The sequence below is a fragment of the Kineothrix sp. MB12-C1 genome (assembly GCF_030863805.1).
Lineage (GTDB): Bacteria > Bacillota > Clostridia > Lachnospirales > Lachnospiraceae > Kineothrix.
In genome coordinates, this window is sequence record NZ_CP132957.1 from 519,042 (window position 1) to 980,414 (window position 461,373).

The window sequence follows — 461,373 nt, forward strand, 5'->3', positions numbered from 1 at the left end:
CTTAAGCAGATTTCCGGTGTAATGGATAGGAAATGAATAATTTCATGAAATTTTTATGAAATGTATGAACAAAAATTAATTTTACATCATATAAAAAGAAGCGTATACTTCCTGGTATACGCTTCTTTCTTTTGGAAAACATGAAATATATAGAATAAATAAGAGGATTAATTGATATGAAATATTTTTTATTGTTTATTAAGAAAACTCTGCGGTTTATCTTAAAACCGCTTTCTTTTGCTCCTGCTATTGTCGTTATGTATATGATATTCCGACTTTCCGCACAAGATGGAATAACGAGCAGCCAGCTAAGTTATAAGATAAGCACAAAGATTGTTACAACTGCCGATAAACTTTTGGATCGTAACCTCTCGCAAACTCAAGTGAAGCAATATGCAGAGAAAATTCATTATTATGTACGTAAGCTGGGACATGTGACAGAATATTTTGTTCTGGCCGTTACCGTAGCCTTCCCCCTTTATGTCTATGGCGTCCGAGGTTTTGCTCTTGTACTGATCGCAGGTACCTTTTGTGTGGGATTTGCCGCCTTCGATGAATATCACCAGTCATTTGTATCCGGACGCGGACCTTCTCTAAAAGATGTGGGCATCGATAGCATCGGTATTTTTACCGGTATCATTCTCGTACGCATCGCAGGCTTTATCGGAAGAAAAACTATTTTTCGACCCCTTTCTAAAGATAAATAAAAAAAAGAGCAATATTCTTCTTGATATAATTTTTTTACTATGCTATAATACAATTCGGCGGTCGAAAAAGACCGGACAAAGGGGCATAGTTCAAGGGTAGAACAGTGGTCTCCAAAACCATCGATGTGGGTTCGATTCCTACTGCCCCTGTTATGAAAATAAGTCCAATAAATGCTGTAGAACAGTGTTTATTGGACTTATTTTATTCTATAGGAAAGACCTTGTTACATTAAAGTATGAAAGTATCGATCCTATAGAATAAAAGCACTCCGTGCAGGATGCGCAGCTGCTCTTATTGCAATAAGCGTAACATCTGTAATGTTGATTTATTACGAAACAAATGATATCATAAAAGTGATTATGAAAGTACTGAACAGTTACCCACAAAAAATAAAAAGGAATGGTTATCGAAATGAAAAATACTATAAAAAAACAGTCTCTTCTCGCTCCACTCATCGTATTGCCCATTCTTCTTTTCCTGGATCAGCTTACGAAGCTCCTTGCTACCAACCATTTGAAGGGACAGGCAAACTATTCCTTAATCCCTAACATCTTGGAATTTACTTATTTGGAAAATACCGGAGCTGCCTTCAGTTCCTTTTTGGGCAAACAAGGATTTTTAATCTCGTTAACCACCGTCGTTTTATTTTTCCTCCTCTGGAAATATTTAACGATTCCTGAGGGAAAACGATTCTTTCTTATGCGTACTGCTTTCCTTCTCCTCATAAGCGGAGGCATAGGTAATCTGATCGACCGCGTGAAAAATGGTTTTGTTGTTGACTTTATTTATTTTGTTCCCATTGATTTCCCCAGATTCAATGTAGCAGATTGCTATGTAAGCATCGGAATGGCTCTTCTTTGCATCATTAGTTTCTTCTATTATAAAGATGAAGAATTAGATTTCTTATTTAAAAATAAAAAAACGAAATCACCAAAAAGTAAAGATACCGACTAGGGATTTATGAATTATATCTTAATAAAGATGTTATATTAATAGCCACAAAATTCCGCCTGTTATCAATAAAATTCCCAGCACTGACTTTCGCGTCATTCTCTCCTTTAAAATAAAAAAGGAGAATCCAGCCGTTACTACAATACTTAGCTTATCTATCATTACGACGATACCGGCCTGCCCCATTTGAAGCGCCCTATAATAACAAAGCCAGGACAGCCCGGTCGTAATTCCAGACAAACATATAAAAAGCCAACTCTTCTTATCTATTTTCTTTATCTCATACTGCTTTTTCGACACAAATACCATAATCCATGCCATCATAAGCACTACCACCGTACGGATAGCGGTGCCCAAGTTCGACTCCACTCCATCAATCCCTATTTTCCCCAAAACAGCGGTTAGGCTGGCGAATATAGCAGAACCAAAAGCATAGAGCATCCACGCCTTCCCTGTTCGTTTTTCTCCTTCATTTTCCACTTCACCCTTTTTCCTCTCCAGCATCAAATAAGTGCCGATAATAATCAAGGCGATAGAAATAAGCTTCCTAACACCCAAGTCCTCCCCTAGTACAAGAAAAGCAAATAGCATCGTGAAAATAATGCTGGACTTATCGATCGCTGCTACCCTGCTCACTTCCCCCCTGCGCAGTGCTGCAAAATAACAAAGCCAGGAGGCTCCGGTCGCTATTCCGGATAATACGAGAAACAAAAGAGTCTTCGCTTCTATTCGATAAATGCCTCCCTGAGAACCTACTATAAATACCATAAGCCAAGAAAAAATAACAATTACTACCGTACGAATTGCTGTTGCCAGATTAGAATCCGTATCTTTAATCCCTATTTTAGCGAGGATTGCGGTAGCCCCTGCAAACCCTGCCGAACATAATGCAAAAATCATCCACATATTTCTTTTCCGTCCATACTCCCCTCTTATATTGCAAATTGGCTGTTATAAAGCTCCGCATAAAAACCTTCTTTTGCTAAAAGCTGTTCATGATTCCCCTGCTCGATGATGTTTCCTTCTTTCATGACAAGGATGATGTCAGCCTGCTGTATTGTCGAAAGCCTATGGGCTACGATAAAACTGGTTCTCCCCTCCATCAACCTTGCGAAAGCATTCTGAATCTTAAGTTCGGTTCTCGTATCGATCGATGAAGTCGCCTCATCTAAAATGAGCATATCCGGCTGGCAAAGCATTACCCTTGCAATACATAAGAGCTGTTTCTGTCCTTGCGAAAGATCACCGCCTGCCTCCGTAATTATCGTATCATATCCATCCGGAAGCCTTTTGATGAAGCTATGGGCATATACCGCCTTGGCTGCCGCAATAATCTCTTCCTCGGTCGCATTCTCTTTCCCCATAGCAATGTTCTCCCCTATGGTTCCTGCTTTTAGCCAAGTATCCTGCAATACCATACCAAAGGAAGTGCGAAGGCTTCTCCTCGTCACATGACGGATATCTCTTCCTTCCACACAAATGGAGCCGCCTCCTACGTCATAAAAACGCATCAAAAGATTAATCAGTGTAGTTTTCCCACATCCTGTCGGCCCTACAATCGCTATTCGCTGCCCAGGTCTTACGGTAAGGTTAAAATCATGAATCAACGTTTGCTCCGGTACATAAGAAAAGGATACATCATTTAAAGATACGTTTCCCGATACCTCCGATAGCACAAAAGCATCCGGCTTATCAGGCACTTGCGGCTCTTCTTCAATTAATTCCAATATTCTTCCTGCACAGGCGAGAGCATTTTGCAGCTCCGTAATAACTCCCGATATTTCATTGAAAGGTTTCGTATACTGATTCGCATAGGTGAGAAGAGATACGAGCTGCCCTACGCTGATGCCTCCGGCAATCGCTACTATCGCTCCCGTAATTCCAACCCCGGCATAAACGAGTCCATTCACAAAACGAGTCGCAGGATTCGTAATCGATGAAAAGAAAATAGCCTGTAACGAAGCACCTTCTAATCTCTCGTTAATCGCATCAAATTGCTCCATCGCCCTTTCTTCATAACCAAAAGCTTGCACCACCCTTTGATTTCCTATCATTTCATCGATAAGAGCTGTCTGATTTCCTCTCATTTCTGACTGTAACTGAAACATTCGGTAAGTCTTCTTAGCAATAAAGCTGGCTACCAGGAAGGAAACGGGAGTGAGCAGTACAACGACCGCCGTAATTCCCACATTCATGGTGAGCATAATAATGAGGGTCACAAATATGGTAATCACCCCCGTAAATAATTGAGTAAATCCCATTAATAAGCCGTCTGCTAATTGATCGACATCCGCAATCACACGGCTGACCACTTCTCCATAAGAGCGGGAATCCACATATTTCAAAGGAAGAATTTCTATCTTCTTCATAGCTTCCGCTCTGATATCCCTTACGATCCCGAATGTCATCTTATTATTGCATACATTCATAATCCACTGTGAGATTGCTGTAAGCACAATCACCACTGCCATTTGATAAAGAATAGTTGTAATACTTGCAAAATCCACAAGTCCTTTTGCCACAATAAGATCTATAGTCTCTCCTATTAAAATTGGTACATAAAGAGTAAAGGCTACGCTTACCGCTGCTGTGATAAGGGAAACTCCTAAATAAAGCCAATAACGCCTCATATATTTCAATAATTGGAAGAGGGTCTCTTTTTGTCTTCCTTTTTCCTTCATTATGCTCCTCCCTCCTTTGTAAATTGTGAATCGTAGATTTCTCTATAGACCTTACAATCTTTCAGCAACGCATCATGGGTACCCATACCTGCTACTTCTCCATCTTCTAATACAATAATAAAATCAGCGTGGCGAATAGAAGCTGCCCGCTGGGATACGATAAAGACGGTGATGGTATCCTCCATTTCCCGTATCTCTTTCCTCAATCTCGCATCCGTAGCGAAGTCCAGAGCAGACGCACTATCATCCAGAATCAAAATCTCCGGCTTCCTTACAAGAGCTCTGGCAATACTCAGACGCTGCTTTTGCCCTCCGGAAAAGTTCTTACCTTCCTGAGATACTATCTGGTCGATTCCATCTTTTTTCGCCTCCACGAATTCCTTCGCCTGAGCAATTGCAAGTGCCTGATTGATTTCTCCTTCTGAAGCATCGGCTTTTCCCCACTTCATATTCTCCCTTATCGTTCCTTTAAATAATATCGATTTCTGCATAACCATTCCAACCTTGGAACGAAGCTCTTCCCGTGAATATTCTTTCACGTCCACTCCATTCACTTTGATACTTCCTGATGTAGCATCATAAAAACGAGGAATCAAATGAACCAAAGAAGTTTTCCCCGATCCGGTTCCTCCGATGATTCCGACGGTCTGCCCCTTCCTTACTTTAAAATTAATATCACTAAGAGCCTCTGCCCCTGCATTCTTATAAGTTAGGCATACATGTTCAAAGGAAACTGCAATACCACCATTCTCTTCTATTCCTCTTTCCTTAGTTCCCTTCTCCGGAAAATGCTGGCTCGATTCCGTATCGAAAATTACCGCAATACGATTGGCACTGGCAAAAGACTTCGTAACGGTGACAATCAGATTCGCCAGCTTAATGAGCTCTACAAGAATCTGAGACATATAATTAACGAGAGCCACCACTTCTCCCTGTGTCAAGCGCCCTGCCTCCACCTGAAGAGCACCTGTCCAAATCAAAATAATAACAGCTCCATTCACAACAATATAAGTAATCGGATTCATAAGGGCGGAGATTCTTCCTACGAACCTTTGGATTCCAAAGAGTGTATCGTTTTCTGCTTCGAAACGCTTTATTTCTCCCTCTTCCTTATTGAAAGCCCTTATTACCCGGATTCCTGTCAGATTCTCCCTCGTAATGGATAAAATCTTATCCAACCTCGCCTGTACCTTTTTATACAAGGGCATGCTAATTAGCATAATTCCGAATACTACAATACAAAGCAGCAAAATAGTCACTGCAAAAATACTTGCTGCCTTTCTGTCTATCGTAAAAGCCATTACCATTGCCCCAAAGACGATAAAGGGGGAACGAAGGAAAAGCCGCAATACAAGGTTGACACCTGACTGCACCTGATTCACATCACTCGTCATGCGCGTAATCAGTGTAGAAGTTCCGATTTCATCCATTTCAGTAAATGATAGTTTCTGAATATGACGAAACAAATCCCTCTTCAATGTAGCCGAGAATCCGACAGCGGCCTTCGCTGAATAATACTGTGCGGTAATGGAACAAATTAACCCGACCACGCCAAGTCCGGTTATAATAAGCCCCATACGAAGGATATAGCCCTTTTCTCCTCTTATAATTCCTATATCGATAATCGTTGCCATCACGAGGGGTATTAACAGCTCAAAGGAGGCTTCCAGCATCTTGAAAAGCGGTGCCAATACTGTCTCCCTTTTATAATCTTTCAGATAGATGAATAGCTTCTTCATTTCCTCTTTCTCCCTATATGAGGTCAATGGCATCACGTACCGATCTGACCCCGATTAGTTTCATTCCCTTTTCCATTCCTTTCAGACTCTCTAAGCAGACTGCAGGCAGAATACAGGTGGTAAATCCAAGTTTCCCCGCTTCCTGCACCCTCTGCTGTGCCATGCTGACAGCACGTACCTCACCACTTAATCCTACTTCTCCGAAAGCGATTATCTTATCATCGATGGCACGGTTCTTGAAGCTCGAAACGATGGCCATTACGATTCCCAAATCGATAGCTGGCTCTGCCATGCGGATACCTCCGGCAAGGTTCACATAAGCATCGCAGCCTGACATCTGTAAGCCGACTCTCTTTTCCAGCACTGCCATCAGAAGATTCACCCGATTGAAATCGGTACCGATTGCCTGACGCCTGGGAATACCGAAATTACTGCCGCATACAAGTGCCTGTATCTCCAACAGAATAGGGCGGCTTCCTTCCATAGAGCAAGTAACTACCGATCCGCTTGCCTCCTCCGGTCTTCCATTCAACATAAACTCCGAAGGATTCTTCACCTCGATCAATCCTTCTCCCCTCATCTCGAAAACGCCGATTTCATTCGTCGATCCAAATCGATTCTTCACACCGCGTAATATACGGTAAGAAGCGTGCCTGTCTCCTTCGAAATAAAGCACCGTATCCACCATATGCTCCAATACCCTCGGTCCTGCCACTGTCCCTTCTTTTGTTACATGACCTACGAGAAAAATAGAGATATTCATTCCCTTCGCGAGCTGCAAGAAGAGATTCGTTGATTCTCTCACCTGGGATACGCTGCCGGGCGCTGCCGATACCTCCTCGCTATACATCGTTTGGATAGAGTCAATTACCGCGATATCCGGCTTTATTTCCTTCAAAGTCTCTTCGATAACAGATAGATTCGTTTCACATAAGAGCAAAAGATTATCGTTAAACTCTCCGATTCGATTAGCGCGTATCTTAATCTGTCTTAGAGACTCCTCACCGGAAAGATATAATACCTTATGACCTGCCCCTGCCAGCTTCTGACAAACTTGAAGCAAAAGTGTCGATTTACCGATTCCCGGATCGCCTCCCACTAATGTTAAGGAACCGGGAACAATTCCTCCCCCCAGCACTCGATCGAGTTCTTCCATCCGGGTACTTGTTCTCTCTTCGCTCCCCATGGAAACCTCAGATAACTTCGAAGGCTCCGCCCTTCTGGCTATAGAGTTCCCTGATTTCACCGTACTGCTAAGTCCTTTAGTACCTATATTTACCCTTTCCTCTACAAAAGTATTCCATGCCTTGCATCCGGGACATTGTCCCATCCATTTCGACGATTCATGACCACAATCCTGGCAGAAAAATACCATTGTGCTTTTGCTCTTTGCCATTTGCTTCCTCCATATGTCTCTTAAACGTTACCTAACATAATATACTCAATTTCAACAAAAAGCGGGACTTTCTTAATATGACCGTCCCGCCTTTTGCTTCTTCTATTTTTATTGTCTTTATTTTATGATTCGGACATTGACTTCCCCTGCGCTGGCAAGCTCCACGCTTAAGTTCAGCTTACCTCCCAAGTTCGTACTCATCTTACCGATACTCTCTCCATCGATAAAAATTTCGTATTCCGTTTCATCTTGGAGGCCTACAGTAATCTGTGCATCCTCATCGCCTTCCACATCGAAAACGATGCCGTCTTGTGTCTCTTTAAAATTGGTGACGCTCGTTCCTGGTACCGATTCGTATACGAACATTCCGTTTTTTTCAAGCTTTGTCATCGTCTTGTAGGTCTTAACCTTCAACAGGTCGCCGCCGTATTCAAAATCCTCAAGCTTCGCTTTCTCTTCCAGTTTGTGGTTGCCAAAACTGATTGCGTCTTCGCCCTGTGTACGAAGTAATTCTTCCACCACTGCCATCTCTTACGTCCTCCTAAGTTTCCTTCGCATAATATGACACCTCTTTCAGTATCCTATTCATATTAATAGTATAATATATTTTTATTATTTAATCTACTATAAAATCCGAATCACACTTCTTTTTTCACGCGAAATGTAACCTTTCCCTCTTTGATGCCGGCAGTTACGCTATCTCCTGATTTTATTTTTCCTGCCAGGATTTCCTCGGCAAGAGCATCTTCAATTACTGTCTGAATCGCTCTTTTCAGCGGTCTCGCTCCCATTTTATAATCGGAATATTTATCTACAATATGCTCTTTGAGCGCCGGAGCAATCGTCAGGTTAATATTCATCTGACTTTTACAACGGTTCCTTAAATTAGCGGATAAGAGGGTTATAATCTGTGTCATATTATCTTTATTCAGAGGATGGAACACCATTATCTCATCAATTCGATTGATGAATTCCGGCTTGAACAATCTCTTCACTTCTTCCATTACTCCGGATTTCATCTTTTCATAGTTCTGCTTCTCGTCGGTCTGCGATGCAAATCCCAGATTCTTCGGATCGATAATCCTCTGAGCACCCGCATTGGATGTCATAATAAGTATTGTATTTTTAAAGCTTACTTTACGTCCCTTGGCATCTGTAATATGGCCATCATCGAGTACTTGCAGAAGAATATTGAACACATCAGGATGAGCCTTTTCAATTTCATCGAATAAGACTACCGAATAAGGATTTCTTCTCACCTTTTCACTGAGCTGCCCTCCTTCATCGAATCCTACATATCCCGGAGGGGATCCTATCATCTTGGATACGGAATGACCTTCCATATACTCAGACATATCCACACGAATCAACGAGTTCTCCGATCCGAACATGGCTTCTGCAAGTGCTTTACTAAGCTCTGTCTTACCTACACCGGTAGGCCCCAGGAAAAGGAATGATCCAATGGGCCTATTGGGATCCTGTAAGCCCACACGTCCTCTGCGCATCGCCTTTGCTACCGCAGATACCGCTTCTTCCTGCCCGATTACACGCTTATGCAGAATAGTTTCCAGCTTAAGCAACCGCTCACTCTCTTTTTCAGCCAACTTCTTTACCGGAATCTTCGTCCACATGGAGACAACTTCCGCAATTTCGTTCTCTCCTACCACATACTTGCGTGATTCCTGGTCGGAATCGAATCTGCGTTTTATTCTCTCATATTTCTTTATAAGTAAATCCTGATTTCGCTTTAATTCTCCTGCTTGGCTAAAGGCTTCTACCCGTACCGAACGTTCAATCTGCACATCCAGCTTAGCAATTTGTTCCGCCAACTCCTTCATCTTATCCGGCATATGCATCGTCTTAAGCCGCACGGCAGCAGCAGCCTCATCGATCAGGTCAATCGCCTTATCCGGCAGATTCCTGTCATTAATATATCTGGAAGAAAGTTGTACTGCGGCTTCTACCGCTTCTTCCAGAATCGTCACCTTATGATGATCCGTATATTTCCCTACAATCCCCTTCAGAATAGCTATCGCTTCCTCCTCTGTGGGTTCCTCTACATTCACCGGCTGGAATCTTCTCTCCAGAGCCGCATCTTTCTCTACATATTTGCGATACTCCGCAATCGTTGTCGCTCCGATTAGCTGAATCTCACCTCTCGCCAGAGAAGGCTTTAAGATATTCGAAGCATCGATCGCTCCTTCTGCACCTCCGGCACCGATAATCGTATGCATTTCATCCAAAAAGAGAATAACATTCCCATCTTCAATTACTTCTTTAATTACCTTCTTAATGCGTTCTTCGAATTCACCGCGATATTTACTGCCTGCAACCATTCCCGATAAATCCAAGGTAAGCACCCTCTTATTCTGTACAGTGAAAGGCACCTCGCCGGATACGATACGAAGAGCAAGCCCTTCTACCACTGCTGTCTTGCCAACCCCCGGTTCTCCGATCAAGCACGGATTATTCTTCATACGCCTGCTCAATATCTGAATCACTCTTCCTATTTCTTCTTCACGGCCAATAACAGGATCTAACTCTCCCTTTTTGGCAAGTGCAGTCAAGTCTCTGCTGTACTGTTCCAGAACGGAAGCGGTTCCCTTTTTCTTACCATTTTGCTTTCTCGCTAAATCTTCTTTATAGAGCGATCCATCCGCTCCGATAGCGATCAGGGCGTCTACATACACCTTTTGCAAAGATATCCCAAGTGTATTCAGCAGACGTACCGCTACATTTTCTCCCTCTTTAATAAGGGCCAGTAAAATATGCTCTGTTCCTGTTTTATCCAGTCCAAATCGTTCCGCTTGCCTGTGTGCTTCCTCTAATACCTTAAGGGCACGAGGGGAATAACCATCCCTCTCCTTTAAAGAAACGCCCGTCTCCGGTGCGATCAAATCCTTCACCATCTCAAGCAGCTGTATCTCCTCCACACCGTTCTCCGTAAGAATCTTCGATGCAACTCCTGTCTTCTCTCTTAAAAGGCCCATTAAAATATGTTCTGTTCCCACATATCCTTGTTTTAAATTCGCGGCCGCCTTTTCCGCCAGAGAAAGAGCGGTCTTTGCTTTATCCGTAAATTGTGACTGCATCAATTATTTCCTCCATAATCTTCATATACTTCATCAATAAGAGCATGCACTTCTTCTCTGGAAATATTCTTACATCTACTTCTTGCAAGTATTACCTTCAGATCTCTCTTCAGCTCTCCCAATGCTTCCATCTTATCCACATCGATCGCGATTACTGCACCGCGCCGCCTGTCCACCTTCACAAAACCTTCCTGTTTAAGAACAGTATATGCTTTATTCACCGTATGCATGTTAATGCCAATATCATCCGCAAGCTGCCTGACGGAAGGAAGTTCCTCCCCTTCTCTTATCCGGGATGTGGCGATCCCTATAATAATCTGATTGCGAAGCTGCAAATAAAGCGCCTCGTCACTATTAAAGTCTATCTCTATTATCATATCGATGATACCTTTCCCATGCTTTTTAAACTGTTATAGAAATATTATAACACTTAAAACATTATGTCAATATAGGAGTAAAGAATAAAATAAACGGGGCATACAGGCACTCGCCCATATCCCCCGATACTTTAGTCTCTATCATCCATATTCAAAAATTCAAATTCAAATTCATCATCATCGATCAGGAAATTCTTCGCCTTCTTCCTCACTTGAGGGGCTTCCTGTACTTGATCATCATCAACTCCCTGAGATTTAAAGACTGGAATCTTTTCATCAGGTGTTGCTCTACTTCCGGATGGAACATCCGCTTTTGCTGATTTGGAAGGTTTCACCGCCCTGATACTGCTTCTTTTTCTTATCGGCTCATCCTCTTCCTCATCGTCATCATCCTCGTCTTCGTCTTCATCGTCCTCATCTTCGTCTTCATCCTCCTCATCTTCATACTCTTCCTCTTCATAGAAATCTCGGATTTTGAACAACAATAAGGTGACTGCTATTGCGAGAATAACGGTTACTACTGCCAAGACAATAATTACGATTTTCTGTATGGCAAGCTGGTCACCTTCAGTTTCTTCCTGAGCAGCTCCTGCCTCCGCCGCCTGCATAAGTCCTGTCAGAGTCTGGCGTGTTCCGTTAATATTGTCATACAGATACCATTCATTTTCTCCTTCGTTATTCTGGGTGTACACCATCTCATAGTCAGGCTTTATTTCTTCTTCCGGCTCCACCGGCTGTTCTACTTCTTCCTCCGGCACTTCTCCTGTTTCTTCCGGTTCTGCTTCCTCTCCGCTGCCTTCTGTTTCTGTCGGTTCGTCAGCAGAAGTATCTGTAGGCGTCGGCGTAGCTGCCGGCGGTTCCCCCACCGTTACTAAATCTGCCCGAACAAAACCAACCACTTCTCTTCCTGCTGAGGTCGTGTATTTTATTTGATACCACTTCTTACCATCATTAGCTTTCGCCTCCCCGGTAATAGTAACTCCCGTATTTTTGGCAGCCGATCCGACAATTTCATGGTTGGTGGAAGCACCCTCTCTGACTCTTACACTTTCATAATTGATATAAGCCTTTGTTTCCGCAATAGGAGTCGCTGTAGTAGCCGCCGGCTTCTGCTCTGTCTCATTATTATTGTTTGTATTATTCGCCGTATTACCTGTTGTAGACGATGAATTATTGTTGGTCGTAGCTCCGGTAGATGATGTCGCTTTAATCAGCAGATCTGAACGTATATATCCGGTACTATTGTCCGCTGTCACCTTATACCAGACCATTCCTGCACTGTCTGTAACCTCATCCGTAACCGTCACAGTACTGCCCTTTAACAGTCCTACTACTACATCACTTGAAGTTGTCGGTTCCTTCCTTACTTTTGCCGCGTCCGCCGAGACAATACCAGTCGTCTGCGTATACGCCTGACTCACTATAGGCGTACAAACAAAAATAGCCATGGAAAACAGCGCACATGCCGCTGCGGTCAATAATTTACCTGAAATAATTTTCTTCATCCGTGTTCCTCCCCGTACGGGTCCCTTCATTTACTTATCGATTAATGTAACGCATCTCGCCACTTTCCCGAGGCTTAGTATCCATTCCATAACCTGATATGGCGCGTGCTGCGCGCTCCTGTTCCTCTTTATTTCTGTGATAAGCCACTTCACATTTATCACAGAGACTGCCATGCCGAATATTAATACCACAGATATCACATTTTAAAAAAGTTCTGGAATCCGATGCGATTTCCAGCCGGGATTCTTTTAACATCTGTCGTATGGACTTTGCACTTACTCCCGTTCCCTCAGTAATCTGTGCCTGTGTAGATCCGGGATTTCTCTCGATATAGCTGCGGGCCTTCCCATAATCATCAAAATCAATATCACGGCAATCCTCACATTCGTACTCCCCTACCCCTTTAAAAATCATAATTCCGCCGCATGCATTACATTTGTACGGCCGATTATAATCACCGTCACCCAATACCCCTCTCACAGCAATTTTTTTATCTTTCATGTACGACACCTCATTTTATGATATTTCATCTATCGCTTTCCCAATATCATGGCGCATATATTTATTATCAAAAAGCACCCATTCCGTTGCTTTATAGGCGTTCTCTCTCGCTTCCTTAAGATCTCCTCCCTTTGCTGTAACTCCAAGAACTCTTCCTCCATCCGTTACAATTCCTTCATCCGTAAGTTTTGTACCCGCATGGAAACAATAATATCCTTCTTTTCCTTCAAAGTTCTCGAGACCGCGTATCACGTATCCTTTCTCATATTTCACAGGATACCCATCAGATGCCAGAACAACACATACTGCTGCATTATCTTCGAATTGCAAATCTATTTCGTCCAGCCTGCCATCAATGCAAGCCTCCATCACTTCAATAATATCATTTTTCATTCTCGGAAGCACGACTTGAGCCTCCGGATCTCCGAATCTGGCATTATATTCCAATACCCTCGGACCTTTTTGTGTCAACATCAGCCCGAAGAAGATAATTCCTTTGAACTCCCTGCCTTCCCCTGCCATAGCATCTACCGTTGCCTGATAGACGTAACGGTTACAGAAGTCCTCTACTTCCTTTGTATAAAAGGGACTGGGAGAGAAAGTGCCCATTCCACCCGTATTCAATCCTTGGTCTCCATCCATCGCCCGTTTATGATCTTGGGCGGAGGTCATAGTCTTTACTGTCTTTCCATCTACAAAAGAAAGAACTGAAACCTCTCTTCCTACCATGAACTCTTCAATTACTAACCGATTGCCTGCACAGCCGAATTGCTTATCCAACATAATCGCTGTAACGCCTTCCTTCGCTTCTTCCAGCGTCTGACAGATCAAAACTCCTTTTCCAAGAGCGAGTCCATCCGCCTTAAGCACGATAGGAAAATCCTCTTCTTTCAACTGTTCTAAGTAAGAAACAGCCTCCTTAGCATCATCAAAGTTCTCATATGCAGCTGTTGGAATACCGTATTTTTTCATTAAAACTTTGGAAAAAGCCTTACTTCCTTCCAGAATTGCCGCATTTTTCTTCGGACCGAAGGCACGTATTCCTGCCGCTTCCAAGACATCCACAAGTCCTCCCACCAAAGGGTCATCCATACCGACAATAGTTAAATCAATCGCTTCCTCTTTCGCAAAAGCAGCAATACGATCGAACTCCATCGCTCCTATCGGAACACACTGCGCAATCTGTCCGATGCCGGCATTTCCCGGTGCACAATAAATCTTCTCCACCTTCTGGCTTTTTGCTACGCTCGCTACTATCGCATGTTCTCTTCCGCCGCCGCCGACAACGAGTACCTTCATCCTTCTATCCTCCTGCATTTGCCTTCTTTTATCTTTATTTTCCCCTGTGCAATCATTCTGATCGCTTCCGGCAGAATCACCCATTCCGCTTCTTCCATTACACGTTTTTGTAGGCTTGCGGCCGTATCATCATCCTCTACGGATACTGCCTTTTGTAAGATAATCGGACCGGTATCCGTTCCCTCATCCACAAAATGTACGGTAGCTCCTGTTATCTTAACCCCACGGGAGAGTACACCTTCATGCACCTTAAGACCATAATATCCCGTTCCGCAAAAGGCCGGAATCAAAGAAGGATGCACATTAATGATTCTATTCGCGTAGGCTTTTATCATAGCCTCCGGAAGCACCACCAAAAAGCCTGCAAGTACTATCAAATCCGGCGTCGCTTCTTCTATCGTATGTAATAAGGCTTCATTAAAGCTATTCCTGTCCTCATAATCTTTCGGCGATACACAAACGGCGTCTATACTGTTTTGCCTTGCCCGTTCTAACGCGTAAGCATTTTTATTATTACTGATAACCCGGACAATTTCAACATCCGTAATTGTCTTATTCTTTACTCCGTCAATGATTGCCTGTAAATTTGTTCCCCCACCGGAAACGCATGCGACAATCCTTAACATATGGTCACTCCTTTTTCTCCCTCTGCTGTTGCAGTTTCCACATGTCCGATGATATAAGCTTTCTCACCCTCTGCAAGCAGAGCATCTACTGCTGCTTGTGCCTGACTTTCCTTTACTGCTAAGATCATACCGAGTCCCATATTGAAGGTGTTGTACATCATCTTCTCTTCCAAATCCCCTGTTTCCTTTAAGAGTTTGAAAATAGAAGGGAGTTCATAACTATCTTTCTTTATCACTGCCATAACATTTTCCGGCAGCATTCTCGGAATATTCTCATAGAAACCGCCGCCTGTAATATGGCTGCATCCCTTTATTGCAACGCCTGCATTTTTTACTGCTTTTAAAGCATTCACATATATTTTCGTAGGAACAATCAATGCTTCTCCAAGGGTTGTTCCAAGTATATCATAATGGGTGTTCAGATTGTCAGATGTCATCTCAAATACTTTTCTTACAAGAGAAAAACCATTGCTGTGAACTCCTGAGGAAGCAATTCCTACAAGTACGTCTCCGGGCTTTATATTCGCTCCTGTAATCAGATCCTTCTCATCTACCACACCTACGGCAAATCCTGCAAGATCATATTCATCTTCCGGATAAAATCCAGGCATCTCGGCAGTCTCTCCGCCGATCAATGCGGCACCCGACTGCAGACAACCTTCCGCCACTCCCTTTACAATAGTAGCTATCTTCTCAGGATAATTCTTACCACAGGCAATGTAGTCGAGGAAAAATAAAGGTTCACCTCCGGCACAAGCAATATCATTCACACACATAGCTACACAATCAATCCCTACTGTATCATGCTTATCGAGCAAGAAAGCCAGCTTCAGCTTCGTTCCTACCCCGTCCGTTCCCGATACGAGTGTAGGTTTCTCCATATCCTTAATGGCTGCGAGAGAAAAAGCTCCCGAGAATCCACCAAGTCCGCCAAGTACCTCCGGTCTCATCGTTTCCTTCACATATTTTTTCATTAATTCCACTGACTGATAGCCTGCCTCAATATCTACACCGGCGTTCTTGTAATCCATCATATCTCCTCCACTGTTCACCCTATTTAATTTTGTTATAACTGCTCAGTACCCTCACAGTTTACTTATAGTTTTTGTATCCCACTTCCTGAAGCTTCGCATCCTTCGCCTGTACCGCTTCTCCAAGCGATGTGCCATACGCTTTCAGCTTCGCTAAAAGTTCTTCATCCGATGTGGCAAGAATCTTTGCCGCAAGAAGACCCGCGTTAGCTCCACCGTTAATTGCCACCGTAGCTACCGGAATACCGGAAGGCATCTGTACGATCGAATAAAGGGAGTCATTTCCTCCAAGAGACGTGGTATGCATCGGAATACCGATAACGGGCATCGGGAAAATCGCTGCGCACATCCCGGGTAGGTGAGCTGCCATTCCGGCACCTGCAATAATTACCTTAAATCCTTTCTCTTCCGCACTCTTTGCATATTCAAAAAATACATCAGGCTCTCTGTGAGCCGAAATAATTCTCATTTCATAAGAAATTCCAAGTTCCTCCAGAATATCAGCCGCCTTAGCCATTACCGACATATCCGAATCACTTCCCATAACAATTCCAACTTTCGCCATTACCTTTTCTCCTTTGCTCTTTTCATGTATTCTTAGTTTACTAAACTTCTTAAATGATTGCAATCATATTAATTATGAAAGGAAAGGTCTATTCAACTCTTCACAGCCATCCAGAACAAATCGCCCTTTTTCTATAATAGGAAGTATCTCCCCCTCTGCAGTCACTGCCGATAATTCTCCCAATTCATCATAAGGGATCGTAATATCCGTATGACAGTTAAAATAAGCCTTTCTGCTGTCGTTCTTTCGAAGCACAGATACTTCGTTATCTCTGGCAATAATCGCTTTTCCATCGGGATTATATGTCATGCTGTCCTCTTCATGAGAATAACACGTATCGCCTACTGCGAAATGAGGTCCCATTTTCTCAGCGATAAGAATCGGCAGTTTATCTGCAATTCCATATTTCTTCGCCGCTATATAAGCTACGGTATTCGTCCCTATGGCAAACTCACCGAGAGGAAGTGTGTCATGATGGAAGAGGACATTCTCCTTAATATATTTCCGGTTCTCCTCTTCCCGTTCGAAGTTCGCGCAACGATAGCTCGTTATCATACCGTCGGTAAAAATGATCTCCAGATCTTTATATTCCAGCTCTCCTAAAAACACTCTGCTTACATGTAAAATACCGGTTGTGCCTGTGAGTACCGGGGAGGTGAATACTTCTCCTACCGGAATATTTACATCTGCCACGCAGTTTTCAAAATTAGTCTCCTTCTGGGGATTTTCTAATTCATGCAGCATCACCTTTAGGTCTGTTCGATTCTCTCCCATCCCTTTAATCTGCACATATTTTGCTTTATCCAGCGTATCGATAATAGTCTGCTGTATCGTCTGATAAAGTTTATAATCTAAAGTATTGATTTTCACGATTTCATCGAAAATTTCCTCGTATTGGTCACCGATAGGAGGTACCGGAAAAGCTATGATCGTAAAACTTCTTTCATCTCCCTTAATATATTCGTTCTGCAATTCTCCTGCTGCCGACATATATTCCACCACCAGCTTCTGCTGTTTCTCAGAAAGGCGCAAAGCTTCTGCTTTTGTCTCGGGTACAAACGGTGTCTCCCCGAAAATTTCAACGACCGCAGGACCTCCATGTGCACCAGCCTCCTCTTTCAGATTCTCATAAGCCTTCTTCAATACCTCCAGCTTACGGTTCACAAACTGTTTATCGAGATACAATGCCTGATCATCCTTATGATCATAATCATACTGTTTGTTCGCACTTGTGCCGAAATAGCCGATTCGGTTCACTCCTTTATTGTGGAAGGCACTGACTCCGGCGCGGTAAATCACAGATTGCATTCCTATTTTCTCAAAGCCGCGCACCGATTCTCTGATCATACGCTCAAAACCCAAGGCATAGCGTATATTCACTGTCTTTTTCTTAGTAATGTCTTTACCGCCCACTTCAAAACCGATACGATACCCTTCCGTATAAGTATCCGCCATCAGTTTTATTTCTTCCGCTGACATTTCATTCAAATGCTTCGCCGTCTTAAGTTCACTATCCGTAATATATTCTCCGAAATAGTACAGATAACGCAAATCTTCCAAATCGCTTTCCATAATAATACGTAAAGCGAAATCCCGATTCGAGCAAAGCTGGTCTGCCAGTCTCTTCTCCGCTTCCGGCTCCGAATAGTCGCTGATGAACCAATAGATAATCTGCCTGATTTCCTCATAAACCGGCAGTCTTTTCTCCTCTTCCCATGCACAGCTGAATGTCTGGTAGATTTCCAGAAATAATTCCATACGAATCAACATCTCGATAAGATCCTGCTCATAAGCAAATACGATTAAGCCCCTAAGCTCCGCATATAAAAAAGACAAAAGCTGCCCATATTCTTCGCCCAGCTCCTTTACCGCATAAGCCGGGTTCGCATAACTCGTCCCGTAATTCTCCGGCAGCACATCTTCATACAGTTTCTTATTATGTGCCTGCAATTCTTCCATAGATGCCTGCTTCATTTTTCCGCTTTTCACATATTCATAAGTATCCGCCATTTCCAGTAAAAATGCGGCCGTTCGTTCAAAGTATGTCCTATAATTCCCATCCAGACACTGTTCTTGTCTTACTTCCCTAATTCGTTCCAGGGAAAGTTCATATCTTTCTAATAAATTCTCATTCATTCCAATAACCATACCCTTCTCATGACCTGCAGACTTAGGTGCAGGCACAATATTTGCAAGCGAAATAATCTCAAGTGTGAAAATCTCTTACATTATGTACGCTCCTGCATATAAAATAATACTGATGAGAGCCAATACCAAAATATTGCATCCGATCCCCAAATAAGAGAACAGATAATACCTGTCCTTCTCCATCCGTGAAAGGATACCAAGGACCAGCCCTGCCAGAGAAAAAATTGTCACCAAGAAAACCGCCGCTCCATATTGTGGAGCCGCTTCCCCATTATTTCTATAAGATAAGTAAATAGCTGCCGCCACCGAAATGATGGAAATCACACCGAGAACCACCGACATAATCCCCTTATCTGTATGCCTCTTCGACGTGAAAATATATCCGTTTTTTCTTCTTGCCCGATAATTCCTACGGTTCATAATCAACCTCTAAAAGGGCATCCTTTTCGGAATGCCCGTGCATTTAAAATAATATTTTCGATTTGCCAGATAACAGCTTCGCGCCGCTTATAATAAGAAGAACTCCTCCGGTAATCCCTGCCACAAGTGATACGACACCGATTACAATATTGAGGGCCCCTGAACCGCCCATAATTTTATAAATTCTCTCTTCCATAATATAATACCCCTTTCTACTTCGCCCCATATGTTGCATAATATGTATCGATAGCTTCTTTGCATGCATCATCAATATAGATTGTACCATGATACGGTTTATTATACAAATATTCCACTACTTCATCCATAGTCACAATCGCGCTTGCAGGGAAACCATATTTATCTTTTATTTCGGAGAGTGCACCCTTCTCCCCCTGTCCTTTTTCCATGCGGTTTAAGGAAACAATAAGCCCTTTCACTTCCACATTAGCCTGCTTCTTTAGAATGGGAAAAGTTTCTTCAATCGACTTTCCGGAAGTGGTAACATCTTCGATAATTACAACTTTATCACCATCTTTTAACTTACTTCCAAGAAGGATTCCTGTATCCCCGTGGTCCTTTTCTTCCTTTCTGTTGGAACAATATCTGACATCCTTACCATAAAGTTCGCTGATTGCCATCGTCGTTGCCACGCTTAAGGGAATCCCTTTATATGCCGGTCCGAACAGCACATCGAAGTCCAATCCATAATTATCATGAATCGCTTTGGCATAATATTCACCCAGCTTTCTAAGCTGAGTGCCGGTCACATACCCCCCTGCATTCATAAAAAACGGAGATTTACGTCCGCTTTTCAAAGTAAATTCTCCGAACTTAAGTACCTGGCTGTCCACCATAAATTCAATAAATTCCTGCTTGTAGCTTTCCATCTTTTTAAAACCTCCTGTAATTACAGGCTTTCAAGCCCTTCGTCTTATTTAAAATTGCGCTACTACACCATTTTTACACCATTTTGTGTCTAGGCTCTCTTTTGCTCCATCTTCTTCATTTCTTCGAACAGAGTGTCTTCTGTCGTATGAACATATAAATCCATTGTCATTTGAAGTGTACCATGTCCTAGTAGATGTTGAAGTGTTTTAGGTTGCATCCCATTTTCAATAGCGCGTGTTGCGAAAGTATGCCTAAAGGTATGAGGCGTAAAACGCTTAAAACTAGCATCTTTTTTCTGAATACTTTTTATAATCAAACCCATGCATTCTTGTACTAAAAATTGTTGCGTAGGTTGATTGTTCTTCGTAACAAACACAAGATCTTCATATCCTTCTAGTGCGACTTTTCCTCTGAAGACAATCTCTTGCTTTTGTATTTTCTGTTTCCTTAAAATCTTAATAGCTCTAGAGGTCAATGGAATAAGTCTTTTTCCATTATTAGTTTTAGTATCATGCATCTCAAATATGTACTTTCCATCTTTGCTAAAGTAACAAAGTGTATGTTGTACATGGATAACTTTTTTATTTAAATCAACATCAGACCATTGAAGACCACATAGTTCACCAACGCGCATACCAGTTTCAAGAGCTAATACAAACAGATTGTAGTAATACTTTTCTTCTGCCATTTTCAAAAACTTCTCTGTTTCACTTATTGTTAATACTCTTCTTTCCTTTTTATCTTCTTTCGAAACAATTGTATTAATTTGCTTTGCGACATTCTTAGTAATCAAATCGCTATCTAAAGCCTTATTAAGTAAATCAACTAATATTTTCTTCGAATTACTACGCTCATTATCAGAGTCCAATTGATTTATTGCATCCTGCATAGTTACCAAATTAAGAGCCTTTAATTTTCTCCATCCTAAATCGGACTTGATACGTCTGTAATGGATTGCGTATGATTCTTTTGTCGAATTTCTACAATTCTTCTTACAAGTGTTTTGCCATATATCATACCATTCATCAAGCGTAATATCTTTTTTAATGACATTAACCTGTTTTTCGTCCTCGTATTGCTCAGTACGCAACTTTTGATTTATTTCATTATAAGTCTTGGCATATATGGTCTGTCTTTTGCCAAATCTGTTAACAAACCTAGCTTGATATAAGCCATTTTTTCGTTGTGAGATACCTTTACCTAATTCTTTCCCTTTAAGTGATTTTCCCACCAGTTCCTCCTTCCTGTGCAAAATCGGGAAAAGAATCTTCGTTTGAACATTCAATGCCAATTTTATCACATTTATTACCTATTTTCAATTAGCAAAGCTACATAATCTGATGTAGCAGCCATGTATCCAATCTTCCTTTATGAGCATATAATCTATTTCCTATTCTAATAGTAAATCCGTTTATAGGATTCCCCAATAATTCTCTCGCCTTGGTCTGACCGATTCCCAAGTATTCACAAAATTCTTTAATATCCAATAATGCCCGTTTTTCTATTACTTCTGTTTTTATAGTAATACCTCCAAAATCTATATTAAAACAAGGGTCAGAAATCCAACTAACCCTTGCTATATCATTAATCAATATTCTATGATTCCTTAAGTGATTATATAACAGCGCAAATATAAGCACCCTCCCAGTTTCCATTAGGCAGATGAACCCATACCTTTGTGCCTATAATCGGATTCAAATTTACACCATCTGTTACCTTATATCCACTTCCATTAATCAATACGGTATATTTTTTCTTTCCGAGTCTGTCAGTAGTTATTTCTGTAACGACTCCTTGTCGATCATTGTTAATTAATTTTTCTAATCGTTTGCTGATTATTATTTCAATGCTATCTAGCATAACATCATTTAAATTACGCATTTCTTGTTTCCTCTATTTAATTTATTGCATAGAAAAAGAGCAGGAGATTAATTCTCTTGCTCTTTGGGTTTAAGTTCTTGTTTTTAGAATAAACGTTCTCACTTTTATTTAATAATAAACAGTGGTAAAATATACCATATAAAATATCGTACAAAGGGGAAAAATATGAAATCCAAACAAGAAAAAATAGAAATTGAACAAAAAGAAAAATTAATTTCGTTCTTACTTGATGAATTAAAAATCAAACAAAATAAGGAATCGACTGTTTGTATAGATAAATCTGATGTGTCAAAAATAGGTATGTCCATAAAAGAAATAATAACAAACATTTATATTTTAAACGCTGATTATTATCTAACTATTAAAGACAAATCACCAAGCGATGATTTTAGCCGATACTGGACTGTTCAATTACTTTCACCTTGCTTACATTATTTTAGTAACAAAAAAGAATCAAAAGTTATTAAACGAAACCATTGGATTCAGTTTTGGATACCTGTTTCTATATCCATTTGTGCTCTTGCTGCATCTATAGTAGCCTTAATATTATGACAATAATAGAAATACACAAGGAAATAGTTGATATAATTGATGGAAGCCATTTATATTTTTCGTAAAAAGAAATTTTATCATTCATTATTTACACATCTAACCCACACCCATATTTCAGAGTGTGGGTTTCCTTTCTTACTTTCTTAAGACATGTTGTTTTGCATCCAAAGGCAATCTCTGCAATTCATTTAGTAAGTCTAATGCCTTACTTTCATTTGTTACATTTGGAAGAGTGATATTGAATTGATTATGATTTATAATTGCCTGTTCGTGAGTCTTCATACTTTTAACCATATCATTCATTGATTCAGAAGCTTCTAACATAGCCTTTGAAGGAACGCTAAACATATCAACGCCCATATCAGTTAGTCGTAAAAACCTTTTTTGAATATCTATCTGATCTCTGTTCCATGCCACGGGTACATACTTTGAATTAATTACTCCATTTGCGTAAGCATTTCCAAGTATTTCCCCTTCATTGCTCATGATTCTTTTCGTCTGTTCTTCATTAAAGACAACAGTGCCTTTGGGTAAATCACTCATAACTGGCTCGGTAGTTAATTCAGTAGTTCCGTTAGGATAAACAGTTAACTCAGGCTGTCCGTATTCAGAACGGAGAGCATTCTTTTCATCCCTAGGCAACCCCTTATATCCAGTTATTGGTGAATTAGGTATGTTATTGAGATTAACATATTCAGAAGTTCCACTTGCAAAAGCACTACCAACTGTACCTTGATAATCACGGGTATTGGGAGATCTTGAACTACCTCCTCCTCCATGACCACCAGTATCAATACTAAGGATTGAAGATGAATTTAGGGCTTCATTTGCCAATTTCCTAATAGCTTCGGCGGCGGCTGCGCATTGTGCTTGGATAGTAGTTGCCATTTCAGTTACAATATCTTTAATGAGATTAGCGATACTCTGAATGGAGTTCTCTCCGGTAGCAAATTCATTGAATGATTTTAACCAAGGGTCTTCTAACTTGGCTGCAACTTCATCTCCACCAGTTTGCATGATATCAACAATACTACCAGAGCCACCTTCGGAATCACTTCCACCCTTTTTCTTGGTTTTGCCTTCCTTAGAACCACTTTCTCCACCACCTACTCCAATAATTTCAGACAGCCTCGTTTGTAGTTCCTCCCATTTAGGAATATATTCATCTTGAATAATGGCTATTTGTTCAGCAAAAGCTTCGTTACCAATAGAAAGTGCTGTTTGAAGATTTGTCATTTGTGATTCAATTATAGCAACGGAATCTGATATAGCAGTAGATAATCCTTGGAAACCACTACCTACATCACCCTCACTAGAAGAAGTGCCTGTGTCACTTGATACACTTCCAGAAGTCCCTATAATAGAAGAGAAGTCTATCTGTTCAAATTCTTTACATTTTATTGCGATATTTTCAAACGCTGTAGCGATAGCATTTAATTTCTCAGTGTATCCTTCATCTCCCGGAGTGGGGAATTCTAATGAATCGAATAGTGTTGTCAGTTCAGAAATTAAATCCTTTAACTTCTGTAATTCATCATTAAGAGGTGTGATACTCGCGGTAGTATTAGAAGCATTCGTTCCAATCTCTCCGACAGCAGTAGAAGCTTCACTTGCAGAGGTAGAAAGTCCTTCGGTTGCCGTTGCGGTTTCTTCTACGCTCGTAGAAAGAGGGTCAAGTGTTGCAGCTCCAAGATTCTCAAATGCACCTTTTGTTGAGTCAAGATAACTTACTGTTTCAGCACTGACACCTGAAAACTTGGACATCTGCTCAAGTACACCATCATTGTTTCTGCTTATATCCGCAAGAATACCAATATAAGAAGTTTTCAGCTTATCAAATTCTTCGGTTGAGCCACTAAGCAAGGCTTCCATATTAATACCGAGTTCTTGAAGAGTAGCCTCCATCTGTGCATTCTCAAAAATTTCACCAAGTTCCGTGAATTTATTTTTGGTTTCTTCCAAGCCACTAATTATAGAATCAAAGTGTTTTTCGCTCTTTTCTATTTCTGAATCCCAATAAGCATTAGATGCGTCCAAAGCTTTTTCAAGTGCTTTCTGTTGGTCTTCCAACAAATCCTTTTGTTTCTCTAGTCCATCTATGACTTTTTCTATAGAAGCAATCTCTATTTCACGTTTTGCATCTTCGACTTCTTCACGAGCATCACGAATACCGGTTGTGTCAGCTTCATACGACATTTGACCATCTTTATACACAAGTTTGGTATTCTGATTCTGCATACGTTCTAAATCATACTGTGCTTTTTGAAGGTCTAATTCTCTTTTCCTTGCATCGGCAGCATCATTAATAGCATCTATGAGATCTTGTTTTGCTTCGACTTCTTTGTCAATAGCATCTATTTGTTCTTCGATTTCATCTATCTGATTCTGATAAAAGTCCTCGGCTGCTTTCTTTTGAGCTTCTAAACTTTCGATTTGAGCATCGCGCTCTTTTTGAATAGAGTTGATTCGTTTGTCGATTTGCTTAGTTATATACGAAAAAGCTGATTCATATAAGGATTTCATACCCTGTAAATATTGATTCTCGTACTTAGCCATTTCATCAATATACTTTTCTTTTTGACGAAAGTATTTTACATATAATTTCCTTAACGCATCTAAATATTGTTTTTCTGTAATTTTTCCACGATTTTTTAAATCATCTAGTTTAGAAAGTTCTTTCTCAAATGCTTCAAGGTATTCATCTGCGGCTTCTTTGCCAGCTTTACCAGCGGCTTTAGAACCAGAATTACCATTAAAATCTATCTCTGGTAATTTATAATTTAATAACTCATCCTTTGAATTTTGTACAGCTTCATTTACACCTCTCGCAGCCAGAGCCATTCCTTGTTTATCGCCAGAAGCCACGGCAGCATCAAAACTAGCCTTTGCATTTGCTAAAGAAACAAGAGAAGATGAAGTAATATTAGCCGCATCAGCAAGCGCAAGGATTTGTTGAATATCAGAAGTAGCATTTATTTGGGTAGAATTGACAAGTAATTTCTTTAACTGTAGGAGAGCCAGTGCTTCTCCACAATTGTCAGCCGCAAGTTGCTCCCGTACAAATCCAGAAATTTGTTCCTCGGTATAATTGGATAAATCTTTTCCCGCTTGTGCAGCTTCTTCTTTCGCCGCTACGTATTCTGCATATGAATATCCAAGTGTAGATATCATTACTTCTTCGCTATTCATGATACCAAGAGATTCTAACAGGGACTGAATTAATAGGTATTGTTCTCCACTTGCCTGAGAAAGGCTAGGACTTAACGAACTTGTCACAGTTGTAGCAATATTATTAAAAGTACTCTTCACCTCGTCAACAGTAGAAGAGGAGTCTGTAAGAGTTTTTACAAAATCATCATAAGAGGATACATCAATATTTAAACCAGCTTTGTTTAACTCTTCAATAGATGATTGGATATCTTTAAACATAGAGAGATCTACATTTTCAAGAGTAAATATTTCTTTTCCATCTTCAATTGTAAAGATTTTCTGATATACAGATTGTAAGGAATCGAAAGTCGGCTTTAGTTGAGTGTCAAGTTGGTCTATAATACTGGAAATAGAAAATATCTCTATATCTGGTTCTATATTTTCACTTTCTAATTCTTCCTGAATTTTAGCATATAATCCAGAAAAATCCTCTGCCAGCAAATCTTTAAATGCTGATTGTAACCCCTCATTTGCACCCGTAGCATCTGCAATGGCATTTTCCATTTTCTGATACTCTTCTGCTGTTGTTGGAATTGTATTCTGTACCAGATAATCAAGTTTCAGCTCCTCATATCTTTTGCTGATATACGTATCCAAGTCATCCGACATAGCATTTATAGCATTATTAATATCGTTATAAATCTGTGTATCAAGGAGTGCTTCATTATCCTTTGAAGAAGCCACTAAATTCTCTCTTGCCTTTAATAGTGCATTGTAATACTCCACGGCATCATCTGGGTTGTCTGAATTAATATCCCAAGATATATTTCCCCAAGTTCTATTCATCGCTTCATACTCTTTAAGCGCATCTGAAACAATCTCTACTGCTTTTGTTGCATCATTGGAAAGTTTTTTGCCTTGTGAGTTAGAATCAACAGAAACCGTTGAACCACCAATATCACTCCAGATAGTATCTTTAAGTGTATCTTCTGCTGACTTTCTTCCAACAACGGCAGATGTATATTGATTTTTTAGTTCTTCTTTCGTTAATTCTTGAAGCTTTTTGGTATATTCTTCTGTCCCTTGAGATAAACCTTTTAGAGCGTCAGCTCTCTCACCAAGAGCAACCGTTATATTCTCGATAACACCCCTATACTCATCTTCCTCTGATGATGTTTTGTCCTGAATGGAATTTAATCTCGAATATTCTATATAAAGTTTTTTCAATTCATTTGCTGTATCAATAGCACCATCCGATGCCTTAATATTTGCTTGTCTCGTTTCTTCAACTTTTTGCTTATATGAATTATAAGCCATCGTTGCTGCTGAAATTGTGGCAATAATAACGGTAAAAGGATTTGCTAAAAGTGTATTCCATAATCCAAGAGCTGCATTTTTCAAAGTAGTAGTTGCTACCGTAAGTCCATTGTTAGCGGTAGTTAGCCCCCACGTTTCTAATTGCAGTTTTGCTTCCTCAATACTAAGTCCACTATTAACAAGCATCTGTTCACGCTGTGCACTTGATAGATTTTTAGAGGATAAGAGAAGTTTCATTTGACTCTGTGTAAGATTATTTGATAATAATAAAAGCTTATCAAAATCATTTGTGGATATAGATGTCTGTTTTGCTATATTTAAAGCATTTTGAAACTGATTTAGAGATATATATGCTTCATTAATTCCCGTTTTTAATGATAAAAATGCTTTGACTCCACCTGTCAAAGCTAACCCAGTGAAGATACCTTTAAGAGCATTCGTTTCATTAATAAAATCTACAAGTGCGGTTGTTGCATCTAATATTCCTGAGTATATTGAATCAAAGTCCGAATTCATTACCATTGATTCAAAAGAAGCTTGCAAAGTATTTTCTTTTGCTTCTAAAGAATTCATATAGGAATTATTGAACTTATCTAACGCTGTTCCTGCTGAATTAGCTGCTACTTCTGTTAATTCAAGAGTCTTATTATAGCCTTGCATCAAAGCAATAAAACGGTTTTGCTGTCTTGTTCCTGCAAACGCTTTAGCAATTGCCGACTGCTGTACAGAAGAATAACTATCCCATCCATGTGCTACTTCATCAATGACTGTCTCAAAATTTCTAAACTCTTGATTTGTGTCACGCAACTTTATACCAAGAGAATCTAAAATAGTTTCAACTTCTGATAGACTTTCACCATCATCATCTATAAACTGACCTATTTTAACATTCCTGTACCGTGACAAAACAGTATTCATAAATGTACCAATAGTCTCTGCTGATTGTTGTGTCTTGTCCTGTACCGTTGCTGTCATTGCTGCTAATTTATTAAAAGAAACACCTGCCAAATCTGCACTGGACGCAGAATATTTTAATGCTGTGGCTACATCCCCAGCACTTGTAGCTGCTTCCATATCAATTGCCACCATTGCGTCCAAGGCTTTGCCAACTTCATGAATGGACATTTCATATCCATTCATTACAGCAAGTAAATTCTCCGTGGACGAGCCAGAATCAAGCTTTCCTAATTTTGAAAGCATAATACTATCTTTAATTAAAGCCTGAGCTTCATTCATATCCTTACCAGCACGTAAATAATCATCTGCTGCTGATGTTATCTGAGTTGTGGTACTAGCTAATTGCTTCCCATAAAAATTATAATCTTTCACCAATCCAGATACGGCTTTCCGGCTCATATTTGTTGCTACTGACAAATCAGTAATAGCTTTGTCTATTTCTAGCATTGACTGCTTAAAATTTTTACTTGCTTGATTTATTTCTCTAAGGACAATCAAATATGAGGTCATAGCCAATTTTCCGGTAGAAAATGTATTACTAATTGCCGACTTCAACTTGCCGAATATACTACTGGATTCATTTGCTATTTTTGATAACTGTTTAATATTTTGCGCTGTATTATTTACACTGCTACTATCTGCATCAACATTTATTTTATGTTTTTCTTTTTCAAGCTCCGATAACTGTTTTCTTAATTGGCTATCATCCAAATTCGCCTTAATATTTATCTGTTTTTCTGACACTCATAACCTCCATTATTAAAATAAGAAGCATTTCAGCTTCTAAATCAAGTAATATTATATTTTCTTCTCCGCATTCCTTTTACCAACGCATCATCGACACGATTTGTTCTCTCAATCTCATATTTTGTATTGTCGAGAAAAGGTCTTGGTAGATTGAATTCACCAAAATAATCATAATAATAACCATTTACTCCGTCACCACCATTAATCAAATCAGCTAAACCGACACCATGATTGTATGTACCATATCCATCATTAAATTTTGTTTTATTGTCTACAGTCAGACTCATATTATTGACTTCGCCAATTATATTTTCTGGATCATCAATACCGTTATGTTCCCTTCTCTCATATATTTTGGGAGAGTATGCGCGAAAAACGTCATCCTGAATATGTTCTAACTCAATATTTTTCACCTCATCCAGAACTTCATCTATCAGCACATCCTCTATATCACTTCTAATATCGTTTAGTAATTTATCTATATCATAATAACCGTTCTTTTTCATACCTTTATCTAAACCGTTCTATCCAAACCAGTTAAAAATTTGTTTAATGAATATCCAAATAAATCCAACGAATTAGTTAAATCATTCTTTTCAAATGTTCTTTTATTAAATTCCAGCTTATCCTCTCTTGAAAATTTGGAATAAGATTCAATCATTTTATTCATGATATCTTCCACATCTTCATTTTGGGATTTTTCTAAAATTTTACTTAACTCCATAATACCCATACTAATTTTACGATAAGTATCTAGGAGCTGATTGCAATCATCAAGCAATTTTAAAGCACGAGTTTCATCGTTACAAAACCTAAAAATATCATCTATTTTAATTACTTCCATTAATAAACTTCTCTTTTCTGGTTCAAGCTCTCCCAATGCGGACAGTACCTGACCGTCTGTAAACCTAACCTCGTACTGATTTATTACTTCTGTTTCATTATTCTGCATTAATTTTTCCTTCTTTCTATATAATTTCTATATCTAAATAGTTGTGATACACATCTTCCATCTCACATAAATAATTCATGTCATTATCTTTTATAGCACGTAAATAGACCGTAGCAAAAATAATAGCTACAACTTCATAAATAGAATTGGTTCCTTTAACTCTATCACCTATATTTAATTTCATATTTCTCCTCTTCTGGGGATTTTTAATATGAGAATATAATTATTTTTCAGTAAGATATGCTTCTAATTTTTTGAATAAGTGGGGATAAAGATCAATTTTATTGTTACGAAATTTTGATAGAACACCAGCGTCAATTCCTATGGTTTCTGCAATATAGCTTTGCTTTTCCTTTTTCAGTCTTAAATTATAAATATTTCTTAGTTCTTCTTGTGTCATAATTACTCCTTTCTATTTTTTTTGCTATGCTTATTTTTATTGATAAAATTAATTTAGACACGACCACATGTGATCGCATCTATGATTTATACAGTATATTTTAGGGGGTATCAAATTTGACCCTCCTTGATCTATTCTCAAAGAGTGTGCAGCCAAAGAATCTACACCTTCAAATGCAATGATTGTAGGTGCGAGTAATAGACATTTTTATATCAAAAAAGAGAGACTGTTTGATATGCCCCTGTCAAGTAGACAAGTCAAATATCAAAGACAGTCTCTCTTTTATAATGTAGAATTATAAGTTAATACTTATTTTTCTACTAGAAGAATGTTAAATGCTACCGAATGGATGGTGGCAAATAAGGAATTGGCATACAAAAGCACCTACCTTTTGAGTAAGTGCTTTTGGAATGTAGTAAAGCCCTATTCACAAATATGAATGGGCTTTAATGATGTAGTTATACTTAATAGCAATATTGCTAAAAATATCTTATATATGTTAATTAAATAATAATATAATAATTGAAAAATGTCAAGTATATAATTAATTCTATTCTAAAAGAGGTAAAAAAGATTTTGCCAGTTTCAGGTCTATATCTCTCATCAGTTTCGTGTCAGAGATACTCCCAATAACCTTTTGTATTCTATTTTTCGACACTGATCGTATTTGATATAGTATAATATAAGAATCTGAATCAATTTCTTCATAATCAGTCTTTCTTATTATCATAGTATCATCTTGTTCATCGACTGGTATCTCATCAAGTTTATCTTCTTTACAGGATGTTACTGGCAATACAATTATATAGTCTGTGTATGATTTTACAACAATAGCCGTATGTGTAAATGCGAATTCTTTACCTAAATTACTTGTCCCGAAATCAATACTAATCATGTCACCATGCTTATAATTTCTATCATAATAAGTTATATCCTTATTTTCACCGAATAATCTTGTTTTTTTCCTATTCTTACCAAAAATCCCATATTGATTTAATAATCCTTGCCACAATATGTATTTTGCCGCTCTTTCACGATTTTGACTATATAAAACTATTTTTGTATCCTCTAAAACATTTTTTATTTCTTCTTTAATAATTGGACTAGTATATGCCTTTTTATCTTTGTCTTCTGAATTCATATTTTTAAGACTATTTATAATCTTTTTAGCATTAAAATTTTCCATTAATATTCCCCTATCATCAGTATTATAATATACCATTATATACCACATTCCGACAAAAGGGGAGATAGAACGTTTGTTTCTTCGCGCCAACGAATTTTTACTAACAACTAAATGAAAGACTATCTAATCAAACTTTTGAAGCTATAATAAGACTCGAAAAAATTGATATAATAAAATTTAGAATTTTGCTATTTACATCTACTAAAATATATGATATATTTATATTGGGATTTTATATCCACAATTCCATAAAACATTATAAAGAATAGAAGCACTACTCGACTTACGGTTCTTTCATGCATCCCTTCATAGGTAAATATTGAAAACCTTTATAAATCAACGTTTTCAGCGTTTTTTTGTGAACTTTCTTCTGTCTTTTTAAAACATTTTAGAAAAGATTTTTTATCTTTATCGTATAAAACAGTGAATATACTATCCCTAATTTTCTCATTACCCGGCTTAAATGCATATGCAATCAACGAATACATAGTGTTAGTTCCAATGGTTATATTTTTAAATTTATCCATACAGACATCAAATTCATTAATACAATCTTTATGATAAGTATCACTTTTAACATCTAATACACCAACTTTTTTATCATACGCCTCGACTATACTAATAATTTTTTTATACTGTTTTCGGTCGGTTTTCACTTTATCAGCTTTATATTCAAATATTGGATTTACTCCTACCTTTTTTTCTGAAAATGTTACTGTGTTCAGTTCCTTATGTTTTCTAAGGTCTATAACTCCCTCATCAATAATTTTATACAAAATATCCATAGGACAATTATGGTGTCCAATGTCACTTTCCTTAATTTCCAACTTTTTCCCCTTCTTTTTTTGATTGTTGTTTTTTTGAACATCTGCATAAAATACAGGATATTTGGGTTTATGCTTCATACATGGCATTTGCGCTATTCTTAATAGTTCAGAATTTACATTTATTTCAAAGTTTCTTTTTGCAGAGTCAATAGCCACCTGTGCAAGCACAGAACATATAATGAAGATATCTTCTAGCTCCTGATTATTACAACCTTCATCAAAATAATAGCTCAAACCCAATTGGGCTATGTTACTTGCAGAACCAATGGCATATTGAGCAGAAGAAATATTTGAGTCCATTTCCGCGTAAGATTCCATACTTTTATCATATTCACTGGCTCCCTTTGGGTTAATTCCATTAATAATAGTTGGATAATTCATATATGCTTTTCTAGCTAAGTCAACAATATGCTTTTGATTTGTAGCGTATATGGCATCAGTGTCTAAGTCTTGACCATTTAATCTACTTTGTATATCTGTTTCAATTCCATTAATGACAATAACGTTCCGACCTAAATCGGGAAAATACTTTTTAATAGGCTCAGGATACACATTTTCAAGGTGTACAATATTATTGGGTGAATTATGAGGACTTCTAAATCCAGCAATTTTTTCCCCATCTGCAAATCTTGTTGTATAACATTGAATTCCATTATCAATCTGCTTAAAACATTTTTCTTCAAGAAAACCTTCTTGCTGCGTGACTTTCATTAACATTGCAATAGGATTTCCGCAAATAGTTAAATTATCACCGTTTTGTAATAGCTTACCAAGACGTAACCTTTTATTTTTGAATTCATTAATCTTGCTATCCTTTTTCAGCTTAAAATACTCCATATATTTAAAATTACTATTTAGCTGGTATAAGTCAATTAGTACGTTATTGATACTATATTTCGCAGTTCCTGTAATTGCTAAATACTGTAGAAAAGCTTCATTATCTAATTTTAATTGATTACAATAATTAATACTTTCTCTTGCTATTTCACCTAAAATCTCATAATTTGTGGTAAGTAAAGTATTGTTTATCTGGAAGGAACTTCTTTGTAAGTCACCCCATTTACTAGGGTGAGCAGTTTTCACTATAGCAAATCTTTCACCGTCTTTTTTCATGAATCCATCATAACATTTAAAAGCATCCTCAAGGGTTCCAGTTTTACTCATTAAATTTATAAATTTCATCCACTTTAAGGAATTCTCAGTAACAATTACTTTTATGTCAGTCACCTTAATTTTGCGGTCAATCATATCCGTTACATAAGTGGTATCATATCTTTCACCTAAATGATCTTTAAAATACTGTTGAATGTTCCCTCTAAATAAACAAGATTTAAAGAAATGACTTCTACAATAGATAAACCCCTCCATACCTTTCGGAAAAATAGAATTATCAATTAATCCCATTCCGTCCCACAAAGTATTTGTAATTTTTGATTCTTCACTTTCTCTGTCAACATAGCACTCCTTATTATTGTATTTAACCATTTTTATTGGACATAAATCTTTATTTATTCCGTGTGCTTCAAGGTCTTTTTTATTTATCCATGTCAGTTCTGGATTTATTTTTACTTTTTTCTTATAAAACGTTAAATTATGCTGATTGATATATTCTTCAAAAGCAGGATAATCTTTTTGATTTTTATATTTCTCAACCGTACGTTCTTTTACAGTAAATGCTTTTTTATATACAGATACCTCTTCATCCTTTAGTACAAATATATTTTCCATAGGAATATTTATGTAGCTGATAGCTGTAGCCGTAATCAATGGAGCATAAGCGGACATTTCTACAATTTGAGCACCCTTTTCATTTTTCATCTTATCCCAAAGTCCCATTGTTAAATAATTTCTAACCTTAACTAACAAGGTATCTCTAATAAAAAGACAGTGACCTTCTTTTGCTTTTCCGGGGCTCCGCATAAGCATTTTATATAATACAGTCTTTTCAGTACCAACAATTTCTTCTCCTGTTTTAGAATTATACTTTTTCCAAGTAATACTTGCTCCTGTTTTATAATAATATTCTCTTAATTCCTTAGATGTTTTTGCTGGTTTTATATTTCTTTCATTAGAATCATCTTTATCTACTCCCCAATCAAATTTCATCATTATAAAGTCTACACTGGAATTATTCCTATCTACAATCACTCCATGCTTACGAACAAATTCTGCAAACAAACTATTATTTATTACAGCATTCCCAAAGTCTAGATAAGAATCCTTATACAGTATATCACCACTATTATCTTCCTTTTTTATCTTGAATTTATAGTTGTTATTATATCTATAAAGGCTTGCTGCCTGTATACTTTTTATTTTAATTGCACTACTATTTTTATTCTTCTCTTTTTTTTGATTAGTATTTATAATAACCTTCCTCCAATCTAACACCTTCGTATAAAGCTCATGTATTCAAATTAATAAGTGACAGTTTTTTACCAAAAGTTCTCGTCTCTATTGATTGTCCTTCCATTCCCCTAAATTAATAATCTGAGATTGTCCTTTTATATTTTTCAAGATTATTTCAAATTCCTTCAGATCAGAAATATTAAATAACTCACTAGATAAAATATCCATTTTATTTGATTTCATTTCTACGGCATTGATGTACATATTAGAAAATGAAATATCCGTTACTTCATAAATCTTATCTGCTACCTTAATATATTTAATTTTTGTTATGTTTATTGTGGTATCCCCTTTCCCTGGTCAATTAATAAATAAAAAATCATTTTACGCAAAATTACATAAAAGTTTTTTTGGTTAGCGTAGCGAAACCAAAAATGCTTTGGGGTAATTTTCGTAATCAGTCTTTGCGTAAGCAAAGGCTGCCTAATGTCAGAGACTATACTAATGTATAATCGCTATTATCTATCAATTCAATTACATCTTGAACCGTCTTTTGTGTCGCTTTATTAGTACCACCTTTAGTTAGTTGTATAATTAATTTCATAGAATATGTTGGAAATAGTAAGGAACGAATTTTCTCGCGATATCCCATCCATAAAATACGCTCTCCATAATAGCCATGTCCACCATAATTACTCCATTTCTTTTCCAGATATGCATTTTTACTGATAATCGTCTCACATGTAGCTAGACAAGCAATAAGTAAGGATTCTGTTAACTTTTTATTTTGCAAACTTTCTTTATCTTGATTAGTCAATTTATTAATCTCCTATAATTTTAGTTCTATATATATGTCTGCGACGCTAGACACAGCCTAAGTCCAGCAAGCTGTCCTTAGTCAGTGCTTTTCTTCAAATCGATGCACTTTTTCGCCTACGGCTCAAAAGCACATTCGTTTTGAAGAATAATTCTAACTTTTTTATTTGGGGTTGGATTCACATTTTTCTATGTAGATAGATATTTGTGGATTCGCCCCCAAAATTTCACATTTTATAATGATCACGTCAGATTTTTTAAATCATCTACATTCTAATATCCAGTATCTCTTATCTCTGTTTGGATTAATACTACCATCATCTAACTTTCTTCTTTTATCAATTAGTGTTTTTCCGTCTATATCTGTATTATAAAACCTATGTTTATATAAATCTTTATATACATCATCTAATGATCCATTAAAAGTATTGATCCCCCTACTGTACCTTAGTTTCACGCCTATAGTCTCAAATTCTTCTTTAATACGATCTATGTTTTCTGAAAACAATTGTATCCCTTCTATAGATTTAAGGTATTCTAAAAATATATCAATTTTCCTAACATCAACAACCATATGTTCACATTTAGAAGATAAATCTTCTCCTAAAAAGTCTCTTATAATGGGTACATAACCAATATCACGCATTTGTAATAAAATATTATTATCCTGCTCATATTTCCTATATCTACAATCATTTATTTTTATTTTACTTTTTTTGTCCTCAGTAAAAAATGAATAAAATATCCTATTTTTGCTCAATCGCCTACGTTTCTTTCCGGTACCATATTCTTTAAAGAAATTATCATAATCATTTTTATAAGAAAAGACTGGCTCTAACTGTGAATTATTGATATTAAGTAATCCCTGTATTGCTTTAGGTTTATACTCTCTTATATAAAATGTGCAAAGATCGTCTTTAGTAAGACTTCTCTTTCTTCCAAGTGACTGAATCATAGAATCCGCATCAAAAATCTCACTGAATATGTGCTTAATCTTCTCATCCTTCAAATTTACCCCATTATCCAACACTGTTGTTGTAAATAGTATTCTTTTTTCAAAAGTGCTTCTCCCATCAGGCAATTGTTTTATACTATTAGAGATAATATTACTTTTTGTATCATATCCACAAATTTTCTTTAGCTCCATGCTCGTAGTACTCTTAGAACAAAAATAATTAGCAGTGTCTCCATATATCTTGTTCATTTCCTTCATTCTATTTGCAGAGTTACAGAACACTACAATTTTACTATCTAGCTCGTTTTCTAGGACATCATTTATGATTGTTGAAAGTTCATCTTTTTGGTAGAAATAAACATTTTTAACATAGGTATAGTCCTTACTAATTCTATATATATTTTTCTTTTTTACTTTATTTTTGTTTTCTAAATAATTAAAAAATATTTTTGCCGTTGCACTTACCCATAACACAACTGATTGCTTTTGTTTCATCAAATAATCATATGATATATCCGTATAGTCATTGAATTTTGCATCTGTTGTAAAGTAATGACATTCATCAACTACAATATAATCATAGTATGGGATTTTCATTTTTTGCTGAATCTTCTTTTGTAATGTTTGATAAGTTTCAACCCATACAATATTCTTTAACCCATAAAAATTAATCTCATTAAACACTTCTTTGCGCAGTTCGCTTCGATTACAGAGATACAATATTTTTCTTTCCTTGTTTTTTGCATACATTCCTAGAATTGTTATGCAAAAATAAGTTTTTCCACATCCAGTTCCACAATCTAATATTACAAATTCACTTTCCCATGATTTATAATCATTCTTAATAATATCTGATACCCATTTTTTTTGACTACTATTTGACAAATACAATTACACCTCCTTACGGAAATATTTCATCGTACTTCTCAAAGCAATAGTATCTTCAAAAAGAAATACCTTCAGCTCAGGATTTTTACTACTATCCTCTACTTTAATAATTTTGTGTCCATTTCCACATAACCAATTAGCCATCGACAGCGATTGAATCATATAAAATTTTGACTTAGCTTCCGTAATAATTTCGCTCCTCCTTCGTTTAAGCTTTCACATGTAGTCGCTTTGACGGGGAAATGACCCCCGTCATAAAGCTTTTCTTTTACTACTCCATAAGTCCAATTGTTAAAACATTCCTATTTCCATTCAGCCTGACGGAATCTGTTGTTACCATTTATGCCACCTCTGTTTTGGAAAATACATAATCTTTATCCATAACGGTTATTAACCCCACTTCACTTTCAAAACGGAAAATCTTTTTATCAGTTTTTCCGGCTCCAGTATTACACTCATAGACGGATTCAATAGCATTGAGTGTTAAATTTATATTTTCATTTTTACTATCTGAGATAGTAATGCAGTGGATACCATCAATATTTTTATATTCATAATGAAATGCTTCTATATATAATGAAGCATATATGGGGTTAGCGTAACTACAATTATCTAAATCATAGGTGGAAAAGCAACTCATGCTGCTTAGATTTATTTTAACTGGCTTGTCTATAAAATAATTTAGCAGCGGAACTGTATCTGCTACATAAGCATATGATAATGCTGTATCATTGTCGTAAACATATGGTGTATCTGTATGATCCTTCATATCGAAGGGCAGAAGTACTTCTTTTCCATTTTTCAGAATAATCAGTATGTTGTACTTCCCATAGAGTTCATTATCTCCAGTAATATCATCCGTAAAATGTACGTCATCAATATCAGACAAGGGTAGTGTAATCATCCCCGTCAATTCGGCCCTGGTGTTGTCTTCCGTATCATAAAATAATGCTGTGTTACCATTTATTATAATGTCATCAAAACTCATACTCACTTCTATATTCTCTTTGCATCCATCATAGGAATGAATTTGTATACGTCCTTTTATTAAGTTATTAAAAAGTAAATTCTCTAGTGCCTTTTTTGCTTCAAATGTCATTGTCTTATCCTCCAGTAATCCGTTTCTAATTTGTATTTTTAACAACTACTTTTTTCTCTATTTTTTTGTTGCTCCTTTTGCAAAAACTTTTTGATGTCATTTAAATCTAAATCGTAATTCTTTCCATACACAATATTTCCATCTTTGTATACATAGTATCCACATACTCTCAATGGATACTTTTTGCCAGCTACATTCTTTCTTACTAAGAATCCTAATTTTTTTGCCTTATAATATACTTTCTTTGGAATATAATTTCCGCTTTTATCTTTCACTTGGTATAGCTTTTCTTTGATTTCCTCAATTGAAAGTTTATTGATTGTTTCCATAGTAAACTTATAAATTATATTGAATAAAATTGTATAATCTTCATTTAATGTGTGGTTATTTTTACCATTCCAGTTATGCACTTCACCACCTAGACACTGAATCTTCTTATAACCACTTGCAGGTACAAAGTCATCCTTCCACCATCCTATCCAATTTCTCAGCATATCGCCCCGGCTTATCTTTTTACATCGCTTCATAAAATATGCTAAAATCCATTTCTTTTCTTCAAAATTCGAAATCTTTGTCATATATACCCTTTCTTTTTTACGTTTTTTCCTTTTTCAACGGATGTCTCATATAATAAGGAAGCCCCCCTTCTCTTATATACATGTGGTTATCCAGTTACTACTATTTAAAAGTGTCGATGATGTTGGCTCTCTTGTCCTATTCACTAATTACCTCCTTTTATTAAGAGATTCGAGATCGATAATTGTATCAATAATATTTCATCCCTTTAAAATATCAGTAGCTTAACTACTTGTTATCTGTTCATTACTGTTTAATCAAGTTCGCGCAATAAATCCAAACTAACCTGTCTACGCTTATTTACTCCCCTTTTCTCTGGCATCTTTGGTTCATTTTCAATATCTTCCAAGTCTTCTAAGATAGAAAAAGACTTGCGTTTTTCAATACGTTCTTTTTGCTCTTTTAATGCCGTCTTCCCCAAATTGGATATGTATTCCACAGGAAATCCCAATCCAGATGCGCATACGATGTTCGCAGTACCATTGTTTCCTATAAAAATATTTTCAGGATTCCCCACTGCCTTTATAATTTCCTGTTCATCAATGTGATTCCCCTTTTGATTAATCATTCCTATATGAGCAACAATCTTATCATTATTAATAGGAAGGAAAATGTTTTTTGCAGTCAATGTATTAACCATCTCTTGTGTGGAAATCTTTTTATCTGCCTCTTCTTGCTTACTCACTTTGTTATCGGAGCGCATAGAAATTATAAAAGCACCATTGTCTGACAGCATTTTCAATTTTTCAGAATCATCAAAATTAGAAGTAGCCGATGATGAATCATCTGAGAAAAATGCATCTAACATATTTACAAGGTTATAATTAATTTTATCCAACTCATCAGAATACTCATTGTTCACAAACATAATGGCTCCCATTTCTTGGATTTCCATTAACTCCTTGGCTGTATTGTACGCGTTTAGTCGTTTTTGAATTGCTTCATCGGCTCTTGGCATCATAAGAGCAGCACAAACTATTTTATTGGGTAATGCGCTTACTATATTCGCAATATGTGGAATCGAACCTGATCCGGTAGTCCCACCGCCAGTTGCAACAAGTAAAATTACCTTTTCTTTTATTTCACTTATTTTTTTGATGATGTCTTTATTGTTCTTTAATGCTTCAAAGGCTAATTCTCTATCACCAGCTAAACCATCGTATCCTTCTAAAACTAGTACATTTTTGGCATTTAACAATGTTTTATTATCTTGCTTTGAACCATTAATAAGGTACGAACTATAGTTTTTCTGCTGAAGACTATGCGCTACATTTTCACCACCCAATCCGATACCTATTACAAATACATCATTTTTAATCATTTTCTGTTCCTCCGTTTTCTATAAGTTTAATCGCTCTTGGTAATAGGTAGAAAGTATCCGCATTTGTAGATTTACAACCTCTTGCCACATAGTTACGTTCGCATAAGTTCATCATTTTACGATATGTGGTTGGTCTGGATGTGCTTGTAACGCTCATAATCTCTTGTAGCGTCATACTTTCAAAATAACTTACGCAATTTTTCTTTTTCAGAAGTTTCATAATTACGTAATCTAATCTGTTTAATTCCATTTTTACTCCTTCCTTGTAGGATATTTGTGCTTTATTGAACTGTACTTGTATTACAATTATTCTCAATTATTATTTACCAGTTCACGAAAATTCAAAAATTATAGGCATCTCTGCCTTTTACCTCTCAATTATATTAAGCATATATAGAACTCATGTTCTTGTCAATGAAAACATCAAACGTATGTTTGTTTTTTTCTCTATCTCATAAAAATTTCTATACAATTAATAGGTCTGCTGTCTGTGCCGATTTGAGATTATTATAAGGAAACGATGAGATATAACGAACACCTTATCATTGTTTTTATTTAAAGTTTCCTTTTATATAGAAGAAACTCTATTACATTGATTTTGGATTAGTGTTTACCTCCCTTTAATTTTTTGTATTTGATTGCCTCCAATAATGTAATATTACATTATAGTCAAGCATTTTTGTAATATTTATTACATTATTTAAATTTGACTTTTTGCAGAACTTTGTAATATAATTGTATTATTACATTGTATTAAAGGGGTGAGCTTATGTTGAATGAAAAAATAAAACTAAATGATAATATAAGATCTTTTATTAGGAAGGAAAGGATTGACAAAAATCTAATTACTAGTGACTTATCAGAAGCTATTGGAAAAACTCAAGGTTGGTTATCTCAACTCGAAAATGGGCGAACAGTTAATATAACAAGAGCGGATTTTATTAATTTAATTTCAAAAATTCATAATATCGCTAATTCTGAAGCCGAACTATATATTGAGAATTATCTTAATAAAGAGCGTGAAAAAAATTCTTTTCAGCCCAATTTTAAAAGGAAACTATTTAAAGCAGAACTATTGAAACAGGTAAACCATTCAAAATATAAAATTAATGAATTAGAAGAAAAGAACTCTATAGAATCTGGTACGTTGCAAGAACTATGTCGGAATAACCAAAATATTAAACCAGAAGAACGGTATAGAATTGCATTTAATGTTTTTACTACACTTGACTATATTAATCCAAAATGCATGGATACATTTCTCTCCATGTTAGGAATACCTGTTCCTGAAGAAGCAAAAATTTATTCTTTTGATGACATTAATCAATGCTACAAGATAGATTCTGGTTTTCTCGTTAATTGGGAGTGTAACAATTGGGGCGAATATTTAGATTATCATGAATGGGAATTACAAACATCTATAAATCAAATGGAAAATCAAGCTGATGAAACGGAATATAGATTAAACGAAATAGAAAAGAAAAATGTCGAAATAAAAGAATACCCGTTCAAGCGAAAAAAGGAACTTAAAGATAAATTAACCGAGTCTTTTTCTATTTTATATAAAATTATTGACAACATTGATATTAACGATTATGAAAAAACTTTAAATTCCGAAAGATATCTTGAAACTCTTATAGGATTACTTACAGATAGTGATGGAATGAAGATTTTTAGGTTATTATTTAAATATCCTATTCATAAGCTTGATCCTAAAAGTTTAAAAGATATATGTGAATTAATAGACAGTAAATTAGATTATGAATATCATGTTCATATAAAAGAAGATGAAATTAAAGAAGCCACTTCTATAGATGATTTGTTAGAAGATTATTCCTTTTTAGCCTGTCGATATAAACCGGAATTTTGGGGCGAATTAAATGAAATGATTGATTTCACCAAAGAGCAATAAATAATAATTGTCTCTCTTTTCATTATTTATATCAACATGGTATGCATTAATATAGAAGCAACGTGTCAAAACACCCCTGTGTCAAATTTGACACAGCCCCTAAATAGGGCATTCACTAGATTTTTTTAGTGTCTGTCCTATTTTTATGTCGTTATTGGATTTTGCATGAGAGCTGGTGATGTTTTAAAGTACACGTCTGTAGGGAGGACGAAATTCCGTCCCCCTAATTACATTTCCCCACTTCTGGGGAAAATCTTAAGTGCTTACATTATTTATTATTACCAGAATAAAACTTTCCTAAAATTTTGTCATCTGCTCTAAGTGTAGGATCAATCCAATCTGCTTTGTTTCGCGCCCACTCTATCCACTCTGGATCTGTTTCTAAAGATGAGTTTTCTAGTATGTGAACAAAATTTCGAATAGAATTTGCTCTTTCAAAATTATCTACGAATTTCATTAGTTCATCAAATTTGGCAACTTCCTTATCATATATCTCTTTTTCTAATTTTCTCTTATAGATTATAGCTTCTTCTTTCTCCTGCTGTTCCTTCTTCTCTATACTTTTTATTTTATATACTTGAGATATTATAACCATATTTAAAAATATATCACCTAATGAATCCTCTAGTTTCTCTTCTAAAGTATCACTTTTGCGGTAGCAATTATCTAGAACAAACGATAAATTGCCATTGAATAAGTAGGAAAACTTTCTACCTATGTTTAAATGCGCTATATCGTCTGCCTTAGGAACATAATCCACTTTTTCCTTTAGTTCAAAGATATCAAATTTCACACTTTCATCTTGTACTCTAAATGTACCATCTTCACTTAATGATCCTCCCATCTTTTTCACTGCATCAAGCAATGCATCAATGATGTGACAGGCTCTCGAAACATTTTCGTTCGAAACAACTCCCGCTATAATCGGAGGCATTTCTGAATGACTATAATATCTATATTTATGCCTATAATCACTTGGTTTTGTATTTTTCCCGTTGTTGGATTCATGCGTTTTATTCCAGATAATTATTTTTTCCTTAATTTGCCGTACTTCTTCGCAACGATAATTACTGCTAATCTTCAATTTATTAGCAATATCAAATACAAATATCCTCTCATTCTCATCTAGAAATAGGAAGGTTTCATCAGCAATCTTCACTAAATTATTATCATTTACTTGTGGCAATGGCTCCTTAAAAATGTCTACATCATATTTAAGCTTATTCCAGTAGGATGAACTTGGCTTTGGTACATTTAGATTTTTACATAATTTAGTTAAAAAAGACGTTGATACTTCATAGCGTTTTGCCAATTGAGTGGTCGGAGTAGCCCACACTTCTTCATATAATCTTTCTCTATTATATAGGTGTATAATTTTAAAATAGTCCATAAATCTCCCTTGATTGGTTCAAATGAACTCAACAACACTGTGACTAACAAATAGTTTTTTATTGTATCATGAATTATTTATATATTCTTATAAATAGTCTATAGTATTTATCTAATATTTCAAATAAACTAAATAGAGTTACAACGTCATCAAATAAATCTTTGCTCTCCAAATCCTTAAGTTCTTTGTCTAACTCATTGATAAATTGTTTTACCAGTTGATTGTTGATCTTGTATAGATATTCTTTTCTAACTTCTGGACTATGTGTTCTTGCCAAAAAATACGATAATAGCTTTACTAAATAAAAGAAATTATTTTTACAATAATTTTCATACCGCTTATACATATTACATGCCCATGAAATCTTTACAAATGTATCACATAATTTCGTGTCGTTAACGTCCTCAAATGAGAATGTACGTTTTTCAACAATATATTCTGTCCAAAATAATGAAGGTAAATAATATTTTATGTTTTTATTATAAAATGCATTATTATAAAGTTTAGGCATTACTACCATATCTGTAATGTGATTCATTTCATGGAAAATAGTTCTTTTGAAGATTTTATAATCATTGTTACTATACAAAGAAGACACATTGTACGTGGTTAATAAATCAGGTATTCTTGAAGAAATAATAATTTTACTAGAACCAAGTATTTTCCCATCAGAAATACTTAACATTTCGTTTTTGTCAACCAATTCTATCTCTTCTAATGTGCCTAATTTCAACTGTGACCCATATACAGTTAGAATTTGTTCGACAATTTCATTTATAAATCTATGGTAATCTTTGTTATATAAGCAATATACTTTCAACTAATATCCTTCCTTTATGTATGAAATTATCCTTTCATCCCCTTAAAAATCAATCTATGCTAAATATAGCAATGAATTTTTTCCTTATTTCTTGATTATTCTCATCTTTTAACAATGTAATATACCTATTAAAATCTAACTGAATTGCATTCAAAAAGAGAAGGGGGTTTATTTTTATAGTATCGTTAAAATTTATTGCTAAATCAAATTTATAGTCAATTAATATTTGATTTCCAACCATACCATTATGAAATAATCCACACCTTGCGTTTCTATAAAGATTTTTTATTAAATTATCTTCTGTATCTATATCCGTAAAAATTTCTTTAAACCCATCACAAAAAAATTGTTCACTGTGTCTGTTGCTAGACATCCCCATTTTATATTGCTGTACACCTTCGATATAAGAAAATAATATCATAAGTGCAACAAATCCATTATTAATAGTATTGTTATTCATATCTTTATCAATTAGTTCAGAAGCAACATCTAAAAACCAACCATTAACCTCTCTTTCATAAATCAAAATCTTGTTATTAGTTGTTAATGGATATAGTTGTTTGTCACCGTTTTGTTCATCTACTACGCAGGTAGGTGAATGTGCATAAATATAAGGTGCTACATATAATGGGGCATTTGATAAACTTTTAGACATATTAAATCCTCTTTCTAATAATAAGCACGAAAACAGCATTTTATTAATAATCATTATAGCTTTCACATGTACAAGTATAATCATCTTCTTCTATATAAACTGAAATAGGAATTTTTAACTTAGAAGCCGCGCATATTCTATGTCGTCCATTTGTCACCCTAAATTTCTTGCACTTGAATTTATCACACGGCACCAGGGAAATATAAATTTTAGATTCTTCATTTCTATCATAATACCCATCTCTAATAATTTTCTGCATTAAAACTTCACACTTACATTTTGTAACATAATCGACTCCATTTAGTAAGTTATCTTTATTTTTATCTGCAGGGCACGTTTTGGTAACCAAGCAATGACATTCGTCCTTAGAAAAAGGCAAACAAAACTCATCATATATTGGAATATAACTCTCTATAAATTTTATACTCATACACTCTCCTTTTGAAAACCAGAATTCATATTAGTATTTCACCTTGTTACCTTTTTCTTTATCTCTCTGATATAATATATTATCAATTCGTTCAAAAGGAATACCCGGACAATTTTCAGTATTAAACTGCCAACACCTATTTATATAATCAAGATACAACTCAATATACTTTTTATCCTTATCTTTGGACGAATATATTGGATACTCGTTGCTGGTTAACTCTCGGTACGATCTTTGGTCTATTATTGGAAATATATTGGGATAATAAAAGTGAAGAATCGTGCTAGCAACAGCTAGTTTTATACCTTTTGAAGAAAGCAAATCCTCTATAAGTTTATATACCGTTTTATCGTTTAGAACGTCACTTGGTTTATTTAAATATCCAATAGAATTTAACATTGATATGGTTTCTTCTGAGATATGTATGCTCCTATTAAGCTTCCACAAAACAACTTCATTTATTGCATCTATGTTTTCAATAGTATTATCTTTGTCCATACTTAAGATTCTTGACTTAATATTTGTATCGTCTGCATATGTGTTTCTGCTTAATATCTCCCAACATTCTTCCTCCGTTATCGTCATATCTCTTACCCCCGCTCTTACTCTCCAACCATTCCGTCACCGTCTCTATCATCCATATACTTATATAACCAATGGTCAGAATAGATAGGCATCGCGTAACCGGCAGTTTCAGCCTCGGCAATAGTCACCTTTCCATTTCCATTAGTGTCTATTGATGATAAATCGTTTTCTTCCGTTGCGACAGGTGTTTCTTCAGTTTGTTCAGCAACAACACTTTCTTGTAATGCTGCATTGCTATCTGTTTCTGATGGTTCAGACGTTTCTTGACTCAACCCAGCATTCACTTCATCAGGATTTAAATTATCAAAATCATCTACTATGCTTTCTCCATTGATCACATATTCAAAATGGTAATGTGAAGGAATTTGAGTTGTCGAATCGGGATATGTAATGGTAGCAACAAAATTTTCACAGCCACCTGCGTCACGAATAACTTTTTCCATATATGCTTGATCTCCATGCCTATTCAACGTGCTGTTTTGTGGAGTAATATTATAGGCATTTGAGACTCCACCTAAGGAATCTGCTATCACATGCCCTTCGTCTAAATCTTCTTGCTCAGTTTTAAGTACTTTTGCTTCATTATTATAGTATCTACCGTCAGAGTTTACAGACTCTGTTGAATCATCTTGTAAAGTGATTTTATCGGCAATAACACCTATTAACTGCCCATATTCATTTGTAAACGCCCAATACTCTCTATCTCCATACCCGACATTTACCGCAACATTGAGTTGTCTTTCTCCCGACAAATCACCACCATCGACTTTTATGATTTTATATGGAACTCCGTTGTACTCTATTGTTTCATCATCTGTAGAAGATGCCTGATCTTCTATGTCTACATCATCTGTCTCAGGCAGCTCTTGCGCTGAATCTTCAACTGTTGAGCCAACTATGTTATTAACACTACTACCTATTGTATTACTTTCATCACTTTCACTTCTTTTACTTGCAAAAGAACCAATTACAAGTAACACTATTAAAATGCTTATTATTTTTCCTTTGGATGTTTTCTTAACAGACATTTCAGTTATTCCCCTTTCCTCCTTATGTTTATTGTTCATATTTTATCACGAAACATATTATTCTTCTACAAAATATCGACAAACCCATGGTAAATTTCGACTTAACAATGTATAATTAAGTAAAATATTTTAAAAAAAGGGGAAATATTATGGCACTTATCAAATGTCCCGAATGTGGGAAAGAAATTTCTGATCAAGTATCAATATGTCCACATTGCGGATATCCATTAAAAAAGAAAACAGGATTTGACTTAAAACATAAGAAAGTCGTTCTGTTAATAGGAATACTACTTTTAATTATTGCTACAATTTTTATATATTTTAAGTTCATGTACAGAGGTTCTTTCGACATATCTCAATCCAATAGTAATATTGAATTAGGAGCAAAAACAGATTTAATTAATTATTTGGAATATAACCCTGAAAATATTATAGAGGTAAATATAATCGGCGATAACGATTTTAATATAAACAAAATCGGGGATTACTCAGTCTTATTTAGCATAAAGAATAAAAAAGGATATATCGAAGAAATTCCTTTTCAATTTCACGTTGTTGATACAATTGCACCTAAATTATCTGTCAAGGGAGACATTGTATATTTACCAAAAGGAAATGAATACGATCCTAAAGATAATACAACGGTAAGCGACAAAGATGATTATTCTGTAGAAATTATCGGCAATTATAATTTAGACGAGACAGGTACTTATGATATTTTCTTCGTTGCAAAAGATAAAAGCGGGAATGTATCCGATAAGAAAAGCATGAAATTAGTTGTTGAAGATAGAGATAACTGTATTGTTAGAAATGTAAGGTTTGGCGATAGCTTAGAAATAATTCAACGATATGAAGCAGCTAATTTTTTGGGCGAAGAATATGGGGATGATGGTAGTCATTATATTCAATACGAAGATGATGTTGAAGGTGAAAACGCTTTAATAACATATCTAACGAATAACAAAGATGAACTGTGTCAAGTTATGTTTACGTTTATCGAAAATCATACAGACTATTCACTTTATTTAAATTACTTTAATAACGTATCAGAAAAAATTTCAAAAGAGTATGGTACTCCTGAAGTTATTAAAGCAAAAGGAAGTCTATACAATTATTGTGATTCAGAAGCGGATGCTCTAAATATCGGACAAGTAAAATATAGAAACACGTGGGAAACTAATGATGTATCTATTTATCTGTATCTAGCAAAGGATAATTATGAAATGAGCTTTGCTTTACTTTATATTTCAAAAACAATAGAACAACCTGACGATTCTAAATTTAATTAGGAATCTAAACTTTAGAAGAGAGGGACTGCTTAACATTCTCAGCAGCCCTTTTTCTGAGTCTGTGAACGTTGCTCTGTAAATAAGATTTTACAAGGTCTTCTATGGTAAAATAAAAAATCATAGGAGACCTTGTATTATGGCAAGAGAAAAGAAACCAGTGCACAGAGTACAAATGACAGATGGAAAGCGAAACATCATTTAGCAGCTTCTACAGGAGTACGACATCCAGTCTACAGAATATCAAAATGCACTTAAGAATCTGCTTGGCGGTACCATTAAAGAAATGATGGAATCGGAGATGGCAAAGGAGTGTCATAAGTAGATATTTTTATAACGTTATTTTATTCTTAAGATATTTGGTCAGGTAATTATTTAGATCTTCTTCCTTTACTAATATCTTTTTACCTATCGTTACTTTTGGAAAATCTTTTCGTTTTACTAATTTATATGTATTGGTTTTACCTATTCTAAGAATACTTGCCACCTCTTGTATCGTTAATAATTTATCTATAATATATCACCTCAGTTCGTTTTTAGCAGTATTAACACCTTTATTATCAATAAAATTTCTACCACCGTCAGTTTGGGGTCTATTGAAGGAGATAGAAAATTTCTCCTCCATCAATTCAAATCAAATTCTTCGAATATCTTATTACCTTTATTATCATGTCCATAAGTGAGAGAATCAAGTGGTAATTATTTCCGATTTAGGTCTCCCCAAAATTGGGGACACCTATTTAAAGAGACTGAATACGTTAATAATCAAAACAAACAAACGTACACAGAATTTTTAATAAATAGAGATGGATTTTCATTGTTAGCAATGGGATTTACTGGCAAGAATGCATTAGAATGGAAGTCAGATTAAAAGAACATAATTCCAAAGCATTACCAACTACATATAAAGAAGCGTTATTACAATTAATCAACGTAAATACATTAATAGTATATTGTTTCACGCAATCCGTCTTAATAAACGAACTCCGAACTTCGATTTTATAATTATTATGTAAACCACAAAGTATATCATTTCCCCAGCAAAATAGGGCTATTCAGATACTTTTACTACGTTAAGAGCAATAATATCAACGTTTAACATTGAATCACCATAACCCTAGTAAAATAAAGGTTTACATAACAATATATACCCTATTGTTCCGAAGCAGATACCGAACATCATTTCTAGAAGTATTTTCTCTTATCATTTGTCAATTAATTTATCAATTCTAATTATTATGTAAACCAGCGTGAACCCTTATATCTACTGGACTTCTGGATATTTCCGACATATTCTATAATTCTAAAATAACTATATTTCGAATATGTACCGAACACCACTTAATTTTTATTAAAATATCTAATTTAATTTATTTTTCTGATTCGTTTGAGACATAGGTATCTTAGTAAAACCAATGGTTTACATAACTATTATTGGTCTATAGTTTCGAATTACGATAAAAAAGAGACTATACCGTAGCATAATCTCCTAATGAGAATTTATTTCACTGTATTAACAATAATTCTATCGCTAGCATTATATATTTTACTACCACCAAATATAAAATTAGAATGTTGAACGTTCCATAATGCTACATTACATTTTTTAGTATAAAAGGACAAATACCGGATTCCATTTATTGGGTATTCTTTGAGTGTCTCGGATATACTATTTGACAACAAATAATCATTATTCGCATGTCTAGGTATCGTCAAATATTCCTGTATAGCACTAAATCTTTCTCTAATGTCGCAGCTAAATCTTTCTGCAAAATCTTTTTTTTGTTTTTCTGTAAACGCATTGTCTAAGTCACTTCTGCTATATGCTGAAAAATCAAGTATATTAATCGGGCTTATAACCTTATATATGGCTACAGAGACATTATCTTCTCGTTCAGGTTTTACTTCACCTAACGTAGTATTGATATCCTCTGCAACATAAAGAACTTGCTCATGGTCTTTATTTAATCTTCCCGCTTTGCACTTTTCTTTTTTGGGCATCCATGAATTGACATCATCGAAGCCACCTGATAATTTATTGTTTATCATCGCGATTCCCTTGCCAGTATTGACATCTTCTTTAATGTTAATTATCCTCGCTCTATAGAATAATTGAGATTCTAAATTAACAGTATGCATACATGAAAATATACTTCTATTCATATCTTTAATAGTTTCGTATGATCTTCCATTTTTAACACTGTCCTCATATTGAATATTAGTTAGCTTTGCCATTAGAATATGTCCAGCATTCTTTTCCATATATCCATCCTCACCTTCACTTATTCTTAATCCTCTGCATTAATAGCTATGATTTTCAATCCTTGAGACTGCATATTGTCATCCAGCAATTCTCCGATCCACACTTCTCCATTCCCAAGCATTACCCCTTGCCAATTTGCAAAAAGATTCTCGCAAGACTCCGCTTCTAACGCTTCTTTATATTCCTCTCTCAACGCAATATCCGCTTGCGCAAGACTCTCTGCATCCACGTATTCTATGCCTTGAATCGTAATCGGATAAGCCGCCATCTCAGAAACTGCCTCCCAATCTTCACGCAAGATGGTTTCCTTTACCTCCGTTGCAAACGCTTCTACCTCTTGCTTTGACTTGGAAGTACATATGCTATAATAATCTACATCCTCTGAAGCAAGGCTTTCTTCTTCTGCTACGTTATTCTGACTATCCTCAAATTTTTCATCGGTTTCAGCTTCTAAATTCTCTTTCACTTCTTCATTAGTAATCAGATTCTCTTTCGATTCTTTTTGTGGTGCTATCGATGTGTTTTCTCCATTACCACACCCCATTAGTATCATGACAATAGATGTCGCTGCGAGTGCAAGTATATATCTTCTATACATAATTAATCTCTTCTCCTTTTATTACCTATACTAATTTAGATTTTTTATTCGTGTTTCTTCTATATAATAAGATAAGTTACTATCCCGTTATCCGTTCTCTACTATTTTCAGATACTTATATATAGAATTTCTACTGAGATCTGATAGCCTTGAAAATTCAGATAAGTTTATATTCCTATTTGTAAACTGAGGATAATATCTGAAAAAGGATTGTGGTATATCGTCTGTAGTAGTTTTTCTCCGTCCAATCACTTTTCCTTTAGCTTTAGCGTTTACCATACCGGACTTTATTCTTTGTATAGTGATTTCTCGTTCCATCTGAGAAAAAACAGACATCATTCGTAACATCCCCATTGTCATAGGATCAATTTCATTTCCCGTACAATCCACAACAAAACCACCAACAACAAGTTTAATATGATTGTCTTCAACAAATTCCAATATTTCACATAATTGTTTAGTAGAACGTGATAACCGGCTTACTTCTGTACACGCAATAGTGTCACCCGTCTTTACTGTTTCAAGAAGCTGCATTAACTTCTCTCTGTCCTCATGTGATCCAGATTCATATTCCCAAAAGATATTATTCTCTTTAATACCCATAGTAACTAATTCTCTTTTTTGTCTGCCTATGTCCTGCTTATCTTCATTGGTACTTGCTCTTGCATATCCATATTCCAAAATCATCACCTCTTCACTTTTATCTGCAAACCTATAAATATAAAAATCAGGAGATTTTCCACTCTAACCATAATAATTGTTAAAGAAAAGGTGCTAAATATTTCTTGAGCAAAAAATCCACAATCAGCCATCAAATACCTTTAAATTTTCTCATTCTTTCGTTGTTCATGATTTCAAGTGTTTTCTTGAACAACATTTATCACTGCTTTTATTTCTCGTCCCTGAATCTGCTTTCATAGGATAATTCAGACTTTAAGTCTACTTTCCATTCAATTAAATCCTGCGGTTGACACTGTAGAAGTTGACAAATATCTTCGATGGTTTTTGTGCTTACATCACACATAAAATCTTTTCCGTCATGATCCTCTTTGTATTTCTCCAACTTTTTTTCTATTTCTTCCATTGAATCGGCAGAGCACATTTTTAGCTTTGCAAGTGTTCCTTGAGGTATCAATGCTTTCTGTCGAATAGTATAGGTTGTAATACCCTTTTCTTTTAATTTTCTCATTAATTTATTATAATTAACCATAAACATAAGCTCCATTCTATAATATACATTTATTTACGTGTATATTATAGCACTCCTTCCTTCTTTAATCAATCAGCAACACAATTTACCAGTGCTAATACAATTTACTAGTACCGTCAGTATTCCTATATCATATCTTCCAAAAGTTTATGTATAATCTTCCATTTTAACCTATTCGCATATTTCCTTTCCATCTGATACAAAAAGATTTCTGTTATGCGCTCATGAAAATCTTCTGGAAGAATTGAACCCTTGAATTGATTACAGGCAAAACATGCAGCAGTAAGATTGTTTGCATTATCAGCGCCATTAATAGCAAGCGGTATAATATGATCTAGTGTCATTTCTTCAAACAATATTTTACGTCCGCATAACATACAACGACCATTAGCTTCTTCATATATTTTTTTCCTTACTTCCATAGGATGTCTTTTTCGTCGTTTTTTCTTTTTCATAGAAGTTTCTTCATTCTCATCAGAATGAATTACATAATAGTCCATACATTTCTTTGGTGCCTTTTCCTTCTGGATATTTGCATTTTCTGCTGTGCAGAAATTTTGTGCTTCTTTAATTTTTTTTACTTTTTTAATCGCACCCGTCTTACTATATGCAACATAATATGCCCCGTTTGTTAGGTATATTGCCATTTCTTTCACCGCCTTGCCTATTGTTATCCTTATATTTTTAATTCTTTGAACATAGGGAAGATTGTTAGTTGTGACAACCTTCCCTATACCTTCAAGTGATTCAAATAATTACTTCACTATATTCTTTGGTTTGTCCTCATACCATTTAACAGAGCCGCCCTTAAAGTTTGTTTTGGGCTGATAAATTGTAGCCCTTCCCATTCTTACTATTGCTTCGTTCTGCTTTTTAAACTCAATTGTTTGTCTTTTCATTTTTATTACCACCTTCCTAATCGCATGATTATTTTTATTTAATTTCATTCTCTTTCCACCATTTATCAGAAATCTTTTCCTCTGTACCTTCAATAATCGTAACTCCATAGGTGGTATTAATTACGACCTTATTACCTTGAACATAAGCGTATTTAATATCTTCGAAATTAAATACAGGACAAAATTCATTATCATTCTGTAACTTGCCCTCTGCATCCACGAAGATAATTAAATCGCCATCAATAGGAGAATCAAGTTCTAGTCTCAAAAGTTTTACCTTGGTATTATTAATATTTGCTTCATTTATTTGTATAACATTAAATATTTGATAATCCCACGATATTTTTTCAAAATCATCTCTTAGCATTTCCATTGTTTCTTTTATTGGTCTCTTATACTTAATGCTTTTATAGACTCCGTTATTGTCTACAATATAAATATAACGTTTGTTTCCAGTTTCTCTTATGTAAAAACAAGTGGTATCCCATAAAATTCTGTCTAACACATTTCCCCCATCTTTGATTATTAAATGATCTTCCGTTTCTTCAAGAATCAAATCTTTTGTGATAGTTCTATCTAAAAATTCATTTGTGTATTCAAAGTCAATAGTATTATCAATTTTCATTGATCTTTCAATACATGAGCTTATGTACCATAGTTCAGATATAAGTTCATCCATTTCCTTTAATTCCTTTTCTGTAAAGTTTATTACTTTTTGATTGACCATAATAATTGTCCTCCTGCGAATGTGTTTGATTTAATGGTTGCTATCCTCTGCCTTTATATAGCGACTTGGAACGCTCATCGGTGGCATTATAGCTAGGGGATTACCCCCTATGCTTGATTGCCTTTGAGATAATTTAATCTCATTGACGGAGTTACTTTTTGATACTTTTGGTACTCTTCTTCCCCATTCTTTTCTATAAATAATTCCTTATTGAACTTTGGACTTTCTACGCTGCAATATGAAATTGTTATGTCATTTTCTTGGGAAAAGAGTTTTTCTCTACCTCGTTTTTTCATATAGGATTTTATTTCCGATTCCATATCTTCTATTTTCTTTTTCTGTTCCTTGGCTTCCTCTTTCATACTTTGAATCTCAAGTATTAAAATCTCGAACTCTGTCATTGTTTTACACATCTGCTTTCTCTCCTTCCTTATATTAGGAACTCTTGAATCATCTTCCTGACTATTGGTCTTGCATTGGCTCACTCACTAGGTATATGGTTTTCAAGTTTATAGCTTTTCAGGCTATTAGTTCCCGTTTATTCAGGTCTGTCTTGTTGACCTTGTAATGTAATTATACACAATAATATGTGTATGGTCTATTGGCATTATACACAATATTGTGTGAATGTTTTTGTAAATTATATACACATTTTTTTGTGCATTAATCGTTGACTATGCACGTTTTTATGTGTATAATAATCTTAACAACAAAATCAATCTATTAAATAAGGAGAACTTCCCATATGACAAATACATATTTTAATAACGTAGGAACACTAGAAGAATTAAGGAAACAATATAAGGAATTATTAAAGCAGTACCACCCGGACAACCCAAACGGATCTACAGAAGCAACTCAAGAAATCAATGCAGAATATGATAAGCTATTCCAGATATTAAAGAATAAGCACGACAGCAAGACCGCAGACAGTGACAAGGGTAAATCTTCATACGAAGATATGAAGTATGACTTTTCAGAGGATGAAAAGTTAAGAGAGATATTACAGAGTATCATTACTTTTGTAGGAATTAATATAGAGATTATAGGTTGCTGGATATGGATTGATGGCGATACTTACGCACATAAAGGCAGCTTAAAGGGTTTAGGTTTCAAATGGGCGAAAGAAAAAAAGAAGTGGTACTTCCACACAGAAGCATTTAGAAAGAAAAGTCATAAGACTTTGAGCATTAATGATATTAGAAACTATTATGGCAGTACAGAGGTAGAGACAGAAGGAAGAAAGCAGTTAAAGCAAGCGTAAAAAAATAAGGTCGAGAGCGTTTAAACTCTTGACCTTTTCTATTACTTTTATTATGAGATTCTTAATGTATTTATTGGTGTAATCATTGGTGTTTTGAAACGTTTTAAGGGGTAAATTTGGATTGTTTGCGGTGTGGTGTAATCTTCTTAGGGTATAAGGAAAACGGCTTAATTTAAGCTTGATTTATGCATATATTGTAAGGATATAGAGCCGGTGCCAGGGTAAGGAGGGGGTAATTTACATTCTCTTTGGAAAGTCGGTTTGTCGAAAAGCCCCTAGTACATCTACTCACACACCAAGTATATTTTTCAGCTCCATCGAACTTCATATACTAAATCATATTTTTAAATATATTTTTTATCTCCGCGCATTTACCAACTACATTTATGATATTACATTTGCGTCTTGATTTTTGCATATACACCATTGATTATAAAGGCATAGGGGGGATGATTTACAATCTGAAATATTTAAGTACCTACTATATAAGGCTCACTATATAAAAATCAAAATTTAATTATCTGGAATATCTTTTATAAATGTATTAAGAATATTATCATCTGTATATATATTATTTAAATCTAAACCGCATGATTCTAGTATATCGTATTTGTTAATCAAATTATGATATCCTATCTCTTTTAAGATAATATTAGCTTTATTACATATCCATAAATATTTCTTTAGTAACTTATTATCTTTTCCAAATTCTCGAAGATAGCGTGACAGTTGAAACCAAAGACCTTGAATTAAAAGTTCTAATACACTTTCTTCTGAATCATCTTTAATGCTATTTTCATCCTGAAATTGATTTGGATATCTATTAAGATATAAAAAATAACGAAAAGAATCTATATAATATTCATTATCAAAATCTTTACATATAGTAACCAAATCAAAATCTTTTTCTTTACTAATCCATATATCAATTTCTGAGTTATCCACTATACCCTTATCATATAATGAGCCAAATAATAATTGTGGATTTAATTGAAACATATTAAATTCATTAACATCTGCTGGGTCGTAAATTTTTCCATGTAAACTAACAGGATTTTGAGTTATATTTAATGTACACTCTAAACATTCATTTATTAGTTCTGCATCAACAATAATACGAGGATAAATTGCACATGAATTCTCAATCTCATATGCTCTAATTAAGCCTTCTCCATAGATAAATTTATTTCCAGTATATACCATACCATTAACAATTGAGCCTCGTATTAGAACTCCATAAATAGTTAAAAATTGGCATTGTAATATAGTCAATATCCATATTAATTCTCTTAACTGTTCTATGAGTCCTTCTTTCGGATAATTAACACAAATAGCAAAATTATCTGAAAATGAATATACGTTCCATTTTGTTAAACTCTTTCTCTCGAATTTTTTTGTTCTATACACCTCTTGGGTTATTTCTTCAATCATTTCGATCAATTCATTTTCAGAGATATGTTTTGTTTTAACCATTTCCTTATAACCAAGAATGTCAAAATAGGCAATTAATGACTTATTTAATTGCTTGCTTCTTTTTCTCTTTCTTTGTTTATCTTTATTAATCATTATCACCCCTTCATAATTAGTATTTCATACATATAAGTGTATTTTTAAAATTATAACATTAAAGTATGACCGAATCTAGCACTAGAAGTAAACATAATTATAAAAAAAATAAGGCATACCAGATATTTTACTATCCGATATGCCTTGTAATTAATATGGTTTCACTTCCACCTTCAGCAATGCTTCATAAATATGTTTTGGAACCTTATTCTTATATTTAGCAGCCATCAACAAGATATCTGCTTGTTTAAACTTTTTATATTCCTCAAAAGCTTCTTCCGGTGTGATCCAGTGTGATAACTGAATTATTTCATCATGCCCAAATGGTTTGATTTCTCCATAATACATTTTCATACTTCCACTATACCTAACCCCAAGAGGTAAATTCATTTTTGAAGTTCTCCACTTAGATAATTTATGTTTCTTACAATTTGACAGCATGGTATTAAGTGTTTGAGGTATAATACAACATTTATCAGGAGCATATTCAGTATTATCAGGAAACAATAAATCCTTATCAACCGCCATGGATTCCCCATCACACTCATAGTAATTAGCATTATACCATTCGGCAAATGAGTTCTTGTCATTTAACCACTGTTCACACATTGTTGCCTTATCGTAACACTCTCCTGCGTTACTTTCTTTTGTACGATAACAGCGAATGTATATACCATTCCATATAGAATAAGCAGTGTTACTTTTTAATGCGCTATATTGAACATATTCCTGTTGTCTTCCTAATTCCTCTACTAACAATATTTGTCTATCAAGACCAATGTATTCTTCATTATTAATCCAAATCAGGTTCTTACATTGGCAGTTATTTTTATCTCTGTCTATATGCCATATTCTATTGTATTCATCAGACCTCTTTTCAAGAAAATGTTCAGCTACAATCTTGTCACAATTAGTATCTATTGTATATGGTACTCTTTCGGCGGTATAAGCGGTCAATGTATAATGCGCATTACCCAATTTATGTATATAAAAATAGCCTCTAAGGTTATTTATCAATCTTCCATAATTTGATATCCAGTAGTTATATGTATTATTGACTAATACAAATACTTCATCATTTGCAAGCAACTTAATATTAAATTTATTTGTATCAAGAACTCTTTTATCCTCAATAGATAGATAATCTTTAAATGACTTTCTTTCTTCTATTTTTTGTTTACTTTTCATTTATATATTTGGATCTCCTTATTACAATCCAGAAGTTCAATAATACTGCACTACAAATAGACCGCTACCATTACGATAGCAGTATTTTAAATTCCACATTTCAACGCTTACTTTTATTCTTTATATATGGGAATATGCTGACTAGCACATAGAATCTGGCAATCCCAAAATGGTTAGCCAAAATTAGATTTACTCTTGAACTTCTGATACTGCCTTTCTTTTACTTATAATCTGCACTTTTTAAAGTAACGCAATTGCTACAACGTCATATTGTCTTCTGACATATGTAGATCTTCATTAATTTCATCAATAGCAACTCTGACATGATTATTTACAATTTCAGATAACCTTTCAAAGCCAAATTCTCCGTACAGTTCTAATAAATCCCGTAAATTATCTTCGCTGATAATAGCTACTCTATCCGTTAATTTCAATTTTCTTCCTCCTCTTTTTCCTTAATTTTTAATAGTCCTTGGTCAATTAAAAGATTTTTCTGCATTTGATTACACTTACAATTTTCTCCAAGTCCGGCAAATCCTGCTTCCATATTTTTCAAATACCTACGATTCATTTTTTGCTTCATTTCTGTATATCTTGTAAATTTTATTGTGGTATACGGATTATTCCCACCTTCATCATTCATACTTGGTACATTATATGACATAGGGGTATGAACATGGGGCGTAAGTGAACCGATACCCGGCAGTCCTACTTTTTCTCCTTCTAATAATACATTTTCACACTCTTCGAAATACATATTTAAAACATCTCGTATCACATCCGTTTTGTATATACAGTCTGATCTATCATAGACTTTTGAAGCCATAGTTCGTATGTTCAAAGGCTTTTTATATTTTGTTACTGTTTCATCCATTTACTTTGATTCCTCCTTTTTTAATTTATAATCAAATTACTATTTTATAATGCCATGCTTTACATATGTTTGATAATTTAAGGCACTAAAATAAGCCTCACATACTCATATGTCTACAAGTACATGGGACTTATTTAGATGTCCAAACCTTTTAATTTTTTCCCAATTTACTACACCATTTACTACACCATTTTTACACCAAATTATGATATTTTGCGATAAGTTACGATAAGATGCTATTTTAGCAATATAGCCAAACATGCCCAAAATCAAGCATTTACGCGATATTTAAGACTTAGGAATTATGACTAACCATAAATTCAATAAATTCCTGCTTGTAGCTTTCCATCTTTTTAAAACCTCCTAATATTTACAGGCTTTTCACTTGCCTATTCTCTTGCGTCTACTATTTACATTATTTAAGTCAATCATTATTTTTTATTTTATTATAAAACATTACTCAAATCAACAACAATCATAACGATCATTTAAAAGTATGTCTCTCAAAACCATGAAGTGTATCATTGCTATCACCTGCTTATTGTCGCATTACACATTCTATGATAAACTAAATCCACACTTAATATATCATTTTTCTAACAATAAGTTTATGATTTGGGGGACTTAATAATGAAAGAAAATAAATATGATAATGAAGAATTTTTCAAGAAATATGGCGAGATGTATCGTTCCAAAGAAGGATTGAAGGGTGCCGGAGAATGGTCCGAACTGGAGAAAATTCTACCGGATTTCGCACAGAAGAATGTTCTTGACCTGGGATGCGGCTATGGCTGGCACTGTAAATATGCCGCAGAACATGGTGCTACTCACGTACTCGGAACAGATATATCTGAGAAAATGTTGGAAAAAGCTAAGAAAATAAATACAGATGAGAAAATTGAATATTTTTGTCAGGCTATGGAGGATTTGAATTTCTCCGATGAAACATTTGATATCGTTCTTAGTTCATTGGCATTTCATTATATTAAGGACTTCGCACCTTTGGTATGCAATATAAGCCGATGGCTGAAGAAGGGCGGACAATTCGTCTTCTCCGTAGAACATCCTGTTTTCACTTCTTACGGCACACAGGATTGGTATTATGATAACGAAGGTTCTATCCTTCATTTTCCGGTGGATAACTATTACTATGAAGGGAAAAGGGAAACCTCATTTCTTGGAGAAAGAGTGACAAAATATCATCGTACCTTGACCACCTACTTAAACACACTCTTGCAAAATGGCTTTGAAATACAAAACATCATCGAGCCGCAGCCTCCGGATAATATGATGAATATCCCCGGAATGAAGGAAGAAATGCGCCGCCCGATGATGCTGTTAGTATCTGCCGGTAAAAAATAACTTAAAACTAAAAATTAAAATAAATAGTGGTCTATCTTATTCGAGAGCAGTTCTCACCTCATCTATCATCTGAGAAGTCCCTGTAAAGCCCCCGGAAGATAAGTACCAGATATCGGAGGACAGATAGACAATACGCCCTTCCTTTGCGGCCTCTGTACTGTTTACCAAATCGTTGTCAAGGAGAGTTGCCGCACCCGCTGCACCTTCGGTACCGATTGCCGCGCTTCTGTCAATAACGAAAAGAACATCTGGATTCTTTTCAGCGATGTATTCATAGCTCGCTTCCATTCCGTGTGTCGATGCTTCTATGTTCTCATCCGCAGGAAGGAATCCGAAATCACTGTTAATCATACCGTAGCGGGAGCCTACACCATATACGCTAAAAGCACCGTCATTTGCCAGAAGAGTTAAGCTATTGAAGCCAGTCTGCTGCGCATCTGCTTTCAAAGCATCTGCTTTTGTTTTAATTTCGTCATATCCCTTCTGCAAATCATCTGCTTTACCGGGGAAAATTTGTTTCAATATCTGAACATTCTGATCTATTTCATTAAAATAGTCCGCGCCTGGCATTGTTACATAGAGTGTCGGCGCGATTTGGCTTAGTTCCTCATAAGAACCGGAGAGACGCGCTGAAATAATAATCAACTCAGGAGCGTATTCATTCAACGCTTCGAAATCCGCTTCCTTCAAGGTACCGCCATTCACATATGCATCCGACTGATAAACGGAAAGATATTCCGGCATCGTTCCCCCTTTTGCGAGGGCCCCTACTTCAATACCTACCGCATCGAGAATATCGAGGGTTCCAAAGTCCATAACTGCTATTCTCTCAGGATTTACCTTCACCTGTGTCTCCCCATACTCATGAGATATGGTCACAACCTCTTCTGAAGATGTTTCCTCCGAAGCCTCTTCTTCTACGTTTCCTTCAATAATTTCTTCTGATTCCACCTGCGCTTCTTCAGTACTTCCTTCTACAATGGATGGTTCCGCCTTTTGTCCGCAGGCACTTAATACTGCAGTTAATGTAAGACACATAGCTAAATAAATAATTCTTTTCATAAATTTATCCTCTCTTTTATGTATTATTTTATATTTCCTCAGGCATTTTGCCTGTGTACTCCTCTGGAATAATGCTTTCCTCTTCGATGGTGCTTCTTCTTATAATAAACGGATATTTTATCACCTTCGATGTCATATACTTGGAAATCCATATTATATACGCTCTTTAACATCTTCGGGGTAATCACAGCATCCACCGTATCATTCACTCTTATTTTCCCGCCTTGAATAGCCAGAATACGATCGGAATAACAAGAAGCGAAGTTGATATCATGAATAACAATAACTACTGTCTTCTCCTTCTCCTGGCACAAACGCCGAAGCATGGACATAATCTCCACACTATGCTTCATATCCAGATTGTTCAGCGGCTCGTCAAGGAAAATATAATCGGTATCCTGAGCTACTACCATGGCGATAAATGCCCGTTGCTGCTCGCCGCCTGATAACTCATCGATATACCGGTCCTTTAGAGGCACAAGCCCCATATACTGAATTGCTTCCTCCACAATCCTCTTATCCTCTGCCCTTAAGTTTCCTTTCGCATAGGGGTAACGTCCAAAAGAAACCAACTCTTTTACCGTAATGCGAAGATGCAGATTATTGTTCTGGCGAAGCACTGATATCTTTCTGGCAAGGGCACTCGTATCGTAATCCTTCACATCTTTTCCATCTACCAGAATGCGTCCGCCATCCGCCTTATTCATACGGGTGATAATTCCAAGAAGGGTACTCTTTCCGGCCCCGTTCGGTCCGATGAAGGCAGTAATACAGCCCTTTGGTATCTGCGTACTCACATCATCCAACACCTTATATTCCTCATAACTTTTACTCACATGTTCAATTTCAATCATACGCGACGCTCCTTTAATAATAATGCTATGAAATAGATACCTCCGGCAAAATTAGCCAGTACAGAAACGGTCGTATTAAAATGAAAGACCCGTTCCACCAAAAACTGTCCGCCCACTAAGGTAAGTATCGACAGCAGACAAGCTCCCAACGCCAGATACAAATGCCTGTAAGTCTTAAAAATCTGTCTGCTCACATTCACCACCATAATACCGAGAAATGTAATCGGACCTACCAGCGCTGTGCTGACTGCTACCATTAGAGAAATCAGGAGCAGATAAATAATAACCGCCCGGTCATAGAAGATTCCCAAATTAATACTGTTCTCCCTTCCCAATGACATCACATCCAGTTTCTTGTGCGTATTTAGCATAAAAAGCAAGGACAGTCCAATTAATATAGCCGATATGGCAAGTAATGAGGTGTTGACATTATTGAAGCTGGCAAACATCTTCCCTTGTAAAATCGTATATTCATTAGGATCGATCAATGTCTGCATAAATGATGATAAACTGGAGAAAAAGCTGCCGCAAATCATTCCCACTAATACGAGAAGGAAGATATTCTGCCCTGTCTTGCGAAATACCACGATACAAAGCATGAGCGAGAATCCTGTCATTAACATAGTGCTTAGAGCAAAGTCTAAATACTTCCCTGTCATAATGAGCGTATCCGCACCGAGTACAAACGCTACCAGCGACTGCATAAAAAGAAAGAGCGAATCCAGTCCCATCACACTAGGTGTCAATATACGGTTGTTCGTAATCGTCTGAAATACAAGGGAGGAAACAGCAATCGCACACCCTGTTAAGGAAATGGCGGCCACCTTAACAAGTCTTCTCGGGAGATTATAGCCAATATTGTTCTCTGTAAGCCCCCATGCCGTAAATAGGATCACCGCTCCTAAGGCTAGTACACTTAATACGGCGAAAGCTGTAATGATTCTCTTTTTAGCTGTCCGTTCCACGCTGTACCCTCCTTTTTCCTGCCGACTTATTCCTTCCCAATATCAAGTATAGGAATATTGCACTGCCGATGGTGCCGGTCGTTACACTGATAGAAACTTCATAAGGATAGATCAGCACCCGCCCAAGCGTATCGCAGATCAGTAAAAATGAAGAACCTGCCAAGGCGATGTAGGGCAACGTCTTTTTGATATGGTCCCCCATATAAATACTCACAATATTGGGAATGATAACTCCGATAAAAGGAATCGTTCCTACCGTCACCACTACCGCAGCGCTCATCAATGAACAGAGAATTAATCCCAGACTTACCGTCAGCCGATAATTCAACCCCAAGCTATGAGATACCGAATCTCCCATCCCCGCGATCGTAAAGCGGTCTGCATAGAAATAAATTAGCAAAAGGATAGGAATACCAAGTAACAACAACTCATAACGCCCTGTAATAATTAGGGAGAAGCGTCCCTGCAGCCAAGAATCGATGTTTTGAATCAAATCGAACTGATATCCAATAAAGGTCGTAACAGAAGAAACAATTCCTCCGAACATCATTCCGATTATCGGAATAAATGCGCTATCCTTCATTCGAATCCGATTGATAATAAAAAGAAACATCCACGAGCCGCCAAGGGCAAAGGAAAAGGCTAAGAGCAGTTTTACCGCGATACTGGCTGAAGGTGTGAGCATAATTGCGGTCAGTATTCCTAACTTGGCAAAGTCCAAAGTTCCGGCTGTAGAAGGCGATACAAAGCGATTCCCGCTGATTTGCTGCATCACCACACCGGTAATCGACATTCCGGCTCCCACTACGATTACACTCACAAGCCTTGGCCATCTACTGGCAAAAAACAGGTTTCGTTTTGCCTCGTCATGAAAGATATCACTAATAGTGAGATCACTCACACCGATGAACAAAGAGGAAGCAGCAAAAAGAACCAATAATAAAATGATAAAAATCTTTTTCCTTTTTACACTCTTCACAGCATCACTCCTTCACAACTAACTTTTGTTAGTTACCACTAACGCTTGATTAAAAATAAATCCACCGGCAATGCCGATGAATCTATTGATTGAAAATAATTCCATTAAATGAAAATGAATATCAAAATCACTCAACAATGTTTGTATCTTACCAAATCATTTTTTCTTTGTCAACATCATTTTGAGGTTGTTTTATAATCTCGTTTTTAAATAGTCTTATATTCATTTACTTCTTCCGGCTAATGCCGACGAGATATCTTCCCTCATAGCCTCTACTGCCGCACGAGAAGCTTCACCAAAGCTCTTCTCACCGAACTTCGCATATTTTTTTTCTTGATATGCCGCAATAATTCCCCTGGAGGAATTTACAATCGCTCCTAAACCGTCTTCGTTGAAAAAATGCACCAAATCGGCACCTTTTCCGCCTTGCGCACCATAGCCGGGTACAAGAATATAAGCTTTAGGCATGATCCTCCGAAGTACCTTGCCCATCTCAGGATAGGTGGCTCCTACAACCGCACCTACATAGCTGTAAGCATTACCCATGTGCTCTTCGCCCCACTGTGCCACCTTCTCACCCACTATCTCGTACAGCGGTCTGCCGTCAATCAACCGATCCTGGAATTCCCCACTGCTTGGATTAGAAGTCTTTACAAGTATAAAAATACCCTTATTTTCATCCTTACACACATCGATAAATGGCTTAATTCCATCCGAACCGAGATAAGGATTCACTGTAGCAAAATCTTCATCGAATCCGTAATAGGACTTGTTTCCCACTTGCACCTTGCCGAGATGCCCTACCGCATAGGCTTCCGAAGTGGAACCGATATCCCCCCTCTTAATATCTCCGATTACTACAAGGTCCTTCTCCTTACAATAATCCACCGTCTTTTTAAAGGCTTTCATTCCTTCGATACCGAACTGCTCATACATTGCAATCTGCGGCTTTACTGCAGGGATCAAATCATATGTGTGATCGATAATCTCTTTATTGAACTGCCAGATAGCCTCAGCAGCACCTTCTAATGTCTCACCGAATTCTTCATACGCCCGGCCCGTAACATGCTCCGGAATATACTTAAGCACCGGATCAAGTCCCACTACAATAGGGGCATTCGTTTTCTGAATCTTGGAAACCAACTTATTAATCATTTTTTCTCTCCTCTCATATCCAATAAAATTCGTAACTGTCAGTACACCACAGGAAAGGCGTTGTCCTATAGTTCAACGCCTTCTAAATCCTTTAACACATATTGGTTATCGATATATTGAGCGAACTCATCCCTCGTAACCCATTCCCATTCCCCATACTCTTCGGATAGAAGAATATTATCCTCTTCATCCGTGCTTATGCTGCACAGATAGGCAATCCCCACACATTGGGAATCTCCCACCATCTGGGACCAGGTATATACCATACGGTCAATCTTACCTTCTACAGATAAGAGCTCTCTGATTGCCCGAAGCACCGCATCATCCGGCGCTTCTCCGTAGTTTACTTCCGAATCCACGAATTCCCATATAAAGGGATCCGGAATCCGGTCGTCCACCCAACGTTTGACAAGCAGATATTTATCCTCTTTCTTAATAATACCTTTCACTCTTAAATAAATACTTTCCATAAAGCGCCTGCCCTCTCCTCCTATGCGATAACCATTGTGCGGTCATCCGCATATTTTTTAATATTTGATGCATTTACATATTTCTTATATTCATCCCCATTTGTTACAATTAAGGTAGGGGCTTGCATTACGCCATATCTGCCTGCCAGCTCTGCATTTTCTTCCGCATCGATAAGAACATATTTTTCTTCCTTCAGATAGTCCTTTGCCAACATACAATTAGGGCAGGTTTTTGTGGTAAAAAGATATTTCACCGCCTCCGGCTTTTCTACTTTTACCGATGCTTCTTTCTCGTAGCCTGAAAGAGTAACCATTTGAGTAACCGGCTTTTTGGCTGTACTCTCTGCAACATGATATTCTGTTCGATTCGCATATTCCTGAAGCTTACCATCGTTCCAATTCTGTACCGGACGATAATAACCTGTAATGCGGCTATAAATCTCTGTCGCCTTCTGACAGTGCGGACATACTTCCTGCTCTCCGGCAAGGTATCCATGCTCCTTGCATATGGAATAAGTGGGAGAAAGCGTATAATAGGGCAGCTTGTAATTATCAGCAACCGCTTTCACCAAATTCGCGGCCGCCTTCCAATCGGGGAGTTTCTCTCCCAGAAATGCGTGGAATACTGTACCTGAAGTATACAGTGTCTGCAAATCATCCTGAATATCCAAAGCATCGAAAACATCCACGGTATAGTCCACCGGAAGATGGGAAGAATTCGTATAATATGGAGTGTCGCCTTGATACCCTGCTGTTTTAATAGCCGGCCATTTCTTTCTATCGTGCTTCGCCAGGCGATAAGTCGTACTTTCTGCCGGAGTCGCCTCTAAGTTATATAAGTCTCCGTATTTTTCCTGATAATCTGAGAGCCTTTCTCTCATATGGTTCAATACTTCTTTCGTGAATTCCTGCGTCTTCTCAGTGCTCATATCCGCACGAAGCCAATTAGCATTTAAGCCGACTTCATTCATTCCGATCAAACCGATGGTGGAGAAATGGTTCTCGAAGCTGCCCAGATAGCGTTTCGTATAAGGGTATAGCCCCTCCTGAAGCAGTCTTGAAATCACACCCCGCTTTATCTTAAGGGAACGAGCTGAAATATCCATCATTCGATCCAGCCTTTTGTAGAACTCTTCCTTATTTGCAGAAAGATAAGCAATTCTCGGCATATTAATCGTAACAACACCAACACTTCCTGTGCTTTCACCCGATCCGAAAAAGCCACCCGTTTTCTTTCTAAGTTCCCTTAAATCCAGACGAAGACGGCAGCACATACTACGCACATCGCTCGGCTCCATGTCCGAATTAATATAATTGGAGAAATAAGGGGTTCCGTATTTAGCTGTCATTTCAAACAACAATTTATTATTCTCTGTATCGGACCAATCAAAGTCCCTTGTAATGGAATAGGTCGGTATCGGATATTGGAACCCTCTGCCGTTGGCATCTCCTTCGATCATCGTTTCAATAAATGCCTTATTTATCATATCCATTTCTTCTTTACAGTCCTTGTATCTAAAGTCCATCTCCTTGCCGCCTACGATAGCAGGAAGTTCAGCTAAATCGCCGGGCACCGTCCAATCCAACGTAATATTAGAAAAAGGCGCTTGCGTTCCCCAACGGCTCGGTGTATTCACGCCATAAATAAACGCTTCGATGCATTTCTTCACCTCCGAATACGTCAACTTATCCACTTTGACAAAGGGAGCAAGGTAAGTATCAAAGGAGGAAAATGCCTGGGCACCTGCCCATTCGTTCTGCATAATACCAAGAAAATTCACCATCTGATTGCATAAAACGGACAAATGTGCTGCCGGAGCGGAGGTAATCTTGCCGGTGATGCCGCCTAACCCTTCCATAATCAGCTGCTTCAAAGACCAACCCGCACAATACCCTGTCAACATCGATAAATCATGAATATGGATGTCTGCATTTCTATGAGCTTCCGCGATTTCTTCATCATAAATCTCGGACAACCAGTAATTGGCCGTTACTGCACCGGAGTTACTTAAGATCAATCCGCCTACCGAATAAGTAACGGTAGAATTCTCTTTCACTCTCCAATCCTCTATCTTCACATAACTGTTAACCACATCTTTATAGTCGAGAATCGTGGATTTCATGTTGCGCATCTTTTCTCTTTGCTTACGATAGAGAATAAATGCCTTGGCAGCCTCAGCGTATCCTGTCTGTTCCAACACTTTTTCTACGCTATCTTGAATATCTTCCACATCCACCTTATTCTCTTTCACTTTGCCTTGGAATTCCGAGGTCACACGAAGTGATAACAAATCGACGATATCATTATTGTACTGCATGTCCGTAGCATTAAATGCTTTCATAATCGCATCGCTGATCTTCGTCAGCGTAAAATCCATCGTCTCCCCATTTCTCTTAATTACTTGAAACATATAATTCCCTCCCTTATACATTATAAGCATCCTTACATGTGAGGATACCCCCTTTTGCTTTGTTTACTTACGTGAAATCCCGTAAGAACCAATTAGAGAAATTGTAACATTCTACCAAAAAAAAGTCAACAAAAAACACAAGATATTATGTTAACGTTTTTAAGCCAACACAACATCTTGTGTTTTTTCTTTTTCTTTATATAGGGAATCTATCTCGTTTTCAAGAAGGTATATTCCCTTACTGCTGATGCATCGTCAGGATAAGTGGATAAATAACTGTCCATAAGCACCGACGCCTTTTTGTATTCACCAAGATATTCATAAGTAACAATTTCATTGAACTTCAGCGTCTGCATCATATCATTATTCTCAATATTCATCGCCGTCTGAAAAGCAGTCAGCGCTTCCCCGTAAGCACCCATTTCCATCTTGCAAAGCCCAAGCTGGTTATATACTTTGGCGTTCGTCTGATCGCCGGCAATATAACTGTTATATACACTTATCGCATAATTATTATCGCCCAATTCTTCATAGGTCTTCCCCAAGAGCAAAACGGCCTCATAACCTGCTGTCTTTCTTGCCTTTTCCAGATAGTTCCTCGCATTATCATAGTCCTTCAAATAATAATACATTCTTCCGCGCTGAAAATCAGTCATAGACTTAGACTCACTTTCGAGTGCCGCTTGCAAGTACTCCTGTCCTATTTCCTTATAACCGTTTTCTTCTAGCACAAGATAAATATCGATTAACTGTGTATAATCCTCTTTTGCAAGAGAAATTGCTTTATCGAAGTCAGCCTTCGCCTTATCGAAATCCGAAGCAATCCTAAGACTTCCTCTCAGATAATACGCAGTCTTATCCTTAGGCAAAAGTGAAATAATGGAATCATAGGCCTTGATGCTTTTCCCTGTATCTCCTAACTTATAATAGGCGGTTGCCAAATAATAATTAATATCGTAATCAACTTTATCCACTTGGCCGTTACTGTGTCCAAGCGCCTTTTCAAAAGATGTCACCGCTTCTTCGTATTTAGTCAACCCCATATAGGCAAGTCCCTGCCCTCTATACAGCAGCCGCAAATCCTCACCATTTACCAGAGCCTTCTCAAAGCATTGCAGTGCGGTTTCATAATCCAGCGTCTCTATAGCTGCCATTCCCTCACCGATACTTACATTTTTATTCTTCTGTCCACAACCCGTAAATAAGACACATAATGCCGCTCCTAGTAAGATTGATATAAAAATTCTCTTCCGTTCCTTCATGCGATAACGATACCTTTCGTTACTGTTCACACCTATGGTGTTCACAGCAACAATATCGCACAAATTGCAATAAAAATGCCAAGATAAGGCGTTTGGCATTGCAATTTTGACTTCGCGGAATATTACCTGTGAACAGTAACTGCCTTTCTTCTCTGTGTTGGTACCTTCTTATACTACTATATTTTTCTTCCTCCTACAACCCTTCTTAAGTCACAAACTTTTTTCGTAACAGTTCAGTACCCTCACAGTTTTTCTATCAATTATTTCCCTTCCCATACAGATTCGTAGGGGGAAAATTCAAACCGAACGAAATATCCTCTATTATGATCACATACAGGACAGTTCTTGGGCGCCTCTGTACCTTCATACACATATCCGCAGTTCAAACAAAACCACGCTGTTTTTACATCGGATACAAATAACTTCTTCTCTTCCAAAAGCTGAGCGAGCCTTCCAAAACGATCTCCATGTATTTTCTCTATCTGCGCAATCATATGAAAGGACGCTGCTACTTGTGCAAAGCCTTCTTCCTTCGCCTTATCCCCAAAGGTCTTGTAAACTAAGTCATGTTCTTCGTATTCGTTATGCTGTGCCATACGGAGCAGCGTTGCCACGTCGTTCGAAATATCGATCGGGTAGGTACCATCCACATGCAGATTATCTCCCGACAATTCCTTTAAATGTTTATAAAAAACTTCCGCATGCTCTTTTTCCTGGTTTGCCGTATACTCAAAAACTGCACTTACCACATAAAGATTCTCTTTCTTCGCTTGAGATGCCGCGAACGTATAACGGTTTCTCGCCTGGCTTTCTCCTGCAAATGCTCTCATCAAATTGTCTTTCGTCTCACTGTTCTTAAAATCTACTGCCATATAATCACCATGCCCTTTCTTTGTAACAGTTCAGTTAGCCTTCTTTCCTTATCATTTAATCTTTTCCATTTTCTTCAACTTTATTCTTTTTAAAGGGCACCTCTTTTCCATTTACCAAACTGCAGCCATAACCACCAAAGAAGCAGTGCATTCGCTCCCGTCCATGCCAATACCTCTCCGTAAAATACCCCACTCTCTCCTATAAAATATGGCAATATCAGTGCACATCCACACCGCATCATAAGCTGTGCGTGTACTGTGCCAAGAGCAGTTCCGCCCACTGTAATCTAACAAAAAGAAAAAATAGAGTACAATATTACAAAGCGAAGCGATAGTCATCGTACGGAAGAGGTGTCCGACTATTACCGAGAGCTCGTAAAATGGCAGATAACAGTTGGTAAAGGTTCGTTTTATCTTACTATCCGACCAAAGAAACATGTCTTTTTGAAGTGATTAAGCGGTAGGAAAAAGCCCTTGAACTTATGAATTTGGAAAATATTTTCGATGGTATTTATATAGGCTATCACAAAAAAGTTGCTCAAAACGAAAATACGAGGTTCTCAATATCCTCGCATTTTCGTTTTTACTTATATAGATTTATAATTGCCTTAACTTCTTCTCCCTGAAAGCATTACACATAATGCATCCTTTCTTGTTACAATAACAGATGCTGCCGGATTACGATAAAACGAAAGATCATAAGCTCCACCTGGATTTGCTTCAAAAGAGTGTTTCCCTAGATGGTTACCTCATTATATGTAAAATCAATAACCAACTCTCCTAATGAACTACTTCAAACTTTTCCTTATATATCTATCAGTCCATTAAACTATTTCGATTTTTCAAATTGTATTTTACATATTTTATTATCTACAATTTCTGGCAAAACTCAATTCGTTCATTATTTGGTCCAAGTATTGTAAAATACTTTACACCGTTATCCCAAAATGGCAGGAAACATATGTCCTTATCTACAAATTCAACAGATAAACTTTTTATGTACTTATATACTTCTTCTATATCAGATACATCAAAACATATATGATTAATCGCTCCTGTTTTGTTAACAATTGGCTCTTCATATACTTCAATGACTAAATTCTGTTGTTTAAGGAAACATACTCTTTGCTTATCATTTGCTGTTCGATACATAGCGTTCATTCCCATTTTCTCATAGAAAGAAACTGTATCTTCTAAATTTGCACAAGGTATACCGATATGCTGGATACCGTGTAAATACGGTTCTATTACAGTTGACATCTCTGTTTTACCTCGCCTTAATCTTTTTTCAAATTAGTTGAAATAAAACAATTCTTTACTTGAAGAGCTCCCTCTGAAGCAAATATTCCAAGTGCATCACCAGGTTTTGTATATAATCTAGCATTCAAAGCAACTCCATCCACATAAATAGTCGCAATTGTATCATCCACAATCATGCGTATATTATAAGTCTTACCTGGCACTAATTCTATTGGACGTTCTGAACCTTGGCTTAAATAAGTGAACCATGGCCAATTAGGATTTTTCTCACAGATATAGCGGTTTTCATTGCAATTAAAAATAAATTGATAAGACTGTTCTGTTTCTGGATTATCATAGCAGCGAACACCAAATGTACGAGTTCCTTCAGAAAATATGATATCTGCTTCAAAACTGAAAATGTCTCCGCAGTGTTCTTTTATAATCTTTTCACTCCTTGCATCTTTACTATCAATAAAAAAGTCTTCAATTTTCTCTCTATTTATAAATGCTTCCCATACTGTATCTGGTATTTTTACTCCCAATGTTCCATCTGCACGCTGATATACCTCATGTGGAACAAAAGTTCCAGCCCACTCATAGTTCTTTTTATCATCGCAATCTTCTTTAGTGGCCACCCATCCAAATAATATACGATGTCCATTCAAGCAAAATGTTCTTCCGGCATAATATGATCTTCCGTCAAAAGCATCGTCTTTTGGTGCAATCCATGGTCCATTTATGCTTTTGCTCATTCTATAGACCATTTTACTTCGATCACTATATTCTGTCACTACGTGATACCACCAATCTCCAATTTTGAAAAGATCAACCATTTCGTGCATTACAAAAAGGTTTGGTGCCCAGAAATCACCCTCAAATTTCCACTCTTTCAAATCCTTTGAAGTGAATTTTACAGTACGTCCTGATTGTCTTGTTTTAGGTCCTTTCTTCCTAGCCCCTAATATTAGCATATATTGATCATTTTCTTCATCGCGTAAGACAAATGGATCCCTCCAATCATCTGGATCGTAACCCTCCTGTGGTGTAAATGTCAATTTATCCTGTGTTTTTGTCCAGTGAACTAAATCATCACTTACAGCATGCATTAAGACCTGGGACGCTTTTCCCAACTTCGGATAATCTCTGTTGTATCCTGTATAAAAAGCATGATATTGCCCTTCGCCTTCAAATATACTACCTGCATATATGAACTGATCCTGTTCTTCATCCGTTCCACGTGGGATAGCAGTTCCCATATCTTTATAGTTTATAAAATCTGATGTTGTTGCGAGATCCCATCCAAAAGGTTCTCCAAAAGGACAAGGATTACGATTATCTCTCTGATGAAAAAGGTAAAAATCATTGTCTTTACCATAAGGCATGCAATCTCCAAACCAAGTTTCAGGGAACTGATAAAATAATTTATTCATTTTGTATATCCTCCATATTTTGTGTATTTTATTAACCTTTTACTGCACCAGCCGACATTCCTGCCAGCATTTTTTTACTACTAAAGAAATAGAATATAAATACAGGTAGAACTGTAACAGTAATTGCTGCAAACGTTGCACCCCAATCCGTCAATCCCATGCTTCCTACATAATCATTTAATCCAAGGGTAATTGTCTTCATGTTTGTTGACCGAGTAAATGTATATGCATTAATGTATTCATTCCAGCAAAATACAGCTTGCATTGTTGCTACTGTAATAACCGAATTCAAAGACATCGGTATTACCATTTTAAAGAAACATCCCAATGGATTACATCCATCAATAATCGCTGCCTCTAATATCTCTTCTGGAAAAAACTTACTAAAAGAATAAAACAATTGTATTGAATAAGATAAAGAAAATGCGATTTGAGGCAATATAATAGCTGCATAAGTATTAATCAATCCTAATTTATTAAAGATTGTAAACAAAGGAATCAGCGCTACTTGCATTGGTAGCATTAGTCCAAGCAAAAAATAATTTAATAAAAACTTTTTACCTTTAAATTTAATTTTACTAAGTGCAAATCCTGCCATCAACGCAATTAGTAAAAGGGGTATTAACACACCTACTAATACACTTATGCTATTTTTAAAATACGTAAGCATATGGCTCTTGGTAAAAACAGTAATATAATTCCCTATATAAAATGATGATGGCAATGCATATGCAGGAAGCTGTCTGAAATCATCAAGCGTTTTAAAGCTTGAAAACATTACATATACAAAGGGGTATACCTGCATAACTACTAGAAGAATAATCAAGATCCACTTAACTACTGTTCCAAACGTAACCTTATTCTTTTTCATTCTTCCTTCCCCTCTCCTGTTATTTTTCTAAACATAAGTCCAATTACCAGACATATGATAACAATCATAATCGCAACAGAACTTCCATATCCATACTTCATGCTGGCAAAGGCCTGTTTATACATATATGTTGTCATCAATTCAGATGCATTACCTGGTCCGCCACGAGTCAATAAGTAAGAAAATTCAAAAGAACGCAATGAACCATTTAATACCAAAATGCAGTTAGCTATGATAACTGGTTTAATATAAGGCACTTTCACATACCAGTATTCCTTAATATGGTTCGCGCCATCTATACGCGCAGCCTCACTAAGTTCATCTGGAACTCCAATTAATGCCGCATAAAATATGACCATATATAACCCCAGATATTTGTAACCTTCAACAAAAGCTGTTACATATAATGAAATATTCGGGTTCGATGTCCATTCCATTACCTTTAATGCAGGATTAAACATTGAGAGTAATTGATTAACAACCCCAGTTGGTGTTACTGATAATAATTTCAAGAAAATTTGGCAAATTGCGACGGAAGAAATAACAACTGGAACATAATACAATGTTTGTAGTGCTGTTCTTCCTTTTTTTACCCTACTAAGCAAAATAGCAAATAGTAAACCGCCAAATACTTGAATCAACACATTGATTACTGTATAGATAAGAGTGTGCCAAACAGTCGATTTAAAAACTTTATCATTCGCTATAAGCTCTACGTAATTTTGCAATCCGATAAAAGCTTTTGAGCCAACACCGCTCCAATCAAAAAAGCTATAATAACCTGCCCATATGATTGAAACAACAACAAAAAGTGTATAAATCAAAAATGCAGGAAATATAAATAAAAATATAATTGATTTTTTTCCAAATGCTTTTTGCATAAGATACCTCTTTTGGGGAAAAGGCCGACATATTGCCGGTCTTTTCCATGATTTTATCATACAAACCTAAATCATTTATTTAGTAACAAATGTATCGCAATTGCTAATAAATTCATCAGGAGTTATAATGCCTTGTGCCAATTTTTGTTGTTCATCCACAATCTTTGTCAATACTTCTGAATCAAGCTTATCATCCCAAGAAGTCCATGCCGTTTCAGCCGCTGAGAACATTGGCTGTGTATCGTAATATAATTGTGAAAGTCCTTCAGGCAAATCTTCATTGAATGGGGAGAATATCTGCGCTTGAGTATAGCAAGCATCTGAGAAGTTCTCACACATATAGTCGAAAAAGTTTTGCATTGTATCATCATATGTAGCTTTATTAAATGCTTCTGCAAATCCTGCATGGATTGGTACATTTGTTGGCATATTCTCCATTCCTTCTGTATCAGGAACAGGGAAGAATCCAAGTTTTCCTTCTTTATACATTTCATTCGCAAGGCCTATTTGCCCAGATCCTGAATAAAAGATTGCTCCTGTGCCTCCAAAGAATAAGTTACACGCTGATGTATAATCAACACTTGCAAATCCAGGTTCAAAATATCCTTTTGTACCTAAATCATGTAATAAATTGACTGCATATTTTGCTGAATCATTTGAACTAAATTTATCAGAACCCGCTTGATAATTTGTGATAAAGTCAGGGCCTGTAATTCTCCATGGAGAGAATGAAAGATAACGCATTAACTGCCAAGCATCTGATCCTCCTACAACTAATGGAATTTCCCCAATGTCTGCAATCTTTTGACAAGCAGCTTCAAATTCTCCCCATGTTGCAGGTGCCTCTGTAATACCTGCTTCTTCAAATATATCTGTTCTATACATGAAATATTCACAGTATAAACCTTGTGGAAATAAGTAGATATTTCCGTCATCTGCATCTGTAAGGAAATCAACAATTGCACCATTCATTTTATCGTAGTATCCGTTTCTCTTTAATTCTGCCCCCACATCAACCAAAGCATCAATATCTTTACATGCTTTAGAAAGTGTTCCATTTGGGCATCCATAGATATCAGGAAGAGTATTACTATTGATATACATTTGAAGTTTTGTAAAATAATCTTGCATATCGTTTACTAGTTCAATTTCATACTCAAGTCCGTTTTCTTCACAATAATTACTGAGCAAATAATTGAATACCTGGTATTGTTCTGTGGACTCTGTTCCTTTTAAAAGAGCTGTGATTTTTGTTCTTTCTCCAGTACTTGCTGTACTGCTTGTTGTCTTTGTAGTACCCTCACTAGCATCCTGTTGTGTAGCTGTTTTGCTTTCTGTTTGCTGCCCGCATCCTGTTAAGACAGATGATGCCGTTACAACTGTTGCCAAAAACATTGCAATTAATTTCTTTTTCATATTAGTCCTCCTTGTTCTTTATAAAAGTTTTCTTAACTTCTATTAAAACTATAAAATTTTATTCATATAAAAGCAATAAAAAAAACAGCAAAAAATGTGAAATACTTACACATTCCTTGCTGTAATATCTTATTCTTTTGTATCAAATGCACAAATATTATATTTTGACTTGAATTTTATATTTTCATTCCTCTATTTTATATTCCTTTTCTGTATTCGTTAGGTGTTACCCCATATTTTTTCTTAAATGCCTGAATAAAATAACTGAAATCATTATACCCGACTCGCTCTGCAATTTCATAAAGTTTATATTTGTCTTCTACAATCATTTTTCTAGCGGCATCCATACGTAGACAAATAAGTAATTGTAAAAAACTTTGATTTGTATATCTCTTCAATATCCTGCTAACATACGTCTTACTCATATGAAATTTATCCGCTACACAATCCAAAGTTAAATCCTCATTATAATTTTCATTTAAATAATCTAAAATGTGATTTACCGTATTTTGATATCTTTCATCAAAATTTTTATTATTCTGAGTTGTTAAAAGTGTAAAACCTTTTGTAAGATATTGGACGATTTCATTCACTGATTCGGCATTGCTAATCACCTTAATACCATCTTGTAAGAATAAATAATCATACTCTTCCTGTAATTTTCCTTTTATCCTACATAGAAATGGATATCTCATACATGCAACCAGCAAATCCAACGCCATATATTTGCAGTCGTTTAATTCCATGTCTTGTTCTCCAAACATTTCCTCTATATCCTTATTGGCTTCAAGCGTTTGTCCTGCGTAAATTTTTATAAATAATCTTTGTTTCTGACCTTGTGTGATTTCATGATTATGTCTTACCACATCATCTAAATCTTTATAAGAAACAATCGTGTTCTCTCCTAAGTAAACGCTCTGGCTACATGCCTGACACGCCTCTATATGCTTTTCATTTACCTTATAAACATCTGTTTCCACATTGCTAATACCAATACATATTTTGTAATGAATAACCTCATTGGCAACTTGTTTCAATTTTTCTGTTGCTACAATACTTTGGTCAACACAGTATTTTTCTGTATTGTCCCTTTGAAATAATAAAATGAAATTGAACTGAAGGTTCATATCATCATATTCGCATAACACTTCCATGCAAAATTCACCTAATATTTCTACTCCTATGTTAAGAAATGCATACTGTTCTGGCCAAGCATCTTCTCTTCCTGAATGAGCATTTTCTCTAGTAATAGCAATACAAATATACTTTTCTATATGAATATCTACTGTATTAGCACCATGTTCCAGCTCTTTTCGGGTTCGAATTCTACCATGAAATAAATCATTTACAAACTTACTCCTAATATAAGGTAATTCCTTTTCAAAGCTTTTCTGTAGATCCATATAATATTTACTGATTTTTCGTTCTTCATTTAGCTCACTGCACAATTTTTTTACTAAATCATCCAATTTCATAAAATTCATTGGTTTTAATAAATATTCTGAAATGCCTAGTCTTATTGCCTCTTGTGCAAATTCAAAATTATCATATCCCGTTAAAAGTACTATCTTCAATTTTTCCTTTATTTTTTTAGCCGCTGAAGCAAATTCAAGTCCATCCATCTCAGGCATTTTAATATCTGTAAATACAATATCCGGCTCATATTCCTGCACTTTTTGAATTCCTTCTCTTCCATTTTGTGCAGTCGCAATTAATTCACACCCGTATTCATTCCAAGGAAAAGATGATAATCCATCTAAAATAATATATTCATCATCAACAATCATTACTTTTATACTCATATTAGTTCCTCAACAAATCATTAAATTGTTTATAAAGTTTTTGTGGTTCCTGTATATAAGGAATATGCAAAATCACCGTAGTTCCCTCGCCTTCTTTGGAGCGTATAATTAGTCCATAAGAGTCTCCATACATGAATTTCAACCTCTTATGCACTGCATATAAACCCAAATTTGTATGTACCTCAGATTCTCCGGTTTCAGCAGTTATCGGTTCTTTAAGCAACTCAGAAATTTTTTCTTCTGACATTCCTATCCCCGTATCTTTTACTATAATATCTATACTTTCATTTTCACGTTTAACGCTTATATAAAGAAAATTTTTACTCTGTGTATTTTCTATTCCATGAATAATTGCGTTTTCAACAATTGGTTGTACAATTAGCTTCGGTACAGTTTGGTTTAGAAGCGAGTCATCAATGTCGTAAATCGTATCAAATCTATCTTTATATCGAACATGTTGAATATAAAGATAGTCTTTTACATAATTCAATTCCTGTTCTAATGTAATTATACTTTGCTTATTACTAATACTTGCTCTAATTAAATTACTAATCGCTGTTACCAAATTACATATTTCTATTTGTTTTTCTTTAAATGCCATCCAATTAATTGTATCTAGCGTATTATATAAAAAATGGGGATTCATTTGTGACTGTAATGTCTTAAATTCCATTTCTTTATTTAGAATTTCACCTTGTGTTACCTTTTGCATCAGTTCATTAATATCTTTAATTGCTTTATTAAAAACTCTATTCATTTTTCCTATTTCATCCGCTCTATTTTCACATAAACGAACTTCAAAATCACCTTGTGCAAATCTTTCTAAAGCATTAGCCGTATTCTCCAATGACGATACCAAACTTTGTGCAATTGCAATACTTACGCTAATTCCAATTATTATTGCAAATACAATCAATACTACTGCCAGATTCCGAATTCCTGCCAAATCCTTCTTGATATACTCTAAGGGTATAAATCCCACTGTATCCCAACCAGTAATATTAGAATGTGTATATACCACAGTGCATTCACTACTGCCTTCTTCATATAAAAAATTTCCTTGTGAAGATGTTTCTCCTGACATCTTTGTAATAAGTGACTCTCCTACAACTCCACTGATTCTTTCCATATTAGCATCAAGAATCGCAATACTTCCATCATTACCGAAACTAATATTACTTGTCATTTTTTCAATATAGCTTCTCTTTAATCCAATCCGGATATAACCGATTGGTTTATAGGTCTGTAAATCCTTGACCAATTTAATTATTTGAAGTGTATCTTCATCATTTTGATCATTAATCAACACCCACTTTCCTTTAGCGAGATCGGCTTTTGCAAATAGTATATCTTCATTTGGTATTTCATGTTTATCAGACCATAACGATAGATAATAACTTGTTCCGTTTGCTCCATATAACTCCATATCATTCATAGTTATACTTGAATATGCCTGTAACATTATTCTTCTTATTTGTTTATTTCTAGAATAGAATGAATCACTTTCAATGTTTGCTTCATTCGGAGGTGTATTCAATTCTTCCTGGATAGTCGGACTATCTGCCAGCACTTCCATTTTATTACTCATTAAGGTCATATAGCTATCTAAAGAATTGGAAAATTGCTCAACAGTTTCCCTTGTTTGTTCTAATGAATGTTTTAAGATTATTTTAGCCGAATATGTATAAAATGCTACTACTAGTATTAAAACTAACAGAAGTAATATGAATGAAAAGCCAATTATTAATTTTGTGCGAATATTAAAATCTCGAAATTTCTTAAGTATCGAAATCACAGAAATCCTCCTATCTATTTCTTAATACATCATAATTCAATTCTAATACCATTAACGATCTCATTCCCTGTAAATACCCCATAAAACTCAAAACACGCATCTTAGATGTTATGTTTACTAATATATGAATATAAGCAGAGTTGCCTATCTCATAAAAAGATTATACCCTTGGTCAGGGGTTTTATCAATTAATATCCCCACAATTTTAGAATGTAGATCATCTCAGCTCCTGAGCAGGATTGTCGCCGGAACGCAAAGAAAGTGCTGGCAAAAAACGAGCACAAAGATAGAAAGATTAACAAATATCTAAAAGTGCCCCTTGTTGAATGCGCCTGGGTGGCTATAAGAAATAAAGAGAGCTATTTACATATATTAGAAGACTTTCAAGCGTATCAAAATTTAAGAAGCAATTATTATACTCACTTGAATGAAGAAAAGATTAAAGAAATAAAATCATTAAAAATCTCGGTTTTCAAGTGATAATACAATAGATTTGGGGGAGAGTTAGCGTAGAAAAAAGCCCACCAAAAATCCGGTAAGCTTTTTTGTTGTATCATTTAAAGATAGCATAGAGATACATTTTCAGGGCAGCCCTTTACATTTATTATTTACACTTTCTAATCGGAATCCATATTTCGCTTAAATAGGTGGTGCTATCCATCTCTTCGCATGAATACCATTCCAGTTCCGGTGCCTCCACATGTTCATAGCCGGAACTGGGGAACCATTCCGTATAGATTCTCTTCCATACACTCTGCTGTGATTCCGGAAGTTTACCCCGGCATTCGAATTTCACATATTCCTGCTCTTCAATTATAAGCTCAGTCATACCCTCTTCCGGCTTCTCCTCAGACTCTACTCCTATCATATAATTGAAATCCGTTCCTCTTGAATTATAGCACACTCCGTAACCTTCAGGCTTACCTTTTTTCGCTTTATCGGATAGCCTTGTCAGGCGTCCATCCTCCGCCACTTCATTCCACATCTTGGGAATTTCTTTGAAGTTCTCTCCGTTTACTGTAGAAATTGTTTTTTCAATGCCAAGTAATCTTAGTTTTTTCATTTTTTCAATGCGATATTTCATTTCATCCACTCCTTTGATTGTAATTTTGAAGGAAATTCTAGGATACAATGTGAGAACGGCACCTTGTTCCCTCGCGTCCTTCGGTGTAATTCCATGAAGGTTCTGGAAAGCTCTGGCAAAAGAAACTGGGGAATCATACCCGTATTTCAATGAGATATCAAGCACACTCCCCCCTCCTTTTTGGAAATCCAGTGCCGCAAGGGTCAGCCTTCTCCTTCGGATATATTCTGCCAAGGGTACATCCGCAATGAAAGAAAACATTCTCTGAAAATTATAAGAAGAAATACAAGCTCTTCTGGCCGCTTCCACATAATCAATCTCTCCGGATAGATTGTTTTCAATATAATCTAAAGCAGCATTCATTTTCTCAAGCCATTCCATTTTTGTTTCCTCATTTCCTGTTAACCGTTTCCTGTTAACGGTTAACTGTTGATTGTTACAATACAATCTTAGGATATTTTTGATTTTAATTCGCAACTTTCTCTGTCCGAAAAAATATTTTTTACAAATATATAGGTCGTCTCATTAGATAATTCCTGTTGAAAAGAATAGCCTAAGCGATTAAAATCTTTTATCCCTTCTATATATTTAATTTTTTTCTCTGCCATAAACCGTACCATTTCACCTCTTGCCATTTTTGCATAAGTTCCCTTTTCAATTACCTTCCCGTTTCGCATTTCTCCAAATACGCAAGTTACAAACATGGTGTCCTCTCTCAAATAAGGTGTGATACATTTGCTGTATTCTTTGGATGCCAGATTGAGAATACAATTATTCTCCGATAAGAGTTCCATCGCAAGGCTGTCCTTCCAGAAATGATACAAGGAATTAGTATGCCAATTCTTAAGAACAGCCTGCATTTCTAAACGATAAGGCACAATGCCATCGGCTGCCCGAAGCAGTCCATAGAAGCCGGATAGTATGTATAAATGCTCCTTTATATATTCCCATTGTTTATCATTGAAAACAGCCGGAGCCATATGCTGGTATTGCAATCCTTCGTAGCTTAGTACCGCAGGTGTCAGCATCTTTGTCAAGTCCATCGCTTCAAGGCGCTTTATATTTAAATCCGTAATAGAATCGTTACATTTCCATATTGCTTGTAATGTTTTTCTATCCTGCTTTTTTAAATGATCTTTCAATGATTCTGTCTGTTCCAGGAAAACTGGTAAAGTTTCATAAGGAAGTAAATCCTCTCGTACATTCATCTTCTTCGCCGGTGATATTATAACTTTCATAACTATTCCTTTATCTCATAACCTTCCATTTCTAAAGCCTCTAGTGCTTTTCTGAAATTGTCTTCTTGTACTAGTATATAATCTGTATTATATGTGGAAATTGCAAAAATTCCAATCTCAGCTTTTGCCAAAATCCCCGATATTTCTGACAGGATTCCAATTAATGAAAAGTCAAGGATACCTTCTATCCGAAATGTCCTCCAGCCATCCTCTCTTGAGACCGTATTTGATGGAACAAACCGCGTATCACAAACTAGGGATAACTCTTCGTCGGTCTTACCTATAAAGCAATATTCATCTTCAAAATTTACCTCTTTTATATTTTCTAACTTGCATACGCTGAACGCCTTATCAATTATTTTTATTTCCACTTTTATTTCCTCACATTTCATTCGTTTTACATCTATGTAACACTATAACAAAGCCTCCGTTTGCATCCGGAGGCATTATTATCGTTCAGTTGTCTTCGTTCTACGTTATGATTCGAACTCACAGCCTTTGATTCTCTCATATTCTTCCATCGTAATTTCCAACACAGTTCCATGCTTGAATCCATACGGAAAGGAAAATTGAGCATCCGCACGCTTAAAAACACCTTTGGAAATATCCTCGCACAAAAAAGGAACATACCCCTGTCCTTTTCCCGGAACCCCATAATAATCGAACATCAGGCACCATCTGCCATCTTCCAGACGAAACGCCGTAGGCGCTTCATACACTCCTGCCTGCAGCTTACTCATTTCTTCATCAAATGCATCCATCCTCTCAAAAGGACCTGTAGGACTTGTACTCTTTAGTAAGATAATGGTAGCGGGATTCTCCTCACTTTTCACAAATAAATAGTAAATGCCACTTTCCTCCACCATGCAGGAATCTATAACACCGCTATCCTCCTTGCGATACAAAAGCTCCGGAGCCGAAAATTCTTCAAAAGTCTTCGTCCTCGTATAATAAATCGCTTTTTCTCCATAGTTATTACATTCATGAGGAGAAGACCAGTGCAAAATATAATCGCCGTTTTCTTTATCCCGAATAATATCCGGCGCCCAACGACATCCGAATTCAGCACCGCCCAGTGTAATCATCTTCTGCCATGACCAATGAATCAGATCCTGTGATTCCCACATAACAAGCTCTCTGCTGCCATTCCTGCCAATCTCATCCCAAGAATTATGATACTGATTAGGCATTCCATAAGCTAAACTTAAATCCGTCGCAACGATACGGAATTTCCCATCTTCTGTCCTTACGATTGTGAAGTCTCTCACTCCCTTGTCACCTTCATAACTCCAAAGTACCGGATTACCTCCATTTACCTCTTTCCAATGAAACCCATCCTTACTTAATCCAAAATATACCTGCTCCCCATCCGGTGTCTTCTTCTCTTTAAAATGTACGAACAAATATGCTTTCATCTAACTTCTCCTTTTACCATAAATTCTCAATTAATCAATTGTGAAACTCACCATTTTTCATAATTTCATACAATCTTTCTTATATTAAATACTATTTACCATAGTTTTCCATCAAGGTAATGTCTTAAAGCATCTGCAAACTCTTCTGGGCGCTCCTTCTGAGGCCAATGTTTACATCCTTCCATTAAATATATCTCACAATCAGGAATTCTTCTGCTTGCATTAAGAGCATCTTTCAACGGAACTGCTTTGTCGAGCGTACCATGTATAAGCAGTGTAGGTAATTTTATTTCTTCAAGCCGTCCGGCCAAGTCTGTGATAAGTCCTGTTGGTGTTATCTCACTTCTCTGAAATGAGATAAAAGGTTTATCCGCACCGGGCTGTAACATAGTCTTATGTATCTGCGAAACCAAATCATCCGTTACCTTCGATTTATCACCGAACAAGTTATATTCCAGCGATAACCTGGCAATGGATGGGGATTTGTTCGTCCATGTATATAAATTGTCATTTATTTTAGAATGAACAAACCAATGAGTAAGACGGTGCCACGGTAATTTATCGAATACTCCCCAAGCATCGACCGGCACAAGAACCTTAATGAGTTCCGGATAAGTTAATGCCATATGTAAGCATATACCTCCGCCTAATGATAACCCTGTCAAGATAACAGGCCCTCCGAATTCTTCGATAATACCCTTTACAATTTCCGTATAAAAAGATAATGTGTATTCACCATCTATTCGGTCGCTTTCTCCATATCCCGGCAAATCAGGCGCAATAACCCGATATTGATCCGACAATAATGGAATCACCTCAGCCCAGGAAAGCATTGCGGAATCCACACCTGCGCCATGCAATAACACGATAGTATCATCACCGCCACCTGCACAATAACAGGTAATGCCTACTCCATTTATAGTTACATGCTTCTTTTCCATTTGGTCATTCATTCACATCACCTCCGCAATTATTTTCCTAAGAACAAAAGTGTGCTTCGCCCACTCTCGCAATTAAAACTTTTAGCCGCACAGCTTTTGTTCCGCGCGCGTAGCTGCGCATCAATCGGTTCTTTAATAGGAGCACTTTCCTAATTAAAGAACAAAAAACGGTATAATCACCTATAATGATTATACCGTCATCATACCAAAACTTCCAGAGAGATTTCATGATTATTTTGTTAAGCGAGAATTGCCTTATCATTGGCGAATTCCTCACCGGAAACGAGCTCAAACTGATGCATTAAATCTGCCACTGTAAGCTTCTTCTTTTCTTCTCCTGAAATATTTAAGATTACTCTTCCGTCGTGCATCATAATTAAACGATTGCCATGAGCAATAGCATCTTTCATATTATGCGTCACCATAAGCGCCGTCAAATGATTCTCCTCGATAATCTGATCGGTTACACGGAGCACCTTTTCCGCTGTCTTAGGGTCGAGTGCCGCTGTATGCTCATCCAAAAGAAGTAAATTCGGCTGCTGTAAAGTTGCCATAAGCAAAGTCAACGCCTGACGCTGCCCACCCGATAGCAGACCGACTTTCGAAGTCATACGATCCTCAAGTCCTAAGTCGAGAATCTTTAGAAGCTCTCTATATCTTTCTTTCTCTTTTCTCGTAATTCCCCATCCTAGCTTTCTGCTCTTTCCTCTGCGGGCCGCTAACGCAAGATTCTCCTGAATCTCCATGCTGGCAGCAGTTCCTGTCATAGGGTCTTGAAACACACGACCGAGAAAGCCTGCTCTCTTATGCTCAGGCAAACCGGTAATATTCTGTCCGTTTAATAAAATCGCACCTCTATCTACAGGCCATACTCCTGCAATCGCATTCAATGTGGTGGATTTCCCCGCACCATTTCCTCCGATAATCGTACAGAAATCGCCTTTATCCAAATGAAGATCCACCCCGTTTAGAGCTGCTTTTTCATTAATGGTACCGAGGTTAAAGGTCTTATGAATATCTACAATATTTAACATCTGCTATTCCTCCTTATCCTTCCTGGCCTCAAGTGCTGACAGAGACGCTTTGGCAGTACGGGCAAAGGAATTCTTGCGCTTGCCCTGCAAATAAGGAACTGCCAGGAAAACAGCTACGATAATTGCTGTAAATAGCTTTAAATCGTTGGAATTTAATTTCAGCCAAAGCACGATACCTACAACGACATAATAAATAATTCCACCCATAATGACAAATATGAGACGCGCCGCAAAATTCAAGCGCTTTCTCAAAATACTTTCACCGAATACTTCACCGATAATAACCGCTGCAAGACCGATAACAATAGCACCGCGTCCCATATTAATATCCGCGAATCCCTGATACTGTGCCATCAAACCGCCTGCCAGTCCCACAAGACCGTTTGACAATGCGAGGGCCACTACCTTCGTGAAATTAATATTGATGCCGTTCGCCATACTCATGGCTGGATTACAGCCGGTAGCCCTTATGGAACTTCCCTGTTCCGTTCCGAAATACCAATATAACAGCGCTATTAAAGCCGCTGCAATCAAACCGCCGATTAAAATAGACTTTGGGATATTCATTAAGGAAACGAGCAGTTTGTATTTCTGAGCACTTAATGCCATATTAGCAGCCATTCCCATGATATGTAGATTCACTGAATACAACGCAATCTGCGTTAAAATTCCTGAAAGAATCGGTGGAATGCCAAGAACGGTATGAAGCATTCCAGTTGCAAGTCCTGCCAAAACCCCTGCTATCACTGCAATAAGCAGAGCTGCGGGAATCGGAACACCTGCCAAAGTTAACATAACGGTGACTGCTCCTCCTGTCGCAAAGGAACCGTCCACCGTCAAATCTGCAAAATCTAATAAACGAAACGTAATGTAAACGCCTAGCGCCATAATCCCCCAAATAATACCTTGTGCCACACTTCCAGGAAGGGCATTCAACAGATTCAAGGGATTAAGAGTAGCAAAGTAACTCATTGTTATCCTCCTTACAAAGAAAGGGGTGTCTTATAGTCAGGCACCCCTTTCAGTACTTTCATAATCATTTTGAAATTAATTTTCATTCTATCTTAATGTGATTTCCATTACTCTACTTCGATTGCAGTATAGCTTTCGGGAATCTCAACGCCCAACTGCTGCGCACGATCTGCCATATACTTATATGTAATATTAGGAGAATACTGAACTTCCATGGCGGATACATCTGCACCGTTTACTAATACTTCATAAGCCATTTCGCCGGTCGCATATCCCAAGTCATAGTAACTAATGGATAATGTAGCTACTCCACAACCTCTACAGATGCCTTCTTCTCCGGTTACAATCGGAATACCTGCCGGTTCTGCTATGTTGTTGATAGCTTCTGTACAGGATGCAGCAGTATTATCTGTGGGGATGAAGAGTATATCGCTGTTCGCGCAAGCGTTCTGTGTCACCGCAGCCACATCGTTTGAATCTGCAAAAGTGTATTCTGTACAGTTATATCCCATCTCCGTCAAATATCCTTGAATGGTTGCGGATTGATATTTGGAGTTCGGTTCTGCTGAGCAGTAAAGAATACCGATATTTTTCACATCAGGGAACAGTTCCTGAATCATCTCTGCCTGCTTATCAAGAGGCGCAAGATCAGCCGTACCCGATACATTCATTCCTGTTACACCGTTCCAATCATCGATGTCGAGTGCTGTCGCATAATCTGTAACAGAAGTGCCAAGAATCGGAATACTATTCGTTGCCGATGCTGCCGCCTGCAATGCCGATGTCGCGTTCGTCATAATTAAGTCGTACTGGCTAGCTACGAACTGGTTCGCAATCGTTGCACAAGTAGCGGAATCACCTGCCGCATTCTGCTCATCGAATACAACCTGAGCCCCCAGCTTCTCAGTCAATGCGTCTTTAAATCCTTGAGTTGCAGCATCTAAAGCTTCGTGTTGTACTAATTGGCTAATACCTATCTGATATACTTCACCATCCGCTGCCTGCTCCTGAGCCGCATCTTCCGCCGGAGCCTGTTCGCTTCCGCTCCCTGCCGTGCTTGCAGCACTTCCGCTTCCACAAGCTACAAAGCTTGCCATAATAAATATAGACAATGTAAGTACAAGTAATTTCTTCATAAACCTTCCTCCTCAAAATTAAATTAGCTGGTTTAACACATCAATGCGCTAAACTGCATGAGTGTATTATAGCATTTCTATTGAGAAAGTCAACTATTTTATAAATAAAGTTAATTGAAAATAGGTCGATGCTAAGTACAACATAAGGGTATAATATCGCTAGAATTCAAGCATGAGATATTAAAGGAAACATCTTTTTTTCCTCAGAAAATCTACGTAACCCCTTTCCTTTCACGAATAATGTTGAATCTTCCTCCTTCAATACAGAAACCTCGAATCCATCCGTATACTCCGGAGTAAATCCCAACACAACTCTAGAAATCTTTTCGCCAAAAGACTGAATAACTTTCTCCATCTCCACCCCGGCTGCAGAGAAAATTCCATGCAACAAGAGCGTACCACCTTCACTTTCTGCCACCACATAGGTATCTATCTCTTCTATATAATAAACGCAGTCTTTCAAAAAAGAAGTTAGATAGAACATGAGCAGATTATCATTATCCATGCAAAAGGCACCTACTGCCTTATATGTTCTCAGCCTCTCCAGAAAATTATTATAATCCTCAGTGGAGTCCATAGGAATTTTACAAGCCGTTTGGTTGCCGGTTATCGATACTTTCTTAGTATATTGATATTCTAACGCTGCTTCAAAACCAAACATCGGATAGAAATTTAACACGGAATCATTACCGAATAAATAAATGCCCTCCGTTCGTGTTTCGTATTCTTCAAAGATTCTCTCCAGCAGTTCCCGGATAAGCCCTTTATTTCTGTATGCTTCCTCTGTCATAATCGTTCCTAACTGAATCAAATATCTTTTTACAGAACCGGAGCCCTCTTGAAAATACATATGATTGACAGAAACATTTGCAACGACTTTATCTCCGTGTACTATAGAATACGGAATGTATTTCTCACTCCAGAACCCATTCCGGTACCATGGTTCAAAATCGATGCCAAATGTCTTTTTCGCCAATTCAAAAAAAGATTTTCTTAACTCTTCTCTTCCTTTATAATCTGACACTATTTCATATTCATTGTTCTCTATTCTTATATAATTCTGCATAATCTTCCTTTTCCATAATGTAAACACTGCTTCCCAGTTTCCCGCCATCGTATTGGGTAAAGCCTTCGGGAACATCCAGCAAAAAACGAAATCCTAATTTTTCTATTACCCTCTTTGACTGCAAGTTAGTCGAAGAATGAGAAATCATCAGTCTGTTTATCTTCAAATTTTCAAAAGCATAGGTAATAGCTGCCCGCGCCGCCTCCAGTATGATTTGCTGTCCCCAATATTCCTCCGACAGCACATACCCCAGTTCAAGATCGTAAGGAATTCCTCGTCTCGCAGTTCGATGAAGTCCTACGGAACCTATGACCTTATTGTTATCCTTCCACTCTATTGCCCACACATCATTATTATCCTGAAACATCCGTATAATCGTTTCCGATTCCTCCACACTTTCATGTGGCTTCCATCCCGCCATTGGTCCAACTTTCGATCCGGATGCGTAAGAATACATATCTGCAGCATCCAAAAGAGACCATTCTCTTAAAATCATTCGCTTCGTTTCTAATCGTTCCATAACAAATCCCCCTTGTTCTATGTAAAATAATAAAGACTTTCCTGATATAGTAAAAAGACAAACACACTTTTAATTTATGTGATTGTCTTTTACTCTTCTATTGTAATAGTTCGGTTTCCGCGTATTCAGTATTTAATTTAATCCCCATTCCATTCTTAATATATGGTAGGTACTTTACATATACCGAATCCACATGACCAATTACATTTACCCTTTCATCCTGCGGTAAATCCTGCCTTGCTATTTCCATTTCCCCTTCATATCTTAAATACTTACTGTTAGAGATACAAATGCTTCCCTGCTTACGTTCAACACAGTTTTCCGGTTGAATTCTATTCTTTAACATACGTGACTCGGTAGAACGGAACACGAAGCTGCTAGAGTCAATGCGATCGTGATGAATCATATTAGAAATAAAATGATATTTTTCATTCAGTGTCGCTTTTATTTCTATCATATTCTGATTCAATACTTCTATATTCTTCCACGATTCTTTCGATATGTCAATATCCCCTATCATAACCATATCACATTTTGCATCAAAATATAGTTCCAACATATTTAGCACAATATCATTCTTCGTAAGACGATGTTCCTCTACTGTAGGTAACCCCACAAACAATGGCCCTCTCATTGTCATATTTCCAGGCACAAAAGCCATCGTTTGAAGACCTTCCATCTTTAAGCTTTCATTTATCCCACGTACCCTTTCAATGGAAAGCCCCGTATATTCTTTTGGATAATAATTGTGACAGGCAATGAATCTCGATAAATCAGCTTTAGCACTTTTCCACTCTTGTATCTCTTTTATAGTGACCGTAGAAGCGTTCACTACAATTTGAAATACCTTTGACAACCTCGCTATTTCTTCCGGTGAATATCCGTAGTCCAGCCTTATTGATGTAATTCCCCAGTTTTTTAATTCTTCTATCGTATTACAAGCCAGTTTTTTTACCGTCTCAGGGCTGGCGTCTGCAATCAGCTGTATTTCATACTCTTTACACTTTTCCAGAAGCCTTTTGGTCTCTATTTCATAATTATCAACTTTTTCTTCCGGAATTTGTAAAGATGTAAATGCATAAGAAATCTTCGCCTCCTTTGCTTTCTTTAAGATTTCTATATTCATATCCATGTTTGTGCCTAAATAAATGGAAATTCCTATTTTCACTCTTTATTCTCCCTTATTGCCTTACGGATACTTCCATGGGCGGACTTTAATATACTCATTGCTTCATCTGCAGGCTTATCCAATAGAAACATGGTTATTGCCAGTTTGGCACTCCCGTCTGCTTCTTTTAATAACCTCTTAGCAGTTTCTCTATCAGATGAAGTTGCGTTCATCACAATATTTTCCGTCCTGACTGCCAGTTTTTCATTAGTATTTTGCAAATCAACCATTAAATTTTCATATGCCTTTCCAATCTTAACCATACTTCCTGTGGAAATCATATTCAGAATCATTTTTTGTGCGGTTCCCGCTTTTAATCTTGTAGAACCGGTCAATATCTCCGGACCGGTAACGGGTTCTATTGCTATATCTGCCTCTTTTCCTATGATGGAATCTTTATTGCATGCTATAGCGGCTGTCTTACATCCTATACTTGATGCATATCTTAATCCATATAATACATAAGGAGTCCTGCCGCTTGCGGACAATCCAATTACCATATCACTCGGCGATAGTCTATGTTCTTTTAAATCCGCTTCCGCAAGTGTTTTACTGTCCTCTGCTCCTTCTACCGCATGAAAAAGCGCTTCTCTTCCTCCTGCTATGATACCGGTCACCAATCCCTCTGACACCCCAAAGGTTGGCGGACATTCACTGGCGTCCAAAACTCCCAGACGCCCTGATGTTCCGGCACCAATATAAATCAGCCGTCCCTGCCCGCCGAGTGTTTCCGCAGCTATATCAATGGCATCCGCAATCTGTGGTATCACCGACCGGACCGCTTTTACCACATTTTCATCTTCTTTGTTTGCAGCCATAGCAATTTCCATAGAACTCATACTATCCAGATTCATTGTATCTATATTTCTTTTTTCTGTTGTATATATAGCCAAATTTATCATTTCATTTATACCTTTCCAATTATGCCTTTTTCTTGCAGAATCTTATATAATTCTATGAATTCCTCTGCAAGAATTCCAAATGCTTCCGCACTCATTAATTGGTCTTCGGCATGCATCAAAAGCATTTGGTAACTTTCAACATCTAACTCTCCGGATGCTGATTTCTGTATCAATTCCATATGAACATGATGTCCTTCATTAAATTGAACTCTTCCGCACTTCATTAATTCATTTGATTTATCAATGTCTCCATGCCTAGCTTGTTCAATGGCTTCTATATAGCTGCTTCTGGCACTTCCGACATAAGAAATAATCTCAAATAGAATAGTTTCAAAGTTTTCCATCCTCTATTCCCCCATAATCTGTCTGGCCTGCGTCAATGCACCTTTGCCGTCAATCATTCCATAGACCCGCATGTCTATTGCTTCAATTATTTTTTCAGGGTATTCCGCTTTCAGCTTATTAGACATATATTTTACCTGAGGTCCTAATAAAATAATATCTGCATCAGGAATTACTGCTGATGCATCCGCTATAGGATATGCATTTATATCACATGAATAATTATCTGCTTTTGCAGCATCCCTCATTCGGGATACCAGCAGACTTGTCGACATTCCTGCCACACATACCAAAACAATCTTTTTCATATTTCAAACCTGCCTTTCTTTTTTCCTTACTCATTATCGATTAACGCTCCATGCATATATGCTTTTACAAGTCCATGGCCTCCTGCCTCAATCGCTCTTACCGTTGCCATAGAATGATAATAGTCATAATATGGAACATCATTGACCTTACCATTAAAGATTTTATAATTCTGTAATCCCTCAAACCAGTTTTTCATCTTCGATTCACTCAGACTCACATATACGGTTGGAGTAAATCCAGCCAAATCTTCACAATTCTCACCATAATAAAGCTGTATCGGATTTCCTTCAACATGAAGGATCCTTACTGCTTGCGTTACTGCCTCATAAGTATAGTAGTGTCTGGGGTGCAATGTTCCGCGTGCATGAGTTATTACGCAATCTACTTTTTCTCTTCTTAAGTATTCCAATATTATTTTTGTAAATTCTTCCACCGCCGGTAATTCCGCCGATATATAATCCATGCTGAAGCTGTCACATCCCATAGCGGCCGCCGCACTTTTAATCTCATCGTTCAGCGCTTCCTCATATGCCTTCTTCTCTTCCTCCGTTGCTGTTGAATCTGTAAGGCGTCCTTTCGTTACATGTACAAATGTACAGGCAGCTCCCTGCTCAGCATATTTTATCATCATTGGCCCACCCATCAGTTCTGCATCCAATGGATGCGCACCGATGGAGACGATTCTATTGTATTTTGCCATTCCCGTATTCCTCCTATATATTTTTCCGGTAAAGTTGATATGTTCTATATACACTCATTCCGTGACGTTCATAGAACTTCATTGCTGCACCATGAGTCCATAGAAAATATGCGTAAAAAATTCCTCTTTTCTGCATTTCTCTCATCTGTAAATCAAATAAAATTCCTCCGATTCCTTTTGAGCGAATAGATTCCTTTACTCCAATCGGTCCAAATCTCGCATCATTACCATCGATCTTCCGCATACAATATCCAATTACCTGGTCTTCTATATCTGTTGCAATTAAAATAGTATCTTCTGCTTCACCATTACGAATTGCCTGTAAAATATTTCTTACCCAGCCGGCATCAAATTCCCTCTCAGCAAAATGCAATAATTTTTCCATATAGGAAAGCGAATATTTATTAAAACTTATTCCTTCTTCCTTCAACTGCTCTATCATATTTTGAGTTTTCTCTGGAATATTATAAGTAAATAAGTCTTTTTGCATGCTTACAGCATCCAATCCTCTTACATAGCCATTTCGTTCAAAGAAGGCCAGAGCCTTTTCATATTTCAAATCGACCCCTGGAGTAAAATAGTTCGGACTGTAGGCACATAGAGTAATTTCTTTTACCTGTTCTTTTTTAAAGTGTTTTTCCACTTCATTTAACAACGCTTTTCCATATCCTTTTCCCTGATACTTAGTTCGCACGAACATAATACTGATCCAGCCTCTGTTCTCCTCAAGACCTCGTGTTAAATATGGATATTTCCTTTTAATTCCTAAGCAAAATCCTATCACCTTATCCTTTACCAGTAAAACAAGAGCTAGACTAGAATCAAAATTTTCATCCATTAAAACCTGCTGCAAAAATCTGTCTTCGCTAATTGGATCAAAAATTAATGTCTCATTCCAACCAGAAATAAGCTGCTCCATATATTCCTGCTTATATGGTTTTATTCGATATTCTTCCATTATTTTTCCCCGCCTTGTTCTACTTCGTACTGTTCTTCTTCTTTTAAAATCTGTCTTTCCATTACTTTGAAGAAAGGTAGAAACATGAAGAAAATAATCGCAATATTTATTAAAGTAATGATTGGGGCTACAATATTAAATCCACTGCCGATAAAGGAAGCTAATGGAGCAGGCATAGTCCACACAGTCATTGCAATAACGGGAGGAGTGATTCCTAATACTCCAAGAATCGCATTAAAAATATAAAGCACAGTAAATCCGAGTACCCACGGAACAAACATAAGCGGGTTTAACACGATTGGCAGTCCATACATAACCGGTTCTGCAATATTGAAAATAGTTCCCGGAAGAGATAATTTTCCTAATACTTTAAAACGTTTTACTTTACTCATGCAGCAAAGGAGTGCTATAGGAAATACAGAACATCTTACATAAAAATTAATCCATTGCTCTGTAAACATAAATGGTATGTCCTGATGCGCTGCAAATGCATTGATATTATCGGTTATCATAGCCGTCCAGATTGGCTGCATAACAGAAGAGACAATATTCGATCCATGTAATCCTACAAACCAAAGAATTCTATCCAATACAAATCCAATTCCTTGTGCGATCGGCCCGCTTCCGCCTATTACCAGATATGCCGTACCCTTATTTAACATACTCAGGAAATCAAAAGCTCCCAGACCTTGTCCAATCAAAGTACATAATATAATAACCGCACAAACCGGAATCATACCGGTGAATGCTGATGCTATCATCGGTGGTACTGATTCCGGCATCTTAATTGTAATCTTTCTTCCAATCAGGAACCTATAAATCTCTACTGCAAGAATACTAATCAATAATCCTCCGAACAGACTCGGAGAACCCAATATATATGCCGGCCAGTCGAAATTTTCACTAAGCTTTGAAAAATCAATAAAGCTGAGGAATGCTACCATAGCTACAACTGACGATGCTATCGACGTAACATTGGAATCTTTCTTGTTATAATACTCTCCAAGGAAGTAACCATTCAGCATAGCCGCAAGCAATGCCAGCAGATTAATTGTCACAAAAACAATTTGAAGAAGCCATGGCCTGCATGGGGTAATCACACTGTCAATCGCCTGAGCAACACCAGGCATGTTTAATCCGGTCCCCTCAGCGAACAATCCGCTTAAGTTTAAAATAAGAGTTGCAGTCGCACCTAATACCATATACGGCATTAATGTTATAAACGTTCTCTGTAACGCTTCAAGATACCGTACCTGTGACAACCTTAACAGGGGTGGTGCAATTTTTTGTTCGATAAAATCTGTGCTTTTTTCCAATACTGTTTTTTTTGCTTGTTTTTCCATTTGGAATACCTTACCTTTCTAAAACCTTCCCTTTATTTTGTATTTGATATCATTATATAACACTTTTCGTATGGTTTCAATAATTTTCTCATTTTTTTTGGTAAATTTACCACCTCCATTTTTGGGACGTATATAAATCTCACGAACGAGGAAGAAACTGGGTAACAGTTCAGACAGGTCTGCGCATTTGCTGCGCTGACCGTAAGAAAACGTAAATGCTGCTGGCAAAAATCCCATCGCCGTAGGCGATTCTCATGGATTTTTGCATGTAACAGTGAAGGTATCTGAACTGTTACGAAACCGGTAATAGCAAGAGGCATTCTCATTGAAAAAACAATGCATTAGATTTGATGATATGTTATAATTTTATAGGTAAATGTTGAATAGTTACTTTAACGGTTATAATTATTATATGGAGAAAACATATGAACCCTATCGAATTAATAAATCTACATGAATCAGAATTCACAAAATCGGATGAGAAGATAAAAACATATGTCATTAATAATCCGGACTATGTATCATCCTATTCTATTATTGATGTTGCCGCTAAAGCAGGTGTATCCAAATCTGCCTTGCTGCGTTTTTGTCAAAAGTTAGGCTATAATGGATATTCCGAGTTTAAATATGAGGTTTCCAAATATCTCTTATCCGGTAATTTTAAAAACCCAACTGTTGTTAAATCTAATATGGATATTATCGAACATTATTTGAATTGTATACAAAAGATTCCGGACTGCATAAGTGATGAGCGTTTTCTTGCCCTTGGCAATTATATTTCTAAGGCATCCCGCATACGAATTTTCGGTCTCCATGAAAGCGGCCTTGCTGCCACCTATTTTACCTATCGTCTGTCAGCTCTGGGAATTGATTCCGAAGCAATAATACATAGTGGTATCTTTAGTGAAAAAGCTTCTTTTTCCACTACTTCGGATTTTCACATTTTTATATCGGTATCAGGTACCACTGATTGTATCACCGAGGCCGCAAAAACTTCTTTTGATCGCGGTACTCCTTGTGCAATTATTACGCAGAACAGTAAGGCTAAATATTTCAATAAATATGATTGCTTTATGGCTATTCCTTCTCTTAACTTGGATAAAAATCAATTGTTTCTTGATTCACAAGCTATTTTATTCATTACTATCGACTTAATTATTAACCAGCTATCAAAAATTCTCTAATCTTATATAAGGAGAAATCGTAATGGAAAAAGGTCAAAATCAATTTTTCACTTGGATACTTAAACGTGTACAAGAGGGAAAATAAGATATAAACTCTCCTATACACGCACAACCCACGCTAAGCTTGCATATACACTATTAATGAGGTATTAATGCTCGCTTACGGGAGGATTACGATGAATTATAATGTGAAACGAGGAGATATTGTTGTTTTCAAAGCATCCGGTGATTGGTTGAGCAAGGCGATCGCTTGGTTTACTCAAACTGATGTGAGCCATGCTGCCATGGTTTACTCCGCAGACTCCATTATCGAAGTCGGTGCTCACGGCATCGGCGTTCATAAGATGGCGATTCTGGATGGCGATTCGGTCTATGTTATGCGGCTGCAATCAAACCCTAGTGCTGCACCGCTCATCCAATCGGCAGATGCCTATTTACAGGCTAAGGTCCGTTATGATTTTCCAGCTCTTCTTATTCTTGCCGGCTTACTCATCTATCGGCGGATCGTTCCTTCACTCCCCCTTATGAAGCTGGTGAATCTTATCTTATCCGCTGCTTGTGCTACTCTCGATAAAGCCCTGAATCGTATACTTCACCAAAGCGATGGTCCTTTTATGATCTGCTCACAACTCGTTTATCAGATTTATTACGATTGCGGCGAAAATTACCGTATCCAAATTGAAAATGGTGCTGTCTTCAATAGTCAACTGACCGCCGGTCCCGCTGATTCTATCTGCCTCGTAGATTTAGCAAAGGTGGGAAAGCGCACTCCTGCAGATATGTTTATGGCTTCTTCTGACGAAGTATCCGTATCTAATCAAGATATGAAGGAATTCTATGAACTCCTATGCGCGTCGGAACAAAAAAATGATAAAGCTGCTCCGGATATTATCATTGCCTCTGTAGAAATGGACAAAACTTTAGCGCTCACAGTAAAATTCTTAGATCTACTGGAGCGCCTACTAGAAAGTGCACATTATGATATTCCTTTGGAAGCTTTGTTTGTCACACCCGGCGATCTGGTCTATCACGCCGTCAACTTGGAAAATGAAGGAACCATCGACTTGCAAAGAGTTCATTCTGTAAAAGATCTTATTTTATCCGCTACACCTTTTCCAAGCTGGCCCGAATGATCTTTTCCTTTTCCTCATCTAAATCAGGAATCCGGGAAGTCATTTTATAAATATCCCTTCCGCATTCCTCCCACTCTTTTTTCTTCAGATCACAAGCTTCCGCATTCAAACGGAAGAACTCCTCCTTATCCATTTGATCTTTCAGGAGTTCCTCATAATATCTTTCAATATCACAAAAGATCGGCCTTTCTTCATATATTCGGCAAAGCATCGTATCTAAATCGAGGTTTCTGCATATCCCATCCCCATCATGAAGATATGCAGTGACTTCACTTTTATTAAGTCCGATACAGCATAAACCACATTTATCACAGTTAAACATAAAATTCCCCCTCCGTATTTGTCATATTTTTCTTAAAGTTAGCGTATCATGACACTTTTGTAAAGTCAATTATTATTCTGTCGAAGACTCGATACTTCTTGTCGAAACCCGTTATATTCTAAAATTCAATTCACTATTACGTCTTTTTTAAATCCTGAATCTCTTCGACCGTAGTCTTCGAAAGGGAATCAAAAAGATAATTCCTCTCCTTCGGCTGCTTGTCTGAATATTCCTGAGTTATTTTCTGATTGGCAGCCTCAACTTCTTCACGAAGTTCTCTTGCAGAAAGAAGTCCGCATCCTTGCCCCCTTATAATGATTTGCTCTAATCCATCTGAGGTGGCCACTGTTACCGGATATTTCTTTCCATTTTCATGTGCGAATCTCTCAATATACATATCCGCGGTCTCCGCTTCCTTCGTATAAACTACATGAATATTGTGATACTTAAGAATCTCTGTATCATGGCCTTTGACCCGGTAGGCATCGAATACAACAATCAGATTGCACTTTCGAATCGCCTGATAATTACTGAGTATATCCAAGAGTTTACCTCTCGCTCCATCAATATTCACCTCAGCTAATTCCTTTAAGTCCTCCCATGCAAATATTACATTATAGCCGTCTACCAGAAGATATTCTTCTTTCAGCTCCTGTTTTTTCCACGTTCGGATTACGGGCTCTGCCGATGGGGAAGATTTAATTTCCCGCCGTTTGCTGCTCATATGAAAACCACGCTTTTGCACATTACCGCTCTTCTTATTAGCATAGAAGGTACGTTCTAAAATGGCGTCTACTTCCTCTGTACCAAGCCACTGTTCCTTGCTCTCTCTTGCCGCAAAAGATTGCATAATTTGTTCTTCTTCCTCTGTCCCATCCGATCGCAAAGTACGTACTTCCAGATGACTGTAGTCTTTGACCTTGTCCCAGCTTACTACGAATCCTGCACCATGGGCGCAGAATACAGAACTTGTAGGATTGTTCACATCCTTCTCAGAATCATACCCGATTTGTTTCACTACTTCTTCCGCATTGTGACAATGTCCATAGCCACGCACTGTACAAAACAACCTTCCGCAGCCTTTTGTATAAGCAATCACTTCTTTCAAATAATCTCGCATTGTAAGGACAGGTGCATGTCCCGTAAGGATACTCATCTCTCCCCGGGTCTGCGGCATCCGGAAGATTCCATGCATTCTCTCCACATCTGTCATAGCTCTTCCTATAAGTTTTTCCGGCACTTCTAAGCGAAAATCATAATAAGGCTCCAGCAATACGGACTTGGCTTCCTTTAATCCCTGACGAAGCGCCCGGTATGTAGCCTGCCTAAAATCGCCTCCTTCTGTATGCTTCTGATGTGCCCGTCCTGCAATCAGCGTAATTTTCATATCGGTAATTCCTGCCCCTGTCAGAACTCCTCTATGCTCTTTTTCTTCCAAATGGGTGAGCACCAGGCGCTGCCAGTTCCTGTCGAGGACATCTTCACTGCAATCTGTGGAAAAAACAAGGCCGCTTCCCGGCTCTGCCGGCTCTAAAAGAAGATGCACCTCTGCGTAATGCCTTAAAGGCTCAAAATGTCCGACTCCTACTACGCTGTTGTCTATCGTCTCTTTATATACAATATTTCCCGTATCGAATGTTACCGTAACTCCAAAGCGTTCCTGTATCAAGCTTTTTAGGATTTCTGTCTGCACTTCTCCCATAATCTTCGCCTGTATTTCCTGCAATACTTCATCAAAAGCAATATGAAGCTGCGGATCTTCTTCCTCTAATTGACGAAGTTTAGGCAGCATGACCGCCGTATCACACCCCGGCGGAAGTTCGATCCGGTATGTGAGCACAGGCTCTAATATTGGAGACAGAAAGTCTTTTTCGAATCCTAATCCTTCTCCCGGCTTGGTCTTACTAAGTCCGGTAACCGCACATATACTTCCCGCCGCTACCGTCTCTGTTGTTTTATACTTTTCACCGGAATAAATACGAATCTGGTTAACCTTCTCCTCCCATACCTCTGCTTCACCACCGGACACCGCTTCTCTTGCCCGAAGACTTCCTCCTGTGATTTTCATAAAGGTCAGCCTATTTCCTTGCTCATCTCTGGCAATCTTAAATATTCTCGCACCAAATAACTCTGAATAACTTTTATCTTTTACATGGATATTCATCCCATGCAGAAACTCTTCCACTCCGGTAAACTTAAGCGCCGAACCGAAATAGCAGGGGAATATCTTACGCTCATAAATCAGTTGCTGTATTCTCTCTTCTCCTACTCTTCCCGTCTCTAAAAATTGGTCGAGTGCTTCTTCCTCAGACATAGCCACTTGTTCATAAAAGGCTTCTGTTTCCCCTTCATCAAAGACTATGCAGCCTTCGTCCAGACGCTCCTTCAACTCTCCAATCAGCAAGTTTTTATCAGTACCGCTCTGATCCATTTTATTAATAAATAAAAAGACAGGAATTTCATACTTTTTCAAAAGCCGCCATAACGTCCTCGTATGCCCTTGTATCCCATCCGCTCCGCTAATTACAAGAATCGCATAATCCAGCACCCGGAGAGTTCTCTCCATTTCTGCTGAGAAATCCACATGTCCCGGTGTATCCACAAGTGTAATACGTCTATCTCCCAGTTCCAGAACCGCCTGTTTGGAGAAAATAGTAATACCTCTCTCCCGCTCCAAAGAATAGGTATCCAAAAAGGCATCTTTATTGTCCACTCTCCCTGGCTGTCTGATAATGCCGCTTTTATAAAGAAGAGCCTCCGATAAGGTCGTCTTTCCGGCATCCACATGTGCCAATATTCCAAATACCAATTCCTTCATTTTAATAATAATACCTTTCCAAAAAAATAAAAAGAACTTATATGCCACTTTATAGTAACATATAAGTCTCTTATTGTAAAAATAATGTAACTATAAAAGTACTGAACAGTTACAAAATACTTTAGCTTACATAATTATCAAAATAGCCCTGAACGAGAATAATCGGCGTTCCTTTATCTCCTGATCCACTCGTCAAATCACAGAGGGAACCGATTAAGTCGGTCAGCTTTCTAGGGGTCGTTCCCTGAGATGCCATATCGCCCACCAAATCATCTTTTTTCTCTTTGATACGCTTCGTAATCGCTTCCTTCAGCGCTTCGCCGGACAAATCCTTAAAATCGTTATCTGCAAGATATTTTAACTTCACTTCGTTAGGCGTACCTTCTAGGCCGGGTGTACTTGCCGGAGATACACAAGGATCTGCCAACTCCCAAATCTTTCCTACCGGGTCTTTGAAAGCGCCATCGCCATAAACCATAACTTCCACATACTTTCCGGTTCTTTCCAGAATGTCTTTCTGAATATCCATAACCAAATCGGTACATTCATTCGGGAATAGCTTAATGGTCTCTTCTGTGGATTTATTAGAACCGAGAAGTCCATACTGCTCATTATATCCGCTTCCATCGATGGAACTAACCAGAATTTCATCCATTCCGCATACGATTTCTGCTCCGCATGCTTTTAAGATTTTCTTCGTGCGGAAACGGGTATGAATATCACAATTTAATACTTTCTTCGTATATCCGAGAATCTTTCTGCAATCGTTAGCGAAGATTACCTCCACTTCTGCTCCTGCTTCCTTAATCAGGTCGCTATAGTATTGCACATAATCGACCCCTGTAAAAGGATGCTTATTTTCTCCGAAAAGTTCTCTGTATTTTTCAAGGGTAAGCACATCGCTGTATGGATTGACACCTGCTTCATCCATCATATCGACAGATACCAGTTCGTTACCAACCTCATCGCTCGGGTAACTTAACATAAGTACGATCTTATCAGCTCCCTTGGCAATTCCCTTCAAACAAATGGAAAAACGATTTCTGGATAAAATAGGGAAAATAACACCTATGGTCCCGCCTCCCAGTTTCGCTCTCACATCTTTTGCTATATGATCAGTAGAAGCATAATTGCCCTGCGCCCGCGCAACGACTGATTCCGTTACGGCAATAACATCTCTGTCTCTAAGCCCGAAGCCTTCACTGTCCGCGGCCTCCAGAACACTGTCCGTTACAATTTTTACCAGGTCATCCCCTTCTCTGATGATAGGGCAGCGAATCCCTCTAGATATCGTTCCTACTTTTCTCTCCATAGTGTCCCTTCTTTCCTATTCTCTCATCCTATCCGACCCTTAGGCCGCATGCGATATATATTATACTAAAAAAAGATGATAAAGGAAAGGGTAATCTGCATTTTTACAGATGTTTTATAGATATTACAGTGTTGTTTTTAGTTAAGGACCTTTTCCACATAAATAATAGGGAACACTCCTGAATTCGATCGCTTCTCATAATCGGCTCTATATCCCAAAGCTTCATAGAATCCGACAGCCTCATCCCGGCTGGTGATTCCTATCTTCTTCACCTTGTATTCCTGGAGCCAATCCTCTGCCGCTTCTATCAGAAGTCTGCCAACGCCTTTCTTCCGATATTCTTCCAACACGCTGACTCTCTCTATCTTCGCCTCTTCGCCTTCCTCCAACAGATGAAGCCTGCAAGCCGCTACGGGATAAATATCGTCCAGAACAAGTACATATAAAGACTTTCCCGTATCCCCTTCATCGAACTCCTTATCAAGGGGAATTCCAAATCCCTTGACCATCGCCTGTATTCTCACATAATGGACGCCTGCAAGCTGCCAATACTCAGTCACTCTCACTGCCTTCATTTTACAGTCATTCTCCTTCTTACTGAAATTTCCTCGCATTTCTGTTATGGGGCTGCTTCCAAACGGATAAGTCCGGTCCCTTAGGTACGATGCCGTAAGGATTGGTGGCAACAGCACACAAATGATAGTGTTTTTTGATCGCCTCAAAATCTGTCGTATTGCCGAAACCCGGCAAGCTGTATAAATCCCTCACATATCCCCATAAATTAGGGAAATCTGTCAACTTATTGCGGTTTGCCCAGAATCCATTATAGTAAGCTACGTCGAATCTGGCTAAAGTTACATACAACCTGACATCCGATTCTGTAATGCAGTCTCCGAATAGATAACGGCTGTGTGAGAGCTTCTCTTCCAGCCAATCCAGCCTATCGAATACAAGGTGATATGCCTCCGCGTAGGCCTCTCTGCTTCTGGCAAATCCCGTCTTGTATACACCATTATTTATATCATGGAATAAAATATCGTTCAGCTCATCGATTTCCTCGCGCAGCTCCTCCGGATATAAATCCGGTGCGCCGGGCTTATGGTATTTCTTCCATTCCACTTCCAGGTACCTGGTCAGATTGAAGTAATCGTTATTTACTACCTTACCGGTCGGAAGATCTACCACGGCAGGTACCGTAAATCGCCCTTTATACTCAGGGTCCGTATTCAAATATGCTTCACTGATATACTTTATCTTAAGTACGGGATCCTCATCGTTTTCATCCAGAGTAAATGCCCAGTCCGTTCTGCCTACATCAGGGCGAAGCGGATCCACAGTTCCCAAACTGATAACATCCTCGAGGCCTAAAAGGTTTCGAACTATGACCGATCGATGAGCCCATGGGCACGCGGGTGACCACAGCAGCCGATATCGTCCCGCCTCTATCGGCAGCCTTCCTTCTCCGTCACCGAAGGGAGTGGTAAATCTATTCTTTTGACGCTCAAATTTTCCGTCCGTCTGTATTTCATCCGTTATATATTTAGCCGACATTTTCTCCTCCTTTTCCTAAAACCTTGAAATCTCTTCCATGAAGCGATAATCTTCAGGGAGAAGAAATCCCTCCTGCTCCATCCATTCCTGCTTCTCTTTTCCTACATCGAAAATACACATAGCCGTCTTGTTCCTTCGAAATCCCATTTTTTCATAGAGGGCGACGGTTCTTGGATGGGTATACAAAATGATGTTCTGCCCCTTTAGCTGATCTAACAATAAGGCAATCAGCCTTCTGCCGATTCCATACCCCTGATATTCCTCGTCCAGAGCGATATTGTAAACAGCCGCCTGACAGATTCCGTCCGACAGCGCTCTTCCTACACCCACTATTTTATCTTTGTCATAGACGAACACTACCGCATAGCTGTTTTTAAATATGATTTCCTGCTCTCCCGCAGAGTGGTCGGATAGACCGGAGCGCCGTAGTACGTCGGACACCTCCTGCCAGTTGACATCTCCTTTTGTGAGCTTATATGTAATGTTATTCATTGTATACACCGCCTAGAAACCGCTTTACTTTGATTGAATATAAGTTTCTTTCTATATGCTGTATTCCACATTCTCCAACATATGGATCTTTACAAGAAAATCCTTTAACCTATCACTTTTGGGACTTTCAAATATTTCCTTCGGCGTACCGTCCGCAACAATCTTGCCGTTCTCCAAGAAAATAATTCTGGTAGCCACATTTTTTACAAAATTCATTTCGTGAGTAACAAGTAAAATAGTGTTCCCTTCCTGCGCCGCCTTCTTTATCGTTACCAACACCTCGCTTACCAGCTCCGGATCCAATGCGGAAGTGGGTTCATCCATCAGCAGAAGCTCCGGCTCCATCGCCAACGCTCTCGCTATTGCCACTCTCTGCTGCTGCCCGCCGGATAGGTGTCTCGGGTAATGTGACAGCCTGTCGGACATTCCTACTTTTTCCAAGTGCTTTAAGGCGATTTCCTTCGCTTCTTTTTTCTTAAGTTTCTTTACCGTCACGAGACCTTCCATAACGTTTTCCAGCGCCGTTTTATTTTTAAAAAGGTTGAACTGTTGAAAAACCATTTCCGTATTTCTTCGCAGCTCCAACTTTTCCTTGGACGACTTTGTGGTAAAGCTTATTTCTTTATTATTTATTGTAATCGTTCCCTGCTCTGGTTTTTCCAGAAGGTTAATGGAACGGAGCAAGGTGGATTTTCCGGTTCCCGATGGTCCTATGATAGCGACTACATCGCCTTTGTTAATGATCAAATCCATATTATCTAACACTATGTTGCTGCCGAAGCATTTACTCAATCCCCGAATCTCAACTAAGCTCACTGGAAAGTCCCTCCTTTTTTGGCAGCCGCCCTTTTTTCTCTGTTTCCACATCCTCAGGAACGCTCATTTTTTTCTCGATATATGTGAATACGCGTTCGATCACAACAGTCAGCACGAAGTAAATGATTGCTAATGAGCAATATACTTCAAAATACCGGTAGCTGTTTCCCGCAAGAATCTTGCCCTGTGCGGTGATTTCCACCACGGAGCAGGTAAAGGCCAAGGAGGTTCCCTTTACCAGCCCTATCAGTGAATTTCCTAAAGAGGGGATAGCAACGGTTACTGCCTGGGGAGCAACCACCCTCTTGAATATTTGTATTCCGTTCATGCCCAGCGACTTTGCCGCCTCTACCTGCCCCTTTTCTACGGATAAGATGGCTGCTCTTATGGTCTCTGAGTCGAAAGCCGATTGATTCAGCCCCAGTGCCACAATTGCAAAAATAATAGGCGGGATTCCGTTTACATTATAAGAAGTTTCATAGTAATAATTGATGTATTTCAAGGCTATGGGGATTCCGAAATATGTAAGATACAACTGCACGATAATCGGTGTTCCCCGGATGACCGAAACAAAGGCTATGCTTATCTGCTTGAGAATAGGAACATTGTGTATCTTAACGATGGCTATCAGCAGCCCTACTATCCACCCGATAATCATTGCGATTGCCGTTAGTTCCAAGGTTACGGGAAGATATTTCAGCACCGCCGGAATCTGTGTGAATACTAACTGCCAGTCAAATATTTTACTCATCTCTTAAAGTCCCTTTCCTACTGTCATCCATCATAAACAGATTATTAATACGATATTATTCATAAGAAGGCGAATAATCTGAGCCGAACCACTTTTCATTGATTTCCTTGGAGATTCCTTCTTCGATCACTTCCTTCAATGCTTTATTGATGTCATCTACCAACTGATCATTTCCTGCACTGACAATCAGATAGCTGTAGGGCTCCTCCATCAAGTCTTTAGAAACATCGTTGCTGATCGTAATTCCTGTTACATTAAAGTTAAATTCGTTCTGATAATATTCGAACATCGGTTTATCCATCAATACAAAATCATATTTGCCCGCTTCCACATCCTGAATCTGAAGCACCAGATCCGATTCGCTGTATTCTATTACAATAGGGTTATCCGGATTTGCTGTATTGTAATTTTCCAAGGCTGTTGTAATATTGATACCTGCCTGAGATATAGTCTTAAGTCCTGCTAAATCATCCCATGACTCGATAGTTTCTGCCTTTTTATTATCCTTCGCAAAAATAGCAACATATTCATTAGCAAAAATAGGGTCGGTAAATAAATATTTTTCTTTTCTCTGCTCATTCTTTGCAAAGTTGTTCACACCAATCTGATACCGATCAGAATCCAGTCCTGCGAAGATCGATGCGAAGTCTGTCACTTCTATTTCCAGCTTATACTGAGGAAGCTTATCGAAAACTGCCTTGGTCAGTTCAATATTGTGGCCCGTAAGCTCGTTACTGTCATTTACAAAGGTAAAGGGTTTGGGTGAGCCGCCTGTCGCCGCATAAACTGTCGTCACTTCACCTTCTGCAATTGCTGCTTCGTCTGTCTGCGCCTCGCCTGTATCCTCTGTGGAAGCTTCTGGCTCAGCCGTCTCCGGTGCTGTCGTTTCCTCTACTGCTTCGTCCTGCGCCACCGTATTCTCTACCGCTTTAGAACCGCAGCCTGTGAGTGCGCCTGCCATAAGCACTGTCGCAAATATTCCCGCCGCTAATCTTTTCACAAATTTCCTCTTCATATCTTTCTCCTCATCTCTTATCTTATTTTTATTATTTTCACTAACTCAGGCTTTTACATTATATTTTTACTGATATGTAATTCGAGATTTACCGATCTTCTCATCTCTGTTATTCGGTTCGTTCCAATTAGAAGTATCCGGTCCTAACGGAAGGATATCATAAGGATTATGAGAATGCTGTCCCAAAAGGTATCCTCTCTTTATCGCATCGAAATCCGTCGCTTCCTTAAATGCCGGAATGGTATATAAATCCTTGGCATAGTTCCAAAGGTTGTCATAATCCGCAATCCGATTTCTATTCGTCTTGTGGCTGAAATAATAAGCCACATCAAATCTTGCAAGAGTTACATATAACCGGATATCGGAATCCGTCAGCCTATCTCCGAACAAATACCTGCTCTGTCCCAGCCTTTCCTCCAACCAGTCCAGGCGATCGAACAGGATTTCATAGGCTTTCTCATACTCCTCCTGAGACTGTGCAAATCCGGCCTTATAGACGCCGTTGTTAACATCATGAAACAGAATAACGTTCAATTCATCGATTTCCTTTCGCAGCTCCTCCGGATATAAATCCGGCGCTCCCTGCTTGTGAAAGGGCTTCCATACGGTTTCCCAGTAATTGGTCAGACGATGGTAGTCGTTGTTTACGACCTTTCCTCTCTTCACATCTACAACCGCAGGAACTGTCGCTCTTCCTTCATATGCCGCATCCGTCTGAGCATATATTTCCGGCAGAAAGCGAATCCCCAGCACCGGATCCACACCATTCGGATCCAGGGAAAATTCCCAACCGTTCTCCGTTCTTACAGGGCTTACTTTGCCTACACTTATCACATCCTCAAGCCCTAAGAGCTTCAATGCTATAATCTGCCTCGTAGCCCACGGGCAAAGGGGAGTCCATATCAGCCTGTAACGCCCTGCCTCTACCGGCAGTTCTCCCTCTCCGTCTCCAAAAGGGATAATAAAGTAATTATCCTGTCTTACAAAAGCGCCCGTAGCCGATACCTCATGAGTATCCTCCGACGTGGCTACCTTTCCGAAAGTTACTTTTTCACTGCTTTCAATACTATTTCCCATTTCGTTTTTCCCTTTCTTCCTTATGGAATTTTATGACTCCCCTTTAGCCGTTTCTTTGTCATGGGCATATCATATCATTCCTATATGAATTTGTATAATACACGAAAGAAACATCTGGTAATAGATTTTATTTATAACTAAATGACTTTTCATTCCTTCTCATAAAATACTCATGCATTTCCTTTTAAGTTGTAAGGAATTGCAAATATAAGATATAATATATTCAAGTTATTAAAAGACAAAGAAGACAGAAAGGACGAGAATGATGTTTGAAAATGACTACATTATGCGCCTAATCTATGATATTATCAGGGCTTTAAAGAAATTGATATTTAAGATCAATGAAGAAAATGGAGAGGTCACGGAAATGGACACACAGGCGGCGGAAGTTTTCAGGAGATTATCCGCCCTCATCGATGAAGGGAAAATAAACGAGGCGGAAAATCTTCTGACAGAAGAAATGGAGACAGAAAATGTAAAGTCTTTCCAGACAGCCCTTTTATTTTACGAACATTTGAATAATAAGGACAACGATTTTCTGGAAGATAACGATTTTTCAAGAAGGGAAATATCGGACGGACTCAAATACGCTGCCAGTCTCTATGGCTACAACAGTGTGATAGATGCCCTTTTAGCAGATGAAGGAGAAGATTAGGCTGCGCATCTATTTTATATAATAGGAGTAGTTTCCTATTACACGAATAAAAACTGGAAGCAGCTTTTACATTGCTGCTTCCAGTTTCTCTAATGCCTGTTGTAATATTGCCCTCGGGCACGCTATATTGATTCGTTCGAATCCTACTCCCGGCTCACCGAACATCGTTCCCTTATCCAACCAAAGCCGTGCTTTATGAATGACTAAATCTTCCTTTTCTTTCTCGGACAGGGAAAGTCCTCTGAAATCCAACCAGACAAGATAGGTTCCTTCCGGTTCTAACATTTTTATCTGCGGAATTCTTTCCTCTAAGAAATTACGGACAAATTCGATATTGCCTTTTAAATATTCTATAAGTTGCGTATACCACTCTTCCCCGTACCGGTAAGCCGCTTCACAAGCAGTCAATCCGAGGGTATTTAATTGGCTGTATCCTGATTTTACAATCTGCTCTTTGAACCTATGTCGGAGCTGCGGATTAGATATCAGGATATTAGAAATCTGCAATCCTGCCAAGTTGAAAGTCTTACTCGGCGAAGTACAGGTGATAGTTCTATCCTGTATCTCCTTATTTAAATTGGCAAATACCGTATGTTCTCCCCGAAATACAAAGTCTTGATGAATCTCATCACTCACCACAAGGATATTCTTCCGTACACAGATTTCCCCAAGTTTCTCTAATTCTTCTTTGCTCCAAACTCTTCCGACAGGATTGTGAGGGCTGCACAGAATAAAAAGCTTTACACCGTTTTCTTCCACTTTTCGCTCAAAGTCTTCCAAATCCATATGATATCTTCCATCATCACCAAGATATAACGTGTTATCCACCAATTTCCTGTCGTTGATTTCTATCGTTTCCCGGAAGGGATAATACACCGGCTGCTGGATCATCACCGCATCTCCCGGTTCCGTAAAAGCTTGTATCGCCATAGCCAGAGCATATACTACACCCGGTGTCTTCACCAACCACCTTCTATCGATATTCCAATGATATTTCTTCTCCATCCATCCTTGCAACGCTTCGAAATATCCATCTCCCACTTCCGTGTAGCCAAAAATACCGTGGGAAGTTCTTTTCTGAATGGCTTCTATTATTTGATCGGAAACTTTGAAATCCATATCCGCTACCCACAAAGGCATAACGTCTTCCGGCATTCCTCTTTGCTTGGCAAAATCATACTTTATGCTATCCGTACGTCTACGGTCAACAATCTCATCGAAGTTAATTTTCTTATCACTCATAAAATACTCTCTCCAGTTCCTTTATTAAATCTTCTACATCTTCAATCCCTACGGACAGTCTTAAGACTTTATCGGTAACTCCATTTGCCGCCAAGGTCTCTTTAGGTACATCCGCATGAGTCTGGGTAATTGGATAAGTAATTAATGTCTCCACACCGCCAAGACTTTCTGCAAACTGTATAAGGCGCACTTTGCGAAGAATGGAAAGTGCCAGTTCTTTCGTCTCCACTTCAAAAGTAACCATACAGCCGAAACCTCTTGCTTGCCTTTTCGTTATTTCATACCCAGGACTTTCTGCAATTCCCGGGTAATATACTTTCACGATTGGTTTCTGCTCACATAGCCATTCCACAATCTGTCTCGTATTCTTCTCTGCTTTTTCCATACGAATCGCCAATGTCTTAATACCTCGCAGAATCAGCCAACTATCAAAGGGCGCCAGGCCAGAGCCTACTGTCTTAATGATAAACCTTAATTTCTCCGAGATTTCCCCCGAGGAAGTTACCAGGAAGCCGGCAATCGTATCGTTATGTCCGCCCAAATATTTCGTCCCGCTATGTACGACTACATCAGCACCTAACTCAAGCGGATTCTGGAAATAAGGAGACAGGAAGGTATTATCCACGATAAGAAGAAGTCCATGTTTTTTAGCAATTCCGGCCATCTTGCAGATGTCGGTCACGTTCATCATCGGGTTGGTCGGTGTCTCGATGAAAATTGCTTTTGTCGATTCACCGATTAGTGCTTCCAATCCATCCGTTCCTTCTCCTTCCAGCAACTGAGCGCAATTCACATGATTAAACAGAATTCCATTCTTCTTGCTGATGTTATTAAATAAGCGGATGCTTCCACCATACAAATCACAGTCCGTAATGATATGGTCTCCCGGCTGAAATATTTCCATCAAAGCGGTAATTGCTGCCATCCCGCTGGAAAAAGCGAGGGCATCAATTCCTTTCTCCAAAGAAGCTACCACTCTCTCCAACTGTTCCCTCGTAGGATTCTGCAAACGACTGTAATCATACCCGGTACTTTCTCCTACTGCCGGATGTGCGAAAGTAGCCGTCTGATAAATCGGAAAGCTAACCGCCCCCGATCCGTCTGTATCCACCCGTCTCCCATCTCCATATAAACATTTTGTCGATATTCCATATTCCATATTTTTCTCCGATTTCTTTCCAAATCATACTTTTTATCTTTTATGTAACTGTTCAGTACCCTCACAGTCACAAAAGCAATCTTTGCAAGATGGCTTTGTAAAAATCCATTAAAATCACCTTCGGTGATGGGATTTTTACTTGTTATTCGACGTTATCTTACGGTCAGCGCAGTAAATGCGCAGACCTACTGAATAGTTACTCTTTTATTATCTATCTTTTATTACCTATCTTCTTTGTTTCATATTCCGTTCTTTATTTCCTATTCTCTGAAACTCTTCAACGCTTCCAGTGTCTCTTCTATCAACCTATCCAGATCCCAGCCAAGCCTATCCGCACCTGACTGAATGACTTCTCTGGAACAAGCTGCCGCAAAGCCTTTACTTTTGAACTTCTTTTTCACTGACTTCACTTCCAGATCCTGCACACTCTTGGAAGGACGCATCAATACGACTGCACCGATCAGTCCAGTCAGCTCGTCCACAGCATATAGTATCTTTTCCATCTCATGCTCCGGCTCAATATCCACTGTGATTCCATATCCATGGCTTGCCACTGCGTGTATCAACCGCTCCTCGATTCCTGCACCTCTCATAATCTCCTGTACCTTAATGCAATGCTCCTGAGGATAGAGTTCGAAATCCAAATCATGCAAAAGGCCTACATTTCCCCAGAACTCTTCCTCTTGTGCATAACCGAACTTGCGGGCAAAATATTTCATAACGCCTTCCACAACTTGCGCATGTTCCAAATGAAATTGATCCTTATTATATTTTGTTAATAAATTCCACGCTTCTTCTCTTGTCATCGTTCTCCTCACTTTACTGCAATAGTTGAAGGTAACTGTTCAGTATCCTCACAGTTACAATTAAAGTACCTTTTTCTCGTATTTTTTCAATTCTTCTATATATTTGACAGCCAGAATACTTAACGGCATCTTCCTCTTCTTGATATACCCGATTCTCATCCTCTCATCCGTATTCAAAGGAATTGCCCTATATTCATTCTGATATAATTCTTCACAAATAATGCCGGAACACAAAGTATATCCATTCAGCCCGATCATAAGGTTTAACATTGTCGCTCTGTCGTTGGCTTTAATAATCTGTTTGTATTCGTAAGTGCTGAACACTTCCTCTGCCAGATAAAACGAATTATTGTTGCCTTGTTCAAAGGATAGGCAGGGATAATCTTTCAAATCCTCAAAATTAATACATTCTTTCTGTGCGAGGGGATTGCCCTGCCACAAGAAGACATAGATTCCGCACTGGAACAAGTCAATAAATTCTAATTCCTGATCATGAAATATTTTTGTCAGCGCCTTAGAATTAAAATCATTTATATATAAAATACCCAGCTCGCTCTTTTGATTTCTTACATTCTCAATCACTTCATAGGTCTGAGTTTCGCGCACAGCGAATTCATAATCATCCATACCGAACTCTTTAGCCATCTCGACAAAGGCCTGAACAGCGAAGGTATAATGCTGCATGGATACGCTGAACTTCTTTTTAAACTTTTTCCTATGAATGAACCGTTCTTCCATTTGCCTGTATTGCTCTATCATCTGTCTTGCGTAGCCGAGGAATTCTTCTCCTTCCGGCGTAATAACGATTCCCCGGTTCGAACGCAAGAATATTTGTAAACCAATTTCTTCTTCCAAATCACGTATGGTACTGGATAAACTCGGCTGTGTAATGAACAGTTCGGCTGCCGCCTTGTTCATGGACTTTTGATTTGCAATACATATCGCATACCGAAGCTGCTGTAATGTCATAATTTCTTACCCCCCATTATCTCACCCACAAGCTATAACAATTTCCCCAATTCCACGCTTCTGTCTATCCCTCTATAAGGTCTCGGCACTCTTCTTACGGTTTATTGTACTGCTTGAAAAGCTTCTTCCAGATCCTCAATAATATCCTCAGCATGTTCTGTGCCGATAGAAAGCCGGATCGTATTCGGTGCAATGCCGGATGCCGCAAGCTCCTTCTCATTCATCTGTGAATGGGTAGTGGATGCCGGATGAATTACTAAGGATTTTACATCAGCTACATTGGCAAGTAAAGAGAAAAGTTCCAGTTGATCGATGAAATCTTTTGCTTTCTGTGCGTCTCCTTTGATTTCAAAAGTGAAGATGGAACCGCCTCCGTTCGGGAAATATTTCGCATACAACTCCTTCTGCTCTTCATCCTCCGATACTGAAGGATGGTGTACCTTTTCCACCTGAGGATGATTATGCAAATAATCAACTACCTTCAATGCATTTTCCACATGGCGCTCCACACGAAGGGAAAGAGTTTCCAGCCCTTGCAAAAAGAAAAATGCGTGGAAAGGAGACAATGCGGCTCCTGTGTCGCGAAGCAAAATTGCGCGAATCTTCGTCACATAGGCAGCAGCTCCTACCGCTTCCGTAAAGCTGATACCATGATAGCTCGGGTTAGGCTTTGTCAGAATATCGAATTTCCCAGATGCCGCCCAATCGAAATTACCGCCATCCACAATAACACCACCGATAGAAGTACCATGACCTCCGATGAACTTCGTGGCAGAATGCACTACAATATCAGCGCCGAATGCAAGAGGTTTCAGCAGATAAGGGGTAGCAAATGTATTATCTACAATCAGGGGAATCTTGTGAGAATGTGCAATCTTTGCGATTTTCTCAATGTCTACTACATCGGAATTCGGATTGCCCAAGGTCTCTATAAAAATAAGTTTTGTATTGTCCTGAATAGCATTTTCCAGCTCCTCATAATTGAATGGGTCTGCGAAGGTGGTCGTTATTCCGTATTGGGGTAACGTATGCGCTAATAAATTATAAGTACCGCCGTAAATATTTTTCGCTGATACCACATGATCCCCGTTTTGCGCAATGTTCTCAATCGCATAGGTAACGGCTGCTGCCCCGGAAGCTACTGCCAAAGCGGCTACTCCACCTTCGAGTGCTGCAATTCTGCGTTCGAACACATCTTGCGTAGGATTGGTTAATCTGCCGTAAATATTCCCAGCATCCGTTAACGCAAATCTCGCAGCCGCATGTTCACTGTTATGAAATACATAGGAAGATGTCTGATAAATCGGAACCGCTCTCGCATCGGTTACCGCATCCGGCTGCTCCTGCCCTACATGAAGCTGTAATGTTTCGAATTTAAGGTTTCTTTCTTTTCTCGTTTTTTTAGCCATTTTCTTATCCTCCTATTATGTCTCATAAGAACTTTCTTAACTGTTTATTACCCTCACAGTTACAAAAGCAAAAATTGCTTTGGGAAAATCCATTAGAAAAATGTTATTTTTTATCCGGTTTCTTTAATTGTCATTATACTTATTCCGTAGTATAAGTGTTAATATATATAAACATCATTTGGTTATAGGTTTTACCTATAACTATATTATTATATATCGATTAAATCAGCAAGGTCTTTCCTGTGGTTAAAACTTTTCTGTGATATAAAAAAGAATCCCGCAAGCGGGACCCTTTTTGCCTGATAGATATATTTACATTTTGTATACCACCGTCTCAAAAGGTCTGAGAATTCTTGTTCCTGTTTCTGTTTGTCCGGTGTATAAATCAGTCATATCCTTTTGGACTACAATCTCACATTCCTCGTTTTCATAGTTCAAAACGAATAAATATTTCTCTCCTGCCCTTTCTCTGACAGCCAGTTCGCATTGCTCCGGCAATGAAATAATATCACCGTACGGATTTGCTATCCCTAACTTCTCCAAAAATACCTTTGCCGTCTCCTTGGAAAAACAGCTGCCAAAATAATAGGTTTTCCCTTTACCGCAAATATGTTCGATCAATCCCGGACTGCCTTTATAATAATTAGACTGGTATGTACCAAGCACATTTGCCTCTTCTGTAAGAGGACTTAATATATCATGGAAAACCGGCGCTTCCAGCAAGACATCATCCCATGAGATATAATTCAAATCATCTGCCGGCCCGGCAAATGTATATTCCGGCACATCCGTTGCCGTCAATTCCTGAAGCAATCCCGGCAATTTATCCATCACACACTGTCCTGTTAAATCCTTATATCCGGTTCGGCATCCTAAAACCAGTATTCCGCCTTCTTTTACATATTCCTCCAACAAATTCACCCTCTCCTTAGTCAGAATGACTGCATGAGGATAAATCAGAACCGGATATGCGAGCAATTCTTCGAAAGTTGTCTCATCCTCTAAATAAACATAGTCCATCGGTGTATGGGTAAGCTGGGCAGCCTGAAAAATTCCCGCCTGACTGACTTTATCAACACGCTGATGCCATTTATCAAGTCCGGCATCCCAGACATTATCGTAATCCTTCAAGACCCCAAAGGCTGCTTTGTAGTGCGAACCTGCGGCTTCCTTAATCTGTTTTAATTTAAAAGATACCTCTTTTACCTCTTTTAGCCTGCGGTTATCCCGATTTGAATAATCAAGGATCCCATGCCAGTAAATCTCTGTGCCTTTCGTACAAGTTCTCCATCTGAAATAGCTAATAAAGTCGGCTCCATGGGCAATGCTTTGCATCGTCCACAAGGTTAACTGACCCGGTTTTGGTGCCGGTGCTTCCATCCGGGTATTCCAGCCGTTAGGCCCTGACTGCTGCTCCATAATTCCAAATATGGGTGAGACCGAACGGACTTCCGTCAGATTCCTGCTCCACTTCCGGTCTTTTAAATCAGTCGCCTGCTTTGGATTCTCGTCCATACAAAAGGCAAAGTTCGGATAGGAGTCGTACATATAAACATCCAGCGACTCCTTGGTCATCCGGTGGTTATCCAGATTGCCGAACATTCCGTTAGTCGTGATAAACGCCTCTTCCTTGATATACTCTCTTAAAATATCGCTCTGCATCTTGGCAAAACGACAGGCGCTGTCTGAAATGAACCTGGTATAATCAAGTACCTGATGGGGATTAGTAGAATCGCTGACTACTTTTCTGGGAACATAAATCTCTTCAAAAGCGCTGTAGGTCTGATTCCAGAAAACGGTTCCCCAAGCCTGGTTCAACGCATCCAGCGTTTGGTATTTATCTTTCAAAAATTCACGAAATGCCAAGGTGTCAGCTTCGGAATAAAATTCATTCAGTTCACAATTTAACTCATTATCAATCTGCCAACCTATGATATTAGGGTGATTCCCATAATGCTTTGCCAACTCGGTCACAATACGTGCTGCGAGCTGCTGGTATTTCTTAGAATTATAATTATAATGACGTCTGCATCCGTGACGGTACAAAACACCGTTCTTATCGCTGTTAAGCACCTCGGGATAGGCTTCTGTCAGCCAGACCGGCGGTGTGGCAGTCGGTGTTCCGAAGATGACTTTCATCCCGGTCTGCTCTGCTACTTCCATAAACCGATCAAAAAAGTCAAATTTGAATTCACCTTCCTTAGGCTCGAATACCGTCCAGGCAAACTCGCCGATTCGTATGACTGAAATTCCGTTATCCTGCATCCGAAGCAAGTCATCTTTCCACATTGATGCATCCCAATGCTCCGGGTAATAACAAACTCCCATTGTGAGCTGTTCCAGATTCATTTCTTTTTTTTCTCTCATAACTGCCTCCATCTATATTTTTATGTTTGCTTTTCTTGTTTTAATTTGTCAATCGGAATCGAAAAACAAATTCTCGACCCCTCTCCAACCTCGCTTGCGATTCTAAGGGTTCCTTCTTCACCGTAGTAGATTTTCAGTCTGCGGTAAACATTTTTCAAGCCGATGCAACGCTTCGAATTCTCCTGTTCACACGCCAGGTAAATCCCTTTTATTTGTTCCTGATTCATTCCGATGCCATCATCGACTATACGGAAATAGAGTTCCTCCTGATGGATGAAAATCTGAACCAGCAGCGTACCTTTTCCAAGCTTAGGTTCTAACCCATGGATAATTGAATTTTCCACCAGTGGCTGCAAAATAAAATTAGGGATCAAATAATTTCTTACCCTTCTGTCAATCTCATATCCGACTGATATCTTATCACCAAAACGGTATTCCTGAATAAAGACATAATTTCTGACACTCTTTAATTCTTCACCGATCGTAATCATACTCTCCTGCTTTAAATTAGACCTTAACAAGTCTCCGAGAGCCATCGCAACCTCTGCGATATCCTGGTTATGCTGCATCCTCGCCATCCAGCTGATAGTATCTAAGGTATTATATAGAAAATGCGGGTTTATTTGCATTTTGAGAAATTCTATCTCTGCCTCCTTTTGGGAAATCTCCATTTTATACGCTTTCTCAATCAGGTTTTCAATGTTGGCCGCCATATGATTATAAGTTTTTCCAAGCTGCCCGATTTCATCATCGGCCACAATCGGCACTCTGGAAGAAAAATCGCCCTGTCCAACCCGGTTCATACTCTCTTTTAGCCTTTCCAGCGGTTCGATCGATCTTGTAACCAGACCGACCATCGCCCAGGCCGCCAGGATTGCCGCCCCTAATACAATTGCAATAACCATGATTAAGAAAGTGACCATATCCTTTTCGACCTCGTTTAACGGAACCGTTACGATCAGCCTCCATCCATTACTCATCGGTCCGCTGGCATATAAATAGGAATTGCTGCCGTTAATCTTTTCAATGCTCCGCCCCTGCTCCGAAATTGACTCTGAAGGCACCGGGAAAATTTCACCCAGTATTTCTTTCCGATTGCTGGAAATTACGATATGATCCTTATCTATCACATAGGCCCCACTGGCATAGGTTCCTGATATATCCTTTATGATATCGCCGAAATAAGACTCTTTCATAATGATATTGATATATCCAATCGGCTTTTGTGTTTTCATACTGATGATCGCTCTGGCAATACAGATATTATTTTCACCGTCCTCTGTTACGCCCCAGAGGGTCGATCCTTTGGCCAAAAAGATTTCTTCCTTAGTAAACTTATCTTTTTCACCGCCGTAAAGGACCGCTTCAATGATAAACTCTTCGCCGGAAAGGGAACCGATGCTCATTGAAACACTATCGTTGTTATAAAGTGCCTGAGTTCCCAGCTCATTTAAAATCTGCTTTCGTATATTTATCAATTCATAATCCGTAAGGGTGTTTTCATTGACTGTCACTAAAAGGTTCTGAATCACTGTATTTTTTAATAGTTCAAATGTGATATTTTCAACCTTTTGTATATTTTCCTTCATATTGGTGGTAGTTTGTCTTGTGATATCTTGAATAAACTGGCCGGACTTTATATTATAGATTCTCTTGAAAATCAGTGCTGAAGCAGCTACAGCCAGAGCACTGAGCATCACCAGGATGACAATAAAATTTATAATTAACTTCTTCTTTAAGGTTGGTATGTGCTTCAGGATCAATCGCCTCCCTTGGTATGATGCTTTACCGTAATCGCATCCAGTATATCCACAATCGTCTCATATCGTTTGCCCGAGCCATTCTTTCTGTAGTCTCTCGGCGTACATTCGAATATCCGTTTAAACACCTGGCTGAAATACCGCTGGTCCCGAAATCCGGTTTTCTCACAGATACTTTGAATCCGTTCTTTTCCCTCTTCCAACATCGAGGCGGCATGCATCAGTCTGATGCCGGTCAATATATCGATAAACGAGTAGCCGGTCTCCTTCTTTATGAACCGAGATAGATAGATTGGAGAGAAATGATATTCCTCCGCCAGGTCGCTAAGCGTTAAGTCCGTATTCGACCTTTTTGCTATGACGGTCAGGATATCCGTCATCTGTATTCCCACATCCAAAAAGCTATGTAGAATTTTTTCCGTGATATCATACGCTGCAATCTGATCCTGATATTGTCTGAGCATTTGGTTCTTGTATTTTTTCTGTTTGATCGTTTCAACGGCACGTCTTACCGCAGTGAGCAGTTCCTCCGGATGGACAGGCTTTAGAAGATATTCATAGACCTGATTGCGGATGGCTTCCTTCGCATATTCAAAATCATTAAAACCGGTCAATAAAATGATAACTGTATCCTTAGTTGTCTCATATAAATAGCGGGAAAGTTCAAGACCGTCTAATCCGGGCATTCGGATATCACTGATTACGATATCAATATCTTCATTCGCCAGCAATTCCTTCGCTTCAATCCCATTGACTGCACTGTAAATCTCTGTTATCCCTACTTCATTCCAATCCAGCGACATGAGCCCATGCCGGATTACCGCTTCATCATCTGCTATCAATAATTTCACAAGCCACCTCCTGTAGCCTAACCTATAACTAACCCTTTACTGCACCTGCCACCATACCTTCCATAATGTTCTTATGCAGTAAAATATATACGATCACACTCGGAATAATTGTCAGTAGGACCGCTGCAATCATCGATACATAATCAGTCGAGTACATTCCCTTAAAAGAATTCAGCCCGACCGGCAAGGTCATCTTTGCAGCATCGGTCAGAAAAATCTGCGGCATCAACAAGTCATTCCAGACGCCGATGAACACCACCACCGCCACCGTTACGACCGACGACTTCGTAATCGGCATAATAATCTTAAAGAAGATTCGGTAAATGCTGCAGCCGTCCACTACCGCTGCTTCCTCAATATCCCGGGGAATCGTCTGAAAGAATCCGGTCAGTATAAATACCGCCATCGGAAAACCAAACGCAATGTGTGGAATGATCACAGAAGCATGGGTGTTCAGAATCCCAAACCGATTAAAAATTGTAAACAGCGGAATAATCGTCGCATATACCGGGATCATCATTCCCAGTAAAAATATATTCAGCATCAGTTTTGAACCTTTCCAATACATTCTGGAAATCGCATAGGATACCATGCTGCTGAGCAGTACTGTAGCTGCAACTGCCACGACGGCTATGATAACTGAGTTGACAAAATAGATTCCGATATTCCCTTCAGTAACTGCGACAATATAATTTTTCAAGCTAAAGTTTACCGGCATTCCCCATGGATTTGCGAACAATTCTTCGTTCGTTTTAAAGGAATTGATCAAAAGCCAGATGATCGGATAAATGCAGGTTGCTGCAAAGATGATTAATACAATATATTTAAATACCAGTCCTATCTTTTCTTTCATGGACATCTCCATTTTCTCTTCCCTCCTCTAAAATTCAATCGGCTCTGACTTAAAGACATGGTTTGATATCCATACCGCACAGATACACAACAACAGCAATATCACACCGATCGCTGCAGAATATCCGTATTTAAGTGTCCTGAATCCCTGATAGTACATATAGGTCGACATTAACTCCGTACTGTGATTCGGCCCGCCTCCGGTCATAACTGCAATCAAATCATAGTATTTAAGAGATCCGGTAATGATTAGCACGGCATCGACTTTAAGAATATTTTTAATTAGAGGGAAAGTAATGGAGCGAAACTGCACCCATTTGCTTGCGCCATCAATTTTCGCCGCCTCATAGAGAGATTCGGGAATATTTTTCATGGCCGCAAGCTGAATAACCATATGATAGCCCACAAATTGCCACATAACAACTACAATTACACAAATCAGTGCAACTTTCTTATTGGATAACCATGCCTGCTGTAAATTTACAAGCCCCAGCATTTCCAGCATCTTATTAAGCAGACCAAACTCCGAATTATAAACAAAGGTCCAGATCATTCCGACTGCAACACCACAAATAACACTCGGTAAAAAGAATACTGTCTGGAAGAAATGGCTGCCTTTAATCTTCTGGAACAACAGATTTCCAAAGAATAGTGCAAGTGGCAGGTGGGCGATCAGTGAACCCATCACCATTAAAATATTATTGCGCAGAGCCTTTAAAAAGGTTCCATCCTTAAATAAATTTACATAATTTTGTATTCCCACGAATTTACCCGGGCTCATCATATCAGTTTGAAACAGACTGATATAGAAGTTATAAACGATCGGAACCAGGCAAAAAATAAAATAAATACAAAATGCGGGAAGTACAAATACAGCAATGCTCTTTTTATTTCCAAACACTTTATTCATATTTTAATCCTTCTTTCCAAAATAAAAATGATCCTGATATGAATACTCCCCGGCCCTAAGCCGGGGACATTCATTACATAATCATCGTGTTGCATTACTTTCAGCAAAACTTTGCAAATCGTCAAAAGCTTTCTGCACATCATCACCACCGAATACCGCCAAACACTGGTTATTGAATTCGACACCTTCACCGGCACCGAATACACGATCCCACCACGGTGTCATACCTTTGGCTTCTTTGGATATCTCTATTACGTCAATAACCAATGGTTTTAACTTACTTTCATCAATATCCATCTTGATGGCAGGAAGGCGCCCCTGATTATAAACCAGTTTTTCCTGAGCTGCCTGAGATGTGTAGTATTTCAGGAAAGCAACAGCAGCTTCTTTATTTTCACAGCTCTCCGCTATCGCATAACTGCTGTCAACTGATCCTACAATAATACCGTTATTCTCCGGATTTTTAGCCGGCATGCTGAACACGCCTATATCTTCTGAAACAGGTGTTGTTTCTTCGTTGATAAAAGTGGAAACTTCCCACGCACCCATGTAATACATTGCCGCTTTCCCCTGCTGGAATAATGCTTTTGCTTCATCCTCGCTCATGCCAAGCATACCATTCTGAAAATAACCCTTTTCAATCATCGCCTGAATTTCTTCTCCGGCCTCAATATGTGCAGGGTCATTCCACTTCTTTTCTCCACTTATAATCCCATTATATAAATCCATTCCGCCAATTCCATCCGATATCTGCTGTACAAATTCAGAAGGAACCCATGCTGTCGTTGCCGCTAATGTCATCGGTACGACGCCGTTATTCTTCAGCGTCTCACAGACATTCAAGAATTCTTCATAAGTTGCCGGAACTTCTACACCGTTATCCGCAAATATCTGCTTGTTATAATACATCATTGCAAAAGTAGTCTGTGTCGGCACTGCATAAACTTTTCCGTCATATGTAAGTGGTTCCAGCGCTCCTTCAACAAATCTTTCTTTCCATTCACTGTCATTGTTCAGCTCTTCTGTCAGGTCATATACCTTTCCACCCTCAACAAACGGTCTTAAATAATCCAGCTCCCAAGTAAAAAACATATCCGGCACGGAATTCGATGCCATCAGTGTAGTCAGCTTCGTTTTAAACTGTTCTCTTTCATAAAACTCAAACTGTATCTTCACGCCGAACTCATTATTTGCTGAGAAGTCATCCGCAATTTCCTGATAAGTCTCTCTGTAGGTATCTGACGCAGTTCCCGGACACATCACAGTCATCACAGTTTCACTGCCATCCCCCTGGCTCTTATCTGCTGCATTTTCTACCTTAGCACTGGTGCTGCTTCCTTCCGAAGCATCCGCACTTTGTTGGCTTTGTGTATTACCACAACCCATTAATAAACTTCCGGCAATGACACCTGTCATTAACATGCTGATTACTTTTTTCTTTCTCATCCTTTCTTCCTCCCTACCTTTTGATAGACAAATTATAACGAAAATTTTCCTCTTTCATAAGTGGGTTTGATAACCAAAAATGTTGAATTTTTTGCACAAGCTATTCGTAGAGTGATTTTGCGTTATCCGGTATATTTCATATACATGCATGCGAAGGGGCTGCCATACTCTTAGCATGGCAGCCCGCTCTATAATTTCTATATCTTACCAATCTCCATAATCATCATAGGAGTCATAGCTATAATCATCATAAGAATCGTAACTGTAATCATCGTAGGAATAATCATAGTCATCATAATAATCGCCCGGATCGCTGTAGTAATCATAATCATCGTAATAATCGCCCGGATCGCTGTAAGGATCATAATCATCGTAATAATCGCCGGGATCACTGTAGGGGTCATAATCGTCGTAATAATCACCGGGGTCGCTGTAAGGATCATAATCATAATAATTATCATAATAATAATCATAATAATCACCTGGATCGCTGTAAGGATCATAGTCATAATAATAATCGTAATAATCACCGGGGTCACTATACGGATCATAATCATAATAGTAATCATAACCATTATAATAAGATTCTGCATACCAATCGCTGTACTCATCATAGAAGCCCCAATATCCGCTATCATCCCAGTCCCAGCTCCACCATGCTCCATCTAGATAGTAATCCCAGTCAGGCTCATAGAACATCGAAGGATACACGCTATAATCAAAATCAGAATACCAACCATAATAGTAATAAGGAGGGTATATCCACTCAGTAACCGGTTGATACGTTTTCTTAGTTGCTTTTGCAGGTTTTGCCTCCGGATATTTCGTCTGATAAGTTGCTTCTTTGGTAGATACATCAACCGTTACCGGTTTCAGGACATTCATTGATGAAAAAACATTCAGAATAAGTTCGGCATCTTCATCTGTACATCCTGCCTCAAAACCCACGCTTACCATATATAAAGAAGAATTGATAATAGAAGTTGCAAAGATTCCATATCCCCCGGTTTCAGCCCCTTGCACTTCACCCGTCTCCTGTGTCGCCGCAGTATCTATGACTTCAGCGGACGCTTCTTCCTCCGGCGCAAAAAATGTACAATGGTTCGCACGTGCACCAAACAGAATACCTTCCTTGACTTCCCCTGGATACACTCCACTCGCTATCAAAACTTGAGGAATAAGCTCTGCCGCCATACCCAGGTTCTGAATGCCGGGCATAAAGGAAACACTTACAGATGCCAAACCATCGGGCGTCGATATTACAATAGTATCCCCGGTATCCTCAATAACGCAGGAATCATTTACGAGCATTTCCATCATTAAACTTTGACTTTGATAAAGTTCACTTACCTGTGTAGAAGAAATGTCAGCCCCAGTCTTCTCTGACATCGATTCTTCTATTACCACTGCCTCCATATCTGTTGTTTCTGACTTACTTTCACCGCATCCTGAAAAAAGTAAAAATATTCCCAGTACCGAAATTAGTAGCGCCGTTACTCTTTTATTTTTCACAATTCTCTCCTCCTCTTTCCTATAGAAAAAAAATCTATCATATCATAATGATACGGTAGATTTTTAAAATAGAAGCCCCCCATTTTGGGGGGTTTTATTTCCATCATCTTCCTACTATAGGGATTAAAATTCTAAACGGGATAGTTCGGCTTTGGAATGCACTTCTAATTTACTATATATTTTCTTAAGCGCACTTCTTACAGTGGATTCCGTAATGAAAAGCGCTTCTGCTATTTCTCCGGCACTTAGACGCTCTTTAGCGAGCAAGGCAATATCCCTCTCCCTCGGTGTCAAGGGTGATCTTGACAAAAGCAGCTTTTTTCTAATCACTCGCATTCCATTTTCCTGACGATTTGCAAGTTTTACAATTTGTTCCAGTCCTTCCTTATCAGTGACAATCGCCTTAACTAACTCTAAAAGAGGACGAAGTTCCTTTCCATGTTCGGCAAAAGGTAAATACACTTTATCGGGCAAAGCGATAGAAAGTGCTTTGCTAAGATTCTCCTGCGCTTTATTCGTTTGTCCCTGTGCATAATTTGCTATTGCCAGATAAATTAAATGATAGATTTGCGGCAGTAAATAGTTCATTTGAGATGCCATTCCCATCATAGGCTCCGTAAGACCATATAATTCGTTGTATCTTTTCTCCAACAAAAGTAACTTGCCATAAAGCATATTTCCTTGAGGAAGGGCGAGCACATAAAGAACTTTCTTCATCTTCTCCAAATCATACATCCAATCCGGCAATGTTTTTGTATCACCTAACGTAAGGGTAAGCTGAGCCAGACAAAGTTCAGCCATACGAAAGAGAAAACGTTCGGATCTGTTAATGGTATGCTTCCTTATATTTTCTACTGCTGCCTGATAAGCTTCTATATCGCCGCGAAGCATAAAAATACGGCATAACATAAATTCCGAGCAAAGACAAAGAGCTCTTTGCCTCTGTTCTCTTCCCAAGTAAACAGCCTTATGATAAAGGGCCTCAGCCTCCATATCATTCCCCCTAAACAGCATAGTCTCTGCACGCATCACAACATCCGCACTCGTGCCATGCCCTCTTGCCAGTTTCGAATAATATGGCATACATTCATCCATGTAACCAAGCTCTTTTTCCAGTTCTCCCTGTTTACTCCAATACATTGACAAGACCGATATATTCATAAAGGTCCATGGGGTCGTCGGAAGCAGAAACTTACTGGAGCCGTCTAAATATTTCATCGCTTCCTTATGCCCTTCACTCATTTTTTGAATGTCATTGTATTCATTGAAGGATGTAAGCAAAGCGAACTCTCCTTTGATCCGGTATAACTCTTTTTCACTAATGTCTGACGGATTTTCAATCATAGAGACAATGAGTCTTGCTAATTTAGCAAATGGTCCTCGCAATCCTCCCATAAATAAATGGAAAGCGAAACCAATTACAGATAACGGATATTTGCGCAAGGTATCTTCCGGACATATCTGTACTAAATCTGCTATGAATTCCAGAATATCTTTTTCTTTTTGATTATTGATATACTCCGCGTCCAATGGGAGGGATAAGATAGCATCAAAATCCGAAATTTTATAATAGAACTGAGCCGCCGGATAATACTGCCCCATCATGACACATGCTTCTCCTGCCCTCTTTAGCATTCGCTTCTGAAATTCCCCTGATGTCTGATTATAGAAACGATTTCTTAAATAATCTTGCAAAATACTATGCATGTAGTATAAATCTGTTTCAGGAAAATAGCGTATGAAGCTGTTGCTTTCAAGCAACTGTATAATATACTCCGGTATCGATTCCTTTTCGATCATAATTTTTATTTGTTTCAACGTAAAACAATCCAAAATGGAGATCGATAGAAAAAACGCCCGTTCTTCTTCTGAAAGCTTATTCCAAACAGCCATCTTTATGAGTTGTTCGATATCTTTTGTATGTTCGAAAATTCCTCTTTCCTGATAATTCATCATTTGCAGGCGAATGGCGGCAACCCAGCCTTCCGTACTACTATGTATGCTTTCCAGTTCACGTTCGGAAAGAGCAAGGCCTGATATACGAAAATAGTTTCCTATGCTCTCTCTGTCAAACATAAGATCCGCATCATTTATTTCATAGATGTTTCCATAATGAACGGTAGCTTCTTGTAAGATATGCAGTGGCTGTGTAATAAAAATAATATGAAGCATATCATTTCCATGGACGGAGAACGCATTAATGATCTGTCGTTGAATCTCACTGGCAAATAACTGGTAATTATCAATAATGAAAAAGGTTTTCTCGTTGCAGTGTAACTTTCTTAGAAGAAGGATTAAATCTGCCAGTGTATCAGGGGTTGGAAGCTCCAGCTCCTTCAGCTCTTTCGCAACTTCACCATCTATTTGTGCAAACAAATTACAAATACCATCCCATGCCTTTATCGGTGACTCGCCCATACAAGTATACCAAAACATCTGTGATAAATTATCTGTGTATTTTTTCAGTTGTTCTCTTACGACTGTCGTTTTTCCAAAGCCTGATGGTGCTTCTATAAGAGTCAATGGATGTTTATGTATTTCGCTTATCCGCCCCTTAAGCCGTTTCGGAAAATAATATAAATCATTAATATCTTTTTTCCCTTTTTGCACCTGCAACCATTCCCTCCCAAATCAATGACTGTTCGTATCCGCTCAGTAGCCTCGCAGTTACGGTTATTCCAATTTTTACCAAATAGGGTTATTATTATCATATTATAAATTATATATGATTACAATCATTTAATCATTTCGATCCGGCTGTTCCTTTACGATCACAATCGTTAGATATCCACTGCTTTCATCCAGATTTTCCATCCCTTCCGCTATTCTTTCCTCTTCCATTCCACAATTGGAAACAGCATACACTTGCAGGCTATCTTTTTGGGATTCCTTCAACATTTTCTTTAATTCTGCCAGCCTTTTCCCGGACTTCATATAGACCTTAGTTCCCTCTAGCGAAAGTGTCTTCCTAATATCATAAGAGGCAGGTATTATATGAATCTCTTCTTTATTATCTCCAAGAGAAATACCGAGTGACGCGGCAGCAGCACAGAAAGAAGGGACTCCGCTCACCATATGAGCAGCACCCCCTCTTTCCTTCACTTTGGAATGGATGTAGCTATAAGTAGAATAAACAGCAGGGTCACCAATTGTCAAAAATGCCACTGTCTTCCCCTGCTCCAATAAGGCTGCAATATCTTCATATATTCGATTATGGGAAGTTTCAAGTACCTTCTTATCTTTTGTCATAGCAAAAGGCATACATATGACTTCTTTTTCGTTAATTTCAGGATATGCTCCCTGCGCAATCAGATAGGAGTGACACTTATCCTTCGGAGCGGACGGCAGAATAATAACATCGCTTTGTCTCATATATTTCAATGCTTTTAATGTAATCAACTCCGGATCCCCCGGTCCTACTCCGATTCCATATAAAATACCTTTCATTTTCTCTGGCTCCTCTCAAAATAAAAATGCTTTTCCCCTTGTTCATCTACGAGCATTCCCGACTCTATACCAAATACCCGGTCAATCATACCGCTTTCATATACGTGCAAAGGAGTATCCGCGCATCCTATACTTCCTGCTTCCATCACTACCATATAATCAGCAATCTTCATCGCATAATTAAGGTCATGAAGAACCGTAATTACCGTCTTTCCCTCTTCTTTCAGCCGTACCATGGTATCCAAAAGCTCCAATTGGCAACTTATATCCAAATATGTGGAAGGTTCATCGAAAAGAAAGACTTCCATCTCCCCGGCCAGAGCCATGGCAATAAACACCTTCTGCCGCTGTCCGCCGGATAACTCATCAATTTTCTTATCACGAAGCGCAAGAATGCCCATTTGTTCCATGGCCTGAAAACAGCATTTGTAATCTTTTTCGCGATATCTTCGAGGATAGGACAGATAAGGAAACCGCCCGTGTAAGACCATGCGTTCCACCGTAATAGCTCCACCGCCATGGCTTTGAGGCAAATAGGAAACATATCCTGCAAATTCTTTATCGCTAAACTCACCTTTCTTCTTATTATTCAGAAGTACAGTGCCCTTATGTATTTCGCATAGTCCTACGATCGCCTTAAGAAGTGTACTTTTTCCGCTTCCGTTGGGCCCGGTCAGAACTGTAATTTTCCCTCGCTCAAAGGTGAGATCAATCTCTTTTATCACCGGATTCTTCTGATATCCTGCCGTCACTTGTTCTAATCTAAGCATTTCTTTTCCCCCTTTTCTTTCTGACGAGCAGCCACAAGAAGAAGGGGGCACCGATAAATGACAGCACAATGCCTGTAGGAAGCTCATAGGGGGCGAACATCGTTCTTCCTATCGTATCGCAGACTAATAAGAACAAAGAACCTAAAATTGCCGAGGTAAGAATGTAGTACTTACTCTCTTCTCCAACGAGCAGCCTGACTATATGGGGAACAATTAAGCCCACGAATCCAAGCAGTCCGGCAAAACTTACAGAAGCTCCTGCGAGCACAGCCGCCAGGGCCAGGAAGAAAAAGCGATAAAAAGGAACAGAGAGCCCTAATGTCTTCGCTTTATCCTCTCCAAGAGAAAATACCTCCAGCTCATTATGAAATAAAAAAACAATAACTGTCGCTGCTGCCACCGCAATACTTGCGAAAGTAAGTACCCGGCTATCGATTCCTGCTAATCCTCCAATTTTAAAAGCGGAACTCGCAATGAGAGAACTTTCACTAAAAGTATAGACCGTATCGGAAGCTGCATTTAACAGACTGTTGATCGCAACTCCGGCCAATACGAGAGTGATTTTGGAAGCACCGGTTTTCTTACCGAGATAATAAACGAGTAAGACAGTAAAAAAGGCGCCAAGAAAAGCTGCGAACGGTAAAACAGCATACGATCTCGGTAATAAAACACTGCAAATCGCTACTGAGAAACCTGCACCTGCATTGACCCCGATAATATTCGGGCCTGCCAGCGGATTATTCAAAATCACCTGTATCACAGCCCCCGCAACGGCAAGTCCCATTCCCGCAACGACTGCTCCGATTACCCTCGGCATACGAACATAGAGAAGAATCCTTCCATTCTTCGTCATCTCCTCCGAAGCAAACAATTCCATAAAGTCTCTCGGTGAAAGCTTAGCTGCACCGCTTAGCAACCCTACAGCAATCATAAGTAACAATAAACAGGCAAATAATATAATTCTTCTTTGTACTTTTAACTGTTCTCTACTCTTCTCCATACAAGTAACCCGCTAATATCCGGTAGCTCTCTCCCCAACGTTCATTCGGTTTATTATGAAACAGTTCCTTGGGCAGCACATAATAATGTCCCCCTTGGACTGCCTTTAATCCATTCCATGCAGGATTTGTCGTAAGAAGTTCTTCCACCATATTCATAGCAGCCTCTTCCGATTCTCCCATCGTCGTGACAAAAATATAATCGGGATCCGCATGGATAATGGCTTCCATACTCAAATCTTCCAATAACCCATCCTCATGATCCGCGATATTGATGCAATCCAATTTCTCAAACATTTGTCCCGTCATGCTATCGCTTCCCTTCGCCTTTACTCCTGTAGAATAAGCCCTGAGAAACAAGACCGAAGGCCGGCTTCCATCCGCTCTTTCCATTTGATATTCTATTTCCAGACGGATCATTTCTACATTCTTCTCATATAAGTCCTTCCTGCCTGTAATATCCGTCATAACTTTCATCATATCGGCATAATCATTGAAGCTTTCTACCTCAAAGTATGCTGTCGTTATTCCTGCCGCCTCCAACGTATCACAAAGTCTTACATGTTCTTCAATTGCAGAGGATAAAATGAGGAAATCAACACCTTCTTCTATCATCGTTTCTATACTCGGACTCTTTAAGCTTCCGAGCATTTTGGTTTCCTCCATTAATGTAACCGTTTCCTTTGCATCTTCCGTAGTTGCGAAAAGCTTGCCGCCGGCTAACAGCCATGCATCCGCATAGCTTCCCGATAATACTGCCACCCTCTCCGGCAATTCTACTGTGACCTCTCTGTCGCGGGAATCTGTAAAGTGCACTTGTCTTTCAACAAACTCAGTCTGCTCCTCCGCAATCGCTTCCGTATTCACTTGTAATACTTTCTCTGTTTGTACTTGTTCTGCTTTCCCAAGACCGCATCCGCTAAGCAGGAAGATACAAAGGGACAATGTGAGCAAACGACTGGCTCCCTGTAAATATTTAAGATAGATCTCCCGAATCCCCTTGTACTCTCCCAGCCCTTTCAGCAAGCATTTTACATTATAACCCTCTGCCCTTAGCTTCGTTAAAAAGGACACTTCTTCTCCGGACATATCATTCACTGCATGATCCCCTGCTACAAGCATAAGCGGTGCAATCAGAACTGATATTTCCATTCTTTTACTCTTTTCCTGGACGGAAGCATTCATCTTCTTGATTACATCTTCTATCGATGTGGCCCCCTCCACTGTTGCAATATAGATTTCTCTTCCTGCATATTCCCGAAGGGCTTCTTCAAATTTCTTATAAGCGATGTCCGCTTCATGATAAGAACCATGTCCCATCAGAACCACGACCCCCTCCGGAGCATCCTCCTTTATCTCATCCCAAAATGCCTTTGCTGTCAGAGAATAATCCTCTTCCCTTTCCAATAGCGCACAGGCAACCTTTATTTCATCGAAAAAGGCTTCCGATTTCTTAGCCATCTGTTTCATCTTGTTGTTTTCCACCCCATCGATAATATGAGTGGGTAATACCGTTAAATGAGTGATTCCTTTTATTTTCATTTCTTCCAAGGCTTCTTCGATTCCCGGAATCTCAATACCGTCCCTTTTCTTAAGAATCGCTCTTACCATTTTACTGGAATAAGCCTGGCATACTTCACAGTCCGGGTTTTGATCCCGGACTGCTTCCGCAATTTTCTCAATATTTTTTTCGCGTGTTTCATGATATGTCGTTCCAAAGCTGACAATTAAAATTCCCTTTTTCATGCATTTTCTCCGTTGTCTGTCCATTTTTTGCGTTCTACGAAGCGACCCATGCAATAAGCCATAATACCTACACCAATGCCTGTTTGCAGACAGAAGAACAAGCTTTCCACCTCACCGGGAAGCTCTCCGTCTATCATTGTTTCTAACACAGGTGCGAACCAGGGTTCATAGCTTCCGGTAATTTCCTCCACCATAACGCTCCCGGCATCATCCGATCCCCCGAACTCCGCTCCTTTTAATGCGAAAAGCGGAACAAGAGCCATAAGCACTACTATAACAATTAATACAATAACCAAATGTTTTGTTTTCTTCATATGAATAACCATCCTTTCTCGTAATCTGCAAACTTTATTTTCACACTATTTTGCTTTCTTCATGAATCCAATCTTCTTCAGTTCGGGTTTCGCGTAGGTCTCTAACGCAATGATAACTAAAAGGGTCAAAATACCTTCCATAATTGCAAGCGGAAGCTGGGTCGGTGCGAAAACGCTCAAGAACTTAACGATAGAGGCTCCTACACCACCTTCTACGGAAGGATATGCCATCGCAAGCTGTATGCTCGTCACACAATATGTAAAAATATCACCGATAAATGCCGCTAAAAATACAGATACCCATTTATTTACCTTAAGCTTTTTACAAAGCAGATAGATACCATAACTTAAGAACGGGCCGGCGATTGCCATGGAGAAGGTATTGGCTCCCAATGTGGTAAGCCCGCCGTGTGCTAAAAGGAGTGCCTGGAACAGCAGCACAATAATACCGAGAATGCCTACTGCCGTAGGTCCGAATAAAATCGCACCCAAGCCTGTTCCCGTCATATGAGAGCAACTTCCTGTCACCGACGGAATCTTCAGGGATGAAATCACAAAAATGAAGGCTCCTGCCATAGCCAGTAAAGTTATATTTCTTCTGTCTGCCTTAAGCTTCTTTTGAATGGATAAGAATCCGGCAACAAGGAACGGAATGCATAAGATTCCCCACGCAATGCTATATGATGGCGGTAAATAGCCCTCCATAATGTGCATAGCATTTGAATGGAACGTAACGCTCATAAGTGCGGATACGATGGTCAAAGCTGCAATTACTTTTCTTTGTTTTGTTGTCATTGTTTTCTCCTCTTCTCTCTATTTATAAAATTTTATAACTCTTTATAGAAGTGACTCTATTTCAGCAAGTGTTCGCGGATACCTACTCCCCCCTTCCTGTAATAATCCCTTTTTTTTCAATATGCCATATACTTGCATTATCATAGGTTTCTTTAAATTTGCTTTTTCGAGCACTTCTTCTATTTGAAAGACTTCCTCCGGTTTCCCGTCGGCAATCACCTTTCCTTTCCAAAAGACCAAAATTCGGTCCGCAAAGCGATAAGCGAAATCCACATCATGAGTGGACAGCATTACCGTCTTACCTTCCCCTTCCAAGTCTCCCAACACCTTTTCCAGTGCCTCCGCATTGACCGGATCGAGGGACGCTGTGGGTTCATCGAATATAACAAGGGGATAATTCATGGCAAGGATATCTGCTATACTCACCCTTTTCTTTTCCCCTTCGCTTAAATAATGGGGTGGACGTTCCACATATTCCTCAAGATCCATCCTCTTTATCGCTCCCACTGTCCACTTTTCTACTTCTTTTCTCGGAAGTTTTTTATTCAGCGGACCAAAGGCTACCTCTGCCTTTACCGTAGAGCCAATGATTTGACTGTCCGCATCTTGGAAAACGATGCCCACATTTCTTGTCAGTTCCTTTCTATTCTTCTTTCCTATTTTTTCTCCATAAAGAAACAGTTCTCCCGCATCCGGCTTTCGTACCCCGTTAAGGTTTAAGAAAAAAGTGGATTTTCCCGCACCGTTAGCTCCCAGAACTGCTATTTTTTCCCTTTCATAAATAATTACCGATACTCCTTGAAGTGCAGGATTATCTTCTTCATAGGAAAAAGTCAACTCTTTTGCCTCTATTATTTTTCTACTCATTGTCCTCTCGCTCATCCTCCTTTTCATCCGCAAATCACAAGCAAAGCCACTCCCACATAGGCGGCTCCCCAAAGTGCCTGAGTCACCGTGAACTTTCTTCTTTCCTCCCAAAACAGGCAGTTGCCCTCATAACCTCTGGATTCCAGAGCATCATAATATTCTCCGGACTTCTTCATCGAAAGAATGAGTAGATTCGCCATCTCACTGCCGAAGGTTCGAAGAGATGTCCTATAGTCACAGTAACCCAAACGCGACTTAGCAGCCTCATTCTGCCGTACATTGATTTCAAATAGCAGGAAAATATACCGGTAAATCAAATGCATCAACTCCAATAAAATAGAAGGAATACGAGCTCTGCGAAATACCGAAATTATTTCCCCCATCGGTGTAGATAGCGCAAGCATGTAAAGAGCACTCACTCCAGCAAAAGCCTTGCAGATCAGATGCCCCGTCTGCCATATACTTTCTTTTGTCACATAGATATTTCCTATCGGAAGATGCAGCAAAAACAAGCTATCCGCCCCTTCTCCTATCTGTACGAGAACAGCAATTGCACCTGTTAGAATAAAAGCAGTGGGCACGAGCAGGAGCCTTAAATAATTACCAATTCCTATTTTCCCTATAACGATAGACAAGCTTCCCATATACAACACTGTTATCAAAGAAAGGAGTATAGAGTCCGCCGCAATTACTGTAAAAAGCGGAAAAATCGCAAATATTGCTTTATAGGCAGTATTCCACTCCCTTAATCCCGAACGATAAGCATATTGATCGATGGACTTATTTCTTTTCTTATTTCCTTTCTTTTTCCTCTGCATATGCCCTTGCCCTCTCCATAAAATAGTCAGGATAATGAGGATTCGAAGCATAATACAGATGCGGAAATCCCCACCAGTTCCTATCTGAAATATGGACGCAATCCCAATTTCTACACGATATGGGCTTGGTCGCTATGCAATCATTACCATTATCCGTACTGTCATAATAGTGGAATTCATGCCCCTTTATCGTCTCATCTTCTTTCAGGAAGGTACTTTCCCTCTCATTTATTACGATATAACCGAACCGTACCAGCTTTCCTGTATTGCGGCATGCCCCTTGGTGTGCTCCAACCATCGGATGCATTCTCTTATCCTCACCCTCCACCTGCTCATGCAAATACATAAATCCCCCGCATTCCGCAATTGATGGCATCCCCATCTTAAGCTTATATAAAATATCTGCTTTCATTTCCCCATTTTCACTCAGTTCTTTCGCGTACAACTCCGGATAGCCCCCTCCCAGGATCAGCCCTCTAATTCCTTCCGGCAGCCTTTTATCTCTAAGGGGAGAAAAAGGAACGAGTCTGGCACCTGCTTCCTCCAACAAACGTAAATTATCCTCATAGTAAAAGCAAAAAGCTTCATCCATAGCGATTCCAATCGGCACTGCTTCTTCTGTATTACTGCTGTTCTCTCTTCCCCTATCTATCTTCTCTTTTCTCTTATCCTCTTTGTCCGAAAGAACGGCTGCCCCCTCTGCCAAATCCAGAAGCCTTTTTATATCCAATGTATCCTTTAAGACCGATGCTGCCTGTTCCATCCGACTCTGTAAATTCTCTACCTCTTCCGGTAGTTTTAGTCCTAAATGTCTGCTTTCCACTTGTAATTCTTGCTGAAAAGGAAGGTATCCCAATACAGCCACAGATAACTCTTTTTCTATTTCTTCCTTTATCGATTCGTAGAACATCTTCGTGACCTTATTTAGAATCACACCGACAATGAGCTTTTCCGTGTCATATCGAAGGAAACCGGCAATTAGAGGAAGTAAAGACCTTCCCATCCCTCTTCCGTTGATAACCAAAACAATAGGAACTTCGATCGCTTTTGCGAGGTGATAGGAAGAAGCCTCCTCTCTAATACCGCCCAGGCCATCGTAAAGTCCCATAACACCTTCGATCACCGATATCTCCTTGTCCTTCGCCGATTCCATGAACAAAGCTCTCGTTTTCTCCTCTTCGGTAAAAAACATATCCAGATTCTTGGAGGGAACCCCTATAATCTTCTTGTGAAACATCGGATCGATGTAATCGGGGCCGCACTTAAAAGCGGCTACCTTCCTCCCCTCCTCCTTCATAAGTTGGAGAAGCGCACAAGTAAGAAATGTCTTCCCGCTTCCGCTTCCCGGGGCTGCTATCATAATTCTCGGTATATTCATAGAGATGCCTCCTTTTCTGTAAATACGTGGGTAGATAATTGCAAAACAGACAAATTGTAAAAATTTCATACACAATAAAAACAGTATTTTCTAAGAAAGATTGTATAAAAGTTTTCCATGCTCCGGTTATGCTGTGCACTTCACTGAGCCAGAACAGAAATCCTTTTCAGCAAAGGCTTCAAGGATTCCTATGTCTCAGCTCCGTAGCAAAAAATCGCTTGAAAAATCTTTTATACAACTCTTTCTACTTCTAATTTCATAAATTGTGTATAAAATTATAAAAGTTAATGAGTTTCGCAATTATCTAAAGTATAGGGGTTATTGAAAGGGTCGGTGTCGTCCGTGTTCGTTTGCATCGAGGCGGAAGGTTATAATATAGATTGGGTTCTCCGCTTGCATCAGGTGATAGGGACCTGCTTTTTTTGCCCGGCTTACTTGGAGCTGGACCACTTCGTGGTCTTTGATGTTATATTCCTTTATCAAGCTCGTAACTTCGCTTAAAGTTTCCAGCGTAATTGCATTGATTACGGCTTTAACGGAAGGGGCCTTTTCTTTTAGTGCAGTCAGAATTTCTCTCAGTTTGCCTCCGCTCCCTCCGATAAAAACGTGTGTGGGTGCCGGAAGTTCCTGAAATCCTTCCGGCGCTTGCGCTTCCACGACTGTCACATTGGCAAGCCCAAAACGGTCGCAGTTTTCTCTGGTTAGTTCTGCTGCCTCCGACTCCCGTTCTATGGCGTATACTTGGATTCCTTCGGATAAACGGGCGCATTCTACTGCAATAGAGCCGGTTCCGCTTCCTATATCATATAAAACAGATTCCTTCGTTAACCCGAGTTTACAAATGGATACTTCCCGTATCTCTTCCTTCGTCATCGGCGTATTTCCTCTAAGGAAGGAAATATCCTTTACCCCATGTGTAAGAATCTTTTCTCCTGCTTTTTCATTCTCAATAAAGCAGCAACATAACCCTTCTTTTTCCACCCCCTGGCATTCCTTAGGAGTAAGAACTTTTATTTCCTCATCAGAGTAGGAAAGCCTATATCCATATGTAATCTTAAGATGTGAAAGCTCATTTTCTACCAATAATTCTCCCAGATTCTTAATATCCGAAAGTCCGGATAGGAGCAAAAAGGATAACTTGTTATTTCTTACCGTTTCTAACAGATTGGCTTTTCTGCCATGAATACTGACAATAGCGGCGTTCTGCCAGCCGATTCCTATTCGAGAAGCTAGATAGGAAAGAGAAGATATACCGGGAATGATTGTTACGCTGGCGTTCAATCTTTTCCCCTCTATTTCCTTCTGCAATTCTTCATAGAACTTTTGGGTACCGCTGTAGAATCCCGTATCACCGGAGAAAAGTACCGCTGCCCTTTTCTCTTCTCCGCAACTTCTCTTGCTTTCCTCTAAAGCTTTTAAGTGGGGAATAATATCCGCTGCCAGATAAAAGGGATAGCCTTTCTTCTTATTCGGTAACCCTTCCAGCAGCCTCTTCGCTCCGAGAATCACATCCGCTTCTCTCAATGCTTTTCTCGCCTTACCGGTCAAAAGCTCTTCATTCCCCACCCCCATTCCTATAAGAGACACCGCAATTGGTACCGATTCTGCCTTTCCCTTTACTAAAGGAAGGATTCTCTCCATCACTTCTTTAAAGGAAAATCCGGACATTTCTTTTTCAGGACTTCCGATAATCATTACCTGAGTATTTGTATTCCTGGCCGCCTCTATCTTTTCCCTGAATCCTCCTACGGCTCCGCTTTCTTTCGCTACCATACAGGAAATATGGAGTTCCTGAATCATCGCTTCATTCATTTCCGTTGAGAAAGGGCCTTGCATGGCAATTATCTGCCTGCCGTAAATTCCCTGTTCTTCACAAAGGGAGATACTTTCTATACTGGGAAGCACACGTACATACAAACGTTTTTTCACTTCCTTATTATCAAAAACTTTAAGTTCCTTACTTCCGGTCGTCAGGAGGATATTCCCCTCCACTTTCTCCAGGGCCTTCGCACAAGATTTCATATCATCAAACCAAAGAAATCCCTCTTGTGTCCTCTCCTTTTCGTCAGTATTTCTTTTCAGACGTAAGTATAGAAGTCCCGTATCTGCAAGACTTTCCCTAATATTCTTCGATACTTCCGTAGCGAAAGGGTGAGTCGCATCCACAACCGCAAGGAACTCTCCGCTTTGTATCAGCGCTCTCATCTGTGCTGCATCTAACCGCCCCCTATGTAAAGTAAGTAAGGTCTGTCTTTCTATCACTTGCTCCCCGTATCGGGTCGCTACGCTAAGTGTACAAGCAATTCCTTGGCGGCATAATTCCTCTGCCAGCTCCCTTCCCTCGGTGGTTCCTCCAAAGACCAGAACTTGACTTTGTTTCATATGGTATAGCCTCTTTTCGTAATAATCTTTCCTTCTCTAATCTCCGATTGGGAATTCCCGATAAAGACCGTGGTGAACATGTTTACCCGCTCATCCTTCAGCTCTTTCAGCGTACAGGTCATTGATTTCATTCCTTCTCTCCCGATATTCTCCACCCATCCGCAGGCTCTTTCTTCCTCCATCTTCCCCAGCAGAATTTCACAAGCCCTTTTAAGATAATCGGCTCTCTTATGGCTGGAAGGGTTATAGAGAGCAATACAGAAATCACCTTCCGCCGCGGCAATTAATCTTTTCTCTATCGCCTCCCATGGGGTCAGCAAATCACTGAGGCTAATCACACAATAGTCATGATTCAAAGGTGCTCCCAGCACTGCCGCACCGCTATTGGCTGCTGTAATTCCCGGAATAATCGTAAGCTCACAGTCAGGATACTCACTTCCAATCTCATACATGAGGGATGCCATTCCGTATACTCCGGCATCCCCACTGCAGATAAGAGCCGTTTTCTTCCCCTTTCTCGCCTCTTCAAAACACATCCTGCACCTTTGCACTTCCTGGCGCATCGGGGTAGATAAGAGCTCTTTTTCCCGAAAACGCGCTTCCAGCAAGTCTAAATAAACGCCATATCCCACAATAACATCACTTTCTTCCAATACCCTTTTTGCCTGATCGCTCATCATTTCTTCGTATCCCGGCCCGATACCTACCACATAAATATTATATTTCATGAAAGTTCACACTCCATTTCCTCATTCCGATCGCTATTGCAATTCCGTTCTTGGCCTGTTTCTCAAGAATCAGGCTCGCACCATTACCACAGGCGGCCATGGCAGACCGTTCACAGACATTATCCACTCCTACCACAGCCTTCACAAAGCCGGATGAGGTATAATTGCCCGGAACCTGCATCAGTTCCTCTTTGGAAAATGTAGTGAATCCCCATCCATATTTTTCTGCCAGTCTGCAAATTCCCTCTTCTTCTTTCTTAAGATCGATGGATGCAATACCCAGCACTGCTTCTTTTCTTATTTTCAGTTCTTTAAGATGCTCTTCCAAGACTTCGCCTATTTCCTCCACGCTTTTGCCTTTCCGGCAACCGATGCCAATGACAAAAGCCTTCGGAATAAGATACAGTTTCACATGTGGAAGCTCTTCTTCGTAATGATAAGGAGAGATAATAATCGATGCCTTCTGCCGCCCTGCTGACTCATTATCTTCCTTTGATAAAAGCAGCCTCTTAGGCAGTTCTCCTTCATATATTCCATCCATCCATAAGGTCACAGACTCCCCGTCGAGTATCTTAGATGAAATTTGTTTAATTCCTTCTTTATTGGCAATTGTTAACTCGTTCTTTCTGGCAAATACATCGACGGCAAACAAACCATTCACGTCGGTAGCAGTTGTAATAACTGCTGTCATATTCATTTTTCCTGCAATCTCTTCTGCCAGCTCATTGGCTCCGCCATAATGACCTGATAAAATGGGAATTACGAAGTTTCCCTGTTCATCTATAACCAGCACTGGAACATCTTCCAGCTTATTCTTAATAAGAGGGGCAATCGTCCGCACCGCAATGGCACAAGCACCGATGAAGATAACGGGATGCTTCTGCGAAAAGCAGTGCTCCGCCCATTCAGACAGACTCTCCTTACAAGCCTTCACATCCCGAGCCTCCCCCTGATATCCACTCCATTTCGTATATAAAGAAGTGAGGAAGCTCTCCTCTTTTCCTCCTTTTTCCATACTTTTTTTCAGTTCTTTCGATAGTTCCAGTCCCTGTCCGGTAAAACTAATAATATTAATCTTTCTTCGTTCCACTTTTCTTCCCTCGAAATTCCGTCTCGAAATCAGGCGCATATAAACGGGATCTTCTATAATTCTTATGAGCAATTACATCTCCTACGAGAATCAACGCTGTTTTTGTTATCTGTTCCGCCTGTGCTGTCTGAGCCAAAGTTCCTACCGTACACAAGCAGACTTTTTCCTCCGGCCATGTAGCCTTATAGACAATTGCTGCCGGCGTGTTATCCCGGTATCCTCCTTCTATCAAGCGTTTGCTCAATTCTTCTGTCATTCCACTGCTCAAATAAATTGCCATCGATGCCCGGTGTGCTGCAAAGCTTTCAATGCTTTCCTTTTCCGGAACCGGGGTCTTCCCCTCCATTCGCGTAATAATCAGACTTTGGGACACCTGGGGCAGCGTATATTCCAGATTCATGGAAGCCGCCGCACCGAAGCAGGCACTCACACCCGGACAGCTTTCATAAGGAATCCTCCACTCTTCCAGAATATCCATTTGCTCGCGGACAGCACCATAAACACTGGGATCTCCTGTATGAAGGCGTACCGTCATTTGGCTTTCCTTTTCTGCCTCCGCAATGACCTCCATGACCTCCTCCAAAGTCATTTTCGCACTATTGTGAATACGACACGCTTCCTTGGCATAATGTAATAGCTCGGGATTGACCAAAGAACCCGCATAAATAATTACATCCGCGCGCTCTAATAAACGCATTCCCCGCACCGTAATGAGATCCGGCGCGCCGCTTCCCGCTCCTACAAAGTAGACCATGATTCTTCCTCCCTCTTTATCTTTGCCAATAATGCTGTTGCACCCTCGCTCTTTGACAACTCTCCGAACTCATTGGCATACATGATGCATTCTATATGAAGCCGCCCGGCCGCTCTTTTCCTCAAATATACACAAGTCTTTTCCATCAGAATCATCATTGTCCCTTCCAGCTTATGGCAGGCCTTTAAGATTCTGACCGCCTCCTCAGTAGCCACACATTGTAATATTTCTGCCACGGTATTTCCATCGACTCCTGCTTGGATTCCGGCGGCTGCTATCAGTTCCATCCTGCAATCTCCTTCTTTAGAATGCGTATTCATAATTCCTCCGGAAAGCTTCACCAGCTTGCCGATATGTCCAGTCAAAAGAAGCTCTTGAAAGCCCGCTGACGCCGCCATATCGATGGTGTCGCCGATAAAGTTGCTGCATTTTACACTTAGATCCAAATCATATCCGTAAGCCTTCTTCATAAAATCTAGCCCATAATTGCCCGGAGTCACCGCCACTGCCGCAGCTCCTTCTTCTTTTTTTACATTAAGCTCTACCCGAATCGTATCGAGCAATGCCCGGCTGCTCATCGGTTCTACGATTCCCGTAGTTCCCAGAATGGAAATACCTCCGATAATTCCAAGCCTGGGATTAAATGTTTTCTCCGCAAGTGCCTCCCCTTCAGGTACTGAAATAATAACGGATAAAATTCCCTTAAAATCTGTCAGTTCACATATCTCCAGCACTTCCCGTTCCACCATTTCCCGCGGCACATGATTAATGGCTGCATTTCCTACCGGCTGGTCGAGCCCCGGCTTCGTAACCCTGCCTACCCCTTTTCCGCCTTCGATCACAACGCGTCTTTCCTTCTCATAGGAACTTCCTATGGATACTTCCGCAAAGATAAGGGCTCCCGTTGTAACATCCGGATCATCCCCTCCATCCTTTCTCACCGCACAAGCCACCCGATTTTCCTCCCGGATAATCTCTTCAATCTTCGCATGAAAAGCAATTCCTTTCGGAGTAGCCACCGTAATTTCCGTTTTCTTTTTTCCTGTTAGAAGCATGTATGCTGCCGCTTTTGCCGCAGCGGCTGCACAGCTTCCCGTGGTGAAACCGTACCTCATCCCTATACCTCATGTAAGTTCATACAAAACAGCATTGCAAATGGCTGCCGCTACATTGCTGCCGCCCTTGCGTCCCCGGTTAATAATATGGGGCACGCCTGTATGTATCATTAATTCCTTCGCAGCTACCACATTCACAAATCCCACAGGAACTCCTATAATGAATTCCGGCACAAATCTCTTACTCTCTATCATTTCATATAACTGTATGAGTGCAGTCGGCGCATTTCCGATCGCAAAGATAACGGGTTTTTCTATTTTGGTTGCCAGTTCCATGCTGGCGGTTGCACGGGTCGTCTGATTCTTCGCTGCAAGCCGGGCCGTTTCCTCCTTGTCCATGAAACAAATGGCCTCTCCTCCAAAGCTTTGCAAAACCTTCTTATTAATACCGGCAAGCGCCATATTCGTATCCGTTACGATATAGGCGCCATTTCGAATCAATTCCTTCGCACGCTCTACGGCTCCCTCTGAGAAAATCATAGTATCCGCATACTCGAAATCTGCACTGGTATGAATGGCTCTCTTAATAACCATTTCATTTTCCTTCTCCAAAGTAATTCCCCTCTCTTCCAACTCTTTTGTAATGATCTCGAAACTCCTTTTTTCGATTTCATTCGGCAGAACGAATTCTATCCCATTCATCTTATCAGCCACATCCTTTCTGCTTTTCAATTTCTTTCAATAAACATCTATTTTCTTCCGCTGTTCTCACTGCTGCACGGTAAAACCCTTTACCAAGTCCTCTGAAATTGCTGCAGTCTCTAATTAAGATTCCTCTCTCCAGAAGTTTTTCATATAGGGGATACTCCGAATAAAATAGCAAATAATCTGCCTCGGAAGGAAATACCTTAATTCCCATCTGCTGCAACTTGCCTGTCATATATTCTCTTTCCCGTTTTACGAACGCTGCCGTATATGCGATGTAGTCTTTTTCTCCGCAGGCGTTTACCCCCGCTGCTTGTGCGAAGGAGGATAGATTCCATTCCGGGAGCTGCCTTTTTATTTTCTGAAGAAGTACTTCTTCTGCGCATAGAAGATAGCCGAGCCGCACTCCGGGTATGGCAAAAATCTTAGTAAACGAACGAACGACAATAAGGTTAGGCCATTTATTGATTGATAGCTTGAGAGAGAGCTCCCCTTCTCCTTCCACAAACTCCAGGAAGCACTCGTCCAAAACTACGATAATATCCAGCTTCTTACATACTTTCAATACTGCTTCTAAAAAGACCGGGGCTATTAAGTTCCCCGTCGGATTGTTTGGATTGGCAAGAAAGAGAATATCAATTCCCCTCTTTAGAAAAGCAAGGAACTCTCTATTCAGGTTGAAACCTTCCTCCTCCTTCATTTTATAAAATAAAATCTCACTATCAGACGCTGCCGCTGCATATTCATAACCGAAAAAGGAGGGGACCGGAATCATTATTTTCTTCGGCAGCAGTCCATGTACAATGGACATAAATAGCTCCGAGGCTCCGTTTCCACAGAGAATATGCTCCTTATTTACTCCGTCCTTTGCGGCGATGGCAGCCAGCAATTTCTCGTTCCTTATATCCGGGTAGCTTCCACAGTTTACGATTGACTCCTGCAATGCATTTTTCACACTTTCAGGCATGCCAAAGGGATTGCTATTAATAGAAAAATCTATATTCACTCGATTGCGGTAGATATCTCCTCCGTGCATTTTTCTATCCTTTCCCAAAGTTATCTTACTTTTATTTAATGAGTATCCTAAATGTAATGAACATCGCCAACAGGCAGATTCCTTCGCATAAAATGGCAGCAGAATATAATAATCGGTTCGACCTAACAATATCTTTTGCTTCCACAATCCGGAGCTCATCGCCAATATAAGGTTTCTTCACCGTCTTACCAAAATAGGTTGCATCTCCGGCAAGCCTTAGCCCAAGTGCCCCGGCGCACGTTGCTTCCGTCTGTGCCGAGTTGGGGCTGGCATGTTGGTATCTGTCTCTTCGATAAATAATAAAGGCTTGTTTCGCATCGAAGTCTTTTCCCAGGAAAAAACAGGATATCACCATCAACCATGCGCTAATTCTTGCCGGAAGATAATTCACCATATCATCCAGTTTCGCCGCTGCTCTTCCAAAGAAAAGATATTTCTCATTCTTATAACCCACCATAGAATCCATCGTATTTATCGCTTTATACAACCATCCTAAGACAGGCCCTCCGATAGCAAGATAGAGCATGGGTGCAATAACTCCGTCGGAAAGATTTTCCGCTACCGTTTCAATTGCCGCCTTTGCCACGCCTGCTTCATTGAGACTTTTCGTATCCCTTCCCACAATCATGGATACTGCTTTTCTCGCTCCTTCCAGATTTTCATCCTCTAATTGCTTGTATACCTTCGTACTCTCTGTCTTCAAGCATTTTAGGGCGAGCGCCTGATAGGTCATTATGCTATGTATCAGAACTCCTGTCATGGGGTGGAGCCAATAGGCAAGATACAGCACAAGCCATACCATCATCCCCGTCACACTAAGAACGACCAACACAAGCATCTTCCCTCTTCTTTCTTTGCTTTTCTCCGATATTTCCCCTGTTCTATCCATCGGTAATAGAAATTGTTCCATCTTTACAATCAACCATCCTATGAAACGAACCGGATGAGGAAGGCAATACGGATCTCCCAAAATTAAGTCCAGAAGAAAACCTAAGAAAAAGCTTATCATATGATATTGGTACATCCTCTTTCCTCTCTTTCTGTCATTTTCCAAAGCAATTACGAAACTATGATTGGGATGTGAACAGTAACGATGAATTCCATAGTCTCACAACTTTCTGATCTGTCCAATATAGGGCGGTCTTCCTATAGAAAGCTCGCAGATATACCCCTCTCCGTTTCCGCATTGAAATCCATAGTATTCCCCTTCTCCAAAGGTACTTAAGATCGCCATAATCGTTCCCCCATGTACGACAGCCGCTGCCGCACACTCCGGATTTCCTTCTCCGTCGCTTATAAGCTCTGCCATCTTTTTACAAAATAGGAAGAATCCCTTTCTACATCTATCCTGGAGTTCTTCTTTGCTTTCTCCCTGCGGAAAAGGCAAACTTCCATCACTGTCTATCCATTTTTGATAATCACGGCTGCCGCTCAATTCCTTATAGGTCTTTCCTTCAAAACTTCCGAAATCAATTTCCTTCCAATCTTCTATCAAAATATCAGGGGCCCTTTTATAAATAAGCTTTGCGGTCTCCATGCAGCGCTTCATGGGACTTGCAATTAATATATCCGCCGGTGGATATATTCCTTTCTCCGCCGCCCCTTTTATTTCATCCCGCCCCTTCTCGCTTAGAGGCTCATTTGTCCTTGCCCCGGCGTATCTTCCCTCTTCATTTGCCGTTGTCGCTCCATGGCGTATGAGTATCAGTTTCATTTAATTCTTTGCCCCAATCCACATATAATCCGCTCCACCTTATCTGCCTTCCCCGCAATCTCACATAAGCATCTGCCCAAACGTTCCCTATACTCCCTTTCCACCTCATCCATAGGCACAATGCCATTTCCTATCTCATTGCCGATAATGATCATATCCGGATGCTCCGCCAGCATTCGTTCCACCATCTCCTCCGGCATTTCTTCTTTTTGTATCGTGCGGCGAAACCATTCATGAAAATTATTGATTACTTTCTTATTTCCCTGCTCATATTGGATTTCTTCCTTCCCCCCATCCATCACGTCCTCTATCCGATAACCGGTTCGTCTCAAAACATATGCCAATTTCCCTTGTGCATATCCACCTATATATAATTCCATCACCACACCTCTTATCTTTCTCGCAACTACTTTATTCCTAATCCAAAGGAGGCAACTAACATAATGGCTATCTCGCATAACAAGGTGAAGTATCCAGAGGTATCTCCGGTAATTCCTCCGAATTCCTTCGTACATTTCTGTCTATAATAGAAAAGAAGAAGGATACATGCGAAAAGAGCTGCTACACCTATTTTTCCTGCGAAGAAGATCATGATACCCCCGCATAGCAACAGCTGCAGATATAGAAGTATCCGTACTGCTGTCTTTTGCGCACTACCGGAAAAGGTATATAATAATCCATCCTTTTTTGCACAGGAAAAGGTTACCACGCTAATTCCGCTAAGAATCCGGGAAAGGTAAAAGCCTGCCGCTACGATCACCATCGCTTCTTTTCCCTCTATTTCCATATAAGCACCGATATAAATGAAATAATAAACAAGGGTGCCGATAACAGCAAAAGCACCGATATGTGCATCTTTTAATATTGCGAGCCTTTTTTCCTTATCTTGATAAGAGGAAAGAGCATCCATCGTATCCATATATCCATCCAAATGAATTCCTCCCGAGAGTAAGATAGGAAGCGCAGTTCCGATAAGAACAAAACAACCTCTGCTTATTCCTTTGTTCTCGCAAAGCAAGCTCCAGGAAAATACAACTGCTCCTATCACAATCCCTACCAAAGGAAAGAAAGCAATCATATATTTCATCTCCCTTTCCTTCCATTCAAACTGCGGAACCGGTATCCCCGAAAACATAGAAAAAGCAATTACTATCGATTTCAATATGAACATCCAATTAACCATGCCTTTCCACATTATTTCACCCTTATCGGTATACCCACTACCACTTCGATCACCTGATCTGCAATTCCGGAAATCCTTCCGTTTACTCTGCCGAGCAACTCCATATACTGAATTGTCATTTCATCATATCCGCCGCCATCTTCAAATACATTATTTGTTACGATAACCAGGTGCTTTGCCGCTGCCGCCAATTGTTCTATCCCACTTACGATACGTTGCTCAATCTGCGTGATATCCCCTTCTCTTCCTTCACCCTTTGTAAACATCTCATTTGCTATCAGGTTAGACATACATTCCAGAAGAATGGCTGAAGATTTCTCAATTTGATTTGTTACTTCCCCAATATCCATCGGCTGTTCTATTGTAAGGAACCCTCTCCCCTCTCTCTGTCTCCTATGCCTGTACACCTTGTTCCGCCCTTCTTCATCATAGACCTGCATAGTTGCCAGATAATAGACGGGGACGGTCTCCGCAAGAGATAATATCTTCTGTTCCGCATAAGCAGACTTCCCACTTCCGCTGCCGCCAAATATAACAATTACCATTTTTATCCCCCATGCCCGTCTCAGCGGACTCAAAATCAATTATAATCCCTATAAAAAGCGCCTATATGCTCTTACACCGATGTCCTGAAAGCCTGTATGACCCTTATATACCGAAAGGGCAATGTCCAAAAGCGAAAACATCATTACCGCTCCACTCCCTTCGCCGAGTGCCATATCAGCGGTAATCACAGGATAAAGCCCTAATTCTTCCATTACCTTTTTAGCCGCCGGTTCTCTACTCATATGGGAGGGAATCAAGAATTCTTTTACTCCCGGCAGCATACGCTGGGCTGTTAAAGCGGCTACTGCACTGATAACACCGTCCACTACAATCGGAATATGAAACAGAGCACCACCGATAAAAACTCCTACTAATCCTGCAATATCGAGCCCTCCTACCGCAGCCAGAATGCCAAGAGAATCCTCTTGTGATAATTGATGAGTTTTAAGCGCCTGTTCAATCACCTTCGTCTTATGCCGAAGACCTTCCTCGCTTAACCCTGCTCCTTTCCCTACCGTTTCCCTTACCGAGCATCCGAGAAGTGCAGAAGATACCGCTGCGCTGGTCGTTGTATTTCCTATCCCCATCTCCCCTGTGGCAAGAATCCGATATCCCTTTTCCTTGCACTCCTGCACTAGTTTAAGACCGATTTCCATCGCTTGTAGCGCCTCTTCCCTCGTCATAGCCGGAGCCTTTAAGAAATTTCTCGTTCCGTAGGCAACCTTCCTTGGCAAGATTCCTTCTATGCTCATTTCCCGATTGATTCCTATATCCACCGGTATTACATCTGTACCTGCAATTTTTGCCATCCTGCATATGCTGCTCGTTCCTTCTGCCATACTAATTGCCACGCTGGACGTTACTTCCTGACCGCTCTGGCTGATTCCTTCTTCCACAATACCGTTATCCGCACACATGACAATTACTGCTTTCTTGGAAATATCAATATCTTCGCTTTTTAAAATAGCTCCTATCCGTGCGGTAATTTCCTCAAACTGCCCAAGACCGTCCAAGGGCTTGGCAATATTATCCCATCGTTCCTTGATCATTTGCCTGATAGTATCATCCGGCTTATGAATATATAAACTCTGCCATTCCTTCTCTGTCATATGGTCACCTCACGCCTGTTCCAACAAACGATAAATATAATCCATATCCAGGCTTTTTCTCAGTTCATCTGCCAACTTATCGTACTGCCTTTCCTTAAAAGCAGCGTAGTCCCTTATGCCATCGCTTTCGTCATAGGCAATCCCCTTTTTCTCCGCGAGCGCCTTTATGACTGCAAAGGCTATTTCTCCATGATCGAAGACGCCATGTACATAGCTGCCATATACATTCTCCTTGTAAACACCGTCCACCTTATATCCACCACTTTCTTTATCTGCAAGAAGGCTAAGAGAATTCCTTTCGTTCCCTTTGCTGACTCCCATATGTATCTCATATCCGGCGATTTCCCTTCCTGAAAGCGTTGAGAGTACGCCCTTAACCTCTTGAAATTTTCCCACTACTTGTGTTCTCGTTTTCTCCCGTTTTAACTCGGTTTCTATTGCCAGTAATTCCAATCCGCGCATACTGCCTCCTTCTTCCACCGAAAAAGGATCTGTAATCTTTTCTCCTAGCATTTGATATCCTCCGCAGATACCGAAGATAACGCTGTCTCCTACCCTTTTTTTCACTGCAGCTTCCAGACCATTTTGACGCATCCAGCATAAATCGCCCATTGTATTCTTACTTCCCGGAAGTATAATCATATCCGGCCCTCCAAGCTCCTTCGCACTTTTCACATATCTTAGGGAAACACCGGAAAACTGTTCAAAGATATCGAAATCTGTGAAATTAGAGATTCTGGGAAAACGAATCACTGCGATGTCAATCGGGCAAGTATCTCTTTTGTCAAAACGAGTGCTTAAGCTGTCCTCATCCTCTATTGCGATATTCATATACGGTATTACACCGACAACTGGTCTGCCCCCCTTTTCTTCCAACATCTCTATACCCGGATCCAGAATAGACTTATCACCGCGAAACTTATTGATAATCAGCCCTTTCACTCGTGCTTTCTCATCTTCCTCTAACAGCATCATCGTACCGAGAAGCTGTGCGAATACCCCTCCCCGATCGATATCTCCTACCAATAATACAGGAGCGTCCACCAGTTTTGCCAATCCCATATTCACGATGTCATTTTCCTTTAGATTGATTTCCGCCGGACTACCGGCTCCTTCCATAACAATGATTTCCGCCGTCTCCTCCAACTTTTTATAGGCTTCCTTTATAACAGGGATCAACTCCTTTTTATAGGTGAAATAATCCCTTGCCGCCATATTCCCTATTACTTCTCCATTTACAATGACCTGTGATCCGGTATCGTTCGTAGGTTTTAATAAGATAGGATTCATGCAGACAGACGGCTCAATACCTGCTGCCTGTGCCTGTATCACCTGCGCCCGTCCCATTTCCAGGCCATCTTTCGTAATATAGGAATTGAGCGCCATGTTCTGGGACTTGAAGGGAGCCACGGAATAACCGTCCTGTGCAAATATCCGGCATAGGCCTGCTACTAACAGACTCTTTCCCGCGTTGGACATCGTACCTTGTATCATGATTGATTTAGACATAAAAAAACCTCCATGCCACAAACGGACATAGAGGAAAAAAAGACATAGGAGAACCTATCCCTTATCTATTCCAGACCAATTACTCGTGGCTGTACTATTCTTCATCTAAGGCAGGTCTCCTGACTAAAAGATTATCGCTAACGGCAGCCTTCCCAATGTTGCATCAGTGGCGTTTTGCCGTAACTCCCTTATCACAGTGACGAGTTCGTACAGGATTTGCACCTGTTTCCCTTTTCACCGAAATGAGTCTGCGCTCATTCCGGCACCTTAAATGGATATAATTTGATTTATGAATCTTATGATACTATAGTTTATTTACTTTTACCAGCTTTTTTTGCCGGATACTAAGCCCGATAAGAGGATACAAGCAAAACCTCAGAAGTTTTTTCTACGCCATACTCAAGTTTATTCTTTATTTAATTCACTCAAACCATGGAAAAAAATACTTAATATTGCATAAACTTTATTATAATTTAAGGAGTATTTTATAAGTTATTTACGAACTGTAATTTTTGTATTGCCATATCACTCATTCCATATTATGATTAATCGAAAGAACTTCTGTATGAAAGTAATTCCATACCGTCGCTTCTTCGCTCGAGCAAATTAAATATCGATAGTTTATAAAAGCAAAGGCGCTGTCCATATGGATAGCGCCCTTTTTAATTCTATGGAAATGCCTTGTGGCACGAAAAGACAACGCTTTTTTCCTATAGAATTAAAACTCTCCGTGCAGAATGCGCAACTCGCGGAGATAAGAATTGCCGTAAACGGCACCACTCTCACGTTCTTAATTCAAGGAGGATATTTTATGAATCAAGTTGTTGAAGCAGTAAATAGCGTAGTCTTTCCCATATGGTTTCTAATCGGTGCTGCATTAGTATTTTTCATGCAATCCGGCTTTGCGATGGTCGAAACCGGATTTACACGCGCTAAAAATGCGGGCAATATCATTATGAAAAACCTGATGGACTTTTGTATCGGTACAGTAGTATTTGTCCTTTTGGGATTCAGCCTGATGATGTCCGAAAATTATTTATTCGGATTAATCGGCATTCCTAATTTTCAGATTTTTACTAATTTTTCCGAATTTAATTTTTCAAGCTTTGTATTTAATTTAGTTTTCTGTGCTACGGCGGCTACTATTGTGTCCGGTGCTATGGCCGAAAGAACCAAATTCTCTTCTTACTGTATCTATAGCGCAGTAATCAGTCTTTTGGTATATCCGATAGAAGCCGGCTGGATATGGAACAGCCAGGGCTGGCTCTTTAATATGGGTTACATCGATTTTGCCGGTTCTTCCGCTATTCATATGGTGGGCGGTATCTCCGCTTTCATCGGCGCTGCCATTCTCGGACCTCGTATCGGTAAATACACTATCGATGCAAAAACCGGTAAAAAGATCGCCAAAGCGATTCCCGGCCATTCGATAACTTTAGGAGCTCTTGGCGTATTTATCCTTTGGTTCGGTTGGTATGGATTCAACGGTGCTGCCGCTACAAGCGTAGAACAGCTCGGTTCCATCTTTCTGACTACCACTCTTTCTCCGGGAATCGCGACTGTAGTAACTATGTGCTTTACCTGGATAAAAAACGGCAAACCGGACGTTTCCATGTCCTTGAACGGATCTCTGGCCGGTCTTGTAGCCGTTACTGCCGGATGTGCCAACGTCGATGCTTTGGGTTCATTGATCATCGGTGCTGTTGCAGGTATCCTGGTCGTTGTCGCTGTCGAGTTCATCGATATCAAGCTTCATGTGGATGATCCTGTAGGTGCGGTAGCAGTCCATGGTGCTAACGGCATTTGGGGAACCTTGGCTGTCGGTCTTTTCGCCACAGACAAAGCTCCCGGCGCAGCAGTGAACGGATTATTTTATGGAGGAGGCTTCTATCAGCTTAGCATACAGATTTTAGGAATTGTATCAATCGCACTCTGGACTGCCGTTACTATGGTCGTTATCTTTTGGGCTATCAAAAAGACTAATGGACTTCGCGTTTCTTCCGCAGAAGAAATTCAGGGACTCGACTTACCGGAACATGGTTTGGTAAGCAGCTATGCCGACTTCATGATCGCTCCTCCCACTTCCGGCATAGATGATGCAGCATCTAAAGCAGAGATCGTTCCTCCTGAGGTAGCAATACCTGTGAAGAACACATCCAGCGGTTCTTCCAAGCTCACTAAAGTGGATATCATCACTAATCAGAATCGCTTCGCACTGCTGCAAAACCGCCTCGACAACATTGGTATTACCGGAATCACTGTGACCAACGTTCTCGGATACGGTATGCAGAGAGGATATCAGCAGATATACAGGGGCGTTCCCGTAGAAGCACAGCTTCTCCCTAAAATTAAATTGGAAATCGTTATCAGTAAAGTACCCGTGGACCTCTTAGTTAAGACGATAAAGGAAGCGCTTTATACAGGCAATGTAGGCGATGGTAAAATTTTTATTTATGATGTAGAAAATGTTATCAAAGTAAGAACCGGCGAAGAAGGATATGACGCATTGCAAAATGAAGAATAACAGAAATGATGAAATGCCCGGAAAATTGTTAGCCGACAATTCTCCGGGCGTTATTTCTTCTCTCTTTCAAGTCATCTTATTTCCTTCGAATCGGTCCACTATAGGATGCGATTCCTCCCAGGTTTTCCACTTGATATCCCTGTTTTTTTAACCAGGAACATGCCTGTGCACTTCTGCCTCCGCTCTGGCAATATACGAATAGCGGGCTCTCCTTACTGTATTTAATGGTTTCTATTCTATTAAGAGGAACATTCAAACTATGCGGAATATTTCCTGCAGCGAATTCTTCTTTCGTCCTTACATCTATCAAAATCGCTCCCTGCGTATTCTTAAATCTTTCCACCCCTTCATTAATGCTGCCGCCGGCACGGAATAAATCAAAAAGTCCCATATTACTCTCCTTTTCCTTCTTAGTCAGGCGATTGAAAAAGTCATAGTTTTGCAATCGTCCGTCTTTCTTATGTTTGGTGTGATTAAAATATAGCACACTTATCTTGCTTTCTCAGTGACCTTATCACATACATCATATATTTTCTTATCCTTTATGCTTCGTTTTTGTATAAAGATTATCATTGCTTCATAATATGAGTTTTAACGGCAGCAATAAAATCTTTTAAGTTTTTTGAAATCCACTTATCCCTATGATATATGAGCTGTGATGCAATTTTATAGTTTGTCACATAGTTAATTTTGACCAGCTCATTATTGTCTAATTCTTTTTGTACTGCTAATTGCGGAAGAACGCATACTCCAAGTCCGCTGAGTACCGTCTGTTTTATTACTTGCAGGCTGCTTGTCTCGAGAACAATTTGGGGTGTTATGGAAGCTTCCAGCAAATCTTTTTCAAACATTTTCCGATAACAGCATTCCTTTCCTGTGAAAATCAGAGGAATATTAGAGAAATCCTCAATTGTTACTTTCGGATTTTTTGCAAGCGGATATTCTGGGATGGAAAAAGCACAAATAGTTTCTTCAATTTGTAATTCAGTAATTATTGAAGGGTTACGCACAGGTACATCTAGAGTAAATGCAATATCGATTGTGTTATTGGTAAGTAAGGGGATAAAATCAGCCGTATCCAAAACATTTAAATATAATTCGACATAGGGATGCTCTATCTGGTACGCCTTTATAATCTCGGGAAGCCTATAAATACATACCGATTCCGATGCACCAATAGTAATACGTCCATAATCATTTTTATTAATAAACTTTTTCTTTAAATCATTTGATAAATTAAGTATTTGCCTGGCATAAACTATCAATTCTTCTCCCTCCGAAGTAAGAGAAATATTTTTACCAATACGCTCAAAAAGCCTCACACCCAATTCTTCTTCTAATTGTTTTATTTGGGTCGTAACATTGGATTGTGCATAGTGAAGATATTCAGCAGCTCTGGTAAAATCTCCATTTATAAAATAAGTTTCTAAATAAATGGTTTATATTATGTTCCAATTAAGTTATAATACAAGGGTCGTATCTTTAATAGATAAATAATTACATAGTTAAGGAGCAAGTTATGGAAAATTGGATTTTACGTTTTGTGAAGGGGATGTTCATCGGTTCCGGATTCATCCTTCCCGGTGTTAGTGGAGGTGCGTTAGCAGCCGTTTTCGGTATTTATGAACAAATCATTACTTTCCTGGCACACATTACAAAGGATTTTAAGAAAAATGTCCTATTCTTTATCCCTGTGGGACTTGGAGGAATTACCGGCGTCTACGTCTTATCCTTCGCCGTAAGTTTCTTACTTGGAACTTATGAAACATATATCCTCTGGATGTTCGTTGGCTGTATCCTGGGAACAATACCTGCTTTATGGGAACAAGCCGGTAAAAAGGGAAGAAACTCTAAACATATCGTTATTCTTGCGATTACCTTCGTTATCAGCCTTGTCTTCTTATTCTACGGAGAAGCTCTGTTCGGAGGCGGTGTGCCTCAGAACTTCGGTACATGGATGCTTGCAGGTGCTTTGATCGGTCTTGGTATTATTGTTCCGGGTCTTAGTCCCTCGAACTTCCTCGTTTACATGGGAATGTACAAATCTATGGCAGACGGTATTAATTCCATGGATATGATGGTTCTTATTCCCCTTGGGTTAGGAGGGCTCGCCTGTGTTCTGCTTTTAGCGAAGCTTATGGACTACATCTTCTCCAAGGCTTATGCTGGATTATTCCATTTTATCTTAGGTGTAGTATTTGCCTCTACCGTGATGATTATCCCAAGAAACTTCAATTATCTCAGCGCCGGAACAATTATCTGCATCCTTATGTGTGCGGCGGGAACTGCACTCGGTTATTGGATGAGTATGCTTGAGAAAAAATATAAACCGGAAGATTAAACCTCGCAATTTAAAAACGGACAAAAGGAAATTATCATCCTTTTGTCCGTTCATATTTATGTACTTAGCCCATGACTCTTCGTTTCGCTGTCATGGAACAGTTTCCGGTAATCTCCAATATTTCATCGAGGCCCTTCTCTTCCCTGTCAGCTCTTCTCATCTTCCTTTTCTCCTGTCAGTTCCTAGTTGCCCCCTTGCATATTACTCGCTCTTTCAGAGATATTCTTATGGAAGTTAATAACATCATGATCATAGCTTTCTTCCATCAGTTTCGAGTGAATAAGGAAGTCAGCAGTTGCTTTATTATTTGCAATGGGAATATCATACACCTGTGCAATACGGAGCAAAGCTTTCACATCGGGATCATGAGGCGCTGCCGTTAACGGATCGGAGAAGAAGATAACAAAATCTACTTTTCCCTCCACAATCTTCGCACCGATCTGTTGATCGCCCCCGAGGGGACCGCTGTTATAACCCTTCACCGGAAGGCCGGTACTATCCGTAATCATACGGGCCGTCGTTCCCGTTCCGCAAAGAAAATGCCCCTTCAATATCTCATAATTATCCTGACACCACCTAATTAAATCGCTCTTCTTACCGTCATGAGCAATTAATGCGATATTCTTTTGTTTTCCAATTGTTAATGTAATGTAATCTCTTTCCATATGGTGTCTTTCTCCTTTTATCAGCTATATTATTTAGATAATTGCAAAACTTTTTAGATTTTGTAATGTTTCTCTTATTCTATCATTACTTCCTGTACATTACAAATACAAACATAGTCAAAGCGGAAACCTCTCGGCTTCCGCTCCTTATTTTACGTTATATAATATTCATAATAAGTCCCTAAATGTTTAACGCTGCCTGTGCTGTATTGATTCAAGGCTAGACAATTTCCAAATCTATCTACTAGAATAGGCTTGCTTTTTCTACCAACGCAAGTTAGCGATTTACTCTGTCTGTGAATACCTGTATTTATTCTATATGTTTCCGTCAAGGTTAGTGATGTCTGCAACGATATCAAATCCACAAATGCAGGCACTCTATGATACCAGAAATCGGCGTGAACGGATATTATTTGCACAGAAAAAGTGGGCTGCTTATATATTTCATGCGAATGGAGTTCCATATTCTCACCGCCTTCCGCAGGAGCCGAATTAGAACAAAGGTAGGTTGTGATTAGATATGTTCTCCAGATTATCGGGATTTTTTCTCCAAAGAATGATTTTCGGCGGACAGGCAATTACGATTCTGCGAAAATCTGTACATGAGCAGTATTTAGCTACAAATTACCCTGGTTGTTGTATGAATAATCAAAAATAAAATTATTTGATGAATGAGGCCATTACCCCATAAATTTTCCTGCCTTTTTCATCCGGAATACCGGACATCCTGTAAAAATACGTATTGATTCTATCCCTCCATTCCACGGAATGCTCTTTCTGGTGAAGCATCCTTGCATGTATCCGATCGTAAGCATCCTTATCCAAATACGGTTCTATTTCTTCAAATAATTCTAAAAACCGAGCCGCATCCTGCGCCCCTTCAAAGTGAGTATCATAAATATGTTGTATAATGGTTTTTCCAGACTTTAATTGATGGCTATATGGCATATGGTGGAAAAATAAAAGCACTTCTTCCGGACAGCTTTTTGCATCTGCAAACATAGATGCCAAAGGTTCGTTGTATCTGTTGCAAAACCCTGTTCCGGCCGGGCTTCTATCCACACCTATTCCTTTGCTATCCGCACGATGGTAGGTTCCCCATCTGTCATATTCATAACCATCTACATTGGGTCCGTAATGATGTTCTGGATTTACCATCCAGCCTATACCTAAGGGTGATGTATATTTTTCATAGGTCTGCCACGACATCAGCAGTATCGTAAACAGATTTTCCATAACCTTTTTATTATCTCCAAAGGTTAGTATGATCCATTCTTTGGCAATCTGCTCGGCAGTCAGAGATGTCTGAAAGGAGAGCCGCCCGAATCCATAGAAATTTGCTGCTGCCAAATCATGTCCTGTCCAATTTTCGTCATTTCCGGTATTTGCCACTGCCGCAATACCGCAGTTTTTTCCACCGCGGCATCCACCTCTTATTAAATCCGCCACCCTGCTCTCTGGATTCTGGCAAGGTTTCTTTCTTCCTGAATCAGAAATACAGCACATGTCAAACTCCAGTATTTCTTTAAACCAGGGAATCAGATAGCAGACGTGCCACTGCTGCCCCGTATATTCCTGCGCCGCCTGTACTTCCAGCATTATATTGGTATGTGAAAGTGCTCCAAACAAGGGAGAAACCGGCTCTCTTACCTGAAAATCCATAGGTCCGTTCTTGATTTGCAGGATAACATTGTCACGAAAGCTTCCGTCTAGCGGTTTGAAATGGTCGTATGCTGCGTTTGCCCTATCCGTCTTTGTATCCCTCCAATCCTGAGTGCAGTTATAGACAAAACACCGCCATAAAATTCTGCCACCATAGGGCAGAAGGGCATCAGCAAGCATATTTGCGCCGTCACTGTGGGTTCTGCCGTAGGTAAAAGGACCGGGTCTGCCTTCGGAATCCGCCTTAACCAAAAACCCGCCAAGCAAAGGAATATGCTCCCAAATCTCTGCCGCCTTGTCCTTCCACCATTGTATCACTTTCCCGTCACAGGGGTCGGCGGTTGTCAGGCTCCCGAGCTCGATAGGGGAAGCATAATTGATACTTAAATATAAATCAATACCATAAGACGCAAAAATATCCGAAATCCTATTTACTTTCTCATAATAGCGGTGGGTAATCAGCTCTGTTGCCGCTTCTTTTACATTGACATTGTTGATGACAGCGGCATTGATGCCCACGGAAGCTGCAAGCCTTGCGTATTCCTCCACCCGCTCTCCGGTCAGCACCTCATTGCTTTTAAAAAAGAAGGACTCCCCTGAGTAACCCCGCTCTATACTGCCGTCCAGATTGTCCCAATGGTTCAGCATCCTGATGGGATTGTCAGGTGCACAGGCTTCCTCATAATCCCATTCTTCAAATTCCCGAAGCCCTTCTGCCAACTGCAGATTTCTAAGCATGGCAAACACACCGTATAAGATCCCCCTGCCGTCTGCGGCGGCAACGGTGCCCCTCCCGCCCTTTGCCGTAATACAATATTCCTCCGCCTCCATGTCTTCTATAAGCACCAGACATATCCCTTCTCTGTCTTCCGGCTCTTCCTCTACGAGAATCGTCTTTCTGCCAAATAACCCCATAATTCCTTTTTCTATTTCTAAGATAGCACTGTCTATTATTCTGCCTTCCTGTCGTCTACCTTGTTTGTAGAACTTTGGGCTGCAGAATATAGGAATGCCTCCCCCTGCAGATTTGTATAACTGTCTGTATGCAAGCCAGCAATTTGTATACATACCAATACCCCTCCTGATTTTAAGACAAGCCCTCATACATAATCGTATAAGGGCTTGTCTGCGAACCTCTTTTGCAACCATTTTTCTGCCAAGTTAATCCACTGTGCCACGTCTTCATTTATCTGTGACGCTACCTTTGAAGTCGTCTGATTTGCAAGTGACAATCCATGTGCTCCCTCTTCAAAGATATGAAGTGCAAATGGTATATTGCAATCTGCCAGTGCATGTGCCATCCGAATGCTGTGCTGGATTGGTAACAGATCATCAGAAGCCGTCGACCAGATAAACATCGGCGGCGTATTCTCTGTCACATGGTAAACCGGGCTTACTTCCTCAAACAATTCATCGGTCACTTCTGCCATACCAAGAAATGCCGTATTAGAAGCCGCAAAAAAACCTGCTGCTGTCGGATTATCCCGCACAACATCCCGCATATAATAATAGTCCGTGAGAGGATAACCCAAAATCACTGCCGCAGGTCTAAAGTGCTCTTTCCCTTCTCCAAAATAGTCCGTGATAACAGGCTTATCCCAGTTTACTGCATACATAGCACAGTTATGTGCCCCTGCTGAAAATCCGCAGATCACTATCCGCCTGGTGTCCAAAAGCCATTCTTTTGCGCGGGATGTTACCATCAACATTGCCTTCCCAATTTCACGCATGGGACTCGGATGAATACAATGCGTCTTTCGCTGCAAGGTTTCCGACATATCCGGCATACCGCCCTTTCCCTCATAATACACGGAATAGCGCAAGACAAACGCATGATACCCCATCGCCGCAAACCTTAAGGCTACCGGCTCCGCCTCCCTGTCAGAGCAATTCAGGTATGCCCCTCCGGGACAGATAATAATACCCGGTCTGGATTTCCCGTCTAACAGTTCCGGTGAATCCTCCAAAATATAGGATGTAAGCGTTACATCATTTCTATCATCATACAACTTCATCGTTTCTGATTTCATCGCAATGTCCTCCTGACTCGCTTACTCATACAGATGTCCTTTTTTTCTGGGACCATATACGATAATTACCGCTTAAAGCCAAAAAAGCAAACAAATATAAGCAATTATCATAATATCTTCTCTCTCCGATTCTCATAGGCTCATTCCAAAAACGTTTCAGCCATTCTCCTGCCAAGACCGATTCCTCATTTTCCTCCGTTAAACTATGTGGTACGGCAAGCGCACCCTGCGCCGTTGTGGCTATGATGGCGGTGGGGTGAAGAGCTTTTTGGTTTACAGGTGTGCCGTCCACTTCATATATGAGAAAGGGATTCTCCCGGCGCACCCTGCCTAAATAGTGCATGAGCCTGACGACAGCAGTCCGTTGTCCCGAATCTACCCCAAACCATTCATAATCCAGCCCGATATTGGCAGCAGTCCGGTAGGCATCACTATAAAACCAGTCATGACGCTCCGACATATTCGGCAGACTGCGGCTCATAGGGCTGCCGTCAAATTCCGCATACTCAGCAGACATCCCTGTCACGGGATGACATGCCTTTACCAGGTATTCCCTGCTGGCGGCAGCGGCTTCCTTCCAAAATCCCCTGTCCTCCTCATATGCCCACAGCCCAAACAATTCATAGAAATGCGGCAAATGATAAGACGGATCCGTAAAATCACAGCCTGGTATAAACAAGATTTGCTTGCGTTCCCGATCCCACATAGGATATCCGGGACGCCCGTTTTCCCCCTTATGAAGGCACGCCCGCAGTATTTCCTTCCCTTCTGTGGAATAATTAAATATTCCCTCCCGCTCACCCCATCTGTGAGCAGCAAAAAATAATGCCATAGCAAAAAACTCCTCGCCATCCGGTGCCGGTCCATCTGAATTCCTGGAGCCGTCCGTTTTGCAGGACCAGGCAAAATACCCTTCGTTTTCTCCTTGCTCCATCCACATATACGTTTTTGTCCATGTCCAAAGCCGGTCAAATTCCTCCTGCTTGTCTAACTGCACGGACAACATCATCCCATATGCCATACCTTCGGTACGCACATCATGATTTCCCGTGTCCTCTATATATGCCATATCTTCTCCCACCGGAAAGAAAAGCCTATCCTCTCCATAGAAGAAAGTATCTGATATTTCCTTCAACCGGTCCTCTATCTCCTGCTCGTTTTTCCCGATTTCAAGAAACATGTTCCGGTATTTTTTTCCTTCCAAAGCTTCCATATCTTCCTCCAAATCCAGTATATTATCCTCTATTCCAGCACAAAGGAAAGCAGGCTCGGACTGCCCGTACCCTTGTAAATAAAGTATAAGGCATGAATCCCTTCCGGAATTAGTGCCTCCGTCCCAAATACTGTCCATATGTTGGTACTTTCCACCGATATACTTCCAAGACACGCACCATCCGACGATGTCTTGATTTCAAATACACCATTACAATATCCTCGTGTCAGGATTGTCACACTTGGAATTCTATTTTTCCATTTCACACCATTGAAGGAGAAATACTTAAAGCCGATGACAGCAGAATCAGTGATACCTGCTATGTAACCCGGCTCTGTATCCCCGTCTCCGCCGTCCTGAGTGATTGTGGGACAATCTTCTCCGGAAGTATGAAACAAGTTACAGGCAATATAGGCAGGGTATTCTCCATATCCTTCAAGCGGTTTAGGGTTGCCCCCAAGAGATGTCATTTCCACTTGGGGAATGATACCATTCTCTTGTATCGATATCCTCTCCATACAGCCCTGTCGGGAGAACCATGTCCCGTTAGTCATCCTGTGGTAAAAGATATACCAAATGTCGTTTATTTCTACGATGCTTCCGTGATTGTTCCCCGCCGGATAAGCATGCTTGTCTCCGGGTTTATACGAATCAATATGCAAATCACAATTGCTTATGATGACGCCCCCGTATTCAAACCCATTGGTCGGTGATTTACTGGTGGCATAACACAATTCGTTCATGGCAATCGAGGAATAGATAAAATAATAGGTATCCCCCTTTTTTCGGATGGACGGAGCTTCAAAAAACTCATGCCCCTCAAATCCGGTGCCTTTGCCATAGCATCCGCCCGGCACAATCACCAAGGGCGCTTCCCTTACAGTGAGCATATCCGGTTCCAGCATCGTCACCATCGCACCCGTTCGAGATGCATCGCCATGTCCGCAAAATCCGGTATAAAGATAGGTAACTTCTCCTTCTGTTAACAATCCAGGGTCAAACTGCGGCTCATCTCCCTCCCGCTCGCCAAGCCGGATTCCGTCTGGGTAACGCACATATCCATAAAACCGATAATGTCCGGCTGGAGTATCACATACAGCCACCGACACTACAGATACTTTATCCAGCACATAATACAGATAATACCGACCGTCCGGTCCCACCGTAACGTCCGGAGCGTATAAGCACATTCTTCCGTCCGTATTTAAGGGATCATCTGTTTTCTTATAGATTACCCCTTCGTACCGCCAGTTACTTAAATCATCGACAGGTGCCGACCAGCATACATAGTCGTTCAGGCAGAAAACCCATCCGTCTGCCCGGTCATGTGAGCCATATACATAGACCCTACCGTTAAATACATAGGGTTCTCCATCGGGAATATACTCCCATGACGGAAGATATGGATTAAAACATTGTGATTTCATTTTTATACCCATGCTACTACTCCTTTACACCACCCAACATCAGACCATTCACAAAGTATCTCTGCAAAAACGGATATACCGCCAAAATTGGCAATGCCGTTACTACGGTAATCGCAGCCCGCAGCGACTGGGGCGTGACGGCTGTATTAAGCCCGGACGATGCAGCTGCATTTGCCCCAGCGGGACTGCTGCTGGCAGACCTTAAGGCACTGGCTAAGAGCTTCTGCAATTCGTATTGCAGGGTTGACAGACTTTGGTCAGCAGGATTGTATAGGAAGGTATCGAACCAATTGTTCCAACTTCCTACCGCAACAAAGAGCGTAATGGTCGCCAGAGTAGGCGTACATAAGGGCGTGATGATTTGTAAAAAAATACGGAACTCGCTGGCACCGTCAATCTTTGCCGACTCGACAAGGGATTCGGGAAGCCCTTTTATATAGGTTCGTATGACAATCAAATTAAAGGCACTTATCATCGAAGGCAGCCAATAAACCGTGAACGTGTTCAAAAGGTTCAGGTTCCTCATCAGCATATAGTTTGGTATCATACCTGCGTTGAAGTACATAGTCAGCACGAATATCATCGTTATCGGTTTGTTAAATATGTATTCCCTGCGGCTCAATACATAAGCAAGCATGGTCGTAAAGAAGAGATTCGTTATCACATTGACTATCATTTTCAGCACACTCATAAAAAACGCATTATAAATCGTGTGCATACTCAGGACCACCGCGTAATTTCTGAGAGAAAACTGACGCGGCCATATGTGAATCCCGCCCCTTACCGTATCCATCGGGTCATTAAAAGAAACAGCCAGAGTATTCAGCATAGGGTAGAGCATAATCACAGAAAGCAGAATTAAAAACGAGGAATTCAGCGTTCTGAAGATAATGTTCTCGGCAGACATATTTCTATTTTTTATTTTTTTCACTTTTACTTTCATTTTTCTATCCATTTTTTTATCCCCCCTATATCAGCTTCTCTGAGCCAAGCTTTCCGGCTAAGTAATTTGCAGCAAATACAAACACAAAGCTGACACCTGTTTTCATAATACCCGCCACTGTTGCAAGACTGTAGTCACGTAGCTGAATGCCGTATTTCAAGACGAAGATATCTATGTTTTCCGCCATTTCTGCTGTTACCGAACCACCCAGGAAATATTGGAGTTCAAAACCGGATTGAAGCAACTGTCCCGTTGCCATGATAAGTAATATAACGATAGTGGGCTTGATACTCGGCAGGGTAATCCAGCACATCTTCTGGTAGCGGTTGGCGCCGTCTATATCCGCCGCCTCGTAGAGCGATGGGTCTATCGCCGTCATGGCCGCAAGATAAATGATAGTGTTCCAGCCCAGTGACTTCCACAGATTACCAAAGGCTACAATCCACCAAAAATATTCCGGCTTCTGCAAAAAGGCAATCGGCTCACTGATGATGTTAAGGTTCATAAGTACCGTATTGATGATACCGCCGGAGGAGGGCAGCGACAGCGCAGTCGCTATCATGCCGGTAGCGATAATCCAGCTTAAAAAGTGAGGCAGGTAAGATATATTCTGGACAATGCGTTTAAAACCCATGTGCCGCACTTCGTTAATCAGAAGAGAAAGACCTATCGCGCAAAAGGTCCCCAATACTAAGGTCAGCAAGCTCTGTCCAAAGGTATTGCGGACAGACCTGAGGAATTGCTCCCCGTACAGACCCTGAAAAAGCTTTGTGAAATTAGCAAATCCAACCCATTCCTGCTCCCATATACTGCGGATTTGCGGCTTGTAATTCTGAAAAGCCATTGACCATCCGGTAAGGGGATAATAAGAGAAAAATAGCATATACAGCACTAAGGGCACACTCATCAGGATAAGCTCCCGCTGGCGGACGATATTGCGCCATGTTATTTTGTTTTTTTTAGGTTGATGCTTCGTTTTGTACTTGCTCATAAGGATTCATCCTCTCATAGTTTATTGCAGGGGACAGCTGCTTTTCTGTCCCCTGCAAAATGATTATTCATTTAACCTGATTATTTAAGGCGTTCCTGTATGCCTTTGTTGATATCATCTTCATAAGCCTGAATATTCACTCTGTCAAGCTGTGTGAGATATTCATCCCAAACCTTGTCAAAATTCTCCATAGATTCAAGAATGGCTCTTGGCAAATATTGCATTGCAAGGTCTTCCATCTGTCTGTTGGCAATTTCTGCTTCTTCCGACAGTTCAATATTCCAAGCAGGATAATACGGCGGATTCTCAGGCGGCTGGTTGATAAATCCTTTCCAGGTTGATTTACCATAAGCCTCAAGGAAGTTTTTATCATATTCCACAAGCGTATCGGTAAACTCTTTTACAGAACCATTGGCATCAAATGGATTGCCGTCAGAGTGTGTACCCTGATGCTTTACAAGCTGGTCACGGAAAGCCATGAGACGGTTATTGCTCATCCAAACAAGGTCTTCCTGTTCCCTGCGCATCTCTTCGGTGCGGTAGAACAGACCGTCTTCGTCTACCAGATAATCTTCGCCTTCAATACCCCAGAAGAGAATCTTCTGCCATTTCTCACTAAGCATCAATTCCAAGAATCCCAGAACTACTTCCACTTGCTGGCAGGAGGTAGAAATCCCCATACCCTGCTGTTTGTTCATAACATCGCGGTCTGCATACCACGGCTCATTGCCATCGAAGGTAGGCATGGTAGGAACCCAAGTGCGCTCCTGTCTGCTGGATGCAACCAGTGACTCAACCGCGTTGCCAAAGCCCCAGCGCTGGTCATGCATGCCCAAAACAGCACCGCTGGCAAGCTTCGCCTGATACTGGTCTTCGGTCAGAGTAAAAGACTCCGGATCCACAAGACCTTTGTTATACATCTCGTTGAGGAACTTGAACCATCTGTAAGCATACTCGGAATTTGCATAAATCTTTGCGACATTACTCTCATCAACGATAACACCGCCGTTGTTAGGGCTGCCGGCAAGCAGGGCAGGCGGGTTGGTAATACCCCATACACGACCGGGGAAGCAGGGGATTACAAAACCGACAGTCTCCACACCGTCTATGGCCGGGTATTTATTCTTGTAATTTTCGATAAGTTCAAAGTATTTCTCTATCGTCATGTTACTCAAGTCGGGATAACCGGCATCCTCAAGTACCGCCTTTTGGATAAAGAAACCGGGACCGTAGTGCTCATTGCCGTTGATTTCGCCATAGTAGCGGTTGTAGTTCGGCAGAATATACAGCCCATCCTCCACTTCTCCGCCTTTATAGCTTAGGTAATTCATATAAGGGTCTACGTGCTCTTTGAGTAGAGGATAGTCGCCGCTATCAAGATAGTCATTCAGACGCAGCATCGCTCCGCCTGTCACCAAAGGGGCCTTAATCTCCGAAGGTGCGAGAATATCAGGATAGGTTCCGCCGGCAAGTAACGTACCGGTACGCATTTCCTGATTGTCCGGAGTGGTTAATTCGTACTCCAGCGTAACGCCAAGCTCTTCCTTTAATAACTTGGCAATCTTGTTGTCCGGTGAGGGCAATGCCTGATTGGTAACCAGCCATATCGAAATTGTTACCGGATCATCGGGTGAAAATACAACACCGTTGCTTGCAGTTACGCCATTACCTGAATCCACATTACCTGAATTATCAGTATTCTCGGCACCTCCTTGCTGAATGTTGGATACTTCGTTGCTACTCCCTCCCACTCCTGCATCGTTACTTGCGCCGCATGCCGCAAGAACAGTAACAGACATGGCCATAGCCAGCAACAAAGCTATGGATTTTTTCAGTTTAATGTTCTTCATACTCATTTTACCTCCCTTTATACTACTATTTTTTAATTACTAACAGTGTCCTTACTCTTATAAGTATATAAAATTATTTTCTTTTTTGCTTATCATATATTGCTTTTGCATTTTCCACATATTGCTCAATTTTTATTTTATAATATTATCCATTTCGTCATATTGTTTTTTTCTCAAACACATTTCATTGTCTAACTATAAAACTAAACATTTATTACAGTATAATTTTTAATTAATTGTATGTTTTTTTATTACTCAATAAAAATTTTCGCAATTTCTACCAATCATAACATAGAGGCATTAATGGCAGGGAAATATTAGCAACCTATAGAAGGCTTCATCCGAATCGTAGAGGGAAACTGTGAAATTGTACATTTTTTGACGGGCTCCACACTTGACTATCTGGATACTCACTACCCGAAAAACCTCACCTTAGATTGTGTAGCTGATATCGCAGAATTTTCAAATTTTCAATTTAATCTATTGTAAACTTGCAGATTAAGTACTCCAGCGCATCTGCATCTTCTTTTAGTAACTCCACATCCCTTACCAGATTATAAATAATTTTCACTTCCTCATCCAAAGCAGCAGTAACCTCCTCCGTGGCAATTGCCGTCTGTTCAGACACTACAGAAATATTTCGGATAGAGTCTTGTACCTCTTCCTTCTCTATACTGATTGTCTGTATGCTATCTGTGATACCCCTGAGACCGTTAACCAAAGCTTCTACACATTGGTTTATCTCTCCGAATATCTGGATTGTTTCTCCCAAGGCACCCGCCTGCTCGAATACAATATCTTCCGCCTCTTTTGCTGAATCAGTGGTTATCCTAGTCGTTTCGGCAATATTTCCTACAATATTCTTTATATTATTACCTGCCTGCATGGATTCATCTGCAAGTTTCCTGATTTCTTCCGCTACTACAGCAAAACCTCTGCCATTCTCTCCTGCTCTTGCTGCTTCTATCGAGGCATTCAAAGATAATAAATTCGTTTGTTTTGCGAGATTATTGATGGTGTCAACAAATTTCTCAATTTCTGAGGAGCGCTCCTGCACATTGTTGATATTTTCCATAAGAATCTTTGTAATTGCCACTGTCGTCTCCGATTTTCGATTTAACTCATCCACAATGACACGTCCTTGTTCCACTGCCGTAGTAGTTCTATGTATCGTATTGCCCATATGAGCAGTGCCTTCACATACAATATCAACTTTTTTTGCAAAACCCAACATTTTATTATTACTAATTTCTGCTTCCTTTGCCTGCGTCTGTGTACCTGCTGACACTTCATCCACTGCTGATGATATCTCACGGATGGAAGCATTGATCACCTCCGATTTAACTGCAACGTCATCCGACATTTCCTTTACTTTATTTCCAAACTTCTTCATATCTGTGAGGAGTGTCCGCATACCAAAAAGCATATCATTCATTCCATTTGCCAGCATATTGAACTCATCTTTGCGCTTCATGATAAAATTTAGTGTCAGATCCCCCTCTGCAACCTTACCCATACCTTTCGTCATCACCTTTATGGATTTGCCCATATCTGCAGCAATCCTACTCCCTATTATAAAAGCAATCACACTCGCAAAAATCACCATCGCAATACAAATGTTACGAATAAAAGTAACTTCCTTTAGTATATTATCCTGAGGAATTAATCCGCAAAGCATGATGCCCGTCTCTCCTACTGGTGCATATACATACAAATAAATGCCTCCATTATACTTCACGTACTGAGATCCTGCTTCTTTCTCCATCTTGCTTGTCGCATAAAAGTCTTTATTTGTAAATACAGAATCCGTACCCTCGTATGCTACGTCTTCCTCCCCTTGCTGTGCACGAATTATCTCACGTTCATCAAGTGTAACTAATGCCTTGATGCTGTTGCTGCCAAAATCCATCGCTTTCAGCATATCTTCTACTGTCGTTGTCGTAATATCCACATAAGGTATGTATTTCCTTGCGGAAACTTCTGATAGAATACCAAGGCATAGCCATCTGGTGAGATTTGAAACTGCTTGTCAAGATAGGTATGATATCCAAACCATGCATTCTTCTGTGCATTGTTTTCCAGGAAATACTGCCCCTCCGGCGATTCCATAAGGCCGGTATACGGATCATTCCCTATGCTGTAGGAGGCCGAAGTAATACTCTTTCCATGCTCCGATATAATATGGTAGCTGTCCACATATTTCACCGACACCTGCATTCGCAGCAAATCTTTTTTCACATTGTTCCAATACTGAATGGATTTACTGTTATTTTGTGCATAATACGTTCCATAGTAACTGGAAAGATTCTCCCCTACTACCATTTCCAATGCTTTTGAGGACACACTTCCGGCCAGCATATCACAATACATGCTCATGGATGATATTGTGCTTTTTGAAGAATCCTCTACTTTAGTTTTTATCGTATCGGAAGCCGTCTTATAGGAAACGAATCCCAGAATCATAATAAATGCAATCGGAACCAAAAAGGCGCTTATTAATCTCCCCATTATGCTGGAGCTTTTCTTGATCTTTCTTTTTTCGACCTTTTTTATCTTTTTACGTTTTCCTATTTTCATATGCTTCCTCCCTCGTAAACTTATCAGATACCATTCTTCAAAAAGTTTAAAACTGCACTCCCTCCGAATATAAGGCATTGTATTGTGCAAATTACTAAACCGTATATCCGAACCCCAATATGGTAAATTCCTTGTCCGGTTCTTTCATTTGAATCATAATCGTATGTTTTGCGGCCTCGTCATTATTATAAAGAATTTTGGAATTACAGTGCGTCCAGTTGTTGAAGTGAGGGTCTGCCTCTGCAAAAAACTCCCCGTCCACCCATATGTCTGCCGCTCCAGCTTGCGTTTCTCCGGAATCCTTAAAAACAAATATCAGATTCCTACTTATCAGCTTTAGTACAAATGGGCTGCTGCTCCTTGCCGGTACATGCTGCCAGTTGTTGGGAAACTCCGGTGTCTGGAATGTATCCATATCTCTTTCTACCATCTGTAGCTGTTCATCCGTTCCCGTAAATCCCCCCTCTTCTATTCTTATCTTTTCAGGGATTGTTTTTCTGTCAAAAAAGTGTATTTTTTCAAAAACATCCGAATATACAGGACTTCCTTCCGAAATTTGTTCGTCTGTATAGGGCAGGATATCCACCTTCTCTATCAGATGCAGCATACAATCTGCCATAATCCGGTGTCCCAGATTTGACGGATGGTAAATGTCATAAAAATATTGGTGTTTGGATAACACTCTTTGCTCTTTATCATAAAACTGTTCCACTATTGCATCTTGAATACTCACCATTGGCAGTCGATAACGCTCTCCTACGGGAATCATTCTCTTCTGCAAATTAAAATCATCTTCAAATACAGCAAAGAGCAATATAACGGCGGGCTTGTTTCCTGAATAGTATATCTTCCTCACAAGGCTTTCGTAGCAGCCGCCCTCCAGCTCATCCTCTGTATCGTTAACTGCAAATTCCACAATCACAATATCCGGCTGTACCTTGCCACCCTTTGTCACTTCCTCTTCATATCGCAGCAATCCCAGTTGAGATGGCGTTCCCCCTACTCCCGCTTTCACGAACCTAAGATTATCTTTATCCCCGTATTTTTTCTTGATTCCTTCATAAGTAAGCCGTGCATAGCATTTTTCTTGAATAGGTTTTGCACCTGCTCCCTGTGTAATGGAGCCACCAATAAAAGCAATGGTCACTTCTTCTCCCCGTTTGACCTTTTCCAGTGCATTTTTCAGCCGAAGGGTATTACCCGGCGACACCAGAGAGCGTGCAATCATTTCATCATATTTTGACGAAGCAGTATCTACTTCTTCCTCTTGCATACTTTCTTCCACATAAAACCCGTCATTTAAGTAAAATCTCACTGTGACTGTGGCAAGCTCTCCTCTTTTTTGAAATATGAACTGTAGGCAGCCGGGAACATCATCATCCTTTGACCATAGCGTCTCCTGTAAGGAGATAAGTGTTTCACTTCCATCTGTTTTGCAGCCGCGGGAAAGAGCAGTACCTCCGTTATATACATCCTTTTTTCCGTAACACTTCAGTCGAAAATCAATCTTTCCCAAGCTTGCATCTGCTGCCGTAACCCGGACACCTATGCTGTGCACCAGTCTGCGAAATCCTTGACAGCTTTCCATCATATGGATGATTTCTGCATCCTCCACGCCTCCTGTATACTTCATGCAATGCCGGATTCTTCCCCTATCCAGATATATTTGCTGCATATATCCGCTTTCCTGATGGTCGGTACCTTCTATCTGCATATCTTTCATAATATAGAATCCGGGACGCTGCCCTACCGGATCAGTTGGGGATTTATACATTCTCTTCACCTCCGAATATTACCGTAAACGTTGTATTACTAATTTTTAACTAGTAACAGTGTCCTTACGCTTATAAATATATAGAATTATCTTCCTATTTGCCTATCATATATTGCTTTTACATTTTCCACATATTGCGCACTTTTCACTTGATAATATTACCTGTCGGGATAAGCTAATAAAGTTACAAAGATATTACAGGTATCATTAGAGAAGAGAATGGTCTTATCCCCTTCTTTTTTCTTTCCTTTTCTGATATAATCGTTTTAACATTGGATATTTTGAAGAAGAAGTAGATGAATTTCGACGTGCAGCCCGTGGTCATTGGGGTGTGTAAGTAAATCTACGCTAGCACCTTGACTTTACATTTCGAGATGATAAAAACACAAGCTTTTGAACCGGTCTCAATAGATGCTGGTTCGGATAACCGTTTGTAAGTTTATCCTGGTTGCCTGTTCCGTCATATTGCTTTTGTTCAAACATATGATATTATCCGACTATAAAATTAAACATTATTTATAGTAAAATTCTTAATTAATTATGTTTTTTAGTATTTACTAAAAGTTTCGCAATTTTTACCAACCACAGCATAGAGGTATTAATATGGCAGAGAAATATCAGCAGCCTATAGAAGGCTTCAGCCGAATCGTAGAGGGAAACTATGAAATTGTACATTTTTTGACGGGCTCCACTATTCGAATATGGTATAACCAAGAGGCACAGGACTTTTCTTCCCATTGGCACCCTGCCATGGAAATTATTATGCCTGTGGAAAATATCTATACCGTCACCATACACGAAACAAAGTTTGTATTGAACCCCAATGACATATTAATTATTCCCGCTGGAGAGCTGCACCATCTGATGGCTCCGCCTTGCGGTGCACGACTTATTTATATGTTTGACTTTTCCGTTATTTCAAAGATAAAGGGTTTCTCTTCCCTGTTGCCCTTTTTGGCACAGCCTATACTGATCAATCAGGAAACTTATCCTTTGTATTATACGGATCATTATCAGCTTCTGCTTAAAATACGGGATGAATACTTTAGTGACAACAATCTGCGGGAGCCTCTGATCTATTCCCACTTAATTAACTTCTTTGTCCATCTGGGACGCAGCCGCATCAATACCGACATGGCTTTTCCTTACATACATACAACAAAGCGCAAGGATTTGATTGAGAAGCTGAACATCGTATTTGACTATCTGGATACTCACTACCGGGAAAACCTCACCTTAGATTCTGTAGCTGATATTGCAGGATTTTCAAAATTTCACTTTACTCGCCTGTTTAAGCAATGCTCTGGACAGAACTTTTATGATTATTTATGCTATAAGCGGATTAAATCTGCGGAGCTTCTGTTGGTGCATCCGGAAATCACCATAACCGAAATAGCCCTGCAATCGGGCTTTTCCAGCATATCCACTTTTAACAGAACCTTCAAAAAGCTTAAAAACTGCACTCCCTCCGAATATAGGGCATTGTATTGTGCAAATTATTAAGCCGTACACTCGAATCCCAATATGGTAAATTCCTTATCCGGTTCTTTCATTTGAATCATAATCGTATGTTTTGCGGCCTCGTCATTCGTTTCCGCAACCCATGAATAAGAACGCCTGAAAGAATAAGGCCAGCAGTGACTTTAAGCAATTCTGCCCATTGCCAACCGGAATCCCTCGGCCAGCTTTCCGAACAGGCAGACTATGTGATTGACTATACTTTATTTGTAAATAACCAACAACACCTTTAGCCACTAGAAAGCAGGATAATGCATTTATAAAGATGCACTACCCTGCTTACATTAATTATAGATGGGGACTTAACCTTTTAACGCTGCTTGTGCGGCTGCCAACCTGGCAATCGGCACACGGAACGGTGAACAGGATACATAATCGAGACCTGCCTTATGACAGAATTCCACGGAAGAAGGATCTCCGCCATGCTCTCCACAGATTCCCAGCTTCAGGTTCGGGCGGGCCGCCCTTCCTCTCTGCGCCGCCATCTCGATTAATTGTCCTACGCCATTGTGATCTAGTTTCGCAAAAGGATCCGATTCATATATTTTACTTTTATAATATGCGGACAAGAACTTACCTGCATCATCTCTGGAAAAGCCGAAGGTCATCTGAGTCAAATCATTCGTTCCAAAGGAGAAGAATTCCGCTTCCTCCGCAATCTCATCAGCCAACAGAGCAGCACGCGGTATCTCAATCATCGTGCCTACCTGGTAATGGATGTCCGAATCCTTTTCCCGTTTCACAGCTTCTGCCGTTTCCACTACTACATCCTTTACATATTTCAATTCCTTCTTATCTCCTACCAAAGGAATCATAATCTCAGGTACCACATCAAAGCCTTTCTCTTTCTTCACTTCAATTGCCGCTTCCATTACAGCTCTCGTCTGCATTCTTGCAATTTCAGGATAGCTCACAGATAAACGACAGCCTCTATGTCCCATCATTGGGTTGAACTCATGAAGAGCATCACAAGCTTCCTTTACCTTTGCAACAGAAAGTCCCATTTCCTCAGCCATCTGCACGATGTCCTTTTCTTCCGTAGGCACGAACTCATGAAGTGGAGGATCTAAGAAACGAATCGTTACCGGTCGGCCTTCCATCACCTCATACAACCCTTTGAAATCGCCCTTTTGGAAAGGAATCAGCTCCGCCAGAGCTGCTTCTCTCGCTTCTACCGTTTCGGATAGAATCATCTTTCGAATCTTCGGGATTCTATCCGGCTCAAAGAACATATGCTCCGTCCGACAAAGTCCAATGCCTTCTGCACCTAATTTAATCGCATTCATCGCATCGGAAGGTGTATCCGCATTTGCGCGAACCTTCAACGTCCTATATTCATCAGCCCAAGCCATAATACGCCTGAAATTGCCGGTGATTCCTGCTTCTACTGTCCGAATATCTCCTTTATATATCTTTCCGGTGGAACCATCCAAAGAGATATAATCTCCTTCTGTGAAATGGTGTCCTCCGAGCTCGAACGTCTTAGCATCTTCGTTAATGTGAACTTCTGCGCAGCCCGATACACAGCAGGTTCCCATCCCTCTCGCTACTACCGCTGCATGAGAGGTCATACCTCCCCGTACCGTAAGAATACCTTCTGCTGCATGCATTCCTTCGATGTCCTCCGGTGAGGTCTCCTGGCGTACCAGAATTACTCGTTCTCCTCTCTCGTGGGCAAGCACTGCATCTATCGCATGGAAATATACCTTACCCGCCGCTGCTCCGGGAGATGCCGGAAGAGCTTGTCCAATTACCTCACCTGCCTTTAACGCTTCCGTATCGAAGTTCGGATGAAGCAATTGATCCAAGGACTTCGCCTCAATTCTTGCAACTGCTGTGCGGGAATCAATCATCCCCTCATCCACAAGATCGCAAGCGATTTGCAAAGCTGCTCCCGCCGTACGCTTCCCGCTTCTCGTTTGCAGGAAGAACAACTTTCCTTCCTCAATTGTAAACTCCATATCCTGCATATCACGATAATGGTCTTCCAATCGGTTCGCCGTCTCCACAAATTGCTTATAACATTCCGGTAAATCCTCTTCTAATTTCGCAATTGGCTGCGGTGTGCGAATTCCTGCCACCACATCTTCTCCTTGCGCATTGATCAAATATTCTCCAAAAATCCCCTTCGCGCCTGTCGATGGATTCCTCGTAAAGGCCACACCGGTTCCCGAAGTATTTCCCATATTACCAAACACCATAGCCTGTACATTAACTGCAGTTCCCCAATCTCCGGGAATATCGTTCATACGGCGATAAACAATTGCCCTATCATTATCCCAGGAACGAAATACTGCTTTTACAGCTTCCATTAACTGTTTCCTCGGCTCCTGTGGGAAGCCTTCTTTTTTACGTTCAAAATATAACTTCTTAAAGCGTTCCGTCGTTTCTTTTAAGTCTTCCGCCGTCAATTCAGAATCTGTCTGAACACCTCTACTCTCTTTCATTTCATCCAATATCTTTTCAAATAAGGGTTTCGGGATTTCCATTACTACATCGGAAAACATCTGGATAAATCGCCGATAGGAATCGTAAGCAAATCTGGGATTCCCTGTCTTTTTCGCAAAGCCTTCCACCGCTTCATCGTTAAGCCCCAGGTTCAATATGGTATCCATCATGCCCGGCATAGAAGCCCTGGCTCCGGAACGGACGGATACAAGTAACGGATTATCGGTATCGCCGAACTTTTTCCCTTGCTCTATCTCCAATTTCTCTAATGCTTCGAAGATCTGTGTCTCGATTTCCTGTGTAATCTGCCGCCCCTGCTTATAATAGTCTGTACATGCCTCCGTAGTCACTGTAAATCCCTGCGGAATCGGAAGTCCAAGCCTTGTCATCTCAGCCAAGTTCGCTCCCTTTCCTCCTAACAGGTTCTTCATGTCCGCACTACCTTCCTCAAATAAGTACACCCATTTCGCCATAGCTTTGTTTCCCTTTCTCATTCCCTTTGTTAATAGTGCCGAAATGCTCTTTCGACCCTCTGTATATCTTTTCCATAATTGATAAGCCATTATATCATATATTCCCTAAAATGCACAGTTTTTTCACAAAACATCTTAAAATATCTAAAAAGTTAATACTTTTGTTCAAAATGTTAAATAATTAACATGTATTATCTCATTTTAATACATAATTTATGTATATTCATACAAAAAGAACTGCTGCGGTGCCGACTAAATTCGTAGCACCACAGCAGCTTTATTTCCTGTCTCAATAACAGACAATTTCTTTAATATAGAATTCTCTTCCGCTCAGCATTTCAAACTGCGTACCTCGGCAAGTAGGGCATGCCCCATGATGTTCAGGCACATGGAAAACAGTATGACAGCTTCCGCACCTCCCGTTTGCTGGGATAACCTCTATCTCCAGCTCGGCATTCTCCAAGGTAGTGCCATCCACTGCCGCAGGGTATACATCTTTGATGTATTTGGGAATCATAGAGGAAAGCTCACCAACCTGTAATATAATCGTAGCAACTTCTTCTACTTCATTTTCTTGTGCAAATGCTTCCACAACCCGCACCACTTCCATTACAACGCCTAATTCGTGCAACTCGATTCCCCCTTTTTATTTGCCTCTCGAAAGAGCTTTCTGCACCTTTCTGACCGCAATCTTACCTTTTCTCTTCAGGACGGTCTTCACTACGACAGGTTTCATATCTGTAAAGGCAACTCCTTCTCCGTTATAAACACGTTCCAAGGTGATTGCATCGAATTTACATTTGGTCGTGCACTGTCCGCAGCCTACACACATATAAGAATCCACCACTGTTACACCGCAGCCTAAGCAACGCTCTGTCTCCTTGCGCATCTGTTCTTCTGTAAGGGTTCCTCGTAAATCCCTGAAACTTTCCTCTGCTTTTTTCTCAGAAGAAATATTCTCGGGGCACTGGCGGGGCGTATTGTCATAGGATTCGATAATCGCTGCTTCTTTGTCCAACTCCTTGTAAATACGACGGTCACGTCCATATACAAGACTCTGTCCCGGATGTACGAAACGGTGAATAGAAATTGCTGCCTGCTTGCCCGCTGCAATAGCATCGATGGCAAAACGAGGACCTGTATAAACATCACCACCTGTAAAAACATCCTCCTGCGCAGTCTGATAAGTGAAGGAATCTGCCTCCAGAGTTCCGTTAGGTCTTGTAACAGCCGCCGAACCTTGCAATAAGTCTCCCCAAAGGATGGACTGGCCTACAGAAAGAAGTATGTAATCTGCCTCTACCGTTATCGTATCATCTTCATCATACTGAGGGCTAAATCTTCCCTCTGCATCGAAGACGCTTATACATCTCTTTAATTCAATACCGGTTACCTTACCATCTCTTGTAAGAATACGTTTCGGTCCCCATCCATTGCGAATATCGATATGCTCTTCCTCGGCCTCTTCAATTTCATCCTTGGAAGCCGGCATCTGGGCTCTGTTCTCAAGGCAGCACTGCACTACAGAATCAGCACCCGCACGGACTGCAGTCCTTGCTACGTCTATCGCAACATTTCCACCGCCTACAACAACAGCCTTTCCATTAATCTTCGCCTCATTATCCTGATTTACCATACGAAGGAAATCGATACCGGACATAACACCCTGTGAATCTTCTCCCTCAATACCTACTTTTCTTCCTCCTTGAGCTCCGATCGCAAGATAGAAGGCTTCATATCCCTGTTCTCTTAGTTCATCCAAAGTGATATCTTTTCCAACTTCTATGCCGGTCCTAAATTCCACTCCCATTTCTTTTATAATCTCAATTTCAGCTTCTACCACATCTTTTTCCAAACGGAAACTCGGGATTCCCATGGTCAGCATCCCGCCAAGCTTCTTCTCTTTTTCAAATACGGTAATCGTATAACCATCGAGAGCCAAATAATACGCGCAAGAAAGTCCTGCCGGCCCCGCACCTACGATCGCAATTTTCTTATTGCTGTAATCACGACGCTTCTTCGGTATTACACGATTCTCTTTATCTAGCTCCTGCTGCGCGATAAATTTCTTGATTTCATCGATAGCGATAGGAGAATCGATATCCCCCCGCGTACAAGCATCCTCACAACGTCTGTTGCAGATACGTCCGCAAACTGCAGGAAGGGGATTCTCATGGCGAATCAACTCGAGCGCATCTTTATATTTTCCCTGTGAAGCCAACTTAATATATCCTTGCACACCGATATGTGCCGGGCAATTCGTCTTACAAGGTGCAGTTCCCGTCTCTACTACGTTCTCTTTATTAATACGGTAGTCAGGATTCCAATGTTCTTCTCCCCACTCCATATCGCGAGGTGTTTCCCTCGTCGTAATATCATCTACTATGGGCTTAGAGGAACATAATTTCTGTCCGAGTTTCAACGCGTTCACCGGGCAATTTTCTACACATTGTCCGCAAGCTACACACTTTTGCGAATCTACCTTTGCCACATAGTTAGAGCGAACCATATCATTGTTCTTAAACATTGCTGCAGTTCTTAAAGAAAGGCAGCCACAGCCACAGCAGTTACAAATCGCATGAGTCTTCCCTGATCCATCAATATTGGGAATCTGGTGCATCAAACCATTTTCTTCCGCACGCTTAATGATTTCAAAGGCTTCTTCCCTTGTAATCTGGCGGCCTCTTCCCGTTTTGATGTAATATTCTGCCGCGTGTCCCATCTGGATACACATGTCTTCTTTCAAGTGTCCGCAGCCCTCACCCATGATTTCACGGTCAGTACGGCAAGAACAAGCAGTAACGGTAAAAATATCATTATCGTTCAGATACTTTGAAACCTCCTCATAGGAAGCACGACGGGTATTGCCGTCAATGGCAGTCTCAATAGGGATAACGCGCATCAATCCTACGCCCGGAGGGAAAGAGCCGGAACTCATAGGTCCCCTTACACGGCCATAGGCCTCCATGGCATATCCTATAATAGGATATTTCTCTACGTTCTCCAGATTGTTCACAATCATCTCCATCGTTCCGGGAATCCATGTTTCTGCCCAGAATACGTCTTCTCCATCGATGGTATTAACAAAACATACACCATAAACAGCTAGTTTCATCAACTGCTTGTGGCAATAATCCTCCGGCTTATTCAGAACCTTAGCAATTTCCTTCGTAGTACGTTTCTCACATACACCAAGTCCCATTCCTACTTCTGCCATCTCATCATCAACCCCGGCTTCGAGAATAACATATTCGGGATCATCCCATTTATAAGCATTCTTGGCACCTGGCTTTTTACGTCCGATGTGATTGGCGAGCGCCAGCACCTTTTCATTATAGGTACATTCATACCAATCAGGGAATATCATTTTAGTAATGTCTTTCATGTCGATTTTATACCTTTCTTATGCATTCATATGTTGGCTATTAATTGATTCATTTGCTAAACGGACTGCCATGTTTTCGTTTCATTATAGAGCCAATCGGCAAATTCTTCTATTCCTTCACCCGTCTTGGCACAGACCGGAATAACCTTAATATTGGGATTTAATTTCGTCACTCGATCTATGCAAGCCTGCAAATTGAAATTAAAGTACGGCATTACATCTATTTTATTCACTAAAAGTACGTCGCAGATGGAAAACATCAAGGGATATTTCAATGGTTTATCATCGCCTTCCGGCACACTCAAAATCATAGCATTTTTCACAGAACCTGTATCGAATTCTGCCGGACATACGAGATTTCCTACATTCTCCAAAATCACAAGATCCGTTCCCTCCGCTTCAAGGCCCTCCAATCCTTGCTTCGTCATATCCGCATCCAGGTGGCACATCCCCCCTGTATGGAGCTGTATCACCTTCACTCCTGTTTCAGAGATCGTCTTAGCATCCACGTCCGAATCGATATCTGCCTCCATCACTCCGATGCGAAGCTTATCCTTCAGAAGCTCAATCGTACGTGTCAACGTTGTTGTCTTCCCCGCTCCGGGAGAAGACATTAAGTTCAGCAAAAATATTTTATCTTCTTTTAATTGCTCTCTCAATAAATCTGCTTGTTTATTATTGTCCTCAAATACACTTTCCTTAATCTGAAGTATCTTGTATTCCTTCATTACTCGTGTCCTACTCCTTTCAAAGTACGGCATTTTAGATAATTGCGAAACTCATTAACTTTCACAATTTCATACACAATTCATAAGCTTTGAGGCAGAAAGAATTGTATGAAAGATTTTTCAAGCGATTTTATGCTACGGAGCTGAGACATAAGAATCCTTGAAGCCCTTGCTGAAAAGGATTCCTGCTTTGGCTCAGCGAAGTGCACAGCATAACCAGAGCATGGAAAACTTTCATACAATCTTTCTTAGTTAAACACTGTATTTATTGTGTATGAAATTTTTACTACTTACCTGTTTCGTAATTATCTATACGGCATCATTTCTTATTCCGCTAAAGCTCTTATTTCTTTATATTTTGCAAGGTCTGTATATAATTCTGATTTATACGGATTGCGTTTCGTTGCTTTCACTTTATAAATCATATAAACTGCTACCACAACGTTAACTGCCAACGCAAGGAAGCTTACGATGAAGTAGATGGTCGTATTATAGGTGGAAGAAACGGAGAATTTACCCACATCCTGAAATGTCGGGAATGTCTGCGCGAACATACACCAAAGAGCCAGTGTCTGTGCACGATGCTGCAGCCATGCGCCTTTTCCTACCGTAAATGCACAGAGCGTAGGAGCTAACAATAATGCAAATCCACAGTACCATGCATGCCCCGGAAGACAATTATATGTATATGCGAAGTTCCAAAGGTCATATGCAATAATCCAGAACCAGAGCATATCCGGCCAAATCATATCGCGGCTCTTATCTTTCGCTGTCTCTTTTCTTATTTTGATTCCAAGCCATCCGGTAATCGTTATGATATTCAAAATACCTGCAATCGCATTCATGTAGTTCCAAGGACCACCAATTACATACTGTGCATCATCCACAAGCATGGCACCGCCTACATAATTCATTCCAACTTCCAAATCGCGGGCTACCGCCTCGGCAATATTAATGGCAAGTATCAAAGGCGGGAAACATAATGCGATCTTATTATCGGAAAGTCTCCACTCTTTTCCTGTCTTCTTGTTCGTTCCATGAAGATGACGAATGCACCAGAAACCAATACATCCCGCAGTAGCCGAATATACCTTTGCCAGATGGAACCAGTCCGTATAAGTCGTGTCCGCTAAAACAGTAAACCATAGAACCGATAAAACAGCGGGTAATACGACAAAGCACACGATTCCCAATACCTTATACCTTCTTGACACCTCATTCAGTGCAAATAAGGCTACAAAAATTGCCAGCCACATAAGCCACGAAGAAAGTCCCGTTGCCCCTGCCTCATAATTAAACGTAAACATATCTCTCGCCTTTCTTTTTCTCGTGCTGGTCATACCAACACATATTCTTCTTATTATCTTTGATATAAATTTAACATTTTTAAAGAAAATAGTCAATTATTCAATCATCTTTCTACATAGTATGGCAATAAACAGTCTTGATTTTAGTTATATCGTACAATATAATATAAGAATAATCACTTTTGGCCTGTGGTTGAACCAGTATATGCATAGAAAGGAATTAATTTTATGGAATTTCAGAAAATCAGCTCTCCTTCTTTAAGGGATTTATTTGTGGGACAACTGGAAAATATGATTCTATCCGGCAAGCTTCATATCGGGGAACAACTGCCGCCTGAACGTCATCTTGCAGAAGCCATGCAGGTTAGCCGCGCAGTTGTCAATAGCGGTATTGCGGAATTGGAGAAAAAGGGATTCCTTATCGTTAAGCCACGAGTTGGTACTTTTGTAGCGGATTATCGCCGAACCGGTACCTTGGATACCTTGATCTCTATTATGCAATATAACGGGGGAAGATTGCGAAACGAAGAGATTCGCTCGATTCTTGAGGTTAGAATTGCTTTAGATACGCTTGCTGCGCAGCAATGCATCAATCGGATTACCGATGATGAGATACAATTATTGTTAGAAAAGACGGAACGCATTAAAAACGCTGCGTCCATTGCAGCAGCTTCGCAGGCTGCTTTTGAATTCCAGCATGAATTCGCCATTTTATCACAAAATGCTCTGATTCCTTTAATCTTCTACTCTTTCAAAGCTCCGGTACTCTCTCTCTGGGAACGTTTCTGTACTCTATACGGAATACCGGCACTTTACCAGAATACTTATAAGCTCTGGTCCTTCATTCATGATCGGGATGTGGAAGGTGCCATTCATTGGATTCACCATTCCATAGGAGAAAGCATTAACGGCAGCAGAAAAATCTATTATTGACCATAACACTTCTACGCCTTACTATAATAAGGTATTTCCTATAGATCCTATAGAATAAAAAAATCCCTATAGGCTAAATAAACAGCCTATAGGGATTTCATTATCTTATACCCAGTTCTCTATTGAAGCTTTCGCCTCACTCACGGACGCACCATGAATAGACAATGCATTTTCCACTTTGGAATTGGGACATAGATTCCTAATGTCCTGCTCACTGCTCCCGATATCACTTCCTTCATGTGTACAGAAGGGTTTGATCGTCTTACCCGAGAAATCATAACGCTCCATAAAGGTCCACACATGCATAGGCATCGTTCCCCAGTAGTTAGGGAATCCGATATAGACCGTATCGTATTCAGAAATATCTGCCAAAGGATTCTTGAATTCCGGACGAATATTCGCCCCTTTATCTCTCTTCGCTTCTTCGATACATACGTTATAGTCGGTACTGTATTCCTGCACGGGCTCGATATGGAACATATCAGCTCCTGTTAATTCCTGTATCATCTGTGCCGCCACTTCCGTATTGCCTATCTCCAGACTCTTAATCTCCCCATTTACATAATTTTCACCCTTCCTTGAAAAGTATGCAATCAATGCTTTTGTCATTTTATGACCTCCTGTTAATATATTTTATCCTTTTAATTTCCTTTTAATATAAGTCTTAACTTATCTTTTCAAACATTTCTCCAACCGCTTCTAAATAATCTCTAATCTGTATGTGCTGTGGGCAGATTTTCTCACACTTTCCGCATTTGATGCAAGCGAGAGCAGCGCCTCTATCCTTCGTATGTACGTTATAATAAACGTCGCTATTCCAATCATTGTACTGCTTTTTGGCATTATAGCACGCGAATAGATCAGGAATCGCTATTTTCACCGGACAGCCGTCTACACAATATTGGCAAGCTGTACACGGAATAATATCCTGTTCTTTCAAAATTCCTCTGACACCTTCTATTAAACGGAATTCTTCCTCTGTAAAGGGAACAAAGTCCTTCATATAACTTATGTTATCTTCCATCTGCTCTATCGTACTCATTCCGCTAAGCACCATGAAAACCTTATCGAAGGAAGCTGTATAACGAATCGCGTAGCTGGCATAACTTGCACCGGTCCCTTGTCCATCGAAAAGAAGCTGCGCTGATTTAGGCAGGTTCACAAGTCCTCCGCCCTTAACCGGCTCCATTATAATGACAGGTTTATTATGCTTCTCGCACACCTCATAGCAAAGGCGGCTCTGAATACCGGGATCATCATAGTCTGCATAATTAAATTGTATCTGCACTACTTCAATATCCGGCTGTTCACTTAATATTTTATCAAGTACCTCCGCACTATCATGAAAGGACATGCCGATATGTTTAATTCTACCTTCTTCCTTAAGCTGCTTTACGGTTTCAAACGCACGGCATTCAATATATTTCTGGTAGTATTCCGCATTCATAGCATGCATCAGATAATAATCGAAATACTCCACTCCCGTTCGTTCCAACTGCTTTTCAAAAAATGGGATAATATCTTCTTCCTTTTCGAAAAAGTTGGAGGTGAGTTTATCGGTAAGAATATAAGACTCTCTCGGGTACCGTTTCACAAGACAATCCCTAATAGCCGTCTCACTCTGGCCTCCGATATATCCATGAGCGGTATCAAAATAACAAAAGCCCGCTTCAAAAAAAGCATCGATCATTTGATTAAACTGCTCGTAATCAACTTCCAGTTCCTCTTTACCTTGTATCATAGGAAGTCTCATACAGCCAAAGCCCAGTTTCTTCATCTTCGTTCTCCTTTATAGCTGTTAGTATACCTTGTCCGCAAGCGGCCACGGTATATTTTTTGCACACTCGCTTTGCTCGGCGCAGTATAATATCGTTAAATATTATACCTTGTCCGCAAGCGGCCACGGTATATTTTTTGCACACTCGCTTTGCTCGGCGCAGTATAATATCGTTAAATATTATACCTTGTCCGCAAGCGGCCACGGTATGTTTTTTGCACACTCGCTTTGCTCGGCGCAGTATAAATATTATTAAAATTTATCTTATCATTTTCTTCGCTAAAATACTATACCCTGAGGCCATCTATGCATCAAAAATATTATTTTTTATTAGGCTTTCGCTTAATTAATAATAATTTTTCCATATCGGGAAACAGTGAGATATCTGTCAATTCGAACATCATCCACTTTCCATCATGATAAGTCATAGATTCATCATAAACTCGTTGCACTTCTGCTGAATAATCATTTCTATTCGCTTCAAACTTAGCCCTCTCTTCTTTTCCGAAGATAACTAAGAAACCAAACACATTCTCTTTTGCATATAGCGTACATAAGGTTTTGCCGCCTCTGCGATATTTATACTCATAGATCCATCTTTTCCCTCCGCTATTCCAAAGACAGTCCATATCATATTTTGATTCTATTAAATCAGTTAACTTACCCCACACCTCCAACAATGATTGTCCTATTAAAGCACTCATTTCTTCATTCGTTGGTATTTTTTTAAGCATAATATTCCCCTCCATCTTTCATTTCAGTTTCTCCTTATTTTATTAATATAAAAATTATTATAGCATGAAAATATTTCTGGAAATAAAAAAATTAAAAAATATCTTGCATGTGACGTAACGTAATGAATTATAATCTAGGTAGAAGATATGACGTTGAAGGGGGTATATGCAGCAATATGGAAAAGTGTAAAACAACAGAAGCAAGATATATGACAGTCGGAGCAGTTGCGAAGAAAATGGGCGTCACCGTCCGCACCTTACAATATTACGATAAGGAAGGCCTTTTTTCACCATCTTTAGAAAGCGAAGGTGGGCGTAGGCTTTATACCGACAAAGATGTTATTAATCTCTATCAGATCCTTTCCCTGAAACATCTGGGCTTTTCATTGGATGATATTAAAAATCGTCTGATTTCTCTTGACACTCCAGACGATGTCGCTAAAGCACTCACAGAGCAAGCTACCGCTATACGGGAAAAGATAGAAGCCTTATCGGAATCGTTAAAAGCAATAGAGACATTACGTGCAGAAGTGTTGCAAATGCAAGCGGTAGATTTTAAGAAATATGCTGACATTATCACAAATCTGCAAATGAAAAATGAGTTCTACTGGCTTATCAAGCATTTCGACGACAACCTTCTCGATCATTTTCGAAGCCGATTCAATAAAGATAGCAGCTTAGAGATGATGGATACTTTCGCACGACTGCAAGATGAAGCAATCCGGCTGCAAGAAGACGGGATATCGCCCGAAAGTGAACAGGGGCAGAACTTTGCCGAGGCTTTCTGGGATATGATCATAACGTTTACAGGCGGGGATATGAGCATGCTGCCTAAACTTATGGAGGCTTCGAACTATGGCGATTCGGATACCGAATGGAATCAAAAGCAAGCTGCTGCTAACAAGTTTATCGAACCAGCCTTAGGTGCCTATTTTACAACCTTAGGTTACAATCCGCTGGAGGGGGAATCAACATGAATTATGCAATACAAATCGATGATCTAAAAAAAAGTTATGGTGAGCATACCGTATTAAAAGGCTTACATTTCCATGTGATAAAAGGTGAAATTTTCGCATTGCTCGGTGTGAATGGCGCCGGCAAAACTACCGCACTTGAATGCATCGAGAATTTACGCAAATATGACAGCGGTAAAATCGTGGTGAATGGCAGAATGGGTATTCAGTTACAATCGGCATCTCTTCCGGCACATATTAGACCGATGGAAGCTGTACATTTATTTGCAAAATGGAATAAAACAAAAATAGACAATTCTATGCTTACCTGCCTTGGGATTGATAAATTGGCCAAAAAGCTATACGCAGATATGTCAACCGGGCAAAAACGCCGGTTACATCTCGCACTCGCCCTAATCAGCGACCCTGATATTGTGTTCCTTGATGAGCCAACTGCCGGGCTTGATGTAGAAGGCCGAATATCACTCCACGAGCAAATCCGAAAACTAAAAATGCAGGGAAAAACTATTATTTTAGCCAGCCACGATATGGCTGAGGTCGAAAGCTTATGTGACCGCATTGCTATTTTAAATGATGGTAATATTGTTTTCATGGGTACCGTGGCAGAGTTAACCGCTAAGCTCGGCAAACGCTACACACTTCATATCAAGACCGATCAAGGGAATGAAACCTTTGAATCCGATAATATTGCAGATACTATGCTGACTTTACTCGAAAGCTTCAAGAAAAGGGGAATTGAAATATTAGACATCAAAATAGATCGGGGTACATTAGAACAACATTTTATCGATATAGCGAGGGGGAATAAGAAATGAGTGCATTTTTGTATGGAGCAGCATTACAATGGAAACTGGATATACGAAGCAAATCGTTGCTGATTACTTGTTATGTAGTTCCTCTTTTGTTCTTTGCCGTAATGGGAGGAATCTTTACATCCATTAACCCAGAAGCGAAAAATACGCTAATACCATCTATGACAATACTGGGCGTATCGACCGGTGCGTTAATCGGCCTGCCGCCTTCTCTTGTGGAAATATACGGAAGTGATATAAAGAAAGTATACAAGGCTAACGGAGTACCTATGTACCTCGGCATAATTTCAACATTTTTATCAGCTTTTATCCATCTATTCATTATGTGTACAGTAATATATATCGTTGCACCTATCGCTTTTAACGCAGTACCGCCGGCAAACTTACCGTTATATTTCTGTTCACTCACCTTTTTTATCGCAGTATCCTTAAGTGTGGGAAGTTTTCTCGGGCTGGCATTAAAAAATCAGGCAAAACTTATCATGATTTCACAGATGATATTTCTACCCTCCATTATGCTGTCAGGAATTATGTTCCCCGTAGATTTCCTTCCCAAGGGATTTCAAATTGCAAGCAAAGCACTCCCCGCGACTTGGGGATATCAATTGATGACAGACAATAGCTTTCATTGGGAAAACCTATGGCCTCTGGCTGCTATCCTTCTGGTCGCGGTCATACTGTGCCATCTTTTATTGAAGAGACTTCAATCAGCCTAATAAATTAAATTCTTCCTTTAATACTCGTTTCATCACATCCACAGGCGCTTTCACACCGGTCCACATCTCGAAATTGAGAGCGCCTTGATTTACCAGCATCCCTAATCCATTAATCACCTTTGCACCACGCTTCTTAGCTTCTGCCAAGAACTGCGTATTAGGATCATTGAATATAACGTCTGCTACTGCCATCCTGCTCGTTATCGTATCATAATTAATATCCGGTTTCTGATCACAATCAGGATACAATCCTATAGAAGTAGCATTTACCAGAATATCAGTCTCCTGTGCAATATCTACACCAGATAGAAACGGGATAAATTGCGCTTCTGCACGGGTCTTATTTTTCAGTAAATCAACCAGTTCTTTCCCTCTTTCCTCTTCTCTGTTAATAATAGTGACCTTCACAGCTCCTGCAAGCGCACATTCCACTGCGATTGCCCTTGCCGCACCTCCTGCACCTATTACCGTCACCCTTTTTCCAGAAGGAGAGATGCCTTCTTCCTCCAGCGATTGGATAAATCCTTTTCCATCCGTGTTCTCTCCATACAGTCTTCCTTCCCGGTTAATTACCGTATTGACTGCCCCTATAATTTCTGCTGCCGGAGAAAGCTCATCGAGATACTTAAGCACTTCCACCTTATGCGGAATGGTCAGATTAATTCCTTTCATCTGAAAGGCTTTCATACCTTCCATCGCCGCCTGTAAATCGCCGGGATTTACTTTTACCGTTAAATATCTGTAATCCAAATTTTTTTCACGAAACGCCGCCTCTTCCATTACTCCCGTAGGATTTTCATCAATGGGACACCCGAAAGCTCCGACTAATTCCGAACGATAACATTTTGACATAAGCATCTCTTCCTTTCTTCAGCAGCACGATAATTTTCTGTTATTACCGCGTTATAACTCGATTTCATAGATTTCAATACTAGCTTTTTCCACATTATTTTTCGATAAAAAGCTCATATTCTTCCCTTCCAGCGAAGGATAAATGCGCAGTGCCATAGCGGAGTTATCATCTACAAATATCTCTGCCACCGAACCATCGAGGAGAATATCAATTGCAACTTCATGATTCTCACTCTTCTTAAAGTATCCGAGGATCGGTCTCTTGTCCACTTCCTTCAGCAGGCTGCTCTCCTCCATGGGCGCATAGTAAGTGCCTTCTCTCGGATTGAATACTACATCAGTATATTCCCTTCCATCATCGGATGCAAGCATGCGTATCGTAAATACTTCATCACTTTTTATGACTGCTTTGATTTCTGCCGTATTGCTTTTTGTTTCGAATATCCTTTCCCCCGAAAAATTTTCCAAGGTAATGGCTTCCTTTTCTCTTCTTAAGTTCTCAAATTCAGGAAGACGCTGCATAACGAGTTCATTATCCTCATTAATCGATATCACTCGCGGAATCGCCTGAACGCCTGCCCATTCTCCATCCGTATATAAGCCTCTGCGCGGATCTTCTCTCAGCCATCCCCACAGATAGGTTCTGCCTTTATCATCGAAAGAAATCTGTGATGCGAAGAAATCTCCGTAGTCTACGTCTCCTTTATTATATACTTCCAACTGGCAATCTTCATTAATCGTTCCTACGTAATAGTGGAGTACACGTAAGTCCCAATAGGAATGTATAAATAATACTTTATCTCCAAAAACAACTAAATTGGGACACTCCATAACTTCCTTAGCACAGTTATTACGAAAAAACTCATTCACGTAAGTCCACTGCCGCATATCTTCCGACGTGTAAATATGCACTGCACTATATTTATTGTCCACAATACCTGCTACCAGCGCATATGTTTTGCCTTTCCACTGGAAAACAAAGGGATCGCGCCACTCTGTCAGCTTCTTACCGCCGTTGAATTCCGGTTCTATTTTCATTACCGGGTTATCTTTTATCTGCTTCCACCGGACTCCATCTTCTGTAACAGCCACCCATTGCTGAGAACCATCATGCTGACAGTGATCTTCTTTTCCTACACTAGTATAAAAAAGTTCAATTTTCCCATTATGTATATAGCTGCATCCCGAATAACAATCCGTCTCTTTGTTCTCCATATCAGGTGTTAATGCGATGGGCTGATGTTCCCAGTGGAGTAAATCTTTACTCGTCGCATGTCCCCAGTGAAGATTACCCCAATGCCAATCTGTAGGATTATATTGATAAAATAGATGATGTGTACCTTCGAAAAAAATAGTTGCATTTGGATCGTTCATCCAGTTTTTTTCAGGTAAAAAATGATATTTAGGTCTGTGCTGCATTTTATTTTCCTCCGTTTAGTATTATCCTTTTACCGCTCCTGCCGTCAATCCACCCACAATATATTTTTGGAAAAATCCGTAGAAAACAAGCTGCGGTATTAATATAAGAAGGGTTCCGGCAATCAAGCCGCCGTAGTCCACCGCATATTTTCCGCGGAACATGGATACACCCATAGAAATTGTCCGCATCGCAGGATTTTGTATTAACGTCACCTCCAGCGGAAATTCATTCCAGACATACAGAACATTGAATACAGTTACCGTGGCAATGATCGGCTTTATAAGAGGAACCGTTATCCTCGTGCAAAGCTGCCACAGGGAACATCCATCGATGACTGCCGCTTCTTCCACCTCCGAGGGAAAACCCTTTAAAAAACCTACAAATAATAACGTATTAAAGGAAATCGACGAGGCTGCCAAGGGCAGTATAACCGATATATAGGTTCCTACCAAACCGAACACAATGTTGATTCTGTAAATCGGAAACAATAGAATATATGTAGGAATCATCAGTCCGAATAAAATGAACAGATATATCCCATTTTGTAATTTTTTTGACTTAAACATTAATCTTGTTAATGCAAAAGAACTCATAAACGTTACGAGCAAGCAAATCATCTGCGTAAATACAACGATGATAATTGTATTCTTGTACATGCTCCCTAATGGTAAAATATTAAGAGCATGCTCGTAATTGGCGAAGTTAAGCGACTGCGGCAGGGCGAAAGGATTTCCCATAATCTCCGCATCCATTTTAAAGGATAAAAAGAACATCCATATAAAAGGAATTGTTATAATAATTGTAAAAATCCATGTTAGAATAGTTAAAATTCTATTTCCCATCTTTTCCATCGTCAACTCTCCCGTCCAATCTGCTCTTTTGTTACCTTAATATAAATAACGGCAAAAATTGCTGTAAGTAAAAATGTAACTACTGCTATACTCATACCATACCCAAATCTTGAAGAATTGAATGTTGAGAAATACATATATGTCACCAACAAGTCTGAAACATGGTTCGGACCGCCATTTGTCAACTGGTATACCGTTTCGAAGATCTTGAAGCAGCCTGTGATCACTAAGAGCATAATAATGACAAAGGTTTGTTTAATCATCGGAAGCGTTATATATACTAATCTCTGTACCTTGTCAGCTCCATCAATCTCACTGGCCTCATACAACTCATGAGGAACCATCTTCAGTCCCGCCAGGAAGATCGTAGCGTTATATCCAATTGTCTGCCATGTAAACACAAATGCTACCGCATAAGGGGTAAGCACTTGCCCTCCTATCCATTCAGGCTGGAAATAATCGAACCCCATTCCTCTGAGTGCCGCATTGATCAGCCCCATCTTCGGGTCCAAAATAAATACCCATATCAACCCCACCAAGATAGGCGAAATAATATTCGGCGAAAAGTTCAACGCTTTCGCCAGCTTATTGGCCTTAAAATTTCTATCTAACAGCAATGCCAAAAAGAAAGAGCCCGGTACCACCATTAAAACAGTCATGGTAAGTACAATTACAGTATTTTTTAAGGCAATGTAGAATATTTTGTCATGGAACAAGGTCCAAAAATTCTGTAATCCGACAAATTGAGGTTTCCCGATTCCTGTGAAATTAGTAAAGCTATAATAAAACGCAATCAGAACCGGTATGATGACGTAAGTTAAATAAAGTAACATAGTTGGTGCTATCATCCCTATTTTCGTATATCGTTTACTAAACCAATACATATGGCAAAGGCCCTTTCTTTTGGATTATATGGACTATTGGATAATGCTCTGCTGTTCGTCCATAAATTTAAGTGCTTCCTCCGGTGTGTAAGTTCCGTTCACAACACCTATCATACTTTCTCTATACTGATTGATGAGCTGACCGGAAATATACATATCAGGACATACTGCCGGGCTTGCCCAATCATCATTCATTCTCTCCATAACACGAGCGAATACCGGATACTTCTCAGAATCGATCTCACCGGAATACTTCGTTACCGGGATACTTTGATTATCTCTTGCAATGATTGTCGTTCCTTCTTCACTATAGAAGAATTTCAAGAAATCGATAATCGCTGCATACACTTCCGGTTGTTCCTCTTTCACCTTAGCGGAAACAACATACGGATGTGCCGGCGCCTTCATAGAAACTTCCTGTGTGCCGACTCCATCGGAGAAAGTCGGTCCCCACCAGTAATATACATCATTCGCCAGATCGCTTTGGTCGAATTTCTTCGTATCCCATACGCCGGAATTGAGCATTGCTGCTTCTCCTGCCAGGAATTCCTCCACTGACTGAGCATAATTCAAATTAGAAACATTGGGTGAAAATACGTTGTTGTTCCTCATGTCTTCAAGCTTTTCATAGAACTTCAGGTAATCCGGATTGTTCCACTGATCACTTCCTTCGATAATGCCATCGATATGATCGAAGAAACCGAATCTGCAATGCATATTTTCAAATGCCCAAGCAGTAAAGGTATCTTTGGCTCCCTGCGCCAGAGGAATAATCCCATTGTCATTAAATACCTTCGCACAATTTAAGAATTCTTCATATGTCGCGGGCATTTCCAAGCCGTATTCATCGAATAATGCTTTGTTCATCCATATACCATTGGATTGAAGCTCACAGGGAATTCCATATATCTTTCCATCAATCTTCATAGAATCCAAAACACCCGGAAGGAAATTATCCACCCATGCCTGATCTCCGGTTATGTCTTCCGTGATATCTGCCAATATTCCTGCATTTGCCATCTCAACAGCGCCTCCCTGCTCCATCCAGAAAAGTTCGGGAAGGGAATTGCTCTGGGCTGCCATTTTCATATTTCTAATATGCTCATCGGTCGTTGTTCCCTGGAGCGTAATCGTTACATTCGGATGCTGCTTCATATATTCCTGTACGACTGCGTAAACTGCCGGTGATTGCTCTTCCACATTCGCAACATGCTCCGCGAACACAAAGCTAACCTGTGCGTCCGTCGTCTCCTGAGCGGGTGAAGACGTTTCTCCCGCGCCGGCAGAATCACTATCAGCTACCGGTTCACTACTGACGCCGCTTCCGCAGCCTGCCAATGAAAACATCATAATTCCTGCAAGTACAATTGCTAATAATCTTTTTTGTTTTCTACTTTTCATTCTTCCTGCCTCCCTATAATTTTAACTGAGTTTCTGGAAATCAAGTACGGGTCTAAGATCAAACGTTCCGCGGATTTCCTCTTCTTCTCTCCCATATCCATGAATCGTGCATGCATCATCTGTGCCGCTAATCTTCCTATCGATTCATAAGAATGGGCAATTGCCGTAATACCATAGGTAGCTGTCCAAGCAAAGTCATCATAGCTAATCAAGCTTACATCTTCTGGAATTGAAAGATTCATTTCATTCAGAGATTGAATGACGTTCGTACCGATATTCTCTCCTACGGAAAGAATTGCCGTGGGGCTTATCTCCTGTATCTTCTGCTTAATCATCGATTTGGTACAATTGTCATAATTCATTAGGTAGAGCCATTCACTTTCATAGGATATCCCCGCCTCCTCAAAAGCTTTCATATAGCCTTTCTCACGTCTGACCAATGATGGATGTGTCTTCGCTATAAGCATAATCTTCCGATGCCCATTTTGAATCAAATATTGAACCGCTAAGTAAGCGCCAAGTTCATCATCGATCAATAAGGTATCTACCCCTTCATATACATCCCTAAATAGTTGGAGCATGGGGAATTTACTCACAATCATATGCCTGATAATATCTTCATTCGTCTCAAATGAAGGAATAAAAATTGCCCCATTAATCTTATGCTTTAGGATCATCTCGAAATCAGCTTTCTCACATGCCTGATTATTATTGCTATACATTACAATCAGCCGATATCCCAGATTCTCGAATTCCTTTGACATTTCCTTTATCATATTGCTGTAAAATGGGTTAATGATCTCATCCAGTACAATAGCTATTACCTTATCTGAATTGTCTCCATTTATCTTTGAAGCCTTATGTACATAACCTAATTCTTCTGCCGCTTCAAAAACCTTATTACGAATCTCCGGACTCGTATAGTAGGTTCCTCCTAATGCTTTGTAAGCCGTCGGTATCGATACTCCTGCTCTTTGTGCTACTTCTTTGATATTACTCATATTCTTCCTTTGCCTTTCATCAAAGGTGGGATAATTATTCCGACTTTATGAAATAATTATTTCACTTATTGAGATAATTATATTTCCACCCGTTATTTTTGTCAATATTCTTTCACGATTTTATTATTCTTTGTACAACATGTGCAATATTATGACTTTTTTTCACTCTGAATCCTTTTTATTTTGTTACTTTTTCTAATATTATATTTTACTCCCCTCTATATTCTAAAATAATTATATCATCTTTCAAGAATAATTATATATCCTTCTTCGAAACTTTACTAGTAAATTAAGGGCTTTTATTCCGTGCGCGTAGCTGCGCATCTATTTTCTGTAATAGGAGCACTTTCCTATTATTAAAAAAGCCTGACCACTAGGCCAGGCTTAAAACTTAACAACTTATTATTTTAGATTTAAAAACTCCTTAATAACGGATACGACTAGCGCATGGTCTTCCTGCTGGGGAAGCCCCGATACAGTAATGGTACCTACCACACCAACATTTCTTATAATAATTGGGAAGGCCCCCCCATGAGCTGCATATTCGAAACTACTCAACAGACTTCTCTCCTCCATAGTCTTACCTGCACCTCTCAGTTCAGTCCCAACATGATAGGAGCTTTTATTAAATTGGTTAACGACTCTATTCTTCCGAATGATCCACTGGTCGTTATCCGGTCCTGTACCATCAAATGCATAGTGAAATAGCTGATGTCCATTACGGGTAATATCCATCGTTATAGCGAGATTATTTTCTTTGGCCTTCTTAATAATAAGCATTCCAATCTCCAAAGCAGTTTCACTCGTAAATTCATTAAACTGTAGTTCTCGTTCCTGTTGTTCCAGTTCATCCAATAATTCTTTCAAATCATCCATAGAAATCTCCGTTCCGCCGCTGACACTGCGGCTCTAAGTTTTTCTTAGCAGTAACATTATTAAATATGTAAACTGTATTTATTCGAATCTCATCCAACGCTTTTCTTCACTGCTTTGCTCCGCTAATTCAATAATCCGAATGGTATTACGCGCTTGCTGAGCCGTTACTGCAAGTTCCTCCCCTTCCGTCAGCACTCCGTATACATTGCGGTAGAGTTCACGATAATCACCGGCTTCACTTTCTATTATTCCGGTGACATGCAGTCCTTCTATGTCTGTATTGATTTTTCCATACATTACTTCAGGCTCCAGTCCCCAGTCTTTGCATTCTTTTGGAATCTTCCCATTATTAAGTTCCTCTTCCTGAATATCTACTCCATATTTTATAAAGGAGCCCTTTCTTCCATGAATGCTGAAATGAGGTGCTGCTTCCCGAATCATCATACCGGATTTCAATGTAACTTTCTTATCGGGATATCTTAGAATCACTTCAAAACTATCCACAGCCTCGGCATTCTTCCTCTGCACATCAATATATCCGAATACCTCCTCCGGTAAGCCGAATAAACACTGAGCCTGATCGATCAAATGAGAACCTAGATCATACAATGTTCCCGATGCCTGTGATGCCTTTTGGTATTTCCAGCTAACCCCAGGCTCCGGTCTGAACTTATCAAAATGAGCTTCGTATTCCACAATTTCTCCCAGCAGATTACTCTTTATTACCTTTTCGACCGTTCTAAAGTCACCATCCCAACGCCGGTTATGGTTTACAGTTAATACTTTACCTATCTTCTTTGCAATAGAAATCAGCTCATCGGCTTCCTCACTCGTACAGGTGAATGGTTTCTCCACCAGAACATTCTTACCGCTTTCCAGCGCTTTCTTAGCGTAGCTGAAATGAACATGGTTCGGAGTCGCTACGATAACTAATTCAATATTCTCATTTCGAAAAATCTCATCGGTATCAGCGACTACCTTAGCTTCGGGATAGCGCTTATTAATTAAAGCAATATTTTCAGGCCTGGTTTCATACACCGTATGAAGATGAAATCCAGGAACACTCGTTAATATGGGGGCATGGAAAACCCGACCACTAAGCCCATATCCGATAAGACCAACGTTAATAATTGTCTGATTCATTCTAACACTCCTATTCTACTATTATTGTATTGATTTGATACTTCTTCAGAATCCCGGCGGCTCTCGGAGGAATATCCTTGTCCGAAATAACCGTATTTATCTTTGAAAACTCTGCTACTGTAGTCAGCCCTACATTTTCAAATTTCGAAGATTCTGAAAGAACAAATACCTTCCGTGCTCTATCACACATTTCTTTTCCAACTTCCGCCCTCATAAAATCACCACAAGTAAATCCTAACTGCTCTGAGAAACCATCCATACCGATAAATGCTTTGTCAACAGAAAGATTACTCAATAGAAGCTTTGTAAGAGGACCGACCATAGCCTCCGCTTCTGCCTGGAAATATCCGCCCAATACCGTAATATGAACGTTACGTCTGTCCTTTAGCATTTTGGGAATATACAGTGAATTGGTTATAATTTTAACTTCCTTTTGTTCCGTCAGTTCCCTTGCAAACAGTGCATTGGTAGAACCTGCCTCTAGCAATATACAGTCTCCGTCTTCAACGAGCTTCACTGCTTCCTTCGCTATCTTAAGCTTTTCATTATAACGAAACTGTAATCTCTTCTCTATGGAATCTGAGGAAACTTGAGCAATACCTCCATGAGTACGCCGTAAAACTCCGCTATTCTCAAGTGCAGAAAGGTCTTTTCGGACAGTGACTTCAGATACATTGAGAAGTGCAGCCAACTCCTTCACTGTGATATTCGGGCGATCAGCAAAGATAGCAAAAATTTTATCCTGCCGTTCCTTCAACCTTACCACCTCCTTTCGCCCTATATAGGAATACTTGAAGCCCTTGCTGAAAAGGATTTCTTCTCTGGCTCAGCGTAGTGCTTGGCATAACCAGAGTATGGAAAGCTTTCATACCATCTTTCTTCACAATCTGTATTTATTGTGTATGAAATTTTCACAACTAATCTGTTTCGCAATTACTTATATATTCGATTATACATTTATCTTCATTCAAAATCAATATACTTTCATATGAAACTAATTGTTATTCTGCCTTTGTATATAACCTCAACCCCACCAATAAACATCCTTGAATATAGGGGATCCTATTTTGTTCCAAATATTCCAATAATGCTTCACTTTCAGCTCCGGGTTGTATCACAACACATTTACACTGCTTCTTACTCTCCTTCATTAGCTCTAACCCTCTTATCGGATTGATACACAAATCGACAATATCGATGTCTTCCGGTATCTCATTGATAGAACTCAACTCTTTTCCTACCGCATATACTTTATATCCATGCTCAATTAAACCTTCTTTTATTTTGCAGGCATATTTCTCTTTATTAGTTGTATCTCCAATAACAACAAATATATTTTCCTGCATAATCTCCTTTAAATCCATCTACGTGCCTCCTCTACAACTGCTTTTTCTCTTTAGTGTAGCCACTATCATATTTAAATTCATTGATTTTACTATATCTTAGCAATAAACTTTTTACAAGGTTATAGGAATCATTACATCAAAAGATACGAGGGCTACCATTTAGTAGACTTCATATATCTAAATTATAAATTATGAAATTTATTATTGACAAGTACACTTGGCATGAATATTATATAGATAACAAGTATACTTGGCATATCAATCTATGTTAATTATGCTATCTTAAATTCTGAAGGGGATATCATATGAAAAAGGAAGAAATCTTAAAAATGAGCAGAGATGAAAGAAAAGATGAAGGAAAGTTGTACATTCATGCTTACGGAAGAAAATATGGCGTTTGGGGTATGCTTTTCATATTTATCATTCTTTCTGTTTACCATCTGTATACGGAAACATATGAGGAAATCTATTCGTTATTAGCTGTAATCTTCGGATATCTAAGCTGTGAAAGTCTAGGAATATTTGTAATCACCAAAAGGAAAACAGAATTATTCAAAATTATTATCGGCACTGTTGTTTGTATCACATTTCTAACCCTGGCTTTGCAGTAACCTTTTTAAAATAGGCGGTGAATCATGAATGAACAATTAATTCTAAAAAACAGATTACGGGAAATACGTACCAAGCAACATTTATCCCAAAAACAATTGGCCGAGTTAGTAGGTGTTTCAAGAAATACTATTAGTTCTATCGAAACCGGACAATATAATCCTACTGCAAAACTTGCTTTGATTTTATGTATTGCTTTAGAAACGGATTTTGAAAAGATGTTCTATTTCTAGATTATATAATAACTGCACATCGGGGAGGTATGAAAACTATATGACTATTTTAATTGCGGATGACGAGATGGACATCCGAAATCTGATAAAAATCAGTCTTGAGGAAAATGGATACGATGTCTTAACAGCACGAAACGGCAAGGAGGCATGGGACATCCTGATGTCTCAGAATATAGATTTAGCAATTCTTGACGTCATGATGCCAGTGATGGACGGCTTTAATCTGCTTCGCAAAATACGGGAATGCAGCACTATCCCCGTTATCTTTTTGACCGCAAGGACGGAGGACATGGACAAGGTATTAGGACTTGGACTAGGCGCGGACGACTACCTCTCTAAGCCGTTTTCTGTTGCTGAGTTAATAGCGCGTGTAGGTGCACAGTTACGCCGGAGTAATGAATATCTGCAACCTAGAGAAAAGGTCACTACAAGCATTACATATGGAAACCTATCTATCAATAAAGAAAAATGCTGTGTCTTTAAAGATGGAGAACTTATTGAACTCGGCGCAAAGGAGTATAAACTACTTCTGTATTTTATGGAAAACCCAGAGCGAGTTTTCACAAAACGGCAGCTTTATCAAGCAGTTTGGGATGATGAATTCTATTATGACGATAACACTGTGATGGTTCATATCAGCCGCATCCGAAGTCGGATCGAAGATGAGCCGCACTTGTTTTTGCTGTAGCTGTTGCCGTGTATCTTTTGTTACTCGCCATTCTAACAATGATCTATTCCAGAATCACTGCTGCGCAAATTACAGACCCTTTGCAAAAGCTCTGTTATGGTACAAGGCTTTTACGTGAGGGTGATTATTCCGCACGGGTGGATTTGCACCTGAAAAATGAGTTTGCTGAGTTGCAGAATACTTTTAACGATATGGCAGCCCGGATCGAGAGTGAGATTTCTCTTCGTAAAAAGTCAGAGGAGGATAGACGGCGGTTGATTCTCGATATCTCTCACGACCTCAAGAATCCGCTGTCCAGTATACAGGGGTATACAGAATTACTTATGCAAAAATCTGAATTTCCCGAACTAAAGATCATTCATCAAAACAGTCAGAGGGCGAACCGTCTGCTCAATGAGCTATTTGAGCTTTCCAAAATGGACAGCCCGGAGTTTTCCTTAAAGACAGAAGAAACTGATTTAAGTGAAACCCTCCGCCAGCTATGCGGCGAGCTTGTGCCCCAGTTAGAACAGGCGGGCTTTGAATATGAATTCCATATTCCCGAAGACGGTATTTTTGTCCTGCTGGATACAAACCATTTCGGGCGAATCATTCAGAACCTTGCAAGCAATGCGTTACGATATAACTTACAGGGAACAAAAGTTACCGTAAGTCTGACAGTAAAAAATCATCAAGCAGTAATCGATTTTGGCGATGATGGAATTGGAATTCCTACCCATCTCGTACAGGATATTTTCAAGCCTTTTGTCCGGGCGGATGATTCCCGCAACTCCGAAACCGGCGGCAGCGGGTTGGGCCTTTCTATTGCGAAGAAAATCGCCGAGGCACACGGAGGCAATTTGACATTGTCCCAAGGCGGCGATAAGGGCTGTGCCTTTAGAATTACGATTTCTACGATTTAAGGTAGATTTAAGATTGGATTAAGCTGTATGACAGATTCGATTGCTATGATAGCAATGAGTCTGTCATACAGCTTATTTGATAACCCATAAAATAATGGAGGCCTTATCATGATTCAAACAATCCTATTTCTTATTATGACCGCACTATCCGTCATCGCACTTGCAGGGCTATTGCTCCTGTTAGTACATCGCATCATCGCACGACTCCTCGGCAAGCCGAATCCAAGGCAGATCACACGCCTGAAAAAGATGGCACTGTTCTTTTCCGGGGTGATGGTTTTTAACCTAATCTTTGTCGCTTTCACACAATTAACTGCATCCACCCCACGCATTATCGACGAGAATGGAAACATGCCCGAAAACAGTATTGCAGAACTGACAGGGCTTGAGCTCAACGGCAGAAAACAGTGGGTCAGCCTGAGAGGTTGGGATAAGAGCAAACCTGTGCTGCTCTTTCTGGCGGGAGGCCCCGGCGGCACGCAGATGGCTGCAGTACGCCATGAGTTGGCAGAACTGGAAAAACACTTTGTCGTTGTGAACTGGGATCAGCCCGGTTCCGGCAAATCCTACTATGCCGAGAAAACGAAGGACATCACCGTAGATACCTACCTTCAAGATGGCCGCGCGTTGACGGAGTATTTAAAGGAACGTTTTTCACAAGAAAAAATATATTTAATAGGCGAATCTTGGGGCAGTGCATTGGGAATTTTCCTGATTGACAAAGATCCTGAATCCTACCACGCCTTAATCGGCACAGGACAGATGATTGATTTTGTCGAAACCGAATGCATGGACTACGCAAAGGCGATGGAAATCGCTAGAGATAATGGCAATACTGCTCTCATAGAACAGCTTGTGGAAAACGGTGAACCGCCCTATTACGGCAAAGATGTCACGTGGAAAAGCGCAGCATACATTAATTACCTAAACAGCTACATGACAAGCAATCCAAGTATCCAGAACCCCGGTTACAATACCTTACGGGATATCGGTTCTTCCGAATATGGGCTGCTCGATAAAATAAACTATGCCCGCGGCGTTATCAATACGTTTGGCCATGTGTACCAGCAGCTTTATGATATCGACATGAGGACGGATTACACCGAACTGAACGTTCCCGTCTACTTCTTTCTGGGGCGGCATGATATCAACGCACCTACCGTGCTGGTCGAGGAATACGAGCGGCTACTGAATGCACCCGATAAAAGAATTGTATGGTTTGAACATTCCGGCCACAATCCGTGGATCAATGAACGGGAAAGGTTTGTAGATGAGGTATTATCCTGCTTTCTAAAAAGCGAACCGCGGCAATAATATGGTATTTTAATGAGGAGTAACTGTACGATACACTTTATATCTCATCATAAATCAGTGTTAAGATCATCTGCGCCGTTTCCACCATATTAGTGGCGCTGTCCATACTGCATTTCTGTATATAGCTATATGCTTCCTCTTCTGTCAGATGGTTCCTTTCCATCAAAAGAAGTTTTGCATTTTTAATATAATTTTCATCCTGCTCGCTACGTATCTTTCCTTTTTTCTTTTCTTTTTTTAACCTTCGCCCAATTTGACGAAGTTGCATTTCCACGGTATTTATTAACTCAAAAGTACGAATTGGGATTGTCACGGCCATAACGCTTATTTCTGCAGAACTGACCACACTGGGAGAACCTATGAGCAATAGTTCAAAGAATTCGGGCAAAAGATCGTTCAGTTCTCCATAATACATATCTGGAAGCTTATAGCTGCTTATAACCAGTCCTGATAGGCCTTTATTGACTTCACTCAGGACTTGAGCGGCGGTCGTACATGCTACGGTATTTTCGAATCCATGCTGAATCAGTATTTTCCGTATCTTTTTTGCATCTTCAATTTTCGGTAAAGCGACGATAATGATGCTCATGTACTACCTCCTATTTTATTTATTATTAGACAATTGCAAAACTAAATAATCAGCATTTATACACGGTACAAATACTGTTCAATTTCCCATTCAGAAACTTGCTCCATGTATCTTTCCCACTCTTTCTGCTTAGCTTTCAGGTAGCAGTTTACAAAAGTCTCCCCCAGAACAGCTTTTATAAGCGGATCTTTGGCGAATTCATCCAGAGCCTCGCTCAGATTTTCCGGCAGAGTATCGATACCTGCCTGCTTCTTTTCTTCTTTTGAGAATCTTCGAATATTCTCTTTCAGCTCCTTAGTTATCCGCATATTCTTTTCTATTCCATCCAGACCTGCTGCCAGACATAAAGCAAATACCAGATATGGATTCGATGCGGAATCCGGGCTTCTCAGTTCCAATCTTGCCCCCTCTTCCCTCTGTGTCTGTACGCGAACGAGTGCCGTACGCTGCTTCGTTGACCAAGTAATATCAGAAGGTGCTTCGAATCCCGGTGCCAGTCTTTTATACGAGTTCACAAGAGGGTTACACACCGCAGTCATTCCTTTAATATGTGCCAGAATCCCTGCCATAAAGGAATACCCTTCTTTACTCAATCCAATCTCATCTTCGGCGTCTGATAAAATATTTTTTCCATCTTTCATAAGATACATATTGATATGCATACCGGAACCATTTACTCCTGCTTTGGGCTTTGGCATGAAGGTAGCGTGAAGGCCGTGTCTCTTAGCAATAGTACGCACTGCCACCTTGAAGGTCATTACTTTATCGGCTGTCTCTCGTACATCGGAAAATTGAAAATCAATTTCTTGCTGTCCCGGAGCGATCTCATGATGAGATGATTCGATTTCATATCCCATTTCTTCCAGTGTCAGCACCATATCTCTTCTGGCATTTTCACCCAAATCAACCGGGCTTAAATCCATATATCCTGCTTTTTCATGAGTTGTTGTTGTCGGCATTCCATTATCATCCGTATGAAAAAGGAAAAATTCACACTCCGGGTTTACCATCAACGTATATCCTGCACTCACAGCTTTTGCCACAACCTGGTCGAGAATGAAACGCGGGCTCTCCTTATAAGCTGTACCGTCTTCCTGATAGATATCACAGATAAATCGGGCAACCTTCCCTTGTTGCGGCCGCCACGGTAGAATCGTAAAGGTTGACAGATCCGGATGCAGATACATATCAACTTCCTCATCGCGTATAGATCCTCCGATGGAGGACGCATCTATGACACAGCGGTTATCCATAGCCTTCTCCAGTTTAGTGGAGGGAATCGCAATGTTTTTTAACGTACCGAACATATCCGTAAACTGCAGGCGGATAAATTCCACATCCTCTTCCTCAGCCATACGCAGTATTGCTTCTCTCGTATAGTTCTCCATTGTATTATCTCCTCTCTTAATACCATAAAATTTTGGTTGCATTATAGCAATGGACTTTCATATTGTCAATAGAATCGCTCTAGAAGTTTATGGGTTCGAATAGCCCATTAGCGAGGCATCTACCGCTTCCGCAGACTTTTGCCCTTCCCGAATCGCCCATACTACCAGAGACTGCCCTCTACGCACATCCCCTGCCGCAAAAATACCGGGGACACTAGTCTCATATTCCTCCGGCTTAGTCTCCACATTATCTCTCTCATTCACAGACACCTTAAAAGCTTCCGTCACATATTTCTCACTGCCCAAAAAACCAGCCGCAATCAGAACGAGCTGCGCATCAATGATCTCTTCGGATCCTTCTACCGGCACCATGTTCATACGTCCCGTCTTTTCATCTTTTTTGCTCTCTAATTTCACAATCTTAGCTTTCTGAACATTTCCTCTTTCATCCTTTATGAACTCTGTCACCGTAGTCTGATAAATCCTTGGATCATGGCCGAATACTTCAATTGCCTCCTCCTGGCCGTAATCCGTCTTGGAAACACGGGGCCACTGAGGCCATGGGTTATTGTCCGCTCTCGTGTCGGGAGCCTTCGGCATCATCTCGAGTTGGATTACGGATTTGGCTCCCAAACGAACCGCCGTACCGACACAATCGTTTCCTGTATCGCCGCCGCCGATGACCAATACATGCTTTCCTTTGACCGGTGCGAGCTTCTGCGCCTTAAAATCAGGATCGAAAACGCTCTTTGTCACCGCTGTGAGAAAATCTACCGCAAAAAAGATATGATTGGCATCTCTTCCGGGAACCTTCAAATCTCTCGGATTGGAAGCTCCGCAACAAAGTATAATTCTATCAAACTCTTTCTTCAGTTCAGAGACCTTTATGTCCTTACCTACATCCATCCCTGTTTTAAAAATAACACCTTCCTCCTCCATCAGCCGTACCCTTCGGTCAATTACCGCTTTATCCAGCTTCATGTTGGGGATTCCGTAGCGCAGAAGTCCTCCGATCCGGTCACTCCTTTCAAATACAGTTACCTGATGCCCTCTTCTGTTAAGCTGCTGCGCCGCTGCCAGACCGGCGGGACCGCTGCCGATTATGGCAACTTTCTTCCCTGTCCTTATCTCGGGAATCTGTGGCTTTACCCATCCCATTTCAAAAGCAGTTTCGATGATAGCATGTTCATTGTCCTTGATAGCTACCGGTTCTCCGTTCAGTCCGCAGGTGCAGGATGCCTCACAGGGAGCCGGACATACTCTGCCGGTAAATTCCGGCAGGCTATGGGTCTTGGAAAGGCGCAGATAAGCCTGTTCCCAATTTCCTGTATATACCAAATCGTTGGTTTCCGGCACCAGATTGTGCAGCGGGCATCCCAAAGCCATTCCTCCCAGCAGGATTCCTGACTGGCAGAACGGAACGCCGCATTCCATGCAGCGGGCTCCCTGCTTCTGTTGCTCTTCTTTGGATAAATACTTCTTAATTTCTCCAAAGTGTCCGATTCTTTGTCTCGGCTCCTCCTGCTTAGCACTTTCCCTCTTATACTCTAAAAATCCTGTCGGCTTTCCCATTCTTACTCAGCTCCTTTACTAAAATTCTCATTGAACGCTTCCAGCTGTGCCTGTTCCTGAGACATACCCTGCTCTTCCAATCTCGCTGCAAGAGTGGTCATTTTCTTATAATCCTCAGGAACAATTTTCTTGAATTTGGGCAGGTACTCCTGAAAATGCGCTAATATCTCCTGTCCCTTCTCAGAGCCGACAGCTTCCACATGAGCTGCAATCATATCATAAAGCTCCTGAATATCAGGCTTTGTCTCCACTTTCTCAACGAATACCATCTCTTTATTCAGATTCTTATACAGATCATTTTTCTCATCCAGCACATAAGCGATACCTCCGCTCATTCCGGCTGCGAAGTTCTTTCCTATTCTGCCAAGCACAACTACACGTCCGCCGGTCATGTATTCGCAGCCATGTTCTCCTAAGCCCTCTACAACCGCATGAGCCCCTGAGTTACGGACTGCAAAACGCTCTCCTGCTACCCCACATATGTAGGCGGTTCCGCTGGTAGCACCATAAAGTGCAACATTTCCTGTAATTACATTTTCCTCCGCTTTATAATTCCTCTCCTTCGGCGGATACACCACAATCTTTCCGCCGGACAAGCCCTTGCCCATATAATCATTACAGTCACCGCAAAGAGTCAAAGTGAGACCTTTCGGTATAAATGCGCCGAAGCTCTGTCCACCCGCTCCTGTACAGGAAACAGTAATGGTATCCTCCGGCAGCCCTTCCTTATGTTTTCTTGTAATCTCTGCGCCGAGAATTGTTCCGAATGCCCTGTCTGTATTGCTAACAGAAACTTCAAGTTTGGATCTCTTTCCCTTTTCCACTGCTGTTTTCAGCTCTTTGAGAAGTACATTTTCGTCCTTTGTCTCTTCCAGTCGGAAATCATATTCCTGAGCAGGGTCAAAAGTAACTTTCGTGTCTGCTCCCACATAAGGATTATTTAAAACTGCGCTCAAATCCATCTGGAAAGCCATAGAACTTTCCGGAGTTTCCTTTTGCCTCAGCAGATCGGTACGCCCAACCATCTCATCCAATGTGCGTATACCCAGCTTCGCCATATATTCACGCAGCTCCTGCGCGATAAAGCGCATAAAATTAATTACGTATTCCGGTTTCCCAGCGAAACGCTTTCGCAGCTCTGGATTCTGGGTTGCCACACCCACCGGACAGGTATCCAGATTACAAACCCGCATCATAACACAGCCTACCGTCACCAGAGGTGCTGTCGCAAAACCGAACTCCTCCGCACCCAGCAAAGCAGCCACAGCCACATCACGACCGCTCATCAACTTACCGTCTGTCTCGATCATAACACGACTGCGAAGTCCGTTCTTCAAAAGTGTCTGATGAGTCTCGGCCAAACCGAGCTCCCACGGAAGCCCTGCATTATGAATCGAACTTTGAGGCGCTGCTCCGGTACCTCCATCATATCCTGAAATCAAAATAACCTGTGCTCCGGCTTTTGCGACACCGGCAGCAACCGTACCCACTCCGGCTTCTGAAACGAGCTTCACCGAAATCCTCGCATATTTATTTGCGTTTTTCAGGTCATAAATAAGTTCTGCCAAGTCCTCGATAGAATAAATATCATGATGAGGAGGCGGTGAAATAAGACTTACACCTGGTGTGGAATGTCTCGTTTTCGCAATCCACGGATAAACCTTCTTAGCGGGCAGGTGACCGCCTTCACCGGGTTTTGCCCCTTGCGCCATCTTAATTTGAATTTCTTTTGCACTGACCAAATAGCGACTCGTAACACCAAAGCGTCCGGAAGCCACCTGCTTAATTGCGGAACAGCGATCCACAGCACCTCCTGCACTGTCCAGACGCTCATCGCTCTCACCACCCTCGCCGGCATTAGACTTACCATGCAGCATATTCATGGCGGTAGCAAGTGTCTCGTGAGCCTCCTGGGAAATAGAACCATAGGACATAGCACCGGTCTTAAAACGCTTTACAATCTCATCCACACTCTCCACTTCCTCGATGGAGATTCCTTTTTCCGGGTATTTAAAGTCCATCAAGCTTCTCAGATAACCGCTCTGTTCCCTGTCCACCAGCTCCGTATACTGCTTGAACATACTATAATCCCCATGCTTTGTGGACTCCTGCAGCATATGGATCGTCTGCGGATTATAGCGGTGTTTTTCTCCTTCACTTCGCAGCTTATGGATACCCATGCTTTCCAGCTCCAAATTGGTCGGCAGACCGAGGGGATCGAAAGCTTTGGAGTGACGCACATCCACATCATTAGCAATATCCTTTAAAGTAATGCCGCCCACACGGCTCACAGTTCCCGCGAAATATTTATCAATTACTTCTTCAGAGATACCAAGAGCTTCAAATATTTTCGATCCCTGATAAGACTGAATCGTAGAAATTCCCATCTTGGATGCAATTTTTACGATTCCGTGTAAAATAGCACTGTTATAGTCATCCACAGCCGCATAGTAATCTTTATCGAGCAGCTTACTGCCGATCAGTTCTTTTATCGTATCCTGTGCCAAATATGGATTGATGGCACAAGCTCCATATCCCAGCAGTGTTGCAAAATGATGCACCTCTCTCGGTTCCCCTGATTCCAGGAGCATCGCAAGCGAAGTTCTCTTTTTTGTCTTTACCAAATATTGATGTACTGCAGACACGGCCAGAAGAGATGGAATCGGCATATGATTCTCATCCACACCCCTGTCGGAGAGTACAAGAATGTTTGCGCCATCCTTATAAGCCTTATCCACTTCCACAAACAGTCTGTCAATCGCCCGGTCCAGGCGTGTGCTTTTATAATACGCAATAGGAACTACGGCGACCTTAAATCCTTTCACTTTCATATTCTTAATTTTCAGCATATCCGTGTTGGTCAGAATCGGATTATTCACCTTCAATACCTGACAGTTCTCCGGCTGTTCCTTCAATAGGTTTCCATCTTTTCCTACATAGACTGTCGTACTTGTGACAATCTCCTCGCGGATAGCATCGATGGGGGGATTCGTCACCTGCGCAAACAGTTGCTTGAAATAATTGAATAAGGGTTGATGCTTTTGGGAAAGCACGGCAAGGGGGATATCCGTTCCCATGGATACAATCTCCTCAGAACCGTTCAACGCCATATTATAAATGGACTTTCTATATTCCTCATAAGTATATCCGAATGTCTTCTGCATTCTCCGAAGCGCTTCTCCTTCGTACTCTTCCACTCGGATATTGGGAATCTTCAGATTATGCAGCTCCACCAAATTGCTATCCAGCCATTCTCCATAGGGTTGCTTTCCGGCATAGAGTTCTTTTAATTCATCATCATTGAAAATCTGCCCCTTCACCGTATCCACAAGCAGAATTTTCCCGGGATGCAAACGTTCCTTAAGTATAATGTCCTTCTCCGGTATAGGAATAACTCCCACCTCCGAAGCGAGAATTACATCACCATCCACCGTAATATAATATCTGGATGGACGCAGACCATTTCTGTCAAGAACTGCTCCCATCACATCGCCGTCAGAAAATAAAATAGAGGCAGGCCCATCCCAAGGCTCCATCATGGTCGCATAATATTGGTAGAAGTCTCTTCGTTCCTGAGAAAGTGTACTATTATTCGCCCATGGCTCCGGAATTGTAAGCATAACGCTCAACGGCAGATCCATTCCGTTCATCGTCAAGAATTCAAGCGTATTATCTAACATGGCGGAATCAGAACCTCTGGTATCCACGACCGGAAGCACCTTATGAAGCTGATCCTTCAGATAATCGGAAACCATAGTTTCCTCCCTTGCCAGCATTTTATCCGCATTTCCCCGTATCGTATTAATTTCTCCGTTATGTACGATAAAACGGTTGGGGTGGGCCCGTTCCCAACTTGGATTGGTATTAGTACTGAAACGAGAATGTACCATAGCAATAGCAGATTCATAGTGAGCATCCTGCAGATCGGTAAAGAATGTGCGAAGCTGATTTACGAGAAACATCCCTTTATATACGATGGTGCGGCTGGACATGGACACCACATAAGTATTGTCGTTGCTCTGTTCGAATACGCGTCTGGCAATATACAGCCTTCTATCAAAGGAAAGTCCCTTTTCCACATTTTCCGGCTTCTTAATAAATGCCTGCACGATATTGGGCATACACTCTAACGCCTTATGTCCCAGCACCTCCGGGCATACAGGCACCTTTCGATATCCTAAGAACTCCAGCCCTTCCTTCTCCACAATAATCTCGAACATTTTTCTCGCCTGATTGTATTTCAATTCATCCTGAGGAAAGAACAGTACGGCAATTCCATATTCCCGTTCTCCCCCTATGGAGATACCTTCTTCTTGACATATCTTCGAAAAAAACTTATGAGAAATCTGAAGCAGGATTCCAACACCGTCACCCGTCTTTCCCTCTGCATCCTTTCCCGCCCTATGCTCCAGATTTTCCACAATCTTCAGAGCATTCTCCACGGTTTTATGGCTTTTAATACCTTTGCTATTCACCACAGCTCCGATACCACAGTTATCATGTTCAAATTGCTGTCGATACAATCCTTCTTCTATTCTCATAATCGAAAACCTCTTTCTTTCTTATATTCAACGGCTGCACACACAAGTCCCGCAAATAGCGGATGTGAATGATTGGGTCTGGACTTTAATTCCGGATGTCCCTGTGTTCCTATGAAGAACGGATGATCCGCAATTTCAATCATCTCCACAATCCTGTCATCCGGGGAGAGACCGGCAAGAATCATCCCTCTCTCCTCTAACTTCTCCCTATAATTGTTATTCACTTCATAGCGGTGTCTGTGACGCTCCGAAATTTCCTCTGTTCCATATAATTCATAAGATCTTGTTCCTTTTTTCAACTTACAAGGATAGGAACCAAGTCTTAAAGTGCCTCCCAAGTTCTCCACCCCATTCTGTTCCGGCATAAGGTCAATGACAGGATGCGGCGTATTAGGATTTATCTCTATGCTGTCCGCATCATGATATGCGAGCACATTACGGGCAAATTCTATGATCGCCACCTGCATTCCAAGACAAATTCCCAAAAATGGAATGCGATTCTCCCTCGCATATTTTACTGCCAGAACCTTCCCTGCCGTTCCTCTTGTTCCGAAACCGCCCGGAACCAGTATCCCACTCAAACCGCCTAACAGTTCTTCATAATTATCTTCCGTAAGCAATTCGGAATCTATCCAGCGAATCTTTACACTGGCATGACAGGCAATTCCACCGTGTTTTAATGCTTCCACAACACTTAAATAGGCATCATGAAGCTGTATATATTTTCCTACGACAGCTATTTCAACCTCCGCTTCCGGATGCCGCAGGTCATTCACCATACGCTTCCAATCTTCCAAATCAGGTTCCGGACATGGTAAACGAAGACATTCACACACTACCTGTGCCAAGTTCTCTCTCTCCATTGCCAAGGGTGCTTCGTAAAGATATTCTACATCCAAATTCTGCAATACATGGCTTTTTGGCACATTACAAAACAGGGCGATCTTATCTTTTATTTCAGAGGAGATGGGGTATTCCGACCGACAGACCAAGATATCAGGCTGCAGCCCCATTCCCTGAAGCTCTTTCACACTAGCCTGTGTAGGCTTTGTCTTTAATTCCCCCGATGCTTTCAAATAAGGAATCAGAGTAACATGAATTAAAATAGCATTCTCATGCCCCACATCATGCTGAAACTGCCGGATGGCCTCCAAAAAGGGCTGACTCTCAATATCGCCCACCGTACCTCCCACCTCGATGATTGCAATTCGTTCCTCATCCTGCGTCTTCGCCTGATAAAAACATCCTTTTATCTCATTGGTAATATGCGGAATGACCTGTACCGTTCCTCCGCCGTAGTCTCCGCGGCGCTCTTTGTGAAGTACAGACCAATATATTTTACCCGTTGTCACGTTGGAGTTCTTATCCAGACTTTCATCTATAAATCTCTCGTAATGTCCCAGGTCCAGATCCGTTTCCGTACCGTCATCTGTTACAAAGACCTCCCCATGCTGAATCGGATTCATTGTGCCGGGATCTACATTAATATAGGGATCAAGTTTCTGCATCGTTACCTTATAACCTCTCGCCTTTAAAAGACGGCCGAGCGATGCTGCGGTAATTCCCTTTCCAAGTCCTGATACCACACCGCCTGTAACAAAAACATATTTTACTGCCATCACATCTTCCTCCTGTACCACTTTAAATAATATAAAACACAAAAAAGGCGTCGGATTCCCTAATATATAAGGGTAACCGACGCCATTGCCGTTAATCGTAAAAAACCATAGAATTACTATATCTTATTTTTCCTTGTTTGTAAATCCCCCAAATAATTTTTCCAAAAATACTTGACAATTCTTTTTCTTCGTGTAATACTCACTCCATAAAGCAAAGGCGCTTTGGATGGACGCATCCGAAGTGCCTTTTTTATTTTGTAGAAAAGCACCCTGTTACATTTTTTTGAGAGGAGAATTATGACATGCCAAAAGATATCCCTACTTTATACGGAAGCCTGGTTTTTAATGACAAAGTAATGCGCAACAAACTCCCGAAGGACGTATATGAAGCCCTCCGCAAGACAACTGAAAACGGGACCCATCTGGAATTGGATATTGCCAATTCAGTAGCGGTTGCTATGAAAGAATGGGCGGTTGAAAATGGTGCAACACACTTTACCCATTGGTTCCAGCCTATGACTGGATTTACCGCTGAGAAACACGACAGCTTTATCTCTCCGGACGGAAATGGTGAGATTATTATGGAATTTTCCGGTAAGGAACTGATAAAAGGAGAACCGGATGCATCCAGCTTCCCTTCCGGCGGCCTGCGTGCCACCTTTGAAGCGAGGGGATATACAAACTGGGACCCCACTTCACCGGCCTTTATTAAAGATCGTACTCTTTGTATTCCGACAGCCTTTTGTTCCTTTAGCGGCGAAGCACTCGATAAAAAGACGCCGCTTCTTCGTTCCATGGAGACCCTAAACAAAGAAGCGGTAAAAATGCTTCATCTTCTGGGAAATAAAGAGGTAACGAGTGTCAACACCACCGTAGGTCCTGAACAGGAGTACTTTTTGATACCGAAGGACTTATACAAGAAGCGCCGTGACCTTATTTTCACGGGAAGAACTCTGTTCGGTGCCCAGGCTCCGAAAGGTCAGGAAATGGAAGATCACTATTTCGGTGCTCTAAAGCCAACAGTTGCCTCTTACATGCACGATCTGGACGATGAATTGTGGAAACTTGGCATTCCCTCCAAAACAAAACATAACGAAGTTGCTCCCGCGCAGCATGAGCTTGCACCTATTTTCGATACTACCAACGTAGCTGTCGATCATAATCAGCTTGTCATGGAAGTCATGAAAAAGACGGCTGAAAAACATAACCTTGTCTGCCTATTGCATGAAAAACCTTTTGACGGTATTAACGGAAGCGGAAAGCACAATAACTGGTCCATCTCTACGAACACCGGAATAAACCTATTAGATCCCAGCAAAACCCCTGCGGAAAATACTCAGTTCCTTGTATTTCTGATGGCAGTCATTAAAGCAGTGGATGATTATGCGGATCTTATGAGAGTAGCCGCTGCCGGTGCCGGTAACGATCATCGCCTTGGCGGCAATGAAGCACCTCCGGCAATCGTTTCCATTTTCATCGGGGATGAATTGGAAGCCATCTTAACATCGATTGAAGAGGATTCCTACTTTGGAAAAGCACATCCGGTACAGCTGGAAACCGGCGCACATGTACTTCCCCACTTCATTAAAGATACCACCGACAGAAACAGGACCTCACCATTTGCCTTTACCGGCAATAAATTCGAATTCCGTATGCTCGGCTCTTCCGCCTCCGTGGCAAACCCGAATATGGTACTGAACACTGCCGTAGCTGAATCACTGTCACAATTCTACGATGAACTGAAGGATACCACTCCGGAAGAGATGGAACATGCGGTGCACGAATTATTGAAGCGAGCAATCAAAAAACATAAAAAAGTAATCTTCAACGGCAATGGCTATACCGAGGAATGGGTGAAGGAGGCCAAGGAAAGAGGTCTTTACAATCTGGTTTCCACTCCGGAGGCTCTCCCACATTTTATTGCTAACAAAAATGTGGATTTATTTACGAAACATGGCGTCTTTACGAAAGGAGAGATTTTCTCCCGCTATGAAGTTCTACTGGAAAACTATGCAAAGACAATTGCCATCGAATCGAAAACCATGCAGGAAATGCTCGTAAAAGACTTCCTTCCTGCCGTTAACAACTATTCCGCTTCCATCGCTAAAAATGCTGCAGAGAAAAAGGCCTTAATTCCTAACCTCTCCACCGCTTCGGAAGAAACCCTTGTGAAAAGCCTGACCGAAGCTTCCAATGCCCTCTCTTTCAAGATAGAAGAACTGAAAGAAGTCACTATAGAAGCCGAATCGGTGAAGGATATACAAAAACGGGCCGATTTATTCCATGAAAAGGTTCTTCCTATCATGAACGAATTAAAAGAGGTAGCTAATAAGATAGAGACAGAAATTCCCGATATGCTGCTTCCTTATCCGACCTACGGCCAACTGCTATTTTACATCTAAGGAGTTTATCACATGGAATCAGAGTACGATTTGAAGATAAAAGAAGCTTGCGGCGTGTTCGGTATTTTCAATCCTAATGGAGAGGATGTAACATCTTCCATTTACTATGGACTTTGTTCTTTACAACACCGCGGTCAAGAATCCTGTGGTATTGCAGTATGTAATACAGGGGGGCCGAAAGGCAATATGAATTTCCATAAAGGAATGGGGTTGGTAAGTGAAGTATTCAAGGAGGAGATTCTCTCTACACTTCATGGCAATCTCGGTATCGGCCACGTCCGTTACTCCACCACAGGTGCTGCTGTTCTATCAAATGCACAACCTCTTGTACTAAACTACATAAAAGGAACGCTTGCTCTGGCCCATAATGGGAACCTAATAAATACACAGGAACTCAGAAGTGAGCTGGAACGAGTAGGGGCAATCTTCCATACAACCACAGATTCAGAGGTAATCGCTTACTACATTGCCAGGGAAAGAGTTAACACCAACAATGTGGAGGAGGCAATTCTTCGTACGGCGAGAAAAATACGCGGAGCCTATGGGCTGGTCATTGCCAGCCCTCGCAAGTTAATAGGCGTCCGCGATCCCCTGGGTCTAAAACCTCTTTGCCTTGGCAGGCACGGCGCCTCTTACATCCTCGCTTCCGAGAGCTGCGCCCTTGCTGCGATCGGCGCCGAATTCATCCGCGATATCCGTCCCGGAGAAATTATTACCATAACAGCAACAGGGATTACCTCTAACTGCCAGCTATATCAAGATACACACGCACACTGTATTTTCGAGTACATTTATTTTGCGAGGCTGGACAGCACACTCGATGGCATTAATATCTATGATGCCCGTATTCATGCCGGAGCTGCCCTTGCCGCAGCCAATCCTGTGGAGGCCGATCTTGTAACCGGCGTTCCAGACTCCGGTATCCCTGCTGCGAAAGGTTATTCGGAAGCATCCGGGATTCCCTTCGCACTTACCTTTTATAAGAACAGTTATGTCGGAAGAACCTTTATTAAACCGACACAAAAAGAGCGGGAATTCGGTGTACGGATGAAATTAAGTGTCCTAGAGTCTGTAGTACGCGGCAAGCGTATTATCCTTGTCGATGATTCCATTGTTCGAGGGACTACTATCGCAAACCTCATCTGTATGCTGAAAAATGCCGGAGCGAAAAGCGTTCATGTCCGCATCAGTTCGCCGCCTTTTCTATATCCTTGTTACTTTGGAACGGACATTCCCTCCAACAAACAGTTAATTGCTTCTTCCCATACGGTTGATGAAATCTGTACCATGATCGGCGCGGACTCGCTAGATTATATGAAGCTTGAAGCTTTGCAATCTATGGTAGGAGACCTCCCGTTATGCAAAGCTTGTTTTGATAACCATTATCCAATGGATATCTCAAGTTGCACGGAAAATAAGAATAACGATTCAAGATCCCTTCGGCTTTGAGCAACATAAAAAGGGGGATTCCTCAAATCATTTCATGACTTTTGGGACACCCCCTTAAACTATAAACAAACAATTATATCAGAAATGAAAAGAGGAATCCTATTTCATATCTTCTTCAATTATTTTTATTCTCTCTTCAAAACTCAAGACTTGATATATTTGATGCAGCATCCACATGTACCCGAACGGATCGACGAATATGGAATTGCTGACTGCTCCCTCCAGGGTATTCTGTTGCCTCTACCACCTTAATATCAAATATCTCTTTGTATAATTCCAATGCCTTTAAACTATTCCTTACCACAAAATCAATTTCAGTTCCTTTAATCACTGGTTCTCCCTCCTTTAACAGTTTTAGTTCTCCTTCAATTTTTTTATCTTTTGCTGTTCAATATAGATATTATTATAAGGCTGCTCCAGTTTTCTCTCTAAAATGGTTTCCAAAAACTTGAAGTCATTGATACGTTTCAGAGCATCATTAATTTCTTCTATCTTAAAACCAGAATCACGCAATGACAGTATCTGATTCAAATGAGGGATTTGATGCATATTATACATACGATATCCGCTAGCTGCATCTACATGGGCAGGGCTAAAGATACCGCATTGATCATAGGCAGTATTCGTGTCGATACCTTTATAAATTTTGAAAATTCTCCGATTTTATACATCTTTTCACACCATTTTAATGTCAATAGGATTATTCTAATCTTCCATTCTCTGTTTACTTAATTGACTTTACTACAGCTTGGATTGATTAAAAATAATATCTTTATATATTTTTATTTTTCTGTAACTCCATTATATATGAATTCCATTTCGCATCTTTACTCTGATGGTATTCTTTTACTAAAAACCCTGCTTTTTCATAACAGCGAATAGCCCCAACGTTAAAACAAAATACAGATAATGTTAATTTACTTTTCTTAATTCCTTCTCATTCACTCTCATTTTAACTTGTTCTACGGATATAGGATAATAATATACTTTGTGTCCTGCCCATTGATAAAGATAATCTTCTCCTTTTCCTTCATTCCATTCTATAATTTTCTGATAGGAATCTTCTTCTACAGGTTTTATACCTATCACAATCATCACTCCTTATAAAACAATTCTTATTTTCACCTTCACACAAATAGATTATATATACTCATTAATACTCTTAATTAAAAGTTTTTTAATATAGATCCCTAGGATACAACACAAGCAAATTCACATAAAAATTGGACTAAACTCATGGAATTCCTATAATGACTGATTTTATAAAGATTAGACTTACAAGAAATAAAGGTAATGTCATATCCATCATATCTTAAATAGTACCAATTACCATAGCGGCATTTCAATCATAATTGGAGAATACCATTATATATCTATTTTTTATAAGCTAAGACTAGTTCCAAGCCAAAATCAACATTTATCATTTCATTATTGCTGACTTCATAAATTTTTTGGGAAATCTCATCAAGGTAATCTTGTGGGTTTGATAACGTTTTTATAAAGGAACTTACATAAGAGGTAGATGCAAAAAAACCTATCAATGAACTAATTGATAATTGAACTATGTTTTCAATTTTACTGACACGTACATTATTAAAACACGGAGAACTGCAAATATTACGATATGTATATTCAGTATCTTTTAATCTGTCATGGCGAAACACATCCCACTTTTCTTCGAGCTCATTCAGTATAATTTTATTTATATTATTATTATCCGTCATCGGAAGATTATAGCGATATGCTGCTAATATTCCCTTATCTGTCAACCATTCACTAATTAAGGGTAATACCTGCACCGCATCCATCCAATAAAAGGCATTTCCTACTGTTACCAAATCAAATTCGCCTTTCGGCAATTGTACATTTTCCGCACAATCATTTATTAGAGTAACTCGATCGGGAAACAATCCAACACTTATCATCTTTTCATCAGGTTCAATCGCAATCACATTATTAAAATATTCTGCTAATATCTCAGTTGATATCCCCGTACCAGCTCCTATATCTATCGCTTTATGATACGGACTTTCTACATTGGATAAAATAACATCAAATAACTCTTTGGGATAGCCGGGTCTGAATTTTTTGTAATTTAAATTAGCCTCTCCGAACTTTGTCGTTAGCTTTACATTGTTCATAAAGATTACACCTCTAATCTCCCTTTTACATTCTAATTCCCACTTTTATCATTCTCTTTGATGCATAAACTCTTCTTTATACTCATAATTCTTCACTTTTATCTATGACATTATAAGTGACATTTATTACGACACAACTTACGACATTTATTACGACATTCTTTTATTCTAATACAATCCATGAACCATTTCTGTTGGAACCAACTCTCTCAATTTTACCTTCATCTTTCATTATTTTAAGCAATCGCTGAATCTGTCTCTCAGATAAATCCAACTTGGCAGCTGCACTTTTTGCCGATATCTTATTATTCGCCTTTAACAATTCTAAAAGTTTATCCCGAACAGAACTATTATTGCTCTTATCATCTTCGTTGACATTCTGAATTAATTCCTCCAATGCCATTTTAATAATCTCCAGCATAAATTTTACAAATACTGTAGACTCTCCATCTGTATTAGCAGCATTAATTACTGCATAGTATTCTTCTTGCTGTTCATGAATCAGTGTTTCTATTGGTAACCACAAAAAAAATTTCTTCCATTTTGCAAGAATTAGAGTATGCCACATTCTTCCAACCCTGCCATTACCATCAATAAAAGGATGAATGAATTCAAATTCATAATGAAAAATACAAGACTTAATCAGCGGATGCAAGGTTGATTCCTTAAGCCACTTGAATAATTCTGAAATCAAATCCGGCACATACTGTGGCGGTGTACCAGCATGGATTAAATCTTTGCCTGCATAAACACCCACTCCTCCACTTCTAAAAATACCGGATTCTTTTACCAAATCCAGCATTATGATTTTATGAGCTGTAAGCAAATCCTTAATGGAATATGGATTCAATTTTGTCAGCATTTCATAAGCATCATATGCGTTTTGGACTTCTCTAATATCCTTGGGCGGTCCTAACACTCTCTTACCATCAATGACATCACTAACCTGATCAATGGTCAGTGAGTTTCTTTCAATTGCTAACGAAGAGTGAATGGAATGAATTCGATTTTCTCTTCGAAGTGTTGGATTCTTAGAAAGATTATCCGTCAGTGCAATCATACCTGTCATCTCGGCTATTTCAATTACCAAATTGGTAATTTCCTCTGTAATTGTAAAAGGTGGTTTGTATCCCTCTGACACGTTCTGTCCACCATCCTCTCTTTTAAACTAATTATCTGGTAAAGATTGTTTTGAAGTTGTCCCAAACAAACTCCACTAAATCAGGCGCATTCAGCGCTCTTGCTATTATCTCATATTCTTCCTCATTATCAAGTTCTTAATTAATTTATATTATACACCGTACACAATGAAAAAGACAGCCATCATCCTACTCTGCTACAAGAATCAGACTGTCCCTTACTCGTTCAAATCGGAAAACTCCCCCTAATCCAAACCCTACAACGGTAAACTCTGGCTCAAACATAATGCCCCATACCCTACCCGTGGATTGGGATATATAGCTTCTCCCCGAAGAGGTCTTGCCCCTCTTCTCAGATAGGCCTTCACTTTCTCTCCATATAAATAAGGGTCGTTTCCTCTCACGATACCCCATTCCATCATAAGAGCCGCGGAACCGGTCACAAAAGGGGTGGCAAAGGAGGTGCCTGTCACAAACTGAGTTCCTCCCATCCCATTACTGATAGAGATATCCACTCCCGGAGCTACGATATCGGGCTTCACCCATCCGCTCGCCACCCCGGCCTCTAAACTATTTTCCAACAAAATTCCTCTGCCGGAAAAATCCGCATAGGCATCGTAAATACTGCTGTAAGCACCCACTGTAATAACCTTCTGCGAGGTAGAAGGGATGGTAAACGTTATCTCCGGTGTGGGAGAATAGAACCGCGTTGCACTATTTAACACCACACTGCTTGGCAGATAAAAGTAAAAGTTCCCTGTCACAATCTTGACCGGCTGCAGCATAAAGGTCCACACACCCGAGTTAATATATGTTTGCTGCGGGAGAAAATCGAAGTAAATCTCCTGATTGATGCTATAAGGAGATGGCTCGCCTATATAAATAAGAACTTCCGTCTGCTCCATCCGAAGCCGTATCGTTCCCGTCCTTGCCGTCTCTACAATCTGCTGCTCCCCTCCCGGTGAAATCAACGTAATCCTGAAAATATCCGCATATTCCTTCCACAGCTGTACGTTTAATGCCCGTTCATAGGGAGCCACTGCTAATTCTACTCTCGTTTCTCCGCTCACAATTCCGGCCGTATGTCCACCGGCAGCCCCTTCATTACCGCTTCCTACACAAATTACACTTCTTCCGATTTCGGAAACATTATCCATAAATCGTTCGATTAAGGAAGTGCCGTCATGCGCACCGTAAGTATTACCGAAGCTTAAGTTGATGGAAATCGGCTTGGCAAGTTCCACCGACTTTTGCACTACATAAGTTAATGCCCGCATGAGTTCCGTTGTTCTCGGAAAGGAAAGTTGCTGCGGTACACCCAGCTTCACAATAATCAGTTCGCTTTCCGGTGCCACTCCAACATATCTTCCATCGGACGACAACCCATTCCCTGCTGCTATCGCTGCCACCGACGTGCCATGTCCGCTGGTATCAATGCTCGGAAGCATACGAAACCGCTCCTCAGGACTGCTTTCAGCCAATGCTTCATTAATCTGCATATTATTGAATTCCACTCCGGTCAAGAAGCCTTCCGGCGGATAAAATCCTCTGCTTTCATCCGGTTGAAGGGCCTGATCCCATAAGTAGGCAATACGGCTGCTTCCATCTGCCCTTCTAAAATCCATTCTTTCATAGTCAATGCCGGAATCGATGACTGCTACTAACGTATCCCGTCCTGTCAGATATGGTTCCCTTACGGTCACCGGCAAGATGCAAGATGCCTCCTTTCCCTGCTGTAAATGAAAAAATAAGCGTTTAGGCATCTCCACATATTCTATCTCTTCCAGTTCCACTAATGACTGAATCAAACTCTGCGGAATCGTGACAATTGCATAGCCGGCAATCAATTCTTCTACCCCAATAATAGGATTGTTAAGACGGGCCAAATCCCCGTTATATTTTACAATTAGTTCCCATACATTCGTCTCAGCGTCGTACCCAACATCCAGATCCAGAGATTTTTCTCTCTCCTGCATGGAAGCATTCAATGCCAGATTCAAAAGGTTTTCCAATTTTTGTGAATCCATAACTGTCCTTTAAAGGTTCTATCATCTTTATTGTATGCACGATTCCCTTTCTCTTTACCATTCCGCCATATTCTTTTTCTACCCCTTAACGAACAAGTATCTTCTCCATACCTATCTTCTGCACAGCAAGTCCGCACTTTTCATAAAATTTCATTGCGCTTTCATTACAGCTCCATACATTTAGCGTAACATTATAGCAGCCTTCTTCCTTTGCGAATTCAACAACTGCATCATAAAGCGTTTTTCCTACGTGCTGTCCTCTTATCGTTTCGTCCACACAAAGGTCATCGATATACAAGGTCTTAACGTCTGTTAGAATGTTATCCCCCACATGCTGTTGGAACATGCAAAAAGCATACCCCATCATGTATCCCGCTTCATCTACCGCCACTAAAATGGGTTTGCTTCCATCGAGAATAATCTCTCGAATCTGCTCATCCGAATACTTCCTGCTATCCCCTTTAAATAAATCAGGACGCCCTTTATGATGGACCATCCCAACCTGTAACAGAAGCCGTTTAATACCTTCTATATCCTGTTCTTTTACTTTTCTGATCTCCATTATACTATCCTCTGTTTACTGTCAATTTGGCTTCGGCAAATTCAACTATCTCATTTTCAATCCCTTTTTCCTGAAATAAAGGTTCTACAAATAACACTTTTTCATTGGAACCAATTACATACATACCTACTGCCCGCGTTTTTCTCTTTGCAACAAAAGCGTGGAGCTGCCTTTGCTCTATCCGTTGTATTAACGCTTCCCCTGCCTCTTCCGATAAAAAATCACCTGATATATGCGCCTGATATCCATTCCATAGATTCAGAATCTGCCAATTATCCTCTTCTTTTAATTCTTCACAAATAATTCCCCCAAGCGCTTCTTCCATTAAGGTGTATAGAATACTTCCATGAGCATCATATCCATTGTATGTAAAGCCCAGAGACATCCAAAATCTTCTGTTTTTTTCATCGGATAAATTCAATTCATAGTATTCAGCCTCTTTCACCGTTTCCTTGAGCTGTAAGAAACAAGTCTTTCCATATCCTTTTCCCCGGTATTCCGGATAGATGCAATAATCGAGGATAAAACACTTTCCATCCTCCGAAGCATAAACACAATACATGCAAAATCCAAATTGCCTCCCATTTTCTTCGAAGAATATCCTCTGTGCCCTATCAACTTCCCTGTCGCAAAGCCCATCTAAGGCAGACCGATAGTCATCCGAAAGAAAATATTTCTTATCTTCATCGGTGAGAGGACTTCTGTTTTCCCATCTTTTATAATTACTTATACATAAATTATAAAGCCTTTTCAAGTCCATGGATCGTAGTCAAAAAATCTATTCCGCATCTTCGTATCTTACTGATATCCATACGAAGATTTCTCGGATTATCGGAAAAAGCTTCCTTATTTTCTTCCACACCAGCATCTGCCGCACCCATTAAGGTAAGAAGATGCTTCACGACTTCATAAGTAGAAAGGCCGTTTTCACTGCCAAAATTATAAATTCCGGGAGAAAGCTCGAATACCTTTTCCACATTAGTTACAACTTCCCATACATTGGTAATACTTCTGAAATCATAAACCGGATATCTGATTTCTTCTTTCTTCTCCAAAGCCTCTCGTATATTCGTGATTAAGTTGCCATGCTCAGCACCGATTCTTATCTCCTTATCATACATCCAGCTTAATCGCAGACAGACACTGTCTTTATTATGCTCCAGACACTTTTGCTCGGCTTGCAGCTTATGTATGCCATAGGTATGCGGAGGACTAAGTTGCTCCTCCTCCAAATGCGGAGCTTGTCCGGGATGCCCCAGATAAACTTGATCTGAACTGCAAAATATTAGCTTCACACCATAACTGCCGCATGCTTTTGCTATATTTTCCGTTCCTCCTACATTTACCCTGTAGGACAACTCCGGGTTCCGCTCACAAGCACCCACATCCGATATCGCTCCGCAATGAATTACAATATCGGGCTTCGTCTCTTCCATCCGGCTTACCACCTCTTCATCATTCGTAAAATCCATCTGTTCACGAGTAAATGCCGATATTTCATGATTTTTCAGAGCCTTACATAATCTCGATGCTAAAAATCCATTAGCTCCCGTTATCAATATTTTCATATATAACTCCCCCTTCCTCTCTAACTATCAATTTATTCCATCTATATAAATATATCATTTCGTTGCGATATTTCATATATAATACTCAATATTCTTATAGATAATTTCTATTCCGCATAGTTACTATTCTTTTCGAAGCTTAGGATTTTTATGTACAGAAAAGGAACTATGCACTAATCACTTAGTGCACAGCCCCATTATTGTTCATTATACGAAGAAGTTCTTATACCAGACTCCATGAACTATCGCTTCCGGGAACAGTGTCGGTCCACCAGTTGGCACGCCATGTCTGTCCTTCATATACAACAGTATCGCCGCCTAAGTAAGCCTTGCCCGGTACATATTCATTGGAATCACTCTGAAGCTCCCATGGACCGCCCTTAGATGGAATATCTCCCTTTGTCCACCATTTACACAGATAGGTCTGACCTTCAAATACTACAGTCTGTCCGGCAGTGTACTCGGTATCGGCATTCCATGTATCACCTTCGGACGGCACATTTACCGTTACAGAGACTGCATTGCTCGTCGCTGTTGCAGTTTTGTTACCTGTAGCCGAGTCGTCTGTGTTAGTAATCACACAGTAATAATAGTTTGTACCGGCTGTATCAGTGGGAGCATCGTAGGATGCGTTTACTGCGCCGTTGATAGCGGTACCGTCGGTATTAACTTTGCTGGAAACAGTATACCACTGATAGCTGAGCGTACCCTGCGAAACATCAGCAGCTACTGAGAGAGTTGCTGCAGTACCCACATTGACCGTTTTATCAGAAGGCTGAGCGGTGATGTTCGGGACAGCGGCATCAATCAGCGGATTATCGCTGACTTCAACGGATACCGCCTTGCTTGTTGATGTTGCAGTTTTATTACCGGTAGCCGAGTTGTCTGTGTTGGTGACAACACAGTAGTAATAGTTTATGCCGGCTGTGTCTGTGGGAGCCTCATAGGTCACGCTTGTCGCTCCGCTGATAGCGGTACCGCCGGTGTTGACCTTGTCGGGAACCGAGTACCACTGATAGCTTAGTGTACCTTTAGATACAGTAGCTCCTACTGTCAGAGTTGCCGTGTCGTTTATAGCTGCCGATTTATCTGACGGCTGTTGGTTAATAACAGGCGTTTGTGCATCTGTAATCGGAGTGGTTTGACCGTTTGCTGCCGCTATGATCGGAGCAATTGCATTAACAAAATTGTCGCCGCCGCTTTCATCCCAACCGATAGACCAAGTCATAATTCCACGGTAAGAGGGATATTTTTCAATCAGAGCATTAAGGGCCGAAGCATAAACAGAGACATTTTGCGCACCATTGCCTGCACCGGTACGGGCAGGGACCCCGAAAGCTACCTGATCAGGCCTTAATCCTGCAAAGGTTCCTTTGTCCATAGTTACGAAGCCCGTTATAAGCATCTCGGAAAGACGGATATATCCTTCTTCAGAATAGACCTGAGAAAAAGGAGCACCGGCATTGGCTGATTCCTGAAGCCATGCGAAATCGCCGTTAAATCCGTTATAATACTGGGGATGAATATAAGTTAAGATATCGCGGCAGGCATCGAGAACAGGCAGGAAAGCACCGGAATTCCCCGCACCGATAGCGCCGCTTTGAACGTAGCAGTATTCCGGAGCGGCCGAAATTATAAAATTAGGACCGTATGTCGTTTTTAAGTCACGCAAGATATATTCCAGATTTATAGACTGCTGTGTAACGAGGTTGCCGATTTTGTCAGTGTTCATACAGGCAATGGAACTGCCCTCAAAGTCAACATCAAAGCCATCAAAGTCATATTCATCAATAATTGCCTTCACCCCGTTAAGGAAGATATCTCGTTGTTCAGCATTGTCAAGGTGAACAACTCCATTTTGCCCACCGCAGGATATTACAATCTTTTTACCTTGTGCCTTCAAGGTTTGGATATCGGCTTTAAAGGCTTCTGTTTGCTGCGCTTCAGATCCGGTATAAACAGCCGAAAGATCCATGGTAAGATTTGGTGTGTAATAGTTTCCTCTTGTTTCTATAAATGAGACGTTTATAACATCCCATCCCTGGCTTGCCTGAGCCAGCGTTTTGTTGCTTCCGCCATTTCCGCCAAGCCAATAACCTATATTGAGATGCGGTTTGAGCGGTGTGTTCGATGCGGCATTTACAGATACTTCCGATACCACCGTAGAGAAAAGCAGAATCACTGCGGCAAAAATTATTGCCGGAATACGCTTTCGGGTTAATGTGTTCATAAAATTCCTCCTTTAATATTGGTAATTTTTTACCCCTTTTGGTGAATATTACCATTTATATTTTTTTACGACAACCCGCAACATAAAAAACGCACAAAAATATACAAAAATGAACAAAAATCTATTTGGTTTTCCACCAATATAACAAAAAACCTTCCGAAGACTTCAATCAATCTTGGAAGGTTTATGTTCTATCTTATTGTTCATTCATTTTCACTAGTTTCGCCGTCTGATCGGCTGCAATGAGGCTATCCAACAATTCATCAATATCCCCATCCATAATGCTATCGAGCTTATATAAAGTCAGCTTAATTCTATGATCGGTCACTCTGCCCTGGGGAAAGTTATAAGTTCTGATTTTCTCAGAGCGGTCTCCGGTACCAATCTGGCTTCTTCTGAGTTCAGCCTCTGCATTATGCTGCTTTTGCTGTTCGATATCATATAATTTAGCACGAAGGAGGGCAAATGCCTTTGCTTTATTTTGAAGCTGTGACTTCTCCGTCTGGCTATATACAATAATTCCTGTAGGATAATGTGTTAAACGAACGGCTGAGTCTGTCGTATTGACGCACTGTCCTCCGTTTCCGGAAGCGCGCATAACGTCGATACGGATATCTTTATCATCGATAACTACATCCACATCCTCTACCTCCGGCATAACTGCCACGGTTATGGTAGAAGTATGAATTCTGCCCCCGGACTCTGTTTCGGGAACACGCTGTACACGATGTACACCACTTTCATATTTCAGCTTGGAATATGCATTGTTTCCCGATATCATGAAGTTCACTTCCTTCATACCGCCGATACCGATTTCATCCACGTTCATCGTCTCCACTTTCCAGCGCTGACGCTCCGCATAGTGTACATACAGACGATACATCTGTGCCGCAAATAACGCGGCTTCATCTCCGCCGGCACCTGCTCTGATTTCCACGATAACATTTTTATCATCATTAGGGTCCTTAGGAAGGAGAAGAATCTTCAATCTTTCTTCCAATTCTTCCACGCTCTTTTTCGAGGAGTTCAGCTCCTCTTTCAGCATATCCCGCATATCTTCATCAGATTCTTCTTCCAACATAGACAGACTGTCTTCAATCGCCTGCTTACTCTTTTTATATTCCCGATAGGCTTCCACAAGGGGAGTCAAATCGCTCTGTTCCTTCATCAGCGCACGAAAACGCTCCTGATTACTCGTTACGTTAGGCTCACCGAGTTCTCCCATAATTTCCTCGAACCGAATGAGTAAATCTTCTAACCTATCAAACATCTTTACACCTTTCTATCACTTCTGCGGGCTCTCTTATTTTCTGCCGCTTTTCCCATTTTCAAAGTTACCGCTCCTTAGCTTATATATCCGTATACTACCCGGTCAAGCCCTGCGAAATCCTTTACAACTGTCACTCCAAGATAACCGGCATTCTCCATCCGCTGCATAACGGCACTCGCCTGATCATGCCCGATTTCAAAGAAAAGATAACCGCCGCCATTTAGATGCTTCGGCGCCTCCTGAATGATTCTATCATAAAAGAAAAGCCCATTTCCCTTACCGTCAAGTGCACCTATCGGTTCGTATTTCCTTACCTCTTCCATTAAACCCGGAATAACTTCCGTCGGAATATAAGGAGGATTGGATACGATTAAATCAAATTGACCCTCTACTGATGCAAACAAATCACTTATAATAAAAGCAGAATCATTAATCTGCAATTTTTCTGCATTTCTTCTTGCCGTTTCCACCGCTTCTTGCGAGATATCCACTCCCAAGCCTACACAATCATTGGAGTAATGAAGCAAGCTTAAGAGAATGCATCCCGATCCTGTACACATGTCGAGTACGTGCATCCCATCATGCAGATGAATCATCGCCTCTTCTACCAGAACCTCCGTATCCTGCCTCGGAATGAGAACATGGGGATTCACCTCGAACGTAAGCCCCATGAATTCCTGCTCTCCGGTGATGTGCTGCAATGGCTCGCGCGTTTTCCTCCGCTCGATACAATTAATATAAGCTTCCTTGCACTCTTCTGCTACTTCCTTTTCTCCATGGACCAGCAAATCGTGCCTGCTCGTATGGCAGATAAACTCAAGAAGCAAACGGGCATCCAAATCCGCCTCAGCAATTCCCACTTCTTTCAGTGCCGAAGTGCCGAAATTATATAATTCTTTATATTTCATCACTTTACCATTCACCTTGTCAGGCTATTCCGCGTCATCCTCATCTTCATGCCCATCTTTTAACCAAGATTCATCCACTTCATAGCCAAATGTATCCTTCAGATATGCTTTCCAATCAAAAATTGCGTCCACCGATGCAATGGCAACTTCTACCATAGACTCATCCGGTTCCTTCGTCGTAAGACGCTGCAACCACATTCCCGGCAAAGAAAGTATTTGAACTATTATATTATCACTTCTTCCCGCTAAGCGAATTAACTCATAGGAGATGCCTGCAATTACAGGAATTAACAAAATACGAATTAATACACGGAGCAAGGGAGTTTCCACTCTGATAAAAAAGAATACGATAATACTTACAAAAATAACAAAGAATAGAAAGCTGGTTCCGCATCTTTTATGAAGTCTGGAACTTCTCATTACATTATGCACAGTAAGAGGGCGCCCTTTTTCAATACAATTAATACATTTATGTTCAGCACCATGATATTGATACAGTCTCTTAATATCCTTCATCATCGTAATGGCTACAATGTAACCGATAAAGATGAGAATACGCATAATACCTTCGATAATTGCCATAACAGATGCATTTCTTATATATCCTTCGAACAACGACGCAATATAATAAGGAAGCACCATAAAAATAGCAATAGCTAATACGATGGAGAGCAAAGTAACCATTCCCAGCATAATGCTTTCTGCCCTATCCTTGAACACTCTTTGAAATACCTTATCCGTTGCCGTCTCCTTAGCTTCCTCATCTTCATAGAAGGCCACGGAATGATTGAGTGTTTTCATTCCTAATATCATGGAATCTAAGAAGTTAAAAATACCACGGATAAACGGTATCTCCTTTAACTTACTTCCATGAAGAACTCCCTGATATACATCGACCTCTATATCGATTTCACCATCAGGCTTGCGAACAGCAATCGCATACTGTTCTTTATTTTTCATCATAACGCCTTCCAGCACTGCCTGCCCGCCTACGCCGGAATAACGAGAGCATTTACTCTTTTTCATAGATTAACCTCATATTCATAACTTCCGCAATAATTTGAAATCACAGTTACCATGTTACTGTTCACTCCGTGACCGGCAACAATACAATAATTATAACATATAAATACTTATGTATTTAAATAAGGTTGAGATATCGATACCTCAACCTTTTTCAACACATAACTATTTACGGAAAAATTATTTGCTTTCGACACCGTATTTCTTGTTGAACTTATCAATACGTCCATCAGCTCTTACAGATTTCTGCTGACCTGTGTAGAACGAATGACATTTCGAGCAAACTTCAACGTGAATCTCGGATTTCGTTGAACCGGTTACAAACGCATTGCCGCAGTTACAAGTTACATTCGCCTGATAATAATTAGGATGGATTCCTTCTTTCATCTTTTTCACCTCTCTATAATAAAGTCAATTTGTTCTCATCCGCTCGCTTGTTAAGCCTTCGCTGTAGTTTTACCCAAACAGCTTTTTTATTGTATCATAGCTTATCTTCCCTTGCAAGTATTTTTTCTTAAAACTCTCATCCACTTTCTTAGAAAAATTTGATTTTTTTCACCATTTGAACGAATTCCGCATTATTTTTCGTCTTTGAGAACATATCCAGAATCTTGTCCACAGCTTCTTCTGTCTTAAGTCCATTCAGCGCCTTGCGCATAATACCGATCGCTTCCTGCTCTTCCACCGATAAAAGCAAGTCTTCACGCCTTGTTCCTGACTTGGGAATATCAATCGCCGGGAACACTCTGCGCTCTGAAAGCTTGCGGTCAAGCACCATCTCCATATTACCGGTACCCTTGAATTCCTCATATACTACATCGTCCATCTTGCTTCCCGTATCCACAAGTGCCGTAGCGAGAATTGTCAAACTACCGCCGCCTCTCATATTTCTCGCGGCACCGAAGAAGCGCTTCGGCATGTATAAAGCTGCCGGATCAAGACCGCCGGAAAGCGTTCTTCCGCTCGGGGGAACCGTAAGGTTATAAGCCCTTGTCAAGCGAGTAATGCTATCCAACAATATCATAACGTCTTTTTTATGTTCCACGAGGCGTTTCGCCCTTTCGATGACCATTTCAGAAACTCTTTTATGGTGTTCCGGCATTTCATCAAAGGTGGAATAAATCACTTCCACATTCGGTCCCTCTATCGCTTCCTTAATATCGGTCACTTCTTCCGGACGTTCATCGATCAGAAGAATAATAAGATGAATATCAGGGGAGTTCTTCTTCACCGATTTCGCGACTTCCTTTAATAAGGTTGTCTTTCCCGCTTTCGGAGGAGATACGATCATACCTCTTTGCCCCTTGCCTACCGGACTCATCAAATCCATAACGCGCATCGCTACTGAAGCTCCCGGAGTCTCAAGGCGCATTCTTTCATCCGGGAAAATAGGGGTCATATCCTCGAAATTGCATCTGCGCGCCGCCACCTCAGGATGATAACCATTAATACTTTTTACATATAATAAAGCGCTGAACTTCTCGCTTTGCGACTTAACTCTCGTATTGCCTTCCAGGATATCTCCGGTCTTTAAATTAAAACGTCTGATCTGACTGGGCGCAACATAAACATCATTCTCTCCCGGAAGATAGTTCTCACAGCGAATAAAACCATAACCATCCGGCATCACTTCCAGAATACCATGTGCCATAATGCCGCTATCCAAATCGGAAGGGAACTTCTCATCCTCAGACCGTCCTGCTGCCTGTCGATTATTTTCTAAAGCAGGTCTATTATCTTCCTGTGCTTTCGGAGCACTTACCTGACGATTGTCCGCATTCTTTTCTGCCTTTTCACTTCCTTTGGCTTCTAATGCAACAGTTTTCTCTTTTTCATCCTCTAAAAGCATCGCTTCCACCAGCTCCGCTTTTTTCATAGTAGAAGCACCTTTAATTTTCCTTGTTTTAGCAATTTCTTTTAAGTCAACAAGTGCCAACGATTCATATTTCTCTCTCATAAACTCCTCCGCTTTGAGTTATATTGCCATACAACAACTTATATGAAAATCCATTAAAATCACCTTCGGTGATGGGACTTTCACTTATCTTTCCACGCATTCTTACGGTCAGCGCGGTAAATGCGCAGACCTGCTGAATAATTACAATTTATCATAAAATAAAAGTCTTATAACTTTTCTTGCATATCTCTTAAATTGTGTATTTTATCTTGGGGGGTATTGCTGATATGTTAACTGATTTGATGATAAACGCTATCTGTTTTAACATTATACAACAGCTTTTGTAAAATAGAAAGCCTTTTTTTCATTGTTACTGTTCACACAGAAACTTTTCATTTCCTTATCTTGCAGACTCCACGCAAATATTATATGATTACTTCAATAGAATACACAAAATCAAAAACCAAAGTGAGGATATATGATGAATACAAGCGAAAAGGCATTAGAACTCCACAAGCAATGGAATGGGAAGTTAGAGATTGTTTCCAAGTCTCCCGTAAAATCACGCGAGGCGCTCTCTCTCGCCTATACCCCGGGCGTTGCAGAACCTTGTAAGGTCATCGCCGATGATAAAGAAGCTTCCTATATATATACGATGAAAGCGAATACAGTGGCTGTCATATCCGACGGCAGCGCAGTGCTTGGTCTCGGTAATATCGGCCCCTATGCCGCTATGCCTGTTATGGAAGGAAAAGCGGTACTCTTCAAGGAATTCGGCGGAGTCAACGCAATTCCTATTTGCCTGGACACTCAAGATACGGAAGAACTCATCAAGACTATCACTTATCTCGCTCCCGGCTTCGGCGGCATCAATCTGGAGGATATCAGCGCACCACGGTGCTTTGAAATCGAAGAACGCCTGAAAGAAATATTGGATATTCCCGTATTCCATGACGATCAGCACGGTACGGCAATCGTTGTGTTAGCCGGTATCATCAATGCGCTAAAGGTGACAGGTAAGACGAAGGAAGAATGCAAAGTGGTCGTAAACGGTGCCGGAAGTGCAGGTATCGCCATTACGAAATTACTTCTCACCTACGGTTTTCCCAATATTACTTTGTGCGATCGAGTAGGAATTATCTCTGCTAAGACAGAAGGCCTTAACTGGATGCAGGAGAAAATGGCCGAAGTTACCAACCTTAACGGAGAAACCGGAACCCTCGCTGACGCACTAAAAGGTGCTGATATTTTTGTCGGCGTATCCGCTCCCGGTATCGTAACAAAAGAAATGGTCGCTTCCATGAACAGCAATTCCATTCTTTTTGCTATGGCAAATCCCGTTCCCGAAATTATGCCGGACTTGGCAAAAGAGGCCGGAGCCATGGTCGTTGGAACCGGACGCAGCGATTTCCCGAATCAGGTCAACAACGTAGTCGCTTTTCCCGGCATCTTCAAAGGAGCTCTGGAAGGACGAGCTACACAGATTACAGAAGAGATGAAGCTTGCGGCTGCTCATGCCATCGCAAGCCTCGTTCCGGAAGAGGAACTCAATGAAAATAATATTATGCCGGAAGCATTCGACCCTAAGGTTGCCGACGTGGTGGCCGAAGCGGTAAAATCTCACATCATCCGCGCATAAAGAAATGGATAGATACTTGTTATACTATGAAACATGAGACGGAAGAAATATCTAAACAAAATAGAACCCCTGAAACATGGCATGGTAAACGCTATTATTCTCTGGATGCCTATTTTAAAAATACCTTTGGACATAAACTGAATAAAATTGCCATCAACGCCGGTTTCACCTGCCCGAATCGGGATGGTACTCTCGATACCCGTGGCTGTATCTTTTGCAGCGAAGGAGGCAGCGGGGATTTTGCTGTTTCCTTTCCTTCCATAGAAACAGACGCTCCTTACGTGGCTTATTTCCAATCCTATACAGGAACCTATGCTCCCATCGAGCGGTTGGAATCCATTTATGAACAGGCTCTGTCTAATGCCCATGTTGTAGGGATTTCTATTGCCACACGCCCGGATTGCCTTTCGGATGAAGTAATCGCTTTGCTCGGACAGCTCAAAGCCCGATATCCCCATAAATTTCTATGGGTGGAACTTGGCTTGCAGACTATTCATGAGGAAACGACTCATTATATCCGCAGAGGCTATGAGCTTGCATGCTTCACAAGAGGCATACATGCACTTGCCGGTCTGGAGATTCCCGTTATCGTTCATGTAATCTTAGGGTTACCCGGTGAAAGTGAAACGATGATGCTGGAAACCGTAGATTACCTCAACACGCTTCCTATTTCCGGCATAAAGCTTCAGCTTCTCCATGTACTGCGAGGAACTGATTTGGCCACCGATTACGAGAAAGGTCTATTCCCCGTTCTTTCCATGGAAGAATACCTTCATATTCTTATGAACTGCATCGAGCACCTTTCTCCCGAAACGGTCATTCACCGTGTGACCGGAGACGGTCCCAAAGATTTATTGATCGCTCCTATATGGAGTTCCCATAAGAAAAAGGTATTAAATGCTCTTCACCATCAAATGAAACTTACTAACTCCTATCAGGGAAAACATTGGAAAGGAACTATTTCTCATGCCTCAGGAACCTCTAACGCTTTATAAATTAATTATTCTATACATGCTTGACCGCGTGAACTTTCCTTTGACGAGCGCACAGGTAGGTGATTTTATTCTGGAAAAAGAATATACGAGTTTTCTCACTCTCCAGAAGGCAATTTCTGAGCTTACCGACGCAGGATTGATTTCCGCGCAGTCCATACGCAACCGTACTCATTTATTAATTACAGGAGAAGGCTTAAATACCCTCTCTTTTTTCGAGAACCGTATCAGCGATACTATCAAAGATGAAATCAATTCCTTTTTTAAGGATAATGAAATGGAACTTAGAAATGAAGTGTCGATTCTCGCTGATTATTATAAATCAACGACCGGAGATTATGATGCTCATCTTGTGGCAAAAGAAAAGAATACAAAATTAGTGGATATTACACTATCTGTACCTACAGAAGAATCCGCTGCAGCTATCTGTGACAACTGGCAGCGGAAAAATCAGCAAATCTATCAATATCTTATTCAACAACTTTTTTAATTACGGCCACTGTGAAATACCAATGATACCTTTCGCAAAATTCGTATATGATTCCGCCTCGTCTGTATCCATGTATTTATATACATTGTACGCATATTTCGGAGAACCGCCGGCATGATTCAGCCCTAGGGCAAGTCCCTGGGCAATCTCTTCTATCGCATCGGTCTGCCTGGAAAAGAGGATGGAATCGATATGAGGATTGGCTTCTGCCCGCTTATAAGCATATACGATTGCCGCTGCCTGCAATTCTTCTCCCTTTAGTGAGGTATATCCTAACTCACTCAATATAATGGAACGTACCTCTCCGCTTTCTGTAAGCATTTCCTTTCGTGACATATAATCCGTCACCACCTCAATATTATTCATCGTCACCATCGGCGTGTCCTGTGAATGCTTTACATATCTGGATGAATCCCATATCCGTGCAGAAGTTAGGGGCACGTTATAGGGATGAATCGCAAGTCCCCAATCGATATTCCCCTCCGCTTTTATCTGCCTGTTGAATTCGTCCAAGATATCCCTTGCATCATAATTGGTGGAACTGCTTATATTCCTGTCCCATTGCTGGTCTAAGGATATGTAAATATTACAGGCCGCATTGATGCTCTTAATTGAATTATAGAATATACGGTAGACCTCTACAAATTCTCTCACATAAGACTCCAGGCTTACATACGCCATATAATTCCATTCTTTCCTCGCGTTAATCTCATTCCCGATAATCCAATTCGCTACCAATCCACGTCCGTTAGCCGTTCCAGAATAACGCTCTGTAAGAAAGGCTCCTATTGCTGCCAAATATTCCGCACCGCTCTCATCCGTTCCGTTGAATGCGTAATAAGGCGCACTTCCAATCCCTGAACGAGCCTGCGGATGAATCAATTGTGGATAAGCCGGCGAAACATCATTAAGTATAATTGCATTTATTTCAATTCCTTTATTCGTCAATGTACTGAATACCAAATCATATTCAGACATCACTTGTCCATTGAACGCATAGCTTTTCCCGTTATAGGAATAATGAATCGTCGGATAGGTACCATCTGTGGTTTCCCCCAATATTCTGGAAACAGGAATATTATATGCAGCATGTTTGACTCCCAGGTCATCCAGCTCTGATGAACGCAGCTTGTTCGGATCTATAAGCAACCCCTTTTTCGTAGAAGGTTTGGCTCCATTGGACTTATATTTTGCCACCGCCTCAGGATTCATTATATATTGAAAGTTGCTTACCGCAATATACTCATCATCTTTCTTAACTGCGACTACGAATTTACGGAATACTCCGCTCTCCGTACCTGTAAAATGCCTCGGAAACCGAAATTCTACATTCGTATCCTTATATTCCTTTACAAGCGGGCTTTTATCTTCGGTAATCATATCCTCATAAGACCGCACAGCAAATAAATAATAGTATTTATCATCGCTGACCGGAATCTGGTCGGCCTTCGATTTTAATATTATTTTGCTCGTCTTATTATCGATAAGACAGGATTCTATCTGTAAGAAACTTGTTGTATTTCCCTCTTCCAGCTCTACAGAAGGAGGCCTGTTCTTAATTGCGTTTATCACGCTAAGTCCTGCTTCGATCGCAGATCGCAAGAGCGAATCTTCTCGTTCTTCCCGATCTTCTTTATCCGCCTCTTCTGCTGCTTTTAACGCTTCTTCCTCCGCTTTTAAAAGGGCTGCCGCCTCCGCAACTTCCGATTTCCTGTTTTCAGTAATAATATAAAAAGAAACTCCGATGCCCACTAACAAAACGATGCAGGCTACCGCTATTCCTATGATCAGTAATACCTTCTTCTTTTCTGCCTTCATCTATTCTGCCTCTTTTTTTATTCTTGCCATATGCTCTTTAATCTTCACTTCATACCCATTTCCTGTGGGACGATAGAATTCCTTACCGTTCAACTCATAGGGTAAATATTGCTGTTTCACATAATTGTTGGGATAATCATGTGCATATTTATACCCCGTTCCATGCCCCAACTTCGCTGCTCCCTTATAGTGAGCGTCCTGCAGATGGGGCGGTATCGGCAAATTACCCGTATCCTTCACCACTTGAAACGCATCTGCAACCGCATTCACAGCCGCATTACTCTTAGGTGCACTCGCTACATAAGAAACTGCCTGAGATAGAATAATCTGCGCTTCCGGCATACCTACTCTTTCTACGGCAAGAGCCGCGCTGACCGCTACCTGTAAAGCATTGGGATCCGCATTTCCCACATCCTCCGAGGCACAAATCATAATTCTTCTCGCGATAAAAGTTACACTTTCCCCTGCATAAAGCATTCTCGCCAGATAATAGACCGCCGCATCCGGATCTGAGCCTCTCATGCTCTTAATGAATGCAGAAATCGTATCGTAATGGTTATCGCCGGTCTTATCATAACGAATCACCCGTTTCTGTATACATTCCTGTATAACATCCAAGGTTAAATGAATCTTACCATCCTCACTCCGCCCTGTTGTCATAACGCCGAGTTCCACCGCATTCAATGCATGTCTTGCATCACCGCCGGATAAATCTGCCAGGAATTCCATCGCATCCGCATCGATAACAGCCTCATAGGCCCCCATCCCTCTCTCGCTGTCATAAACAGCCCGCTCAATAAGCACCTTAATATCTTCTCTCTCAAGCGGCTGAAGTTCGAATATGATCGAACGGGAAATTAACGCACTATTCACTTCGAAATAAGGATTCTCTGTTGTCGCTCCTATTAATATAATAGTACCATCCTCCACAAAAGGGAGCAGATAATCTTGCTGCCCCTTGTTAAATCTATGGATTTCATCGATAAAGAGTATGGTCTTCTTCCCATACATCCCTTGCGTATCCTTCGCCCCTGCTATCACCGCCTCCATATCTTTCTTCCCGGCAACCGTAGCATTAATCTGTGTGAATTCGGCGCTCGTCGTATTTGCAATAACACGGGCCAGTGTGGTTTTCCCCGTTCCCGGAGGTCCGTAGAAAATAATAGAGCTTAACTTGTCCGCTTTTATCGCACGGTAAAGCAGCTTATCTTTACCGATAATATGTTGCTGCCCCACCACCTCTTCCAGAGTCTTAGGCCTTAGTCTGGCGGCTAGCGGAGATTCCTTTTCCATATTTGTACTTCTCATATATTCAAATAAGTCCATACTCTTTCGCGTCCCTTTCCCCTAAATGTAACTATTCGATCCCCTCATAATTACCACATGTTCAATATTACCATATTATTTGGAGGCAGTACAATAGAATAAAAGGCATAATAAATTATTAAGTTGAAAGAAGCAGGTAATTAAACTAATTACCTGCTTCTTTCAACTTAAATTTAACTTTATATCTCATCAGTTCTTTTATGCTACCTTCCATAATACAATCCCCTCTTCTTGTATACTTCGATAAAACGGTAACACTTTTCCCCATTTTCCAAGATTTTTCCTTTCGATATCTATGATAGAAAAAATCTTTCCGTATTTTAAGTCCATATCTGTAGCCCATGCAATGAATCTCTCTCGTATTTCTGAGTCAAAATTATTATTTAAAACAATAGCGATATCAATATCACTCTCTTCCGTCGCCTGCTGCCTTGCCACAGAACCATATAATATAATTTGATAAATATTATCATTAAATATATCGATTAAGCCGCTTATCAACTCTTGAGTCATCTCATATGTCAACATATTCATCACTCCCTGTCTATTACACATATTGCCACTTTTCATTTTTATTATATCCTATTTATATTCTTTTGAATAGACAATCAGTATATTCTATATATATTTTGTATCTAAAAACGAAAAGAGCATAGCTTTTACACTATGCTCTACATTTCCATATTTCATATTTTAATTATTTTAAACTGTAAAGATTAAATAGCTATGCTTGTTTCTACTCAATATGAAAGCGATGTGATATTAAATCCGCATGCAGTGATATTTTTGCTTCCCCGAATGTTCTCGTCATAATGAGTTCATTCGGTGTAGGGAGTTCTATTTGTAAATCCGCTTCCAGCGCAAATGCAGGATGTGTATTTCTAAGCTCCATCAGCTCCCGCAGCTTTACAACGACCTCTCTTTTCATTTCCTGTTCTATTTCATCTATCGAATAATAATGTCTGTTAATATCTCGTCCGTTCTTCGTCTCCTCCATCAACTCGATATCATTTTCACCTGCCAGCATTCCTACATAATATACTTGCGGAATACCCGGTGCGAAGAATTGGATTGCTCTCGCCAATAAATAGGCATCATCATTATTCCCAAGCGCTGAATAATATGTGGTATTTACTTGATAAATATCCAGATTATTATAAGCCGCCGTATTATATATCTTCTTCACATTGGCACCTTTGGAGAACATCTGCTCTTTCACCTTATCGATATCTTCATCCGGAATCAAATCTTTCACATCCACGATTCCTATACCGTCATGAGTATCCAGTGTGGTAAATTGCTTCTTAGGGCTCATTTCCATCCATCGCTTCAGATATTTTCCTTCGCCGTTATACAGAGCGTGAAGTACCAACACGGGTAAAGCGAAATCATAGATCCAGAAGCCCTGCTCCGCTATCTTCAACTGAATGCTATAATGCTCATGAATTTCAGGAAGTATCTCTACTTTATAGGGCTTCAGCACATTTTCTATTTCATGCAGCAGTTCCCATATATCCGGTTCCACGAAGAAGCAATTTGTATCCGGCTTCTTTACCGCATAAGCAAAGGCATCCAAACGAATCATAGAGGCTCCTTTTTCCGCCATATCAACAAGGGTATCTTTGATAAAGTTCTTCGTCTTCTCTTTTGTGATATCCAGGTCTATTTGCTCTTCACAAAAGGTACACCATACCTTTTCGGTGGTACCATCGGCGAAGTATACATCGATATACGGCGCTCTCGGCTTCCTCTTATAAATAAGGTCTACCTGTTCTTCCGTAGGCTCTCCGTTCTCCCAAAAGTCCTTATAGCGGATAAAAAAGTCTTTATACTCCGATGCTTCCTTTTTTTCCTCAAAGTCTTTAAAGTATTCCGAGCTTTTGGAAATATGGTTCACCATAAAGTCAAACATCAAATAATATTTTTTTCCCAGTTCGGACACGTCTATAAAGTCCCCGAAAGCTTCGTCCACTTTATCATAACGCATAGGCGCAAATCCCCGGTCTGCCGATGAGGGAAAGAAGGGAAGGATATGAACGCCTCCCACCGCATCCTGATACCATGTATCCAAAACATGCTGCAGTTCCTCAATATTTTTTCCCAGACTGTCCGCATATGTTATTAACATAACCTTATTGTCCAAAACCACCTTTTCCTCCTATCTGAACCAAGTACCGAAGTATTAATCATTAATATTCACAGCCCAGCCAACACGATGTCAAAATTGCATCTCTACACAGTTTTGCGAATGCTTAAAATCTCTGGCAAACCCATGCCGGATTGCCTTCCGCACCGGTCAACTTTTCTTTACCGCGAATCCATTCCTCTGTAACTGCCGCATACTTCACACATCTTCTCGTTCCCCAGCTATATGCCACATGAATGGTTCCGTCTTTTCCCTGCATCATTACCGGATACTCATAACGCCTATTGTTAATATCATTCCATGTACCGGTAAATCCTTCTCCATGCTCTATAATTCTTTGGTAAGGCCATGTCACGCCGCCGTCTTCCGATATAGCAAGAGTAACCGGGCATCTTTGAAAAGGCCACACTGTCTTCCCTACTTCATCATTATATTTTACAGGATTATATACGAGCGCGATCGCTCCACTTTCCAGTTTGATCGCGGAAATACTGGAATTGTTATTCGGAAGTTCCGTACGTACAGGGCTTGTCCAGCTATCACCGTAATCTTCCGACATTGCGATATAAATATGATCCGCGAACCGACTGCGGAAAATAGCCACCAGCTTTCCTGCTTCTTTTTCTATGATATTGGCATGTACGCGTCCTGCGCTGTCCGGTATTTCTACCTCTCTCCAAGTTTTTCCCTTATCATCGGATATTTGAACTACCGTAATATCGCTGCCGTTACGTGTCTCATCGGAAAAACATATCCAATTGCCGAAGATCCATCTTCCGTTGGATAATATTTGAATCTTCTGCCTGCAGAAGGAGCCTTCCCTGGAAAACATAGTTTCTGTCGGCCTCCATGTATATCCGTTATCGTCGGATTTCTTACAACGAATCTCCGCCGTGTATTGTAAGTTGAAATTAGGATTCATATCTGCCGTACGTGCTGTCTGCGCCGTATACATCACCCATATTTCCCCTTCCGGTGTCAGAAATAAAGATGGATTCTGCTCCGAACGGCTGGAATCATCCGATATTTTAACCGGTACTGTCCACTTGCTTTCCCCATGATTCAACCGGGATAACACAATACTGATATCCGCATTACCTTCGTCCGATCCTGCAAACCAACAGCAAAGAAGATCCCCGTTCTCAAGCTCCAGAAGGTCGGCCGCATGACAGCTCACATATGGATTGGGAATTAAGGCTTCCACTGTATCTAGTAAATTATTATGATATAAAGCTCCATTTTCCTCTAATATATTTAATTCTATATATTCTCTGCTCATCTTTTCCTCCGTTTTGAATCGATATATTTTAATCCTACGATACCTACGTATTGCTACGCATTTTGTGGTATTACTTATCCTTTTACTGCGCCTATCAAAATACCCTTTTTGAAATACTTTTGTACAAATGGATATACGCATACAATCGGTACTAACGCTACAAATACAGCCGCAGCTTTTAAGTTCTGCTGATTTAAAGTGACACCGTTTTGCAATGTATTTTTAAAGGTAGTACCGGCTGTTCCTTCCGTAATAACCACCTGCTTAAGCACCTGTTGAATCGTTTTTAAACTCTCTGATTTTAAATAAATCTGCGGATTCAAATACTGATTCCATATGGATACCGCATAGAACATTGCGATAGTCGCTACAATCGGCTTAGACAAAGGAACAAATATTTGAGACAATATCTTAAAATCATTCGCTCCATCCATAAAAGCCGCTTCCTCCAGTTCTCCGGGCAATCCCTCCAGAAAAGTCTTACATATAATTAGAAACTGAGTATTAATAGCACCGGGAATAATCATAACCAGAGGGTTATCCACAAGTCCTAAACCGCTGTAAATAATGTATTGAGGGATAATGCCGGCTTCAAATACCCATGTTATAACAAACAGGCTCATAATAAAGTTCCTTCCCTTCACCCTCGGTCTGGAAAGAGCGTATGCTGTAAAATAAGTAAACACAACGGAACAAAGTGTTCCCAAGAGCGTATAAACAAAAGAGTTTTTCAGCCCTGTAAAAACATTCAATTTTTTATTCGTAATAATATATTTAAAAGCTTCCAGATTAAATCCCTTAGGTAAGAAGGTAACCTGTCCTCTGGCCAAAAAGGTACCGTCGCTGCAGGCCACAAAGAAAATGTATAAAAATGGATATACGCACATGGCTGCCACTAATAGTAATATCGTATTATTTATAATATCAAAGGATTTTATTTGCTTTTTATTCCTATTCATTCTTTGCACTTATGCCACATCCTTTCCTAGAACAATCTGGTTTCGGAATATTTCTTTGCCAATTTGTTCGCAATGATAACTAGTGCAAAGGCAATTGCCGACTTCACAAGATTTACTGCAGTACCATAACTATAGTCCGGGAACCCCGTTGACTGAAATGCAATTCTATATACATAAGTCTGTATAACATCCGCCGTCTCATAGACACTCTGGTTGTACATAAGCAGGATTCGGTCCAAATCGACAGTAAATACATTACCGATACTAATAATCAGCATAGTTACTATCGAGGTGGAAATTGACGGCAAGGTAATATGGAACATCTTCTGCCAGCGGTTCGCTCCATCCGCTTCCGCTGCCTCATAAAGGGCAGGATCGATGGAAGTCATTGCCGCCAGATAAATAACGGCTGAATAACCAAATGTCTGCCAAATTTGAAGAAAAATATACAACGGCCTGAACCATTCAGGCTTTGACATAAAATAAATCGAGTCTCCCCCAAAGGCTTTTATCACAATATTTACTAAACCATAAGAAGGAGAAAGTAAGGTGTACATAATACTCACCATAACAGCCGATGAAATAAAGTACGGAAGAAAACTCAAGGACTGTACCGAATTTCTCACAAATTTTACTCTCACTTCATTTAAAAACAGCGAAAAGATAATAGGAATGGGAAACACCACCACGATGGACAGCACAGCAAGAATCACTGTGTTCTTTATTAATTTCAGCATATAAGCATCCTGAAAAATCCGTGCAAAATTTTCAACCCCTACCCATTTGCTTCCCATTATGCCTTGAAATGCGCTAAAATTCTGAAACGCAATTACCATACCTCCTACGGGGCCTAATTTGAATAAAATCAAACTTAACACACCGGGCAGCAGCAATAGGTAAAGTACATAATTTTTCTTAATATCTTTTGCGAACCTCACAGGAAGGCTCTCCACATTTTTTCTTTTCGTCTTCACAGGTATACTCCTTTATGCCGGAATATGCACTTCACGTGCATATTCCGGGCTTATAATGCTGTTACTATTCACAGCCACTATTCCGCGAAGTCAAAATCGCTTTCTATGTGATTTTGCGAGTGCTTCGGGCGCCAAATTGCATGTTCTTTATGCAATTTGTGTGATATTGTTGCTGTGAACACCATAGGTGTGAACAGTAACTCTATTCTCCGTAAGTGCTACGGAATGCTTCTAACTGAATTTCTTCTATTCTGGATAATCCTAAGTCATTCATTTCCTGCTGGAAATCAGACCACTGATCCAAAGGTCTCGTTCCGTTGATGAACTGTGTAATACCTGCAATTTCCGCATCATATACGGAAGACACAAGGTTCGTTATCTCCGCCATTTGATCATCTGTGTAAATGATGTTATATGCAGGATGCAGATTATCATCCGTAAGCAGGCGGTTTGCAGCTTCCACTACCAGCGGACCATTCCATGAATAGAATGCTGTACTGTCAATCGGTTTTACTACTGTCATTCGATCGCTTAAGAATGACCATCTGGGTTCCCCTTCCGGAGTCGCTTCTTCTGCAGAATAGTCAACAATAAACTGTTTCTTTCCATCTACTGTCTCGAAGCTCTCGCCTTCTATTCCCCAGTTCGATAGAACTTGTCCTTCTTCACTGTAGAAATAATCGATGAACTGTAAAATAGTAATTGCTGTTTCTTCACTTACATTCGCATTAATCGATGTTGCAAGCTTCTCATTGTACGGAAGGTCTGTCTGTATCTTCATCGTATTTCCGTCTTTATCCTTCAGATAATCGAGAACAACGATGGAATAATTCGGATCAGCCTCCGGTCCTCCGTTATCCATAAACCATTGAGGACGTGTATAATAATCGAAAGAAAATGTTGCATCTCCGTTTATCATAGCCGCTTCCCAATCTCCCTCACCGAACGCTCCGGCAATCCATTCCGGATTGATCAGGCCTTCATCATACCAGGTTTTCATCGTTTCAATCATCGTATACGCTTCGTCCGCCATAATATCGAAGCCCTGGTCTTTCGCATGATTTAAATAAATACCGTTGGATTCTTCTGCCGAGATATTATTTTCACAACCGAACCATGCCTGAAAACGTACATAAGAGTCACGGCCTGACAGCGGATAGTAATTCGGATTGTCTTTACCATAATGATCTTTTAAGGCGCGTAAGGTTTCTGTAAAGTCATCTACTGTTACAATATCTGCAGGTGCAATTCCTACTTCTGCCAAATGATCCTCTCTTCCGAAAAGGAAGTCTGCTAAAACAGGAGTCTCCTTAGGCAATCCATAAATACTGCCATCTTCCGTCGTTACCAGATTAGTATAATCCGGGTTCGCTTCCAGATAAGCCTGTAAGTTAGGCGCATGTTCTTTAATTAACGGAGCCATATTTAAGAATGCTCCCTGCGCACCATACACGTTAGACTGTGCTAATTTACACATTGTTGCATCAGGTAATGTCTTGCTGATCAATCTCTGATCCACTTCAGCATAAACATCATCGAACTCTTCGGGACCTACTACGTATTCCACGCTTATCCCGGTTCTTTTTTCCGCTTCTGCATACCACTTCAATTCTTCGATCCAGCCGATATAAGTGGAGCGCATAAACATTGTATAACTTCTTGTTCCTTCCGCACCTGTGTTTTCTGTATCCGCTTGTGCGGTATTTTGCGCATTCTTCACAGGTTCCTGTCCGGCTCCTTCGTTCGTATTCGCCGAACTTCCACAGCCCGCTAAAGCTGTGCCCAGCATTGTGATTCCCAACAATACAGCCGTTGCTTTTTTAATACCTTTCATAACTTTACCTCCGTTTTTTTAATTTATACTATTCGGTTCTGCTCATTGGAATTTAGCGCAAAACCGATTGCATACTCTATCGCATTTATAAGACTTAGTTCATTCGCACTTCCTTTGCCCGCTTGGTCGAATGCCGTACCGTGGTCTACGGATGTTCGTATAATAGGAAGTCCAAGGGTAATATTAACCCCTTCTACCGCATCCCATTTCTGTGCTTCTTCGTTATAAACGAAGCCTGCCATTTTTAATGGAATGTGTCCCTGATCATGATACATGGCAACTACTATGTCATACCATCCGCCTTTTGCCTTGGAGAACACAGTATCAGGGGGAACCGGCCCATCCACACAGATTCCTTCCGCCTTAGCTATCTCTATAGCAGGTGTAATTTCTTCTATCTCTTCCCTTCCGAAAAGACCACCCTCTCCACAATGGGGATTCAGTCCGGCCACCGCTATTTTGGGCTTATTTATTCCCATGCTCCTACAGGCTTCATCCGCAATGCGAATCACCTCCAGTACACGTTCTTTCTTCACCCGGTCACAAGCCTCTCTAAGAGATACGTGGGTTGACACATGTACTACTCTTAGATTGTGATGGGCGAGCATCATCGTATACTTCTTCGTTCCTGTATATTCCGCATAAATCTCTGTATGCCCCGAAAAGTGATAACCTGCCAGATTGATCGACTCCTTGTTCAGAGCATTGGTAACCGTGGCATCTACTTCCCCCTCCATTGCCAGCTCAATTACCTTTTTCACATATCCGAACGCCGCGGCTCCAGCCATTTCTGATACTTTCCCAACCTCTAACCAGTCGATATCCACCAACCCCATATCCAATACATCGATTATTCCATGTCGGTATAGCCCTTCCTGAGGATTCGTTACTTGATGCACTGTTATATCCTTATAATTCAGCTTATGCAGCGCCCTTTCCATTACCAGAGCGTCTCCAATAATAAGGGGGCGGCACTTCTCGTATATCTCCGGTCTGCATAACGCCTTCACCGTTATCTCCGGTCCGATACTCGCCGGATCTCCCATTGTTATACCAATGATAGGTTTCATATTTGGCTCCCATCTGTGTGCTTTAGCAAATGTTTTTTGCCGTGTTTTCCTCGAGTACCTTGCGAATGGCATGAACGCCTTCCTCCGATATACGGTAAAATGGCTTTCTGCATTTTCCTACCGGATATCCAAGCATTTCTACCGCCATCTTAACGATAGTATTAGGATTGCCATATCGGAAACAATTTCTGAATGAACGGATATTATCCTGATATTCTTTTGCCTTTTCCAAGTCTCCTTTGATGAAGCACTCATATACATTCACCATATTCTCAGGAAACACGTTGGCACATCCTGCAATTCCTCCGGTCCCTCCTGCCAGAAGGTTCCATAAAATCAAAGAATCATTTCCCGAAAGCACTGCAAAATCCCTATCCTTCGTTCGTTCTATATATTGAAGCATGTTGTCAAAATTACCGCTGCTATCCTTTGCTCCCGCAATGTTATCAATATGCGATAACGCCTCTACCGTCGCCGGCGCAATCACATTCCCGGTTCTTGCCGGAATGTTATATAGCACAATCGGTATTTTCACCGCTTTGGCAATCGTTTCATAATGTTCTGCCAACTCTTCCTGTGAAGCTTGTGCGAAGGATGGCGCTACTATGGAAAGTATATCCACACCAATTGCCTGCGCAGTTTGTGACAGCCTTATTGTTTCCTTCGTACTGATACATCCCGTCCCTGCATAGATGGGAACTTGTCCTTTCACTTCATCCATTACCACCGATAATACGAGTTCTTTTTCGCTTTCGGTTAAGATATACCCTTCTCCATTGGTTCCCAGCGGAAATATTCCATGCACTCCGGCCTTTAAAAGTCTTTTTACCTGATTACGAAGTTCTGTTTCATTTATACTTTCATCTTCGTTCATCGGCGTGATAAGCGGAGGAACAATTCCCTTTATCAATGTTTTCCATTCAGACATTTCATAACTCCTTTACATAACAGTTCAGTACCTTCACAGTTACATGTGAAAATCCATTAAAATCACCTTCGGTGATGGGATTTTCACTTATCTTTTAACGTATACTTACGGTCAGCGCAGCAAATGCGCAGACCTGTCAAATAATTACTTCACATAATTTTCAGATATAGCTCTCTGGCATCCTGTGCTGTTACAGCTCTCTTATTATTTACAAGAAGGCGCTGTACCTCCATACCGGCTTTCGTAAGTTCCTCCAGATCCTCATGACCTATGCCGTAGGCATTTAAGCTATCCGGTATTTCCAATCTCTTTATCATTTCACCTATTCGATCAATGACCCAAGCCGCTTTTTCTTCTTTACTCTCTTTTTCTTTCCCCTCTACCACATCGTATATTTCAACCAACTCGTCTATACACGCTTCTTTATTGAACTCCATGACCGGAAGAAGCATCATCGCGTTAGAAACTCCGTGAGGAATATGGTATTTTCCTCCAAGAGGATACGAAAGCGCATGTACTGCCGTTGTCCCTGATGCGGTAATTGCTACTCCTGCATAAAAAGCTGCTAACAGCATATTGCTCTTTTCTTTGACAGCGCTGCTATCCTCACAAGCCTTTTCGATATTAGAGAAGATAAGCCGCAGTGCTTCCATCGCAAATATATTACTGAAAGGATTCGCCTTATTAGAGGTATAACATTCAATCGCATGAGCCAGAGCGTCAATCCCTGTCGCTGCCGCAATCTTCTTCGGCAGCCTGGCCGTCATACGTCCATCCAAAATCACATAATCCGGTACCATTTCTTCATTTACAATTCCCACCTTCAATTCCTTCTCGGGAACGGCTACAATCGCATTCGGGGTAGCCTCCGCTCCCGTCCCTGCCGTTGTTGGAATCATAAGTGTTTTTACTGTCTTTTTTCCTAACAGGGGATTATCCAGTAAATCCTTAACCCTATAATCGTCAGTCGCTGCAATGGAGGATAATTTCCCGATATCCATAACGCTGCCTCCCCCAATCGCAATAATGAAATCAGCTCCGCTTTCCTTAAAGGAATCGACCACCTTCTGCGCCTGTTCATACGTAGGTTCCGGAGGAATCTCATCGATCAGATACATCTCCGCACCGCTTTCTTTTATTAAGCGAAAAGGCTCTTCCAATATACCCGCAGCCTCGATGCCCTTATCCGTAAACACCGCAGGCTTTTTGTATTTATCTGTTATTATTTCGATTATTTTCTCCAGAGCATGTTCCCCGCCATGTACCACTCCCGGCATCTTTAATTTATAATCCTCTAACATATTCTTTACTCCTCTCGTTTCCCTATGCCAAATCGTAACTGTTCAGCAACTTCATAGTTACGCTAAATCATCTCCCCGGCTACTTCTACCAACAATTTCTCATCGCCAAAGCCCCCTGATTTCGAAAGTACCCAAATATCCTTTTGGTTCATTTTCATAGAGGACAGAACTGTACCGGGCTTTATTTCTCCTACCAGATTGATTTCTTTACACTCCATCTGTTCTACAAGGCCGAGCAATGTATCCCCGCCGGTCACCAGAACGGTATCACAGGCATCAACATTTACCAATTCCTTCACCGTCATTCCGAATATGTCTGCTATTTTCAATCTCACACTTTCATCTTCCAGTTGCTTGTCTCCCGATGTTCCGGTATCAATCATGACCAGGGGGAACTTGCAAAGTTCTTCCTTTATAGATGTAATCCACTCTTTCCCCTCCTTCGTATCGAAATATCCTTCCACAGCCAGTTGCTTCTTATCTATAATATAGCGGGGAAAACCGCATTTTTCGCCATATTCAATCTGTCTTTGAGATATAGGGTTCAGACTTCCTGACACTACTAAAAGAGGTTTCTTTATAAGAGGCCGTTCCCTTTTCTCTTTTGTCAAACCCAGCATTCCGGGCAGCACCGAAGCTACTCCTGCACAGCCTGCAATAATTGCCAACTTACCGTTGTTCTTCAGCTCTTCCACAATGCGTTCCATATCCTCTGCCATGTCCGCATCGAAAATACCAATCGTCGGCTCCTCAGTGTCAGTCTTATACTTCATTCCCTTTTCTATTATTGTTACGCATACCTTCGTATCCCGGAACAAATCCTGAATATGAGAAGAGGTAACCGGTTCAAATGGGTCTTTTCCGAATACCGTTTCAGCAATCGGAACTCCATCTATATAATGTATCCCTTTTCGTGTAACACGGTTCATCGCCGGCAATGCCGGGATAAAGGGCAGGAACTTTTCTCCGCTGACTTCCAAAAGAGCTGCTAACTCCATACCTATATTTCCCCGAAGTGCAGAATCCGTCTTTTTGAAAATATAAGGTACTTTTTCATTCCGTGCCTTGGCAGCTAACTTCGCAACCCTTCGATAAGCCTCATCGGGCGGAAGATGCCTTGTCTCCGCATCGATAACTATTACATCCGCATCCTCTCGTTCCAGTTGTAAATATTCAGCGTCTTTCCCCATAACAATCTTTGTATGGGCCCCTTGGCCTGCGAATTGTACACCGGTATCTAACGCACCGGTAAAATCATCTGCGATAAGCAATAGCTTGACCATATCATTCCCCTCCGAGGATTCGTTTCATTTTAGAACGTTTTTCTATCTATTATTTAAACATTCCCTTGTTTTGTTTAATAGTATCAAATCATTTTTCTCTTTTCAATACTTTATTGGTATATTTTTAATCAATATTTGTTTTAATTTGAAACATTATCGTTTTATATTGATACATTTCATTTTTTAATGTACAATATATCTTAAATTGAAACACTTATAGAAAGGGAATTTTATGAACACAAAGACAAAAATTTTAGGAATCGCTCCCTATGAAGGTATGCAAGTTCTTATGAACCAAATTGCGCTTCAAAGAAGTGATATCGATCTTATGGTCGTTGTCGGTGACCTGGAGGCAGGCTCCTCTCTGGCTCAGAAATATGCCGAGGAAGATTTTGATGTTATCATTTCCCGAGGTGGTACCGCCGAACTCATACGTCAAAAATCTGACCTTCCTGTTATCGAAGTAGCCATTTCGGTATATGATATCTTACGGGCAATTAAACTCGCCGAAAATTATACGAATAAGTATGCATTAGTTGGTTTCCCCTCCATTACGCAAGAAGCCACTTATATTTCCAGCCTCCTTCAATATGATATAGATATCTTTACTATTCACAATGAACAGGAAGGGATTGAGGTTCTATCCGGCCTGGCTCAGGAAGGGTATCAAATGGTACTTTGTGATATGATCACCAATTCCCTTTCTCAGCGGTTCGGTCTGACCTCTATTCTTATTACATCCGGCAGCGAAAGTATTCAGGATGCATTTAACCGCGCAGTACAGACCGTATCTGATTACAAGCAGTATACCCTTTGGACCGATTTTTATAAATTGATTCTGGAAGAGAATCCAGCCTATATTTTCGTATTCAATGACAACAAAGAAATTATCTATTTTTCTAAAAACTATTCCTTCAGCAAGGCTGTTATAGAGGAAATGAAGCGGAGAATTCCGGAACTCATCCCTGATGTCATCAAAAAATACCATCAGGAGGATAACGGATTAATTCTGGCCGTCAGCGGTTTATGCAAAAGGTTGGGCGGTAAAAATCACTATGTTTACTACATCAATCCGCGAAAAGTTCCTCTTGCTCTCACAAAGAACGGAATTCGCTATATCGACAAGGATGAAGCTTTTGATAAATTTTTCAATAGTTTTTACGGTATTGCTCATTCTTCTCACAGCTTGGAAATGTCAATCGATGAATATGCGAACGCTTCGCAGCCCATTATGATTCTCGGAGAGGGAGGAACCGGCAAAGACCAGATGGCCAGACTCATATACGCAAAAAGTCCTCTTTCAAATAGCCCTCTGGCAATTATCGATTGTGCACGGATCACTACTAAGGCATGGACTTTTCTCACGGAACACAACAACTCTCCCCTTAGCGATACGAATACGACCATCTATATCCGCTCCATGGAAATCTTATCCGAGGATCAATTTAATGAATTATTCTCTATCATAAGAGACTTAAACCTATATAAGAGAAATCGGATGATTTTCACCTTCTCTTACGGAGAGGATGGCAACATAACCCCACGATGCCGCCATATCATCAACCATTATTCCTGCTTAACGATGCACATACCACCTCTTAGGAACCACTTATATGAAATTCCTAATCTCGTAAGCATATATATCAGCACCTTGAACGTTCAGCTAGCCAAGGAAATTATCGGCGTGGAAACAAAAGGTCTCGAACTGCTGCAAAACTATGATTGGCCCGACAATTATAATCAGTTTAAACGCATCTTAAATGAACTCGTAACTGTAACTACCACTCCTTATATAAAGACAGAAACCGTTGCGAGCGTACTGCGAAGAGAGAGACCTCAATTGCTTTCCGTAACAAGAGAATGTCCCTTTGATCTTACGAAAACATTAGAAGAAATTAACCTGGAAATTATTCAGAGAGTGATGGCAGAAGAAAACGGACATCAGACTGCCGCTGCCAACCGTCTGGGAATCAGCCGCTCCACACTGTGGCGCATGCTGCAAAAGATATCGGGGGAATAAGATAAGGTTACGCCTATGTTAGACAAACCAGAAAAAGCCTTGTAACTTCTTGAGCTACAAGGCTTAACTGTTTTTATATATAGACGGCGATTAAATCGCCGTCTGCACCGAGCACGGTCGCTTTGCGACAAAATACCACTTCGTGCGAGTGTGCATCCGCCGGAGGCATCCATATATCCGATGATTTTTAATCACCGGATATATGGTATAATCAAAAAGATTTAATTACAACTGTTTTTAAGGAGCCGCTATGTCCAAACACTATCGAACACCTTTTAATACAAGGCAATACATGCAGACCAAAGACTATGAAATCTTTTTCTATGAAGATAAAGTCCTCTCCCCCGTAGATACGCACCGGCATGATTTCTATGAAATCTATTTCTTTCTGGGAGGGAACGTAGATATTAACCTAAATGGAGAAAAATATCCCCTTGCCTACGGGAATATCTGCCTAATTCCTCCTGCTACCAACCATAAACCTACTTTTAGAGACAATGATCTCCCTTACCGGCGCATTGTCTTATGGATATCCCCTGCCTATATGAAGAAACTGGAACAGTCCTATGGCGATATCCTTCGTTGTTTTAGCGAGTCCGCGGCTAAAAATCAGTATCATTATGCTCCTGACTTTGGCTCTGCACAACTACTGTTCAGCAAATTGATCGCCATCTTAGAGGAGTCTCACGGCACTGACATTTTTCATCAACATATTATGAGTTGCCTGATCAGCTCTTTCCTCCTCAGCTTAAACAGGACAATTTATAACCTCACTCACTCCCCGATGTTCAACGACCAGTCTACCCTGTTTTCCAATATATGCGATTATATAGGAACTCATCTGGAAGAAGATTTGACATTGGATGCCCTCGCTGCCCGTTTCCACGTAAGCAAGTATTACATTTCCCACCTTTTCAAAGAATCTATCGGGTTGTCCACCCACCAGTATATCTTGAAAAAGCGCCTGCATGGCAGCAAGAATGCCCTGCTTTCGGGAATAACGATTCAGGAAGCCAGCCGCAGCTACGGCTTCCGTGACTATACCACCTTTTTCCGGGCTTTCAAGAAAGAATTCGGTATGTCACCGCGGGAATTTAAAGACATGTCTTCACTTTCCCCAACTTCTCATAACTTCTGACCTGTGAAACAACAACTTTTGCAATGTTTTAAACAACCTCTGCAATTCTAACATCTTTCCTCCTGTGTTACTATTGAAGAACCGTAACAGTTCAGTACCATCACCGTTACGAAGAACCAATAAACAATAGTGATCAGGAGGAATTGAATATGGAAATGACACTTCGCTGGTACGGCAGCAAATCTGATACCGTAACTTTACAGCAAATTCGCCAGATTCCGGGGGTAACCGGAGTCATTACAACATTATATGAAACCGCACCGGGCGACATATGGAGCCTTGAGGATATCCGCGCAATCAAGAATGAGGTGAATGCTTCCGGTCTGAATATATCCGGAATCGAAAGTGTCAATATCCATGATTCCATCAAAATAGGCTCACCGGATAGAGATAAATACATCGATAACTATATAAAAACTTTGGAACATTTGGGGCAGGAGGACATTCATCTTGTATGCTACAACTTCATGCCTGTCTTCGATTGGACACGTACAGAGCTTGCACGAGTGCGCCCCGATGGTTCCACTGTTCTGGCCTATAATCAGAAAGCGGTAGACAGTATCGATCCGATAAAAATGTTCGATTCCATCTCCTCCGATTCCAACGGTTTCATACTTCCGGGCTGGGAGCCGGAACGTATGGGAAGGGTAAAAGAGCTGTTCGAAATGTATAGCGGTGTAGATGACGAAAAGCTGTTTTCTAATTTAAAATATTTCCTGGATGCCATTATGCCAGTCTGCGACAAATATGACATCAATATGGCGATTCATCCCGACGATCCCGCTTGGAGCGTCTTCGGTCTTCCTCGCATTATCATTAGTCTGCCTAATATTCATCGTATGATGAAAATGGTTGATAATCCGCATAACGGTGTAACTTTCTGCGCCGGCTCCTATGGCACCAATCCCGATAATAATCTGCCGGAAATGATAAGATCGCTGAAAGGCAGGGTTCATTTTGCCCATGTACGTAATCTGCAGCACAATTATCCGGGCGATTTTGAAGAAGCCGCCCACCTTTCTTCCGATGGCAGCTTCGATATGTATGAGATTATGAAAGCTTTATACGATATCGGCTTTTCCGGTCCGATCCGCCCCGACCACGGACGTATGATATGGGGAGAGGTCGCAATGCCGGGCTATGGATTATATGATCGCGCTCTCGGCGCCACCTATTTGAACGGGCTATGGGAAGCTATCGTGAAAGGAGAAAAAGGGAAATGAAATTAAATAGCTTAGGGCTTAAAAATAGGACGGAATGGGAAAATGCGGGGTACTCAATACCCGAATTCGACCGTGACAGCGTCGCCGCAGAAACAAAAGAAAGCCCTGCTTGGATTCATTTTGGTGCAGGCAATATCTTTCGCGCATTTCAGGCCAACATCCTGCAGACTCTTTTGAATAAGGGCATTATGAATACCGGTCTTATCGTTGCCGAGGGCTATGATTATGAAATTATTGCGAAAATGAACCATCCTCATGACGATTACAGTATCTTAGTAACCTTAAAGGCTGATGGCAGTATAGAAAAAACCGTCGTCGGCAGCATTGTGGAATCCTTAATCCTTGACAGTGCCAATATTCCCGCATATGACAGAATGAAAGCAATCTTTTGCAGTCCTACACTGTCCATGGCAAGCTTTACCATTACCGAAAAAGGCTATAGTCTAGTTGACGGGCAAGGACAGCTCCTTGCCGACGTAGAAGCGGATTTCATCGCCGGTCCTGCCGCTCCGAAGAGTTACATTGGAAAGGTATCCGCACTCATCTACGAACGCTATCTGAATGGCCGTCTTCCACTTGCCCTTGTCAGCATGGACAACTGCTCTCACAATGGCGATAAGCTAAAAGCTGCCGTTACCGCCTTCGCTGAAAATTGGATAAAGAAAGGGTTAGCTGAGGAAGGTTTGGGGGAATACTTATGCGATCCCTCTAAAATCTCCTTTCCCTGGAGTATGATCGATAAGATTACTCCACGGCCTGATGCCAAGATTGAAGCACTTCTTATACAAGATAATATCGAAGAACTTGCACCTGTAATTACCGAAAAGAAAACCTATGTTGCCCCCTTTGTCAACGCTGAGGAATGTGAATACCTAGTAATAGAGGATCATTTTCCAGGTAGCAGGCTCCCTTTAGATCAGGCAGGAATTATTTACACCTCTCGGGAAACGGTGGACAAAATAGAAAAAATGAAGGTCTGCACTTGCTTAAATCCTCTCCATACTGCTCTGGCTATTTTCGGATGTCTTATGGGTTACGAGCTTATTTCTGAGGAAATGAAAAATCCTCTTCTGAAGAAACTGGTGGAGACCATCGGCTATCAGGAAGGACTTCCGGTTGTTGTCGATCCGGGAATCATCCAACCAAAGGCTTTTATTGATGAGGTTCTCAATGTACGTATCCCCAATCCTTTTATGCCCGACACACCGCAGCGAATCGCAACGGATACTTCCCAGAAGTTAGCAATACGTTATGGAGAAACAATAAAGGCTTATATGGCTTCCGATACTTTGAAAGTAGAAAATTTACGTATGATTCCCCTCGTATTCGCGGGTTGGCTCCGCTACTTGATGGCGGTGGATGACAACGGCAATTCCTTTACCTTAAGTCCTGACCCCATGTTGGATACCCTTCTTCCCATTGTAAGCACTCTGTCTCTTGGCAATACGGAACAGGCAGCCGATACCCTTAAGCCTATCCTTGCAAAATCTGCCATTTTCGGTGTGAATCTGTATGAAGCCGGTCTTGCGGAAAAAGTTATCGGTTATTACAGAGAACTTTCCTCTGCCCCGGGCGCTGTGAAGGCAACTTTAGAAAAATATATATAACCGAAGGTCATGAAAGAGAGGGATTGAAGATGAAGGCTTTTATGGATGAAGACTTTCTGCTGGATACTCCTACCGCTCGCATGTTGTATCATCAGCATGCCGAAAAGATGCCTATATTGGATTATCATAATCATCTTTCTGCGAAGGAGATATATGAGAACGAATGCATGGACAGTATCACTTTTGCATGGTTGGGATTCGATCATTATAAATGGCGTGCTATGCGCTGGAATGGTATAGGAGAAGATTATATAACAGGGGAAGCTGCGGACTTCGATAAATTCAAAAAATGGGCGGAGACGGTACCTTATCTTTTGGGTAATCCTCTATACCATTGGACGCATTTAGAGTTACAAAGATATTTCCATATTGAAGAAGCGCTAAATGAACAAAATGCGGAATCTATTTATAACAAGTGCAATGAAATGCTTCGCTCGGAAGACTTTTGTGTTCGCCGCCTGATTGAAAAAAGCGGGGTGCATGCCCTTGTGACAACCGATGATCCTTGTGATGATCTATACTATCATAAACAATTAAAAAGGGAAGGATTTTCCGTAAAGGTCCTTCCCGGATTCCGCCCGGATGCGGCAATCCACATTCAAAAACCCGGATTTTTAAGCTTTATAAAAGCGTTGGAAACCTCCGTCGGTTTCCCCTTAATACATTTTGGCGATCTCGTTGAAGCGTTAAAATGCCGTATACAATATTTTCATGATGCAGGATGTCGAATTGCAGACCACGGATTAGATCAAATGCTCTATCGGGATTCCACCGATTCCCAATCGGACGCGATCTATCAAAAGGCTCTGTCTGGCATTCATCTGACGCCTGATGATATAGGCCTTTTTCAGGGTAGCCTGCAGAAAGCACTTGCCGAGGAATATCATACACGGGGCTGGATTATGCAGCTTCATATAGGACCGCTGAGGGATACATCATCAAGAATACTTGCCGGTATAGGGAATAACGCCGGATGTGATTCAACACAGGATGCCGCAGTTGCGATTCCCCTTGCCTCCTTTCTCGACTCGTTAGACCGAAACGGCAGACTCCCAAAAACTATCCTATATAATTTAAATCCTAAGGATAATGCCACTCTCGCCATTCTCGCAGGAAGCTTTCAGGACGGAAGCATTCCCGGCAAGATACAATTCGGCCCTGCCTGGTGGTTCAACGACTCAGAAGAAGGAATGCGCACACAACTACGCTGTCTAAGCTCTCTCGGCTTGCTGTCCCGTTTTATCGGAATGCTTACCGACTCCAGAAGCTTCCTTTCCTTCCCCAGACACGAATATTTCCGCAGAATACTCTGCAGCGAGATCGGTAACATCGTGGAAAGCGGGGCATATCCTGCAGATATGAATTTTCTGGGAAAGATGGTAGAGGATATTTGTTTCAACAACGCCTGCAATTATTGTAATCTATAGAATAAATTTAAGATAAGTCTGAATACTTCCTTAAAAGTCAAGCATTCAGACAATTTTAGAGGTAACTTTAAAAATCACCTCCAGTCAAAAAATATATATTTAACTGGCTTTGTCATAACTTTTTTAACTTATGTAGCTTTTTGAAAAAGGTGGATGATTTTTAAATATAGGAATCGAAGACTCTTATGAAATAAGGGCTTAAGATTCCAAGAGTATATAACGAAATATGGAGGTAATTATGAGACAAATATTATGTTTTGGTGATTCTAATACTTTCGGTTCAATTCCCGGAGGTGGACGCTATCCTCGCGAGATACGTTGGCCGGGACAGCTTCAATCGCTTTTAGATGATGACTTTTATGTAATCGAAGAGGGAATGGGAGGACGCACAACGGTCTGGGATGATCCTACAGAGCCGTATCGCTCCGGAATCCGGGCGCTCCCCATCAGCCTTCATACCCATAGTCCCCTGAGTCTGATAGTTCTTTCACTGGGAACAAACGACTGTAAGAGTTATATTAATGTATCACCGGCGGCAATCGCAAAAGGAATTGAGCATCTGTGCAAAACAGTGCAGCAGTTTGATTATGGAGTCAAATATTCCAAACCGGATATCTTGCTAGTTTCACCGATTCATATAGGTGAAGGAGTTGCCGATAATCCATTATCCATATTTGATGAACTGTCAGTCAGAAAATCACAAGCTCTAGCTCCATTGTATAGGACGATCGCTGACAATCTAGGGTGTTTCTTTTTGGATGCTTCAAAGGTATCTCAGGCAAGCAGCATTGATAAACTTCACATGGATGAAGAGGGACATACGTGCCTTGCTGAAGCAATATATGAGAGTGTCTCCGTTATTTTCGGAACCAAAATATAATAAATGTGTAAGTTATAGGTTTGGTCATTAAAAAATAGCCCAAAATCCTTTACATATATCTTAGAACTTTATTAATCGAACAGTATCTCTTCCACCGTCACAAACTGATATCCTTCCTCGGTCAGTTCATCCACTACCCTCAAGGCGGCGGTAACAGAGGTCGCATAATAATCATGCATCAGTATAATATCATTCTCATCCACTTTCTTCACTACATTATCGGTAATGCAGGCCACGTTAGTGGAACACCAATCCAGCGGATCGATTGTCCACAGGACCGGAAACATATTGAGCTCCGTTTCGAAGCTCTTATCCCAGCTCCCATAAGGAGGGCGTACATAAATGACGTCCTCGCCCGTAATCTCGCTGATTACCTCGCTGGTACGTATCAGTTCCTCCTTGAACTTCTCCCGGTTCTTCTTACTAAGCTGAGTATGATAAAATGTATGATTTCCTATGAGATGCCCTTCTTCATGCATCCTCTCTATAATCTCCGGGTGCTTCTCCACATTCATACCGGTCACAAAAAAGGTGGCCCTGATTCCCCTTTTTTTCAGCCCATCCAATATTTGCTCCGTATAATAAGGGTGGGGACCATCGTCAAAGGTCAATGCAATCTTCCCCCGTCCTTCCTTCTCCGCATCCTCCTGGATCGTCTCATACCCTGCTACTTCCAAGACCGATTCTATCCCATTTCTGTCTCTTACATATAAAAATAGAAGCGCTGCTGCTACAAAAATTCCTGCCGCCGCGCACTCCTTCTTTCCAATTTTTAAGCTCAATTATCTGCCTCTTATTTTTATTATCATTTATATATATGTAAGAAACCTTAAAAATAGTTACATCTGGTTCTATTTACACTTCGGCAAACGCGATGCCAAAATTGTATCTCTATACAATTTTGCGAGTGCTGCATGTGCCAAAATGCATTCTTTTGCATTTTGTGTGCAATTCTGTTACTGTTCATGGCGAAGCTATGAATAGTAACATTATCTGAATGCTTCTTTCTCCATCCTTACCTCGACAAAGTCCTCCCCGATGCGTATTTCCGCCTCATCCACCATCATACCCACCAAAAGAAGTTCGCTTGTCTCTCCCAGATTCCCGGAACCTGCCAGCTCCCAATAGACATCTTCCATGCCATCATTCTTAGGGCCATTTAAATAAATATCCAGATTTTCCAGTTCTTCACGGTATCGAATATCATAATTCGCTTTCACCGTAATCGTAGCATTCCCCTCTTCCCGTTCAATACTTGAATAAATTTGGCTTGCTCCTACAGAGAAAAAATAAATCGTCAGCTCTTCTACGATTTTAGCTACTTTTCTTTCTTCGTGATTCACTTGCCCCTCCTCTTCTGCTTATAAAGCCCTCAACCACCGGCACAAGGACGACCGCCACCCAGCCGGAGCTGAATCCGTTATTATATAAGTTAAGCCCTCCGTATAAGTCCGAAGTACACATGGCGATAGCTGCATGAAGAAATCCTGCCAAAACGCCCACAAATGCGCCGAACTGCCCCGCAATCGGAGCAAGACCTACCGCAAAAATAGCCGCCAATTGAATCCCCGGAGTATCCGGAACAAATACAGTGGTAAATGTAGATAAATAAACGCCAAATAGCGGCGGAAGATAATTTTTGATATGGACTCCGAAGGCCGCGAAACCAAATGCTGACCAAATAGAACCCACGACCGGTCCCGAGAATTCACCGCCTACAAACAGAATATAGGTCACGCATACCATTCCTATTATTCCCATATTCATAAGCGTTACTCCGGGTCCTTCCATAACAACAAAATCAGTGACTGCCCGGCCCGGGTGACTCAAGATTTTCTTTAATCCCTTAATTCTTCCTCCTTCTACCAGAAAGCCGAACATAATCGTGATTAAAAAATAAACATAAAGCCCTATTGCAATTGTCCACTGATATTCCCTGCTCCAGATGAGCACAGAATCACTTTCCATACCGAATGCCCTTAATACGGATACAATAGCGAAAGCCAATATCCCCCCGGAAAATCCTACATTAAATAAATTATATCCCATATGCATGGACGCCGTATGCATGGATAGCGGCGGAAGCACAAATCCTACGAAAATACCGACTGCTATAGCAATAAAAAAGTTCACCGTTTTCGGATAAGGAAAAATATAGACGAGTTCCGTAATAAGCGGCGCAAGACAAGTTCCAAACAGTGCTGTATAAATATAACGCTTCACCCTTACCTTATGAAATCGGGCATAAAGGATTGTCCCTAATAAAATAGGCAGTGTGTTCACCGGGTTCTTCCCCCAAAGGGCATATCCTGCATTAATGAATAAAGCTGCTATTGTTAGACCTGTAAAAGGTATTTTCTGCTTAACTACAAGCAAAATTCCCATACCAAATACGATTGTTGCATTAAAAAATGCTGCACTGAATCCTGCCAGCTCGAAGTAATCGGTAATTAAGGCATCTCTTGAGACGACGATAAGCCGCATGCCACTTGCGATTTCGGCAAAGGTTCCTGTAGATAGCGCGATTATCAGTAAAAAAATCAGAGAAAAAATAGTGAATGTTATCATTTCTTTCTCTTTTATTCTGTGCATCCATTTTTGCATTATTTTGTGTCTCTCCTATTTTCGCGTTTGAACAGGTACATATTCTTATCTGCTTCATGCATAATCTCTTCTGCATTATGCATATTGTTTTTATTGTATCTGGCAATTCCATAACTTAAATTCATCAAATATTTTACTTTCCCTTCTTTGCTTAACTGAAAGAGCTGTTTTCTGATTTGCTCCATTCGCATCCTTACTTGTTCTTCTGAATATCCTCGCATAATGATAATGAATTCATCGCCGCCGATACGACATATGATATCATCTCTTCCCGCATTCTCCATCAGAATATCTGCCGCTATCACAATATATTCATCGCCGAGGCAATGGCCGAAAGTATCATTGACCTCTTTTAGCTTATCCAAATCTATGAAACAAACGAGGAATTCCTCTTGCTCTTCTATGTACTTAGATATAGTATTAATGCAATAACGCCTGTTGTAAAGTTTGGTCAACACATCAGAGTTGGCCGCATACTCAATGGAAGACTCCCATTCTTTTCTCTCTGTAATATCCCGAAGCAAATATGCTGTTGCCGATTTTCCTTTCCAATTGATATGGAAAGAATCCACGTGGTAGTAGAGCATTCGGTCCGCTTGATCGGCAGAAGAGATACTTATTTCCCAAAAACGTCCATTCGTTTCGATATCATAATCTTCCAATGCTCTTTTTAACGCATTGACAAGCTCCGGCTTCTCAATGGATATGTTGAGAAACGACTTGTTTTCATGCAGAAAATCTTTCGTTTCCCTATCGAGGACAACCACGTATTCTCCAATGTTATCCGTAATATAAGAAAGCAATTCATTGTGCTCCCTCAATGCGCTCTCTCTTTGCATAAGCTGTTCTGTCATCGTATTAAAAGCCGCGGAAAAATCCCCCATCATAGCTACTTGCTGGCTGTAATCCCCACTGGCAACCTGCTTTGTTTGCCATACGAGATGGACAAAATTGGAGCGGAGCATTTTCAACGGACCACAAAGCGGATTGTCTTTTGACGGTTCTTCTCCGTTTAGAATTCCTTCTGAAATATCAGTAGCGAATTGATACCCCTCTTTCAACCACCCATGAAGCAGGTTCATTCCATCCACTAATTTTGCTGATTCTGCAGATACTTCCTGTTCTGAAAGCATAGGAACGCCCCGTTCATACAGTATATCCTTTAAATATTGAAATAAAATATCCGCATCTTTCTCCTTCATAATCATTCTACCCTTTCAAGACAAAACCCGTTTATCGGCAATCAATTATTGAATTATTGCATCAAAACGGCATACACGTCCTCCCAGCGCCCAGCAATCCACTTCGGTCACTATATATTCCTTTTTCGTATAAGCTTTTAATATTCCTGCAAGAAAACCTTCATCATAGTTACATACAGTCTCCCCTACCGCCGGAAACCCGGAACAATCCAAATCCTCGCTGATAGTAAAAACAGCATGACCGGTCTCTTCATCAAATTTCTCAATCCGAAGAATTCCAATTTTCAGATCAATTAACGTCTGCTGTACCTGAGCTAAGAAATCATTAAGCGCCAAAGTACCATCCAGGCATCGCTTAAAGAACTCCTTTCCGCTTTTCTCACCTGCGCTTTTGATAATCTCCACCATTTTCTCTTTGCCCAGCATATCAATTAAAATATCCCTTATAGAATATTCCATCATACGATAGACTATTACCGGAACTTCCTTCCCCAGATTCTCCCGGCCCCCTTCTACACTACTGAACAAATGATCCCACAGTATAGCGGATATATCGCTATCCATATTTCCAAATACATTTTCCATCCAGTTCCTCCACATACTTCCTGTGCCTTCTCTAAAGGTAGATACCTATCATGATATTTCATCCGTAACATTAAAAATTTATATATGAAATATACTTCTCTTCAAAGTTTGGTTGCTCAGCCAGATTGAATATCCCGCTTCTCCTTACAATATTATCCAGCTCATTCCTTCCTTCACTGCCCCTTACCATTTTCCTTCCGATAAGTCCGGCTCCGCTTAAAGCTGTATTTCCTACTACTGCCAGCTTCCCTTTCAGCTCAGGAGGTATCAACCCAATTCGTACTGCTGCCTCCTGATCCAGATAAAAACCAAAACCGCCTGCCAAATAGACTTTTCCTATTTGTTCATAGCTATCCACTTTTAATTTCCCCTTTAAAAAGTGAATGCCCGTCCTCACTGCAGCCTTAGCCATCTGTATATCGCGAATATCCTTTTGAGTCACAAAAATGTTATCCACAGTTATTCCTGTCTCGAAATAAGGCTCCTGTAACAATCCTGTCTCGTCTGCTGACCCCACTTTCAATAGATGTGCAAGCGCGCTTATTCTCTCAGGTCCTGTGGTATTACCATCTCCTGTGCCTTCAAAAGCAGGACCCGCCGCCGCCGCTGTACCGAAGATACATCCATCCCTTCCTGCTGCCATCTCTGCATTCGTTCCAAGGTCTAAAAATATCCATGGTACGTTTTCCTTATGGAGGTTAGACGCATATAATCCTGCTACGATATCCCCACCGACAAAGGCAGATATCCCCGGAAGAAGTACCGTCCGCATACCATCCCAATCCCACTGCGTCAGTTCGATATTGACCGGCCGGAATGGACTTTTTCCAAGCGTGTCGGTAGGATATCCCATAAATAAATGCCCCATTGCCGTGTTACATGCAATAACAAGCAATTCCGGCTGACGCAGCTTTTGATCATAAGCTGCCTGAACAAAAAGATTTCTCCCCTTCATTATCGCTTCCCGTACCAATGTCCGAAGCTTTTCACCGTTCCCTTCACTGCCTGCCCGAATGCGTTCTACCACATCCATTCCATAGCTCCTTTGAGGGTTAAGGCAAGTATAAGTATCCAGTAGCCGTCCGGCAGACACCTCCAAAAGCTGCATAGCAATTGTCGTAGTTCCCAGATCCACGGCAATCACCGTTTCTCCGTTTTCTATAGTTACATCATCTTCACTTCTTTCTTCCGATGATTGCATAATAGCGCTTTCTGTCAATACTTTTATTTTTTCTTCTACTTCAAACGAAGTTTGAATACTGCACTCTTTCATCGGCCTTGCCACACAAGACAAACGGTACCCCTCACGCAGCTCGTCTGGCGAGATTCTTCCCCTCTCTGTCGGCGTTGGAAATGGAGCACTCCCCTTAAACTGTACCTTACATCTGCCGCAGGTTCCCCTCCCATTACAAAGAGACGGTAATGCTATGCCGTTCTCCCTCAACGTTTCAAGTACCGTCTTTTCCACATCGTGAAGTAAAACAAGCTCCTCCCCGTCCCCTTTTTTCTGAACCACAATCGTAATCTGCTTAGACAAACTGATTTCTCTCCTTATTGTAGTGAGATTCTATCGTTGCCAATTTATCTTCCACTTCATTTCTATCGATATCCAGATCCTCACATAAATCATCCAGATCATCATAGAAATCCCGCAACTTCATATTTATATAGCTTAACAACATTATTGGATCCTTCGGTATCATTCAGTCGCCTCCAAACGCTAGAATCCTCCATTATCTTATTGTCTACAGTTTAATGTCTAGGTTATAGTCTTGTCAAATAAATTTTGCGCTAAAATTAAGAAGCAAAGCGATTAACGCCTAATCTGCTTTGCTTCTTAATCAAATAAAATATTCAATTGTTCTCGCCGGTGTCTTCTGTGTATCTTTATTGAAAATAATAACAGCTTCCCTTGTTTCCTTAGGTCCCAGAGAGTAAGGTCCCTTTTCCGTATTGTTCATCGTATCATATGGTACTCGCCGATTAAAGCTATAAGGCATATCTGTAACCAAGTCGAGTTCTATTTGTTTAAAAGGCTTTTTTCTATAGTATGGATCGAACAAGCAAATTTTCGTTTCATCGATTCCTGTCAAAAGAACATAATGCCAACAGCCATACATGACCCGGGCCACTACGGTTCCGCCTTGCTGTAACGCCGATACAATCTTACTGTTCTCTCCAATATATACGCTGTCACCAATAAGGTATTCACTCTGTATAGGAACCTTCTTTACTTTTCCGAACTGATTCAGCCAATCGCTGATAAACATCATTGCCATACGAGAGGTTCCGCTCTTCCCGAATTCTCCCTTCCCATTATATGCATCCAGGCAAAAGAGCATAATATGCTTAATAATATCGGGTGGGATTTGCTCTCTCTTAAACAAAAAACTCATCGCATTGATCAGAGTCGTCGGACCGCAATCATATTCTGTCACCTGATAGTTCAGAGGGTTCTTCATCCCGCATTCACCTCACTCACCATAAGCGCTTTCGTAACCTCTGCAATTCTTACTAATTCATCCACTGTCGTATATTCTTCGCAGGAATGACACTGATTCATGGCACAGGCGAGTACGATTCCCGTTATTCCATGCTCGAACATCGCATTATTGTCGCTGCCTCCAAATGTCTGTTGCAGAGAAAAGGGTAGATTCAGCAAATCACATACTTCTTTAAATCTGAGAACGACTGGATGATCCTTGGGTGTTTCATATGCCTGACAATTCGTTATTACTTCAAACTTCACGGTTGCCCCGATTGCCTCTGCCGATCTTTCAAACTGTTTCTTCACTTCTTCTGACAGTTCCATCGCTGTTTTATGGGAATAGCTGCGTATTTCCCCGCCTACCGCACATAATTCCGGAATAATATTAGTGGCAAGCCCTCCTTGTATCACTCCTATATTAAGTGTGGTATTTTCATCTATTTGCCCCAACTTCAATTTAGTGATAGCATCGGCTGCAGCCTGTATCGCATGAATACCTTTATGAGGAGCAAATCCCGCATGAGATGCTTTACCATTCACTTCTATCACAAGGGAGAGAATCGAGGGCGCTTGATAAGCTGCCGCCCCTACTGCCCCTGTTAAATCGAGTACATATGCTTCTGTCGATTTAATATTGCTATAGTCGAATACCTTTGCACCCTTACAGTAAATTTCCTCCGCAACTGTAAATAATACTTCAATGGGGCGATGTTCCAACTCCTTTTCCTTTATTACAGAAAGCGCCTCCAAGATTGCAGCAACTCCGGCCAAATCATCCGCTCCTAACACCGTATCCGCCTTGCTGCGAATCACTCCGTCATCGCCTACCACGGCCTGCTTCCCTCTGGATGGCTCCACCGTATCCATATGAACGCAGAAAAGAAGTGGTTCAAGCTCCTTCTTACCTTCCAAAAATCCATAAATATTTCCGCAGTTCCCGCCCAATTTACTACCTGCACCATCTTCTGTTACCACAAATCCTAACCCTTTAAGCTTATCCTTTAAGTAATCTCCCATCTCCCTTTCCAAAAGAGAAGGGCTGTCGATGGACACCAGCTTTATAAATTCCTCAATGAGTCTTTCTTTATCAACCGTCATTCCTATACCGCCTTTCACATAAGTGCATAACTTAATCTGAGCATTGAAAGCCTTCTTATAAGGCACTGTATTCATTGCGTATGAAATTTTCGCAGCTTATCTGTTTCACAATGATTTATCATTTATTATATCATAGAAAAGAATATGTTATTTGTCAATATCCCATAATTCCTATTGGAATTATGGGATATTCTATCTTTAAGAAAAATCTTTTTAATTTTGTATGCAAAAGGATGCCGAATTGATTTAAGAGCTACTGCATATTTGCTTTCTGAAAAGCGATAAACTCCTCGGTCGTCAAGAATACTTCATCATAACCTAACCTTCGGCAAAGCTTCGTTACGTTTGGCTGTTCCAGATACGCTTCTTTCAAAATATCTTCCTCAGCAAAAACTTCTCTCGTTGTTCCGTCGATCAAAATATTCCCTTTTGCAAAAACAATTGCACGTTCAAAGGTATCCGCTACAAAGTCCATATCATGAATAATTGTAATAACAGCTTTTCCTTCTGACCGAAGTTTACGGACAACAGATTTTATCATTTCTTTACCGTGATAATCCTGTGCAATCGTTGGCTCATCAAAAATAATTACCTTTGTATCCATCGCAATAATGGAGGCAATAGCAACCAATTTACGACTGGAAAGACCTAAGTCGTATGGATTTTTATCCGCAAGATTCTTTAATCCGACCAGTTCTAATGCTTCTTCTGCCTTTTGCCTTGCAATGGATTCCCCTATCCCTATTTTTAAAGGTCCGAACATAACCTCATCGATAACACGATTTTTGAAAATCTGATCATCCGGATTTTGAAATACCATACCGATATGCTTTGCTAATTGAGCTACTGTCATATTTGCAATATCAGTTCCTTTAAAATAAATAGAACCGCTTGTTGGATATAAAAGTCCTTTTAACAATTTTACAAAGGTAGTCTTTCCTGCACCATTTTGCCCGATAATTGCAGTTGACCGTTCATCAATTATAAAATTGAGTCCCTTTAGGATTTCCTCTCCCTCAGTATAAGCAAAATGTAAATCTTTTATTTCGAGTATTCCGGTATTATCCATTTACATCTCCCTCTTATCACATTTTAGCAAATCATTTGCCTCTTCCAATGTAACCGGATAACATCCGGTTATCGGATTCTTTTTGCCTAATTCACGACAAATCTTAGTAAAAGCCGGTGCTTCGATACCATACTCATCCAAATCATCTCTTGAAAATATCTTTTGCGGTGTATCGTATGCAATCTGTTTACCGTCGTCTATTATAAGAATACGGTCGCTGTAAGAAGCTATCTTTTCCATGTTATGCTCAACTAAGAAAATGGTAATCCCATTCTTACTTAATTTTTGCACTGCCTGATAAACCTCTTCTCTTCCTTGCGGGTCTAACTGGGAAGTCGGTTCATCTAATACAATAACTTCCGGTTCCATGGCAATAATACCGGCAATTGCCATACGCTGCATCTGTCCTCCCGATAGGTCAAATGGATTTCTATCTTTATACTTCGTAATATCCAAAAGCTCCATCGCTTCATCGATACGCCGTATCATTTCATCCTTTGGAATTCCCAAGTTCTCTAAGCCAAACGCGATTTCTTCATAAACAGTTGATTTCGATCCTGTTACCTGATTAAAGGGATTTTGAAATACAGTTCCAACCTTTTCACACAGTTCGCTAATTTCAACATTTTTTACTTCCAAGTCATCTACCATCACTTTTCCGCCGTAAGATCCTTTGTAAAAGTTCGGCACTAAACCTGCAATTGCTTGACAGAGTGTACTTTTTCCGGAACCATTCTTTCCAATGATTCCGATAAATTCTCCGGCATTGGCGGAAAATGTTATTCCATCTAATGCCAGAAAATCCGTGGTAGGATATTTATACTTTAAGTTTTCGACTACTATTTTAGACATCCTATGACCCTCCAGACAATACCCGCTATCAACAAAAGGATCATAGCAAGCTGTAAATATTTATCTGCACTCGATTTCTTCTCATCATTTAAGAAAGTTTTCTTGTTTTTAGCATTGAACCCTCTAACTTCCAAAGCAAGAGCACGCTCTTTCGTATTAATTAGTGAACTCATAACAACCGGCGATATAAGAGGAAGAAATGCTTTAATTCGAACTAACAAATTTCCTTCTGTCTCCATTCCTCTGCTTCGTTGTGCATCGGTAATAGTGGCCATCGTATCCGTCATCTGCGGAATAATCTGAAAAACAGAAATAAATACATAACCAAATCTCGGTGAGAACCCTTTGCGTACAAAGTTCTCTATCATATCGGAAGGCTTTGTAGCCAGTATCAAAACACAAAAGCTGAGCAATATGTTTAACACATTTAGAACAATGTCAAATGCAAATAGCAAACCTTCTTTATAAAATACAACAACTCCGAGCGTGAGTAATGGCGTTACATTTCCGGCCCGAAATAATCCTTGAATGATAACGACTGTTAACAAAACAAATGCCGATACACTTAAAATCGGTATTGTCTTCTTTAACACCTTGGAAACCAGCAACAGACAAATACTACTAATAATAAATATCATACTTACTATATTACTTCCAACGATGATCGGAAGTATTAATGCTACTATGATATATAAAATTTTACTTTCCGGTGCCAATTTATTTAATATGGAGCCTTTTTCCTCATATAAGCTGATACTTTTCATTTTATATTCCCGTTCGCCCTCCGCACTGCGTTCACTTGCCGGCTCCTTGGAGCCTTTTTATTCACCTGCGTAAAGATAAATTACTGTCTTATACAAATGCCTTAATTATCAAGACTCTCTATGGTGTCACCGCTTTGATATAATGCTACAAGACTCTTTGGAAGACTCTTACTAATCGCAAAAACAATTAGTAATACTGCGATTTTATCCGGTAGATCTACAATAATTTCATCGATAAACGATGCGAAAAATACCGGTAAATTGTTCGCTATTGCCCATGCATAAACAGCATCACCCCAGACATTTCCGGTTGTACCGCCCCAGAACACTATATTGAGCGGAGTGGATACTACAACAGCAACTAAACCTGTTACGATAGCCGTCAATAAGGAAAGCTTAATATTTTTCATAAATCCCTTATGTGCCATGATACCTACTGTCAAACCGATTGCAACATTTGTTATTGCATATACCGTAGAGATCGGATCCATCGTAAGACCATAAATAATGTTGTTCGCAGCACCGCAGATCGCTCCCACAATCGGTCCTGCAAGTACTGCTGCAAGACATGTACCAATGGCATCTAACCATAAGGGTAATTTCAATACTCCTGCAAACAATTTCCCCAGATAGTTAATTCCAATTGCTGCCGGAATCAATACCAATGTTGCTGTGTTAAATTTCAGTGACCATAAACTTTTCCCATCCTTGCTCATAACCTTACCTCCGTTTATTTTATTTTATTTGCTAACACAAAGGCTTCCAGCGCAGTAATAATTTCATTCGCCTCACCTTGTTTTACAACCGAATCACCATCCACATAATCGTTAATATTTTTCTCTAAATCACCCTCATATTCCACGACTGTGTTTAAGATAGAGGCGCATTTCACACCTCTTAATGCTCCTATAGTAAACAATGCCGCCGTTTCCATATCGGCTCCAAGTATGCCATGTTTGGACCAATAGGCATCGATCTGTTCTTCCCTATCGGTATAAAAGCTATCATGACTTCTTCCGCGTCCGATATGAAATGGGAACTTTTTCTCTTCTGCCACCTTAATCGTTGCCATTAATAAACGTGTATCCGGTATTGCCGGATAAATTTCCTCTATGTATGCTTTGGACGCCCCATCATCACGAACCGCTCCATTGACCAAAATCAAATCTCCAAGACGAATGGAACTATCCAATGCTCCGCAGCTTCCGACCCGTATCATATATTCCACTCCGATATTATGAAGTTCCTCCACCGTAATTCCTGTAGAAGCACCTCCCATTCCTGTAGATACAGCTAAAACTTTGATTCCTTTGTAGTATCCGCTAATGCTTCTCATCTCTCGATTATATGCAAGTTCTGTTACATCGGTCAAATATTCCTTAATATGATCGATTCTTCCCGGATCTCCAGGCAAAATTGCATATTTTGCGCTGTCTTGCTTTAATAATCTGATGTGGGCCTGTTTTTCTTCCATAGTAATAACCATGCCTTTCTCATTTTGCTCCTATGGCCTATCATTCATTTTCGATTTGAATGTGGCAGGTTCTCATTGATTCCAATGCGCGCTTATGGCTTTCCGGTGTTACACCGGCACAACAGGAAGCATCCACAACAATCGGTACTTCCGGTAATACTGCTTTGATTAAGAACGCATTAGAAATAATACAAATATCCGTACAGAGCCCAATTAAAGTTATGGAATCGATCGGTTCTTTTTCATTCATTTCCTGCAGCACTTGCCCCAGCGTTACACTTCCAAAGGTCGGTTTCGTTATCGGTTCCTCCGTACATAAGGCCTCAACTTCCGGGCAAAGCATCCACCCTTTTGTATCTTTGATACAATGTGGAACCGGAAGATTTCTTCCTTCCTGCGTTTCCATATAATTTTCTTCATGCGTATCTTTTGTATATAATATCTTTCCGGAAAAATTCTTTATTTTTTCAACTACCTTCGGAACGATGGAAATAGCTTCTTTTGTGCCTAATGCACCATCCACAAAATCATTTTGCATATCTACTACGATTAGATAATTCATCTTTCTCTACATTCCTTTCACTTTGTTCAGTTCCCTCACAGTTACCATAATCTTACTATATAATAAAAAAGAATACGTTATTTGTCAATATCCCGTCATTCTAATAGGATATATATGATCCTGTTCCATATAATAATGCATATCTTATCTCACCTATAATATAATTAAGGAAGATATTCTCTTGCAAGAAGTATCTTCCTTATCATTTATTGTCATTTATTTTTTTATTTTAGTCGAATACCATCCTTTTTCGCTCCCTCTCAGGGCGATGACATCCTTTTACATGGAAACCTTTTTTCTAGCCATCAGGTCTTCGTTTCCCAGAATAATCTCTATGGTATCCCCAGCCTCTACCGCGTCTGCCAGAATTAGCTTTGCAGATAAGGTTTCCACATATTTCTGAATATAACGTTTCAGCGGCCTTGCTCCGTATATTGGATCATAAGCATTATCCACGATATACCTCTCGGCCTCGGAAGATAATTCGACCTTAAGATTCCTATCCTCCAGCCTTTCATTTAAGTCCGACATGATCAATCCTATAATACCGCCGATATTATCTTTAGTCAAAGGTTTAAATAAAATCGTTTCGTCCAATCTATTTAGGAACTCCGGCCGGAAATGAGCACGCAGCTCACCCATCACCATGGATTCTGCTCCTTCGTCAATCGTACCGTCTTCCCTTATTCCATCGAGTAAATATCCGGCTCCGATATTGGATGTCATAATGAGAATAGTATTTTTAAAATCTACGGTTCTCCCCCTGGAATCTGTAATACGTCCATCATCAAGCACCTGTAAAAGTACATTGAATACATCCGAATGTGCCTTTTCGATTTCATCGAATAACACTACGGAATATGGCTTTCTCCTTACCGCTTCCGTTAATTGCCCGCCTTCCTCATAACCGACATAACCGGGAGGTGCTCCGATTAATCTGGATACGGAGAACTTCTCCATGTATTCGCTCATATCGATGCGTATCATATTATTCTCATCATCGAACAAGGATGCCGCCAGTGCTTTGGCTAACTCCGTCTTACCGACTCCGGTAGGGCCCAAGAACAAGAAGGAACCGATGGGCTTCGTCGGGTCCTTAATTCCCGCTTTGGAACGGATAATCGCATCCGTTACTTTCGTAACGCCTTCCTCCTGACCGATAACACGCTTATGAAGTTCTTCATCCAGGTGCAGTGCCTTGTTTCTCTCACTTTCCGTCAGTTTTACTACGGGAATTCCCGTCCATCTGGAAATAATCTTAGCGATTTCTTCTTCACTGACACTCTCATGAACTAAAGATAAATCCTCGCCTTTTACCTTCTCTTCTTCTATCTCTAACTGTTTCTTTAATGCCGGCAGCTTTCCATAACTCAATTCTGCCGCTTTCTCCAAATCCATATCTCTCTGCGCAATCTGGATTTCATTATTTATAGCATCGATTTGTTCTCTAAGCTTGGATAACTTATCTACAGAAGCCTTTTCGTTATCCCACTGTGCCTTTCTATTATTGAACTCTTCCTTCCACTCTGCCAACTCTTTCTGCAAAGCAGCGAGACGATCCTGACTTAATCTATCCTCTTCCTTTTTCAACGCTGTTTCTTCGATTTCCATCTGCATAATCTTGCGTTGCAGCTCATCCAACTCAGTAGGCATGGAATCCAGCTCTGTCTTAATCAGAGCGCAAGCCTCATCCACTAAGTCAATAGCCTTATCCGGTAAGAAGCGGTCGGCTATATAACGATGGGACAATATCGCTGCACTGACAAGAGCGTTATCCATAATCTTAACGCCATGGAAAACTTCGTATCTTTCCTTAAGCCCTCTCAATATAGAGATGGTATCCTCCACCGTAGGTTCTTCCACCATAACCGGCTGGAATCTTCGCTCCAGCGCCGCATCCTTCTCAATATACTGCCTGTATTCATCCAAAGTAGTCGCACCGATGCAGTGCAGTTCCCCTCTGGCAAGCATAGGCTTTAACATATTGCCTGCATCCAGAGCACCATCCGTTTTACCTGCTCCTACGATAGTATGCAGTTCATCGATAAATAAGATAATCTGTCCATCGCTGCTTTTCACATCTTCCAGCACCGCCTTTAGACGCTCTTCGAATTCACCTCTGTATTTCGCCCCCGCAACGAGAGCTCCCATATCCAGGGCGAAAATCTTCTTATCTTTCAATCCTTGCGGTACATCACCCTTCACAATACGCTGCGCAAGCCCTTCCACTACCGCTGTCTTTCCTACGCCGGGCTCACCGATCAACACCGGATTGTTCTTCGTCTTTCTCGAAAGGATCCGTATAATATTGCGAATCTCGCTATCTCTTCCTATTACAGGGTCAAGCTTTTGATTTTTCGCCCTTTCCACTAACTCTTGTCCGTATTTTTCAAGGGTATCATAAGTAGCCTCAGGATTATCAGAAGTAACTCTTTGATTACCCCTTACGGTAGAAAGCACTTGCAAAAATCGCTCTCTCGTAATACCATATTCCCTGAAAACCTCCTTAAGCTCCTTATTGGGATTCTTAATCATCGCTAAAAACAGATGCTCTACAGAAACATATTCGTCTCCTAACAGCCTGGCTTCGTCCTCGGCACTGATAAGAGCCTTATTCAAGTCCTTACCGATATACACTTGACCGCCTTGTACTTTCACTCTTTTATTAAGCGCTGCTTCCGCACGACTCATAAAATGCGCTTTATTAATTTCCATTTTCTCAATTAATTTCAGAATTAGGCTATCTTCTATACTTATAAGGCTGTAAAGTAAATGTTCCTGTTCAATTTCCTGATTGCCATACTCATAGGCCAGCCTCTCACATCCCTCTACTGCCTGCATGGACTTTTGCGTAAATTTTGAAATATTCATTATTATCACCCTACCTTCCATACATGGGTTTTATTTGTTATATATGAAATATAACACCCGCAATTAGCAGTGTCAAGCCGAGAGTGCTAATGAATTTATAAATTTTTTCTAAAGGTAAAATAAAAGTGACTAGTTATCTTATTTCCATATCTTTTCCGTTAGAAAATAGTCTTATTTTCTTTAACGTTTCTTGTCTCACGCCTTCTACTGCTGCCGGAATCAATTCTGTCAGTCCTTTGTTTCCTTCTTCATTTAACTTCTTCCATTGAGCATCTGCGCCCGCAAGGTTAATATCGGTAAAAATATTTACCTTACTGATACCTTCCTGAATGGATTTCCGGAAATCCTCATCCGAAAGGCCGGAACCTCCATGAAGAACCAGCGGAATATCGATGATATTCGAAATCGTACGAATGCGCTCGAAATCCAACTTCGGAGGTAATTTATAAGAACCATGAGCAGTTCCTACTGCAATCGCAAGGGCATCGATACCGGTCTTTTCAACAAAATCCTTTGCCATAAGCGGATCTGTGTAGAATTGGGATGGATCCTCTAAGCTCTCTCCTCCTTCCAGGGAATCACCATTATTCCCCACATGTCCAAGTTCCCCTTCGATGGTCGCTCCGAAGGAGTGGGCGATTTCTGCCATCTCTTTTACCTTTTTAACATTATCCTCGTAAGAGTCTATGGAACAATCATACATAATAGATGTAAATCCGAGTTCCAATGCCTTTAAGCATGTTTCTTTATTCAACCCATGATCGAAATGTACGACAACCGGAACATTTGCCTTCTTTGCCATCGGTATTAAAAAATAGGATACTTCCTCCAACGGCCCATAAGGAAGCAGCACTTCGGCTGTTCCTATTATAACAGGCGAACCTGCATCTTCTGCCGCAGAAATGATTCCGCGTGCCAACTCGAGATTCACTGCATTAAACATGCCGACTGCATATTTATTTTTCCTTGCAGGCAGCAGAACTTTATTCATATTTACAAGCATATTTTAGCTCCTTTATTTAACTTTTTCCCATCCGTTCGTTATTTTATTCTCTAATTCTTCAAAACTTTTCAATCCGCTCAAAGCATCATAAGCCTCAACACAAGAGGCTCCTGTTGCGGCAGCAAGACGTACGCTGTTCTCCGGTGTGCGTCCTTCCAACATAGCCGTTAGAAAAGCCGCAATACTCGTATCGCCTGCTCCTGTTCCGGATAAAACTCTGTCCGGTGTATAACTTTTCTCGAAGCCTTCCTTATCTGCCCACTCCTGAACATCAAGCCCCAATCTGCTTCCTGTTTTCTTAAGAGTATCCGTGTCGGCTGTGCAGTAATACATTCCCGAAACACCGCATTTAATGAGCAGAACCTTTGCACCCATTTTCATGCACCTATCAGCTAACGGACGGATATCTTTTTCCAAATCCAAAATTTCTGTAATATCTCTGCCTGCCGCCCTACTCTGCCAATCTTCGAATCCGGTTCTATCGAGCATAAAGCAAAGTTCCTCGACACTCGGTACGAAAATATCCACATAAGGCATAACTTTTTCCAGAATTTTCTCCCAATCTGCCTGACCCGCCTCCGACGTAGGGTCAACTGCCGCAAGATCTAAGGAAGTGGCAGCTCCGGCTCTCTTTACTCTTTGCATCAAACGAAGAAGTTCTTCCCCCTCTTCTTCATACATACGCTTCATAATAGGAGGATAACCGAAATGAAACAGTGCTGCTTCTTCCAGCTTTTCCTGCGGGATGTCCTCTGACATAAAAATATCGTTGGCACCGGGATTGTGCAGGAAGATTCTGTCGATGCCCGGAATTGCCAGAATAACCGAATAAGAAGTGGATTCTTCCTTTGCAATTAACATATCTTCCTCTGCATGATACTCTTTTAAAATATCCAGCACAATCTTTCCAAAAGCATCATCACCTATTTTCCCCATTAATGCTACATCTGCTCCCAAGATTTTCATGGCAAGTCCTGTATTTGCCACAGAACCTCCCGTATGCACATCCGCTTCCTTCATCTGTATCAACTTTCCTGGCTTTAATAGCGCCTCAGGTCTTTCTACTTTTCGCCCATAAAAAACAGGTGTAATATCCAGACAGATATGCCCTGCCGCAATAACCTTCTTTCTCATTGCACTCACCTCATTGTTCCTATCCCCCTCCGCGTAAACTAACAGAGTCCTATTCAATACCCATCAGCAGATTCATCACATACATTTCAAGACCTTCAAAATCCCTTTTCTCAACACATTCCTTCTGGAAATCATAGTCGAATCGATCAACCTTCGCTTCCAATGCCTTGAATATATTCAAGCTATTCTCCAGATGCTTATAACTATCTTCATCCTTTGTCGTTCTCATAGCCTTTACATCCAGACCTATATACTCCCCGCGGTCTCCATATCCGTTTTCCTTCAATACCTTTACCTGATTAAAGGCTGAGCGGAGATTCTCAACACCAAAAGACTTATCCTGATCATATTTAATGTTGTTTTGGTCATTTAAATGTACGGTCATTAATTTGCCCATTGCCAACGCAAAACCAATCTCATGAGCCGGATCGAGGCCTGCCAGAATTGCATGTGCACTCTCCAAATTGCCTCCTACTCTGGATGGATCAATGGTCGCAGCAGAAATTGCCATTACGTGTCCCATTGTGCCGCAAATACTTCTATCGATTGGTTCATTTGGCTTAGGCTCGATACAGATACGAATCTTTGGATCATACTCGAGCATCTTATTAATTGCTTCGATCAACATTTTCGTTGCCCATACCGGAGACTTGCTTTCCGCACAGAGCGTTCCCTCTCTGGCAAGCCACAGTACGACCATATCACATCCTAATTCATTGGCGATATCAATCGAACGATACGCTCTCCACATCGCATACTCTCTGTCTTCTTCGGACGTACTCATAAATCCGCCATCCACCGTATGCTCATCCATCCAAAGCCTCGGCGCAACGAACTCCGATTTCAATCCGTATTTATCCAATGTCTCCTTTAATTCTCTTGCTTTTTCCTTTATTTCTTCTTCGGTGTAATCATTGATATTAGGTACCGCATCATCATCATGGAATTGAATCGCCTCAAAGCCCATCTCCGCAAATCTTTTATACTTCTCCTCAGTTGGGATCTCCGCCCTCGTCGCCGGTCCATAGGAATCCGCTCCCGAGTGTACATTCCATGGTCCTACTGAAAATCTAAATTTACCCATCTTCTTTTATCTCCTTTTATTGTTTAGTAGTCGATTGCGAAACTCATAAAATCTCATTATTTTATACACAATTCATGAAATTTGAGACGAAAGAATTGTATGAAAGATTTTTCAAGCGATTTTTTGCTACGGAGCTGAGACATAGGAATCCTTGAAGCCTTTGCTGAAAAGGATTCCTGCTTTGGCTCAGTGAAGTGTATAGCATAACCAGAGCATGGAAAACTTTCTTACAATCTTTCTTATTAAATACTGCATTTATTGTGTATGAAATTTTACAACTTATCTGTTTCGCAATTACTTAATCATTATACTTTCAGTTCCACCCATACATTGCCGTTTTGGCTGCTTTCCAAACATGCTTCCACGTACTTCAATCCTTTAATCCCATCTTCGATCAGGGGATAATCTATCATCTCCATCGTAAAGGTTCCCGCTTTCTTGGCCGCAACACACTCGGTAAAGCTATCATATAAATTCGCCATGGCTTCCAGCCAGCCTTCCGCATGGGCTGCCGGCGTCCTGCAGTATTTCGCCGCACCCGGAGTCATCACCTTATATCCCCTCTTAATCGTATGAGAAATACCATCCTCTTTGGCTATCACCACTTCCTCGGAGTTCTCTTGAAACCAAAATATAGAACCTTTGGAACCGAATATCCGGACACGCAGGCCATTATCACATCCGATGGCGATCTGGGATGACCAGTTCATACCGGTTGCTCCGCCCTCATATTCCACCAAAATCTGGTCATTGTCATCCAACTTTCTTCCCGGAACTACAATATCCAGCTTAGCAAGAACTCTTTTTATCTTCAGCCCTGTCATAGTTCCCACTGTATTTTCCACATGGGTTCCAATATCACCGAGGCAGTTCACTTTTCCCGCCTGTGCCGGATCACAACGCCATTCTCCCTGTTTACCGCCGGAGTTATTCTCGTCATACAGCCAACCCTGCGGATATTCTGCCATTACAGTTCTTATATCACCGATTTCCCCACTTTTGATCAGATCCCGTATGTATTTAACGGTTACATATCCTGTGTAGGTATAAGTAACCATAAATAAAAGTCCCTTTTCATCGGCAATACGCTTCAGTTCTCCTGCCTGTACACTCTCTAACACCAAAGGTTTATCGCAAGACACATGAATACCTGCCTCTAAAAATGCTTTGCAGATTTCATAATGTGTCACATTCGGCGTAACGATAACCACAAAATCTATTCCATCTTCTCTCGCACTTTCCGCTTCCGCCATTTCTTTATAATTTGCATAGCAGCGATCCGCGCTCAATCCGAGCTTCTCTCCCTGTGCTTTGTTCTTTTCCGGGTTCCTGGAAAAGCACCCCGCCACAAGCCGAGCTGAATTATCAATACTTATTGCTTTTCTATGGGCATCTCCGACAAGTGCTCCCGGCCCTCCGCCAACCATACCATAGGTCAATATTTTTCTCATCGTATTACCTCCTTCTAACCTTACTATAGCAGTGATGATTGTTGATTTCATAGACTAATTGATGTTTCTATCATGACTAATTAGCTTTTTACATTATCTTTACAGCACTTCCACTCTCTCCATGCTTTTACTTTGATAAACTTTTAATGAACTTATCATAACAGTATGTTTCTATAATACCTTGTACAAATCAGAGATTAGAACCATGACTAATTTGTTATTTCAGTTTACATACCTTTTCTTTTACTTTATACTGAACTCGAGGTGATAAGAGTGAATAATAAATTTTCATTCCCACTTGTATACGTGCCAAAGCACACTGATAGGAGCTAAATATGCAAGATGAATTCGAAGTAATTTCTCATTCTGTGATGAAGTATAAGCTATTTCTTGTGAATATGCTTTACCGAACTCCGCATACCCATAAGGATTTTGAAATCTGCCTTCTTTTAGATGGGGAAATCACGCTTTTTTCTTATGGAGATTCCTTTACCTTCGATAAGAAAGGGTTTTGGATTATGAATCCGTTTGAAAGTCACGAACTGAAGGCGCAAAGTCCCGCACTGCTCTTATCCTTGCAGGTTTCCCCCTCCTTTTTCAAGTCCTATTTTCCACAGATAGAAAACATAGAATTTGCCCCGCCGGATAGTTTTCACAAGAGCGATAAAAGTACTTATGATACTTTAAGTAAAATGCTCATTGAAATCGCATATACATTTTTCGCTCGTAAAAATAGATATGAATTGAGATGTACCGGTTTAATTAATATATTTTTCGATTGTTTACTGGAACATTTCCCACATACCCTACTTTCTGAGAAAGAAAAAATTGCATCCAAAAACAAAGCGGTCCGCATGCGGAACATTACCGATTACATCGACAGCCATTATTCCGAAAAGCTATTGCTTTCAGAAATCGCTGAGCAAGAAAGCCTTTCTTTAAACTATTTATCTCACTTTTTCAAAGATTCCTTCGGCATGCCATTCCAGGAATATCTTCTGCGAATCCGCTGTGAAAAAGCAAGGCAGCTACTTCTGCTCACAAACCTTTCTTTACTCGATATCTGTATTTCCTGCGGATTCTCAGATCCGAAATACTTTAACAAAGGTTTTCAAAAACAATACGGCTGTTCCCCGAAAGAATACCGTAGAAATTTCGAGCATGAAGAATTAAGGCAGCAGCAAAAATCAATGCTGACAACTCAAGAATTTATGTCTCCTTCTACCAGCATGATTATTCTGGAAAAGCATCTTACTTCCGGAGATTTTGCCTTTTGAAACGAAAAGGAACTCCTATTAAATCAGGGGTTCCTTTTTCGACTTCTTTTCCTATATTTGTGCCTTCTCAATTAATTTCTCAAAGGATTCTGCAAATCGTTCATCATCTTCCGTCGTGCGCTTTTTAGGACCTTTCAAATGGCTCTTTCCCGACGAACGCCTTGCCTTTTTGTTAATATGTCTCTCCATAAGCATCTGGTCTATGTTATCATTCGTGTACCATTTGCCAGACTGATGGATGCAAAAAGCACCCTTTCCAAGAGCCATCGCTGCCACCCCATAGTCTTGCGTAACGACAATATCCCCTTTTCTGCACAAACTGATCAATGCGAAATCCACCGCATCCGCCCCTGCACCGATTACCTTCACCTCACTGTACTGCGAAGAAAGTACGTGATTCGTATCACATAGCAGTGTGACCGCAATATTCCTTTGTTTTGCTATCTTTTCTACGATGCCAACAACCGGGCAGGCATCTGCATCCACATATATTTTCATCTTTATACCCATCTGCGCGCTTCGTGCGCACTCTAATCAATAAGTCGAATACGTATTTTATTCAACCTCGACTCCTATCTGCATGTTCCGGCAGCTTTTACGATCCTCTCTATTATTTCATGTTTGGAACAAAATAGAAAGGTATTTCTCTCTATTTAAGAGGGATATTTTTCTAATTTTCTGCATTAATTTACTTCCAATTTATTTTCCCCTGTGCTATAATTCATGATTGGTTTTAAATACTTTGCTAATAAATAGATAATTGCGAAACTCGTTAAATTTTATAATTTTATACACAATTTATGGAATTTGAATCGGAAAGAATTGTATTAAAGATTTCCAGGCGATTTTTTGCAACGAAGCTGAGACATAGGAATCCTCGAAGCCTTTGCTGAAAAGGATTTCTGTTTTGACTCAGCGCAGTGTAGTGCATAACCAGAGCATGGAAAACTTTTATACAATCTTTCTGATAATTAAATCCTATTTTTATTGTGTATAAAATTTTTACAGCTTATCTGTTTCGCAATCATCTATTGTTAAGGAAAACAAATAGGAGAATAGACAATGTCATTTATGACTTTGGTATACCACGAAATTCGCGAAGAGGGCATGTTCTGTCCGGACATCCCTCATCCAATTCATGTAAAGCAGAACTATAAGGATTATCTTCCAACTCCGCTTTTCGTTACTTTAGAGCATTTTACTGAGCAAATGGAATATTTATTCGAGAATGGTTATCACACTTTGACCCTTGAAGAGGTGCGCAATTACTATTATAAGCAGTCCCCTATCCCTGAAAAATCTGTGTTATTGACCTTCGATGACTGTTACCAATCCATTGCCCGTTATGCCTATCCTCTCTTGAAAAAGTACGGATTTTGCGGAACGGTCTTCGTTGTTTCCGGCTGGTTGTCGGAACAAACCTCCGACTTTCAAAGCGAACAGTCCGTATGCCTTACCCAAGAAGAGCTTATGAAAATGAATGATGTTTTCGAATACGCCAACCATACCGATTCCTTTCATACGAGAGAAAGCATGGCTCTTAGTCAAATGATGACAGCCGATGACCTGGCATTATCCGAGGATTTGGACCGTTGTAATGAATTATCGGTCATTCAGGCGAAAGATGTCTTCGCCTATCCTTTCGGACTATATGAGGAGAGAAATGTTGCTCTTCTTAGGGAAAAAGGTTTTCGTCTGGCTTTCACCACCGGACAAGGCCCTAATGACAACGGAATGAATCCTCTCTTGCTGAACCGAACAATAGTACCTTATTTTGCGGATATGGATGGATTTTTGAAAATATTAGGGGTTATATAAATGATGTCGAGGACAAAAGGTATTTTGCCCCCTAATACCTACAAACTTTAAGCTGTAGATAATAAGAAAGGCATGGCTATCATAATGATGAAAAAAACATTAGTATTAACTGCACTATTAACAGGGGTATTTCTTCTCACTTCTTGCGGGAATGCTTCCGCCGGAAATCAGGATGCTGGCTCCCAGCTACCTAATTCTGAAAGCGCAGAAGTTGCCGTCTCTGAAGAAGCTCTACCGGAAGCGCCCGCTCCCAATGAAACACAGACAGAAAATCCCGAAACTGCTTCTATGGAAGAGCTGGTAATCGGCATTCTTCCCGCCGAATCTTCCATTCCGCTTATTCTTGCACAGGAAAAGGGATTCTTCGAGGCTGCCGGAGTATCAGTAACGCTACAAGCTTTCTCTTCCCCCAATGACCGCAATGCAGCGGTTCAATCTATGACATTAGACGGAGCCATCGGAGATGTTATGACGGCCGCTGCTTTTACAGACAACGGTATTCCGATGAAAATCACCTCGGATATTAGCGAAGACTTTAAGATACTTTCTTCCCCGAACTCAGGCATTACCTCCATGGAGCAGTTTGACGGCAAAAGTATTTCTCTCGTTCCTAATTTTATTCTCGAATATATTATGGACGAGTTCGCCTCGGAACATGGTTTCTCCTATGAAATTGTAGAGATTCCTTCCTTTGCCGGACGTTCCGAAGCCTTGATGTCCGACCAGATTGACGGTGTTGTATTCACCGAACCTCAGGCCGGCATGCTGCAGTCACAAGGCGCATATATTCTCGGCAGTTCCAAAGAAGCCGGAATCAAGGGCGGTGTATTGATGTTTCTCGAAGAGACTATTGCCAATCATCCTAAGGCAATCGAAGCCTTTTATACCGCTTATAATGCTGCTATCGATTATATGAATGAAACCGATGCTTCCGAATACAGTGACCTTCTCGTTCAATATCAGTTCCCGGAAGCGATTACAGGTTATCTGGCAAGCCAGAACGGAACTTTCGCCCACGCCGGCTCCATCCCCGAAGATCAGTTTAACAATATTATCGCATGGGCCAAGGGCAAAGAATTAATTACAAAAAGCTATACCTATCAGGAGCTTACTGAATTCTCCTTGCTCCCTTAAATCATAACAAGATTTTTCCTATAGAATAAAATAAAGGGAAACGATATCCTACCCACTTCATACGGCAGAATATCGTTTCCCCTTTTCTTTTAGCCAAGGCGCACAAAGGCGCTCCATGGCATCCAGCAAGTTAAATAATAAAATCCCCATAACTCCAATCGCCAGAATTCCTCCAAACATTTCTACATAGTTCATCTTCGACCAAGCACTTAGAATATAATAGCCGATTCCATATACCGCCGCATAATTTTCTGCAAAAAATAAAGATGCCAGTGTAATTCCAATACTGATGCGTAAACCCGAGAAAATCTGCGGCAAGATTGCCGGAAGGATTAAATATCGATACTTTTGCCGGGGAGTGGTACAGAAGCCATCCATCACCTTAAAGTAAACCGGATCGATCTGATCCACCCCATCACGCACCGATAATATCATCTGAAAAATAATGATCCATATCATCAATATAATCTTAGATGTATTCCCAAGCCCGAAAAGAAGCATAAAAACGGGAAGAAACGCAATTTTCGGCATAGGGTAAATAAAATATAAAAACGGGGATAACAGCTTCTTACACCATTTATTTACACCAAGCAGAATACCCGCCGGAACGCCGAGAATGAGTGAAATCCCGATTGCCACCACTACGCGCATCATACTGGCTCCGCAGTGAATCAACAACAGCTTCGGCACTTTACATATATAAAGAAGCGTCTCCAACGGTGCCGGCACGGCACGGGTATGCAGCAACAGATGAAGCATCTCCCAGAAGACAAGAAACGTAAAAAATCCCGCCAATTGACTTTTCGCGAGCTTTTTTATCCCTTTTTTCATTGTCAGCCGAACTTTAGACATATGTTTGTTTACTCCTCATTCTCTATTTTATCCATCTCCGCAGCTTAATACATTCTTCGTAAAAGCCTAGCTGTTCCTTCGCATTTTCTGTAAAATAATAGGGATTCTCCACTCGGAAAGTAGTTCCGTCTTCTCTTAAAATAAGAATGTATTGTCCAAGCATCATAGCTTCTTCCACATCATGTGTCACGAAAAATAGAGTGGCTTCTTGCTTTCGCTGCTCTTGTATAATGAGTTCCTGCAAAGTTTCCTTCGTAACTGCATCCAGAGCAGAGGTGGGTTCATCCATTAAAATAATATCGGGTTCGCCGATTAAAGTCCGGGCTAAAGCTACCCTTTGCCGTTCTCCCCCGCTTAATTCGTAAGGATATTTATTCCCGCACGCTTCAAGCCCTACCCTGCGCAGAAGCTCTTCCGATATTTCTTTCACTCCTTGCTTTTTGCCCCGCAGCAAAAGAGGCATGGCAACCGCTTCGCTTACCGTCTGCCAGGGAAACAGTCCCAATTCTTGAAATAAAAATGCTGTCTCTTCCCTCGGTTCCGCTACCTCTTTACCGCGAATACACACCCTTCCCTGCTCCGGTTTCAAGAAACCTGCAAGCAGATTCAGCATGGTAGTCTTTCCCGAACCGGACTTTCCGATAAGCGCATAGGAAGCCCCTTGCTCCAATGTGAGGCAAATATCGCTTAACACTTTTTGCGGTCCGAACGAAAAGGAAACATGATCCATTATAATAAACTCTTCCTTCAACTCAATTCCTCCGCGCTATTTATCTCCAGATTTTCTTCGCCTGCGGGTCCGCTTGCAGGCATTCCTCCCGCAATTCTTCCAATTCACTCGTATGATCATCGGCAGGATTGTCATACTTTAATATCTTAAGAACTGACAATTCAAACCCATCTATCCCGTATCTACTCCATAATTCCTGAAGCCGTCTGTTAGGGTGATTTTTACCTTCCAGCTTAAAGCTCGTGCTGTTAAAATCGGCTTTCGTATCCTTTGATGTTCCCAGAAAGCTTTCTCCCGTCTCCTTGCACTTATAGGAAATCACGCCTTTTTCCGGGTGTCTATTTTTATATTCTTCCATTAATTCTTTCTTCGTTTTTACATTCATATTTCAATCCTTGCTCCCTTTAAAAATCTTGAAAGAAAGAAATTCTTTCGAACTTCTATCTTCTATTTCATCGCAATACCAAGTATAGGACATAGCCATCCAAAAATCAATCTACGCTCCGTAGACCGGATAACATATCTGTTCATGAATGAAAAAACATGTTAAAATAGGAAACAATACAAAAATAATTTTTCTGTAACAGAACTTTTTGTAATATAATTTGCTAATTCTGAAATATATCATTATGAGAAAGGTATGGTTATTAAATATGAAACGAAATAATAAAAAATCGAATAAAATAGCATTGATTCTTTTGGGACTTTTTCTCGCCGGATGCGGCAATATTGCTGTTCCGGAACCGCAGGATGCAGATACCCCTATAGTCGAAAGCGATACATCAGTTCCCGAATCGCAAGATGAAAGTACGGCGGAAGAAACAACAAATAATACGAATTCAGCTCCTGAAACCGATGTTCAGGAGAAGCAAGATTCAGAGACCGCTGCCGATATTGCACCATCCGATAGCAGCAATACGATCATTTATCTGGAGAATCCTTCGTGGGAGCATTTCCAGGCAAAAGAGGCATCTACAGCCGCCTCTCCGCTAACACTCACACTCCTTACCGAGACACCAAATCAAATCACGGATACGGAACAATGGTTTTCCAGAAATGATTTAAGTCTGGAATCAGGGAACGATGGAAAATATCTTTGCAATGTATTCTTCGATTATAGCAGCTATCCGGGAACGATTCAGGTTACGGATACGGAAAGCGGTGAAGTTTTCACCTTTGATTTTGAAAATTACCAGTATAAGAATCCGCTTTCAGAAGATACACCCTACATGGAGCAACAACTACGCTATGCGCAAATCAAAGATGATGTTCTCTACTTTTCCATCAGTCATCTCACTTACTCCTCTTCTCTGCCTCAGCATGCCTATGTGGGAGCCATCGACTTAAAAGAGAAAACACTTTTGTGGAAAAGCAATCCTCTCGTAAGCAATGCCAGAAACTTTGCGATTATCGGCGATGTTCTGCTGTGCGGTTATGGCTTTACCGCAGAACCTGATTATATCTATCAGCTAGACCTCGCTTCCGGACAGACCATCGGACAGACTCCTGTGAAATCAATGGCTGACTATCTGATTCTAAAGGATGATACTTTATATGTAAGAACCTACGATACAGATTATACCTTTCAGGTGCAATGAAAGAGGCTCATGGCCTCTTTCTCTTCTTTGCTGCTGTTTTAAGCATTATTAACTTATAACTTTTCCGGTTCGCGGCTTTGTCAACTCATAGCTTTCTTCAATCATCCTTGCTATGTCTTTCTTCGGCACTGTTCCATTCAATATAATGGAGCTCCAATGCTCCTTATTCATATGGTAGCCGGGTATCACGGCTTCAAATGTCCCACGCCAGAAGTCGCGCCACTCCGGGTCACATTTCACATTCACCCATATATGTCCATCCCTCTCATAAATCCACGCAAATATCTTCTTATTATCTCTATGTCGCATAACCGTCCAATTATCATCATGAAAAGGATAGTCTTCATACACGTTTTTCAATTTACTGCAAAGGTCGATCACTTCTTTTCGTTGCCTCATTTTCTCCCAACCTGTCTGCACTTCCTTATATAGTTCTAATAAGTTTCGGCCCTATTTCTGCTCGCAGTTAGCAGCATCAATAGCAATCACGAGCATCATACCCATTACTTCATCAGCCGGGTCATCAAAATCAATGACATAGGTATCTCCCCAATGAAATAGCTCCTTGGAGATATGAATGACTGGGCGTCCCCCTGCATAAACATCATAATTCCATCCGAGAAAATCTCCTTCTACCCGCCATCCATTGAAATCAATTTCGTATTTCGGACGGAGCAAAGCCAGTTGCTTCTGTATTCTTCCCCTTGTCATACCTCCGATTTCTATTTCAAAAGCAGGAAGGAAGGTCAATAGCTTTTGTTTGATCATACCGATTTCATTGCGGTTACTGTCATAAACATGTAACTGATGTCCAAAAGCAAACATCTCCGCTTTCACAAAATACTTCGCATTACCGTCCTCATCATATATATCGTAGGAATCTGTCCACGAAAAAACTCTCTGTTTAATTAAAAGTTTCATTACTCCCATCCCTTCCATATTTCGGGTCGATATCCAACAGTAGCCTTTTTCCCATTTCTTACAATTGGTGTTAAAAGTACCTGCTGATTTTCAAGCAGCTTTTCTTCTTTATCTTCATCCGCAATATATTGGATAAGAGCTAATGTGTCCTTATCCTTGCAGTTATTATCTATCATAACAGCAATGCCGCCAACAGCCTGCTTCACACTGGTGAACTCACCCTTACTCATCTCTTTCTCTTTCAAATTGACAAATTGGAACTTCACACCGCGTTCCTTGAAATACCTCTGTGCCTTTTTTGTGTCAAAACATTTCGTCGTTCCAAAAATCTGTATATTCATAATCTACCCCGCCTAACTTATCACTTATCCAATGTTTTCAAGCAATACCTTAACGTCGAATATACGACAAATTCAACGCAATCGATAAATCCAGTTCACGTATTATCCCATAAATGTAATTTATATTATAACATGTTTCATACAAAAACGCTATCTGTATGAATGTCAACAAACTGAAAAAACTGCCGCTTCACGATCTTTCAATCGTTAACGCGACAGCCTTTTTGTTATAGACTTTCATATGATTTTCTATTCTACCATCCACACTCTCATGTCGCCTTCTTCTCTGTTCCCCCACGCAAAGTATGGTATTGCAGTCATACGCACATTTTCTCGTTCTGCCTGCTCTTCGGAATATAAGTCTTCCTGTTCCTTCAAGCGGTAGCCTTCGATTTCCAGGAGCATCATTCCTTCCAGTTCTCCGCTATCACACAGGTATTCTCTCATGTTCGCATCGCTTGGAATCCGGTATGTCTGCAGCAGCTCTTTCTGATCCGCCTGCTCAAAGCAATACACGACCGGTCCGCGCATGAAAGCTACACATCCGGCATTTGCCCGCACTTTAGGATTCGCATAGACTCTTCTTGTCTTCATGTCGAACTGAATATGAATCTTGTCTCCTTCTGCCCACTCACGCTGTAAATACAAATATCCCTTTATCATTTTGCCTTCTATATCTACCGTAGTCCCATTCAATGTCACTATTAAGTTCTGCGCATGCTTGGGAATATGAATTGCAATCGTAAATTTATCTTTTGTCTTAGGTGAAACTGTGTAGCATACATCGCCTTTCCAAGGATACCTGCTTTCCACTTGAATATCCGCTTTATTAAGGCTTACATTCTGTCCAAGATAAATATGAGAATAAATCGCATCCTCTTTTTCAGACCAAGCATAAGTTCCAAGAGAAGTGACGAGACGAACCACATTAGGAGGGCAGCACGCACATGCATACCATCTGGGACGACGCGGAAGCACATGCTTATATCCGAACTGTTCTCCGGATACTCCTTTTACCACTTCCAGGGGATTTACATAGAAAAATCCTTTTCCATCCAACTGTAAGCCGCTTAGGATTCCATTATACAATTCTCGTTCCATAATATCCGAATATTGTCCGTCCGCTTCTATATCCAGCATTCGTTTAGCGAACATAACCATTGCGATAGAAGCACAAGTCTCAGCGTATATCGAATCATTGGGCAGATCATAATCCAGTGTAAACGCTTCTCCCTCAGAGGTAGAACCGATGCCTCCGGTTATGTACATTCTCTTATTCACAATATTGTCCCAAAGCCGTCTGCATGCCTCATACAGCGATTCATCCTGCATTTCCATGGCGAGGTCTGCCATAGCCATATACATATAAACAGCCCTAACACTATGTCCAACCGCCTCATTTTGCTCTCTTACCGGCGCATGACACTGGGAATATTCTCTGTCCTCAGGGTCCATATCGAAGTGTATCCAGCCTCTTTTCTCCCTTTCCTCCCGGAAATAATCAGGGTTCTGACCTCTTTCTTCTATGAAATAGGATGCCAGATTTCTATATTTTTCGATGCCGGTAGCGTTATAAAGGCGCAGCAAACCAACTTCTATTTCCTGATGTCCCGGAATTCCATGTTCTTTATCTTGCCCAAAACGTGCATCGATATGATCTGCCAAGCGCTTCACAACCTCTAAAAGGCGTGTTTTCCCTGTTTCATTATAATAAGCCACAGCTGCTTCCATCAAATGACCGGCGCAATACAACTCATGGCATTCCTGCAGATTCTGCCATTTATGGTCCGGCTCCTTCAATAGGAAATAGGTATCCAGATATCCATCTTCTTCCTGTGCTTGTGCGATAATATCGATCACTTCATCCGCACGTCTTTCCAGCTCTTTATTCTCGGTTACGGACAACGAATAGGCAACACCTTCCAGCCACTTGGCCACATCGCTATCCTGAAAAACCATTCCATAGAACTCACCTTCCTCAAACCCTGCCGCAATTCTATAATTTGCTATGGCATGGCTTTTCTCAATCCCTGGGATTTCATCGTTCAGAACCTTTTCCTGATAAGGTATCGCTTCTTCTATAATCAGGTTCTGTATTTTTGACCAGAAATCATCCTTTATTTTTATGTCTCTTACTTTCATCTGGTATGCTTTTTCAAATGCTTTCATATCCGTCCTCCTTGTGTCTTTTCACCTTTATTGGAACTATTTAAAGAAATTGACGTCAGATTTCTCTCTTTATAATTGCATTATAGGTCTATTTCCTCACTCAGTAAACTATATAAACCTTCGAATAAGTGTCATTTTCTTATATGTTATACTTAATCGGTTGTATAACTTTTTGATTATTGATAGTATTTAAATATGCTATTTATGTCTAATATTATTTATTTCTTTATATAAACATATATAATTATACTATTAAATTATCATATATTTAATTGTTATAATATATATTATAATACTTTTTTAGGAAGGAGTTCACATAAGAAAAATGCAATATTTAGAGTTTAAAATAGACAGTCCTTTATACTATGATATGACCGGTAAATTCGAAGCGCCTTCGAAGAACTGGATGCACTCGGATGAATATCCTTTGAAGAACTATGAATTAATTATCCCGACGAAGGATACTTTGTATCTTAACTTTGCCAAAAGAAATCACACAATCTCGGTAGGTTCCTATCTTATATTACCACCCTGGCCCGCACCTATGAACCGGAGGATTGGATTTCGGCCATCCGCATGCTCATTCTATTGGCTTCATTTTGAAAATGATCATGAGATTCTGCAGAAAGAAATCCCTGATTCTATGTTGGATGATTATAAGAATTCACTCGCCAAAAATACATTATCCATTCCCAATGAGGGACAGCTTATCAATGTGGATAAAATCGTAATTCTTATGAAACAACTTCAAGACGCGGTAAAAGAACAGTATCCTCCAAGCATCCTAAATTACTTCACCACAACTATTTTGTGCGAACTTCACTTTCAGATGAACCCCGTAAGGGAAAACAGCGTGTCCCAGAAAAAGAGCCAGAAACAAATTTACTACGATATTATTGATTTTGTGAAACAGAATATCAATCAACCTCTTAAAGTTTCCGATATCGCTTTTCATTTTAACTACAATGAATCGTATCTTTCCCACTTTTTCACATCTGTTGCAGACATTCCTCTCAAACAGTTAATTCTGAATTTGAAGGTGGATGCTGCCAACATCTTACTTGTAGATACGAATAAAACAATTAATGAAATCGCCGCAGAACTGGCATTTTCCAGTGCACAGCATTTCGTAAAGGTTTATAAACGGAAAACCGGTCTGACACCGACAGCTTACAGGAATGCCTTTTCTCAAAGGTTACTGTATCACAAGTAGTATTCGGCATTGTCCCATAACATAAAACGCTCCGCAAATATCGATATCGTTGTGATATTTGTAGAGAGTTTATGTTTAATTATATCCTCTTTATTTGATTATTTTATCGCCATCACATATTCCACTAATGGTTCAATGTTTTTTATATTCGAGTTATCAAAAGAAGTCCCTAAGTTTCTTTCCATAAATAGATCTGTTTCCGTCTTATTCCCTTTCTTTGCTATTGACTTTCTCATAGCCTTTAGCATCATTTTTATAGGAAAGCTGAGCTTTTCAAAACGAAAGCCGCCTTCCATGTAGAAAAACGGGATAGACTCTAATTTATTTATTTCCCTAATCTGTTCTACGACTGCTTCCGTCTTCGGCATCGAACCCACTCCATATACGACGAAATTATGCGGCTTCCTTTCTCTTATTTTATCTAATCCCACAATGCTGTTACCCATAATCCAGCCGCCGTATATGACTGTTTTCCCTTCAGTAATCGTGCTTTTCTCTGCCGTTTTGATATCGATGACCGGACAATTCAACTTATCCGCAATCCATTGTGCGTATGTTTTTGTGAATCCTGTGGAACTCTTATATACTACTACCTTTTCCATTTTCCATCTCCTTATATGCTCTTTAGGTAATTACAAAACTCATGAAGTTTGAAACAAAAAGAATCTACTATTCGATAACACCTCCTAGATTCCGGTCCATTCTCTTAAGTGTTTCTAATGTGGTTACTAAATCTTCCTGCGAGATATTTTTATACAGCATCTTCATAAATTCCACTGTTATATCTTCTTTTTCCTCTGCCATCTCTTCAAACTTACCGGTAGACTTTAAAAGCACTTTTCTTTTATCCGCACTATCTTTTTCTATCGTTATGTATCCTTCTTTTTGCAAATGCTCTGCCATTCTTTTCACATTCTGATAAGAGCAACCGATTAGCTCTCCCATCTCCTTTAACGTAGGAGGATTCTTAAACATTCCAAGCGCTATCATTAGAAAATGCTGCTTCATCGTAATACCCGTAAATTCTTTGTCCCCCATTGCCTGAATTCTATTGCTTAACGAAAAAAGCATCCCGTATATTCCATACTCTTCTCTTATATTCGATATATTCAAAATTATCCTCCCATCCCATATATAACATATTATGTATTCTAGTATATAATATGTTATGTTTATTGTCAATTATAACACTCCTATCCTTCACCACAACAAGACTTTTCCCATGATAGAACAAAAGTGTACTCCGTCCGAAGGGCTTTTATATATTAGGATCCGGGTGTTAAAAGCCTCTTGCATAATTAGGATTCGTCCATTTGCACCTTTATTCTTTCTGTCTAAAGTGATACCTCATATTGTTTGATAAGCAACTGTATAAAGCCGTTGGTACTTAGACCCACGTATTTTGTGGTCTTAGGTACCACTACGTGCTTTATCCAAGCGAGAGCGTGTCGCGGTCAAATTATATGAGGGATCACTTTTTATTGATATAAATTGTGCAAATGGACGAGATACATTTATAAGAAAGCTTTTGACTCCCGAATCCTATTACATACAAATACAGCATTGACATAGTAGCCAATGCTGTTCTCTTTACTGAATAGTTTTAAACTGTTGTATCAACTCCATTAATTCCTTAGATATATTAGAATTCAGTGTAGCTAATGTATTTGCTTCTTCCACGAACGCCGTCTGTTCCTGGGTAACAGAAGATATTTCTTCACAGGCCGCCGAAAGATTATCGGTCAAAGAAGCCAATATCTTCATGGAATCTAAGATAATACTGCCATTTTGTGTCACAGATTCATTGATATTCACTACATCTTTCATCGATTCCGTCAACTGAGTGATGGATTCATCGATTTGACCAAAGATGTTTAAGGTTTCTGACAGCGTCTTTCTTTGTACTATCGTCACCTCGCCAATGGATGCGATATCTTTGGATGCAGAACTGGTCTTATCACTAATCTCTTCCATAAATGCTTCCACCTGATTGGTCGCTTGATTGGTCTCCTCCGCCAACTTACGAATTTCCTCTGCCACTACAGCGAAACCACGGCCTGCATCTCCTGCTCTGGCGGCTTCTATGGAAGCGTTCAAAGCCAGAAGGTTAGTCTGTTCTGAGATAGAGCGGATGCGTCCGACGAAATCCCGCATAGCCTGCACGCTCTCGCTCACATTCTTCACGCTTTCCGATATTGAATCAGCACGCTCCATGCTGTTTTGGGTAACTGTACTCAATTCTCCGACGATACGCTTGCCATCCACACTTAAATTATTCACATAAGCTACCTGCCCGTTGGCATGCTGTACCTGCTCTTTTCCTATATCGAGATTATGGGATAATGATTCCACCGATTGGAATACCTTATTTACTTCACAGGTCTGCTCTGTCGCTGAGACTGCAAGGGTCTCTATGGCTTTCGCAGTCTCTCCAATACCACGGGAGGTCTCATCCATGACCATAGAAAGCTGTTCAGAACTTCCTTCTACTTTGCCAGCATTCTCTCTCAGCACATTTACCAGCTCACTTAATCTCCCTCGCATGGATTTGACAGCCCTTATGATTTCTCCGATTTCATCTTTTTGCTGCAGCATACGTTCCTCTTGTTCTACGGTGAAATCACCATTAGACACCTTGCTCACCTGATTACCCAGCCGCTTTAAGGGTCCTAACAACATCTGTATACTGAAGAAGATAATGAAAGCTCCAACACCGCACATTAATACGGTAAATAAAGCGGTTACAATAGTACTCGTACGTATCGTTTGCTCCATGCGCTCCAAAGAGATACCCACACAGATAGCACCCTTATGTTCCCCATCTTGGTAATAAGGAATCTGTATCTCATAAACCGGTAATCCCGTTGCTAAGTTATGCCAATAATCGGAATCGCTGACCCCATTTTGTGATGCATTCACAGTCACGCGGTCCGTGCGGGGAGAACCGGTTATAAGCTCCTCTGTTCCGGCATAGGCAACACCTTCTCTATCGATTAACAACGCATAACTTACGTCATCTCCCTCTTCTAACTCTCGAATTAGTGCCTCCGGGCGGAAGTCCGCTTTCAGCTTCTCGATGGTAGAAGCTTTCATCCCGATTTGCACATAATAACCATAGGAACTGAGCACCATTCCTCCATATTTCGTCATGTCCCCCGAAATCATGTCTTCACGAAAGTCTTCGATATAAGAAGTAACCGTCTTGTCAAATACTTGATCCATAGCATGAGGAGAGGGATACTCCCAGCCAATATAGCCGGGAATATCGGAATAGATGATCTTCCGATTGGAATCAATCACGAAGATTCCACCATCTACTCCCATTTTGGCTGACAGGTGCGACAACTGATAATTGGATAGCATATCCATATCCATCAGATCCACCGCTTGGCAAGCCTGTAAGATGCGCTGTTCCATCATCACATCCAATTCCTTTTCGAACCGCTCGGATGTGTCTAATTTTTTGGACATGGACTGTGCCAATGCCAATCCATAACGCCTCACTTCATCTTGAAAGAGCGTTTGCATCGAGTTCACATGTTCAATCGTTAATATGGTACTAATGATAACTATCATTGCTACAAATACTAATACTAATTTTGTCCGGAATTTTAGTTTCATTCTATATTGCGCGCCTCCTGCATCTTTACAAAAGCTCTTTTATCCATACAGTCATTTCACCGATTCCTCTGTTATTCCAATAAGCGTAAGGAATAGCCTTTAGCGATACATCCGATAAAGCCACGGAATGTTCCCCATAAAGCTCCTCTTCTCCCCATTGTATTTCTTCCATTCGCTTTCCTTGCAGTGTAAGTTCCATAATGCCTCCGAACAATTGAGAATGCTTTTCTTCAATGGTCTGATTCGTATCAATGAACAACTCCGATAAATTCTTCCCGTTATCCACTTCCTCCAGACAATACACCAGAGGTCCTTTTACTATGGCTACTTTTCCACAATCCACTCTTACCTTCGGATTGGCGCGAACAAATTTGGGCGGTGCCTCGAAGCCTATCTCTATTTCCGAATCTTTTTCAAGAGAAATAACCATATACCCTTTTTCCTCAACACAGCCCAAAACCTCCCCGTCTATGGATACTTTGTAATTTTTCGCATATCCGGGAACCCTGACCGCCAGTTTTATTCCTTCCTTAGGAACACTATTTACTTTCACTGTCACCTTATTTTCAAACGGGAACTGAGTTTCCATAGCAACCTGAATAGTTTCCCCTTTCAACTCCACCTCTGTCGTATTGGAAATGAAAAGGTTCACGTACAACTCCTCTTCTCCTACGGAATAAATATACTGTCCCAGAGAGGCCAGGGTTCTGGCTATATTAGGAGGACAGCAGGCAACTCCAAACCATTTCTGCCGAATAGGCTTCACGTGCTCCTTCGACGTACGCTCGATACAATTATCAGGCCACACCTCAAGGGGATTCACATAGAAAAAGCTCTTTCCATCCAAGGCAATTCCTGAAAGAAGTGTATTATAAAGTGCCCGCTCCACGGTATCCACGTAAGAAGCATCTCTTTTAACATTCGCCATTCTGATACCGAACATCGCTAAACCAATGGAGGCACAGGTCTCCGCATAATTACAGTCATTGGGCAAGTCATAATCCACTGTGAACCGCTCCAGCAAGCCCGACGCTCCGATACCGCCTGTGATATACATCTGTCTTTGTACGATATTCTTCCACAACCGTTCACAAGCTTCCATGAGAGATTTATCCTTATACTCATAGGCTAAATCAGCCATGGCGCTGTACATATATACCGCACGTACCGCATGGCCTTCCGCTGCTGTCTGCTCCCTCACCGGAAGAGCAGACTGGGAATATTCCGGGCGATAATCATTCAGCTCCGGGAAGATATTCTTATAAGACTCCCTCGTTTTCTCCTTTAAGAAATAATTCTCACCCACACCCCTGGCATCGATAAAGAATTTTGCTAGATCAAGATACTTTTGTTCTCCGGATATCTGATAGAGCTTGATCAATCCTATTTCCACTTCCTGATGTCCCGGATATCCGTTTATTTTCCCCTCTTCGCTGCCAAAAGTATCACAAAGCAAATCCGCCAGCTTCAATGTTACATCCAACAGCTTTCTCTTGCCGGTACCATAATAATAAGCTACTGCCGCTTCCATCATATGACCTGCAGTGTATAACTCATGGCCTTCGCACAAATTCGTCCAACGTTTATCCGGTTCCTTAATGATGAAATAGGTATCCAGATATCCGTCTTCCTGCTGTGCTTCGGCAATCATATCTATCACTTCATCCGCAGTCTTTTCCAATTCTTCATCCTTATAGGATGCCAGCGTAAATCCAACGGCTTCCAGCCACTTGGCTATATCCGTATCCTGAAATACCGCTCCATAGAATTCTCCTTCTTTTCTTCCTGCCGCAATAGCGAAATTATCGATCGAGTGAGAAGGTTCTGCCCCCGGAATACGGTCATTCATAGCCTCCCACTGATAAGGAATAATCGCATCCTTTACAAGATGCACATGTTTGGACCAAAAAGAATCATTTATTTTTATTTTCTGTAAATCGATTTGCTGTAATTTCATTTTAACTCCTTTTCTTTAAGCCTTAACCGCACCGTTGGTCAGACCGCTGACAATGTATTTCTGCATAAAAATAAATATTAGAATTACCGGCATAATTGCTATAATTCCGAATGCCATCGTAGAATTCCAAAGAGTCTGGTATTGCTGCACATAGTTGTAGATACTGGAAGTAATCGGCCGCATATTAGGATTCATAATAAAAGTAATTCCATAAATCAAGTCTCCCCACGCATATACGAAGGAAAATACTGCAGCGACAATAATACCGGGACTTGCTATGGGAAGCATCACCTTCGTAAAAGAAGTAATGCTATTACAGCCATCAATTTTAGCCGCTTCATCCAATTCCTTCGGTATCGCCAGGAAATAAGTTCTCAATATAATAATGCTAAAAGGAATTCCCAAGGTCGCATCCGCCAATATGGGCGCCAGATAGGAATTAAGTAACCCCATTTTAGAAAACATAATATAAAGAGAGGTCAAAATCAGGGTAGAGGGCAACATCTGAGTCATCAAGAAATAAAGTATCAATATTTTCTTCCCCTTGAATCGAAACCTCGCCAACCCATAAGCTGCGGGAATAGAAAAGACGGTCGCAATCACGGTAGCACCACAGGCAATAATTAAACTATTCTTAAAGCCGCGCAAAGTATCGCTGGAAGCTGAGAACTGACCGATATAAGCCTCAAACGTTAAATCACGGGGCCAAAAAGGAGTAGGGATACTAAAAATCTCCACCTGCGTCTTCAACGATGTAACCAACATCCAATATAATGGGAAAATGAAGATTACGAATACTATCGCTCCAATAATAAAGAGTTTTACACTTCCTTTGTTATCCTTCATCTTACATCACCTCTTCCTCTTCATTGATTAATTTGATATAGAAAATTCCTACTGCAAATAATATTAAGAATAGTATGTTCGCCGCTGCTGAACCTTTGCTGAACTGAAACTGTTCGAAAGACAGCTTATAAGCATAAGTGGATACCAATTCGGTAGAGCTGATCGGTCCCCCCTTTGTCATGACCCACACCAGGTCGAACACTTTAAATGTATATACAAATCCTAAGGTAAGCACTGACATAATCGCCGGTTTAATCATAGGAATGGTAATTCTCATTAATGTCTGGAACTTATTCGCACCGTCCAATTTTGAACTTTCAAATATTTCCTCCGGAATCGTAGTAAGTCCTGTAATCAACAGCATCATATTAAAAGGAATACCGATCCAGATATTGGCCACCACAATGGCAATCATAGCGAGCTTCGGATCTAAGAGCCATTCCAGCGGTGCATCTATCAGATGCAAAGATATAAATATCTGATTAATAATACCTCCCTTACTGGCAAACATGAACTTAAATAAAAGCCCTGCCACCGTTACCGGGAGAAGCCACGAAATCATAGTAACTCCTCGAAAAAAGGAACTACCTTTGAATTTCTTACTAAATAAAAGTGCCAATCCGAATCCTATAAAAAATTGAAAGAAGATGGATGACACTGTAAAGACCAATGTATTTTTTATTGCTCTAAGCAATATAGCGTCTCTGTGTAAAAACAGCTCCATATAGTTAGCAAGACCGATAAATGCCTGTTTGGATGAATCTGCAAAAGTATACACATCCACATTTTTCAGACTGAGAATAAAATTCTGTATCGTAGGATAACCGACGAAAATCAGCATATATATAGCTGCAGGAAGCGCAAACAAGAAGCCTGCCTTCTGCCCGGATAATTTTATTTTTTTCATCTTTTTTTCTCCTCTGATTGAAAAAGGGACAGGGAAAGCCCTGCCCCTTTTAATCACTTATTTTTCTGATGCCTTCACTGCATCTACTGCTGCCTGTGTATCTCCTGCTGCGGCTTCAGGAGTCTTAGCTGATGTAATCACTTCCTGGAATCCTTGCTGAATTGCCTGGGAATATTCCGGCCATGAAGCATTAGGGCCTCTCGGAATCGATGTCTGAAGCTGCTGAATGAATTCTTTCTGAATCGGATCGTCTGTCCAATAGGAGTTCTGTGCCGCTTCTGTCTTAGGAGGGAAAGAACCATATACCTTCATCGCATCTACCATAACATCTGTCTGGTCGTAATATTTCATAAAAGCAACTGCCCCGCTCATATCGTCCTGTTTCACAACACCGATATTTTCACCTCCAAGGATAGAAGTCGCTTGTCCGGAGCCTGCATCCTTTTTCGGGAGAACAGTAACACCATAGTTTAAGTCCGGTGTATCCTTTGCAATCCCGGGTATCTGCCAAGGGCCATTCTGCTGCATTGCAAGGTTACCCGCTTTAAAGTTGTTGTTCACGTCTGATTGTGTCCAGTTTACAGAATCTTTCGACCATGATCCTTCTGCAACCATTTCTTGCATCAAATGATAAGCATCCGTTCCGCCCATAATATTATCGTAGCTTCCGCCGGCCGTATATAACCACTGCAAGCACTGGAAAGTACCTTCGTCAGTTCCTATCGCTGCATTACCGAACCCAACTACACCGTCTTTGGTGAGAGAATTTGCCATCTCACGGAATTCTTCCCATGTAGTCTCTCCATTGGGATAATCGATTCCGGCTGCATCGAACATATCTTTATTATAGAATAATGCGGTACAGTTCGTTGCAAAAGGAATTCCGTAATGCTTTCCGTCCGCCATCGTAGATGACATAGGACCAGCTATGTATTCGTCCCAATTAATATCCGCATCGGATACATCTCCAAATAACCCCATCTGAATGAAAGAAGCCATATCACAGCCATCTAAAATAACCAAATCGGGAAGTTCTCCGGATGCCATACCTAAGGTAAGCTGTTTCTCATAATCGGTAAAAGGAACATATACATGAGATGCCACGAATTCATCCTGAGAGCTATTGAAACCATCGACCAAGCTCTGCATCATCTCCTTTTGTGCATCTGTCTCAAAGTAATCCCAGATCACTACTTCATTCTTCGCTCCTGAAGGTGCCGGTGCGCTATCCGCTGAAGGCTCTGCCGCCTCCTCTTTTTCACTCATTGCCGGCTGACCGCCCTCCGTCGCAGTACTGCCGGACGCACTACTGTTGCCGCATCCCGCGAGCATTCCTACTACCATAGTTAGGCAGAGTAATGCGCTCAAAACTTTCTTTTTCATATTTTTCCTTCCTTTCTGCTGGATTTGATATGTTCATTATATCTGCCTCTTTTTCCACTTGTTAGTCTAAATACTTAAGCAGGGTGGAGAATCTTTTACTGATTAAAAAAGTCAGTTTAAGATTCTCCACCCTGCTTAAATTTTTCCCCGTACGTAACAGTTCAGTATTCCATACATAATAAAAGTTAAAGTATCGCTTCTTCGATTCTCGAAGCCGCATCCTGCGCACTCATACTTCCCGTTATTACCCCATAAATAGCATCCGATAACCTCCCTGTTATCTTAGACCAATAGGGATAATCACTTCTACTGATACAATGCTCCATCTGTTCTTCAAATACCTGATAAACCTCATTGCGCTCCTTTAACTGCTTCGCCATATCCCTCTGGGGCGGTAAATGGCACATCTTTTCCGCCAGGGAAAGCATACTATCACTGTTATAATAATAATCCATAAGCGCCAATCCGCCTTCGATATTCTTTCCTTTTATGAGGCACATATTTTCGCCGCCTGTTATCAATACGCTCGTTACATCTACCGGCAGCTTAATGATGCCATAATCCATTCCTGCCTCTTCCAGCATCGATAGAGACCACGGTCCGTTTTCCATCATAGCACACTCTTCAGCAATGAACTTTCTTGTCACATCCACCTGCGACCAGTTAATACAGTCTTTCGACATATATCCTTGCTCTACCATACTTTGAAGCATAGAAAGCGCCTTTACTGTCCCTTCTCCTCCCAAAGTCTCCATCGTTTCTCCTGTGGAAAGAATCCACGGAAGCACTTGAAAAGCAGACTGTTCATTGGCAATCGCAGACATGGCGAATCCATAAGTACCCGTCTTCGTAAGAGCCGCTGCGACTTCCCGGAATTCCTCCCAATTGCCGGGCGGCTTCACTCCTGCTTCCTGCAATAATGATTTATTATAAATCAAGCCTACGTTATTACAAGAAAACGGAATTCCATAATACCGTTCATCATACCTTACGGAATTGAGCACTGCCGGATAGAACTCATCCTTCCCATAATTAGAATTCACATAATCAGTAATATCTTCAAACAACCCAAGATCCACATAGGTTCTCATATCCGGCGGGTCGATGAGTACCATATCCGGCAGTTCCTCTTCCGCCACTCCAATGGATAATTGCTTCGTGAATTCCGTCAATGGTCCTTTGTATTCCCAACTCGCTTCATATTTATCCTGGCTGTTGTTAAAGTTCTCCAACAATAACTCCAGACCTGCTTTTTGCTCATCCACTTCAAAATAGGTCCATAGCACCACTTTCTCTTTCGCATTCTTTTCTTCTTCCTGCAGCGATTTGTCTTCCTTAACCGCTTCGCGCCCACAGCCCATAAGTCCAGTCATTCCTATCAATAAACACACCCAAACTAAGTATTTCCGCATTGTTATGTACATGTATCATCACCTTTCCTATTGTTACTGTTCACAGCTTAGCTGCGTCCAGCAACTTCTATTCCATCTGACGGTAATCCACCGGAGAGATTCCCAGTTCCTCTTTAAATACCCTTGCAAAATATTTCGAATCGTTATATCCCACCTGTTCCGCTATCTCATATATCTTCAAATCAGTTCCTTTTAATAACCTTTTCGCATGGCTGATTCGAAACCGGCGTAAAAATGCTGAAAAATTCACATCCGTTTCCCTATTAAATAAAATGCTCAAGTATTCGGGGGTAATACCGAGCTTTCCCGCTACTTCTTCTAACGTGATTCCTTCCTGGTAATGTTCACGAATATAGTTGATAGCCCTTTTTATCGTATAATTACTAATATCCTCCTTCACCCGTTTAGGATTAATAAGAATCTTGATACCATCCCGATACGCCTCTTCCATCTCATGAAGCGTAACGGCATCGCTGCACATAGAAATCAGATCCGCATTCTGAATCTGCTCGTAGGTTGGCTTGTCTATCTCTTTTACCGTATCTATCAGTAAATAAATGGCTTTCAAATAAGACTGGCGAACATCCCTCTCCCGATACATGCCTTGTCTCATCGCTTCTACAAACGCTTCGCCTTCCGTCTGTATTTTCCCTGAATCCTCATTACAAATAGCCCACTTCATCTTCTGGCTTCCCTCCAGAGGATATTGAAATTCCTGCCAGGCAACCTGCTTCATCCAGCCTTCTGTCAGCAATTCCTTACCTTCGATGCTCAGACTTTCTTTGATCCATTCCGCTGTTTTCCTGGCCTTTCCATATAATTCTTCAAAAGAATCCACCTCTATCATAGCCCAGATCGCTCTCTGATCCTTTATCTTATATGGATTTACCATCTTCCGCTCGAAATAGCGTTTTATCTCTTCTCCGCTCATCTCCTCCTTAGGATAGGCGATCAGACATCCCTGTTCTCTTGTGAACTCGTTGGAAAAGAAGTGTATTCTACATTCGTCGAACCTTTCTTGCATTTCCTGAATCTTTTTCTGCCATTCTTCCTCCCAGATCATGGAGCAATCCCCCACATAACCGCAGTACACTTGATAACCCATGGAAGGACTGAACTGACAGGAAGAAATAATTCGCTGCATTTCTTCCTTCCCTATTGCCTGTTCTCCGTAAAACACATCGCGGATGTATCGCCCCGGCTTACCTTCCAGCTTCCCGGCTTCCTGTTCTAACTTATCTTCTACTCTCCTCAGCACTTCCTGAATATCTTCCGCTGCCAAAGGTTTTAATAAATAATCCTCCACGCCATAATGTATCGCCTGCTTCGCATAGTCAAACTCCGAATAGCCGCTTAGAATCACGCTGCACACATGAATCTTCATCTCATGAACTTTACGCAGCATCTCCAAACCATCCATCTTGGGCATTCTGATATCCGTAATAACAAGGTCCGGATGGAATCTAAGAATCATATCCAGTCCCTCTTGTCCATTTCCGGCTTCTCCGATCACCTTATGACTCGTATGGGCACTAATTAGCTTCGTCATACCTTCCCTTATCTTCACTTCATCCTCTACAATCAGTATTCTCACTTAACTTCCCTCCTTAATCGGAATGTTCAGAGTAATTACGGTACCCATTCCTTGTATGCTGCTCACATTCCATGACGCACTTTCGCCATAGTACATATCCATTCTGGCAAATGCATTCTGAAGGCCGATACTGGTCCCTTCATCTTTAATCGCTTCCTTTCTGTCATTGAATCGATTCGTCATATCAAGCTCCATACCTTGCCCGTTATCTTCTATAATTACACACAGTTTATCTTTGTCTTTTGACAGCATTAAGTCAATTCGAAGCAGACCACCTGCTTCGATTCCTTTGAATCCATGAATAATTGCATTCTCTATAAAAGGCTGTAGAAGCAATTTGAATACCCTTACTCTTCTCGCATCCCCCGCTACATTGACTTCATATTGAAAAGACTGACTGAACCGCATTTGCTGAAGGGCAATATACTTATTCAGCCACTCTACCTCTTCCTCCACCGCAACCATCTTATTGCTCTTGCTAATACTATAACGCAAAATCACTCCCAGATTACGAATCATCCTACTAATATCGTATTCTTCCTTCTCGATAGCCATCCAGTTAATGGAATCCAGCGTATTATAGAGGAAATGAGGATTGATTTGCGCTTCTAATGCCCGAATCTCAGCATCCTTTTGCTTATCTGTCGCTTCCTTTACCTGTACAATCAGATTACTTACTTCCCTTGTCATATCGTTCAAATTGCTGGCAATTTGTCCGAGTTCGTCCTGACTCGTTAGGGGAACCTCTACGTTCAGATTTCCTTTTTGCACTTCTTTAATTCCGCCAATAATACTATTGACCGACTGGTTCATCTGCCGAACGATATAGAAAATCAAAAGGCTGGAGAATAAAATAGCCGCCATGCTCAATATGAGAAACACTTGTTGAATCACCTGGATATCTTTTAACATATAATCTTTATCATATACGTTGTAATACACCCAACCCGTATCCTCATCCACATACCGGTTCACCGCCGTACTTTGTCCCTTTAAGAGGCCGGTTACTTTTACAAATTCTTCTACACTCAGCTTAGGATTCATCTTAATTCCGGTATAAAAAGAATTAGGATAGCTAATCACCTGGCGGTTCTTATCCGTAATGAAGTTAACATTGTACTCAGCCGCCGCCTCATCCATATCGACGAAACAAATATCCTTCAAAACGGACTCATTTACACTCATAACAATGGTAGCAATCGTTCCGTCTCTCATGTTATTATAATCATACATACATTTAGATATATGGAAATAAAACTTATTCTCACCATCTTCTTCAAATCTCATCGTAGGGGTTACCAAAAGCCCCGCTTGCCCTTGTACCTCTTGATAAGGCGGAATCTCTCTTATATCTTCATATTCGCTCCATAGATTCTTTATGGTAGAAGCGCTGTCCGCATCATAAGTTACTTGCATCCCATTCCTGCATATAATACTGATGCTGCGTATTCCATCCATAGAATTTTTCGTCTGTGACAACCTGTTATAAATCTCATTATATGCCACTTCTTTCTGGCTGCTGTCTTCCAGCAATAGCTCCCTAACATTTTCAACGATCTTATCATCCACATAAAGCTGATAAACAAGATTCTTATAAATATTGACGTTTAAGTTCGCTCTCTCCGATAACTGCATCAAGTTGTTAACCATCAGCGTATCAATTTTCTTTTTCAACAGATTATAATTGATGCCATACCCCACAATCTGCACGGTTAAAATCGGAATGATGGATGCCAAAATGAAGGCAAACAATATTTTGTGTCCAATTTTCAAATTATTGAATTTACTTATCAGTTTCCCTCTCATTTATCCGCTTCCTTTTAAGCACCTCTGGCAGTTTTTCCAAGAGCCATGTTCTCTTTTCCCTTAGTATTTTATCTTCCATCCTACAGTAGTATCATAAAAGATTAGTCACTCTTTGTGAAGAGCACATTTCAAGTTTTATGATATAACCCTTATATTTTTTAAAAAATTATAAATAAATGACTTAAATCACACTTTTCATCCTCTTTATCGGTTATACTAAGTTTACAAACAATACAGCGGTGGCCATTTAAAATTATTAAGGAGGAAGTGCATCATGAAAAAACTTGTAAAAAATAACGTTTATTGGGTGGGCTTTATGGATTGGGAGCTGGAATCCTTCCATGGAGCGGACTACTCTATTAACCATGGTTCAAGCCAGAACGCTTACTTAATCAAAGAAGAGAAGACAGTTCTCATCGATACGGTATGGAAGCCCCATTCCACCGAATTTATAGATAATCTGGAAAAAGAAATCGATTTAAAGGAAATTGACTTTATCGTTGCGAATCATGGAGAGGTGGATCATAGCGGTTCTCTTCCTGCACTTATGGAGAAAATCCCCAATACTCCTATTTACTGTACCGCCAGCGGAGTGAAATCCCTCACCGGTCAGTATCACCACCCGGAATGGAATTATCAGGTCGTGAAGACAGGGGATTCCGTCGATATCGGCAATGGCAAGAAATTAGTCTTTGTAGAAATGAAAATGCTTCACTGGCCCGACAGCATGGCTACTTACATGACAGGTGATAATATTCTCTTTTCCAACGACGCCTTTGGGCAGCATTTTGCAGTGGAAGAATTGTTTAATGATAAAGCAGATCAATGTAAGCTTTGGGAAGAAGCACTTAAGTATTATGCAAATATTTTAGCTCCTTTTTCTCCCCTGGTGAAAAGAAAAGTCGAAGAAATACAAGGGCTTAACCTTCCCATCGATATCATTGCAACAAGCCACGGCTCCATTTGGAGGGAGAATCCGTTACAAATCGTAGAGAAATATTATGAATGGTCCCAGAACTATCAGGAAGACCAGATTACTGTTGTTTATGATACTATGTGGGATGGAACGAAGCAACTGGCACATAAAATCAGCGCGGAAATCGCTCAGATTTCTCCGGATACGAGGGTGAAGATTTTTAATATTTCCAAGGTGAATAAGAATGACATTATTACAGAGGTTTTTAAATCGAAAGCAATTGCCCTGGGCTCGCCAACGGTAGGCGGCAATATCCTTTCTTCCGTGGGCGGATGGCTTGATTTCCTGAAAGAATTGAAATTTAAAGGAAAAAAAGCAGCCGTATTCGGATGCTATGGATGGAGCGGCGAAGGGACAAAGGTTCTTCGGGAACGGTTGACAGACGCTGGTTTCTCCGTTGTAGATGAAGAAGCGAAATGTCTCTGGAATCCACAGGAAGAAGACTTCCATCGTGCGGCAGAAATCGCCAAGGCTCTTTGCCAATAAAATATTAAGAAAGGCGTTGATTTATTCCAAATGGGTCAACGCCTTTTCCATACCACGAAGAACTCTTTGGCAAACGACAGGCTGCTAAATCATTAACTGCTTCTCTGCCTGTCTCCTGTAAATTGACAACTCTAGTTTAGAAATCTATAATAAAATATAAATTTATAATTATAAGATTTCCAAACTATGATTATGAAAGTGTAGTCCGAGGTTATGAGAAAGGCATGGTTATGAAAATGCTAAAATATGAAGAAATTATCGAATATATCAATCATGAGATTTCAGCAGGGAATCTCGCTTATACGAAAAAAATACCTTCTATAAGAACAATTGCCAATATGTTCCACTGTAGTGTCGGCACTGTTATAAAGGCTTACGACCAGCTTGAAAAAGACCATATTATTTATTCATCACCTAAAAGCGGCTATTATGTTTTAACGAATTCTCATAATGCATATTCTTCGAAAAAAATGATCCTCGATTTCTCTTCGGGTACACCTAATGCGGAAACATTTCCTTATAAAAACTTCCAATATTGTTTGAAGGAATCTACCGAACTTTATAAAGAGGCTCTTTTTAGCGATCCTGACCCACGGGGTTTAAGTTCTTTAATTAATGCGTTAACTAAGCATTTGCAGCAATATCAAATATTTACAAAACCTGAAAATATTGTCATTACAGCAAGCTCACAGCAAGCATTAAATATCTTGGCATCCATGCCTTTCCCTAATAAAAATAAAAGCGTACTCATCGAGCAGCCTACCTATCCCGGGATAATAAAATCTTTGGAACTGAACAATATCCAGGCTTTTGGCATAGAGCGGGGAATGGATGGAATTAATCTCGATGTGCTGGAAAGTATATTCAAGCAAGGAAATATTAAGTTTTTTTATACGATTCCAAGATTTCATAACCCCACAGGAACATCCTATGATAAACACGAAAAGCAAGCAATTATTAAAATGGCGGAAAAATATAATGTATATATTATAGAAGATGATGTAGCTGCAGATTTGGATCTGGATAGGAAAAATGATCCTATATTTTCCTATGACCTTTCCTCAAAAGTCATCTATTTAAAGAGTTATTCCAAAATTCTCATGCCAGGCTTAAGGGTAGCTGCTCTTGTACTTCCTCCATTACTAGTGGATACTTTTCTATACTACAAAAAATTGGCTGATATGAGCAGTCCTATCCTATCACAAGGCGCTCTGGAAATATATTTAAATAATGGAATGTTCGATGTCTACAAAAAGGAAATGGCCAAATCATATTCTGAAAGATTATCCATTTTAAAAGATAGGTTTTCTGAATTGCCAAGCAATAAATTCAAATGGAAAGTACCGCAATCAGGTTATTTCGCCTGCATCTATACAGAAAACGGCCTTCCTTGTAATAAAGTGGCCAATACGTTAATGAGAAAGCATATAGAACTATTCGATACGAGTCAGTGCTTTTTAAAAAAATATAAAAATTATGACTTCTTCAAAATAAGCATTAGCAAAACCAGTAAAGAAGAGATAGCAAGCGGGATTCCAACAATTTTGAGCACTCTTCAAAATATAGTAGGTAGTATTAACTAACTCTTATTCCCGTAATATCAATAAAAACGTCTTTTGTACTAGTACAGATGATGTTTTTATTTGTTGCTTTATAAATTATACTATATTAATATGTAACCGAAAGACATATGCGCTGTTCACAGCTTAGCCATGAACAACAACAGAATGCACACAAAATGAAAAAGAGCGTATTTTGGTGCTTACAGTACTCGCAAAATTGCATAGAAATGCAATTTTGACCTCGCGTTGGCTAATGTATGAATAGTAACAGTCATATATCCACTATCGGTATATGATAATAACCAATATTAACAATAACATAAGGAGAGAATGCAATGAAAACCCTGAAGGAAATACCGGCAGGTCAGTCTGTCACTGTAGTGAAGTTGCATGGAATTGGCCCGGTGAAACGTCGAATTATGGATATGGGAATCACAAAAGGCGTGGAAATTTATGTCCGAAAAATAGCACCATTAGGTGATCCTATGGAACTAAATGTTCGTGGTTATGAATTATCCATACGTAAAGCTGATGCAGAAATGATTGAGGTTGAATAGGCGTTGGAAATAGACAAAATATTGTTTATTTTTTTTCGCTATGAGTTAGCCTAATCTAACTAAGAAAGGAAGATATCAATGGAAATTAAAATTGCACTAGCAGGCAATCCCAATTCTGGTAAAACTACATTGTTTAATAGTCTGACAGGTTCTAATCAATATGTGGGAAACTGGCCCGGTGTTACCGTCGAGAAGAAAGAAGGTACCCTGAAAGGCCATAAAAATGTAATCATACAGGACTTACCGGGTATTTATTCATTATCTCCATACTCACAGGAAGAAGTGGTTGCCAGAAACTATCTGGTAAACGAAAAACCGGATGTAATCCTCAACATTGTGGACGGCACCAACATCGAACGTAACCTATACTTAACCACACAGTTAATTGAGCTTGGCCTTCCTGTAGTGATAGCCATCAATATGATCGATATCGTTCGTAAAAACGGCGACCAAATCGATTTAAAAAAGCTGTCCTCAGAACTCGGCTGTGAAGTCGTTGAGATAAGCGCTCTGAAAGGCGAAGGAAGCATTGCTGCCGCTGAAAAAGCTATTGTCTTAGCCGAAGCCTCTAAGGCGATTACCCTTCCTCCCGTATTCACTGGCAGCCTGGAACAAGCCATTCATAGCATCGAAGAGGCCATTGTCAATAAAGTAGACAAACAATACCTGCGTTGGTATGCCATTAAAATATTCGAACGCGATGAGAAGATTCTAAGCAAACTGAATCTGGATTCCGAATTACATAATAAATTGGAAGAATATATCGCTGCATGCGAAGACGAATTGGATGACGACGCTGAAAGCATTATCACAAATCAGCGCTATGTTTACATTGGCGGTGTTATTGCGAAATCTGTGAATAAAAAAGCACCCAAGCATAGCCTGACTACTTCGGATAAAATCGATGCGGTCGTTACAAACCGAATTCTGGCTCTCCCGATTTTCGTAGTTATTATGTTCTTAGTTTATGCCATCGCCGTAGGGTCCTCACCTGTCTCCCTCGGAACAATTGGAACCGATTGGGTGAACGATGTTCTCTTCGGCGAAATTGTACCCGGGTTTTTCGATAACATATTGACTTCTCTCGGCGTTCATGAAGTGTTGTACGCTTTAATATTGGACGGTATCGTAGCCGGCGTTGGCGCAGTTCTCGGCTTCGTTCCTCAGTTGCTCGTCCTGTTCTTCCTCTTATCCATTATGGAAGATATCGGATATATGTCTCGCGTTGCTTTCATTATGGACCGTATTTTCCGTCGTTTCGGATTATCCGGCAAAAGCTTCATCCCTATGCTGGTGGCTACCGGATGCGGCGTACCAGGTATTATGGCTTCCCGTACGATCGAGCAAGATCGAGACCGTAAAATGACCATTATGACTACAGGATTTATTCCTTGTAGTGCGAAGATACCGATCATAGGCTTAATCGCCGGTGCTGTTTTCGGTGGTTCCGCTATGGTTGCAGCCTCTGCATTCTTTATCGGTATCGCTGCTGTCGTTATTTCAGGTATCATTTTGAAGAAGTTTAAGATATTCGCAGGCGATCCCGCTCCTTTTGTTATGGAACTTCCTGCATACCATGCTCCTTCTGCCGGTAACGTATTTCGCGCTACATGGGAACGCGGATGGTCCTTTATCAAAAGAGCCGGAACACTTATTTTAGTCAGCTCTATTATCCTCTGGTTCTTACAAGCTTTCGGATTTGTAAACGGCGTGTTTGGTATGGTGGAAGATAATCAGAATTCTTTACTTGCCGCTTTCGGTAATACCTTTGCTTGGATCTTCTATCCTCTCGGCTGGGTTGGCGATATGGCATGGAAAGCTGCCGTTGCTACAATTACAGGACTTATGGCAAAAGAACAAGTGGTAAATACCTTCGGTGTTCTGTATCATTACAGCGGTGAATTATCAGAAACAGGCGATGAAATCTGGACATTGGTTGCCAAAGACTTTACTGCCCTGTCCGCTTACAGCTTCATGCTGTTCAACCTGTTGTGCGCACCTTGCTTTGCCGCAATGGGTGCCATCAAACGTGAAATGAATAATACAAAATGGACCTTAGGCGCCATTGGATTTATGTGTGCATTCGCATATATAATTGCATTAATCGTTTATCAGCTCGGCGGCCTGATTACCGGTGAAGCTGCATTTGGTCCGTTCACTGTAATCGCTGCTATTTTACTCGTTGGACTAATATACCTTCTCTTCCGTAAAGGATATGTACCTCAGGAAGGACATTCAAGAGTGAAAAGTAAAAGCTAATTTGTCTTTAGTATAGGTTCAACCGAACGACTGGCCGGAAATATCCGGAAGAAGTTCGGTTGAACCTAATTTATTTTCTTTATTCACATATTAATATCCAAAATGCATTTATGAATCTTCTTATAAATCTTCTTTATTCATTGCTGCATATATTCTTCTTGCTTTCTTTAACTTAGGGAGTATCGGCTTGTAACGCACCGGGGAATGAGCCAGTAAATCCGCTCTTTGTAAGCTGAGAAGACATGGTGCAAGCTCGTCTCCTACCAAATGAATCACTTCCTTCACTCCGGTTACGGTAGGCTTAATATGATAATCATGATGTTTAATGAGTATACATACCTTTTTTATAAATTCTTCTTCATATCCCAGCCTTCTTAAAACGAGATTTGCTATTATTTCACTCGTTTCCTCATGCCCTTTAAAACTATCAATGTTATTGACAACAGTCTTTTTGTAAGGTTTACCTATATCATGTAACAATGCTGCCAGTTTCAGCATCAAATCGAAATCCACCTTATTCACGGTTTCCATTATGTGATCAAATACATTATAAATATGAGTAGGCATATTTTGTTCACAGTCGACACAAATGATAAGCTCCGGAATAATTCTAAGAATTTCATCTCTATTCTCTTCAATATTTCTACTTGAAACAAGTATATGATTCAACTTCTCTCTATCTGCTGAGTACGGCATGTTGTCTCCCCTTTAGTAAATTACTATAGCACACAGCGATTCTATAGCTACAAATATTATATCATCTTTTACTGCATCCTCAATCGGAACTTCTACTTTTTTCTATAGGATCAACACCTTTACACTTTAAGGTAACAGGGCTCTTCTATAGAATAAAAAAGGAATGCTGCTCACAGACCTCTCATCTATCCTGCAACATTCCTATTTTTACCAAAACTCCTTCACTACATTATAACTATAAGGGAATTATCAAAAGATCAAAACAATTTATTGTACTGCAAACTTAACGATTAATTTTACCAATTAATTGTAACGACCGGTTTAATCAAATCTCTTGGCTTATCTTTCATAAGCATCAATGCTTCTTCTACCTTATCCAGACCTTCAAATCGATGCGTAATAAGCCTGCTGGGATCGATGCGCCCTGCCATTACCATAGCCGCTAACTTCTCCATACGTAATCTTCCACCGGGCATCAAACCTCCGGCAATGGTCTTGTGTCCCATACCGACACCCCATTCTGCACGGGGAATCTTAACGAATTCTCCTTCACCGAGATAATTGATATTACCGATCACTCCGCCTGGTTTCAACATCTTAATCGCTTCATCAAAGGTATCGCAATCGCCGCCGGCAATAATAACTCTATCCACACCTTTACCTTTGGTCTTATCCATGACCTGTTCAAGAATACTGCCATCCTTATAATTGATAATATCAGTAGCACCGTACTCTTTTGCAATCTCAATACAGTTAGGGCGAGAGCCAACCGCATATACATCAGCCGCACCTCTCAGTACCGCACCGCGTACTCCCATCAGACCTACCGGTCCAATACCTATCACACAAACTTTATCGCCATACTGTACATTGGCCAACTCTGAACCATGAAGACCGGTCGGCACCATATCACTTAACATCGCCGCTGTCTCCGGAGCCAATCCCTCGGGAAGCATTGCAAGGTTGCCATCCGCATCATTTACATGGATAAATTCAGCAAATACACCATCTTTCACATTGGAGAACTTCCAGCCGCCTAGCATACCGCCGGAATGCATGGAGAAACCTGCCTGCGCTTCCAGTGAATTCCAATCGGGCGTAATCGCCGGCATAATCACTCTATCACCTGGTTTAAAATCCTTAACCAGTTCGCCGACCTCTACTACTTCACCAACACCTTCATGTCCTAAGATCAAATTGTGACGGTCACCGACAGCGCCTTCCCAAACAGTATGTACATCGGATGTACAAGGTGCCAGCGCTAGCGGACGCAAAATAGCATCCATAGGTCCACAACCGGGACGCTCCTTTTCTATCCATCCGGTACGCCCAATCCCTAACATTGCAAATGCTTTCATAAATTACCTTCCTTTCCCTGAACAGCAGTGATTAATTGTTATTTTTTTAACAATACTTACTTGTTAAATATTACCATATGATTTCAATATAATCAAGTCCTAACAATATAAAATTATAGAATGAATTTATTTTATCACATCATATTTATGCAAGTCGTATATCACTTGCCCCCTCTGCTATCACATATCACTAACCTTGCTCTTAGGAATATTTTTTGTATTTTCTTGGAAAATATATTATACTTACAGAATAGTTACTATTAGTTCATAAAGGCATTTGGGTATTAGGCACTGCTGAGTTTTCAAGATATGAGAAAGGTATGGTTATCTATATGCAGGGTTACTTTGTTATTTTCACATTAGGTTTAATGATTTTATTTGTTTTACTGCGTTCCAGACAGCTAAAAAAACTGGGAATCACAGCAGTCCATTTCGGCAAAATGGATAAAAAAGACTTCTTAATTCCGCCCTTTGCCCTTTTATATCTTTATCTCATTATTGCAAACACGTTTCATCTGCCAAAGTTCGGACATATCATGGACGAAAGCTCCTTTATAGCATGGATTGGCGTTCTGTCCTGCCTTCTGGCACCTGTCCTATTCCTTTGGGGCCTTATTTCTTTTGGCAGAAGCTTTCGCGTTGGCATTGATATGAATACCCCCGGAGGACTTGTCAGTTCAGGCGTTTTTTCCATAAGCCGAAATCCGCTTTATGTCGCTTTTTTCATGATTTTAATGGGGATTTTTCTAATTTTCCCTTCATGGATATTCTTTCTGTATTTCGTTGCGGGATTATGGCTGATCGACCGGCAGGTTTGCCTCGAGGAGAATGCACTTAGAAAAATCTATGGGAAGGAATATGATGAATATTGCGAAAAAGTAAGGCGCTATATTTAAGTGCCTTACCTTTGGGGATTCATTACATATCTATAATAATCATGTGACTTGCCTTTTTAATAGATATTAGCCGTATTTTTTCTATGCAAACAGGTCTATTTTCCCATCTTTACTCTAAAATCGGCAGATTATTCAAACACGCTGGTAAATGCATCATATGATGATTGGTCATTGGAGTCAAAATCATGCCGCCCCTTGTCAACCTTCCCCAAAATACTAACAGCCATACGGAACGGAAATCAGTAGTTACACCACCTGATTCTAATATTCTCATCACCCATTCCTCAGGCACCATGGATTGTATCTGCTCTAATGTCAAGTTCTTTATAATACTACGTGTGTTTTTACCCACTATGAGCATATAATCACGAAGTGCATCGACATGAATTTTCTTTCCGAACTCAACTACTTCATCAAATTCTAATGCATTACCGGTATCCGTGATAGAAGCACCTATTTTTTCCTGCCATCCTTTATTAAAAATCTGTTCCTGGTCTGCCATCAGAATATTGCTAACCAGATCCTCAATACGATATATATGCCAAAATTGCCAACACATAGGAACAGTCTTTGTTCCTGCATAATGTGGGTCCGTATCATAATTCTCTCTGGGTACTAATACATTTTGATTACCAGACAACATATAATCTAAAATATAATCAGCAATGGTCTTTTCTCTTCTTCCGGAAATCTCAGCAGGGTGTACCATAGCATGAACTTCTAATGTCAGTTCCTTTATTATTTCTAATTCATTACCTTTTAGCGCCTGCTTTAACTCTTCATATTTACCGTTAAATGACGAATATAGTTTATTCCTTGTCATAAATCACATTACCTCTGCAAATTCAAATTTATGGAGTTATCATATACTCATTTGTTTCACTTGTTTATTTTTATATGTATTATCTTTATTAAATCCGGCAACTGCTCTTTGCTCATAATACGATAATTAAGCCATCCACCGTTTCCGCATGGATATCTATTGTTCCAAACAGTTTTGCCATAGTCACCCAGTTCATTGTACATCGGTTTGATTGCATCATCCGAAATACGGATTAGCACCATAAAAGCACCATTTTCAGCAAAGGTATCACATATATGCTTGTTTTTATAGCTATATTTCATACCCCAGCCATACTTGTTCCCATAAGGAAATCGAATATTTCCTTTGATTCCAAACTTATCATTTAGATAGCTATCCATCTCAATCCATAATGCTCCCACATCACCGCAAAAAGAAATCATTTCGTCAAATGATGGCATTGTCTGCTTGTCTAACATTCTTTCATACATAGTATTCTATCCCTCCCCCAAAACATCAATAGCTATCCACACTTCTTGATGTTTTTCTTGCATATAGCATTCAAATACAGGCAAGTCTGAAAGCTTATACCCTGAACTCGGCAGCCATTCCGAATAAAATTTCTGATAAACATCCTGCACTGCTTTTGGAATCTCGCCGTCCGCGTTGATGATAACCCATGTTGCGGAAGGATATGAGAACTCTTCCATTCCTTCCGGGACCGGGACATGGTCGCACCCCGGCACATCTACATGGTTTGTAACTGCTAAAATATAGTCCATCTCATCCGCATTGCCCCACTCACCTCCGGAGGCAATCCCCAAAAAACCACCAGGACGATAATCAGGAAAAAACTGTATGAATTTTTGCATCGTTCCATCCTTCCACGCCTTATCCCATATCTGCGGTACAATCTCAAAAGCTCTATCAGTTTTAATCCTGCTGGAAATCCCAGCTACTTTAAATGCAGGCCACTTCTCAATCTGATACTTCATTTTCTCTGCTCCTTTAATCGTAATTTGGAAGGAGAGCTTAGGACAGGATTTAAGAGTCGCCGGTTCATTTCTTACTGTTGACGGCAATACTCCATGGAAGCTTCTAAAAGCACGTGAAAAAGCATCTTGCGAATCATAACCATACTTCAAGGCAATATCGATGATTCTTTCATCACCCTTCATTACATCGAAGGCTGCAAGTGTTAATCTGCGATTTCTAATATACGCTGATAATGAGGTTTGTGCCATGTATGAGAACATTCTCTGAAAATTGTATATAGAGCAGCACGCAATTTCAGATATTCTGTTATACGATATTTCGTTCTGTAAATTGATCTCAATATAATCCATTACCTCGTTAAGCTGTTTAACCCAATCCATATTCCCCTCCTCCCGAATTACAATTATAAAACAAATAATTCATTTCTTCCCGACTTTTTATGCCGCAATTAGTAGACAGAAATTATACCTTAGCCGCAAGCGGCCGCGGTATGTTTTTTGCACACTCGCTTTGCTCGGCGCAGTATAATATTGTTAAATATTTATATCTTAGCCGCAAGCGGCCGCGGTATGTTTTTTGCACACTCGCTTTGCTCGGCGCAGTATAATATTATTAAATATTTATATCTTAGCCGCAAGCGGCCGCGGTATGTTTTTTGCACACTCGCTTTGCTCGGCGCAGTATAATATTATTAAATATTTATATCTTAGCCGCAAGCGGCCGCGGTATGTTTTTTGCACACTCGCTTTGCTCGGCGCAGTATAATATTATTAAATATTTATATCTTAGCCGCAAGCGGCCGCGGTATGTTTTTGCACACTCGCTTTGCTCGGCGCAGTATAATATTATTAAATATTTATATCTTAGCCGCAAGCGGCCGCGGTATGTTTTTTGCACACTCGCTTTGCTCGGCGCAGTATAATATTATTAAATATTTATATCTTAGCCGCAAGCGGCCGTGGTATGTTTTTTGCACACTCGCTTTGCTCGGCGCAGTATAATATTGTTAAATATTATACGTATTACGTATACTCATAGCATATTTTACCACCTTAGCGTTATAAATCCAATAAGTTCATATCACGGATTAAGTTTACCATCTCAATTGCGCCAACGGCACAGTCGAAGCCCTTGTTACCCGCCTTGGTTCCGGCCCGTTCGATCGCCTGCTCGATATTTTCAGTTGTCAGTATACCGAACATCACCGGGATACCACTGTCCAGGGATACATGCGCAATACCTTTGGATACCTCACTGCACACATAGTCGTAGTGGGTGGTACTGCCGCGAATCACAGCACCGAGGCAGATGATTGCATCGTATTTCCCGCTTTTCGCCATTTTGGAAGCAATGAGTGGAATTTCAAATGCTCCGGGAACCCATGCGATCTCAATGTTATCCTCACCGACCTCATGACGTTTCAGCCCATCAAGAGCGCCGCCCAACAGCTTGCTTGTAATAAATTCATTAAACCGTGCAGCAACAATACCGATTCGAATATTCTTATCCTTAGATACAAGTTTTCCTTCAAAAGTTTTCATTATTATAATCTCCTTTTTCATTTAATAATGTAAGATATGGCCCATTTTTTTCTGCTTTGTTTTCAGGTAAAATAAATCGTGATCGGTAGCATCCATTTGAATCGGAACACGCTCGGTGATTTCCATGCCAAATCCGGAAAGCTGATACACCTTATCCGGGTTGTTGGTGAGCAGGCGCAATGTCCTGGCTCCAAGATCATGCAATATCTGTGCTCCGATAAAATATTCCCTCATATCGCCCGGAAAGCCCAAGGCAAGATTCGCTTCCAAAGTATCCATACCCTGATCCTGTAACGCATAAGCCCGCAGTTTATTAATCAGACCGATTCCCCGGCCCTCCTGGCGCATATAAAGCAAGATACCCCGACCTTCCTTTTCAATTTGCGCCATAGCTGCCGCAAACTGCTGACCGCAGTCACAGCGCATGGACCCGAACGCATCGCCTGTCAGACACTCGGAATGGACACGACATAACAGCTTTTCTCCATCCCCGATTTCTCCTTTCACTAACGCAACATGATGCTCTCCGTTGAGACTGTTGATATATCCGTAAGCCTTGAAGTCACCATATTTTGTGGGAAGAAGGGTATATGTTGCCTGCTCTACAAGCTTTTCATTTCGTTTGCGGTATTCCTGTAAGGCTTTGATCGTAACCATTCTAAGGCTCCATTTCTGCGCCAGCTCCATCAGTTCCGGCGTACGCATCATAGTTCCGTCCTCCCGCATAATTTCGCAGCAAAGGCCACATTCCTTTAATCCTGCCAGCCTCATCAAATCCACAGTGGCTTCGGTATGTCCGTTTCGCTCCAATACGCCGTTTTTCTTTGCAAGCAGCGGAAACATATGGCCGGGACGGCGAAAGTCCTCCGGCTTGCTTTCATCCGCTGCACATTTCAAAGCAGTCATGCTTCGCTCTGCCGCCGAAATACCAGTGGTGGTGTCCACACAGTCAACGGATACCGTAAACGCTGTTTTGTGGTTATCCTCATTGTCTCTCACCATTTGAGGAAATTGCAGTTTTTGGCAAAGCTTCTCGCTCATAGGCATACAAATCAGACCTTTCCCATGAACCGCCATAAAGTTTACGTTTTCGGTGGTGGCAAACTCCGCAGCGCAAATAAAGTCTCCTTCATTTTCTCTATCTTCATCGTCCGTAACTAGAATAATTTTTCCGAGGCGAAGGTCTTCTAACGCCTCTTCAATCGTGCTAAATCGAAACATTTTGATTCCTCCTAAAAGCCGTGTTTTGCAAGAAACCCGGCTGTAATATTGTTATTTTGCGACTCTTTTCCCATTAAGCGTTCCACATATTTTCCAATGCAGTCATTTTCCAGATTGACCGAATCTCCTACACGACGGCCTGATAAAGTTGTTAATGAAGCCGTATGCGGTATGACGGAAACGCTGAAGCTGTCCTTATATACCCTCGCCACCGTCAGACTGATACCGTCAATAGCAATCGAGCCCTTTTCAATGATGTAACGAAGAATCGGTAAAGGCGTTTTGATTGTGTACCAAAGGGCGTTATCATCTCTGCGAATCTCTGAAATCGTACCGATGCCATCGATATGTCCGGAAACAATATGTCCGCCGAATCTGCCGTTTGCGGGCATAGCCCGCTCCAAATTAACGCAATTTCCTATCCGCAGATTTCCAAGGGAAGAACGGTTCAGGGTTTCATGCATTACATCCGCGGTAAAACCGTTGGGAGAAATGGAAGTAACCGTGAGACAGACGCCGTTCACTGCAATACTATCGCCAAGTTGTATATCCTGCATGATCTTCCATGCCTGAACCGATAAAATGGCTGAACTCGTCTTCTTTTTAATATCCTGTATTTTACCGATCTCTTCTATAACCCCTGTAAACAATGAATCACCTCGCTTTCTAATAAAATGTCTTCACCTACCTGTGTAATAAGCGGCTCGCTTAGGAGAAAAGCTCCCTCAGGGTAATCAACACCGAACCCCTCTACCGGAGTCTTTCCGCTGCCGCCGAACAGCTTTGGCGCAATGTATGCCTGCACCTTATTTACTATGCCGCTTTCCATGGCAGACCAATTCAATGTGCCGCCGCCCTCCAGTAAAAGGCTGTCAATCTGCTTTTCACCCAACCTTTGCATCAAGATATTTAAGTCAATATGATTATTCTTTTGAGGAAGTACCATAATCTCACAACCTGCATCCAAATACGGACGATGTCTGTTAGTATCTGTTACCGCCGTAGCGATGATGGTAAGGGCCGTCTCGGTTGTGGTGACAAGTTTTGCTTGCAGGGGGGTTCTTAATCCGGTATCACAGATAATACGCAGAGGATTCCTGCTGTTCTCAAGCCGACAGGTCAGTGACGGATCGTCTGTTAGAACCGTACCTACGCCGACCATAATGGCAGAGTAACGGTGCCGGTCCTCATGAACGCGCCGACGTGCCGCCGATCCGGTAATCCATTGGGATCTTCCGGTATGGGTTGCAATCTTTCCGTCCATGGTCATAGCATATTTCATAACTACATAAGGTGTTTTATTTTGAATGTAATGGAAAAAGCTGCCGTTGAGTTTGTCGCATTCATCCTTTAAAACATTCTCTGCCACCTCAATACCGTGAGAACGCAAAATCGCAAGACCTTTCCCGGCAGCCAGCGGATTAGGGTCAGAAGAACCGAATACCACACGGCTAATGCCGCTTTTAATGATTGCATCGGTACAAGGAGGGGTTCTCCCATAATGACAGCAGGGTTCCAGCGTTACATACAGGGTTGCACCGGCTACCGATGTCTGACAGTTTGCCAATGCGTCACGTTCTGCGTGGAGCCCTCCGTATTTTCTATGGCAGCCCTGTCCTATTATCTTGCCGTCCTTCACAATCACAGCGCCAACCATGGGGTTAGGATTCACCCATCCACATCCCTTTCTTGCAAGTTGAATCGCAAGACGCATATATTCCATTTCCTCCATATAACAACACCTCCTTAAAATAAAATTTATTAGCGAACAAAAGTGTGCTTCCTATAGAATAAAAAAGCCCCGAACAAAATGCTCAGGGCAGGAGAAATAAACGGCGGTTTTACCGTACACAAACCAGAAGTTATCTCGCAAAAATGCCTTGAACATATAATTGTTCAAGGCATTTTTATAAAGCGAACCGCAATTACACTGCATAGATATTAAAATCAGAACCACCGGCTTAGCCGGTGGTTTGCTCAAGCCCTATAAGGGCGTATTACCGGCTCTGAGTCTAAAGACTCTTCGATAAGGCTCGCCAGCCGCAACATCATTTGTCTGCTGAGCCCTTATGGGCTCTTTTTACTTGCTTTGCTTTACTGGCTCACCCGTAAACGGGTCTATATACTCTTTTAATGTCATTTGATCATATTCCAAATCTTCTTTTAACTGGTTCTGGATATACTCTTTGATCTTCTTTGCATTTTTTCCTACCGTATCTACATAATATCCTCTACACCAGAAGTGGCGGTTCCCAAATTTATATTTCAGATTTGCATGTCTTTCAAATATCATCAACGTGCTCTTTCCTTTCAGGTATCCGATAAAGCTTGCCACTGACATACTCGGTGGTATCTCCACCAGCATGTGCACATGATCCGGACAGATTTCTGCTTCTACTATTTTTACCCCTTTTCTCTTGCATAGCGTACTTAATATATTCGCTACGTCCTGTTTTAACTGCCCATATACTATTTTTCTCCGGAACTTCGGCGCAAATACTATATGATACTTACAATTCCATTTCGTATGTGATAAACTATTTACATCCATTTTGGATACCTCCTTTGTTTTGGTGCGGTTGGCGAACCTGTACCTATTATAACATTGGAGGTTTTTTACTGTAAGCTAAAGCAGTTCTTATCACACCTGCATAGCAGGTGGTTTATTAAAAGACTGCTATACAATAAAAGCTCTGAAATGGCAATTCATTTCAGAGCATAAATTCAAATACCCACGCAAAAACGCGAATCTTTCTTTATCTTCTACTATCAGACTTTACTGTCGGCTTCGGAATTTAACCGAATCAACCTTGCGGTTCGTGGGCTATACCACCGGTCGGGAATTTCACCCTGCCCCGAAGATCTTATTCAATTGGTATTGTTATATCACAGATTATTAAACCTGTCAACAAAGCAATTAATTGAGGCACAGTTTCTTCTGAAACAGTTTATTGAACGGTATCTTACAGAAAGCAAACAAACTCATGGCTGTCCGCGGGAGGACACAAGGAAAGTCGTGTTTCCTATTTTGAGGGTGATGATATTTTTTTCGCCTTAATGACAGCAATATTGATATTTTCATTTTTAATAACTTCCTACATACGAAACTCCTTTCCGTATTATTGCACTACAAAATTGGAACACAATATTCAATATTGCTATTTCCGTTTTTATCTGTATTTTCACCATATTTTGCAAAGTCATATTTCGCATTTTCATTTAACTGACAGGTCGATTGAGGGAACCATTCCTTGTAGATATATTCAACAATCGTCTGTAAAGAATCTTGATTTTTTCCTCTAAATGTAAACACTATATATTTACTTGCAGGTAATTCTCTTGTTTCCATCCCCTTTGGGACTTCTGAAAAATCATTTACTTGTGCGGCGGCATAGTAAATAAAAGCAGGCTGCTCATTTTCATAAGAAAAATCAATATAATCATTAAGACCAATAAGATAATTTTTATCTGTTCGATTGCATATTTTTTTCTTGTTCAAGTGAAGTTTTCTCCAACACTTTCCAATAACAGAAAATCCTTTTTTCGTATTTTCTTTATATCCCACAAGTAATATTTTTTCACTATCCGCTATTTTAATATCCATAGCCATATCCCCTCTTAACCGCTTATTTCCATCTACTGTAAATTTAAGCTGCAAAGGGTGAAAGTTCCTTTTCTTTCTCAATGCTTGCGGACTGCACTTAAATAATGCCTTAAAGGCAACAGTAAACGATCGCTGTGTTTCATAGCCCGCGAATAAAGCGATTTCCATGATGGATTGATTTGTAAAAATAAGTAGTCTTGCCGCTTCTGTTAAGCGCCGCCTTTGCACATAAGAATGAATAGTAAAGCCTACGATACTTGTAAACATTCTATGTAAATGATATTTTGAATAACCAGCTTCATTGGCAATACTTTCTAAATCCAGTTTTTCTTCTAAATGAGCCTCAATGTAATCTACTATACGAGTTATACTTTGCAAATTGTTATCCATGTTTTCATCTCCTTGAAAATATTATAATAAATAATAATTAAGAAGTTTTCACATTTATTGCTATTTTTGTTTTGTCATAAATTCTCATGATACTTTGGCGCATTTATGATAATATCGTTTTTTGTGTTCAGTACTTGCTTACTTATGCACTCTGACCATTGAGGCACGATTTACCATCGATCGATTATTAAGGCTTTTGTTTCTTACGTAACTTTAATTCAATATTGCGATTATCTGCAATAGACTGAAAATGCTGTACTGCAATAGCAGCTTTTTGCTTTTTCGTGTCATCCTGCTTTATTTCATCTTCTATTTGCTCCAAGACAAACATTATATCCTTCAAGTCTAACAAATTAACAGCAATACAATAAAAATTCTTTCTGCGCCCATCATCATAACTTGCTAATAGATTTTGTAGTATTTCCACTTTTCTATCCAATTCAGCCTTATAGTCGTCAATACTTATTTTCGCTTTTTCCATATCGATGAATTGATTTTTATGAGTAATAAAAGAATCCCATAAATCAGCATCGTTATACTTTTTACAAGGATATTCTTCACATGCAAAGCAATATTCAATTCCACGGCGTTGGCTGCAGGATAAAACCCCGCAAACAGGATGTACCGTCAGGAAATCTTTCCCTGCACAACCGGGGCATTTTGATTTTCCATCCATCTGATAACGAGGGCATAAACCGCAATTAAGTCCGCACGCCGAAAATAAAGGATATGACCGTTGTTTATAATTCATCTTTATCCCCCTTTGTATGTATTATCGTTAAATTATACACCTATTTATCACCTAAAACAAGAAAGAAGCATATATCCGGCGCTCCTATTAAAATCATATTTGATAAGCGGAATACCGTCCGCTATCTCTTATTATATTTTCTATCATAACAGTATCTTGACAAAAAATTCCCGCCATGATATAACATCGTTATATAACACTGTTATATATATTCTGTATCTATTGCAAAGGAGGTGGCAATATGGCGGATGAATCCACACAAAAGCGTATTTTGGAAGCCGGGAAAACTGAGTTTATGAAAAAGGGATATGAAAACGCCTCTTTGCGTACCATTGCCAGAGAAGCCAGCGTTACAACCGGAGCAATCTATGGCTATTATCCCGATAAGGCCGCCTTATTCAGTGCGCTTGTCTCGGAACCGGCAAACTATCTGCGGGATTGGTATTTCTCAGTGCAAAGCGAGTTCGATGCATTTCCTGCCGAGCATAAGGAAAAGCAGATGCACGGCTATACCAGCAATGCTTTGGAGAAATTTATCGACTATGTATACCTTCATTTCGATGCATTCAAGCTAGTGGTATGCCACTCGGCAGGCACCGAATATGAGCACTATATTGACAGCCTGCTCGCAATCGAAACAGAGCACACACGCAGATTCATAGATACTCTGCGTGGCTTGGGGCATGACATCCCCTTCATCGATGATGATATGAGCCACATCCTTTCCAGCGCTTTTTATTACGGCATCTTTGAAACCGTAGCACATGATATGCCCAAGGAACGGGCGTTGGAATACATCCGTACTTTAAACAAATTTTACAGTGCCGGATGGGATACTATTTTAGGACTGAAAAAGTCCTAAAATTTTTAACAGCGAGTTAGTCTCTTCTAACCAATTATATTCTTGTAAGGAGGAATTATAATGAATCAAAGTTCAAAAGGAACTGCATCATGGCTATGGGAGTTTGCTTCTCCCCACAAAAGAGGGTATGTTGCCTCTCTGATCTTCGCCACCTTAGGAGTAGGCTGTGGGATGGCTCCCTATTTTTGTGTGGCCCAAATTGTACTCGGTCTGCTTCGCGGGGAAACCTCCATCAGTTTTTATGGCCTTTACTGCCTGGTTGCCGCCATATTTTGGATACTGCGCTACGTGTTCCATGGTATTTCAACTACTCTATCTCATAAATCAACCTTTGCTGTCATTTCGGAGATACGCACACAGCTTACCCAAAAGCTTACCCGCCTGCCCATGGGGTATTTGCTGGACACTCCCTCGGGAAGGCTGAAGAATATTTTAGTGGAAAGGGTAGATAGTATAGAACCCACTCTGGCACATGTTGTCCCGGAAATGGGAGGTAATATTCTGATTTCCATCGCCACTATCGCCTATCTTTTCGTTCTTGATTGGCGTATGGCATTAGCAGCTCTTATTCCGCTGCCGTTGGGCCTTTTCTGCTACATGGGTATGATAAACGGCTATGAGAAACGCTTTACTAATTATGTAGCAAAAAACAAACACCTTAACGATACCGCGGTGGAATATATCGGAGGTATCGAAGTTATTAAGGCTTTCAATCAATCTGCTGCCTCTTACGAGAAGTTCACCACTGCCGCAAAGGAAGCCGCAGATTCCGCTATCGATTGGATGAGATCTACTCTGCCGTTTTTCTCCCTGGCTCTTTCTGTATTCCCCGCTGTCCTCGTAAGCGTTCTTCCTATCGGTACCTTATTGTATATGAGCGGCAACCTGTCTCTCGATACTTTCCTTGTGGCTATTATCTTGTCCCTGGGCATTATGGGGCCGCTCATCACTACCATGACCTATACCGATGATATCGGCAAAGTACATACCATTGTGAGCGAAATAACCGACGTCCTTACCCAGCCCGATTTAGTACGTCCTACTGAGCCGGTAACTTTAAGCGATTACGATATCCATCTGGAAGATATCAGCTTCGCCTATCGTGAGAAACCTGTATTGCATGACCTTAGCCTCCATATTCCCGCAGGCAGTGTTACCGCACTGGTAGGGCCCTCCGGCGGCGGAAAATCCACCATTGCTAAACTTATCGCCTCTTTATGGGATGTCGGCAGCGGACGCATTACTATCGGCGGAACCGATATACAGAGCATTCCCCTGGCACAACTTAACGGCATGATTGCATATGTAGCACAGGATAATTATCTGTTCGATGAAAGTATACGGGAAAATATCCGTATGGGTAATCCCTCTGCCAGCGATGATGAAGTGGAAAAAGCAGCCCGGCTCAGCGGCTGCCATGACTTTATCATGCAATTGGAACAAGGATATGAAACGCGTGCCGGCGGTGCGGGCGGACATCTTTCCGGCGGCGAACGGCAGCGAATTACCATTGCCCGTGCCATGCTTAAGAATGCTCCCATTATTATTCTCGATGAAGCTACCGCTTACACCGACCCCGAAAACGAAGCAGTGATCCAGACGGCGGTATCTAAACTGGTAGAGGGCAAAACCCTTATCGTCATCGCCCACCGTCTCTCTACCATTACCGATTCTGATAACATTGTGGTTATCGAACACGGCCGGTTGGCCGCACAGGGAACACACCATCAATTACTGGAATCTTCCCCTCTGTATCAGGGCATGTGGGCGGCTCACAGCTCTGTCAAGGACAGTATAGAACCTGTAAAAGCAGAAACAAAAGTTCAGGAGGTACTTGCATGATTACCATATTTAAGAAATTCTTTCGATTCAGCGGTGAACAAAGCCGCCTATTTTATCAATCCCTGGGGCTTTCTCTGTTACATGCCATATTTGAAGCACTGCGCATTCCGGCCATAGCCATCGTGCTTACTGCAATTGTCAACAGGAATATCGGTATGCAAACGGTATGGACTTCTCTCGGCATTATGATTCTGAGCATTGCAGGCTGTACGCTTACCCGCCGAAGCCTCACTCTGAAGCAGACCATCGGAGGCTATACGGTCGCCACCAATAAGCGTGTAGAAATCGGCGAACGGCTCAAATATATGCCAATGGGATACTTTAACGATAACAGTATCGGTGATATTACCTCCATAACTACTAACACCGCAGAAAACTTACAGGATGTAGCAACGCGAGTGATTATGCTCACCACCCAGGGCATTTTAACGACCGCCATGTTCACCCTCGCCATTTTGTTCTACGACTGGCGTATCGGGCTGTTGCTTATCTTAGGAATTGTTATCTTCTTCGGCATCAATTCTCTTATGCAGAGAAAATCCTACGAAGTTTCTCCCTTGAAAACAAAATCGGATACCCGCTTAGTCGCATCCGTATTAGAATATGTACAGGGAATCGGGGTGGTGCGTTCCTACAATCTCGACCGGGAAGCCAACAAAACAGTAGACTATGCCATTAAAGAAAATGAAGAAATCAACGTCCGGCTGGAAAAAACATTTGTGCCATACACCAGCCTTCAAAGTCTGGTTCTTAAGCTATTTGGCATCGCTATGATTTTCCTTTCTGTCGTACTGTATCTCAACGGCTCTATGGAACTTATAAACTGCCTTCTGCTCGTTATTTCTTCCTTCATGGTATATGCACAATTGGAATCAGCCGGCAATTATAGCGCACTTTTGAGAGTATTGGATCTTTCCATGGATAAAATCAATAAAGTATTCGAAACCCCGGTGATGGATACGAGGGGTAAAAATTTAATACCGAAAAACGGTACCATCAAAGGAAAAACGGTAACCTTCCGTTATGAGAATAAAAAAGTAATCGACGATATTTCCTTTGAAATTCCCGAAGGCACTACTACCGCTATCGTAGGGCCATCCGGCGGCGGTAAAACAACTCTCACAAGCCTTATGGCGCGCTTTTGGGATGTGGACAGCGGCAATATCACTCTCGGCGGAATCGACGTAAGAAATTACACCCTGGATAGCCTACTCGCTAACTTTAGTATGGTCTTTCAAAATGTTTATCTCTTCAATGATACGATTGCGAATAACATCAGGTTCGGCAAGCCGGATGCCACCATGGAAGAAATTGAAACAGCCGCTCAAAAAGCATGTTGCCATGAATTCATAAGTGCCCTGCCCCTTGGATATAACACGGTCATAGGCGAAGGGGGTGCCACTATTTCCGGCGGAGAAAAACAGCGTATCTCCATTGCCCGTGCTTTGCTTAAAGATGCTCCGATTATCATTTTGGACGAAGCCACTGCCAACGTAGACCCTGAAAACGAAGCCTTATTGCAAGATGCCATCGCCGAACTGACTCACGGCAAAACAATTATTATGATTGCTCACCGACTCAAAACAGTGCAAAACGCCGACCAAATCCTCGTATTGGATCAAGGAAAAATCATCCAACGCGGCACTCATCGAGAGTTGATGGAAGCAGGCGGTCTTTATTCTGATTTTATTCATATGCGTGAGAAATCCATCGGCTGGAAATTAGGCGGACGAATCGCCTGATACTATCGGGCTTGCGTTTTTTTCTCTTTCCGCTTTTGCCGATAAACGTATGAAATTGGGCGCACACTTAGTAAAATTTCCATATAAATGACTTGCAATTACTAGGAGGTTATTACAATAACTTCCTTTCATATATTGATACAGATGGATGGAATCTATAGGAAATTTGTAACTGCCAGAGAGAATAGCAGGGGTTGTGGTTAGAAAGAAATAGCCATATCCCCTCTTAACCGCTTATTTCCATCTACTGCAAATTTAAGCTGCAAAGGGTGAAAGTTCCTTTTCTTTCTCAATGCTTGCGGACTGCACTTAAATAATGCCTTAAAGGCAACAGTAAACGATTGCTGTGTTTCATAGCCCGCGAATAAAGCGATTTCCATGATAGATTGAAATGAGCCTCAATGTAATCTACTATACGAGTTATACTTTGCAAATTGTTATCCATGTTTTCATCTCCTTGAGAATATTATGATAAAAAATAATTAAGCAGCTTTCACATTTATTGCTATTTTTATTTTATCAAAATATATTACAACGTAGAAGTTAAGCATACGAAGATAAGATGTTTTTCAATGCTCCGATAAGCAGCAAACAACAAGCAGGGTAAGTGTCAATACACTTGCCCTGCTCATGATACTTTGGCTCATTTATGATAATCTCGTTTTTTGTGTTCAGTACGTGCTTACTTATGCACTCTGACCATTGAGGCATGATTTACCATCGATCGATTACTAAGACTTTTGTTTCTTACGTAACTTTAATTCAATATTGCGATTATCTGCAATAGACTGAAAATGCTGTACGGCGATAGCAGCTTTTTTCTTTTTCGTGTCATCCGATTTTATTTCACCTTTTATTTGCTCCATGACGAATATTATATCCGTCAAGTCTAACAAATTAACAGCAATACAATAAAAATTCTTTCTGCGCCCATCATCATAACTTGCCAATAGATTTTGTAGTATTTCCACTTTTCTATCCAATTCAGCCTTATAGTCGTCAATACTTATTTTCACTTTTTCCATATCGATGAATTGATTTTTATGAGTAATAAAAGAATCCCATAAATCAGCATCGTTATACTTTTTACAAGGATATTCTTCACATGCAAAGCAATATTCAAGTCCACGGCGTTGACTACAAGACAAACCCCCGCAAACAGGATGTACTATTGTTAAATTATACGCCTATTTGTCACCCAGCACAAGAATAAGGGGATCAAAGTCAAACTAAAATTTCATAATCTCTGCTTTTCTATAAAAATAATTCCTTTAAATCATCTAACCTAGCGAAAATAACAGATATTATTAAAAAAAGTAACCCACAAATAAAAACTAATGCGAAGCCGGATATATAATCTAAAAATAATCCTCCCAATACCATTCCCATCGGTTGTATCGATAAAGATGCCGTTCCTAGCAGACCATTAACTCTACCCCGATATTCATCGGATGTTTCTCTTTGCATTAAAATGAATGTTGGAAGGTTTAGAAATACCAATGCACCACCAACTGAAAAATTTATAATAATAAAATATATTAATAGGCTGGCTTTAAAAGCTGATTCAAATATTTGCAATGTCGGTATTCCTGTCAGCATCATTAAAGCAGAAATTATCATTAAAGAATATATAACATATTTATAACCATTCTTTCTTTCCGGTAACAAAGAGTATATTAAAGAAAATATCAAACTTCCGATTGCAAATGCTGATTGAATTAAACCATATTGTTCAGAACTAAGTCCTAGCTGAATATTAATTATGTGGGGTAAAGAAACTATATAACTACTAAATACAAAATTAACAAATACAGCAAATATTAAAATCAATAAAATAACCTTTTTTGTTTTCACATAGTTAAGAGCTGATTTTATCTCTATTAGCACCTTTTCCCTTGTTCTATCAATAGCCGGAGCATCATTGAAGTTAAAATTAATAAAGATTTCCGATACAGCGGAAGCTATAAAACTGATACCTGCAATTAGCAAGAACCTTTCAATAGGGAAAAATCCATATATAAATCCTCCCAGTACCGGCCCAACTATTGAAGCTAATGAAGTAATAGATGAACTATAGGAATTAATCTTAGTTAGTCTTTTTTCATCTACTATATTGGGTATAGATGTTTCCATAGTAATATTAAAAAAAGTATTCAGTATAGATAAGAAGAAAACTGTAATAAGGACTAAATTGAAGGATAGACCAATTCTCATTGAAAGCGGATATACTATAATCAATAAGACTCCGCATAATACATCTGTGACTACAACCACCATTTTTCTGCTTACCCTATCAGCCAACACACCGGCAAAAGGCGATAATATGATAGCCGGAATAGTGGATACAATCATTGTTAATGCAAAACTCATCCCGGAACCTGTAGTCCTTAAGACATATAGCCCAATGGCAAAATTCATTATCCTTGCTCCAAAAAGTGACACTAGTTTACCAACCAAGAAGATTGTCATATTTATATAAACTGAATTTCTTAATTTATCTTTTTCTAAATTGATGGTATTCTCCATTAAAAGATCTCCTATGTCCTAAGGATTAAAGCATTAATTCCTTTTCTAAAAAACTAATACCTTTTCTAATTTGTTCTTTATTTATTGAGTAATAAAGTCTTCTACTTTTCCTCTGTATAGTCACTAGGGATGCACCAAATAGGAAATCCATATGATAAGAAACAGTAGCCGTGGTTATTCCGAGTTGTTCAGCAATTTCCTGTCCATAGCTTTCATTTTTTATTAGAATTTTAATAATATCAAATCGTGTTTTATCTGAAAGTACCTTATATATATTTAGATGTTTATCTATATCATTTTTATTCTTCTCTTCTTCTACATATCTTTCAAATATTAATCCAATAAATATATGAATACTTCTATCTCCAAAATTGTAGGATGATATCAGATCAAAGATCGAATAATTTAAGTGAACTTCATCATTTTGTTTTAAATTAATAAAGCTTAGATATTCGTCAATAAAATCTATTCCCTGTTCTGATAGTTTTTCATCTATCCACTGAACAAACTCTTTGTAGACTTTCCAATATTTCTTTTTTAGCCCTTCATATAGGGGTGAATATTCTTTTATTAAATTACTGAACTTTTTTATATAATATTTCGGGTCTTTAATAAGCGAAAGTAAATACCACTTTTCATCTCCATTGAAATACATTTTCTCTATTTTTTCCAATGCAATATTTAAATACGATTCTTCCTTATAATTTATTAATTCTTCAAACTCCAACTGTTCAAAAATTGAGATCCGTAAATAATCTTCGCTTTGCTGATCCAAATATTTGAAATATTCATCCAAATCCTTACTTTTGAATATGCAGGTGGGATTTATAAAGATATCCTTAGTTTTCATATTCATATCTACAAAATATTTACCTTTACGAAAAATAGGATTCTCCAATAACTTTCTTATATCTCTTTCCATCTCATCGTCTAAAGTAAGATTCCATTTTTCTTCCATCTGATTTTTAAAATAATTATAATTTGAGATGATCATAAAACTAGAAAGTATACCGTATAGATCATTAAATTCCTTATTAATAATTAAATTCATACTATCAACTCCTTATATTAGACACTTATCTTATATAATCATAATATAGATATATAATATTGTCAATAATAAATCAATTATTTATCTAATCAATATTCCAAGTAAATTAGATGAATATATAATATACTTAAATTAAAAAGTATAGTTATTGGAGAAATATCCAACAACTATACTCAAATATTAGTAAATATAATTATTCTAAATTACCTTAATATCATATAGATATATGGCATTATGATGTATAAACCTTGTCATCATCCCAGGGGAATCTTATGCTAATTTCATGAAATCATGCTGCTTTATTTTTTCTATAAAGACCGAAAACAACAGCGGAAGCACAAATGCAGTTATTGTAACTACCGGAGGATGAGCTTTTGTAAAGCTTGTATATACAAACCAGAGAAACCATAATACACCCATATGTAAAATATATATATATAACGTACACCTAGAACCCAGCCACCAAACAATTCCCTTACTTCCTACGTTAGGATAATATAGACAAACAAGAACAACAAGGTATATGAGCACCTCAATACTTAAGTATGGCACTCCGGTATTTTTCCGCATGAAATACTCAGCCACAACAAACACACTAAAGGCCGCCGCCGCACTAATTAATATGCCCGGCTTAATTTTTTCCCAGATTTTTTGTTTATATCTGCGAATCAAACACCCCATCATAAAATAAGGCAATGTTACAAGGAACACATTCCTGTATTTTATGAAATCCCCTCCTCCATAGTAAGAAAGATAAAGATAAATACTCAAAAATACCGGCGCAAAAAATAAGATATTTTTATAGAACTTAAGCTTTGTCAGTACCAGCATCAGCACAAGAGCGTAAAACAAAGAACCCAAAAACCAAAGATGATCTGCTACGGGCGACTGATTATAAAGCAATAGGTTTACAAGACTTGTGTCATCGACCTTCCTGTAAATCCCCACAGAGATGATTCCCAGCTTATTTCCGATTAAATATAAATATACATATAAAAAATTAGCGCCCACACAGAGCATGAAAATACGCTCTGCTTGTTTCTTGATTCTTTTCTTAAAAATCTCTGTTTGATCGGAAAAACAAAAATAACCGCTTATTACAATAAAAAAGGGAACTGCCATCTTCCCAAAGCAAAAGAAAACTTCCCCTGCCTTTCCTCCAAACGGAGAATGAATAAACACTACAAAGAAGGTCATTAAGAGCCTCATACAATCAATAAAATATTCTCTTTGGCTTCCTAATTTAGTTTTTTTTTGTTCTTCTATACCCTCTCCGCTTCCTCCGTCCGGTTTTTTGCCCAAAATAAGGGCAATAACCTTTTGGTCAAATGCATGAAGCAGGACTGCCAATGAAATGGATAATACGTATACAGATATTATGTAAATAAAATCATCTTTGATTTTTATTTGATCTCTTAGGTTTATGATAAATAAGTTATGAATAATATAAAGCTCAAATGCAATTTTTCCCAAAAAAGAAAGTAAATTATTTTTAAATTGAAGTTTCATCGTAACTAAGAAAAATGTTACGACCATAAAAATAATCATCGGAAGCTGACATGACAACGTCTGTATTTTTTCTAAATACCCCGGATGGCCGTCCCATTCTGCCCAATAACCTTTTGTTTTTAACATATGTTGTGTTAATGCATAGAAAACACCGCTTCCTATCAGACCGATCGACAGCCATACCCAATAAATCTTTTTAATATTTACAATCAGAGCATCATAGTATCTGGCGAATGTCATCCCAATAAAAAATAAAAAGATACAATTATACCACCACTCACCTTTCAACCATGCACCACCGCTTTTGGTCTGGAAATCGTGTCCAAGAAACAAACTTACTATCATAAGAGCAATAATAAATACTCCCATCAAAAGATAAGCGGCCTTTTCATTTTTTAAACCTTTAAAAAGAATGTAAAAGATAATATATAAAATAAAAATTTCCACAATAAACCAAAGCTGTGTGTTTAATAAAATCCATCCCGTAAGAGCACTGATTAATTCTGTTGTTGTAAATGTTTCCCCAAACAATATGGCAGTCAAAACAAATATAGTATTTCCTGTATAAAACGGCACTAAAATCGTTGACAACCTTTTAGGGAGAAAGCCTTTTAAATAATCCTGTTTTGTTTTTAGACTTGTATACACTCCATAACCCGAGCAAAAGAAGAACACGCCCACAAAAAAGACACCTATATCGCACATGAGATTCAGTACTCCCCTATCGATCTTGCCATTTTGGGTAATAGCTTGCGCTAAATGATGTAGTATGATGCCAGCCGCACAAAATCCCTGCAGCCCCTTCATAACAGACAGCGAAAAGGCATCTTCAAAAAATTCCTTTTTCGTTTTCCCTCTTGCTCCAATAAGCAATAATACCAAAAGTAAGATCATAAATATTCCAAGTGACATCCCTATCCCCTCCTATTTATTATAATATTTTCTACCCCAATAATCCTTTTTGTCCAATACCCATAATTTTATTTTATAGATAGCCATGGCGGCTAATATTGTTGTAACAAACACCGCTATAATATATAAGGCTTCATTTACAACGGCAAGTTTCAAAAGAACTATGATGAATACATTGTTAATTAGTATGACTTCAAGCGAAAGCCTGCCTAAAAAATCCAATACTTTGTTATAGAACGTAATTTTCATCATAAGCAATAAAATTACCGCAACAGAACACACGACCATGGGGAGCTGAAAAGCCAATGTTTCAATTTTTTCCGCATATCCTTTATAAAACATATTTTCAATCCAATAGCCTTTTTCTTCAAGCAATCTTTTTGACATAAATCCAAAAAACGAACTGAGAACAAGAAGCATACTCAAGCATAAATAATACCTTTTTTTAATCCATGGCAGCAATTTTTCTTTAAAACGAGCAGCTAGCAAGCCCATAAAAAATACGAATGTCGTATTATACCACCATTCTCCCCTGAACCAGTTGGCGATTTCATCGGTCGTCAAATCATGTCCCAGCAACAAGCTGCCGGCCATCATGGCCACGATGCAAACTCCCATAATCGTATAAGCCATTTTTTCCCGCTTGATAAAACGAAAGATAAAATAAAACAGAAAATACAAAAACATAATTTCCACGGCAAACCACATTTGAGAATTTAAAAGCTTCACTCCGATAAAGGCGTACAGCAAATCACTCATTGCATATTTTCTTCCCATCAGAAGCATCGTCACCATATAGGCGTAATTACAAATAAAAAAAGGAACCAATACGGTGAATACTCGCTTTTTTATAAAGCCTTTTAAATAATCTTCCTTTTGATATAAGCTTGTAATAAGACCATAACCTGACGCAAAGAAAAAAAATCCTACAATAATAACCCCTGAATTTTCAAATATGCTCAACACACCTTTATAACCTAGTTTAGACGATAATACGATATACATATGGTGCAGGATAACACAAACTGCTAAAAATCCCTGAAATGCCTTGCTTTTTTTCAAACAAAACATCTCTTTCGTATAATCTCCTGCCGGAGCTTTTTTTGCTCCATAAAACAACAGCAGCATAAGCAATGCGAGAAGCACCCAGCCTACTATTTCATTTTCCGATATTTTCTGCACTTCAATAAAGCCAGATACCCTTAAGAAAATGCACCACACTATAAACATAAAAAACGCAGTAATCACTTCTGTCTTTTTCATACTCCATTCACTCCCTTTCTTCGAATTCCGGCTCATTTATGTAAAAGTAATCTTGTTGCTCATCGAACTTCCGGTTATCCTGTACCGTTTCCGGTACCGTTGTAAAGGAAATAATATTTAGTATAATAGAGATAAGAAGCATAAGGCATACAATACAAAAAATCATAATATACTTGCTTTTTGTATGCTTTCTGGATATTTCCGCATCTGAAATTGCAATGGAATCATGAATGAGCTGCCTGGCATCTTCCGTCGATATACAACGATCTTCCTCAATACATTCTCCCTTTAACAATTCCATTACCGTTATATCCAAAGCATCGGCTAACGGCTCTAAAATTGAAATATCAGGAAAGCTAAGTCCTCTTTCCCATTTTGAAACTGCCTTATCGGTCACATACAATATCTCTGCCAGTTCTTTCTGGGTCATATTTTTTTCTTTTCTTCGGTTGGTGACAAATTTCCCAAATTTGTCTTTATCCATGGATTTCTCCTTTCTATCTATGTTTATTCTATCTAACCCTACTTAAAAAGCTATCGACCATCAGTAGAATTAGAATTTTTACGGTAATTTTTATTTCTGCAAGCTACGTGCCTCCTATTACATGAAAAACAGCTCACATATTTTGATTGTTCATCAAATCATGTGAGCTGTCAATAATTCCTTTATTTTTTATTTGTCTTGCTTATTATCCTGCATATTATTTGCCTTATTATGCCCTGCTTTTGCCTTGCCCTGAATCTCCGGAACAGGTCCCGCTTCATTCTTTTTTATTTTCATCTTTTTGTTACTTTCTGTTCCATGCGGCTCCTTTGGATCCGGTCTTTTCATACCTGCTTTAGCCATAAATTCACCATCCTTACCTAACAACTTTTACTCAATTATCATCTGCAGAAAATATAAATTTACTCATTATTTAGCCGAATAATATAAACAAAATGATTACATGCATCTAACACCATTATTTATTCTCATAAATTCTGATCCTCATACTTAAGTTCGCTCTTAAAATAACTGGCATATATCCTGATAGATGTATTTCACCCTGAAAACCTTGGCGTGGCAGTGAAAAAAATATGCAGCTGATAGACATAGTAGCATGAATACCACAATAAATTGGGATTTGTCACATCCACAACCTACCAAACATTCTTGTGTATTCTTTCAGTTATAAAGTATTCTTTTTGCTCCACATATGAAGCATTTGCACTTGCTTTTCCCACAGCTATAAAGCACGGCATAAGGTAGTCCTCTGGGAAATTTAAAACTTTTCTTGCCCAATCTCCCTCATCTCCTAAAGGAATACGCAAAACAGATGCATATCCCTCAGCAGTTATTGCTAGAAACATATTCTCAATACAACACCAAATGGACGCATAGCCATTCAAGTGAGAAAGATTTTCTGGATGCAATATATTCGTCTTTTGTTTAAACAATGGAACAATCACACAAGCTGCCTCTGCTAACATTTGATACTGTTTTGGAATTGCATCTTTGTAGGCATTTTGCTGACAATTATCATTTAAGTTCCAGTCTCGTAATATGGCATTAATATCATCATCAGATATTTGCTCTGGTATTTTATTGATTAATTTAGCAACAGTATACTTATCCTTAATAACAATGAAATGCCAATCTCTCATGTGGTCATTTGTAGGTGCTTTCATTCCTGCTGAAATAATTCTTTCAATAACCGCATCATCTATAGGCTCGTTTTCAAAATCTCTAATTGTTCGTCTTGAATTAACTACATCATAAAAATCCCTCATAATGCTACCTCATTATATTCTTATTAATCTGAGTAATATAAATCCATCATGTATTTTTAGTAAGTCAAATAGGCTAAAAAGTATCCCAAGGATTTAAGCCTCTGGTTCAGCTCTGATAATGTCAACATCAACACCTGTTACATACTGATTAGATGGCTGCTATCATGTAGAAATCACGGATCTTTGACTAACTTTGCCCCGGAGTATTTCTACAGTGTATATAATTAGTCATACAAGTGTTTTTCAATAAATGCCAAGCTCTTTTCTTGAAGGGTTTTTAAGCCTTGCTCTTCGATAGGAAAATGTCCTGCATCTTTAAGCATGTGTATTTCTTTCTCACATTCAATTTTATCGTAAAACAGGCGGCTTAAGGATACAGAAGTCCATAAATCATTCTCTGGATGAAGAAGGCAAAAAGGGATATTAAAATCTCTCGGCTCTATTATCACATTAGGATGAAGCATGGTATATAAAAAGTCCAGAGAAATTTTTGCACCGGATGATTTCTTATCACTCATAAGTAGCTTTGCTAACTCTTTATTGTTTACTATCGCTTTCATGTTTGCAACCCATTTTATAGGGATGCGAATATTAGAAAACCACTTTTTGATACTTGCTGCAATAGGAAGTCCGAAACGTACAAGATACGGATTTGACGCAGTTTTTTCTCTTACAGTTTCCAATCTTTGATCCAAAATACATGTTGCTAACACACCCCGTATTGAGGGCGCTTGACAGGCGACCTGATAAGCTAACATTCCGCCTGCACTAAGGCCAAATAGAAACATAGGGAGCTTTTCTTTAGCATAATACTCTGTTATTTCAAGTCCATCCTTCACCCACATATCATAGTTAACTGTGCCTGTGTATTCACTATACCCATATAAAGGCATATCTGGGCAAATCACTTTATATCCACTTTTAAAAAGTGGAACAGCCAAAAAGGAAAGTAGCCGCCCATTTCCCCCAACTCCATGAAAAAGAATGATGATACCTTTAGGGTTCAGTAAGGAATAAATATCTAAATGTATCCGATTTCCATCTTTTAAATGCAAGAATATTTCTTCTGGTTCTGTATCTGAACATAGTCTATTGTCTAACGGAAGATAATCCTGTACTTTCCGCCATACATCGTCTTTTTTATACATTTATTTGTCCTCCATGTTTAATGCGGATGGGTAAAATCAAGAATCTCAATAAAGGGCCTTCTATTCTCATATACCCATTTTTATATAAAAACGGGGTTCACAGCAAATACTCTTTCATTACTGATGTGTGAGTAAGCGTCATAAGATTCTTTAAAACATTCACCGTATTCATTAATCACCTCCCTGTCTAAATTTCATCGGGCAAACCGTTCTATACCGGATATTCAGCACACATCTGCTTTTTCGTCCTCAAAGCAGCAGAATTTTTTCCATACAAGCAGTACCGCATTATCCTTTTCAACATATTTCACATTGCAGTATTCTGAATTAAATTCGTTCTCATTTTGGCCATATGACTACCTCCATTTCTGTATTCTCTTTGTCATAATACAGCTAATTCATATGAACCAATTCACTTCATAAAATCAGCTACCGCTTTTTTAATTTCTTCGTCATGTCCTGCCATCAAATGCCCACCGCTTTCAAAGGAAATAAAAGTACAGTTTGGAAAGCGTGGCACAGCCTTTTCTGTGTCTAAATAATTTGCCATTTTATCATCCTTTGCATGGAGAATAAGCGTTGGAACCTGTAAAGATTCAATCGGATAGCTGTCAAAATTTCTTGCCATATCGGGGTTGGTAACGGAAGCATCCAACACCACACCGTTTTTTCTGTCACCGCAGGGGAGCATACTGTAAATTGTAGACGGCTCCATGCCCATGATGGGGTCAAACAGTGGACTGATTAGAAACATGGTGTAGTCATTGCACAAAAAGGCGGGTGGCCCGGCGTACTCCATATATTTTTCCGGCTTTTCTACATATGGCATGGCAGAGCAATATAAGATTAGTCCTTCCGTCCGTTCGGGATAATCCAATGTAAATCGAATTGCCGCTGTTCCTCCGGCGGAGGTCGCAAGAGGATATACCTTGTCAATCCCCAAGCTATCTAGCAACTCTACATAAGCTGCAGCTTGTTCTGATGGTGTTCCACCACCCATTACATCACTGCCCAAATATCCAAAGCGTGATGGGGCAAGAATTCTATAATCATTGCTAAAATCCTTACAGGTGTCATAGCCTTGGTCATAACCACCAAATATACCATGCATGGATAGAATGACTTTAGCATCATCTGTGACGTCATCGGGGATAGTATCAATATAGGTCATATCCCCATAGCTTAAGTCAGCAGTCACTGCGTTATATGTAGCAAGGCGTTTCTCGCCATCTTTGACCGCTATGCCGCACCGTATTCCTTGGACAATCAAATATATTGCAAGGGCAAGCAAGATGCCGCCCCCGATGTATACCCACATACGTTTATACCACACCTTTCTAATGGATTTTTGCATTTTTTAACCCCCGTTGTTCAATTACTATTTTCTTATTCATAGGTTTTCGATACCTCCGCAGGCGATTCTGTATTAACGCCATTAAGTAGCATATTAACCAGCTTTACAATAAACGTCTTGCGAGATTCGGCGGTATCCATCAGATACCCAATCATCGCACCGCCGTGTTGATTCGCTAAAAATGCGGCTTGTATAGCAGTAACAAGTACAAAGGAAAAAAGATTTTTATCGGCTTGGCTCATACTATCTCCCAAAACATCACAGATGCTTTTTTGACTTTTTACCGTGTTGCTTTCATCTGATTGGTCTGATAAATCCCCAAGTATCGAAATGCGAGAAATAGCAGGGTTAGCAAATAAAAACTCGAATACTTGTGATGCTGTATAGGTCATGCGTTCTTGTGGGTTTTGCATATGGCCAACGTTTGGCTTGAAGCCATCAACCACTTGCCCAATAATCCGCTGCACACAGATGGCAATGAGATTTTCTTTCGTTTGAAAATGATAGTTGATAAGTCCGTTGCCGACCCCCGCTTTTTCTGCAATATCACGGGTTGTAATTTCAGCGGCATTGCCATTGCTTGTTTGTATTAAAGCAATCGTCACATCAATAATGCGCTCTTTGACTTCTGTAGCCTTTGTGGATTTTTTCATGTCAACCTCCCTTGTACGTAGATTTGAGCAGCGCTCAATTATATTATGCTGAGCATCGCTCTAATTGTCAAGAGGACTACCGCAAAGTTTATCACGATATTCCTGTCAATTCATACCATATAGCAGAGGTGATTTTTATGAATTCCTGTGAATTAGTTACTTTTATTTCCTCCGTCGCCTGTGCAATCTCCAAATCATACAGCAAAGAGGACGTTGCCATGCTCTCAGTTATTTTTTCACAACTCGGGGATACGCTATCCACAATTCTTACTCATGATGAGATTTGCAGTCCGAGCGATTCGGAATAATATATTGCTTTAAATGGTACAGCATCTACATACTACATTTGTAACTTCTATAGCAGCCCTCGGACAACCTATTTCAACCTGCCAAATGCAACTTTGAATAATATCCTTCTACATGCAGATAATAACGGTATTAATTTTAAGGAGAATAGTTATGGCAAAAGATTCACAAATTGACCCCAAAGCAATTCGTAAGAAAAAATCACATGGCGGGCCTACTATGGCTGAAAGTGCGTTAGACGGAGAAAGCAGAAATGCCAAAAAGCAGTCCGGCAGCCGCCATAAACCAGGTAACGATAAAAAATAAACTTTTATACAAAGGAGTATATTATATGAATCGTGATAAACTCATCGCCCAAGTAAAAAATGAATATGCACGAATAGCCTCTTCTGAGTCCCAGCAGCATTTTCACCAAACCACGACCGAATTGACACCTGAAGCTTATTATGAAAATCTGCTAAGTAAGGCTATCAGCGAAATTAACAATGGAACCTTCGATGATTTCAAATCAGGAGAGGACGTAGTAACTGCTATTGCAAACGATAAAACTTGGCTATCAGGTTGGAAAGAACTTTAGAAACAAATTTTATAACTTTTATGTTAAAATTAAAACCGCAATTGAAAACCGCAGTCCCTTTTTACAGAGGATTGCGGTTTTCTTAACTATCCCGTCACTTTCTTTATGAACTTTTCAGACAATAATACCATCCAAACCACCGCCAATAAAATCGAGATGATCAACGAAAAATAATTGTTAGACTGCATTGTTTTTGCCATCCAAAATGACGGCAATATCGCTACAAAATATTGCGCTTTTCCGGCCACAAAATATGGTACCAGTGCGCCTAAACTAAAAAGGGTAGCCATTTTCCCAACCGCCATTCCCTCGACCTTATTTGTCGATAGGGCCACAATAAGCAAGGCTACGACAATACCTTGAATAGTTCCGGCTAATGCAATTCCCGTAAGTGTCAACATATCCGTATTTGAAAGATGGAAAAGCACAGATACAAAAATACTGACAGGGAATGAAATAAGCCCTGTAACTCCTAATCTTGAAAGCAAATATCCTGTTTTTCTCAAAGGGGTTACGGCCAGGTAGGCAATCATATGGTCGTCCGCTTCTTCCAATATTACCATAGCAACAACGTAATTAAGCATAGAGGGCGTCAAGATAATAAGGAAAAGGTCGAATAATTCATAATAAGGGGTTAATATTTCATTCACGCCTAAATGACTTGTTAGTAAATCCTCTATGATAGGAGTAATAAACCGAAAAACTGTTCCGGCAAGAAATGGAACAAAGGCAATTATCATAAGCATGGCATCCTGTTTCATCTGCCGAAGCATTTGTAAGAAGCTAATACGAATTGCATTCATAACTTGATACCCCCAAGGCTTCTCCACATTTTAGCTGTTGCACGTTGAGCAACAATGAATAAGCATACAATTACAATTAAGAGTACGGCAATGTCATACAGAGGGTCTTGACTGCTGTTTGATATTAAGGCAATGCTTCCGTTCAATGGATACCACTGCATAATGGCTGTTGGCACGAATAAATAAATGATAGGCGGCACGAAACAAATAATCTCCAATGGGACAGTCGCAATTATGTATTGGTTCAAGCTGCTTATTTTTGTTGCTACAATCAAGCCTAATAAGGTGAAGATGATCGAGGTCAGCGCCGTTGTGATTAAAACTACCGGGATATTTTTAAGTCCTCCCATAAGTGCAAGCACCAAGGATACAAGCACGGATATAAATACAAGCGATACTGCTTTCGCCTTTATATATTCAGAGACTTTCACTGGCGATACTGCCAGGGCATTCAATACCCTTTGACTTTTTTCCAATAGTACAATGGCCCCCATGAATAAAAGCCCCATCGCCGCCGGATCGGAATAAATCATAATACTTGCTGCTTTTTCCCGCCATGTCTCCGGGAAGATGAGAAGCAGGAAAACATATAAAGTACTAAACACTGCGTAAATAAAGTAAAATCCATATTTAAATTGAAAGCGAACATCCCCTAGTATCATTTTTACCAACCTCATTGCAACGCCCTCCCCGTAACCTCAATAAAAATATCGTTCAAAGTCGGTTCGCTGCTATGAATGGATAATATGCGGTTTTCTTCTATCAGATTTATTAATGCCTTATCCTTTGATATTTGGGAGAGCAAACATTCGCCTGTCTTCTCCTGGCCCTCATAATAAGTATACCTAACTTTCGCCGCCCCTTTTTGCATAATAAGGTTGTGCGGGCGATCCAACGCCTTAATGCTGCCGTTCACAATAAAGGCTACCCTATCGCATAGTTCCGTTGCGTCCGTCATATTGTGTGTTGTTAAAAATATCGTTTTCCCCTTTTCTTTCTGCTGTAAAATCATATCTTTCATCAGTTTGCTGTTAGCGGGGTCAAGGCCGCTTGTCGGCTCGTCGAGGAATAATATAGTAGGGTCGTGGAGCAATGCCTTTAGAAAATTCAATCTTGACTTCATACCCTTTGAATAATCGGCCACCTTTTTGTCCGCGTCATTCTGTAATCCGATTTCTGCAAGCATTTCATCAATCGCCCTTGTTTTCTTAGCGTATAGTGAATTGAAAAATTGGAGATTTTGCCGGGCGGTCAACTTTTCGTATAAAGTGGAATATTCAAAATCCACACCTATATTTTCATAAAAGTGGTTATCATGTTCTTTGCACTCAATACCGCCTAACTTGACGCTCCCTTTATATCCTGTAATTAAACCGGTAAGTATTTTTTGCAGGGTCGTTTTCCCCGCTCCGGATGGGCCTAAAAATCCGAATATTTCTCCCTTGTCAACATGAAAATTCATATTTTCAATAAAGGGCCTTTTTGAATAGCTAAATGATAAGTTTTCGACTGTGAGCATAATTCCATCTCCTTATTTGACTCGTTTGTTCTTAGTAGTCAGAAAAAGCCTAAAATTTTTATGTGATCATTTGCAACACTAAACCTCTAATGGTAAGTTTTAAGGCATCGTTAAAAAAGTCTTCTCCCATTTCACGTTTATAGACCATCGTAATAAAGAGATTTCTAAAAGCGGTCGCAAAATGGTCGGTATTGATATCAGATGAAAGAGGTAAGAGTTCTCCTATACTTTTTATCATTGAACTATCCTGAATAAAATGGTTTTGCATAACTTCTTGTGGTAACTTTCGATACAGCAATTCTATTTCGCCTGTGGTAATAAGGCGCAATAAGCCTATTTTATCAGTAATCAGAAAAGAGTTATATATTATCTCCGTCAATTCATCAGTTGTAGCATGCCCGTGTAATGCCTTAATCTCATCAAGCATTTGCTGCTCAATAATTTCATGCTGCTCTATTAAAACCTCAAACAATAAAAGCTCTTTTGAGTCATAAAATAAGTAAAATGTGCCTTTGGGAATTTTAACGCGCTCCACCAATTCATCTACAGTTGTGCGTCTTATTCCAAAGGTTGAAAGTAAATATGCAGCCTCTTCTTTTAGCCTTTTTTTGATATATGCTCTTTCATCATCAGAATATGTTTTTGGCAAAGCTAATTCTCCTTTTTGACCAATATGTTTCTAATAGTCACAATAGCATCCATATGCTAATTTGTCAACGCTAATATTATAAAAAGCCATGAACCAGTAATTCGTTACCAGGAGCATATCTCACCTTCTATACTGATTATATCATCAATCGGAATTATGGTACCATCGATCATAACAATACTCCGCTCATATTCACTTATCTTTTTAATCTTATTAATGACCGTAACATAGGTACCGCCATCCTTCTTTCCATCGGGTTGAAAATAGGTGATTGCTATTTGAGGATGTTCTTTCATCCGATTCGCTATAATTTGCAGCCTATTTCTCAAAGCATCCTTTAAATATTCATCTAATTCCACTCTCTTATCGGTTTGCCTTGCCGTTTCTTTGATGGCAGCATCATGTCCGGTCAAGGCGGCGAAGGGAGAAAACTGAGCCGCCCGGTCAATGGCTGCCATATGAGGCCGTGTCTTAGAAATATAGTGCGGTAGTTGGATGATGTCATCATATTCCCTCATCATGCTCTGTGTCCTCCAATCTGCTTGTTCCGAAGCATTCCCGTAGCACCTTCTTCCAAATTCATCCCCTTCAGCACGGCATTCTTTCCGTATTTTCTTTTTATTTCCAGCATCGCTTTCTGCACCTTTTTTTCTCTTGCAAGCTCGGCTTCTTCCTCCTCCTTTTTCGCTTGTACCGCGGCATAATCTGTGAAGAGATTAAGCTGTTCAAAACTGTCCATCTTTTGGATACTTGTCTCATCCACAACATGATTGGCTGCGATATTAACCCTCCGTACCAGAAGATTTTTGTCAACGATGCGCTCAAACAACTCTGTAACAGCTTCCATAATCAATTTAGTAGAAGAAGTCTGTCTGCCAAGGTTTACCGTACCATGGGCAGACTTTGGAACGGAACGTCCATAACGATCTATGGTAACCTGCCCACAATATAATTTCTTTCTATTTAAATCTGATAAATTCTCGATGTCATATCCAACTGTCAAAACAAGCTGATCCGTTACAAGCCTTTTATCCACAAGATCAAGTACAAGCAAATCCGTCATTTCCCGTATTACCAGCTTCGCTTTGCCAAAAGGATAAGCATATTGCAGAACCTGACCTGAACCAATACTGTTTGTGCTCGGCTTATAAGCTTTAATATCTGCAATGGTACACGGTTCCCATCCCCAAGCATGGTCAATCAACAATTCTGCATTAATACCGAATAACCGGTACAATAAGTCTTCGTTATAATAATCGTTAGGCCTACCGAGAGAGCATTTCGCAATATCTCCCATGGTAAAAAGTCCTTGTTCCTCCAGTTTCTTGGCATATCCTTTTCCAACACGCCAAAAATCAGTGAGCGGCCGATGTGACCACATCGAATGTCGGTAACTCATTTCGTCCAATTCAGCGATTAGTACACCATTGTGATCCACCGGAATACACTTCGCCTGAATATCCATAGCGATTTTACAAAGGTACAAGTTCGTTCCGATTCCGGCGGTCGCTGTAATACCTATGTTTTTCCGAACATCCTGAATCATTTTCGTGGCAAGCTCACGGGCGGATAACTTATAGGTGTCCAGATAATCGGTCACATCCATGAACACCTCGTCGATGGAATAAACATGCATGTCTTCCGGGGCGATGTACTTCAAGTAAGTATTATAAATCCGCGTGCTGTATTCTATATAATGAGCCATTCTCGGAGGAGCTGCAATATAGTCCAGGGAGAGACCCGGTGAGGCTTTCAGTTCAGTGTCGTCGATGGAGGCGCCTGTAAAAACTCGCCCCGGTGCTTTTTGCAGCCGTTCCGCATTTACTTCCTTGACCTTTTGCACGACCTCAAACAGCCTAGCCCTACCGGAAATACCGTATGCTTTGAGGGCCGGAGAAACAGCGAGGCAAATCGTCTTTTCCGTGCGGCTTGCATCGGCCACAACAAGGTTAGTCGTTAGAGGATCAAGTCCTCGTTCCTTACACTCAACCGAAGCATAGAAAGATTTTAAGTCGATTGCAATATAGGTCCTGTTCTTCATATCTATTCTACGATTGCCTCCTTAGAAAATTATTTATTTCAGAAACCAAAACATTTGTTCTCTATATGTGATATATTATAGCAAGAACATTCGTTCGTGTAAATAGGAGTCTAACTATTTCCTGCAACTTCCAGTTCTAACATGGCAACTCATATTTTTTCATACCTAATTTAGCCTTAGGTTTTTAATAGAAATTAAGGAGCAGCCTTTCAGCTGCTCCCCTTCTGGAAATTTGTGACTATGAATAACGAATTAAACCGCCATTTACGTGGAGTATCTGTCCGGTAACATATGCCGAATCATTCGAAGCTAAATAAACATATGTCGGTGCAACTTCATAAGCAACTCTGGACGTTGTACTGATTATAGAACTGCCATATTTCAAATGAGGTAATGCAGCCTTTGTCATATAAAAAAGCGGATAGACATTCGTGCGGAATGTGTTATCCAGTTGCTCGTCCGATACATCCATTATATCGCTGGTATATGGTTGTACCGCTGCATTATTCACTACTATATCCAATTGTTGATACGTTTTAATAGTATGCGCTACTGCTGACTCAGAGGTGGACGAATCTCGTAAATCTCCGGGCAGAAGCTGGCAGCTTGCACCAAGTTTCTCCACATATTCTTTAGTTTCTTCTGCATCCTCATGCTCATTCAGGTATAAAATCGTAAGATTTGCACCTTCTTTTGCAAAGGCTACCGCAATCGCCCTGCCGAATCCACTATCGCCGCCTGTAATTATAGCTACCTTTCCTTTCAATTTGCCACTTCCAACATAATCCGGAGAGTCAAAAATCGGCCGGGGATTCATAAGATGTTCAAATCCTGGGGGATTCTGGTGTTGTGACGGGAAAGCAATTGGCTGGTTTACTTCCTGCTTTTTCATACCGATATATTCATAATGTTGATCCATTCATTTTCCTCCTGCCTAAAATATATTCATATTTTCAGGATATAGTATTTTTCTTTTTTATCCTTCTCAAGAGTATATTTAAGTATTCAGCCAAAAATCACATTAATAAAAAACCCATATTTACCGTTTGTTTCCCAATTCCACTAGCTTTAAATAATGAGGGATTTCTTCCTTGATAGGGGATATCCTAAACGGTGCACGATAACAGCCGCAATGCCATTTTTCTTCATCTTCAAATATATATTTCACGCCGTACTTACAAGTACCATTTATTCTGTTTTGACAGCCTTTATCGGTTTGCCTAAAAATTTCCACTATCCTGTCAGAGCAGCCTTTCAGATATTCCATGCATTTTTCCGCATTCCGTATACGCAATTCTAACATCAAATCTCCCTCAAATGAGGTAATGGCAAACTGATAGGTTGCATTTGACCTTTTGTCATAATATCTTATACTTGGCCCTTCATGATTATCAGCCTTGTCTGTACTAAAACCTTTATCCATCAGAATTTTGTCCATCATTTCAACAAAGTCTTGTTCTTCTTTTTTGTGCAGCTTATCAGACACATAATAAATTCCTTCGGCTAAATTGCAATGCGTTAAATCATCCTTGAAAATCTTATAATTCCAACTTATAAAACCGTTTCTAAATACCACGGCGGGAGAAAAATGATTTTTTACACCTTTCAGCTGGGTAGTCATAACTTTTTTTGCCGCTAGAGAAAGAATTAGCAATACGTTGCGGTTATCTGGATAATCCACCTCGAAATACTTTAAAGATGGTGTGATCTTATTATCTTTAAGACCTATAAATATAAATCCATAATCAGTTAAAGCTTCTATTAAAAAAGTGATTTTTTTCACCTTGTTGATTGCCCTAAGTTTTTCCGCATCGATAATACATATGTTATTTTTAAACTCAGCGCACTCAAACATATACAGCATGAAATGAAATATATCCCATGGCTTGGACCTTGTTTCCCGTGCCTCTTTGGAAAAATAATTATATTCATTATGTTTGTATAATGGGAACCCAAAGCGTTCCGGATGATATGATATATCGGTATATATTTGATAAAATATATCATGCACCTGTTGGAAGGCCGCTTCAAATTCTTCAATATCCATAATATGTAAAAAATCTTCATGTACTTCAAACACTTCCGGTACATCAACCAATTCATTGCGGCGTACCATCGCCCATTTACTGATGATATACTCACTGTTCATAACAAGTTTCCTTCCTTTCGCTGCACTAAAGGCACTAGTAATAAAAAAAGATAACGCCATAGTCCTATTATAACAATGAAGGTAATAGTTCCTAGTATACTAATTACATTTCCATATATTCGCCTCATATGGGCGCAGGAATGAGGATGAATCCTCCGGATAATTGGACAGCAAGCGAATTCCCTCAGGATATTTTGTTCGTTTCTTATCGGATGAGCTTAAATTTATTTCAATATACAGCGTTTCCCTTCCATCCTTACGATAATAGGTAAATAAATCTTTTTCCTTTTGATCACTAAATAGCACATCTCCATAATAAATAACACTATGCTCTTTACGCAAAGCGATTAATTCCCGGAAAAAACGAAGGATGGAGTTCTTATCTTGAAGCTGTATCTCTACATTGCAATTCTTATAATCCTCATCCATCATAATCCACGGCTCCACGTTAGAAAAACCTGCATATTGCTGATCGTTCCACTGCATGGGTGTTCTGGCATGGTCTCTGGAACCGGCCAATATCTTTGCAAATGCCTCTTCTTTTTTCATTGTGCCGCATAACTCGTCATAAAGATTCAACGACTCCACATCACGAAGCGCTTCGATGGATTTGAAGTTTTGATTGATCATTCCAAGTTCCTGCCCCTGGTAAATAAATGGCGTGCCTCGCAGTGTAAGCTGTATTACGGCCAAAAGCTTACCCAGAACATTCCGATACCGTGGGTCCGGATTTATTTTAGAAATCATGCGCGGATTATCGTGGTTTTCATAAAACATCGATGGCTGACAATGATTCCCGTAATTCTCCATCCAGTCAATCATATAGCTCTTTAGATAATTAAGGTCATATCGATAATCATCAAAACGTGTATGTCCCGGCGTTTCCAGATGGTCGAAGGAGAATACCATGTCCAGCTCTTTTCGATAATCGGCAGTCAACAGCTTGCTCATTTCCATTCCTGTCCCGGGAGTTTCTCCGACCGAAAAAGCATGATATGGGATAAATACCTTCTCTTTCATATCATGCAGATATTCGTGAAGACGAGGTCCATAGAAATAATGTTCTACCCCATGATATCCCATAAGCTTGCCGATGCTTTCATTTCCATCCGGCAGGCCGCTGCGCTTAGAAATATAATTAATGACATCCAGGCGGAATCCATCCACACCCTTTTCCAGCCACCATCTTACCATATCATGGATCTCATGACGCAGGGTTTCATTTTCCCAATTTAAATCCATCTGTTTCTTCGAGAATAAATGCAATGCATATTGTCCGCGTTCTTCAACATAGTTCCACGCACTGCCGCTGAAAAATGATGTCCAGTTATTAGGCTGATCTTTAAAAATATAATAATCTCCATATTTGGAATCCGGTTCATGAATGGCCTTCTGATACCACTCATGTTCATCTGAGGTATGGTTCACCACAAGATCCATAATAAGCCTCATGCCACGGTTATGAACCTCAGCTAACAACCTGTCAAAATCCTCCATTGTTCCGAACTCGGCCATGATTTTATGATAATCTCTTATGTCATATCCATTATCATCGTTAGGGGAATCATAGATCGGTGAAATCCAGATAGCATCGATCCCCAACTCTTTTATGTAATCCAATTTACTTATGATACCCTGGAGATCGCCAATGCCGTCTCCGTTGCTGTCTTTGAAGCTTCTGGGATAAATCTGGTAAAATACGGCTTCCTTCCACCAAGCTTTCAGAATGGACTCATCATCGCCTTTTACTGTTTCCTGTTCCGTATTTAAAAGGGTAAGTAACGTATCCACAAAACCTTCATCCAAATGGCCTTTAGACAGCTTCGGCAAATTCTTTAGCTTTAGATTCCCTACGATTGGATTAGTAACTGCCTTTTTGCTTATATTCATTTGTAAAAGCACCCGATCGATAATGTCCCGTCCAATCGGATTGGTATATACATCTTTGATACGACTTTTCTTTGTCAGCATAAAACCTCACTCCTATTCTCTATTTATTTCACCGCGAGCAGCCAATTCCGATATTATCGTATCATACATCTGCTTATCGATCTTGAACTTCTTATCATAAATCAGGTAACCGGCCACAATAAAGATAAGCGGTAAAATCAGCATTGCCAGCTTCATAATTAACAGCCCGGAATCCGTAACATCCTCCGGTGCCGGTGCCGCATTAATACCGGAAACGATCAAAGTCACACCAACAATCCCATTGGCAATTGCTCCCCCGATTTTATTGATGAACGGCTGTACAGAGAAAGTGATGCTTTCATTACGACGACCCAGCTTCCACTGTCCGTACTCTACCGTATCTGTCAGGAACATCAGCATCAGCAACTGTATGAAAGCCTGACCGGTAAAAAGAAGGATGCCGGCCACGCCGATAAACAACATGTTCATCGGTGAAAGGAAGAATATTACATACCCGACTACTACAAGTATAGTCGCGAAGGCATATAAGGTCTTTCTGCTGTATTTTTTTGAGAACAGAGGAAATACAGATAAGGCTGCCAGTTGTGAGACTCCCAGAATCGCAGCGAACACTGAGTACATTCCTTCATTTTTAAAAGCATATTTAAAGAAGTAAACTCCAAAAGCGGTGGTAGTGCAATAACCGATCATAAACAATGCCATGGATATCGCCGTAAATAATAGCTGGTCGTTCTGGAATAGAATTCTGAACATTTCCTTTAATGAAGTGGACTCTTGTTTCACATTAATATTTTTATCCTCCTTCACTCCGAATACCGTAAACATAAGAAATGCCCATGTAATCAATACGATTGCGATTACTGTAATCTGCCAGGCTCTTTTATCTCCGCCTAAGGCGCCTGTAACAGGCAATATGCCAACTACGGTCGTAAATAAGCCGATATTTGCACATATTCTGGCAAAAGAACCGGTTTTCTCACGTTCCTTTTGGTCGAGTGTCAGGGACGGAAGCATTGACCAATAAGCGATATCATTGGCTCCATAGGTTAAGTCCCAGAGAAGATAGATCACTACAAACATTATTATATATCCTGCTCCATTTAGTCCAAAATCATGGAACAATAAAATTGTAAGAATACCGCCAAGAATAGCTCCTATCACGATCCACGGTTTAAATTTGCCGAATCGTGAGCGGGTATTATCTACTAAAAATCCCATGACTGGATCATTTACGGCGTCAAATATGCGAAGTATGGTCATCGCTCCTGTCATCCACCACATAGTGGAATCCGGCAAATCTAAAATATCCGTCAAGAAGAACAGAAGGTACATGCTTACCATTGTATAAAGCATATCTCTGCCGATAGTTCCAAGGCCAAACATATAACGATTATGATTTCTTTCTGTTTTTGCTCCCATATTTACCCCTTTTCTATGCATACATATTGAATATAAAGGCTACTTTTGCTGTTCATTTTCCGTCTCTGTAATGTAGCTTATCGGAAGTTGCTCTCCAAACTTCTGATAAAAGGGGCGTAGTTTGCCCCGTAAATCTGATTATAGAAACGTGTCTTTGGTTTCTATAATATACATATTCGACCCGAAATCACCGAGCATTCGTACGCTTTCATGATAACCCGTCCCGATAAACTGCTCGCATAACGGTATTCCTGCTGCAAGTGCCTCCGAAGAGCAGGTATAGGTTTCCACACAATCTTTCAGACTATAATGACGATTGACTACCCGCATAATTACACCATCAGGATTTAACTCCACAGGTGCAACGTGTTTTATCAGTCCACCAAAACGCTGGATATAAAGCTTTTGTGGTCTCGTACGAACGGTATACCTTCCCTCTTTCAGGCCGACCACCTTTAGCTTGTCGCTGCTTTCCGCTGCGGTAGCTAGAGTTTGAAAGAAGCCGGTGAGGGCGGTTTCCTTGTCCTCGCTTACCGTTTCCCATATCACTTTATTAAATTTATAGGATTTGACCCTATAAAATCTTCCATATTGAAAAATTTTCCGATACTGCTTATAGAATGCAATTTGCTCTGCAATGTCTTTTCTTTGCTCCGGCGACAAATACTTTAAGTCCAACTCATAACCCAGGCATCCGAAGCAGGCTGCATGGAAACGGGTTGCAAGGGGTGTTTCGCGTAGGGTTTGCTGATGGGGCGCCTGCGAAACATGCGCTCCCATGGTGGACTGCGGATAAAAATAGGATAAACCTGTCTGAATTTTTAACCTCTCAATAGGATCCGTATCATCAGAAGCCCAAATCTGCGGACTATAACAAAGCATGCCCAAGTCGAACCTATTGCCGCCGCTGGAACAACTCTCCAGCAAAATATGGGGTCTGGGTGCGAATACCCTGGTCAGCACCTCATAGAGGCCCAGAATGTAGCGATGGTAGAACTCACCTTGATTCTTCAAAGCTTCAGAAAATGCTTCCGCAATATGGCGGTTCATATCCCATTTCACGTAAGAAATCTTTGCCTCATCCAGAATACTGCTGACCTGTTCTACAATATAATCCCGAACTTCTTTTTTGCAAAGATTCAGCACCAACTGATTTCTCCCTAAAACCGAATGACGGTTGGGCAGCTTAACAGCATATTCCGGATGATTCCTATACAGCTCGCTATCCTCATTCACCATCTCCGGTTCCAACCAAAGGCCGAAATCCATCCCAAGGTTCCTTATCTTATCCGCAAAAGCCTTCATTCCGCCCGGTAACTTCTTGGGATTTACCCTATAATCTCCAAGTCCCGCTTTATCATGATTGCGGTCACCGAACCAGCCGTCATCCAGTACAAATAGTTCTACCCCCAGTTTTTTCGCATCCCTGGCAAGCCTCAATAGTTTTCCTTCATTAAAAGCAAAAAAGTGTGCCTCCCAATTATTAAGCAGGACCGGTCTTTCCTTCTTCTTATAGTCACCTCTCACGATATGCTCATTAATGAAATCATGCATATTATGGCTTGTTCCATTGAATCCCTGGCTGCTATAGCTCATTACACATTCCGGTGTTTCGAACTTCTCCTCCGGAGATAATATCCATTCAAACAAATGAGGATTAATTCCCATACATACACGAACATAATCCCGTTCATTCTTTTCCACCATACTATAATGATTACCGCTATAGATCATATTGAAGGCATATACGCTTCCATAGTCTTCATTGGCATCAGCTTCTGCTAATAAAAACGCAGGATTATGCCGATTACTGCTCGCTCCTGTTGTGGAAGAATTCACCGTAATTCCATAGGAAACCGGTCGCTTATGTAAGTTGGCTTCTTTAATCCAGCCTCCATCTAAGGTGTACATCTGAAAGCACTCATCCGGCATATCCATAGAAATACTCATAATACGGCGGATAGTAATCGGATCATTTCCTTCATTCCTTACAACCGCTCTTCTGCTGATCACATTCATTCGCTCAAATACCGTATAATATAAGTCAATAAAAATCGGATATGCCTTATCCCTTAATGTTATTTTTAGAGTCTGATCGCCCCCATAAGCCGTAGGCAATGCTTCCATCGAGACAGTGCCCTCTTGCACTTCATGACTTTCATAGATAAAATCGGTCACAAAGCTGCCGTCAGGCATTTTAAATTCCGTTGGACTATGGCGATAATCACCTCTTCCATTGTCCGACCATTCCAAACACATACTATCCAGACTATAGACGTCATCTTCCCTATTATAAAGAACACTGCTGCCAACTACGATTGACCGCTTTTGAGCCAGAACATCCGCTCCATCCGCTTTCCCCAATAGGTTTCCATAATAAATATGCTCCAAATGCCCATACTTTGTTCTGCCAATAAGATAGGTGGTACAATCCGTATCTAATCGAAAGCTCATTCCATCAATTGTAATCAAAGCACACTTTCCTTTCGTCTTTCTATATTTCATTAGGTAATTGCGAAACAGATAAGTTGTGAAAATTTCATACGGTGTTTATTTGTTTATACATATATTAATAGTGATATTTCAGCGGTTCTACGTATTCTCTATAAAGGTCTTCCGTTATCCCGCCTTCTTCAATCATTTTGGTATAGAACCTGCCTGAAGCTTTGATCGTTCTTTTCTGGGTCTCATAATCCACATGCACCAGTCCAAAGCGTGCACTTTCTCCTTCCACCCATTCGAAATTATCACAGTAACACCAGTGATAGTACCTGCTTATCGGAAGGTTGGACTGGCTTATTACTTTTAAATGTTCGCAGATATATTTCGGTCGAAATGTATCCTGATTATCGCAGGTGCCATTCTCCGTAATATAAATCGGCCGTTTTAAAAGCTGATAAATATGTTCCGTACAACGAATAAGCCCTTTCGGATAGATTTCCCATCCCAGATCATTCTTCGGCGCATCTTGCCTGACCCCATCGCCAAATCCGGATACGGTACTCCGTGTATAGTAATTAATCGCAATAAAGTCCAGATATTCGCCATGTGAGATATCTTTTGATCCTTTTAACGGCCATTTAAAATTACCTGTGGATATGGCCTCGGTGATAGCTCCTTGAAAAAACCAATCTAATAGCTTAGCACAAATACAGTGCCAGGGATTTCCCGGATTCTGCGTATCGAAGACACGGACGTGATTGGCAAAGCTCACCTTTGTATCATGATATCCCATGGACTCACGCATACTATGTATCATCCGGTAGGCATTAATATGGCAGACTGCCATATTGGACATTACCGAAACCGCCCGGGAAAATGATTTTTCTCCCGGAGGCCACTCCCCGAAGTAATAGGAGTTGGTTGCATATACATTGGGTTCGTTAATGGTTATGTACTCAGCAACAAGACTTCCGAATTCGTTTACAATGAGTTTTACAAAATCGAGGAAATATCTTATATTCTCTTTCTTTGTGAATGCCCCTTTCCGCTCAAACCACATGGGATTGGTGAAATGATGTATCGTAAGCAGAACGGTAATTCCCTGTTCCTTTAAATATCGTAGTTCTTCTTTATAATGTGCAATTGCCGTCTCGTCCACTTCTCCTTCATTGGGACATATCCGCGCCCACTCAATTCCCATCCGGTAATGCTCAATCTTCATCGACGCCATAAGATCCGCATCTTCTTTCCATAGACGATAATGATCCGTTGCACGGGCCGGATTGGAATGATCCTTGATATTTCCTCTCGTGTACCAGTCATTCCAGTTATGACCACACTCACCGCCTTCAATCTGAGTTGCTGCCGATGCAACCCCTAATGACAATTGATCTTTGAATTTAACTTCCATGTCCCCCTCCATTTGTCTATTTTAAATATATTTTTAGTTAATATATCTATTCCTTCTGCTAATTTTACTAAATTATATCATACAATTATCCAAATGAAAATTTTATAATTTATTCTTTTCTTCAATTCTATCTAATGGTAAATTCCATACAAAAATATACCCTCAATATGCTCCATAAACGCATATCGAGGATAGAATTGAGTTGAGATATTTACTTTTATTTTATACAAGCCTTGTCTAAAGTTTTTTGCCGCCAATGATCCTTAGCAAAATTACTATTAAAGCACTTCTGTTTTCCATATGTACCCTCCTGCCACGCGTGAAAGTGCAAGTAGAATAATTTATCTGCCGATAGTTATTACTTATATATTATTTATTTCTATATTTAATCGCCAAACCCTTCAAGAAATTCCTGGCGTACCGGTCCCCGCATTCCTTATAATTACGTTGTCCTTCTCTTCGAAGCACCGCGCTTAATTCACTATTTGATAAATTAGTCCCGGCATCTTTAAAAATATCGAGCATATCCTCACCTGTAAGGGATAGTGCAATTTTTACTTTCTTTAACAAGATATTATTTACAGATTTATTATCTTTGATCATAAAAGCTTGTTTCTCAGGTTCACCCGGTTTTAATTCCTGTTTTCCCCTTTTTAAAATGATGAAACCGTTTAAAAAAGACTCCAATATGTAATTACTGCATTTATTCATATCATCAGTAGCGTCAAACTCCTCCTTAGAGGAGTCAACATTACTGTCGTTTTTAGGCTTTGATAACATTTTTTGCAGTTCTTCTTTCGTTACGGTCACCCCGCCCAGTTTGAATATCTCTATCATATCTGTATCTTTAATATCCAAGGCATATCTTAATCTTATTAATATATCGTTGTTATTCATGTAATCCCTTTCTGCAAATTATATTTTCATATATTCGATAATTATTATACCACTTTATAGAAGTTTATCCACTGCGTTCGTTACCTTTAATAGCTTACCATTAATCGTTGTATTTTTCATTGCTTCCGGAACCAGCGGATCTGAAAATACAGTTTTTAATACCCGATAAATTTAGGTTTAACTCTTCTGCCCACAGTTTGTTCTATTGCATAAGCTGTGTTTAATAATTCTTCATCCGTTTGGGCGATGATATTTATCCCAAAGGGCATTCCATCATTATATAGGCCACAAGGTACGGTAATTGCGGGTAAACCTGTATATTGAACAATTGGGTGATCTTTAAATACAATACATACATTTACATCCTTTAACTGATCCTTCATATATCGTTTAGTGGTCTCTACATCTTTTAACGTATCCAGATAAATAGATTCTGTCATTTCACCGGAAGTATTATCCTGGGCCCCTTGTAATAAGATTTGACCATATTTTAAAGTTTCTTCTCTATGAAGATCATTAAATTCGATGATATCCTTTAGATTTCTTATTTTATAATCTAATGGTAATTCAGCTAAATATTGGTTCATAGCATACTTAAACTCATATTTCTTAATGTCATCCATCTTTTTATTAGAAATTGTTTTAAGATGTATCCGTTTTAAGGTTGCACCAGTTTCCTTTAACTTATCTAAAACACTATTCGCCTTTTTTTCTTCTTCCTGCGACATATTATCAATGGCAGATTGGTCAATCCCTATTACAGTACCTCTAAGGCTTTTATTTTCTGTAAAGTGTACTTTATTTGCTGACACTTCATTAAAAATAATAATTGCATCTTCAACGGTTCTTGTCATGGGGCCGACCATATCAAGAGTAAAGCTTATCGGCGCAATCCCTTTTATGCTCAAGGCACCCTGACTCGGACGATACCCTACAATACCGTTCTTTAAACCGGGAGAGATAATGGAACCGGAAGTATCCGTGCCCAAAGCCGCCATACATAAATTAGCTGTTACTGCAACTCCTGAACCGGTGCTGGAACCTGCCGGGCTCTCACCTAAAACGTATGGTGATTTTACAATTCCCCCTTTGGAACTATATCCGTCCGGCATTCCTTTCGTCATATAATTGGCAAATTCAGTCATATTTGTTTTGCCAAGAATAACGGCACCTTTCTTTCTTAAAATTTTTACGATCTCAGCATCCGTTGCCGGACTCGAATCTGCCAATGCCAGCGATCCGGCGGATGTGTGTAAGTTATCTGCAGTATTTATATTATCTTTTAAAAGAATAGGTACTCCATAAAGCAAACCACAATCCTTCTTATTTCTTCCATCAAGTTCTTCTGCTATTGTAAGAGCATCGGGATTTATCTCAAGAATAGCATTTAATCCCTTAGAACCTTTGTCGAAAGAGTCAATTTGCTCTAAATATTGCGAAACAATCTCTTTTATGGAGAGAGTTTTATTCCTTATCATTTCATTTAATTCAGTTATTGTTATCTCGCATAAATTTATTTTGGTTACCATGTTAATCTCCTGCATCTGTTTGACATTCTCTTATTAATCAGCAATAGTTTTGTTTTTACTATTGTTTTCCTATATATTTCTATTTATTCATAGTAATGTCAGCAGGTAAGTACATCTCAGCTATCGAGTTTCTTCTGTAAAAGACAGACGCTTTCGAATCCTACACAATTATAATGCAGTTCGGAAAAAATAATCTATCTGTTTTTCACCCTCTGTGTGTAAATAAGAACCATACATCGGTATTGTACAACACATTACCCGTCTGCCTGCCGGAAGCAGTATTTGGTATCCGTTGTTGGACATAATGCAGGCAGGTCTATCAGATTCTGTACCGAAAGAAATATATCTCGCCGTGGCTTTGAGGTCAAGCCAGTCATTATCGGGCACGCCCCTTGCCTTCAATATCTCTTTGGGGGTCCAGTTAAAATAAGTCCATGATTGATTCTTGGGTAATTTCTCTATCTGTCTTGGAAATCGGGTACTCTCAGCAAGAAGAAGTTCTTTTTTCGCCGTATAAAAAGAGAGCGCGCTTGTTTTCTTATCTATATACAAGAGCAGCTTCCCCGTCATCAGCTCTACCCTGTCTCTTGTTTCTCTGAAATTCCAAACAGGTCTCGAAGCTGCCGCAATCTCCGCCGGAATATCCGCAAAATTATCGAATGACTCCCTTGTAAAGCTGACTCGAACCGTATCTTCAGATATAGGTGTAATTCGAAGTATTCCGTAGGCATTGGTCAATTCCATATAGTTTTTATTGCCGGTCACCCATCGGACGGTCAAATTGAAATTAGAATGCCCTAATGGCCTTAAGCCGGTCGTGTCAGGCATCCCGCCAAATTCAGAGCTTCCTAATCCACCTTTCGTCCCCTTCCTCGCTACTGCTTTTCTTACCGGAATTCCAACATTAGGTTTCTCCTGTATTTTCTCCGGTATTTTTCCTGATATTTTTCCCGATATTCTGCCTGATATTTTCTTTGGTGTTCCTCTTGATATTCTCTCCTCTCCCGCTTTCTGGACAACGATCTTCTTCGGTCCGATACGGTTGCGAATCTCTAGCTCCCGCTGCCCATCCGATGCAAGTTCCAACTCCAGTTCCCTTTTAGTCTTAGGCTGTTCCTCGGACATGATCGGAGTGATTGGCTTTGGCTGTTCTACAAGATATTTCAGCCTCTTCTCTTCCGGTACCGGAGCCGCAATCAAATCTGTCAACTTTCCCGAATAAAGTACCACCATTTCATGAAGCGCTCTGGTCGCCGCAACATACAGAAGCTTTGCGAAGCCATCCTCAGCCGGATAGTTCTTATCGTCAGCATTAAAAAGAAGAACCGCATCGAATTCCAATCCCTTGGAATATTCTATGGGAAGGACCATTACACCGCTTCCGAACTCCTCCGTTTCAGAATTAAAGTCACGAAGCTCTACTCTTTTCCTCAATTTTTCCGATACTTCGATCGCTTCCTCTTCATCCCTGCAAATAACTGCAATTGTCTCATATTCCTTTTCCTTCCATTGAAGAATCGTATTCGCAGTCTCTAAAATCAGTTGTTCTTCATCATCGCATCTTGTCGTTCTAACCTCATTTCCGTGGCGGATAATCGGCTCCACCGGATATATGGGAAAGTTTCCATGCTGCAGGATATTGATCGCGAAATTTGAGATTTCCACCGTATTGCGATAACTTTTCTTTAGAATCCCAAAATAATCGAATTTTTCGGGAAGCATAAGACTCCTCAGTTCTTCCCAGTCCGTCAGTCCGTAATCGAAGTAGATATTCTGAGACACATCGCCCATAATGGTATAGGTACATTTGCTAAGACAATATTTTAATGCTCCGTAGACCATCATACCAAAGTCCTGAGCCTCATCGATCACGACGTGACTCGCTTCCTGAATGACCTCCGTCTCTTTGATTCGCTTGTACAAATAAGCAAGGGCTGCCAAATCGTAAAGATCGAACTCCGTTGTGCATGACTGGCTTATGTTTCTCTTCATATTTTGTTCTCTCAGAAAATTGTCATATAATTCAAAAATGGATCCCTTCCACTCCCTTTTCCCAAAATATGTCTGATAATACCGAAGAAGTGTTTTCTGCTCTTCGTGCGGATAGGTATGGTATTTTCCGTATATTTCATTTTCCAGTTTTGCCATAAGATGCTCTGTCAATTTGTCCAGTTTATCCGGAAGCGATAAGAAATGAAACTCCTTAAGCAGCTTCTCAATCGTAGCCCGGCTCATCAGCAGGCGATGGGTTCTTTCTGTGAAGATATCCTTCCGTGGAATATAATTCCATTCATATCTCTCGCAAAAATCTTCCAAATCATGAAACCAGGAAAAGCTTCCCTTTACACAAGCCGTTTTGTCTCCCTTATTCAGACTCTTTACGGTAAACTTCTCTTTGTCCCAGTCCTCATACAAAAGCCGTATAAAAAGCTGTTCCATCGTCATCTGTGAGGCACCGTAAACATCCAAATCCGGCAAAATACCCGTGATATAGTTCAGAAGGATACGGTTGCTGCCGATAATATAGAAATCCTTTGGTTTGAATTCTAAGTCGTAGTTATACAGGATATAGGAAATGCGATGCATCGCTACGGTGGTTTTACCGGAACCGGCCCCGCCCTGTACAATAACATTGTGCTGTGGCTTCTTACGGATGATCTCATTTTGTTCCTGCTGAATCGTGGCGATTATCTCGCTTAAAACAGCCCTCTTATTCCTGGCAAGGTATTTCGTCAACAACTCGTCATTTGCCACTACATCGGAATCGAAAAAGTCCTTCAGTCTATCATTTTCTATTTCATAGGTACGTTTTCTGGAAAGTTCTATCTCAAACGCCCCTTCTCCTTTTACAGAATAAGTACATACTCCGAGAGATTTTTCATAATAAACCGATGCGATCGGCGCTCTCCAGTCGATGACAATCAGATCCGCTGCTTCTTTACTAATCGCAGACTTTCCAATATAATAGCACTCCTGCCTTAACAGATTGGTATCGCTGAAATCAATTCTTCCAAAGTATGGCTTTTTTCTGCTGCGTTCCATGCGGAGCAGTTCCTGTCTGACTTGTTTGAATCTAGCATCAGCATTGAACCACAGTGCCAAACCCTCTTTATCCTCCACATCATATACTTCCTTCAATTCATGCAACTCATCTGCCAAATTCTGAACAGATGCTTTTGTTCGGTTCAAATTTTCATCTGCAATAGCAAGGATATCTGAAAGCATTTTTGTTTCTTCTTCCAGAGTAACTCCCGGCAATCTTTTTGTCCGACCTTTCTGATCCATGCTTGTCCTCCGTTCTTTTTCCCATTCCTTTTACACTGTTACTATTCACACCTATGGTGTTCACAGCAACAATATCACACAAATTGCATAAAGAACATGCAATTTGGCGCCCGAAGCACTCGCAAAATCGCACAGAAAGCGATTTTAACTTCGCGGAATAATGCCTGTGAACAGTAACCTTACACTTACTATCTTAACAAAAAAGAAAAAAAATAGTAGACTTGTAATTAAAAAATGTGTATAATGAAAAATGAAATGTGCCCTGATAAATATCAGGGCATTCAGACTGTAAAGAAACAGAAATGGCGTTATTTAATTTCTTTTTAGTATATTTTCCCATATAGCTTTACTCAAATTACAATTTAAATAATCTATAATTGGCTTGAAATTTCAATATTCCTTGATAAATTTATCTCAGATTCATCGCCAATGTATTAGCTGCCAGCATACCGCTATATAAAGATCCCTGCATCCAGCCTTTCTTTACAGAAGTATGTTCTCCGGCAAAAAATACACGGTTATTGTATTCCGGTTCAAGGATAGTATAGGCGAAATTTATCTTTTGACCGGGAAGATTTACAGCAAATCCTCCTCGGAACCACTCCTGCCGGTTCCAATCTACCATTTTATAAGATTCCACAATAGTATCCAGGAAATTCTCCGGCAGTCCATGTACTTCTTCCACATTTCTCTTGACCAGCGACAACCGCCTGCCTTCGCTTTGATTCGCGACCCGAACAGAATCCTGATTTATATTATAAGAAGAAATCAATACACCCGGTTCTGATGGTGAGCAGGATGAGGGTTCCGTACAGTGGATATGATCGGAAGGATATATAATGGACTGAATCGGCAAATCGGTAAACGAAATACCTCCATTCATCCTTCCATATACCGTATCTTCCTCCCAAAAACGCCGATTACAGAAAAAAGCCGCCTTAAAGGAATCGGTATAAAATAGTTCCCGGATAGCCTGCATCTTCTGATTACGGAAAAATGGTCTTATATCCACTTCCCTTAAGGTGGAGAATGGAATAGTGCAGATAACGTAATCAAATTCTTCATATATATTTGTCATGTAACTATTATTATATCTTAGAATAACTTTACTTTCAGAGGAATTCCTATAAATACCGGTTATATTATGACCAAAGTTAATATTAACATTCCCGAGCAAATCCGGCGCAATGTCATATTCACTTGGATTGCGGGAGATAAGCGAATTATAAAAAGCAAGAGGAAGGTTGATCATACCTCCTTCTATTCGGTAAGTATTCAGATAATCCATGGAATATAATTCCTGCAGGACTTCACCGTAACTGGTGTTAAGCAGTCCTCCGGTCAAAGGGTCCGTACTGGCGATTAAATTTATGGCGTCCTGACTTAACCCGCGCATCTCCAGTATCTCCCTGATACTTTTGTTTAAATAGAAGGAATACTCCGGTGAATACGTCGGCAGAATCTGCAGCAGTTCTCTCCGGATATCCGGAGGCAGGCCTAGTAAGACAGAATCAAAGGCATAATCATTTAACTCCGGCCATGGCAAAGATTTTTCATACTCAGTGAGATTGAATAAGGGATATAAATATTTCGTTATATTATCCCCGGCCGGATCTCTCCGTATTCTGGTATTATGAACGTATATAAAGTTGTTGGGAAAAGGTGAAGTAATCGAAATGGTGTTCAGATGTAACAAATTTATATAATGCCAGGCCGTACCATGGGATATAGGAATTCTCATAGGGCCAAATTCCCCATAATATCGCCTGTCCCGATCAAAATAATAAGTATACACCCTTCCGCCTATGCGGTCTTCCATCGCATCATACAGTGTAATTTCTGCTCCAAGCTTTCTTAATTCAAAAGCAGCGGATAAACCTGCCAGACCTGCACCTATTATACCTACTTTAAGGTTTTTATATGCTCCGGCAGCGGCATAGGTAGTAATATCAGGCGGAGGATTTAATAGTTCAATTACATTTTCAAAATCTTCCGGCCGACCGGCGTTCGTAAAAGCATTTCTTAATATTTCATATCTTGTGGAATCACTGGGATTCGTCAGATAATCAACTGTTTGGTCAGACATACAACGATGCCTTTCATTAACTCTCTTGTTGTAAATGTATTATCTGAACTTTAAAAATATTCTTAGCAACGCCCAATCCCATAATTCTTCAGGTAAGTTATCTAAATAGAATAAAACGATCAAAAGCAATCTTCTTTCCGATATCTGTTTTAAAGTTCTCATCTATACACTTTTTTATCTTTTCCTGCTCTTTTTCTTTATCCATAACGGTTAAATTTTCTAGCAAATCTGCTTCCCATTGTATTTGAAAGTCAATTCCATCAATTTTAGAAGGTGTGTGATGATTACCTATTATGAAGCATATCCTATCAATATTCTTGTTATAACCTACCCTTTTCAATATTTCTCTGGCTACTGCCGGTCCTTCTTTTTCTTGATAAACACCGTCAATCGAACCGTATTTTTTTTGCGCCTCAACAGCACCGATATCATGTAATAGGGCAATAATACTGATGAATTCTTTTTCTTCCCCTTCGATATTTTCCCCTTTCATTATATCCTCTGCATTTTGTAAAACTTTGAGAGTGTGCTCTATGCCGAAAGGAATTTCTTGAAATACCTCTTTCATCGCTATAGTGACTTTTTCTTTAAACACAGATTGCCTCCATTCATACCTAAATCTTTCAATTTTATCTTTTCTCTTTTTGATTAACCGATACAATCAGCCAATAGCTTGGCATCAAATTTGTCTCCCTAATACTTTGTGAATCTTTTCCCTTATTTCCGGAATCCTTTTCTCCGTAAATTCAGGATAGTCTTTAAACCACTTCATATTCAGAGGTGAAGGATGGGGTAAAATATAAGTAGGTTTTCCGTTAATTTCTCTGTCTTCAAAAGCCAAAGCGGTTATTTTTTCATGCGGAAAGAAAAATTCTGCGGCAATTCCGCCGATTATCACATAGATTTCATTATCGACCAACTCCATCTCTCTCGAAAGCCAATTTTTTGAGCAGACCTTCGGCGGACGTCGGTCTCCTCCGCCGGAGGCTTTGCCTGGATAACAATGCGCCATCGATACAATATAAAAATTATCAGGATTATAAAAATCTTCCTCCGATATGTGGTACCATTCCCCTCGAAGTTTTCTTCCGCTTATATCATTAAACGGCCGCCCTGTCTCATGTACACTTTTGGAAGGCGCCTGGCTGATTTGCATAATTTTTGCATTATTGTTGCCAAGTACGATGGGATTCGGCTCAAAACCAAAAGTATCCCGGCACATCCGGCATTCCAATATTTGATTTTGCAAATAAATAAGTTCTTGCTTCTTCCCACCGTCCATTATGATCATATCCTTTATCCTCTATTTTCACATCTGTTCCATGCTTAAGAAAAATTTCCCTAAGATTCTGGTTCTAATATATCAGATAAACTGAATGTTTTCTACAAGATATCATCTGTCCACTCAATATCCACATCACCGCTGCTGTCACCGCTGCTTCCGCTTCCACCACCGCTGTCTCCGCCGTTGTTGCTTCCTCCATTGTCGCTTCCGCCGCCACTGTTGTTCCCGCCTCCGGAGTCTCCGCTTCCGCCGCTATTACTTCCCCCGCCGCTTCCGTTTCCACTATCATTGCTACCTCCGCCTCCGCTGCTGTTACCTCCTCCGCCGCTTCCGCTGCCATTGCTTCCGCTTTCACTGCTGCCTGCACCTCCATTACTTACCGGAGGAGTATTCTGAGTTGGTATCTCCGGCACTACAGGAGCCGCAGGATTGGCGGGCGTTTCACTCTTGGGCTGTTTCGATGGTTTGGATGATGTATTCGCAGGAGCTTTTTTCTCTATAATTCCCCCGCCTCTTCTTTTATACACATCGAATCTGCTGCTTTCTTCCGCTCCTTCCTCCTCTGTTTGTTCCTGTATCTGTTTCTCCTCGTATTCCGCAAAAGGGTCCGCTTGCACATATTCGGCTACTTCTCCGAGCACATGCCATTTGCTGCCGTCAAACCATTCGACATTGGAATCATATACCCTTACCTTCACATCTGCGCTGTTAATCATCTGCTCCTGTTTGTCCTCCGCACCGCTTTCAAGCTGCGGCTCATAAAGCGCGATTTCAGGATAGGTATCCGCCCCAATCACCGAATAATCAAATACAAAAGAATCTATATCCGTTCCTTCCTCTACATCCATAAATAAATATCCGCTTTTATCCATTGTATACGCATATATAATAGCATTTTCCCCTCCAATGCCTCCGCCTATGACCTTCTTTTGTCCCTCCGCGGACTGGGTCACCGTCGTAACTCCTCCCTCTGCAAAGAAACCGGTATACTCTGTCATATCCATGTCTTTTCTGTTTTTCCATAAGGAAAATAAATCAGAGGCTTCTTTCCCATATTTCACCCGGGCTGTATAATCGCCGACACAGACACCTCTCTCGAAAGTTCCCGTCTCGTGATAAACATCTCCGCTATCCCCCATGCAGAGCCACGATTCAAAAGCCCCTTGGTATGTTCCGTCTTCTGCTTCCGTTGTCAGCATCTGAATATTATCCGCTTTCTTCATAATACATTGCATTTTACCATTATCAGCTATATGCCATACGGTAGAGTATTCCTTGCCCGTTTCATCATAGCCTGCCTCAAAGCAAAGGACTACTCCGCCATCCTCATCTGCCAGATAATACCGTCTGCTCCCTTCGTGCAATTTGGGCATCATAACATTCTGCCAATCATCGCTAATAAGCATTCCTACGGCTTCATCCAGATATTCGGGAGTACTTATATTCATAAGCATCCTCTCCGCTTCCTCTTTTATCCTATTGTTTTCTTCTTCTATATTTACGGTTATCTCCTTTAACGCATCGAGACACCGCACGTCACCATATAACCGGTAACACTGTTCCAGCATATCTCTTTGCTTTTTTATCATACCTTCTTGCCCATACAATTCCGCCAAGGCGTAGTAATCCTCCGTCCCAAACTCTCCGGAGGCATACTTTAACTCATATTCTTCGATGGCGTTCTTCTCTTCTGAAGCAGTATTTTCCGGAGTTTCCTGAGGGGCGGACACCGATTCCGCCTCACTGTTTCCTGTATTTCCGATTCCGCATCCGCTGAGGATCAGCATAAGCATAACTATAAAGATTATTCCTTTTTGTGTTCTATTGTTCATTCTTATAACCATTCTCCTTCTTAATTTCCTGCATTATCCGCATCCGTAATTAACTTTCTAAGAAATAAATCGGCATCGGAACCTTTCTCATACTGGTTCCCGGCAAGCACTTGTTGCGCCAGCGAATATATACTTTTCCCTACGGCAGGTCCGTACAGAGTTATATCTGTCCCATCTTTTGTCAGGATAATATATCCCCGGAAAGCATATTCCGTTTTATATTGATTCGCCGGAAGTCCTGTCAGCACCGAAGTGAACCGGTGCCTTCCGGAGACTGTTTCATAGATTTTATCCTCCAGTACTCCGGCCGTATTCTTTCCGTAGGACATGCCGCCCAGAACTTTTTCTCCCCCTTTAATTAAGGGATATTGGCCCAGATTAGCGTTATTCATAACGAGAGTTCCATATTCCTTTAACGTATATCCGGCAATACCGGAGGATGTCATCCGTGACCGAAGATCGGCGGAGATCCCCGTCTTAAACCGGATACCCGACTTTCCCGTAATCCTTATGGAAAAACCGTGATACGAAAGAAGATTTTCCAATTCGGGAACTGCAGAAACCTCATAAGAAGTTCCGTTATGCTTCAATCTCCATACATACATACCTATCGGAACATTCGACTCATTATATTTATACATAACGGCTGTTTTCACTTTCCCGTCGGGAGCCGTTAACATATATTTTCCGTCTCTTAATGCCGCAGTATATCGGATTCCATCCAAATAAATGTTAGCATCCTTGTACCCTGCAGGAGGCGTCAGCGACACACTATAGGAAACGGTCGGTATTGCACACGCCTCTTTGGGCATATTATTGTAAACAGGAATCTTGAATACAAATGTATTTTCAAGAGAATTGGCATTGCTGTACAATTTGCGTATATTCTGTCCTTCACTGGACGGGGCGCAAATATTCTGCATATACTGATGCCAGAACATGCCGTCATAGCTTCCGTCCACATCAAATTTCTGTAAGTACAGAGTATCTTGTCCTTTTAAAATATAATTCTTAGATATAATAGCCGCACCGCCGGAAATGGAAGAATATCCATCGGTCCATCCTTCTTTCTTCGCTCTGGCAAGTCCGCTTTCTATCACCGCCTTTTCGGTATTTCCCGTAGCTCCTATATTGAAGAAATTGTAATATCCCTCATAGCCCGGATATTTTCCGGAAATCAAAGAAGAAGTTCCTTTCCCCTGCTCTTGGTATACCCGGCTTGCAAGATGAAAGGGGCTTACCTTTAATCCGGCCCCCACCGTCCAGAAAGTATGAGCATAAGTCAATGATGTTTTCGGAATAATCCCCGCCATAAATGTATTATTCAGGAAGCTTTGCACCGCACTCTGTGTGTGATAGGATTCATTATATGTAAGAAGCTCATATTGAAAGATATAAGATTCATTCAAACCATTCCTCGGGTCCAAGTAATGCTCCAATATCCCCTTTCCTGCATATGCCCAATTCTCGCTGTAAATTCCCTCCTGCATATAAGCAGGAAAAGATGAGGGTATCAGGCTTCTTCCATCCTTCATCTCCTCTGATACAACATAATTCCAATCTAAATTTGTATTCATTTTTACAAATGTCCACTTAGGATGTGCCTGTTTTAAAGCAGTCAGCGCCGCCTTATAACTATCGGGAAACTGTTCTATATCCGAGTAAACCTGTGCGGCACTTCTCCTTACCGAAGGTGATACCTTTGTACCCGGAACCATATGGTATGATTCTTCCCATTCCAAAAACACTTCATCGGAACACGCCAGATAAGACCTGGGGATATATCCTTCGTACTGTACCCCTCGACAATATAAGGTGACATATACCCATATTTCATGATTTTCATCCGGGAAAACATCCTGAATCTGCACCTGCTGTCCGCTGGGAACCATTACCGCCGTCTCGCTGTCATAAGAAGCTTCCGTTCTTACCGGATATTCGTCACTTAAGTACACGAGAGCCAGTACCGTGCGCTCCTTTACTATATTCTGCAAAGCACTCCTGGCTTCGTCATTCCCGGCTGCCTCTTCTGTTTCATCATCTGTAAGAGCCTCTTCTTCTAACTTGTCAATATTTTCTTCTGTATTTTCCCCTATATCTCCTTCTCTACCTTCTTCTATGTTTCCTTCTATATCTCCTTCTGTGTTTTCTTCTATATTCTTTTCTATATTTCCGTCTGTATCACTTTCTGGTTTTTCCTCTCCCTCATATCCTTTTTCTTCCGCTGTATCTGCCTTTTCCTTTTCTGTCTCTATTTCCTCTATCGCGTCCCGTTTCCCCGGAGCATTGCTATCCGTTATGCTTCCTTCGGGATTGTTGTTGTCTGTGGGATTATTGATGCGTGTGGCATTGATGTTTTCTTCATTTTCACCCGGTATCTTACCATCGAAAAATGTATTTTCTTTTGCAAATACATTGTATGTAAATCCCGGAACTGGGAATAAGTATCCTACCAGAACTGCCATCGCTAACAATACTGTAATTTTTCTCATATAAGTAACTTGTCCTTTCACTCTGTATTTCCCCGGCCATCCGGTAAATTTTATTGATGCTATGTATGATTCCTTCCATTTTGTTTCATTCCTTCTATTATATAAAATGCGTCAGTAAATAACAATTCTCGCACCCACTCCAAATTATGTAAATATGTAGGATTACAATACATGTGTTACAAAACTAAATAATTAAAAGCGAGAATACCTTTTTGTGTTATATTTAAGTCACCACAACAAAAACCTACACAAAGGAGAGTACTCTCGCATGGCTAGTATAACACAGGATATGAGGTATCGTCTATCGCTCATTCATTACGCCGATAAGTATGGCGTCTCCAAGGCTGCTGTCAGATATAAGACCAACAGACAGTATATTTACCGTTGGAAACGTCGTTTTGATGGTTCCCTGGAATCCCTTAGGGATCGTTCCAGAAAACCTCACCATCACCCCAACCAGCATACCGATGCCGAAAGGAAGCTCATCTCGGATATGCGTAAACGCAATCCAGATGCCGGACTGGTTGTCTTCTGGGTCAAGCTCATGCAGCGGGGATACTCCCGCTCCATCCCCGGACTCTATCGCTTCCTGAGAAAACAGGGCATTCTGGCACAAAGACCTCAGAATCCCAAGTATATCCCTAAGCCTTACGAAGCCATGAGCTATCCCGGACAGCGCATCCAGATCGACGTCAAATTTGTCCCTTCTGTCTGCCTGACAGGTGATGCCAAAGGGAAGCGTTTTTATCAATACACAGCCATCGATGAATTCTCCCGATGGCGTTTCGTGGAGGCCTTTGAGGAACACAGTTCTTATTCTTCTTCACAGTTTTTGGAACACCTGATCAAAGCGTTTCCCTTACCCATCGAGTGTGTGCAGACCGATAATGGACAGGAATTCACCAAGCGGTTCGCTTCCTATGGTGGTTCCGATAAACCGACTCTTTTTCAGGTAAATCTCCAGCAGCATGGCATCCGTCATAAGTTGATCCGTCCCTTCACTCCAAGACATAATGGAAAGGTAGAGCGCAGCCATAGAAAAGACAATGAACGCTTTTATGCCACCCATCGGTTCTACTCATTGGAGGACTTTGGCAGACAGTTAAAGATCTATAACACAAGGGATTATAACCGCTTTCCCATGAGACCCCTTGGATGGAAATCTCCAGCAGAGGTATTAAAGAATTATTTACGGTCACTGTAACATATGTTTGACAAACCTACACGCACCCACTCCAAATTATGTAAATATTACGTAACTATTCAGTATTCTCACCGTTACGTGTGAAAAATAAAAATACCAGAGTTTTATCGAATGAACAATAATTACTCTGATATCTTTCTTTTTCTTACTATTAACTTTTTCTTATATTGATTTTCTCTTATATTAGCTTTTTCTTATGCTAATCTTCTCTTATATTAGTTTTTTCCATCGTTCGAATCCTATATGAATTATCTCTGCCTGGCATCATATCCGGAAATCAATTGGAGTTATCCAAGTAATTCCTTTCCTTCATATGGTCGGAATGTAAGAGTTTATGAGATTTATGACCGAGAGGCTCGCCTAAAAAGTCTTCGTATACCTTCTGCACTTCCGGATTTTCATGGGAAAAACGGATTGCCCTGTTTTCATCCAGTGTATACAGTACACACCCTCTCGCTTCCGCAAGCTCTTCATTATCATGGATGGGCTGACCGCCCCCGCCCACACATCCGCCCGGACAGGACATCACTTCTACAAAATCATAGACCGACCTGCCTGCATCGATATCTTCCATTAATTTTCCCGCATTCATAAGTCCGCTGACAACACAAGTTCGAAGTTTCTTATCTCCGAGCATAAACTCTCTTTCTTTTCTTCCCTCTGCTCCCCTTACCGAGCGGAAAGCCTCCTCCGAAGGGTTACTCCCCTCCACTACGGCATATGCAGTACGTAAAGCGGCCTCCATAACACCGCCGGTGACGCCGAAAATAACACCGGCTCCGCTGCTTTCCCCTAAAGGAGAATCAAACGGACATTCCTTCAGTACAGACAGATTAATGTGCTCAGCCTTGATCATACGAACAAATTCCCTCGTTGTGAGAACAGCGTCTACATCCTGACCTGCACCTGCACTCCTCATGGAGGGAAGTTCCGCCTCCCTTTTCTTGGATACGCAGGGCATAATGGAAATACTGTATATATTAGACGGATCAATGCCCTTTTCCTGTGCAAAATATGTTTTCGTCATAGCGCCGAACATCTGTTGCGGAGATTTTGCCGTGGAAAGATTTTCAAGGTATCCGGGATACTTCTTCGTAACAAAGTTTACCCAGGCAGGGCAGCAAGACGTAAACATGGGCCAAGAATATTTTTCCGGTTCCTTCAGTCTTTGCAGCAGCTCACTTCCTTCCTCCATAATCGTAAGGTCGGCGGAGAAGTTCGTATCAAACACATAATCAAAACCAATCTTTTTCAGCGCCGCCACCATAAGGCCTTCCGTCGCTTCCGCATCGGTAAGCCCTAATGCCTCGCCCCATGCCGTACGAACGGCAGGCGCTACTTGCACCACGGTAATTTTTTCCGGATCTGCTAAAATATCAAAAATCTCAGGCACATCGTTTCTCTCCCTGAGCGCACCGGTAGGGCAATGTGTAATGCACTGTCCGCAAAGGCTGCAATCAGAATCTTCTATTGTAATATTGCCTGCCACATCTACGGTAGTCCGGGAACCGGTATTCTGTACATCCCATATATTTAAACCCTGAACCTTATCGCATATCTGCACGCAGCGCATACACTTTATACATTTCCTCGAATCACGGATTAAAGGAAAGTCCTTATTCCACGGAACCCTTGCGACCTCCTCCGTATAGGGGATATCCAGGATTCCCAAATCATTGGACAACTTCTGCAAGCTGCAATTCCCGCTTCTGACACAAGTGGCACAATGGCAATCATGCTGAGACAGTAAAAGCTGTACATTAGTTCTTCTTACAGAGCGAACCTTCGGAGAATTGGTATATACTATCAGACCTTCTTCCGCCTGATTGTTGCAAGCCGTTAAAAGCTTGGTCCTTCCCTGAAGCTCCACAACACATACTTTACAGGCACTGATTTCATTAATTCCCTCCAAATAGCATAAATGAGGAATTTCTATTCCTACGGAAGCCGCCGCCTTCATAATCGTGGTACCTTCCGGTACACTTATCTCTATTCCGTCTATCGTTAAGTTTACCATATCGATACCCGCCCCCCTTTCAAGTTCCCATAACCATATTGGTCACAGCGCAGGCATCTGCCTGCCTCCTGAAATGCTTCCTGCTTCGTCATGCCCCGTTCAAAGTCATCGAAATTATACTTCCGCTCTCCCGCTTCTCCCTCAGAAAGCTGAACACGTCCGCAAGGCTGCTTATCCGCATAATTCACTTGGGGAATTTCCACATCGCAGGAAATGATATGCCGATAGCCCAAATATTCATCGATATTGGCCGCCGCCACTTTGCCTGCCGCAATGGCACGGATCACTGTTGCCGGTCCGGTCACACAGTCGCCGCCGGCATATACACCTCTTATATCCGTCACCTCACTGTCGCTCATGGCAGAAATCATTCCTTTATGAACGGCTACTCCCGACTCCTCAAAAGGACGTATTGCAATTCCCTGTCCGATAGCAACCACCACAATATCACAAGGAATCCTCTGCAAAGGAACATCCGCCTGAATCGGGCGGGCGCGCCCCCACGCATCAATAGGCCCGATAATCTGAGGCTCTACCCACAAGGCGACCACATTGCCCTGCTCATCCGCTTCTATCTTGTAAGGCGCTTTCAAACTATAAATCTCCGCGCCCTCCGCAATAGCTCCTTCAATCTCTTCCGGCAGAGCGGTCATATCATCCGGGCGTCTTCTATAAGCAACCCCGACTTTCTTAGCTCCCAACCGGATCGCAGACCGGGTACAGTCCATGGCTACATTACCGCCGCCGATAACGATAACTGTTTTATCTTTGAAATCAGGCATCTTATCTTCACCGATACCCCGCAGCATCTCCACTGCGGAAATCACTCCTTTGGAATCCTCCCCTTCAATGCCTATTTTCTTATCCGTGTGTGCCCCAATCGCTATGTATACCGCATCATATTCTTCTTTTAATTTATTGAAGGGAATCTCCCCTTCTCCTGTTCCGATTCTCGTATTCAAATGCACTTCCGCTCCTGTGGAAAGAATGGCATCAATATCCTCCTGCAATCTTTCACGTGGAAAACGGTAATTAGGAATACCATATCGGAGCATTCCCCCAAGCTTTCCCTTTTCTTCAAATACGACCGCATGATGCCCCATAAGTTCCAAGTAGTATGCGGCGGATAAACCTCCCGGACCGCCTCCTATAATCGCTACCCTTTTACCTGTGGATTTCTCCTTTTCCGGCACCGGCACCGTATTCGCCCGCGCATTATCTACCGCCATACGCTTCAGCCCTCTGATATTCACCGAACTGTCAATCATATTTCTACGGCATCGTGCCTCACACGGATGCTCACATATAAGAGCACAAGCCGTCGGGAACGGATTGTCCTTGCGAATAAGCTTCACCGCATCCTCATAGCGTTCTTCTCCTACAAGCCCGATATATCCCGGAACATCCACCCCCGCCGGGCAGAGCGCCACACAAGGCACAGGCTGAGTGATATGGTAGGAACATTTTCCTTTTTCGATATGATGTATGTAATCCTCTTTAAAACCTTCCGTTCCGGCCAACACCATATGAGCTGCTTCATAACCGACCGCACAATCTGCCGAATCGGTAATATCACTGGCAGTCGACCGAATCAGCCGCAGCGTCTCCATCGTTCCTCTACCGTCCAGTATATCCTCGATCAAATGCTGCAACTGCTTAAGCCCCACACGGCACGGCACACACTTTCCGCAGGTCTGAGCATGGCATACCTTTAAAAAAGACAGTTGCAAATCGATAGGGCACAATCCGGGCGGACTGGCAACAATATGTCGTTCTAAGTCCTTGTAAAGTCTCTCTACCGTCAATTGCGCCTTATCGGGTGTTACAATTTTTAAACGGCTCATTTCTATCCTCCTTTTACTTATTTTAAATAATTTAAACGCCTGATGTATTTCGGCACATACGCAATGACAAACAGGCTAATTATATCCGACCACAATCATTGTTTATATTTTAACAGACTCCCGATAATCTGTCACCTAGACAATAAATGTTTTTTCGTTTTTTTTGATAAAAATATATTAATTATGAGTTGCTTTTATATATAAGCCTTTATATGGCATTCTTCTATATAAGGAAAGGCTTAGTATATGGTATAAAATGATCCGTGCTTTTGCTCCAAAACGCAATGGGAAGATGGAATGAAATCACCAAAAAACAACGAATAGTTTTACTCTATCCTCAACTTTTATTCCTTCGAAGATTTTTCAGAATGGATACAGGCATATAACCGCAGGAGCTATAACAACTTTCTTATACGTTTACACTTCACCCATAGTCAATTTTGATGTAACAAACGGTAATTATCCACAACAAGTTATATTTTTCCATCAAAAAAGATATTAGAGCATTCATTATTAATTTAATGATTGTACCCTAATATCTTTTATCTTGTTCTTATTTTATCTGCCTCTTATTTAACATATCAAACCAGTAGTACTTCCTTGCATTTTCTCTTGCCTATCTTCCCGAATGTCGTAACAGGACTACTGTTTCAACGTGCGGCGTTATTCTTTGTTGAACACAAATCCTTCGCCCCGTTATTCTCGCATGAGTACAAAATTTCCTGCTCAGTTATTTCTTTGATTTCAGTCCCATCAACGACTTCTGCCAGCTGTTTCTTCATCTTATGACACCTTTATCCCTTTCTTTGAATTCTTTGCCTTCATACTTTCTTTTGCATTGGGAATCGTACTGCTTTGATTGCCCTTTAATACAAAAGTCAGCTTATACGGATCCGGATTTCCATTTTCATCATGCCCACCGACATAAACCTTGTCGATGATACTTTCAAATACAACCCGGTCAAATTCATCAAGGTTATCTTCTTGTTTAAGCGTCTCCCGAAGGTCTGACATTCGCTTGCCAACATCTTTCTGCTTACCGATACTTTCCTGTAATAAAAGCTTCTTTTCCATATAGATATGGAGCTTTCTCATTACTTCTGTTAGTTTATCATCGTAAGCCTCTTTTGTAATTGTACCATCGATGAGCATATCTGTCATTCTGCTTTTTCTTGCTTCTAAGGCAGAAATATCTTTCTCTATCTGTTTTAGCTTTCGGATATCCTCATCATTATTAGCGGTTTCTTCTACATAATTCATGACTACATCTAGCACATCATCAAAATTACCCGCCAGTAAAGAAAATGCTTCTAAAAATGCGCCTTCTAATATGTTTTCATCAATGGATTTACAATTTGGGCAATTACTAATTCCATGCTTTGTAGCATTCATGCATTTCCAGACTGGTTTCTCATATTTGGAACTGCTGTGCAACGTCCTTCTAGTCAGCTTATCTCCACAGAAAGCACATTCGCACATACTGCTAAAAGCATATTGTCTGGTGTAACGTTCCCGATTGCCCGTAGTTTCTACCACTTTATTGACCGATCGCTTTAATCGAATCTGTTCTGCCTCATCCCAAATTTCTCTGGACACAATGGCTTCGTGATGATCACGGATATAAAACTGATCTTCTTCTCCCATGTTGGCAAGTCTTCGTTTGGAAATCGGGTCTGTGGTAAATGTCTTTCCGAGAAGAATATCTCCCTTATACTTTTCATTCTTAATGATTCCCATAACTCCATGGGTATGCCAGCTGACTTCGCCCTTTTTGTTCTTTTTTCCTAGTTCAATCAGGTGCTTTGCAATAGTAGTCGTTCCATACCCCTGTATATACATGTCATAAATAAATCGGACAATATCTGCTTCCTCTTCATTAACAGAAAGAGTTTTATCGTCTGGATTATAATCATACCCAAGGCATCCATTGAAACCAATCATTTCTCCACGCTTCATTTTCATCTTAAGTCCCATCTTTACATTTGCAGATAAGGACTCCTCTTCCTGCTGTGCCAGAGAGCTCATAATTGTCAGGAGTAATTCTCCATTCATATCCAAGGTATTGATATTTTCCTTTTCAAAGAAAATGGCAATATTTCGTTCCCTGAGCATTCGTACATATTGTAAAGTGTCTAACGTGTTTCTTGCAAATCTGGAAATGGACTTAGTAAGAATTAAATCAATTTCTCCATCCTTACATCTCTGAATCATTGACTGAAAACCATCTCGTTTATCTACCTTCGTTCCTGTGATAGCTTCATCGGCAAAGATACCTGCGCTGACCCATTCTCGGTTTGCAATAATCTTCTCTTCATAATACAGCTTTTGGGATTCGAAGCTCCCTAACTGGTCATCATCATCGGTGGATACTCTGCAATAAGCTGCTACACGAATACGGTCAACGGTAACTGCTCCCCCTTCTGTTCTAGTTCTTCCCCTGCTATTTGGGGCGGTTCTTCTTGCTTCTAATACTTGTACTTCTTTCATCTGACTCCTCCATTTCTTAATCTTGTCTATATGCAAATAGCAGCATACAAATGGTAAATTCTTTGTATACTGCTATTTTATCTTTATATTTAATTGTGAACGAATATCGAAACTGATTTCTTACGCGATTTTTGAATTATTTTCTCCAACAATCAGAAATCTGTCCATTAATCGGTTTCTCGCTGTAGTATATTCTGCCTCTGAAATCATTCCCATACGAAACAATTTTCTTAATACAGCGATACACTTCGCATATTCCATCTCATTTGTCATCTTTGGCACCTCCTTCTCCTAATCTTTCATTGATCACCTTCCTTCCACCTAGCGGTGGTTCTTATAAAAGTGAATTACAGCTGTTGCAAAAGTGATTGGACTGCTTGGCTTCCATTCGTAGAGTAGGGCGGTAGCTTTCGCTTCCATCCAACTATCTGTGACAATAACTGTGGGCCTCTCCTGCGCGAGATCCTCTCCCAACTTGACGCGATTCCATTTTCTTCGCTCCGATTGAAATCGGTATTTCTGATTTCAATCATCTTGGCAAAGTGGACTTCCCCTTCTCTACAGCCTATGAATTCTGCCTCTGCCTTTTGGCTTTCTCAGAATTGTTTTTCAAGGTACAAACACAAACTTTTTCTTTCCGAACGTTTGTTTGTATGTTATAATTTTGATATCCATTTGTTGCATTTGCGCTTCATCTGGCTACCAATCTATAGGTTAATGATACCAACGAAATCTCTCTCCAACTATTGACGGAGACTTAGCATAGACTTAGCAAAATTTTGAACTGGGGGAATTTGATTGAAAAACAGACTTACCTTTACGAATGTCATTGGCATTCTTCTGGATAATAAAAAGAAAACTTATCCGCAACATCAGCTTGTAAGAAGCCTATTCTCACTCTCTCTTGATGACAGTGAAAATGCTGAAATTACTGATGCGGATAGCATCAAATACAGCAACTGGTGTAATGGAATCAGACCGATACCACTTGAAATTATTAGAACTTATGAAGACGAAGATAATTTTGATTTTATGCGGGATGATTTTAAGGATAAGATTATTCCAAACCTGCTTAATGAGACACAGGCTCGCTCCCAAATGGAAGAATTGATTGAAGACAGTAGAACTATGATCGGAAACCAGAAAGCTGATGAAATACTGACAATTCAGATGTTAGCGCAATTCTTTACCGAAGTAATTCGATATGCTATTTTGAACGACCATAGCCACATTACACTGTATTCACCAGATTTGACGGAAGTACTACTCTCTTCCAAAGTACCAACTGCAACGAAATCATTTCTTGGAAGAAAAGAAGAGTTAAAGTCTGCATTGTCTCTACTACAGGAACAGGCACTTCTATTTGTAACTGGAATAGCCGGTATTGGGAAAAGTGAATTTGCAAAGACCTTCGCAAATAAGAACAAGAAGAAATATACCAATATTTTATTCTTACATTATGAGGGAAGTTTAAAGAAGTGTATCGCTGGGCTAGTTTTTGCAGATGACACAGCAGAAATGACCGAAGAAGAATTGTTCCAAACCCACTATCAGACCTTACAAAAACTGCGTTCCGACAGTCTAATTATTATGGATAACTTTAATGTACTACCCAAAGATGATCCATTTTTTAAGGAGTTTACTCGGAATGATTTCCAGATTCTGATTACGACCAGATGTAAAATCACATCCTTTCAAACACTGGAAATAAAAGAATTGGATAAAGAGAAGGAATTGACGGCATTGTTTTACCAATACTGCCCTGCCGCCAAGAATGAACCTGAGATTACTTCTGACATTATAAATGAATTAAAGGGACACACACTGACAGTCTGCTTGGCAGCATTATCGCTTTCTGCCAGCGGCATGGATCCAGAAGAATTATTGTTTGAATTAAGGAGCTGTGGATTGAATATTCATTCTGGTGAAGCAGTAGAAATCTATAAAGATGAGGAATTTTCAGAAGCCTTGATGATAGAGCACCTACGAAAACTGTTACAGTTAAATCAATTAACGACGGAACAAATGGATATTTTACGCAATCTATCATTGCTTCCGAACGCGGGTGTATTAAAGAATGCCTTTAAGAAATGGCTAAAGCTTGGAACTCTGAACGAAGTGAACCATCTAGTACGATATGGATTTGTCATGGATGATGAAGAGAACAAAAAAATAAGCCTCCATCCCCTAATTCAGGACGTGGCTATGTTAGAAACGTTGCCTTCGGTATCAAATTGCAGGACTTTGATTGACAGTTTACACCTTATCTGCCTGACTCACGGATTAGAGGTCAGACGCCCAGAAAATGTGATTCAGTCCTTGATTAGTGTTGCGGAGCATGTTCTTGTGGATGAACCAGAAACGTATCTTTTATTCATTCAGGACATGTTTCCTTATCTGGATAAATATCTGGTCATGGACTATCTGCCGAAGCTAACGGAACGAATAAGTCATACCATGGAAAAGTATGAACTTAATTCTATTTGTGACAGAGCCTTGTTGCTGGATTATAAAGCAGAACTATTTGTTATCCGTAAAGACTACGGAAACGCACTTAAGAAACGATTGAAGGCGCTGGAATTACTTCATTCTATTCATTCAGCAGGAATAGATGCAAAAACTGCCGCCCTGCTTTCCAATCTTCATAATAATATTTCAAATGTGTACCTGTTTCTGAAAAACGGCAGAGAAGCAGCGCAACATTTGAAAATGGCACTGGAAATTCGTGAGGAATATGGGATTTTTGAATCCCATGATACTTTACAACAGCTAATGAACCTGACCAATATGTTGATTCTGTCAAAGGATTATGATCTTGCAAATCAGGCTTTATCACTTTATGAATCCTTGGTGCTAGAACATGAAGGTGAGAACAGTTTTGATTATGCTATCTGTCAGATGGGAAAAGGAATAATAGCGCTATCTCAGAATAATCCTGAAAAAGCAGAATTGTGCTTACTGGAGGCTGAACAGAAAATCACTTCTATCATAGGGACTGACAACGATTATAGTAAGACCTGTTATCGGTATCTGCATAATCTGTATAGCCGGTGGCATAAGAAGGAAAAGGAGTTGGAGTATAGGGAAAAACTACTTCTCGGGAAATCTTAAAATCTCTTGCAATACAAATTTTTATTATTCAATATATGAGATAAAAAGTAAGTGGCTGAATTCTACTAATCAAGAATTTCAGCCACCATTAAAATATTCTTATATTAACTATTTCCAATTCTTTCTTCCCAATCATTCGGAAATCCAATGTGTTTTAGGGAAATATCCTTTTCATATTCCTCTATCAATGCTTTCAATGCGGATACAAATTTTGAATCCCATTTCTGATTATCAGGATACAAAAATTTGAGCATTAACAATTGAGAAAACAGTTTTCTGTCTGCTATATAGTCATAATCGTTAGGCATTTTAGGCATTGCGGGAAATGACCAATAATATATTCTTGAATAATGAGCGCACCGGTTTCTCAGATCCGTAAGGCAACGCAACCAACTTTCTAATTGCACCGGACTTGTACTATACAATTTCATTGCAATTGCTTTCTTGTCCTCAGTGATCATATCTTTGTAAAAATAAGATAACATTCCAACCGAAAAGAATTCAATTATGACCCATAACGGAAACTTTCCTTCGTATTTTTGCTTATGATGCTTCACAACTAATGTATTGGCATTTTCTTCAATGCAACCAGCAATTTTCTCTAAATACTTTGTATTATTATGTTTATCTGAAAACATTGACTCCTCAAGATATCCAAGTGTCCCATATTTATGTGCTGCATAATATGCTATCTGTGTTCTCAAATAAACTTCAATATCTTCAATAATTCCAAATATCAATGCTCTCAGCTGACTATCGAATTCATAAATTCTTTGAATTCTGGAGAATTTAATATCTGAAAAGAATGTCCCATCTTTTTTCCGAAACGGCAAAAAATAAGCAGATAATCTGTAATAATTCGTTTTCTGAATATTTCGCGTTAGCGGAGCCACCGATACGCTTTATGGCTCCACCAGTACGTGGAATGGATCCACTTGAAGTCCAATTCACACAATAGCTCCACTTTAAGAATAAACTTTTGTAAAATACATACGAGGGAATCCTCATATTTTACAGAAGGGAGGCCAATAATTATGGCCAATAAAATCAATGTGAAGCTCATCTTAGAGCTTCGTGCAGCTGGATTGTCACGAAATACAATAGCAGCCACGCGACATATTTCAAAACGCTCTGTCAGTGATGTAATACACATCTCTGACGAGAAAGGCATCAACTATAATGATGTCAGATCTCTTCCAGAAGAGACAGTCTATCGGATGTTCTATCCTGATAAATTTGCAGTAGAGCAACTGTATGAACATCCTGATCACGAGTACGTACATCAGGAATTAAAACGAGTTGGAGTTACACTCAAGCTTCTTTGGCAAGAATATCAGGATAAATGTAAAGCTTCTGGCAAGATTGCAATGGGATATACAAAGTTCTGTAATGGATATGCTGATTACACCATTGTTAGTAAGCTCACTAATCACCTAGAACATAAACCGGGTATTGTAATCGAAGTAGACTGGTCTGGTCCTACAATGAGTTACGTTGATACGTCCACCGGTGAAATCATGAAGGTTTATCTATTTGTAGGAACGTTGCCTTATAGCCAGTATTCTTATGTAGAGCCAACTCTTGATATGAAGATGGATACATTTATCCGTTGCCATATCAGGATGTATGAATACTTTGAAGGCGTTACAACAAGACTTATTTGCGATAATCTTAAAACTGGTGTGGTGTCTCATCCGAAAGATGGCGAAATCGTTCTTACTGCTGATTATGAGGCATTAGGAGAACACTATATGACCGCCATTATGCCAGCCGGAGTTCGTAAACCTAAGCAGAAAGCTTCTGTAGAAGGTACCGTAGGAAAGATTGCTACTGCCATCATCGCAAAGCTCCGAAATGAGATGTTCTATTCTTTCCCTGATCTGAAAGCAGCCGTTGCCAAGAAACTTTATGAGTTCAATCATGAAAACTTTCAAAAAAGGGATGGTAGCCGATACGATTCTTACCTTGATGAAAAGTCCGCATTGCACTCCATTCCTTCCATTCCGTACGAAATCGCCACATGGGTTTACGGACGCAAGGTGAACATCGATTATCATGTTGTGTTCGAATACAATCGCTATTCCTGTCCTTATCAGTATGCACACAAGAAGGTTGATCTAAGGATTACCGATACCACGTTAGAAATCTACAGCGGTGAAAATAGGTTATCCACACATAATAGATTTCCTGCCAATCGTAAAAATCAGTACTCCACTCATGCGAAGGATATGCCCGATAAGTTCAAGTTCAATCCATGGGATGATATCAGAATCAAACACTGGGCAAACTCCATTGGAAAGCATACTGCTGAAACAGTTGAACGTATCTTTGAATCTGTGAGCATAAAAGAACAGGGCTATAATCCTGCTCTGGCCGTTCTGCGTTTAAGCAATAAGTATTCGGAAGCACGCCTGGAAGCTGCCTGTGAATTCGCCATTACAAATGGAATTAAAAAGCCCCGTTACCACCATCTTAATTCTATTTTAGCCGCCAATCAAGATGTATTATATCTTGAAAGCAAGACGACTAAATCGAAAGAAACACGCAAGATGGGATATCTTCGTGGAAGTGATTATTACGGAGGTGGTAACAATGATTAACGATGAAACTAAACGCAAGCTGCGTGAGTTAAATATGTCCGAAATTATAGCGGGACTTGAGTACCAGCAATTAGAACCAGCTACAGTATCCTTATCTTTTGATGAACGGATTCAGCGTCTTACCGATTATGTATACCAGGAAAAGTATAACGGTAAAATCCAGCGGCTAATTAAATCGGCAAAACTTCGATTTCCTCAAGCTGATATCCATAGCCTCTATTATGATGGCAGGCATCTGGACAGAAATCTTTTAAGCGAGCTTTTTAGTTGTCAGTACATAACTCATTATCAAAGCATTGTCCTTCAAGGACCTACAGGTGCAGGTAAAACTTTTCTTAGCTGTGTGTTCGGTAAGCAAGCCTGCCTCGGACAGATAAAAACCAAGTATATACGTTTTCCAGATCTATTGATGGAGTATGGTGATGCATCGCTTGTTCAAGGGCAACAGAAAAAGCTCCTTGCCCGATACGGGAAAATTCCTCTGCTTATTATAGATGAATGGTTAGTATCTGACCTTTCTGACAGTGAATTGTACTTTCTCTTTGAGCTAATGGAGAGACGATCAGATACAACCTCCACCATCTTCTGTACTCAGTATAGAAAAGATGATTGGATAGCTCGTATGGGTGAAGGCATTCAGGCAGAAGCAATCGTTGATAGATATGCTCATTCCGCATACTGGATAGAAACTGGAACGATGAATATGCGAGAATACTGCTCTAAAAATAAGATTCAATAACAAATCAGGTGGAGCCCAAAGGCGAACCGCTGGTTCGCAAAGGAAATCTAGTGGAGCGGAACAAGGATCCGTTCCGGATCCTCCACCGCGAAATAATCATTTTCTGCAAAATTCAATACACTCTTGCTGAGTATTCCGGCTCCTTTTGAGCCATCTGTCCGGACTTAGGGAGCCACCCTTCCGGTGTAACAGAGCCACTATTCCGGTCATTAGGAAACCATCATTCCGGTCGTGGAAATCACAATACCGGATTCATAGAAACCATTACATAGATTCCTTTATACTGTAGATATGCACCCGTTGGTGTAAATACAGATAAAGGAGGTCATAATCATGACCAAATACCGCGAAATCATCAGACTAAAAAGTCTGAACTTCAGTGAACGAAACATTGCTCTTAGCTGCAGTGTTTCCAGAAATACTGTGTCAAAGATTCTTAAAAGGGCTGATGAGTTGAACATCTCATGGCCGCTTGGTGAACCAATGACAGATGAATCCTTAGAGGATTTGATGTTTCCCAAGGACAAATCAGTTATGAACAAACGCATGCCTGACTATGCCTATATCCGAAAAGAGTTATTGCGCAATGGCGTAAGCAAAAAACTCTTGTGGAGTGAATACTGTGAGGATTGCCGTATGGCAGGTGAAGAGCCTCTTATGTATTCTCAGTTCTGCTATTACATCCAGCTGGATGAGCAAAAACGCCGGGCTACCATGCATATCCCACGAAATCCTGGTGAACAGGTTGAAGTTGACTGGGCAGGTGATCCTGCTCACATCATTGATCCTGACACTGGTGAAATCACAGATGTATGGATTTTTGTAGGTGTCATGACTTACAGCATGTACGCCTACGTGGAAGCATTCATCAATCAAAAACAGAAAGCATGGATTACTGCTCATGTCCATATGTATGAATACTTCGGTGGTGTTGCGAAGATTCTTGTGCCAGATAATTGTACCACGGCTGTAAATCATCAACGAAGTGACTGGTACACACAAGCACTGAACACTACATATCATGAGATGGCGGAATACTATGGAACTGCCATTATACCAGCAAGGGTTCGTAAACCCAAAGATAAACCGACTGCGGAAGGAACGGTTAATAATGTATCCACATGGATAACAGCCGCTCTGCGCAATGAACAGTTCTTCTCACTGACAGAATTAAATGCTGCAATAAAGGAGAAGCTTGAACAGTTCAACACGAATGCCTTCCAGAAAAAAGAAGGTAGCAGACGTAGTTTATTTCTTGGGGAAGAAATGCCATTACTGGCGCCATTGCCTGCTACCCGCTTTGAACTGTGTGACTGGAAAACAGCCACCGTTCAGTTCAATTATCACATCGCAGTAGACAAGATGTACTACTCTGTGCCCTTTCAGTATATCAGAAACAAGGTCGATGTGCGTATAACAGAAACAACGGTAGAAATATTTATAAAGCACCATCGAATTGCCTCACACAGACATCTTTATGGACGTCCTGGACAATACTCAACGGTTGCAGAACACATGCCAGAAGAACATCAGAAATATCTGGAGTGGAATGGCGACCGCTTCCGTAAATGGTCTGATCAGATTGGACCATACACAAATAAAGTTGTAAATAGCCTACTTACCTCGGGTAGAGTGGAACAACAATCCTACAGAAGCTGTATGGGATTGTTGAAACTGGCTGAAAAATATTCAACAGTTAAGTTAGAGACCGCATGCAAAAAGGCTCTCAGCTATTCCAGTTCACCCAGTTACAAAAGTATCAAAAATCTATTGGTCACGCTGAAGGATGAAGGACTTCAAAAACCAGAAGCCGAAGGGGAAAATAATCCATACGGCATCACCCGCGGAGCCAGATACTATGGAGGTAAGCACAATGATTAATCAAAGTACAACCGATAAACTGATCGAAATGCGTCTTACTGCAATGGCAGATGCATTTCGGATCCAGATGGATGACAAATCAATGAAGGATGTCCCATTTGAAGATCGATTTGGCATGCTGGTGGATGTCGAATACACAAACCGAAAAAATAATCGATTAAAGCGCCTTATTCATCATGCTGAGCTAGAACAATCTGATGTCTGTATTTCTGGAATTGACTACACATCAGGACGAAAGCTGAACAAATCACTTATCAACCGTCTGGCCACTTGTGAATATATCGCCGAATACCGGAACATTTTCATTACCGGTGCAACCGGAAGCGGCAAGACCTACATGGCCTGTGCTTTTGGTATGGAAGCCTGTAAACAGTATTTTACCGTTAAGTATGTGAGGCTTCCTGATTTACTGCTTGAACTTGAAACGGCCAGAAACGAAGGTTGCTTTGCAAAGGTGCTTAGCAAATATACAAAGCCGCTTCTTCTCATCATAGATGAATGGCTTTTGTTGAAACTAAACGAATCAGAATCAAAAAATCTATTTGAGTTGATTCATAAACGCAGGAAAAAATCCTCTACCATCTTTTGTTCCCAATTCCGAGAAGAAGGTTGGTACGAACGCCTTGGAGGTAATGATAACCCTCTGGCAGATGCAATCATGGACAGAATTGTCTATGATGCATACAAAATCAATATCGAAAGCGTTGACCCGTCAAAAGATATCTCGATGAGAGAGGTCTTTGGCATGGATATGGATCAAGCACAGTAACTCTTAATATTAAGTGGCTCCGTTAGTCCGGATTGGTGGCTCTCGCCACACCGGACAGGCGGCTCCGCCGCAACGTAATATTCACTCTTGCTCTTTTCCTTCAGGAATAATAAACCCTTTTCCCTTAATCAACGTAAGCTGTTCCTCAAAAATCTTTGGTTCTTTCAATATCAAGTTCACCCTTTTCCGTATAAAAAAATGTCTCCCCATGGGACACATCACTTGCGTGAGAGGTGTGGGGAGTCCTGTTACTATTATAATATGCCATGGGTGTGGAAATGTCAATCCTGTTTTACATTCCTATGCAAAAATTTTGTAGGATTACAATACATGTGTTACAAAACTAAATAATTAAAAGCGAGAATACCTTTTTGTGTTATATTTAAGTCACCACAACAAAAACCTACACAAAGGAGAGTACTCTCGCATGGCTAGTATAACACAGGATATGAGGTATCGTCTATCGCTCATTCATTACGCCGATAAGTATGGCGTCTCCAAGGCTGCTGTCAGATATAAGACCAACAGACAGTATATTTACCGTTGGAAACGTCGTTTTGATGGTTCCCTGGAATCCCTTAGGGATCGTTCCAGAAAACCTCACCATCACCCCAACCAGCATACCGATGCCGAAAGGAAGCTCATCTCGGATATGCGTAAACGCAATCCAGATGCCGGACTGGTTGTCTTCTGGGTCAAGCTCATGCAGCGGGGATACTCCCGCTCCATCCCCGGACTCTATCGCTTCCTGAGAAAACAGGGCATTCTGGCACAAAGACCTCAGAATCCCAAGTATATCCCTAAGCCTTACGAAGCCATGAGCTATCCCGGACAGCGCATCCAGATCGACGTCAAATTTGTCCCTTCTGTCTGCCTGACAGGTGATGCCAAAGGGAAGCGTCTTTATCAATACACAGCCATCGATGAATTCTCCCGATGGCGTTTCGTGGAGGCCTTTGAGGAACACAGTTCTTATTCTTCTTCACAGTTTTTGGAACACCTGATCAAAGCGTTTCCCTTACCCATCGAGTGTGTGCAGACCGATAATGGACAGGAATTCACCAAGCGGTTCGCTTCCTATGGTGGTTCCGATAAACCGACTCTTTTTCAGGTAAATCTCCAGCAGCATGGCATCCGTCATAAGTTGATCCGTCCCTTCACTCCAAGACATAATGGAAAGGTAGAGCGCAGCCACAGAAAAGACAATGAACGCTTTTATGCCACCCATCGGTTCTACTCATTGGAGGACTTTGGCAGACAGTTAAAGATCTATAACACAAGGGATTATAACCGCTTTCCCATGAGACCCCTTGGATGGAAATCTCCAGCAGAGGTATTAAAGAATTATTTACGGTCACTGTAACATATGTTTGACAAACCTACAGTTTTACATTCCTATGCAAAAATTTCACTTACAATTTTTTTCACTACTAAATTGTCTAATTTGGGACAAATACTTTTTACTTTATTCCTGCTACTACATTCTTAATTTGCACTTAATATACTTTTATACTTGGCTTTAAAATCTTCAAAGCTTTTTTCAATTTTAATTTGAAAATCTGGCAAATGAACAATTGTTGGATTATATGTCATTGTTTGAAATTTATCAACTATTGAATCGGTTAATGGTTCAACAGAATTACGAACTTCCATTAATTTACACATGGTCAGTAAATCAATCCTACGCAAATAATAATGTTCAATATCATTACTTTCAAAATGACGTAAGAATGCTTTTAACGTTCCATTCCAGCTTATACTCTTATCATCAACAAAAGGTAAACAACTCCCCATAATTGTATCTGAATAATACGCTAAGTGATAACCTCTATTAGCACTATCATACTCATCTTTTTCCAATAACACAGAAAACTCTTCTTCCTTATTTAAATCGCCCGCCTTAATTGCGCCAAAATAGAGTGATAGCTTTACTGAAATATGTGATTCCATATTAAAAGCTTTCTTTATTATTAAATCCCTAGACGGACTATCCAATCGTGAAATATGATAAATTGCATGAACTCTTTTAGCTACCGCAATAGACGAATCATCTCCTAAATTGTCAGTGTATTGAGTATTAATATTCTGTATTATTTTTTCTTTAATATCTGGATTAGCATCATTCAAAATTTGTCTAAAATTCCTGTTAATTTCTGGGCGAATAACATATTCTAAGAATTCTGGATAAGGTTCATTTTTACAAACACATGCCATAATCAACGCATTTGCCACCAAAAACTCTAGAAACTGTTCATGAAATGTACCATAAACTATTTCATTATTGGCAATATCAAATATTGCATCGAAAATAACCTCATTCACTCTATCCCCTGTTCCAAACTGATGGTCTTTTATTAGAAGATCAACAATTTCATTGACTTTCAAAAGTTTTTTCTCTATTTTTGCTTTATAAACATGCCATGCAAAATAAGACCATATTGAAATAATATCCTTTTCAATTATTCTTTTATTTTTAAGTCGCGAAACTTCTCTTTTAGCCATTTGTTTAATGCATTCTTGAAATAAATTAATTCTATTGGTCACCGCACCAGGAATTGTCATTCTATTGTCTTCTATAATCCACAATAACATAGTTATAAGTAATGGATTATCAACAATGCCACTTAATTCCTTATTCTTATTAATTAATAGCTGTATTTTTGAAGCATACTCCTTATCCTTATTCTGACATTTGCAAAAATTTTCTATATATCCTTTAGCTTTATCACTATCCCATTTTTTGATTTTTATACGTGTGTTAAATTTATTTGACAAATCATAATTACTAACATAACGTATCGCATAATGACTTCTACTTGTTAACATTAATGGAAACTTAAATATGTCAGAAGACGCAATTTTCTTTATTTCCGCTTCGGATAGTTCTTCTGCTATTTCATCAAACCCATCTAAATAAAAGTATGGATTAAGAGTTCTTGTTACCATATAAGGATAAGGTTTGAGTTGTAAATTTTCTATAAAACATTCAGCTATGTAGTTATCCAAATTAAAATGATAATTTCCGTCTTTATTTTTAAGCCATAAATATAAAGGTGGAGAATATGTATCTATTTTACATTTATATTTTGATACATGACTCAAAAAACTCTTAGCCAGTATAGTAGTTTTTCCATAACCAGCTTCCCCATATATCAAAATAGACATATTCTTTTTTAATGTTTCAACAATACGATTCTCAATCTCCATCACACTTTCATCAATTTCACCCGACTCAATTTCATAAGTTGGTTCAATATAGTATCCTCTTTTAAATACATCTCCCAAAGACATAGAGAAACCAGTTGATGTCTTTCTAGCATTAAGTATTTTCACCTGCTCATCTATTATTTTTTCAATCCAAAACCTCGATAAACCTTCCAGTTTTCCCTGTATTTTGGCTAATATGTCCGGTATGGAATCGAAGAAACTAATCCAGTTACTGCAACCTAATGTATGATATGACTCTTGTATAGTATTGATAAAATGTATTACATTTAAGTTTTCCGCATATTGCGGTTTATATGATGAATCAAACTCATCTCTACTTTTTCCAGATTCCTTAAAAATTCTATTATATAAGTGTCTATCATCCCAAGCTTTATTTGATACAAAAACCAAACATGGTTTTTTACTATTTATAACAGATAAATATTCTTCCTCAGTTATAGAAATTTCGGAATCTTCATAATATATTCCACCATATCGTTTATCAATAATAAGAATCGCAATATCCGAACGTTGCAATGCAACTATACAAGATTCATGCGAATGTAAGTTAGGCTCAACCGGAAAATCAGCCATTTCGAATGCTGACGCAATAATATCATTTTTTTTATTCAACTCATCTATTATTGCCAATCTATATTCCTTTAAATCATAATCTGTTGATAAAACTGCCACTACCCAATCCCTCAAACATATCACCCCTATTTCTTCCTAAAAATTATAATTTCTTCATAATCAACACCGCCTACCCTAACAACTTTATAACTTATTTTTCGGCTTGTCCTAAAAATCTCCTCAAATCCATGATTATTTATTATCAAATTAATCAAATCACTAACCGTGTCATAATCCTGTGTAATTTTTCCTTTCCCTTGTCCTACTATCAAACAGAAATACTTCTTTGATTTAAGTACACGATTGACTTCTGAAATCACATCATTCATAGCAGAATAAAAATCATTCACTACAATTGAAGGATTTCCATTTCGTCGACTTCGTGATCCGATTTCATTTGCTACTGAACTTTTAAATTCCTCCGTTGGGAAAAAAAAGTTAGTAAGTCTCATTGTTTTCACATAGTCTTGAGCACATAAATATGGCGGTGAAGTAACAACCAAATCAACACTAGCATCATTTATCCAATCCAGTTTTCGTGCATCTCCCTGATAAATCTGTGATTTGTTTATCAAACTCAAAATATTATTTTTTTCATTTACTGTGTAATATTGCTTGAAAAAATCATCAAATGCTAATTGTATTCTTTCTAACATTGCAAAATATGCAGAAATTGCATTATAATACAATATTTTTTTGGGCGCGCAATTATCTGTTACATAAGTAAAATGCCCACGTTGAGAACAAGTCTCTTTTAATATTGAAACTAATGCAAACTTTCTCACAAAATACGTTTGTTCTTTTGTCACTGACAATAATTGTTCATAAATATCCAAAAGCTCAATTAAAGTATCAACATGATACCATAATATTACATCTTTGTTTACATTTAAGTTTTCCAATCTCATTAGAAAATCATTAGGATAATACTTCGAAATATCTTCAAAATTTTTACCCTCATATGTATCTACTTCATTTGTTCTATTCTTATTTTTTAAAAGAAGTATATCCTCATTATAAACCCTCGTTATTACATCCCTATTATTTCCACAACATTCCATCATCTGAAATATATTATTAGCAATATCAAAAGCAAATGGATTTAAATCATTATATATAAATTGTCTATTTTGTTTTATTGATTCTACTGCTGTTGTACCTTTCCCGCCAAACGGATCAAGTACAGTATCACCTTGTTTTGTTAACAGAGCAATCAAAAATTTCGGAATAGGGGCTGGAAAAGTTGCCGGGTACCATGGTATTGAATTTAAATCCAAAGGATACTTTGTACTACTATAATCAGAAAAGTCCCAGTTGATTTGATTCAGTGTTTGTAATAAATTCTCCACTCTCGTCACCTCCATATACTGTAACTTTATACTGTTGTAATATACCCTTTTCAAGATGTTCAATCATTCCATTTAAATCTTGTCTTCTAAAACTAACACTTTTTCTTTTTGAATCATTATCATCTTCAACAACTTTAAAGTTTGAATTGCTATAAGGAGTAAATAAACCCAATAAAGCACCTTGAGCTAGTACTTCTTGTTCATCAATTGCAATTTCTTCATTCCACAATATAGCTTTCTCCTTTATTTGCCGTTTTCTTTTATCTGGATAAAAATTCGCAATAATTGGCTCTAAAAAATTCGAATTAATTTTTTGCTCACTAATACCTAATGTTGAAATATAATACTCTCCCGCTTCTTTTTCGATTTCTTTTATATTTTTATTGATGTAATGAGAAACACCTAACCCACTTACATAGAGCACTCCAATACATAAAAAAGGTTTATTAAGTAGTACTCGTTTCATTATTTGACTGCTTTTCGTATGTTTCAACAGATAATTATATGTAATACTCGAATCAGTCAGCCGCCAAGAATTAATGTCTAGTTTTTGAACATCATTATCTTCTTCCAACAAAAGTGATATGGCTTTTTTTATCATAGTTTGATACGAGAAGTCATCAATACTTTCGAAAATAGCTGTGTATTGAATATCTCGAATTTTCTGCCACTTCTTTATTTCAGATGAATAAAAACCATTATAATATATTTTATTTCCTTTTCTCAAAAATGCATTTGCAAGATTTTTAGCCATTTCATCACTCTCAAAAGACAATATCCCCATCGCTGAAGTAGCTCGAATAATATTATCTATATTATCAAGATCCATTCCATCGCTATTAATTAATGGCGAGAGCACTTCATTTCTATCTCCAGCTGCTAGTTTTGCTATTCTAAAAATATCTATACCTAATTTTCTTGCCTGTGAACTCTGGCATACACTTCTTATTTTTAAACCTTCTCCATGATAAATTTGCGCCAGCTCTCCGTCAAACGAGCCTGTATTGCCAATAATCAAATTCTTTAAATTCACTTCATGATCAAAACCAAATTTTGCTTGCAATACTTCTTCCATTGCATGAGCAAAAGGTGGTGTTCCAACATCATGGTATAAACAAGCAATCATCAGCTCTAAAGTTTCTCGTTCATCAAGCTCAAGTGCTTTTGCACATATACCTGCCAAATAGCAAACCCCCAAAGAATGTTCATATCTAGTAGCTGTAGAAAATGACGGAAATGCCACAAATTGATTATTAGCCATTCTTACCTCTCTTAATCGTAGTAGACCAGGACAATCTAATAATTCTAATATAAGTTTTGGAAACTTAAGTTCTTTATATAATCTATCATAAATTTTCATTATCTTTTCCTTTCTTCATATTAAATCTATCAGCTACCATAGCAGAATTCTTATATTTGGAATCCGCATAAAAGTTTTTATATGCAAGATCTACTAATTGAAGTAACTTATCCCTATTAACAAACTGATTTTCAAAAACAATTTCCCCCCAAGGTAATGTATCTGATACAATATAGTCAACCCATGCACGTTCATCTTCAAAATAAGAATTATATATTGGTGTTCCTGGATATATAAACAACGGATTATAATGCGCATAGTCCAAATGCATTTTTTTAGAATCGTCTATTATTTTCATTATATCACTGATGTTTTCATCTTCTCCACCTAAAATAAATGTACCAGCAACAATTATATTTGATATTTTTTTTATATGTTCTATAGCTTCAGACAATCCTTTTAAAAAATTGTTTTTCCCTATGTACCGCAAACCCTCTGAACTTGTTTTTTCAATACCAATATTAATTTGTCTGCATCCATATTTTTTTATTAATTGAATGGATTCATCTCTTAGTTGAATTAGTATATCCGGTCGTATTTCCATTTGCCATGTAACCTTAGCATGTTGATTCTCCAATTCATTACAAAAATCAACTATATGTTTATTTACATTTTTTATATCAGAAAAAAAACAATCATCGTAAAAAATAATATCGTCAACATAAAGTTTTGTTTCTAAATATACCATTTCATCAACAATACTCTTTACACTTCTTTTTCTGAAATTTTTATATTTCATATTACCTGAAACACAATATTTACACTTATATAAACATCCTCTTGATGTTATCATTGATGCTGTAATTTTATCAGAATCTTCTTTACACCTTCTTCTTGAAATAATATTTTCAGCAAGTGATACTCTCTCTGGAAATGCTAAGCTATCAATATTTTCAATTTCATTGAAATATATATTTTCTTTTGTCGTAATTTTATTGGATACCGTAATACTTCTCCCACTTTTCAAATTACAAATTGCTTCAACAATCGCTTCTTCCCCATCACCTTTAATTATGTTATTGAGTCCTAAATACTCAAAAAAGAACCACTCCTGATTATCAATTGACGCAAGCGGTCCTCCTGCAAATATCCGATCAATATCGAAATTATCTTTACAACAATCAGTGATAATTTTTAGTGCTTTTATTTGTGTTGTTATGCATGGTCCAATTCCTACAAGAAGTGGCATATATTCTTTTAGTTCTTTATTTAATTCGGTTTTTAATTTTTTCAAGTCTTCTTCAAAAAATGAGGATATTATTTTTGTACAATCAATTACTTTACAAATATATCCATTTTTCTGCGCTGCAGAAATAATATATCCTAAACCTAGCGGAAATATTGATCCGCTACCACTTCTTTGATGAAACGGTGGATTAATCAGTAATAAATCTATTTTTTCCATTTTTTATTTTCCTTCGTAATTATATGCTTGTGTGTAGCTGTTCAGCACCCTCACAGTAACTCTATCGATGCCACTGCACAGAATGGATAAAGCCATCCATTCTGGTACTAAATACTCGAATCCACTTCATGTTTCTCGAGGCTGTGAATAGCTACGTTTGTTTTAATTTTGAGTTTGTTTATGCATATTATTATATGCATAAACAATGCTACGAGTCCAATATATATAATAGCGTTTACTTCTACTAACTAAAATATAAGTTAAACCAATCAATACCACTACAACGCTCAATAATGCTATAATTAATTGTAAATCTCTCTCAATCAAAAATTCTATACAATAACTTATAACATATGCTAATAGTAATATCATCGTAACAGCCAATGTACTGCATGTATTATAAATAACATTTAATTTCACATATTTTTTCCCAAAATCATTTGCTTGCACATCAGAATTTATATAATTAAATATTTTTTTACTTTCCTGCTTTTTTTTATCTATATCATCAGAAAAAGATTGATGATTATTTATTTTAGTAAAAATAGGAATAAAATCATCTATTTCTTGTTGATTAAAAACTTTTCCTTTCGAACATAATAAAAACTCTGTCGGCTTACCTGAATAAAATATAACTTTTTTTAAAATACTACTTATTTCATGTAGTATAAGTCCAACCAAATATGAAGCAACGAGAATCATAAAAAACTCGTAAATATTTTGAGGATAATAGATTGATACATTGAATATACAGAAGATTTTTTCCATAAAATAACTAGTATTCTCTATCAAATTTGGTAACAATTTAATATACTTATGTAAAGTACTTAATCCTCCAATAAATACAATTCCCGGAAACATAATTGTCCAAACATCATACAATCCCAATTTTTCAATTAATTTTTCCAAATTTTCATCCCCCAAAAGTCATCTTTAATATACATATTAATTATATTTGTATATCCACATTACGATTTGTAACTTATATTTTATTCATTTTCCAACATTTGTTTTTCTATATTATTACAATACCCATTAAATTATATTGTATCAAACTTATATCGCAATTACAAATATAATATTATTTTCACCTAACTACATTCTTACATATTAATTTGGTTTTAATCTATAATGATCTGGTGCTTAAGTATCTGCTTAAAGGAGAGTATAAAATACTACAGGGAAAAGTTAAATTAGCTACCATAGAAATTCTCATCGCCTTATTGATTTGCATCAGCATTGTTTCATTTGTGTGGAAAGATATCCTTATATAGAAAAAATAACAGTATAACAACCCAAGCAACAGCTACTAAGATTAGCGCGGCGGCTAATCTTACTTTCCCGTAAGCAAATGTACTCTTTATCTTCTTATATCTTGATTTCGATAATACCAACTTGGTTCACTGTTTTTCTTAATTGCTTCTTCCAGCCTACAATACTCTTCTGTTTCATCTGAAATATACTGATACGTAATTCCGATTGACTTAAGCTTTTCGTGGAATTGCTTAATTGAAGCAAGCATATCATTACTATCAATTCCAATCCATTCAGCCTTTTCCTTATCTGTCATAACTTCATAGATTTCTCTTGTAACAAGCTGCTCTCGTTCTTCTGGTTCTTTCGCTTTCTCGACAATTTCAGAAGTAAAATCAACTTCTTTATTAGAATACTCACCAACTGGATCAGTTTCCTCGGTAACCGCTACTTTTGCACCAGAATCTGCTTTGAATGTCTCTTCCTTATTCTCTATAGTAAGCTCATAACAATCATTTGAACTCCAATTTACACTCTCAGAATAATCCTTACTTACCGTAACATTAATCTTATCTTCCTTTCTCTCTTCAAGAACCTTCTTTTCCTCTTTCTTCATATACCATGGCTTTTTAGGAACTTTCACATCATACACATTTTCAATTTCAACACTCTCTGGAACAAAAAGCCCAACATAAAGTACTTCTTTCAGGCAACGATCTCCAATCTTGATTTCCTTCTGTAATCTCTTCTTTTCCCGTTTAATATCTTCCAGCTGCTTCCGATATTCTGGTTCCGTAGAAATAATAGAATCCCAATCATGATTACGCGTTGACTTTCTTTTAAATTCCGCCCGCTCCTGATACAAGGATTTCTGTTTCTCTGTCATCCGTTCTAAATCATACTTAGCTAGTCCTATAATACCTGCTATGTCCGTAACACTCTTTACATCTTTTCTGCAAAGAAATAAGTACTCCTCCTGTAACATATACATCCGCTCCAAGTCCTCTTTAAAACAGGCTGATTTATACTGAAATCTACATTTCTCCACCACACGCATTCGATAAATCTTTCCATAGAACTTCTGCTGATAGGTATTCTTTGGCTTTGGCAGATATTTAACATCTGGTGTTAATACCCTTGGTGATTCATATTGATATCTTCCTTTTTCAAAAAACTCTTGCAGATTTACTTTGGAAAATTCCTCACTAATGGTATCTAATCTCCGAAATCGTCTCATTTTATCTGCTTTCACAGCCAAATGAGCACCTTGTTTTAAGACATATCCTAATTCCTCTAACAGATAAAGGAAATGCTCATAATCATCTGCTACCCCACGACAATATTTCACATCGGCTTCAATAAATTCACTCCAAGATTGTTCCTTTTCCCACTGCTTTCGATTCATATTAATAGGATCTTTGCTGTATTCTGCTGGCATAATGGAAAGACCATATTTCTCACATAATTGATTGGTTATCGGCTGAATCTGATGCTTCCAATCTCCCTTCTTATATTCGTATTTCTTACCCGTATTCATATTCACACTGTTAAAGACCAAATGCCCGTGACAATGCTCCTTATCAGAGTGAACGCTATACACCGCCTCATAGTTCTCCCCCAAAAAGTTCTGTGCAAATTCTCTCATGAGTTCTAGTAACTGTTCCGGTGTTCCTTCTCCCGGAGGACAGGATATCACGAAATGATATCCCTGCCTTCCTCCCATCTTTCCATATAATTCTTTGGTTCCAACCATCTGTTCAAAAGCAAACTTTGGAACACAATTCCAACCACCAACCAGAACACCACTTTCTGTTTTGGATTCATTCATAATATAATCCAAAGCATGTTTCAGATGATTTGTGATTTTACCTTTCTTTCCAGCCCCTATATTCATAATCTTGGTTATCGCCATAACTGAATCAACTCCTTTAACAAACCTAAAATCACACCTAATTGCATACACATCTGGTCAATTCTGCTCTGTGGAATATATTTATTTTCATTCGCCCACTTTGCAGCCTGATTTACATTCGTAGCAACTCCTGTTATCTGTCGTATAATGTTCTGTCTGTCACGAATATAATCTGTGTCAACACCACCACGCATAATTAAGTGCCTGATATATTCACTTTCCGACATGCCAGCCGACTTTGCCCCATCTGCTAATTTCTGCAATTCCAATTCCGATAATCGAAATGTCCTATTCTGCCTTGCCATACCTACTTTTCTCTTTCCCATAATAATCTCCTCTTTGAATTATTTGTTTACGTGCTTTACATCCTGAACACTTTTCTCAATGTAAGATAAGTGCTGAGATTTTTTGCAAGATACGGATTTCGCATTGCGAAATCCTATCGGGCACTAACGCACCCTTATCTTGTTAGGGATTTCATCCCTAATACCCTGGTATATTTACAGCCAAAGCCTGTAAAAAAAAGCGCAAAAAAAGACAGAACAGCATGAACTATGCCTTCTGTCTCTTTTGCACCCAATATATGAAATATGGCTACAAATCTATATCCATTTGTAACCATATCCGTTCTATTATCTTTCCTTGAAATATCTGCTACCAAAATGTGCACCAAGTGTAACCTTTATTCCCTTTCTGGTAACACTCTTGTAACCAAACCTATTCCATCATTCCAAAATCAAGAAATTCATTTTCCTCAATTTCTAAATTGGATTCCTTACTAAAATCATCCGAATCAATTCCCACTTCTACATCCGTTGGATTTTTTGCACCAGTAGCATTTGCAGTAGAAAGTATTCCAGTAGAATTTACTACCGCTGACTGTCCAACCATTGAAGCATTCTGCAACGGAACCTGTTGCACACACATCACATAATTTCCAATCAGAGCCGGAAGATTACTAAGCACCTTCTCTTCCACAGATTTAACGATTCTGTCAGAAAAAGCATCTTCTTTCTCCCTTGTCTCAAAGTACGGATCTTGCTCTTTCTTCATGCATTTTTCATAATAATCCAGTATCGCAAGTACAACGAATTTGCTCTGGGACTTAAATTGTTTCTTATCAAGGGCATGTAAGATTTCCCATGCCCTTTTATCTTCCTCTTCTTCCTCGTAGAATCGGATATTTGTATTCCTAATCATTGAAAACTCCTTTCTCACAAGATTTTAACCATATCAATCTATTAAAAATCTTTCTGATTAACGATTCTTATTTTGTCTGCGAAGTCCCATATAACAGTAATACTCGTACCCTTTTGCCGTTGCACAGATATCTGTGATAAAAAATATCTTATCTGGATTATACTCTCCAACGGTTTCCACTAGCTTATGACCACCACCCATAATATGCAGATTCATAAGCTTGTCGTTATATTCATAATCTTTCAACTTCGCAAATATTTCAGCCACATACTCTGCTGCTGCGTTTATGATCAAGGAATTATACGGTTCATCTACTTTTGTTACTCCCGTTCTTAGAAATCGCTCAATCACATCATCCATAAGATTGGTGCCTGTTTCATCCAGTACCTTGTTGCGAATGCGAATTGCACACTGATTAACTCCAAATTTCTCTGTCCATGATTTATTCTCCATTGCCCTTCTGTCATTGAGATACATGATGTTCATGGTTCCATTTCCAATATCCACAAGCATATTAATTCCAGTAAATTCTTTTAATGTCTCTGCCACCGCAGAATAACATTGAGGCATTACGGTACAATCTACAATCTCTACCAGATATTTCTTCTCCCGATATTCGAAATCCACATAGCGGTTACGGAGCAGGTAAGCCTTAAAAGATTCTCTCTGTGCCTTTACCCACTTCAGTGGAAGTCCTACCGCTAGATGAATCTTTGCCTCATGCAATCCTCGAAGTTCCAGTTCCTTTGCAATTGCCGCCAGCGTCAGAATATAATAATCATCGTCTGCAATCTTATCTGCCAGAAAACTCTTGTGCCCTTCTAATATTACATAATATTTATCTTCATATTTCACATAATCCTTACTAAAAATCGGTGCTGTTTCACTTGCTTCTGCGGATGCCTTGAAGCAAAAGTGCGCCGTCTTAATGTTGCCGTACCCATGGTCACAGCCAATAATTAAAGTTCCATTCATAGTATAATCTCTCATTCGTTCTTCTCCTTTACCCTTAGGTGCTGTTGTAATTTCTGTTTGCTTTGTTCTTCCCATAAAATAATGCTGATTTCCCGCTATCCTTAAGTTCTCATTCATAAATAAAATCCCTCCCATTAGTGAAACTGATTAACAATATCTTGAAAAATAACTTCTTCTGCTATTCTTTTCGCTTTTTCCCGAAGTCTCCACATTTCCATGGTGGAACTGCAATCTTTGGGCGGATGGCTCTTAAGATACTTCTCAGTAATCGAATCCAGTAGTTGATAAGCTTCCTCATCAATCTCTGTTACTTTTGTCATTAATTTTCCAAATCGAAGTAAATGACGATAACGATCTTTATGGTTCTCTTTCATAAAATTCATCCAAAGATGTCCATACTTTCCTACATGAATTGGCTCTTGTATTTCTGCCTCTGCAATTACTGGATAAAATAATCCTTCTCGTTCTTCATAACGAACTCCCATGGAATCAAATAATGTTCTCTCTTCGTTCATAATAATTACCTTACCTTCTTCTCCATTTTCTTTGCTTGATTAAGACTCCATTCTTTCACAAGCTTTTCAATCAGTTCCACTTTCTGTTTTGGGGTATAATCAGATGGAAAATACCCTTCTAATGAATCAGCATAAATCTTTAGCTTTTCCCTCTGATTTGGTTTTTCTTCCCCAAGAATTTCATAAAGCATATCCATATCTAATTTTCCTGACTGGCTCATCCGTTTCATTCGATTTGCTTGAGATAAGGACGGAATCACCTGCTCCAGTTCCATAACTGCATGAAGCTCATACTGTTCTTCTTCTGACAGATAAGACAGTTCTACTGCGGAACGAAATGCCAGTTTATCTTCATCTACCATATCCAGTATCTTTGGTATCAGATTCGTAAGGCGAATATATCTTGCAATCTGATTCCTGCTTTCTCCAATCTGTCTTGCCAACAATTCATCTGTCCGCACTCTCTCTTTTTCTAATGGCTGACTGCCTAACTGCCATTTTCCCGAATCATCATAAGAACAAATCATTTGATTCAGTTCCAAAGTCGGATTATCTAACTTTGTCCCCACTGGAGACAAAGTTCCATCTTGAAACAAATCATTTCGCTTCCCCTGCTGCTTCATTGCCTCCAACTTCATCTTGTATGCAAAAGCTTTTTCGCTCGGTCTGATATGCTCTCTTTGCAAATTACTATCGATCATAGCAATTGTGGCTTCTGCATCATCCATCTGCATAACCATGACGGGAACTGTATCAACACCAGCCCATTCACAGGCAGCTTTTCTTCTATGACCTGCAATAATCTCATACCCTTCTCCATCAGGATTAGGTCTAACAATCAGCGGAACCAATATTCCTTTTTCATCAATGCTTTTGGATAATTCAAACAACTGCATATCATGCTCCACTCGAAAAGGATGTCCTTTAAACTCATGCAATTCACTGATTTTGACGTTTCCCGTCTGTAATTCCTGTTCGTTGTTCCATAATGAACACAATTCCTTTGATTTCTTCATCTTCTCATTCCTCCTATTGTCGTAGGTGTCATGTGAAAACTGGCAAAAAAAGAAGACCGCCTGTTTTCACATCAAAGATGTTGAAAACAAGCGGTCTTTCGACTTTTTCTTATGAAGTTGTTGATGGTTTATTTTACTGAAATCATCCGATTTATGAACGATATATTTTTGTGTCCACTCATACCAGTTCTATAACTACTGAGACTTTAATCTCGTTGGAAATCTCTTTTTTTCTTCCAAAATTCGATTTCCCAGTGAACTTAAAAACCCTCGCAAAGTGCGTAAATTCAAGAATTTCTACATATTCACCCTTTGTAGACAACAGACGGTTTCCACATGATTCGTAAACGGAAACATATCTACAGCCACACCCTTCTCCGCCTTATATCCTTTCTTCGTCAAATATTCCAGATCCCTTGCCAAGGTCTCAGGATTACAAGATATATAAACAATTTTCTTCGGTTTCAGCATCGCCAATGAATTCAAGAATACTTCATCGCTGCCTGCGCGGGGCGGATCCATGAATACGGTATCTATTTGTGTTTCTTGTTCTGCGAGTTGCGTCATGAATTCTCCGGCATCTTTTTGGTAGAATTGGATGTTGGAGATTTGATTTTGTTTGGCGTTGATCACAGCATCTTTTACGGCATCTTTATTTAATTCCACGCCGATGACCTGCTTTGCTCTATCGGCAGCCATAATGCCAATTGTTCCGATGCCGCAATAGGCATCGAGTACTGTTTCCTTTCCGGTCAGACCGGCATATTCTATCGCTTTTCCATAGAGCTTTTCAGTCTGTACGGAATTAACTTGATAGAAAGATTTCGGTGAAATTTTAAATATCTTGCCATTTAATGTATCCTCGATATAACCTTTGCCGTATATTACCTGCTCTTTATCGCCCAGAACCATACTCGTCTTTCGATCGTTTGTATTGATTACAATGGTTGTAATTTCCGGTTGTAATTTAAGCAGCGCTTTTACAAAGTTATTTTTAGAAGGCATAATGGGAGATGAAAGAACGAGCACTACCATTATCTGACCGCTGGTATGGCCTACACGCACCATAACATGACGAAGCAGCCCATAGTCTGTATCTTCATCATAAGTTTTTATTTTAAAGGAAGGAAGCAATTCCCTGATGGAACCTATAATCTCATCCGCTTTCTTGTTTTCTAATAAACATTCCTCTACCGGTATGATATAGTGAGTTCCTTCTTTATATACGCCGGAAAGCGGCTTTCCTTTTCTGTCATGAGTGAAGGCGGCACTTACTTTATTCCTATAATGCTCAGGATTTTCCATACCAATGATACCCTCTAATTTCACAAAGGGCTTCAACAATGCTGCCGTTTCTTTTTCTTTCTGCATAAGCTGCTCATCATACGGCACATCTATCATTTTACATCCGCCGCATTCCCCGGATACTTTGCAGCGGCTATTCTTACGCTTTCCTTTGAAACCTTCATTGTTCTTAGGCATTCGCGCTCTTCCGGTCTCAAACTTTATATTCTTTACCTGCTGTTCATTCTTATCGGCAAACTTCTCTGCGTATTCTCTTCCCTTCCCTGCAGTATTCTTCCCTTTATTGCTTTGCCAATTCTGTCCGCCGGCACTGCTTCTCTTTTCTTTTTCGTCTTTTCCGTTTCTTTCTTCTCGTTGTCCCCAGTCTCTTACTCTATCCTTATCTCTATTTTCACTTTTCCAATCTTGCCTATCAAAGCTACTTCTTCTTTGTTTTTCGCTCGACCAGCTCTGTCCCTTTCCTTTGCCTTTATTTTCACCTTGATGTCCCTGTTTTCCTGACCCGGCTCTATTTTCCCTCTCACCTTGCCACTTCTTTTCTCTTACCTTATCTTTATTTCCATCTTTATTCTGCCAATTCTCTCTTCCCCTTTGATTAGTCGGACCTCTTTTCTTTCCGCCTTCTTCTGCATCTCTATTTCTATTCTGATGGCCTTCCTGCTTTCCACCCCAAGAATCTTTTTCCCCCTGCTGCCTGCTATTCTTTCCATCTGCACGCTTTTCGAATCTATCCTTTCCTGCGCCCGGTGTCGTGTTATCGCCACGGCTGCTACTCTTGCCTTTATATCCGTCTTTCTTATAATCTCCCTTATTTCCAACACTTTTTTGCTTCCTGTTTTCCTGTCTCATCTCCGGATTTATCCTCTTCGCTTCCATCTTTTTCTTCACTCTATATAAATCATTCTTTTTTATTTAACTATTCTCTTACCAGTTATTTTTATCTAGTAAATCATTTAATTAATTACCTTTTATCTAATCATTTTTCAACTTATTGACTTCTATACAATACACGTTTATTACCTGATATGCCATGGAACCTTCCTCTCCATTCGGCATTTCCTTCTATCCTTTTTTTCTATTCAATCACTTTCAATATCTTTCTCATTCCATAGGCCACTCCATCTTCATTATGGTGCTTAGTTACATAGTCTGCTGCGGCTTTGCATTCACGGGAAGCATTTTCCATGGCGATGCCATATCCCACATAGCGAAGCATGTCTACATCATTTTCCGCATCACCGAAAGCCGCTACCTCTTCCCTTTGTAATCCCAGTAGGTTCGCAACGTAGGCAACACCCATATGTTTTCCTGCATTCTTATGAGAAATCTCCACCAATTGTGAAACCGAGGAGGTTATGTATACTTGACTGGTGCAACGTTCTATCCGTTTCCATATATCCCTTTTTTCCCTTTCATTTCTCACAATGACATCGATGCTGTCGAGCTTGTCCTTATTTTCCATAATGAAAGAAATAATATCTTCTTTTAAATGTCTTGTCGATTTCATATATTGTATCGCTTCAGGAGATGCGTTGAAAAGTTCAGGGTTATCTACATATTCTTTTCCGGCATAAGCGACACCGTCGATAAATGTTTCATAGGTTACGATATCGTTTTCAGTCTCCTTCATAATGGAGCGGACATCTTCTTCTGTCAGCAGATGCTTATGAAGGCATTTTTCGGTCGGCATATGGTATGTAGCTGCTCCATTCCCGGTTACCGCATATTCTATTCCGGCAAAGCTCCGTATCTCTTGCGGCAACGTATGAAAAGAGCGGCCGCTCGCCACCACAATATGCAGCCCTCTATCCATTGCCTGCCGTAAAGCAGCGCGGTTTCCTTCTGAAAGGCCTCCTTTTTCATTTAACGTCGTTCGATCTAAATCCAGCGCGATACACTTAATGTTCATTTCTATACCTATATCTTTCTCATAACCTGCGGTTTTAACCGCAAATATACTACTTTCTCTTTTCATGTTCCATTTCTATTTTTCTTTTCGTATCTTCATTCAATTGCTTCTTAAGCTCCGTCAAATAAGGAGAAAACTCCACTTCCTTCTCCCCATAGGTTAACTGCAAGTCATATTCCAAAGGAAGCCATGTTTCAATCGATGCCTCATTGTGCTGAAGAACGGCCTCCATCCGATCAAGGCCCTTGCATATCTTCGATTCCAATGTTTTCATCTCTTTCATTTCGCGGAATAATGAGAGCATTTCCTCCCTCTGTGCCGTGGGCAATTCACTTAAGAGCATCTCAATCGCCTTTTCCTCCGCAATTTCATGGTTAGCATTCTTTTCGAAAGCGGGGATATCCCCTGTCACAGCCTCCCCGAAATCATGGAGAAGGCACATAAGAATTACCTTATTCATATCCGCTGTGGGAAAGGCATCTTTTGTCAGATATGCCATCACAGCAAGCATAAAACTATGTTCTGCCACACTCTCTTTTCTCCCGCTCGTTGTCCAGGAATGTCTCGTGTTGCATTTTAATTTTTCAATCTGCCTGACAAAACGTATCAGTTCCTTAATTTCCATTTCCGTCTCCATTCCCTGTATATTTCTCCATAAAAGAAATTACTGCCTCCCGATAAGTGTCAGGTTCTACCAGATTACTCGTTCCATGTGCTGCTTTCTCCACAATCAGAAGTTCTTTCGGAGCAGCACAAGCCTCATAATTCCTATAGCTCATTTCCGTAGGCACAAAGGTATCCTCACTCCCGTGAATGAACAGCACCGGAATATGGTTCTTTTTCATGCAAGCGATCGTACTGCACTCCTTAAAACGGAATCCTGCACGGTTTCCCGCTATATAGTCCGCAACATACAGGAACGGAAATCGCGGCAAACGATAGTCTCTTTTTATTACATGGGAAAAAGTTTCCCACGGGGAAATGAATGCACAATCCGCAATAATTCCTTTTACCTGACTCGGAAGCTCCAATCCTGCTGCCATAAGTACAGTTGCACCTCCCATAGAGATGCCGGATAAAAAGATACTGCAATTCCCCTCAAATCGACCTGCAATATATTCTGCCCATTGTTTTACATCATATCTTTCCTTCACTCCATAGCAAATATAATCCCCTTCACTTTCTCCATGGCTTCTCTGATGGGGCACGAGAAGGTGATATCCCATATCGTGATAGAACTCCACCAACCCGCTGAAATCTCCAAATCCGCCTTCATTTCGATAGCCATGCATTAATATCATCACTTTATTGGATTCTTGCTCGGCTGGCAGGTAATAGGCAGTTAACTTAAGCCCGTCATAGCTCGTCACTACAATCCGCTCCTTCTTCTGGTTCAGGAACCATTGTTTTCCTGCTTCTATTTCCGTCTTAAAATCTGCAAATCCCAGTCCTGTTTCTACAGACTCCGCAACTTGTTCATTCTTAAGCGCCTTCATCGCACCGCCTGCTCTGTTAATTACAAACTTTACCAAAGGGGTTTCCAGGAACCCACTCCTATTATCCCTTACAATTGCTATCTTAAAAAGGAGCCAGGACACTCCGTAGACCGGAAGTGTCAAAAATGCCAACGCTCCGCCGAAGGGACGTAACCATCTCATCTTCAAATCGTTTTTTCCCCTTCCCTTTATTTCCCTTTTTCTCACATCTGTACGATACCCTTTTTTCATCTCCTACTCACCCTTTCTTCTGTCACCAGCTAAAGAATATCAAGACCGATGAACTGTAATCCATTCACATCTCCCATAACTCTCTTTGTACCTCGTGCTGCTCATTCATCCAATCAACAGCTTCTTCCAGCCCTTCCTGGCTAAACGGGAATTCCATACGTTGTTTCTTCGACTCCGGCGTTTTCGCATAGCCAAACGGCTCCGGCCATAAAATCACTTCCAGACTGGTACCATCCTCCCCATCCTTTTTCTTAAGCATGTAGCGCATACCGCTCATGCTTCCGGTATATTCCTCTCTTTTTATATAATTAAGCACATGAAACTTATCTTTCTCTATCATCTTTATAAGCATACTCCTTTCAAAATCTTGGCGGCTTTATGCCGGTGTTCCTGCTTATTTTAAAATTATAACTGAGCTGCTCGTAAAAAACAATCTTCTCCTTAAAAGCCTATACTTCTTAGATCTTCATCACAAGCAAATAGATATTAAACCTTTAAGGACAAAAGTGTGCTTCGCCCATTCTCGCGATTTAAACTTTTAGCAGCACAGCTTTTGTTCCGCGCGCAGCTGCGCATCTTGCACGGAGTGCTTTTATTCTATAGGATTAACAATTTTACACTTTAATGTAACAAGGTGTTTCCTATAGAATAACAAAAGTGTGCTTTGTCCGGAGTCAATGAACAAAAATTAACGAAAACGGTTATTTCACATTTTTGAAATAACCGTTTTTCTTACTTTTGCTATGTATACATTATTTCAGTTTGATGAAGAGGCGCTGGCCGCTGCCGAAGAGCTTGCCGCTATTGCAGCACACATAGCCGCCTGTTGGGCAACGATCAGTGAAATCGTACCGTTTATCGCTGCGGTCTGCATGGTCTCCGCATCCAGATAATCCCTCTGCGCCACAATTCCTGCGTACATCAACCGCTGCTTTCGGGTAATGGCACCGAAAAATCCAAACCCTTTTTGCTGTGACAGCCAATCATCAATCTCTATGATTTCTTGAATAATTTCATCCAAAGCTCCGCCGGACATTGCTAAAATGCCCAGTGTCGGCAAATCATAGTCCGTTCCATATTTATGTCCCGCCGCTTTCAGTCCTTCAAAAAGTTCCATCGTCTTTTTACACTTTATATCAGCCTCTCCATCACAGAGCGCCAGAGTATGGCTGAGTGACTGAACGGCATTGGGGGAGAAGAAATCGGGCTTCAATATATGATAACATTGCTCTGCATCTTCCAGCATCTTATCATCTTCTTTTTCCGAAAGAGCCATAAGGGCACAAAAAGTGCTATCTTCACTCGATGTCAGAAAAGGATGCTCTTGTTTCATCTGGTTGTAGATTTTCCTTGTCCTCGCTGCAATTTCTTTGTACGAAGAGGGGTCTGCCATCTGTGCAATAAGAATTGCGGAAAGCGGCAGATAGGTGGATGCCCAGAAGTCTTTCTTCAATAGCTGGTATACCTGCAAGCCATTTTCCAATGTCTGCTTTGGATCGCTGCTGATTGCCAATATGGAAGCAATCGGTGAGCTGGCCGTACTGCGAAAGTTGGAAAAAACACTGACGTTTTGTTTGAGTAAATCCTTACACTCCTTCAATACCGACTCATCCACGTTCTTATCTCTTACTGTAAAGATACCGGCACAAGCAAGATTCAACAAGCCGCCATCCCAAGGAAAAACAGATTTAACCCTATCTCGATTTTTTATCAATTGTTCGCAATTTGTGCGGGTTTGTTCTTTCATGCTACACTCCTCCACTTTTCTTTCTATCGTATCAGATTTTTGCATATAAGAAAAGACATGCTTTCCTTTGACGGAAAATCATGTCTTCTTTAGTCGGAGTGACAAGACTTGAACTTGCGGCCTCTACTTCCCTAAAGTAGCGCTCTACCACCTGAGCCACACCCCGAGACGCAAATGTTATTATATATGATTTGCGTCATAAAATCAACTATATTTTTACAAATTTTAAAATTTTTAATCTTCGAAGTTTTTCACAGCTTTTTTAAGTAAAATTCAATCGGTTCCTTATCCGCCTTTATTTCTTATCCGCTCTTTCGACGTTAAGTTTTTTCACATTTTCTGTTTTCTTATCATTTCTTTTATTCACATCCTCGCGAAGAAGTGTATATATCGTAGACACGATAGGGATGAAGATAAGCATACCTACAACTCCCATCAAGCTTCCGCCAAGCATTACCGCCAACAATACCCATATGGACGGCAATCCCACCGAGTTCCCTACTACATGGGGATAAATGAGATTTCCTTCTATTTGCTGCAAAACGATAAAGAGAACTAAGAACCAAACAGCTTTTATCGGATCGTCTACCATAATGAGGAAAGTACCCACGAAGCAGCCGATAAATGCTCCTACAATCGGTATAAGTGCCATAAAGGCGATGAGAACTCCCACCAAAACCGCGTAAGGAAAACCGAATAAGGTCATACTCACTACGAACATCGCGCCCAGAATCACAGCCTCTGTACACTGTCCTGCAATAAAGTTGCTGAAGGTTTTACCGGATAATATGAGTACCTTCATGGTCTTCCCGTATGCCCTTTCGCTTAAATATGCCTGCATAATACGTTTTATCTGTTCTCCCAGCTTTTCTTTCTGCGCCAGAATATAAAAAGAAAAGATAAGGGCAACAAAGGTATTCACCACTCCGCCGATAATGCTGGAAGCCACTGTCACCGTAGAGATGAGCATACTTCCGAAGCCGTTTCTCAGAAAATTAACAGCTCCATTCAGCATGGAATTCCATTCCAACTGGTGAGGCATAAACTCTGTCAACGTGGATAGAAGCTGCGGTTGGGATGCGAACATATCCTCCAGCATCTGATAAACCTCAGTCAGAAACTGCGGTATCTTATTTCCCAGATCGACCAGCGTCTTCGTTACCTGAGGCACCACAATAACTCCTACAAGAAGGAGCGCCAGAATTACAAGAGCAAAGGACAGGACAATGCTGACCGGCCTTTTTAATTTTTCCACTCTTGCGTTCTTATTCTTCCCGAATAGCTTTCTCTCAACTGCACTCATCGGAAGATTCAGTACAAAAGCAATCGCTCCCCCATATAAGAAAGGCTTCATAATACCGATAACAAAGAATATTCCCTGCAGCACTACCTCGAACCTCCATACAGCAAGACATATGAGCGCCGTAAAAATAATCAGCCCTCTTATACTTTTCACGTTCTTCTTATTCAAGTCCATAGTTATCTCCTGTTATTCTCTTTTGGTAACAGTTCAGTACCCTCTTTTTCTATTTTTGCTTCAATATTGCAAGCACATAATTCCATATTCTTTCTGTGGAGGAGATGCTTAGGCGCTCCTCGGTCGTATGAATATCCTGCATATTCGGTCCTATGGAAATACACTCCAAATCAGGGATTTTCGCCGATAACAGCCCGCATTCCAATCCTGCATGAATGGCTTGTATCTGCGGCGTCTGCCCAAACATTTCTTCATATACTCTCGATGCCATATCGCGGAACGGAGAATGGACACGGTATGCCCAACCCGGATATTCTCCTCGTACCTTTTGCTGCACACCTGCCATCCCGGCAATCGCCCCCAGTCTTCGAATCAGTACATCTTTCGCACTTTCTAAGGAACTTCTCACTGAAAACTGTACCTGTAAGGCCGCTTCCTCCAGCTCGATAATTCCCATATTCAGAGAAGTCTCCACAAGTCCTTCGATATCTGCGCTCATCGCCTGTACTCCATTTGGCGCGCAGAATAAAAGGTAAATTGCCCTTTCCATGGATTCCTTTGTCAAGCAACGACAGCCTCCCTCTTCTCTCTTCACTGCTTCCAGGAAAAATCCCGGGTCCTTTGTCTGCAGCTCTTGTTTTACCTGTATCTCCATATCCTTCACAATACGAAGAAGATCCTCTTCTCTATCTTTATTCACCAAAACGATAGCTGATGCCTCCCTGGGAATCGCATTGTCCGCCAAGCCGCCTTTTACTGCTGCCATAGAGAATCCTTGGACTTCTTGTAATGCTTCCAATAATCGTCCCAATAGCCAGTTGGCATTTCCTCTTTCCTTATGGATTTCAGCCCCTGAATGTCCCCCCAGCAATCCTTTTACTGATACCTCATAGATACTGCCTTCTCTTTTTTCCCACTCTACGGGAAGAGTCCAATCCACCCTGGCACCGCCTGCACAGCCTGCCCAGATCACACCTTCCTCTTCGGAATCCAGATTCAGCATTCTCTTTCCTTTTAACATGGATACATCGATGCCTCTGGCGCCATCCATTCCCGTCTCTTCATCCACCGTCACGATAACTTCAAGCCTTGGATGCTCCAGAGTACTATCATCTAGTATTGCCAGCGCATAAGCTACTGCAATTCCATCATCTCCGCCCAGGCTCGTATCTTCTGCAAAGACATAATCTCCTTCTACCTTAAGATTGAGCCCCTCTGTCTTCATATCGATCGCCGCTTCCGGTTTCTTCACGGCAACCATATCCATATGACCTTGTAAAATAATCGGAGCCACCTCTTCATATCCTGCCGAAGCCTCTTTGATAATAATTATATTTTTCAATTCATCCTGCAAAACGAATAAATTTCTTTCCTTTGCAAAATGCTTAAGATAATTACTGATTTCATCCACGTTTCCCGAGCCGTGAGGGATGGCACATATTTCTTCGAAATAATGAAATACCCTCTTTGGATTTAAATTTTCTAACTTTTTCATCGTTCTAACCTCATTTTTCTTTTATCCATTTTCTTCGAACCTAAATTCCTGCTAAATCTCGATTCATAGAATTATCGAATACTTTCTATAGTATACACTGAATATACCTTATTGATAAACAGGAATTGTCCAAATTTATAAAATATTTACATATTTTCCCTGTTACAATAAAAAAATCCTGAGGGCCGATAACCTTCAGGATTTCTATATTCTCATTTTAATTATGATAATTTACTCTTTGCAAGCTCAGCTAATGCTGCAAAACCTTCTGCATCATTTACTGCTAATTCAGCAAGCATCTTTCTGTTCATTTCTACTTCTGCAAGCTTTAATCCATGCATAAATTTGCTATAAGATAAGCCGTTCAATCTGGATGCTGCATTGATACGTGCAATCCATAACTGTCTGAACTGGCGCTTTCTTTCTTTTCTTCCTGAGTAGGAATTTGCTAATGCCCTCATTACGGACTGTTTTGCAACTCTATATTGTTTTGATCTTGCTCCTCTATAACCTTTCGCAAGCTTTAATACTCTATTGTGTTTTTTCTTGGCATTTACGCCGCCTTTAATTCTCGCCATTTCTTATTTTCCTCCTTACGATTCTTCGAAATATTTTGTATTACAGATATGGTAAAATCTTTTTCATATTCTTAACATTAGTTGCATCTGTAATAGCAGACTGTCTGAGATTTCTCTTTCTCTTCGCTGATTTCTTCGTTAAGATATGGCGTTTGTAAGCTTTGCTTCTTTTTAATTTACCTGTTCCTGTTAATTTAAAACGTTTAGCAGCTGCTCTGCTTGTCTTCATTTTTGGCATATTTAATTCCTCCTATACTTCATCAATTTTATCTATTTTAACTGGACTAACTAACGCTTTTCAGTTAAAAACATTGTCATACTTCTACCTTCCACCTTAGGTGCCTTTTCCACAGTCGCAATATCAGAAAGCGCTTGTGCAAAATCATCCAAAATATGCCTACTGCTTCCCATATGTGCCATCTCACGGCCACGGAAACGAAGGGTTATTTTTACTTTATCACCTTTAGCAATGAATTTCTTTGCAGCACTCACCTTTGTATTCAAATCATTGGTGTCAATATTCGGAGACAAACGAATTTCTTTTATTTCAATTACCTTTTGTTTCTTTTTTGCTTCTTTTTCTTTTCGTCCTTGTTCATATTTGAACTTTCCGTAATCAACAATCTTGCAGACCGGCGGTTTCGCGGTCGGTGCAATCTTCACCAGATCGAGTTCCGCTTCTTCTGCCAGCTTCATGGCATCTTTCGAGGTCATGACTCCTAATTGTTCTCCATTCTCCCCAATTACGCGTACTTCTTTGTCTCTAATCTGTTCGTTAATCAATAAATCGCTAATGGTTTCGCCCTCCTCGTAATAATAGTGTTATCCGTCTTCTCGAGATACACCGCATAAAAAAAGTGGATAGCATAACTATCCACCAATCGTACATTCTCATAATTCCAACATAGACCAATCGCCAAGTTGGGAAATTTAGAATTATAGACACCTACGAGCCTTTGCTGTAGGGTGAGAGTGGATACTCTGCTTGATTATTCTGTGTTCCTCACACGCTTACATAGTATAACATTCCATTTTTTATATGTCAAGTGAAAAATATCATATTCTCAAAAGTATTTTTTATTCCTGTTCACCTTCAAAAACTATGCGGATTGTTTCGGCACTTTTTTCAAATTCTTTCATTCGTTCATCATCCGATGCCTGAGAATAGGTAATCGTATAAATCTGGTCCGCAGTAATAATATAAATGAGCTGTTCTAACGTCACTCCTTGCACGCTGCAAGAGAGCTTGACTTCGTATGCCGGACATCCATCTATCTCCACTGTTTTAAACCGATAAGAAGTAATCTTAGCATCAGCTCCATAGACTTCTTTGAATTTTCGCTCAGCCTTTCTCTTATAAGCTTCGGCATCCATCGCTTCTTTTAAGTCTTCTGCTCCTACATTCTCCACTACCGAATAATAGATGTTAGAAGAATCGATGGAATTTCTTTCAGAGACATACATTCCCTTTATCTCACTGTCTGCAATATATCCTTCCGGTAAAATGACGGTGCATCCTGTATCTCTATATTTTTCATTTTTATATACGCTCAACGCCTCAATTTGCGCATGTTCCTGCAAGGTTGCACTCTGTTCCTCATTTGTAATAGATATTCTTTCAGCCGCGAATACCGTCTTTGCAGCCAAAGTCGTACCTGATATTAATGTAATCAATATTCCGGCAACTGCTGCTACAGCGATTTTTTTATTATTCATAATTACTTGTTCATGCCTTTCTCATATCCTTCCAAACTTTAGGCAGGGACACGATATTTCACACTTATTCTTATCATGCCTTTTGCCTCTTCCTATTATAGAGAAATTATTTACCCTATACAAGGGTAAAAACAAAAAATGTAATAAAGTTCACAATTTCGTAATATTTAACCTAACAATATGTATCCTCTTTATTTCTATATAAAACCTTCGCGGAAAATGCGTCCCGCGAAGATTTTATATGAACTACTGAATAATTACCCTTTATCTTTCTTTAAAAGTAGCGCAAAGAGTTTCTCTGCAATCCTCCGCGCCGCTTCCTTTGATATCCACATGCTGTGCGAAACATTTATAGTTACTGTTATACACACATTTCGCCGCCTCGCAGTCGATACTGATGGTCTTACATGGATGTTCTAAGGCACTCATATAAGAATCCCCTCTTCTTTCAGCGAAGCTTTCACAGCAGGTATCATCCTCTTGATGAGCATGTTTTCCTCCTACCATAATATCACCCTTACAGCAACATTCACTTTTGTTATACACACAACTATCAACTGTACAATCTAACTGAGCCATTTTTTACCTCCTATCAGACAAGAATATTTCCATAGTTAGTATGACTCCCTTATTCAAAAATATACGGTGCATTCCGCTTACTTTTTTATTGATTTTAAATTATTTTACGCATAGTACCTGGCCTGTGCTTTGAACATTTCCGCATAAATCCCATCAGACAGATTCACCAGCTCTTCATGTGTTCCGTATTCCTTAATCGTATTATCTGCAAATACGGCTATCTTATCGCAGAATTTGCAGGAGGATAATCTGTGTGAAATATAAATTGCTGTCTTACCACCTATTAATGTATCGAATTGTCTGTAAACATCATATTCTGCAATTGGATCCAGCGCTGCAGTAGGCTCATCTAATATAACAACCGGAGAGTCCTTATAAAGAGCCCTTGCAATAGCCAATTTTTGCATTTCTCCGCCTGAAGGTTCAATGCCTTCCTTATCGAAATATTTGTATATTTGTGTGTCGAGACCTTTAGGAAGCGATTCCACTTTCGGTATAAGCCCACTCAATGCACAAATATTCTTTATATCCTGTTCTTCTACTTCTTTTTCCCAATCTCCGAGTTTTATATTCTCCCGTAGGGACAAAGCGAACATTTTAAAATCTTGAAAGACCACTGCCAATGTTTTTATGTAAGTATCGTAATCAAAGTTCTTAATATTCACACCATTTAATAGGATTTCTCCCTCATTCACATCATACAATCGGCATAAAAGCTTGATAAAAGTCGTTTTACCTGCCCCATTCAGTCCTACTACAGATAAATGCTGCCCTCCGGGAATCGTAATATTAATATCTTTTAATATATATTCCTGCATGGACGGATATCGGAATGATACATTACGAAACTCGATAATCGGAAGCGTCTCTTCCGAAATAGTCTCTTTCCCCGCTTTATGCGTATCCTCTATCTCTATAAACTTTACATATTCCCTCATAAAGTTTAACTTTCTACGTACTTCCTGAATCTGATTCAACAATCCTTGTAAACTATCCTTCAAATTATTGGAGGCACCGGCTAACAAAGTGAAATCTCCGATACTAATAGTGCCTGTAAGGAGTTTATAACTTAAGTAGCCGTAAATACAAAGACCTTTTAAGAAATTGACAAAACTTCCTACGCAGTTCCATCTTCCGATACTGTTCGCCGTATAATAAAAGATATCGGAGCATTTCTTTGTCGTATTTATGAACTGCTCGCGCATCATGAGCGCTCCGTTATATAGGCGTATGCTTTTTGCAAATTTGACTTCCAACATATTCCTCGTTGCATAACCAAAAGCTCTATTTACTTTCGGAAATTTCTCGAACTCAATCTTTTGTATTTTACCCGTCTGCCATACCGTGAAGGTTCCTCCTACCACCGCAAATAAGGCGACGATAAGAAGTACCGGGCTCATTACCACTACGATCGAAATAACTCCTGATAAAATCAGTGCGTAGGAGATAAGCAGCTGAATGCTTTCACTAAGTCCTTTCATTCCGCCGGAATACCATGCCATTCCCTCATCGGCTTTTCTTCCTTGATCCAGGGTTTCGGCATTCTCTGTAAGGGGATAATCCATTGTCATGGACTTGAGACTGAGCCGGTCATAAAAATAACGGTCGAACCAATCATCATACTTCGCCAGATTAGTTCGTACGATATGGATCAGACTTAGGAAAAGAAGATTCCCCCCTACAATACCGGCAACAATAATCAGTAATATCTCTGCATTTCTATTGCCCACCAGTTCCTCTAATAAATATTTTGACAATATCAAGTTAATAAAAGGGTGCCCCGCATTTAACAGAATACTAACAAGCAAAAAGACTACATAGGCAGGTTTTTCGTGCCATGCTGCAGAATAAAAATACTTTAACGTTCTAAGCATAACAAGTTTCCTCCTTATCCGCATAATACTGAGCCTGTACCTTGAAAAGCTGTGCGTATTTTTCTCCTTTTTGCATCAGCTCTTGGTGGGTACCGTATTCTACCAGCTCTCCATCTTCGAACATGGCAATCTGATCACAGAACTTGGTGCTTGATAACCTATGAGAAATATAGACCGTGGTTCTTCCGCCCGCCATATGATTGAAATTCTCATAGGATTTGCTTTCTGCTATTGCATCCAGAGCTGCCGTCGGTTCGTCCAACACTATCACCGGTGCAGCTTTATATAAAGACCTCGCTAACATCAGCTTCTGCTTCTGTCCACCGGAAAGATCGATTCCATCATCGTTCAGATTCTTATACAAATAGGTATCTATACCGAGCGCCAGCTCTTGAAGCTTATCTTTCAGATCTGCATCATGCAGGCATTTTGTAATTTGCTCCCGTTTCTGTATATCAGCCGTTTGCATCGATACGTTCTGAGCGATAGGAAATGCGAAGCTTTCATCTTCCTGAAAGACCGGTGCAAGTAACTTCCAGTAATCATTTAGGTCGTATTGTCTAATATCTATACCGTTCAAATAAATATGCCCTTCGGTAGGCTCATATAATCTGCATAGAAGTTTAACAAAGGTGGATTTTCCGGCCCCATTCAATCCCACGATGGCCAGCTTTTCGCCGGCTTTTAAGCAAATGGACAAATCTTTCAGCGCATAGCTATCGGTCCCGGGATACTGAAAAGAAACATGATCGAACGTAAATTCATAAGCAGCGTCCTTATCCCATTTAAAATCTGTGCTCTTTTCTTTAAAGGCTTCTTCACATGCAGTATAATCTTTCAAAAAACTGCTCTTTATAGGTTCATTATTCTGTTCGACATTGCTTTCCAAAAAGTCCCGGTAATCATTCACATGGCGGCTTTCGCTACATATTACGATAAACTTTGTAAATATTTCATTCAAAGCAGTGGATGCATTATGTACACTTCCCAGATATAAAGTAAAGTCAGCTACTGTTAATCCGCCAAAAAGAACTTTATAAATGAGAAAGCCATAGGCAGCCCCCTCCTCTACAAACCCGAGGATATCACCGATGACATAATATCTTGCATATTTATTTTGTGCCAATATATGCTTCTGATTCAGAAAGTTACTTTCTTTCCGAAGCAAGTGATATAATGGCTTTTGCATTTGAAATAGACGAATATCTTTTCCGTATGCAAAGTCTGCCGTCTCTTCCCTATATCTCCAGCTCGCCATCGCTTCTTTCGCCACCTTATTTTCACACTCCTCCTTTTCATAAATGGAGGCCTGGTTAATGAGCGCGAATCGAATGGAGGATAAGATTAAGATTAAGATAACAATAACGGGATTAATTATGGCTAAAAGTACCAGAGCCATAACTGCCCTTACCAGGTTGGGCAGCAATTGGCTGGACCAGTAATGCAAACCCGCTACTCCATTACCATTACTGTTAATGGCTCTCCTCGCTTTAAAAATATTCTTCTGCACTTCCGGGTCTCCATGCATACAAAAGGGCATTGTCCAAACTTTTGTCGTCCAAAAGAGCGCAAAACGATACTCCACATCATGCATTCTGCCCTCTGCCTGTTTATCGCATAGATTAGAAGCAACCAGCATCACGAACTCGGTGATTGCCGCAAGCGCCACTAAACATAATACCCTTTGTACTTCTAATCCCGGTTCTAACGATTGTTCAAAAATCTCAATAATCCGCTTTACCGTATACAGCCATACATAGACGCTTAGCCCCTGTGCCAGTGCATGAATGATCGTACAAGGTATGACTAGCGGCTGCCATTTTAGAATTCCTGCGATCACATACCGCAAGTTTTCCCATACGGAATATCTTCCTTGTTCTTTTCTTCTTTCCCCACGCGCTCCCATATAGCAATATTCCCCCCCTATGTAAAACACATTTTACTTTTTAATAAAAATAATATTAAATGTATATAATGGTTTTTTCAATATTAAATCAGACAATATACAAAACACGGCAAAAATGCGCAACTTTTTCTTGTTTTTCTTATTAAAATAGGGCCGAACCTTCCCTTTATTTTCATAAAGTTAAAGATTCAGCCCTATTCCGGCTATTTATTTTTATTGCTCAACTGCATCCTCTTTGCGAATTTCTTTCGTTCTGATTTCTTTGCAAATCTGATCTGTGAAATCTTCCAGAGGCTTCACTCCTTCATCTCCTGCAAAGCGGCTTCTCACCGATACCGTCTGATCCTCTTCCTCTTTCTGTCCGACTACTAACATATATGGAATCTTGGAAAGTCTCGCTTCCCGGATCTTGAAGCCAATTTTTTCAGAGCGGTTATCCATAGTTGCAAGTATTCCGTTTTCCTTCAGCTTCGCTTCCACTTCAAGCGCATAAGCTTCGTATTTTTCGGAAATGGGAAGGACACGTACCTGTTCCGGGCAAAGCCAGGTAGGGAACTTTCCTTCGTATTTTTCAATCAGCCATGCCAACGTTCTCTCATAGCAGCCCATCGAAGTTCTATGGATAATATAAGGTCTTTTCTTTTCACCGTCCTTATCCACAAAGCTCATATCAAAACGTTCCGCAAGGAACATATCGAGCTGTATCGTAATCATCGTATCTTCTTTGCCATATACGTTCTTAGCCTGAATATCCAGCTTAGGGCCGTAGAAAGCTGCTTCCCCCTCTTCCTCCGTATATTCGATACCGATATGATTTAAAATCGTACGCATCATATTTTGTACTTCATCCCAAAGCTCAGCGTTTCCGAGATATTTTTCCTGCTTATTCGGGTCCCATAACGACAGGCGATAGCTTACATCATCCTGAAGTCCCAGTGTTGTCATACAATACTTCGCCAAATCCACACAGCCCTTGAACTCTTCTTCCACTTGATCCGGACGTACAATTAAATGTCCTTCCGAAATCGTGAATTGACGAACGCGGGTAAGCCCGTGCATTTCTCCCGAATCCTCATTTCTGAAAAGTGTGGAAGTCTCACCATAGCGGCAAGGAAGGTCGCGATAAGATTTCTGGCTCTGCTTATAAACATAATACTGGAACGGGCAGGTCATCGGACGAAGGGCGAACACTTCCGCTTTCTCATCCTCTTCATCTCCCAATACGAACATTCCTTCTTTATAATGATCCCAATGATCGGAAATCACATATAAATCTTTTTTTGCCATAAGAGGTGTTTTCGTTCTCATATAACCGCGCTTTTCTTCTTCATCCTCTATCCAGCGCTGCATCGTCTGAATGATTTTCGCGCCCTTTGGCATCAACAGCGGAAGTCCCTGACCGATAACGTCAACCGTTGTAAAAAGCTCCATCTCGCGTCCCAATTTGTTATGGTCACGTTTCTTTACGTTTTCCAGATATTCCAGATAATCCGTCAGCTCTTCCTTTTTGTTAAACGCAGTACCGTAGATTCTTTGGAGCATCGTATTATCGGAATTACCTCTCCAATAAGCGCCTGAGGAAGAAATCAGCTTAAATGCCTTAATTCCCTTTGTATTCGCAAGATGCGGCCCCGCACATAAGTCCACAAAATCGCCCTGGCTGTAAAAAGAAATCACGGAATCCTCCGGAAGGTCTCTAATCAGCTCCACCTTATAAGGTTCGCACTTTTCTTCCATAAATTGAATCGCTTCTTCTCTGGAAAGGGTGAATTTCTCCAACCGGTTGCCTTCCTTAATGATCTTCTTCATCTCCGCTTCCAACTTATCTAAATCTTCTCTCGTAAACGGTTCATGCTCAAAGTCATAATAAAAGCCATTATCGATACTCGGCCCGATTGCAAGCTTTGCCGCCGGGTACAGCCTCTTTACCGCTTCCGCCAACACATGAGAAGCCGTATGTCTCACGACCTGAAGTCCCGCTTTATCGTTAGCGGTTAAAATATTTAAACTGCAATCGCGGTCTACTGTCGTTCTGATATCAACTACCTCACCATCTATCTCACCGGCACAAGCTGCTCTCGCAAGCCCTTCGCTGATATCCGCCGCAATATCCATCACACTCATCGCAGCTTCATATTCTTTACTGCTTCCATCTTTTAATGTAATCTTCATCTTAATAACCATACCTTTCTTAATAATCCGCTGCTTCGGCTTATCTGTTACTGTTCACTCCGTGACCGGTAACGCTTATATCCCTATTTATTCCTCACAGCAGCATTCTTCTTCGCAATAATCGAACAACTCATCTTCATCCAAAGTATTTATATTATTGCTGCCGTTATTACTTCCAATCATCACTCTTTTTTTCGGAGAAATCAACATTCCCACCACGAGTCCGGATAATACACACACTGCCAGAGTCAGCATATATTCCCTCTTCTTCATCGTCTTTAACTCTTCCAAAATATCCTGTAATTCATTCCATCTTTCCTGCATAATCATTTTCCTCCTTTTTGGCTTACAAACTTTAACTCTTTCATCTCTTTCTTACTATAAATAAGGGATTTCCCAATATGGAAGAACAAAAGTGTGCTTCGCTCACTCTCGCGATTTAAACTTATAACTGCACAGCTTTTGTTCCGCGCGCGTAGCTGCGCATCCTGCACGGAGTGCTTTTATTCTATAGGATCAACACTTTTACACTTTAATGTAACAAGGTCTTTCCTATAGAATAAAAAAGCCCCTTACACCATATTTCCATATAGTGTAAGGGACGTATTGTTATTCTACGCGGTTCCACCCTTTTTGTTTCGCACCATGAACATATATTCACTGATTGCGAAGCCTCTTCCTTCGACGGTAACGGTATCACCGGACCTGATTAGGGTCACTCAGAGATGGTCTTCGGATGCTTCCTGCCAGGATACTTGCAGCTCCCTTACGTTGCCGTAAATCGGTACCCCTCTCTGACACATTTCCACATCTTACTTTTCTCTTCTTTGTATTATTCATATTCACTATTTACTGTTATTCTATGACACTTTTTTTAATTTGTAAAGTTGTAAATAGTATTTCCAAGTTTTTTCTATATATTGCAATAATTTCTATTTAATTTTTGCCGCAGCATTTCTTATATTTTTTACCGCTTCCGCAAGGACATGGATCGTTAGGATATATTTTATCTTCTTTTACGACTGTTGTAGATGCTTTCTGAATTCTGTAAAGTTCTTTCCTTTTGTCCTCATCGAGGATAGCATTCCACTCTTCCAGTTCATACAGCCAGTCCGCTCCTGCTCCGACCATATTCTTATAAAGAAGTTCATTATCGAAATCCAGGCTTACTTCCGTATCCTCTTCCATATCATCGATGGGGTTCGCTTCTTTTAAGCTGTCATTGATGCCGTCAAGAAATCCTGCCATAGTCAGAAGATCAACATCGTACTTTTCTGCCAGCTCCTTTACGGTACCTTTTACTACTTCTTCCTGATTCCTCAAAAGATCTGCATAGATTTCTTTTTCTTTCTGAAAATAGTCTGCCCAGAGTCTCTGTAAATCTCCTTTATTTGCTGTTTCTGAATAAGCCATATCATGCCACTGTTTTAATAATGCCATTGTACTACCACCTTTGTCTATTATCGTTATAATATATGTTGACGATTCTGCCGGAAAATTCTGCTGAAAACTTTTCAGTAGAATAGAAGAAAATGGTCAAACTATTGTTAGTATATAATATTTTTCAAAAAAAGTAAATTTTTTTATTTTATCTGTATAAACCTGGAAATGACGTCAATAATAAAAATAGTCAAGGGAACCCCCTCCTTTGACAATACCCCAGATAAGAAAAATACTTATCCTCCCCTATGGAAGCCTTTGAAAATGATGAATATGCATTTTCAGGGGCTTTCATTTATCCAATCAGTATTTCGTCTTTTATTATTTCCATTCCTTCTAAAATGTGATATGATACCAGGGTCAAAAGGTCATGTTTTTTCATGCCTGCATGAAATACATGACTTTGGGACCCGCCAAACATGAGAAAGCAGCCCGAATAGGGCGGATTTCGAATGTTTTAGGAGTGCGCAGCAATCCGTAGGTATCAACATCATATGTGTTATTGAAATACATAGCGTAAATATATTTATTAGAAATGGAGATCACATGAAGAAGAAATCAAAACAAATCGCAGCTTGGTTCTGCATCATCTTATTAGTATCGTTATACGTGGCAACCTTTATTATTTCCCTCTTGGATTTCCCCGGATCAGGTGCGCTTTTTCAAGCCTGTCTTGCGGCAACCATCGGAGTTCCTATTCTTTTGTGGATTTACATCTGGCTGTATGGAAAGCTTAAGGGCAGACACACCATCGCATCTATGGATATCTTACAGGATGCCGATTCTTCCGATCGGGAAGAATTATAAAACATCCTCGTATAAATCTTCACTATTCACTACTTTTTCTAAGAATACGTTAACGCTTTTCTCACAGAATTGCGTTCCGGCCCCTTTCTTCAATTGATCGATTGCATATTCTTTCGACAAAGCCTTGCGATAGCTTCGTTCGCTTCTCATCGCATCATAGGCATCCGCAATCGCAATCAATCGTGACGGAAGGGGTATTTCTTCTCCGGCGAGTCCCTTAGGATAACCTTTCCCATCCCATCTTTCATGGTGAGCCAGCACATATTCACTCATCTCTGAGAAATCATTGATCGTGCTAAGAATCCGATAGCCTATTTCCGGATGCTTCCTAATTTCTTCCCATTCACATTCATCTAAGGAACCGGGCTTATTTAATATTCCCTCTTCGATAGCAACTTTTCCAATATCATGTAGAATCCCTACCGCTTTTAATTCCTTTATTTCATCCTCTCTTAACCCCATAGCGATTCCCATCATTTCGCATAGTTGGGAAACTCTGCGGGAATGCTCTTCTTCCCTCGGATTTTTCTCATGAAGTGTGGCCATAATTGTATAGAGCGTTTTCCCTTTTACACTGGCACTTTCCAAAACTTTTTTCTTATACATATAGGTTTCTGCATTTTTCACGGTATCCGTAATCGGTTCCTCTGCATTTCTCTTAGCACAGTAGCCAAAAGCCAGGGATAAGGGCACAGAATTCACCGATTGCTTACTCGCTGCCTTTTCCATATTGCCGATTAACTGCTTCATCTCTTCTTCCCCCGTATTTGGCGAAAAGATAATGAATTCATCCCCTGCCTGCCGGCACACAATATCTTGTTTTCTCGTTCCTTCACTGAGCACACTTGCGACTTTTTTAATATATAAATCTCCCGCGGAATGTCCGAAAGAATCGTTAATCAGTTTTAAACCATTGATGTCTATCATCGTAATCATTAGAGGATAATTCTCTTCCTTATCCAATGCGATCAGCGCCTCATCGAAAAACCTACGGTTGAACAGCCCTGTCAACTGATCATGATAACTCAAAAAGTTCAAACGGCTTTCCGCTTGTTTTCGCTTAGTAATATCATTGACAATGATTGCCAACTGATTTTCCATCGGACGATATGCGATAATTTCATAATAATATCTCGTCCTTTCCTGAAATCTTTCATAACGGGCAGGCTTACCGGTTCGTGCCGTGCGTACCAGTTTCTCCATATTTTCCGGCTCCATATTCTCATGCACTTCACAGAATCGCTTCCCAAGGACATCCCTCTTTTTCAGTCCCGTCAGTACCTCATGGCTATGATTTGCATCCATTATCCTATATTGTGAAAGTTCGTCCCCCGGTTCTCCTACGTAGAGGGCCAAGCCAAGCTGCATCTCTGTAATCAGGGATTTGTATTTCTCTTCGCTCACTTTCAGCTTTTCACCGTATTCTACAATCTGTCCATATTGCACACGCAATTCCTCTTCTGTGGCCGTCAACTCTTCTACGTAAGACTGCAGTTCTTCATTAGAAGCCGATAACTCATCATAGCTTTCATTCAACATTTTCTTCATATTCTCCACCTTCTTCAGAAGACCGGATATGAGATAGTAAATAATGAGTGCCGTACAGAGGACATAAAACATCCCCTTATAAGTATTGATCATCAATCGAATACGTTCATTCCTGAAAAAAGCATCTACCGCCATATCTGAAAAATAAATCCAGGCAAATCCTATAAGCATGTAAATGATACATATTTTGGCGCCCTCACGCTTCAAAATATCTTCCCTCATCGTTTTCCATTTATCTTTCCAGTATTTTATCATGAGAATTTTCATCGTGAGAACCTCCGTTTAAGCCAGGCTGCTTTCTACAGCACCTCTTCCTTTATATAACACCTAACTTTTCTAATTCTTCTTTCGCCTGCATCTGATCGATGAAATGAATGGTATACATACCAAACTTCTCTGCCGCTGCCAGATTTACTTTCGTATCATCCAGAAAAACACATTCCTCCGCTCTCAAATGATATCTATCTATTATAAGCTGATAAATCTCTGGCTGGGGCTTAATAAGCTTCTCTCTAAACGACAGAATTCCACCGTCCACATAAGGGAGAAAGTCAAGAGCATCCTGACAATCTTCATAAGCACGGCTCGCGAAATTAGACAGGACCAGCACTTGATACCCCTTACTCTTTAATTCTTTTACCCATGGAATCGCATAATCATACCTTACGACCATTCCTTGAATATTGGTAAGGGATTCCCGCAATTCCTTTTCTATCTCCGGATCATTCGCAATAAATGCATCCATAATTTCCTCATCCGATAAAGCTCCTCTGTCATATTCAGCCCAAACAGCACTTTCCACCGTTGCTTTGAAAATTCTCTGCAATATCTCTTTCGAATAACCGAACTTTTGGAAAAACGCCTGCCACTCAAATCCTACCAGTACGTTTCCTATATCGAAAATAATTGTTTTTATCATTGCTCTTTCCTCCTGAATAGCATCCTTTGTTCTTTGCCCTTTTATTTTTGAATCTATGCCTTCACTTCTTTCACATCTTCATATATGACTTGAAGCAGATTCCCCGCTGCTGTAGATATCAGGCTATCCGTAGCTGTTACAATACAAAAATGCCGTTTTGGAATAATTTTATTAAAACGCAGGGCAAATAGCTTCCCTGCATCCAAATACTCTGTAGCAAATTCCTTCATTACGCTCCCCACTCCCAGATTACGCAGAGCAAACTGTACAATCATATCGCTGGTCGCCAATTCGAATTCCGGATTCATCACAACTTCATTTCCCTCCAGAAAAGCATCCATATAACTTCTTGTGCTTGTCCTCTTTTCCAGAGAAATAATAGGAAGAAACTCCAACTCCTTTAAGTCCAACATTTTATTCTTATATTGGATAAACTTGCATCCTGCAACGAAAATATCCTCTATCTCCTTCGCCTTCACAGACCGAATTCCGGGCTGGTCATCAAAGGGGCTGCTTACCACTCCAAAATCAATCTTTCCCTCCTGCAAATAGCTAAGGGTTTCCGGGGTGGGCGCATTGGTAACAGTCACTTTAATGCCAGGATATCGTTCATGAAATGTCTCCAGATAAGGAAGAAGAAAAAAGCGGAGTGTCATATCACTTGCCCCGATACGTACCTCCCCCAGCTCCAGGTTAAGCATCTGTGCCACCTTCTTCTCCCCTATTTCAATCTGCTCATAGCCTTTTGCCACATAGCGAAATAGCAGCTCTCCCTCTGCTGTCAGCCGGATACCCTTCGCCGCTCTGATGAAAAGTTTCGTTCCTATGACACTCTCAAGTTGCTTAAGAGATTGACTTACCGCAGGCTGAGAAATCGAGAGCTGTTCGGCCGCCAGAGTCAAACTTCCAAACTTCGCGGTATAATAGAATACTTTATAATATTCGAGGTTATTTGTCATACCATCTTCTCTGCCTTTACTTTACATTTATGTCATTAATTGTACCATATCCTTTCACACTTTACTACAATAAGGTTTCTCCTGATAGCGTAAATTTACTGTAGGATTTAATTGGGTAGAGAATCCCCTTGATGTGTTTTAGATTTAACCTCTTTTCACAATATACCTACTTTCTATTCTTTTTACAATCCCCAAATGTGGTTTTTAAAATAAGCTATCTTTTTCACTTCTGGAAAGGGAATGCTATGAGTTATCCTTTCTACATAGCGTTGTTCCTCTGTCAGTCGCTTGCTTTCCGATCGAAACATCTCGCTGCTTAAATAGATTCTTTCTTCTGTACCCACTGCCATGGGCAACTCCTGCTTTTGCATTCTCACCAACTCCAACATATTTCCTTTGTTTGCTTTATAAATCCTTAGCTTTGCCATTTGGTGAACTCCATGCTTACTCCACCCTAATGGTCTGGAACTCATCCTGTCTGCGTAGATATGGCTCACATGTCCTTCTGCACTGCATCCCACTTGTGTTTCTTTATTTCTCAAACCCTGCATGATCCCATCCCAATGCCCTAGGATATAAGCCATACTACTTTCTACCTTTTTCCTTTGTGCTTCGTTTTCTGTTATATTCAGGATTTTTTCAAAGGTCTCGGATGCCATCCATTTCGCTCTCTTGTGTATGGCACCATACAGTTCACTTCTTGCATCCTCTGACGAATCCATTAAATGCGAAGTTGCTGCTGTGATATATTTCTGCATATGGAATTTATCCAGTACGAAGGTTGATCCGGCTATAAATTTACGTCCGCTTTTTATCCAGGCTGCACCATCTCCATTAATATAAATCTGTTTTATGGCATCCATGTCATAGGTGGCGCTGATATACTCATAAATCTCTCGCCAGAACTGTTCTACTCCTTTGCTTCCCTCATATATGCCCCCAAAGTACTTCGGATTGATCAGCTTAAACCTTTCGCTTTTAGGCGCTTCTGATTCCGCACCTTCATATACATAGGCTATTTTAGGCATACTGGTGTTGCTTCGAGGTTTCGTGATATCTCCCTTTTTCTCGAGATACTGCAATGACACATGATCTTCATCTGCATCAATATAAAGATAGGAAACCTGTTTTTTATTCTCTATTTTTTCTGGTTTTGTATGAAATTTCAGATCATGTATCTTATTTTTTACTGTCTGTTTGCTGACTTTTTCGGAAAGACTGGCTCTGATTCCTCCTTTGCGATAGCTACTGTCGACCGCTTCCTCAAGCATCTGCGCCTGTGCATCTTCTGTCATCCTTACATGGCTTTCTAATCCCATGATCCGATCGAGCAGATATTCACAGGCTCCAGTCTTCTTGTTCTTAAACAGTGTCTTGCAATATCTCACAGTTCCAAGGCTGGTAATCAGGGATGTTTCATCTCGTCTGCTTATGACCCAGTTTCTCCTTCTGTATCCGCTGTTTCTCAGTTCTTCATCCATACTTTCAAAAGTCTCCGCAATCATGTCCAGTCCTAACTGTACTACACTATCTGTAATTCCATAGATAAACTCTGCTTGTTGTTGAGGATCTTTCAAAAACTTTTCCAGAACTCCTGTTAAATTTTTTGCCCCATTTTCTTCAAACTGTTGTATACTTTTAATCATAGAGAGCACCTTCCTTTGTGTCCGATTTTTTCTTAGTCGTTAAAATCATAACACAAAGAGGCGTTCTCTTTTTATTCAATTAATATCCTACAAAAACTTTACCCTAGCGTTTCTCCTGTCACGGAAAGGGATCGGAACAAAAAGGTCGTATAGTCCCCTATGCCGACACTATACAACCTTCCTTCTTTACTTTTTCAAGTGGCTCTCCCGAAGGATAATATCATCTCTTCCCGGTCCGTTACTTACCATCGTAATCGGATAGCCTATTTGTTCTTCGATGAACTCGATATATTTGCGGCAATTTTCAGGCAGCTCTTCATAATTCTTAATTCCCCGAATCTCACATTTCCATCCGGGCAATGTTTGAAATACCGGCTTTGCCTTCTCAAGCTTAGCCGTTACCGGGAATTGTGTCGTTATCTTCCCATCGATTTCATAGCCGGTGCAGACGGGGATTTCATCCAGATAACCGAGTACATCCAATACCGTGAACGCTACATCGGTAGTTCCCTGTAACCGGCAGCCATACTTGGAAGCCACACAGTCGAACCATCCCATACGTCTGGGGCGTCCGGTAGTCGCTCCGTATTCTCCGCCATCGCCGCCGCGGCGTCTCAGCTCATCCGCTTCCTCTCCGAAGATTTCCGACACGAAAGCTCCTGCGCCTACCGCCGATGAGTATGCTTTACATACCGTAATAATTTCCTTAATTTCATAAGGAGGAATCCCTGCTCCGATCGCTCCGTAAGCCGCCAGCGTGGAAGAAGAAGTTACCATTGGATAAATGCCATGATCGGTATCCTTCAAAGTACCGAGCTGTCCCTCCAGCAATATCGTCTTCCCTGCTTTAATCGCCTCATCCAGAAAGAAAGACACATCGCAGACATAGGGCTCTACCATTTCCCGATAACTTCGGAGAGTCACAAGCAAGTCTTCCGGATCAATGTCAGGCCTACCATATAAATGACGGAGCAGCACATTTTTCATTTCTGCTACCCTCGCTACCTTTTCTTTCAATAAATCCTCATCAAAAAGTTCACTCACCTGAAAACCTATCTTGGCATATTTATCCGAATAGAAAGGAGCAATGCCGGATCTCGTAGAGCCAAAAGACTTTCCGCCCATCCTCTCCTCTTCGTATTGATCGAATAAAATATGATATGGCATCACTATTTGCGCTCTGTCAGATACCAGAACCTTAGGCGTCGGTACATTCCTGTCAGTGATGGATTTTATTTCCTGGAAAAGAACCGGAATATTTAAAGCTACCCCGTTGCCGATTATGCTCGTCGTATGGTCATAAAATACTCCTGACGGCAGCGTATGAAGTGCAAATTTGCCGTAATTGTTTACAATCGTATGCCCTGCATTCGCTCCACCTTGAAAGCGAACGATAATATCCGCCTTCTGTGCAAGCATATCCGTAATTTTACCTTTTCCTTCATCGCCCCAATTGGCTCCGACAACTGCTTTTACCATAGCTGATTCCTCCTATAAACTTAAATAATTCAATCTACCCTTTACTTTTCCATGATACAATAAAATTACTCATAAATAAAATCAATATTATTTATGAGTAATATAATGTATTCTTATATTAAGTTTATTTTATCTGTTGCTTTACGATTCTTAATCAGCTTTCTGGTTTCCATTGAGATTTTTTCATATCAACGCAGCCGTTATCCAAGAAAATAACCCCCTCCTCTTCCAATAAAAAACGCTGAAACTCGGGTCCGTCGAAGGCATGAAAAGGTGCCATCTCACCCAACCGATTCACCACCCGGTGACATGGAAGATTCAGTTCACGCGGGGCCTTGCTCACAGCATATCCCACCACACGAGGTGCCCGCGGTCTTCCTGCCATCCAGGCTATCTGCCCGTAGGTAACGACCTTTCCTTCCGGAATCCGGGCTACTGCCTCATATATTTTTCGATACAATTCCGAATAAGCCATATTATCCTCTATACACGTGTCTATCGTATAGCCGCCTGCTATTTCCTTTCTTCACGATAGCCTCGTATTTCCTCATATTTGGAAGCGAAAACATTTACATCGGGTTCCAACGCAGTAGGCTCCCATTTCTTAAACACAACTTTAAGGAGCACGGGGGTGATAATAGTCGTAATAACTACCACAACTACTACAGGTCCTAAAAAGGCAGACCCTATCAATCCAAGAGCAGCCCCCTTACTGGCAACAATAAGAGCCACCTCTCCTCTGGATATCATACCCACTCCGATACGCATGCATTGATAATTCTGGTAACGGCAGGCTTTGGCACCTAAACCGCAGCCTATAATCTTCGTAAAAATTGCTATTAATACGAGAGATACCGCGAAGGCAATAATCGTTCCGTTCATCGCCGGAAGATTCACCTTAAGTCCGATACTAGCAAAGAAGATCGGTGACAAATACAGGTAAGATAATACGTCAAATTTCGATTCCAGATATTGTGACCTTTGCGTACATGAAATAATCAATCCCGCAATAAACGCACCTGTAATATCTGCCACTCCAAAGGCGGCTTCCGCTACAAAGGACATAAACAGGCAAAATACAAATCCGATAATAACGTGTCTATGCATCCCGTGCTTTGAGTCTTCATACCATTTCTTATAGAAACGATAAAATAATACACCTGCTATTCCCGCAAAAACGAAAAATCCCAACATTTTAAGAAGCACTATTACAATGCTGACCGATTGATCGGCCATGCTCGTAACGATGGTCAATCCAATGATTCCTAAAATATCATCAATAATCGCCGCTCCAAGAATTGCATTTCCGGAACGCGTCTTTAATTTCCCTAATTCTTTTAATGTCTCTACGGTAATACTCACCGAGGTAGCCGTCAGTATAATTCCGATAAAAATGTTTTGTAAGAAAATGCTGCCGGATGCATCCGACACTATCATATCGGGGCGATTAAAAGCGTAAGCTACAAAATATCCGCCGATTAGCGGCACTATAACACCGGCAAGAGCAATGACAAATGAAGCCTTTCCACTCTTTTTCAGCTCATTTACATCCGTTTCCATTCCCGCGCAGAACATTAATACAATGACACCGAGTTCTGCCGTATCTTGAATAAATTCTGTTTCTGTAATAACATTAAGCATAGCAGGGCCAAGGATTAACCCGGCAAGTAATGCCCCTACCACCTGAGGCATGTGAAACTTCTTAGTTACCAACCCCAATATCTTCGTACTAAGTAAAATAATTGCAAGATCCAATAAAAAACGATATGCTTCCATAACTTCCTCCTAAATCTGCCACATTTTTATCAGTCCATCTTCATTATGATTATGACATATCTTGACAGCATACTCATTATAGTCCTCTTCCATTTATTTGTCTATCACATCTTCATTACTTTTTTAGGCAAATATCTTAGCACTTTTTTAGCTATATTATATTTAACTTTATATGAAATAAAGGTATAATATTTAAACAGTATTATACTGCGCCGAGCAAAGCGAGTGTGCAAAAAACATACCGCAGCCGCTTGCGGCTAAGGTATAATATTTAAACAGTATTATACTGCGCCGAGCAAAGCGAGTGTGCAAAAAACATACCGCAGCCGCTTGCGGCTAAGGTATAATATTTAAACAGTATTATACTGCGCCGAGCAAAGCGAGTGTGCAAAAAACATACCGCAGCCGCTTGCGGCTAAGGTATAATAATTGTAGTTGTGAAGGTACTGAATAATTACTAATTACTTAGTATTAGCATTCAAATATCAATAAAGGAGATTTTCCTGCATGAATTCAAAAACAACCATTGTAATAGTAGAAGATGAAAAAAATATACGCACATTTATGACCTCGACCTTGAATGCACAAGGTTATAAAGTCATAACCGCTCCTAACGCAAATAGCGGAATTTCTCTTATTACCTCAGTTTGTCCCGATCTCATTCTTTTGGATCTTGGCCTGCCGGATATGGACGGCATCGATGTAATCAAAGAAATTCGTACTTGGGCAAGCATTCCCATTATCGTCATCTCAGCAAGAACACAGGAGCAGGAAAAGGTACTTGCCCTTGATTCCGGTGCCGACGATTACATTACTAAGCCCTTCGGTTCCTCAGAACTGCTCGCAAGAATCCGGACTGCATTAAGGCACAGCAGACGGTTACTTACGGACTCTTTACGTTCTCTTCGCCCTTATGAGTCAGACGGTCTTATCGTTGATTTTGAGAAACATCTGACATTGCTTCATGGGGTAGATGTGCACCTGACACAGGTAGAATTCAAGATTGTCTCTCTCCTCGCTCAGAATTCCGGACGAGTGATGACGTATGATACGATTATTTCCAATGTATGGGGACCTTACGCCGATGACAATAACCGTATTCTTAGAGTCAACATGGCTAACATACGACGTAAGCTGGAGGAGAATCCGGCAGAACCCCATTATATCTTCACTGAAATCGGCATTGGATACCGCATGTTGGAGGATAATGCGGAATAATTAATATTCCACACCCCTCCGTGCCGGAATCCCCTTTTCATAAGGATGTCTGACTGCCTTCATCTCCGTAATATAATCTGCATTTTGCAGGAAAACCCCATCCGGATTTCTTCCTGTTATAATAAGCTCTAAGGATTCCGGCTTCCCTTCCACTAGTCTTCGCAGCTTCTTTTTATCGATTAAATCCAAATCATAAGGATAAGTGACCTCATCCAGAATTAACATATCACACACTTCATCCATTGCAGCTTGCAGCAGCTTTTCCAGCATTTCGTTATGTTCCTTGGTGATTTCTTCCTTATCTTCCTCGCTCATATCCTTATAAAAACCATAGTTTTTCGTATTTCTTATAATCTGGATTCCTTCTATCTTCTCCATGGCAAATAGTTCTCCACTATCATTTCCCTTCATAAACTGAGAAAATATTACTCTTTTTCCATTGCCTGCCGCGCGCAGTGCGAGCCCGACTGAAGCCGTTGTCTTCCCCTTACCATCTCCACAATATACATGAATCAGCCCTTTTTTCATTTATTCTTTCCTCCCTTTCCGAAAATGCGCATATACCCATACGGAACCGCTTTTTCCTTTTCTTCCTCCCTACGATTATTACAACTGTAGTTTTTACAATTAGCACATAGCGATTGTTCTCGTTTCATCTTACTCTTTTCCCTTTGCATCCGGACAAAATAGGCTACACTTTTCTGCGGTATTAAGGCATAGGCTTCGTTACAGGTCACTTCCTTCTGACCGGAAGCCAGAAGCAAATTCCCCAATTCCTCAATGGGACAATCACTTCCGGGGAACTCATACATACCGCACCATAACTTTGTCCTATCTTGTAAAAAGTCGTCAGCCTTTTCATATGCCTTCATAAGCAGTTCCGAAGAAAGACATTCCAACATATAAGCTTCTGACAACTTACCTCCCTCCATTAGACCGCCTTGCACCTCATCAATTTCTTTACCTAAGGTAAGAACTGCTGCTATTCGGTCTTCTTCCAGCCATGTGAAATAGGCTGATATCATACAGCCTTTTAGATAACTTCCATAAACTTCTTGCAACAGAGGAAGGTCGATATCTTCAAAATGATATCGACCGCATATATTTTTTATATCGCTTTCACATAAATCCACCTGCAGTAATCTATGTTCTGCAACTTGGCTCATCTTATCTCGCCCTTCCTCTGAAAATCCATTAAAATCACCTTCGGTGATTGGATCTTTACCTATTTCGCTTTTATATTCATAGCGCGCATCGCATTCAAAATGGCAATGACCGCAACTCCCACATCTCCGAATACAGCAGCCCACATCGTAGCACTACCTACTGCTGCTAATAATAATATCAGTATTTTCACTCCAATTGCAAATATAATATTTTGTTTTACAATGACGAGAGTCCTTTGCGATATTTGTATTGCCTTTGCTATTTTCGAAGGCTCATCTGTCATAATCACCACATCTGCCGCTTCAATCGCCGCATCTGAGCCAAGGCCTCCCATCGCCATGCCGATATCCGCTCTGGCAAGCACGGGGGCATCGTTAATACCATCCCCTACGAAAATCAACTTGCCTTTTGCCGATTTCTCCGTAAACAGGCGCTCTACCTGATCTACCTTATCCTTTGGCAGAAGGTCGGAATATACTTCTTCAATACCGAGCTCCTTCGCCACGCTGTCCGCTGTCTTCTTCCGGTCTCCTGTGAGCATTACAATATGCTTCATGCCGGCTTCTTTCAAACGATCTATCGCCTTCTTCGCATCAGTCTTTATCTCATCCGCAATGACAAGGTAGCCAAGGTATTCTTTTCCCTTCGCCACATGAACGATGGTTCCCACTTCCTCCGTCACCTCAGGCTGCACTTCCTGTTGTTCCATCCATTTTGCATTACCCGCATAGATAAAACTTCCTTTCCATGCAGCGCGTACGCCGTAACCTGCCACTTCCTCCACATCGCTTAAAAGTGACTTATCGACCTCTTTCCCATAAGCTTCCAAAAGCGATTGGGAAATCGGATGGTTGGAATAACTTTCCGCATAAGCTGCTGCTTCCAGAAGCGCTGCCTCCGATACTCCCTTCACCGGAACGCGTTTCGTTACAACAAAAGTTCCTTTCGTAAGGGTTCCCGTCTTATCCATTACAACAATTTCTGCATCGGCCAATGCTTCCAAATAGTTACTTCCCTTTATAAGGATTCCTGCCCTGCTGGCTCCACCAAGACCCCCGAAGAAACTGAGCGGAATACTAATTACCAAGGCACAAGGACAAGATATTACAAGAAAACTAAGGGCCCGGTAGATCCAAACCGACCATTCTCCGCCTATAAAGAGAGGCGGAAGAACTGCCAAAAGCGCTGCACAAATTACAACCATGGGGGTATAATATCTTGCGAACTTCGTAATAAAATGCTCCGCTTCCGACTTCTTGCTTCCCGCATTTTCTACCAGTTCCAATATCTTAGCTACTGTAGATTCTCCGAATACCTTATTCACCTTCACTTCCAATACCCCGGAAAGGTTCACGCATCCGCTTATCACTTCTTCACCTGTTGCAACATCTCTCGGAACGCTCTCTCCCGTCAAAGCCATAGTATCCAGGGAAGAAGCCCCTTTTACTACCGTACCATCCAGAGGAATTCTTTCTCCCGGCTTAACCACTATATGTTCTCCGATGGCTACTTCATCAGGACTTACCTCCCTCTCTTCTCCATCCCTCAATACATTCGCATAGTCAGGACGGATATCCATAAGTTCCGCAATTGATTTCCTGGATCTACCCACAGCATAGCTTTGGAACCATTCCCCTACCTGGTAAAATAACATTACTGCTACTGCCTCCGGGTATTCCCCTATCAGAAATGCCCCCACCGTAGCTATCGTCATAAGAAAATTTTCATCGAATATCTGTCCGTGCCCAATATTTTTCACCGCTGCTTTTACAATATTGCCGCCCATAACAAAATAAGCGATTAAGAATAAGACCAGTTCTACCGTCCCGCTCAGATTAGGAATGAAATGCGAAGAAAGAACTGCCACCAAATATAACAAAGCTCCTGTCACTATTCTTTTTAGTCTTTTTTTCAGCTTTTTACTCATCTTTCATACTCTTTTCTTTGAATTTTATGTGATTTTATTTCTACTTTTCTATTACTTCTACATCCGGTTCGAATTTCTTCACAATCTTTTTAACCTCTTTCGTGATACCGGATACTTTTGCTTCCTCCACCTCGATAACCATTTTTTGTGTCAAAAGGGTTACCGTACTTCTCATCACACCATCCAGCTTACCTACCGCTGCTTCAATCTCCGATGCGCAGTGTGCACAGTCCAAATCCTCCAAAATGTATGTTTTTCTCATATTCTTCTCCTCCTGATTACTTACTTTATGATTTAATCATTTTCTATATTCTTCTTATTCCTCTTCGATATGATCGAGACCTTGACTTAAAATTGTTTTGATATGTCCGTCTGCGAGGGAGTAAAATACCGTTTTCCCTTCTCTCCTGTTTCTTACAAGATCCATCTGCTTCAATGTGCGTAGCTGATGGGAAATTGCCGACTGTGTCATATTCAGAATTTGTGCCAAATCGCATACGCACATTTCTGAACAAAGAAGCACATATAATATCTTTATTCTCGTGGAATCCGCAAATACCTTGAAGAAGTCTGCCAAATCATATAATTTATCCTCTTCCGGCATCCGTTCATTCACCTGCTGGATAACTTCATCATGTACATGGATATATTCACAACTTTCCACCCTATCTTGTATCTTCTTCATCAACATATTCCTCCTTCTTTACAAATATCTTCTCACTCGCTTCCTATATGCCAGATAGCTGCCTGCGTGTTTCTTCTCCATATATTTCTCTTCTTGGCGAATCTGCATATGTAAAGTCATAAGCCCTAATAAAACGAACAATACCTGCAAACCGTTCGAAAAAATTATGCCATAACCGATGTAAAACAAGTCAAAGCCTACAAATGCCGGATTCCTGCTTATCTTATATATCCCTTCTGTAACAAAGTCTGTCTCCTGGCTCTCATCGATCCCTGCCCGCCAATTGTCCCTCATCTCTCTCATGGCTGTTACAAAAAAGATAATTCCTAATACTGCAATTATTGTTCCGATCACTGTAGAGACAGGACTCGTTACCAATACGCCTTCTCTTTGAAAAACGAGCGCCCATTTTCCGTAGAACATAAGGGATAAAAGTTGGACTACTGCCATCGCATAAGTTATTACTATTAAAAAAACTTCCACTATCTTTGTTGCCAGTGATTTAATCCCCCTTGCCATCCTGTTTACAGATATTCCTTGTTTCTTTTCCTTATATATCTTCACGAAATAACTGCCGTAAAAGACAATCCATAAAATAAAACCAATCATTTGAACAACATCCATAGCATTCCTCCTCTTCTTTGTGAGCTTATTTAGCACTATTTTCAACAATAATTCTAAATTATAAAGTTTTATTATTTCACTAAGGTATCTATTAAAAACAACGTATGAACACTTGCTCATATGTTCATTATATCACTCGTTTTTATATTGTCAATAATATTTTTAAATTCTAAAAGAACAACGGATTTTTCTATTACATAAAAAAAACACGATCCTAATAATATAGGACCGTGCGCGATATGTTGGATAAATATATTGAATGCGAATAGGAACAGACATTATAATCGGTATTTATTTCTCCCACAGAATCCGGGGATAATTACCTTCTTCTTTCATCTTCTGAATCGCAGATACAACGACCTGCTTATCTTCCTTATAGGTAACACCATACCAACGGTCATAAGATTTAAGCACTGTTACTTCCGCCTTTCCTTCTTCCAAAAGTTTATTCACTGCGCTGGGCAGGAAATATTCACATTTCAGAGGATTCTCCTGTAAACCCTTCTTAAGGAAGTCCGGGAATCCGGCTTGCAGTTCTTTCATAAAGCTTGCAGTAAATCCCCACATATTCATAGATACCGTACTGCCTTCAGGAATCATGTGCCAAGATGCACCTTCATCCTCGGTATAGGCTGTTTTCTCTCCTCTTTTTTCTATACGGGTTCTCTCTGTAATTCCTTTTAAGTGGCTGCTCGCATCTGTTTCGCATACACCTCTTGCCACATGACCATTCTCCGTAAGAGTATTTTCCAGGATATAGCCAACCATAGCATATTCATATTTTTCACCATCTTCATGTGTCGTCAAATAGTCATAAATCTGTGAAAATGCACTTCTTCCATAATAATCATCCGCATTGATAACTACAAAAGGGCTATCTACCACTTCCGCAGCACTAAGTACCGCATGACCGGTTCCCCAAGGCCTCTGTCTTCCTTGCGGTACAGTAAAGGGCGCAGGAATATTGTCTACTTCCTGGAATACATAGGATACCTTCATGAATTTTGCAATTCGGTCGCCGATAACCTCCTTGAAATCTGCTTCGTTTTCCCTTTTAATAACAAAAATCACTTCCTCAAACCCGGCTGCCACCGCATCATACAGGGAGAAATCCATAATAATATGTCCTTCGCTATCTACGGGATCTATTTGCTTAAGTCCTCCGTAACGGCTTCCCATGCCTGCCGCCATAATTATCAGAACGGGCTTTTTCATTTCATTTCCTCCTTTTTCTTACCATTGTTTCTTATTTGATAAAAGATAGGATTTTCCTATCTTCATATGGTATAATATTTTAACAGTATTATACTATATGTTATAGTTTGATTATAAATTTTTCGCATAAAAATGCTTTATCCTATTGTATAACTTATTTACAAAATTTGCATTATAAAGTGTAATTAATATTCGATATTTTTTAAATTTGTTATAAAGGATCAATCGAAAGGTTCTTTATAGGGCGGCATTCATAAAAGTCTTGGAGGCTAGTATGTCTTACGAAAGTATTTCTTTAAAAAAAGAGTTTGTAATAGATAATATCTTTTCCATTCATTATTTTGAATATATGAGTGACTTCAATTTCCCGGGGGAATCTCATGATTTCTGGGAAATCCTCTACGTGGACAAGGGGTCGGTAAATGTAACCGCCGATGGACAGACTCATACGCTGAACAAGGACGATATTATTTTTCATAAACCGAATGAATTCCATAGCGTACATGCGAATGGAGTGGTCGCTCCCAATCTGGCCGTTATCAGTTTCGAGTGTACCTCTCTTGCCATGAACTTTTTTGAGAATAAAATCCTGGAGGTCTCTCCTTCCGGCCGTTCGCTCCTGGGCAATATTATTAAGGAGGCTTATCTCACCTTTTCCTGCCGCCTTGATGACCCATACAGTGAAAAGCTCACAAGAAATGAGATACACAATACTCCCTTCGCCTCAGAACAACTCATTCAAATCTATCTACAGCAATTGTTAATTCAATTGGTAAGATGCAATAGCGACAGCTCTGTTTCCGTTATCCCCAAATCCTCACGGCAGAGAAGCGAAGATGAATTATTTTATAAAATCATCTCCTATATGGAGGAAAATATTGGCGAAAAGCTGACAATACAGCAAATATGCAAGGATAACCTGATCGGGCGCTCTCTCTTACAAAAGCTGTTCAAATATCATACGAGCTGCGGTATTATCGATTACTTCTCCATGATGAAAATAAATAGTGCAAAACAGCTAATACGCGGCCGGCAAATGAATTTCTCACAGATTGCCGATACCCTTGGATATAATTCCATCCATTACTTTTCCAGGCAATTCAAGAATATTACCGGAATGACTCCTACGGAATATCAGACATCCATTCAATCCATATCGGCACCGCCTTGTACAGAAGATTAATTCTATTTGTGCCAATCATGGAATTAGCCTTAAGGGTTCTCATGAGGGAATATTGCGATTTGTTCCCTCTGGTTTCCGCTCACCAAAGTATAAGTCATATCCTTTTTCAGGTCCGGAGTGCTGATAAGTATGGATTGATATTGTTTGGCTGGGATGTGAGATATGATAACATTGCCCTGCTCATCAATTAAGGAAATTTCAGTTCCTGCTTCACTTACTGAATCCAGATTATATAAAATAGATTGTTGTGTGGAGCTATCGGAGAAGCCCTGTGCCATGCCGGAACTTCCCGTCACAAGGAATATCCCACCACTAATATGCGCACTCTCGTCATAGTCAAGGCCGGCATTGTCATCGTCTTCCGGTCCGCTCACATAGGTAATTCCTCCTGTCACGTAGACAGAACCATTGCTATCGATGCCATCCCCCCTTGCATCTATTGTTATAATTCCACCATTAATAACGATATCAGCGTTGCTCGCATTCAGACCGTCATCCCGTGCTGTAATATCGATAATCCCTCCATCAATAACAAGTGCCGCCCCTTCTATTCCCTCTTTACTCTCCACAACGGTAATTTCTCCTCCGCTGATATAAACATATCCTTTCGTTTCATCATCTCCATTTTTAGATTGAATTCCATTACCATCCTTCGAACTCAAACGGAAAATACCATCCTTGATTTTCACACTATCTTTTCCATTCAGAGCATCCTTTACCGCCGTAATATGAAAATTTCCCCCGGTAATTACTAAATCATCCTTCGATATAACTCCATGCTTATAATTTCCTGTAATATACAGTGTTCCGCTTCCATTAATCGTCAGGTCCTCCTTACTGAAGATCACACCATCCACGTTATTATCATCAGTCTGTACATATTCAAAGCCATCTGTCAGCGCATTCTCGCTTCCCTCTTTCAAGGTAATAATGACCTTATCCGCCTTTCTAATATAAATAGGCGCATTGTCTGAGCAGGCGATTGCTATATTATCGAATACAAGCTGCACCTTATCCGAACTACCTGCATCCACCACAATTCGCCCATCCTGCCATATACCACTGATTACATAGGTTCCTTCTCTATCGATAGTTATCACATTCCCATCTAAGGAAGCCCCATCACCTTCTATGGAAACCTCCTCCTTATTCAGTAAGATATTTACTGCCATATTCTCTACATACCCAGCCTTCCTATCTCTCTTTGAGAATTTCTTATCTATTTCCACTTCCACTAGTGATTCTTTCGGCATCAAGCCCATGTCATTTTCTGCTGATATACAACCTGTAGACAGCATTATCATCGATAACAAAACCGACAGACTCGCCCAACTCATCTTTCTCATTTCATCCCTCCCCTATCCTTCCCGGCATCCCTTTGATATTCTCCTAATATTTGCATAAATTTAAATATCAGAGTATCATAATTATATCATAATAGATTTAAAAGAAGAGAAAAGCTTGAAAGAAAATTACTTTCAAAAATTGAATAGGATTTTTAACTTTTAATTTTAGTTTACCAAGGGAGATATGAGGTATAAATATGTGTATCGTTTGCAATCGGATAAATATGATAAAATCAGGAGAAAATCCCTATTTTGTAAAAGAATTAGAGACGGGCTATGTGGTGATAGGTGATCATCAGCATTTTAGAGGGTATACCCTATTTTTATGCAAGAAGCATGAACTTGAATTGCATGCGTTAGATAAGAGTTTCAGACAACGTTACTTGGAAGAAATGTCGATTGTTGCGGAGGCTGCATATTATGCATTCGAGGCTGATAAAATGAATTACGAGTTATTAGGTAATGGAGATTCTCACCTACATTGGCATCTGTTCCCTCGTCGTAACGGCGACTTGGAGAACTATGGTGTAAATGGCGCCGGCCCTGTTTGGCTTTATCCACGAGATAAAATGTACGATGTCTCGAATCGCCCTGATGCCAATGAACTTCAAGAATTAAAATCCACTCTTTTACATGAGCTGAATCAACTTCTAGATGCATCATATATCTAATCCCATAATCAAAAACAGGCAGCTTTCGCTGCCTGTTTTGTCATAATAATTCTAATTGCTCTGTACAATAACTTATTTTCTGTTCGTGAACACCTTTGCCATCTCTCCACCGAGCATCGGAACAAACGCCAGAACGAGAGCAACTACTATCTCGTCCAATGTAAGAGGAACCGTGCTGAAAATCGGATTGAGTACCGGAATATAAATACTCGCAATTAAAAATACAAGAGATGCAATTACACATTTGTTCAAATACCCATTTTCAAAAACTTTCATACGGAATACGGAAGTCTTCTCTGAACGGGAAGAGTATGCACGAAGCAATTCTCCCAATACAAGGGTAAAAAAGCAAGCGGTACGCGCTACATCTAAGTCATCATGCACATAATAGCCGTACAAGAACGATCCGAGTGTACCGAGGGCCAGAGCGATACTCTGAATACCTACTGCAATTGCCATCTTTTTATCTACGATCGGCTCTGCCGGATCTCTCGGGTGACGATCCATAACACCGGGCTCTTCTTTCTCCATACCGAGCGCGAACGCAGGGAATGCGTCTGTAATCAAGTTAATGGACAGAAGCTGAATCGCAACGAGCGGCACTTCTAAATTAGCAAGCATAGCGAGGAAGATAACGAGAATCTCACCGATGTTACAAGACAGCAGGAAGCCTACCACTTTACGAATATTGCTATAAATCGTACGTCCTTCCGAAACTGCTCTTACAATACTTGCGAAGTTATCGTCTGTCAATATCATATCTGCCGCTTCCTTCGATACATCTGTACCGGTAATGCCCATAGCTACACCGATATCCGCATGTTTTAAGGAAGGTGCATCATTTACACCGTCACCTGTCATAGCTGCGATATCACCGTTTGCTCTTACCGCATCCACAAGACGTACTTTATGCTCGGGTGATACACGGGCAAATACATTCACAGTTTTCACTCGTTCCTGTAGCTGTTCATCGGTCATCTCCGAAATCTCGCGTCCTTCTACCGCAACTGCATCTTCGCTTACGATACCGAGCTGACGCCCAATCGCTGTAGCTGTAATTTTATGGTCACCGGTAATCATTTTTACCTGAATACCAGCTTTTTTACAAACGCTAATCGCATCTTTTGCTTCTTCACGCGGTGGATCAATCATACCTACCAAACCGATAAATGTCAGGTCATTCTCTGATTCAAAGGAAGTATCTACCTTGTCCATTTCCCGATATGCTGCTCCAATCACGCGCAGGGCAGATTCTGCAAATTGCTGGTTCGTTGCCAGGATCTCCTTACGTTTCTCTTCGCTAAGAGACTGCACGGTTCCATTCAATTCGATGGATACACAACGGCGAAGTAATTCGTCCGGCGCACCTTTTATATACATAATGGTCTTACCATCGATCGTATGGAATGTGGACATCAGCTTTCTATCAGAATCAAAAGGAATCTCCTGCAAACGAGGATATTTATCATCCCACTGTGTCTTCACCATTCCCGCCTTATGAGCAAGAACTACCATAGCACCCTCTGTCGGGTCACCCACTATCGTCTCAGTCGTCGAGTCGTAAATAGCATCGTTACATAAAACGATACATTCTAGTACTTTCGAAACTGCATCTGCCTTTTTGTTACCATCTGTATCCAGAATATCACCTATCGGGCTATATCCTGTTCCGCTTACATCGTATAAGCTAATACCATCATAAATGCGCTGAATTGTCATCTTATTTTGTGTCAACGTTCCCGTCTTATCCGAGCAGATAACTGTGGTACTTCCTAAGGTTTCCACTGCACTCAGCCTTTTGATAATGGCGTTGCACTTTACCATTCTCTGCATTCCCATCGCAAGTACTACTGTAACGACAACGGTAAGTCCTTCCGGAATTGCTGCAACTGCCAATGAAACGGAGGTCATAAATATATCGAATAATTCCATTCCACGAACTAAACCGAGGATAAATATAATTCCGCAAATCGATAAGCAAACAATACCTAACAACTTGCCAAGGCTGTCCAATTTCTTCTGGAGGGGAGTAGATTCATCGCTGCTGCTATTAAGCATACCTGCGATATTTCCCATCTGCGTTTTCATGCCGGTATCGGTAATCACACCTTTACCTCGTCCATAGGTAATTACAGTTCCCATATAAGCACTGTTAATGCGGTCACCAAGGCTGGCATCTTCATCAAGAACCGCATTCGCATCTTTCTCTACTGGAACGGATTCTCCTGTCAAAGCAGCTTCGTCCACCTTAAGATTCACAGATTCCACCAAACGCAAATCGGCCGGTATATAATCTCCTGCTTCCAGAATAACTACATCACCAGGAACAACTTCCTGAGAACCTATTTCTACTACTTGTCCATCACGCAGTACCTTTGCATGAGGGCTTGCCATTTCCTTCAATGCTTTTAACGCATTGCTCGCCTTGTTCTCCTGATATACTCCAAGAAAAGTATTCAGTACAACAATCGCCAAGATAACAATTCCTTCCAACGACTCACCGAGGAAAATGGATACTATCGCTGCTACCATTAGAATTAAAACCAAAAAGTCTTTGAGCTGTTCGATAGCCATCTGCAGGATGGATTTCTCCTTACCACCCTCTAGGCGGTTTGATCCGTACTTTTGACTACGCTCTGCGGCTTCATTACCGGAAAGACCGTTGGAAAGATTAACCTGCAAATCTTCTGCGGTTTCTTTGACGGATAGGTTAAAATATTTTTTCACAATGCACCTCCAATGTTTTTCTATCACGAAAAATATCATAGCATATTTGTTTTAAATCGAATAGCACTTTTTATACTTTTATTACGTTTTCTTAACATGTTATCTAATCTTAAGAAAACGCTTTGCATTGGCTGCTATAAAACTCAATATAACCTCACCCTTTTCGAGTAATTACACGTTCAGCACAGTTTTTGCCTGACACATAAACTGCGCATCCATTTGTTATGTAATAAAAACACTTTCCTATTTATATGAAGCGGGACGTCTGCGAACAGACATCCCGCTCTTTTACTTCTATTCACTCTAAAGAGGCAATACTTTCTAGGAAATGCCAAGTCCTGCACTCGCATATCCTGCAACGGTCGCCGCCAAGTCAAGACCAGCCGTAACATTTGCAGAGAATACTAAGAGTAATCTGGTTCCTGCCGTGACAGGAATATTCAATCCGCTAGTAACGCCGCTACTAATATCACCGATAGAAATCAATCCCGTTAATGGAGGTGCAAGGTTAACCACTGCTCCCGGAACTGCAACAAAGGTGTCATTAGGTGCGGTTGACTGGAATAACTGAGCAGATACTGTTACCGTAGATCCAATTAAACTGAGTCCTGCACTAATACTCAAGTAAGCTGCAAGGGAAGTGATAATTCCATCTCTGGGAACGGAGAATGCATAATTCGTCAACCCCAGAAGACTGATGGTTCCGCTGGCTGCAGAAATACCTGGAAGATTAAGCCCGAACCCAATTGCGGATGAGGTGTTAAGCAATCCTCCGAGCACAGTAGCCAATGCAACCGGAGTACCCGATGCAAATGGAATAATCGCGCCTTCTCCAGGAGGGCCTGCCGGACCTTCCGGACCTTCCGGACCTGTCGCTCCTGTTGCTCCTGTTGCTCCTGCTGGTGTCAAGTCAGGACTAAAAAATTTATTAGTAATCTCATTTTAAATGGACTAAATTTGATATGATCTATACTGTTATAACCATATTGTTTTTCTATGCTATGTTCATTGTTGAAAAGCCTACAGCTTTTCCAGTGATATTTATATGAAGCGATGGAAATATGCGGCTAAATACGGTATAATTGCTTAAAAACACTTGTTAATAAGCTGGAAAGGAGCAAAGCATAAATGGTTCATTTAGTTTATTGTGATAATAAAGGAAAACGTGGAGAACGCATGCTGGATAAAATTATGAATGGAGAAATCACAATGGTTATCAGGGGTGCAGCTGGTCGAAAAATCCCCCACAGCAGAGTATTCGAAGGTGAAACCCTCTATTTTATGGAAAAAGGTACTGCTGAAGTTTCTGCTCATGCAAAGGTAAAATTCGTTCAAAACTATATAAAGCTTACGGAAGCCGAAATTGAGAACACAATTGCAGACAATCAGTCCAAACTCAACTTAACAGATAAACAAAAGGAGCGCTGGCATAAAAAGTGCCTGTGCCTTGTTGAGTTCTCCGAAGTAACAGCTATTGCCCCCACTCTTCCTTTTGACCATCAAGGCAATATGGACGACTGGTTAATCATTGAAAAAATAGAGGATGTGGTTGTGGGAACCAGCATTCCATATAACTATGAAAAGTCAAGGTTTTAATTATGGCTATGTGGAATCCTTGGCGAGGCTGCCATAAATATAGCGAAGGCTGCAAGTTCTGTTATATTCACAAGGGCGATCATAAGCGTGGTGTTGATACAAACAACATTTTAAAAACAGATAAATTCACCACGCCTATTGAAAAAAACAAAAAAGATGAATACAAGATTAAATCCGGACAAGTAGTATATCTTTGCTTCTCTTCCGATCTTTTACTTGCTGACGCAGATGCTTGGAGAACTGATTGCTGGCAGATGATAAAAGAACGCTTCGACTTGCATTTCATATTTTTAACAAAACGTATTGAGAGATTTATTGACTGTATTCCTGATGATTGGGGAACCGGGTATGAAAATGTAACAGTGGGCTGTACCATAGAAAATCAAAACATGGCCGATTTTAGATTGTCTATTTTCAGCAAGCTGCCAATCAAGCATAAAAACGTTATTTGCCAGCCACTTATAGAGCAGGTTAGTATAGAAAAATATCTGGATGATGTAGAGCTTGTAGTAGTGGGTGGCGAATCAGATTTTAATGCACGGCCTTTGAACTATGACTGGGTTTTGTCGCTAAGACAGCAGTGCATCAATACAGATACCCATTTTGAATTTAGACAATGCGGAACACACTTCATAAAAGACGGGAAAACCTATACAATTAATGTAAGACAGCTTTGTAGTCAAGCAAAAAAAGCTGATATTAACTATTAGTGAAATGAACATTAAGTGAACAACTAGAACTTAAATGGATGGCGGCTCTATAAGAAAGAGACTCCTGTTTTTTTGATATATTTCAATGCTTAACATTATTAAAACATCCGTTTCATGTCAAAAAAGACATACACAGTCAAGCGGCATTGACTTAAACCGTGGTATTCTATGGTCAAAGGAGGTGCTTATTATGCACGCATGGGAACAAATACAGAAAACTATAGAATATGTTGAAGAACACTTGGGCGAGGAATTAAATATTGAAAGCCTCGCAAAGATGGCGGCACTGTCTCCATTTTATTATCAACGCCTGTTTAGTCGGTTGGTAAAAAAGCCGGTTGCCGAGTACGTTAAGCTTCGCCGGATGGCAAAAGCTGCTGAAGCGCTGCTGCAAAAGGAGCAGCGCATTTTGGATATTGCATTAGAACTTGGCTTTTCATCCCACGAACATTTTACCCGTACCTTTAAGGATACCTTTGGCATGACACCAGAGGAATACCGTAAAAATCCACAAACTCTAAATCACATGACCAAACCGGAGCTTCTACTTCACTACACCATAATTGATGAAGGTGTACCGCTCATTACCGATGGTATTGTGTTGGAAGTAAGCCGAAGAGAAATGACGGAGTCGATTTATTTTGTCGGTGCTAAAAAGGATTTACCGATTCAGCATTTAGCTGGACTGGGAACAGAATCAGGGGTTGACCCGCTTGATACCCTTTGGCAAAACTTCCATATCCAGAAACAAACAATACTTGGTCTTTCTGAGGATGACGAAGAAATTGGTGTGACCTTTTCAGCTTTAGAAGAGGGATGTTTCAGCTATTTTGCAGGTGCAAAGTCAAAACCAGGAGACTTTCCAGATGGTTTTATGCCCTGGGAACTGCCTACAGGAGAATATATTGTTTGCTCCTTTGAAGCTGAAAACTTTGAAGCCCTTGTCATGGATGCTCTTTATAAAGCACAGCAGTATGTCTATAACACATGGCTTCCAAATCACAAGTTGCAGACAGAGACATTTTGTGCGGAGCGATATGCAAGTCATTCTCCGAAAACCACAAGCATGGAAATCTGGCTCAAGCTGAAAAAGTAAATTTATACACATTGCATCGGGTAGTTACCAAAACTACCCGGTGCTTTTATCTGAATAACAGTAGCATCCAATCAATGTTTTCAAGTCAATAGTATCAAAACAACAGATATGGTACACTAAATACAGCTTAGCAAAAATAGTCGAGAAGTTTTTCTCCTACAAAGGTAAAATAGAAAACAGAAGGAGGTGAAAAGATGGAAGAACAAATCGAAGCTGTCCAGCGCATGCAGGATTATATTGCAAAACACCTGTCGGGAAATATTACTCTTGCTTGCCTGTCAAAGGTGTCCTGTTTTTCACCTTGGTACTCTCACCGTCTGTTTTTACAGTATACAAATATGACACCGGCCGATTATATTCGGAGGTTACGCCTCTCCAAGTCTGCCATTCGGCTGCGTGATGAATCCTGTAAAATCATAGATGTCGCATTGGATCTTGGATATGGAAGCGTGGATGGGTACCAAAGAGCATTCTTCCGGGAGTTTGGATGCAATCCCAGAGAATATGCTAAAAACCCTATTCCTCTCCATCTTTTTACTCCCTATGGAGTTAAATATCGAACACCCAAAAAGGAGAAACATATGAAAGTTGTAAGAAATGTATTTATCCAAGTTATTGAAAAACCTGAACGAAAGGTGCTAATCAAGAGGGGCATTAAAGCTACCGATTATTTTGCCTACTGCGATGAGGTGGGCTGTGATGTATGGGGGCTGCTGCAAAGTATTAAGTCTATCAGCGGAGAGCCTGTGTGTTTATGGCTGCCTGTACAGTACATTGCTCCCGGCACTTCAGAGTACGTACAGGGAGTAGAGGTGCCCATCACATATGATGGAATTGTTCCTGAGGGTTTTGATGTCATTATGCTTCCTTCCGCAAAATACCTGATGTTTAGAGGTGAACCCTTTGCCGAAGAAGATTATTGTCAGGCGATTGAGGAAATACAAGAAGCCATAGCAAAGTATGATCCGCAAGTAATTGATGTGCAGTGGGATTCATCAAACCCCCGTATACAGTTGGAACCCATTGGAACCAGAGGCTATATCGAGCTTCATCCAGTCAAAGAGGTGATCGATTAATGAAGCAGCTGATGCATATTCTTTGCAGAGAACGGCCAGTTGGTACAGATGGCAACGCAACTGTAACTGATTATTTTGAAGAGCAGTTTAATATGATGAAATTCGATTTGCAGTCGCTACCCTTTACCTGTACCGTTTGGGATAGTGCTGCTTCACAAATGAACATTGAAGATAAAAGTTTTATTATTACCCCCAGCCCATTTTCAGAGGGTTTTACAGGCGTAGGCAGGTTGGTCTTAGCAAATACGCTTCCAGACCTTAGACAGGCCGATTGTGCAGGTGCTATCTTACTTTTATATGGAAACCTTACACAATCGCCCTTACAACCCAAGGATTACCCATTTTATTTCCCTGACGAGCATAGGGAACTTATTTCTGTATTGGAACAGAAATCACCAAAGGCAATTGTTGCGCTAACGGGTCGTCATCCTCTGTGTGGCTTGGAGCCGTTTCCTCTCTTTGAGGATGGGAATTTTAAAATTCCCTCCGCCTATCTGGGACTTTCTTTTTTAGAGTCTATCAAAGAGTCTGACGGTGCACATGTCAAACTGTCGATCATATCTTCCAAGACATTGCGCAACAGCAGGCAGTTGGTAGCAACAAAAATTGGAAAACAGAAAAGTAGAAAAATCGTTCTTTGCGCACACATGGATTCTAAATATCATACGCCCGGCGCACTGGATAACGCTGCCGGGGCTGCCGTTTTGATGGAAGCAGCCAAAAGACTACTACCGGCAAACTATAGTATCGACATTGTTCCTTTTAATGGAGAAGAATACTTTGGAGCTTCCGGTGAGTTGGCTTATTTACAACACCTTAAAGAAAAAGGCGACACTGTGGACTTGCTGATCAACATCGATTCTCCCTGTCATATCGGTGCGCTAAATTCTGTCTCGTTCTACAATTTCGGTGAACAGGATAAAGAACTTGCAGTAAAACTCTTTGAACAGCATCCTGTGATAACAGAGGGAGAACCATGGTATGCAGGCGATCATTGTGCATTCGCTTTCACCGGAACGCCTTGCATTGCCGTCACTTCTGCTGATTTATTTGAGGGTGGGCTTTTAAACACACATACGCTAAACGACACATTGGATTGTGTTGATATGAATCTGATTGAACCGACGGCAGAATATATAGCTGCATTGGTTCATGCCTTTGATAAAAGGTAAGAAAAGTATTTTATGAAACAAGCCGTTGCATTCAATAAAGATGCAACGGCTTGTTTCATTATAACCCTATTACATATGAGTTCTTCAAAGTAAAGTTCTTATTACCTATTTTCATCTAAATAGCTTTCCCTTTTCACCACACTGAACAAGCCTCATATACTCGTCCATATGGTTCCATACAATTTCAATCGTTTCATTTCCGTAAACATAGATGCTGTCGATTAGCTCATCGGCCATTTCTTTAGAAAGTTCCGTAAACCCCTCATATCTCTTGAAGCTCTCAATGATAGAACACGGCTGCCAGTTTTCCTGATAACGGCTTTGCAGTATGGCTTCGAGTTCTGTGATTCGAGCGTCTGTTTCCGCCATCTGCTTGCTAACATCAGCCTTTTGGTTTGTGTAGCTCTCTCTGTCCAAAATACCGTCCCTGTATTTTTCATACGTCTTAATTTTGGATGCTCCCAACTTGGCAAGGACGGCTTGGAGCTGCTTAATGCGCTCTGTCAGAGCGGTTATGTCATTATGGCTTTGTGTTTTGACTCTGTCAAAAAGCTGTTCCATATCGAGTATGACCTTTATCTGCGTATGTATCACGGATAAGACCATCTGTGTCAGGCTGCTTTCGGAAATCCTGTCTTTTGTACAGTCGCTGTCAGCTACATACTGATGGCTTTCACAATAATAATATGCCGTAGCCGAGGGACTATTGCTTCTTCGCATAACGTGCCGACAAATCCCACATTTCACTTTACCCATCAGGGGTCTGACCTCTGTGTGCTTCTGTATCCTTTGGGGTGCAGAGAAGCGATCCTGAACCGAAGCAAATAATTCTGCCGAAACAACAGGTTCATGCGTATTCGGTACGACAATCCACTCACTTTTAGGGATGCGTTTTCCGTGCTTGCACCCGACAACAGGGCTACGGTTTTTCCCGTTTACCATTTTCCCCGTGTAGCGTTCGTCACGGATGATGGTCAGGACGGTTGTATTCAGCCAGTAGTTTGTTTTTCCGACCACATTGAATTTACGGTCACAGCCCATAAGCCGCTTATAGACATATGGCGTTGGAATGTTTTCTGCGTTCAGGACATTGGCAATCTGGACTGCGTTTTTGCCCTCATCCGCCATCTCAAAGATACGCCTGACAACAGCAGCAGCCTTTTCATCAACCACAAGTTTCTTGCGGTTTTCCGGCGACTTCGCATAGCCATAAGGAGCATGGCTGCTGATGAATTCTCCTTTCTCCATGCGGTTTTTTTTTGCACTCCGTACCTTTTGTGAAAGGTCTTTGCTGTAAAGGGAGTAAATCAGGTTTCTGAAACCCACATCAAGTCCGCCGGTCGTACCGTCAAAGTCATTGCTGTCAAAATGGTCGTTTACGGAGATAAAGCGCACCCCTAAAAAGGGGAATATTTGCTCCAAATAATCTCCAATGTCAATGTAGTTTCTTCCGAAACGGGACAAGTCTTTTACGATGATACACTGAATGTTTCCCTCACGCACTTCATCCAGCAGAGCTTTCACGCCCGGACGGTCAAAATTCGTACCGCTGTAACCGTCATCGCAAAACTCAACCACTTCATACTGTGAGAGGTCTGGAGAGCTTTCCACAAAGGCATTCAGAAGCTCCCGCTGGTTTCTTATACTGTTGCTTTCACCCTCGTTCTCGTCCTCTTGGGATAACCGGATATACTCGGCAAGGATTTTCTTGATACTCACGAAACCCTCACCTCACTCTCCGCCTCAATAAAGCCGAGCAAACTTTCAAACTCATCCCGATACCGAAAGCAGATGGATATGCTTTGATCGCTGAATATTTCCACCCGTTCTATCAGTTGGGAAATCATTTCTCCCGTTATGGCTTTGTTCTTCTTGAATTTTTTCAAGGCTGCCAGCCATGGATTTTGAGGTGTCAGCATGGTATCAAGCCGGTGCTTTTGCATAGATAATTCATCAAGTCGGCTCCGCAAAAAGGTGACATCTTTTTCGTACTTGGCTTTTGTAAAGAGATATTCTGCTTCATCAAGTAGCTTTTCCTGATAGTCCTCATACAAGGAGCTTCTGAGCATGGACAGTCTGGACAGTTTCTTTTCCGTTTCGGAAATCTCTGTGTCCACTTCACTCTGCTGCTGGCAGAAGCCTTCCTTTGCATTGAGCTTAGACACCATTCGGTCTATGTCAACGGCCAGGTCAATCTGCTTGCGGATAGCCGTATACAGAATAGAGAGCAAATCCGGTTCGTCCATACGCTTTCTGATGCAGTCATTCTTTGCAATATCCTCGTATGTGGCACAGCTAAAGTAATAGAGTGCCGAACCCTTTGATTTGGGCATTTTACGCCATTTCATGCTCCGTTTGCAATCACCGCAGAACACAAGCCCTTTCAAGATATTAGACCGCTGCGGTTCCACTTTTTTTCTCTCGCAGGACTCTCGTTCCTGCTTGATGCACCTTACCGCCAAAAAGATTTCTTCATCAACCAAAGGTTCATGGGTGTTCTTGATTTCTACCCATTGATCCTGCGGCAGCTCCACGCAACCGCCCTTGCCCCATAGGTCGGATTTTGTTTTTCCCTGCACCATATGGCCGAGGTAAACCGGGTTGATTAAAATCCTGCGGACGGCGCTTTTATACCAATACCGCATATTGGCATAACGATCACTTTTTAAGATGCCCTTTTCATAGCGATACTGGCTTGGGGAGGGAATGCCCAGCTCATTGAGCTTTTGAACGATACGCATATCACCCATACCGTTCCTTGCCCACTTAAAAATATCCCTGACAACCGGTGCGGTTTCCTCGTCAATCACCAACTTGCCGTTAGCAGACTTTTGATAGCCGTAGGCTGCGACACAGCCGGTAAATTCCCCTCTACTTCTCTTGACTGCAAGCCCCGACTTTATCTTTTTTGATATATCTCTGGCGTACACATCATGGATCAGGTTTTTCAGAGGAACGGCATACCCATCATCCTGACTGCTGGCATTCAGACTGTCATATCCATCGTTCACGGAGATAAAGCGAACATTAAAGAATGGCAGTATTTTATCAAGATAAGTTCCGGTTTCAATGTAATTCCTGCCGAAACGGGACAGGTCTTTGACCACAATGCAGTTGATTTTTCCACCCTTGATGGCGTCCATCATTTCATTGAAGCCGGGACGGTCGAAGTTCGTTCCTGTCTGATTGACATCCTTAAAAACAGATATGAGCTTCAGGTACGGCCTTTCAGCAATATAGCGTTCCAACATGGAGATTTGATTGCCGATGGAATCACTTTCTTTTTTTCGCTCATCTTCCTCCGACAGCCGCCCGTAAACACAGGTGTTCCATATCGTTTCAAGAGGGACCTGGGCAACATGATCTATTTGCTTTCTGCTTGTTCTCGCCATCTCACACCACCCCCTTTATGGGAGCCGGTGAAGCTGATGCAATTAGATCTTTTGCGTTCTCGGCAAAGAACAAAGCTCTTTCATATTCATACTGATAGCGGAATCGGATCTCCACCCGGCTGCCGGAATAGATATTGACCCACTCAATTAGGGAAACAACTACCTTTCGGGACAGCTCGGTGATATTCCGATTCTTCTTAAAGGCTGCAATCCAAACGCTGTTTGCTCCCTTACCCGCAAGGATCAGGGCAATATCCTGTTTCAGCCGTTCGGCAGCTTTCTCCGCTTCCTCACACTTTTTCCCGTATATGACCTTAAATTCCCGGTACTCATCTGCATCAATGACACCGCTTTTCAAGTCCTCATAGATAGACACTTTGAGGTTTTTATACTTTTCAATTTCCTCCTGTTTCATCAGCAGTTGAGTATCAATTTTTCGGATTTCCTCCTGCTGCATAGGAAGGGTGTCGATAAACGAGAGAATCCGTTCAATGTCGAGAATAGAAGCGATGTGATTTTGAAGTGCTTGCAGGACTGCCTTTTCTAATACCTTTTCGCTGATGCAGTGAGTGGTACAGCCATCCCCAGCCTTATTCTTTGAACAATAATAGTAGGCGTACTTCTTTCCGCCTGCGGGTACAATCTTTCGCACCATACCGCTTTTGCAGTCAGCACAAAAAAGCAGGCCAGAGAACGGATAGACAGCTTCTCCATCTGGAGCAATACGGGTGTCCTGTGCCAGCACACGGTTCACAGTGTCAAAAATCTCCTGTGGGACAATAGGCTCATGGGTGTTTTCCACCCGAACCCATTTATCCTCTGGCTTCATAAATCGCTGCTTAATCTTGTAGTTTGGCGTGCTTTCCTTACCCTGCACAAGATGCCCTGCATAAATAGGATTTTTCAAAATGCGGCCAACCGCCACAGCAGTCCACTTTGCCTTGGGATTCACCTGAAAGCTGGTGGCAAAGTTAAGCCCTGAAAAGCGTTTATATTCCATGGGGGACGGCTCGCTAATCTCATTCAGTCTGTCAGCTATCCCTTGCTGGCTGAGTCCATCCAGCTTCCATGCAAAAATATCCCGAACAATCTTTGCGGCATAGGGGTCTACCACCAGTTGATTTTTGTTCTCTGCTGATTTCATGTAGCCGTAAACGGCAAAGGAACCGATGAACTCGCCATTTTTGCGCTTTACATCAAGCTGGCTCCTAATTTTTACGGAGATGTCTCTGCAATACGCATCATTGACGAGGTTCTTAAAAGGAATGATAATATCGTCTGACGGTGATTTATCCTTTGCACTGTCGTAACCATCGTTAATGGCAATGAAGCGCACACCTAAAAACGGAAAAATTCGTTCAATATATCGCCCTACTTCGATGTAATTTCTGCCGAAACGTGACAGGTCTTTGACTATGATGCAGTTGATACGTCCAGCTCTTACATCCTCCATCATCAAATTAAAGGCAGGACGATTAAAGTCAACACCACTAAATCCGTCATCTATTCTTTCAGAACAGAGGCGGATTTCGGGCATTGACTTCACAAAATTGGTTATTAAATCTCTTTGATTGGCAATGCTGTCGCTTTCTGCTTTATCGCCATCTTCTTTAGACAGGCGCAAATAGTCCACAGCATTGTATATGATTGTATCTTCATTATTAAATGGCATAACGAAACCTCCCGATTGAAAAAGTCAAGAAGCAAAACCTGACTGAATCAATGGGCGTCCGCTAATATTAGTCCGCTCTTATTATAACACCCTTCTCAGGGCGCGTCCAGACAAAACAGCAGCTTTTCCGAACCCACATGGTCAGGCTCCGCCCATAAAAATCATCCATCTCACATCATCCTCAATAAATTTTCCATTCTGTCCTCCAGCGTGGCATTGGTATCATTAAAACTGATTTTGACAACCACTTTGCCGCACCGGTAGCAATATGGGTTTCCTATTTGGTGGATAAAATCCAGTATCCGTTCTTCCTTGGGCAACTTTGTATTAACCTTTATATCGCCTATGTCAACCAGCGTATCCGGGTTGACCGTCCGCACATCCACCTGTTTTAATGCCGAAAAATCCATTTGGGAGAAATCAGAGTTCCCCATGGCTTACCCTCCCATCTATAGAAATGACACTCATATAGGAATATATGAAATCTGCCGATTGTCCTATTCGAAGTATGCGTTGTCCTTTTTTAACCGGATGAAACAGCCAACATCCGAAAGTCGCTCAGTCACCGGCATATCAGGTAAAGCTGCCAGTATATCATTCTTATAACGGCGGCCTGCACGGCTATCCAGAATAGAGAACACGCAGGAATCACTTTCTCTGCGAATTCCCCGGCCAAACCACTGGCGCAGCTTGATGAGCATCCCCGGCACGATGACCTCATTGAGATAACCGTAAAAGTCAGGATACAGGGTCTTTTCATATTCCAACACCGGATCAGGAGCCGGAAATGGCAGCCGTACCACAATGAGGGAAGATAAAATATCCCCGGCAAGATCGATGCCCTCTCCGGCACTGTCGCTGGCACAAAGGATACCGTTACCGCTTTTACGAAAAGCGTCGATGGCATCCAGACGGCCTTTGCCCATGCGGAACAAAGGGAACGAAGTAACTCGTCCGCACAGTACTTCATACGCCTGCTCCATCATGCGGTAAGAAGTAAACAGAACGAGGGTATGCCCATGGGTTGCTTCAATCAACTCCACCAGCCGATTCACCACCGCCTTAAAATAGCTGCTGTCCTTGTCTGAAGGAGTGGGCATATCCTGCGGAAGATACAACAAAGCGTGGTTCGGATAATCAAAGGGCGAAGCCTTGCTGGTTTCAAAAACACGACGTTTCTCTGCCAGTATAATTCCATTATTTCGCTTGAAATGTGAAAAATCACCCCCCACAGAGAGTGTGCCGGAGGTCAGGATATACGGAATTTCTTCCTGCCAAATATCCTCCGACAACAGGAAATCAAGCTGTTTTGGAAGGGCGCAGACCCGGCAGGCCGTTGCCCCGGTCATTTCCAGCCAGAGAATAGACTCCGCATGGTGAAATAAGATGGAGAGCTTCGTTTCCTGCTGTTCCATGCGGTTTACCAGTCGGTCGTACCGATCCCTTTTTTCACGGGAGGTGGTATAAAAAAGCACCGACAGTCTGCGCAGCACAGCCATCAGTGTTTTCAAAGCTCGTATGCAGTTTAAGTCAATCTGTACGTCATAGCAGTTTTTATCAAAGCTTGTACCTGCGGCATACCGCAATGCTTCAAAGAGCAGAGCATTTTGTTCCTGCATGGTTTCACACAGTCTGACGATCTCCGCTTTGTCGGGATTGCCTGCACCTATGGCGTGGTAAATGCTTGCCACCAGCCGTTCCATTTCCACATTTTCCAATGTCATGCCGTACATCTGTCGTGCTGCATCAAGGAGCTTGTGAGCCTCGTCAAAAATCACCACTCCACGGGGAGGAAACAAGGACCTTCTCCCGTTTTTCCTGCCAAGTACATCAGCCAGCACAAGGTTGTGGTTGGCAATCTGAAAGTCATATCCAAGGGACTGTGCTTTGCGGATGAAGTCACGATACCGGCAGACAGAAGATAGAGAGCAGTTTAGATGGCAGCGTTCCACATTGATGCAGGATTTCACATAGTCTGTTAAGGAGAGCTTATCCAAATCAAGGGGGCAGGCTCCGGTAAAAAGCCCCGTCAGGATAGAAAGCAGTTCCTTATCCTCATGGCGGTCATTATGTGCGATAGAGGAACGATACCCCTTTACCCGGCTATCGCAGGCATAATGGGATTTCCCCTTGCGAACCACAAAGGACAGGGGCTTGTCAATGATACGGTGTTCCATCAGAATATTGGAAATCTGAGGGATATATTCTTCCGTCAGTGCCTTTTGCAGCGCAATGGTGGAAGTAGAGATAATTGTCGGCAGCTTATTGGCGCTAAACAGGTTGTGGACCGTTACGGCCAATATGTAGGCATGGGTTTTGCCTGTACCCACCTCTGCCTCACAGAGCGCCAGCCGGTTTCCCTGCAAGGACTCCAGCATTTCCAGCGCAAGAGCCGCCTGATTTTCCCGGAAGTCCATACCATGTTCCGGCAGGATGTTTGAAAAAATATGTTCCAGAAGATTTCTGGCTCTTAGGGCCGGCTTGATGGAAAAAGTGTTTTCCGGTTCCGATTCTGTCTGTGAAAGCATTTTTTCCATCGCTTTTTGATATCCGCTTTCATTCAGCGGCACCGCTTTGGAAAAGAGTCGTTTTGCCTTTAAGGTGGTAAGCTCCACCATGCGGTAGCTGTATGTTTTTCCGGTGTAGTATTCCAAAAGCACGCAATTATCGGCTGTCAGCACAATGCGTTCCTCTTGCCGAATTAAGCCCGCTTCGTAAATCTTATTTTGAATATCTGCCATATAGACAGGTTGGTTCATATCGTTTTGCCTCCTTTGCTTGCCTAAAGGAGCGACACAAGAATGCGGCGGAATCAGGAAACGGTTTGAAAGTTTGATGACTCAAAAGACCTGTTCCGCCGCATGGTTTCTATCGCTCCGATAGAGCACGATAGATTTTTATATCAAAGCAAAGGTGTGACAAGCGATCCGGCTGGTGTTGCCGGACTCCATAAAAGCCGCCCCTCATTCTTTCTCAAACGAGGGTGATGCGTTTTCCCGGCCGTCGGCCGGGCTGCTCAATGCGGTGAAGCGTTCAAAGCAGAAGTACCATGATAACCGGCAGGGATCGTCGCAATCCGTCCCACCACAGGACGTGACTGCCGCAGACATAATCGCTCGGAGGGCAATGCCCTCGTCTTGGCGTGTCCCGGTGTGTCGCTCCCCCTGCCGGTGATGTACCCATCACACCCATATTCTGTTTTCAATGTTCAGGTGAAAGGAAGCTTGAAAATTTTCCTTTCACCCAATGTCAAAAAACAGGGGGGGTGACACATCATTCATCAAAAAAAATTTTTAGTTTTTTTGCGGACCACTGTAAGCTCATCCAAACCGAATGTTGCTTAACAGACTCCATCCTTGCTATTTGTCGAGTAGACAAACCTTGGAAGAAGTGTAGAATAAACCGGCGCCGCTGGATTTCGGTCAACTTCCCACTGTCCAGTAACCGCCTTGCAGCGTCCTTGGCTTTTGTGGTATCGCTTTTATGGATCAAATCCAAATCAAGGGGCGGTGCGGCAAGCTGCTCTGTTTCCTCCAGCCCGTTGATGCTCACATCCAAACGGCTTGTCCGATTTTCATGTGTGACTTGCTCATGATAAATTTCATCTGACAAGGCTTTCAGCTCCAAAAAGTCCTGTGCTGTCTTGCCGGGGTTCTCCGCAAGGTAGTCCTCCAGCGTGATTTCTACAATGCGGTCTGCGAAACGGTAAACAATACCCCCGCTGAATTTATTTAGGGCATAATCACTGTCCTTATAATTCTTCATGTTCCTTTCCTCCGATCTGTTTTCTAAAATGCGAAAACAGATCGGAGGGTGGGGAACGGCAACGTGGGTTCGACACGCTTATATAGGAAACGACATCTTCTTTTTGATGTTGTATCATAAAAGTTGACACCCTATTCTCAAGGACTTTGATATATAATCATAATCAATACGAGAACAGGAGAAACAACCTATGGCACAAAATCAAAAATCTTATGACAATGAATTTAAAGCACAAGCTGTAAAACTTGCTCAGGAAATTGGTGGGCATAAAGCAGCTAACGAATTAGGGATTCCCAAGGGTACTATGTACACCTGGATAAAAGCCTTCAAAGAAGGTCGTCTCAGCGCAAATGACGCGGTTCATACGCCTAAGAATGCCTTATCTCTTAACGATGAGCTTATCGAACTCAAAAAGCGCATTAAAGAGCAGGATAAGGAAATCCGTCGTTTAAAAGAAGAAAATGAATTTCTCGAAGAAGCCAGTGCTTTTTTCGCAGCCAGCCGTCGGAAGTCAGCAAAAAACAGAGACTGATGTTTATTGCAACCAAAACTGATGACGGCGAGATTAAGGGCAAAATTTCTTTTTATTGCAGAGTGCTTCATGTTTCCAGACAAGCATTCAATAAATACCTAAAAGCAAAGGATGCTCCATGGAAATATCAGGAATTGGCAGATGCAATGCTTGATATTTGTAGTGAGGATGAATGTAATGACACTTATGGAAGAATCCGTATGTATCAGGCATTACAACTCAAACAGCCGGAGGGTATACACATTCCCGGCGAGAGAACTGTTTATCGTGTCATGGACGAAATTGGTCTTAATCACAAACCAAAACGCAAGCCTAATGGTATTACTAAAGCTGACAAAGAAGCCCGGAAATCAGATGATTTAATAAAACGTGACTTCACTGCTGAAAAACCTCTAAAAAAATGTATTACTGATATGACTGAAATAAAAGCTTCTGATGGAAAACTGTATGTTTCAGCCATCTTTGACTGCTACGATTTAGCGGTATTGGGTCTTGCCATGGATACAAATATGAAAGCTCCCCTTTGTGAACAAACCTTAGATAACGCTTATAGAGCCTATCCTATGCTTAGGGGAGCTATTCTTCACAGTGACAGAGGTACGCAGTATACCAGCGGGTTATATCGTAAGGCAATCAACAAATATGGCATTCTTCAAAGCATGAACAGTGCCGGTGGCAGATGCCATGACAATGCCAGATGTGAAAGTATGTGGGCAAGATTCAAAGAGGAATTACTTTATGGACGTTACGATACCAGCTCAATGACAGTAGAACAGTTAAAAACTCTTATTTGGAGATACTTCATCGGCTATTGGAATAACCGGCGAATCTGTTCAGCTAACGGTGGCTTACCTCCGATGGTTAAGCGACAGCAGTACTATGATTCATTGCAGGAGGCAGCATAAGGTCGAACATTCTTGAGAAAAAAGTGTAAACCAATATTGACAATATCATTTCCTGATTTTGGAATATTCGGTCGCAGTATCAGGTATTCTGTCGAAAGAAAAAAGTCAGCACTTTGCCACAGGCAAAATACTGACTTTTTTATGTATTGAATATTAAGTTTTATGACCAGAAGGTGATATATACGGACTATGCCGTCTTTAGTCCCACCTCTGCATGGGAGAGAAAAAAGGATTGCTCATAGAAATACCTCTTCCGCCAGAGCACAGCGAAAGCCGGTATTCCCGATATCCAAATGACCCATCAAAAGCCGTAAAAAAGTACAAGGGTCCACCCTCTGGGATAGAGGGCAGACCCTGTGCGGCGTTTGGCAGCCAGGCTATCGTAGCGTCAGGTGACGCCTTAGACCCTGTGGCTTTGCGCCCCCGGTTTTCACCGGGTTTGCCCCTTGGCTCTATTTAGTTTTTGGGCAACTGAAATCCTTAAACTTGTAAGCTTATACAAGTTTAAAGAAACTGCTTACATGACCAGCCTCATTCAATTACCTTAATACGGTCGGCCAGTGATTGTTTTCTCAGATAATGCACAGCCAATGTTGAATAGCATAGTTGAATTATCGCTAGAATTACGGTAAGCAGAGCAACCGCCATCCATGGAAAATGATAGGTTAAGGTACCAAAGATACCGACCTGATTAAAGGCAGTGCAAATAACAAATCCGGCAGGAGCACCAACCGCAACAGCGAGAGTAAGGGCAATGCCAACATACCATAGGCATTCTAAGGAAAGCATGGATGCCAGTTGTCTGCCGCTCATTCCCACTGACTGCAAAATTCCAAGCTCCTGTTTCTTTGCCAGAAGGTTCGTCATAAGTGTATTGATCAGATTTACCAGCGCAAACAAGAATAAGAATACCACTAATGCATATAGCCCTTTTATCATCTGGCCAGCCATATCCTCTAAGCTGTCCGCAAGATCCTTTCGGGATGTAATATCAATCCGACCATCGGCGGTAGCGGAAAAAACAGCCTTCCGTACTTCTTCTGAATCTTTATCCGTATATACATTCCATACCGTATTAAAGTTACTGACTTGAGGATAAAGCTTGGACAGCGTTTCATTTGTAACCAAAAAGGGGGAGGCACTTACACCGGTATCAAGAGATCCCTTTGCAATTCCAAGGACAATCATCTCCACGCTTTGTCCATCATATCCTTTGCATAAAAGCACATCGCCTATGTTTGGTTCATAATTGTTGTACCGTGCAAGCAGATGCTCTGAATCAGCAATTATGACACCGCTTCTTTTAACCATTTCCTCATAGTCTGCTTCACCTGCCATAATAAATTCAGGAGGTAAAAACTGATTGAATTGCTCCCTCGTCAGTCCTGCAAACGAAAATCCACCCGGATTTTTCGGTAATTCCACTTCTGCATAGCTGCTGTTGTAGCGTGTAATCTTGGTGACAAAATCTAACTTGAGTAAGGCTTGATACAGCGGCTCATTAAGAGGGTTTTCCTCCAGTACAGTATGTTGTTCTTCCAAACTGGGGTGGGAAAGACTAAGCATATAATTTCCGCCATCTCCCAGATTTTTTGCTGCCATACTGTCCACATCAAAGGAAACAGCATAGGTAGCGACACACATTAGCATAACAGCAGTTAATCCCAGAGAAATAAATGTTAGAACAGACTTTTTTCGATTACGAACAAAACTCATTCCGGCCAGAGATAGAGGCGTGATACGGCGGTGCAGCTGCTTGGAAACGCTTTTTCCTTCCTGCTTTGAATAAAAGGTCATCCTCACAGCTTCAATTGCCGACACCTTTCCAGCTATACGGATTGGCACACGGGTTGCTAAAATCACTGATAGGGTCATTATAGCCGCTACACCAAATGCTGACCGCAGATTCGTTCCCCACTGCCAATACCCGGGCATCCATGCAAATACAGCACATCCGGCAATAATAATTCCAAGGGGAATAGAACGCAGGCAAAGAATCAATGTTTCTCGGCGCACGATACGCTTTAGCTGTTTGGATGTTGTCCCGATTACCTTCAGGCGTCCGTATTCCCGCAGCTTTCCCGACACGGAAATATAAAAGAGGCTGTATATGACTACACTGCAAGCAATAACCAGCAGCAGCCCCACCAGATACAGCATGGTATTATCGGATGATTGAAACCCAACCATATCAAAGTAATTGGAGCTGTAGAAGATTTTATCTTCCGGGACTCCCTGTTTCAGCAAAAATTCTTTAATCTGACCTTTTAAAGCATCCATATTTTCTTCATTACTGCCTGCTATACGAAAACGAAAGTCAAAAGTGGGCACAGGTGATGCACGTTTAACAGCATATGCTTTGGATGTGAAAATTGTAAAGGAGCGGGATGTATTTTCGCTCAGTAAAATGCCTGTCACCGTGTAATCCTGATTTCTACCATCGCCCATATCCAACTGCACACTCTGTCCTGTGACCGCAGGCAGGTTAAGATACTGCAAAAATGGCAGCTCGACCATAATCTCTGCTTCTGTTTCTGGCAAGCGGCCGTCTATATCCGGTCGTCCTGCAAGACGGATCTGATTTTCATCTTCATATAATACCGTTAAAGCGGTATCTTGATAGCGGGCAGTGCTAATTGATTTAGAGACACCCCATTGTTCAACCTCGGGCTGCTGAGAAAGAACATCAATCATTTCTTGTGAAATTTCCGCACATACAGCTTGATACTGGCCCCTGATACGCTCCACTAATTCTACATTCTGTGCCGAAAGATAAAAGCACAATGTGGATAGGAGCACCGTTGCAAATGTAATCGTAATAACAGCAAACAGATTCCGGCGCTTATCCGCTTTCAGGCTTCTGTCTGTCAGCTTCTTTACAATATTTCCTGTGTCATTTTCAAATGGTAATGTCATAATATCCCCCTTAACCAACGATTTTGCCATCTTCAATCCGCACGATACGGTCGGCAAGCTGAGCAATTTCGCTATTATGGGTAATCATGACTATTGTTTGGCTGAACTCTGCGCTGGTGCGCTTTAATAGCCCCAGTACATCGGCACTGGTCTTGCTGTCGAGGTTTCCCGTAGGTTCATCGGCCAGCACTATGGCTGGTTTGGTAATCAAGGCACGGGCAATCGCTACCCGCTGCTGCTGACCGCCGGAAAGATTGTTCGGCATGTTTTTCAGCTTCTCTTCCAGCCCTAACATAGACACCACTTCACTCATAAAAACCCTGTCTGCTGTGTCTCCGTCCAGCTCTACAGGCAGAACAATATTCTCATAAACATTGAGAATCGGCACAAGGTTATAGTTTTGAAAAATAAAGCCGATGTTTCTGCGGCGAAATATGGTAAGCTGTTCATCATTCATCTTCGCCAGCTCCTTGTCATTTACCATAACACTGCCGGAGGTAGGCGTATCCAACCCTCCCATCATATGAAGCAGCGTGGACTTGCCTGAGCCGGAGGTTCCAACCACGGCAATAAACTCACCCCGCTCCACGGAAAAGTTCACGCCGTCAAGGGCACGGGTAAGATTCGGCTCTGTGCCGTAATATTTTTTTAAGTTTTTTGTTTGTAAAACACCCACATTTAAACACCTGCCTTTTAAGTTATATGAGTACATTCTAAAATCCAATTGTTACAGAAATCTCCCAAAAATAAGAATTCACTTGATATACTTCATTAACAGGAGGCTCTGTACTGCATTCTCAAACCACCATATAGGAATTGCGGCTTGTTATTTTGTAACATATCGCTTCTCGTGTCTTCAGAGAATCCCATCTACCATGTCGTCTCTTTAAAGCGTTCTATGATACTGTGCCTATTTAGCGCTTTTATAGCAAATAATGGAACAACCATTGAAATTCCAAGCATTAATATAAATGCAATCAATGCGGGAACTAACGTAATATTAATCGTAAAGAACCAAAATGAAGAACTGCTCAACATTTTACTCAATAAGGTTTTACTAAAAATATAAGATATTACAATACCAAAGAAACCGGATATTATTGCATAATAAATGCCCTCATAAACCAGCAGTTTCCGTAGTTGTTTTTTTGTCATGCCGATACTCTCAAACAAAGTAAACTCATATTGCCGAGTAATGGCATTCGTTTTAATTATGCTTACAAAGTTAATTACTCCAATGCATCCTATCAGAAAGCTTAATATCCCGCCCGCAACGTAGACCATCTTCTTAATTCTATCGATTGATTGTCGCAGCATCTGTGTTGACCCATATTGCATCCCGGCATCAACCTTCAGAATATAACTATTTAGGGTATTTTCTATATTACTCTGGTTCGCATTATCGAAGTCAAACGAATAGTTCATTAAAGTCGGTTTTGTATAGACTTCTTTGAACCTGTAATCACTCATATAGAAAAACGGGCAATTACCTCCGACAGTCGTATAGCCACTGTTTACCGTCCATACTTCACGTTCTGTTCCGTTAAGAACAGCCTGTGCGACTACTGTCATCGTTTTTAGTATTTTGCCATCTTTTCGTATTACAATTTCATGACCAATCTCGCATTGAAAAGACTCGGCATCTTCCGCTCCTTCAATAATGTAGTTGCCGGTTGATAATTTTTCTATCAGTTTACTTTTGTCTTTTTCTCCATTAATAATCATCAGTCGGCTGAGCACAGGCGTTGAGGCGCCATAAACATTACATAATGCATATCCATCGTTTCCCAAGACGATAGGGTACTGTCCATCGACAATAAATCCATATTTTATTCCTTCAATACTTTCATTTGTTTCCGTAATCTTTTGCCCATAATCAATCGTCACATTCAAATCGTCTAAGGTGTTTTTATATAATTTCCCACCGTTTTGTATTCCGGGTTGTTGCTCGACAAGTGAAATCACGGCTTCATCCAGACCGTCTGAATGATACATAAAGCCATGGCGCGCAGAAAATGCAGTCTTACTTGCTATAACATAATCCGTAGACATCATTTTTTGCAAATACTTATCAGTATCGACACTTTGACCAAGAATAGCAACCGAATTAAGCAAAACGAAACATATTGATAACGACAAAATGATGAATATACTCCGTTTTTTGCTACGCAAAAAATTAGCCCAAGACATTTTCTCAATTCTGAAGAAGGATGCTTTCTTTGAAAAGGTTTTGGTTATATGCCCATTTTCCGTATACCGAAGCGCGTCAATAGGTGAAACGAGGGTAGCGATTTGAGCTGGTTTTTTAACACTGACCCAAACAGTAAGTAAGCTAAATAAAGAGGAAACAATAAATATGAATGGACTAAGCGACATCTTGGGTTGAAAATCCGAGTATTCCTGGTTTAGAAATTGCATCATGAGTGGAAGCGAAATCTTACCGATTAGGTAGCCCAGCAACAGCCCTAGAGGGATGCCGATAAAAGATAATTGAATGGCCTGCCGCAAAACAATTTTTTTAATTTGTCTTTGGGTAGTCCCTATTGTCCTCCACATGGCGTATCTTCTTATATCCTTCGAAATTGAAATATCAAATATGTTATTTATCAGCAGATAGCCGATAAAAATAAACATCAGAAGGAAGGGCATTATTGCCAAAAACAGCGAAGCATTCATTGCAAGAGTTAATTCAATTACTTGCTTCAATGATTCAATTACTCCAACGCCAATGGATACTACTGATGTAAATAATATAGTGGTCAGTGCAATTGCGATAACAGCAAAGGTGTTTCGCTGTTTGTCTGCTTTCAGGCTCAGTTTTGCAAGCCGTTTTATAACTGCCTTGTTATCATTTTGAAACATGCCTCTGCCTCCTTACGCCACAATCCAGCCATCTTCAATACGAATAATCTGGTCGGCAAGATGGGAGACATTCAGCATCGGTACAAGATTGTAGTTCTGAAAGATAAAGTCAATATTTTTGCGGCGAAAGATGGTAAGCTGTTCATCATTCATCTTCGCCAGCTCCTTGTCATTTACCATAACACTGCCGGAGGTAGGCGTATCCAGCCCTCCCATTATATGAAGCAGCGTGGACTTACCTGAGCCGGAGGTTCCAACCACGGCAATAAACTCACCCCGCTCCACGGAAAAGTTCACACCGTCAAGGGCACGGGTAAGATTCGGCTCTGTGCCGTAATATTTTTTTAAGTCTGTTGTTTGTAAAACACCCACATTTAAACACCTGCCTTTTAAGTTATATGAGTACATTCTAAAATCCAATTGTTACAGAAATCTCCTAAAAATAAAATCCTATTGAAATACTTCATTTCCAAGAGGCTCTGTACTATTACAAGGTCAAGAATTCCGTTTTAGCGGAAGACCTTACCCTGGATACCTTTCTATACAAAACGCTTACATTGAACGCGGAAAAATGCTTCAAAAGCAGAAAACAGCAGCTTTGATTTGTCTCAAAACCGCTGTTCATCAGTAATACAGCTTTTATGGCACAACTATTCCCCGCCGAGTAACGATTTTTTCTTTTTCCGCATAAGCGGCGGATATTTTTTCATGTTTTATTGTGCTGTCACTTCGAGCCAAATTATCTCGTAGTGATTATGGGTATTTAGGGCACTAATCAAGTAGCTTGTAAAAGTAATCTTTCTGCTTGTCAAAAATATATCCATTTGACAGCAATACATTATTAGATGGCAAGTTTTCTTTGTCCGGTTGTACGATAATTTGTTTTGCCTGCTCCTTTTCTTTTATAGTATTAGTCAATAACCTAACAATAGCTTTTCCATACCCTTTCCCTAAATATGCTTCATTACCAATTAAGTAGTCTATGGAAAAGGTGTCATTTTTTCGAGCAACACTATACCAATCTTCCAGATCGTTTGCATCAAAGCAATCATAATATTGGCAAAAACCAATAGGGATATTTTCATTCATGACAATAAAGTGGTGTATCCATGAATAAGTGCTATGTCGTTCATTAATTTCAGTAAGCCATTCATCTGGCTCGTGATACCACTTTAAAATATACTCTTTTTTAAGCCATGTTGTAAGCAACATAATATCTTCATTGTTTATTTTCCGTAAAATGATTTCTTTCATAATCAATCCCCCCAAATATGAACATTTCTTCATATTCTTATTTTACTACATTTCTATGCTTGATGTCAATATGAATAAAACTTCATATTCATTGACGAATTAATCTTCCAAGTGATATACTATCAAAAGGGGAGGAGGATTGAAATTGACTAATTTACCACCTATTCGAAAGCCGCAACAAAAGCGTTCAATAGAAAAGAAACGCAGGATAATACAAGCAAGTTTTGAGCTTTTTTGTGAAAAAGGATACCACAATACTAATACAACAGAAATAGCAGATAAAGCTGGCGTCTCTACTGGAACAGTATACAGTTACTTTAAGGATAAGAAAGATATTTATGTGGCCTCATTTGAAAGTTTTCTAAACGTTCATCTTCAGCCATTGGTAGATGATTTAGCAAATACACCGAAACCTATTGACATTAGACAATTTGTTGATAAATGTGTTGAGATATTTAGGAACCTGTATGTCAACTCGAAGCAGATTATCAACGAATTAGGCACAATGCAAGAAACAGACCCTGAAATTATGCAACATTTTGCAAACTATGAGGATATGCTATTATCCGCTTTTGTAAAAGCACTTGATAGCCCAAATATAAATCAACAAAATTTAGACGAAAAAATGTATCTAATTTATACTTTAGCAGATGTATTAGGGCAAGAATACGCATTTGGCTATCATAAAAGCATACGCTTCGAAATACTGAGGGAAGAAGTCACTAATATGCTAACCAGTTTACTGATAATAGATAAATAAACCGAATAAGATTTTACTATTTTCAAGGTTTCTGCTATTCCGTTATCACAAATCTAAGATAAAGCCAGCAAGCAGGACAAGCGTATCGCTCATTGTGAACGATACGCTTGTTTTAGACATTTTCCTTTACAGTAGCCCATAAACAGTATAGTTTTCTTATACTGTTTATGACAGGCAGCCCTTAGAGCTGCCTTTGGTTGGGGAGAAGCACCGAGAAAATGGAGCCTTTACTTATTTCGGATTTTACCTTTACGTAACCGCCCTGTTTGGTTATAATCTCACGGACCAGATAAAGCCCAATACCGTTGCCCTCCACCTCACGGACGGTATCCTCGCGATAGAAACGCTTAAATATGGCCGCTTGCTCACTTTCAGGAATCCCTTTCCCTGTATCTATTACATCAAGCTTTACATACATTTCCCATTCCTGCACGACTATACGAATGTTCCCGTTCATAGGTGTATATTTTACGGCATTGTCTAACAGATTAAAGAGCGCTTCTGCCGTCCAACGGGAGTCATGTGCAATACAAAGCTCTTCCGAACAATCCACGGCAAGCCCGATTTCCTTCTTCTCCAGTACCGTCAGCACACCATTTACAGCCGCCACAATCGTTTCATAAATTGGAGAAGACTTTTTCTCCAACACAATTAAGCCGGTTTCCAGTCGGGAAGTTTTTACTAACGCCTGAATCATAAAATCCAATTTATCCAATTGACTCCCTGCTGCTATCAGGAACTCCTTTTGCCTTTCCTCCGGCATGGAATGTCCCAGCATGGTTTCATTAATCATTTTTAGATTTGCTATGGGTGTTTTGGTTTGGTGGGAAATATCCGAAACAAGAGTTTGAAGCTCTGTTTTTTCTGACTCCAGCTTTTTTCGATTTTCCTGCATAGTGTGATAAAGCCGCTCCAAACGATGACTGATACGAGCCAGAAGACTTTCCTCTTCCAAGTTGATCTCGGGCTTTTCATTACCATTCATCATTCCATCTAATGTGCGGCACAAATCAGAAGTGAATTCCGATAACTTCCGCTGCAATAGGCGTAAAAAGACAGCGCCCCACAGTAACAGAGCGGTGGTTAGTGCAAATCCGCCATAAATAATAATAGAATTGCCGGTCATGGCATACATTGCGATAATCAGCGTCAATGCTGTTATAACAGCGCCGATCAAAACTATAAGAACAATCTTGCGAACAGAAAAACCGCTTGTTTTCATGGATGGTCGCCGCCAATCCATTGATATCCCATGCCATAAGAGGTCTTTATATATTTACGATGATCAGATTCGATTTTCTTGCGGATACGACTAATTGTCGTAGTTAATGTATGCTCGTCTACAAAATCACCGTCAATGTCCCATAGCTTCTCCAATAATTGACGCTTCGTCAGTATAATTCGGGGATTTTTAACGAATAGAAATAAGGTACGATATTCCTTGGGAGTAAAGTCCACCGAATTACCATTCAAGACAGCCGATTGTTCTGAAAAGTCTATTCTTAATAAACCATCATCATACAGCTCATGCCTTGGAAGTCTTGTATCCAGATTTTCAAAAACAGCGGCTATTTTCCTTGTAAGCACCGCAATCGAAAAGGGCTTTGTAATATAATCTGCGCCACCGGCCTCATAGCCCTCTATCATATCGCTTTCCTGATCATTAGCAGTTAAAAATATAGGATAAGAATCCATGCCACGCTCTTTTATTTCTCTGCATAAATCAAGACCATTTCCATCTGGAAGGTTTATGTCAAGCAATATTAAATCCAAATGATTCTCTTTCAGATGATAACGGGCGGAAGCACAGTTATTTGCTGAAATAACCTCATAGCCATATGAAACCAAATTATAAGCTAATGTCTTATTCAAAAGAGTATCGTCCTCGACAATTAATATTTTTTTCATACCACTCACCTCCATTATGGGTATTGACATTTTCATATGCTTGCCAATAGTTTCGGTTTTTATATAGGGAACGGATACCTCATGATAAGGTATCCGCTCTTGTTAACGATTAAGTGCTATTTTTCTCATGAGATTACTTGCGAATCGTCACAAACTAAACTAACCTATATCTCACATGCTTCATACGTAAAAGGTGCATCGCTTGAATAAATCTCATGAAAGAATCCCTGATAAGGGATATTGTCCTCCAGACATTTTATAAGGTATGCCAGCGTCTTGTTATTCGGACAGATATAACAATCATACTTTTCATCATAAACATAGTCGTATTTGCGAAAGAAACCTTCCTTAGTCATCGGTCTTTTTCGGGGCGTCAACGGTATGATGCCATCGAGCAGCAAGCGGCGTAAGATGGCGGGGGTGCGATAGCCGGTATCCACCACCAGCATGGAGGGGGTGAGTGCCTTTAGCTTTTCATACAGCCCCCAAAAGCTCATGCTGTCGTGGATGTTTCCCGCACATACATCATATGCCAGTACAAACCCGTTCTTGTCACAGCCCGTTTGTGTTTCGTACGCAAAGCTGCACTTATGCTCGCCCTTGGCAAACATTCCGCTGTCGGGGTCCGTCGTGCTCTGTACCGTTATCTTCGTTTTGGGTGGTTCATCGCCATCATCATCCCCGGATTTAAACGTATCTTTACCGTGGGACTGACGGTCTTGGTCAATTTCTTTGCGCAGTTCTTTTTCATAGGCATGGCTCTCCCTCAGAACCCGCACCTTCAGCCTCTTATTCTTATTGGCGTTCGCCTTGGTATGGGTCGCATCTACAAATACGGCGCCGTCCTTCACATAACCGCACTTCATGCACTGCTCCAATACTTGAGCAAAAATGCGTTCGAAAAGGTCGGTGTCTGCAAAACGACGGTAATAGTTTTTTCCGAAGGTTGTAAAATGCGGAACGGCATCCAGCAAGTCCAGTCCCAAAAAACACCGGTATGCCGTGTTTACCTCAATTTCTTTGATGGTCTGTCGCATGCTTCGGATTCCAAACATGTATTGGATAACCGCAATTTTCATCAAAATCACCGGGTCGAGGCTGGGCCGGCCATTGTCTGCACTATACTTTTCCTCTACCAGTGGATAGATAAAGCTCCAGTCCATCACGGCTTCTATCTTGCGCACCAGATGCTCTGCCGGCACCAGATCGTCGATACTGACCAGCCGGATTTGTCCGCGTGGCTTTCCGCTATTTTTTGCAGCAATCACTCCACCCCTACCTCCTTATTATACCATTTCCATGGCGCAAAGTCCCTGAATTTTACCGATTTCACGGACTTTGTCTTCAGTCTGAGCACTCGGGTTGCCCC

The 461,373-nt window shown here is 40.3% G+C and carries 412 protein-coding genes, 2 tRNA genes, 6 pseudogenes and 3 riboswitches (1 of these 423 cut by a window edge); of the genes and pseudogenes, 74 read left to right on the forward strand and 346 right to left on the reverse strand.

Annotation, left to right across the window (positions count from 1 at the left end; all coding sequences use genetic code 11):
- From RBB56_RS02505 to lspA, 4 genes are all read left to right on the forward strand, one after another.
- A protein-coding gene (locus RBB56_RS02505) for an OFA family MFS transporter (RefSeq protein ID WP_306720832.1) crosses the window boundary here: on the forward strand, positions 1-5 show its final stretch. The gene continues 1,204 nt to the left of window position 1, outside the view; the window shows 5 of its 1,209 coding nt (coding positions 1,205-1,209); the start codon falls outside the window, past its left edge; the stop codon is at positions 3-5.
- Between the two features lie 171 nt (positions 6-176).
- Entirely contained in the window at positions 177-707 is a 531-nt protein-coding gene (locus RBB56_RS02510; protein WP_306720833.1) for a VanZ family protein, read from the forward strand.
- A gap of 79 nt (positions 708-786) precedes the next feature.
- A tRNA-Trp gene (locus RBB56_RS02515) sits at positions 787-857 on the forward strand.
- 250 nt (positions 858-1,107) lie between these two features.
- Entirely contained in the window at positions 1,108-1,662 is a 555-nt protein-coding gene (gene lspA / locus RBB56_RS02520) for a signal peptidase II (protein ID WP_306720834.1), read from the forward strand.
- A gap of 30 nt (positions 1,663-1,692) precedes the next feature.
- Here lspA and RBB56_RS02525 read toward each other — a convergent pair whose 3' ends face one another.
- From RBB56_RS02525 to RBB56_RS02620, 20 genes are all read right to left on the reverse strand, one after another.
- The gene (locus tag RBB56_RS02525; protein WP_306720835.1) at positions 1,693-2,565 is read right to left on the reverse strand and encodes an EamA family transporter; all 873 of its coding nucleotides are present in this window, start codon (positions 2,563-2,565) and stop codon (positions 1,693-1,695) included.
- Between the two features lie 26 nt (positions 2,566-2,591).
- Positions 2,592-4,340, reverse strand: a complete 1,749-nt coding sequence (locus RBB56_RS02530; protein WP_306720836.1) for an ABC transporter ATP-binding protein — start codon at positions 4,338-4,340, stop codon at positions 2,592-2,594.
- Positions 4,340-6,079, reverse strand: coding sequence for an ABC transporter ATP-binding protein (locus RBB56_RS02535; RefSeq protein ID WP_306720837.1), 1,740 nt, complete (start codon positions 6,077-6,079; stop codon positions 4,340-4,342). Before RBB56_RS02535 ends, RBB56_RS02530 begins: the two co-directional genes overlap by 1 nt.
- A gap of 13 nt (positions 6,080-6,092) precedes the next feature.
- The gene (radA, locus tag RBB56_RS02540; RefSeq protein WP_306720838.1) at positions 6,093-7,475 is read right to left on the reverse strand and encodes a DNA repair protein RadA; all 1,383 of its coding nucleotides are present in this window, start codon (positions 7,473-7,475) and stop codon (positions 6,093-6,095) included.
- A 117-nt stretch (positions 7,476-7,592) separates the two neighbouring features.
- Positions 7,593-8,003 carry an endosialidase gene (locus tag RBB56_RS02545; RefSeq protein ID WP_306720839.1) on the reverse strand — a complete coding sequence of 137 codons (411 nt, stop codon included), beginning with the start codon at positions 8,001-8,003 and terminating at the stop codon, positions 7,593-7,595.
- 110 nt (positions 8,004-8,113) lie between these two features.
- A complete protein-coding gene (locus RBB56_RS02550; protein ID WP_306720840.1) occupies positions 8,114-10,567 on the reverse strand; it encodes an ATP-dependent Clp protease ATP-binding subunit in 2,454 nt (817 codons plus the stop codon).
- The gene (locus RBB56_RS02555) at positions 10,567-10,944 is read right to left on the reverse strand and encodes a GntR family transcriptional regulator (protein ID WP_306720841.1); all 378 of its coding nucleotides are present in this window, start codon (positions 10,942-10,944) and stop codon (positions 10,567-10,569) included. The genes RBB56_RS02550 and RBB56_RS02555 overlap by 1 nt, the downstream gene beginning before the upstream one ends.
- 131 nt (positions 10,945-11,075) lie before the next feature.
- A complete protein-coding gene (locus RBB56_RS02560) occupies positions 11,076-12,449 on the reverse strand; it encodes an SH3 domain-containing protein (protein ID WP_306720842.1) in 1,374 nt (457 codons plus the stop codon).
- A gap of 34 nt (positions 12,450-12,483) precedes the next feature.
- Positions 12,484-12,951: a hypothetical protein gene (locus RBB56_RS02565; RefSeq protein WP_306720843.1), complete on the reverse strand. Its 468-nt coding sequence runs from the start codon at positions 12,949-12,951 to the stop codon at positions 12,484-12,486.
- A gap of 15 nt (positions 12,952-12,966) precedes the next feature.
- The gene (gene purD / locus RBB56_RS02570) at positions 12,967-14,250 is read right to left on the reverse strand and encodes a phosphoribosylamine--glycine ligase (protein ID WP_306722072.1); all 1,284 of its coding nucleotides are present in this window, start codon (positions 14,248-14,250) and stop codon (positions 12,967-12,969) included.
- The gene (gene purN, locus RBB56_RS02575) at positions 14,247-14,876 is read right to left on the reverse strand and encodes a phosphoribosylglycinamide formyltransferase (RefSeq protein WP_306720844.1); all 630 of its coding nucleotides are present in this window, start codon (positions 14,874-14,876) and stop codon (positions 14,247-14,249) included. Before purN ends, purD begins: the two co-directional genes overlap by 4 nt.
- The gene (purM, locus tag RBB56_RS02580; protein ID WP_306720845.1) at positions 14,870-15,910 is read right to left on the reverse strand and encodes a phosphoribosylformylglycinamidine cyclo-ligase; all 1,041 of its coding nucleotides are present in this window, start codon (positions 15,908-15,910) and stop codon (positions 14,870-14,872) included. Before purM ends, purN begins: the two co-directional genes overlap by 7 nt.
- Positions 15,911-15,968: 58 nt before the next feature.
- Positions 15,969-16,472: a 5-(carboxyamino)imidazole ribonucleotide mutase gene (gene purE / locus RBB56_RS02585; RefSeq protein ID WP_306720846.1), complete on the reverse strand. Its 504-nt coding sequence runs from the start codon at positions 16,470-16,472 to the stop codon at positions 15,969-15,971.
- A 72-nt stretch (positions 16,473-16,544) separates the two neighbouring features.
- Positions 16,545-18,620, reverse strand: a complete 2,076-nt coding sequence (locus tag RBB56_RS02590; protein WP_306720847.1) for an aminopeptidase — start codon at positions 18,618-18,620, stop codon at positions 16,545-16,547.
- Between the two features lie 75 nt (positions 18,621-18,695).
- Positions 18,696-19,040: a DUF6142 family protein gene (locus RBB56_RS02595; protein WP_306720848.1), complete on the reverse strand. Its 345-nt coding sequence runs from the start codon at positions 19,038-19,040 to the stop codon at positions 18,696-18,698.
- Positions 19,041-19,083: 43 nt separating this feature from the next.
- Positions 19,084-19,236, reverse strand: a complete 153-nt coding sequence (locus RBB56_RS02600) for a hypothetical protein (protein ID WP_306720849.1) — start codon at positions 19,234-19,236, stop codon at positions 19,084-19,086.
- A 16-nt stretch (positions 19,237-19,252) separates the two neighbouring features.
- Positions 19,253-19,927 (reverse strand): orotate phosphoribosyltransferase, encoded by a 675-nt coding sequence (gene pyrE, locus RBB56_RS02605; RefSeq protein ID WP_306720850.1) that lies wholly within the window; start codon positions 19,925-19,927, stop codon positions 19,253-19,255.
- Between the two features lie 89 nt (positions 19,928-20,016).
- Positions 20,017-21,159, reverse strand: a complete 1,143-nt coding sequence (locus tag RBB56_RS02610; RefSeq protein ID WP_306720851.1) for a tyrosine-type recombinase/integrase — start codon at positions 21,157-21,159, stop codon at positions 20,017-20,019.
- 97 nt (positions 21,160-21,256) lie between these two features.
- On the reverse strand, positions 21,257-21,520 hold the full coding sequence (locus RBB56_RS02615; RefSeq protein WP_306720852.1) for a helix-turn-helix domain-containing protein: 264 nt from the start codon (positions 21,518-21,520) through the stop codon (positions 21,257-21,259).
- Between the two features lie 22 nt (positions 21,521-21,542).
- The gene (locus RBB56_RS02620) at positions 21,543-21,809 is read right to left on the reverse strand and encodes a hypothetical protein (RefSeq protein ID WP_306720853.1); all 267 of its coding nucleotides are present in this window, start codon (positions 21,807-21,809) and stop codon (positions 21,543-21,545) included.
- Between the two features lie 165 nt (positions 21,810-21,974).
- Between RBB56_RS02620 and RBB56_RS02625 the strand changes: the two genes are divergently transcribed.
- The gene (locus RBB56_RS02625) at positions 21,975-22,361 is read left to right on the forward strand and encodes a hypothetical protein (protein ID WP_306720854.1); all 387 of its coding nucleotides are present in this window, start codon (positions 21,975-21,977) and stop codon (positions 22,359-22,361) included.
- Positions 22,362-22,496: 135 nt separating this feature from the next.
- On the opposite strand, the gene RBB56_RS02630 is transcribed toward RBB56_RS02625, so the two are convergent.
- The 14 genes from RBB56_RS02630 to RBB56_RS02695 form a co-directional block, all read right to left on the reverse strand.
- Positions 22,497-28,529, reverse strand: a complete 6,033-nt coding sequence (locus RBB56_RS02630; protein WP_306720855.1) for a phage tail tape measure protein — start codon at positions 28,527-28,529, stop codon at positions 22,497-22,499.
- A gap of 44 nt (positions 28,530-28,573) precedes the next feature.
- Positions 28,574-29,038: a hypothetical protein gene (locus RBB56_RS02635; RefSeq protein WP_306720856.1), complete on the reverse strand. Its 465-nt coding sequence runs from the start codon at positions 29,036-29,038 to the stop codon at positions 28,574-28,576.
- An 8-nt stretch (positions 29,039-29,046) separates the two neighbouring features.
- On the reverse strand, positions 29,047-29,484 hold the full coding sequence (locus RBB56_RS02640; RefSeq protein WP_306720857.1) for a hypothetical protein: 438 nt from the start codon (positions 29,482-29,484) through the stop codon (positions 29,047-29,049).
- Positions 29,485-29,500: 16 nt separating this feature from the next.
- Entirely contained in the window at positions 29,501-29,668 is a 168-nt protein-coding gene (locus RBB56_RS02645) for a hypothetical protein (protein WP_306720858.1), read from the reverse strand.
- A gap of 39 nt (positions 29,669-29,707) precedes the next feature.
- On the reverse strand, positions 29,708-29,884 hold the full coding sequence (locus RBB56_RS02650; protein WP_306720859.1) for a hypothetical protein: 177 nt from the start codon (positions 29,882-29,884) through the stop codon (positions 29,708-29,710).
- 550 nt (positions 29,885-30,434) lie between these two features.
- Positions 30,435-31,070, reverse strand: a complete 636-nt coding sequence (locus tag RBB56_RS02655; protein WP_306720860.1) for a type II toxin-antitoxin system PemK/MazF family toxin — start codon at positions 31,068-31,070, stop codon at positions 30,435-30,437.
- Positions 31,071-31,399: 329 nt separating this feature from the next.
- Positions 31,400-34,288, reverse strand: a complete 2,889-nt coding sequence (locus tag RBB56_RS02660; RefSeq protein ID WP_306720861.1) for a hypothetical protein — start codon at positions 34,286-34,288, stop codon at positions 31,400-31,402.
- A gap of 454 nt (positions 34,289-34,742) precedes the next feature.
- A complete protein-coding gene (locus tag RBB56_RS02665) occupies positions 34,743-35,063 on the reverse strand; it encodes a hypothetical protein (protein ID WP_306720862.1) in 321 nt (106 codons plus the stop codon).
- A gap of 261 nt (positions 35,064-35,324) precedes the next feature.
- Positions 35,325-36,902, reverse strand: a complete 1,578-nt coding sequence (locus RBB56_RS02670) for a DEAD/DEAH box helicase family protein (RefSeq protein WP_306720863.1) — start codon at positions 36,900-36,902, stop codon at positions 35,325-35,327.
- Positions 36,903-36,908: 6 nt separating this feature from the next.
- Complete coding sequence (locus RBB56_RS02675; RefSeq protein WP_306720864.1) at positions 36,909-37,067, reverse strand: DUF5659 domain-containing protein; 159 nt, start codon at positions 37,065-37,067, stop codon at positions 36,909-36,911.
- 178 nt (positions 37,068-37,245) lie between these two features.
- On the reverse strand, positions 37,246-38,004 hold the full coding sequence (locus tag RBB56_RS02680) for a hypothetical protein (protein ID WP_306720865.1): 759 nt from the start codon (positions 38,002-38,004) through the stop codon (positions 37,246-37,248).
- Between the two features lie 38 nt (positions 38,005-38,042).
- Positions 38,043-38,582, reverse strand: a complete 540-nt coding sequence (locus RBB56_RS02685) for a hypothetical protein (RefSeq protein ID WP_306720866.1) — start codon at positions 38,580-38,582, stop codon at positions 38,043-38,045.
- Positions 38,583-38,833: 251 nt separating this feature from the next.
- Positions 38,834-39,901: a hypothetical protein gene (locus tag RBB56_RS02690; RefSeq protein WP_306720867.1), complete on the reverse strand. Its 1,068-nt coding sequence runs from the start codon at positions 39,899-39,901 to the stop codon at positions 38,834-38,836.
- Positions 39,894-40,151 (reverse strand): hypothetical protein, encoded by a 258-nt coding sequence (locus RBB56_RS02695; protein WP_306720868.1) that lies wholly within the window; start codon positions 40,149-40,151, stop codon positions 39,894-39,896. Before RBB56_RS02695 ends, RBB56_RS02690 begins: the two co-directional genes overlap by 8 nt.
- A gap of 519 nt (positions 40,152-40,670) precedes the next feature.
- On the opposite strand from RBB56_RS02695, the gene RBB56_RS02700 reads away from it, so the two are divergent.
- Positions 40,671-41,813: a helix-turn-helix domain-containing protein gene (locus tag RBB56_RS02700; protein ID WP_306720869.1), complete on the forward strand. Its 1,143-nt coding sequence runs from the start codon at positions 40,671-40,673 to the stop codon at positions 41,811-41,813.
- 268 nt (positions 41,814-42,081) lie between these two features.
- Here RBB56_RS02700 and RBB56_RS02705 read toward each other — a convergent pair whose 3' ends face one another.
- From RBB56_RS02705 to RBB56_RS02730, 6 genes are all read right to left on the reverse strand, one after another.
- Positions 42,082-43,203 (reverse strand): hypothetical protein, encoded by a 1,122-nt coding sequence (locus tag RBB56_RS02705; protein ID WP_306720870.1) that lies wholly within the window; start codon positions 43,201-43,203, stop codon positions 42,082-42,084.
- A 73-nt stretch (positions 43,204-43,276) separates the two neighbouring features.
- Positions 43,277-44,023 (reverse strand): hypothetical protein, encoded by a 747-nt coding sequence (locus RBB56_RS02710; RefSeq protein ID WP_306720871.1) that lies wholly within the window; start codon positions 44,021-44,023, stop codon positions 43,277-43,279.
- Positions 44,024-44,072: 49 nt separating this feature from the next.
- A complete protein-coding gene (locus RBB56_RS02715) occupies positions 44,073-44,678 on the reverse strand; it encodes a hypothetical protein (protein WP_306720872.1) in 606 nt (201 codons plus the stop codon).
- 43 nt (positions 44,679-44,721) lie between these two features.
- The gene (locus RBB56_RS02720; RefSeq protein ID WP_306720873.1) at positions 44,722-45,108 is read right to left on the reverse strand and encodes a hypothetical protein; all 387 of its coding nucleotides are present in this window, start codon (positions 45,106-45,108) and stop codon (positions 44,722-44,724) included.
- A 30-nt stretch (positions 45,109-45,138) separates the two neighbouring features.
- A complete protein-coding gene (locus RBB56_RS02725) occupies positions 45,139-45,693 on the reverse strand; it encodes a hypothetical protein (protein WP_306720874.1) in 555 nt (184 codons plus the stop codon).
- A gap of 17 nt (positions 45,694-45,710) precedes the next feature.
- The gene (locus tag RBB56_RS02730; RefSeq protein WP_306720875.1) at positions 45,711-46,721 is read right to left on the reverse strand and encodes a DNA/RNA non-specific endonuclease; all 1,011 of its coding nucleotides are present in this window, start codon (positions 46,719-46,721) and stop codon (positions 45,711-45,713) included.
- A gap of 149 nt (positions 46,722-46,870) precedes the next feature.
- Between RBB56_RS02730 and RBB56_RS02735 the strand changes: the two genes are divergently transcribed.
- Positions 46,871-48,010 carry a zinc ribbon domain-containing protein gene (locus RBB56_RS02735; RefSeq protein WP_306720876.1) on the forward strand — a complete coding sequence of 380 codons (1,140 nt, stop codon included), beginning with the start codon at positions 46,871-46,873 and terminating at the stop codon, positions 48,008-48,010.
- A gap of 136 nt (positions 48,011-48,146) precedes the next feature.
- Positions 48,147-48,311 (forward strand): annotated as a pseudogene (locus tag RBB56_RS18470) (IS256 family transposase); the annotation flags it as partial.
- Between the two features lie 27 nt (positions 48,312-48,338).
- Here RBB56_RS18470 and RBB56_RS18585 read toward each other — a convergent pair.
- Positions 48,339-48,494: a helix-turn-helix domain-containing protein gene (locus tag RBB56_RS18585; protein ID WP_442905415.1), complete on the reverse strand. Its 156-nt coding sequence runs from the start codon at positions 48,492-48,494 to the stop codon at positions 48,339-48,341.
- 192 nt (positions 48,495-48,686) lie between these two features.
- Between RBB56_RS18585 and RBB56_RS18475 the strand changes: the two genes are divergently transcribed.
- Positions 48,687-48,878, forward strand: coding sequence for a Rha family transcriptional regulator (locus tag RBB56_RS18475; RefSeq protein ID WP_306720877.1), 192 nt, complete (start codon positions 48,687-48,689; stop codon positions 48,876-48,878).
- Positions 48,879-49,507: 629 nt separating this feature from the next.
- Here the strand turns inward: RBB56_RS18475 and RBB56_RS02750 are convergent.
- The 8 genes from RBB56_RS02750 to RBB56_RS02785 form a co-directional block, all read right to left on the reverse strand.
- Positions 49,508-50,269 carry an RES domain-containing protein gene (locus RBB56_RS02750; protein ID WP_306720878.1) on the reverse strand — a complete coding sequence of 254 codons (762 nt, stop codon included), beginning with the start codon at positions 50,267-50,269 and terminating at the stop codon, positions 49,508-49,510.
- A 26-nt stretch (positions 50,270-50,295) separates the two neighbouring features.
- Complete coding sequence (locus tag RBB56_RS02755) at positions 50,296-50,868, reverse strand: hypothetical protein (RefSeq protein WP_306720879.1); 573 nt, start codon at positions 50,866-50,868, stop codon at positions 50,296-50,298.
- A gap of 87 nt (positions 50,869-50,955) precedes the next feature.
- Entirely contained in the window at positions 50,956-51,555 is a 600-nt protein-coding gene (locus RBB56_RS02760) for a recombinase family protein (RefSeq protein ID WP_306722073.1), read from the reverse strand.
- Positions 51,556-51,757: 202 nt separating this feature from the next.
- Complete coding sequence (locus RBB56_RS02765; protein ID WP_306720880.1) at positions 51,758-52,078, reverse strand: helix-turn-helix domain-containing protein; 321 nt, start codon at positions 52,076-52,078, stop codon at positions 51,758-51,760.
- Between the two features lie 125 nt (positions 52,079-52,203).
- Complete coding sequence (locus RBB56_RS02770) at positions 52,204-52,725, reverse strand: HNH endonuclease (RefSeq protein WP_306722074.1); 522 nt, start codon at positions 52,723-52,725, stop codon at positions 52,204-52,206.
- Between the two features lie 108 nt (positions 52,726-52,833).
- Positions 52,834-53,025 (reverse strand): hypothetical protein, encoded by a 192-nt coding sequence (locus RBB56_RS02775; protein ID WP_306720881.1) that lies wholly within the window; start codon positions 53,023-53,025, stop codon positions 52,834-52,836.
- Positions 53,012-53,704 carry a hypothetical protein gene (locus tag RBB56_RS02780; protein WP_306720882.1) on the reverse strand — a complete coding sequence of 231 codons (693 nt, stop codon included), beginning with the start codon at positions 53,702-53,704 and terminating at the stop codon, positions 53,012-53,014. Before RBB56_RS02780 ends, RBB56_RS02775 begins: the two co-directional genes overlap by 14 nt.
- A 107-nt stretch (positions 53,705-53,811) precedes the next feature.
- A complete protein-coding gene (locus RBB56_RS02785; protein WP_306720883.1) occupies positions 53,812-54,117 on the reverse strand; it encodes a hypothetical protein in 306 nt (101 codons plus the stop codon).
- Between the two features lie 332 nt (positions 54,118-54,449).
- Between RBB56_RS02785 and RBB56_RS02790 the strand changes: the two genes are divergently transcribed.
- A complete protein-coding gene (locus RBB56_RS02790) occupies positions 54,450-54,968 on the forward strand; it encodes a J domain-containing protein (RefSeq protein WP_306720884.1) in 519 nt (172 codons plus the stop codon).
- A gap of 513 nt (positions 54,969-55,481) precedes the next feature.
- Here RBB56_RS02790 and RBB56_RS02795 read toward each other — a convergent pair.
- The 4 genes from RBB56_RS02795 to RBB56_RS02810 all read right to left on the reverse strand — a co-directional run bounded on the left by RBB56_RS02795 (position 55,482) and on the right by RBB56_RS02810 (position 58,596).
- A complete protein-coding gene (locus RBB56_RS02795; protein WP_306720885.1) occupies positions 55,482-56,534 on the reverse strand; it encodes a hypothetical protein in 1,053 nt (350 codons plus the stop codon).
- Positions 56,535-56,684: 150 nt separating this feature from the next.
- Positions 56,685-57,722 carry a hypothetical protein gene (locus RBB56_RS02800; RefSeq protein WP_306720886.1) on the reverse strand — a complete coding sequence of 346 codons (1,038 nt, stop codon included), beginning with the start codon at positions 57,720-57,722 and terminating at the stop codon, positions 56,685-56,687.
- 257 nt (positions 57,723-57,979) lie between these two features.
- Entirely contained in the window at positions 57,980-58,156 is a 177-nt protein-coding gene (locus RBB56_RS02805) for a hypothetical protein (protein WP_306720887.1), read from the reverse strand.
- Entirely contained in the window at positions 58,153-58,596 is a 444-nt protein-coding gene (locus tag RBB56_RS02810; RefSeq protein ID WP_306720888.1) for an HU family DNA-binding protein, read from the reverse strand. The genes RBB56_RS02805 and RBB56_RS02810 overlap by 4 nt, the downstream gene beginning before the upstream one ends.
- A 630-nt stretch (positions 58,597-59,226) precedes the next feature.
- Here RBB56_RS02810 and RBB56_RS02815 point away from each other — a divergent pair.
- Complete coding sequence (locus tag RBB56_RS02815; protein ID WP_306720889.1) at positions 59,227-59,958, forward strand: class I SAM-dependent methyltransferase; 732 nt, start codon at positions 59,227-59,229, stop codon at positions 59,956-59,958.
- 36 nt (positions 59,959-59,994) lie between these two features.
- On the opposite strand, the gene RBB56_RS02820 is transcribed toward RBB56_RS02815, so the two are convergent.
- From RBB56_RS02820 to RBB56_RS02990, 34 genes are all read right to left on the reverse strand, one after another.
- Positions 59,995-61,020 carry a siderophore ABC transporter substrate-binding protein gene (locus RBB56_RS02820; protein ID WP_306720890.1) on the reverse strand — a complete coding sequence of 342 codons (1,026 nt, stop codon included), beginning with the start codon at positions 61,018-61,020 and terminating at the stop codon, positions 59,995-59,997.
- 38 nt (positions 61,021-61,058) lie between these two features.
- Complete coding sequence (locus RBB56_RS02825; RefSeq protein WP_306720891.1) at positions 61,059-61,874, reverse strand: iron ABC transporter ATP-binding protein; 816 nt, start codon at positions 61,872-61,874, stop codon at positions 61,059-61,061.
- Complete coding sequence (locus tag RBB56_RS02830) at positions 61,871-62,839, reverse strand: iron chelate uptake ABC transporter family permease subunit (protein ID WP_306720892.1); 969 nt, start codon at positions 62,837-62,839, stop codon at positions 61,871-61,873. Before RBB56_RS02830 ends, RBB56_RS02825 begins: the two co-directional genes overlap by 4 nt.
- On the reverse strand, positions 62,823-63,818 hold the full coding sequence (locus tag RBB56_RS02835; protein ID WP_306720893.1) for an ABC transporter permease: 996 nt from the start codon (positions 63,816-63,818) through the stop codon (positions 62,823-62,825). The genes RBB56_RS02830 and RBB56_RS02835 overlap by 17 nt, the downstream gene beginning before the upstream one ends.
- A gap of 222 nt (positions 63,819-64,040) precedes the next feature.
- Positions 64,041-64,973 carry an orotidine-5'-phosphate decarboxylase gene (gene pyrF, locus RBB56_RS02840; protein ID WP_306720894.1) on the reverse strand — a complete coding sequence of 311 codons (933 nt, stop codon included), beginning with the start codon at positions 64,971-64,973 and terminating at the stop codon, positions 64,041-64,043.
- A gap of 65 nt (positions 64,974-65,038) precedes the next feature.
- Positions 65,039-65,443, reverse strand: a complete 405-nt coding sequence (locus tag RBB56_RS02845; RefSeq protein ID WP_306720895.1) for an NUDIX domain-containing protein — start codon at positions 65,441-65,443, stop codon at positions 65,039-65,041.
- A gap of 20 nt (positions 65,444-65,463) precedes the next feature.
- On the reverse strand, positions 65,464-67,854 hold the full coding sequence (locus RBB56_RS02850; RefSeq protein WP_306720896.1) for a ribonucleoside triphosphate reductase: 2,391 nt from the start codon (positions 67,852-67,854) through the stop codon (positions 65,464-65,466).
- Between the two features lie 209 nt (positions 67,855-68,063).
- Positions 68,064-69,116: a tetratricopeptide repeat protein gene (locus tag RBB56_RS02855; protein WP_306720897.1), complete on the reverse strand. Its 1,053-nt coding sequence runs from the start codon at positions 69,114-69,116 to the stop codon at positions 68,064-68,066.
- 260 nt (positions 69,117-69,376) lie between these two features.
- Complete coding sequence (rbr, locus tag RBB56_RS02860; RefSeq protein WP_306720898.1) at positions 69,377-69,988, reverse strand: rubrerythrin; 612 nt, start codon at positions 69,986-69,988, stop codon at positions 69,377-69,379.
- An 89-nt stretch (positions 69,989-70,077) separates the two neighbouring features.
- The gene (locus RBB56_RS02865; RefSeq protein WP_306720899.1) at positions 70,078-70,230 is read right to left on the reverse strand and encodes a hypothetical protein; all 153 of its coding nucleotides are present in this window, start codon (positions 70,228-70,230) and stop codon (positions 70,078-70,080) included.
- Between the two features lie 628 nt (positions 70,231-70,858).
- A complete protein-coding gene (locus RBB56_RS02870) occupies positions 70,859-71,248 on the reverse strand; it encodes a VOC family protein (protein WP_306720900.1) in 390 nt (129 codons plus the stop codon).
- Positions 71,249-71,265: 17 nt separating this feature from the next.
- The gene (locus RBB56_RS02875) at positions 71,266-72,660 is read right to left on the reverse strand and encodes a glycosyl hydrolase family 32 (protein WP_306720901.1); all 1,395 of its coding nucleotides are present in this window, start codon (positions 72,658-72,660) and stop codon (positions 71,266-71,268) included.
- A gap of 31 nt (positions 72,661-72,691) precedes the next feature.
- Complete coding sequence (locus tag RBB56_RS02880) at positions 72,692-73,531, reverse strand: carbohydrate ABC transporter permease (protein WP_306720902.1); 840 nt, start codon at positions 73,529-73,531, stop codon at positions 72,692-72,694.
- Positions 73,528-74,412: a carbohydrate ABC transporter permease gene (locus RBB56_RS02885; RefSeq protein WP_306720903.1), complete on the reverse strand. Its 885-nt coding sequence runs from the start codon at positions 74,410-74,412 to the stop codon at positions 73,528-73,530. Before RBB56_RS02885 ends, RBB56_RS02880 begins: the two co-directional genes overlap by 4 nt.
- Before the next feature lie 75 nt (positions 74,413-74,487).
- The gene (locus RBB56_RS02890) at positions 74,488-75,828 is read right to left on the reverse strand and encodes an ABC transporter substrate-binding protein (RefSeq protein ID WP_306720904.1); all 1,341 of its coding nucleotides are present in this window, start codon (positions 75,826-75,828) and stop codon (positions 74,488-74,490) included.
- A gap of 197 nt (positions 75,829-76,025) precedes the next feature.
- Positions 76,026-77,630: a response regulator transcription factor gene (locus tag RBB56_RS02895; protein WP_306720905.1), complete on the reverse strand. Its 1,605-nt coding sequence runs from the start codon at positions 77,628-77,630 to the stop codon at positions 76,026-76,028.
- A gap of 1 nt (position 77,631) precedes the next feature.
- Complete coding sequence (locus tag RBB56_RS02900; RefSeq protein WP_306720906.1) at positions 77,632-79,425, reverse strand: cache domain-containing sensor histidine kinase; 1,794 nt, start codon at positions 79,423-79,425, stop codon at positions 77,632-77,634.
- 604 nt (positions 79,426-80,029) lie between these two features.
- Entirely contained in the window at positions 80,030-80,956 is a 927-nt protein-coding gene (locus tag RBB56_RS02910) for an AraC family transcriptional regulator (protein ID WP_306720907.1), read from the reverse strand.
- A 2-nt stretch (positions 80,957-80,958) separates the two neighbouring features.
- Positions 80,959-81,747, reverse strand: a complete 789-nt coding sequence (yaaA, locus tag RBB56_RS02915) for a peroxide stress protein YaaA (protein ID WP_306720908.1) — start codon at positions 81,745-81,747, stop codon at positions 80,959-80,961.
- 2 nt (positions 81,748-81,749) lie between these two features.
- The gene (locus tag RBB56_RS02920; RefSeq protein WP_306722075.1) at positions 81,750-82,118 is read right to left on the reverse strand and encodes an ACT domain-containing protein; all 369 of its coding nucleotides are present in this window, start codon (positions 82,116-82,118) and stop codon (positions 81,750-81,752) included.
- A 105-nt stretch (positions 82,119-82,223) separates the two neighbouring features.
- Positions 82,224-83,162, reverse strand: coding sequence for a glycoside hydrolase family 43 protein (locus tag RBB56_RS02925; protein ID WP_306720909.1), 939 nt, complete (start codon positions 83,160-83,162; stop codon positions 82,224-82,226).
- A gap of 95 nt (positions 83,163-83,257) precedes the next feature.
- On the reverse strand, positions 83,258-84,115 hold the full coding sequence (locus tag RBB56_RS02930; RefSeq protein WP_306720910.1) for an alpha/beta fold hydrolase: 858 nt from the start codon (positions 84,113-84,115) through the stop codon (positions 83,258-83,260).
- A gap of 227 nt (positions 84,116-84,342) precedes the next feature.
- A complete protein-coding gene (locus RBB56_RS02935; RefSeq protein ID WP_306720911.1) occupies positions 84,343-85,137 on the reverse strand; it encodes an ABC transporter ATP-binding protein in 795 nt (264 codons plus the stop codon).
- A 3-nt stretch (positions 85,138-85,140) separates the two neighbouring features.
- Positions 85,141-86,109 carry an ABC transporter permease gene (locus RBB56_RS02940; RefSeq protein ID WP_306720912.1) on the reverse strand — a complete coding sequence of 323 codons (969 nt, stop codon included), beginning with the start codon at positions 86,107-86,109 and terminating at the stop codon, positions 85,141-85,143.
- Between the two features lie 107 nt (positions 86,110-86,216).
- Positions 86,217-87,245 carry an ABC transporter substrate-binding protein gene (locus RBB56_RS02945; protein WP_306720913.1) on the reverse strand — a complete coding sequence of 343 codons (1,029 nt, stop codon included), beginning with the start codon at positions 87,243-87,245 and terminating at the stop codon, positions 86,217-86,219.
- A gap of 166 nt (positions 87,246-87,411) precedes the next feature.
- Positions 87,412-88,311: a GNAT family N-acetyltransferase gene (locus tag RBB56_RS02950; RefSeq protein ID WP_306720914.1), complete on the reverse strand. Its 900-nt coding sequence runs from the start codon at positions 88,309-88,311 to the stop codon at positions 87,412-87,414.
- Positions 88,280-88,831, reverse strand: a complete 552-nt coding sequence (locus tag RBB56_RS02955) for a GNAT family N-acetyltransferase (protein ID WP_306720915.1) — start codon at positions 88,829-88,831, stop codon at positions 88,280-88,282. The genes RBB56_RS02950 and RBB56_RS02955 overlap by 32 nt, the downstream gene beginning before the upstream one ends.
- A 97-nt stretch (positions 88,832-88,928) precedes the next feature.
- Positions 88,929-89,999 (reverse strand): MupG family TIM beta-alpha barrel fold protein, encoded by a 1,071-nt coding sequence (locus tag RBB56_RS02960; RefSeq protein ID WP_306720916.1) that lies wholly within the window; start codon positions 89,997-89,999, stop codon positions 88,929-88,931.
- Entirely contained in the window at positions 89,996-90,901 is a 906-nt protein-coding gene (gene murQ, locus RBB56_RS02965; RefSeq protein WP_306720917.1) for an N-acetylmuramic acid 6-phosphate etherase, read from the reverse strand. The genes RBB56_RS02960 and murQ overlap by 4 nt, the downstream gene beginning before the upstream one ends.
- A 5-nt stretch (positions 90,902-90,906) precedes the next feature.
- A complete protein-coding gene (locus RBB56_RS02970) occupies positions 90,907-91,245 on the reverse strand; it encodes a PTS lactose/cellobiose transporter subunit IIA (RefSeq protein ID WP_306720918.1) in 339 nt (112 codons plus the stop codon).
- A 3-nt stretch (positions 91,246-91,248) separates the two neighbouring features.
- On the reverse strand, positions 91,249-91,551 hold the full coding sequence (locus tag RBB56_RS02975) for a PTS sugar transporter subunit IIB (RefSeq protein WP_306720919.1): 303 nt from the start codon (positions 91,549-91,551) through the stop codon (positions 91,249-91,251).
- 26 nt (positions 91,552-91,577) lie between these two features.
- Positions 91,578-92,252: a PIG-L deacetylase family protein gene (locus RBB56_RS02980; RefSeq protein WP_306720920.1), complete on the reverse strand. Its 675-nt coding sequence runs from the start codon at positions 92,250-92,252 to the stop codon at positions 91,578-91,580.
- A gap of 13 nt (positions 92,253-92,265) precedes the next feature.
- Positions 92,266-93,210, reverse strand: coding sequence for a GNAT family N-acetyltransferase (locus RBB56_RS02985; RefSeq protein WP_306720921.1), 945 nt, complete (start codon positions 93,208-93,210; stop codon positions 92,266-92,268).
- Entirely contained in the window at positions 93,210-94,553 is a 1,344-nt protein-coding gene (locus RBB56_RS02990; RefSeq protein ID WP_306720922.1) for a PTS sugar transporter subunit IIC, read from the reverse strand. The genes RBB56_RS02985 and RBB56_RS02990 overlap by 1 nt, the downstream gene beginning before the upstream one ends.
- Before the next feature lie 425 nt (positions 94,554-94,978).
- On the opposite strand from RBB56_RS02990, the gene RBB56_RS02995 reads away from it, so the two are divergent.
- Both RBB56_RS02995 and RBB56_RS03000 read left to right on the forward strand, forming a co-directional pair.
- Positions 94,979-95,737: a MurR/RpiR family transcriptional regulator gene (locus RBB56_RS02995; protein ID WP_306720923.1), complete on the forward strand. Its 759-nt coding sequence runs from the start codon at positions 94,979-94,981 to the stop codon at positions 95,735-95,737.
- A 152-nt stretch (positions 95,738-95,889) separates the two neighbouring features.
- Positions 95,890-96,870: a hypothetical protein gene (locus RBB56_RS03000; RefSeq protein WP_306720924.1), complete on the forward strand. Its 981-nt coding sequence runs from the start codon at positions 95,890-95,892 to the stop codon at positions 96,868-96,870.
- Here RBB56_RS03000 and RBB56_RS03005 read toward each other — a convergent pair.
- The 10 genes from RBB56_RS03005 to RBB56_RS03050 all read right to left on the reverse strand — a co-directional run bounded on the left by RBB56_RS03005 (position 96,842) and on the right by RBB56_RS03050 (position 107,024).
- Entirely contained in the window at positions 96,842-97,192 is a 351-nt protein-coding gene (locus RBB56_RS03005; protein ID WP_306720925.1) for a YkgJ family cysteine cluster protein, read from the reverse strand. The two genes, RBB56_RS03000 and RBB56_RS03005, sit on opposite strands and share 29 nt — an antisense overlap.
- A gap of 136 nt (positions 97,193-97,328) precedes the next feature.
- Positions 97,329-100,010 carry a translation factor GTPase family protein gene (locus tag RBB56_RS03010; protein WP_306720926.1) on the reverse strand — a complete coding sequence of 894 codons (2,682 nt, stop codon included), beginning with the start codon at positions 100,008-100,010 and terminating at the stop codon, positions 97,329-97,331.
- A 121-nt stretch (positions 100,011-100,131) separates the two neighbouring features.
- The gene (locus tag RBB56_RS03015; RefSeq protein ID WP_306720927.1) at positions 100,132-101,322 is read right to left on the reverse strand and encodes a coenzyme F420-0:L-glutamate ligase; all 1,191 of its coding nucleotides are present in this window, start codon (positions 101,320-101,322) and stop codon (positions 100,132-100,134) included.
- A 137-nt stretch (positions 101,323-101,459) separates the two neighbouring features.
- Complete coding sequence (locus tag RBB56_RS03020) at positions 101,460-101,897, reverse strand: GNAT family N-acetyltransferase (protein WP_306720928.1); 438 nt, start codon at positions 101,895-101,897, stop codon at positions 101,460-101,462.
- A 19-nt stretch (positions 101,898-101,916) separates the two neighbouring features.
- Positions 101,917-102,873 carry a glutathione S-transferase family protein gene (locus RBB56_RS03025; protein ID WP_306720929.1) on the reverse strand — a complete coding sequence of 319 codons (957 nt, stop codon included), beginning with the start codon at positions 102,871-102,873 and terminating at the stop codon, positions 101,917-101,919.
- Between the two features lie 15 nt (positions 102,874-102,888).
- Positions 102,889-103,365: a GNAT family N-acetyltransferase gene (locus RBB56_RS03030; RefSeq protein WP_306720930.1), complete on the reverse strand. Its 477-nt coding sequence runs from the start codon at positions 103,363-103,365 to the stop codon at positions 102,889-102,891.
- 51 nt (positions 103,366-103,416) lie between these two features.
- Entirely contained in the window at positions 103,417-104,232 is an 816-nt protein-coding gene (locus tag RBB56_RS03035) for an amino acid ABC transporter ATP-binding protein (RefSeq protein WP_334307469.1), read from the reverse strand.
- Positions 104,168-104,932 (reverse strand): amino acid ABC transporter permease, encoded by a 765-nt coding sequence (locus RBB56_RS03040; protein WP_306720931.1) that lies wholly within the window; start codon positions 104,930-104,932, stop codon positions 104,168-104,170. Before RBB56_RS03040 ends, RBB56_RS03035 begins: the two co-directional genes overlap by 65 nt.
- A gap of 55 nt (positions 104,933-104,987) precedes the next feature.
- Positions 104,988-105,947 carry a transporter substrate-binding domain-containing protein gene (locus RBB56_RS03045; protein WP_306720932.1) on the reverse strand — a complete coding sequence of 320 codons (960 nt, stop codon included), beginning with the start codon at positions 105,945-105,947 and terminating at the stop codon, positions 104,988-104,990.
- 66 nt (positions 105,948-106,013) lie between these two features.
- A complete protein-coding gene (locus RBB56_RS03050) occupies positions 106,014-107,024 on the reverse strand; it encodes a glutathione S-transferase family protein (RefSeq protein ID WP_306720933.1) in 1,011 nt (336 codons plus the stop codon).
- Between the two features lie 262 nt (positions 107,025-107,286).
- Between RBB56_RS03050 and RBB56_RS03055 the strand changes: the two genes are divergently transcribed.
- Positions 107,287-107,679, forward strand: coding sequence for a DUF6483 family protein (locus tag RBB56_RS03055; protein WP_306720934.1), 393 nt, complete (start codon positions 107,287-107,289; stop codon positions 107,677-107,679).
- A gap of 66 nt (positions 107,680-107,745) precedes the next feature.
- On the opposite strand, the gene RBB56_RS03060 is transcribed toward RBB56_RS03055, so the two are convergent.
- The 36 genes from RBB56_RS03060 to RBB56_RS03235 form a co-directional block, all read right to left on the reverse strand.
- A complete protein-coding gene (locus tag RBB56_RS03060) occupies positions 107,746-108,921 on the reverse strand; it encodes a MalY/PatB family protein (protein ID WP_306720935.1) in 1,176 nt (391 codons plus the stop codon).
- Positions 108,914-110,080, reverse strand: a complete 1,167-nt coding sequence (locus RBB56_RS03065; protein WP_306720936.1) for a trans-sulfuration enzyme family protein — start codon at positions 110,078-110,080, stop codon at positions 108,914-108,916. Before RBB56_RS03065 ends, RBB56_RS03060 begins: the two co-directional genes overlap by 8 nt.
- A 260-nt stretch (positions 110,081-110,340) precedes the next feature.
- A complete protein-coding gene (locus RBB56_RS03070) occupies positions 110,341-110,886 on the reverse strand; it encodes a hydrolase (protein WP_306720937.1) in 546 nt (181 codons plus the stop codon).
- Positions 110,887-110,946: 60 nt separating this feature from the next.
- Positions 110,947-111,855: a LysR family transcriptional regulator gene (locus tag RBB56_RS03075; protein WP_306720938.1), complete on the reverse strand. Its 909-nt coding sequence runs from the start codon at positions 111,853-111,855 to the stop codon at positions 110,947-110,949.
- Between the two features lie 101 nt (positions 111,856-111,956).
- Positions 111,957-113,264 carry an O-acetylhomoserine aminocarboxypropyltransferase/cysteine synthase family protein gene (locus RBB56_RS03080; RefSeq protein ID WP_306720939.1) on the reverse strand — a complete coding sequence of 436 codons (1,308 nt, stop codon included), beginning with the start codon at positions 113,262-113,264 and terminating at the stop codon, positions 111,957-111,959.
- Between the two features lie 312 nt (positions 113,265-113,576).
- Entirely contained in the window at positions 113,577-115,631 is a 2,055-nt protein-coding gene (locus RBB56_RS03085) for a beta-galactosidase (RefSeq protein ID WP_306720940.1), read from the reverse strand.
- 20 nt (positions 115,632-115,651) lie between these two features.
- Entirely contained in the window at positions 115,652-117,328 is a 1,677-nt protein-coding gene (locus tag RBB56_RS03090) for a cache domain-containing sensor histidine kinase (RefSeq protein ID WP_306720941.1), read from the reverse strand.
- 62 nt (positions 117,329-117,390) lie between these two features.
- Positions 117,391-118,242 (reverse strand): response regulator transcription factor, encoded by an 852-nt coding sequence (locus tag RBB56_RS03095; RefSeq protein WP_306720942.1) that lies wholly within the window; start codon positions 118,240-118,242, stop codon positions 117,391-117,393.
- A 28-nt stretch (positions 118,243-118,270) separates the two neighbouring features.
- Complete coding sequence (locus RBB56_RS03100; RefSeq protein WP_306720943.1) at positions 118,271-119,107, reverse strand: carbohydrate ABC transporter permease; 837 nt, start codon at positions 119,105-119,107, stop codon at positions 118,271-118,273.
- A gap of 15 nt (positions 119,108-119,122) precedes the next feature.
- Positions 119,123-120,004, reverse strand: coding sequence for a carbohydrate ABC transporter permease (locus tag RBB56_RS03105; RefSeq protein ID WP_306720944.1), 882 nt, complete (start codon positions 120,002-120,004; stop codon positions 119,123-119,125).
- A gap of 81 nt (positions 120,005-120,085) precedes the next feature.
- Entirely contained in the window at positions 120,086-121,450 is a 1,365-nt protein-coding gene (locus tag RBB56_RS03110; protein WP_306720945.1) for an ABC transporter substrate-binding protein, read from the reverse strand.
- A 204-nt stretch (positions 121,451-121,654) separates the two neighbouring features.
- On the reverse strand, positions 121,655-122,962 hold the full coding sequence (locus RBB56_RS03115) for a hypothetical protein (protein ID WP_306720946.1): 1,308 nt from the start codon (positions 122,960-122,962) through the stop codon (positions 121,655-121,657).
- Positions 122,963-123,085: 123 nt separating this feature from the next.
- Positions 123,086-125,572 (reverse strand): LuxR C-terminal-related transcriptional regulator, encoded by a 2,487-nt coding sequence (locus RBB56_RS03120; protein WP_306722077.1) that lies wholly within the window; start codon positions 125,570-125,572, stop codon positions 123,086-123,088.
- A gap of 129 nt (positions 125,573-125,701) precedes the next feature.
- Positions 125,702-126,409, reverse strand: coding sequence for a precorrin-2 C(20)-methyltransferase (gene cobI, locus RBB56_RS03125; protein ID WP_306720947.1), 708 nt, complete (start codon positions 126,407-126,409; stop codon positions 125,702-125,704).
- Positions 126,406-127,179 (reverse strand): ABC transporter ATP-binding protein, encoded by a 774-nt coding sequence (locus tag RBB56_RS03130; protein WP_306720948.1) that lies wholly within the window; start codon positions 127,177-127,179, stop codon positions 126,406-126,408. Before RBB56_RS03130 ends, cobI begins: the two co-directional genes overlap by 4 nt.
- Entirely contained in the window at positions 127,172-128,179 is a 1,008-nt protein-coding gene (locus RBB56_RS03135) for a FecCD family ABC transporter permease (protein ID WP_306720949.1), read from the reverse strand. The genes RBB56_RS03130 and RBB56_RS03135 overlap by 8 nt, the downstream gene beginning before the upstream one ends.
- Positions 128,166-129,923 (reverse strand): sirohydrochlorin cobaltochelatase, encoded by a 1,758-nt coding sequence (locus RBB56_RS03140; RefSeq protein ID WP_306720950.1) that lies wholly within the window; start codon positions 129,921-129,923, stop codon positions 128,166-128,168. Before RBB56_RS03140 ends, RBB56_RS03135 begins: the two co-directional genes overlap by 14 nt.
- Positions 129,920-130,237, reverse strand: a complete 318-nt coding sequence (locus RBB56_RS03145; RefSeq protein ID WP_306720951.1) for an energy-coupling factor ABC transporter substrate-binding protein — start codon at positions 130,235-130,237, stop codon at positions 129,920-129,922. The genes RBB56_RS03140 and RBB56_RS03145 overlap by 4 nt, the downstream gene beginning before the upstream one ends.
- Before the next feature lie 45 nt (positions 130,238-130,282).
- Complete coding sequence (locus tag RBB56_RS03150; protein WP_442905443.1) at positions 130,283-130,978, reverse strand: energy-coupling factor ABC transporter permease; 696 nt, start codon at positions 130,976-130,978, stop codon at positions 130,283-130,285.
- A gap of 96 nt (positions 130,979-131,074) precedes the next feature.
- Entirely contained in the window at positions 131,075-131,914 is an 840-nt protein-coding gene (locus tag RBB56_RS03155) for an energy-coupling factor ABC transporter ATP-binding protein (RefSeq protein WP_306720953.1), read from the reverse strand.
- Between the two features lie 8 nt (positions 131,915-131,922).
- Positions 131,923-132,717, reverse strand: a complete 795-nt coding sequence (gene cbiQ / locus RBB56_RS03160; RefSeq protein WP_306720954.1) for a cobalt ECF transporter T component CbiQ — start codon at positions 132,715-132,717, stop codon at positions 131,923-131,925.
- Complete coding sequence (locus tag RBB56_RS03165) at positions 132,692-134,095, reverse strand: cobyrinate a,c-diamide synthase (protein ID WP_306720955.1); 1,404 nt, start codon at positions 134,093-134,095, stop codon at positions 132,692-132,694. Before RBB56_RS03165 ends, cbiQ begins: the two co-directional genes overlap by 26 nt.
- 318 nt (positions 134,096-134,413) lie before the next feature.
- Complete coding sequence (cobK, locus tag RBB56_RS03170; protein ID WP_306720956.1) at positions 134,414-136,477, reverse strand: precorrin-6A reductase; 2,064 nt, start codon at positions 136,475-136,477, stop codon at positions 134,414-134,416.
- Entirely contained in the window at positions 136,474-137,205 is a 732-nt protein-coding gene (gene cobJ / locus RBB56_RS03175) for a precorrin-3B C(17)-methyltransferase (protein ID WP_306720957.1), read from the reverse strand. The genes cobK and cobJ overlap by 4 nt, the downstream gene beginning before the upstream one ends.
- Positions 137,195-138,295, reverse strand: coding sequence for a cobalt-precorrin 5A hydrolase (locus RBB56_RS03180; RefSeq protein ID WP_306720958.1), 1,101 nt, complete (start codon positions 138,293-138,295; stop codon positions 137,195-137,197). Before RBB56_RS03180 ends, cobJ begins: the two co-directional genes overlap by 11 nt.
- Positions 138,276-139,049 (reverse strand): precorrin-4 C(11)-methyltransferase, encoded by a 774-nt coding sequence (gene cobM, locus RBB56_RS03185; protein WP_306720959.1) that lies wholly within the window; start codon positions 139,047-139,049, stop codon positions 138,276-138,278. Before cobM ends, RBB56_RS03180 begins: the two co-directional genes overlap by 20 nt.
- Positions 139,034-140,164 (reverse strand): cobalt-precorrin-5B (C(1))-methyltransferase CbiD, encoded by a 1,131-nt coding sequence (gene cbiD / locus RBB56_RS03190; RefSeq protein ID WP_306720960.1) that lies wholly within the window; start codon positions 140,162-140,164, stop codon positions 139,034-139,036. Before cbiD ends, cobM begins: the two co-directional genes overlap by 16 nt.
- A gap of 9 nt (positions 140,165-140,173) precedes the next feature.
- The gene (locus tag RBB56_RS03195) at positions 140,174-140,806 is read right to left on the reverse strand and encodes a precorrin-8X methylmutase (protein ID WP_306722078.1); all 633 of its coding nucleotides are present in this window, start codon (positions 140,804-140,806) and stop codon (positions 140,174-140,176) included.
- A gap of 4 nt (positions 140,807-140,810) precedes the next feature.
- A complete protein-coding gene (locus tag RBB56_RS03200) occupies positions 140,811-141,845 on the reverse strand; it encodes a pyridoxal phosphate-dependent aminotransferase (protein WP_306720961.1) in 1,035 nt (344 codons plus the stop codon).
- A 31-nt stretch (positions 141,846-141,876) separates the two neighbouring features.
- Entirely contained in the window at positions 141,877-142,869 is a 993-nt protein-coding gene (cbiB, locus tag RBB56_RS03205) for an adenosylcobinamide-phosphate synthase CbiB (protein WP_306720962.1), read from the reverse strand.
- An 84-nt stretch (positions 142,870-142,953) separates the two neighbouring features.
- On the reverse strand, positions 142,954-143,559 hold the full coding sequence (locus RBB56_RS03210; RefSeq protein WP_306720963.1) for a histidine phosphatase family protein: 606 nt from the start codon (positions 143,557-143,559) through the stop codon (positions 142,954-142,956).
- Positions 143,556-143,939 carry a bifunctional adenosylcobinamide kinase/adenosylcobinamide-phosphate guanylyltransferase gene (locus RBB56_RS03215; protein WP_306720964.1) on the reverse strand — a complete coding sequence of 128 codons (384 nt, stop codon included), beginning with the start codon at positions 143,937-143,939 and terminating at the stop codon, positions 143,556-143,558. The genes RBB56_RS03210 and RBB56_RS03215 overlap by 4 nt, the downstream gene beginning before the upstream one ends.
- 26 nt (positions 143,940-143,965) lie before the next feature.
- Positions 143,966-144,742: an adenosylcobinamide-GDP ribazoletransferase gene (locus RBB56_RS03220; RefSeq protein WP_306720965.1), complete on the reverse strand. Its 777-nt coding sequence runs from the start codon at positions 144,740-144,742 to the stop codon at positions 143,966-143,968.
- A gap of 11 nt (positions 144,743-144,753) precedes the next feature.
- On the reverse strand, positions 144,754-145,287 hold the full coding sequence (locus tag RBB56_RS03225; protein WP_306720966.1) for a bifunctional adenosylcobinamide kinase/adenosylcobinamide-phosphate guanylyltransferase: 534 nt from the start codon (positions 145,285-145,287) through the stop codon (positions 144,754-144,756).
- 48 nt (positions 145,288-145,335) lie between these two features.
- Complete coding sequence (gene cobT, locus RBB56_RS03230) at positions 145,336-146,397, reverse strand: nicotinate-nucleotide--dimethylbenzimidazole phosphoribosyltransferase (RefSeq protein WP_306720967.1); 1,062 nt, start codon at positions 146,395-146,397, stop codon at positions 145,336-145,338.
- Between the two features lie 9 nt (positions 146,398-146,406).
- Positions 146,407-147,906: a cobyric acid synthase gene (locus tag RBB56_RS03235; protein ID WP_306720968.1), complete on the reverse strand. Its 1,500-nt coding sequence runs from the start codon at positions 147,904-147,906 to the stop codon at positions 146,407-146,409.
- A 92-nt stretch (positions 147,907-147,998) separates the two neighbouring features.
- Positions 147,999-148,191: riboswitch (cobalamin riboswitch) on the reverse strand.
- 526 nt (positions 148,192-148,717) lie between these two features.
- Here RBB56_RS03235 and RBB56_RS03240 point away from each other — a divergent pair.
- Positions 148,718-150,430 carry an ammonium transporter gene (locus RBB56_RS03240; RefSeq protein WP_306720969.1) on the forward strand — a complete coding sequence of 571 codons (1,713 nt, stop codon included), beginning with the start codon at positions 148,718-148,720 and terminating at the stop codon, positions 150,428-150,430.
- A 76-nt stretch (positions 150,431-150,506) separates the two neighbouring features.
- Here the strand turns inward: RBB56_RS03240 and RBB56_RS03245 are convergent, their stop codons facing one another.
- The 3 genes and pseudogenes from RBB56_RS03245 to RBB56_RS18590 form a co-directional block, all read right to left on the reverse strand.
- Positions 150,507-150,917, reverse strand: coding sequence for a rhodanese-like domain-containing protein (locus RBB56_RS03245; RefSeq protein WP_306720970.1), 411 nt, complete (start codon positions 150,915-150,917; stop codon positions 150,507-150,509).
- 82 nt (positions 150,918-150,999) lie between these two features.
- Positions 151,000-151,752: a LysR family transcriptional regulator substrate-binding protein gene (locus tag RBB56_RS03250; protein ID WP_306720971.1), complete on the reverse strand. Its 753-nt coding sequence runs from the start codon at positions 151,750-151,752 to the stop codon at positions 151,000-151,002.
- A 6-nt stretch (positions 151,753-151,758) separates the two neighbouring features.
- A pseudogene (locus RBB56_RS18590) lies at positions 151,759-151,866 on the reverse strand (LysR family transcriptional regulator); the annotation flags it as partial.
- A gap of 83 nt (positions 151,867-151,949) precedes the next feature.
- Here RBB56_RS18590 and RBB56_RS03255 point away from each other — a divergent pair.
- A complete protein-coding gene (locus RBB56_RS03255; RefSeq protein ID WP_306720972.1) occupies positions 151,950-152,771 on the forward strand; it encodes a DUF368 domain-containing protein in 822 nt (273 codons plus the stop codon).
- A gap of 182 nt (positions 152,772-152,953) precedes the next feature.
- On the opposite strand, the gene RBB56_RS03260 is transcribed toward RBB56_RS03255, so the two are convergent.
- The 11 genes from RBB56_RS03260 to RBB56_RS03310 all read right to left on the reverse strand — a co-directional run bounded on the left by RBB56_RS03260 (position 152,954) and on the right by RBB56_RS03310 (position 167,903).
- Positions 152,954-153,436 (reverse strand): methylglyoxal synthase, encoded by a 483-nt coding sequence (locus RBB56_RS03260; RefSeq protein ID WP_306720973.1) that lies wholly within the window; start codon positions 153,434-153,436, stop codon positions 152,954-152,956.
- A gap of 660 nt (positions 153,437-154,096) precedes the next feature.
- The gene (locus RBB56_RS03265; RefSeq protein ID WP_306720974.1) at positions 154,097-156,166 is read right to left on the reverse strand and encodes an alpha-glucuronidase; all 2,070 of its coding nucleotides are present in this window, start codon (positions 156,164-156,166) and stop codon (positions 154,097-154,099) included.
- A 32-nt stretch (positions 156,167-156,198) separates the two neighbouring features.
- The gene (locus RBB56_RS03270; RefSeq protein ID WP_306720975.1) at positions 156,199-157,128 is read right to left on the reverse strand and encodes an alpha/beta hydrolase; all 930 of its coding nucleotides are present in this window, start codon (positions 157,126-157,128) and stop codon (positions 156,199-156,201) included.
- 25 nt (positions 157,129-157,153) lie between these two features.
- On the reverse strand, positions 157,154-158,341 hold the full coding sequence (locus tag RBB56_RS03275; RefSeq protein ID WP_306720976.1) for a glycosyl hydrolase family 8: 1,188 nt from the start codon (positions 158,339-158,341) through the stop codon (positions 157,154-157,156).
- A gap of 29 nt (positions 158,342-158,370) precedes the next feature.
- On the reverse strand, positions 158,371-159,780 hold the full coding sequence (locus RBB56_RS03280) for a family 43 glycosylhydrolase (protein ID WP_331526460.1): 1,410 nt from the start codon (positions 159,778-159,780) through the stop codon (positions 158,371-158,373).
- 4 nt (positions 159,781-159,784) lie between these two features.
- The gene (locus tag RBB56_RS03285) at positions 159,785-160,723 is read right to left on the reverse strand and encodes a carbohydrate ABC transporter permease (protein WP_306720977.1); all 939 of its coding nucleotides are present in this window, start codon (positions 160,721-160,723) and stop codon (positions 159,785-159,787) included.
- Between the two features lie 13 nt (positions 160,724-160,736).
- Positions 160,737-161,618 carry an ABC transporter permease gene (locus RBB56_RS03290; RefSeq protein ID WP_306720978.1) on the reverse strand — a complete coding sequence of 294 codons (882 nt, stop codon included), beginning with the start codon at positions 161,616-161,618 and terminating at the stop codon, positions 160,737-160,739.
- A gap of 164 nt (positions 161,619-161,782) precedes the next feature.
- The gene (locus tag RBB56_RS03295; protein ID WP_306720979.1) at positions 161,783-163,552 is read right to left on the reverse strand and encodes an extracellular solute-binding protein; all 1,770 of its coding nucleotides are present in this window, start codon (positions 163,550-163,552) and stop codon (positions 161,783-161,785) included.
- Positions 163,553-164,027: 475 nt separating this feature from the next.
- Positions 164,028-165,503, reverse strand: a complete 1,476-nt coding sequence (locus RBB56_RS03300; RefSeq protein ID WP_306720980.1) for a methyl-accepting chemotaxis protein — start codon at positions 165,501-165,503, stop codon at positions 164,028-164,030.
- On the reverse strand, positions 165,479-166,129 hold the full coding sequence (locus tag RBB56_RS03305; protein ID WP_306720981.1) for a hypothetical protein: 651 nt from the start codon (positions 166,127-166,129) through the stop codon (positions 165,479-165,481). Before RBB56_RS03305 ends, RBB56_RS03300 begins: the two co-directional genes overlap by 25 nt.
- Positions 166,130-166,223: 94 nt before the next feature.
- Positions 166,224-167,903: an SGNH/GDSL hydrolase family protein gene (locus tag RBB56_RS03310; protein WP_306720982.1), complete on the reverse strand. Its 1,680-nt coding sequence runs from the start codon at positions 167,901-167,903 to the stop codon at positions 166,224-166,226.
- Positions 167,904-168,506: 603 nt separating this feature from the next.
- Here RBB56_RS03310 and RBB56_RS03315 point away from each other — a divergent pair.
- Complete coding sequence (locus tag RBB56_RS03315; RefSeq protein WP_306720983.1) at positions 168,507-169,406, forward strand: helix-turn-helix transcriptional regulator; 900 nt, start codon at positions 168,507-168,509, stop codon at positions 169,404-169,406.
- A gap of 317 nt (positions 169,407-169,723) precedes the next feature.
- Here RBB56_RS03315 and ppdK read toward each other — a convergent pair whose 3' ends face one another.
- The 5 genes from ppdK to RBB56_RS03340 all read right to left on the reverse strand — a co-directional run bounded on the left by ppdK (position 169,724) and on the right by RBB56_RS03340 (position 177,762).
- Complete coding sequence (ppdK, locus tag RBB56_RS03320; RefSeq protein ID WP_306722080.1) at positions 169,724-172,342, reverse strand: pyruvate, phosphate dikinase; 2,619 nt, start codon at positions 172,340-172,342, stop codon at positions 169,724-169,726.
- A 289-nt stretch (positions 172,343-172,631) separates the two neighbouring features.
- Entirely contained in the window at positions 172,632-172,973 is a 342-nt protein-coding gene (locus RBB56_RS03325; protein WP_306720984.1) for a hydrogenase maturation nickel metallochaperone HypA/HybF, read from the reverse strand.
- A gap of 15 nt (positions 172,974-172,988) precedes the next feature.
- Positions 172,989-175,727, reverse strand: coding sequence for an FAD-dependent oxidoreductase (locus RBB56_RS03330; RefSeq protein WP_306720985.1), 2,739 nt, complete (start codon positions 175,725-175,727; stop codon positions 172,989-172,991).
- Between the two features lie 56 nt (positions 175,728-175,783).
- Positions 175,784-176,455: a hydrogenase nickel incorporation protein HypB gene (gene hypB / locus RBB56_RS03335; RefSeq protein ID WP_306720986.1), complete on the reverse strand. Its 672-nt coding sequence runs from the start codon at positions 176,453-176,455 to the stop codon at positions 175,784-175,786.
- Positions 176,456-176,781: 326 nt separating this feature from the next.
- On the reverse strand, positions 176,782-177,762 hold the full coding sequence (locus tag RBB56_RS03340; protein ID WP_306720987.1) for a DUF5692 family protein: 981 nt from the start codon (positions 177,760-177,762) through the stop codon (positions 176,782-176,784).
- A gap of 228 nt (positions 177,763-177,990) precedes the next feature.
- Between RBB56_RS03340 and RBB56_RS03345 the strand changes: the two genes are divergently transcribed.
- A complete protein-coding gene (locus RBB56_RS03345; RefSeq protein WP_306720988.1) occupies positions 177,991-178,695 on the forward strand; it encodes a FadR/GntR family transcriptional regulator in 705 nt (234 codons plus the stop codon).
- Between the two features lie 105 nt (positions 178,696-178,800).
- Here the strand turns inward: RBB56_RS03345 and RBB56_RS03350 are convergent, their stop codons facing one another.
- The 3 genes from RBB56_RS03350 to RBB56_RS03360 all read right to left on the reverse strand — a co-directional run bounded on the left by RBB56_RS03350 (position 178,801) and on the right by RBB56_RS03360 (position 181,206).
- Positions 178,801-179,304 (reverse strand): flavodoxin, encoded by a 504-nt coding sequence (locus RBB56_RS03350; protein WP_306720989.1) that lies wholly within the window; start codon positions 179,302-179,304, stop codon positions 178,801-178,803.
- A gap of 55 nt (positions 179,305-179,359) precedes the next feature.
- Complete coding sequence (locus tag RBB56_RS03355) at positions 179,360-180,472, reverse strand: aldo/keto reductase (RefSeq protein WP_306720990.1); 1,113 nt, start codon at positions 180,470-180,472, stop codon at positions 179,360-179,362.
- 320 nt (positions 180,473-180,792) lie between these two features.
- Positions 180,793-181,206 carry a DUF3788 domain-containing protein gene (locus RBB56_RS03360; RefSeq protein ID WP_306720991.1) on the reverse strand — a complete coding sequence of 138 codons (414 nt, stop codon included), beginning with the start codon at positions 181,204-181,206 and terminating at the stop codon, positions 180,793-180,795.
- Between the two features lie 176 nt (positions 181,207-181,382).
- Here RBB56_RS03360 and RBB56_RS03365 point away from each other — a divergent pair, with 176 nt between their 5' ends.
- The 3 genes from RBB56_RS03365 to RBB56_RS03375 are packed head-to-tail and all read left to right on the forward strand — an operon-like array spanning position 181,383 to position 183,708.
- Positions 181,383-182,183, forward strand: coding sequence for a MerR family transcriptional regulator (locus tag RBB56_RS03365; protein ID WP_306722081.1), 801 nt, complete (start codon positions 181,383-181,385; stop codon positions 182,181-182,183).
- Entirely contained in the window at positions 182,180-182,995 is an 816-nt protein-coding gene (locus RBB56_RS03370) for an ABC transporter ATP-binding protein (RefSeq protein ID WP_306720992.1), read from the forward strand. Before RBB56_RS03365 ends, RBB56_RS03370 begins: the two co-directional genes overlap by 4 nt.
- Positions 182,992-183,708 carry an ABC transporter permease gene (locus RBB56_RS03375; RefSeq protein WP_306720993.1) on the forward strand — a complete coding sequence of 239 codons (717 nt, stop codon included), beginning with the start codon at positions 182,992-182,994 and terminating at the stop codon, positions 183,706-183,708. Before RBB56_RS03370 ends, RBB56_RS03375 begins: the two co-directional genes overlap by 4 nt.
- Here the strand turns inward: RBB56_RS03375 and aroE are convergent.
- The 10 genes from aroE to RBB56_RS03425 all read right to left on the reverse strand — a co-directional run bounded on the left by aroE (position 183,700) and on the right by RBB56_RS03425 (position 193,500).
- Complete coding sequence (aroE, locus tag RBB56_RS03380; protein WP_306720994.1) at positions 183,700-184,560, reverse strand: shikimate dehydrogenase; 861 nt, start codon at positions 184,558-184,560, stop codon at positions 183,700-183,702. The two genes, RBB56_RS03375 and aroE, sit on opposite strands and share 9 nt — an antisense overlap.
- A 51-nt stretch (positions 184,561-184,611) precedes the next feature.
- Positions 184,612-185,934, reverse strand: coding sequence for a glycoside hydrolase family 32 protein (locus tag RBB56_RS03385; RefSeq protein ID WP_306720995.1), 1,323 nt, complete (start codon positions 185,932-185,934; stop codon positions 184,612-184,614).
- Between the two features lie 66 nt (positions 185,935-186,000).
- Positions 186,001-186,831 (reverse strand): carbohydrate ABC transporter permease, encoded by an 831-nt coding sequence (locus RBB56_RS03390; protein ID WP_306720996.1) that lies wholly within the window; start codon positions 186,829-186,831, stop codon positions 186,001-186,003.
- Positions 186,832-186,833: 2 nt separating this feature from the next.
- Positions 186,834-187,715, reverse strand: a complete 882-nt coding sequence (locus tag RBB56_RS03395; protein ID WP_306720997.1) for a carbohydrate ABC transporter permease — start codon at positions 187,713-187,715, stop codon at positions 186,834-186,836.
- 33 nt (positions 187,716-187,748) lie between these two features.
- Positions 187,749-189,116 carry an ABC transporter substrate-binding protein gene (locus RBB56_RS03400; RefSeq protein WP_306720998.1) on the reverse strand — a complete coding sequence of 456 codons (1,368 nt, stop codon included), beginning with the start codon at positions 189,114-189,116 and terminating at the stop codon, positions 187,749-187,751.
- Entirely contained in the window at positions 189,113-190,117 is a 1,005-nt protein-coding gene (locus RBB56_RS03405; protein ID WP_306720999.1) for a LacI family DNA-binding transcriptional regulator, read from the reverse strand. Before RBB56_RS03405 ends, RBB56_RS03400 begins: the two co-directional genes overlap by 4 nt.
- 402 nt (positions 190,118-190,519) lie before the next feature.
- On the reverse strand, positions 190,520-190,993 hold the full coding sequence (locus RBB56_RS03410) for a heme-degrading domain-containing protein (protein ID WP_306721000.1): 474 nt from the start codon (positions 190,991-190,993) through the stop codon (positions 190,520-190,522).
- A 78-nt stretch (positions 190,994-191,071) separates the two neighbouring features.
- Positions 191,072-192,136, reverse strand: a complete 1,065-nt coding sequence (locus RBB56_RS03415) for a Gfo/Idh/MocA family oxidoreductase (protein WP_306721001.1) — start codon at positions 192,134-192,136, stop codon at positions 191,072-191,074.
- 10 nt (positions 192,137-192,146) lie between these two features.
- Positions 192,147-192,893, reverse strand: a complete 747-nt coding sequence (locus RBB56_RS03420; protein WP_306721002.1) for a DeoR/GlpR family DNA-binding transcription regulator — start codon at positions 192,891-192,893, stop codon at positions 192,147-192,149.
- A 244-nt stretch (positions 192,894-193,137) separates the two neighbouring features.
- Positions 193,138-193,500 carry a CoA-binding protein gene (locus RBB56_RS03425; protein ID WP_306721003.1) on the reverse strand — a complete coding sequence of 121 codons (363 nt, stop codon included), beginning with the start codon at positions 193,498-193,500 and terminating at the stop codon, positions 193,138-193,140.
- A gap of 287 nt (positions 193,501-193,787) precedes the next feature.
- Here RBB56_RS03425 and RBB56_RS03430 point away from each other — a divergent pair, with 287 nt between their 5' ends.
- From RBB56_RS03430 to RBB56_RS03450, 5 genes are all read left to right on the forward strand, one after another.
- A complete protein-coding gene (locus tag RBB56_RS03430) occupies positions 193,788-194,093 on the forward strand; it encodes a DUF6442 family protein (protein WP_306721004.1) in 306 nt (101 codons plus the stop codon).
- Between the two features lie 24 nt (positions 194,094-194,117).
- The gene (locus RBB56_RS03435; protein WP_306721005.1) at positions 194,118-194,324 is read left to right on the forward strand and encodes a helix-turn-helix transcriptional regulator; all 207 of its coding nucleotides are present in this window, start codon (positions 194,118-194,120) and stop codon (positions 194,322-194,324) included.
- 40 nt (positions 194,325-194,364) lie between these two features.
- The gene (locus tag RBB56_RS03440) at positions 194,365-195,012 is read left to right on the forward strand and encodes a response regulator transcription factor (RefSeq protein WP_306721006.1); all 648 of its coding nucleotides are present in this window, start codon (positions 194,365-194,367) and stop codon (positions 195,010-195,012) included.
- A 38-nt stretch (positions 195,013-195,050) separates the two neighbouring features.
- The gene (locus tag RBB56_RS03445; RefSeq protein ID WP_306721007.1) at positions 195,051-195,914 is read left to right on the forward strand and encodes a HAMP domain-containing sensor histidine kinase; all 864 of its coding nucleotides are present in this window, start codon (positions 195,051-195,053) and stop codon (positions 195,912-195,914) included.
- A 108-nt stretch (positions 195,915-196,022) separates the two neighbouring features.
- Positions 196,023-197,228 carry an alpha/beta fold hydrolase gene (locus tag RBB56_RS03450; protein ID WP_306721008.1) on the forward strand — a complete coding sequence of 402 codons (1,206 nt, stop codon included), beginning with the start codon at positions 196,023-196,025 and terminating at the stop codon, positions 197,226-197,228.
- Between the two features lie 37 nt (positions 197,229-197,265).
- Here the strand turns inward: RBB56_RS03450 and RBB56_RS03455 are convergent, their stop codons facing one another.
- The 5 genes from RBB56_RS03455 to RBB56_RS03475 all read right to left on the reverse strand — a co-directional run bounded on the left by RBB56_RS03455 (position 197,266) and on the right by RBB56_RS03475 (position 206,937).
- Entirely contained in the window at positions 197,266-197,817 is a 552-nt protein-coding gene (locus RBB56_RS03455) for an ANTAR domain-containing response regulator (protein WP_306721009.1), read from the reverse strand.
- 56 nt (positions 197,818-197,873) lie between these two features.
- Entirely contained in the window at positions 197,874-199,205 is a 1,332-nt protein-coding gene (glnA, locus tag RBB56_RS03460; protein WP_306721010.1) for a type I glutamate--ammonia ligase, read from the reverse strand.
- An 87-nt stretch (positions 199,206-199,292) separates the two neighbouring features.
- A complete protein-coding gene (locus tag RBB56_RS03465) occupies positions 199,293-200,777 on the reverse strand; it encodes a glutamate synthase subunit beta (RefSeq protein ID WP_306721011.1) in 1,485 nt (494 codons plus the stop codon).
- A gap of 2 nt (positions 200,778-200,779) precedes the next feature.
- Positions 200,780-205,318, reverse strand: a complete 4,539-nt coding sequence (gltB, locus tag RBB56_RS03470) for a glutamate synthase large subunit (protein ID WP_306721012.1) — start codon at positions 205,316-205,318, stop codon at positions 200,780-200,782.
- Positions 205,315-206,937, reverse strand: a complete 1,623-nt coding sequence (locus RBB56_RS03475; protein ID WP_306721013.1) for a CTP synthase — start codon at positions 206,935-206,937, stop codon at positions 205,315-205,317. The genes gltB and RBB56_RS03475 overlap by 4 nt, the downstream gene beginning before the upstream one ends.
- Positions 206,938-207,239: 302 nt before the next feature.
- On the opposite strand from RBB56_RS03475, the gene RBB56_RS03480 reads away from it, so the two are divergent.
- On the forward strand, positions 207,240-209,339 hold the full coding sequence (locus RBB56_RS03480) for a glutamine synthetase III family protein (RefSeq protein ID WP_306721014.1): 2,100 nt from the start codon (positions 207,240-207,242) through the stop codon (positions 209,337-209,339).
- A 12-nt stretch (positions 209,340-209,351) separates the two neighbouring features.
- Entirely contained in the window at positions 209,352-210,788 is a 1,437-nt protein-coding gene (gene purF, locus RBB56_RS03485; protein ID WP_306721015.1) for an amidophosphoribosyltransferase, read from the forward strand.
- A 136-nt stretch (positions 210,789-210,924) separates the two neighbouring features.
- Here purF and RBB56_RS03490 read toward each other — a convergent pair whose 3' ends face one another.
- From RBB56_RS03490 to rho, 15 genes are all read right to left on the reverse strand, one after another.
- Positions 210,925-211,119: a hypothetical protein gene (locus RBB56_RS03490; RefSeq protein ID WP_306721016.1), complete on the reverse strand. Its 195-nt coding sequence runs from the start codon at positions 211,117-211,119 to the stop codon at positions 210,925-210,927.
- 23 nt (positions 211,120-211,142) lie between these two features.
- Positions 211,143-211,346 (reverse strand): hypothetical protein, encoded by a 204-nt coding sequence (locus RBB56_RS03495; protein WP_306721017.1) that lies wholly within the window; start codon positions 211,344-211,346, stop codon positions 211,143-211,145.
- A 354-nt stretch (positions 211,347-211,700) separates the two neighbouring features.
- Positions 211,701-211,877: a hypothetical protein gene (locus tag RBB56_RS03500; protein ID WP_306721018.1), complete on the reverse strand. Its 177-nt coding sequence runs from the start codon at positions 211,875-211,877 to the stop codon at positions 211,701-211,703.
- A 284-nt stretch (positions 211,878-212,161) separates the two neighbouring features.
- Positions 212,162-212,929 (reverse strand): class I SAM-dependent methyltransferase, encoded by a 768-nt coding sequence (locus tag RBB56_RS03505; protein ID WP_306721019.1) that lies wholly within the window; start codon positions 212,927-212,929, stop codon positions 212,162-212,164.
- A 163-nt stretch (positions 212,930-213,092) separates the two neighbouring features.
- A complete protein-coding gene (locus RBB56_RS03510; RefSeq protein ID WP_306721020.1) occupies positions 213,093-214,070 on the reverse strand; it encodes a Fic family protein in 978 nt (325 codons plus the stop codon).
- A 255-nt stretch (positions 214,071-214,325) separates the two neighbouring features.
- Entirely contained in the window at positions 214,326-216,095 is a 1,770-nt protein-coding gene (locus RBB56_RS03515) for a S8 family peptidase (RefSeq protein ID WP_306721021.1), read from the reverse strand.
- 85 nt (positions 216,096-216,180) lie between these two features.
- On the reverse strand, positions 216,181-216,657 hold the full coding sequence (locus RBB56_RS03520; RefSeq protein WP_306721022.1) for a GNAT family N-acetyltransferase: 477 nt from the start codon (positions 216,655-216,657) through the stop codon (positions 216,181-216,183).
- Positions 216,658-216,661: 4 nt separating this feature from the next.
- On the reverse strand, positions 216,662-217,417 hold the full coding sequence (locus RBB56_RS03525; protein WP_306721023.1) for a GNAT family N-acetyltransferase: 756 nt from the start codon (positions 217,415-217,417) through the stop codon (positions 216,662-216,664).
- Positions 217,395-218,225, reverse strand: coding sequence for an SDR family oxidoreductase (locus tag RBB56_RS03530; protein ID WP_306721024.1), 831 nt, complete (start codon positions 218,223-218,225; stop codon positions 217,395-217,397). Before RBB56_RS03530 ends, RBB56_RS03525 begins: the two co-directional genes overlap by 23 nt.
- A 223-nt stretch (positions 218,226-218,448) precedes the next feature.
- The gene (locus RBB56_RS03535; protein WP_306721025.1) at positions 218,449-220,455 is read right to left on the reverse strand and encodes a carbohydrate-binding protein; all 2,007 of its coding nucleotides are present in this window, start codon (positions 220,453-220,455) and stop codon (positions 218,449-218,451) included.
- Positions 220,456-220,651: 196 nt separating this feature from the next.
- Positions 220,652-221,725: a peptide chain release factor 1 gene (gene prfA / locus RBB56_RS03540; RefSeq protein WP_306721026.1), complete on the reverse strand. Its 1,074-nt coding sequence runs from the start codon at positions 221,723-221,725 to the stop codon at positions 220,652-220,654.
- Between the two features lie 74 nt (positions 221,726-221,799).
- On the reverse strand, positions 221,800-222,633 hold the full coding sequence (gene prmC / locus RBB56_RS03545) for a peptide chain release factor N(5)-glutamine methyltransferase (RefSeq protein WP_306722082.1): 834 nt from the start codon (positions 222,631-222,633) through the stop codon (positions 221,800-221,802).
- A gap of 24 nt (positions 222,634-222,657) precedes the next feature.
- A complete protein-coding gene (locus RBB56_RS03550) occupies positions 222,658-223,659 on the reverse strand; it encodes a DUF1385 domain-containing protein (protein WP_306721027.1) in 1,002 nt (333 codons plus the stop codon).
- Between the two features lie 177 nt (positions 223,660-223,836).
- Positions 223,837-224,043: a 50S ribosomal protein L31 gene (gene rpmE / locus RBB56_RS03555; RefSeq protein ID WP_306721028.1), complete on the reverse strand. Its 207-nt coding sequence runs from the start codon at positions 224,041-224,043 to the stop codon at positions 223,837-223,839.
- A 148-nt stretch (positions 224,044-224,191) separates the two neighbouring features.
- Complete coding sequence (rho, locus tag RBB56_RS03560; RefSeq protein ID WP_306721029.1) at positions 224,192-225,613, reverse strand: transcription termination factor Rho; 1,422 nt, start codon at positions 225,611-225,613, stop codon at positions 224,192-224,194.
- Positions 225,614-226,034: 421 nt separating this feature from the next.
- Between rho and RBB56_RS03565 the strand changes: the two genes are divergently transcribed.
- The 3 genes from RBB56_RS03565 to RBB56_RS03575 are packed head-to-tail and all read left to right on the forward strand — an operon-like array spanning position 226,035 to position 228,674.
- Positions 226,035-227,192, forward strand: a complete 1,158-nt coding sequence (locus RBB56_RS03565; protein WP_306722083.1) for an NAD(P)-dependent malic enzyme — start codon at positions 226,035-226,037, stop codon at positions 227,190-227,192.
- Between the two features lie 26 nt (positions 227,193-227,218).
- Positions 227,219-228,187 (forward strand): TIGR01212 family radical SAM protein, encoded by a 969-nt coding sequence (locus RBB56_RS03570; protein ID WP_306721030.1) that lies wholly within the window; start codon positions 227,219-227,221, stop codon positions 228,185-228,187.
- 16 nt (positions 228,188-228,203) lie between these two features.
- On the forward strand, positions 228,204-228,674 hold the full coding sequence (locus RBB56_RS03575) for a DUF4364 family protein (protein ID WP_306721031.1): 471 nt from the start codon (positions 228,204-228,206) through the stop codon (positions 228,672-228,674).
- Here RBB56_RS03575 and RBB56_RS03580 read toward each other — a convergent pair whose 3' ends face one another.
- From RBB56_RS03580 to RBB56_RS03635, 12 genes are all read right to left on the reverse strand, one after another.
- Positions 228,675-230,492, reverse strand: a complete 1,818-nt coding sequence (locus RBB56_RS03580) for a DUF5722 domain-containing protein (protein WP_306721032.1) — start codon at positions 230,490-230,492, stop codon at positions 228,675-228,677.
- Positions 230,493-231,818 (reverse strand): replication-associated recombination protein A, encoded by a 1,326-nt coding sequence (locus RBB56_RS03585; RefSeq protein ID WP_306721033.1) that lies wholly within the window; start codon positions 231,816-231,818, stop codon positions 230,493-230,495.
- A 198-nt stretch (positions 231,819-232,016) separates the two neighbouring features.
- Entirely contained in the window at positions 232,017-232,388 is a 372-nt protein-coding gene (locus RBB56_RS03590) for a nucleotidyltransferase family protein (protein ID WP_306721034.1), read from the reverse strand.
- A gap of 166 nt (positions 232,389-232,554) precedes the next feature.
- Positions 232,555-233,967, reverse strand: coding sequence for a sucrose phosphorylase (gene gtfA / locus RBB56_RS03595; RefSeq protein WP_306721035.1), 1,413 nt, complete (start codon positions 233,965-233,967; stop codon positions 232,555-232,557).
- 103 nt (positions 233,968-234,070) lie between these two features.
- Positions 234,071-235,243: a sialidase family protein gene (locus RBB56_RS03600; protein ID WP_306721036.1), complete on the reverse strand. Its 1,173-nt coding sequence runs from the start codon at positions 235,241-235,243 to the stop codon at positions 234,071-234,073.
- Positions 235,244-235,317: 74 nt separating this feature from the next.
- On the reverse strand, positions 235,318-236,202 hold the full coding sequence (locus tag RBB56_RS03605; RefSeq protein WP_306721037.1) for a carbohydrate ABC transporter permease: 885 nt from the start codon (positions 236,200-236,202) through the stop codon (positions 235,318-235,320).
- Positions 236,203-236,228: 26 nt separating this feature from the next.
- Positions 236,229-237,176, reverse strand: coding sequence for an ABC transporter permease (locus RBB56_RS03610; RefSeq protein WP_306721038.1), 948 nt, complete (start codon positions 237,174-237,176; stop codon positions 236,229-236,231).
- Positions 237,177-237,378: 202 nt separating this feature from the next.
- Positions 237,379-239,010, reverse strand: a complete 1,632-nt coding sequence (locus RBB56_RS03615; RefSeq protein WP_306721039.1) for a hypothetical protein — start codon at positions 239,008-239,010, stop codon at positions 237,379-237,381.
- 23 nt (positions 239,011-239,033) lie between these two features.
- Complete coding sequence (gene pdxA, locus RBB56_RS03620; protein WP_306722084.1) at positions 239,034-240,056, reverse strand: 4-hydroxythreonine-4-phosphate dehydrogenase PdxA; 1,023 nt, start codon at positions 240,054-240,056, stop codon at positions 239,034-239,036.
- 46 nt (positions 240,057-240,102) lie between these two features.
- Positions 240,103-241,008, reverse strand: coding sequence for a 4-hydroxy-tetrahydrodipicolinate synthase (gene dapA, locus RBB56_RS03625; RefSeq protein ID WP_306721040.1), 906 nt, complete (start codon positions 241,006-241,008; stop codon positions 240,103-240,105).
- Positions 241,009-241,157: 149 nt separating this feature from the next.
- Positions 241,158-242,309, reverse strand: a complete 1,152-nt coding sequence (locus RBB56_RS03630; RefSeq protein ID WP_306721041.1) for an iron-containing alcohol dehydrogenase — start codon at positions 242,307-242,309, stop codon at positions 241,158-241,160.
- 62 nt (positions 242,310-242,371) lie between these two features.
- On the reverse strand, positions 242,372-243,592 hold the full coding sequence (locus RBB56_RS03635; RefSeq protein WP_306721042.1) for a four-carbon acid sugar kinase family protein: 1,221 nt from the start codon (positions 243,590-243,592) through the stop codon (positions 242,372-242,374).
- 232 nt (positions 243,593-243,824) lie between these two features.
- Here RBB56_RS03635 and RBB56_RS03640 point away from each other — a divergent pair, with 232 nt between their 5' ends.
- The 6 genes from RBB56_RS03640 to RBB56_RS03665 all read left to right on the forward strand — a co-directional run bounded on the left by RBB56_RS03640 (position 243,825) and on the right by RBB56_RS03665 (position 251,887).
- Entirely contained in the window at positions 243,825-245,612 is a 1,788-nt protein-coding gene (locus tag RBB56_RS03640; RefSeq protein WP_306721043.1) for a sigma-54-dependent transcriptional regulator, read from the forward strand.
- Between the two features lie 250 nt (positions 245,613-245,862).
- On the forward strand, positions 245,863-246,750 hold the full coding sequence (locus tag RBB56_RS03645; protein ID WP_306721044.1) for an AraC family transcriptional regulator: 888 nt from the start codon (positions 245,863-245,865) through the stop codon (positions 246,748-246,750).
- 149 nt (positions 246,751-246,899) lie between these two features.
- On the forward strand, positions 246,900-247,973 hold the full coding sequence (uxuA, locus tag RBB56_RS03650) for a mannonate dehydratase (RefSeq protein ID WP_306721045.1): 1,074 nt from the start codon (positions 246,900-246,902) through the stop codon (positions 247,971-247,973).
- Positions 247,970-249,580 carry a mannitol dehydrogenase family protein gene (locus RBB56_RS03655; RefSeq protein ID WP_306721046.1) on the forward strand — a complete coding sequence of 537 codons (1,611 nt, stop codon included), beginning with the start codon at positions 247,970-247,972 and terminating at the stop codon, positions 249,578-249,580. Before uxuA ends, RBB56_RS03655 begins: the two co-directional genes overlap by 4 nt.
- A gap of 29 nt (positions 249,581-249,609) precedes the next feature.
- On the forward strand, positions 249,610-251,007 hold the full coding sequence (uxaC, locus tag RBB56_RS03660) for a glucuronate isomerase (protein WP_306721047.1): 1,398 nt from the start codon (positions 249,610-249,612) through the stop codon (positions 251,005-251,007).
- 238 nt (positions 251,008-251,245) lie between these two features.
- Positions 251,246-251,887 carry an SGNH/GDSL hydrolase family protein gene (locus RBB56_RS03665; RefSeq protein ID WP_306721048.1) on the forward strand — a complete coding sequence of 214 codons (642 nt, stop codon included), beginning with the start codon at positions 251,246-251,248 and terminating at the stop codon, positions 251,885-251,887.
- A 71-nt stretch (positions 251,888-251,958) separates the two neighbouring features.
- Here RBB56_RS03665 and RBB56_RS03670 read toward each other — a convergent pair whose 3' ends face one another.
- The 20 genes from RBB56_RS03670 to RBB56_RS03765 all read right to left on the reverse strand — a co-directional run bounded on the left by RBB56_RS03670 (position 251,959) and on the right by RBB56_RS03765 (position 272,128).
- A complete protein-coding gene (locus tag RBB56_RS03670) occupies positions 251,959-252,669 on the reverse strand; it encodes a polysaccharide deacetylase family protein (RefSeq protein WP_306721049.1) in 711 nt (236 codons plus the stop codon).
- 207 nt (positions 252,670-252,876) lie between these two features.
- Positions 252,877-253,230: a hypothetical protein gene (locus RBB56_RS03675; RefSeq protein ID WP_306721050.1), complete on the reverse strand. Its 354-nt coding sequence runs from the start codon at positions 253,228-253,230 to the stop codon at positions 252,877-252,879.
- Positions 253,202-254,491: a DUF1576 domain-containing protein gene (locus tag RBB56_RS03680; protein WP_306721051.1), complete on the reverse strand. Its 1,290-nt coding sequence runs from the start codon at positions 254,489-254,491 to the stop codon at positions 253,202-253,204. The genes RBB56_RS03675 and RBB56_RS03680 overlap by 29 nt, the downstream gene beginning before the upstream one ends.
- Positions 254,491-255,699: a sensor domain-containing diguanylate cyclase gene (locus RBB56_RS03685; RefSeq protein WP_306721052.1), complete on the reverse strand. Its 1,209-nt coding sequence runs from the start codon at positions 255,697-255,699 to the stop codon at positions 254,491-254,493. Before RBB56_RS03685 ends, RBB56_RS03680 begins: the two co-directional genes overlap by 1 nt.
- 39 nt (positions 255,700-255,738) lie before the next feature.
- Positions 255,739-256,278: a V4R domain-containing protein gene (locus RBB56_RS03690; RefSeq protein WP_306721053.1), complete on the reverse strand. Its 540-nt coding sequence runs from the start codon at positions 256,276-256,278 to the stop codon at positions 255,739-255,741.
- 70 nt (positions 256,279-256,348) lie between these two features.
- A complete protein-coding gene (locus RBB56_RS03695; RefSeq protein WP_306721054.1) occupies positions 256,349-257,815 on the reverse strand; it encodes an ASKHA domain-containing protein in 1,467 nt (488 codons plus the stop codon).
- Entirely contained in the window at positions 257,808-257,981 is a 174-nt protein-coding gene (locus tag RBB56_RS03700) for a DUF4250 domain-containing protein (protein WP_306721055.1), read from the reverse strand. Before RBB56_RS03700 ends, RBB56_RS03695 begins: the two co-directional genes overlap by 8 nt.
- Positions 257,982-258,119: 138 nt before the next feature.
- A complete protein-coding gene (locus tag RBB56_RS03705; protein ID WP_306721056.1) occupies positions 258,120-258,740 on the reverse strand; it encodes a peptidase C39 in 621 nt (206 codons plus the stop codon).
- Positions 258,737-259,930 carry a M20/M25/M40 family metallo-hydrolase gene (locus RBB56_RS03710; RefSeq protein ID WP_306721057.1) on the reverse strand — a complete coding sequence of 398 codons (1,194 nt, stop codon included), beginning with the start codon at positions 259,928-259,930 and terminating at the stop codon, positions 258,737-258,739. Before RBB56_RS03710 ends, RBB56_RS03705 begins: the two co-directional genes overlap by 4 nt.
- A gap of 187 nt (positions 259,931-260,117) precedes the next feature.
- Entirely contained in the window at positions 260,118-260,933 is an 816-nt protein-coding gene (locus RBB56_RS03715) for an energy-coupling factor ABC transporter ATP-binding protein (protein ID WP_306721058.1), read from the reverse strand.
- Positions 260,934-261,785, reverse strand: a complete 852-nt coding sequence (locus RBB56_RS03720) for an energy-coupling factor ABC transporter ATP-binding protein (protein WP_306721059.1) — start codon at positions 261,783-261,785, stop codon at positions 260,934-260,936.
- Positions 261,773-262,549 carry an energy-coupling factor transporter transmembrane component T family protein gene (locus RBB56_RS03725; RefSeq protein ID WP_306721060.1) on the reverse strand — a complete coding sequence of 259 codons (777 nt, stop codon included), beginning with the start codon at positions 262,547-262,549 and terminating at the stop codon, positions 261,773-261,775. The genes RBB56_RS03720 and RBB56_RS03725 overlap by 13 nt, the downstream gene beginning before the upstream one ends.
- 101 nt (positions 262,550-262,650) lie before the next feature.
- Complete coding sequence (locus RBB56_RS03730; protein WP_306721061.1) at positions 262,651-263,265, reverse strand: ECF transporter S component; 615 nt, start codon at positions 263,263-263,265, stop codon at positions 262,651-262,653.
- A gap of 14 nt (positions 263,266-263,279) precedes the next feature.
- Positions 263,280-264,023, reverse strand: a complete 744-nt coding sequence (locus RBB56_RS03735) for a nucleoside phosphorylase (RefSeq protein WP_306721062.1) — start codon at positions 264,021-264,023, stop codon at positions 263,280-263,282.
- A gap of 40 nt (positions 264,024-264,063) precedes the next feature.
- Positions 264,064-264,585 (reverse strand): cysteine hydrolase family protein, encoded by a 522-nt coding sequence (locus RBB56_RS03740; RefSeq protein ID WP_306721063.1) that lies wholly within the window; start codon positions 264,583-264,585, stop codon positions 264,064-264,066.
- Positions 264,586-264,864: 279 nt separating this feature from the next.
- Positions 264,865-267,456, reverse strand: a complete 2,592-nt coding sequence (gene clpB, locus RBB56_RS03745; protein WP_306721064.1) for an ATP-dependent chaperone ClpB — start codon at positions 267,454-267,456, stop codon at positions 264,865-264,867.
- Positions 267,457-267,589: 133 nt separating this feature from the next.
- Complete coding sequence (locus tag RBB56_RS03750) at positions 267,590-268,459, reverse strand: class II fructose-bisphosphate aldolase (protein ID WP_306721065.1); 870 nt, start codon at positions 268,457-268,459, stop codon at positions 267,590-267,592.
- 12 nt (positions 268,460-268,471) lie between these two features.
- Positions 268,472-269,593 carry a carbohydrate kinase family protein gene (locus RBB56_RS03755; protein ID WP_306721066.1) on the reverse strand — a complete coding sequence of 374 codons (1,122 nt, stop codon included), beginning with the start codon at positions 269,591-269,593 and terminating at the stop codon, positions 268,472-268,474.
- Between the two features lie 49 nt (positions 269,594-269,642).
- Complete coding sequence (locus tag RBB56_RS03760) at positions 269,643-270,677, reverse strand: TIM barrel protein (RefSeq protein ID WP_306721067.1); 1,035 nt, start codon at positions 270,675-270,677, stop codon at positions 269,643-269,645.
- Between the two features lie 305 nt (positions 270,678-270,982).
- Entirely contained in the window at positions 270,983-272,128 is a 1,146-nt protein-coding gene (locus RBB56_RS03765) for a Gfo/Idh/MocA family protein (RefSeq protein WP_306721068.1), read from the reverse strand.
- 335 nt (positions 272,129-272,463) lie between these two features.
- On the opposite strand from RBB56_RS03765, the gene RBB56_RS03770 reads away from it, so the two are divergent.
- Complete coding sequence (locus RBB56_RS03770; protein WP_306721069.1) at positions 272,464-273,405, forward strand: helix-turn-helix transcriptional regulator; 942 nt, start codon at positions 272,464-272,466, stop codon at positions 273,403-273,405.
- Positions 273,406-273,456: 51 nt separating this feature from the next.
- Here RBB56_RS03770 and RBB56_RS03775 read toward each other — a convergent pair whose 3' ends face one another.
- Entirely contained in the window at positions 273,457-273,903 is a 447-nt protein-coding gene (locus RBB56_RS03775) for a YaiI/YqxD family protein (RefSeq protein WP_306722085.1), read from the reverse strand.
- Between the two features lie 564 nt (positions 273,904-274,467).
- On the opposite strand from RBB56_RS03775, the gene RBB56_RS03780 reads away from it, so the two are divergent.
- Positions 274,468-275,223 (forward strand): polysaccharide deacetylase family protein, encoded by a 756-nt coding sequence (locus RBB56_RS03780; protein ID WP_306721070.1) that lies wholly within the window; start codon positions 274,468-274,470, stop codon positions 275,221-275,223.
- A gap of 72 nt (positions 275,224-275,295) precedes the next feature.
- A complete protein-coding gene (locus RBB56_RS03785) occupies positions 275,296-276,357 on the forward strand; it encodes an ABC transporter substrate-binding protein (protein WP_306721071.1) in 1,062 nt (353 codons plus the stop codon).
- Positions 276,358-276,414: 57 nt separating this feature from the next.
- Here the strand turns inward: RBB56_RS03785 and RBB56_RS03790 are convergent, their stop codons facing one another.
- The 3 genes from RBB56_RS03790 to RBB56_RS03800 are packed head-to-tail and all read right to left on the reverse strand — an operon-like array spanning position 276,415 to position 278,324.
- On the reverse strand, positions 276,415-277,209 hold the full coding sequence (locus RBB56_RS03790) for an ABC transporter permease (protein ID WP_306721072.1): 795 nt from the start codon (positions 277,207-277,209) through the stop codon (positions 276,415-276,417).
- A gap of 22 nt (positions 277,210-277,231) precedes the next feature.
- On the reverse strand, positions 277,232-277,960 hold the full coding sequence (locus RBB56_RS03795) for an ABC transporter ATP-binding protein (protein ID WP_306721074.1): 729 nt from the start codon (positions 277,958-277,960) through the stop codon (positions 277,232-277,234).
- A gap of 19 nt (positions 277,961-277,979) precedes the next feature.
- Positions 277,980-278,324 (reverse strand): GIY-YIG nuclease family protein, encoded by a 345-nt coding sequence (locus tag RBB56_RS03800; protein WP_306721075.1) that lies wholly within the window; start codon positions 278,322-278,324, stop codon positions 277,980-277,982.
- Positions 278,325-278,568: 244 nt separating this feature from the next.
- Between RBB56_RS03800 and RBB56_RS03805 the strand changes: the two genes are divergently transcribed.
- On the forward strand, positions 278,569-279,537 hold the full coding sequence (locus tag RBB56_RS03805) for a hypothetical protein (protein ID WP_306721076.1): 969 nt from the start codon (positions 278,569-278,571) through the stop codon (positions 279,535-279,537).
- 48 nt (positions 279,538-279,585) lie between these two features.
- Here RBB56_RS03805 and RBB56_RS03810 read toward each other — a convergent pair whose 3' ends face one another.
- The 4 genes from RBB56_RS03810 to RBB56_RS03825 all read right to left on the reverse strand — a co-directional run bounded on the left by RBB56_RS03810 (position 279,586) and on the right by RBB56_RS03825 (position 282,968).
- On the reverse strand, positions 279,586-279,936 hold the full coding sequence (locus RBB56_RS03810; protein ID WP_306721077.1) for an MmcQ/YjbR family DNA-binding protein: 351 nt from the start codon (positions 279,934-279,936) through the stop codon (positions 279,586-279,588).
- 51 nt (positions 279,937-279,987) lie between these two features.
- Complete coding sequence (locus RBB56_RS03815) at positions 279,988-280,458, reverse strand: LURP-one-related/scramblase family protein (protein WP_306721078.1); 471 nt, start codon at positions 280,456-280,458, stop codon at positions 279,988-279,990.
- On the reverse strand, positions 280,458-280,799 hold the full coding sequence (locus tag RBB56_RS03820) for an arsenate reductase family protein (RefSeq protein ID WP_306721079.1): 342 nt from the start codon (positions 280,797-280,799) through the stop codon (positions 280,458-280,460). Before RBB56_RS03820 ends, RBB56_RS03815 begins: the two co-directional genes overlap by 1 nt.
- A 249-nt stretch (positions 280,800-281,048) precedes the next feature.
- Positions 281,049-282,968 (reverse strand): glycoside hydrolase family 127 protein, encoded by a 1,920-nt coding sequence (locus RBB56_RS03825; RefSeq protein ID WP_306721080.1) that lies wholly within the window; start codon positions 282,966-282,968, stop codon positions 281,049-281,051.
- A gap of 325 nt (positions 282,969-283,293) precedes the next feature.
- On the opposite strand from RBB56_RS03825, the gene RBB56_RS03830 reads away from it, so the two are divergent.
- Positions 283,294-284,181: a helix-turn-helix domain-containing protein gene (locus RBB56_RS03830; RefSeq protein WP_306721081.1), complete on the forward strand. Its 888-nt coding sequence runs from the start codon at positions 283,294-283,296 to the stop codon at positions 284,179-284,181.
- 98 nt (positions 284,182-284,279) lie between these two features.
- Here RBB56_RS03830 and RBB56_RS03835 read toward each other — a convergent pair whose 3' ends face one another.
- From RBB56_RS03835 to RBB56_RS03880, 10 genes are all read right to left on the reverse strand, one after another.
- Complete coding sequence (locus RBB56_RS03835) at positions 284,280-284,783, reverse strand: flavodoxin domain-containing protein (RefSeq protein ID WP_306721082.1); 504 nt, start codon at positions 284,781-284,783, stop codon at positions 284,280-284,282.
- A 67-nt stretch (positions 284,784-284,850) separates the two neighbouring features.
- Positions 284,851-285,294: a MarR family winged helix-turn-helix transcriptional regulator gene (locus tag RBB56_RS03840; protein ID WP_306721083.1), complete on the reverse strand. Its 444-nt coding sequence runs from the start codon at positions 285,292-285,294 to the stop codon at positions 284,851-284,853.
- 477 nt (positions 285,295-285,771) lie between these two features.
- A complete protein-coding gene (locus RBB56_RS03845; RefSeq protein WP_306721084.1) occupies positions 285,772-287,802 on the reverse strand; it encodes a methyl-accepting chemotaxis protein in 2,031 nt (676 codons plus the stop codon).
- Between the two features lie 25 nt (positions 287,803-287,827).
- Positions 287,828-289,759: a glycoside hydrolase family 127 protein gene (locus RBB56_RS03850; RefSeq protein WP_306721085.1), complete on the reverse strand. Its 1,932-nt coding sequence runs from the start codon at positions 289,757-289,759 to the stop codon at positions 287,828-287,830.
- A gap of 15 nt (positions 289,760-289,774) precedes the next feature.
- The gene (locus tag RBB56_RS03855; RefSeq protein WP_306721086.1) at positions 289,775-290,605 is read right to left on the reverse strand and encodes a carbohydrate ABC transporter permease; all 831 of its coding nucleotides are present in this window, start codon (positions 290,603-290,605) and stop codon (positions 289,775-289,777) included.
- A gap of 1 nt (position 290,606) precedes the next feature.
- The gene (locus tag RBB56_RS03860; protein ID WP_306721087.1) at positions 290,607-291,512 is read right to left on the reverse strand and encodes a carbohydrate ABC transporter permease; all 906 of its coding nucleotides are present in this window, start codon (positions 291,510-291,512) and stop codon (positions 290,607-290,609) included.
- 57 nt (positions 291,513-291,569) lie between these two features.
- Positions 291,570-292,895, reverse strand: a complete 1,326-nt coding sequence (locus tag RBB56_RS03865) for an extracellular solute-binding protein (protein WP_306721088.1) — start codon at positions 292,893-292,895, stop codon at positions 291,570-291,572.
- Between the two features lie 185 nt (positions 292,896-293,080).
- Positions 293,081-294,268, reverse strand: a complete 1,188-nt coding sequence (locus RBB56_RS03870) for a sugar ABC transporter substrate-binding protein (RefSeq protein WP_306721089.1) — start codon at positions 294,266-294,268, stop codon at positions 293,081-293,083.
- Positions 294,269-294,374: 106 nt separating this feature from the next.
- The gene (locus RBB56_RS03875; RefSeq protein WP_306721090.1) at positions 294,375-295,901 is read right to left on the reverse strand and encodes a response regulator transcription factor; all 1,527 of its coding nucleotides are present in this window, start codon (positions 295,899-295,901) and stop codon (positions 294,375-294,377) included.
- Positions 295,902-297,707: a sensor histidine kinase gene (locus RBB56_RS03880; protein ID WP_306721091.1), complete on the reverse strand. Its 1,806-nt coding sequence runs from the start codon at positions 297,705-297,707 to the stop codon at positions 295,902-295,904.
- A 274-nt stretch (positions 297,708-297,981) separates the two neighbouring features.
- On the opposite strand from RBB56_RS03880, the gene RBB56_RS03885 reads away from it, so the two are divergent.
- From RBB56_RS03885 to feoB, 5 genes and pseudogenes are all read left to right on the forward strand, one after another.
- Positions 297,982-299,169 carry an MBL fold metallo-hydrolase gene (locus RBB56_RS03885; protein ID WP_306721092.1) on the forward strand — a complete coding sequence of 396 codons (1,188 nt, stop codon included), beginning with the start codon at positions 297,982-297,984 and terminating at the stop codon, positions 299,167-299,169.
- A gap of 236 nt (positions 299,170-299,405) precedes the next feature.
- Positions 299,406-299,543, forward strand: a pseudogene (locus RBB56_RS18595) (GntR family transcriptional regulator); the annotation flags it as partial.
- A gap of 165 nt (positions 299,544-299,708) precedes the next feature.
- Positions 299,709-300,752 carry an aminotransferase-like domain-containing protein gene (locus RBB56_RS03895; RefSeq protein WP_306722086.1) on the forward strand — a complete coding sequence of 348 codons (1,044 nt, stop codon included), beginning with the start codon at positions 299,709-299,711 and terminating at the stop codon, positions 300,750-300,752.
- A 314-nt stretch (positions 300,753-301,066) separates the two neighbouring features.
- Entirely contained in the window at positions 301,067-301,288 is a 222-nt protein-coding gene (locus tag RBB56_RS03900; protein WP_306721093.1) for a FeoA family protein, read from the forward strand.
- Positions 301,289-301,366: 78 nt separating this feature from the next.
- A complete protein-coding gene (gene feoB, locus RBB56_RS03905) occupies positions 301,367-303,547 on the forward strand; it encodes a ferrous iron transport protein B (RefSeq protein ID WP_306721094.1) in 2,181 nt (726 codons plus the stop codon).
- Positions 303,548-303,667: 120 nt separating this feature from the next.
- Here the strand turns inward: feoB and RBB56_RS03910 are convergent, their stop codons facing one another.
- Both RBB56_RS03910 and RBB56_RS03915 read right to left on the reverse strand, forming a co-directional pair.
- The gene (locus RBB56_RS03910; RefSeq protein WP_306721095.1) at positions 303,668-304,243 is read right to left on the reverse strand and encodes an HD domain-containing protein; all 576 of its coding nucleotides are present in this window, start codon (positions 304,241-304,243) and stop codon (positions 303,668-303,670) included.
- A 296-nt stretch (positions 304,244-304,539) separates the two neighbouring features.
- Positions 304,540-305,601, reverse strand: a complete 1,062-nt coding sequence (locus RBB56_RS03915) for an NAD(P)-dependent alcohol dehydrogenase (RefSeq protein WP_306721096.1) — start codon at positions 305,599-305,601, stop codon at positions 304,540-304,542.
- 320 nt (positions 305,602-305,921) lie between these two features.
- On the opposite strand from RBB56_RS03915, the gene RBB56_RS03920 reads away from it, so the two are divergent.
- On the forward strand, positions 305,922-306,497 hold the full coding sequence (locus tag RBB56_RS03920) for a methyltransferase family protein (RefSeq protein ID WP_306721097.1): 576 nt from the start codon (positions 305,922-305,924) through the stop codon (positions 306,495-306,497).
- A 109-nt stretch (positions 306,498-306,606) separates the two neighbouring features.
- On the opposite strand, the gene RBB56_RS03925 is transcribed toward RBB56_RS03920, so the two are convergent.
- From RBB56_RS03925 to RBB56_RS03970, 10 genes are all read right to left on the reverse strand, one after another.
- Positions 306,607-307,320, reverse strand: a complete 714-nt coding sequence (locus RBB56_RS03925; RefSeq protein WP_306721098.1) for a hypothetical protein — start codon at positions 307,318-307,320, stop codon at positions 306,607-306,609.
- Positions 307,321-307,376: 56 nt separating this feature from the next.
- Entirely contained in the window at positions 307,377-307,790 is a 414-nt protein-coding gene (locus RBB56_RS03930; protein ID WP_306721099.1) for a DUF3788 family protein, read from the reverse strand.
- A gap of 6 nt (positions 307,791-307,796) precedes the next feature.
- Positions 307,797-308,675: an AraC family transcriptional regulator gene (locus RBB56_RS03935; protein ID WP_306721100.1), complete on the reverse strand. Its 879-nt coding sequence runs from the start codon at positions 308,673-308,675 to the stop codon at positions 307,797-307,799.
- 678 nt (positions 308,676-309,353) lie between these two features.
- On the reverse strand, positions 309,354-309,836 hold the full coding sequence (ribH, locus tag RBB56_RS03940; protein ID WP_306721101.1) for a 6,7-dimethyl-8-ribityllumazine synthase: 483 nt from the start codon (positions 309,834-309,836) through the stop codon (positions 309,354-309,356).
- 21 nt (positions 309,837-309,857) lie between these two features.
- Positions 309,858-311,057: a bifunctional 3,4-dihydroxy-2-butanone-4-phosphate synthase/GTP cyclohydrolase II gene (locus RBB56_RS03945; RefSeq protein ID WP_306721102.1), complete on the reverse strand. Its 1,200-nt coding sequence runs from the start codon at positions 311,055-311,057 to the stop codon at positions 309,858-309,860.
- A gap of 11 nt (positions 311,058-311,068) precedes the next feature.
- Positions 311,069-311,707 (reverse strand): riboflavin synthase, encoded by a 639-nt coding sequence (locus tag RBB56_RS03950; protein ID WP_306721103.1) that lies wholly within the window; start codon positions 311,705-311,707, stop codon positions 311,069-311,071.
- Positions 311,689-312,789, reverse strand: a complete 1,101-nt coding sequence (gene ribD, locus RBB56_RS03955; RefSeq protein ID WP_306721104.1) for a bifunctional diaminohydroxyphosphoribosylaminopyrimidine deaminase/5-amino-6-(5-phosphoribosylamino)uracil reductase RibD — start codon at positions 312,787-312,789, stop codon at positions 311,689-311,691. Before ribD ends, RBB56_RS03950 begins: the two co-directional genes overlap by 19 nt.
- Before the next feature lie 348 nt (positions 312,790-313,137).
- Positions 313,138-313,608 carry an IS200/IS605 family transposase gene (gene tnpA / locus RBB56_RS03960; RefSeq protein ID WP_306720162.1) on the reverse strand — a complete coding sequence of 157 codons (471 nt, stop codon included), beginning with the start codon at positions 313,606-313,608 and terminating at the stop codon, positions 313,138-313,140.
- 203 nt (positions 313,609-313,811) lie between these two features.
- Positions 313,812-313,924: riboswitch (FMN riboswitch) on the reverse strand.
- 260 nt (positions 313,925-314,184) lie between these two features.
- Positions 314,185-315,051, reverse strand: coding sequence for an AraC family transcriptional regulator (locus tag RBB56_RS03965; RefSeq protein WP_306721105.1), 867 nt, complete (start codon positions 315,049-315,051; stop codon positions 314,185-314,187).
- Positions 315,052-315,238: 187 nt separating this feature from the next.
- A complete protein-coding gene (locus RBB56_RS03970; RefSeq protein ID WP_306721106.1) occupies positions 315,239-315,802 on the reverse strand; it encodes a DUF3795 domain-containing protein in 564 nt (187 codons plus the stop codon).
- Positions 315,803-316,043: 241 nt separating this feature from the next.
- Between RBB56_RS03970 and RBB56_RS03975 the strand changes: the two genes are divergently transcribed.
- Genes RBB56_RS03975 through RBB56_RS03985 form a run of 3 tightly spaced genes read left to right on the forward strand, consistent with a single transcriptional unit; the run spans position 316,044 to position 320,248 of the window.
- Complete coding sequence (locus RBB56_RS03975; RefSeq protein ID WP_306721107.1) at positions 316,044-316,664, forward strand: TetR/AcrR family transcriptional regulator; 621 nt, start codon at positions 316,044-316,046, stop codon at positions 316,662-316,664.
- A 60-nt stretch (positions 316,665-316,724) separates the two neighbouring features.
- Positions 316,725-318,506, forward strand: coding sequence for an ABC transporter ATP-binding protein (locus tag RBB56_RS03980; RefSeq protein ID WP_306721108.1), 1,782 nt, complete (start codon positions 316,725-316,727; stop codon positions 318,504-318,506).
- Positions 318,503-320,248 carry an ABC transporter ATP-binding protein gene (locus RBB56_RS03985; protein WP_306721109.1) on the forward strand — a complete coding sequence of 582 codons (1,746 nt, stop codon included), beginning with the start codon at positions 318,503-318,505 and terminating at the stop codon, positions 320,246-320,248. The genes RBB56_RS03980 and RBB56_RS03985 overlap by 4 nt, the downstream gene beginning before the upstream one ends.
- Positions 320,249-320,979: 731 nt before the next feature.
- On the opposite strand, the gene RBB56_RS03990 is transcribed toward RBB56_RS03985, so the two are convergent.
- The 12 genes from RBB56_RS03990 to RBB56_RS04045 all read right to left on the reverse strand — a co-directional run bounded on the left by RBB56_RS03990 (position 320,980) and on the right by RBB56_RS04045 (position 332,654).
- The gene (locus RBB56_RS03990; RefSeq protein ID WP_306721110.1) at positions 320,980-321,396 is read right to left on the reverse strand and encodes a DUF3795 domain-containing protein; all 417 of its coding nucleotides are present in this window, start codon (positions 321,394-321,396) and stop codon (positions 320,980-320,982) included.
- Positions 321,397-321,502: 106 nt separating this feature from the next.
- Positions 321,503-322,774, reverse strand: coding sequence for an MFS transporter (locus RBB56_RS03995; RefSeq protein WP_306721111.1), 1,272 nt, complete (start codon positions 322,772-322,774; stop codon positions 321,503-321,505).
- Between the two features lie 25 nt (positions 322,775-322,799).
- Entirely contained in the window at positions 322,800-323,825 is a 1,026-nt protein-coding gene (locus RBB56_RS04000; protein ID WP_306721112.1) for an ArsR/SmtB family transcription factor, read from the reverse strand.
- 270 nt (positions 323,826-324,095) lie between these two features.
- Positions 324,096-326,246: an acyltransferase family protein gene (locus RBB56_RS04005; protein ID WP_306721113.1), complete on the reverse strand. Its 2,151-nt coding sequence runs from the start codon at positions 326,244-326,246 to the stop codon at positions 324,096-324,098.
- Between the two features lie 12 nt (positions 326,247-326,258).
- Positions 326,259-327,509: an acyltransferase family protein gene (locus tag RBB56_RS04010; protein ID WP_306721114.1), complete on the reverse strand. Its 1,251-nt coding sequence runs from the start codon at positions 327,507-327,509 to the stop codon at positions 326,259-326,261.
- Positions 327,510-327,516: 7 nt separating this feature from the next.
- Positions 327,517-327,993, reverse strand: a complete 477-nt coding sequence (locus RBB56_RS04015) for a helix-turn-helix domain-containing protein (RefSeq protein ID WP_306721115.1) — start codon at positions 327,991-327,993, stop codon at positions 327,517-327,519.
- Between the two features lie 189 nt (positions 327,994-328,182).
- Entirely contained in the window at positions 328,183-328,356 is a 174-nt protein-coding gene (locus RBB56_RS04020; protein ID WP_306721116.1) for a hypothetical protein, read from the reverse strand.
- A 293-nt stretch (positions 328,357-328,649) separates the two neighbouring features.
- A complete protein-coding gene (locus tag RBB56_RS04025; protein WP_306721117.1) occupies positions 328,650-329,279 on the reverse strand; it encodes a nitroreductase family protein in 630 nt (209 codons plus the stop codon).
- Between the two features lie 224 nt (positions 329,280-329,503).
- Positions 329,504-330,427 carry an alpha/beta hydrolase gene (locus RBB56_RS04030; protein ID WP_306721118.1) on the reverse strand — a complete coding sequence of 308 codons (924 nt, stop codon included), beginning with the start codon at positions 330,425-330,427 and terminating at the stop codon, positions 329,504-329,506.
- Positions 330,428-330,839: 412 nt separating this feature from the next.
- Positions 330,840-331,781, reverse strand: a complete 942-nt coding sequence (locus RBB56_RS04035; RefSeq protein ID WP_306721119.1) for an alpha/beta fold hydrolase — start codon at positions 331,779-331,781, stop codon at positions 330,840-330,842.
- A gap of 32 nt (positions 331,782-331,813) precedes the next feature.
- Complete coding sequence (locus RBB56_RS04040) at positions 331,814-332,434, reverse strand: TetR/AcrR family transcriptional regulator (RefSeq protein WP_306721120.1); 621 nt, start codon at positions 332,432-332,434, stop codon at positions 331,814-331,816.
- A 91-nt stretch (positions 332,435-332,525) separates the two neighbouring features.
- Entirely contained in the window at positions 332,526-332,654 is a 129-nt protein-coding gene (locus RBB56_RS04045; protein ID WP_306721121.1) for a hypothetical protein, read from the reverse strand.
- Here RBB56_RS04045 and RBB56_RS18480 point away from each other — a divergent pair.
- The 3 genes from RBB56_RS18480 (at position 332,653) to RBB56_RS04060 (ending at position 333,317) form a co-directional block, all read left to right on the forward strand.
- Entirely contained in the window at positions 332,653-332,742 is a 90-nt protein-coding gene (locus RBB56_RS18480) for a DUF6774 domain-containing protein (RefSeq protein ID WP_306721122.1), read from the forward strand. The two genes, RBB56_RS04045 and RBB56_RS18480, sit on opposite strands and share 2 nt — an antisense overlap.
- Positions 332,743-332,893: 151 nt before the next feature.
- Positions 332,894-333,046: a hypothetical protein gene (locus RBB56_RS04055; protein ID WP_306721123.1), complete on the forward strand. Its 153-nt coding sequence runs from the start codon at positions 332,894-332,896 to the stop codon at positions 333,044-333,046.
- 25 nt (positions 333,047-333,071) lie between these two features.
- On the forward strand, positions 333,072-333,317 hold the full coding sequence (locus RBB56_RS04060) for a hypothetical protein (protein WP_306721124.1): 246 nt from the start codon (positions 333,072-333,074) through the stop codon (positions 333,315-333,317).
- A gap of 86 nt (positions 333,318-333,403) precedes the next feature.
- On the opposite strand, the gene RBB56_RS04065 is transcribed toward RBB56_RS04060, so the two are convergent.
- The 10 genes from RBB56_RS04065 to RBB56_RS04110 form a co-directional block, all read right to left on the reverse strand.
- The gene (locus RBB56_RS04065) at positions 333,404-334,120 is read right to left on the reverse strand and encodes an ABC transporter permease (protein WP_306721125.1); all 717 of its coding nucleotides are present in this window, start codon (positions 334,118-334,120) and stop codon (positions 333,404-333,406) included.
- On the reverse strand, positions 334,117-334,797 hold the full coding sequence (locus RBB56_RS04070) for a fluoroquinolone export ABC transporter permease subunit (protein ID WP_306721126.1): 681 nt from the start codon (positions 334,795-334,797) through the stop codon (positions 334,117-334,119). The genes RBB56_RS04065 and RBB56_RS04070 overlap by 4 nt, the downstream gene beginning before the upstream one ends.
- Positions 334,794-335,639, reverse strand: a complete 846-nt coding sequence (locus RBB56_RS04075) for an ABC transporter ATP-binding protein (protein ID WP_306721127.1) — start codon at positions 335,637-335,639, stop codon at positions 334,794-334,796. The genes RBB56_RS04070 and RBB56_RS04075 overlap by 4 nt, the downstream gene beginning before the upstream one ends.
- Before the next feature lie 58 nt (positions 335,640-335,697).
- Positions 335,698-336,288: a TetR/AcrR family transcriptional regulator gene (locus tag RBB56_RS04080; RefSeq protein ID WP_306721128.1), complete on the reverse strand. Its 591-nt coding sequence runs from the start codon at positions 336,286-336,288 to the stop codon at positions 335,698-335,700.
- A 104-nt stretch (positions 336,289-336,392) separates the two neighbouring features.
- The gene (locus RBB56_RS04085) at positions 336,393-336,809 is read right to left on the reverse strand and encodes a hypothetical protein (RefSeq protein ID WP_306721129.1); all 417 of its coding nucleotides are present in this window, start codon (positions 336,807-336,809) and stop codon (positions 336,393-336,395) included.
- Entirely contained in the window at positions 336,806-338,329 is a 1,524-nt protein-coding gene (locus tag RBB56_RS04090; RefSeq protein WP_306721130.1) for a Y-family DNA polymerase, read from the reverse strand. Before RBB56_RS04090 ends, RBB56_RS04085 begins: the two co-directional genes overlap by 4 nt.
- 238 nt (positions 338,330-338,567) lie before the next feature.
- Positions 338,568-339,248, reverse strand: coding sequence for an SDR family oxidoreductase (locus RBB56_RS04095; RefSeq protein WP_306721131.1), 681 nt, complete (start codon positions 339,246-339,248; stop codon positions 338,568-338,570).
- Between the two features lie 120 nt (positions 339,249-339,368).
- On the reverse strand, positions 339,369-340,478 hold the full coding sequence (locus tag RBB56_RS04100; protein WP_306721132.1) for a hypothetical protein: 1,110 nt from the start codon (positions 340,476-340,478) through the stop codon (positions 339,369-339,371).
- 99 nt (positions 340,479-340,577) lie between these two features.
- Positions 340,578-342,449 carry an alpha-glucosidase gene (locus RBB56_RS04105; RefSeq protein ID WP_306721133.1) on the reverse strand — a complete coding sequence of 624 codons (1,872 nt, stop codon included), beginning with the start codon at positions 342,447-342,449 and terminating at the stop codon, positions 340,578-340,580.
- Positions 342,450-342,461: 12 nt separating this feature from the next.
- Positions 342,462-343,829, reverse strand: coding sequence for a glycoside-pentoside-hexuronide (GPH):cation symporter (locus tag RBB56_RS04110; protein ID WP_306721134.1), 1,368 nt, complete (start codon positions 343,827-343,829; stop codon positions 342,462-342,464).
- 89 nt (positions 343,830-343,918) lie between these two features.
- Here RBB56_RS04110 and RBB56_RS18600 point away from each other — a divergent pair.
- Positions 343,919-343,996 (forward strand): annotated as a pseudogene (locus tag RBB56_RS18600) (hypothetical protein); the annotation flags it as partial.
- Here RBB56_RS18600 and RBB56_RS04115 read toward each other — a convergent pair.
- From RBB56_RS04115 to RBB56_RS04160, 10 genes are all read right to left on the reverse strand, one after another.
- Positions 343,968-346,334 (reverse strand): alpha-galactosidase, encoded by a 2,367-nt coding sequence (locus RBB56_RS04115; protein WP_306721135.1) that lies wholly within the window; start codon positions 346,332-346,334, stop codon positions 343,968-343,970. The pseudogene RBB56_RS18600 and the gene RBB56_RS04115 overlap by 29 nt on opposite strands.
- 64 nt (positions 346,335-346,398) lie before the next feature.
- Complete coding sequence (locus RBB56_RS04120; protein ID WP_306721136.1) at positions 346,399-347,682, reverse strand: glycoside hydrolase family 1 protein; 1,284 nt, start codon at positions 347,680-347,682, stop codon at positions 346,399-346,401.
- A gap of 369 nt (positions 347,683-348,051) precedes the next feature.
- Positions 348,052-348,579 (reverse strand): DUF1456 family protein, encoded by a 528-nt coding sequence (locus RBB56_RS04125; protein WP_306721137.1) that lies wholly within the window; start codon positions 348,577-348,579, stop codon positions 348,052-348,054.
- Between the two features lie 155 nt (positions 348,580-348,734).
- A complete protein-coding gene (locus RBB56_RS04130; RefSeq protein ID WP_306721138.1) occupies positions 348,735-350,108 on the reverse strand; it encodes an amidase family protein in 1,374 nt (457 codons plus the stop codon).
- 168 nt (positions 350,109-350,276) lie between these two features.
- Entirely contained in the window at positions 350,277-353,393 is a 3,117-nt protein-coding gene (locus tag RBB56_RS04135) for a 3'-5' exonuclease (protein ID WP_306721139.1), read from the reverse strand.
- A 409-nt stretch (positions 353,394-353,802) separates the two neighbouring features.
- Entirely contained in the window at positions 353,803-355,479 is a 1,677-nt protein-coding gene (locus tag RBB56_RS04140; protein WP_306721140.1) for a flavin monoamine oxidase family protein, read from the reverse strand.
- A 97-nt stretch (positions 355,480-355,576) separates the two neighbouring features.
- The gene (locus tag RBB56_RS04145) at positions 355,577-356,074 is read right to left on the reverse strand and encodes an HD domain-containing protein (protein WP_306721141.1); all 498 of its coding nucleotides are present in this window, start codon (positions 356,072-356,074) and stop codon (positions 355,577-355,579) included.
- 84 nt (positions 356,075-356,158) lie between these two features.
- Positions 356,159-356,770 carry a uracil-DNA glycosylase family protein gene (locus RBB56_RS04150; RefSeq protein ID WP_306721142.1) on the reverse strand — a complete coding sequence of 204 codons (612 nt, stop codon included), beginning with the start codon at positions 356,768-356,770 and terminating at the stop codon, positions 356,159-356,161.
- Between the two features lie 92 nt (positions 356,771-356,862).
- Positions 356,863-358,596, reverse strand: coding sequence for a hypothetical protein (locus RBB56_RS04155; protein ID WP_306721143.1), 1,734 nt, complete (start codon positions 358,594-358,596; stop codon positions 356,863-356,865).
- 20 nt (positions 358,597-358,616) lie between these two features.
- A complete protein-coding gene (locus RBB56_RS04160; protein WP_306721144.1) occupies positions 358,617-361,088 on the reverse strand; it encodes an N-acetylglucosaminidase in 2,472 nt (823 codons plus the stop codon).
- Between the two features lie 289 nt (positions 361,089-361,377).
- Between RBB56_RS04160 and RBB56_RS04165 the strand changes: the two genes are divergently transcribed.
- Complete coding sequence (locus tag RBB56_RS04165; protein ID WP_306722087.1) at positions 361,378-362,292, forward strand: IS481 family transposase; 915 nt, start codon at positions 361,378-361,380, stop codon at positions 362,290-362,292.
- Between the two features lie 277 nt (positions 362,293-362,569).
- Here RBB56_RS04165 and RBB56_RS04170 read toward each other — a convergent pair whose 3' ends face one another.
- The 5 genes from RBB56_RS04170 to RBB56_RS04190 form a co-directional block, all read right to left on the reverse strand.
- The gene (locus RBB56_RS04170) at positions 362,570-364,309 is read right to left on the reverse strand and encodes an NADH-dependent [FeFe] hydrogenase, group A6 (RefSeq protein ID WP_306721145.1); all 1,740 of its coding nucleotides are present in this window, start codon (positions 364,307-364,309) and stop codon (positions 362,570-362,572) included.
- The gene (locus RBB56_RS04175; protein WP_306721146.1) at positions 364,303-366,153 is read right to left on the reverse strand and encodes an NAD(P)-binding protein; all 1,851 of its coding nucleotides are present in this window, start codon (positions 366,151-366,153) and stop codon (positions 364,303-364,305) included. Before RBB56_RS04175 ends, RBB56_RS04170 begins: the two co-directional genes overlap by 7 nt.
- 650 nt (positions 366,154-366,803) lie before the next feature.
- Complete coding sequence (locus RBB56_RS04180; protein ID WP_306721147.1) at positions 366,804-366,935, reverse strand: hypothetical protein; 132 nt, start codon at positions 366,933-366,935, stop codon at positions 366,804-366,806.
- Position 366,936: 1 nt separating this feature from the next.
- A complete protein-coding gene (locus RBB56_RS04185) occupies positions 366,937-368,640 on the reverse strand; it encodes a recombinase family protein (RefSeq protein WP_306721148.1) in 1,704 nt (567 codons plus the stop codon).
- Positions 368,641-368,760: 120 nt separating this feature from the next.
- Positions 368,761-368,913 (reverse strand): SHOCT domain-containing protein, encoded by a 153-nt coding sequence (locus RBB56_RS04190; protein WP_306721149.1) that lies wholly within the window; start codon positions 368,911-368,913, stop codon positions 368,761-368,763.
- Positions 368,914-369,438: 525 nt separating this feature from the next.
- Between RBB56_RS04190 and RBB56_RS04195 the strand changes: the two genes are divergently transcribed.
- Positions 369,439-371,751, forward strand: a complete 2,313-nt coding sequence (locus RBB56_RS04195) for an ATP-binding protein (protein ID WP_306721150.1) — start codon at positions 369,439-369,441, stop codon at positions 371,749-371,751.
- Positions 371,752-371,855: 104 nt separating this feature from the next.
- On the opposite strand, the gene RBB56_RS04200 is transcribed toward RBB56_RS04195, so the two are convergent.
- Positions 371,856-372,584 carry an Abi family protein gene (locus RBB56_RS04200; RefSeq protein ID WP_306721151.1) on the reverse strand — a complete coding sequence of 243 codons (729 nt, stop codon included), beginning with the start codon at positions 372,582-372,584 and terminating at the stop codon, positions 371,856-371,858.
- A gap of 252 nt (positions 372,585-372,836) precedes the next feature.
- Here RBB56_RS04200 and istA (RBB56_RS04205) point away from each other — a divergent pair, with 252 nt between their 5' ends.
- The 5 genes from istA (RBB56_RS04205) (at position 372,837) to RBB56_RS04225 (ending at position 379,103) form a co-directional block, all read left to right on the forward strand.
- The gene (gene istA, locus RBB56_RS04205) at positions 372,837-374,351 is read left to right on the forward strand and encodes an IS21 family transposase (protein WP_306721152.1); all 1,515 of its coding nucleotides are present in this window, start codon (positions 372,837-372,839) and stop codon (positions 374,349-374,351) included.
- Positions 374,344-375,090 (forward strand): ATP-binding protein, encoded by a 747-nt coding sequence (locus tag RBB56_RS04210; RefSeq protein WP_306721153.1) that lies wholly within the window; start codon positions 374,344-374,346, stop codon positions 375,088-375,090. Before istA (RBB56_RS04205) ends, RBB56_RS04210 begins: the two co-directional genes overlap by 8 nt.
- A 333-nt stretch (positions 375,091-375,423) precedes the next feature.
- Entirely contained in the window at positions 375,424-376,971 is a 1,548-nt protein-coding gene (gene istA, locus RBB56_RS04215) for an IS21 family transposase (RefSeq protein ID WP_306721154.1), read from the forward strand.
- Positions 376,964-377,740 (forward strand): IS21-like element helper ATPase IstB, encoded by a 777-nt coding sequence (gene istB / locus RBB56_RS04220; RefSeq protein WP_306722088.1) that lies wholly within the window; start codon positions 376,964-376,966, stop codon positions 377,738-377,740. The genes istA (RBB56_RS04215) and istB overlap by 8 nt, the downstream gene beginning before the upstream one ends.
- A 448-nt stretch (positions 377,741-378,188) precedes the next feature.
- Entirely contained in the window at positions 378,189-379,103 is a 915-nt protein-coding gene (locus tag RBB56_RS04225; RefSeq protein WP_306722089.1) for an IS481 family transposase, read from the forward strand.
- A 122-nt stretch (positions 379,104-379,225) separates the two neighbouring features.
- Here the strand turns inward: RBB56_RS04225 and RBB56_RS04230 are convergent, their stop codons facing one another.
- The 30 genes from RBB56_RS04230 to RBB56_RS04375 form a co-directional block, all read right to left on the reverse strand.
- The gene (locus RBB56_RS04230; protein WP_306721155.1) at positions 379,226-381,655 is read right to left on the reverse strand and encodes a DUF4062 domain-containing protein; all 2,430 of its coding nucleotides are present in this window, start codon (positions 381,653-381,655) and stop codon (positions 379,226-379,228) included.
- Positions 381,656-381,666: 11 nt separating this feature from the next.
- Positions 381,667-382,929: a DNA methyltransferase gene (locus RBB56_RS04235; protein ID WP_306721156.1), complete on the reverse strand. Its 1,263-nt coding sequence runs from the start codon at positions 382,927-382,929 to the stop codon at positions 381,667-381,669.
- Entirely contained in the window at positions 382,880-384,289 is a 1,410-nt protein-coding gene (locus tag RBB56_RS04240; RefSeq protein ID WP_306721157.1) for an HD domain-containing protein, read from the reverse strand. Before RBB56_RS04240 ends, RBB56_RS04235 begins: the two co-directional genes overlap by 50 nt.
- Entirely contained in the window at positions 384,276-385,694 is a 1,419-nt protein-coding gene (locus RBB56_RS04245; RefSeq protein ID WP_306721158.1) for a B12-binding domain-containing radical SAM protein, read from the reverse strand. Before RBB56_RS04245 ends, RBB56_RS04240 begins: the two co-directional genes overlap by 14 nt.
- 162 nt (positions 385,695-385,856) lie before the next feature.
- On the reverse strand, positions 385,857-386,603 hold the full coding sequence (locus tag RBB56_RS04250; protein WP_306721159.1) for a hypothetical protein: 747 nt from the start codon (positions 386,601-386,603) through the stop codon (positions 385,857-385,859).
- Positions 386,604-387,054: 451 nt separating this feature from the next.
- On the reverse strand, positions 387,055-388,860 hold the full coding sequence (locus RBB56_RS04255; RefSeq protein ID WP_306721160.1) for a relaxase/mobilization nuclease domain-containing protein: 1,806 nt from the start codon (positions 388,858-388,860) through the stop codon (positions 387,055-387,057).
- Complete coding sequence (locus RBB56_RS04260; protein ID WP_306721161.1) at positions 388,851-389,186, reverse strand: plasmid mobilization protein; 336 nt, start codon at positions 389,184-389,186, stop codon at positions 388,851-388,853. Before RBB56_RS04260 ends, RBB56_RS04255 begins: the two co-directional genes overlap by 10 nt.
- A 391-nt stretch (positions 389,187-389,577) precedes the next feature.
- On the reverse strand, positions 389,578-390,060 hold the full coding sequence (locus tag RBB56_RS04265; protein WP_306721162.1) for a hypothetical protein: 483 nt from the start codon (positions 390,058-390,060) through the stop codon (positions 389,578-389,580).
- Positions 390,061-390,117: 57 nt separating this feature from the next.
- A complete protein-coding gene (locus tag RBB56_RS04270; RefSeq protein WP_306721163.1) occupies positions 390,118-391,152 on the reverse strand; it encodes a ParM/StbA family protein in 1,035 nt (344 codons plus the stop codon).
- 17 nt (positions 391,153-391,169) lie between these two features.
- Entirely contained in the window at positions 391,170-391,550 is a 381-nt protein-coding gene (locus RBB56_RS04275; RefSeq protein ID WP_306721164.1) for a TnpV protein, read from the reverse strand.
- 5 nt (positions 391,551-391,555) lie between these two features.
- Entirely contained in the window at positions 391,556-392,566 is a 1,011-nt protein-coding gene (locus tag RBB56_RS04280) for a ParB/RepB/Spo0J family partition protein (protein ID WP_306721165.1), read from the reverse strand.
- A 297-nt stretch (positions 392,567-392,863) separates the two neighbouring features.
- Entirely contained in the window at positions 392,864-394,759 is a 1,896-nt protein-coding gene (gene rlmD / locus RBB56_RS04285; protein ID WP_306721166.1) for a 23S rRNA (uracil(1939)-C(5))-methyltransferase RlmD, read from the reverse strand.
- Between the two features lie 187 nt (positions 394,760-394,946).
- Positions 394,947-395,846: an HAD family hydrolase gene (locus tag RBB56_RS04290; protein ID WP_306721167.1), complete on the reverse strand. Its 900-nt coding sequence runs from the start codon at positions 395,844-395,846 to the stop codon at positions 394,947-394,949.
- Complete coding sequence (locus RBB56_RS04295) at positions 395,830-396,405, reverse strand: HD domain-containing protein (protein WP_306721168.1); 576 nt, start codon at positions 396,403-396,405, stop codon at positions 395,830-395,832. Before RBB56_RS04295 ends, RBB56_RS04290 begins: the two co-directional genes overlap by 17 nt.
- On the reverse strand, positions 396,395-397,507 hold the full coding sequence (locus RBB56_RS04300) for an alpha/beta hydrolase (RefSeq protein ID WP_306721169.1): 1,113 nt from the start codon (positions 397,505-397,507) through the stop codon (positions 396,395-396,397). The genes RBB56_RS04295 and RBB56_RS04300 overlap by 11 nt, the downstream gene beginning before the upstream one ends.
- A 64-nt stretch (positions 397,508-397,571) precedes the next feature.
- Positions 397,572-397,847: a hypothetical protein gene (locus RBB56_RS04305; RefSeq protein WP_306721170.1), complete on the reverse strand. Its 276-nt coding sequence runs from the start codon at positions 397,845-397,847 to the stop codon at positions 397,572-397,574.
- Positions 397,848-398,264: 417 nt separating this feature from the next.
- Positions 398,265-399,254, reverse strand: a complete 990-nt coding sequence (locus RBB56_RS04310; protein WP_306721171.1) for a DUF4003 family protein — start codon at positions 399,252-399,254, stop codon at positions 398,265-398,267.
- 93 nt (positions 399,255-399,347) lie between these two features.
- A tRNA-Pro gene (locus RBB56_RS04315) sits at positions 399,348-399,420 on the reverse strand.
- A 129-nt stretch (positions 399,421-399,549) separates the two neighbouring features.
- On the reverse strand, positions 399,550-400,731 hold the full coding sequence (locus tag RBB56_RS04320; protein ID WP_306721172.1) for an AI-2E family transporter: 1,182 nt from the start codon (positions 400,729-400,731) through the stop codon (positions 399,550-399,552).
- 49 nt (positions 400,732-400,780) lie between these two features.
- The gene (locus tag RBB56_RS04325; protein WP_306721173.1) at positions 400,781-402,226 is read right to left on the reverse strand and encodes an aminoacyl-histidine dipeptidase; all 1,446 of its coding nucleotides are present in this window, start codon (positions 402,224-402,226) and stop codon (positions 400,781-400,783) included.
- A gap of 221 nt (positions 402,227-402,447) precedes the next feature.
- Entirely contained in the window at positions 402,448-402,804 is a 357-nt protein-coding gene (gene rplT / locus RBB56_RS04330; RefSeq protein WP_306721174.1) for a 50S ribosomal protein L20, read from the reverse strand.
- 40 nt (positions 402,805-402,844) lie between these two features.
- Complete coding sequence (rpmI, locus tag RBB56_RS04335; RefSeq protein WP_306721175.1) at positions 402,845-403,042, reverse strand: 50S ribosomal protein L35; 198 nt, start codon at positions 403,040-403,042, stop codon at positions 402,845-402,847.
- A gap of 50 nt (positions 403,043-403,092) precedes the next feature.
- Positions 403,093-403,587 carry a translation initiation factor IF-3 gene (infC, locus tag RBB56_RS04340; RefSeq protein ID WP_306721176.1) on the reverse strand — a complete coding sequence of 165 codons (495 nt, stop codon included), beginning with the start codon at positions 403,585-403,587 and terminating at the stop codon, positions 403,093-403,095.
- Positions 403,588-403,881: 294 nt separating this feature from the next.
- The gene (locus RBB56_RS04345; protein ID WP_306721177.1) at positions 403,882-404,520 is read right to left on the reverse strand and encodes a hypothetical protein; all 639 of its coding nucleotides are present in this window, start codon (positions 404,518-404,520) and stop codon (positions 403,882-403,884) included.
- A gap of 264 nt (positions 404,521-404,784) precedes the next feature.
- Positions 404,785-405,099 (reverse strand): DUF1540 domain-containing protein, encoded by a 315-nt coding sequence (locus tag RBB56_RS04350; protein ID WP_306721178.1) that lies wholly within the window; start codon positions 405,097-405,099, stop codon positions 404,785-404,787.
- A 104-nt stretch (positions 405,100-405,203) separates the two neighbouring features.
- Complete coding sequence (locus RBB56_RS04355) at positions 405,204-406,973, reverse strand: ABC transporter ATP-binding protein (RefSeq protein ID WP_306721179.1); 1,770 nt, start codon at positions 406,971-406,973, stop codon at positions 405,204-405,206.
- The gene (locus RBB56_RS04360) at positions 406,966-408,879 is read right to left on the reverse strand and encodes an ABC transporter ATP-binding protein (RefSeq protein ID WP_306721180.1); all 1,914 of its coding nucleotides are present in this window, start codon (positions 408,877-408,879) and stop codon (positions 406,966-406,968) included. The genes RBB56_RS04355 and RBB56_RS04360 overlap by 8 nt, the downstream gene beginning before the upstream one ends.
- Before the next feature lie 213 nt (positions 408,880-409,092).
- Entirely contained in the window at positions 409,093-411,051 is a 1,959-nt protein-coding gene (thrS, locus tag RBB56_RS04365) for a threonine--tRNA ligase (protein ID WP_306722090.1), read from the reverse strand.
- Positions 411,052-411,138: 87 nt separating this feature from the next.
- Positions 411,139-411,375: a hypothetical protein gene (locus RBB56_RS04370; protein WP_306721181.1), complete on the reverse strand. Its 237-nt coding sequence runs from the start codon at positions 411,373-411,375 to the stop codon at positions 411,139-411,141.
- Between the two features lie 612 nt (positions 411,376-411,987).
- Positions 411,988-412,491 (reverse strand): SEC-C metal-binding domain-containing protein, encoded by a 504-nt coding sequence (locus RBB56_RS04375; RefSeq protein ID WP_306721182.1) that lies wholly within the window; start codon positions 412,489-412,491, stop codon positions 411,988-411,990.
- Positions 412,492-413,037: 546 nt separating this feature from the next.
- On the opposite strand from RBB56_RS04375, the gene RBB56_RS04380 reads away from it, so the two are divergent.
- Complete coding sequence (locus RBB56_RS04380) at positions 413,038-413,298, forward strand: hypothetical protein (RefSeq protein ID WP_306721183.1); 261 nt, start codon at positions 413,038-413,040, stop codon at positions 413,296-413,298.
- Here the strand turns inward: RBB56_RS04380 and RBB56_RS04385 are convergent.
- From RBB56_RS04385 to RBB56_RS04415, 7 genes are all read right to left on the reverse strand, one after another.
- Entirely contained in the window at positions 413,293-415,113 is a 1,821-nt protein-coding gene (locus RBB56_RS04385; RefSeq protein ID WP_306721184.1) for a sensor domain-containing diguanylate cyclase/phosphohydrolase, read from the reverse strand. The two genes, RBB56_RS04380 and RBB56_RS04385, sit on opposite strands and share 6 nt — an antisense overlap.
- Positions 415,114-415,162: 49 nt before the next feature.
- Complete coding sequence (locus RBB56_RS04390) at positions 415,163-415,765, reverse strand: HAD family hydrolase (RefSeq protein WP_306721185.1); 603 nt, start codon at positions 415,763-415,765, stop codon at positions 415,163-415,165.
- Positions 415,766-415,818: 53 nt separating this feature from the next.
- Positions 415,819-416,724: a LysR family transcriptional regulator gene (locus tag RBB56_RS04395; RefSeq protein WP_306721186.1), complete on the reverse strand. Its 906-nt coding sequence runs from the start codon at positions 416,722-416,724 to the stop codon at positions 415,819-415,821.
- Positions 416,725-416,906: 182 nt separating this feature from the next.
- A complete protein-coding gene (locus RBB56_RS04400) occupies positions 416,907-418,370 on the reverse strand; it encodes an ISLre2 family transposase (protein ID WP_306718640.1) in 1,464 nt (487 codons plus the stop codon).
- Between the two features lie 186 nt (positions 418,371-418,556).
- Positions 418,557-419,849 carry an adenylosuccinate synthase gene (locus RBB56_RS04405; RefSeq protein ID WP_306721187.1) on the reverse strand — a complete coding sequence of 431 codons (1,293 nt, stop codon included), beginning with the start codon at positions 419,847-419,849 and terminating at the stop codon, positions 418,557-418,559.
- Positions 419,850-420,003: 154 nt separating this feature from the next.
- A complete protein-coding gene (locus RBB56_RS04410) occupies positions 420,004-420,324 on the reverse strand; it encodes an MGMT family protein (protein ID WP_306721188.1) in 321 nt (106 codons plus the stop codon).
- 38 nt (positions 420,325-420,362) lie between these two features.
- The gene (locus RBB56_RS04415; protein ID WP_306721189.1) at positions 420,363-421,625 is read right to left on the reverse strand and encodes a cation:proton antiporter; all 1,263 of its coding nucleotides are present in this window, start codon (positions 421,623-421,625) and stop codon (positions 420,363-420,365) included.
- 507 nt (positions 421,626-422,132) lie between these two features.
- On the opposite strand from RBB56_RS04415, the gene RBB56_RS04420 reads away from it, so the two are divergent.
- Complete coding sequence (locus tag RBB56_RS04420; RefSeq protein WP_306721190.1) at positions 422,133-422,843, forward strand: response regulator; 711 nt, start codon at positions 422,133-422,135, stop codon at positions 422,841-422,843.
- Here the strand turns inward: RBB56_RS04420 and RBB56_RS04425 are convergent, their stop codons facing one another.
- The 7 genes from RBB56_RS04425 to RBB56_RS04455 all read right to left on the reverse strand — a co-directional run bounded on the left by RBB56_RS04425 (position 422,844) and on the right by RBB56_RS04455 (position 428,461).
- Positions 422,844-423,371: a cob(I)yrinic acid a,c-diamide adenosyltransferase gene (locus RBB56_RS04425; RefSeq protein ID WP_306721191.1), complete on the reverse strand. Its 528-nt coding sequence runs from the start codon at positions 423,369-423,371 to the stop codon at positions 422,844-422,846.
- Positions 423,368-424,009: a hypothetical protein gene (locus RBB56_RS04430; protein WP_306721192.1), complete on the reverse strand. Its 642-nt coding sequence runs from the start codon at positions 424,007-424,009 to the stop codon at positions 423,368-423,370. Before RBB56_RS04430 ends, RBB56_RS04425 begins: the two co-directional genes overlap by 4 nt.
- 59 nt (positions 424,010-424,068) lie before the next feature.
- Positions 424,069-425,937 (reverse strand): heavy metal translocating P-type ATPase, encoded by a 1,869-nt coding sequence (locus RBB56_RS04435; RefSeq protein ID WP_306721193.1) that lies wholly within the window; start codon positions 425,935-425,937, stop codon positions 424,069-424,071.
- 40 nt (positions 425,938-425,977) lie between these two features.
- Positions 425,978-426,199, reverse strand: a complete 222-nt coding sequence (locus RBB56_RS04440) for a cation transporter (RefSeq protein WP_306721194.1) — start codon at positions 426,197-426,199, stop codon at positions 425,978-425,980.
- Between the two features lie 54 nt (positions 426,200-426,253).
- Positions 426,254-426,622 (reverse strand): ArsR/SmtB family transcription factor, encoded by a 369-nt coding sequence (locus RBB56_RS04445; RefSeq protein WP_306721195.1) that lies wholly within the window; start codon positions 426,620-426,622, stop codon positions 426,254-426,256.
- 18 nt (positions 426,623-426,640) lie between these two features.
- Positions 426,641-427,246 carry a methyltransferase family protein gene (locus RBB56_RS04450; RefSeq protein ID WP_306721196.1) on the reverse strand — a complete coding sequence of 202 codons (606 nt, stop codon included), beginning with the start codon at positions 427,244-427,246 and terminating at the stop codon, positions 426,641-426,643.
- A gap of 291 nt (positions 427,247-427,537) precedes the next feature.
- A complete protein-coding gene (locus RBB56_RS04455) occupies positions 427,538-428,461 on the reverse strand; it encodes a nucleotidyltransferase family protein (protein ID WP_306721197.1) in 924 nt (307 codons plus the stop codon).
- 274 nt (positions 428,462-428,735) lie between these two features.
- Here RBB56_RS04455 and RBB56_RS04460 point away from each other — a divergent pair, with 274 nt between their 5' ends.
- The gene (locus RBB56_RS04460; protein WP_306721198.1) at positions 428,736-429,644 is read left to right on the forward strand and encodes an AraC family transcriptional regulator; all 909 of its coding nucleotides are present in this window, start codon (positions 428,736-428,738) and stop codon (positions 429,642-429,644) included.
- 29 nt (positions 429,645-429,673) lie between these two features.
- Here the strand turns inward: RBB56_RS04460 and RBB56_RS04465 are convergent, their stop codons facing one another.
- Positions 429,674-430,990 carry a carbohydrate-binding domain-containing protein gene (locus RBB56_RS04465; RefSeq protein WP_306721199.1) on the reverse strand — a complete coding sequence of 439 codons (1,317 nt, stop codon included), beginning with the start codon at positions 430,988-430,990 and terminating at the stop codon, positions 429,674-429,676.
- A 197-nt stretch (positions 430,991-431,187) separates the two neighbouring features.
- Here RBB56_RS04465 and RBB56_RS04470 point away from each other — a divergent pair, with 197 nt between their 5' ends.
- A complete protein-coding gene (locus RBB56_RS04470; protein WP_306721200.1) occupies positions 431,188-431,661 on the forward strand; it encodes an HIT family protein in 474 nt (157 codons plus the stop codon).
- 72 nt (positions 431,662-431,733) lie between these two features.
- On the opposite strand, the gene RBB56_RS04475 is transcribed toward RBB56_RS04470, so the two are convergent.
- Together RBB56_RS04475 and RBB56_RS04480 are read right to left on the reverse strand one after the other, a co-directional pair.
- A complete protein-coding gene (locus RBB56_RS04475) occupies positions 431,734-434,388 on the reverse strand; it encodes a cation-translocating P-type ATPase (protein ID WP_306721201.1) in 2,655 nt (884 codons plus the stop codon).
- Positions 434,389-434,709: 321 nt separating this feature from the next.
- On the reverse strand, positions 434,710-435,297 hold the full coding sequence (locus tag RBB56_RS04480) for an exosporium glycoprotein BclB-related protein (RefSeq protein WP_306721202.1): 588 nt from the start codon (positions 435,295-435,297) through the stop codon (positions 434,710-434,712).
- Between the two features lie 219 nt (positions 435,298-435,516).
- Here RBB56_RS04480 and RBB56_RS04485 point away from each other — a divergent pair, with 219 nt between their 5' ends.
- The 5 genes from RBB56_RS04485 (at position 435,517) to RBB56_RS04505 (ending at position 440,038) form a co-directional block, all read left to right on the forward strand.
- Complete coding sequence (locus RBB56_RS04485; RefSeq protein WP_306721203.1) at positions 435,517-435,984, forward strand: hypothetical protein; 468 nt, start codon at positions 435,517-435,519, stop codon at positions 435,982-435,984.
- Positions 435,985-435,986: 2 nt separating this feature from the next.
- On the forward strand, positions 435,987-436,694 hold the full coding sequence (locus tag RBB56_RS04490) for a DUF5131 family protein (RefSeq protein ID WP_306721204.1): 708 nt from the start codon (positions 435,987-435,989) through the stop codon (positions 436,692-436,694).
- A 190-nt stretch (positions 436,695-436,884) separates the two neighbouring features.
- On the forward strand, positions 436,885-437,790 hold the full coding sequence (locus RBB56_RS04495; RefSeq protein ID WP_306721205.1) for a helix-turn-helix domain-containing protein: 906 nt from the start codon (positions 436,885-436,887) through the stop codon (positions 437,788-437,790).
- 194 nt (positions 437,791-437,984) lie between these two features.
- Positions 437,985-438,866, forward strand: coding sequence for a helix-turn-helix transcriptional regulator (locus RBB56_RS04500; RefSeq protein ID WP_306721206.1), 882 nt, complete (start codon positions 437,985-437,987; stop codon positions 438,864-438,866).
- A complete protein-coding gene (locus RBB56_RS04505; RefSeq protein WP_306721207.1) occupies positions 438,866-440,038 on the forward strand; it encodes a M28 family metallopeptidase in 1,173 nt (390 codons plus the stop codon). Before RBB56_RS04500 ends, RBB56_RS04505 begins: the two co-directional genes overlap by 1 nt.
- A gap of 111 nt (positions 440,039-440,149) precedes the next feature.
- Here RBB56_RS04505 and RBB56_RS04510 read toward each other — a convergent pair whose 3' ends face one another.
- The 6 genes from RBB56_RS04510 to RBB56_RS04535 form a co-directional block, all read right to left on the reverse strand.
- The gene (locus tag RBB56_RS04510) at positions 440,150-441,757 is read right to left on the reverse strand and encodes a recombinase family protein (protein ID WP_306721208.1); all 1,608 of its coding nucleotides are present in this window, start codon (positions 441,755-441,757) and stop codon (positions 440,150-440,152) included.
- Positions 441,754-443,430: a recombinase family protein gene (locus tag RBB56_RS04515; RefSeq protein ID WP_306721209.1), complete on the reverse strand. Its 1,677-nt coding sequence runs from the start codon at positions 443,428-443,430 to the stop codon at positions 441,754-441,756. Before RBB56_RS04515 ends, RBB56_RS04510 begins: the two co-directional genes overlap by 4 nt.
- A 1-nt stretch (position 443,431) precedes the next feature.
- Complete coding sequence (locus RBB56_RS04520) at positions 443,432-445,102, reverse strand: recombinase family protein (protein WP_306721210.1); 1,671 nt, start codon at positions 445,100-445,102, stop codon at positions 443,432-443,434.
- A gap of 170 nt (positions 445,103-445,272) precedes the next feature.
- Positions 445,273-445,536: a DUF6870 family protein gene (locus RBB56_RS04525; RefSeq protein WP_306721211.1), complete on the reverse strand. Its 264-nt coding sequence runs from the start codon at positions 445,534-445,536 to the stop codon at positions 445,273-445,275.
- Positions 445,537-445,599: 63 nt separating this feature from the next.
- Positions 445,600-447,861 (reverse strand): ATP-dependent DNA helicase, encoded by a 2,262-nt coding sequence (locus RBB56_RS04530; RefSeq protein ID WP_306721212.1) that lies wholly within the window; start codon positions 447,859-447,861, stop codon positions 445,600-445,602.
- Positions 447,862-448,375: 514 nt separating this feature from the next.
- Complete coding sequence (locus tag RBB56_RS04535) at positions 448,376-448,867, reverse strand: sigma factor-like helix-turn-helix DNA-binding protein (RefSeq protein WP_306721213.1); 492 nt, start codon at positions 448,865-448,867, stop codon at positions 448,376-448,378.
- Between the two features lie 190 nt (positions 448,868-449,057).
- On the opposite strand from RBB56_RS04535, the gene RBB56_RS04540 reads away from it, so the two are divergent.
- Both RBB56_RS04540 and RBB56_RS04545 read left to right on the forward strand, forming a co-directional pair.
- Positions 449,058-449,399 (forward strand): transposase, encoded by a 342-nt coding sequence (locus RBB56_RS04540; RefSeq protein ID WP_236875328.1) that lies wholly within the window; start codon positions 449,058-449,060, stop codon positions 449,397-449,399.
- A complete protein-coding gene (locus tag RBB56_RS04545; RefSeq protein ID WP_194150597.1) occupies positions 449,396-450,304 on the forward strand; it encodes an IS3 family transposase in 909 nt (302 codons plus the stop codon). Before RBB56_RS04540 ends, RBB56_RS04545 begins: the two co-directional genes overlap by 4 nt.
- A 364-nt stretch (positions 450,305-450,668) precedes the next feature.
- Positions 450,669-450,758: riboswitch (cyclic di-GMP riboswitch) on the reverse strand.
- A gap of 77 nt (positions 450,759-450,835) precedes the next feature.
- Here RBB56_RS04545 and RBB56_RS04550 read toward each other — a convergent pair.
- From RBB56_RS04550 to RBB56_RS04570, 5 genes and pseudogenes are all read right to left on the reverse strand, one after another.
- Positions 450,836-453,220 (reverse strand): ABC transporter permease, encoded by a 2,385-nt coding sequence (locus RBB56_RS04550; RefSeq protein ID WP_306721214.1) that lies wholly within the window; start codon positions 453,218-453,220, stop codon positions 450,836-450,838.
- Positions 453,221-453,230: 10 nt separating this feature from the next.
- A complete protein-coding gene (locus RBB56_RS04555) occupies positions 453,231-453,896 on the reverse strand; it encodes an ABC transporter ATP-binding protein (RefSeq protein ID WP_306722091.1) in 666 nt (221 codons plus the stop codon).
- Between the two features lie 194 nt (positions 453,897-454,090).
- Entirely contained in the window at positions 454,091-456,082 is a 1,992-nt protein-coding gene (locus RBB56_RS04560) for an ABC transporter permease (protein ID WP_306721215.1), read from the reverse strand.
- 66 nt (positions 456,083-456,148) lie between these two features.
- Positions 456,149-456,454, reverse strand: a pseudogene (locus tag RBB56_RS04565) (ABC transporter ATP-binding protein); the annotation flags it as partial.
- A gap of 399 nt (positions 456,455-456,853) precedes the next feature.
- Positions 456,854-457,336: a GNAT family N-acetyltransferase gene (locus RBB56_RS04570; protein ID WP_306721216.1), complete on the reverse strand. Its 483-nt coding sequence runs from the start codon at positions 457,334-457,336 to the stop codon at positions 456,854-456,856.
- Positions 457,337-457,481: 145 nt separating this feature from the next.
- On the opposite strand from RBB56_RS04570, the gene RBB56_RS04575 reads away from it, so the two are divergent.
- The gene (locus RBB56_RS04575) at positions 457,482-458,096 is read left to right on the forward strand and encodes a TetR/AcrR family transcriptional regulator (protein ID WP_306721217.1); all 615 of its coding nucleotides are present in this window, start codon (positions 457,482-457,484) and stop codon (positions 458,094-458,096) included.
- Between the two features lie 181 nt (positions 458,097-458,277).
- On the opposite strand, the gene RBB56_RS04580 is transcribed toward RBB56_RS04575, so the two are convergent.
- The 3 genes and pseudogenes from RBB56_RS04580 to RBB56_RS04590 all read right to left on the reverse strand — a co-directional run.
- Complete coding sequence (locus tag RBB56_RS04580; protein ID WP_306721218.1) at positions 458,278-459,318, reverse strand: sensor histidine kinase; 1,041 nt, start codon at positions 459,316-459,318, stop codon at positions 458,278-458,280.
- A complete protein-coding gene (locus RBB56_RS04585) occupies positions 459,315-460,004 on the reverse strand; it encodes a response regulator transcription factor (protein WP_306721219.1) in 690 nt (229 codons plus the stop codon). Before RBB56_RS04585 ends, RBB56_RS04580 begins: the two co-directional genes overlap by 4 nt.
- 263 nt (positions 460,005-460,267) lie before the next feature.
- Positions 460,268-461,272: pseudogene (locus RBB56_RS04590) on the reverse strand (IS1182 family transposase); the annotation flags it as partial.
- Positions 461,273-461,373 lie beyond the last annotated feature (101 nt).

Excerpts from the sequence above, each read along its gene's own strand:
- RBB56_RS02510 (WP_306720833.1), top strand. The coding sequence starts at position 177 with ATGAAATATTTTTTATTGTTTATTAAGAAAACTCTGCGGTTTATCTTA.
- lspA (WP_306720834.1), top strand. The coding sequence starts at position 1,108 with ATGGTTATCGAAATGAAAAATACTATAAAAAAACAGTCTCTTCTCGCT.
- RBB56_RS02525 (WP_306720835.1), bottom strand. The coding sequence starts at position 2,565 with ATGTGGATGATTTTTGCATTATGTTCGGCAGGGTTTGCAGGGGCTACC.
- RBB56_RS02530 (WP_306720836.1), bottom strand. The coding sequence starts at position 4,340 with ATGAAGGAAAAAGGAAGACAAAAAGAGACCCTCTTCCAATTATTGAAA.
- RBB56_RS02535 (WP_306720837.1), bottom strand. The coding sequence starts at position 6,079 with ATGAAGAAGCTATTCATCTATCTGAAAGATTATAAAAGGGAGACAGTA.
- radA (WP_306720838.1), bottom strand. The coding sequence starts at position 7,475 with ATGGCAAAGAGCAAAAGCACAATGGTATTTTTCTGCCAGGATTGTGGT.
- RBB56_RS02545 (WP_306720839.1), bottom strand. The coding sequence starts at position 8,003 with ATGGCAGTGGTGGAAGAATTACTTCGTACACAGGGCGAAGACGCAATC.
- RBB56_RS02550 (WP_306720840.1), bottom strand. The coding sequence starts at position 10,567 with ATGCAGTCACAATTTACGGATAAAGCAAAGACCGCTCTTTCTCTGGCG.
- RBB56_RS02555 (WP_306720841.1), bottom strand. The coding sequence starts at position 10,944 with ATGATAATAGAGATAGACTTTAATAGTGACGAGGCGCTTTATTTGCAG.
- RBB56_RS02560 (WP_306720842.1), bottom strand. The coding sequence starts at position 12,449 with ATGAAGAAAATTATTTCAGGTAAATTATTGACCGCAGCGGCATGTGCG.
- RBB56_RS02565 (WP_306720843.1), bottom strand. The coding sequence starts at position 12,951 with ATGAAAGATAAAAAAATTGCTGTGAGAGGGGTATTGGGTGACGGTGAT.
- purD (WP_306722072.1), bottom strand. The coding sequence starts at position 14,250 with ATGAAGGTACTCGTTGTCGGCGGCGGCGGAAGAGAACATGCGATAGTA.
- purN (WP_306720844.1), bottom strand. The coding sequence starts at position 14,876 with ATGTTAAGGATTGTCGCATGCGTTTCCGGTGGGGGAACAAATTTACAG.
- purM (WP_306720845.1), bottom strand. The coding sequence starts at position 15,910 with ATGATGGATTACAAGAACGCCGGTGTAGATATTGAGGCAGGCTATCAG.
- purE (WP_306720846.1), bottom strand. The coding sequence starts at position 16,472 with ATGGCGAAAGTTGGAATTGTTATGGGAAGTGATTCGGATATGTCGGTA.
- RBB56_RS02590 (WP_306720847.1), bottom strand. The coding sequence starts at position 18,620 with ATGGTTATTGGAATGAATGAGAATTTATTAGAAAGATATGAACTTTCC.
- RBB56_RS02595 (WP_306720848.1), bottom strand. The coding sequence starts at position 19,040 with ATGAACCGTAGGAATTATCGGGCAAGAAGAAAAAACGGATATATTTTC.
- RBB56_RS02600 (WP_306720849.1), bottom strand. The coding sequence starts at position 19,236 with ATGGAAGAGAGAATTTATAAAATTATGGGCGGTTCAGGGGCCCTCAAT.
- pyrE (WP_306720850.1), bottom strand. The coding sequence starts at position 19,927 with ATGGAAAGCTACAAGCAGGAATTTATTGAATTTATGGTGGACAGCCAG.
- RBB56_RS02620 (WP_306720853.1), bottom strand. The coding sequence starts at position 21,809 with ATGCGTAATTTAAATGATGTTATGCTAGATAGCATTGAAATAATAATC.
- RBB56_RS02625 (WP_306720854.1), top strand. The coding sequence starts at position 21,975 with ATGAAATCCAAACAAGAAAAAATAGAAATTGAACAAAAAGAAAAATTA.
- RBB56_RS02635 (WP_306720856.1), bottom strand. The coding sequence starts at position 29,038 with ATGAAAAAGAACGGTTATTATGATATAGATAAATTACTAAACGATATT.
- RBB56_RS02640 (WP_306720857.1), bottom strand. The coding sequence starts at position 29,484 with ATGCAGAATAATGAAACAGAAGTAATAAATCAGTACGAGGTTAGGTTT.
- RBB56_RS02645 (WP_306720858.1), bottom strand. The coding sequence starts at position 29,668 with ATGAAATTAAATATAGGTGATAGAGTTAAAGGAACCAATTCTATTTAT.
- RBB56_RS02650 (WP_306720859.1), bottom strand. The coding sequence starts at position 29,884 with ATGACACAAGAAGAACTAAGAAATATTTATAATTTAAGACTGAAAAAG.
- RBB56_RS02655 (WP_306720860.1), bottom strand. The coding sequence starts at position 31,070 with ATGGAAAATTTTAATGCTAAAAAGATTATAAATAGTCTTAAAAATATG.
- RBB56_RS02675 (WP_306720864.1), bottom strand. The coding sequence starts at position 37,067 with ATGATTCAATCGCTGTCGATGGCTAATTGGTTATGTGGAAATGGACAC.
- RBB56_RS02680 (WP_306720865.1), bottom strand. The coding sequence starts at position 38,004 with ATGACATTTGAAGCAAAAAAGGCACTAGAGAATTTACTTTTTAATAAC.
- RBB56_RS02685 (WP_306720866.1), bottom strand. The coding sequence starts at position 38,582 with ATGACAAAGATTTCGAATTTTGAAGAAAAGAAATGGATTTTAGCATAT.
- RBB56_RS02690 (WP_306720867.1), bottom strand. The coding sequence starts at position 39,901 with ATGATTAAAAATGATGTATTTGTAATAGGTATCGGATTGGGTGGTGAA.
- RBB56_RS02695 (WP_306720868.1), bottom strand. The coding sequence starts at position 40,151 with ATGGAATTAAACAGATTAGATTACGTAATTATGAAACTTCTGAAAAAG.
- RBB56_RS02700 (WP_306720869.1), top strand. The coding sequence starts at position 40,671 with ATGTTGAATGAAAAAATAAAACTAAATGATAATATAAGATCTTTTATT.
- RBB56_RS02705 (WP_306720870.1), bottom strand. The coding sequence starts at position 43,203 with ATGGACTATTTTAAAATTATACACCTATATAATAGAGAAAGATTATAT.
- RBB56_RS02715 (WP_306720872.1), bottom strand. The coding sequence starts at position 44,678 with ATGTCTAAAAGTTTATCAAATGCCCCATTATATGTAGCACCTTATATT.
- RBB56_RS02720 (WP_306720873.1), bottom strand. The coding sequence starts at position 45,108 with ATGAGTATAAAATTTATAGAGAGTTATATTCCAATATATGATGAGTTT.
- RBB56_RS02725 (WP_306720874.1), bottom strand. The coding sequence starts at position 45,693 with ATGACGATAACGGAGGAAGAATGTTGGGAGATATTAAGCAGAAACACA.
- RBB56_RS02730 (WP_306720875.1), bottom strand. The coding sequence starts at position 46,721 with ATGTCTGTTAAGAAAACATCCAAAGGAAAAATAATAAGCATTTTAATA.
- RBB56_RS02735 (WP_306720876.1), top strand. The coding sequence starts at position 46,871 with ATGGCACTTATCAAATGTCCCGAATGTGGGAAAGAAATTTCTGATCAA.
- RBB56_RS02750 (WP_306720878.1), bottom strand. The coding sequence starts at position 50,269 with ATGGAAAAGAATGCTGGACATATTCTAATGGCAAAGCTAACTAATATT.
- RBB56_RS02755 (WP_306720879.1), bottom strand. The coding sequence starts at position 50,868 with ATGTATAGAAGATATATACTTGCACTCGCAGCGACATCTATTGTCATG.
- RBB56_RS02760 (WP_306722073.1), bottom strand. The coding sequence starts at position 51,555 with ATGATTTTGGAATATGGATATGCAAGAGCAAGTACCAATGAAGATAAG.
- RBB56_RS02765 (WP_306720880.1), bottom strand. The coding sequence starts at position 52,078 with ATGGTTAATTATAATAAATTAATGAGAAAATTAAAAGAAAAGGGTATT.
- RBB56_RS02770 (WP_306722074.1), bottom strand. The coding sequence starts at position 52,725 with ATGGCAATATACCTAACAAACGGGGCATATTATGTTGCATATAGTAAG.
- RBB56_RS02775 (WP_306720881.1), bottom strand. The coding sequence starts at position 53,025 with ATGAAATTAAATAAAAATAATCATGCGATTAGGAAGGTGGTAATAAAA.
- RBB56_RS02780 (WP_306720882.1), bottom strand. The coding sequence starts at position 53,704 with ATGGTCAATCAAAAAGTAATAAACTTTACAGAAAAGGAATTAAAGGAA.
- RBB56_RS02785 (WP_306720883.1), bottom strand. The coding sequence starts at position 54,117 with ATGTGTAAAACAATGACAGAGTTCGAGATTTTAATACTTGAGATTCAA.
- RBB56_RS02790 (WP_306720884.1), top strand. The coding sequence starts at position 54,450 with ATGACAAATACATATTTTAATAACGTAGGAACACTAGAAGAATTAAGG.
- RBB56_RS02795 (WP_306720885.1), bottom strand. The coding sequence starts at position 56,534 with ATGATTAATAAAGATAAACAAAGAAAGAGAAAAAGAAGCAAGCAATTA.
- RBB56_RS02800 (WP_306720886.1), bottom strand. The coding sequence starts at position 57,722 with ATGAAAAGTAAACAAAAAATAGAAGAAAGAAAGTCATTTAAAGATTAT.
- RBB56_RS02810 (WP_306720888.1), bottom strand. The coding sequence starts at position 58,596 with ATGGATGAAACAGTAACAAAATATAAAAAGCCTTTGAACATACGAACT.
- RBB56_RS02815 (WP_306720889.1), top strand. The coding sequence starts at position 59,227 with ATGAAAGAAAATAAATATGATAATGAAGAATTTTTCAAGAAATATGGC.
- RBB56_RS02820 (WP_306720890.1), bottom strand. The coding sequence starts at position 61,020 with ATGAAAAGAATTATTTATTTAGCTATGTGTCTTACATTAACTGCAGTA.
- RBB56_RS02825 (WP_306720891.1), bottom strand. The coding sequence starts at position 61,874 with ATGATTGAAATTGAACATGTGAGTAAAAGTTATGAGGAATATAAGGTG.
- pyrF (WP_306720894.1), bottom strand. The coding sequence starts at position 64,973 with ATGATTAATAAGTTGGTTTCCAAGATTCAGAAAACGAATGCCCCTATT.
- RBB56_RS02845 (WP_306720895.1), bottom strand. The coding sequence starts at position 65,443 with ATGGAAAGTATTTATTTAAGAGTGAAAGGTATTATTAAGAAAGAGGAT.
- RBB56_RS02850 (WP_306720896.1), bottom strand. The coding sequence starts at position 67,854 with ATGTTTCAAGTAATTAAGAGAAATGGGGAGACGATGGATTTTACGCTG.
- RBB56_RS02855 (WP_306720897.1), bottom strand. The coding sequence starts at position 69,116 with ATGAAGGAACGGAAGAGAATTTTTATATCAATCTTACTAGGAGCGGCA.
- rbr (WP_306720898.1), bottom strand. The coding sequence starts at position 69,988 with ATGGCAGTAGATTTTAAGAACAGTGAGACGAAAGACAATTTGATGAGA.
- RBB56_RS02865 (WP_306720899.1), bottom strand. The coding sequence starts at position 70,230 with ATGATGCGGTGTGGATGTGCACTGATATTGCCATATTTTATAGGAGAG.
- RBB56_RS02870 (WP_306720900.1), bottom strand. The coding sequence starts at position 71,248 with ATGTCAACTGTAATAGAACCGTATTTACACGGTATCCAGCATATCGGT.
- RBB56_RS02875 (WP_306720901.1), bottom strand. The coding sequence starts at position 72,660 with ATGAATAAATTATTTTATCAGTTCCCTGAAACTTGGTTTGGAGATTGC.
- RBB56_RS02880 (WP_306720902.1), bottom strand. The coding sequence starts at position 73,531 with ATGAAAAAGAATAAGGTTACGTTTGGAACAGTAGTTAAGTGGATCTTG.
- RBB56_RS02885 (WP_306720903.1), bottom strand. The coding sequence starts at position 74,412 with ATGCAAAAAGCATTTGGAAAAAAATCAATTATATTTTTATTTATATTT.
- RBB56_RS02890 (WP_306720904.1), bottom strand. The coding sequence starts at position 75,828 with ATGAAAAAGAAATTAATTGCAATGTTTTTGGCAACAGTTGTAACGGCA.
- RBB56_RS02895 (WP_306720905.1), bottom strand. The coding sequence starts at position 77,630 with ATGAGTATAAAAGTAATGATTGTTGATGATGAATATATTATTTTAGAT.
- yaaA (WP_306720908.1), bottom strand. The coding sequence starts at position 81,747 with ATGAAAGTTATAATATCACCGGCGAAGAAGATGAATGTACGAGAGGAT.
- RBB56_RS02925 (WP_306720909.1), bottom strand. The coding sequence starts at position 83,162 with ATGAAAGCATATTTGTTCGTACATTTTAAAGAGAAGAAGACACCGGAT.
- RBB56_RS02930 (WP_306720910.1), bottom strand. The coding sequence starts at position 84,115 with ATGAATGACCAAATGGAAAAGAAGCATGTAACTATAAATGGAGTAGGC.
- RBB56_RS02935 (WP_306720911.1), bottom strand. The coding sequence starts at position 85,137 with ATGTTAAATATTGTAGATATTCATAAGACCTTTAACCTCGGTACCATT.
- RBB56_RS02940 (WP_306720912.1), bottom strand. The coding sequence starts at position 86,109 with ATGAGTTACTTTGCTACTCTTAATCCCTTGAATCTGTTGAATGCCCTT.
- RBB56_RS02945 (WP_306720913.1), bottom strand. The coding sequence starts at position 87,245 with ATGAAGAAATTACTTGTACTTACATTGTCTATATTTATTATGGCAAGC.
- RBB56_RS02950 (WP_306720914.1), bottom strand. The coding sequence starts at position 88,311 with ATGCAGAATTATATAAGAATAGAGAACAATGAATATGAAATAGTGTCA.
- RBB56_RS02955 (WP_306720915.1), bottom strand. The coding sequence starts at position 88,831 with ATGGAACGATTAGAAACGAAGCGAATGATTTTAAGAGAATGGTCTCTT.
- murQ (WP_306720917.1), bottom strand. The coding sequence starts at position 90,901 with ATGATAAATTTGGCTATATATACAACAGAAAAAAGAAATATAGATACA.
- RBB56_RS02970 (WP_306720918.1), bottom strand. The coding sequence starts at position 91,245 with ATGGAAAACTTTGAAACTATTCTATTTGAGATTATTTCTTATGTCGGA.
- RBB56_RS02975 (WP_306720919.1), bottom strand. The coding sequence starts at position 91,551 with ATGAAAAAGATTGTTTTGGTATGTGTGGCAGGAATGTCGACAAGTCTG.
- RBB56_RS02980 (WP_306720920.1), bottom strand. The coding sequence starts at position 92,252 with ATGGCAAAATACAATAGAATCGTCTCCATCGGTGCGCATCCATTGGAT.
- RBB56_RS02985 (WP_306720921.1), bottom strand. The coding sequence starts at position 93,210 with ATGGAAGAATATCGAATAAAACCATATAAGCAGGAATATATGGAGCAG.
- RBB56_RS02990 (WP_306720922.1), bottom strand. The coding sequence starts at position 94,553 with ATGGAAAAACAAGCAAAAAAAACAGTATTGGAAAAAAGCACAGATTTT.
- RBB56_RS02995 (WP_306720923.1), top strand. The coding sequence starts at position 94,979 with ATGAACCCTATCGAATTAATAAATCTACATGAATCAGAATTCACAAAA.
- RBB56_RS03000 (WP_306720924.1), top strand. The coding sequence starts at position 95,890 with ATGCTCGCTTACGGGAGGATTACGATGAATTATAATGTGAAACGAGGA.
- RBB56_RS03005 (WP_306720925.1), bottom strand. The coding sequence starts at position 97,192 with ATGTTTAACTGTGATAAATGTGGTTTATGCTGTATCGGACTTAATAAA.
- RBB56_RS03010 (WP_306720926.1), bottom strand. The coding sequence starts at position 100,010 with ATGAAGGAATTGGTATTTGGAATATTGGCACATGTGGATGCCGGAAAG.
- RBB56_RS03015 (WP_306720927.1), bottom strand. The coding sequence starts at position 101,322 with ATGGAGAGAAAAGTAGGAACGATATCTAGAGGGATTCGCTGCCCTATC.
- RBB56_RS03020 (WP_306720928.1), bottom strand. The coding sequence starts at position 101,897 with ATGAAGGCAGTGAGAGTGACTGAGTATTGGCAGCTTGCAGGCGTCCAT.
- RBB56_RS03025 (WP_306720929.1), bottom strand. The coding sequence starts at position 102,873 with ATGTCGGCTAAATATATAACGGATGAAATACAGACGGACGGAAAATTT.
- RBB56_RS03030 (WP_306720930.1), bottom strand. The coding sequence starts at position 103,365 with ATGAATAACATTACATATAAGCTCACAAAAGGAGATGTCAACTGGCAG.
- RBB56_RS03035 (WP_334307469.1), bottom strand. The coding sequence starts at position 104,232 with ATGTGGAAACAGAGAAAAAAGGGCGGCTGCCAAAAAAGGAGGGACTTT.
- RBB56_RS03040 (WP_306720931.1), bottom strand. The coding sequence starts at position 104,932 with ATGAGTAAAATATTTGACTGGCAGTTAGTATTCACACAGATTCCGGCG.
- RBB56_RS03045 (WP_306720932.1), bottom strand. The coding sequence starts at position 105,947 with ATGAAGAGGAAATTTGTGAAAAGATTAGCGGCGGGAATATTTGCGACA.
- RBB56_RS03050 (WP_306720933.1), bottom strand. The coding sequence starts at position 107,024 with ATGGGAAATAGTATTGAAAGCAGTGAAAAAGTAACTTTCGGAAAGGTA.
- RBB56_RS03055 (WP_306720934.1), top strand. The coding sequence starts at position 107,287 with ATGATGTTTGAAAATGACTACATTATGCGCCTAATCTATGATATTATC.
- RBB56_RS03060 (WP_306720935.1), bottom strand. The coding sequence starts at position 108,921 with ATGAGTGATAAGAAAATTAACTTCGATGAGATTGTTGACCGTAGACGT.
- RBB56_RS03065 (WP_306720936.1), bottom strand. The coding sequence starts at position 110,080 with ATGGAATATGGAATATCGACAAAATGTTTATATGGAGATGGGAGACGG.
- RBB56_RS03070 (WP_306720937.1), bottom strand. The coding sequence starts at position 110,886 with ATGACAAGAGAAGAAGCGTGGAATTTATTAACAAAATATAATAAGGAT.
- RBB56_RS03075 (WP_306720938.1), bottom strand. The coding sequence starts at position 111,855 with ATGACATTACAGCAGCTTCGGTATGCGATATGTATTGCAAATCAAAAG.
- RBB56_RS03080 (WP_306720939.1), bottom strand. The coding sequence starts at position 113,264 with ATGGCTAAAAAAACGAGAAAAGAAAGAAACCTTAAATTCGAAACATTA.
- RBB56_RS03085 (WP_306720940.1), bottom strand. The coding sequence starts at position 115,631 with ATGAGAGAAAAAAAAGAAATGAATCTGGAACAGCTCACAATGGGAGTT.
- RBB56_RS03090 (WP_306720941.1), bottom strand. The coding sequence starts at position 117,328 with ATGCTCAGTGCTCTGGCTGTAGCTGCTTCAGCACTGATTTTCAAGAGA.
- RBB56_RS03100 (WP_306720943.1), bottom strand. The coding sequence starts at position 119,107 with ATGGAGATGTCCATGAAAGAAAAGATAGGACTGGTATTTAAATATATT.
- RBB56_RS03105 (WP_306720944.1), bottom strand. The coding sequence starts at position 120,004 with ATGAATAAAGTGTTTGGAAATAAAAAGAGCATTGCTGTATTTGTACTT.
- RBB56_RS03110 (WP_306720945.1), bottom strand. The coding sequence starts at position 121,450 with ATGAGAAAGAAAAAAGTAATCAGCATGTTAATGACAGGTGTCATTGCC.
- cobI (WP_306720947.1), bottom strand. The coding sequence starts at position 126,409 with ATGAAAGGTATTTTATATGGAATCGGAGTAGGACCGGGGGATCCGGAG.
- RBB56_RS03130 (WP_306720948.1), bottom strand. The coding sequence starts at position 127,179 with ATGCTTAGATTAGAACAAGTGACGGCAGGATATCAGAAGAATCCGGTG.
- RBB56_RS03135 (WP_306720949.1), bottom strand. The coding sequence starts at position 128,179 with ATGGAGAAGAGTAGAGAACAGTTAAAAGTACAAAGAAGAATTATATTA.
- RBB56_RS03140 (WP_306720950.1), bottom strand. The coding sequence starts at position 129,923 with ATGAAAAAGGGAATTTTAATTGTCAGCTTTGGAACGACATATCATGAA.
- RBB56_RS03145 (WP_306720951.1), bottom strand. The coding sequence starts at position 130,237 with ATGAAGAAAACAAAACATTTGGTTATTGTATTAATTGTTATAGTAGTG.
- RBB56_RS03150 (WP_442905443.1), bottom strand. The coding sequence starts at position 130,978 with ATGAGCGTTACGTTCCATTCAAATGCTATGCACATTATGGAGGGCTAT.
- RBB56_RS03155 (WP_306720953.1), bottom strand. The coding sequence starts at position 131,914 with ATGAGCGAGAGGACAATGAGTAGAAAAATAATAGAGGCAAAAGAGTTG.
- cbiQ (WP_306720954.1), bottom strand. The coding sequence starts at position 132,717 with ATGCAGAGGAAAAAGAAAGGAAATAAGAAAAGAAATAAGTCCATCGAT.
- RBB56_RS03165 (WP_306720955.1), bottom strand. The coding sequence starts at position 134,095 with ATGAATATACCGAGAATTATGATAGCAGCCCCGGGAAGCGGAAGCGGG.
- cobK (WP_306720956.1), bottom strand. The coding sequence starts at position 136,477 with ATGAAACAAAGTCAAGTTCTGGTCTTTGGAGGAACCACCGAGGGAAGG.
- cobJ (WP_306720957.1), bottom strand. The coding sequence starts at position 137,205 with ATGAAATATAATATTTATGTGGTAGGTATCGGGCCGGGATACGAAGAA.
- cobM (WP_306720959.1), bottom strand. The coding sequence starts at position 139,049 with ATGGTCTACTTTGTAGGAGCGGGAAGCGGCGCGCCGGATCTCATTACG.
- cbiD (WP_306720960.1), bottom strand. The coding sequence starts at position 140,164 with ATGAGGTACGGTTTCACCACGGGAAGCTGTGCAGCCGCTGCGGCAAAA.
- RBB56_RS03195 (WP_306722078.1), bottom strand. The coding sequence starts at position 140,806 with ATGAATGGGATAGAATTCGTTCTGCCGAATGAAATCGAAAAAAGGAGT.
- RBB56_RS03200 (WP_306720961.1), bottom strand. The coding sequence starts at position 141,845 with ATGCACGGAGGAGATATCTACCGCAATCGAGTGAATATAGATTTTTCT.
- cbiB (WP_306720962.1), bottom strand. The coding sequence starts at position 142,869 with ATGTACCAATATCATATGATAAGCTTTTTCTTAGGTTTTCTTCTGGAC.
- RBB56_RS03210 (WP_306720963.1), bottom strand. The coding sequence starts at position 143,559 with ATGAAACTGATACTCATACGCCATGGAGCGACAACGGCAAATGAAGAG.
- RBB56_RS03215 (WP_306720964.1), bottom strand. The coding sequence starts at position 143,939 with ATGGAATTATATATAGGTGGATATGCACAAGGGAAATTGGCATATGTT.
- RBB56_RS03220 (WP_306720965.1), bottom strand. The coding sequence starts at position 144,742 with ATGGTTAATTGGATGTTCATATTGAAATCGATAGTAATTGCTTTTTCT.
- RBB56_RS03225 (WP_306720966.1), bottom strand. The coding sequence starts at position 145,287 with ATGGTAATTGTTATATTTGGCGGCAGCGGAAGTGGGAAGTCTGCTTAT.
- cobT (WP_306720967.1), bottom strand. The coding sequence starts at position 146,397 with ATGACAGAGAAGGAATGGCAGAGTTTATATATTCATAAGCCGGATGAT.
- RBB56_RS03235 (WP_306720968.1), bottom strand. The coding sequence starts at position 147,906 with ATGTCTAAATCAATCATGATACAAGGTACGATGTCCAACGCGGGAAAG.
- RBB56_RS03240 (WP_306720969.1), top strand. The coding sequence starts at position 148,718 with ATGAATCAAGTTGTTGAAGCAGTAAATAGCGTAGTCTTTCCCATATGG.
- RBB56_RS03255 (WP_306720972.1), top strand. The coding sequence starts at position 151,950 with ATGGAAAATTGGATTTTACGTTTTGTGAAGGGGATGTTCATCGGTTCC.
- RBB56_RS03260 (WP_306720973.1), bottom strand. The coding sequence starts at position 153,436 with ATGGAAAGAGATTACATTACATTAACAATTGGAAAACAAAAGAATATC.
- RBB56_RS03265 (WP_306720974.1), bottom strand. The coding sequence starts at position 156,166 with ATGTATACAAATTGCTGGCTTGCATACAGACAGTTATACAAATCTGCA.
- RBB56_RS03270 (WP_306720975.1), bottom strand. The coding sequence starts at position 157,128 with ATGAAATCAGAAACGATGAAGTTGTATGATGATAGAAATGATGTAACG.
- RBB56_RS03275 (WP_306720976.1), bottom strand. The coding sequence starts at position 158,341 with ATGGAAGCTTTGGAAGGAAAAAAATACCGGAACATGTTTCTTGAAATC.
- RBB56_RS03280 (WP_331526460.1), bottom strand. The coding sequence starts at position 159,780 with ATGGGTATAAAAATGAAATCACAATGTTTTAATCCATATCTTCCGTCA.
- RBB56_RS03285 (WP_306720977.1), bottom strand. The coding sequence starts at position 160,723 with ATGGATAGAAAAATGAAAGTAAAAGTGAAAAAAATAAAAAATAGAAAT.
- RBB56_RS03290 (WP_306720978.1), bottom strand. The coding sequence starts at position 161,618 with ATGAGTGTGCCCTTAGTGCTGTATATGCTATTTTTCTCTTATTATCCC.
- RBB56_RS03295 (WP_306720979.1), bottom strand. The coding sequence starts at position 163,552 with ATGAAGAACATTAAACTGAAAAAATCCATAGCTTTGTTGCTGGCTATG.
- RBB56_RS03305 (WP_306720981.1), bottom strand. The coding sequence starts at position 166,129 with ATGAAAATAGGAAAACGTAAAAAGATAAAAAAGGTCGAAAAAAGAAAG.
- RBB56_RS03310 (WP_306720982.1), bottom strand. The coding sequence starts at position 167,903 with ATGTATAAATCCCCAACTGATCCGGTAGGGCAGCGTCCCGGATTCTAT.
- RBB56_RS03315 (WP_306720983.1), top strand. The coding sequence starts at position 168,507 with ATGGCAGAGAAATATCAGCAGCCTATAGAAGGCTTCAGCCGAATCGTA.
- ppdK (WP_306722080.1), bottom strand. The coding sequence starts at position 172,342 with ATGGCGAAATGGGTGTACTTATTTGAGGAAGGTAGTGCGGACATGAAG.
- RBB56_RS03330 (WP_306720985.1), bottom strand. The coding sequence starts at position 175,727 with ATGAAAGACATTACTAAAATGATATTCCCTGATTGGTATGAATGTACC.
- hypB (WP_306720986.1), bottom strand. The coding sequence starts at position 176,455 with ATGAAGGAATACAAGATACTTCAGATTAAGGAAAGTGTATTTGAGGAC.
- RBB56_RS03340 (WP_306720987.1), bottom strand. The coding sequence starts at position 177,762 with ATGTTTACGTTTAATTATGAGGCAGGGGCAACGGGACTTTCTTCGTGG.
- RBB56_RS03345 (WP_306720988.1), top strand. The coding sequence starts at position 177,991 with ATGGAATTTCAGAAAATCAGCTCTCCTTCTTTAAGGGATTTATTTGTG.
- RBB56_RS03350 (WP_306720989.1), bottom strand. The coding sequence starts at position 179,304 with ATGACAAAAGCATTGATTGCATACTTTTCAAGGAAGGGTGAAAATTAT.
- RBB56_RS03355 (WP_306720990.1), bottom strand. The coding sequence starts at position 180,472 with ATGAAGAAACTGGGCTTTGGCTGTATGAGACTTCCTATGATACAAGGT.
- RBB56_RS03360 (WP_306720991.1), bottom strand. The coding sequence starts at position 181,206 with ATGCTTAAAAAAATACCAACGAATGAAGAAATGAGTGCTTTAATAGGA.
- RBB56_RS03365 (WP_306722081.1), top strand. The coding sequence starts at position 181,383 with ATGGAAAAGTGTAAAACAACAGAAGCAAGATATATGACAGTCGGAGCA.
- RBB56_RS03370 (WP_306720992.1), top strand. The coding sequence starts at position 182,180 with ATGAATTATGCAATACAAATCGATGATCTAAAAAAAAGTTATGGTGAG.
- RBB56_RS03375 (WP_306720993.1), top strand. The coding sequence starts at position 182,992 with ATGAGTGCATTTTTGTATGGAGCAGCATTACAATGGAAACTGGATATA.
- aroE (WP_306720994.1), bottom strand. The coding sequence starts at position 184,560 with ATGTCAAAATGTTATCGTTCGGAATTAGTCGGAGCTTTCGGGTGTCCC.
- RBB56_RS03385 (WP_306720995.1), bottom strand. The coding sequence starts at position 185,934 with ATGAACGATCCAAATGCAACTATTTTTTTCGAAGGTACACATCATCTA.
- RBB56_RS03390 (WP_306720996.1), bottom strand. The coding sequence starts at position 186,831 with ATGGAAAAGATGGGAAATAGAATTTTAACTATTCTAACATGGATTTTT.
- RBB56_RS03395 (WP_306720997.1), bottom strand. The coding sequence starts at position 187,715 with ATGTATTGGTTTAGTAAACGATATACGAAAATAGGGATGATAGCACCA.
- RBB56_RS03400 (WP_306720998.1), bottom strand. The coding sequence starts at position 189,116 with ATGAAAAGTAGAAAACAAAAAAGATTATTAGCAATTGTACTTGCAGGA.
- RBB56_RS03405 (WP_306720999.1), bottom strand. The coding sequence starts at position 190,117 with ATGAGTAATATCAAAGAAGTAGCACAAAGAGCAGGAGTATCGATACCG.
- RBB56_RS03410 (WP_306721000.1), bottom strand. The coding sequence starts at position 190,993 with ATGGATGATTTGAAAGAATTATTGGATGAACTGGAACAACAGGAACGA.
- RBB56_RS03415 (WP_306721001.1), bottom strand. The coding sequence starts at position 192,136 with ATGAATCAGACAATTATTAACGTTGGTCTTATCGGATATGGGCTTAGT.
- RBB56_RS03425 (WP_306721003.1), bottom strand. The coding sequence starts at position 193,500 with ATGGATTTAAAGGAGATTATGCAGGAAAATATATTTGTTGTTATTGGA.
- RBB56_RS03430 (WP_306721004.1), top strand. The coding sequence starts at position 193,788 with ATGAAAAAGGAAGAAATCTTAAAAATGAGCAGAGATGAAAGAAAAGAT.
- RBB56_RS03435 (WP_306721005.1), top strand. The coding sequence starts at position 194,118 with ATGAATGAACAATTAATTCTAAAAAACAGATTACGGGAAATACGTACC.
- RBB56_RS03440 (WP_306721006.1), top strand. The coding sequence starts at position 194,365 with ATGACTATTTTAATTGCGGATGACGAGATGGACATCCGAAATCTGATA.
- RBB56_RS03445 (WP_306721007.1), top strand. The coding sequence starts at position 195,051 with ATGATCTATTCCAGAATCACTGCTGCGCAAATTACAGACCCTTTGCAA.
- RBB56_RS03450 (WP_306721008.1), top strand. The coding sequence starts at position 196,023 with ATGATTCAAACAATCCTATTTCTTATTATGACCGCACTATCCGTCATC.
- RBB56_RS03455 (WP_306721009.1), bottom strand. The coding sequence starts at position 197,817 with ATGAGCATCATTATCGTCGCTTTACCGAAAATTGAAGATGCAAAAAAG.
- glnA (WP_306721010.1), bottom strand. The coding sequence starts at position 199,205 with ATGGAGAACTATACGAGAGAAGCAATACTGCGTATGGCTGAGGAAGAG.
- RBB56_RS03465 (WP_306721011.1), bottom strand. The coding sequence starts at position 200,777 with ATGGGAAAGCCGACAGGATTTTTAGAGTATAAGAGGGAAAGTGCTAAG.
- gltB (WP_306721012.1), bottom strand. The coding sequence starts at position 205,318 with ATGAGAATAGAAGAAGGATTGTATCGACAGCAATTTGAACATGATAAC.
- RBB56_RS03475 (WP_306721013.1), bottom strand. The coding sequence starts at position 206,937 with ATGGCAGTAAAATATGTTTTTGTTACAGGCGGTGTGGTATCAGGACTT.
- RBB56_RS03480 (WP_306721014.1), top strand. The coding sequence starts at position 207,240 with ATGCCAAAAGATATCCCTACTTTATACGGAAGCCTGGTTTTTAATGAC.
- purF (WP_306721015.1), top strand. The coding sequence starts at position 209,352 with ATGGAATCAGAGTACGATTTGAAGATAAAAGAAGCTTGCGGCGTGTTC.
- RBB56_RS03495 (WP_306721017.1), bottom strand. The coding sequence starts at position 211,346 with ATGTATAATATGCATCAAATCCCTCATTTGAATCAGATACTGTCATTG.
- RBB56_RS03505 (WP_306721019.1), bottom strand. The coding sequence starts at position 212,929 with ATGAACAATGTAAAGCTAACGACAAAGTTCGGAGAGGCTAATTTAAAT.
- RBB56_RS03515 (WP_306721021.1), bottom strand. The coding sequence starts at position 216,095 with ATGGATTCACAAAAATTGGAAAACCTTTTGAATCTGGCATTGAATGCT.
- RBB56_RS03520 (WP_306721022.1), bottom strand. The coding sequence starts at position 216,657 with ATGGAGATCAGAAAAGTAAAAGAACAGGATATAGAAGGTATTAAACGG.
- RBB56_RS03525 (WP_306721023.1), bottom strand. The coding sequence starts at position 217,417 with ATGGACTTGAAAAGGCTTTATAATTTATGTATAAGTAATTATAAAAGA.
- RBB56_RS03530 (WP_306721024.1), bottom strand. The coding sequence starts at position 218,225 with ATGAAAATATTGATAACGGGAGCTAATGGATTTTTAGCATCGAGATTA.
- RBB56_RS03535 (WP_306721025.1), bottom strand. The coding sequence starts at position 220,455 with ATGAACACATTAACCCGAAAGCGTATTCCGGCAATAATTTTTGCCGCA.
- prfA (WP_306721026.1), bottom strand. The coding sequence starts at position 221,725 with ATGTTTGATAGGTTAGAAGATTTACTCATTCGGTTCGAGGAAATTATG.
- prmC (WP_306722082.1), bottom strand. The coding sequence starts at position 222,633 with ATGAAATATAAAGAATTATATAATTTCGGCACTTCGGCACTGAAAGAA.
- RBB56_RS03550 (WP_306721027.1), bottom strand. The coding sequence starts at position 223,659 with ATGAAAAAGAGTAAATGCTCTCGTTATTCCGGCGTAGGCGGGCAGGCA.
- rpmE (WP_306721028.1), bottom strand. The coding sequence starts at position 224,043 with ATGAAAGAAGGAATCCATCCTAATTATTATCAGGCGAATGTAACTTGT.
- rho (WP_306721029.1), bottom strand. The coding sequence starts at position 225,613 with ATGAGAGAGAAATATGAATCGTTGGCACTTGTTGACTTAAAAGAAATT.
- RBB56_RS03565 (WP_306722083.1), top strand. The coding sequence starts at position 226,035 with ATGAATACAAGCGAAAAGGCATTAGAACTCCACAAGCAATGGAATGGG.
- RBB56_RS03570 (WP_306721030.1), top strand. The coding sequence starts at position 227,219 with ATGAAACATGAGACGGAAGAAATATCTAAACAAAATAGAACCCCTGAA.
- RBB56_RS03575 (WP_306721031.1), top strand. The coding sequence starts at position 228,204 with ATGCTTGACCGCGTGAACTTTCCTTTGACGAGCGCACAGGTAGGTGAT.
- RBB56_RS03580 (WP_306721032.1), bottom strand. The coding sequence starts at position 230,492 with ATGAAGGCAGAAAAGAAGAAGGTATTACTGATCATAGGAATAGCGGTA.
- RBB56_RS03585 (WP_306721033.1), bottom strand. The coding sequence starts at position 231,818 with ATGGACTTATTTGAATATATGAGAAGTACAAATATGGAAAAGGAATCT.
- RBB56_RS03590 (WP_306721034.1), bottom strand. The coding sequence starts at position 232,388 with ATGAAAAGTGGCAATATGTGTAATAGACAGGGAGTGATGAATATGTTG.
- RBB56_RS03600 (WP_306721036.1), bottom strand. The coding sequence starts at position 235,243 with ATGAGCAGAGAATATATAGAATTAAATATATTAGAGGAAAATGGAGCT.
- RBB56_RS03605 (WP_306721037.1), bottom strand. The coding sequence starts at position 236,202 with ATGAATAGGAATAAAAAGCAAATAAAATCCTTTGATATTATAAATAAT.
- RBB56_RS03615 (WP_306721039.1), bottom strand. The coding sequence starts at position 239,010 with ATGAAAGGTATTAAAAAAGCAACGGCTGTATTGTTGGGAATCACAATG.
- pdxA (WP_306722084.1), bottom strand. The coding sequence starts at position 240,056 with ATGGGAGATCCGGCGAGTATCGGACCGGAGATAACGGTGAAGGCGTTA.
- dapA (WP_306721040.1), bottom strand. The coding sequence starts at position 241,008 with ATGTCTGAATGGAAAACATTGATAAAGGGAATTGTTCCTCCGCTTATC.
- RBB56_RS03630 (WP_306721041.1), bottom strand. The coding sequence starts at position 242,309 with ATGTTAGAGGATTATAAATTAAAGATGCCGGGAGTGGTACATGGCGGG.
- RBB56_RS03635 (WP_306721042.1), bottom strand. The coding sequence starts at position 243,592 with ATGGTCAAGCTATTGCTTATCGCAGATGATTTTACCGGTGCGTTAGAT.
- RBB56_RS03640 (WP_306721043.1), top strand. The coding sequence starts at position 243,825 with ATGAACACAAAGACAAAAATTTTAGGAATCGCTCCCTATGAAGGTATG.
- RBB56_RS03645 (WP_306721044.1), top strand. The coding sequence starts at position 245,863 with ATGTCCAAACACTATCGAACACCTTTTAATACAAGGCAATACATGCAG.
- uxuA (WP_306721045.1), top strand. The coding sequence starts at position 246,900 with ATGGAAATGACACTTCGCTGGTACGGCAGCAAATCTGATACCGTAACT.
- RBB56_RS03655 (WP_306721046.1), top strand. The coding sequence starts at position 247,970 with ATGAAATTAAATAGCTTAGGGCTTAAAAATAGGACGGAATGGGAAAAT.
- uxaC (WP_306721047.1), top strand. The coding sequence starts at position 249,610 with ATGAAGGCTTTTATGGATGAAGACTTTCTGCTGGATACTCCTACCGCT.
- RBB56_RS03665 (WP_306721048.1), top strand. The coding sequence starts at position 251,246 with ATGAGACAAATATTATGTTTTGGTGATTCTAATACTTTCGGTTCAATT.
- RBB56_RS03680 (WP_306721051.1), bottom strand. The coding sequence starts at position 254,491 with ATGCAAAAATGGATGCACAGAATAAAAGAGAAAGAAATGATAACATTC.
- RBB56_RS03685 (WP_306721052.1), bottom strand. The coding sequence starts at position 255,699 with ATGATTATGAAGGAGAAAGATGCGGATATTTTATTTCAATATTTAAAG.
- RBB56_RS03690 (WP_306721053.1), bottom strand. The coding sequence starts at position 256,278 with ATGGAAAATGTATTTGGAAATATGGATAGCGATATATCCGCTATACTG.
- RBB56_RS03700 (WP_306721055.1), bottom strand. The coding sequence starts at position 257,981 with ATGATACCGAAGGATCCAATAATGTTGTTAAGCTATATAAATATGAAG.
- RBB56_RS03705 (WP_306721056.1), bottom strand. The coding sequence starts at position 258,740 with ATGAAGAACCCTCTGAACTATCAGGTGACAGAATATGATTGCGGTCCG.
- RBB56_RS03715 (WP_306721058.1), bottom strand. The coding sequence starts at position 260,933 with ATGGATAATACCGGAATACTCGAAATAAAAGATTTACATTTTGCTTAT.
- RBB56_RS03720 (WP_306721059.1), bottom strand. The coding sequence starts at position 261,785 with ATGTCTAAAATAGTAGTCGAAAACTTAAAGTATAAATATCCTACCACG.
- RBB56_RS03725 (WP_306721060.1), bottom strand. The coding sequence starts at position 262,549 with ATGAAAAGTATCAGCTTATATGAGGAAAAAGGCTCCATATTAAATAAA.
- RBB56_RS03730 (WP_306721061.1), bottom strand. The coding sequence starts at position 263,265 with ATGAGCAAGGATGGGAAAAGTTTATGGTCACTGAAATTTAACACAGCA.
- RBB56_RS03735 (WP_306721062.1), bottom strand. The coding sequence starts at position 264,023 with ATGGAAGAAAAACAGGCCCACATCAGATTATTAAAGCAAGACAGCGCA.
- RBB56_RS03740 (WP_306721063.1), bottom strand. The coding sequence starts at position 264,585 with ATGAATTATCTAATCGTAGTAGATATGCAAAATGATTTTGTGGATGGT.
- clpB (WP_306721064.1), bottom strand. The coding sequence starts at position 267,456 with ATGAATATTTCAAAATTTACGCAAAAGTCCATGCAGGCAGTAGAGGGA.
- RBB56_RS03750 (WP_306721065.1), bottom strand. The coding sequence starts at position 268,459 with ATGCTTGTAAATATGAATAAAGTTCTGCTGCCTGCAAGGAAAAATAAA.
- RBB56_RS03755 (WP_306721066.1), bottom strand. The coding sequence starts at position 269,593 with ATGAGAAAGAAGGTTATTGCGGCAGGGCATATCTGTCTGGATATTACA.
- RBB56_RS03760 (WP_306721067.1), bottom strand. The coding sequence starts at position 270,677 with ATGGGTAAATTTAGATTTTCAGTAGGACCATGGAATGTACACTCGGGA.
- RBB56_RS03765 (WP_306721068.1), bottom strand. The coding sequence starts at position 272,128 with ATGAGAAAAATATTGACCTATGGTATGGTTGGCGGAGGGCCGGGAGCA.
- RBB56_RS03770 (WP_306721069.1), top strand. The coding sequence starts at position 272,464 with ATGCAAGATGAATTCGAAGTAATTTCTCATTCTGTGATGAAGTATAAG.
- RBB56_RS03775 (WP_306722085.1), bottom strand. The coding sequence starts at position 273,903 with ATGAAAATATATGTGGATGCAGATGCCTGCCCGGTTGTTGGCATCGTA.
- RBB56_RS03780 (WP_306721070.1), top strand. The coding sequence starts at position 274,468 with ATGTCATTTATGACTTTGGTATACCACGAAATTCGCGAAGAGGGCATG.
- RBB56_RS03785 (WP_306721071.1), top strand. The coding sequence starts at position 275,296 with ATGGCTATCATAATGATGAAAAAAACATTAGTATTAACTGCACTATTA.
- RBB56_RS03790 (WP_306721072.1), bottom strand. The coding sequence starts at position 277,209 with ATGTCTAAAGTTCGGCTGACAATGAAAAAAGGGATAAAAAAGCTCGCG.
- RBB56_RS03800 (WP_306721075.1), bottom strand. The coding sequence starts at position 278,324 with ATGAATGTAAAAACGAAGAAAGAATTAATGGAAGAATATAAAAATAGA.
- RBB56_RS03805 (WP_306721076.1), top strand. The coding sequence starts at position 278,569 with ATGAGAAAGGTATGGTTATTAAATATGAAACGAAATAATAAAAAATCG.
- RBB56_RS03810 (WP_306721077.1), bottom strand. The coding sequence starts at position 279,936 with ATGAGGCAACGAAAAGAAGTGATCGACCTTTGCAGTAAATTGAAAAAC.
- RBB56_RS03815 (WP_306721078.1), bottom strand. The coding sequence starts at position 280,458 with ATGAAACTTTTAATTAAACAGAGAGTTTTTTCGTGGACAGATTCCTAC.
- RBB56_RS03820 (WP_306721079.1), bottom strand. The coding sequence starts at position 280,799 with ATGAATATACAGATTTTTGGAACGACGAAATGTTTTGACACAAAAAAG.
- RBB56_RS03825 (WP_306721080.1), bottom strand. The coding sequence starts at position 282,968 with ATGAAAGCATTTGAAAAAGCATACCAGATGAAAGTAAGAGACATAAAA.
- RBB56_RS03830 (WP_306721081.1), top strand. The coding sequence starts at position 283,294 with ATGCAATATTTAGAGTTTAAAATAGACAGTCCTTTATACTATGATATG.
- RBB56_RS03835 (WP_306721082.1), bottom strand. The coding sequence starts at position 284,783 with ATGGAAAAGGTAGTAGTATATAAGAGTTCCACAGGATTCACAAAAACA.
- RBB56_RS03845 (WP_306721084.1), bottom strand. The coding sequence starts at position 287,802 with ATGAAACTAAAATTCCGGACAAAATTAGTATTAGTATTTGTAGCAATG.
- RBB56_RS03850 (WP_306721085.1), bottom strand. The coding sequence starts at position 289,759 with ATGAAATTACAGCAAATCGATTTACAGAAAATAAAAATAAATGATTCT.
- RBB56_RS03855 (WP_306721086.1), bottom strand. The coding sequence starts at position 290,605 with ATGAAGGATAACAAAGGAAGTGTAAAACTCTTTATTATTGGAGCGATA.
- RBB56_RS03860 (WP_306721087.1), bottom strand. The coding sequence starts at position 291,512 with ATGAAAAAAATAAAATTATCCGGGCAGAAGGCAGGCTTCTTGTTTGCG.
- RBB56_RS03865 (WP_306721088.1), bottom strand. The coding sequence starts at position 292,895 with ATGAAAAAGAAAGTTTTGAGCGCATTACTCTGCCTAACTATGGTAGTA.
- RBB56_RS03870 (WP_306721089.1), bottom strand. The coding sequence starts at position 294,268 with ATGACTGGACTTATGGGCTGTGGGCGCGAAGCGGTTAAGGAAGACAAA.
- RBB56_RS03880 (WP_306721091.1), bottom strand. The coding sequence starts at position 297,707 with ATGAGAGGGAAACTGATAAGTAAATTCAATAATTTGAAAATTGGACAC.
- RBB56_RS03885 (WP_306721092.1), top strand. The coding sequence starts at position 297,982 with ATGAAAAAACTTGTAAAAAATAACGTTTATTGGGTGGGCTTTATGGAT.
- RBB56_RS03900 (WP_306721093.1), top strand. The coding sequence starts at position 301,067 with ATGAAAACCCTGAAGGAAATACCGGCAGGTCAGTCTGTCACTGTAGTG.
- feoB (WP_306721094.1), top strand. The coding sequence starts at position 301,367 with ATGGAAATTAAAATTGCACTAGCAGGCAATCCCAATTCTGGTAAAACT.
- RBB56_RS03910 (WP_306721095.1), bottom strand. The coding sequence starts at position 304,243 with ATGCCGTACTCAGCAGATAGAGAGAAGTTGAATCATATACTTGTTTCA.
- RBB56_RS03915 (WP_306721096.1), bottom strand. The coding sequence starts at position 305,601 with ATGAAAGCATTTGCAATGTTAGGGATTGGGCGTACCGGATGGATAGAA.
- RBB56_RS03920 (WP_306721097.1), top strand. The coding sequence starts at position 305,922 with ATGGTTATCTATATGCAGGGTTACTTTGTTATTTTCACATTAGGTTTA.
- RBB56_RS03925 (WP_306721098.1), bottom strand. The coding sequence starts at position 307,320 with ATGACAAGGAATAAACTATATTCGTCATTTAACGGTAAATATGAAGAG.
- RBB56_RS03930 (WP_306721099.1), bottom strand. The coding sequence starts at position 307,790 with ATGTATGAAAGAATGTTAGACAAGCAGACAATGCCATCATTTGACGAA.
- RBB56_RS03935 (WP_306721100.1), bottom strand. The coding sequence starts at position 308,675 with ATGGATTGGGTTAAACAGCTTAACGAGGTAATGGATTATATTGAGATC.
- ribH (WP_306721101.1), bottom strand. The coding sequence starts at position 309,836 with ATGAAAACTTTTGAAGGAAAACTTGTATCTAAGGATAAGAATATTCGA.
- RBB56_RS03945 (WP_306721102.1), bottom strand. The coding sequence starts at position 311,057 with ATGTTTCGATTTAGCACGATTGAAGAGGCGTTAGAAGACCTTCGCCTC.
- ribD (WP_306721104.1), bottom strand. The coding sequence starts at position 312,789 with ATGGAGGAAATGGAATATATGCGTCTTGCGATTCAACTTGCAAGAAAG.
- tnpA (WP_306720162.1), bottom strand. The coding sequence starts at position 313,608 with ATGGATGTAAATAGTTTATCACATACGAAATGGAATTGTAAGTATCAT.
- RBB56_RS03965 (WP_306721105.1), bottom strand. The coding sequence starts at position 315,051 with ATGGATAACAATTTGCAAAGTATAACTCGTATAGTAGATTACATTGAG.
- RBB56_RS03970 (WP_306721106.1), bottom strand. The coding sequence starts at position 315,802 with ATGAATTATAAACAACGGTCATATCCTTTATTTTCGGCGTGCGGACTT.
- RBB56_RS03975 (WP_306721107.1), top strand. The coding sequence starts at position 316,044 with ATGGCGGATGAATCCACACAAAAGCGTATTTTGGAAGCCGGGAAAACT.
- RBB56_RS03980 (WP_306721108.1), top strand. The coding sequence starts at position 316,725 with ATGAATCAAAGTTCAAAAGGAACTGCATCATGGCTATGGGAGTTTGCT.
- RBB56_RS03985 (WP_306721109.1), top strand. The coding sequence starts at position 318,503 with ATGATTACCATATTTAAGAAATTCTTTCGATTCAGCGGTGAACAAAGC.
- RBB56_RS03995 (WP_306721111.1), bottom strand. The coding sequence starts at position 322,774 with ATGGAGAATACCATCAATTTAGAAAAAGATAAATTAAGAAATTCAGTT.
- RBB56_RS04000 (WP_306721112.1), bottom strand. The coding sequence starts at position 323,825 with ATGAATTTAATTATTAATAAGGAATTTAATGATCTATACGGTATACTT.
- RBB56_RS04005 (WP_306721113.1), bottom strand. The coding sequence starts at position 326,246 with ATGTCACTTGGAATATTTATGATCTTACTTTTGGTATTATTGCTTATT.
- RBB56_RS04010 (WP_306721114.1), bottom strand. The coding sequence starts at position 327,509 with ATGAAAAAGACAGAAGTGATTACTGCGTTTTTTATGTTTATAGTGTGG.
- RBB56_RS04015 (WP_306721115.1), bottom strand. The coding sequence starts at position 327,993 with ATGGATAAAGACAAATTTGGGAAATTTGTCACCAACCGAAGAAAAGAA.
- RBB56_RS04020 (WP_306721116.1), bottom strand. The coding sequence starts at position 328,356 with ATGGCTAAAGCAGGTATGAAAAGACCGGATCCAAAGGAGCCGCATGGA.
- RBB56_RS04025 (WP_306721117.1), bottom strand. The coding sequence starts at position 329,279 with ATGAGGGATTTTTATGATGTAGTTAATTCAAGACGAACAATTAGAGAT.
- RBB56_RS04030 (WP_306721118.1), bottom strand. The coding sequence starts at position 330,427 with ATGTATAAAAAAGACGATGTATGGCGGAAAGTACAGGATTATCTTCCG.
- RBB56_RS04035 (WP_306721119.1), bottom strand. The coding sequence starts at position 331,781 with ATGCAAAAATCCATTAGAAAGGTGTGGTATAAACGTATGTGGGTATAC.
- RBB56_RS04040 (WP_306721120.1), bottom strand. The coding sequence starts at position 332,434 with ATGAAAAAATCCACAAAGGCTACAGAAGTCAAAGAGCGCATTATTGAT.
- RBB56_RS18480 (WP_306721122.1), top strand. The coding sequence starts at position 332,653 with ATGCTCTCAGTTATTTTTTCACAACTCGGGGATACGCTATCCACAATT.
- RBB56_RS04045 (WP_306721121.1), bottom strand. The coding sequence starts at position 332,654 with ATGGCAACGTCCTCTTTGCTGTATGATTTGGAGATTGCACAGGCGACG.
- RBB56_RS04055 (WP_306721123.1), top strand. The coding sequence starts at position 332,894 with ATGGCAAAAGATTCACAAATTGACCCCAAAGCAATTCGTAAGAAAAAA.
- RBB56_RS04060 (WP_306721124.1), top strand. The coding sequence starts at position 333,072 with ATGAATCGTGATAAACTCATCGCCCAAGTAAAAAATGAATATGCACGA.
- RBB56_RS04065 (WP_306721125.1), bottom strand. The coding sequence starts at position 334,120 with ATGAATGCAATTCGTATTAGCTTCTTACAAATGCTTCGGCAGATGAAA.
- RBB56_RS04070 (WP_306721126.1), bottom strand. The coding sequence starts at position 334,797 with ATGAGGTTGGTAAAAATGATACTAGGGGATGTTCGCTTTCAATTTAAA.
- RBB56_RS04075 (WP_306721127.1), bottom strand. The coding sequence starts at position 335,639 with ATGCTCACAGTCGAAAACTTATCATTTAGCTATTCAAAAAGGCCCTTT.
- RBB56_RS04085 (WP_306721129.1), bottom strand. The coding sequence starts at position 336,809 with ATGATGAGGGAATATGATGACATCATCCAACTACCGCACTATATTTCT.
- RBB56_RS04090 (WP_306721130.1), bottom strand. The coding sequence starts at position 338,329 with ATGAAGAACAGGACCTATATTGCAATCGACTTAAAATCTTTCTATGCT.
- RBB56_RS04095 (WP_306721131.1), bottom strand. The coding sequence starts at position 339,248 with ATGGATCAACATTATGAATATATCGGTATGAAAAAGCAGGAAGTAAAC.
- RBB56_RS04100 (WP_306721132.1), bottom strand. The coding sequence starts at position 340,478 with ATGAACAGTGAGTATATCATCAGTAAATGGGCGATGGTACGCCGCAAT.
- RBB56_RS04105 (WP_306721133.1), bottom strand. The coding sequence starts at position 342,449 with ATGCTGACAAAGAAAAGTCGTATCAAAGATGTATATACCAATCCGATT.
- RBB56_RS04110 (WP_306721134.1), bottom strand. The coding sequence starts at position 343,829 with ATGGGAGCAAAAACAGAAAGAAATCATAATCGTTATATGTTTGGCCTT.
- RBB56_RS04115 (WP_306721135.1), bottom strand. The coding sequence starts at position 346,334 with ATGAAATATAGAAAGACGAAAGGAAAGTGTGCTTTGATTACAATTGAT.
- RBB56_RS04120 (WP_306721136.1), bottom strand. The coding sequence starts at position 347,682 with ATGGAAGTTAAATTCAAAGATCAATTGTCATTAGGGGTTGCATCGGCA.
- RBB56_RS04125 (WP_306721137.1), bottom strand. The coding sequence starts at position 348,579 with ATGAATAACAACGATATATTAATAAGATTAAGATATGCCTTGGATATT.
- RBB56_RS04130 (WP_306721138.1), bottom strand. The coding sequence starts at position 350,108 with ATGGTAACCAAAATAAATTTATGCGAGATAACAATAACTGAATTAAAT.
- RBB56_RS04135 (WP_306721139.1), bottom strand. The coding sequence starts at position 353,393 with ATGGATCAGAAAGGTCGGACAAAAAGATTGCCGGGAGTTACTCTGGAA.
- RBB56_RS04140 (WP_306721140.1), bottom strand. The coding sequence starts at position 355,479 with ATGTCTGACCAAACAGTTGATTATCTGACGAATCCCAGTGATTCCACA.
- RBB56_RS04150 (WP_306721142.1), bottom strand. The coding sequence starts at position 356,770 with ATGATCATAATGGACGGTGGGAAGAAGCAAGAACTTATTTATTTGCAA.
- RBB56_RS04155 (WP_306721143.1), bottom strand. The coding sequence starts at position 358,596 with ATGAACAATAGAACACAAAAAGGAATAATCTTTATAGTTATGCTTATG.
- RBB56_RS04160 (WP_306721144.1), bottom strand. The coding sequence starts at position 361,088 with ATGAGAAAAATTACAGTATTGTTAGCGATGGCAGTTCTGGTAGGATAC.
- RBB56_RS04165 (WP_306722087.1), top strand. The coding sequence starts at position 361,378 with ATGAGGTATCGTCTATCGCTCATTCATTACGCCGATAAGTATGGCGTC.
- RBB56_RS04170 (WP_306721145.1), bottom strand. The coding sequence starts at position 364,309 with ATGGTAAACTTAACGATAGACGGAATAGAGATAAGTGTACCGGAAGGT.
- RBB56_RS04175 (WP_306721146.1), bottom strand. The coding sequence starts at position 366,153 with ATGAGCCGTTTAAAAATTGTAACACCCGATAAGGCGCAATTGACGGTA.
- RBB56_RS04180 (WP_306721147.1), bottom strand. The coding sequence starts at position 366,935 with ATGAAGAAACAGCTGGCAGAAGTCGTTGATGGGACTGAAATCAAAGAA.
- RBB56_RS04185 (WP_306721148.1), bottom strand. The coding sequence starts at position 368,640 with ATGAAAGAAGTACAAGTATTAGAAGCAAGAAGAACCGCCCCAAATAGC.
- RBB56_RS04190 (WP_306721149.1), bottom strand. The coding sequence starts at position 368,913 with ATGACAAATGAGATGGAATATGCGAAGTGTATCGCTGTATTAAGAAAA.
- RBB56_RS04210 (WP_306721153.1), top strand. The coding sequence starts at position 374,344 with ATGATTAACGATGAAACTAAACGCAAGCTGCGTGAGTTAAATATGTCC.
- istA (WP_306721154.1), top strand. The coding sequence starts at position 375,424 with ATGACCAAATACCGCGAAATCATCAGACTAAAAAGTCTGAACTTCAGT.
- istB (WP_306722088.1), top strand. The coding sequence starts at position 376,964 with ATGATTAATCAAAGTACAACCGATAAACTGATCGAAATGCGTCTTACT.
- RBB56_RS04225 (WP_306722089.1), top strand. The coding sequence starts at position 378,189 with ATGAGGTATCGTCTATCGCTCATTCATTACGCCGATAAGTATGGCGTC.
- RBB56_RS04240 (WP_306721157.1), bottom strand. The coding sequence starts at position 384,289 with ATGAAAATTTATGATAGATTATATAAAGAACTTAAGTTTCCAAAACTT.
- RBB56_RS04245 (WP_306721158.1), bottom strand. The coding sequence starts at position 385,694 with ATGGAAAAAATAGATTTATTACTGATTAATCCACCGTTTCATCAAAGA.
- RBB56_RS04255 (WP_306721160.1), bottom strand. The coding sequence starts at position 388,860 with ATGGCGATAACCAAGATTATGAATATAGGGGCTGGAAAGAAAGGTAAA.
- RBB56_RS04260 (WP_306721161.1), bottom strand. The coding sequence starts at position 389,186 with ATGGGAAAGAGAAAAGTAGGTATGGCAAGGCAGAATAGGACATTTCGA.
- RBB56_RS04265 (WP_306721162.1), bottom strand. The coding sequence starts at position 390,060 with ATGATTAGGAATACAAATATCCGATTCTACGAGGAAGAAGAGGAAGAT.
- RBB56_RS04270 (WP_306721163.1), bottom strand. The coding sequence starts at position 391,152 with ATGAATGAGAACTTAAGGATAGCGGGAAATCAGCATTATTTTATGGGA.
- RBB56_RS04275 (WP_306721164.1), bottom strand. The coding sequence starts at position 391,550 with ATGAACGAAGAGAGAACATTATTTGATTCCATGGGAGTTCGTTATGAA.
- RBB56_RS04280 (WP_306721165.1), bottom strand. The coding sequence starts at position 392,566 with ATGAAGAAATCAAAGGAATTGTGTTCATTATGGAACAACGAACAGGAA.
- RBB56_RS04290 (WP_306721167.1), bottom strand. The coding sequence starts at position 395,846 with ATGAAAAGAGAAAGTAGTATATTTGCGGTTAAAACCGCAGGTTATGAG.
- RBB56_RS04295 (WP_306721168.1), bottom strand. The coding sequence starts at position 396,405 with ATGGAAATTAAGGAACTGATACGTTTTGTCAGGCAGATTGAAAAATTA.
- RBB56_RS04300 (WP_306721169.1), bottom strand. The coding sequence starts at position 397,507 with ATGAAAAAAGGGTATCGTACAGATGTGAGAAAAAGGGAAATAAAGGGA.
- RBB56_RS04305 (WP_306721170.1), bottom strand. The coding sequence starts at position 397,847 with ATGATAGAGAAAGATAAGTTTCATGTGCTTAATTATATAAAAAGAGAG.
- RBB56_RS04310 (WP_306721171.1), bottom strand. The coding sequence starts at position 399,254 with ATGAAAGAACAAACCCGCACAAATTGCGAACAATTGATAAAAAATCGA.
- RBB56_RS04320 (WP_306721172.1), bottom strand. The coding sequence starts at position 400,731 with ATGGACTTGAATAAGAAGAACGTGAAAAGTATAAGAGGGCTGATTATT.
- RBB56_RS04325 (WP_306721173.1), bottom strand. The coding sequence starts at position 402,226 with ATGAAAAAGTTAGAAAATTTAAATCCAAAGAGGGTATTTCATTATTTC.
- rplT (WP_306721174.1), bottom strand. The coding sequence starts at position 402,804 with ATGGCGAGAATTAAAGGCGGCGTAAATGCCAAGAAAAAACACAATAGA.
- rpmI (WP_306721175.1), bottom strand. The coding sequence starts at position 403,042 with ATGCCAAAAATGAAGACAAGCAGAGCAGCTGCTAAACGTTTTAAATTA.
- RBB56_RS04345 (WP_306721177.1), bottom strand. The coding sequence starts at position 404,520 with ATGAATAATAAAAAAATCGCTGTAGCAGCAGTTGCCGGAATATTGATT.
- RBB56_RS04350 (WP_306721178.1), bottom strand. The coding sequence starts at position 405,099 with ATGGCTCAGTTAGATTGTACAGTTGATAGTTGTGTGTATAACAAAAGT.
- RBB56_RS04355 (WP_306721179.1), bottom strand. The coding sequence starts at position 406,973 with ATGCTTAGAACGTTAAAGTATTTTTATTCTGCAGCATGGCACGAAAAA.
- RBB56_RS04360 (WP_306721180.1), bottom strand. The coding sequence starts at position 408,879 with ATGGGAGCGCGTGGGGAAAGAAGAAAAGAACAAGGAAGATATTCCGTA.
- thrS (WP_306722090.1), bottom strand. The coding sequence starts at position 411,051 with ATGAAGATTACATTAAAAGATGGAAGCAGTAAAGAATATGAAGCTGCG.
- RBB56_RS04370 (WP_306721181.1), bottom strand. The coding sequence starts at position 411,375 with ATGCAGGAAAGATGGAATGAATTACAGGATATTTTGGAAGAGTTAAAG.
- RBB56_RS04375 (WP_306721182.1), bottom strand. The coding sequence starts at position 412,491 with ATGGCATTATTAAAACAGTGGCATGATATGGCTTATTCAGAAACAGCA.
- RBB56_RS04380 (WP_306721183.1), top strand. The coding sequence starts at position 413,038 with ATGAAGAAGAAATCAAAACAAATCGCAGCTTGGTTCTGCATCATCTTA.
- RBB56_RS04385 (WP_306721184.1), bottom strand. The coding sequence starts at position 415,113 with ATGAAAATTCTCATGATAAAATACTGGAAAGATAAATGGAAAACGATG.
- RBB56_RS04390 (WP_306721185.1), bottom strand. The coding sequence starts at position 415,765 with ATGATAAAAACAATTATTTTCGATATAGGAAACGTACTGGTAGGATTT.
- RBB56_RS04395 (WP_306721186.1), bottom strand. The coding sequence starts at position 416,724 with ATGACAAATAACCTCGAATATTATAAAGTATTCTATTATACCGCGAAG.
- RBB56_RS04400 (WP_306718640.1), bottom strand. The coding sequence starts at position 418,370 with ATGATTAAAAGTATACAACAGTTTGAAGAAAATGGGGCAAAAAATTTA.
- RBB56_RS04405 (WP_306721187.1), bottom strand. The coding sequence starts at position 419,849 with ATGGTAAAAGCAGTTGTCGGAGCCAATTGGGGCGATGAAGGAAAAGGT.
- RBB56_RS04410 (WP_306721188.1), bottom strand. The coding sequence starts at position 420,324 with ATGGCTTATTCGGAATTGTATCGAAAAATATATGAGGCAGTAGCCCGG.
- RBB56_RS04415 (WP_306721189.1), bottom strand. The coding sequence starts at position 421,625 with ATGGAAGCATATCGTTTTTTATTGGATCTTGCAATTATTTTACTTAGT.
- RBB56_RS04420 (WP_306721190.1), top strand. The coding sequence starts at position 422,133 with ATGAATTCAAAAACAACCATTGTAATAGTAGAAGATGAAAAAAATATA.
- RBB56_RS04425 (WP_306721191.1), bottom strand. The coding sequence starts at position 423,371 with ATGAAAAAAGGGCTGATTCATGTATATTGTGGAGATGGTAAGGGGAAG.
- RBB56_RS04430 (WP_306721192.1), bottom strand. The coding sequence starts at position 424,009 with ATGAGCCAAGTTGCAGAACATAGATTACTGCAGGTGGATTTATGTGAA.
- RBB56_RS04435 (WP_306721193.1), bottom strand. The coding sequence starts at position 425,937 with ATGAGTAAAAAGCTGAAAAAAAGACTAAAAAGAATAGTGACAGGAGCT.
- RBB56_RS04440 (WP_306721194.1), bottom strand. The coding sequence starts at position 426,199 with ATGAGAAAAACATACATTTTGGAGGATTTGGACTGTGCACACTGCGCA.
- RBB56_RS04445 (WP_306721195.1), bottom strand. The coding sequence starts at position 426,622 with ATGAAGAAGATACAAGATAGGGTGGAAAGTTGTGAATATATCCATGTA.
- RBB56_RS04450 (WP_306721196.1), bottom strand. The coding sequence starts at position 427,246 with ATGGATGTTGTTCAAATGATTGGTTTTATTTTATGGATTGTCTTTTAC.
- RBB56_RS04455 (WP_306721197.1), bottom strand. The coding sequence starts at position 428,461 with ATGAAAAAGCCCGTTCTGATAATTATGGCGGCAGGCATGGGAAGCCGT.
- RBB56_RS04460 (WP_306721198.1), top strand. The coding sequence starts at position 428,736 with ATGTCTTACGAAAGTATTTCTTTAAAAAAAGAGTTTGTAATAGATAAT.
- RBB56_RS04465 (WP_306721199.1), bottom strand. The coding sequence starts at position 430,990 with ATGAGAAAGATGAGTTGGGCGAGTCTGTCGGTTTTGTTATCGATGATA.
- RBB56_RS04470 (WP_306721200.1), top strand. The coding sequence starts at position 431,188 with ATGTGTATCGTTTGCAATCGGATAAATATGATAAAATCAGGAGAAAAT.
- RBB56_RS04485 (WP_306721203.1), top strand. The coding sequence starts at position 435,517 with ATGGTTCATTTAGTTTATTGTGATAATAAAGGAAAACGTGGAGAACGC.
- RBB56_RS04490 (WP_306721204.1), top strand. The coding sequence starts at position 435,987 with ATGGCTATGTGGAATCCTTGGCGAGGCTGCCATAAATATAGCGAAGGC.
- RBB56_RS04495 (WP_306721205.1), top strand. The coding sequence starts at position 436,885 with ATGCACGCATGGGAACAAATACAGAAAACTATAGAATATGTTGAAGAA.
- RBB56_RS04500 (WP_306721206.1), top strand. The coding sequence starts at position 437,985 with ATGGAAGAACAAATCGAAGCTGTCCAGCGCATGCAGGATTATATTGCA.
- RBB56_RS04505 (WP_306721207.1), top strand. The coding sequence starts at position 438,866 with ATGAAGCAGCTGATGCATATTCTTTGCAGAGAACGGCCAGTTGGTACA.
- RBB56_RS04515 (WP_306721209.1), bottom strand. The coding sequence starts at position 443,430 with ATGGCGAGAACAAGCAGAAAGCAAATAGATCATGTTGCCCAGGTCCCT.
- RBB56_RS04520 (WP_306721210.1), bottom strand. The coding sequence starts at position 445,102 with ATGCCATTTAATAATGAAGATACAATCATATACAATGCTGTGGACTAT.
- RBB56_RS04525 (WP_306721211.1), bottom strand. The coding sequence starts at position 445,536 with ATGGGGAACTCTGATTTCTCCCAAATGGATTTTTCGGCATTAAAACAG.
- RBB56_RS04530 (WP_306721212.1), bottom strand. The coding sequence starts at position 447,861 with ATGAACCAACCTGTCTATATGGCAGATATTCAAAATAAGATTTACGAA.
- RBB56_RS04535 (WP_306721213.1), bottom strand. The coding sequence starts at position 448,867 with ATGAAGAATTATAAGGACAGTGATTATGCCCTAAATAAATTCAGCGGG.
- RBB56_RS04540 (WP_236875328.1), top strand. The coding sequence starts at position 449,058 with ATGGCACAAAATCAAAAATCTTATGACAATGAATTTAAAGCACAAGCT.
- RBB56_RS04550 (WP_306721214.1), bottom strand. The coding sequence starts at position 453,220 with ATGACATTACCATTTGAAAATGACACAGGAAATATTGTAAAGAAGCTG.
- RBB56_RS04560 (WP_306721215.1), bottom strand. The coding sequence starts at position 456,082 with ATGTTTCAAAATGATAACAAGGCAGTTATAAAACGGCTTGCAAAACTG.
- RBB56_RS04570 (WP_306721216.1), bottom strand. The coding sequence starts at position 457,336 with ATGAAAGAAATCATTTTACGGAAAATAAACAATGAAGATATTATGTTG.
- RBB56_RS04580 (WP_306721218.1), bottom strand. The coding sequence starts at position 459,318 with ATGAAAACAAGCGGTTTTTCTGTTCGCAAGATTGTTCTTATAGTTTTG.
- RBB56_RS04585 (WP_306721219.1), bottom strand. The coding sequence starts at position 460,004 with ATGAAAAAAATATTAATTGTCGAGGACGATACTCTTTTGAATAAGACA.